The sequence below is a fragment of the Rhizobium sp. WSM409 genome (assembly GCF_057653825.1).
The window spans coordinates 1,680,913-2,133,052 of record NZ_CM172794.1 but is presented as its reverse complement, the minus strand read 5'-3'; the positions used below and the strand labels follow the sequence as shown (position 1 = coordinate 2,133,052).

443 protein-coding genes, 8 tRNA genes, 8 pseudogenes and 1 riboswitch (2 of these 460 running past the window's edge) are annotated in these 452,140 nt (G+C 61.0%); of the genes and pseudogenes, 206 read left to right on the top strand and 253 right to left on the bottom strand.

The window, feature by feature from the left end:
- From AC25BC_RS10765 to AC25BC_RS10735, 7 genes are all read left to right on the top strand, one after another.
- Positions 1-735: the 3' portion of an MFS transporter gene (locus AC25BC_RS10765; RefSeq protein ID WP_171815686.1), read on the top strand. 513 nt of this gene lie to the left of the window's left edge; only the last 735 of its 1,248 coding nucleotides appear in the window; its start codon lies beyond the left edge, outside the window; it ends in the stop codon at positions 733-735.
- Between the two features lie 221 nt (positions 736-956).
- Positions 957-2,471, top strand: coding sequence for a helicase HerA domain-containing protein (locus AC25BC_RS10760; protein WP_012757646.1), 1,515 nt, complete (start codon positions 957-959; stop codon positions 2,469-2,471).
- Between the two features lie 224 nt (positions 2,472-2,695).
- Positions 2,696-3,313, top strand: coding sequence for a 30S ribosomal protein S4 (gene rpsD, locus AC25BC_RS10755; RefSeq protein ID WP_012757645.1), 618 nt, complete (start codon positions 2,696-2,698; stop codon positions 3,311-3,313).
- A gap of 102 nt (positions 3,314-3,415) precedes the next feature.
- Entirely contained in the window at positions 3,416-4,345 is a 930-nt protein-coding gene (locus AC25BC_RS10750) for a glutaminase (RefSeq protein ID WP_012757644.1), read from the top strand.
- Positions 4,346-4,405: 60 nt separating this feature from the next.
- Positions 4,406-5,275 (top strand): tRNA 2-thiocytidine(32) synthetase TtcA, encoded by an 870-nt coding sequence (gene ttcA / locus AC25BC_RS10745; RefSeq protein WP_012757643.1) that lies wholly within the window; start codon positions 4,406-4,408, stop codon positions 5,273-5,275.
- A gap of 45 nt (positions 5,276-5,320) precedes the next feature.
- Positions 5,321-6,148 (top strand): inositol monophosphatase family protein, encoded by an 828-nt coding sequence (locus AC25BC_RS10740; protein ID WP_012757642.1) that lies wholly within the window; start codon positions 5,321-5,323, stop codon positions 6,146-6,148.
- Between the two features lie 40 nt (positions 6,149-6,188).
- Positions 6,189-7,013, top strand: coding sequence for an inositol monophosphatase family protein (locus tag AC25BC_RS10735; protein WP_012757641.1), 825 nt, complete (start codon positions 6,189-6,191; stop codon positions 7,011-7,013).
- Between the two features lie 190 nt (positions 7,014-7,203).
- Here the strand turns inward: AC25BC_RS10735 and AC25BC_RS10730 are convergent, their stop codons facing one another.
- The 5 genes from AC25BC_RS10730 to AC25BC_RS10710 all read right to left on the bottom strand — a co-directional run bounded on the left by AC25BC_RS10730 (position 7,204) and on the right by AC25BC_RS10710 (position 11,456).
- Positions 7,204-8,484, bottom strand: a complete 1,281-nt coding sequence (locus AC25BC_RS10730) for a multidrug effflux MFS transporter (protein WP_012757640.1) — start codon at positions 8,482-8,484, stop codon at positions 7,204-7,206.
- A 35-nt stretch (positions 8,485-8,519) separates the two neighbouring features.
- Positions 8,520-9,725, bottom strand: a complete 1,206-nt coding sequence (locus AC25BC_RS10725; RefSeq protein ID WP_128439327.1) for a multidrug effflux MFS transporter — start codon at positions 9,723-9,725, stop codon at positions 8,520-8,522.
- A gap of 137 nt (positions 9,726-9,862) precedes the next feature.
- The gene (grxD, locus tag AC25BC_RS10720; RefSeq protein WP_012757638.1) at positions 9,863-10,198 is read right to left on the bottom strand and encodes a Grx4 family monothiol glutaredoxin; all 336 of its coding nucleotides are present in this window, start codon (positions 10,196-10,198) and stop codon (positions 9,863-9,865) included.
- Between the two features lie 144 nt (positions 10,199-10,342).
- Positions 10,343-11,164: a c-type cytochrome gene (locus AC25BC_RS10715; RefSeq protein WP_012757637.1), complete on the bottom strand. Its 822-nt coding sequence runs from the start codon at positions 11,162-11,164 to the stop codon at positions 10,343-10,345.
- A 61-nt stretch (positions 11,165-11,225) separates the two neighbouring features.
- The gene (locus AC25BC_RS10710; protein WP_012757636.1) at positions 11,226-11,456 is read right to left on the bottom strand and encodes a hypothetical protein; all 231 of its coding nucleotides are present in this window, start codon (positions 11,454-11,456) and stop codon (positions 11,226-11,228) included.
- A 151-nt stretch (positions 11,457-11,607) separates the two neighbouring features.
- On the opposite strand from AC25BC_RS10710, the gene AC25BC_RS10705 reads away from it, so the two are divergent.
- Positions 11,608-12,789, top strand: a complete 1,182-nt coding sequence (locus tag AC25BC_RS10705; protein WP_012757635.1) for a hypothetical protein — start codon at positions 11,608-11,610, stop codon at positions 12,787-12,789.
- Positions 12,790-12,823: 34 nt separating this feature from the next.
- Here AC25BC_RS10705 and AC25BC_RS10700 read toward each other — a convergent pair whose 3' ends face one another.
- Positions 12,824-13,057, bottom strand: a complete 234-nt coding sequence (locus AC25BC_RS10700; protein WP_003540079.1) for a BolA/IbaG family iron-sulfur metabolism protein — start codon at positions 13,055-13,057, stop codon at positions 12,824-12,826.
- Between the two features lie 19 nt (positions 13,058-13,076).
- Positions 13,077-15,311 carry a phosphoribosylformylglycinamidine synthase subunit PurL gene (gene purL, locus AC25BC_RS10695; protein WP_012757634.1) on the bottom strand — a complete coding sequence of 745 codons (2,235 nt, stop codon included), beginning with the start codon at positions 15,309-15,311 and terminating at the stop codon, positions 13,077-13,079.
- A 259-nt stretch (positions 15,312-15,570) separates the two neighbouring features.
- On the opposite strand from purL, the gene lhpI reads away from it, so the two are divergent.
- A complete protein-coding gene (gene lhpI, locus AC25BC_RS10690; RefSeq protein ID WP_012757633.1) occupies positions 15,571-17,313 on the top strand; it encodes a cis-3-hydroxy-L-proline dehydratase in 1,743 nt (580 codons plus the stop codon).
- 91 nt (positions 17,314-17,404) lie between these two features.
- Here the strand turns inward: lhpI and AC25BC_RS10685 are convergent, their stop codons facing one another.
- Positions 17,405-17,983 (bottom strand): acyloxyacyl hydrolase, encoded by a 579-nt coding sequence (locus AC25BC_RS10685; RefSeq protein ID WP_012757632.1) that lies wholly within the window; start codon positions 17,981-17,983, stop codon positions 17,405-17,407.
- Between the two features lie 122 nt (positions 17,984-18,105).
- Positions 18,106-19,524 (bottom strand): aminotransferase-like domain-containing protein, encoded by a 1,419-nt coding sequence (locus AC25BC_RS10680; protein ID WP_012757631.1) that lies wholly within the window; start codon positions 19,522-19,524, stop codon positions 18,106-18,108.
- Between the two features lie 81 nt (positions 19,525-19,605).
- Between AC25BC_RS10680 and AC25BC_RS10675 the strand changes: the two genes are divergently transcribed.
- The gene (locus AC25BC_RS10675; RefSeq protein ID WP_012757630.1) at positions 19,606-19,863 is read left to right on the top strand and encodes a DUF1127 domain-containing protein; all 258 of its coding nucleotides are present in this window, start codon (positions 19,606-19,608) and stop codon (positions 19,861-19,863) included.
- A gap of 123 nt (positions 19,864-19,986) precedes the next feature.
- On the opposite strand, the gene AC25BC_RS10670 is transcribed toward AC25BC_RS10675, so the two are convergent.
- The 7 genes and pseudogenes from AC25BC_RS10670 to AC25BC_RS10640 form a co-directional block, all read right to left on the bottom strand.
- Complete coding sequence (locus tag AC25BC_RS10670) at positions 19,987-20,382, bottom strand: hypothetical protein (protein ID WP_012757629.1); 396 nt, start codon at positions 20,380-20,382, stop codon at positions 19,987-19,989.
- A gap of 45 nt (positions 20,383-20,427) precedes the next feature.
- Positions 20,428-21,099, bottom strand: coding sequence for a phosphoribosylformylglycinamidine synthase subunit PurQ (gene purQ, locus AC25BC_RS10665; protein ID WP_012757628.1), 672 nt, complete (start codon positions 21,097-21,099; stop codon positions 20,428-20,430).
- The gene (locus tag AC25BC_RS10660; RefSeq protein WP_012757627.1) at positions 21,096-21,650 is read right to left on the bottom strand and encodes an RNA 2'-phosphotransferase; all 555 of its coding nucleotides are present in this window, start codon (positions 21,648-21,650) and stop codon (positions 21,096-21,098) included. The genes purQ and AC25BC_RS10660 overlap by 4 nt, the downstream gene beginning before the upstream one ends.
- Before the next feature lie 44 nt (positions 21,651-21,694).
- Positions 21,695-21,937: a phosphoribosylformylglycinamidine synthase subunit PurS gene (gene purS / locus AC25BC_RS10655; RefSeq protein ID WP_012757626.1), complete on the bottom strand. Its 243-nt coding sequence runs from the start codon at positions 21,935-21,937 to the stop codon at positions 21,695-21,697.
- Positions 21,938-21,952: 15 nt separating this feature from the next.
- Positions 21,953-22,717, bottom strand: a complete 765-nt coding sequence (purC, locus tag AC25BC_RS10650) for a phosphoribosylaminoimidazolesuccinocarboxamide synthase (RefSeq protein WP_003540062.1) — start codon at positions 22,715-22,717, stop codon at positions 21,953-21,955.
- 249 nt (positions 22,718-22,966) lie between these two features.
- Positions 22,967-25,259, bottom strand: a pseudogene (locus tag AC25BC_RS10645) (putative bifunctional diguanylate cyclase/phosphodiesterase).
- 96 nt (positions 25,260-25,355) lie between these two features.
- On the bottom strand, positions 25,356-25,910 hold the full coding sequence (locus tag AC25BC_RS10640; RefSeq protein WP_012757624.1) for an alpha/beta hydrolase: 555 nt from the start codon (positions 25,908-25,910) through the stop codon (positions 25,356-25,358).
- 175 nt (positions 25,911-26,085) lie between these two features.
- Between AC25BC_RS10640 and AC25BC_RS10635 the strand changes: the two genes are divergently transcribed.
- Both AC25BC_RS10635 and AC25BC_RS10630 read left to right on the top strand, forming a co-directional pair.
- The gene (locus AC25BC_RS10635; RefSeq protein WP_012757623.1) at positions 26,086-26,892 is read left to right on the top strand and encodes a DUF2189 domain-containing protein; all 807 of its coding nucleotides are present in this window, start codon (positions 26,086-26,088) and stop codon (positions 26,890-26,892) included.
- Positions 26,893-27,041: 149 nt separating this feature from the next.
- Positions 27,042-27,509 carry a low affinity iron permease family protein gene (locus AC25BC_RS10630; RefSeq protein ID WP_012757622.1) on the top strand — a complete coding sequence of 156 codons (468 nt, stop codon included), beginning with the start codon at positions 27,042-27,044 and terminating at the stop codon, positions 27,507-27,509.
- Between the two features lie 211 nt (positions 27,510-27,720).
- Here AC25BC_RS10630 and AC25BC_RS10625 read toward each other — a convergent pair whose 3' ends face one another.
- The 7 genes from AC25BC_RS10625 to AC25BC_RS10595 form a co-directional block, all read right to left on the bottom strand.
- Entirely contained in the window at positions 27,721-28,137 is a 417-nt protein-coding gene (locus AC25BC_RS10625; RefSeq protein ID WP_012757621.1) for a hypothetical protein, read from the bottom strand.
- A gap of 81 nt (positions 28,138-28,218) precedes the next feature.
- Positions 28,219-28,638 (bottom strand): hypothetical protein, encoded by a 420-nt coding sequence (locus AC25BC_RS10620; RefSeq protein WP_012757620.1) that lies wholly within the window; start codon positions 28,636-28,638, stop codon positions 28,219-28,221.
- Positions 28,639-28,885: 247 nt separating this feature from the next.
- Positions 28,886-30,193, bottom strand: a complete 1,308-nt coding sequence (gene purB, locus AC25BC_RS10615) for an adenylosuccinate lyase (RefSeq protein WP_012757619.1) — start codon at positions 30,191-30,193, stop codon at positions 28,886-28,888.
- 58 nt (positions 30,194-30,251) lie between these two features.
- Positions 30,252-30,737, bottom strand: coding sequence for a hypothetical protein (locus tag AC25BC_RS10610; protein WP_012757618.1), 486 nt, complete (start codon positions 30,735-30,737; stop codon positions 30,252-30,254).
- A 32-nt stretch (positions 30,738-30,769) separates the two neighbouring features.
- Positions 30,770-31,495 carry a DUF2259 domain-containing protein gene (locus AC25BC_RS10605; protein ID WP_012757617.1) on the bottom strand — a complete coding sequence of 242 codons (726 nt, stop codon included), beginning with the start codon at positions 31,493-31,495 and terminating at the stop codon, positions 30,770-30,772.
- The gene (gene rpe / locus AC25BC_RS10600) at positions 31,492-32,169 is read right to left on the bottom strand and encodes a ribulose-phosphate 3-epimerase (protein ID WP_012757616.1); all 678 of its coding nucleotides are present in this window, start codon (positions 32,167-32,169) and stop codon (positions 31,492-31,494) included. Before rpe ends, AC25BC_RS10605 begins: the two co-directional genes overlap by 4 nt.
- Before the next feature lie 64 nt (positions 32,170-32,233).
- Positions 32,234-33,316, bottom strand: a complete 1,083-nt coding sequence (locus tag AC25BC_RS10595; RefSeq protein ID WP_012757615.1) for an ABC transporter substrate-binding protein — start codon at positions 33,314-33,316, stop codon at positions 32,234-32,236.
- A gap of 183 nt (positions 33,317-33,499) precedes the next feature.
- Here AC25BC_RS10595 and AC25BC_RS10590 point away from each other — a divergent pair, with 183 nt between their 5' ends.
- Both AC25BC_RS10590 and AC25BC_RS10585 read left to right on the top strand, forming a co-directional pair.
- Positions 33,500-33,994 (top strand): flavin reductase, encoded by a 495-nt coding sequence (locus tag AC25BC_RS10590; protein ID WP_003559728.1) that lies wholly within the window; start codon positions 33,500-33,502, stop codon positions 33,992-33,994.
- A 47-nt stretch (positions 33,995-34,041) separates the two neighbouring features.
- Positions 34,042-34,359 carry a TfoX/Sxy family protein gene (locus AC25BC_RS10585; RefSeq protein WP_003540033.1) on the top strand — a complete coding sequence of 106 codons (318 nt, stop codon included), beginning with the start codon at positions 34,042-34,044 and terminating at the stop codon, positions 34,357-34,359.
- Here the strand turns inward: AC25BC_RS10585 and AC25BC_RS10580 are convergent, their stop codons facing one another.
- The 5 genes from AC25BC_RS10580 to AC25BC_RS10560 form a co-directional block, all read right to left on the bottom strand.
- Positions 34,360-34,782, bottom strand: coding sequence for an NUDIX domain-containing protein (locus tag AC25BC_RS10580; RefSeq protein ID WP_012757614.1), 423 nt, complete (start codon positions 34,780-34,782; stop codon positions 34,360-34,362). It abuts the gene before it with no gap.
- 8 nt (positions 34,783-34,790) lie between these two features.
- Positions 34,791-36,356, bottom strand: coding sequence for a DEAD/DEAH box helicase (locus AC25BC_RS10575; protein WP_012757613.1), 1,566 nt, complete (start codon positions 36,354-36,356; stop codon positions 34,791-34,793).
- Positions 36,357-36,494: 138 nt separating this feature from the next.
- Positions 36,495-37,817, bottom strand: coding sequence for a peptidoglycan DD-metalloendopeptidase family protein (locus tag AC25BC_RS10570; RefSeq protein ID WP_012757612.1), 1,323 nt, complete (start codon positions 37,815-37,817; stop codon positions 36,495-36,497).
- Positions 37,818-37,921: 104 nt separating this feature from the next.
- A complete protein-coding gene (locus AC25BC_RS10565) occupies positions 37,922-38,749 on the bottom strand; it encodes a ferritin-like domain-containing protein (RefSeq protein ID WP_012757611.1) in 828 nt (275 codons plus the stop codon).
- The gene (locus tag AC25BC_RS10560) at positions 38,746-39,219 is read right to left on the bottom strand and encodes a peroxiredoxin (protein ID WP_012757610.1); all 474 of its coding nucleotides are present in this window, start codon (positions 39,217-39,219) and stop codon (positions 38,746-38,748) included. The genes AC25BC_RS10565 and AC25BC_RS10560 overlap by 4 nt, the downstream gene beginning before the upstream one ends.
- Positions 39,220-39,344: 125 nt before the next feature.
- On the opposite strand from AC25BC_RS10560, the gene AC25BC_RS10555 reads away from it, so the two are divergent.
- A complete protein-coding gene (locus tag AC25BC_RS10555) occupies positions 39,345-42,743 on the top strand; it encodes a YhdP family protein (protein WP_012757609.1) in 3,399 nt (1,132 codons plus the stop codon).
- A 40-nt stretch (positions 42,744-42,783) separates the two neighbouring features.
- Here the strand turns inward: AC25BC_RS10555 and AC25BC_RS10550 are convergent, their stop codons facing one another.
- A complete protein-coding gene (locus AC25BC_RS10550) occupies positions 42,784-44,445 on the bottom strand; it encodes an alpha-amylase family protein (RefSeq protein WP_128439322.1) in 1,662 nt (553 codons plus the stop codon).
- Positions 44,446-44,669: 224 nt separating this feature from the next.
- Here AC25BC_RS10550 and AC25BC_RS10545 point away from each other — a divergent pair, with 224 nt between their 5' ends.
- On the top strand, positions 44,670-44,990 hold the full coding sequence (locus AC25BC_RS10545; protein ID WP_041935531.1) for a hypothetical protein: 321 nt from the start codon (positions 44,670-44,672) through the stop codon (positions 44,988-44,990).
- Positions 44,991-45,051: 61 nt separating this feature from the next.
- Here AC25BC_RS10545 and tyrS read toward each other — a convergent pair whose 3' ends face one another.
- Positions 45,052-46,308, bottom strand: a complete 1,257-nt coding sequence (gene tyrS, locus AC25BC_RS10540; protein WP_012757606.1) for a tyrosine--tRNA ligase — start codon at positions 46,306-46,308, stop codon at positions 45,052-45,054.
- Between the two features lie 133 nt (positions 46,309-46,441).
- Between tyrS and AC25BC_RS10535 the strand changes: the two genes are divergently transcribed.
- Positions 46,442-47,560, top strand: a complete 1,119-nt coding sequence (locus AC25BC_RS10535; protein ID WP_012757605.1) for an anhydro-N-acetylmuramic acid kinase — start codon at positions 46,442-46,444, stop codon at positions 47,558-47,560.
- Positions 47,557-48,084 (top strand): GNAT family N-acetyltransferase, encoded by a 528-nt coding sequence (locus AC25BC_RS10530; protein WP_012757604.1) that lies wholly within the window; start codon positions 47,557-47,559, stop codon positions 48,082-48,084. The genes AC25BC_RS10535 and AC25BC_RS10530 overlap by 4 nt, the downstream gene beginning before the upstream one ends.
- Here AC25BC_RS10530 and AC25BC_RS10525 read toward each other — a convergent pair.
- Together AC25BC_RS10525 and AC25BC_RS10520 are read right to left on the bottom strand one after the other, a co-directional pair.
- Complete coding sequence (locus AC25BC_RS10525) at positions 48,081-49,256, bottom strand: acyltransferase family protein (protein ID WP_012757603.1); 1,176 nt, start codon at positions 49,254-49,256, stop codon at positions 48,081-48,083. The genes AC25BC_RS10530 and AC25BC_RS10525 overlap by 4 nt on opposite strands.
- A gap of 142 nt (positions 49,257-49,398) precedes the next feature.
- Positions 49,399-50,076 (bottom strand): alpha/beta hydrolase, encoded by a 678-nt coding sequence (locus AC25BC_RS10520; protein ID WP_012757602.1) that lies wholly within the window; start codon positions 50,074-50,076, stop codon positions 49,399-49,401.
- Positions 50,077-50,293: 217 nt separating this feature from the next.
- Here AC25BC_RS10520 and AC25BC_RS10515 point away from each other — a divergent pair, with 217 nt between their 5' ends.
- From AC25BC_RS10515 to sufA, 8 genes are all read left to right on the top strand, one after another.
- Entirely contained in the window at positions 50,294-51,511 is a 1,218-nt protein-coding gene (locus AC25BC_RS10515; protein WP_012757601.1) for a cysteine desulfurase family protein, read from the top strand.
- A 93-nt stretch (positions 51,512-51,604) separates the two neighbouring features.
- Positions 51,605-53,074 carry a Fe-S cluster assembly protein SufB gene (sufB, locus tag AC25BC_RS10510; protein ID WP_012757600.1) on the top strand — a complete coding sequence of 490 codons (1,470 nt, stop codon included), beginning with the start codon at positions 51,605-51,607 and terminating at the stop codon, positions 53,072-53,074.
- A 1-nt stretch (position 53,075) separates the two neighbouring features.
- Entirely contained in the window at positions 53,076-53,321 is a 246-nt protein-coding gene (locus AC25BC_RS10505) for a hypothetical protein (RefSeq protein WP_012757599.1), read from the top strand.
- An 83-nt stretch (positions 53,322-53,404) separates the two neighbouring features.
- Positions 53,405-54,160: a Fe-S cluster assembly ATPase SufC gene (sufC, locus tag AC25BC_RS10500; RefSeq protein ID WP_012757598.1), complete on the top strand. Its 756-nt coding sequence runs from the start codon at positions 53,405-53,407 to the stop codon at positions 54,158-54,160.
- Positions 54,161-54,185: 25 nt separating this feature from the next.
- Entirely contained in the window at positions 54,186-55,460 is a 1,275-nt protein-coding gene (gene sufD, locus AC25BC_RS10495) for a Fe-S cluster assembly protein SufD (RefSeq protein WP_012757597.1), read from the top strand.
- A gap of 12 nt (positions 55,461-55,472) precedes the next feature.
- A complete protein-coding gene (locus AC25BC_RS10490) occupies positions 55,473-56,714 on the top strand; it encodes a cysteine desulfurase (RefSeq protein ID WP_128439321.1) in 1,242 nt (413 codons plus the stop codon).
- A gap of 12 nt (positions 56,715-56,726) precedes the next feature.
- Positions 56,727-57,107, top strand: a complete 381-nt coding sequence (locus tag AC25BC_RS10485) for an SUF system Fe-S cluster assembly protein (RefSeq protein WP_003559708.1) — start codon at positions 56,727-56,729, stop codon at positions 57,105-57,107.
- Positions 57,108-57,200: 93 nt separating this feature from the next.
- A complete protein-coding gene (gene sufA / locus AC25BC_RS10480) occupies positions 57,201-57,593 on the top strand; it encodes a Fe-S cluster assembly scaffold SufA (protein WP_012757595.1) in 393 nt (130 codons plus the stop codon).
- A gap of 66 nt (positions 57,594-57,659) precedes the next feature.
- On the opposite strand, the gene AC25BC_RS10475 is transcribed toward sufA, so the two are convergent.
- The 3 genes from AC25BC_RS10475 to AC25BC_RS10465 all read right to left on the bottom strand — a co-directional run bounded on the left by AC25BC_RS10475 (position 57,660) and on the right by AC25BC_RS10465 (position 58,946).
- A complete protein-coding gene (locus AC25BC_RS10475; RefSeq protein ID WP_012757594.1) occupies positions 57,660-57,965 on the bottom strand; it encodes a flagellar basal body rod protein FlgC in 306 nt (101 codons plus the stop codon).
- Positions 57,966-58,097: 132 nt separating this feature from the next.
- Complete coding sequence (locus AC25BC_RS10470) at positions 58,098-58,394, bottom strand: hypothetical protein (RefSeq protein WP_128439320.1); 297 nt, start codon at positions 58,392-58,394, stop codon at positions 58,098-58,100.
- 33 nt (positions 58,395-58,427) lie between these two features.
- The gene (locus tag AC25BC_RS10465; protein WP_012757593.1) at positions 58,428-58,946 is read right to left on the bottom strand and encodes a Dps family protein; all 519 of its coding nucleotides are present in this window, start codon (positions 58,944-58,946) and stop codon (positions 58,428-58,430) included.
- Positions 58,947-59,430: 484 nt separating this feature from the next.
- On the opposite strand from AC25BC_RS10465, the gene AC25BC_RS10460 reads away from it, so the two are divergent.
- Positions 59,431-61,716, top strand: coding sequence for an FdhF/YdeP family oxidoreductase (locus tag AC25BC_RS10460; protein WP_128439319.1), 2,286 nt, complete (start codon positions 59,431-59,433; stop codon positions 61,714-61,716).
- Positions 61,717-61,747: 31 nt separating this feature from the next.
- On the opposite strand, the gene AC25BC_RS10455 is transcribed toward AC25BC_RS10460, so the two are convergent.
- From AC25BC_RS10455 to AC25BC_RS10445, 3 genes are all read right to left on the bottom strand, one after another.
- Positions 61,748-62,794: a glycoside hydrolase family 25 protein gene (locus AC25BC_RS10455; protein WP_012757591.1), complete on the bottom strand. Its 1,047-nt coding sequence runs from the start codon at positions 62,792-62,794 to the stop codon at positions 61,748-61,750.
- Between the two features lie 163 nt (positions 62,795-62,957).
- A complete protein-coding gene (locus AC25BC_RS10450) occupies positions 62,958-63,119 on the bottom strand; it encodes a hypothetical protein (protein WP_162770400.1) in 162 nt (53 codons plus the stop codon).
- 86 nt (positions 63,120-63,205) lie between these two features.
- Positions 63,206-63,790 (bottom strand): TetR/AcrR family transcriptional regulator, encoded by a 585-nt coding sequence (locus AC25BC_RS10445; protein ID WP_012757590.1) that lies wholly within the window; start codon positions 63,788-63,790, stop codon positions 63,206-63,208.
- A gap of 133 nt (positions 63,791-63,923) precedes the next feature.
- On the opposite strand from AC25BC_RS10445, the gene AC25BC_RS10440 reads away from it, so the two are divergent.
- Complete coding sequence (locus tag AC25BC_RS10440; RefSeq protein WP_012757589.1) at positions 63,924-64,892, top strand: SDR family NAD(P)-dependent oxidoreductase; 969 nt, start codon at positions 63,924-63,926, stop codon at positions 64,890-64,892.
- A 307-nt stretch (positions 64,893-65,199) separates the two neighbouring features.
- Here AC25BC_RS10440 and gcvP read toward each other — a convergent pair whose 3' ends face one another.
- From gcvP to gcvT, 3 genes are read right to left on the bottom strand one after another with little or no spacing between them, the layout of a single operon-like run.
- On the bottom strand, positions 65,200-68,064 hold the full coding sequence (gene gcvP / locus AC25BC_RS10435; protein ID WP_012757588.1) for an aminomethyl-transferring glycine dehydrogenase: 2,865 nt from the start codon (positions 68,062-68,064) through the stop codon (positions 65,200-65,202).
- Positions 68,064-68,426, bottom strand: coding sequence for a glycine cleavage system protein GcvH (gcvH, locus tag AC25BC_RS10430; RefSeq protein WP_128439318.1), 363 nt, complete (start codon positions 68,424-68,426; stop codon positions 68,064-68,066). Before gcvH ends, gcvP begins: the two co-directional genes overlap by 1 nt.
- A gap of 23 nt (positions 68,427-68,449) precedes the next feature.
- Positions 68,450-69,586: a glycine cleavage system aminomethyltransferase GcvT gene (gcvT, locus tag AC25BC_RS10425; RefSeq protein WP_012757586.1), complete on the bottom strand. Its 1,137-nt coding sequence runs from the start codon at positions 69,584-69,586 to the stop codon at positions 68,450-68,452.
- A gap of 157 nt (positions 69,587-69,743) precedes the next feature.
- Positions 69,744-69,836: riboswitch (glycine riboswitch) on the bottom strand.
- Positions 69,837-69,993: 157 nt separating this feature from the next.
- On the opposite strand from gcvT, the gene AC25BC_RS10420 reads away from it, so the two are divergent.
- Positions 69,994-70,374 (top strand): hypothetical protein, encoded by a 381-nt coding sequence (locus AC25BC_RS10420; RefSeq protein ID WP_012757585.1) that lies wholly within the window; start codon positions 69,994-69,996, stop codon positions 70,372-70,374.
- Between the two features lie 73 nt (positions 70,375-70,447).
- Complete coding sequence (locus tag AC25BC_RS10415; protein ID WP_128439317.1) at positions 70,448-71,461, top strand: DUF1775 domain-containing protein; 1,014 nt, start codon at positions 70,448-70,450, stop codon at positions 71,459-71,461.
- A gap of 73 nt (positions 71,462-71,534) precedes the next feature.
- Here AC25BC_RS10415 and AC25BC_RS10410 read toward each other — a convergent pair whose 3' ends face one another.
- Entirely contained in the window at positions 71,535-71,801 is a 267-nt protein-coding gene (locus AC25BC_RS10410; RefSeq protein ID WP_012757583.1) for a hypothetical protein, read from the bottom strand.
- Between the two features lie 121 nt (positions 71,802-71,922).
- On the opposite strand from AC25BC_RS10410, the gene crcB reads away from it, so the two are divergent.
- From crcB to AC25BC_RS10375, 7 genes are all read left to right on the top strand, one after another.
- On the top strand, positions 71,923-72,300 hold the full coding sequence (crcB, locus tag AC25BC_RS10405; protein ID WP_003539962.1) for a fluoride efflux transporter CrcB: 378 nt from the start codon (positions 71,923-71,925) through the stop codon (positions 72,298-72,300).
- Positions 72,301-72,394: 94 nt separating this feature from the next.
- Positions 72,395-73,387 (top strand): RluA family pseudouridine synthase, encoded by a 993-nt coding sequence (locus AC25BC_RS10400; RefSeq protein WP_012757582.1) that lies wholly within the window; start codon positions 72,395-72,397, stop codon positions 73,385-73,387.
- A complete protein-coding gene (locus AC25BC_RS10395; protein WP_012757581.1) occupies positions 73,384-74,037 on the top strand; it encodes an HAD-IA family hydrolase in 654 nt (217 codons plus the stop codon). Before AC25BC_RS10400 ends, AC25BC_RS10395 begins: the two co-directional genes overlap by 4 nt.
- A gap of 9 nt (positions 74,038-74,046) precedes the next feature.
- Positions 74,047-74,832 (top strand): ATP12 family chaperone protein, encoded by a 786-nt coding sequence (locus tag AC25BC_RS10390; protein WP_012757580.1) that lies wholly within the window; start codon positions 74,047-74,049, stop codon positions 74,830-74,832.
- A 68-nt stretch (positions 74,833-74,900) separates the two neighbouring features.
- A complete protein-coding gene (locus AC25BC_RS10385) occupies positions 74,901-75,359 on the top strand; it encodes a calponin homology domain-containing protein (protein ID WP_128439316.1) in 459 nt (152 codons plus the stop codon).
- Positions 75,360-75,409: 50 nt separating this feature from the next.
- Positions 75,410-76,942, top strand: a complete 1,533-nt coding sequence (locus AC25BC_RS10380) for an acyl-CoA carboxylase subunit beta (protein WP_012757578.1) — start codon at positions 75,410-75,412, stop codon at positions 76,940-76,942.
- A 139-nt stretch (positions 76,943-77,081) separates the two neighbouring features.
- Positions 77,082-77,474, top strand: a complete 393-nt coding sequence (locus tag AC25BC_RS10375) for a DoxX family protein (protein WP_012757577.1) — start codon at positions 77,082-77,084, stop codon at positions 77,472-77,474.
- A 42-nt stretch (positions 77,475-77,516) separates the two neighbouring features.
- On the opposite strand, the gene sugE is transcribed toward AC25BC_RS10375, so the two are convergent.
- From sugE to AC25BC_RS10340, 7 genes are all read right to left on the bottom strand, one after another.
- Positions 77,517-77,831 carry a quaternary ammonium compound efflux SMR transporter SugE gene (gene sugE, locus AC25BC_RS10370; RefSeq protein WP_003559670.1) on the bottom strand — a complete coding sequence of 105 codons (315 nt, stop codon included), beginning with the start codon at positions 77,829-77,831 and terminating at the stop codon, positions 77,517-77,519.
- Between the two features lie 213 nt (positions 77,832-78,044).
- A complete protein-coding gene (locus AC25BC_RS10365; RefSeq protein ID WP_012757576.1) occupies positions 78,045-78,512 on the bottom strand; it encodes a YaiI/YqxD family protein in 468 nt (155 codons plus the stop codon).
- A 10-nt stretch (positions 78,513-78,522) separates the two neighbouring features.
- Positions 78,523-79,107 carry a GNAT family N-acetyltransferase gene (locus AC25BC_RS10360; RefSeq protein WP_012757575.1) on the bottom strand — a complete coding sequence of 195 codons (585 nt, stop codon included), beginning with the start codon at positions 79,105-79,107 and terminating at the stop codon, positions 78,523-78,525.
- Positions 79,108-79,213: 106 nt separating this feature from the next.
- Positions 79,214-81,235, bottom strand: a complete 2,022-nt coding sequence (locus AC25BC_RS10355; protein WP_128439315.1) for an acetyl-CoA carboxylase biotin carboxylase subunit — start codon at positions 81,233-81,235, stop codon at positions 79,214-79,216.
- A 75-nt stretch (positions 81,236-81,310) separates the two neighbouring features.
- Positions 81,311-82,015 carry a hypothetical protein gene (locus AC25BC_RS10350; protein ID WP_011652111.1) on the bottom strand — a complete coding sequence of 235 codons (705 nt, stop codon included), beginning with the start codon at positions 82,013-82,015 and terminating at the stop codon, positions 81,311-81,313.
- A 97-nt stretch (positions 82,016-82,112) separates the two neighbouring features.
- Positions 82,113-83,063 carry a DMT family transporter gene (locus AC25BC_RS10345; RefSeq protein ID WP_171815685.1) on the bottom strand — a complete coding sequence of 317 codons (951 nt, stop codon included), beginning with the start codon at positions 83,061-83,063 and terminating at the stop codon, positions 82,113-82,115.
- A 97-nt stretch (positions 83,064-83,160) separates the two neighbouring features.
- Positions 83,161-83,245 (bottom strand) — tRNA-Leu (locus AC25BC_RS10340).
- Between the two features lie 182 nt (positions 83,246-83,427).
- Between AC25BC_RS10340 and lipB the strand changes: the two genes are divergently transcribed.
- A complete protein-coding gene (lipB, locus tag AC25BC_RS10335) occupies positions 83,428-84,147 on the top strand; it encodes a lipoyl(octanoyl) transferase LipB (protein WP_017994155.1) in 720 nt (239 codons plus the stop codon).
- 163 nt (positions 84,148-84,310) lie between these two features.
- A complete protein-coding gene (locus AC25BC_RS10330) occupies positions 84,311-84,955 on the top strand; it encodes a methyltransferase family protein (protein ID WP_012757571.1) in 645 nt (214 codons plus the stop codon).
- A 96-nt stretch (positions 84,956-85,051) separates the two neighbouring features.
- Here the strand turns inward: AC25BC_RS10330 and AC25BC_RS10325 are convergent, their stop codons facing one another.
- From AC25BC_RS10325 to AC25BC_RS10315, 3 genes are all read right to left on the bottom strand, one after another.
- Positions 85,052-85,417: a hypothetical protein gene (locus tag AC25BC_RS10325; RefSeq protein ID WP_012757570.1), complete on the bottom strand. Its 366-nt coding sequence runs from the start codon at positions 85,415-85,417 to the stop codon at positions 85,052-85,054.
- Positions 85,418-85,739: 322 nt separating this feature from the next.
- Entirely contained in the window at positions 85,740-86,258 is a 519-nt protein-coding gene (locus AC25BC_RS10320) for a BON domain-containing protein (protein WP_012757569.1), read from the bottom strand.
- 83 nt (positions 86,259-86,341) lie between these two features.
- A complete protein-coding gene (locus AC25BC_RS10315) occupies positions 86,342-86,836 on the bottom strand; it encodes a peptide deformylase (protein WP_012757568.1) in 495 nt (164 codons plus the stop codon).
- A 241-nt stretch (positions 86,837-87,077) separates the two neighbouring features.
- Between AC25BC_RS10315 and mgtE the strand changes: the two genes are divergently transcribed.
- Both mgtE and AC25BC_RS10305 read left to right on the top strand, forming a co-directional pair.
- On the top strand, positions 87,078-88,493 hold the full coding sequence (gene mgtE, locus AC25BC_RS10310) for a magnesium transporter (RefSeq protein WP_012757567.1): 1,416 nt from the start codon (positions 87,078-87,080) through the stop codon (positions 88,491-88,493).
- A gap of 64 nt (positions 88,494-88,557) precedes the next feature.
- Entirely contained in the window at positions 88,558-88,950 is a 393-nt protein-coding gene (locus AC25BC_RS10305) for a MerR family transcriptional regulator (RefSeq protein WP_011652104.1), read from the top strand.
- A gap of 24 nt (positions 88,951-88,974) precedes the next feature.
- Here AC25BC_RS10305 and AC25BC_RS10300 read toward each other — a convergent pair whose 3' ends face one another.
- The 3 genes from AC25BC_RS10300 to rpiB form a co-directional block, all read right to left on the bottom strand.
- Positions 88,975-89,964: a heparan-alpha-glucosaminide N-acetyltransferase gene (locus AC25BC_RS10300; protein WP_012757566.1), complete on the bottom strand. Its 990-nt coding sequence runs from the start codon at positions 89,962-89,964 to the stop codon at positions 88,975-88,977.
- Positions 89,964-90,728, bottom strand: coding sequence for a DUF599 domain-containing protein (locus AC25BC_RS10295; protein WP_012757565.1), 765 nt, complete (start codon positions 90,726-90,728; stop codon positions 89,964-89,966). Before AC25BC_RS10295 ends, AC25BC_RS10300 begins: the two co-directional genes overlap by 1 nt.
- 236 nt (positions 90,729-90,964) lie before the next feature.
- Positions 90,965-91,414 carry a ribose 5-phosphate isomerase B gene (gene rpiB, locus AC25BC_RS10290; protein WP_012757564.1) on the bottom strand — a complete coding sequence of 150 codons (450 nt, stop codon included), beginning with the start codon at positions 91,412-91,414 and terminating at the stop codon, positions 90,965-90,967.
- A gap of 219 nt (positions 91,415-91,633) precedes the next feature.
- On the opposite strand from rpiB, the gene AC25BC_RS10285 reads away from it, so the two are divergent.
- On the top strand, positions 91,634-92,833 hold the full coding sequence (locus tag AC25BC_RS10285; protein ID WP_128439314.1) for an acyltransferase family protein: 1,200 nt from the start codon (positions 91,634-91,636) through the stop codon (positions 92,831-92,833).
- Position 92,834: 1 nt separating this feature from the next.
- Here the strand turns inward: AC25BC_RS10285 and AC25BC_RS10280 are convergent, their stop codons facing one another.
- Positions 92,835-93,272, bottom strand: a complete 438-nt coding sequence (locus AC25BC_RS10280; RefSeq protein WP_128439313.1) for a VOC family protein — start codon at positions 93,270-93,272, stop codon at positions 92,835-92,837.
- A gap of 353 nt (positions 93,273-93,625) precedes the next feature.
- Here AC25BC_RS10280 and AC25BC_RS10275 point away from each other — a divergent pair, with 353 nt between their 5' ends.
- Entirely contained in the window at positions 93,626-95,029 is a 1,404-nt protein-coding gene (locus AC25BC_RS10275; protein WP_487778552.1) for an L-serine ammonia-lyase, read from the top strand.
- A 61-nt stretch (positions 95,030-95,090) separates the two neighbouring features.
- Complete coding sequence (locus AC25BC_RS10270) at positions 95,091-95,528, top strand: DUF1489 family protein (RefSeq protein ID WP_128439312.1); 438 nt, start codon at positions 95,091-95,093, stop codon at positions 95,526-95,528.
- 90 nt (positions 95,529-95,618) lie between these two features.
- Here AC25BC_RS10270 and AC25BC_RS10265 read toward each other — a convergent pair whose 3' ends face one another.
- From AC25BC_RS10265 to AC25BC_RS10235, 7 genes are all read right to left on the bottom strand, one after another.
- The gene (locus AC25BC_RS10265; protein WP_003586322.1) at positions 95,619-95,894 is read right to left on the bottom strand and encodes a hypothetical protein; all 276 of its coding nucleotides are present in this window, start codon (positions 95,892-95,894) and stop codon (positions 95,619-95,621) included.
- 113 nt (positions 95,895-96,007) lie between these two features.
- The gene (locus tag AC25BC_RS10260; RefSeq protein WP_128439311.1) at positions 96,008-97,582 is read right to left on the bottom strand and encodes a D-alanyl-D-alanine carboxypeptidase; all 1,575 of its coding nucleotides are present in this window, start codon (positions 97,580-97,582) and stop codon (positions 96,008-96,010) included.
- Between the two features lie 134 nt (positions 97,583-97,716).
- Positions 97,717-98,502: a hypothetical protein gene (locus AC25BC_RS10255; RefSeq protein WP_487778551.1), complete on the bottom strand. Its 786-nt coding sequence runs from the start codon at positions 98,500-98,502 to the stop codon at positions 97,717-97,719.
- A 304-nt stretch (positions 98,503-98,806) separates the two neighbouring features.
- Positions 98,807-99,412, bottom strand: a complete 606-nt coding sequence (locus tag AC25BC_RS10250; protein ID WP_011652094.1) for a transglutaminase-like cysteine peptidase — start codon at positions 99,410-99,412, stop codon at positions 98,807-98,809.
- Positions 99,413-99,787: 375 nt separating this feature from the next.
- Entirely contained in the window at positions 99,788-100,762 is a 975-nt protein-coding gene (pip, locus tag AC25BC_RS10245; protein ID WP_128439310.1) for a prolyl aminopeptidase, read from the bottom strand.
- Between the two features lie 375 nt (positions 100,763-101,137).
- On the bottom strand, positions 101,138-101,749 hold the full coding sequence (locus AC25BC_RS10240; protein WP_012757556.1) for a PilZ domain-containing protein: 612 nt from the start codon (positions 101,747-101,749) through the stop codon (positions 101,138-101,140).
- A 124-nt stretch (positions 101,750-101,873) separates the two neighbouring features.
- The gene (locus tag AC25BC_RS10235) at positions 101,874-102,521 is read right to left on the bottom strand and encodes a PAS domain-containing protein (RefSeq protein WP_128439309.1); all 648 of its coding nucleotides are present in this window, start codon (positions 102,519-102,521) and stop codon (positions 101,874-101,876) included.
- 264 nt (positions 102,522-102,785) lie between these two features.
- Here AC25BC_RS10235 and AC25BC_RS10230 point away from each other — a divergent pair, with 264 nt between their 5' ends.
- Both AC25BC_RS10230 and AC25BC_RS10225 read left to right on the top strand, forming a co-directional pair.
- Positions 102,786-103,577: a rhomboid family intramembrane serine protease gene (locus tag AC25BC_RS10230; protein WP_128439308.1), complete on the top strand. Its 792-nt coding sequence runs from the start codon at positions 102,786-102,788 to the stop codon at positions 103,575-103,577.
- Between the two features lie 93 nt (positions 103,578-103,670).
- Complete coding sequence (locus AC25BC_RS10225) at positions 103,671-104,105, top strand: CBS domain-containing protein (protein ID WP_128439307.1); 435 nt, start codon at positions 103,671-103,673, stop codon at positions 104,103-104,105.
- Positions 104,106-104,174: 69 nt separating this feature from the next.
- Here the strand turns inward: AC25BC_RS10225 and AC25BC_RS10220 are convergent, their stop codons facing one another.
- The 3 genes from AC25BC_RS10220 to folE form a co-directional block, all read right to left on the bottom strand.
- On the bottom strand, positions 104,175-105,137 hold the full coding sequence (locus AC25BC_RS10220; protein ID WP_128439306.1) for a patatin-like phospholipase family protein: 963 nt from the start codon (positions 105,135-105,137) through the stop codon (positions 104,175-104,177).
- A gap of 111 nt (positions 105,138-105,248) precedes the next feature.
- Entirely contained in the window at positions 105,249-105,701 is a 453-nt protein-coding gene (gene hisI / locus AC25BC_RS10215) for a phosphoribosyl-AMP cyclohydrolase (protein ID WP_012757552.1), read from the bottom strand.
- Positions 105,702-105,726: 25 nt separating this feature from the next.
- Entirely contained in the window at positions 105,727-106,341 is a 615-nt protein-coding gene (folE, locus tag AC25BC_RS10210) for a GTP cyclohydrolase I FolE (protein ID WP_012757551.1), read from the bottom strand.
- Between the two features lie 306 nt (positions 106,342-106,647).
- Between folE and AC25BC_RS10205 the strand changes: the two genes are divergently transcribed.
- The 5 genes from AC25BC_RS10205 (at position 106,648) to thrS (ending at position 112,891) form a co-directional block, all read left to right on the top strand.
- On the top strand, positions 106,648-107,094 hold the full coding sequence (locus AC25BC_RS10205) for an iron-sulfur cluster assembly scaffold protein (RefSeq protein ID WP_128439305.1): 447 nt from the start codon (positions 106,648-106,650) through the stop codon (positions 107,092-107,094).
- 5 nt (positions 107,095-107,099) lie between these two features.
- A complete protein-coding gene (gene yidD / locus AC25BC_RS10200) occupies positions 107,100-107,504 on the top strand; it encodes a membrane protein insertion efficiency factor YidD (protein WP_012757549.1) in 405 nt (134 codons plus the stop codon).
- 5 nt (positions 107,505-107,509) lie between these two features.
- A complete protein-coding gene (locus AC25BC_RS10195; RefSeq protein WP_012757548.1) occupies positions 107,510-108,037 on the top strand; it encodes a DUF1697 domain-containing protein in 528 nt (175 codons plus the stop codon).
- A gap of 118 nt (positions 108,038-108,155) precedes the next feature.
- Entirely contained in the window at positions 108,156-110,753 is a 2,598-nt protein-coding gene (locus AC25BC_RS10190) for a tetratricopeptide repeat protein (RefSeq protein ID WP_128439304.1), read from the top strand.
- A gap of 152 nt (positions 110,754-110,905) precedes the next feature.
- The gene (gene thrS, locus AC25BC_RS10185; RefSeq protein ID WP_128439303.1) at positions 110,906-112,891 is read left to right on the top strand and encodes a threonine--tRNA ligase; all 1,986 of its coding nucleotides are present in this window, start codon (positions 110,906-110,908) and stop codon (positions 112,889-112,891) included.
- A gap of 232 nt (positions 112,892-113,123) precedes the next feature.
- On the opposite strand, the gene AC25BC_RS10180 is transcribed toward thrS, so the two are convergent.
- Positions 113,124-114,224 (bottom strand): hypothetical protein, encoded by a 1,101-nt coding sequence (locus tag AC25BC_RS10180; RefSeq protein WP_012757545.1) that lies wholly within the window; start codon positions 114,222-114,224, stop codon positions 113,124-113,126.
- Between the two features lie 113 nt (positions 114,225-114,337).
- On the opposite strand from AC25BC_RS10180, the gene AC25BC_RS10175 reads away from it, so the two are divergent.
- The 3 genes from AC25BC_RS10175 (at position 114,338) to AC25BC_RS10165 (ending at position 116,783) form a co-directional block, all read left to right on the top strand.
- A complete protein-coding gene (locus tag AC25BC_RS10175) occupies positions 114,338-114,922 on the top strand; it encodes a nitroreductase family protein (protein ID WP_128439302.1) in 585 nt (194 codons plus the stop codon).
- Positions 114,922-115,524, top strand: a complete 603-nt coding sequence (locus AC25BC_RS10170; RefSeq protein WP_128439301.1) for a flavin reductase family protein — start codon at positions 114,922-114,924, stop codon at positions 115,522-115,524. The genes AC25BC_RS10175 and AC25BC_RS10170 overlap by 1 nt, the downstream gene beginning before the upstream one ends.
- 116 nt (positions 115,525-115,640) lie before the next feature.
- Positions 115,641-116,783 carry a DUF2336 domain-containing protein gene (locus tag AC25BC_RS10165; RefSeq protein ID WP_128439300.1) on the top strand — a complete coding sequence of 381 codons (1,143 nt, stop codon included), beginning with the start codon at positions 115,641-115,643 and terminating at the stop codon, positions 116,781-116,783.
- On the opposite strand, the gene AC25BC_RS10160 is transcribed toward AC25BC_RS10165, so the two are convergent.
- Complete coding sequence (locus tag AC25BC_RS10160) at positions 116,780-117,199, bottom strand: hypothetical protein (RefSeq protein WP_012757541.1); 420 nt, start codon at positions 117,197-117,199, stop codon at positions 116,780-116,782. The two genes, AC25BC_RS10165 and AC25BC_RS10160, sit on opposite strands and share 4 nt — an antisense overlap.
- Positions 117,200-117,328: 129 nt before the next feature.
- Between AC25BC_RS10160 and AC25BC_RS10155 the strand changes: the two genes are divergently transcribed.
- Positions 117,329-117,787 (top strand): GNAT family N-acetyltransferase, encoded by a 459-nt coding sequence (locus tag AC25BC_RS10155; RefSeq protein ID WP_012757540.1) that lies wholly within the window; start codon positions 117,329-117,331, stop codon positions 117,785-117,787.
- A gap of 19 nt (positions 117,788-117,806) precedes the next feature.
- Here the strand turns inward: AC25BC_RS10155 and AC25BC_RS10150 are convergent, their stop codons facing one another.
- A complete protein-coding gene (locus AC25BC_RS10150; protein WP_012757539.1) occupies positions 117,807-119,024 on the bottom strand; it encodes an AI-2E family transporter in 1,218 nt (405 codons plus the stop codon).
- A 116-nt stretch (positions 119,025-119,140) separates the two neighbouring features.
- Positions 119,141-120,280 carry an esterase-like activity of phytase family protein gene (locus tag AC25BC_RS10145; RefSeq protein WP_012757538.1) on the bottom strand — a complete coding sequence of 380 codons (1,140 nt, stop codon included), beginning with the start codon at positions 120,278-120,280 and terminating at the stop codon, positions 119,141-119,143.
- A 594-nt stretch (positions 120,281-120,874) separates the two neighbouring features.
- Here AC25BC_RS10145 and AC25BC_RS10140 point away from each other — a divergent pair.
- Positions 120,875-121,993, top strand: a complete 1,119-nt coding sequence (locus AC25BC_RS10140; RefSeq protein ID WP_012757537.1) for an acyltransferase family protein — start codon at positions 120,875-120,877, stop codon at positions 121,991-121,993.
- A 112-nt stretch (positions 121,994-122,105) separates the two neighbouring features.
- On the opposite strand, the gene parE is transcribed toward AC25BC_RS10140, so the two are convergent.
- Entirely contained in the window at positions 122,106-124,205 is a 2,100-nt protein-coding gene (gene parE, locus AC25BC_RS10135) for a DNA topoisomerase IV subunit B (RefSeq protein ID WP_012757536.1), read from the bottom strand.
- Between the two features lie 219 nt (positions 124,206-124,424).
- Between parE and AC25BC_RS10130 the strand changes: the two genes are divergently transcribed.
- Entirely contained in the window at positions 124,425-125,324 is a 900-nt protein-coding gene (locus tag AC25BC_RS10130) for a phospholipase (protein ID WP_012757535.1), read from the top strand.
- A gap of 36 nt (positions 125,325-125,360) precedes the next feature.
- Here the strand turns inward: AC25BC_RS10130 and AC25BC_RS10125 are convergent, their stop codons facing one another.
- Complete coding sequence (locus tag AC25BC_RS10125; protein WP_162770397.1) at positions 125,361-125,564, bottom strand: hypothetical protein; 204 nt, start codon at positions 125,562-125,564, stop codon at positions 125,361-125,363.
- On the opposite strand from AC25BC_RS10125, the gene tpiA reads away from it, so the two are divergent.
- The 4 genes from tpiA to AC25BC_RS10105 all read left to right on the top strand — a co-directional run bounded on the left by tpiA (position 125,512) and on the right by AC25BC_RS10105 (position 129,248).
- On the top strand, positions 125,512-126,282 hold the full coding sequence (gene tpiA, locus AC25BC_RS10120; protein WP_012757534.1) for a triose-phosphate isomerase: 771 nt from the start codon (positions 125,512-125,514) through the stop codon (positions 126,280-126,282). The two genes, AC25BC_RS10125 and tpiA, sit on opposite strands and share 53 nt — an antisense overlap.
- Positions 126,283-126,401: 119 nt before the next feature.
- A complete protein-coding gene (gene secG / locus AC25BC_RS10115; RefSeq protein ID WP_012757533.1) occupies positions 126,402-126,935 on the top strand; it encodes a preprotein translocase subunit SecG in 534 nt (177 codons plus the stop codon).
- A gap of 142 nt (positions 126,936-127,077) precedes the next feature.
- Positions 127,078-128,706, top strand: coding sequence for a CTP synthase (pyrG, locus tag AC25BC_RS10110; protein ID WP_128439298.1), 1,629 nt, complete (start codon positions 127,078-127,080; stop codon positions 128,704-128,706).
- Positions 128,707-128,777: 71 nt separating this feature from the next.
- Entirely contained in the window at positions 128,778-129,248 is a 471-nt protein-coding gene (locus tag AC25BC_RS10105) for an SRPBCC family protein (protein ID WP_017994129.1), read from the top strand.
- A 38-nt stretch (positions 129,249-129,286) separates the two neighbouring features.
- Here AC25BC_RS10105 and AC25BC_RS10100 read toward each other — a convergent pair whose 3' ends face one another.
- Positions 129,287-130,375, bottom strand: a complete 1,089-nt coding sequence (locus AC25BC_RS10100; RefSeq protein WP_012757530.1) for a citrate synthase/methylcitrate synthase — start codon at positions 130,373-130,375, stop codon at positions 129,287-129,289.
- Positions 130,376-130,458: 83 nt separating this feature from the next.
- On the opposite strand from AC25BC_RS10100, the gene AC25BC_RS10095 reads away from it, so the two are divergent.
- The 5 genes from AC25BC_RS10095 to AC25BC_RS10075 all read left to right on the top strand — a co-directional run bounded on the left by AC25BC_RS10095 (position 130,459) and on the right by AC25BC_RS10075 (position 136,679).
- Positions 130,459-131,604, top strand: a complete 1,146-nt coding sequence (locus AC25BC_RS10095; protein WP_017994128.1) for a citrate synthase — start codon at positions 130,459-130,461, stop codon at positions 131,602-131,604.
- Between the two features lie 139 nt (positions 131,605-131,743).
- The gene (locus tag AC25BC_RS10090) at positions 131,744-132,262 is read left to right on the top strand and encodes a FecR domain-containing protein (RefSeq protein ID WP_012757528.1); all 519 of its coding nucleotides are present in this window, start codon (positions 131,744-131,746) and stop codon (positions 132,260-132,262) included.
- A gap of 5 nt (positions 132,263-132,267) precedes the next feature.
- Positions 132,268-134,124, top strand: coding sequence for a CHASE2 domain-containing protein (locus AC25BC_RS10085; protein ID WP_017994127.1), 1,857 nt, complete (start codon positions 132,268-132,270; stop codon positions 134,122-134,124).
- Positions 134,125-134,223: 99 nt separating this feature from the next.
- Positions 134,224-136,179 carry a DEAD/DEAH box helicase gene (locus tag AC25BC_RS10080; RefSeq protein WP_012757526.1) on the top strand — a complete coding sequence of 652 codons (1,956 nt, stop codon included), beginning with the start codon at positions 134,224-134,226 and terminating at the stop codon, positions 136,177-136,179.
- Between the two features lie 65 nt (positions 136,180-136,244).
- Positions 136,245-136,679 (top strand): GNAT family N-acetyltransferase, encoded by a 435-nt coding sequence (locus tag AC25BC_RS10075; RefSeq protein ID WP_128439297.1) that lies wholly within the window; start codon positions 136,245-136,247, stop codon positions 136,677-136,679.
- A gap of 19 nt (positions 136,680-136,698) precedes the next feature.
- Here the strand turns inward: AC25BC_RS10075 and AC25BC_RS10070 are convergent, their stop codons facing one another.
- On the bottom strand, positions 136,699-137,544 hold the full coding sequence (locus AC25BC_RS10070) for an SDR family oxidoreductase (protein WP_128439296.1): 846 nt from the start codon (positions 137,542-137,544) through the stop codon (positions 136,699-136,701).
- A 45-nt stretch (positions 137,545-137,589) separates the two neighbouring features.
- Positions 137,590-138,762, bottom strand: a complete 1,173-nt coding sequence (locus AC25BC_RS10065; RefSeq protein ID WP_128439295.1) for an NADH-dependent flavin oxidoreductase — start codon at positions 138,760-138,762, stop codon at positions 137,590-137,592.
- A 108-nt stretch (positions 138,763-138,870) separates the two neighbouring features.
- On the opposite strand from AC25BC_RS10065, the gene AC25BC_RS10060 reads away from it, so the two are divergent.
- Positions 138,871-139,764 carry a LysR family transcriptional regulator gene (locus AC25BC_RS10060; protein ID WP_018072151.1) on the top strand — a complete coding sequence of 298 codons (894 nt, stop codon included), beginning with the start codon at positions 138,871-138,873 and terminating at the stop codon, positions 139,762-139,764.
- A gap of 236 nt (positions 139,765-140,000) precedes the next feature.
- Here the strand turns inward: AC25BC_RS10060 and AC25BC_RS10055 are convergent, their stop codons facing one another.
- The 3 genes from AC25BC_RS10055 to AC25BC_RS10045 form a co-directional block, all read right to left on the bottom strand.
- A complete protein-coding gene (locus AC25BC_RS10055) occupies positions 140,001-142,238 on the bottom strand; it encodes a xanthine dehydrogenase family protein molybdopterin-binding subunit (protein WP_017994121.1) in 2,238 nt (745 codons plus the stop codon).
- A 12-nt stretch (positions 142,239-142,250) separates the two neighbouring features.
- Entirely contained in the window at positions 142,251-142,724 is a 474-nt protein-coding gene (locus AC25BC_RS10050; RefSeq protein ID WP_017994120.1) for a (2Fe-2S)-binding protein, read from the bottom strand.
- Between the two features lie 317 nt (positions 142,725-143,041).
- Entirely contained in the window at positions 143,042-143,416 is a 375-nt protein-coding gene (locus AC25BC_RS10045) for a c-type cytochrome (protein ID WP_017994119.1), read from the bottom strand.
- 540 nt (positions 143,417-143,956) lie between these two features.
- Here AC25BC_RS10045 and AC25BC_RS10040 point away from each other — a divergent pair.
- Both AC25BC_RS10040 and AC25BC_RS10035 read left to right on the top strand, forming a co-directional pair.
- A complete protein-coding gene (locus tag AC25BC_RS10040; RefSeq protein WP_017994118.1) occupies positions 143,957-145,861 on the top strand; it encodes an adenylate/guanylate cyclase domain-containing protein in 1,905 nt (634 codons plus the stop codon).
- Between the two features lie 178 nt (positions 145,862-146,039).
- Positions 146,040-146,744: a class I SAM-dependent methyltransferase gene (locus AC25BC_RS10035; protein ID WP_128439326.1), complete on the top strand. Its 705-nt coding sequence runs from the start codon at positions 146,040-146,042 to the stop codon at positions 146,742-146,744.
- Here the strand turns inward: AC25BC_RS10035 and AC25BC_RS10030 are convergent.
- Genes AC25BC_RS10030 through AC25BC_RS10010 form a run of 5 tightly spaced genes read right to left on the bottom strand, consistent with a single transcriptional unit; the run spans position 146,713 to position 152,171 of the window.
- The gene (locus tag AC25BC_RS10030; protein WP_128439294.1) at positions 146,713-147,936 is read right to left on the bottom strand and encodes a molybdopterin molybdotransferase MoeA; all 1,224 of its coding nucleotides are present in this window, start codon (positions 147,934-147,936) and stop codon (positions 146,713-146,715) included. The genes AC25BC_RS10035 and AC25BC_RS10030 overlap by 32 nt on opposite strands.
- Positions 147,933-148,430 (bottom strand): cyclic pyranopterin monophosphate synthase MoaC, encoded by a 498-nt coding sequence (moaC, locus tag AC25BC_RS10025; RefSeq protein ID WP_128439293.1) that lies wholly within the window; start codon positions 148,428-148,430, stop codon positions 147,933-147,935. Before moaC ends, AC25BC_RS10030 begins: the two co-directional genes overlap by 4 nt.
- Position 148,431: 1 nt before the next feature.
- Complete coding sequence (trpC, locus tag AC25BC_RS10020) at positions 148,432-149,244, bottom strand: indole-3-glycerol phosphate synthase TrpC (protein ID WP_128439292.1); 813 nt, start codon at positions 149,242-149,244, stop codon at positions 148,432-148,434.
- Positions 149,245-149,253: 9 nt separating this feature from the next.
- A complete protein-coding gene (trpD, locus tag AC25BC_RS10015; protein WP_017994114.1) occupies positions 149,254-150,270 on the bottom strand; it encodes an anthranilate phosphoribosyltransferase in 1,017 nt (338 codons plus the stop codon).
- A gap of 8 nt (positions 150,271-150,278) precedes the next feature.
- Positions 150,279-152,171: a SurA N-terminal domain-containing protein gene (locus AC25BC_RS10010; protein WP_128439291.1), complete on the bottom strand. Its 1,893-nt coding sequence runs from the start codon at positions 152,169-152,171 to the stop codon at positions 150,279-150,281.
- A gap of 219 nt (positions 152,172-152,390) precedes the next feature.
- Here AC25BC_RS10010 and AC25BC_RS10005 point away from each other — a divergent pair, with 219 nt between their 5' ends.
- Complete coding sequence (locus AC25BC_RS10005; protein ID WP_003539806.1) at positions 152,391-152,672, top strand: hypothetical protein; 282 nt, start codon at positions 152,391-152,393, stop codon at positions 152,670-152,672.
- Positions 152,673-152,789: 117 nt separating this feature from the next.
- On the opposite strand, the gene AC25BC_RS10000 is transcribed toward AC25BC_RS10005, so the two are convergent.
- The gene (locus AC25BC_RS10000; RefSeq protein ID WP_003539804.1) at positions 152,790-153,044 is read right to left on the bottom strand and encodes a GlsB/YeaQ/YmgE family stress response membrane protein; all 255 of its coding nucleotides are present in this window, start codon (positions 153,042-153,044) and stop codon (positions 152,790-152,792) included.
- A gap of 893 nt (positions 153,045-153,937) precedes the next feature.
- On the opposite strand from AC25BC_RS10000, the gene AC25BC_RS09995 reads away from it, so the two are divergent.
- From AC25BC_RS09995 to AC25BC_RS09985, 3 genes are all read left to right on the top strand, one after another.
- Complete coding sequence (locus AC25BC_RS09995) at positions 153,938-154,093, top strand: hypothetical protein (protein WP_003539802.1); 156 nt, start codon at positions 153,938-153,940, stop codon at positions 154,091-154,093.
- Positions 154,094-154,586: 493 nt separating this feature from the next.
- Positions 154,587-155,459 (top strand): transglutaminase family protein, encoded by an 873-nt coding sequence (locus AC25BC_RS09990; protein WP_012757515.1) that lies wholly within the window; start codon positions 154,587-154,589, stop codon positions 155,457-155,459.
- Between the two features lie 127 nt (positions 155,460-155,586).
- On the top strand, positions 155,587-156,414 hold the full coding sequence (locus tag AC25BC_RS09985; protein ID WP_012757514.1) for a transglutaminase-like domain-containing protein: 828 nt from the start codon (positions 155,587-155,589) through the stop codon (positions 156,412-156,414).
- A 54-nt stretch (positions 156,415-156,468) separates the two neighbouring features.
- Here the strand turns inward: AC25BC_RS09985 and AC25BC_RS09980 are convergent, their stop codons facing one another.
- Together AC25BC_RS09980 and AC25BC_RS09975 are read right to left on the bottom strand one after the other, a co-directional pair.
- A complete protein-coding gene (locus tag AC25BC_RS09980; RefSeq protein ID WP_012757513.1) occupies positions 156,469-156,690 on the bottom strand; it encodes an alkylphosphonate utilization protein in 222 nt (73 codons plus the stop codon).
- Positions 156,691-156,791: 101 nt separating this feature from the next.
- The gene (locus AC25BC_RS09975) at positions 156,792-157,688 is read right to left on the bottom strand and encodes a LysR family transcriptional regulator (protein WP_128439290.1); all 897 of its coding nucleotides are present in this window, start codon (positions 157,686-157,688) and stop codon (positions 156,792-156,794) included.
- Positions 157,689-157,832: 144 nt separating this feature from the next.
- Here AC25BC_RS09975 and AC25BC_RS09970 point away from each other — a divergent pair, with 144 nt between their 5' ends.
- A complete protein-coding gene (locus AC25BC_RS09970; protein ID WP_041935659.1) occupies positions 157,833-159,260 on the top strand; it encodes an MFS transporter in 1,428 nt (475 codons plus the stop codon).
- Positions 159,261-159,746: 486 nt separating this feature from the next.
- On the opposite strand, the gene AC25BC_RS09965 is transcribed toward AC25BC_RS09970, so the two are convergent.
- Positions 159,747-160,472, bottom strand: coding sequence for a 3-keto-5-aminohexanoate cleavage protein (locus AC25BC_RS09965; protein ID WP_012757509.1), 726 nt, complete (start codon positions 160,470-160,472; stop codon positions 159,747-159,749).
- Between the two features lie 432 nt (positions 160,473-160,904).
- Positions 160,905-161,195: a hypothetical protein gene (locus tag AC25BC_RS09960; protein ID WP_244432256.1), complete on the bottom strand. Its 291-nt coding sequence runs from the start codon at positions 161,193-161,195 to the stop codon at positions 160,905-160,907.
- Between AC25BC_RS09960 and AC25BC_RS09955 the strand changes: the two are divergent.
- Together AC25BC_RS09955 and AC25BC_RS09950 are read left to right on the top strand one after the other, a co-directional pair.
- Positions 161,079-161,348: pseudogene (locus AC25BC_RS09955) on the top strand (hypothetical protein); the annotation flags it as partial. The gene AC25BC_RS09960 and the pseudogene AC25BC_RS09955 sit on opposite strands and share 117 nt — an antisense overlap.
- The gene (locus AC25BC_RS09950; protein WP_012757507.1) at positions 161,345-161,659 is read left to right on the top strand and encodes a hypothetical protein; all 315 of its coding nucleotides are present in this window, start codon (positions 161,345-161,347) and stop codon (positions 161,657-161,659) included. The pseudogene AC25BC_RS09955 and the gene AC25BC_RS09950, both read left to right, overlap by 4 nt.
- 148 nt (positions 161,660-161,807) lie before the next feature.
- Here the strand turns inward: AC25BC_RS09950 and AC25BC_RS09945 are convergent.
- Together AC25BC_RS09945 and AC25BC_RS09940 are read right to left on the bottom strand one after the other, a co-directional pair.
- Positions 161,808-161,897 (bottom strand) — tRNA-Ser (locus tag AC25BC_RS09945).
- Positions 161,898-162,093: 196 nt separating this feature from the next.
- Positions 162,094-163,269, bottom strand: coding sequence for a GGDEF domain-containing protein (locus AC25BC_RS09940; protein WP_012757506.1), 1,176 nt, complete (start codon positions 163,267-163,269; stop codon positions 162,094-162,096).
- A 214-nt stretch (positions 163,270-163,483) separates the two neighbouring features.
- On the opposite strand from AC25BC_RS09940, the gene AC25BC_RS09935 reads away from it, so the two are divergent.
- The gene (locus tag AC25BC_RS09935) at positions 163,484-163,810 is read left to right on the top strand and encodes a GYD domain-containing protein (RefSeq protein ID WP_012757505.1); all 327 of its coding nucleotides are present in this window, start codon (positions 163,484-163,486) and stop codon (positions 163,808-163,810) included.
- Between the two features lie 97 nt (positions 163,811-163,907).
- Here AC25BC_RS09935 and AC25BC_RS09930 read toward each other — a convergent pair whose 3' ends face one another.
- Entirely contained in the window at positions 163,908-164,111 is a 204-nt protein-coding gene (locus AC25BC_RS09930; RefSeq protein WP_012757504.1) for a hypothetical protein, read from the bottom strand.
- A 402-nt stretch (positions 164,112-164,513) separates the two neighbouring features.
- Between AC25BC_RS09930 and AC25BC_RS09925 the strand changes: the two genes are divergently transcribed.
- The 4 genes from AC25BC_RS09925 to AC25BC_RS09910 all read left to right on the top strand — a co-directional run bounded on the left by AC25BC_RS09925 (position 164,514) and on the right by AC25BC_RS09910 (position 168,719).
- Complete coding sequence (locus AC25BC_RS09925; protein ID WP_012757503.1) at positions 164,514-165,608, top strand: septal ring lytic transglycosylase RlpA family protein; 1,095 nt, start codon at positions 164,514-164,516, stop codon at positions 165,606-165,608.
- A 71-nt stretch (positions 165,609-165,679) separates the two neighbouring features.
- Positions 165,680-166,873: a D-alanyl-D-alanine carboxypeptidase family protein gene (locus AC25BC_RS09920; protein ID WP_012757502.1), complete on the top strand. Its 1,194-nt coding sequence runs from the start codon at positions 165,680-165,682 to the stop codon at positions 166,871-166,873.
- Between the two features lie 131 nt (positions 166,874-167,004).
- Positions 167,005-167,685 carry a dTMP kinase gene (gene tmk, locus AC25BC_RS09915; protein ID WP_017994106.1) on the top strand — a complete coding sequence of 227 codons (681 nt, stop codon included), beginning with the start codon at positions 167,005-167,007 and terminating at the stop codon, positions 167,683-167,685.
- A gap of 8 nt (positions 167,686-167,693) precedes the next feature.
- Entirely contained in the window at positions 167,694-168,719 is a 1,026-nt protein-coding gene (locus AC25BC_RS09910; protein WP_012757500.1) for a DNA polymerase III subunit delta', read from the top strand.
- Between the two features lie 39 nt (positions 168,720-168,758).
- Here AC25BC_RS09910 and AC25BC_RS09905 read toward each other — a convergent pair whose 3' ends face one another.
- Positions 168,759-169,547 carry a sulfite exporter TauE/SafE family protein gene (locus AC25BC_RS09905; RefSeq protein WP_012757499.1) on the bottom strand — a complete coding sequence of 263 codons (789 nt, stop codon included), beginning with the start codon at positions 169,545-169,547 and terminating at the stop codon, positions 168,759-168,761.
- A 234-nt stretch (positions 169,548-169,781) separates the two neighbouring features.
- Between AC25BC_RS09905 and metG the strand changes: the two genes are divergently transcribed.
- Genes metG through AC25BC_RS09890 form a run of 3 tightly spaced genes read left to right on the top strand, consistent with a single transcriptional unit; the run spans position 169,782 to position 172,948 of the window.
- Positions 169,782-171,332, top strand: a complete 1,551-nt coding sequence (gene metG / locus AC25BC_RS09900; protein ID WP_012757498.1) for a methionine--tRNA ligase — start codon at positions 169,782-169,784, stop codon at positions 171,330-171,332.
- Between the two features lie 4 nt (positions 171,333-171,336).
- Entirely contained in the window at positions 171,337-172,119 is a 783-nt protein-coding gene (locus AC25BC_RS09895) for a TatD family hydrolase (protein ID WP_012757497.1), read from the top strand.
- Positions 172,120-172,123: 4 nt separating this feature from the next.
- Positions 172,124-172,948, top strand: coding sequence for an MBL fold metallo-hydrolase (locus AC25BC_RS09890; protein WP_012757496.1), 825 nt, complete (start codon positions 172,124-172,126; stop codon positions 172,946-172,948).
- Here the strand turns inward: AC25BC_RS09890 and AC25BC_RS09885 are convergent.
- A complete protein-coding gene (locus tag AC25BC_RS09885; protein WP_012757495.1) occupies positions 172,938-173,564 on the bottom strand; it encodes a TerC family protein in 627 nt (208 codons plus the stop codon). The two genes, AC25BC_RS09890 and AC25BC_RS09885, sit on opposite strands and share 11 nt — an antisense overlap.
- Positions 173,565-173,824: 260 nt before the next feature.
- Between AC25BC_RS09885 and AC25BC_RS09880 the strand changes: the two genes are divergently transcribed.
- Positions 173,825-174,502 carry a hypothetical protein gene (locus tag AC25BC_RS09880; RefSeq protein WP_128439325.1) on the top strand — a complete coding sequence of 226 codons (678 nt, stop codon included), beginning with the start codon at positions 173,825-173,827 and terminating at the stop codon, positions 174,500-174,502.
- 63 nt (positions 174,503-174,565) lie between these two features.
- The gene (locus tag AC25BC_RS09875) at positions 174,566-174,943 is read left to right on the top strand and encodes a hypothetical protein (protein ID WP_012757493.1); all 378 of its coding nucleotides are present in this window, start codon (positions 174,566-174,568) and stop codon (positions 174,941-174,943) included.
- A 57-nt stretch (positions 174,944-175,000) separates the two neighbouring features.
- Here the strand turns inward: AC25BC_RS09875 and AC25BC_RS09870 are convergent, their stop codons facing one another.
- Positions 175,001-176,263: an MgtC/SapB family protein gene (locus tag AC25BC_RS09870; RefSeq protein ID WP_012757492.1), complete on the bottom strand. Its 1,263-nt coding sequence runs from the start codon at positions 176,261-176,263 to the stop codon at positions 175,001-175,003.
- 314 nt (positions 176,264-176,577) lie between these two features.
- On the opposite strand from AC25BC_RS09870, the gene AC25BC_RS09865 reads away from it, so the two are divergent.
- Entirely contained in the window at positions 176,578-177,399 is an 822-nt protein-coding gene (locus tag AC25BC_RS09865; protein WP_012757491.1) for a universal stress protein, read from the top strand.
- Between the two features lie 83 nt (positions 177,400-177,482).
- Here the strand turns inward: AC25BC_RS09865 and AC25BC_RS09860 are convergent, their stop codons facing one another.
- The gene (locus tag AC25BC_RS09860; RefSeq protein WP_012757490.1) at positions 177,483-178,007 is read right to left on the bottom strand and encodes a PAS domain-containing protein; all 525 of its coding nucleotides are present in this window, start codon (positions 178,005-178,007) and stop codon (positions 177,483-177,485) included.
- A 298-nt stretch (positions 178,008-178,305) separates the two neighbouring features.
- Here AC25BC_RS09860 and AC25BC_RS09855 point away from each other — a divergent pair, with 298 nt between their 5' ends.
- From AC25BC_RS09855 to AC25BC_RS09835, 5 genes are all read left to right on the top strand, one after another.
- Positions 178,306-179,085 carry a LamB/YcsF family protein gene (locus AC25BC_RS09855; protein WP_012757488.1) on the top strand — a complete coding sequence of 260 codons (780 nt, stop codon included), beginning with the start codon at positions 178,306-178,308 and terminating at the stop codon, positions 179,083-179,085.
- A gap of 111 nt (positions 179,086-179,196) precedes the next feature.
- Positions 179,197-179,904: a 5-oxoprolinase subunit B family protein gene (locus AC25BC_RS09850; RefSeq protein ID WP_012757486.1), complete on the top strand. Its 708-nt coding sequence runs from the start codon at positions 179,197-179,199 to the stop codon at positions 179,902-179,904.
- Positions 179,892-180,863, top strand: a complete 972-nt coding sequence (locus AC25BC_RS09845; RefSeq protein WP_041935528.1) for a 5-oxoprolinase subunit C family protein — start codon at positions 179,892-179,894, stop codon at positions 180,861-180,863. Before AC25BC_RS09850 ends, AC25BC_RS09845 begins: the two co-directional genes overlap by 13 nt.
- A gap of 96 nt (positions 180,864-180,959) precedes the next feature.
- Positions 180,960-181,652: a DUF599 domain-containing protein gene (locus tag AC25BC_RS09840; protein ID WP_012757484.1), complete on the top strand. Its 693-nt coding sequence runs from the start codon at positions 180,960-180,962 to the stop codon at positions 181,650-181,652.
- 105 nt (positions 181,653-181,757) lie between these two features.
- Positions 181,758-182,666, top strand: a complete 909-nt coding sequence (locus AC25BC_RS09835) for a LysR family transcriptional regulator (RefSeq protein ID WP_012757483.1) — start codon at positions 181,758-181,760, stop codon at positions 182,664-182,666.
- On the opposite strand, the gene AC25BC_RS09830 is transcribed toward AC25BC_RS09835, so the two are convergent.
- Complete coding sequence (locus tag AC25BC_RS09830) at positions 182,655-183,602, bottom strand: alpha/beta fold hydrolase (RefSeq protein WP_012757482.1); 948 nt, start codon at positions 183,600-183,602, stop codon at positions 182,655-182,657. The genes AC25BC_RS09835 and AC25BC_RS09830 overlap by 12 nt on opposite strands.
- 303 nt (positions 183,603-183,905) lie before the next feature.
- Between AC25BC_RS09830 and AC25BC_RS09825 the strand changes: the two genes are divergently transcribed.
- The 5 genes and pseudogenes from AC25BC_RS09825 to AC25BC_RS09805 form a co-directional block, all read left to right on the top strand.
- On the top strand, positions 183,906-184,349 hold the full coding sequence (locus tag AC25BC_RS09825; RefSeq protein WP_012757481.1) for a VOC family protein: 444 nt from the start codon (positions 183,906-183,908) through the stop codon (positions 184,347-184,349).
- A 70-nt stretch (positions 184,350-184,419) separates the two neighbouring features.
- Positions 184,420-185,727, top strand: a complete 1,308-nt coding sequence (locus tag AC25BC_RS09820; protein ID WP_128439289.1) for an epoxide hydrolase family protein — start codon at positions 184,420-184,422, stop codon at positions 185,725-185,727.
- A gap of 139 nt (positions 185,728-185,866) precedes the next feature.
- On the top strand, positions 185,867-188,017 hold the full coding sequence (locus AC25BC_RS09815) for a mechanosensitive ion channel family protein (protein ID WP_012757480.1): 2,151 nt from the start codon (positions 185,867-185,869) through the stop codon (positions 188,015-188,017).
- A 318-nt stretch (positions 188,018-188,335) separates the two neighbouring features.
- Positions 188,336-193,897, top strand: coding sequence for a DUF3320 domain-containing protein (locus AC25BC_RS09810; protein ID WP_128439288.1), 5,562 nt, complete (start codon positions 188,336-188,338; stop codon positions 193,895-193,897).
- A 297-nt stretch (positions 193,898-194,194) separates the two neighbouring features.
- Positions 194,195-194,263: pseudogene (locus AC25BC_RS09805) on the top strand (integrase catalytic region); the annotation flags it as partial.
- 68 nt (positions 194,264-194,331) lie between these two features.
- On the opposite strand, the gene AC25BC_RS09800 reads toward AC25BC_RS09805, so the two are convergent.
- The 3 genes from AC25BC_RS09800 to AC25BC_RS09790 all read right to left on the bottom strand — a co-directional run bounded on the left by AC25BC_RS09800 (position 194,332) and on the right by AC25BC_RS09790 (position 197,984).
- The gene (locus tag AC25BC_RS09800) at positions 194,332-195,357 is read right to left on the bottom strand and encodes an ABC transporter permease (RefSeq protein ID WP_012757476.1); all 1,026 of its coding nucleotides are present in this window, start codon (positions 195,355-195,357) and stop codon (positions 194,332-194,334) included.
- Positions 195,358-195,398: 41 nt separating this feature from the next.
- Entirely contained in the window at positions 195,399-196,940 is a 1,542-nt protein-coding gene (locus AC25BC_RS09795; RefSeq protein ID WP_012757475.1) for a sugar ABC transporter ATP-binding protein, read from the bottom strand.
- An 81-nt stretch (positions 196,941-197,021) separates the two neighbouring features.
- Positions 197,022-197,984, bottom strand: a complete 963-nt coding sequence (locus AC25BC_RS09790) for a sugar-binding protein (RefSeq protein WP_012757474.1) — start codon at positions 197,982-197,984, stop codon at positions 197,022-197,024.
- Positions 197,985-198,331: 347 nt separating this feature from the next.
- On the opposite strand from AC25BC_RS09790, the gene AC25BC_RS09785 reads away from it, so the two are divergent.
- From AC25BC_RS09785 to AC25BC_RS09760, 6 genes are all read left to right on the top strand, one after another.
- On the top strand, positions 198,332-199,426 hold the full coding sequence (locus AC25BC_RS09785; protein WP_041935526.1) for a LacI family DNA-binding transcriptional regulator: 1,095 nt from the start codon (positions 198,332-198,334) through the stop codon (positions 199,424-199,426).
- 319 nt (positions 199,427-199,745) lie between these two features.
- A complete protein-coding gene (gene ilvB, locus AC25BC_RS09780; protein ID WP_113545077.1) occupies positions 199,746-201,452 on the top strand; it encodes a biosynthetic-type acetolactate synthase large subunit in 1,707 nt (568 codons plus the stop codon).
- 204 nt (positions 201,453-201,656) lie between these two features.
- Positions 201,657-204,899 carry an adenylate/guanylate cyclase domain-containing protein gene (locus tag AC25BC_RS09775; RefSeq protein WP_012757471.1) on the top strand — a complete coding sequence of 1,081 codons (3,243 nt, stop codon included), beginning with the start codon at positions 201,657-201,659 and terminating at the stop codon, positions 204,897-204,899.
- Positions 204,900-204,973: 74 nt separating this feature from the next.
- Positions 204,974-205,654, top strand: a complete 681-nt coding sequence (locus AC25BC_RS09770) for a peroxiredoxin-like family protein (protein WP_012757470.1) — start codon at positions 204,974-204,976, stop codon at positions 205,652-205,654.
- A 166-nt stretch (positions 205,655-205,820) separates the two neighbouring features.
- The gene (locus AC25BC_RS09765; RefSeq protein WP_026157352.1) at positions 205,821-206,162 is read left to right on the top strand and encodes a hypothetical protein; all 342 of its coding nucleotides are present in this window, start codon (positions 205,821-205,823) and stop codon (positions 206,160-206,162) included.
- A 174-nt stretch (positions 206,163-206,336) separates the two neighbouring features.
- Positions 206,337-206,870 (top strand): YidB family protein, encoded by a 534-nt coding sequence (locus tag AC25BC_RS09760; protein ID WP_012757468.1) that lies wholly within the window; start codon positions 206,337-206,339, stop codon positions 206,868-206,870.
- Between the two features lie 25 nt (positions 206,871-206,895).
- On the opposite strand, the gene AC25BC_RS09755 is transcribed toward AC25BC_RS09760, so the two are convergent.
- Positions 206,896-208,404 (bottom strand): winged helix-turn-helix domain-containing tetratricopeptide repeat protein, encoded by a 1,509-nt coding sequence (locus tag AC25BC_RS09755; protein WP_128439287.1) that lies wholly within the window; start codon positions 208,402-208,404, stop codon positions 206,896-206,898.
- Between the two features lie 158 nt (positions 208,405-208,562).
- Between AC25BC_RS09755 and plsY the strand changes: the two genes are divergently transcribed.
- Positions 208,563-209,222: a glycerol-3-phosphate 1-O-acyltransferase PlsY gene (gene plsY / locus AC25BC_RS09750; RefSeq protein WP_012757466.1), complete on the top strand. Its 660-nt coding sequence runs from the start codon at positions 208,563-208,565 to the stop codon at positions 209,220-209,222.
- Between the two features lie 154 nt (positions 209,223-209,376).
- Here plsY and AC25BC_RS09745 read toward each other — a convergent pair whose 3' ends face one another.
- Entirely contained in the window at positions 209,377-210,288 is a 912-nt protein-coding gene (locus AC25BC_RS09745; protein ID WP_128439286.1) for an agmatinase, read from the bottom strand.
- Between the two features lie 186 nt (positions 210,289-210,474).
- Here AC25BC_RS09745 and AC25BC_RS09740 point away from each other — a divergent pair, with 186 nt between their 5' ends.
- The 3 genes from AC25BC_RS09740 to AC25BC_RS09730 all read left to right on the top strand — a co-directional run bounded on the left by AC25BC_RS09740 (position 210,475) and on the right by AC25BC_RS09730 (position 212,980).
- On the top strand, positions 210,475-211,695 hold the full coding sequence (locus AC25BC_RS09740; protein WP_128439285.1) for an MFS transporter: 1,221 nt from the start codon (positions 210,475-210,477) through the stop codon (positions 211,693-211,695).
- A 116-nt stretch (positions 211,696-211,811) separates the two neighbouring features.
- The gene (locus AC25BC_RS09735) at positions 211,812-212,300 is read left to right on the top strand and encodes a MarR family winged helix-turn-helix transcriptional regulator (RefSeq protein ID WP_012757463.1); all 489 of its coding nucleotides are present in this window, start codon (positions 211,812-211,814) and stop codon (positions 212,298-212,300) included.
- Positions 212,300-212,980, top strand: coding sequence for a GNAT family N-acetyltransferase (locus tag AC25BC_RS09730; protein WP_128406993.1), 681 nt, complete (start codon positions 212,300-212,302; stop codon positions 212,978-212,980). The genes AC25BC_RS09735 and AC25BC_RS09730 overlap by 1 nt, the downstream gene beginning before the upstream one ends.
- Positions 212,981-212,993: 13 nt before the next feature.
- On the opposite strand, the gene AC25BC_RS09725 is transcribed toward AC25BC_RS09730, so the two are convergent.
- Together AC25BC_RS09725 and AC25BC_RS09720 are read right to left on the bottom strand one after the other, a co-directional pair.
- A complete protein-coding gene (locus AC25BC_RS09725; protein ID WP_012757461.1) occupies positions 212,994-215,840 on the bottom strand; it encodes a M16 family metallopeptidase in 2,847 nt (948 codons plus the stop codon).
- A 477-nt stretch (positions 215,841-216,317) separates the two neighbouring features.
- Positions 216,318-216,713: a hypothetical protein gene (locus AC25BC_RS09720; RefSeq protein WP_487778550.1), complete on the bottom strand. Its 396-nt coding sequence runs from the start codon at positions 216,711-216,713 to the stop codon at positions 216,318-216,320.
- A gap of 155 nt (positions 216,714-216,868) precedes the next feature.
- Here AC25BC_RS09720 and AC25BC_RS09715 point away from each other — a divergent pair, with 155 nt between their 5' ends.
- Together AC25BC_RS09715 and AC25BC_RS09710 are read left to right on the top strand one after the other, a co-directional pair.
- On the top strand, positions 216,869-217,171 hold the full coding sequence (locus AC25BC_RS09715) for a hypothetical protein (protein WP_012757458.1): 303 nt from the start codon (positions 216,869-216,871) through the stop codon (positions 217,169-217,171).
- A 144-nt stretch (positions 217,172-217,315) separates the two neighbouring features.
- On the top strand, positions 217,316-217,504 hold the full coding sequence (locus AC25BC_RS09710) for a hypothetical protein (RefSeq protein WP_012757457.1): 189 nt from the start codon (positions 217,316-217,318) through the stop codon (positions 217,502-217,504).
- Between the two features lie 68 nt (positions 217,505-217,572).
- On the opposite strand, the gene AC25BC_RS09705 is transcribed toward AC25BC_RS09710, so the two are convergent.
- The gene (locus tag AC25BC_RS09705; protein ID WP_245459831.1) at positions 217,573-218,265 is read right to left on the bottom strand and encodes an early set domain-containing protein; all 693 of its coding nucleotides are present in this window, start codon (positions 218,263-218,265) and stop codon (positions 217,573-217,575) included.
- Between the two features lie 256 nt (positions 218,266-218,521).
- Here AC25BC_RS09705 and AC25BC_RS09700 point away from each other — a divergent pair, with 256 nt between their 5' ends.
- The 6 genes from AC25BC_RS09700 to AC25BC_RS09675 all read left to right on the top strand — a co-directional run bounded on the left by AC25BC_RS09700 (position 218,522) and on the right by AC25BC_RS09675 (position 224,352).
- Positions 218,522-220,387 carry a calcium-binding protein gene (locus AC25BC_RS09700; RefSeq protein WP_012757455.1) on the top strand — a complete coding sequence of 622 codons (1,866 nt, stop codon included), beginning with the start codon at positions 218,522-218,524 and terminating at the stop codon, positions 220,385-220,387.
- Positions 220,388-220,518: 131 nt separating this feature from the next.
- Positions 220,519-220,821: a hypothetical protein gene (locus tag AC25BC_RS09695; protein ID WP_012757454.1), complete on the top strand. Its 303-nt coding sequence runs from the start codon at positions 220,519-220,521 to the stop codon at positions 220,819-220,821.
- A gap of 41 nt (positions 220,822-220,862) precedes the next feature.
- The gene (locus tag AC25BC_RS09690; protein WP_012757453.1) at positions 220,863-221,369 is read left to right on the top strand and encodes a winged helix-turn-helix transcriptional regulator; all 507 of its coding nucleotides are present in this window, start codon (positions 220,863-220,865) and stop codon (positions 221,367-221,369) included.
- Positions 221,370-221,382: 13 nt separating this feature from the next.
- Positions 221,383-222,648 (top strand): beta-ketoacyl-ACP synthase II, encoded by a 1,266-nt coding sequence (fabF, locus tag AC25BC_RS09685; RefSeq protein WP_012757452.1) that lies wholly within the window; start codon positions 221,383-221,385, stop codon positions 222,646-222,648.
- 80 nt (positions 222,649-222,728) lie between these two features.
- Positions 222,729-223,157: a DUF4864 domain-containing protein gene (locus tag AC25BC_RS09680; protein ID WP_012757451.1), complete on the top strand. Its 429-nt coding sequence runs from the start codon at positions 222,729-222,731 to the stop codon at positions 223,155-223,157.
- 109 nt (positions 223,158-223,266) lie between these two features.
- Entirely contained in the window at positions 223,267-224,352 is a 1,086-nt protein-coding gene (locus AC25BC_RS09675) for an acyltransferase family protein (protein ID WP_041935524.1), read from the top strand.
- A 2-nt stretch (positions 224,353-224,354) separates the two neighbouring features.
- On the opposite strand, the gene tgt is transcribed toward AC25BC_RS09675, so the two are convergent.
- The 5 genes from tgt to coaD form a co-directional block, all read right to left on the bottom strand.
- Positions 224,355-225,485 carry a tRNA guanosine(34) transglycosylase Tgt gene (gene tgt / locus AC25BC_RS09670; RefSeq protein WP_017994066.1) on the bottom strand — a complete coding sequence of 377 codons (1,131 nt, stop codon included), beginning with the start codon at positions 225,483-225,485 and terminating at the stop codon, positions 224,355-224,357.
- On the bottom strand, positions 225,482-226,567 hold the full coding sequence (queA, locus tag AC25BC_RS09665) for a tRNA preQ1(34) S-adenosylmethionine ribosyltransferase-isomerase QueA (RefSeq protein WP_012757448.1): 1,086 nt from the start codon (positions 226,565-226,567) through the stop codon (positions 225,482-225,484). Before queA ends, tgt begins: the two co-directional genes overlap by 4 nt.
- Positions 226,568-226,641: 74 nt before the next feature.
- A complete protein-coding gene (locus AC25BC_RS09660) occupies positions 226,642-227,151 on the bottom strand; it encodes a peptidylprolyl isomerase (protein ID WP_003559389.1) in 510 nt (169 codons plus the stop codon).
- A gap of 29 nt (positions 227,152-227,180) precedes the next feature.
- On the bottom strand, positions 227,181-227,753 hold the full coding sequence (locus tag AC25BC_RS09655; protein WP_012757447.1) for a peptidylprolyl isomerase: 573 nt from the start codon (positions 227,751-227,753) through the stop codon (positions 227,181-227,183).
- Positions 227,754-227,795: 42 nt separating this feature from the next.
- Positions 227,796-228,290: a pantetheine-phosphate adenylyltransferase gene (gene coaD / locus AC25BC_RS09650; RefSeq protein WP_012757446.1), complete on the bottom strand. Its 495-nt coding sequence runs from the start codon at positions 228,288-228,290 to the stop codon at positions 227,796-227,798.
- A gap of 137 nt (positions 228,291-228,427) precedes the next feature.
- Between coaD and AC25BC_RS09645 the strand changes: the two are divergent.
- A pseudogene (locus AC25BC_RS09645) lies at positions 228,428-228,714 on the top strand (hypothetical protein).
- Positions 228,715-228,837: 123 nt separating this feature from the next.
- Positions 228,838-228,993 carry a hypothetical protein gene (locus AC25BC_RS09640; protein ID WP_003539654.1) on the top strand — a complete coding sequence of 52 codons (156 nt, stop codon included), beginning with the start codon at positions 228,838-228,840 and terminating at the stop codon, positions 228,991-228,993.
- Positions 228,994-229,329: 336 nt separating this feature from the next.
- On the opposite strand, the gene gyrA is transcribed toward AC25BC_RS09640, so the two are convergent.
- Complete coding sequence (gene gyrA, locus AC25BC_RS09635; protein ID WP_012757443.1) at positions 229,330-232,167, bottom strand: DNA gyrase subunit A; 2,838 nt, start codon at positions 232,165-232,167, stop codon at positions 229,330-229,332.
- 236 nt (positions 232,168-232,403) lie between these two features.
- Between gyrA and AC25BC_RS09630 the strand changes: the two genes are divergently transcribed.
- Positions 232,404-233,051 carry a MarC family protein gene (locus tag AC25BC_RS09630; protein ID WP_012757442.1) on the top strand — a complete coding sequence of 216 codons (648 nt, stop codon included), beginning with the start codon at positions 232,404-232,406 and terminating at the stop codon, positions 233,049-233,051.
- A gap of 22 nt (positions 233,052-233,073) precedes the next feature.
- On the opposite strand, the gene AC25BC_RS09625 is transcribed toward AC25BC_RS09630, so the two are convergent.
- Positions 233,074-233,439, bottom strand: a complete 366-nt coding sequence (locus tag AC25BC_RS09625; protein ID WP_017994061.1) for a hypothetical protein — start codon at positions 233,437-233,439, stop codon at positions 233,074-233,076.
- A 308-nt stretch (positions 233,440-233,747) separates the two neighbouring features.
- Entirely contained in the window at positions 233,748-234,257 is a 510-nt protein-coding gene (locus tag AC25BC_RS09620; RefSeq protein ID WP_012757440.1) for a single-stranded DNA-binding protein, read from the bottom strand.
- 284 nt (positions 234,258-234,541) lie between these two features.
- Here AC25BC_RS09620 and uvrA point away from each other — a divergent pair, with 284 nt between their 5' ends.
- The 3 genes from uvrA to AC25BC_RS09605 are packed head-to-tail and all read left to right on the top strand — an operon-like array spanning position 234,542 to position 238,752.
- Positions 234,542-237,463: an excinuclease ABC subunit UvrA gene (gene uvrA, locus AC25BC_RS09615; RefSeq protein WP_012757439.1), complete on the top strand. Its 2,922-nt coding sequence runs from the start codon at positions 234,542-234,544 to the stop codon at positions 237,461-237,463.
- Positions 237,460-237,921, top strand: a complete 462-nt coding sequence (locus AC25BC_RS09610; protein WP_012757438.1) for a GNAT family N-acetyltransferase — start codon at positions 237,460-237,462, stop codon at positions 237,919-237,921. The genes uvrA and AC25BC_RS09610 overlap by 4 nt, the downstream gene beginning before the upstream one ends.
- A gap of 24 nt (positions 237,922-237,945) precedes the next feature.
- Positions 237,946-238,752, top strand: a complete 807-nt coding sequence (locus AC25BC_RS09605; protein WP_012757437.1) for a DUF72 domain-containing protein — start codon at positions 237,946-237,948, stop codon at positions 238,750-238,752.
- Between the two features lie 30 nt (positions 238,753-238,782).
- Here the strand turns inward: AC25BC_RS09605 and AC25BC_RS09600 are convergent, their stop codons facing one another.
- Positions 238,783-239,799, bottom strand: a complete 1,017-nt coding sequence (locus AC25BC_RS09600) for a DUF808 domain-containing protein (protein WP_012757436.1) — start codon at positions 239,797-239,799, stop codon at positions 238,783-238,785.
- A 351-nt stretch (positions 239,800-240,150) separates the two neighbouring features.
- The gene (locus AC25BC_RS09595; RefSeq protein WP_012757435.1) at positions 240,151-241,623 is read right to left on the bottom strand and encodes a bifunctional ADP-dependent NAD(P)H-hydrate dehydratase/NAD(P)H-hydrate epimerase; all 1,473 of its coding nucleotides are present in this window, start codon (positions 241,621-241,623) and stop codon (positions 240,151-240,153) included.
- A 343-nt stretch (positions 241,624-241,966) separates the two neighbouring features.
- Between AC25BC_RS09595 and AC25BC_RS09590 the strand changes: the two genes are divergently transcribed.
- The 3 genes from AC25BC_RS09590 to hspQ all read left to right on the top strand — a co-directional run bounded on the left by AC25BC_RS09590 (position 241,967) and on the right by hspQ (position 244,284).
- Positions 241,967-242,305: a P-II family nitrogen regulator gene (locus AC25BC_RS09590; RefSeq protein WP_003579240.1), complete on the top strand. Its 339-nt coding sequence runs from the start codon at positions 241,967-241,969 to the stop codon at positions 242,303-242,305.
- A 78-nt stretch (positions 242,306-242,383) separates the two neighbouring features.
- The gene (gene glnA / locus AC25BC_RS09585; RefSeq protein WP_012757434.1) at positions 242,384-243,793 is read left to right on the top strand and encodes a type I glutamate--ammonia ligase; all 1,410 of its coding nucleotides are present in this window, start codon (positions 242,384-242,386) and stop codon (positions 243,791-243,793) included.
- 161 nt (positions 243,794-243,954) lie between these two features.
- On the top strand, positions 243,955-244,284 hold the full coding sequence (gene hspQ, locus AC25BC_RS09580) for a heat shock protein HspQ (protein WP_003539613.1): 330 nt from the start codon (positions 243,955-243,957) through the stop codon (positions 244,282-244,284).
- A gap of 114 nt (positions 244,285-244,398) precedes the next feature.
- On the opposite strand, the gene AC25BC_RS09575 is transcribed toward hspQ, so the two are convergent.
- A complete protein-coding gene (locus AC25BC_RS09575; RefSeq protein WP_017994059.1) occupies positions 244,399-245,061 on the bottom strand; it encodes an invasion associated locus B family protein in 663 nt (220 codons plus the stop codon).
- 285 nt (positions 245,062-245,346) lie between these two features.
- Between AC25BC_RS09575 and AC25BC_RS09570 the strand changes: the two genes are divergently transcribed.
- Both AC25BC_RS09570 and AC25BC_RS09565 read left to right on the top strand, forming a co-directional pair.
- Positions 245,347-247,152, top strand: a complete 1,806-nt coding sequence (locus AC25BC_RS09570; RefSeq protein ID WP_012757432.1) for an extracellular solute-binding protein — start codon at positions 245,347-245,349, stop codon at positions 247,150-247,152.
- Positions 247,153-247,220: 68 nt separating this feature from the next.
- Positions 247,221-247,892 (top strand): DsbA family oxidoreductase, encoded by a 672-nt coding sequence (locus AC25BC_RS09565; protein ID WP_128439283.1) that lies wholly within the window; start codon positions 247,221-247,223, stop codon positions 247,890-247,892.
- 17 nt (positions 247,893-247,909) lie between these two features.
- Here the strand turns inward: AC25BC_RS09565 and AC25BC_RS09560 are convergent, their stop codons facing one another.
- The 3 genes from AC25BC_RS09560 to AC25BC_RS09550 form a co-directional block, all read right to left on the bottom strand.
- Complete coding sequence (locus tag AC25BC_RS09560) at positions 247,910-248,377, bottom strand: OsmC family protein (protein WP_012757430.1); 468 nt, start codon at positions 248,375-248,377, stop codon at positions 247,910-247,912.
- A gap of 64 nt (positions 248,378-248,441) precedes the next feature.
- Positions 248,442-251,942 (bottom strand): transcription-repair coupling factor, encoded by a 3,501-nt coding sequence (gene mfd / locus AC25BC_RS09555; protein ID WP_012757429.1) that lies wholly within the window; start codon positions 251,940-251,942, stop codon positions 248,442-248,444.
- Positions 251,939-252,244 (bottom strand): FAD assembly factor SdhE, encoded by a 306-nt coding sequence (locus tag AC25BC_RS09550; RefSeq protein WP_012757428.1) that lies wholly within the window; start codon positions 252,242-252,244, stop codon positions 251,939-251,941. Before AC25BC_RS09550 ends, mfd begins: the two co-directional genes overlap by 4 nt.
- Positions 252,245-252,335: 91 nt before the next feature.
- Between AC25BC_RS09550 and recG the strand changes: the two genes are divergently transcribed.
- Positions 252,336-254,441 (top strand): ATP-dependent DNA helicase RecG, encoded by a 2,106-nt coding sequence (recG, locus tag AC25BC_RS09545; RefSeq protein WP_012757427.1) that lies wholly within the window; start codon positions 252,336-252,338, stop codon positions 254,439-254,441.
- Positions 254,442-254,522: 81 nt separating this feature from the next.
- Here the strand turns inward: recG and AC25BC_RS09540 are convergent, their stop codons facing one another.
- From AC25BC_RS09540 to pcsA, 14 genes are all read right to left on the bottom strand, one after another.
- Complete coding sequence (locus AC25BC_RS09540; protein WP_012757426.1) at positions 254,523-255,230, bottom strand: DUF502 domain-containing protein; 708 nt, start codon at positions 255,228-255,230, stop codon at positions 254,523-254,525.
- Between the two features lie 135 nt (positions 255,231-255,365).
- Positions 255,366-257,192 (bottom strand): glutamine--fructose-6-phosphate transaminase (isomerizing), encoded by a 1,827-nt coding sequence (glmS, locus tag AC25BC_RS09535; protein WP_012757425.1) that lies wholly within the window; start codon positions 257,190-257,192, stop codon positions 255,366-255,368.
- A 109-nt stretch (positions 257,193-257,301) separates the two neighbouring features.
- On the bottom strand, positions 257,302-258,663 hold the full coding sequence (glmU, locus tag AC25BC_RS09530; RefSeq protein WP_012757424.1) for a bifunctional UDP-N-acetylglucosamine diphosphorylase/glucosamine-1-phosphate N-acetyltransferase GlmU: 1,362 nt from the start codon (positions 258,661-258,663) through the stop codon (positions 257,302-257,304).
- Between the two features lie 165 nt (positions 258,664-258,828).
- Positions 258,829-259,614 (bottom strand): FadR/GntR family transcriptional regulator, encoded by a 786-nt coding sequence (locus AC25BC_RS09525; protein ID WP_012757423.1) that lies wholly within the window; start codon positions 259,612-259,614, stop codon positions 258,829-258,831.
- Between the two features lie 16 nt (positions 259,615-259,630).
- Entirely contained in the window at positions 259,631-260,599 is a 969-nt protein-coding gene (gene yjfF, locus AC25BC_RS09520) for a galactofuranose ABC transporter, permease protein YjfF (RefSeq protein WP_128439281.1), read from the bottom strand.
- On the bottom strand, positions 260,596-261,609 hold the full coding sequence (locus AC25BC_RS09515; RefSeq protein WP_012757421.1) for an ABC transporter permease: 1,014 nt from the start codon (positions 261,607-261,609) through the stop codon (positions 260,596-260,598). Before AC25BC_RS09515 ends, yjfF begins: the two co-directional genes overlap by 4 nt.
- Entirely contained in the window at positions 261,606-263,129 is a 1,524-nt protein-coding gene (gene ytfR / locus AC25BC_RS09510; protein WP_012757420.1) for a galactofuranose ABC transporter, ATP-binding protein YtfR, read from the bottom strand. The genes AC25BC_RS09515 and ytfR overlap by 4 nt, the downstream gene beginning before the upstream one ends.
- Before the next feature lie 230 nt (positions 263,130-263,359).
- The gene (gene ytfQ / locus AC25BC_RS09505) at positions 263,360-264,322 is read right to left on the bottom strand and encodes a galactofuranose ABC transporter, galactofuranose-binding protein YtfQ (protein ID WP_003559333.1); all 963 of its coding nucleotides are present in this window, start codon (positions 264,320-264,322) and stop codon (positions 263,360-263,362) included.
- Positions 264,323-264,466: 144 nt separating this feature from the next.
- A complete protein-coding gene (locus tag AC25BC_RS09500) occupies positions 264,467-265,543 on the bottom strand; it encodes a BMP family ABC transporter substrate-binding protein (protein WP_003559331.1) in 1,077 nt (358 codons plus the stop codon).
- Positions 265,544-265,597: 54 nt separating this feature from the next.
- Positions 265,598-266,500 carry an ABC transporter permease gene (locus tag AC25BC_RS09495; RefSeq protein ID WP_128439280.1) on the bottom strand — a complete coding sequence of 301 codons (903 nt, stop codon included), beginning with the start codon at positions 266,498-266,500 and terminating at the stop codon, positions 265,598-265,600.
- Positions 266,497-267,582, bottom strand: a complete 1,086-nt coding sequence (locus tag AC25BC_RS09490; protein ID WP_017994052.1) for an ABC transporter permease — start codon at positions 267,580-267,582, stop codon at positions 266,497-266,499. Before AC25BC_RS09490 ends, AC25BC_RS09495 begins: the two co-directional genes overlap by 4 nt.
- Complete coding sequence (locus AC25BC_RS09485) at positions 267,572-269,140, bottom strand: ABC transporter ATP-binding protein (RefSeq protein WP_017994051.1); 1,569 nt, start codon at positions 269,138-269,140, stop codon at positions 267,572-267,574. The genes AC25BC_RS09490 and AC25BC_RS09485 overlap by 11 nt, the downstream gene beginning before the upstream one ends.
- A gap of 39 nt (positions 269,141-269,179) precedes the next feature.
- Positions 269,180-270,160 (bottom strand): quinone oxidoreductase family protein, encoded by a 981-nt coding sequence (locus AC25BC_RS09480; RefSeq protein ID WP_128439279.1) that lies wholly within the window; start codon positions 270,158-270,160, stop codon positions 269,180-269,182.
- A gap of 10 nt (positions 270,161-270,170) precedes the next feature.
- Positions 270,171-270,899: a phosphatidylcholine synthase gene (gene pcsA, locus AC25BC_RS09475; protein WP_011651942.1), complete on the bottom strand. Its 729-nt coding sequence runs from the start codon at positions 270,897-270,899 to the stop codon at positions 270,171-270,173.
- Between the two features lie 357 nt (positions 270,900-271,256).
- On the opposite strand from pcsA, the gene AC25BC_RS09470 reads away from it, so the two are divergent.
- Entirely contained in the window at positions 271,257-272,069 is an 813-nt protein-coding gene (locus AC25BC_RS09470; RefSeq protein WP_012757414.1) for a ferredoxin--NADP reductase, read from the top strand.
- 138 nt (positions 272,070-272,207) lie between these two features.
- On the opposite strand, the gene AC25BC_RS09465 is transcribed toward AC25BC_RS09470, so the two are convergent.
- The 8 genes from AC25BC_RS09465 to AC25BC_RS09430 all read right to left on the bottom strand — a co-directional run bounded on the left by AC25BC_RS09465 (position 272,208) and on the right by AC25BC_RS09430 (position 277,643).
- Positions 272,208-272,828 (bottom strand): GntR family transcriptional regulator, encoded by a 621-nt coding sequence (locus AC25BC_RS09465; RefSeq protein WP_128439278.1) that lies wholly within the window; start codon positions 272,826-272,828, stop codon positions 272,208-272,210.
- A 222-nt stretch (positions 272,829-273,050) separates the two neighbouring features.
- Positions 273,051-273,410 (bottom strand): VOC family protein, encoded by a 360-nt coding sequence (locus AC25BC_RS09460; protein ID WP_012757412.1) that lies wholly within the window; start codon positions 273,408-273,410, stop codon positions 273,051-273,053.
- A 73-nt stretch (positions 273,411-273,483) separates the two neighbouring features.
- Positions 273,484-274,686: an ABC transporter permease gene (locus AC25BC_RS09455; protein ID WP_012757411.1), complete on the bottom strand. Its 1,203-nt coding sequence runs from the start codon at positions 274,684-274,686 to the stop codon at positions 273,484-273,486.
- Positions 274,676-275,392 (bottom strand): ABC transporter ATP-binding protein, encoded by a 717-nt coding sequence (locus tag AC25BC_RS09450; protein ID WP_012757410.1) that lies wholly within the window; start codon positions 275,390-275,392, stop codon positions 274,676-274,678. The genes AC25BC_RS09455 and AC25BC_RS09450 overlap by 11 nt, the downstream gene beginning before the upstream one ends.
- 12 nt (positions 275,393-275,404) lie before the next feature.
- Entirely contained in the window at positions 275,405-276,697 is a 1,293-nt protein-coding gene (locus AC25BC_RS09445) for an efflux RND transporter periplasmic adaptor subunit (protein WP_012757409.1), read from the bottom strand.
- 162 nt (positions 276,698-276,859) lie between these two features.
- Entirely contained in the window at positions 276,860-277,234 is a 375-nt protein-coding gene (locus AC25BC_RS09440; RefSeq protein ID WP_017994045.1) for a GFA family protein, read from the bottom strand.
- 8 nt (positions 277,235-277,242) lie between these two features.
- The gene (locus tag AC25BC_RS09435; protein ID WP_012757407.1) at positions 277,243-277,452 is read right to left on the bottom strand and encodes a hypothetical protein; all 210 of its coding nucleotides are present in this window, start codon (positions 277,450-277,452) and stop codon (positions 277,243-277,245) included.
- A gap of 32 nt (positions 277,453-277,484) precedes the next feature.
- Complete coding sequence (locus tag AC25BC_RS09430) at positions 277,485-277,643, bottom strand: hypothetical protein (RefSeq protein ID WP_162770401.1); 159 nt, start codon at positions 277,641-277,643, stop codon at positions 277,485-277,487.
- 187 nt (positions 277,644-277,830) lie between these two features.
- On the opposite strand from AC25BC_RS09430, the gene AC25BC_RS09425 reads away from it, so the two are divergent.
- Positions 277,831-278,010, top strand: coding sequence for a hypothetical protein (locus AC25BC_RS09425; protein ID WP_012757406.1), 180 nt, complete (start codon positions 277,831-277,833; stop codon positions 278,008-278,010).
- 114 nt (positions 278,011-278,124) lie between these two features.
- Here the strand turns inward: AC25BC_RS09425 and AC25BC_RS09420 are convergent, their stop codons facing one another.
- The 5 genes from AC25BC_RS09420 to AC25BC_RS09400 form a co-directional block, all read right to left on the bottom strand.
- On the bottom strand, positions 278,125-279,204 hold the full coding sequence (locus AC25BC_RS09420; protein ID WP_128439277.1) for an ABC transporter ATP-binding protein: 1,080 nt from the start codon (positions 279,202-279,204) through the stop codon (positions 278,125-278,127).
- Between the two features lie 31 nt (positions 279,205-279,235).
- The gene (locus AC25BC_RS09415; RefSeq protein ID WP_128439276.1) at positions 279,236-280,285 is read right to left on the bottom strand and encodes a carbohydrate ABC transporter permease; all 1,050 of its coding nucleotides are present in this window, start codon (positions 280,283-280,285) and stop codon (positions 279,236-279,238) included.
- Complete coding sequence (locus AC25BC_RS09410) at positions 280,282-281,319, bottom strand: carbohydrate ABC transporter permease (RefSeq protein ID WP_128439275.1); 1,038 nt, start codon at positions 281,317-281,319, stop codon at positions 280,282-280,284. The genes AC25BC_RS09415 and AC25BC_RS09410 overlap by 4 nt, the downstream gene beginning before the upstream one ends.
- Positions 281,320-281,330: 11 nt before the next feature.
- Positions 281,331-282,590: an ABC transporter substrate-binding protein gene (locus AC25BC_RS09405; RefSeq protein ID WP_113545102.1), complete on the bottom strand. Its 1,260-nt coding sequence runs from the start codon at positions 282,588-282,590 to the stop codon at positions 281,331-281,333.
- A gap of 64 nt (positions 282,591-282,654) precedes the next feature.
- Positions 282,655-285,177, bottom strand: coding sequence for a hypothetical protein (locus AC25BC_RS09400; RefSeq protein ID WP_128439274.1), 2,523 nt, complete (start codon positions 285,175-285,177; stop codon positions 282,655-282,657).
- Between the two features lie 244 nt (positions 285,178-285,421).
- Here AC25BC_RS09400 and AC25BC_RS09395 point away from each other — a divergent pair, with 244 nt between their 5' ends.
- The gene (locus AC25BC_RS09395) at positions 285,422-286,474 is read left to right on the top strand and encodes a LacI family DNA-binding transcriptional regulator (protein WP_128439273.1); all 1,053 of its coding nucleotides are present in this window, start codon (positions 285,422-285,424) and stop codon (positions 286,472-286,474) included.
- Between the two features lie 22 nt (positions 286,475-286,496).
- Here the strand turns inward: AC25BC_RS09395 and AC25BC_RS09390 are convergent, their stop codons facing one another.
- The 5 genes from AC25BC_RS09390 to AC25BC_RS09370 are packed head-to-tail and all read right to left on the bottom strand — an operon-like array spanning position 286,497 to position 291,612.
- The gene (locus AC25BC_RS09390; protein WP_012757399.1) at positions 286,497-287,240 is read right to left on the bottom strand and encodes an ABC transporter ATP-binding protein; all 744 of its coding nucleotides are present in this window, start codon (positions 287,238-287,240) and stop codon (positions 286,497-286,499) included.
- Positions 287,237-288,082: an ABC transporter ATP-binding protein gene (locus tag AC25BC_RS09385; protein ID WP_012757398.1), complete on the bottom strand. Its 846-nt coding sequence runs from the start codon at positions 288,080-288,082 to the stop codon at positions 287,237-287,239. The genes AC25BC_RS09390 and AC25BC_RS09385 overlap by 4 nt, the downstream gene beginning before the upstream one ends.
- The gene (locus tag AC25BC_RS09380; RefSeq protein WP_003539529.1) at positions 288,069-288,971 is read right to left on the bottom strand and encodes an ABC transporter permease; all 903 of its coding nucleotides are present in this window, start codon (positions 288,969-288,971) and stop codon (positions 288,069-288,071) included. The genes AC25BC_RS09385 and AC25BC_RS09380 overlap by 14 nt, the downstream gene beginning before the upstream one ends.
- Complete coding sequence (locus tag AC25BC_RS09375; protein ID WP_003559265.1) at positions 288,968-289,996, bottom strand: ABC transporter permease; 1,029 nt, start codon at positions 289,994-289,996, stop codon at positions 288,968-288,970. Before AC25BC_RS09375 ends, AC25BC_RS09380 begins: the two co-directional genes overlap by 4 nt.
- A 20-nt stretch (positions 289,997-290,016) precedes the next feature.
- Positions 290,017-291,612, bottom strand: coding sequence for an ABC transporter substrate-binding protein (locus AC25BC_RS09370; RefSeq protein WP_003559263.1), 1,596 nt, complete (start codon positions 291,610-291,612; stop codon positions 290,017-290,019).
- A gap of 134 nt (positions 291,613-291,746) precedes the next feature.
- On the opposite strand from AC25BC_RS09370, the gene AC25BC_RS09365 reads away from it, so the two are divergent.
- The 3 genes from AC25BC_RS09365 (at position 291,747) to kdgD (ending at position 294,458) form a co-directional block, all read left to right on the top strand.
- Positions 291,747-292,457 (top strand): FadR/GntR family transcriptional regulator, encoded by a 711-nt coding sequence (locus AC25BC_RS09365; protein WP_012757397.1) that lies wholly within the window; start codon positions 291,747-291,749, stop codon positions 292,455-292,457.
- 67 nt (positions 292,458-292,524) lie between these two features.
- Positions 292,525-293,499, top strand: a complete 975-nt coding sequence (locus AC25BC_RS09360; RefSeq protein ID WP_012757396.1) for a mannonate dehydratase — start codon at positions 292,525-292,527, stop codon at positions 293,497-293,499.
- Between the two features lie 32 nt (positions 293,500-293,531).
- Positions 293,532-294,458: a 5-dehydro-4-deoxyglucarate dehydratase gene (gene kdgD / locus AC25BC_RS09355; protein WP_041935523.1), complete on the top strand. Its 927-nt coding sequence runs from the start codon at positions 293,532-293,534 to the stop codon at positions 294,456-294,458.
- A 155-nt stretch (positions 294,459-294,613) separates the two neighbouring features.
- Here the strand turns inward: kdgD and AC25BC_RS09350 are convergent, their stop codons facing one another.
- Positions 294,614-295,612, bottom strand: a complete 999-nt coding sequence (locus tag AC25BC_RS09350; protein WP_245459830.1) for an AraC family transcriptional regulator — start codon at positions 295,610-295,612, stop codon at positions 294,614-294,616.
- Between the two features lie 166 nt (positions 295,613-295,778).
- Between AC25BC_RS09350 and AC25BC_RS09345 the strand changes: the two genes are divergently transcribed.
- Positions 295,779-296,549: an alpha/beta fold hydrolase gene (locus tag AC25BC_RS09345; RefSeq protein WP_128439272.1), complete on the top strand. Its 771-nt coding sequence runs from the start codon at positions 295,779-295,781 to the stop codon at positions 296,547-296,549.
- A 133-nt stretch (positions 296,550-296,682) separates the two neighbouring features.
- Here AC25BC_RS09345 and AC25BC_RS09340 read toward each other — a convergent pair whose 3' ends face one another.
- From AC25BC_RS09340 to AC25BC_RS09325, 4 genes and pseudogenes are all read right to left on the bottom strand, one after another.
- Positions 296,683-297,183 (bottom strand): GFA family protein, encoded by a 501-nt coding sequence (locus AC25BC_RS09340; protein WP_012757393.1) that lies wholly within the window; start codon positions 297,181-297,183, stop codon positions 296,683-296,685.
- An 87-nt stretch (positions 297,184-297,270) separates the two neighbouring features.
- Positions 297,271-298,038 carry an alpha/beta hydrolase family protein gene (locus AC25BC_RS09335; RefSeq protein WP_128439271.1) on the bottom strand — a complete coding sequence of 256 codons (768 nt, stop codon included), beginning with the start codon at positions 298,036-298,038 and terminating at the stop codon, positions 297,271-297,273.
- A 485-nt stretch (positions 298,039-298,523) separates the two neighbouring features.
- Positions 298,524-299,075, bottom strand: a complete 552-nt coding sequence (locus AC25BC_RS09330) for a hypothetical protein (RefSeq protein ID WP_082229815.1) — start codon at positions 299,073-299,075, stop codon at positions 298,524-298,526.
- A 207-nt stretch (positions 299,076-299,282) separates the two neighbouring features.
- Positions 299,283-299,585: pseudogene (locus tag AC25BC_RS09325) on the bottom strand (IS66 family transposase); the annotation flags it as partial.
- A 16-nt stretch (positions 299,586-299,601) separates the two neighbouring features.
- Here AC25BC_RS09325 and AC25BC_RS09320 point away from each other — a divergent pair.
- Entirely contained in the window at positions 299,602-299,781 is a 180-nt protein-coding gene (locus AC25BC_RS09320) for a hypothetical protein (protein WP_128439390.1), read from the top strand.
- Positions 299,782-299,953: 172 nt separating this feature from the next.
- Here AC25BC_RS09320 and AC25BC_RS09315 read toward each other — a convergent pair whose 3' ends face one another.
- The 4 genes from AC25BC_RS09315 to AC25BC_RS09300 form a co-directional block, all read right to left on the bottom strand.
- Positions 299,954-301,027, bottom strand: coding sequence for an ABC transporter ATP-binding protein (locus tag AC25BC_RS09315; protein ID WP_128439389.1), 1,074 nt, complete (start codon positions 301,025-301,027; stop codon positions 299,954-299,956).
- Between the two features lie 23 nt (positions 301,028-301,050).
- Positions 301,051-301,899 carry a carbohydrate ABC transporter permease gene (locus tag AC25BC_RS09310; protein ID WP_003539503.1) on the bottom strand — a complete coding sequence of 283 codons (849 nt, stop codon included), beginning with the start codon at positions 301,897-301,899 and terminating at the stop codon, positions 301,051-301,053.
- Positions 301,892-302,830 (bottom strand): carbohydrate ABC transporter permease, encoded by a 939-nt coding sequence (locus AC25BC_RS09305; RefSeq protein WP_003559249.1) that lies wholly within the window; start codon positions 302,828-302,830, stop codon positions 301,892-301,894. The genes AC25BC_RS09310 and AC25BC_RS09305 overlap by 8 nt, the downstream gene beginning before the upstream one ends.
- A gap of 78 nt (positions 302,831-302,908) precedes the next feature.
- A complete protein-coding gene (locus AC25BC_RS09300) occupies positions 302,909-304,213 on the bottom strand; it encodes an ABC transporter substrate-binding protein (protein ID WP_128439388.1) in 1,305 nt (434 codons plus the stop codon).
- A 201-nt stretch (positions 304,214-304,414) separates the two neighbouring features.
- Between AC25BC_RS09300 and AC25BC_RS09295 the strand changes: the two genes are divergently transcribed.
- The 3 genes from AC25BC_RS09295 to AC25BC_RS09285 are packed head-to-tail and all read left to right on the top strand — an operon-like array spanning position 304,415 to position 307,420.
- Positions 304,415-305,614, top strand: coding sequence for an ROK family transcriptional regulator (locus AC25BC_RS09295; protein ID WP_017994023.1), 1,200 nt, complete (start codon positions 304,415-304,417; stop codon positions 305,612-305,614).
- A gap of 45 nt (positions 305,615-305,659) precedes the next feature.
- On the top strand, positions 305,660-306,760 hold the full coding sequence (locus tag AC25BC_RS09290) for a Gfo/Idh/MocA family protein (protein WP_113545147.1): 1,101 nt from the start codon (positions 305,660-305,662) through the stop codon (positions 306,758-306,760).
- An 18-nt stretch (positions 306,761-306,778) separates the two neighbouring features.
- Positions 306,779-307,420, top strand: a complete 642-nt coding sequence (locus tag AC25BC_RS09285) for a ThuA domain-containing protein (RefSeq protein WP_113545111.1) — start codon at positions 306,779-306,781, stop codon at positions 307,418-307,420.
- A 239-nt stretch (positions 307,421-307,659) separates the two neighbouring features.
- Here the strand turns inward: AC25BC_RS09285 and AC25BC_RS09280 are convergent, their stop codons facing one another.
- Together AC25BC_RS09280 and AC25BC_RS09275 are read right to left on the bottom strand one after the other, a co-directional pair.
- Positions 307,660-308,136, bottom strand: a complete 477-nt coding sequence (locus AC25BC_RS09280; RefSeq protein ID WP_128439387.1) for a DUF2938 domain-containing protein — start codon at positions 308,134-308,136, stop codon at positions 307,660-307,662.
- A 111-nt stretch (positions 308,137-308,247) separates the two neighbouring features.
- A complete protein-coding gene (locus AC25BC_RS09275; RefSeq protein ID WP_113545113.1) occupies positions 308,248-308,772 on the bottom strand; it encodes a MarR family winged helix-turn-helix transcriptional regulator in 525 nt (174 codons plus the stop codon).
- 44 nt (positions 308,773-308,816) lie between these two features.
- Here AC25BC_RS09275 and AC25BC_RS09270 point away from each other — a divergent pair, with 44 nt between their 5' ends.
- Together AC25BC_RS09270 and AC25BC_RS09265 are read left to right on the top strand one after the other, a co-directional pair.
- Entirely contained in the window at positions 308,817-310,313 is a 1,497-nt protein-coding gene (locus AC25BC_RS09270) for an FAD-dependent oxidoreductase (RefSeq protein WP_113545114.1), read from the top strand.
- A 163-nt stretch (positions 310,314-310,476) separates the two neighbouring features.
- Positions 310,477-311,742: an MFS transporter gene (locus AC25BC_RS09265; RefSeq protein ID WP_128407926.1), complete on the top strand. Its 1,266-nt coding sequence runs from the start codon at positions 310,477-310,479 to the stop codon at positions 311,740-311,742.
- 30 nt (positions 311,743-311,772) lie between these two features.
- Here AC25BC_RS09265 and AC25BC_RS09260 read toward each other — a convergent pair whose 3' ends face one another.
- The 3 genes from AC25BC_RS09260 to AC25BC_RS09250 all read right to left on the bottom strand — a co-directional run bounded on the left by AC25BC_RS09260 (position 311,773) and on the right by AC25BC_RS09250 (position 312,558).
- Complete coding sequence (locus tag AC25BC_RS09260) at positions 311,773-312,024, bottom strand: hypothetical protein (RefSeq protein WP_113545116.1); 252 nt, start codon at positions 312,022-312,024, stop codon at positions 311,773-311,775.
- Positions 312,024-312,194 carry a hypothetical protein gene (locus tag AC25BC_RS09255; RefSeq protein ID WP_164902394.1) on the bottom strand — a complete coding sequence of 57 codons (171 nt, stop codon included), beginning with the start codon at positions 312,192-312,194 and terminating at the stop codon, positions 312,024-312,026. The genes AC25BC_RS09260 and AC25BC_RS09255 overlap by 1 nt, the downstream gene beginning before the upstream one ends.
- A gap of 106 nt (positions 312,195-312,300) precedes the next feature.
- Positions 312,301-312,558 (bottom strand): DUF982 domain-containing protein, encoded by a 258-nt coding sequence (locus AC25BC_RS09250; protein ID WP_011651896.1) that lies wholly within the window; start codon positions 312,556-312,558, stop codon positions 312,301-312,303.
- Between the two features lie 549 nt (positions 312,559-313,107).
- On the opposite strand from AC25BC_RS09250, the gene AC25BC_RS09245 reads away from it, so the two are divergent.
- Positions 313,108-313,935, top strand: coding sequence for a nickel-binding protein (locus tag AC25BC_RS09245; RefSeq protein ID WP_113545119.1), 828 nt, complete (start codon positions 313,108-313,110; stop codon positions 313,933-313,935).
- Positions 313,936-314,116: 181 nt separating this feature from the next.
- Here the strand turns inward: AC25BC_RS09245 and AC25BC_RS09240 are convergent, their stop codons facing one another.
- Entirely contained in the window at positions 314,117-314,407 is a 291-nt protein-coding gene (locus AC25BC_RS09240) for a DUF982 domain-containing protein (RefSeq protein ID WP_017988273.1), read from the bottom strand.
- Between the two features lie 881 nt (positions 314,408-315,288).
- Here AC25BC_RS09240 and AC25BC_RS09235 point away from each other — a divergent pair.
- From AC25BC_RS09235 to AC25BC_RS09225, 3 genes are all read left to right on the top strand, one after another.
- A complete protein-coding gene (locus tag AC25BC_RS09235) occupies positions 315,289-315,498 on the top strand; it encodes a hypothetical protein (protein ID WP_017994017.1) in 210 nt (69 codons plus the stop codon).
- A gap of 3 nt (positions 315,499-315,501) precedes the next feature.
- Positions 315,502-316,080, top strand: coding sequence for a Fic/DOC family protein (locus tag AC25BC_RS09230; protein WP_017994016.1), 579 nt, complete (start codon positions 315,502-315,504; stop codon positions 316,078-316,080).
- Positions 316,081-316,220: 140 nt separating this feature from the next.
- A complete protein-coding gene (locus AC25BC_RS09225; protein ID WP_128439386.1) occupies positions 316,221-316,958 on the top strand; it encodes a hypothetical protein in 738 nt (245 codons plus the stop codon).
- A gap of 16 nt (positions 316,959-316,974) precedes the next feature.
- Here AC25BC_RS09225 and AC25BC_RS09220 read toward each other — a convergent pair whose 3' ends face one another.
- Entirely contained in the window at positions 316,975-318,468 is a 1,494-nt protein-coding gene (locus AC25BC_RS09220) for an FAD-dependent monooxygenase (RefSeq protein WP_128439385.1), read from the bottom strand.
- A gap of 324 nt (positions 318,469-318,792) precedes the next feature.
- A complete protein-coding gene (locus AC25BC_RS09215; RefSeq protein WP_164903010.1) occupies positions 318,793-318,963 on the bottom strand; it encodes a hypothetical protein in 171 nt (56 codons plus the stop codon).
- Positions 318,964-319,109: 146 nt separating this feature from the next.
- Here AC25BC_RS09215 and AC25BC_RS09210 point away from each other — a divergent pair, with 146 nt between their 5' ends.
- Positions 319,110-319,337, top strand: coding sequence for a hypothetical protein (locus AC25BC_RS09210; protein WP_128439384.1), 228 nt, complete (start codon positions 319,110-319,112; stop codon positions 319,335-319,337).
- 89 nt (positions 319,338-319,426) lie between these two features.
- Here AC25BC_RS09210 and AC25BC_RS09205 read toward each other — a convergent pair whose 3' ends face one another.
- Both AC25BC_RS09205 and AC25BC_RS09200 read right to left on the bottom strand, forming a co-directional pair.
- Positions 319,427-319,630, bottom strand: coding sequence for a CsbD family protein (locus AC25BC_RS09205; protein WP_012757373.1), 204 nt, complete (start codon positions 319,628-319,630; stop codon positions 319,427-319,429).
- Between the two features lie 267 nt (positions 319,631-319,897).
- Complete coding sequence (locus AC25BC_RS09200) at positions 319,898-320,071, bottom strand: hypothetical protein (protein WP_487778549.1); 174 nt, start codon at positions 320,069-320,071, stop codon at positions 319,898-319,900.
- Between the two features lie 322 nt (positions 320,072-320,393).
- Here AC25BC_RS09200 and AC25BC_RS09195 point away from each other — a divergent pair, with 322 nt between their 5' ends.
- Complete coding sequence (locus tag AC25BC_RS09195) at positions 320,394-320,588, top strand: hypothetical protein (protein WP_128439382.1); 195 nt, start codon at positions 320,394-320,396, stop codon at positions 320,586-320,588.
- A gap of 125 nt (positions 320,589-320,713) precedes the next feature.
- Entirely contained in the window at positions 320,714-320,914 is a 201-nt protein-coding gene (locus AC25BC_RS09190) for a hypothetical protein (protein ID WP_012757370.1), read from the top strand.
- Between the two features lie 29 nt (positions 320,915-320,943).
- Here the strand turns inward: AC25BC_RS09190 and AC25BC_RS09185 are convergent.
- Positions 320,944-321,019: transfer RNA gene (locus AC25BC_RS09185), tRNA-Lys, on the bottom strand.
- 231 nt (positions 321,020-321,250) lie between these two features.
- Between AC25BC_RS09185 and AC25BC_RS09180 the strand changes: the two genes are divergently transcribed.
- From AC25BC_RS09180 to AC25BC_RS09125, 12 genes and pseudogenes are all read left to right on the top strand, one after another.
- Positions 321,251-322,000 carry a cytochrome c biogenesis CcdA family protein gene (locus AC25BC_RS09180; protein ID WP_012757366.1) on the top strand — a complete coding sequence of 250 codons (750 nt, stop codon included), beginning with the start codon at positions 321,251-321,253 and terminating at the stop codon, positions 321,998-322,000.
- Positions 322,001-322,183: 183 nt separating this feature from the next.
- Positions 322,184-322,954, top strand: coding sequence for an SDR family NAD(P)-dependent oxidoreductase (locus AC25BC_RS09175; protein ID WP_113545130.1), 771 nt, complete (start codon positions 322,184-322,186; stop codon positions 322,952-322,954).
- Between the two features lie 110 nt (positions 322,955-323,064).
- Positions 323,065-323,859 carry a potassium channel family protein gene (locus tag AC25BC_RS09170; protein WP_128439381.1) on the top strand — a complete coding sequence of 265 codons (795 nt, stop codon included), beginning with the start codon at positions 323,065-323,067 and terminating at the stop codon, positions 323,857-323,859.
- Between the two features lie 280 nt (positions 323,860-324,139).
- Positions 324,140-324,646, top strand: a complete 507-nt coding sequence (locus tag AC25BC_RS09165; RefSeq protein WP_012757363.1) for an Lrp/AsnC family transcriptional regulator — start codon at positions 324,140-324,142, stop codon at positions 324,644-324,646.
- A complete protein-coding gene (locus tag AC25BC_RS09160) occupies positions 324,643-325,806 on the top strand; it encodes a saccharopine dehydrogenase family protein (RefSeq protein WP_128439380.1) in 1,164 nt (387 codons plus the stop codon). The genes AC25BC_RS09165 and AC25BC_RS09160 overlap by 4 nt, the downstream gene beginning before the upstream one ends.
- A 92-nt stretch (positions 325,807-325,898) precedes the next feature.
- Positions 325,899-326,687: an ABC transporter substrate-binding protein gene (locus tag AC25BC_RS09155; protein WP_012757361.1), complete on the top strand. Its 789-nt coding sequence runs from the start codon at positions 325,899-325,901 to the stop codon at positions 326,685-326,687.
- Between the two features lie 113 nt (positions 326,688-326,800).
- A complete protein-coding gene (locus tag AC25BC_RS09150; protein WP_017994010.1) occupies positions 326,801-327,478 on the top strand; it encodes an amino acid ABC transporter permease in 678 nt (225 codons plus the stop codon).
- Positions 327,475-328,149, top strand: coding sequence for an amino acid ABC transporter permease (locus tag AC25BC_RS09145; RefSeq protein ID WP_012757359.1), 675 nt, complete (start codon positions 327,475-327,477; stop codon positions 328,147-328,149). Before AC25BC_RS09150 ends, AC25BC_RS09145 begins: the two co-directional genes overlap by 4 nt.
- Positions 328,150-328,181: 32 nt before the next feature.
- Complete coding sequence (locus AC25BC_RS09140) at positions 328,182-328,910, top strand: amino acid ABC transporter ATP-binding protein (protein WP_128439379.1); 729 nt, start codon at positions 328,182-328,184, stop codon at positions 328,908-328,910.
- A gap of 112 nt (positions 328,911-329,022) precedes the next feature.
- The gene (locus AC25BC_RS09135; RefSeq protein WP_017994009.1) at positions 329,023-329,814 is read left to right on the top strand and encodes an SDR family NAD(P)-dependent oxidoreductase; all 792 of its coding nucleotides are present in this window, start codon (positions 329,023-329,025) and stop codon (positions 329,812-329,814) included.
- 416 nt (positions 329,815-330,230) lie between these two features.
- Entirely contained in the window at positions 330,231-331,166 is a 936-nt protein-coding gene (locus AC25BC_RS09130) for an MBL fold metallo-hydrolase (protein ID WP_128439378.1), read from the top strand.
- A gap of 222 nt (positions 331,167-331,388) precedes the next feature.
- Positions 331,389-332,344: pseudogene (locus AC25BC_RS09125) on the top strand (AEC family transporter); the annotation flags it as partial.
- Here the strand turns inward: AC25BC_RS09125 and AC25BC_RS09120 are convergent.
- From AC25BC_RS09120 to cysG, 5 genes are read right to left on the bottom strand one after another with little or no spacing between them, the layout of a single operon-like run.
- Positions 332,335-333,528, bottom strand: coding sequence for a UbiH/UbiF family hydroxylase (locus AC25BC_RS09120; protein WP_128439377.1), 1,194 nt, complete (start codon positions 333,526-333,528; stop codon positions 332,335-332,337). The pseudogene AC25BC_RS09125 and the gene AC25BC_RS09120 overlap by 10 nt on opposite strands.
- 38 nt (positions 333,529-333,566) lie before the next feature.
- Positions 333,567-334,079, bottom strand: a complete 513-nt coding sequence (locus AC25BC_RS09115) for a DUF934 domain-containing protein (protein ID WP_017994005.1) — start codon at positions 334,077-334,079, stop codon at positions 333,567-333,569.
- A gap of 10 nt (positions 334,080-334,089) precedes the next feature.
- The gene (locus AC25BC_RS09110; protein WP_017994004.1) at positions 334,090-335,760 is read right to left on the bottom strand and encodes a nitrite/sulfite reductase; all 1,671 of its coding nucleotides are present in this window, start codon (positions 335,758-335,760) and stop codon (positions 334,090-334,092) included.
- Positions 335,761-335,768: 8 nt separating this feature from the next.
- The gene (locus AC25BC_RS09105) at positions 335,769-336,083 is read right to left on the bottom strand and encodes a DUF2849 domain-containing protein (protein ID WP_003539416.1); all 315 of its coding nucleotides are present in this window, start codon (positions 336,081-336,083) and stop codon (positions 335,769-335,771) included.
- Positions 336,084-336,085: 2 nt separating this feature from the next.
- The gene (gene cysG / locus AC25BC_RS09100) at positions 336,086-337,522 is read right to left on the bottom strand and encodes a siroheme synthase CysG (protein WP_128439393.1); all 1,437 of its coding nucleotides are present in this window, start codon (positions 337,520-337,522) and stop codon (positions 336,086-336,088) included.
- A 268-nt stretch (positions 337,523-337,790) separates the two neighbouring features.
- Here cysG and AC25BC_RS09095 point away from each other — a divergent pair, with 268 nt between their 5' ends.
- A complete protein-coding gene (locus AC25BC_RS09095; RefSeq protein ID WP_128439376.1) occupies positions 337,791-338,378 on the top strand; it encodes a deaminase in 588 nt (195 codons plus the stop codon).
- Between the two features lie 66 nt (positions 338,379-338,444).
- The gene (mazG, locus tag AC25BC_RS09090; protein WP_012757349.1) at positions 338,445-339,290 is read left to right on the top strand and encodes a nucleoside triphosphate pyrophosphohydrolase; all 846 of its coding nucleotides are present in this window, start codon (positions 338,445-338,447) and stop codon (positions 339,288-339,290) included.
- A gap of 181 nt (positions 339,291-339,471) precedes the next feature.
- Here mazG and hflX read toward each other — a convergent pair whose 3' ends face one another.
- From hflX to dusB, 11 genes are all read right to left on the bottom strand, one after another.
- On the bottom strand, positions 339,472-340,797 hold the full coding sequence (hflX, locus tag AC25BC_RS09085) for a GTPase HflX (protein WP_128439375.1): 1,326 nt from the start codon (positions 340,795-340,797) through the stop codon (positions 339,472-339,474).
- A gap of 77 nt (positions 340,798-340,874) precedes the next feature.
- Entirely contained in the window at positions 340,875-341,117 is a 243-nt protein-coding gene (gene hfq / locus AC25BC_RS09080) for an RNA chaperone Hfq (protein WP_003539403.1), read from the bottom strand.
- A 112-nt stretch (positions 341,118-341,229) separates the two neighbouring features.
- Positions 341,230-342,093 carry a D-amino-acid transaminase gene (locus AC25BC_RS09075; RefSeq protein WP_012757347.1) on the bottom strand — a complete coding sequence of 288 codons (864 nt, stop codon included), beginning with the start codon at positions 342,091-342,093 and terminating at the stop codon, positions 341,230-341,232.
- A 64-nt stretch (positions 342,094-342,157) separates the two neighbouring features.
- Entirely contained in the window at positions 342,158-343,522 is a 1,365-nt protein-coding gene (gene ntrX / locus AC25BC_RS09070; protein ID WP_003559163.1) for a nitrogen assimilation response regulator NtrX, read from the bottom strand.
- Positions 343,512-345,782 (bottom strand): sensor histidine kinase NtrY-like, encoded by a 2,271-nt coding sequence (locus AC25BC_RS09065; RefSeq protein WP_012757346.1) that lies wholly within the window; start codon positions 345,780-345,782, stop codon positions 343,512-343,514. The genes ntrX and AC25BC_RS09065 overlap by 11 nt, the downstream gene beginning before the upstream one ends.
- Before the next feature lie 340 nt (positions 345,783-346,122).
- Complete coding sequence (locus AC25BC_RS09060; protein WP_012757345.1) at positions 346,123-346,464, bottom strand: hypothetical protein; 342 nt, start codon at positions 346,462-346,464, stop codon at positions 346,123-346,125.
- Positions 346,461-346,742 carry a hypothetical protein gene (locus tag AC25BC_RS09055; protein WP_012757344.1) on the bottom strand — a complete coding sequence of 94 codons (282 nt, stop codon included), beginning with the start codon at positions 346,740-346,742 and terminating at the stop codon, positions 346,461-346,463. The genes AC25BC_RS09060 and AC25BC_RS09055 overlap by 4 nt, the downstream gene beginning before the upstream one ends.
- A 159-nt stretch (positions 346,743-346,901) precedes the next feature.
- Positions 346,902-347,891, bottom strand: a complete 990-nt coding sequence (locus AC25BC_RS09050; RefSeq protein WP_012757343.1) for a potassium channel beta subunit family protein — start codon at positions 347,889-347,891, stop codon at positions 346,902-346,904.
- 607 nt (positions 347,892-348,498) lie between these two features.
- Positions 348,499-349,950 carry a nitrogen regulation protein NR(I) gene (ntrC, locus tag AC25BC_RS09045; protein ID WP_012757342.1) on the bottom strand — a complete coding sequence of 484 codons (1,452 nt, stop codon included), beginning with the start codon at positions 349,948-349,950 and terminating at the stop codon, positions 348,499-348,501.
- The gene (locus AC25BC_RS09040) at positions 349,947-351,101 is read right to left on the bottom strand and encodes a two-component system sensor histidine kinase NtrB (protein WP_128439374.1); all 1,155 of its coding nucleotides are present in this window, start codon (positions 351,099-351,101) and stop codon (positions 349,947-349,949) included. Before AC25BC_RS09040 ends, ntrC begins: the two co-directional genes overlap by 4 nt.
- Positions 351,098-352,114 (bottom strand): tRNA dihydrouridine synthase DusB, encoded by a 1,017-nt coding sequence (gene dusB, locus AC25BC_RS09035; RefSeq protein ID WP_206642392.1) that lies wholly within the window; start codon positions 352,112-352,114, stop codon positions 351,098-351,100. The genes AC25BC_RS09040 and dusB overlap by 4 nt, the downstream gene beginning before the upstream one ends.
- Positions 352,115-352,259: 145 nt before the next feature.
- Between dusB and AC25BC_RS09030 the strand changes: the two genes are divergently transcribed.
- Both AC25BC_RS09030 and AC25BC_RS09025 read left to right on the top strand, forming a co-directional pair.
- A complete protein-coding gene (locus AC25BC_RS09030; RefSeq protein ID WP_128439372.1) occupies positions 352,260-353,477 on the top strand; it encodes a bifunctional 2-C-methyl-D-erythritol 4-phosphate cytidylyltransferase/2-C-methyl-D-erythritol 2,4-cyclodiphosphate synthase in 1,218 nt (405 codons plus the stop codon).
- On the top strand, positions 353,474-353,977 hold the full coding sequence (locus AC25BC_RS09025) for a CinA family protein (RefSeq protein ID WP_206642391.1): 504 nt from the start codon (positions 353,474-353,476) through the stop codon (positions 353,975-353,977). Before AC25BC_RS09030 ends, AC25BC_RS09025 begins: the two co-directional genes overlap by 4 nt.
- An 11-nt stretch (positions 353,978-353,988) precedes the next feature.
- Here the strand turns inward: AC25BC_RS09025 and AC25BC_RS09020 are convergent, their stop codons facing one another.
- The 16 genes from AC25BC_RS09020 to AC25BC_RS08945 all read right to left on the bottom strand — a co-directional run bounded on the left by AC25BC_RS09020 (position 353,989) and on the right by AC25BC_RS08945 (position 367,664).
- Positions 353,989-354,444: a type II toxin-antitoxin system RatA family toxin gene (locus AC25BC_RS09020; protein WP_017993995.1), complete on the bottom strand. Its 456-nt coding sequence runs from the start codon at positions 354,442-354,444 to the stop codon at positions 353,989-353,991.
- A gap of 9 nt (positions 354,445-354,453) precedes the next feature.
- Positions 354,454-355,050, bottom strand: a complete 597-nt coding sequence (locus tag AC25BC_RS09015) for a P-loop NTPase family protein (RefSeq protein WP_128439370.1) — start codon at positions 355,048-355,050, stop codon at positions 354,454-354,456.
- Positions 355,051-355,090: 40 nt separating this feature from the next.
- Positions 355,091-355,639, bottom strand: coding sequence for an AAA family ATPase (locus AC25BC_RS09010; protein WP_128439392.1), 549 nt, complete (start codon positions 355,637-355,639; stop codon positions 355,091-355,093).
- A 68-nt stretch (positions 355,640-355,707) separates the two neighbouring features.
- Complete coding sequence (lipA, locus tag AC25BC_RS09005) at positions 355,708-356,679, bottom strand: lipoyl synthase (RefSeq protein ID WP_012757334.1); 972 nt, start codon at positions 356,677-356,679, stop codon at positions 355,708-355,710.
- A gap of 48 nt (positions 356,680-356,727) precedes the next feature.
- Positions 356,728-356,976: a GlsB/YeaQ/YmgE family stress response membrane protein gene (locus AC25BC_RS09000; RefSeq protein WP_012757333.1), complete on the bottom strand. Its 249-nt coding sequence runs from the start codon at positions 356,974-356,976 to the stop codon at positions 356,728-356,730.
- A 37-nt stretch (positions 356,977-357,013) separates the two neighbouring features.
- Positions 357,014-357,268 (bottom strand): GlsB/YeaQ/YmgE family stress response membrane protein, encoded by a 255-nt coding sequence (locus AC25BC_RS08995; RefSeq protein ID WP_003539329.1) that lies wholly within the window; start codon positions 357,266-357,268, stop codon positions 357,014-357,016.
- Between the two features lie 98 nt (positions 357,269-357,366).
- Entirely contained in the window at positions 357,367-358,815 is a 1,449-nt protein-coding gene (lpdA, locus tag AC25BC_RS08990; protein ID WP_012757332.1) for a dihydrolipoyl dehydrogenase, read from the bottom strand.
- A 16-nt stretch (positions 358,816-358,831) separates the two neighbouring features.
- Positions 358,832-359,413 (bottom strand): GNAT family N-acetyltransferase, encoded by a 582-nt coding sequence (locus AC25BC_RS08985; RefSeq protein ID WP_012757331.1) that lies wholly within the window; start codon positions 359,411-359,413, stop codon positions 358,832-358,834.
- Positions 359,414-359,415: 2 nt separating this feature from the next.
- Positions 359,416-360,057, bottom strand: coding sequence for an SGNH/GDSL hydrolase family protein (locus AC25BC_RS08980; protein ID WP_012757330.1), 642 nt, complete (start codon positions 360,055-360,057; stop codon positions 359,416-359,418).
- Between the two features lie 19 nt (positions 360,058-360,076).
- A complete protein-coding gene (locus AC25BC_RS08975) occupies positions 360,077-361,441 on the bottom strand; it encodes a pyruvate dehydrogenase complex dihydrolipoamide acetyltransferase (RefSeq protein WP_128439369.1) in 1,365 nt (454 codons plus the stop codon).
- A 15-nt stretch (positions 361,442-361,456) separates the two neighbouring features.
- A complete protein-coding gene (locus AC25BC_RS08970) occupies positions 361,457-362,848 on the bottom strand; it encodes a pyruvate dehydrogenase complex E1 component subunit beta (protein ID WP_012757328.1) in 1,392 nt (463 codons plus the stop codon).
- A gap of 15 nt (positions 362,849-362,863) precedes the next feature.
- Complete coding sequence (gene pdhA / locus AC25BC_RS08965) at positions 362,864-363,910, bottom strand: pyruvate dehydrogenase (acetyl-transferring) E1 component subunit alpha (protein WP_012757327.1); 1,047 nt, start codon at positions 363,908-363,910, stop codon at positions 362,864-362,866.
- 145 nt (positions 363,911-364,055) lie between these two features.
- A complete protein-coding gene (locus tag AC25BC_RS08960) occupies positions 364,056-364,376 on the bottom strand; it encodes an FtsB family cell division protein (RefSeq protein ID WP_012757326.1) in 321 nt (106 codons plus the stop codon).
- Between the two features lie 137 nt (positions 364,377-364,513).
- The gene (gene eno / locus AC25BC_RS08955; RefSeq protein WP_012757325.1) at positions 364,514-365,788 is read right to left on the bottom strand and encodes a phosphopyruvate hydratase; all 1,275 of its coding nucleotides are present in this window, start codon (positions 365,786-365,788) and stop codon (positions 364,514-364,516) included.
- Between the two features lie 137 nt (positions 365,789-365,925).
- Positions 365,926-366,771 (bottom strand): 3-deoxy-8-phosphooctulonate synthase, encoded by an 846-nt coding sequence (gene kdsA, locus AC25BC_RS08950; protein WP_012757324.1) that lies wholly within the window; start codon positions 366,769-366,771, stop codon positions 365,926-365,928.
- Entirely contained in the window at positions 366,768-367,664 is an 897-nt protein-coding gene (locus AC25BC_RS08945) for a VOC family protein (RefSeq protein ID WP_012757323.1), read from the bottom strand. Before AC25BC_RS08945 ends, kdsA begins: the two co-directional genes overlap by 4 nt.
- Positions 367,665-367,862: 198 nt before the next feature.
- Between AC25BC_RS08945 and lexA the strand changes: the two genes are divergently transcribed.
- Positions 367,863-368,582: a transcriptional repressor LexA gene (gene lexA / locus AC25BC_RS08940; RefSeq protein ID WP_012757322.1), complete on the top strand. Its 720-nt coding sequence runs from the start codon at positions 367,863-367,865 to the stop codon at positions 368,580-368,582.
- Here the strand turns inward: lexA and AC25BC_RS08935 are convergent.
- Complete coding sequence (locus AC25BC_RS08935; protein WP_128439368.1) at positions 368,563-370,995, bottom strand: ComEC/Rec2 family competence protein; 2,433 nt, start codon at positions 370,993-370,995, stop codon at positions 368,563-368,565. The two genes, lexA and AC25BC_RS08935, sit on opposite strands and share 20 nt — an antisense overlap.
- A 290-nt stretch (positions 370,996-371,285) precedes the next feature.
- On the opposite strand from AC25BC_RS08935, the gene gltA reads away from it, so the two are divergent.
- On the top strand, positions 371,286-372,575 hold the full coding sequence (gene gltA / locus AC25BC_RS08930; protein WP_012757320.1) for a citrate synthase: 1,290 nt from the start codon (positions 371,286-371,288) through the stop codon (positions 372,573-372,575).
- Positions 372,576-372,607: 32 nt separating this feature from the next.
- Here gltA and lpxB read toward each other — a convergent pair whose 3' ends face one another.
- The 14 genes from lpxB to AC25BC_RS08860 form a co-directional block, all read right to left on the bottom strand.
- Complete coding sequence (gene lpxB / locus AC25BC_RS08925) at positions 372,608-373,786, bottom strand: lipid-A-disaccharide synthase (protein ID WP_012757319.1); 1,179 nt, start codon at positions 373,784-373,786, stop codon at positions 372,608-372,610.
- Positions 373,783-374,664: an LpxI family protein gene (locus AC25BC_RS08920; protein WP_003559080.1), complete on the bottom strand. Its 882-nt coding sequence runs from the start codon at positions 374,662-374,664 to the stop codon at positions 373,783-373,785. The genes lpxB and AC25BC_RS08920 overlap by 4 nt, the downstream gene beginning before the upstream one ends.
- A 3-nt stretch (positions 374,665-374,667) precedes the next feature.
- Complete coding sequence (lpxA, locus tag AC25BC_RS08915) at positions 374,668-375,486, bottom strand: acyl-ACP--UDP-N-acetylglucosamine O-acyltransferase (protein ID WP_003559078.1); 819 nt, start codon at positions 375,484-375,486, stop codon at positions 374,668-374,670.
- A complete protein-coding gene (gene fabZ / locus AC25BC_RS08910; RefSeq protein WP_003539296.1) occupies positions 375,483-375,950 on the bottom strand; it encodes a 3-hydroxyacyl-ACP dehydratase FabZ in 468 nt (155 codons plus the stop codon). Before fabZ ends, lpxA begins: the two co-directional genes overlap by 4 nt.
- On the bottom strand, positions 375,943-377,007 hold the full coding sequence (gene lpxD / locus AC25BC_RS08905) for a UDP-3-O-(3-hydroxymyristoyl)glucosamine N-acyltransferase (protein ID WP_012757318.1): 1,065 nt from the start codon (positions 377,005-377,007) through the stop codon (positions 375,943-375,945). The genes fabZ and lpxD overlap by 8 nt, the downstream gene beginning before the upstream one ends.
- Positions 377,008-377,057: 50 nt before the next feature.
- Complete coding sequence (gene bamA, locus AC25BC_RS08900) at positions 377,058-379,391, bottom strand: outer membrane protein assembly factor BamA (protein WP_032996633.1); 2,334 nt, start codon at positions 379,389-379,391, stop codon at positions 377,058-377,060.
- A gap of 199 nt (positions 379,392-379,590) precedes the next feature.
- Positions 379,591-380,724, bottom strand: a complete 1,134-nt coding sequence (gene rseP / locus AC25BC_RS08895; protein WP_128439367.1) for an RIP metalloprotease RseP — start codon at positions 380,722-380,724, stop codon at positions 379,591-379,593.
- Between the two features lie 28 nt (positions 380,725-380,752).
- Entirely contained in the window at positions 380,753-381,583 is an 831-nt protein-coding gene (locus AC25BC_RS08890) for a phosphatidate cytidylyltransferase (protein WP_012757315.1), read from the bottom strand.
- On the bottom strand, positions 381,583-382,326 hold the full coding sequence (locus AC25BC_RS08885; protein ID WP_012757314.1) for an isoprenyl transferase: 744 nt from the start codon (positions 382,324-382,326) through the stop codon (positions 381,583-381,585). The genes AC25BC_RS08890 and AC25BC_RS08885 overlap by 1 nt, the downstream gene beginning before the upstream one ends.
- A gap of 37 nt (positions 382,327-382,363) precedes the next feature.
- Positions 382,364-382,924: a ribosome recycling factor gene (gene frr / locus AC25BC_RS08880; protein ID WP_011651816.1), complete on the bottom strand. Its 561-nt coding sequence runs from the start codon at positions 382,922-382,924 to the stop codon at positions 382,364-382,366.
- 164 nt (positions 382,925-383,088) lie between these two features.
- Complete coding sequence (gene pyrH, locus AC25BC_RS08875) at positions 383,089-383,811, bottom strand: UMP kinase (RefSeq protein WP_003539289.1); 723 nt, start codon at positions 383,809-383,811, stop codon at positions 383,089-383,091.
- Between the two features lie 96 nt (positions 383,812-383,907).
- Entirely contained in the window at positions 383,908-384,834 is a 927-nt protein-coding gene (gene tsf / locus AC25BC_RS08870) for a translation elongation factor Ts (RefSeq protein WP_012757313.1), read from the bottom strand.
- 241 nt (positions 384,835-385,075) lie between these two features.
- Positions 385,076-385,843 (bottom strand): 30S ribosomal protein S2, encoded by a 768-nt coding sequence (gene rpsB / locus AC25BC_RS08865; RefSeq protein WP_003539287.1) that lies wholly within the window; start codon positions 385,841-385,843, stop codon positions 385,076-385,078.
- Positions 385,844-386,167: 324 nt separating this feature from the next.
- The gene (locus AC25BC_RS08860; protein ID WP_012757312.1) at positions 386,168-387,004 is read right to left on the bottom strand and encodes a cell envelope integrity EipB family protein; all 837 of its coding nucleotides are present in this window, start codon (positions 387,002-387,004) and stop codon (positions 386,168-386,170) included.
- 136 nt (positions 387,005-387,140) lie between these two features.
- Here AC25BC_RS08860 and AC25BC_RS08855 point away from each other — a divergent pair, with 136 nt between their 5' ends.
- The 5 genes from AC25BC_RS08855 (at position 387,141) to AC25BC_RS08835 (ending at position 390,528) form a co-directional block, all read left to right on the top strand.
- On the top strand, positions 387,141-387,611 hold the full coding sequence (locus AC25BC_RS08855) for a RidA family protein (protein WP_012757311.1): 471 nt from the start codon (positions 387,141-387,143) through the stop codon (positions 387,609-387,611).
- Complete coding sequence (locus AC25BC_RS08850) at positions 387,608-388,327, top strand: glycerophosphodiester phosphodiesterase (protein WP_012757310.1); 720 nt, start codon at positions 387,608-387,610, stop codon at positions 388,325-388,327. The genes AC25BC_RS08855 and AC25BC_RS08850 overlap by 4 nt, the downstream gene beginning before the upstream one ends.
- A 177-nt stretch (positions 388,328-388,504) precedes the next feature.
- Positions 388,505-389,695 carry a GNAT family N-acetyltransferase gene (locus tag AC25BC_RS08845; RefSeq protein ID WP_012757309.1) on the top strand — a complete coding sequence of 397 codons (1,191 nt, stop codon included), beginning with the start codon at positions 388,505-388,507 and terminating at the stop codon, positions 389,693-389,695.
- 54 nt (positions 389,696-389,749) lie between these two features.
- Complete coding sequence (locus AC25BC_RS08840) at positions 389,750-390,181, top strand: HIT family protein (protein WP_012757308.1); 432 nt, start codon at positions 389,750-389,752, stop codon at positions 390,179-390,181.
- Between the two features lie 56 nt (positions 390,182-390,237).
- On the top strand, positions 390,238-390,528 hold the full coding sequence (locus AC25BC_RS08835) for a Dabb family protein (protein ID WP_012757307.1): 291 nt from the start codon (positions 390,238-390,240) through the stop codon (positions 390,526-390,528).
- A gap of 72 nt (positions 390,529-390,600) precedes the next feature.
- Here the strand turns inward: AC25BC_RS08835 and clpA are convergent, their stop codons facing one another.
- The 6 genes from clpA to AC25BC_RS08805 form a co-directional block, all read right to left on the bottom strand.
- Entirely contained in the window at positions 390,601-393,093 is a 2,493-nt protein-coding gene (clpA, locus tag AC25BC_RS08830) for an ATP-dependent Clp protease ATP-binding subunit ClpA (protein ID WP_012757306.1), read from the bottom strand.
- A 10-nt stretch (positions 393,094-393,103) separates the two neighbouring features.
- Complete coding sequence (gene clpS, locus AC25BC_RS08825) at positions 393,104-393,454, bottom strand: ATP-dependent Clp protease adapter ClpS (protein ID WP_017988219.1); 351 nt, start codon at positions 393,452-393,454, stop codon at positions 393,104-393,106.
- A 276-nt stretch (positions 393,455-393,730) separates the two neighbouring features.
- Positions 393,731-394,102 (bottom strand): phasin family protein, encoded by a 372-nt coding sequence (locus AC25BC_RS08820; RefSeq protein ID WP_012757305.1) that lies wholly within the window; start codon positions 394,100-394,102, stop codon positions 393,731-393,733.
- Between the two features lie 274 nt (positions 394,103-394,376).
- The gene (locus AC25BC_RS08815) at positions 394,377-394,580 is read right to left on the bottom strand and encodes a DUF3126 family protein (protein ID WP_003539277.1); all 204 of its coding nucleotides are present in this window, start codon (positions 394,578-394,580) and stop codon (positions 394,377-394,379) included.
- Positions 394,581-394,720: 140 nt separating this feature from the next.
- Positions 394,721-395,554: a serine O-acetyltransferase gene (cysE, locus tag AC25BC_RS08810; RefSeq protein WP_003539276.1), complete on the bottom strand. Its 834-nt coding sequence runs from the start codon at positions 395,552-395,554 to the stop codon at positions 394,721-394,723.
- A gap of 128 nt (positions 395,555-395,682) precedes the next feature.
- Positions 395,683-396,468 (bottom strand): alpha/beta fold hydrolase, encoded by a 786-nt coding sequence (locus AC25BC_RS08805; protein WP_017993974.1) that lies wholly within the window; start codon positions 396,466-396,468, stop codon positions 395,683-395,685.
- 145 nt (positions 396,469-396,613) lie between these two features.
- Here AC25BC_RS08805 and AC25BC_RS08800 point away from each other — a divergent pair, with 145 nt between their 5' ends.
- Both AC25BC_RS08800 and AC25BC_RS08795 read left to right on the top strand, forming a co-directional pair.
- The gene (locus AC25BC_RS08800) at positions 396,614-396,859 is read left to right on the top strand and encodes a zinc-finger domain-containing protein (protein WP_003539274.1); all 246 of its coding nucleotides are present in this window, start codon (positions 396,614-396,616) and stop codon (positions 396,857-396,859) included.
- 27 nt (positions 396,860-396,886) lie between these two features.
- A complete protein-coding gene (locus tag AC25BC_RS08795; protein WP_012757303.1) occupies positions 396,887-398,041 on the top strand; it encodes an FAD-dependent monooxygenase in 1,155 nt (384 codons plus the stop codon).
- Positions 398,042-398,072: 31 nt separating this feature from the next.
- Here the strand turns inward: AC25BC_RS08795 and AC25BC_RS08790 are convergent, their stop codons facing one another.
- Positions 398,073-399,263 (bottom strand): cystathionine beta-lyase, encoded by a 1,191-nt coding sequence (locus tag AC25BC_RS08790; protein WP_012757302.1) that lies wholly within the window; start codon positions 399,261-399,263, stop codon positions 398,073-398,075.
- 361 nt (positions 399,264-399,624) lie between these two features.
- Here AC25BC_RS08790 and AC25BC_RS08785 point away from each other — a divergent pair, with 361 nt between their 5' ends.
- From AC25BC_RS08785 to AC25BC_RS08770, 4 genes are all read left to right on the top strand, one after another.
- Positions 399,625-400,650, top strand: coding sequence for an amino acid ABC transporter substrate-binding protein (locus tag AC25BC_RS08785; RefSeq protein WP_003559026.1), 1,026 nt, complete (start codon positions 399,625-399,627; stop codon positions 400,648-400,650).
- A gap of 103 nt (positions 400,651-400,753) precedes the next feature.
- Positions 400,754-401,956: an amino acid ABC transporter permease gene (locus tag AC25BC_RS08780; RefSeq protein WP_012757301.1), complete on the top strand. Its 1,203-nt coding sequence runs from the start codon at positions 400,754-400,756 to the stop codon at positions 401,954-401,956.
- A gap of 1 nt (position 401,957) precedes the next feature.
- A complete protein-coding gene (locus AC25BC_RS08775; protein WP_012757300.1) occupies positions 401,958-403,112 on the top strand; it encodes an amino acid ABC transporter permease in 1,155 nt (384 codons plus the stop codon).
- A 35-nt stretch (positions 403,113-403,147) separates the two neighbouring features.
- Positions 403,148-403,921, top strand: coding sequence for an amino acid ABC transporter ATP-binding protein (locus AC25BC_RS08770; protein WP_012757299.1), 774 nt, complete (start codon positions 403,148-403,150; stop codon positions 403,919-403,921).
- Positions 403,922-403,979: 58 nt separating this feature from the next.
- On the opposite strand, the gene AC25BC_RS08765 is transcribed toward AC25BC_RS08770, so the two are convergent.
- Complete coding sequence (locus tag AC25BC_RS08765; RefSeq protein ID WP_128439366.1) at positions 403,980-404,624, bottom strand: hypothetical protein; 645 nt, start codon at positions 404,622-404,624, stop codon at positions 403,980-403,982.
- Between the two features lie 504 nt (positions 404,625-405,128).
- On the opposite strand from AC25BC_RS08765, the gene AC25BC_RS08760 reads away from it, so the two are divergent.
- Both AC25BC_RS08760 and AC25BC_RS08755 read left to right on the top strand, forming a co-directional pair.
- On the top strand, positions 405,129-405,578 hold the full coding sequence (locus AC25BC_RS08760; protein WP_012757297.1) for a DUF3597 domain-containing protein: 450 nt from the start codon (positions 405,129-405,131) through the stop codon (positions 405,576-405,578).
- Positions 405,579-405,740: 162 nt separating this feature from the next.
- Positions 405,741-406,052, top strand: coding sequence for a hypothetical protein (locus tag AC25BC_RS08755; protein WP_012757296.1), 312 nt, complete (start codon positions 405,741-405,743; stop codon positions 406,050-406,052).
- Positions 406,053-406,168: 116 nt separating this feature from the next.
- On the opposite strand, the gene AC25BC_RS08750 is transcribed toward AC25BC_RS08755, so the two are convergent.
- Positions 406,169-406,348: a hypothetical protein gene (locus AC25BC_RS08750; protein ID WP_003559012.1), complete on the bottom strand. Its 180-nt coding sequence runs from the start codon at positions 406,346-406,348 to the stop codon at positions 406,169-406,171.
- A gap of 13 nt (positions 406,349-406,361) precedes the next feature.
- On the opposite strand from AC25BC_RS08750, the gene AC25BC_RS08745 reads away from it, so the two are divergent.
- The 4 genes from AC25BC_RS08745 to AC25BC_RS08730 all read left to right on the top strand — a co-directional run bounded on the left by AC25BC_RS08745 (position 406,362) and on the right by AC25BC_RS08730 (position 408,204).
- Complete coding sequence (locus tag AC25BC_RS08745; RefSeq protein WP_017993968.1) at positions 406,362-406,628, top strand: hypothetical protein; 267 nt, start codon at positions 406,362-406,364, stop codon at positions 406,626-406,628.
- A gap of 125 nt (positions 406,629-406,753) precedes the next feature.
- A complete protein-coding gene (locus AC25BC_RS08740; RefSeq protein WP_017993967.1) occupies positions 406,754-407,044 on the top strand; it encodes a DUF982 domain-containing protein in 291 nt (96 codons plus the stop codon).
- A gap of 291 nt (positions 407,045-407,335) precedes the next feature.
- A complete protein-coding gene (locus AC25BC_RS08735; RefSeq protein WP_012757294.1) occupies positions 407,336-407,668 on the top strand; it encodes a hypothetical protein in 333 nt (110 codons plus the stop codon).
- Positions 407,669-407,748: 80 nt separating this feature from the next.
- Positions 407,749-408,204: an Imm50 family immunity protein gene (locus AC25BC_RS08730; protein ID WP_012757293.1), complete on the top strand. Its 456-nt coding sequence runs from the start codon at positions 407,749-407,751 to the stop codon at positions 408,202-408,204.
- 25 nt (positions 408,205-408,229) lie between these two features.
- On the opposite strand, the gene AC25BC_RS08725 is transcribed toward AC25BC_RS08730, so the two are convergent.
- Entirely contained in the window at positions 408,230-409,069 is an 840-nt protein-coding gene (locus AC25BC_RS08725; RefSeq protein ID WP_017993966.1) for an isocitrate lyase/PEP mutase family protein, read from the bottom strand.
- A gap of 655 nt (positions 409,070-409,724) precedes the next feature.
- Between AC25BC_RS08725 and AC25BC_RS08720 the strand changes: the two genes are divergently transcribed.
- Complete coding sequence (locus AC25BC_RS08720) at positions 409,725-412,004, top strand: right-handed parallel beta-helix repeat-containing protein (protein ID WP_026157339.1); 2,280 nt, start codon at positions 409,725-409,727, stop codon at positions 412,002-412,004.
- A gap of 130 nt (positions 412,005-412,134) precedes the next feature.
- Here AC25BC_RS08720 and AC25BC_RS08715 read toward each other — a convergent pair.
- From AC25BC_RS08715 to AC25BC_RS08705, 3 genes and pseudogenes are all read right to left on the bottom strand, one after another.
- A pseudogene (locus AC25BC_RS08715) lies at positions 412,135-412,353 on the bottom strand (ATP-binding protein); the annotation flags it as partial.
- Between the two features lie 449 nt (positions 412,354-412,802).
- A tRNA-Arg gene (locus AC25BC_RS08710) sits at positions 412,803-412,879 on the bottom strand.
- 57 nt (positions 412,880-412,936) lie between these two features.
- Entirely contained in the window at positions 412,937-413,242 is a 306-nt protein-coding gene (locus tag AC25BC_RS08705; RefSeq protein ID WP_003539138.1) for an ETC complex I subunit, read from the bottom strand.
- A gap of 625 nt (positions 413,243-413,867) precedes the next feature.
- Between AC25BC_RS08705 and AC25BC_RS08700 the strand changes: the two genes are divergently transcribed.
- Positions 413,868-413,944: transfer RNA gene (locus AC25BC_RS08700), tRNA-Pro, on the top strand.
- Between the two features lie 59 nt (positions 413,945-414,003).
- Here AC25BC_RS08700 and AC25BC_RS08695 read toward each other — a convergent pair.
- On the bottom strand, positions 414,004-414,492 hold the full coding sequence (locus AC25BC_RS08695) for a DUF192 domain-containing protein (RefSeq protein ID WP_012757290.1): 489 nt from the start codon (positions 414,490-414,492) through the stop codon (positions 414,004-414,006).
- A gap of 2 nt (positions 414,493-414,494) precedes the next feature.
- The gene (locus tag AC25BC_RS08690) at positions 414,495-415,073 is read right to left on the bottom strand and encodes a cold-shock protein (RefSeq protein ID WP_012757289.1); all 579 of its coding nucleotides are present in this window, start codon (positions 415,071-415,073) and stop codon (positions 414,495-414,497) included.
- Positions 415,074-415,268: 195 nt separating this feature from the next.
- Between AC25BC_RS08690 and gloA the strand changes: the two genes are divergently transcribed.
- From gloA to AC25BC_RS08665, 5 genes are all read left to right on the top strand, one after another.
- Positions 415,269-415,709, top strand: a complete 441-nt coding sequence (gene gloA, locus AC25BC_RS08685; RefSeq protein ID WP_012757288.1) for a lactoylglutathione lyase — start codon at positions 415,269-415,271, stop codon at positions 415,707-415,709.
- 166 nt (positions 415,710-415,875) lie between these two features.
- Positions 415,876-416,946: a YcbK family protein gene (locus tag AC25BC_RS08680; RefSeq protein WP_012757287.1), complete on the top strand. Its 1,071-nt coding sequence runs from the start codon at positions 415,876-415,878 to the stop codon at positions 416,944-416,946.
- Between the two features lie 208 nt (positions 416,947-417,154).
- Positions 417,155-417,229, top strand: a tRNA-Glu gene (locus AC25BC_RS08675).
- 74 nt (positions 417,230-417,303) lie between these two features.
- Positions 417,304-417,378 (top strand) — tRNA-Glu (locus tag AC25BC_RS08670).
- A 245-nt stretch (positions 417,379-417,623) separates the two neighbouring features.
- Positions 417,624-417,698: transfer RNA gene (locus AC25BC_RS08665), tRNA-Glu, on the top strand.
- Between the two features lie 49 nt (positions 417,699-417,747).
- On the opposite strand, the gene recJ is transcribed toward AC25BC_RS08665, so the two are convergent.
- The 5 genes from recJ to AC25BC_RS08640 form a co-directional block, all read right to left on the bottom strand.
- Complete coding sequence (gene recJ / locus AC25BC_RS08660) at positions 417,748-419,550, bottom strand: single-stranded-DNA-specific exonuclease RecJ (RefSeq protein ID WP_012757286.1); 1,803 nt, start codon at positions 419,548-419,550, stop codon at positions 417,748-417,750.
- An 80-nt stretch (positions 419,551-419,630) separates the two neighbouring features.
- Positions 419,631-419,876 carry a hypothetical protein gene (locus tag AC25BC_RS08655; RefSeq protein WP_012757285.1) on the bottom strand — a complete coding sequence of 82 codons (246 nt, stop codon included), beginning with the start codon at positions 419,874-419,876 and terminating at the stop codon, positions 419,631-419,633.
- Positions 419,877-420,036: 160 nt separating this feature from the next.
- On the bottom strand, positions 420,037-421,362 hold the full coding sequence (locus tag AC25BC_RS08650; protein ID WP_012757284.1) for a homoserine dehydrogenase: 1,326 nt from the start codon (positions 421,360-421,362) through the stop codon (positions 420,037-420,039).
- Between the two features lie 61 nt (positions 421,363-421,423).
- The gene (locus AC25BC_RS08645) at positions 421,424-422,641 is read right to left on the bottom strand and encodes an LL-diaminopimelate aminotransferase (RefSeq protein WP_003558982.1); all 1,218 of its coding nucleotides are present in this window, start codon (positions 422,639-422,641) and stop codon (positions 421,424-421,426) included.
- A 221-nt stretch (positions 422,642-422,862) separates the two neighbouring features.
- Positions 422,863-423,276, bottom strand: coding sequence for a hypothetical protein (locus AC25BC_RS08640; RefSeq protein WP_012757283.1), 414 nt, complete (start codon positions 423,274-423,276; stop codon positions 422,863-422,865).
- 150 nt (positions 423,277-423,426) lie between these two features.
- On the opposite strand from AC25BC_RS08640, the gene AC25BC_RS08635 reads away from it, so the two are divergent.
- Together AC25BC_RS08635 and AC25BC_RS08630 are read left to right on the top strand one after the other, a co-directional pair.
- Entirely contained in the window at positions 423,427-425,262 is a 1,836-nt protein-coding gene (locus tag AC25BC_RS08635) for a PHA/PHB synthase family protein (RefSeq protein WP_221963039.1), read from the top strand.
- Positions 425,263-425,468: 206 nt separating this feature from the next.
- A complete protein-coding gene (locus tag AC25BC_RS08630) occupies positions 425,469-426,809 on the top strand; it encodes a DUF2778 domain-containing protein (RefSeq protein ID WP_012757281.1) in 1,341 nt (446 codons plus the stop codon).
- A 28-nt stretch (positions 426,810-426,837) separates the two neighbouring features.
- On the opposite strand, the gene AC25BC_RS08625 is transcribed toward AC25BC_RS08630, so the two are convergent.
- Positions 426,838-427,995 carry a pyridoxal phosphate-dependent aminotransferase gene (locus tag AC25BC_RS08625; RefSeq protein ID WP_012757280.1) on the bottom strand — a complete coding sequence of 386 codons (1,158 nt, stop codon included), beginning with the start codon at positions 427,993-427,995 and terminating at the stop codon, positions 426,838-426,840.
- Positions 427,996-428,206: 211 nt separating this feature from the next.
- On the opposite strand from AC25BC_RS08625, the gene AC25BC_RS08620 reads away from it, so the two are divergent.
- The 6 genes from AC25BC_RS08620 to AC25BC_RS08595 all read left to right on the top strand — a co-directional run bounded on the left by AC25BC_RS08620 (position 428,207) and on the right by AC25BC_RS08595 (position 433,027).
- Positions 428,207-428,965: a DsbA family protein gene (locus AC25BC_RS08620; protein WP_017993868.1), complete on the top strand. Its 759-nt coding sequence runs from the start codon at positions 428,207-428,209 to the stop codon at positions 428,963-428,965.
- Positions 428,966-429,126: 161 nt separating this feature from the next.
- Positions 429,127-429,564: a type II 3-dehydroquinate dehydratase gene (aroQ, locus tag AC25BC_RS08615; RefSeq protein ID WP_011651695.1), complete on the top strand. Its 438-nt coding sequence runs from the start codon at positions 429,127-429,129 to the stop codon at positions 429,562-429,564.
- 20 nt (positions 429,565-429,584) lie between these two features.
- Positions 429,585-430,046, top strand: a complete 462-nt coding sequence (accB, locus tag AC25BC_RS08610) for an acetyl-CoA carboxylase biotin carboxyl carrier protein (protein ID WP_012757278.1) — start codon at positions 429,585-429,587, stop codon at positions 430,044-430,046.
- A 4-nt stretch (positions 430,047-430,050) separates the two neighbouring features.
- Positions 430,051-431,406 carry an acetyl-CoA carboxylase biotin carboxylase subunit gene (gene accC, locus AC25BC_RS08605; RefSeq protein WP_017993867.1) on the top strand — a complete coding sequence of 452 codons (1,356 nt, stop codon included), beginning with the start codon at positions 430,051-430,053 and terminating at the stop codon, positions 431,404-431,406.
- 7 nt (positions 431,407-431,413) lie between these two features.
- Positions 431,414-432,028, top strand: a complete 615-nt coding sequence (gene aat / locus AC25BC_RS08600) for a leucyl/phenylalanyl-tRNA--protein transferase (RefSeq protein WP_128439365.1) — start codon at positions 431,414-431,416, stop codon at positions 432,026-432,028.
- Between the two features lie 75 nt (positions 432,029-432,103).
- Entirely contained in the window at positions 432,104-433,027 is a 924-nt protein-coding gene (locus tag AC25BC_RS08595) for a DUF2167 domain-containing protein (protein WP_128439364.1), read from the top strand.
- Between the two features lie 94 nt (positions 433,028-433,121).
- Here AC25BC_RS08595 and AC25BC_RS08590 read toward each other — a convergent pair whose 3' ends face one another.
- From AC25BC_RS08590 to gatB, 5 genes and pseudogenes are all read right to left on the bottom strand, one after another.
- Positions 433,122-433,562, bottom strand: a complete 441-nt coding sequence (locus AC25BC_RS08590) for a DUF2155 domain-containing protein (RefSeq protein WP_012757274.1) — start codon at positions 433,560-433,562, stop codon at positions 433,122-433,124.
- Between the two features lie 115 nt (positions 433,563-433,677).
- The gene (locus AC25BC_RS08585; protein WP_020049728.1) at positions 433,678-434,076 is read right to left on the bottom strand and encodes an NADH:ubiquinone oxidoreductase subunit NDUFA12; all 399 of its coding nucleotides are present in this window, start codon (positions 434,074-434,076) and stop codon (positions 433,678-433,680) included.
- A 103-nt stretch (positions 434,077-434,179) separates the two neighbouring features.
- A pseudogene (locus AC25BC_RS08580) lies at positions 434,180-434,341 on the bottom strand (GNAT family N-acetyltransferase); the annotation flags it as partial.
- Positions 434,342-434,416: 75 nt separating this feature from the next.
- Positions 434,417-434,920, bottom strand: a complete 504-nt coding sequence (locus tag AC25BC_RS08575) for a GNAT family N-acetyltransferase (protein ID WP_128439363.1) — start codon at positions 434,918-434,920, stop codon at positions 434,417-434,419.
- A gap of 4 nt (positions 434,921-434,924) precedes the next feature.
- Complete coding sequence (gene gatB, locus AC25BC_RS08570) at positions 434,925-436,427, bottom strand: Asp-tRNA(Asn)/Glu-tRNA(Gln) amidotransferase subunit GatB (protein ID WP_012757270.1); 1,503 nt, start codon at positions 436,425-436,427, stop codon at positions 434,925-434,927.
- 129 nt (positions 436,428-436,556) lie between these two features.
- Between gatB and AC25BC_RS08565 the strand changes: the two genes are divergently transcribed.
- On the top strand, positions 436,557-436,868 hold the full coding sequence (locus tag AC25BC_RS08565) for a DUF1294 domain-containing protein (protein ID WP_020486962.1): 312 nt from the start codon (positions 436,557-436,559) through the stop codon (positions 436,866-436,868).
- Between the two features lie 4 nt (positions 436,869-436,872).
- Here AC25BC_RS08565 and AC25BC_RS08560 read toward each other — a convergent pair whose 3' ends face one another.
- Entirely contained in the window at positions 436,873-437,382 is a 510-nt protein-coding gene (locus AC25BC_RS08560) for a GNAT family N-acetyltransferase (protein WP_128439362.1), read from the bottom strand.
- A 311-nt stretch (positions 437,383-437,693) separates the two neighbouring features.
- Here AC25BC_RS08560 and AC25BC_RS08555 point away from each other — a divergent pair, with 311 nt between their 5' ends.
- A complete protein-coding gene (locus tag AC25BC_RS08555; RefSeq protein WP_012757267.1) occupies positions 437,694-437,951 on the top strand; it encodes a YjhX family toxin in 258 nt (85 codons plus the stop codon).
- Between the two features lie 45 nt (positions 437,952-437,996).
- Here AC25BC_RS08555 and AC25BC_RS08550 read toward each other — a convergent pair whose 3' ends face one another.
- The 4 genes from AC25BC_RS08550 to AC25BC_RS08535 all read right to left on the bottom strand — a co-directional run bounded on the left by AC25BC_RS08550 (position 437,997) and on the right by AC25BC_RS08535 (position 440,979).
- On the bottom strand, positions 437,997-438,272 hold the full coding sequence (locus AC25BC_RS08550) for a hypothetical protein (RefSeq protein WP_012757266.1): 276 nt from the start codon (positions 438,270-438,272) through the stop codon (positions 437,997-437,999).
- A 106-nt stretch (positions 438,273-438,378) separates the two neighbouring features.
- The gene (gatA, locus tag AC25BC_RS08545) at positions 438,379-439,860 is read right to left on the bottom strand and encodes an Asp-tRNA(Asn)/Glu-tRNA(Gln) amidotransferase subunit GatA (protein ID WP_017993860.1); all 1,482 of its coding nucleotides are present in this window, start codon (positions 439,858-439,860) and stop codon (positions 438,379-438,381) included.
- A gap of 57 nt (positions 439,861-439,917) precedes the next feature.
- The gene (gene gatC, locus AC25BC_RS08540) at positions 439,918-440,205 is read right to left on the bottom strand and encodes an Asp-tRNA(Asn)/Glu-tRNA(Gln) amidotransferase subunit GatC (RefSeq protein WP_003558942.1); all 288 of its coding nucleotides are present in this window, start codon (positions 440,203-440,205) and stop codon (positions 439,918-439,920) included.
- Positions 440,206-440,274: 69 nt separating this feature from the next.
- Positions 440,275-440,979: a metal-dependent hydrolase gene (locus AC25BC_RS08535; protein WP_128439361.1), complete on the bottom strand. Its 705-nt coding sequence runs from the start codon at positions 440,977-440,979 to the stop codon at positions 440,275-440,277.
- Positions 440,980-441,261: 282 nt separating this feature from the next.
- Between AC25BC_RS08535 and ruvX the strand changes: the two genes are divergently transcribed.
- Positions 441,262-441,756, top strand: coding sequence for a Holliday junction resolvase RuvX (ruvX, locus tag AC25BC_RS08530; protein ID WP_012757263.1), 495 nt, complete (start codon positions 441,262-441,264; stop codon positions 441,754-441,756).
- Here ruvX and AC25BC_RS08525 read toward each other — a convergent pair.
- The 3 genes from AC25BC_RS08525 to AC25BC_RS08515 all read right to left on the bottom strand — a co-directional run bounded on the left by AC25BC_RS08525 (position 441,693) and on the right by AC25BC_RS08515 (position 442,985).
- Positions 441,693-442,025: a DUF6105 family protein gene (locus AC25BC_RS08525; RefSeq protein WP_003558937.1), complete on the bottom strand. Its 333-nt coding sequence runs from the start codon at positions 442,023-442,025 to the stop codon at positions 441,693-441,695. The two genes, ruvX and AC25BC_RS08525, sit on opposite strands and share 64 nt — an antisense overlap.
- The gene (locus AC25BC_RS08520; protein WP_012757262.1) at positions 442,022-442,195 is read right to left on the bottom strand and encodes a hypothetical protein; all 174 of its coding nucleotides are present in this window, start codon (positions 442,193-442,195) and stop codon (positions 442,022-442,024) included. Before AC25BC_RS08520 ends, AC25BC_RS08525 begins: the two co-directional genes overlap by 4 nt.
- 130 nt (positions 442,196-442,325) lie before the next feature.
- A complete protein-coding gene (locus AC25BC_RS08515) occupies positions 442,326-442,985 on the bottom strand; it encodes a TetR/AcrR family transcriptional regulator (RefSeq protein ID WP_012757261.1) in 660 nt (219 codons plus the stop codon).
- A 248-nt stretch (positions 442,986-443,233) separates the two neighbouring features.
- On the opposite strand from AC25BC_RS08515, the gene map reads away from it, so the two are divergent.
- From map to AC25BC_RS08485, 6 genes are all read left to right on the top strand, one after another.
- Positions 443,234-444,070, top strand: a complete 837-nt coding sequence (gene map / locus AC25BC_RS08510) for a type I methionyl aminopeptidase (RefSeq protein ID WP_012757260.1) — start codon at positions 443,234-443,236, stop codon at positions 444,068-444,070.
- Between the two features lie 7 nt (positions 444,071-444,077).
- A complete protein-coding gene (radC, locus tag AC25BC_RS08505; protein ID WP_012757259.1) occupies positions 444,078-444,905 on the top strand; it encodes a RadC family protein in 828 nt (275 codons plus the stop codon).
- A 201-nt stretch (positions 444,906-445,106) separates the two neighbouring features.
- The gene (locus AC25BC_RS08500) at positions 445,107-446,294 is read left to right on the top strand and encodes an alpha-hydroxy acid oxidase (RefSeq protein ID WP_017993781.1); all 1,188 of its coding nucleotides are present in this window, start codon (positions 445,107-445,109) and stop codon (positions 446,292-446,294) included.
- A 218-nt stretch (positions 446,295-446,512) separates the two neighbouring features.
- Positions 446,513-447,919 (top strand): Si-specific NAD(P)(+) transhydrogenase, encoded by a 1,407-nt coding sequence (sthA, locus tag AC25BC_RS08495; protein ID WP_026157329.1) that lies wholly within the window; start codon positions 446,513-446,515, stop codon positions 447,917-447,919.
- Positions 447,920-447,976: 57 nt separating this feature from the next.
- Complete coding sequence (locus tag AC25BC_RS08490; RefSeq protein WP_017993779.1) at positions 447,977-448,786, top strand: endonuclease/exonuclease/phosphatase family protein; 810 nt, start codon at positions 447,977-447,979, stop codon at positions 448,784-448,786.
- A gap of 161 nt (positions 448,787-448,947) precedes the next feature.
- Entirely contained in the window at positions 448,948-450,717 is a 1,770-nt protein-coding gene (locus AC25BC_RS08485; RefSeq protein ID WP_012757256.1) for a B12-binding domain-containing radical SAM protein, read from the top strand.
- Positions 450,718-450,844: 127 nt separating this feature from the next.
- On the opposite strand, the gene AC25BC_RS08480 is transcribed toward AC25BC_RS08485, so the two are convergent.
- Entirely contained in the window at positions 450,845-451,270 is a 426-nt protein-coding gene (locus AC25BC_RS08480; protein ID WP_012757255.1) for a nuclear transport factor 2 family protein, read from the bottom strand.
- Positions 451,271-451,448: 178 nt separating this feature from the next.
- Positions 451,449-452,140: the 3' end of a trigger factor gene (gene tig / locus AC25BC_RS08475; RefSeq protein ID WP_012757254.1), read on the bottom strand. 793 nt of this gene lie beyond the right edge of the window; only the last 692 of its 1,485 coding nucleotides appear in the window; its start codon lies beyond the right edge, outside the window; it ends in the stop codon at positions 451,449-451,451.

Sequence of the window (452,140 nt, the reverse complement as noted above, 5' to 3'; positions counted from 1 at the left end):
GCCATAGCCCTCGGGCTTTCGCCGCACTGGTCGATCCTGATCACGGCGATCGTTATCCTGCCGGCTGCGCTGATTGCCAGCCTGCGCCTGCCGAAATTGCCGGAAAGTCACCATGCGGAGAATTCGCAGGCAATGACCGGCTTCAAGCTGCCCAGTCTTGCTCTGCTCGGGATTTGCGCCTTCGTCTTCGGCGTGACGATGACCGAAGGTGCGATCGCCGATTGGTCGGCGGTCTACCTCCGCGATGTCATGAATGCAGAAGGCGCACAAACCGGCCTCGGTTATTCGGTTTTCGCTTTCATGGTTGCGGCGGGGCGCTTCAGCGGTGATTACATGAAAGGCCGTTTCGGCGCGGTTGCCATTGCCCGTGGCTGCGGCATCGCCTCGCTTGCCGGTATGCTCGTCGTTCTCCTTGCACCGGCGACGCCGCTTGCGCTACTCGGCTTTGCCGCAGTCGGTGTCGGCGTCTCGGTCGGGTTTCCGCTTGCGGTGACGGCCGTCGCTTCGCTGACTGATCGCCCGCCCGCTTCAAGCGTTGCGACGCTTTCCTTCGCAGCCCTGACCGGTTTTCTCATCGGGCCGCCGATCATCGGCTTTCTCGGCGAACTCCTGGGCTTGCGCGCGGGGCTTGCGGTCTTGCTGGCGCCGCTTTTCGTCAGCCTGCTCTGCACACGTTTGCTGATTCCGACGCAGAAGGACATGGCGGGCGACCTCGTCGAGCGCGAGGCGGTGTGAAGCCTTATTTCCCAGGGCTGGCTTTCCTGTGGGTTCTTAAAGGTTTGACGACAACGGTGCCTGCGAATCTGCTAGAGCATGATGCCGAAAAGTGTACGCGGTTTTCGGACGACATCATGCTCTATTTCTTTGATGTAGATCAGGAAACAGGTTTTAGGCCGATCGGGCCTAAAATCATCCTGATCTAGAGACGGGCCGGGAATTTGTAAGGGGAATTGGACGTGCAGGTTGGCATCGATATGGGATTGGCGTCCGGCGCTCCGGCGACGCTCGATATCGAGGAGCTGCTGGCGACACGTCTGCTCGTGCAGGGCAATTCCGGCTCCGGAAAATCGCATCTTCTGCGCCGTCTGCTCGAGCAATCGGCGCAATGGGTGCAGCAGGTCATCATCGATCCCGAGGGTGATTTCGTCACGCTCAGCGACAGGTTCGGCCACGTCGTCGTCGACGGTGAGCGCACAGAGGCGGAGTTGGCGGGCATTGCCAACCGCATCCGTCAGCATCGCGTTTCCTGCGTGCTGACGCTCGAAGGCCTCGATCTCGAAGACCAGATGCGCGCCGCCGCCGCCTTCCTCAACGGCATGTTCGATGCCGATCGCGAATACTGGTATCCGGTTCTCGTCGTGGTCGACGAGGCGCAGATGTTTGCGCCGTCGGTCGGTGGCGATGTCTCGGAAGATGCGCGCAAGATGTCGCTCGGCGCGATGACCAATCTGATGTGCCGCGGCCGCAAGCGCGGCCTTGCCGGCGTGATCGCGACGCAGCGGCTTGCCAAGCTCGCCAAGAACGTTGCGGCTGAGGCCTCGAACTTCCTGATGGGCCGCACCTTCCTCGATATCGACATGGCGCGCGCCGCCGACCTGCTCGGTATGGACCGGCGCCAGGCCGAGATGTTCCGCGACCTGAAGCGCGGCAATTTCGTCGCTCTCGGACCCGCGCTGTCGCGCCGGCCGCTGCCGATCCAGATCGGCGCGGTGGAGACCTCGGCGCGCTCCTCCAGCCCGAAACTGATGCCGCTGCCGGATGCGCCGCAGGATGTCGAAGACCTGATCTTCACGCCCGATCCGGAGGAATTCCAACGCCCGCTGGTGCGCCGCGCCCCGCCGGCGCCACGGCCGACGACCGATATTCTGGCCGAACTCTCGCGCTCAACGCCGGCTGCATCGGCCGTACCTGCGGAGGCGAGGGCGAGCCAGGTGGAAGTCTCCGCCGAGGAGCGGGAGGAGCGCCTTGCAGGTGTGCTGGCCGAGATACTGGACGATCCGGCATCCGCCTTCCGCACCGATTCGGTGCTCTACCAGGACTTTCTGGTAAGGCTGCGCATGCGTCGCGTGCCGGGACCGCCGATCGCGCTGCCGGATTTCCGCCGGCGCGTGGCGATCTCGCGCTCTGGCGTCGATGCGGCAACGGCCGCAACCGATGCCTGGGCGACGGCGCTGTCGCTGTCTTCAGGTGTCACCGACGACCTGCAGGGCGTCTTCCTGATGCTCGCCAAGGCCGCCGTCTGCGGCGAGCCGTGCCCGTCGGACGCCCGCATCGCCCGTGCCTATGGCACCCATTCCGCCCGCCGTGCGCGGCGCCTGCTCGGCTATTTCGAGGAGCAGGGCATCATCGTCGTGCACGCCGATTTTTCCGGCAAGCGTATCGTCGCTTTCCCTGATATGGACTGCCAGACGGCGCCGGGCGACGCCAACGCACCTGATGCTGGCGGGGACCCACGGCTGGCGGCGGAATAGTGGTGCTTTCGAGCTTTGCCGCTGTTGACAATTTCATGACGGCCCTCTAAAGACCGCCGCAAGCACCGGGCAGCAATGCCCGGTGTTTCATTTGACATGTCCCGTGGATCGTTCCTGTTCGCTAACCGGAACATCCTGTCAGGTCTCGGAAAAGACCAGAGGAGGGCGTGTTTCCTTCGTGCGGTTTGGCAACAAGCCGTCATAAACCTTTGAAAGGAAATACGATGAGCAAGCGCGAATCGTCCAAGTACAAAATTGACCGCCGTATGGGCGAAAACATCTGGGGCCGTCCGAAGTCCCCGGTAAACCGCCGCGAATACGGCCCGGGCCAGCACGGCCAGCGCCGCAAGGGCAAGCTTTCGGACTTCGGTGTGCAGCTGCGCGCCAAGCAGAAGCTCAAGGGCTACTACGGTGACCTGCGCGAAAAGCAGTTCCGCGCGATCTTCGCCGAAGCCGACCGCCGCAAGGGCGACACTTCTGAAAATCTGATCGGCCTGCTGGAATCGCGCCTCGACGCAATCGTCTATCGCGCCAAGTTCGTTCCGACGGTCTTTGCTGCCCGCCAGTTCGTCAACCATGGCCACGTCTCGGTCAACGGTGTGCGCGTCAACATCGGTTCCTACCGTTGCAAGGCCGGCGATGTCATCGAAGTTCGCGAAAAGTCGAAGCAGCTGGTGATCGTTCTGGAAGCCGTCAGCCTCGCAGAGCGCGACGTTCCTGATTACATCGAAGTCGATCACAGCAAGATGGTCGCAACCTTCGGCCGCGTTCCGACGCTCAGCGACGTTCCGTTCCCGGTCGTCATGGAACCGCATCTGGTCGTCGAATTCTACTCGCGTTAATGCATTCGTCTCGCAGTCGAAACCGATTGCGAGACAACAGCATGCGTCGATATACGGAAAGCCGCTCTTTCGAGCGGCTTTTTTGCGATCTGGAGAGAAGCAATGGCAGATTTGCAGGCGACCCTCGATAGCATCTACGCCGATATCCAGCCGCGGATCGGCGAGGGCAAGGTGGCGGACTATATTCCGGAGCTCGCCAAGGTCGACCCGAAGCAGTTCGGCATGGCGATCGTCACCGTCGACGGCAAAGTCTATCGCGTCGGCAATGCCGATACCGCCTTCTCGATTCAGAGCATATCGAAGGTCTTCATGCTGACGCTGGCGCTCGGCAAGGTCGGCGAGGGGCTGTGGAAGCGGGTCGGGCGCGAACCCTCGGGATCGGCTTTCAACTCGATCGTCCAGTTGGAGCATGAGAGCGGCATCCCCCGCAACCCCTTCATCAATGCCGGCGCGATCGCCGTCAGCGACGTCGTCATGGCCGGCCATGCGCCGCGCGAGGCAATCGGCGAGCTGCTGCGCTTCGTGCGTTATCTCGCCGATGACGAGTCGATCACCATCGACGACAAGGTGGCGCGCTCGGAAACGCAGACGGGATACCGCAATTTCGCGCTTGCCAACTTCATGCGCGCCTACCGCAATCTCGACCATCCGGTCGACCACGTGCTCGGCGTCTATTTCCATCAATGCGCGCTGTCGATGAGCTGCGAGCAGCTCGCCCGCGCCGGGCTGTTCCTGGCGGCGCGCGGCAGCAATCCGACGACCGGCCATTCGGTGGTCTCGCCGAAGCGGGCGCGTCGCATCAATGCGCTGATGCTGACCTGCGGCCATTACGATGGCTCGGGTGACTTCGCCTATCATGTCGGCCTGCCCGGTAAGAGCGGCGTCGGCGGCGGCATTTTTGCGGTGGCGCCGGGCATTGCCTCGATCGCGGTGTGGTCGCCGGGGCTGAACAAGGTCGGCAATTCGCAGCTCGGCGCCGCGGCGCTGGAAATGCTCGCAGCCCGCACCGGCTGGTCGGTTTTCGGCGATTGATGCTGTGTTGCCAGGCAGCTTTCTGCTAGAGCAAATGTGGAATTTCTGTAGGACGAAGCAATGAATATCGCAGCCAACATCGCCGATGATTTGGAAACCGGCGAAGCCGACACCAGCGGCCATGCGCTGTTTGCCGATGCACCGCGCTCGGTCTCCTTCAACAAGCTGCGCAAGCGGCTGCTGCGGCAGGTGCGCCAGGCCTTCGACGATTTCGACATGCTGAAGGGCCAGAAGCGCTGGCTGGTCGGCCTTTCCGGTGGCAAGGACTCTTATGGGCTGTTGGCGCTGCTGCTCGATCTCAAATGGCGCGGCTTGCTGCCGGTCGAGCTCATCGCCTGCAATCTTGACCAGGGCCAGCCGAACTTTCCGAAACACGTTCTGCCGGATTATCTTAACAAGATCGGCGTCCGCCACCGGATCGAGTATCGCGACACCTATTCGATCGTGAAGGAGAAGGTGCCTGAAGGCGCCACCTATTGTTCGCTCTGTTCGCGGCTGCGGCGCGGCAATCTCTACCGTGTCGCGCGGGAAGAGGGTTGCGATGCGCTGGTGCTCGGCCATCACCGCGAGGACATTCTCGAAACCTTCTTCATGAATTTCTTCCATGGCGGCCGGCTCGCCTCGATGCCGGCGAAGCTTCTGAACGACGAGGGCGATCTGATGGTGCTCCGTCCGCTCGCCTATGCCGCTGAGGACGACCTCGCGAAGTTTGCCGTCGCTATGCAGTTTCCGATCATCCCCTGCGATCTCTGCGGCTCGCAGGACGGGCTGCAGCGCAATGCGATGAAGGATATGCTTGCCGATATCGAGCGGCGGATGCCGGGCCGCAAGGATACGATGCTGCGGGCGCTTTCGCATGTGAACCCGTCGCATCTGCTCGATCCGAAACTCTTCGACTTTTCCACCCTTGGTGTCACCGATCCTTCATGAAAGGCCAGCTATGCAGGCAGGCTATTGAATGAGGCAGGATTTCGCATGACTATTTCAGATCAGGATATTCTCTTTCTCGGCGATTGCGTCAGAGAGGCGGCGCAAGCCGAGATCATGCCGCGTTTCCGCAATCTCGGCGCTGCCGATGTTTCGGAGAAGACTTCGGCAATCGATCTGGTGACGCAAGCGGATCTGCTTGCCGAACACCGGATCACCGCGGCGCTGAGAGAGCGCTTTCCCGCAGCACTCGTCGTCGGCGAGGAGGCTTATGACGCCGACCGGTCTGTCGTGCCGGCACTTGCCGATGCCGAGCTCGCCTTCGTCATCGACCCTGTCGACGGGACGTTCAATTTCGCCGCCGGGCTTCCTGTCTTCGGGACCATGTTGGCGGTGACCGTCCGGGGCGAGACGGTCGCCGGCATCATTCACGATCCTGTTCTCGGTGACACGGTGACCGCGATCAGGGGGGCAGGCGCCTTTCTGACGCGTCGGGACGGGCAGTCGACAAAGCTGAAAGTCGCTGAGCCTGCTAGCCTGAACCAGATGGTCGGTGGCCTGTCATGGAGCCACATGGACGAACCGGATCGCGCGCGTATCTGCGCCAACATGGCGAAGATCCGGATGACCTTCGCCTTCAACTGCTCGGCCTACGAATATTGGATGGTCGCCTCCGGCAAGCTGCATTTCATCGGCCATGCGAAGCTGATGCCTTGGGATCACCTGGCCGGGGTGCTCGCGCATCAGGAGGCCGGCGGCCATACGGCGAAATTCGACGGCACGCCCTATCGCCCCGGCGAGACCGTGGGCGGTATCATCTCCGCGCCCGACAAGGAGAGCTGGCAGCTCATCCGGCGCGAGATCGTCGGCATCTGATTCAAGGTTCTTCTGAGAGACCCAAGCGTGAGGATTTGACATGACTTCGATTGTCGACGCGACCCTTCTTGCCGATTTGCTGCGCCGCGCGGCAAAGGCGGAGATCCTGCCGCGCTTTCGCCGGCTCAGCCAGGCCGACGTACGCGCCAAGAGCGAGGCGACCGATCTCGTCACCGAAGCCGATGAGCAGGCCGAGCGCATGATCAAGGCGGAATCTGCGCAACTCTGGCCGGGTGCGCTGTTCCTCGGCGAAGAATCGGTCGCGGCCGATCATGATTTGCTCGGCAGGCTCGAGCATGCCGATCTCGCGATCGTCGTCGATCCGGTCGACGGCACGTTCAATTTCGCCTCCGGCATCCCGGCCTTCGGCGTCATGGCATCCGTCATCTCCGGCGGCGAGACAGTTGCCGGCATTATCTACGATCCGATGGGCGACGACTGGGTGATGGCCGAAAAAGGCGGCGGCGCCTGGCTGCGGCGGCCGGATGGCGGCGCCGAGCGGCTGTCGGTCGCAGCTCCCGTGGGACTGGAGCATATGGTCGGCATGGCCTCGACAGGCTACCTGCCGCAGGAGAAGCGGGCCGAAGTGCTCGCCAATCTCGCCAAGGTGCGCTTCCTCACCAATTACCGCTGCGCCGCCCACGAATACCGCACCTTTGCCGGCGGCCATGTGCATTACCTCATGTACAACAAGCTGATGCCCTGGGATCACCTTGCCGGTACGCTGATCTCGCAGGAGGCGGGCGCCTATGCGGCGCGCTTCGACGGCTCGCCCTACCTGCCGCATCATCTCGATGGCGGGCTGCTGATTGCGCCCGACAAGGCCTCGTGGGAGGTGTTGCGGCGTGAGGTTTTTACGGTCTGAACCCGCCGTTCCGGTGAGCTTCAGACTGCTGAGACGGTTGTCTAACTCCTCTTTCGTCATGCTCGGGCTTGTCCCGAGCATCTGCAATTTGTTGATATGCAGCAGATCCTCGGCACAAGGCCGAGGATGACGTCGAGTGAAGAACGTTTGTCAACAAACTAAACCCGCCGGGTCCAGCATTGATCCCATTTCAGAAATGCGCCGCACCCGGATCGAGCTGCGGGCTGTCGCCTGGATGGGTGAAGAGCTTGCCGTTTTCGGCCCAAAGGGTGGCTGCGATCGTCACCGCGCCGAAGAGCGCGAAGCCGCCGAAGAGCGGCTGCACCGTGCCGTTGAACATCTGGCCGACCAGGCCGCCGAGGATGGCGCCGGCCGTCGTCGAAACGAAGCCGGTGATGGCGGTCGCCGTGCCGGCGAGATTACCCATTGGCTCGAGGCAGATGGCGGTGAAATTGGTGGCGATCAGGGCAAACATCATCAGCACGATGGTGAAGATGCCGTAGGCAATGGCGAAATCGGGCTTGCCGGCCAGCGAATAAAAAAAGCCGACAGCCGATAGCGCCGTGAAAATCAGCAGGGCGGCGTGCGAGATGCGGCGCATGCCGAATTTGCGGACGAAGAAGCCGTTGGCGAAATTGGCGACGGCGATGCCGCCAGCGGTGGCCGCAAAAGCGATCGGCAGCCAGTCGCCAAGGCCGTAGACCTCGCCGAAGACCTGCTGCACCGAGATCACATAGGCGCTGATGACGCCGGTGAACATGGTGAGGCCGATCATGTAGCCGCAGGTGATGCGGTTGGTGAGCACGGTCTTGAAGCCATCCACGACAGAGGCGACCGACAGCGGCAGCCGCTCTTCCGGCGGCAGCGATTCCTTCAGCCGCAGGAGAGCCCAGACGAACAGAATGGTGGCGATGATGCCGAGCAGGATGAAGATCCAGTGCCAGTTGGCATAGAGGATAATGAGTTGGCCGACGGATGGGGCAACGATCGGCACGATCATGAAGACGATCATCACATAGGACATGACTCGGGCCATTTCGCGGCCACCGAAGCAGTCGCGCACCATGGCCATGGTGGTGATACGCACGGCCGCACCGCCAATACCCTGGACAAAACGCATGACGAGCAGCATTTCGAAGCTGCCGGTCGCTGCGGCGGCAAACATTCCGACAATATAGCAGGCCAAGCCGCCGAGCAGGATGTTGCGGCGGCCGAACGTATCCGAAAGGCTGCCGAAGAAGATCTGCGAGACGCCGAAGCCTAAGAAGAACACGCCGATGATCAGCTGCGCGTCGTTGGTATTGGTGACGCCGAGGGAATGGCCGATATTGGGCAATGCCGGTAGCATGCTGTCGATCGCCATAGCGACGCTGGCGGTCATGATGGCGATGGTGACGACGAATTCGCCAAAGCCCATGCCGATGCGGCGGGAGCCCTGGTTTTCCTGGTGCGGTTTATGCGGCGGCGTCATGTGGTGAAATCCCGGATGCGAATGAGGCCCGCCGTTCAGACGGCTGGGTTCTGCGATTGGAAGAGGCGGCCCTTTTCGGCGATCAGCACGAAGACGAGCCCGATGATCGACACGGTGAAATAACCGGCGACCATCGGCAGCGCAGTGCCGTCGAAGGCCTGGCCGATGCCGGCGCCGATAATGGCGCCGCCGACCGTGCTCATGAAGCCGAGGACCGAGGAGGCGGTGCCGGCGACGTGGCCGAGCGGCTCCATGGCGAGCGAATTGAAGTTCGAGCCGATCCAACCGAACTGGAACATGGAAAGGCCGAAGAAGGAGATGAACAGAGCGAAGGGCATCGGCTCGGTGCTGGCCAGCTGGACAATCAGCCAGATGGTGTTGATGGCGATGAAGCCGATGAGCGAGCCGTGCGACAGGCGGCGCATGCCGAGCTTGCCGACGAAGCGCGAATTGAAGAAGGACGACAGCGACATGAAGATCGCCACGCCGGCGAAGGCGAAGGGGAAATAGACGCCAAGATCGTAGATGCCGACATAGACCTGCTGGGCCGAATTGATGAAGCCGAACAGCGCGCCGAAGATGAAGGTGCTGGCGATGGTGTAGCAGAGCGCGACGCGATTGGTCAGGACCAGCTTGAAGGCGCCGAAGATCGAGCGGGCGGTGAAGGGCCTGACATTGGCGGGATGCAGGGTTTCCGGCAGGCGCAGATAGGCCCAGACGGCGATAGCGGTCGCCATGGTGGCGATGAACAGGAAGATCAGGTGCCAGTTGCCGAAGAACATGACGATCTGGCCGGTGCCGGGCGCAATCACCGGCACGATCATGAAGACCATCATGATCAGCGACATGACCTCGGCCATCTGCCGTCCACCATAGATATCGCGGACGATGGAGATGGTAATGACGCGGGTGGCCGCCGAGCCGATGCCCTGGACGAAACGCAGCACCAACAGACCGGCGAAGGAGGGAACGAAGACGATGCCGATGGCCGAAACGATATAGACGACGAGGCCGAACAACAGCGGCGTGCGGCGGCCGAAGCGGTCGGAAAGCGGTCCGTAGAAAAGCTGGGCGCAGCCGAAGCCGAGCAGATAGGAGGAGACGACGAATTGCCGGTGGTTCCCGCTCTCGACGCCGAGGCTCGCGCCGATCTGCTGCAAGGCCGGGAGCATGATGTCGATCGCCAGCGAATTGATGGCCATCAGGAAGGCGGCGAGCGCGATGAATTCTCGCTTGCCCATGGGCAGGCGGCCCGCGGACACGGCTTGTGAAGAATCTGTCACAATGAAATTCCCATAAACAGGTCAAGGCGCTGCTAGCCGCAGCGCCTCGAACTCAAGAAACAGATTTGGAAACCGGGCGGACGTCCGGTGACCGGTCAGGAGGCGGCGCGCACGGCGATGCCATTTTCCTGGAGATGCTGCTGCAGTTCACCAGCCTGGAACATTTCCCGGACGATGTCACAGCCGCCGACGAACTCGCCCTTTACGTAGAGCTGTGGGATCGTCGGCCAGTTGGAATATTCCTTGATGCCCTGGCGGATTTCCGAATCGGCGAGCACGTTGACGCTCTTGTAATCGACGCCGATGTAATCGAGAATCTGCACGACCTGGCCGGAGAAACCGCACTGCGGAAACTGCGGCGTGCCCTTCATGAAGAGGACGACGTCGTTGCTCTTGATTTCGTTGCCGATGAATTCGTGAATGCCGCTCATGGGACCTAATCCTTTCAACAGGCGGGTTAAAGGCCCACCGTTTCAATCGTTGCCTTTAGATAGCATGCGACAGCAGGAATTCCAGCCGCCCGAACCAAAAAAAGACCAGTTCGGGCAGGCCGCTGCCGGGTTGTTGCCGTCGCGTTACGGTCGACGGGCGAGATAGATCTGAATCTGTTCGATTTCCACATCGGTGAAATGGCTGAAGTCCCATTGGGAAACCTCCGTCATCACGCCGAGATCGCGGCCGCCGACACCCTTGCCGGTGCGCAGCAGCGTCTTGAAATCGGCAGCCGAATAGGATTGCGCCAGCGGCTTAAGCGCCGGCGCCAGGAAGGCTTCCGACTGTTTTGCCGTATCGAGATTGTGGCAATGGCCGCAACCCGTCTTGAAGGTATATTCGCCGATATCGGCCGGGCGAGTGGCGGCAGGGGTGATGACAGCCGGTACCAGATCGGCTTCGAAAGGGATCTTGTCGAGCGCCAGGCCGATGCGTCCGAGCGGCCCCCACTGTGTCGTTCCCTCGACGGCGTCGGGCAGTTGCTTCAGACTGCGCAGCCAGGTGATGATTGCCGCCATGTCGTCGTCGCTGATATTGGCGAAGTTGCTCGCCGGCATGATGACGGCACCGGTGCCGTCCTTCTTGACGCCATGGCGGATGAGGCGAACGAGTTCGGCGTCGCTGTACATCGGCACGAAGCGGGTCATGTTCGGCGCGACGATCCGGCCGACGCCCGGCTCATCGAGCAGCACATAACCGGCGTCGTGATGGCAGCCGCCGCACATCAGCGTGCGGGCGCGGCGTTCGGATTCTTCCGCAGACAGCGTCGTCTTGACGGTGAAATCGGTCGCTGCGACATCATAGGTCCTGGAGAGACGCATCTCCGACAGGGCATAGACGCCGGCAACGGCGATGAGACAGATCGCGACGACTGCCGCGAGAATGATTTTCACAATGCGCATCATCGGTTCAGGCCCTCAATAGCGCCGCAGAATTCGTCCGAAACCGCTCACTTTTGATCGTGCCTTAGCTGCGTCGCTGGCGGCTGCGGCCGGCGGCGGTGCGGCGCTTGCTGACCTGTTTGCGAGCGGGCTTGGACTTGGCCGAGGTCGTCTTGCGCGCAACCTTCGTTGTCGCGGCGGGGCGTGTCTTATGTCTTTTGCGCTTCGTCGTGACGCGGCCGGTGGTCTTCTTCAGGATCTCCTTCAGCACGCTGTCGACGACGCCTGATATCAATTCTTTGACTAGGTCGGCCACAAAACCCCTCCGTTCGTGATGGAAACGACATGGCTGCTATTGAATTCCGGAAGAGTTCGGTTAGCAAGACGGCTTCGAGACCATAGCTGCTTTTTTGCTGATATCAGTGGCGCAGCAATATGCCGGCTATTCGCCCGGCCGGAAGAGTGGAATGAAACTGATCGAGAAGCGGGTCGTCCTGCATTTCACGGGCTTCGAGCCGCTCGACGGCGTTGCCCACAGGGCACGCTACGAGCGCTCGGCCAGGCAGAGTGCCGCCGTCTGGGGCTATTCGGTCGAGACGGGGGCAGCAGACGAGGGGAGCGATCCGGTCAGTTTCGAGGTGATGACGGCTGGGGCGTTGGCGGAGCCCGAATCAGAGACCGGTTTCCCCGGCTGGCAGACGAAGAGCCGGATTCACATGGTCGATCACGACACACTGGTGCGCAAGCTGCGTGCCGGCAACACGCTGAGCCAGATCATTGCAGGCTTCCGAAGCTGCGCCGAGATCATGCTTGAAGGCGGGATGCGGGGATATTTCCACCACGCCTGGCGCTTCGGCCTGTTCTTCCTCTTCCCGTTCCTGCTGACGGCGCTGGCGATCGCGCTGACGGCGCAGATCGCCATCTTGCCCTATGCTCTTAGCTTTTCGCCATGGCACATGCTCTGGAGCGGGCCGCTGGCGCTCTGTTTCTTCATCTTCGCCTTCCTGCCGTTTTCCGAACGCTTCCATACGCTGCATCTCTTTGCCGATTGGAAAATGGCCGTGGCGCTCGGCCGCATGGACCAAGCCGATTTCAACGGCTGGCTGGAAGACCAGGCCATTGCGGTGCGCAAGGCGCTTGAGGAAGAGGCGGACGAATATGTGATCTCCTCGCACAGTATGGGATCGAGCGTCGCCGCCCATGTCATCGGCATATTGCTGGAAAGAGAGCCGGAGATATTCAAAGGCAAGCGCGTGGTGTTTGCCACACTCGGTAGCGCCATCCTGCAATGTGCGCTCATGTCATCGGCCACGCTGCTTCGCGCCCGCGTCGGGCTGATCGCCCGCTGTCCCGAGATTTCCTGGCTCGACGTGCAGTGCCTGACGGATTCGATCAATTTCTACAAGGTGCCGGTCGTTGCCGTCTCCGGCCATCCGGATGCACCTCACGCGAAAATGATCCTGATCCGCGTCAAGCAGATGCTGACGCGCGAACACTACCGCAAGATCCGCAAGGACCAGCTGCGTGTCCACCGGCAATATGTGCTTGGGCCGGACCTCAAGGCATCGTTTGATTTCACGCTGATGACCGCGGGACCGATGCCGGCCTCGGTCTTTGCCGATCCCGACGAAAAGAGAATGCCCGGCTGAGGGCCGGGCATCGTCATCCGGATTGCGTCTGGCTCTATTCCGGCGCGGAGGTCTGGAGGGCCAGAGCGTGCAGTACGCCGCCCATATTGCCCTTCAGCGCCTCGTAGACCATTTGGTGCTGCTGCACACGGCTCTTGCCGCGAAAGGCTTCGGCGACGACTTCGGCGGCGTAGTGATCGCCGTCGCCCGCCAGATCGCGGATAGTCACTTTGGCACCGGGAATCCCAGCCTTGATCATGTCTTCGATATCGCCGGGTTTCATGGCCATGATCGTTACTCCTTGCGCATCATTCCGCAGCGGCAAGTTCGCCGCGGCCTTCCATGAAATCAGGGAACCATGATTCATGGGCATCGCGCAATTGCTGAATCGGCAGCAAGATGAGATCGCCAACGACGAGCGCCGTTCCTCCGACCGTGCCGAGACGGCGGAAGGGAACGCCGCCACCTTCTGCATTGACGCAGACGAAATCGGCGACATCGGCAGGCAAGGTCAGGACGTAGCGCGCCTGATCCTCGCCGAAGAGCAGCGCATGCGGTTCACCCTTGCCTTCGCTCAGATCGATCGTCAGGCCTTTGCCTGAGGCCATCGCCATTTCGGCGAGCGCCACGGCAAGGCCACCGGAGGAAATGTCGTGGCAGGCGGTTGCCTGGCCGTTGCGGATGACGGAGCGAACGAAATCGCCGTTGCGGCGCTCGGCAAACAGATCCACCTCCGGTGCCGGACCTTCGCGGCTGGAAAGCACGTCGCGGAGATAGACGGACTGGCCGAGATGGCTGCCGTCGACGCCGATCATGATGACCTTATCGCCATCGTTGGCGCTGCCGATGCGGGCCATCTTGCGCCAATCCGGCAGCAGGCCGACGCCTGCGATCGTCGGGGTCGGCAGTATGGCGACACCGTTGGTCTCGTTGTAGAGCGAAACGTTGCCGGAGACGATCGGGAAATCGAGCGCGCGGCAGGCCTCGCCGATACCCTTCACCGCCTGAACGAACTGGCCCATGATCTCGGGCTTTTCGGGATTGCCAAAGTTCAAATTGTCGGTGGCGGCGAGCGGCTCGGCGCCTGTCGCGGTGATGTTGCGCCAGCATTCGGCGACCGCCTGCTTGCCGCCTTCGAAGGGGTCTGCCTCGACATAACGCGGAGTAACGTCGGAAGAGAAGGCGAGCGCCTTGGAGGGATGGCCGTCGACACGCACGACGCCGGCATCGCCGCCCGGCAGCTGCAGCGAATTGCCCTGGATCAGCGTGTCGTATTGCTCATAGACCCAGCGGCGGCTCGACTGGTTGGCGGAGCCGACGAGTTGCAGCAGCGCCTGGCCGTAATCCTCGGGTGCGGCGACGAGATTGGCGGGCAGGGGGCCATGCTTGCCGGATTCGCGCCAGGGGCGGTCATATTCCGGCGCCTGGTCGCCGAGATCCTTGATCGGCAGGTTGGCGACTTCCTCGCCCTGATGCATGACGCGGAAGCGCAGGTCGTCGGTCGTCTTACCGACGATAGCGAAATCGAGGCCCCACTTGACGAAGATCGCCTTGGCTTCCTGTTCCTTCTGCGGCTGCAGCACCATGAGCATGCGCTCCTGGCTTTCAGACAGCATCATCTCGTAGGCCGTCATTCTCTCTTCGCGCACCGGCACCTTGTCGAGCTCGAGCAGGATGCCGAGATCACCCTTGGCGCCCATTTCGACGGCGGAGCAGGTAAGGCCGGCTGCACCCATGTCCTGGATGGCGATGACCGCCCCGGTCTGCATCAGCTCGAGGCAGGCTTCCAGCAGGCATTTCTCGGTGAAGGGGTCGCCGACCTGTACGGTCGGGCGCTTCTCTTCAATCGATTCGTCGAATTCGGCCGATGCCATCGTCGCGCCGCCGACGCCGTCGCGGCCGGTCTTGGCGCCGAGATAGACGACCGGAAGACCGACGCCCTTGGCTTCGGACAGGAAGATGGCGTTGGATTTGGCGATGCCGGCGGCAAAGGCATTGACCAGGATATTGCCGTTGTAGCGGGCGTCGAACTCGACCTCACCGCCGACCGTCGGTACGCCGAAAGAATTGCCGTAGCCGCCGACGCCGGAAACGACGCCGGAAACGAGATGGCGGGTCTTCGGATGATCCGGCTCGCCGAAGCGCAGCGCGTTCATCGCGGCGATCGGGCGCGCACCCATGGTGAAGACGTCACGCAGGATGCCGCCGACGCCGGTCGCAGCGCCCTGATAAGGTTCGATATAGGAGGGGTGGTTGTGGCTCTCCATCTTGAAGACGACGCAATCGCCGTCATCGATGTCGACCACGCCGGCATTTTCACCCGGGCCCTGGATGACACGCGGCCCCTTGGTCGGCAGCGTGCGCAACCATTTCTTCGAGGATTTGTAGGAGCAGTGCTCGTTCCACATGGCCGAGAAGATGCCGAGCTCGGTGAAGCTCGGTTCGCGGCCGATCAGATCCAGAATACGCTGGTACTCGTCAGGCTTCAGGCCATGGCGTGCGATGAGTTCCGGCGTGATCGGGATGGTGTTTGAAATGGTCATGAGCGGAAAGTCCCTGGCGCGTTTTGCGCTGTCTTTAGCTTATGTAGCGACGGCGCGCGACAGGAAAATGCCCGCCGTCAACAGAGGGCGGGCGACTTCTTTGTCTTGGGTAAAGGCGGCTGCTTCTCAAAGTCTGTTTGACAACTTGCTTTCGGTTGTCGACCGATAGCAATGGGGCAAGGCTCCGGCCTCAGCTTTTGTGTGCCGCTGATGTTTCCTATAGGAAACTTTTCTTCTTGGTTGATGGTATCGAGATACAATGCCGGACATACAACAACAGGCAGACGAAAAGGTGTTTGCCGGGCGCGCGCTTGTCGCTGGCTTCGCTACGGGGTCGATCGTATTCAGCGACACGGCGCTCAGCTTCTGGGGCGGCGTCGACTCCCAGACGGGAGAAGTCATCGACCGTCACCATCCCCTGTCGACACAGGTCCTGACAGGAAAGATTCTCGCCATCCCCGGCGGACGCGGTTCGTGTACGGGCAGCAGCGTGCTTATGGAGCTGATCATGAACGGGCACGCTCCCGCCGGCATCGTGGTCTCGCGCCAGGAGGAAATACTGTCGCTCGGAGTGATCGTCGCTGACGAAGTGTTCGGCCGATCGATCCCCGTTGTCCAGCTCTCCGAAGACGACTTCGCCGAGCTGCACTCTATCCCTGAAGTCACCCTCATCGGCGACAAGGTCATCGCGAGCTGGATCGAAACCGCCCCCGGTTTCGATGCCGCCGATCGCACCTATGGAAATTCGATAGCGCTGACATCGAGGGATCGGTCGGCTTTGAACGGGGAGATGGGCAAGGCTGTGCAGGTGGCAATGAGGGCCACGACGCGCATGGCTGAAATTCAGGGAGCGACGGAACTTATCGACATCTCCCAGGTCCACATCGATGGCTGCATCTACACCGGGCCGACCAGCCTGGAATTCGCGAAACGCATGCGGGACTGGGAGGGTAGGGTTGTCGTTCCAACGACCCTGAACTCGATATCGGTGGACCAGATGCGTTGGCGGGAGCAGGGCGTGTCTCCCGGCGTCGCCGGACCCGCATCCGAATTGGGTGAGGCTTACGCCTCCATGGGAGCACGAAAGACGTTCACCTGCGCGCCCTATCAGCTGTCGTCCGCACCCAGGCAGGGTGAGCAGGTGGCCTGGGCGGAGTCGAACGCCGTCGTATTCGCGAACAGTGTTTTGGGTGCTCGCACTGCCAAGTATCCTGACTACCTGGATCTGTGCATCGCTCTCACCGGGCGCGCGCCGCTGACCGGGCCGCATATCGCCGACAACAGGCGCGCCAGCCTCGTGGTCAATGTGTCGGGCTTCGTGTCGTGGGATGACATGGTCTACCCCATTCTCGGCTACCACATCGGCAAGCTTGTCGGAGATGAAATTCCGGTCGTGATCGGCCTCGAGACTTGGAAGCCGAATCTGGACGACCTAAAGGCGTTCGGGGCGGGTTTTGCGACGACATCAGGCTCTCCGATGTTCCATATCGTCGGTGTCACGCCGGAGGCCGACAGCCTTGAGAGCATTGTCGGAAGCAACATCAAGGCGAGCTACGAAATCTGTCCCAAGGACGTCGTTGCGGAGTGGAGGAAACTCAACGGCGGGTCTGTGGATGCCATCGAGTTCGTTGCGCTGGGCAATCCCCATTTCTCTTTCGACGAATGCGAGCGGCTGGCCGCGCTCTGCGAAGGCTTGGCGAAACATCCCGACGTCAAGGTTCTGGTTACCTGCAACCGTGCGACGTTCGAAAGGGCTTCCGCTGCGAATCTCGTCGGCAAATTGTCGGACTTCGGCGTAGAATTCGTAACCGATGCGTGCTGGTGCACACTTGCGGAGCCTGTCATCCCAAAATCGGTCGATACAATTATCACCAATTCCGCGAAGTTCGCTCACTACGGTCCCGGATTGACGGGTAAGGCGCTTCGGTTTGGCAGCCTGGCGGACTGCGTCGCTGCTGCTTGTCAGGGCGAGTTGAAGCCTGTTCGTCCCACATGGGACTGAACGGTTCCCGCCTGCCGATGGCCGATCAGACGGCCGTAATGAGCAGTTCAATCATCCGTCGGCCAACCCGCTGAAATTGTCGAACGGACTCTCAGAATTTGTAGCCGACCTGCAAGCCGGCGCGCGTCATGCCGTCGTTTGGCCCGTCGCAGAGATTGGCGTGCGAGGAATGGGCGACCTGGGCCATCACATTCCAGTGGGCGTTGAAACGATAGCCGGCGCCCAGATATTCGTGGAAAAGGACGCGACAGCCGAGTTCCGGACCGTCATCATCGCCGTCGAGCTCGCCGGTATGAATGACGCCGCCGAAGCCGGCTTCGGCAAAAAGCTTCTCGTTGAAATCGACCGTCCAGGTGAATCCGGTGAAGAACTGGGTGGCTTCGCCTGACGTGCCGATCGAGGTGCCGAGATGCACACGAGGATGCAGCAGCTGTTGCTGCCAGCCGACCGCCGTATCGTAGCCGAAGGGATCGAAGAGAGCGGTAATCTCCGGAAAGACGCCGTCTTCTCTGGAATGGCCCGATTGTACCGAGGCCGAGACGCCGAAGCGTAATTCATCAAATATCTGCTCGCCGGCAGTTGCCGAGCCCGCAACCGAGATGGCGGCTGCCGCTGCTAATGATGCCATACCCAAAAAACGCAACGCGATCTTTCCGAAGTCGACCCTCATTTGCTGTCCTTTGATTCGCGTCAGACGGGAACAACAAAGAGGTAACATGGAGGTTGAGTCGGTAAAGCGCTCCGAATAGGCGTCAGCGTTTTTTCCGATTTATGGCGTGTATTTGCAACACGTCATATTTCGCCATCATAGGCGGAGCCGCCGTTTTCCAGCAGACGGCGCAGGATCATCAGGCCCGAGATCAGTTCCTGCCCGGTCTTCGGCGAGGAAAAACCGATGCGAACGCGATGATAGGGCCTCTCTCCGCGCGCCGACTTGAACTCGTCCTCGTCGTCGACGAGCACGCCGTCGCGGAAGGCGGCATTCTTGAAGGTGCCGGACATCCAGGGTTCCGGCAGTTTCAGCCAGAGGAAGGGCGCGTGTACGTGCGATTCGAAATCGAAGCCCTGCAGCTGCTCGCGGGCGAGCCGGACCCGCCGGGAAAGTTCCTCGACACTTGCCTTGCGGATCTCGTGCGCCATGCCGCTTTCGACGAGGCGCGCACAGGTCTCCGCCAGAATGAACGGCAGACCGCCGGTGATCATCCTGTGCGTCACCTTGATGCGCTGGGCAAAATGCGGCGGGCAGGCGACCCAGCCACCGCGCACGCCGGCGGCGACCGATTTCGACAGGCCGTTGACGAGGAAGGTGCGATCGGGCGCAATCGAGGCGAGCAGCGGCGTATCGTCGTCGGCCATGCCGCCGTAGAGGTCGTCCTCGATCAGCCAGACACTATGTTTCCTGGCGATTGCGGCGATGGCCGCGCGCCGCTCATAGGGCATGATCGCCAGCGTCGGATTGTGGACGGTCGGCATCAGGAAGGCGATCTTCGGATGCTGCTGCTGACAGAGCCGCTCGAAATCCTCCGGGATCACGCCGAGTTCATCGGAATCGACCGTCAGCGTGCGGCGGCCGAGCAGGCGGGCGCTGCGGCTGACCTGGGTATAGGTGAGATCCTCGAAGACGATCTTGTCGCCCGGCGCCGAGACAGCGGCGATGACTGATATCGCCGCTGCATGAGCGCCGAGCGTCGGCACGATGTTTTCGACCTCCGGCGTCCAGCCGCTGCGGGCAAGCCACAGGCGGCCGGCCTCGAACCAGTTGCGCGGGAAGCTCCGGGAATAGGAGGAAATTTCGGCAAGATGCTGCTCGCCGATCTCGGCGAGGATGCCTGCTATGATCTTGCCCTGGCCGAGATCGGGAGCGGCTGTCGTGTCGAAGCGGATCTTGTTCGCCGGCGCATCCTGGACGCGGGTGCCGCCGAGCGAGACGGTTAGCGGATCGATCTGTTCGCCGGGCGGCGTTTCGGAGCGGTTCAGCACATAGGTGCCGCGCCCCACTTCGCCGGCGACCAGGCCGCGCTCATGCACCAGCGCATAGGCGCGGCCGATCGTGCCGATCGTCACGCCAATATCATAGGCGAGGTTGCGTTGCGGCGGCAGCTTGCTGCCGGCGGGCAGGGCGCCGCTTGATATGGCGGATTCGATGCTGTCGGCAAGCCGGAGATAGACCGGCCCGGAACCGCGGGAAATATCGGGAAGCCAATTTGTCATGGTGACAATTGTATATATTGGCACATTGTATCGGTCAAGCGTATGAGTCAATTCCAATGGCAAGCCAAGAGGATCCCTGGAATGTCTGCCTTACCTGAGATCAAAATGCCGATTGTACCGATTGTCTCTTACGAGGACAGGAGGCAGATCATCCTCCCCGCCGCGCCCGCCGAGGTGACGACGCGCCGGGGCCGGATCTGGGCTGCCATTCTTCTCTGGCATCAGAAGCGGGAAGGCCGGCGCGCGCTGAGGGAACTGACGGCGACCGCGCTCAAGGATATCGGCGTGTCGCAGTCCGATGCCGCGCGCGAAGTCGGCAAGTCATTTTTCTGGGACTGATCATTTTCGGGCTGCCGTATCATTCCTTAAATCGGAAGCGATTTCAGGAACATATGCGGCATTCAGGGTGTTGCAGCGCCCTTTGTGCGTCTTGGAAGACGCGCGGCGCCGTCAGCGGGACGATCAGCTGCAGGCCTTGTTGCCGCCGGACCAGCGATTGACGTCGGTGGTGATGCGGCCGGCGACCGGTTCCTGCATCATCGGACCGAAGGCCTGAAGGCGCGACGGGCTTCCCTCGGCCTGGACGACGAGCAGCGGCCGGCTTTCCGGGCTGCCCTTATGGACGAGCAGGATGCGCGGACGGCCGGAGAAGGAATTGAGCTCCGGCGCGAGCTTATAGGCTGCAAAGGCCGGATCGCCCGATTTGAACCAGCAGGCATTGGCGCCGAGCGCCACGCGTTCCATCGTCGGTAGAGCGGCGCGGTTCGGGCCTGTCGGTGCCGGCGTCTGGCAAGCTGCCACCGTGGTTGCGATGGCGGTCAACAGGGCGGCGTGTGCGACGGAGAGGCGAGGGCGCATCGATCTTGCTCCAGATCCGGATGAGAGGATTTTGAGTGCCGAGGTTTAGGCGGCGATGACGTCGAGCGCCGAGGCGAAGAGGCCGCGGCCGTCCGAGCCGCCATGGGCAGCCTCGATCAGGTTCTCGGGATGCGGCATCATGCCGAGCACGTTGCCCTTTTCGTTCATGACGGCGGCGATATCGTTGATCGAGCCGTTCGGGTTGGTGCCCTCGGCATAACGGAAGACTACCTGGCCATTGCCTTCGATCGCAGCCAACGTCGCATCGTCGGCGAAATAATTGCCGTCATGATGGGCGACCGGGCAGCGGATGACCTGGCCCTGCGCGTAGGCGCGGGTGAAGTCCGTCTCGGCATTGACGACTTCGAGCTTGATCTCGCGGCAGACGAATTTCAGCGAGGAATTGCGCATCAGCGCGCCGGGCAGCAGGCCAGCCTCGACGAGGATCTGGAAGCCGTTGCAGACGCCGAGCACCTTCACGCCCTTTGCAGCCTTGTCGATGATTGCCTGCATGACCGGCATGCGGGCGGCGATCGCGCCGCAGCGCAGATAATCGCCATAGGAAAAGCCGCCGGGGATGACGATCAGGTCGACATCGGGGAACTCGGTTTCCGTCTGCCAGATCGTTACCGGTGCCTGGCCGGAGATCTTGGTCAGGGCCGCGATCATGTCGCGGTCGCGGTTGAGGCCCGGAAGTTGAACGACGGCTGATTTCATAGGGTCCCTGCGTTTCGCGAAAGATATTGAACTGGAACGCTTTCAGCGAGCCATACTCCATTGTCGGAGACAAAGAAAGAATGACCTTCTGAAAACATGCGGGCCGCGTCCACACGTAGGATGATATGTTCACCCTTGCGGCGCGTTGCGACGATTTTCGCCGTTTCGACATCCGCCGACAGATGAATGTGGTGCCGCTGCATCTTCTTCAAGCCTTCGCGCTCGATCGACTGCCAGTTCGTCAGAGACGTGCCGTGAAAAAGAGCGGCGGGCGGTTCAACCTGGTTCAATGCGAGATCGACGTCGACGCTATGACCTTGGTTTGCGCGAATTCTGTTATCGGTAAGCGTAAAGCGCTTCTTCGGATTGTTCTCGACAATCTCGATGATATCGGCGCGGGAAACGTCGTATTTCGACGCCAACGCTTTTTCGAGTTCGTCAAACGACACCCAACCCTCGCTATCAAGCGTCAAGCCCGCAGCATCAGGCGCATGACGCAAAACATAGCTCATATATTTCGAGACTTCCGTCTCCAGCTTTGCTTTCATCATGACGCCAAATCCTCAAAGTCCGCCAGACGACGGGTCTGTGATCATCAGTCGATCGCGATTGCGTAGTTCTCGATCACCGTGTTGGCGAGCAGTTTTTCGCACATGGCCTTGAGGTCAGCCTCGGCCTTGCCCTTGTCGGCGCCTTCCAATTCCAGGTCGAAGACTTTGCCTTGTCTTACATGGCCGACGCCCGAGAAGCCGAGGGCGCCAAGCGCACCCTCGATAGCCTTGCCCTGCGGATCGAGAACGCCGTTTTTCAGCGTGACGGTGACACGAGCCTTGATCACTTTGTCTTTCCTGCCTTACTTGACGAGAACCGGGCCGGTGCCGCGCACAGGCTCGTTTTCATTGATGATGCCGAGACGGCGCGCGACTTCGGAATAGGCTTCGAGCAACCCGCCGAGGTCACGGCGGAAGCGGTCCTTGTCCATCTTCTCGTGGGTTTCGATATCCCAGAGCCGGCAGCTGTCCGGCGAGATCTCGTCGGCGAGGATGATGCGCATCATATCGCCTTCGAAGAGGCGGCCGCATTCGATCTTGAAATCGACGAGCTGGATGCCGACGCCGAGGAAGAGGCCGGTCATGAAGTCGTTGACGCGAATGGCAAGCGCCATGATGTCATCGAGTTCGGCGGGGTTTGCCCAGCCGAAGGCGGTGATGTGCTCTTCGGAGACCATCGGATCGTCGAGCGCGTCGGACTTGTAATAGAATTCGATGATCGAGCGCGGCAGCACGACGCCTTCGTCGATGCCGAGCCGCTTGGCGAGAGAACCGGCCGCGACATTGCGCACGACGATCTCCAGCGGGATCATCTCCACTTCCTTGATCAACTGCTCGCGCATGTTGAGCCGGCGGATGAAATGAGTAGGGATGCCGATCTTGTTCAGATGGCTGAAGATATATTCGCAGATGCGGTTGTTGAGGACGCCCTTGCCATCGATGACTTCGTGTTTCTTCTTGTTGAAGGCAGTGGCATCGTCCTTGAAGAACTGGATCAAAGTACCCGGTTCCGGGCCCTCATACAGAATCTTTGCCTTGCCCTCGTAGATACGGCGGCGACGGTTCATCGTGGTCATTCTCTGTTGTTGGCGCTCTTGGGATAGCGCGAGTGGATCTATCTCGTGGCGTCCCCTTAAAGGAAAAGAGATGGTTTCACAATCCGCCTGTCGCTCCTTCCCTGGTTTCCGGATTTCGCGGCCCGGTTTCCGATTTTACGGAATACTGCCAAGAGAATCGAATGAATTCGCAAGACCAGTTTAGCGCCTTTTCCTCTACGGTGGAATGAAGGCGAAATGGCGGGCCGCTTATGCAGGTTTTTATTTGGCGGCTCTGCCTGGCAGGGCGCGGCGAAGCTGCGCCTGCAAGGCGCGAGCGGCGATTTGCCCGTGGCGCCAGCTTCCGGCGCGGATGAAGGAGGGGATCTGCATGGCCGGCATCGGCCGGGCGAGCGCGTAGCCCTGCAGCGTGTCACAGTCGAGTTCTTCGAGAATGCGGATATGCTCCGCCGTCTCGACGCCCTCGGCGATGACGAGGATGTTCAGCGAGCGACCGATATCGATGATCGAGCCGACCAGTTTGCGCTGCTCTGCCGATTGCGGCAGCATGCGGATCAGCTCGCGGTCGATCTTCAGCGTCTTCGGGCTCAGGCGCAGCAGGCTGACGATCGAGGCATGGCCGGTGCCGAAATCGTCGATCTGGATGTCGATGCCGAGCTTGCGCAGCTTTTTCAGGTTGGCGACCACCGCCTCGTCGCAATCGTCGAGCGAGATCGATTCCAGCAGCTCGAAGGAGAAGGTGCCGGGCTCAATCTTCAAGGCGCGGAGCTTTTTGCCCAGATCGGGATCGGCGAGCCGCCTGGCGGAGACGTTGACCGATATCTTCGGGATCGGCAGCCCGTCCTTCAGCCACACCTTCCGGTCGGCAATGGCACGCTCCAGGATGAGGGCGTCGATAGTCGAGACGACGTCGAGATCCTCTGCAATGTCGAGGAAGCGGTCGGGCGTCAGCAGCCCGTGCACAGGGTGCTGCCAGCGGGCAAGTGTTTCGACGCCTGCGACATCGAGCGTGCGGGCATCGAACTGCAGCTGATAGAAAGGCACGAATTCATTGCGCTCAAGACCGATCAAGATCTCGTCGGCAAGGTGCTTGGCGGAGATGATGTCGCGGCGGGCAGCGGCCGAGAAGAATTCGAAGCGGTTGCGGCCTAGGCCCTTGGCACGGTAGAGGGCGATATCGGCGTCGAGCAGCATCTGCTTGGCGTCGAGCGTCGGTCCGCTATCGATGGCGATGCCGATGCTGGCGCCGAAACGGCAATCGTGTCCCTCATATCTGACGGGTTTGCGCAATTCGCGGATGACACGTTCGGCAAGACTGGCGATCTTCTTCGATGCGGGATCGACGATGCAGAGGATGACGAATTCGTCGCCGCCGATGCGGGCCACGAAGTCGACGGCGCGGACGGACGTTCTCAGCACGCTTGCGGCATGCTGCAGCATGGCATCGCCGGCCCGGTGGCCGAGCGTGTCGTTGATCTGCTTGAAGCGGTCGAGATCGATATGCAGGATCGCCATCGCCATGCCCTTGGCCCGGCATTCGGCCGCACGCTCGTCCAGCATCTTGTCGAGATAGCGGCGGTTCGGCAGGCCGGTGAGGTAATCGTGCAACGCCAGATGCTCGATGCTCTCCTTGGCGGCTTCGAGCTCGCGGTTGCGCGCCTCGGCCAGATCCTTGGCACGGCGCAGCTCGTTGCGCAGTGCGACTTCCTCGGTGACGTCCCAGTTGGCGCCGATCAGCTTGCGGTGGCCGTTGCCGTCGATGAAGAAGGCCGAGCGGGCGCGGATGACGCGTTCGGCGCCGTCGCCGCGGATGATGCGGTATTCCTGCTGGAAATCACTGCCGCTTTCGACGCTACGGTCCGACAAGCCAAGCACACGCTCGCGGTCGTCGGGATGCAGGCTTTTCGCCCAGGCGTCGCTGGCGATCTGGCGTGAGGCGCCCTGCAGCCCGTAAATGGCAATGAGGCGGTCGTCCCATTCGACGGTATCATGCTCGATTATCCGCCTCGAAGACGCCGATGCGGGAAATCTCCAGCGCCAGATCGAGCCGGCGCGACAAACGCGACAGCGTCTCCTCGGCCTGCTTGCGGGCGGTGATATCGGTATCCGTGCCGACGATGCGCGTCGGCACGCCATTCTCGTCCCATTCCACGCAGGCGCCGCGACACTCGATCCAGACCCAGTGGCCATCCTTGTGACGCTCGCGATATTCGAAGATCTGGTAATGCGGATCGCCGGCATTCTGCCGGTCGATCGCATGGACGACGAAATCGCGATCATCGGGATGGACCAACTGCAGCCAGGTATCGTATTCGCCGGCGGCTTCTTCGTCGGGTGCCATGCCGCGGATGGTTTTCCACGTCTGCGAGTAATATTTCCGGTCGAGACGGTAGTTGTGATCCCATACGCCAAGGCCCGAGCCGACGAGCGCATGGTTCCAGCGGGTTTCCCGCTCTGCCAGGTCGGAATCGTCGGTCGGCCCATTGCCGATACCTGCCTCAGCCGCATCGCCATGCGGATCACCGGCCTCTGGATGGGCTTTCTTCACGGGCATTCTCGCTTATCTCACCTCGGCGCAGTCTGCTGTCATTCCATTAAGAAAGACTTAGAAAGCACTTGCTCAACAAGCGGGATAGCGCCTTTTCCTCGATCAGGGGGAGAGCCGGCCGAGGAACTGGGCAAAGACCATGGTGCCTTCTGGCCACGGGCCGTGACCGGAATCGGCATTGATATGACCGGACTCGCCGGCATCGACGAGGAAGGAGCCCCAGCTGCTGGCGACATCGTCGGCATGCTCGTAGCTGCCGAACGGATCGTTGCGGCTGGCCACCGTGATCGACGGGAAGGGCAGCGGATCGCGCGGATAGGGGCCGAAAGTCATCAGGTGCTTCGGGCGAATGTCGGGATTGGCAACATCGGGCGGGGCGACCAGGAAAGCGCCCGCCACGCGGTTGCGGAAATGCGGGATGGCGTGGATCACCGAAGGCACGCCCAGCGAATGGGCGACGAGGACGACCGGGCGGGTCGAGGCGTTCACCTCCTCGGCGATGCGGGCGATCCAGTCCTCGCGGACCGGCTTCGTCCATTCGGCCTGTTCGACGCGCCGCGCCGTGCTGAGCTTTGCCTCCCAGCGGCTTTGCCAGTGGCTCGGGCCGGAATTGGTGTAACCGGGGATGATGAGGATATCTGCGTCTGAGGCTTTCATAGTGCCGCCGATGTGAGAAAGCTGGTCCAAGATGTCAAGAGGGAGTGTCAAGGGAGAGAGCGACACAGGCGTTGAAAGTTGCTATATTGCTCCAGTGCCGGTTGCGGAATTCGTATCGGCTTGCCCGCCGATGCTGTCCGCCGCCGATCAGGTCTCGGCTGAGGAGGAGAAAACCATGGCGGCATTTCATGTCATGACGGGTGCCAGCGAAAGCTTGGCGCGGCCCGTTGTCAATCGCATCGGTATCGCTGACGTCTTCGACGCGCTAAAGCGCGGATACGAAGATTTCATGGAGAAACCGTCCCATTATGTGTTCCTGTGCCTGATGTACCCGATCGCCGGCGTCTTCCTGACGCTGTGGACCTCGGGCGCCAACCTTTTGCCGATGGTCTTCCCGCTGATGGCGGGTTTCGTGCTGATCGGCCCGATCGCAGCGATTGGCCTCTATGAGATCAGCCGCCGGCGCGAGGCCGGCCTCGACGCGTCCTGGACGCATGCGCTGGACGTACGCCATTCACCGGCGCTGCCGTCGATTGTCGCGGTCGGGCTGATGCTCTGCGGCCTCTTCGTCGTCTGGCTGGTGACGGCGCAGACGCTCTATAGCAATCTGCTCGGCGAGGTCTTTCCGCGCAGCATGGGGGATTTCTTCCGCCAGGTCTTCGGCACGTCAGAGGGCATGCAGTTGATCATCTGGGGCAATCTCACCGGCTTCGTCTTTGCGCTCGTCGTGCTGGCGATGACCGTGATCACCTTTCCGCTGCTGCTCGACCGCGATGTCGGGGCAGTCGCTGCCGTCACGGCGTCGATCCGCGCGACGATTCTCAATCCGGTGCCGGTGCTGCTCTGGGGCCTGATTGTCGCCGCGCTACTCCTCATCGGCACGATCCCGGTCTTTGCCGGGCTTGCGCTCGTCATCCCGATCCTCGGCCATGCGACCTGGCATCTCTATCGCAAGCTGATTGCGCGGGAAGCCACAGCGTAACCACGGCGCTTTCTGCGGGGAATCCCGGACCGGGAGGAATCTCGATTCCGGGGGGAACCTCGAACCTGCCTCGGAGTTTGTTTAGCCGAGAGCATGATGTCGTCGGCATCGTGCTCTGGAGACTTCGAGGGAGGATCTTTGAGGTGACGATGAAGCATCTGTTTGCCCACTTCGCAACCAAGGTATCGGAATGGGCGGGCAAGCCTGTCATCTTCATCCTGGCACTGATTGCCGTCGTCATCTGGGCGGCACTCGGCCCCTTCTTCGACTATTCGGAAACCTGGCAGCTGGTCATCAATACCGGCACGACGATCGTCACTTTCCTGATGGTCTTCGTGCTGCAGAACGCCCAAACGCGCGACACCAGGGCGATCCAGGCAAAGCTCAACGAAATCATCCTGACCAGCCATGCCGAGAACCGTTTCATCGGCATCGAGAATCTCGACGAGGAAGAACTGAAACGTCTCGACGAGCTGGTCGCGAAGGCCGCAAAGGGCAGGGGTGAGAGGGAGGCTTGCTGGACATCGGACTCAACCGAAGCAGCGAATGCGGCGCCGTCGAAAAAGGCGGAGGTGCGCAAACGACGGGTTTCAGCCAAGCCGGTGAAGCAGAGGTAGAGATCGGTCGGCTATTTTTACCAGGCTTATCTTTCCTGCATCGCTTCCGATCCGATCTCCGCTAACGCAAGAGATATTCAAGGATGCGCCGGCTGCCAGTCTTGACTTCAACGGTGACGGACATGCCCGGCGAAAGCGCCAGGCCCAATGCTTCGGCAGTGAAGTCGCCGGGGTATAAGCATGCAGGCCTGACAAAGCTCCCTAAACCCTGTCAGTCAACGACAGTTACACGGGCAGTGATCTCCCAAACGCCAGCCTCAGACTCGCTCGACTCTCGCAACTTGATTTTATCGGATCCAGTGAACTTGGCGCCTGGCGTATAGTAGACCACAGCTCCCTCGACCTGGCGGCCATTGCATTTGAAGCGGGGATTGCTTCGCTTGAAAATCGGAAACACCTTTTCATGGACGATTTGAATCTCTCCATGTTTGCCGCCGTCCAGAATCTTTAGACGCGGCACAGCGGCCAAGCTGCAGTCGGGATTCACAAATGACGATTGATAAATGATGGTTCGACTGCCGGAGATGACTGTAGCGGAAGTATTTACCTTTTTGATCTCCTGCGCTTGGGCATGTCCCCCGGCAATGAGAAGAAGGGCCGAACCCAAAAGTCCGTATCGGATGTTCATGGAATTCTCACCAGTATTGAAATTGGGTTCTGGGGCAGGCGGCATCATAAGATTACGATACCGGCCGCCAACGCAGCATGACTATTCGACAACCGTAATATTCAGCACCCCTTCGGTGACAATGCCGTTTTTATCGGACGTGCGAATTACAATTCTGTCCTTGCCGACAAAGCCCTTGTCAGATGTATAGTACCCTACCGTGGTAGGTACCTTTGTGCCATTGCACTTCTTATATTCACCCTTGCCATGGGGGAACGCGAGTTCGCGCAGGCTCTCCACGTTGCCATGTTTTGGGGCCTCGCGGATGCGGACCTCGGGTACAACTTTCGCGCTACAGTCAGGGTTGAGGCTGAAGGCAACGCCAATCTTGGTGCGCTCGCCGCTCGCCACGCTGATATTCCTTTGGTAATGCGACAATCCATCCGGACCGGTCGTCGTGCAACTCGCCAATGCTGCACTGGCGCACATCGTGGCAACCGACAGAATGAATGCTTTCTTCATGAGAACCTCTGTTGTCATTGTTGATATTGTGTTTTGGGCGGCACGCATCACCGCGTCAGCGGCTGAAATCCGGTCATAGCGAATTGTGAAGCAGGGGGCGACTTTCACCTCTCATCAAATCCAAAAACGCGAAATGCGTCGGCCGGGCGTGGGGATATCATCATCACTGAGATCCAAAGCGCTACTTCCGAAGCAGGCGTCGAGCTTATCGCTCGCTTCCATCGATAAACACCGATCTCAAGCCCGCTTACGCTCCTCCAAACACGCGCCGGAAGATCGTGTCGACGTGTTTCGTGTGGTAGCCGAGGTCGAATTTTTCGCGGATGTCTTCCTCCGAGAGGGCAGCGCGGACTTCGGCATCGGCGAGCAGCTCTTCCAGGAAATCCTTGCCCTGTTCCCAGACCTTCATGGCGTTGCGCTGGACGAGGCGATAGGCATCCTCGCGGGAAGTGCCGGCCTGGGTCAGTGCCAGCAGGACGCGCTGCGAATGGACGAGGCCGCGGAACTTGTTGAGGTTCTTCTCCATGTTCTCGGGATAGACCAGCAGCTTTTCGATGACGCCGGCAAGCCGCGACAGGGCGAAATCGAGCGTCACGGTGGCATCGGGGCCGATCATGCGCTCGACAGAGGAATGCGAGATATCGCGCTCGTGCCAGAGGGCGACGTTTTCCATCGCCGGCATGGCGTAGGAACGGACCATGCGGGCAAGGCCGGTCAGGTTTTCGGTCAGAACCGGGTTGCGCTTGTGCGGCATGGCCGAAGAGCCCTTCTGGCCGGGGGAGAAATATTCCTCGGCTTCCAGCACCTCGGTGCGCTGCAGGTGGCGGATTTCGGTCGCCAGCCGCTCGATCGAGGAGGCGACGACGCCGAGCGTGGCGAAATACATGGCGTGACGGTCGCGCGGGATGACCTGCGTCGAGACCGGCTCGGCCTTCAGGCCGAGGGCTTCTGCGACATGTTCCTCGACGCGCGGATCGATATTGGCGAAGGTACCGACGGCGCCTGAGATGGCGCAGGTCGCGACTTCCTCGCGGGCGGCGACGAGACGCTGGCGGCAGCGCTCGAATTCGGCATAGGCAAGCGCCAGCTTGACGCCGAAGGTGGTGGGCTCGGCATGGATGCCGTGCGAACGGCCGATGGTGACGGTTTCCTTATGTTCGAAGGCGCGGCTTTTCAGCGCTTCGAGCAGCCGGTCGATATCGGCAAGCAGGATGTCGGTGGCGCGTACCAGCTGGACGTTGAAGCAGGTGTCGAGCACGTCGGACGAGGTCATGCCCTGGTGGACGAAGCGCGCATCCGGGCCGACGATCTCGGCGAGATGGGTGAGGAAGGCGATGACGTCGTGTTTGGTGACGGCCTCGATCTCGTCGATGCGGTCGACGTCGAAGGTGGCGGCGCCGCCTTTCTCCCAGATTGTCTTTGCAGCCGATTTCGGGATGACGCCGAGTTCGGCCAGCGCGTCGCAGGCATGCGCCTCGATCTCGAACCAGATGCGGAACTTGGTTTCGGGAGACCAGATGGCGACCATTTCGGGCCGGGAATAACGCGAGATCATGGGCGGCTGCCTTTCAAGAGGTTTGTTAGCGCCCCTGTAGCAAAGACAGGCGGCAATCTCAACGCATGCGTTTGGCAAGATGATAGCTGCTTGCGACAAGGCAGACGAGGCCGAGCGGCAGGAAGAGGCGCAGGCCGATCACCAGGAACTGATAGACTGCGCTGATACTGGTGAAGACGAACTGGAAAGCCCAGACGATACTGCCGAAGGGCGCATGCCAGCGCGAATAGAAGATCCGGTATTCCATCGCGAAGAGGAAGGCGGTCATCAGGATCGTGGCCGCTGTCAGCGTCACGAAAAAAGCGGCAAAACGCGTTTCCAGCGGCCTGTCAAAGGCAAGGAAGCGGGCAACCGGCAGGGCGAACGGCCAGGCGAACAGGCCGCCGGCGAAATAGAGTGCGGCGATCTCGGCAAGGCGGCTCGTCTGCAGGCCGTTGCGCAGGTAAAGGCCGAGCATTGCGGCGGCAAGCATCTGCATGCCCCAAAGCAACGCACCGGCAATCAGATCGGGATAGGGCGGCCGTGCAGCTCTTAGACGATCCATCCTGGGGCGATCCGTCCTCGGGCGATCCATGCTCAGGGATGAACCGGAACGGCAATCCAGCGTCCGTTCCTGTCGGCATCGAAGGCCAGGACGAGGGCGATGTGAACCTGGTTTCCGGCCTCCGGCTGATAGACCACGGCGCCGCCGATCCGGTATTCGACGGAACATACGCGCTCGGCCGGAACTGCGGTGGCCTGGCGCGCCGCCTGCCGGTTCGGAGCGCCTTCCTTCTCGATCATCTGCAGGCTGAAGCTGATGACCCGCTTGTCGACTGCAGCGCAATCCTTCGGCGTCGGCACCGGCATCTCGCCGAGCGAGAGCGTGTAAGGCGCTTTCGGCGGGCCGTCGGTCGCAAGCGTCGTGTAGCGGATCGTCTTCGAAGGGGAGCCGAGTTCGGTCGGCGGATTGAAGGCGGCGATCAGGCCGGGATTGGTCAGGAGATCGTATTTGTCCATCTGGCTGCGCGCCGCCGTCAGGTTCTGCCGCCGCGCCTTGGAGAGATTGGCGTCCTTATCGGTCAGTTCGGTATGGAAGGGCGTGCCCTCGAGATAGTGGCCGTCTTCGGTATCGATGAAATAGGTGTTGGAGTAGGGAAGGTTGCCGCTCTCCTCGATGCCGAACTCCTGAAATCCAAAGACCTTGCCGTCCGCGGAAAAGCCGATCGGCTGGATATTGGCGATGTCGCCGGCAAGTGACAGGCCGGGCAGGCCGGCAAATGCGGCAGCAAGCATGCCACCGATGATCAGACGTTTGTTCATGCTCGTGCCCCTTCGGCTGCCTGACGCAGATCGGCGACAGTCCGGCGATAATCCTCGACCGTATCGCCCTTGAAAATTGCCGAGCCGGCGACCAGAACGTTGCCGCCCGCCCGCGCGATCGCAGGCGCCGTTTCCACCGTGACGCCGCCGTCGACCTGGAGTTCGATCGGCCGGTCACCGATCAGTGATTTCGCCGCCGCGATCTTCTTCGCCATCGCCGGAATGAATTTCTGCCCGCCGAAACCTGGATTGACCGACATGATCAGGATGAGATCGACATCGTCGAGCACGTTTTCGATAGCGCTGAGCGGCGTCGCCGGATTGATCGTCACGCCAACCTTCTTGCCGAGATTGCGGATGGTCTGCAGCGAGCGGTGCAGATGCGGTCCGGCTTCGGCATGGACGGTGATACGGTCGCAGCCGGCCTTGGCGAAGGCTTCGAGATAGTCGTCGACCGGCGAGATCATCAGGTGGCAGTCGAAGGTGGCCGATGTATAGGAGCGCAGCGACTTGATGACATCGGGGCCGAAGGAGATGTTCGGCACGAAATGCCCATCCATCACGTCGAGATGGATCCAGTCGGCGCCGGCGGCCGTCACGTCGCGCACCTCCTCGCCGAGCCTGGCGAAATCCGCCGCGAGGATCGAGGGGGCAATGCGAATGGGCAGCGTCATCAAATCTTACTCCGTATGGGCCGCCATTTGAGCGCCGGGCCCGAATTCAAGGCTGGCGCGCCGCTCATTGCGTCGGCGCGGCCGGTGGAAAAAAGCCGTTGCCCCGCCATTCGAGCAGGCGGTAGGGATTTTGCGAAAGTTCATGCGCACCGGTGAAGGCAATGGTGCCGACCGGTGTCTGGAATGTCGTGCCGAGAAGCGTCTCCTGGAGGGGCTTGCCCGCCGCAGCGGCGGCTTGCCCGGCCTGGCCGGCAATGAGGGCCGCGGCCAGCGACGGCAGGACATAACCTTCCGGCTCGATGCCTTTGGCGCGTAGCGCGTCGGCCGCAGCCGTGCCTTCCGGCAGGATGGCGTATTCGGGCAGGGCGACAGCACGCACGCCGGCATCCAGCGGCAGCGGCTGGTCGGCAGCGCGCATGGCATCGCCGCCGAGGATGGATAGCTGGATGTTCTCGACCTTGGCGTCGCGGGCGATGACGGCGACATCGTTGCGGTCGCCGCCGATGAAGACCCTGGTGGCGCCGGCTCTTTTCAGGCGGCGGACGAGGGCGATCTGCTGTTCCTGTCCCGGCCGGTAGGTGTCGGTAAAGACCGGCTTCAGGCCGTTCTGCTCCAGCGCATTGCGCACCGCTTCCGTCAGTTCGCGACCATGGATGGTGCCGTCCTCGATCAAGGCGATCGGATCGGCGGCCCAGTCCTTCAAGATCACCTCGATGATCTTTGCCGCTTCGGCACCGTCGGCGGGCGCTGCCCGAAAGAGCGGCCAACCGTTCTTCAGCGCATCCTCCATCAGGATGCGGGAGCGCACGGAGACGGTGATCGCGGGAATATTGGCGTCCTTCAGCTTCGGCAGCGCGCCTTCGAGCGTTTCGCTGCAGAGAAAGCCGACCGCGACCTGCACCTTGGCATTGACAAGCGCATCGGCGATCGCGGCACCGCTATTGTCCTCGCAGGTCTCGTTGATGGCGACGAGGGTATTTCCGGATTGCTGGATCTCGAAACCGGCGCCGGCGGCAATCTGGGCGCCGAGGAGGGCGAGCGGTCCGTTCTGAGGGGCGACGACACCGATCGTCAAGCCGGCCGCATGGCTTTCAGCCGCCGCTCCCAGCAGCGCCAGAAAAGCTGCTATGCCACGCAGGTTGATCATGAAAGGCGGAGATCCCTAGCCATCGTCCATGCCCTTTTATCCGCAAGGCCGCGATCGTCAAAGAAAAACAAGCGCAACACAGCGCTTTTCACCGGTCCTATTGTAGAAAAGGTAACCGATGCTCGCCATATTGGCGCGATAGCAAGTGGATCCAGACAGAGTAAGCGCGTACGGGAGAAGCAGGTGTTGAACAGGCAGCATATCGACCCCGGCCTTTATCGCGATGCCATGAGCCGTTATGCCGGCCACGTGCAGCTCGTGACGACGGCGATGGGCGAGCTGCGCCGCGGCGTCACCATCACCGCCGCCTGCTCGGTCTCGGACAATCCGGCCTCGGTGCTGATCTGCCTCAACAACACCAATCCGAAGAACGAGATCTTCTTTCGCAGCGGCATTTTCGCGCTGAACACGCTCGGCGCCCACCATCAGGGTGTTGCCGATGCCTTTTCCGGGCGCACGTCGCTTGCCAATGACGACCGTTTCGCCAGCGCCCGTTTCGAGATGCTTGCCACCGGTGCGCCCGTGCTAGCCGACGCACTTGCCGCCTTCGATTGCCGGGTGATCGATATCAAGGAAATGCCGACGCACAATGTCATCTTCGGCGAGGTCGCGGCTGTCCGCTTCAGCGAAAAGCACCCGGCGCTCATCTATATGAACCGGGATTATCACGCGCTGTGATAAGAGCGCCGTGCATCCTTTCGGAAGCATTTCGAGGGTAGTAGAGAATGGACAATGCCGGGATCGAGGAAATGTTTCAGGGGCTCGGCCCCGTCACGGTCAAGCGCATGTTTGGCGGCAAAGGCATCTATCATCTCGGGCGGATCATCGCGCTTGAAGTGCGCGACGAGATGCTGCTGAAGGCCGATGAGACGAGCGCCCCGGAATTTGCCGCTGCCGGCGCCACGCAATGGACTTATGAGGGCAAGAAGGGCAAGCCGGTAAAAATGCCCTATTGGTCGATCCCCGACGAGGCCTACGACGATCCCGATCTGATGGCGAAATGGGTGAGGCTTGCCTATGAGGCGTCGCTTCGCGCCGAATAGTTAGCCGCGTTCAGCGGGCGACAAGGCTGCGATCGCCGCCTTGGTGAAGGCCGACAGTGGCTCGGGTAAATCCGTCAGGGGAAACCAGCCGAAATCCGAAAGCTTGTCCGGTTCGGTCAGCTGCGGCTCGCCCTCGACGTCGCGGGCGAGATAGAGAATCGACATCCAGTGTTGGCGGTCGGCATCGATGATCTGTTCGGTCATGCCGATTCGTTCGATGCGGCCGATCGTCAGACCGGTTTCTTCTTCGGCCTCGCGGCGCGCGGCAGTCTCAGCCGGCTCCATGTGATCCACCTTGCCGCCAACGATATTCCAATAGCCGGCTTCAGGTGGTCGCATGCGTTTGTAAAGAAGGATCCTGGCGTCGCGCAGAATCACCAGGCCAACGCCGAGACCCGGAAAATCAATGCCGGGCCTACCCATGATAATGCTTAGACCTTGGCGCTGCCGGCGATCAGCATGAAGGCGGGGATATCGTCGCCGAAGCCGACCGGGGTCGGGCCATCGTCGTGGTCGCGATGACGGCGGCGGTCGCGGCTGTCGTCGTTTGCCGGGTAAGGCCGACTGTTGCGCGCGTTGTTCTGCGGCTTCTGCTCTGCTTTGCGCTCGTTCTTCACGATGTCGGCCTTTACTGGTGCTGCTTCAATCACGTCGACGCCATTATCCTGTATGTCGTTATCAGATTTATGACTCGCGGCGGCGCGATTGCCTCGTCCGCGTCCACGATCCTTGTCGCCATTCTCTCTCGGCGCGCGATCTCGGCCTGCACCATCTCTGGCGCCACGCTCGCGGCCGTTGCGGCGCGGGCGTTCGCTGTCCCGGCTGTCTTCTGCCGGCGGCGGCAGCGACGTCAGGTCACCGCTCAGCCATTCGACCTTTTCGCCGATCAGCTTCTCGATGGCATCGACGAACTTAGTGTCGCGCTTGGTGACGAGCGTGAAGGCGGCACCCGAGCGGCCGGCACGGCCGGTGCGGCCGATGCGGTGGACGTAATCCTCGGAATGAATAGGCACGTCGAAATTGAAGACGTGGCTGACATCAGGGATATCGAGGCCGCGGGCGGCGACGTCGGAAGCGACCAGAAGCTGGAGATTGCCGTCACGGAAGCTTTGCAGCGTCATCGTGCGGGAACGCTGGTCCATGTCGCCATGCAGGGCGCCGACCGAGAAGCCATGACGCTCGAGCGACCGGAAGAGATCGGCGACATCCTTCTTGCGGTTGCAGAAGACGATGGCGTTCTTGAGCTCGGTCTGGGCGCGGACGAGTTCTCGCAGAACCGCTCGCTTCTCGTAATCCTTGCCGTGGGAGGCGACGAAACGCTGTGTCACGGTCTCGGCCGCGGAAGCCGGCTTTGCGACCTCGATACGTTCGGGATTCTGCAGGAAACGGTCGGCGAGCTTCTGGATTTCCGACGGCATGGTTGCCGAGAAGAACAGCGTCTGGCGGGTGAACGGGATCATCTTGGCGATGCGCTCGATATCGGGGATGAAACCCATATCGAGCATGCGGTCGGCCTCGTCGATGACGAGGATCTCGACGCCGCTCATCAGCAGCTTGCCGCGCTCGAAATGGTCAAGAAGGCGGCCGGGGGTGCAGATCAGTACATCGGCGCCGCGTTCGAGCTTGCGGTCCTGGTCCTCGAAGGAAACGCCGCCGATCAGAAGGGCGACGTTAAGGCGATGGTTCTTGCCGTATTTCTCGAAATTCTCGGCGACCTGGGCAGCGAGTTCGCGCGTCGGTTCGAGAATCAGCGTGCGGGGCATGCGCGCACGCGCACGGCCCTTCTCCAGAAGCGACAGCATCGGCAGCACGAAGGATGCCGTCTTGCCAGTGCCGGTCTGCGCGATACCGCAAATATCGCGGCGCTCAAGCGCAAACGGGATGGCTCCCGCCTGAATAGGCGTGGGGATCGTGTAGCCCGCGTCCGTAACAGCGGATAGCACTTTTTGGCTTAAGCCAAGGTCAGCAAATGTCGTCAAAGGGAAAACTGTTTCCATTCCGTTCGGCCGAGCTCTGAACGAGTCGGCGGGATTGCATGCCGCAATGCAGCGCGACATAGCCCCGAATGGCCGGCAAGTCAAGAAATAGAGACGCCGCACCCATTGCAGAGTGAAGCGTTGGTTACCGGGCAGGAGTTACTTGATATAGGTGGCGAGTTTAAGGCCGGCATTCATGAAATATACTGGATCGACGGCATGGCCGTCCTGGCGCACTTCATAGTGCAGGTGCGTGCCCGTCGAGCGGCCGGTGCTGCCGGCGAGGCCGATGACATCGTTACGGCCGACCGTGTCGCCGACCTTGACCAGAACCTCCGACATATGCCCGTAGCGCGTCGAGATGCCGTTGCCGTGATCGACCTCGACCATGTTGCCGTAGCCGCCGGTCCAGCCGGCCGAAACTACCTTTCCAGGTGCCGCCGGGCGAATTCGTTCGCCGGGCGAAAAGCGGAAATCGATGCCGGAATGGAGCGCGAGGCGGCCGAGGAAGGGATCGCGGCGATTGCCGAAGGGGCTGGTCACGTCCTTGCCGATAGCGGGATTGCGGAAGGGCAGGGATTCGGCGGTGCTGCGGACCTCCTCAAGACGAGTCAGCGCGCCGTCGAGCGCCACCAGAGAATTGTTGAAGTCGTCGTTGCTTTCGGGCTCGACATAGGGGCCGCCGACGGCATCGTCATCGTCTTTCTTGGCAGCGGTCTCTTCCGGTACCGGAATCTTGAAGCGGGTCAGCACGGTCTCGATGGCATTGGCGGCATTGCCGGCATCGCTCGTCAGCTGTTCGACACGGCTGCGCTGATCCTGTTCGACATCTTTAAGCGACAGCGTCACCTTGGAGAAGATGCGGTCGGCACGATCGCCGACGGTGTCGGTGGCCGGCACATAAGCAAGCGTCGAATTGTCGGGCGTCGCATCGGCGGGGGCGCCGTTCGCCAGCTGTTTCTCGATCGCCTCGATGCCGCTACCGGAGAGCGAAGCACGCTTGTCCTTGACATCGGGCGCATAGGACTGAACGGGCGAAGACGGCGCAGGCAGGGCGCCGTCCTTTTCCGTCAGGCCGGAGCTTTCGGCCCGGTCGAGCAGATTGTCGAGCTTGCCATGGCGCGAGGTCAACGCCATCTGCTGCTCCATCAGCTTGTCGACCTTGTCTTCGACCACCTGCTGGTCGAGAAGCTGGCGGGAGGTGATGCGGTCGACCTGGGCGCGGAGGGCGGCGATGCGGTCTTCATAGTCGTGCTGCATGCGGGCCTGGCGGGCCATGGTGGCGCCGATCAGGTCGTCGCGCAGCACGAGATAGGATGTGGCCAGGAGGTAGCCGATCGAGAAGACGCCGACGAAGCAGAAGGCAAGCGCGGCCATCCACGGCCGGACCGTCATATGGCGGACTTTGTCGCCGCTTGCGAGGATGAGGATATGTTCCTGCGCCCGCCTGCCGAATACCCGGTGCTGATGTCCGCTGTTCACGCAGGCTCTCCCGATTGATGCTCTACGCCTCTTTCGGAAATTAGACACCGTTATGGTTAATGAATGCTTTCATTGTTGCCGTCGCGTCATAAATTTCAGTGACTTCAAGCGTAGCTGATCGATGCGAGCGAGCGGTAGAAGGACGGCGTCAGCCCGGCCTCGGCGCGGGCAAGATCGTTGAAGGGCGGCTTCAGCGGTCCGCGGAAGTTGGCGCGCACCAGCTCCTGGAAGGCCTTTGCTGGATCGCGCTTCTCGCGGGCGCAGAGGAAGCGGAACCATTTGGCGCCGACGGCGACATGGCCTTTCTCGTCATTGTAGATGACGTCGAGCACCGCAGCACTTTCGAGATCGCCTGTCTGGCGCATTTTCGCCTGCAGCGACGGCGTGACGTCGAGGCCGCGAGCTTCCAGAATCAGCGGCACGACGGCGAGCCTTGCCGTCAGATTGTTGCGCGTCGAATGGGCTGCCTGCCAGAGCCCGTCATGGGCGGGAAGATCGCCGTAATCGGCGCCGAGATCGTTGAGCCTGGCGCGCACCATGCGGAAATGCTTCGCCTCCTCGAAGGCGACCAGCATCCAGCCGTCGAAAAAGGAATTCGGCACCTGCTCGGTCGCGAATCGCGCGACGATATCGAGCGCCAGATCGACGGCGTTGAGCTCGATATGGGCGATGGCATGGAGCAGGGCGATCCGGCCTTTGAGCGTATGCAGCGAGCGCTTCTCCACCTGGGTCGGCGGCGTCAGCACCGGTTTCTCAGGACGGCCGGGCCTGTCGGGCAGGGCCGCATCGAGCGGCGAGCGCAGCGACACCCGGCGCGCAAACCAGCGGGTGGCGCTTTCCTGTGCAAGTGCCGTCTTGCGGTCGAGATCGGCGGACGAGATTGCATCGATGGCGCCGCCGCGCAGCGAGGTTATCGTCAGATCCCCTATCACGCTGCCAGGTTCCTCACGGCCTCGAGCACGGTTTCGGCATGGCCCTGCACCTTCACCTTCTGCCAGATGGTGGCGATCGTGCCGTCCTGGCGGATCAGGAAAGTGGTACGCTCGACGCCCATGAAGTTGCGGCCGTACATGCTCTTTTCCTTCCAGACGCCATAGGCCTGCAGCGTCGTCTTTTCCTCGTCCGAGGCGAGCGCCACCGAAAGACGGTGCTTCTTGATGAACTTGTCATGGCAAGCGGCCGAATCGGGTGACATGCCGATGACGGCAGCACCCGCCGCTTCGAACTCGGCTGCTAACGCGGTGAAAGCCAGCGATTCGGCGGTGCAGCCCGTCGTGTCGTCCTTGGGATAGAAGAACAACACCAGCGGCTTGCCGTGGAATTCGGCCAGCGAAACGCGGCCGCCGCCGTCGCGGGGAAGGTTGAAATCAGGGGCCGAAACGCCGATGCCGGGAACCGCCATTAGGAAAACCTTTCTTTTGCCGGGTTTGTGGATGACACTTTCTCTCCCCGAATTATATAGTGGACGGATACCCGTCCAGCATGGCCGGGTTCAATTCTTCACTTAAAGGGAGAGCCCGAGGGCGCATGTCAGCCATCCGCGGCGAAAAGGTCACGTTTCGCAAGAAGGATATCGTTGCGCTGGACCGCTTGCCGTCCGCCCAGGCCGAGGATCCGATCATCGTTCATTGCCCGCCGCCGCGTTCGCCGATGCGCCGCACGGCGAAGCTGACCTGCGGATTTCTGGGGCTGATCCTCGTTATTCTCGCTGGCATCGTTTTCACCGTCGAGAGCGGCATGTTCGACAAGCCGCTGTCGCAGCAGGCGCAGGCGGCGCTGAACGGGGTAGCCGGACCGCGCTATCGCGCCGAGGTCGGTTCCACCGTCATCCGCTTCACCTCGGATTTCCGGCTGGCGCTGGAAGCGCGCAACGTCAACATGATCGACCAGGAGAGCGGCCAGCACCTGTCGACGACGGGTTCGGTGCGCCTGGGGCTCGATCCGCTGCAGCTTTTCCGCGGCCGCATCGCCGTCGCGGACATCGAAGCGGAGGATATTGCGCTCGATACCGCGCTTCTGCCCTCCGGCAATGCCGTCAAGCTCGACGATCTGCGCATCGACGCCATGCCGGCGGCGATGGAAAAGATCTTCTCGCAGTTCGACATGTTCGACAGCATCGTGACGCGCGGCTCGACCAATTCGGTGCGCATCTCCGGCCTCGACATCAAGCTTGCCGATACCGCCAACGGTCCGCTGTCGCTCGTCATCGACAATCTCGTCTTTGCCCATGCCGGCCCGTCCTCGCTGCAATTGACCGGCGAAGTCGCGCTCAACGGCGAAGTGGCGGAGCTCGACGTGCGGGCCGAGAAAGACGACGGCCACGTGTCCAAAGTCGTGGCGACGCTCAGACATGCCGACCTCACCCCCTTCGCGCTGAAACGCAACGATCAGGGCATGATCCGGCAAGGACTGAGCGCCTTTGCCGATCTGACAGTGTCGGCCACCCGGGCGCGCGATGGCGCGCAGCCGGCGCTGACGGCGACGGTCGACATCGATCCCGGCCAAATCTATGCGGACGGCGATCCGCAGCAGCTCTCGGGCGGGCAAATCAATCTCGTCTACGATTTCGCCAAGCAGAAGCTCGAGATTGCCCGATCGAACGCCCGGTTCGGCGCGACTACGCTTCCCATCAATGGCGCGCTGATTGATCTCGACAAGCTCGACCCGCAGGCGGGCAAAGGCTTCGGCATCGACCTGCTCGTCAGTGGCGGCACGGCTGCCCCCGGCGGCTCCGGCGAGGAGCCACTCTCCTTCGACATCCAGGCGACCGGGCGCTACATGGTCGCCGGCCGTGAGTTCCAGTTTCCCAACATAACCGTTTCCAGCCCGCTCGGCGCGCTCTACGGATCACTGCACGTCAAACTCGGCGACAAATCGCCGGAGATCAGCTTCGCCGGCCAGTCGGCGCAGTTGCAGACGATTGCGATCAAGCAGCTCTGGCCGTTCTGGATGGCGCCCAAGGTGCGCACCTGGGTGCACGGCAATCTCTTCGGAGGCACCGTCACCGACGCTTCCATTTCCGTCTTCATTCCCTTCGGCAGGCTGGACGAGGCAGCCGGCGGAAAAGGATTGAAGCTCGACGCCAACCAGATCCGCATCGGCTTCGACATCACGGGCGCGCGGATGAACGTCGCCGGCGACATTCCGCCGATCCGCGACACGTCAGCGCATTTCGACCTGACAGGCCCGGTTGCGACGATCGCGATCAAGAGCGGCACCTCCTATTTCCCCTCCGGTCGGTCGGTCGGTCTCGGGCAGGGGACGTTCATCCTGCCCGCCACCTACGATAAACCGCTGATGGCCGATATCGATCTCGCGGTCTCCGGAGCCGCGGACGCCGTCGGCGAGCTTCTGACCTACCGGCCGATCCGGGTGCTGCAGCGCGCCGGCTTTACGCCCGACGATCTCAAGGGCCGGATCGAGGCGAATGTGAAGGCCCATTTCGGTCTGCTTTCCTCGCAAAACCCGCCGCCGGCCGAATGGTCGGCGGCAATGAAGCTCACCAATATCGATCTTGCCAAGCCGTTTTCCGGCAGGATGATCAGCAATCTCGACGGAACGCTGAACGGCAATCCTAAAAGAATCACGCTTGACGCCAAAGCCCAGATCGACGGCGTCCCGGCCGATATCGATCTTACCGAACCGGTCGAGGCATCCGACGCGGCGGCCAAACAACGGGTGATCACCGCGACCCTTTCCGAGGACCAGCGCAACAAGCTGATACCCGGCCTTTCCGGAATCGTCGGCGGCAGCGTGAAGATGGTGCTGACGCGGATCGACGACGACCGGCAGGACGTCCAGCTCGACCTCACCAAGTCGCTGCTCGAACTGCCCTGGATCGGCTGGGCGAAGGGCAGCGGCATTGCCGCCACGGCCGAATTCGAAACATCCGGGCCGGCCGACAATACCCAGATCAAGAACTTCCGACTGAAGGGCGACGGTTTTGGCGCCAATGGATCGTTGAACATCGGCAAGGGTGGGCTGATCTCGGCCGATTTCGACAGCGTCAAGCTCTCCTCGCTCGACGATTTCGCCCTGTCGGTGAAGCGCAGCAAAGGCAATTTCGACGTCTCGGTCTCCGGTGACAGCGCCGATGCGCGACCGGTCATCCAGCGGTTGAAATCGGGCTCGGACGGCGATGGTGACGGGGATGGCGGCGACACCGGCGTCTCGGTGCGCGCCAGGCTGAAAAACGTCATCGGTTTCAACGACGAGAAGGTCGGCAATTTCCAGGCGCAAATATCACTGCGCGGCGACAAGCTGCAGGCGCTCAATTTTTCCGCCGTTACCGACAGTGGCGAGGCCGTGGTCAGCCAGATGAAGGACGGCGGCGTCATCAACATCACCAGCGGCGATGCCGGCGCGGTATCGCGTTTCGCCGATCTCTACCAGCACATGCAGGGCGGCCTGCTCAACCTGGCGATCCGGCTAGGGGCGGAGGGCGGCTGGGACGGCTCGCTCGACGTGCGCCGCTTCGCGATCGTCAACGAACAACGGCTGCGCTCGATCGTCTCGACACCGGTCGGAAATGAGCAGCGCAGCCTCAACGAAGCCGTCAAGCGGGACATCGATACCTCGTCGCAGCGCTTCCAGCGCGGCTTTGCCCGTGTCGTATCGCGCAATGGCATGGTCGGCATCGAGAACGGCGTGCTGCGCGGCGATCAGATCGGCGCGACCTTCCAGGGCATCGTGCGCGACCGCAAGGGCAACATGGACATGACCGGCACCTTCATGCCCGCCTACGGCCTCAACCGCCTCTTCGCCGAACTGCCGCTGATCGGAGTCATCCTCGGCAATGGCAGCGACCGCGGCCTGATCGGTATCACCTTCAAGCTGACAGGCAAGTTCGACCAGCCGAACCTGCAGATCAATCCGCTGTCGATCATCGCGCCGGGCGTCTTCCGGCAGATTTTTGAATTCCAGTGAGGCGGGAAGCGGTTACGGCAGAGGTCGTGGCGAGACCTACCTAAATCTCCGTCCGCCTGAGGAGATAATCGAGACCGCCGACGCGATACCAGCGATAGCCGTGGGCATCGAGCATGACGGTATGAAATCCTTTTTCGTCCGCTTTGCTGCTCGCGCCATCGGCGATATCGATTAATTGCCGCCCGTCTTCGCCTATCTCGGGATCGAAGGTCACTTCCGCCGGCTGCGCATGCAGATTGTGCAGGATCAACACGGAATTGCCGCGCCAGTCATAACGAAGCGCCAGCACGCCGTCATCCCCGGTGTCGATTACAGAAAAGTCGCCCCAGCCGATCTCAGGGGCTTCCTTGCGCATCCGGATCATCCGCTCGGTCCAGTTCAGCAAAGAATTGGGATCGCGCCGCTGTTCGGCAACATTGACATGCTGGAAACCGTAGGGACCGTCCTTGATAACGGGCGAGATCGGCTTTTCACTTTTGGTGAACCCGCCTTCCGGTTCGGTCGACCACTGCATCGGCGTGCGTGCGCAATTGCGCTGGGGCAGGCCTAGATCGTCGCCCATGCCGATTTCGTCGCCGTATCGGATGACGGGCGTTCCAGGCAGTGAAAACAGCAGGCTGTAGGCCATTTCGATCCTGCGGTGGTCGCCGCCGAGCATGGGCGCGAGGCGACGGCGAATGCCCCTGTCGTAAAGCTGCATGTCCTTTTCAGGCCCGAAGGCGGCAAATACCGCGGCGCGTTGTTTTTCCGTCAGCCGGCCGAGATCCAGTTCATCATGGTTGCGGAGAAAGAGGCCCCATTGCGCGGTCGCAGGGCGCGGTTTGGTGGCCTCCATGGCCTTCTTGAGCGGCCGGGTATCGGCGCTGGCGAAAGCATAAAATAGCGCTTGATTGACCTGGAAATTGAACATCATCTGCATGCGGTCGCCGTCATCGCCGAAATATTCGAAATTGTCCTTCGGCAGGATGTTGGCCTCTGCCAGGATGATGGAATCGCCCAGCCGCCACTGCAGGAATTCGCGAAATTTCCTCAGCATATCGAACTGTTCGACAGGCTTGGTAACGTCGGCGCCTTTCGTTGCGATGATGAAGGGGGCGGCATCCATTCGGAAGCCGGAGACGCCGAGCTGGATCCAGAAGCCCATGATCTTCAGGATTTCTGCCTGCACCTCGGGGTTCGATGTATTGAGATCGGGCTGGTGATCGTAGAAGCGGTGAAAGTAATAGGCCTTGGCTCTATCGTCATAGGTCCAAGTGGTCTTCTGGACGCCGGGGAAGACCATGCCCTGATCGGCATTATCAGGTTTTCTCTCCGACCAGACGTACCAGTCGCGATAGCGCGAACGCGGATCGCTCCTGGCGTCCTGGAACCAGGGATGGTCTTTGGATGTATGATTGATCACCAGATCGATCAGTACCCGGATACCGCGCTGCTTGGCGCCGTGGGTGAATTCGACGAAATCGCCGAGCGAACCATAACGCGGATCGACATTGTAATAATCGGAGACGTCATAACCGTCGTCGCGACCGGGCGATGCCTGGAACGGCATGAGCCAGATCGCCGTCACGCCGAGGCCGGAGAGATAATCGAGGCGCCGCATCAGACCCTGAAAATCACCGACGCCGTCACCGTTCGCATCCATGAAGGTCTCGACGGACAGGCAGTAAATGACAGCGTTCTTATACCAGAGGTCGTTGATCATGCCGGCACTCCAATCCAATCTGGTCGCAAATCCCGGCGGGCGGAAAAGGTTCCGATAAAGCATTCGCCATGTGGGTCGTGTTGCTTTCCAGTGGAAAATGCGGGGGCTCCTCCTCGGCAAGGCCGAATCCAAGCCAGGCTGACAAATCCGGCAGTGATGCTTTGCCTATTTTAGGAAAATCTGATGTACTATACTGCCCCGGTCAGAACGCAACGGCCGGTGCAATGTCGGAGGATGCCATGCAGTGCGCCCGGACAGTTTCTTTTGCATCGGCCGCCATGATGGCCGTCACGATTGCCGACGTGTCGCTTTCTGCGGAAAAGAGCGTGCGGCTGAAATCGCAAGAGGCGGTCATCCGTTCCGACCACGTCCTGGTGGTTCCTCTGGACGCGGAAATGACGCCGCCGATCTTCTCGATCAGCTGGTGGTCGCGGGTGAAGCCCGCTTCAAGCGTCGATCCGCCCGGTTATCTTCTCAAGAGACCAGACGAGATGACGCGGAATACCGGCGGGGAGCTGAATGATCTTGCTCGCCGACCCGAATAGTGAGGCAAAGAAAAGCCGGCGCGGACGCCGGCTTCGATATCCGTTCAAAATTTGACGCCGCTTACGCCGCGCGGCGGATCAGGATGTGTTTCTTCTTGCCGAGCGAGAGCTTGATGACGCCGTCGGCGGTGATTTCGCCGCTGCCGATCATCTTGCGTTCGTCGTTGACCGCCTCGTCGTTGATGCGGACCGCGCCGCCCTGGACGTGACGGCGGGCTTCGCCATTCGAGGCGGCAAGGCCGGCACGAACGATCAGCGAGAGGAGGCCGATGCCGCCGTCGAGTTCGGTGGCGGGGATATCGACCGAAGGCAGGTTCTCCGAGAGGCTGCCTTCCTCGAAGGTCTTGCGCGCGGTTTCGGCGGCCTGCTCGGCGGCCGGGCGGCCATGCAGGATTGCCGTTACCTCGGTCGCAAGGATCTTCTTGACCTCGTTGATCTCCGAACCGCCGAGAGCGGAGAGACGGGCAACCTCATCCATCGGCAGCGTCGTGTAGAGCTTCAGGAAGCGCGAGACGTCGGCATCCTCGGTGTTGCGCCAGTACTGCCAGAAATCATAGGCCGAGAGCATGTCGGCGTTCAGCCAGATAGCGCCGGTCGCCGACTTGCCCATCTTGGCGCCCGACGACGTCGTCAGCAGCGGCGATGTCAGCGCATAGAGCTGCTGTGTCCCCATGCGATGACCGAGATCGATACCGTTGACGATATTGCCCCACTGGTCCGAACCGCCCATCTGCAGGCGGCAATCGTAGCGCTTGGCAAGCTCGACGAAATCGTAGGCCTGCAGGATCATGTAGTTGAATTCCAAGAAGGAGAGGGACTGTTCGCGGTCGAGGCGCGTCTTGACGCTATCGAAGGACAGCATGCGGTTGACCGAGAAATGCTTGCCGACATCGCGCAGGAATTCGAGGTAGTTCAGCGAGCGCAACCATTCGGCATTGTTGATCATCAGCGCGTCCTTGGGACCGTCGCCGTAGTTCAGGTAATTGGAGAAGACACGCTTGATCGAGGCGATGTTGCCTTCGATCGTATCGACGGTCATGAGCTGGCGCGCCTCTTCCTTGAAGGAGGGGTCGCCGACCATGCCGGTGCCACCGCCCATCAGAGAGATGGCGCGATGACCGGTCTTCTGCATCCAGTGCAGCATCATGATCTGAATCAGCGAGCCGGCATGAAGGCTGGGTGCCGTGGGATCGAAGCCGATATAGGCCGTCACGGTTTCCTTGGCGAACAGGTCGTCGAGGCCGCTTTCGTCGGAGACCTGATGAATGAAGCCGCGCTCTTTCAGCGTGCGGAGGAAATCGGACTTGAACTCGGACATAGGTTTCGTCTCTTGGTGTCTGCTCCGCACCCCATGGGGGCTAGGCGCAAGTTCGTTGTTGTTGATCTGTCGCGGCGCGTTTAGCACTGTTTTTATAAATGTGCATCCGGGAATCGCATGGGAGGCAAGCCTCATGGATGTCATCAGGACCTCGATCGGGCTGATGAGCGGCACGTCGATGGACGGAATCGACGTCGCATTGATCAGGACCGACGGCCGCGGCTTTATTGAGCGCGGCCCGTTCATGGGCGTGCCCTATGACGCGGATTTTCGCGGGCAGCTCAAACGGGCGCTGGAACTGTCGCGTCCACTCAGTGAGAGAAGCCAGCGACCGGCTGAGCTTCGCGATATCGAGCTTGAACTGACGTTGCGGCATGCAATTGCCGTTACGGTATTCCTGGAGCGTTTCGGGCTTTCTGCCGATGCCGTCGATATTCTCGGCTTCCATGGCCAGACGGTGCTTCATCGCCCTGATGAGGGATTGACGATCCAGATCGGCGACGGCCAGGAACTTGCGAAGAGAACCGGCATATCGGTGGTCTACGACATGCGCGCCAACGACATGGTCCATGGCGGGCAGGGAGCGCCGCTGGTGCCAGCCTATCACGCAGCACTTGCAGGAAAATTCCAGCAGGCGGGACAGGCGGTGTGCTTCGTCAATATCGGCGGCATCTCCAATCTCACCTTTATCGGCACGGACGGCCGGATATCGGCCTTCGACAGCGGTCCGGGCAATACGCTGATCGACCAGTGGGTGGAGATGCAGACCGGCAAAACCTATGATCCCGGCGGCGCGATCGGCGGACGCGGCAGGGTGGTGGCCAGCCTGGCGGAACGTTATCTGCAAAGCCCGTTCTTCCGCGGCAATGTTCGCCGTTCGCTGGACCGCGGCGATTTCGCGCCGCTTCGGCCGGAGGACGCGAGCCTCGAAGACGGCGCACGCACGCTGGCCCATGTCGCCGCCGCGTCGATCATCAAATCTGCCAACTTCCTGCCCGAGACCCCAGCGATCTATATCGTCTGCGGCGGCGGGCGGCTGAACGCCACCGTGATGGCGGAGTTCTCGGCCATGGCCGAATGGCTGGGATCGAAGGTGTTGACGGCCGAGGAGGCAGGTTTCGACGGCGATGCGATGGAAGCCGAGGCCTGGGCCTATCTCGCCGTCCGATCGCTGGATGGGCTGTCATTGACATTTCCCGGCACAACGGGGGTCGACGCCCCCGTCAGCGGCGGGGTGCTTGCAACGCCATGAGAGAGCCGAGCGTTATATTGAACACGCCGCGGCTCAGCTTCGTCATGTGGGACGAAGGCGATGCGGCCCTGGTGCAGTTGCTGCATTCGACGATGGCAACGACCCGATATCTGTCCGGCAATGCGCCGTGGAGCCTCGAGAAGGCTGAGCAGCGGCTGCAGGGCTGGTTCGAGGAGCAGGCGCGCGACGGCACGACCAAATTCAAGCTCCTCGCCGAGGACGGCAGCTTCATCGGCCGCGCGGGGATTTCGAGGTTCAGGAACGAGCAATTCGAACTCGGTTATTCCCTGCGCGAGGAGGCCTGGGGCAAGGGCCTGGCAACGGAAGCGGCGAGCGTGCTGGCTGACTGGTTCTTCGAAAGGCAGTTTGCGCCAGGCTTCATTGCCTTCACACATCCCGACAACATCGCTTCGCAGCGTGTGCTGAGGAAGATCGGCATGCGCGAACGCGCGCCGATCCTGATCGATGGAGTGCTGGGCACGGCTTTCGAACTCACCGTCGATAAACGGCCGGCAAAGCTCTAACTCTTTACGGCGACCGGCCGGACATGGGATTCGCGCCCAGCCTGATTGCCATCCTCGACGCCCCTGACCTGGGCGATGAACGAGAATTTCTTGCGAAGGCCGAGGATCGGCTTCTCGATGAAATGCCAGGACAGCACCGCAACGGCGAGAGCCGATGGCAGGCCGACGAGATAGAGCGCCAGCGCACCATATTTCGGATAGAGGAAAACCGACGGGAACGAGCTGATCCAGATCTGTAAAAACGGGTCGTGATAGAGATAGACGCCGTAGGAATAGTCGCCTTTCCTGAAAAAGGCCGGAATGGGCACCTCGGACAGGCCGACGAAGACGGTGATGTAAACGAGAGAGGTGATGACCAGGGGCCGGTTCATCACCGATTCCGTCGCACTGCTGTCGAGGGTGAGGATAGCGACGATGCAAACCAGGCAGGCGGCGGCAAACAACCAGCGAGAATGCGGAATGACCGCTTTAAACTGAAAGACGACGATGCCCATCATGAAGGCCGTTATCAGCTGGGAGCCGCGGCTCATGAACAGGAAGCGAGCGATCGGCTTGATCGAGCCTGGCAGCAGATAGGGCATCTTCTGCACGATAAGGCCGATGACGATGTAGGCGATCGTCACCGCGAGCAGCTTGTAGCGCGTCTTGACGATGGCGGTGATCATCAGGAACGACATGATGATGTAGCAGAAGATTTCCCAGGGAACCGTCCACAGAGCGCCGTTGACACGCTGGCTCGGATTATCCTGGAAGACGCCCGGAAGTTCGTAATGAATCCAGCCGACGATATTCAGGAAGTATTTGAAAAACCGCTGATCGGTAAAATATTCGGAGTGGTAAACGACCGTAATGATCGGCCCGATGATCAGCGAGCAAACGACGATATCGACGGCAAGGGCCGGGACGATGCGCAAGCCTCGGTTGATCAGAAAATTCCGAAGGCTCAAGCGCTGGGCGCTACCGGCAATCAGAAATCCGCTCAAAGCGAAGAACATCGGAACAAGAGCGTATTCAGTAAACCAGAATACTGACCCCCTGATGAAGTCATTGTTGTCGGTTAACAAAAAGGAATGGGTCAATACGATGGAAAAGGCGAGCCCTATTCGAAGAAAATCGAACCCCGGACCAATTCCCCTATACTTATCCAGGACTTCCCCGAACGACTTGGTCATTACGGACCTCGCTTTTGTTAGGATCGCGAGGACCCTACCGCACTGCAACATGGATTGCAACACGGTAGGTGATCTGTTCCGGGACAGCCGGCCCGGTTGTGTTGCGGACCGTCATGGCCTCGATGAGGCCGAGATTTGGGTGTCAGCGAATCCGCTTGGCGGCGGGTTCCGGCACCAGTTCGCCGTTGAGACGACGGTCGAGGTAATCCTCGCATTCGCCCATCAGCGTTTCCACCTGGCCATTGAAAAAGTGGTTGGCGTTGGTAACGGTGCGGTGGGTGATGAGGATGCCCTTCTGGGTCTTCAGCTTCTCGACCAGGCCGTTGACATCCTTTTCCGGCGCCACCTTGTCGGCCTCACCATTAATGATCAGGCCGGAAGAGGGGCAGGGCGCCAGGAAGGAGAAATCATAGGTGTTCGGCTGCGGCGCGATCGACATGAAGCCCTCGATCTCCGGCCGGCGCATCAGGAGCTGCATGCCGATCCAGGAGCCGAAGGAATAACCGGCGACCCAACAGGTCTTGGAATCAGGATGCAGGCTCTGCACCCAGTCGAGCGCCGAGGCGGCGTCCGAGAGTTCGCCGGCGCCGTGGTCGAATTCACCCTGGCTGCGGCCGATGCCACGGAAATTGAAGCGCAGCGTCGTGAACCCACGCTTCTGGAACATATAGAAGAGCTGGTAGACGATCTGATTGTTCATCGTGCCGCCGAACTGAGGATGCGGATGCAGAATGAGCGCGATGGGCGCGCTTTTTTCCTTGGAGGGCTGGTAGCGGCCTTCAAGACGGCCGGCTGGGCCGTTGAAAATAACTTCGGGCATTGGTACTCCGGGTTTTATTTCGCGTTCGCGCTGCGTTGGATGACAACATGACTTGACTAGTGTTGTCAGCTTTTCTAAAACGCAGTTTAGAACAATTCGAAACTTGCATGGCGATCCACGCATCGTGGAATGTGTCATAAGGCAAGCCCGGCGGAAATTTCAAGAAAAATGAGCCGCGGGTGCCGAAGCAAGCTCGTCAAGCGCAGGACTGAAGATCATGGCGCCGCCACGCCTTTATCTCGACTGGAATGCCACAGCGCCGCTGCACCCCACGGCACGCGCGGCGATCATGCGCGCCATCGACATTTTCGGCAATCCAAATTCCGTTCACGGCGAAGGGCGTGCCGCCCGCGCTGCGATCGAAGGCGCACGACGCAAAGTGGCGGCACTGGTCGGCACCGACGCCGGCAATGTGGTCTTTACCAGCGGCGCGACTGAGGCCGCCAATCTGGTGCTGACGCCGGATTTCCGCATGGGCCGCACGCCGCTTCGGCTCGGCCAGCTTTATTTTTCGGCGATCGAGCATCCGGCGGTGCGCGAAGGCGGCCGCTTCGCCAGAGAGACGATGACGGAGATCCCGGTGACGGAAGCCGGCATCGTCGATCTCGATGCGCTCGGCCGCTTGCTCGAAGCGCATGACAAGGCTGCCGGCCTGCCGATGGTCGCTATCATGCTCGTCAACAATGAGACGGGCATCGTGCAGCCTGTCGAGGCAGCGGCAAAGATCGTCCATGCCCATGGTGGCCTCTTCGTCGTCGACGCCGTGCAGGCGGCCGGCCGCATCGCGCTCGATATAGAGAAGATCGGCGCCGACTTCATGATCGTTTCCTCGCACAAGATCGGCGGGCCGAAGGGGGCCGGCGCGCTCATTGCGCGCGGCGAGGCGCTGATGCCCAGGCCGCTGATCCAGGGCGGCGGACAGGAGCGGGGTCACCGCTCGGGGACACAGAATTCGCTGGCGCTGATCGGCTTCGGCGCGGCAGCAGAAGCGGCGGTCGACGAACTCGAGGCGCGCAATGCGGCAATCGGCGCGTTGCGCGAGCGGCTCGAAGCCGGCATGCGTCAGACGGCAGCCGACGTGATGATCCACGGCGAGGGTGGCGAGCGTGTCGCCAATACGATCTTCTTCACCCTGCCGGGGCTGAAGGCCGAGACCGGACAGATCGCCTTCGATCTCGAAGGCGTTGCACTTTCCGCAGGTTCGGCCTGCTCATCGGGCCGGCTTGGCGAAAGCCATGTGCTGACGGCGATGGGACGTGACGCCAAGCTCGGAGCGCTGCGCATTTCGCTCGGCTTTTCGACGACGGAAGAGGATATCGACAGGGCGATTGCGGCTTTCGCAAAGATCGCCAACCGACGCAGGTCGGCTGGCGAGGCGGCTTGCCCTGTGTCAAAACTTGCGGAAACGCAAATTTCTGCTTGCCAATCGGGCTGAAAAGTCCCTTTTGGCCCCTTACATAAAGGGCAAGACAATTGCCCAAACACTACAAGCTGCCGGACCTTGTATCCGGCGAGATTGGAGAATGAGATGGCTGCCGTGCAGGAAACAATCGACCAGGTCCGCCTGATCGATGTGGACCAGTACAAATACGGTTTCGAGACCGTCATCGAGATGGACAAGGCGCCGAAAGGCCTGTCCGAGGACATCATTCGTTTCATTTCGGCGAAGAAGCAGGAGCCTGAGTGGATGCTGGAATGGCGTCTCGAGGCCTATCGTCGCTGGCTGACGCTGGAAGAGCCGACCTGGGCGCGCGTCGACTATCCCAAGATCGATTTCAACGACATCTATTATTACGCCGCGCCGAAAAGCACGCCGGGTCCGAAGTCGCTTGACGAGGTCGATCCGGAGCTGTTGAAGGTATATGAGAAGCTCGGCATTCCGCTGCGTGAGCAGGAGATCCTTGCTGGTGTCGAGAGGCCGAAGATCGCCGTCGACGCCGTTTTCGACAGCGTCTCGGTCGTCACCACCTTCAAGGCAGAGCTGAAGAAGGCCGGCGTGATCTTCATGTCGATCTCGGAAGCCATCCGCGAATATCCGGAACTGGTGCAGAAGTACCTCGGCTCGGTCGTACCGACCACGGACAATTATTACGCGACGCTGAATTCGGCGGTCTTTACCGACGGTTCCTTCGTCTTCGTGCCGAAGGGCGTTCGCTGCCCGATGGAGCTGTCGACCTATTTCCGCATCAACGAGAAGGGCACCGGCCAGTTCGAGCGCACGCTGATCATTGCGGAAGAGGGCGCCTACGTCTCCTATCTCGAAGGCTGCACGGCGCCGCAGCGCGACGAAAACCAGCTGCATGCCGCCGTGGTCGAGCTGGTTGCGCTCGACGATGCCGAGATCAAATATTCGACGGTGCAGAACTGGTATCCCGGCGACAAGAACGGCAAGGGCGGCATCTACAACTTCGTCACCAAGCGCGGCGATTGCCGTGGCGACCGCTCGAAGATTTCCTGGACGCAGGTCGAGACCGGCTCGGCGATCACCTGGAAGTATCCGTCCTGCATCCTGCGCGGCGACGATAGCCGCGGCGAGTTCTACTCGATCGCCGTGTCCAACGGCCATCAGCAGATCGACAGTGGCACCAAGATGATCCATCTCGGCAAGAACACGTCGAGCCGCATCGTCTCCAAGGGCATCGCGGCCGGCGTTTCCAACAACACCTATCGCGGCCAGGTCTCGGCTCACCGCAAGGCATCGAATGCGCGCAACTTCACCCAGTGCGATTCGCTGCTGATCGGCGACAAGTGCGGCGCCCATACCGTGCCCTACATCGAGGCGAAGAATTCGACGGCGCAGTTCGAGCATGAGGCGACAACCTCGAAGATCTCCGAGGACCAGCTGTTCTACTGCCTGCAGCGCGGCATCCCGACCGAAGCGGCGATCGCACTGATCGTCAACGGCTTCGTCAAGGAAGTCCTGCAGGAACTGCCGATGGAATTTGCCATCGAGGCGCAGAAGCTGATCAGCATTTCGCTGGAAGGCTCTGTAGGCTGACATGAGCGAAGCGGACAAGAAGCGCATTCTTGAACGTCTGACGAATATGCGCGGGGAGATATTGGCGAAAATTCGCCCCCGCGAGCTAAGAAACGAGACCGAAACGCCGCCGGAGCAGCCTTATGTGTTTCTCCGGCAGCGCATGGAAAAACCGGGAATGATCTTTCAGGGGATCTCGGATTTTCTCGAATGGGTTGGGCTCGTAACGGTCGCGGTTTTCCGCGTCGTCCGCTTTTTTGCTCGATAGCGCCGAGCGCAACATGTCGATGTCCCTTAGATATTACGCGAGGCTCCTAGTGAGCTGCGCAGAGAAAAACGCAGGAACCAAAGATGCTTGAAATTAAGAACCTTCATGCCCGCATCGCCGAAGACGGCACCGAGATCATCCGTGGCCTGAACCTGACGGTGAAGGCCGGCGAAGTTGCCGCGATCATGGGGCCGAACGGCTCCGGCAAGTCGACGCTCTCCTATGTGCTGTCCGGCCGCAGCGACTACGAAGTCACCGAGGGTGATATTCTCTACAATGGCGAGAGCATTCTCGAGCTCGATCCGGCCGAACGCGCTGCCAAGGGCATCTTCCTCGCCTTCCAGTACCCGGTCGAAATTCCGGGCGTTGCCACCATGCAGTTCCTGAAGGTGGCGATGAACGAGCAGCGCAAAGCGCGTGGCGAGGACGAGCTGACGACGCCGGACTTCATGCGCCGGGTCAAGGATGCCGCCGGCAAGCTGCAGATCAATACCGAAATGCTGAAGCGGCCGCTGAATGTCGGCTTCTCCGGCGGCGAGAAGAAGCGGGCCGAAATCCTGCAGATGGCGCTGCTCGAGCCGAATCTCTGCGTGCTTGACGAAACCGATTCCGGCCTCGACATCGATGCGCTGAAGATCGTCGCCGACGGCGTCAACGCGTTGCGTTCGCCGGACCGCGCGGTCGTGGTCATCACCCACTACCAGCGCCTGCTCGACTATATCGTGCCGGATACCGTCCACGTGCTCTACAAGGGCCAGGTGATCAAGTCGGGCGACAAGACGCTGGCGCATGAGCTGGAAGCCAACGGCTATGCCGACATCATCGGCACGGCGGCCTGAGTTTCGGGTGGAAAGGATGATGTCCATGAACATGCAGACGACGAGCCGCCTGACTGCGGCCGAGACGGCGCTGATCGAGGCCTTCAATCAGCAGATCGGCGAACTGCCGGGCAATGGCACGGTGACGGCCCTGCGCGACCGGCTTCTCGACGACCTGAAGAAGGCCGGCCTGCCGACGCGCCGGATCGAAGCCTGGCATTATACCGACCTCAAGAATCTGCTGCGCACCGTTCCGCAGCAGGCGGGCGATGCCGGCTCGGAGGCTTTGGAGCCGCTCGTTGCTGATGCCACGGTGCTGGCGGTGATCCAAGGCCATTCCAACCAGAAGGCTACGGCCGACGGTCTTGGCGTTTCGGCCTATTCCGAACATCTGCTCGACGGCTCCGCCGCGGATGGCCTGGATGCGCTCGGCAGCGACGACGCGGTCGGCCGCATCAATGGCAGCTTCGTGCGCGATGGCTATGTCATCGACGTGCCTGCCGAGACCGAGCTTGAAAACCCGCTCGAAATCCAGTTCATCCATGCGGGCGGGCAGACGCATACTCGCTTGCCTGTGTCCTTCGGCGCCGGTGTCAAGGCGACGGTCATCGAGCGTCACCGCACGGTGACCGGCGATGCTGCGCTGGTGTCCCACGTCACCGACATCACGGTCGGCGAAGGCACGGAACTGACCTGGATCATCCTGCAGCAGCAGGGAGCCGACGATACGCATCTCGGCCAGATCCGCATCGATCTCGGCGCAGACGCCAAGCTCCGGCTTTTTGTCATCAATGCCGGCGGCAAGCTGGTGCGCCAGGAGCTGCATATCAAGGTGACAGGCGAGGGCGCCGACCTGACGCTGCGCGGCATCAATCTGCTCGGCGGCGACACGCATACCGACGTGACGATGGTACTCGGCCACGACGTGCCGAATACCGGGTCGACCGAAGTCATCCGCAACGTCGTCTTCGACCGTGCCAAGGGTGTCTTCCAGGGCATGATCCGGGTGGCGCCCGATGCGCAGAAGACCGATGCCAAGATGGCCTGCAACACGCTGCTGATGTCCGACGATGCCGAATTCTCGGTCAAGCCCGAGCTCGAAATCTTCGCCGACGACGTGCAGTGCGGCCACGGCGCCACGGTGACCGATATCGACGCCAACCATCTCTATTACATGATGGCGCGCGGCATTCCGGAGAACAAGGCGCGGGCGATGCTCGTCAACGCTTTCGTTGCCGAAATCGTCGAGGAACTGGAAGACGAAGCCCTGGTCGAGGCGCTGGAAGGCGTGATTTCGGCCTGGCTCGAAAAGCACGCCTGATCGGATATATCAATGGACAAGATAGTGCCGGCCAAGCCATACGACGTCGAAGCCATCCGCCGGGATTTTCCGATCCTAGCGGAGAAGGTGCATGGCAAGCCGCTGGTCTATCTCGACAACGGCGCGTCGGCGCAGAAGCCGCAGGTGGTGATCGACGCCATCTCGCATGCCTATAGCCATGAATATGCCAATGTGCATCGTGGCCTGCACTATCTCTCGAATGCGGCCACGGACGCCTATGAGGCAGCGCGCGAGAAGGTCCGCCGCTTCCTCAATGCGCCTTCGGTGAACGACATCGTCTTCACCAAGAATTCGACGGAAGCGATCAACACCGTCGCCTATGGCTGGGGCATGCCGAAGATTGGCGAAGGCGACGAGATCGTGCTTACGATCATGGAGCACCATTCCAACATCGTGCCCTGGCACTTCATCCGCGAGCGGCAGGGCGCCAAACTTGTCTGGGTGCCTGTCGACGACGAGGGCGCCTTCCATATTGAGGATTTCGAGAAGAGCCTGACGGAGCGCACCAAGCTCGTTGCCATCACCCATATGTCGAATGCGCTCGGCACAATCGTTCCCGTCAAGGAAGTCTGCCGGATCGCGCATGCGCGCGGCATTCCGGTGCTGATCGACGGCAGCCAGGGCGCCGTGCATCTGCCTGTTGACGTGCAGGATATCGATTGCGACTGGTACGTCATGACCGGCCACAAGCTCTACGGCCCGTCAGGCATCGGCGTGCTTTACGGCAAGAAGGAGCGGCTTTTCGAGATGCGCCCGTTCCAGGGCGGTGGAGAGATGATCTTCGAGGTCGCCGAGGATATGGTCACTTATAACGACCCGCCGCATCGCTTCGAGGCCGGCACGCCGCCGATCGTGCAGGCGATCGGGCTCGGTTATGCGCTCGACTACATGGAGAAGATCGGCCGCGAGGCGATCGCCCGGCATGAGGCCGATCTTGCCGCCTATGCGGTCGAGCGGCTGAAATCCGTCAATTCGCTGCGAGTCTTCGGGACGGCGCCCGACAAGGGCAGCATCTTTTCCTTCGAACTTGCCGGCATTCATGCCCACGACGTCTCGATGGTGATCGACCGGCAGGGTGTTGCAGTCAGGGCCGGCACGCATTGCGCCATGCCGCTCTTGAAACGCTTCGGCGTCACCTCCACATGCCGTGCATCCTTCGGCATGTACAATACCCGCGCCGAGGTCGATGCCCTGGCCGATGCGCTTGATTATGCGCGCAAGTTCTTTGCTTGAGGAGTGTCCGTGATGAGCCTGGACGAAAGCGAACAGAAGATCGACGTGCGCGAAGGCATCGTGCATTCCAGCATTCCGGCCGATGAGCTGGCGCGACTCAGCGACGACGTCATCAGCGCGCTGAAGACGGTCTACGATCCGGAAATTCCCGCCGACATCTTCGAGCTCGGTCTGATCTACAAGATCGACATCGAGGACGACCGGATGGTGAAAATCATGATGACGCTGACCGCCCCCGGCTGCCCGGTGGCCGGCGAGATGCCCGGGTGGGTCGAAAACGCCGTCGGCGCCGTCGAAGGCGTATCGGGCGTCGAGGTGGCAATGACCTTCGATCCGCCGTGGACGCCGGATCGCATGTCGGAGGAGGCGCAAGTCGCCGTCGGCTGGTACTGACATCCCGCGGTATTGATCCGTTTACTTCAGGGTACTACATTTGAGTCACGATGCGCCGGATCTTGACCCCGGTTGCGGAAGGAGAATGAGCCGATGGGCTTTGCAATCATGAGCATGACGGACGGGGCTGCGGCCCGCGTCAAGGCGATCGTCGAGAATTCGGGTGCTGATGCCAAGGGTGTCCGCGTCGGCATCAAAAAGGGCGGCTGCGCCGGGATGGAATATACCATCGACCTAGTGACCGAGCCCAATGCCAAGGACGACCTGATCGAGCGCGACGGTGCAAGAGTCTGGGTCGAGCCGTCGGCAGCCCTCTATCTGCTCGGCACCGAAATGGGCTTCGAGACGACGACGCTCCGCTCCGGCTTCACCTTCACCAATCCGAACCAGACATCGGCCTGCGGCTGCGGCGAATCCGTCGAGTTGAAGCCCGCCGATCTCGCAGCCCTTGCCGCCCAGCGCCAGGGCGAGCCGGCGCATTCCTGATAGCCGCGCCCTTCAGGCTGGCGGGAAATTCTCAGCCAGCCAATTCTCGATGAAATCCGGGTGTGCTCAGTCGCGCTTGATGCTCATCAGCATTTCCCACATGTCGGCGCCGGTCTCGAAGACCACGGCATTTGCCTTGTAGCTCTGCTCGGCTTCGATCAGGTCGGTGAGCTCCGTGGCCTGATCGACCTCTGACGTCGTCGGGCTGACGACGGCCTGTACGCCGCCTGACACAACGGATGTGAGGCTGGTGTTCAGCCTAGCATAGTCTGGCGTGCTGGTGTTTGCAATGTTGTTGGCAATCGCGCTAACCCGCGTCGCCTGTGCCCGCATTCCCGAAAGAGCAGTACTCGCAATATCCGATAGGCTCATCAGCCGTTTCCCCAGAACTGGATGGTAAGCTTGTAGCTGCGAGGCTTTAGGAAATGCTGAAGGCTTTGCGTTAGCAAAAGCCTTAGGTCAGGGCCTCGTGCCGTCGCCTCTGTTCGGGATCGGCACGGCACTTTATCCAGGATAAGCGGCAGTGGAGCCTGCGGCGGCGATAAGAGACGCCGCCACCAGGGCCGACATGGGCGATGCGGCGGCTGCAAATGCAAGCGCCGCAGCCAGGATGAGCAACTGGCCGATGATCAGCCGGCGTCGATTGACATGGTTCCCGAACGACCGCAACGGAGGCCATTCGCGTCCGTGACATAGCGCTTCATAACAAGTGTCGACGAAAGCTGATCCGTTGGCGGCCGCCTTCGCCAGACGACCAAATCTTCCGAGTTGAGGATCCTCAAGTGTCCGGATAGTGGTCATGACATTACCGCTTTCCAGCGGACGGTCAGCCGGTTATGCGGCGTTCCGGGTTGTTTCGAACAGGAACCAGGCGCGGCGTTCCGTCTCGTCGATCCAGACTTCGAGCAGGCTTGATGTGGCGACGTCGTTATGCTCGGCGCAGACCTCGTGCGCCTGCCTCATGAACGAGATGAGCTGCTGGTTGTCGTCTTTCAGTTCTGCGAGCATGTCGCGCGGCGTGACGAAATCGGCGTCATTGTCGAGAAGGCGCTGCAGCCGGCCGATATGACCGATCGAGCGAATCGTCATGCCGCCGATCTTGCGGGCGCGCTCGGCGATCGCATCGGTCATCGCGAAAATCTGGTCGCCCTGTTCGTCGAGCAGGAGGTGATAATCGCGAAAATGCGGGCCGCTCATATGCCAATGGAAGTTCTTGGTCTTGAGATAGAGGGCAAAGGTATCGGCAAGCAGCGCTGCCAGCGGGCCCGAGATGTCGGCGGTCGCGTTGGAGGCAAGGTCGGACGGAGTGGCAAGCGACGCCTTGCGACGGTTTTCGAGTTCGATACGGTCCATGGCTGTTCTCCCTGGCTGGGGATTTCGGGAATGAGCGATCTGGCTGCGCGGCCGTCAATTTGGCGTTCCTGCTTCGCTGGCCTTGAAAGAACCGTAGAGCAGGTTTGGAAAGCAGGACATTCAATGCTGGTGTAGCCGGACCTATCCTTCTGTTTAGGTCTCAGCGGGCACCACGAGCTTGGGCAATATGGTATCAACAAGATCCCCCATACCTATGTATAGTTTCGTGGTCTGCTGCCGGGACGTAAGGTCTGGCTGTCTCTCGGAAGTGACTTCCATGTGGAGACCGGCACCGCGAATGTGCCGATAGACATCGGCATGTCCCCTCCCGCGCCGAGTCTCGTGGATCCCATGATCCGCCAGGACCGCTCCGCCCCCTCGGAGCGGTCCGATCTTTTAAAAGGATGTCCGCGCCATCTATCGCATGGCATCCCTTTGCATTGATAATAGGCGCTGGCCCTCGGACGGATTTGTGGAGCAGGTGATGACCAAGAAGCGGCCGAAAGGCATCGAGAAATACACGGCCCCTGCCGGCGGTTGGGGTGCACTCAAAGCCGTCGCCGAAACCCTTGCGCGCCAGCAGGTCATTGCGCAGGGGGCTGCGACGCTGCTGAAAGCCAATCAGCCCGAGGGGTTCGATTGTCCGGGCTGCGCCTGGCCCGATCCCAAACATACGAGTTCATTCGAGTTCTGTGAAAACGGCGCCAAGGCGATCACCTGGGAATCCACGGCGAAACGGGCCGGGCCTGACTTTTTCGCAGGGCATACGGTCGCCGAACTGTGGCAATGGAACGACCATCAGCTGGAAGACCAGGGCCGCCTGACGCACCCGCTGGTCTATGATCACGCCAGCGACCGCTACCTGCCGATCGGCTGGGAGGAAGCCTTCACGCTGATCGGCGCCGAACTGCGCAAACTGCCCGATCCTGACATGGCCGAATTCTACACATCGGGACGCGCCTCGAACGAGGCGGCATTCCTGTTCCAGCTTTTTGTCAGGGCCTACGGCACCAACAATTTTCCCGACTGCTCGAACATGTGCCATGAGGCGACCAGCGTCGGTCTGCCCGACTCGATCGGGGTCGGGAAGGGCACGGTGACCTTGGAAGATTTCGATCATGCCGATGCGATCTTCAGCTTCGGCCACAATCCCGGCACCAACCACCCGCGGATGATGACCACTCTGCATGATGCCGCGAGGCGCGGCGTCCCGATCGTGGTCTTCAATCCCCTGAAAGAACGCGCGCTCGAGAAATTTGCGGGACCGCAGAACCCGGTGGAAATGGCGACGATGTCTTCGACGCCGATCGCATCTGCTTATCATCAGCTGCGCACCGGAGGGGATCTCGCTGCCCTCAAGGGCCTGATGAAGCGGATATTCGAGCGCGACGATGCCGATATCGCGGCAGGCGGCAAAGGCTTTCTCGACCGGGAATTCATCGAAGCCCACACGATCGGACTGGAGGCTCTTAAGGCCGATATTGCAAAGACGGAGTGGGCGTCGATCCTGAAGAGATCGGGATTGACGCTCGAGGCGCTCGACAGCGCCGTTGATGTCTATCTCAACGCCCGCAACGTCATCCTCTGCTATGGCATGGGCATCACCCAGCACAGCCACGGCACTGCCAATGTCCAGCAGCTTGCCAATTTCCTGATGTTGCGGGGAAATATCGGCCGCCAGGGCGCCGGTATCTGCCCGCTGCGGGGGCATTCGAACGTTCAGGGCGACCGGACCGTCGGAATCACCGAGATCCCCAACATGGCGCTTCTCGACGGCATGGAGAAGGCCTTTGGCTTTCGCCCGCCGGAGGAGAAGGGCCATAACGCCGTCGAGGCCATCGAGGCGATCATCGAAGGCCGGTCGAAGGCGCTGGTCTGCCTCGGCGGCAATCTCGCCGTCGCCATATCCGATCCGGAGGCGACATTCGCCGGCATGCGCAAGCTCGACCTTGCCGTCCATCTGGCGACAAAGCACAACCGCTCGCACCTGCTGATCGCCCGAACCTCCATCATCCTTCCCGTTCTCGGCCGCACCGACCAGGATATTCAGACGACGGGACCACAATCGGTGACCGTCGAGGATTCCATGTCGATGGTGCACGCCTCGCGCGGCTTCCTGAAACCACCAGGCGAAGAGCTGAGATCCGAACCGGCGATCATCGCCGGCATCGCCAAGGCAACGCTCGGCGTCAAATACGGTATCGATTGGGACGGGATGATCAGCGATTACAATCGCATTCGGGAAAAGATCGAAGTGGTCTTTCCCGATTTCCATGATTTCAACACACGGGTCAGGAAACCCGGCGGCTTCCGGCTTACAGTGGCGGCCTCCGACCGGCAATGGCGCACGCCCTCAGGAAAAGCACAGTTCCTCATCGCGCCTGGGCTGGAGGAAGATCCGCGCCTTGCAGACGCAGACACACTGGTTCTGACAACGCCGCGCAGTCACGACCAGTACAACACGACAATCTATAGCCTTGACGACCGCTATCGTGGCGTCTTCGGCCGCCGTGACGTGATCTTCATGAACAGCGGGGATCTCTTCGCACGCGGCCTCGCCGATGGCGATAAGGTTGATATCGAGTCGGTCGCTGAAACCAGCAGCAGGGCGGTCAGAGGCTTCACCGCAGTGGCCTACGACATCCCTGTTGGCTCCATCGCCGGATATTATCCCGAGATGAACAGGGTCATCGCGCTTGGCGATTACGACCGGAAATCGGGAACGCCTGCCTACAAAGGCGTGCCGGTGAAGGTGCAGAAGTCCGCGTGAGGACGGGGCGCGGAGCCATTGCAAGCTTCGGCTATCGCGACGCCACCCAGTCGTGCCAATCGCTTTCATTGCCGTTGAACACGTTGAGGTCGATCTTGCCGTCAACGCCATCGGAAAGGCCGGAGCCGGAATATTGCCAGAACAGCCACTTGCGACCCGGATAGACCTTGGAGGGGTGAGCGGCCACAGAGCGCAACCAGAAGGGGTAGTCGAGCAGTTGGCCCTTCAAATTGTCGCGGTAGAAGTCCGGCGCCGTGTAGATGATCGGGCGCTGGCCGTAATAGCGCTCCAGCTTGTCCATGAAGACCTGCATCTTTTCCCGGACACGTGCAGGCGAGATGCGCCTCTTGCAGCTCGATTCGCCGTTCCATTCGACGTCGATGACGGGCGGAAGAGCGTTGGCTTCCCTTGGCACGTTGCGGATGAACCAGTCGGCCTGCTCGCCTGCCGTCCGGCACCAATAGAAGAAGTGATAGGCGCCGTGTTTCAGGCCGGCTTCCTTGGCGCGGCGCCAGTTTTTCTTGAACATCGGATCAAGGTGATCGCCGCCGTCCGTGGCTTTGATGTAGACGAAATTGGCGCCTTGCCTCCGCAACGTTTCCCAGTCGATCTCGCCCTGCCAACGCGAGACATCGACGCCATGCACGGCAAGCTTTCTCGGCGAGGTGGAGCCGAAGTTGATCGGCTTGGCATCGCGGAAGCGGTGGCCGTAAATTTGGCCGCGTGTCGGCGATCTCGTGCCGACATCGGGCATTGCATTGCCGGCGGGATTGGCCGGCATCAGCAGCGCGACCGGTTTATCTGTCGGCAGCGGCATGCCAACCGGCCTGTCGGCGGGCACGAGCGCCTGCGGCTCCGGAACCTCTCCCGCCCAGCGCAACGCTTGCTGCGGCGGGCTTGCCTGCGGCGCAGGATCGCCCACGGCAGCGGCAGGAATCGGGCCGCTTGGCTGGGCGATGGCATTGGTCGTTTCCGACGACGGCACGTTGCCCAGCACATCTTCGGCGCCAGAACTGGCGGCGCATCCCGACAGGATCAGGGCGGCGAGGAGGATTGCTGGCACTGCCGATGTACGCATAAGAACCTGCACGCAGAACAAGGGATCGACGGAGATCCATGTTGATGGAAGCCGCCTTTCTGAATTGCTAACAGAGACTTGCTAAGAAAGGTTAAATTTGATCCTTGCGCACCAAAAGCATGCAGACCCTCCCAACCTGGGGAAGGAGCTTTGCCTAACGCTGCTACTCAGCCGCCTCTGCGTAGCTTTCCACCGGCGGGCAGGTGCAGATCAGGTTGCGATCGCCATAGACGTTGTCGACGCGGTTGACCGGCGACCAGTATTTGTCGACACGGAAGGCGCCGGGTGGAAAGCAGGCCTGTTCGCGGCTCCCAATCGCCGACAAGTTCTTCCACCTTGCGCGCGGAAACCCTCCATGTCGATGTCCCCAACCGTCATCTGAGACAGCCGTGCCGCAATGGTACGACAGCCTCAGCGACTGGCTCTCATACCCGCAATCAGAATATCGATGAGTTGCCTTGCCGCATCCCGCCAGGCGGGGCCACTGCTGATGCTCGCGCCGCCGGCCAGGGCGCGCAGGATATCGAGCGGGTCCATCGCCAGACGGATTTCACCAGTGGCGACTGCGCGATCCACCAGCAGATTGACGGCACCTATGATCAAATCGGCAGAATCGGCATAGAGCTCGGAGGTGCCGCCGACCAAAGAATCCAGCACTTCGGACATGCCGTGTTTCGTCACGACATAGTCGACGAACTGCACCAGCCACAGGCGAAGCGCTTCGACAGGCGGATGTGTCTCGGCAAGGCTTTTGGCGGCAGCGGCAAGCTGCGCCGTCTCGTTGCGGTAGATGGCGGAAACCAGTGCGTCGCGGGTCGGGAAATGGCGATAGAGCGTGCCGATGCCGACGCCGGCGATGCGGGCGATTTCCTCCAGGCTGGCGCTGGAACCCTTGTCGGCAAAGACGGTCTTTGCCGTCTCCATCAGCAGAAGACGATTGCGTTCGGCATCCGCACGCGGCTTTCGGGCGGTGGGCTCGTCGCTTTTTTCGGCCATTTCCGAGAGGCCCCTTGATAAGCGGAGGTACCCTCCATATTTATCTGGAGGCATCCTCCTTTTATTTCATTTGAGGCCGGCGGGCAATGGTCCACCAGCCTGGAGCGGTGCGTCCATGATCAAGGAGATAATCATGAGTGGACTTTTTGGCGCGACATCGACCACCGATGAGGTGCTCGCCGGCGTCGATCTCAAGGGCAAGCGTGTTCTGGTGACGGGTGTTTCGGCCGGCCTCGGCGTGGAAACCGCGCGTGTGTTGGCAGCCCATGGAGCGCAGGTGACGGGTACGGCACGTGACCTTGCAAAGGCGAGGGCGGCAACGGAAGTCGTGCGTGCCGGTGCGGCCAATGGCGGCAGCCTTGATATCGTCGAGCTTGATCTTGCCTCTCTGGCAAGCGTGCGCGCCTGTGCCGATGCGCTCATTTCGGATGGCCGGCCCTTCGATGTCGTCATTGCCAATGCCGGCGTGATGGCCGCTCCCTTCGGCCGCACCGCCGATGGCTTCGAAACGCAGTTCGGCACCAACCATCTCGGTCATTTCGTGCTGGTCAACAGCATCGCACCGCTCGTCAAATCGGGCGGCCGAGTGGTGATCGTCGCATCCTCGGGCCATCGCATGGCACCTTTCAGCCTCGATGACCTCAATTTCGAGAGCAAGACCTATGAGCCCTGGGCGGCCTATGCCCAGTCGAAAACCGCAAATATCCTGTTCGCGGTGGAACTCGACCGGCGCCTCAAGGAGCGCGGCATCCGTGCAACGGCACTGCATCCCGGCGGCATCCAGACCGAGCTCGACCGTCATCTCGACCCTGACATGATTGAAGGCATGATAACGCAGATCAACGCAGCACTCTCCGCCGAGGGCAAGCCGCCTTTCCAGTGGAAGACGATTCCTCAGGGTGCGGCTACCTCCGTCTGGGCAGGTTTCGTCGCCCCTGCAGACGCGGTCGGTGGCAGATATTGCGAGAATTGCCACGTCTCCGAAGTGACGGATGCGGAGATCAGCCCGATTTCCGAAGGCGTGCGTACCTACGCGCTCGATCCCGAGACGGCCAGGGGATTGTGGACGAAAAGCGAGCATATGGTCGGCGAGCGCTTCTAGAGCATGATGCCGAAAAGTGTAAGCGGTTTTCGGACGACATCATGCTCTAACTATATAATGTAGAACAGGATTCAGATTTTAGGCCGACCCGGCCTAAAATCATCCTGTTCTAGCCCGCAAACCGGCACGCTTCGACGCTGATAGAGAGCAGGGGAACTGGGAAACTGGTGCCCCTGCCGAGGAATTGAACCTGGATCGGCTAACAAGACAGGTTAGCCGCACATTTCTATCAGAATTAGGAAAGCCCCTCCCTTGATGGAAGGGGCTCAGATTGCTGGGCCCGTCGCTACAGCGTCAGGCTTGACCGCTATTCGGCGGCCTCTGCGTAGCTTTCCACCGGCGGGCAGGTGCAGATCAGGTTGCGGTCGCCATAGACATTGTCGACGCGGTTGACCGGCGACCAGTATTTGTCGACGCGGAAGGCACCGGGCGGGAAGCAGGCTTGTTCGCGTGAGTAGGGGCGGTCCCATTCGCCGACGAGGTCTTCCACCGTGTGCGGAGCGTTCTTCAGCGGGTTGTTCACCTTGTCCATGCGGCCATCCTCGATGGCGCGGGCTTCCTCGCGGATCGCCAGCATCGCCTCGCAGAAACGGTCGAGTTCGGCCTTGGTCTCGCTTTCCGTCGGCTCGATCATCAGCGTGCCGGCGACCGGCCAGCTCATGGTCGGCGCATGGAAGCCGCAGTCGATCAGCCGCTTGGCGACGTCGTCGACGGTCACACCCGAGCTGTCGACCAGCGGACGGGTGTCGATGATGCATTCATGCGCGACGCGGCCGGCAGACGACTTGTAGAGCACGTCATAGGCGCCCTTCAGCCGGGTGGCGATATAGTTGGCGCTGAGGATCGCCACCTTGGTCGCCTGCGTCAGGCCTTCGCCGCCCATCATCAGGCAATAGCTCCAGGAGATCGGCAGGATCGAGGCGGAGCCGAAGGCGGCGGCCGAGACCGCACCCGGACGGCCGTCGGTTTCGGGATGGCCGGGCAGGTAGGGGGCCAGATGCGCCTTGACGCCGATCGGGCCCATGCCGGGTCCGCCGCCGCCATGCGGAATGCAGAAGGTCTTGTGCAGATTGAGATGCGAAACGTCGGAGCCGATGTCACCGGGGCGGGATAGGCCGACCATGGCGTTCATGTTGGCGCCGTCGAGATAGACCTGGCCGCCATGCTCGTGCACGAGGTCGCAGATTTCCTTGACGGTCTCCTCGAAGACGCCGTGCGTCGAAGGGTAGGTGATCATGCAGCAGGAGAGGTTTGCCGCATGCTGCTCAGCCTTGGCGCGGAAATCGTCGAGATCGATATCGCCATTTTCGCGCACCTTGACGACGACGACCTTCATGCCGACCATCTGAGCCGAGGCCGGGTTGGTGCCATGCGCAGAGGTCGGGATCAGGCAGACGTCGCGATGGCCGTCGCCATTGGCGATATGATAGTTGCGGATCGTCAGCAGGCCGGCATATTCGCCCTGCGCGCCGGAATTCGGCTGCATGGAGAAGGCGTCGTAGCCGGTGACGGCGCAGAGCTTTTCGATCAGGTCGTCGATCATCTCGCGGTAGCCGAGCGCCTGGTCGGCCGGCACGAAGGGATGGATGTCGGAAAATTCCGGCCAGGTGATCGGCAGCATTTCCGCCGTCGCATTGAGCTTCATCGTGCAGGAACCGAGCGGGATCATCGAGCGGTCGAGCGCCAGATCCCGGTCGGAGAGCCGGCGGATGTAACGCGTCATCTCGCTTTCGGCGCGGTTCATGTGAAAGATCGGATGGGTGAGGTAATCACTGGTGCGGAGCAAGCCCTTCGGCAGGCGGTAGGAAGGCTCGAAATCGGCAATGGTAAAATTGCCGCCGAAGGCGCGCCAGACGGCTTCGAGCGTCGCCGGCCGGGTGCGTTCGTCGAGGCTCATGCCGATTTTGGTTTCGCCGACCTTGCGCAGATTGACGCCTTCGGCGACGGCGGCACGCAGGATGAGACCCTGCATATGGCCGACATCGACGGTGATCGTGTCGAAGAAGGTCTCGGGTTCGACCTTATAACCGAGCTTTTCCAGGCCCTTGGCCATCAGCACGGCCTTCTGGTGCACCTGCTGGGCGATCGCCTTGATACCCTTCGGGCCGTGGAAGACGGCGTACATCGAGGCCATCACGGCAAGCAGTACCTGGGCGGTGCAGATGTTCGACGTCGCCTTTTCGCGGCGGATATGCTGTTCGCGGGTCTGCAGCGACAGGCGATAGGCGCGGTTGCCGCGGGCATCGACGGAAACGCCGACGAGGCGGCCGGGCATGGAACGCTTGATGGCATCCTTGACCGACATATAGGCCGCATGCGGGCCGCCGTAGCCGACCGGCACACCGAAGCGCTGCGAGGATCCGACGGCGATATCGGCACCCATTTCGCCGGGCGATTTCAGCAGCGTCAGCGCCAGGATATCGGCGGCGACGATCGCTATGGCGCCGGTCTGGTGCAGGCGCGAGATCAGGCCGGTAAAATCATGCACGTGACCGTGCGTGCCGGGATATTGGAAGATCGCGCCGAAGACGTCGACGGGATCGAGATCGGTGAAGGGATTGCCGACGATGACGCTCCAGCCGAGCGGCTCGGCGCGGGTGCGGATCAGGGCAATGGTCTGCGGATGGCAGTCGGCATCGACGAAGAAGGCCTTCGCCTTCGACTTGGCGACGCGCTCGGCAATCGCCATGCCTTCGGCGGCGGCGGTCGCCTCGTCGAGCAACGAGGCGTTGGCGACGTCGAGGCCGGTGAGGTCGCAGACCATCGTCTGGTAGTTCAGCAGCGCTTCCAGGCGGCCCTGGCTGATCTCCGGCTGGTAAGGCGTATAGGCGGTGTACCAGGCCGGGTTTTCCAGGATGTTGCGCTGGATGACCGGCGGCGTGATCGTGCCGTAATAACCCTGGCCGATCAGCGAGACCAGCACCTTGTTCTTGTTGGCGGTCTCGCGCAGCTTGTCGAGCGCCTCGCGCTCGGTCATCGGCGCGCCCCAGACGAGCGGCGCCTTCTGGCGGATCGAGGGCGGCAGCGTCGCGTCGATCAGGCCGTCGAGGCTGTTATAACCGATCACCTTCAGCATGTCGGTCATCTCGGCCGGCGAGGGGCCGATATGGCGGCGATTGGCGAAATCGTAGGGCTGATAGTCGGTGAACTGGAATTCTGTCGGCGTCGTCATTACGCAGTGAGCTCCTTGTAGGCCGCCTCGTCGAGCAGGCCCTCGGCGTCGGCAGCATTTGCAAGCTTCAGCTTGAAGAACCAGCCGGCGCCATGAGGATCGGAATTGACCAGCGATGGATCTGCAACGATGGCCGGATTGACCTCGGTGATCTCGCCATCCAGCGGACAATAGACGTCGGAAGCAGCCTTGACCGATTCAACGGTCGCGGCATTGCCGTTCTTGGAGAAGGTCGCGCCGACTTCCGGCAGTTCGACGAAAACCAAGTCGCCGAGCTGATCGACGGCATAAGTGGTGATGCCGACCGTCGCAACGCCGCCTTCGATCTTCAGCCATTCGTGTTCTTCGGTAAATTTCAGCATGGTTGGTCCTCTCTGGAAAAGGTTTAGCGTTTGTAGGTCGGTGTGACGAAGGGCAGGGCGCTGACGGTGGTCGGCAGATATTTGCCGCGCACCTCGGCGTAGACGAGCGTGCCTGCCGCAGCATGGGAGAGCTGCACGTAGCCCATGGCGACGGGGCCTTCGACGCTGGGGCCAAAGCCGCCCGAGGTGACCTCGCCGATTTCGATCTTGCCCTCGGCATCGGTATAGAGCTTGGCATGGCCGCGCACTGGCGCCTTGCCTTCTGGCTTCAGGCCGACGCGGCGGCGTGCGGCGCCGTTTTCGAGTTCGGAGAGGATGCGGCCAGAGCCCGGGAAGCCGCCGGCGCGCGCACCGCTGCCGCGCCTTGCTTTCTGCATAGCCCATTCGAGTGCGGCCTCGACCGGCGAGGTGGTCGTGTCGATATCGTTGCCGTAGAGGCAGAGGCCGGCTTCGAGGCGCAGCGAATCGCGAGCGCCAAGGCCGATCGCCTGGACGTCCGGATGTTCGAGCAGCCGCTTGGTGACATCCACGGCCTTGTCTGATGGAATCGAGATCTCGAAGCCGTCCTCGCCGCTATAGCCGGAGCGCGAGACCAGACAGGAAACGTCGTGCAGACGGCAGTGGCGCACGTCCATGAATTTCATCGCTGCGACATCGGCCCAGAGTTCGGCAAGAACCGCAACGGCGCGCGGTCCCTGCAGCGCGATCAAGGCGCGATCGAGGACGGTGATGTCGCATTGGTCGCTAATGTGTGCCTGCAAATGGGCGACGTCGGCCTCCTTGCAGGCGGCGTTGACCACGACGAAGAGGTGGTCGTCGACATGGGCGATCATCAGGTCGTCGAGAATGCAGCCGGTATCGTCGGTGAAGAAGCCATAGCGCTGGCGGCCTTCGCCAAGGCCCAATATGTCGACGGGGACCAGGCTTTCGAGCGCGAGAGCCGCATCCTCATAGCTGCCCGACTTCGCCTTCACGATGACCTGGCCCATGTGGGAGACATCGAAGAGGCCGGCTTCGGCGCGGGTATGAAGATGCTCCTTCATCACGCCGGCCGGATATTGCACCGGCATGTCGTAACCGGCGAACGGCACCATGCGGGCGCCGAGCTGGAGATGCAGGGCATGCAACGGGGTTCTTTTCAGGGCAGCAGTATCGTCCAAAAGACGCCTCCGGGGTTTGCGCCTTCTTCACGAAGGCGCGGGCTCAAATCTGAAGGCGCGGTTGCGCGCTTCTCTCCTGAGCCCCCTCTGTCCTTGTGCCTGAGATTGTTATCCCTTCGGCGAGCGTTTCGAGAACGCTTCTCTCCAGAGTTCCGTCTGCCCCTTGCTGGTCCTTTTGCCTGAGAGTTTCCGGGGCGGTTGCTCCTTCGGCACCGGTGGCGAAAGCACCGGCTTCTCCCAACAAGGTTGGCGCAATTATCCGGCGGGTGCAGCACTTGGCAAGACCAAATGTCGTGACCGGGCAAATTTTTGTCGTCTTATTCCCAGCAAGCGTTGATCTCAGGCAAATCTGCTTTTGCATTCCGTGCTAAAACCGGCTATCGCGGCCTTCTGTTGAAGGGGATCTCATGCGGCAGACCGGACTGAAAGCGACGCTCTTCCTGCGCATGCTTTGCGCATTGAGCCTGCTTTTGCTCGGCCTCGCCCATCAGGTGCCACAGGCTGTCGCCGCCGAAGGCTATGATGCCGCGGCCTATGTGCTGCCCGACGGCACCTTCGCCTCGCTCTGCGTCACCGTGAAGGATGCCGACGGCAAGACCGTCGCCTTCAAGCCGAATTGCGAAGCCTGCCGGCTGTCGGCCTCCACCATCCTGCCGACGCCGGATGCGGGCTCGTGGCTCGAGCGCAAACTCGCTTCGCTGATGAATTCGCCGATCGAAACATCAGCCGTTTCAGGCGCAAGCGCTGTCTGCCGGCCGAATTCCCGCGCGCCTCCCATCCTCGCCTGATCTGCCTTCGCAATCCATGATGCAGCATGCCGGTCCGCCCGAGAGAGGTCCGTGGCCGGCGAGGAGACATCCGATGAAAACTATCAAGACATTTGGCAAGACATTCGGGCTTGCCGCCGTTCTTTCCGCGACCGCCTTTGCCAGCGCCGAGGCGCATGTGACCTTCCTCGACAGAGAGGCGACGCAGGACGGCACCATTCTCGCCACGCTGCAGGTGCCGCATGGCTGCGACGGCAAGGCGACCACGGAAGTGCGAGTCAAGCTGCCTGAGGGATTCGTCTTCGCCAAGCCGCAGCCGAAGGCCGGCTGGGAGCTCGAGGTGATCAAGGGCGACTACCAGAAGACCTACGACAATCACGGCGACAAGGTGAAGACGGGCGCGATCGAAGTGCGCTGGAGGAACGGCAATCTCTCCGACGATTTCTACGATACCTTCGTCATCCAGGGTAAGGTATCGGGTGTCGAGGCCGGCTCCTCGCTCGTCTTTCCGGTGACGCAGATGTGCGGCGAGACGGTCACGGCCTGGGATCAGGTGGCGGCGGAAGGCGGCGACGCGCACGGACTGAAAAGCCCGGCGCCGCTGTTGAAGGTCGTCGCCGGCGAAGGTGGCCATGACCATGACGACATGGCCGGCATGGATATGTCCGGTATGAACATGAGCGGGACGGCGGGCATGGGCGCTGCGGCGCCGGCCGGCGAAACGGTCAAGGCCGGCGATCTCGAAGTCTCCGGTGGCTTCGCCAAGGCAATGCTGCCCGGCCAGCCGGTCGGCGGCGGCTTCTTCACGGTGAAGAATAACGGCCAGACGGACGATCGCCTGGTGTCCGTCAGTTCGCCCGCAGCTGGTGAGGTTCAGATCCACGAGATGGTGACGAAGGACAACGTCATGCGGATGCGCCAGCTGAAGGACGGCATCGCCATCGCCGCCGGCGAGACGGTCAAGCTCAAGCCCGGCAACCTGCATCTGATGTTCCAGAAGGTGAAGACGCCGTTCAAGCAGGGCGATACGGTGCCGGTGACGCTGATCTTCGAAAAGGCCGGCAAGGTCGATCTGGTCCTGCAGGTGCTCTCCGCCCAGGGCAAATGAAAGTAGACTCGTTAAACAGAAAAGCCCGCGACTGTGACGGCAGTCGCGAGCTTTCGTTTGGAAGGCGATGGCCTCAGAAGTCTTCGTAGGATCGCAGCGCCTGTTTCAGGCCGGCCTGCGGCTGGCGATTGCCCTTGGCCATCAGGTCGAGGGCCACTTCGGTCGACTGGATGATGCTGGAGGGCTCGTCTATTTCCTCGGTGCCTTCGGCCTTCAACTGCCGGTCGGCAACGCGGCGCGCATCGCGGGCGGCGGTGCTCGTCGCGACACGCTGCGGGATTCGGAGCGACTCGAACGCAATAGCGGCGGTGTTGGCCGATATGGACAGGAGCTGGGTCATGCCGTCACGGTATCGGCACGATCTTGGCGCCATTATAAGAAAATCATCGGCATTTTACCGGATGGTAAGAATTCATACCTTCTCGATTGGAATCGCTGCGGAGTTGCGATAAATCCGGCTGATGATCCAGGCTCTTCTCGTCGCCGTTGGCGGCGCCATCGGTTCTCTTCTCAGATATTATGTCGGCCAGTGGGCGCTGAGACTCATGGGGCCGGCATTTCCGTGGGGCACGCTCGCCGTCAATGTTGTCGGCTGCTTCGTCATCGGCGTCTTCGCCGAGCTGATCGCGCGGAAGTTCAACGCCTCGGTGGAGCTGCGCCTGCTGCTGATCACTGGCTTCCTCGGCGGCTTCACAACCTTCTCGGCCTTCTCGCTGGATGCGATCTCGCTGTTCGAGCGCGGCGAGGCCGTCGCCGGCGGTATCTACATCGCTGCGAGCGTCGGACTTTCGATGGCGGCCGTCATCGCCGGGCTCGCCGTCATGCGCGCTTTGGCCTGATTTCTTTTCCGGTTTCCGTTTTGCTTGAAAATGCTCTAAAGGCTGCGGCAAGAACGCCGGCTCGGCCTGCGCTGCAATTTCCGAAAGATCGTTTATGGCTGGCATAGAACATATCAAGGTTGAACCCGACGAAGCCGGCATGCGGCTCGATCGCTGGTTCAAGGTGCATTTTCCCGGGCTCGGCTTCGGTCCGCTGCAAAAGCTCTTGCGCTCCGGCCAGGTGCGCGTCGACGGTGGGCGTGTCAAATCGGATGCACGCGTGCAGCCCGGCCAGACGGTGCGCGTGCCGCCGATGGATGTCGATGCGAAGCTGAAATCCGGACCGATCGCCGGCAAGGATCTCAAACATTCGTCGGATTTCCAACTCTTGTCGCGCATGGTGCTGCACGAGGACGACAAGGTGATCGTGCTCAACAAGCCACCCGGTCTTGCGGTGCAGGGCGGCTCGGGTGTGGCCCGGCATATCGACCAGATGCTCGAAGCCTGGACCAGCCCGAAGGGTGAGAAGCCGCGGCTCGTCCACCGCCTCGACCGCGACACATCGGGTGTTCTCGTCATCGCCCGCACCCGCGGCGCGGCGCAGAAGCTGACGGCTGCCTTCCGCGAGCGCGACACCAAGAAGACCTACTGGGCGCTGGTCAAGGGCGTGCCGCGCAAGCACGAGGACAAGATCTCGACCTGGCTGGTGAAGGAGCCGACCGCCGACGGCGACCGCATGCGCATCGCCAAGCACGGCGAGGACGGCGCCGACCATGCGATTTCCTTCTACCGCGTGCTGGAGACGGCGGCACAGAACCTCGCCTGGCTGGAGATGGAGCCCTATACCGGCCGTACGCATCAGTTGCGCGTCCATGCCCTGCATATCGGCCATCCGATCATCGGCGATCCGAAATATTTCGACGACGATCCGAATTGGGATTTTCCAGGCGGCGTCCAGAAGAAGCTGCATCTGCACGCGCGTCACATCGACATCCCGCATCCCTCCGGCGGCCGCCTGCGCATCAGTGCGCCGCTGCCAGCGCATATGGTGCAGACCTGGAACCTTCTCGGTCTCGACCTTGCCGGTGCCGAAAGGGACGCCGAATGAAACTGGCGCTTTTCGATTGCGACGGCACGCTGGTCGACAGTGCTGCGTTGATCCACGAAACCATGCGCAGGACCTTCGACAAGTTCGGCAAGCCGGAACCGCGCTTTGAAGACACCAAGGCCATTATCGGCCTGTCCCTCGATATTGCGATCGCCCGCATGCAGGGCAGGCCGCATGTGGAGCAGCAAGATATCGACATGACCGCGCATTACAAATCGCTGTTCTCGATCGTGCGTCAGGATCTTGACTATAAGGAGCCGCTGTTTCCCGGCATTCGCGCGATGATCGACGCGATCAGCGGACGCGATGACCTGCTGATCGGCGCGGTGACGGGCAAATCCCGCCGCGGGCTCAAGGTCGTGATGGAGACGCATGGCTTCGACAAGCATTTCATTGTCGCACGCACCGCCGACGATTGCCCCTCCAAACCGCATCCGGCCATGGTGACGGAATGCTGCGATGAAACAGGCATGAATGCTGCCGACACCATTGTCATCGGCGATGCGGTTTACGATATGCAGATGGCAAAGGCTGCCGGCGCCAAGGCGATCGGCGTTGCCTGGGGCTATGCCAGCGTGGATGAGCTGATCGCCAACGGCGCTGATGCGATCGCCTCCCATCCGAACGAGATATTGCGTCATTTTTCCTGAGGTGAGCCCATGCGCGATCTGCTGAACGACCTTTCCGAAGGCCTGAGCCATCCCGATCCCATCCGCCGCGCGCAGATTCAGATGAAGAAGCCGCTGCCGAAGCGCTTCTATACCGACGTCTCCGTTGCCGAGCACGAGGGTGGTTTTGCGATCACCCTCGACGGCAAGTTGGTGCGTACGCCGGCGCGCCAAGTTCTCGCCGTGCCGACCGAGGCGCTCGCGCGGCTTGTCGCCGCCGAATGGCAGGCGCAGGGCGAAGAGATCAATCCCGTAAGCATGCCGGTGACCCGGCTCGTCAACACCGCACTCGACGGCGTTGCCGCCAACGCGCAGGCGATCTTCGAGGATATATTGCGCTTTTCCGCGAGCGACCTCATCTGCTATCGCGCCGAGGAGCCGGAACTGCTGGTCGAACGCCAGGCCGAGCACTGGGATCCGGTGATCGATTGGGCAGCGAATGATCTCGGCGCCCGCTTCATCCTCGTCGAAGGGGTGATGCCGCAGGAGCAGCCGCGCGAGGCGACGGCCGCCTTCGCCGTCACGCTCGCAAGATATGATAGCCCGATGGCGCTGGCCGCCCTCCACACAGTCACCACTCTGACCGGCTCAGCGATCCTGGCGCTTGCCTTCGCCGAGGGCCGGGTGACGGTGGAGGAGGCTTGGTCGCTTGCCCATCTCGACGAAGATTGGACGATCGAGCATTGGGGCAGCGACGAGGAAGCCGAGCAGCGGCGGGCCAAGCGCTTTGCCGAGTTCAAGGCCGCAGCGGATGTTTTTTTTGCCCTAAGCGCCTGAAACATATTGCCTTCCAATGCATTATGACGAAGTCTGCGACTCCAACGGGGTGGTGCGGGATTTTTGCAATGAATTGGCTGAGGTCGTGTTTTTGCCGGGCGACACTCGTCTGTGTCGCGCTCACGGCCTGCGGCAGTCTCTCGGTCACCAAGCCGGCGGCGCCGGTCTATGATGTGCGCAGTGCCGTCGTTCTCTCCGGTCCGAACATGCCGGCCGAGCTGCTTTCCGGTATCAACGACCGCGTCAACACAGCGATCAATGCCACCGTGCGCGACACCGTGCTGCCGCGGGTGGTGCTGACGATCCGCGTGGTTTCCATCCAGAAAGGCCTCGGCTTCCAGAAGGACCGCAACGTCGTCAAGATCAGCATCGATGCGGCCTCGGTGGAGGATGGCTCGGTCATCGCCGTCAGCGCCTTCGACGTCACCAGCATCGCTGCCGATCCCAAGCTTGCCGACGAGATCCTGGCTGAGGACGCCGCTGCTAGGATACGCTCGGTTTTCTCACTCAGCGGGCGCGCTCATTAGCGCGACGTTTTAGCCGCCGGATTGCCGCCCGCAGCGGCGAGGGAGATCGCATGAAGGAAATTCTCGAAGAACTGGAACGGCGCCGCGACATTGCCCGCCTCGGCGGCGGCGAGGCGCGTATCGACGCCCAGCACAAGCGCGGCAAGCTGACGGCGCGCGAGCGCATCGACCTCTTCCTCGACGAAGGTTCCTTCGAGGAGTTCGACATGTTCGTCGAACACCGCTCCACCGATTTCGGCATGGACAAGAGCCGTATCGCCGGCGACGGCGTCGTCACCGGTTGGGGCACGGTCAATGGCCGCACCGTGTTCGTCTTCGCCAAGGACTTCACCGTCTTCGGCGGCTCGCTGTCTGAGGCGCATGCCGAGAAGATCATGAAAGTGCAGGACATGGCGCTGAAGAACCGCGCGCCAATCGTCGGTATCTACGATGCGGGCGGCGCCCGCATCCAGGAGGGCGTGGCGGCCCTCGGCGGTTATGCCGAGGTGTTCCAGCGCAATGTGCTGGCCTCCGGTGTCATTCCGCAGATCTCGGTGATCATGGGTCCTTGCGCCGGCGGCGACGTCTATTCGCCTGCGATGACCGATTTCATCTTCATGGTGCGTGATACCTCCTACATGTTCGTCACCGGTCCCGATGTGGTGAAAACCGTGACCAACGAGACGGTGACATCCGAAGAACTCGGCGGCGCTATCGTGCATACTGTGCGCTCGTCGATTGCCGACGGCGCCTATGACAACGATGTCGAAACGCTGCTGCAGGTGCGACGGCTGATCGATTTCCTTCCGCTTTCGAACACCGCGCCATTGCCGGAGATCGAATGTTACCAGTCGGTGACAGAGATCGACATGTCGCTCGATACGCTGGTGCCGGCGAGCTCCAACAAGCCTTACGACATCAAGGAACTGATCCGGAAGGTGGCGGACGAGGGGGATTTCTTCGAGATCCAGACGAGCTTTGCCAAAAACATCGTCTGCGGCTTCGGCCGCGTCGAAGGCTCCACCGTCGGTTTCGTCGCCAACCAGCCGATGGTGCTGGCCGGTGTTCTCGACAGCGACGCCTCACGCAAGGCCGCCCGTTTCGTGCGCTTCTGCGACTGCTTCAATATTCCGATCGTCACCTTCGTCGACGTGCCGGGCTTCCTGCCGGGTACGGCGCAGGAATATGGCGGCCTCATCAAGCACGGCGCCAAACTGCTCTTTGCCTATGCCGAGGCGACGGTGCCGAAGCTCACCGTCATCACCCGCAAGGCCTTCGGCGGCGCCTATGACGTGATGGCGTCGAAGCATCTGCGCGGCGACCTCAACTATGCCTGGCCGACGGCGCAGATCGCCGTGATGGGCGCCAGGGGCGCCGTCGAGATCATCTTCCGCAAGGATATTGCCGATCCGGAGAAAATCGCCGCGCATACGAAAATGTATGAGGACAGGTTCCTCTCGCCCTTCGTCGCCGCCGAGCGCGGTTATGTCGATGAGGTGATCATGCCGCACTCGACCCGCAGGCGGCTTGCGCGCGGTCTAAAGATGTTGCGCAACAAGGATCTCGCCAATCCCTGGAAGAAACACGACAACATCCCGCTTTGACGGCTGCCGGCGAATAAAACTGTCCGGTCAGGTGTTTAGCCACTGTCGAAAAAGTGAACGGCCGTCAGCGATCCGTGTGTTCTATCCTTACGGGGGACAGGCTAACGCTCGGCTCTTATTATTTTAAAGGAGAGGTTTAATGTCATCTTTCGAGCGTCTTTCTGCCTATCGCCCCTATGGGCTGGCCGCTCTCAGAATTATCACCGCGCTGCTGTTCATCGAACACGGCACGATGAAGCTTTTCGCTTTCCCGGCTGCGCAGATGGCTGGCCCGTTGCCGCCGCTGATGCTTTTCGCCGCCCTTCTTGAGCTTATCGGCGGTATCCTCATTCTCGTCGGCCTGTTGACGCGCCCTGTCGCCTTCCTGCTGGCCGGCGAAATGGCGGTCGCCTATTTCATGGCGCATGCCCCGAGCAGCTTCTTCCCGGCCGTCAACCAGGGCGACGCCGCGATCCTGTTCTGCTTCGTCTTCCTCTACCTGTTCTTCTCCGGTCCCGGCGCTTTTGCCGTCGATAACCGCAAAGCAGCCTGAACGATAGACTGAGGGGCGTCGCGACGCCCCTCAACCTTCACATCAGGCGGTAAGCTTCAGACCAGCGATGCCGGCGACGATCAGCGTGATGCAGGCAAGACGGGAGACACTTGCCTCATCGCCAAGCAGCCAGATGCCGAGAAATACGGTACCGACCGTGCCGATGCCGGTCCAGACCGCATAGGCGGTGCCGATCGGCAGGTGCTTCACCGCCAGGCCGAGCAGCACGATGCTCACCACCATGGATATGACGGTCAGCGCCGTCGGCAGCGGCCGTGTGAAACCCTCGGTATATTTAAGGCCGATTGCCCAGCCACATTCGAAAAGACCGGCGAGAAAAAGCAGAAACCAGGCCATGCGACTCTCCTTGTTCAAGAGCGAGGCCGTCCCCGCGACAGTTGCATCCCAGAGGATGCCGCAGTCGTCTGCGATAGCGCTTATATGCGTGAGGAAACGGCCGACTTCAAGATAGGAATCGGCATGGCTGCCATGCCACCCGTTTCTTGCGGTCTACAGCGCCGCGCGGCTTTCAGACGTGCTAAGGACGCTGTAGCAGCTTTAGTTGCTGCATCACGGCTGCCCGCCAGCCTCCGAGGCAAGGCTCTTGGCGCGGCGGCAGAGGCGATCAAAGGTTTCGAGGAAGCGTGAGCGGTCCTTCGGGCTGAAGGCGGCGTTGTAGCCCTTGCTCTCGCCGGTTTCGCGCAAGTGCGCGCCGAGATCGCGCATGGCGCTCGCCATGCCGATATTGGTCTCGTCGAAGACGCGCCCTGTGGGGCCGCTGACGAAGGCGCCGGTCGCGACACAGCGCACGGCAAGCGGCACATCGGCGGTGACGACGACATCGCCCGTGCCGGCACGTTCGGCGATCCAGTTGTCGGCGGCGTCGAAGGCGTTGGAGACGATGACGTTGTGGATCATCGGATCGCGCGAGGGGCGCAGGCCGGAATTGGCAACGAAGGTGACCTCGAGGCCGTGACGTTCCGCGACCTTCAGGACTTCCGGCTTCACCGGGCAGGCATCGGCGTCGACATAGATCATGGCAATATCCTCATGCCGGTTGCGTGGCCTGCTGGCGGACCATATCGATGTGGGGAATGCCGTCTTCCAGATATTCCTGTGACACCGCTATGAAACCGAAAGATTCGTAGAACCGCCGCAAATGGGCCTGTGCTGACAAGGCAATAGGATTTTCCGGATAAAGCCGCTCGCAAGCGGCAATCGCCTCGCTCATCAGTGCATCGCCCAGCCGCTTGCCGCGATGGTCAGGCGAGACGACAACGCGGCCGATCTTCGACGGATCCTGTGGCTCATACGGTTTCAGGATTCGCGCCGCGCCGAGGAGTTCGGCACCTTCCAGCAGCCGCAGATGCAAGGCATCGATATCCTTGCCGTCAAGTTCCGGGTAGGGGCAGTTCTGCTCGACGACGAAGACATCGACGCGCATTCTCAAGAGGTCGTAGAGTTCCCGCGTGGTAAGTTCATCAAGACTCCTGAGGTCTGCCCTATAGGTGGCCGCAGCCCCCGTCGCCTTGACCTCCACCGGCACTTCGCCGGCCCGCGGCCCCTCCAGCTGCACGGCCATCACTTCCAGCGGTTTTCCTGCCTGAAGGGCAACGGCGGCGCGAACGTCCATCTTGATATCTCCCTGCTGATTTTGTCGGTACCCAGCTGCTTGTCGGGCTGAGCTTGGCATGGTCGGCAAGCCGGGCCGATGTGAAGCCGGCCGCCTGGCTTGTCTCTCAGGCGAATTCCATGATGACGGCATCGACGGCCAGGCTTTCGCCGGCCGCGGCATTGATCTTCGAGACGACGAGATCGCGGTCGGCGCGCAGCACGTTTTCCATCTTCATCGCTTCAACGATCGCAAGCGTCTCACCGGCCTTGACCTCCTGGCCCTCGGCCACCGCGATGGCGACGACGAGGCCGGGCATCGGGCAGAGCAGGAGCTTGGAAGTATCGGGCGGCAGCTTCACCGGCATCAGCCTGTCGAGCTCGGCATGACGCGGCGAAAAGACCTTGGTCGTCACTGAAAGTCCCTGCCAGTCGATGCGCAAGCCGTTCAGAACGGGGCGGATCTGCGCGGTGATGTCGCGACCGCCGACCTTGCCCCTCCAGACAGGGTCGCCCGGTCTCCAATCGGTGACAACATTCTGGCTCCCGCCCTCTATCGCCCCATCGATCGCGATATCCATATCGAAGGGGATGGTGACGAGGCCGTCGAGCAATCTTGCCGCGACGTGGTTGTCGCCGATCTTGACCACCCAATCCTCGCGCAGCGCGCCCGCTGCGGCGCGCAGGCGATCGGCGAAACGTTCGCGGCGGTTGGTCTCGATCAGGCAGGCGGAGAGCGCGATGCCGGCAAGCACGGCTTCTTGCGCCGGGTCCGGTTTCATCGGCGCAAAGCCATCGGGGTATTCCTCGGCGATGAAGCCTGTGGAAAGCCGGCCCTCGCGCCAGCGCGGATGTTTCATCAGCGCCGACAGGAAAGGAACATTGTGCTCGATGCCATCGACGACGAAACCGTCGAGCGCCTGACCCATGGCCTCGATCGCTTCCAGCCGCGTCGGCGCCCAGGTGCAGAGCTTGGCGATCATCGGGTCGTAATACATCGAGATCTCGGCGCCTTCGAAGACGCCGGTATCGTTGCGGACGACGACATTGCCGGTCCTGCCTTCCGCCGGCGGCCGGTAGCGCGTCAGGCGGCCGATCGAGGGCAGGAAGTTGCGATAGGGATCCTCGGCATAGAGCCGGCTCTCGACCGCCCAGCCGTCAAGCCTGATATCCTCCTGGGCAAAGGGAAGGGGCTCTCCTGCTGCGACACGGATCATCTGCTCGACGAGGTCGATGCCGGTAATGAGTTCGGTCACGGGATGCTCGACCTGCAGGCGGGTGTTCATTTCGAGGAAATAGAAATTGCGGTCCCGGTCGACGATGAATTCGACGGTGCCGGCGCTCTGGTAATCGACGGCTCTCGCCAGCGCCACCGATTGTTCGCCCATCGCCTTGCGGGTCGCTTCATCGAGGAAGGGCGAGGGCGCCTCTTCCGCCACCTTCTGGTTCCGCCGCTGGATCGAGCATTCGCGCTCGCCGAGATAGACGACGTTGCCATGCGCATCGGCCAGGACCTGGATCTCGATATGTCGCGGCTCGACGACGAACTTTTCGATGAAGACGCGGTCGTCGCCGAAAGAGCTTTTCGCCTCCGAGCGGGCGCGCTCGAAGCCGTCGCGCACTTCCGCCTCGTTCCAGGCAATGCGCATGCCTTTGCCGCCGCCGCCGGCCGATGCCTTGATCATGACGGGATAACCGATCCCGCCCGATATCACTTCCGCATGGGCGCCATCCTCGATGATGCCGAGATGGCCGGGCACGGTGGATACACCGGCGGCATTGGCGAATTTCTTCGATTCGATCTTGTCGCCCATCGCCATGATGGCTTTCGGCTTCGGGCCGATGAAGATGATGCCCTGTTTTTCCAATTCAGCGCAGAAGGAGGCGCGTTCGGACAGGAAGCCATAGCCGGGATGCACCGCCTCGGCGCCGATTGCCTTGCAGGCGGCAATGATCTTTTCCGCAACCAGATAACTCTCCGACGCCGCGGCCGGGCCGATATGAACGGCCTCGTCGGCCATCTCGACATGCAGCGCGTCCCGATCCGCATCCGAATAGACCGCGACGGTCAAAATACCCATGCGGCGCGCAGTCTTGATCACGCGGCAGGCGATTTCGCCGCGATTCGCGATCAGGATTTTCTTGAACATCGAGACTCCACCCAGAAATGCATCCCGGAGTTTTACGCACAAAACACCGGAACGCACAATCAGGCTTGCGGAGCGTCAGGCGACGGCGGCTTCTGCGACGGGTTCCTCGTCGACGATGCGCAGCCAGCGGCTGCGCCGCGGCTCGGCATAGTCGCGCAGCTCGACGGCAGCCATGATCCCCGCCCAGTGCGGATGATTGGCGCCGCGCAGCGTTGCCTGCTCGATCTGCTGGAGAACGCCGTATTCGACCGACGAGACCGGGATGACGCCGCCTTCGGCGACGCTTCTGAAGATGCGCATCGCATAGTCGATGTCCTGGCGGGTGATGCCCCGGCGATCGATGGCGCGCGACAGCTTGTAGCCACCGATATTGTCGGTGATCGCCAGGCGAAGCTGATCGAGGGCGAGCGCTCTCAACTCGACTGGGACATCGGCCGAAATCTCCATGACGTGGAGAATGAGTTCGAGCTCGAGCGCCGAGTTGACGACACCATCGGTCGTGAACATGCGCATGATCCAGGCGACGTTGATTTCATCCAGTGAGCCCTGCGGATAGGTGTAATGGACGATGAAACCGGCGAGCTGCTCGACGAAGAAAGCGTTCCAGTCGGCACATTTTTCAGGGCAGGAATTGTTGAGCGCCAACATCGCCACGACATCGTCGGATGTCCGGATACCCTCCGGAAAACTATGTTTGCGCAGCAGTACTATATCTTCGGCCGTCAGCCGATGCTTGCCGGCCACGACACAGGCCGGAAAAGCGAGACGAAATTCGCTCATGTTTTAACTCCAGGCTTCATCATGAAGCCGGAGACGGTTTTACCGCCTGCGAATTGACGATCCCTCAAGAAGAGGAGTTAACCCGATATTCCCCGGGTCAGGAAGATTTTAACGATTGCGCCTGCAGCCGCTCGCGCCAGATGATGAAGAGGCCTGACGCAACGATGATGAAGATGCCGATCCATTTGGAAAAGCTCGGGAAATCGTTGAAAAGCGCATAGCCGAGAACGGTCGCCGAGATGATCTCGAAGTACTGGAACGGCGCAAGCAGCGACAGCGGCGCGAGCCGGAAAGCCCGGACGATGAGCATATGCGCATATCCCGAGATCGAGCCGAGGGCGAGAAGCAGAACAAGACCGAGGCCGGAGGAGGGTAAAGAGACGGCAAAATCGGCATTGCCTGAACTGTTGCCGAGGAAAAGGGCGGCCGCCATGAAGACCGTTCCGCCGATGCCGGCCATCGTCTGCATGGTCAGCGGAGAATCGGCCTCGCCGATGGCGCGGTTGAGGAAGAGATAGAGCGAGAACAGAAAGGCGCAGGCGACCGGCAGCAGCGCCTTCAAGCCGAAAATCTCGTAGCTCGGCTGAATGACGATCATCGCGCCGCCGAAACCGACGACAATCGCCGTCCAGCGCCGCCAGCCGACCTTCTCTCCGAGAAACAGCGCCGACAGGGCGGTCAGCATGAAGGGCTCGACGAAATAGATGGCGAAGACATCGGCAAGCGGCATGTATTTGACGGCGACGAAGAAAAGCAGGCTCGCACCACCATGCAGCGCACCGCGCAACAGGTTCATCCACGGCCGTTGCGCCGAAAGCGCCTTCAGGCCGAAAAGGGCGAAAAGAATCGGCAGGGTGCAGGCGATCTGGAAAAAGAATCGGTAGAAGGTCACCTGACCCGGTGACATCGCTTCGAAGGTCGCCATGTATTTGGCGATCGCATCCATGATCGGCAGGATGAGCATGGCGCCGGACATGATGGCCATGCCCTGCAGGGGATTTTGATGGGGCTCTGACATGGCTGCTGATTCTTGCGAGGATGACGCCATCAACCATGAGATGGCCGGGTAATCAAGCCGATCAACCGCAAATAGCTTCGAGGTGAAATCGAAATCGTCGCTTAGAAAGCGTTTCCCTGAAGGGAAATGGTGCGGTCGAGAAGACTCGAACTTCCACGGGTTGCCCCACAGCGACCTCAACGCTGCGCGTCTACCAATTCCGCCACGACCGCATCGTGGTAGGTGCCGATTTGCGTCGGCGGGGCAGCATGTAGCAAAAGCATCTGGGGTGCACAAGGGCGATATGACAGTTTTTTTGAAAACCGCTCACAGCATTTGAATTGGCCCCGAAACGGGTCCATATAGCTGTCCTGCCGCCCCTATTTCACAGGCATTTTGAGGAGAGCGGCAAGGAATGGCCATGCTTCGCACCGATCTCGAATTTTCCATGCTTCCCCAACTCGGCACCCGGCCGGTCCGCTGGCGCATTGCCGACGGCCTCGTCCCCTATGAGGAGGCGGTGGAAACGATGGAGCGCGAGGTGGCTGTGATCGCTGATGGCGGTGATGAGCTCGTCTGGCTCGTCGAACATCCGCCGCTCTATACTGCCGGCACCAGCGCCAATGCGAGGGACCTTGTCCAGCCGAACCGGTTTCCGGTCTTTGCGACAGGGCGCGGCGGTGAATACACCTATCACGGACCCGGCCAGCGCGTCGCCTATGTCATGCTCGACCTGAAAAGGCGGCGGCAGGACGTGCGGGCCTTCGTCGCTGCCCTTGAAGATGTCGTCATCCGCACGCTCGACATGATGAATGTGCGCGGCGAGCGACGTGAAGATCGCGTCGGCGTGTGGGTGCGCCGGCCGGAAAAGCCACTGCTGACCGATGGGGCGATGGCCGAGGATAAGATCGCCGCCCTCGGCATAAGGCTGCGGAAATGGGTGACCTTCCACGGTTTGTCGCTCAACGTCGATCCCGATCTCGATCATTTCGGCGGCATCGTGCCCTGCGGGATATCGGCCTACGGCGTGACCAGCCTCGTCGATCTTGGCTTGCCGGTGATGATGGCTGATGTCGATATCCGGCTTCGCACCGCCTTCGAAGCGGTTTTCGGCGAAACGACCGGCGAAATCTGACTGATCACGGCGGCGACCGGGGCAATTTGCATTGCCTGGCGCATCCCGCAGTCAGGCTCGGCAATCGCTTCACCGTCAGATGCGAGCCAACATTTTAACCTATAATTAGCAATGGCAAATATATACGACACTACAGCTCTGTGAATATGGAAGTCTGAGGACAATGAAAAAAAATGCAGCGGCAAGCTGGTCATTCCTCGATGTGTATTTCGTTCTCGATCTTATCGAGAAGGTCCTCATCGGCTATTTTTTCGTCGGGATCGTCATGCGTGTCCTGCCGCAGATGCAGGACAATCGGGCGATCATCGATTGCCTGCTGATCGTTTCGGAGGGAGCCGCCGCCTTCCTCATCCTCACGCGCCGGCCGACGAAAAACGCGTCTCTGCGCCTGTTCGACTGGACGGTCACCGCCATCGGCACGATCTTCCCACTGCTCGCCGCGCCCTCAGCGACACAGCCGCTAGCACCGCTGGCATTCTGCGGGACGGTGATGGCACTTGGTTTCGTCCTGCAGATATCGGCAAAGCTGACATTGCGGCGGAGCTTCGGCCTGGTGCCGGCCAATCGCGGCGTCAAGATCGGCGGACCCTACAAGTTTATTCGCCATCCGATGTATGCGGGTTATCTAATGACGCATATCGGCTTTTTCCTGACCCATCCGAGCCTTTGGAATTTTGCCATCTATGCGGCGGCCCTTTCCGCACAGTGTTTCCGTCTCTTGGCGGAGGAGCGTCTGTTGAAGCAGGATCCTGCTTACGAGGCCTTCATGAACACGACCCGTTACCGGCTCGTTCCGTTCGTGTTCTGAGACGACAAGCACGTCGATTGAAAAAGAGAAGGGCCGTTTCCGGCCCTTTCTTTTATCGGATCTCGGTCCTTTATAGGATCCCGGTCTTTTATCGGATCAATGCGTCGCGCGGCATGCTTCGGTGCGGGAGGCGCCGCTGTCGGCACCCTTGGTATGGGAGCCCTTCGGGCCGATCATGCTATGGCACGGAGGCAGGGAATTGATGCTGGCCGTTGCGGTCTTGTCGACGACAGGAGACGCCATGGCGCTCGGGGCGAAGCCGTCGCTGTCATTGGTGTAGTCGCTGGAATATGCCGGCGCCTTGCGACTGCTGTAGTGGACCGGAGCAGGCTTCGACATGGGGCTTGGGGCGAAGCCGTCGCTGTCGTTGTTGTAGTCGTCGGAATAGGTCGGCTGGGCGAAGGCAGCGCCTGCAAGGCTGACGGCGAACAGGGACGCGGCAAGGGCGAATTTGATGCGCATGGGTCTATCTCCTCAATCTGCTGTTGAATTCCACAAACGTAAACTAACCCTCGGCACACACGAGTTCGCGCTCCAATTCAGGCAATTTTGTGATAATATGGCGACGCAGCCGCGACCATTTGTCCAAATGAAATCACAGTGTTGTCAACGAAACTAACGTTCTTGTGACAGAAGTCGCCTAACAAAAATCGGCGATTGGTCTCAGAAATAAGACAGTTGTTGCTACAATCGTAAATTGTTAACTTTTGGTAATGTTGATAAAGATCGGCAACAGGCGACGGTAGCCCGCCGCCCGTTGATGATCTGCGCTTTGGCGTGAAGTTCAATCCTCGTTCGGGATATGCGCATCGACACCGGTCAGCTGCAGTTTGTTGCGGACATGATGGACGCCGTCGACCGAAAGCGCGCCGAGTTCGACCTTGCGGGCGATGCCGATCGTCTCCACCGAGCCTTCCAGCGTGACGACGTGACCGTCTGCATGAACCTCGATACTGTCGATATCGACCTCGGGAATGTTTTCGAGATTGTCGTTTACCCGCGCTTCGAGTTCGTCGCTTTCATCGCGGTCGATCGTATCGGCCCGCAGCGAATCTCTCAGGCGGTTTTCATTGCCGTCCTCATCCGTGCCGTCGACCCGGAAGCCCTTGTTGGGATCGCTGTCGAAATTGGCCGCTGTCTCGCCGTAGGGGCGATTATCAGGGCCGCCGGTGCCGGCGCCGCTGCCATCGGCATAGGGCCAGCCGTCGTCGAGATTGCGCTCTTCGAGATCGCGATAATCTTCTTCCCGGGAAAGCTCAGGCTTCTCCCGGGAAAACTGGGTTTTGTCACCGATCCTTGCCATTGCATTTGCTCCTTGTTTCTCTGCTGGAAACGCCGGCAGCGGCGAATGGTTCGGTGTGGACGGCGATTTGTCAGCCGTGATTGTCAGTCCTGGGTCTTCTCCCATTTTTTCACGAGACGGTCGCGCTTCAGCCGCGAGAGGCGCTGCAGCCAGAATATGCCGTCGAGCTGGTCGACTTCGTGCTGGACGCAGATGGCGAGGAAATCTTCGGCACCGTCCTCGTGCACGGCGCCCTCGGCATCCTGATAGCGGAAGCGGATCGCCCGAGGGCGCGTGACCTCGTCGGTCGCGCCGGGCATCGAGACGCTGCCTTCGACATGGCTCATCGTCTCCTGCGAAAACCAGGTGATATGAGGGTTGACGTAGAGGCGCACGCCGTCGGCCTTGTCGAGCTCCAACACCGTGACACGGCTGACGACGCCGATATGGGCGGCGGTGATGCCGACGCCGGGGGCTGCGCGCATCGTCGCCAGCAGGTCGCCGGCAAGGGCTGTAAGCGAGGAATCGAAGGCTGTCACCGGCGCGCAGACAGTCTTCAGGCCCGGATGCGGATAGCGCAGAATCGGACGGATGGGCATGGGGAAGGTTTCCTCTGCTTGGACGGGGGAGGAAACTATCGCCGGCCGCGGGCATTGTCATCACGAAGCACGTTTGGCGCTTTACGACACGGATGCTTTGGGCTAGCAGGAGCCAAGAATTCCGGCTGCGGGAGCCTCGCGCCGGATTCGCTTATCCGCTTGTTGATAATGTGTTTTCGGCCGACATTTGCGAATGCGGCGCGGCAGTCGTTGAAATTCGAACCAGATGCGAGGGCGGCAGATGACGACGACCGATGGGGAAGACCGCATTCGCAGGCGTCCCGATGACGAGGAAGCCGATATCTACGACGAGGACGGCAATGTCCGCGGCGATTTCCTGGCGCTCGTGGGTGCTGCGATCGCCGACCGCGACACACTGTTCCTGCGCCAGAACGTTGCCCGCCTGCATGAATCCGAAATAGGCGACCTGCTGGAATCGATCCAGCCGGATCAGCGCCTGGCGCTGGTGCGCCTGCTCGGCGACGATTTCGACATGACGGCGCTGACCGAGGTCGACGAGGCGATCCGCCGCGAAATCGTCGACCAGATGCCGAACGCGCAGATCGCCGCGGCGATCGGCGAGCTCGATTCGGACGATGCCGTCTACATTCTCGAAGACCTCGACAAGGAGGACCGGGAAGAGATCCTCGCCCAGCTGCCGTTCACCGAGCGGGTGCGGCTGCGCCGGGCGCTGGACTATCCCGAAAGTTCGGCCGGGCGCCGCATGCAGACGGAATTCGTCGCCGTGCCGCCGTTCTGGACGGTCGGCCAGACGATCGACTACATGCGCGACGAAGAGGATCTGCCCTATTCCTTCTCGCAGATCTTCGTCATCGATCCGACCTTCAAGCTGCTCGGCGCAGTCGATCTCGACCAGATCCTGCGCACCAAGCGGCAGACGAAGATCGAGCAGATCATGCGTGAGACCAACCATCCGGTTCCGGCCGAGATGGACCAGGAGGAGGCGGCCCAGCTCTTCGAGCAGTACGACCTTCTCTCGGCCGCCGTCGTCGACGAGAACGGCCGGCTGGTCGGCGTGCTGACCATCGACGACGTCGTCGACGTCATCCATGAGGAGGCGGACGAGGACATCAAGCGCCTCGGCGGCGTCGGCGACGAAGAGCTGTCGGACAATGTGCTTTCGACGGTGCGTTCGCGCTTCCTGTGGCTTTTGATCAATCTCGGCACGGCGATGCTGTCGGCAAGCGTCATCGGGCTGTTCGACGGCTCGATCGAGAAGATGATCGCGCTCGCCGTGCTGATGCCGATCGTCGCCTCGATGGGCGGCAATGCCGGCACGCAGACGATGACGGTGACGGTGCGCGCGCTCGCCACCCGCGATCTCGACATCTACAATGCCGGCCGCATCATCCGCAGGGAGGCGGGCGTCGGCATCCTCAACGGCATCGTCTTCGCGACGATCATGGGCGCGATCGCCGGGACCTGGTTCCACGACTACCAGCTCGGCGGGGTGATTGCGGCGGCGATGGTCATCAACCTGATGGCAGCCGCTCTTGCCGGCATCCTTCTGCCGCTGTTGCTCGACAAGATGGGCGCCGACCCGGCGATCGCTTCGTCGGTCTTCGTCACGACGGTGACGGACTGTACCGGCTTCTTCGCCTTTCTTGGTATCGCCACTTGGTGGTTCGGCATCTGAACCGCCCAAAAATTGACTATTACGTAAAAGTCAATATTATCGTCTGTCCGACGACGGGGAACACATGCCGGTGAACAAATATTATAGCATAACGGAACTGACGCGCGAATTCGGGGTCTCGACGCGCACGCTCCGCTTCTACGAAGACGAGGGACTGATCCATCCGGAGCGGCGCGGGCGTACCCGTCTGTTCCGGCAAGCCGACCGTCGCCTCATCGGGGAAATCCTGCGCGGCCGGCGCATCGGTTTCACCATCGCAGAGATCCGCGAGATCATCCAGGTCTACAAGGAGCCGCCGGGCGAACTCGGCCAGTTGAAGCTCCTGATGAAGCGCGTCGACGAGAAGCGCGACGACCTGCGCCAGAAGCGCAAGGATATCGACGACACGCTGGCGGAACTCGACGCTATCGAAGAGACCTGCCTCGGCCGCCTCGCCGAAATCGGCGTCACCACCTGATCACGCGCCGTATTGTCGGCGAACTCATTCAGCCTCGGCGCTGCATTCGGCAGCGATCGTCTGGACCCGCTCGTCGTTCTGTATATCGATCGCGCCCTCCTGCAGCGGTGTGAACAGGGCTTGCGCCTGCAATTTCCCCAGCGTGCACTGGCAGAAGCTGTGGCAGAGTGCTTCGCCTTGCTGCATGACGCAAGAGGCGTTGCATTGCCTCAGGTAAGTCGCGACCGGATCCGGCGCCTGCGGCGGGAAGACGAGGGAAATCCCGTAGGCGATGGCGATCAACACCGGCTGGTGGATGAGATAAAAAGCAAGGCTGTGGCGGCCAAGCTTTGCCGGCCACCAGGAGCCGGTGCCGACGGCGGCAAGCCGGTGCAGCAGCCTGGTTCTGATGGCGATCGAGGCGATACTCAATCCAGCGAAGAAGGGCGTTGCCCAAGGAAACAGCGGCACATAGTCGTTGGAGCGCTCCGGCGTCACCGCAAGGCCGATCCAGGCGAGATATCGGGGATCGAAGAAGGATGAGCGAAGCAGGCCGGGTGGTCCGAAATTATCGGTTATCCAGGCGGCAAGGAGCGCGAGCGTGGCGATGAGCGTGAAGGCGAGCGGCAATCTCAAAAAAACGACGCCGATGAGCGTGAGCACCGCGATGCAGTGCAGGATGCCGAAATAGATCCACTCGTTTGGCATGGCGATGCGCGTGGCGATCGAGATCACCGCGGCTGCCGCGGCAATCATGCCGAAGCGCTTCCAGAAGGATGGCCAGCGAATCTCAGGCTTGCTCGACAGCACCAGGCTGACGCCGACGATGAAGAGAAAGGTGGTGGCGATCGCCCGGGCATAGATCTTCAGCCAGCCTGTCTCGGCCGTGCCCGGCGCGAGATAGCCCATGAACTCCATGTCCCAGCTGAAATGGTAGCTCGCCATGGCGATCAACGCGACGCCGCGCGCCGTATCCAATAGGCCGATGCGCGGCGGTTTTGCCGCTGCATCGGTTTCCCTTGCCGGCAATGTCATCAAAGTTCCTCCGGCAAATCACTTCCGTCGCTCGACGGCCTATCGCGGCGAATAGCAGAAAGGTGGAGATTTGATGGCGGGCCGGTATCCATGATCGCCAGTCGCGCTTGCGAGAAAAATTGCCGGCGTGTCAGCACGAAGATGACGATCGCCGTCGTCATCATGAAGACATAAGGGTTGATGAACCAGCCGAGATAGCCGATCGACAGGAAGATCGCTCTGAGGCCCTCGTTGAAATTGCTGCCGGCAATGACATTCATGCGGATGACGCGTTCGGCGGCCCGCTCGGCGGCGATGATGTCGCGCTCGCTGTCGCGCATCATCGGGATCGAGCCGAAGAGAATGGTGCAGTAGTTGAACAGCCGATAAGACCAGCCGAATTTGAAGAAGGCGTAGCCGAAAAGCACTGCCAGTCCGCCGACTTTCATCTCGAAGACGGCATGGCCGCCATGGAGGACGAAGGGCAGATCGGCGAAGACCGCGTCGACCTTTTCCGTCGCGCCGAGCAAAGCGAAGCAACTGCCGAGCGCGAAGATCGAAGTCGAGGCGAAGAAGGCGGTGCCGTTCTGCAGGCCGGCCATGATCTGTGTGTCGATCATCTTCAGGTCGCGGCGCAGCGAATTGTAGATCCACTCCCGGCGCCGTTCGGTCATCGCGTGAGTCAGGCTGGTGCGTCCGAAGAAGGTGCGGCCGTGCAGCAGCCAGGAATAGCCCACCCAGACACAGGCAAAGAAGGCCAGAGCGATATAGTCCGCCGTCGTCATCAGTGTTCAGTCTCCGCATGAACGCGGCCATCGTGCCGCAACCCGGATTATGCCGCATGGCCGAGTTCGGCGGCTCGGCGCAGGCTTTTTGGCCATGCGGCAGTTCGGCATAATCGAGGCGTCGGGAAACGACAAGGCTTGGTGGATCGCCGACCGCATCTTCTGGAGCTAACTGCAGCGGTCATTCGTCGCTTGGGGGTTCGGGACGGCGCCCAAAGAAGAAGAAAAGGACGGCGCTAGCCCTCCAGCGCCTCAATCATCCCCACCCGCGTCGCATGACGGCCGCCCTCGAACTGGGCGGTCAGGAACGCATCCACGATATCGAGTGCCAGCCCTTCGCCCACCACGCGCACGCCAATCGAAAGCATGTTGGCATCGTTGTGCTGGCGGATCATGCGGGCTGAGAATGTGTCGACGCAGACGCCGCAACGGATGCCCTTTACCTTGTTCGCCGCCATCATGATGCCCTGGCCGGTACCGCATAAAATGATGCCAAAGCGGCAATCGCCGGAGGCGACGAGACGCGCCGCCGCTTCGCCGTGCTTGGGATAGTGTGTGCTCTCCGGCGTCGTCGGTCCGATATCGACCGCTACCCACCCCTGCGCCGCGATATGACCGGCAATAGCCTGTCGGAGCTGAATGGCGGCGTGGTCGCTGGAGAGGGCGATGCGGTTGGTAGCTGTCATGGAGAAGTGGTCCCGTTTTCCAAAGCAATTTGCCGTCTTGAGGATGCACGCTAGCGCATCGGCCCGAAAATCGGAATCGATTTTCGGAGAGCACGATGCGTCGCTCTAGCGCCACACCAGTCTAGAGGCGCACGAGCAGGGCGCCGCGTTAACCGCTTGTAAAGTCGTGATGGCCAATTGTTCAGGACTGAACCTCAACTCCGAATTCAAAAGTGACCCATGAGTCGGCCGGATTACATCCCGAGTCTTGATGGCCTGCGCGGTGTCGCTGCGCTTCTGGTCGTTGGAGCCCATATTGGCCTTATCTTTCCGATCACAGCGCCGCGTCTCGTGACGATGGGCGACGAAGCCGTCGGTTTGTTTTTTGCTCTCAGCGGCTTCCTGATGGCTCATCTCTACGGCTCACGGCCGGTCACGAGAGACAACGTCCTGGATTTTCTTGTCAGCCGCTTTGCCCGCATCTATCCGGTTTACCTAGCGGCTGTCGTTCTCGTAGCGATGCTGTCGATCATGCAAAATCTGGATTTTGTTCAGCCGATCGTTAGCGGCACGGATTTTGTCCGTCATATCGTCCTTCTCGGCTCGAGTGGTGTTTTCTGGTCGATACCACCCGAGATCCAGTTCTATCTGCTCTTTCCCGTCCTGTGGCTTTGCTTGGCCCAGCCGCGCCGCTATAGCGGCGTGATTGTGGGCCTCACCGTGGTCGTCGTCGTGGATGGCCTGGTTGAATTGCCAGGCCCGGGAATCCTGCTCGTCTCGAAGCTCCCCTACTTTCTTTTCGGCGCACTGGCCGGAATGATCCATTCCCACTGGAACAGCTGGATTCCATCCGCCCTCACAGGCATTTCAACGCTTTTTCTCCTGGCGGTGTTTTTCGTTTACCGGCATATCTTGCCCGGTTTTTCCCCTGAATTTTGGGGCCTGCAAAGTGCGGTGGCCGCAGCCGTGATTGTCGCGCTCGTCGCTCGACAGCCTCCCATCGCAGCCCGTGTCCTGGCAACTGCACCAATGCGGTTTTTCGGAAAGATCAGTTTTTCACTTTACCTTTTCCATGTCCCCATCATGTTCCTGGCGCGTCTGACTTTTGATGCCATGATGCCCGAACCGGCGCTCATCGTGGTGACGCTTTGCATTGCGGTCGTTGGGGCATGGTTCATCCATGAGACGATAGAGGTTCCAGGCCGGCGGCTGCTGGTCCTGATATGGCAGGATAATCGCTGGCGTCTGGTTTCGCGCGAAAGTCCGGCTGACCAAATGGACCGCGCGATCCTCGACCTGCAAGAAATCGAAAAGCGCCTGCTGAGCGGCGCAACGTCAACCACCGCCGATCAACGACAAATCTCGACGACGCCCGAACCCCGGGATGGAGCCGACGGCACGGTCATTCAAGATGATCGCGACGAGAAGCTTCGCGCATAGCTCAGCCAAGTTCTTGGGCGAGTCCGATGAGAAGCCCTCCAGGCCCGCGGATGTAGCAGAGCCGATAGGTGTCTTGATAGTCCACGACTTCGCCGACGAGCTGCGCGCCGCGCTTGCGGAGCCTCTCAAGCGTCTCATCGATGTCATCAAGGGTGAACATGACGCGGAGGTAGCCTAGAGCGTTCACCGGGGCATTGCGGTGATCTGCGACGGCAGGCGGCCTGAGGAAGCGGGAGAGCTCGAGCCGGCTGTGGCCATCAGGCGTGCGCATCATGGCAATCTCGACGTGCTGATCGCCCAGTCCAGTAACACGCCCCGCCCATTCTCCTTCGATCGCAGCCCGCCCTTCGAGCTCGAGGCCGAGCTCGCGAAAGAAATCAATCGTCTCGTCGAGGTCATCGACGACGATTCCTACGTTGTCCATCCGTTTGAGCGGCATGTGTCCAATCTCCCAATCTACAAGGTGTCATCTAGCATCGACGTCAGCAGGACATTGGGAGCCGGAGCAGACTGTCAAGATAAGGCAACCAGTTCTTCCTCCGCATAGCCTTCATTGAATGCAGCAATGATTGGTAAGACGGGCCGTTTGGTTTAGCGCATGATCCCGAAAATCGGATTCGATTTTCGGACGGGATTATGCGCAAGCTCAAAGTGCTGGAGCGTCCTATTGGACGGGTGGCGCTCCAGCGTGCAGTGCGAATGTCGCACCGGCTCCATGCGATGTCGGTGCGCCGCACGGATTCGAAACCGGCCTCGCTTAAGCTTGCATCCTCATCTTCAGAAGGCGCACCCATGTTTCTCTCGGTATTCGATGTCTTCAAGATTGGTGTCGGGCCGTCGAGCTCACACACGATGGGTCCGATGTCGGCGGCCAAACGGTTTCTCGAGCTGATCCTCTCGAACGAATGGCCGCGCCCGTCATCGGGCGCGCAGGTCACAGCCATCAAGGTCAGCCTGCACGGCTCGCTCGCCCATACCGGTATCGGCCACGGCACGGGCAGGGCTGTCATTCTCGGGCTGATGGGCGAAGCGCCCGACAGCGTCGATCCCGACAAGATGGACGGCATTGTCGACACGGTGGAGCGCACGGGCCGCATCACGCCGGAGGGCCATCCCGGCTATCAGTTCCAGCCGAAAACCGACTTGATCTTCGACAAGAAACAGCCGCTGCCCGGCCATGCCAACGGCATGGTCTTTTCCGCTTATGACAAAGACGGCCGGCTGCTCGTCAAGCGCATCTATTATTCGGTCGGCGGCGGCTTCGTCGTCACCGACACCGAGCTGGAGCAGATGCGGGCGAAGAAGAACGCGCCCGGCGGCACGCGTGTGCCCTATCCCTTCTCCACCGCCAAGCAGATGCTCGAGATGGCGGAGCGCTCCGGGCTGTCGATCGCCCAGATGAAGCGGGCGAACGAGGAGAGCCAGCGCAGCCAAGAGGAGCTCGACCAGGGGCTCGACCGTATCTGGGAGGCAATGCGCTCCTGCATCGAGCGTGGTCTCAAGGTCGAGGGCATCATGCCCGGCGGCCTCAACGTCAAGCGCCGCGCCCGCAGGATTTACGACAAGCTGGAGGAGGAGTGGCGCAGCAACCGCGTCAACCCGCTGCTCGCCAATGACTGGCTGAGCGTCTATGCGATGGCGGTCAACGAGGAGAATGCAGCCGGTGGGCGCGTCGTCACGGCACCGACCAATGGTGCTGCCGGTGTCATCCCGGCGACGATCCGCTACTACGAGCATTTCCACGAGGACTGGGACCAGAACGGCATCCGCGACTACCTGCTGACGGCCGCCGCCATCGGTGGCATCATCAAGCATAATGCCTCGATCTCGGGCGCCGAGGTCGGCTGTCAGGGCGAGGTCGGCTCGGCGGCGGCGATGGCGGCCGCGGGCCTTGCCGCCGTCATGGGCGGTACGCCGGAGCAGATCGAGAACGCCGCCGAAATCGCGCTCGAACATCATCTCGGCATGACCTGCGATCCGATCGCCGGATTGGTGCAGGTTCCCTGCATCGAGCGCAATGCGCTCGGCGCTGTCAAGGCGGTCACTGCGGCTTCGCTCGCCATCAAGGGCGACGGCCAGCATTTCGTGCCGCTCGACGCCTGTATCGAGACGATGCGCCAGACCGGCCACGACATGAGCGAGAAATACAAGGAGACCTCAACCGGCGGTCTCGCGGTCAACGTCGTCGAATGCTGAGTTTGTGGATGCTGCATGGTTGGCGCTTGACGCTCGCTGCCAAAAGGATTTCAACGGCAGCATGGCATTGCATCTCATCAAACTCTGTGTCGGCGCCGACTCGATAGACGACCTGCGCGAATGGGTGGCGGAACGCTCGCTGCGCGCCATCGCCGCCGGGCTCGAGCCGCATTCGATGCATACGACGCGCATGGCGCCGAAGCGTATGGAGGAACTGCTTGACGGCGGCTCGCTCTACTGGGTGATCAAGGGGCAGGTGCAGGCGCGGCAGAAGCTGCTCGACATCGAGACCTTCACCGACGGCGAGGGTATCTCGCGCTGCCGCCTGATGCTCGGCCCTGAGGTCATCGAGACGGCTGTGCAGCCGAAGCGTCCCTTCCAGGGCTGGCGTTATTACACTGAGGACGATGTGCCGCGCGACCTGACAAGCCTTGGCGCCGGCATTGCCGAAATGCCGGCGGATCTGCGCCGCGAGCTTACGGACCTTGGTCTGCTCTAATCCCCGAAAATCGAAGCCGATTTCCGGAAAGTTTCATGCGTGAATTGAAGGTGACAGCGTGCCCCCTTCGGGCACGCGGTACTCTGCAGTTCAGCGCAGGCGCAACTGCACCGGCGCACTGCCGTCCGGCGAGGTCACATGCAGATGGATACGGGCTTCGGGCTGGGAATAGCGCCAGGCGCGGGCGCCATGGCACAGCAGCAGATTGATGAGATCGCGGGTCTTCGGAGACTTCGCCTTCGGCCGCTGCAGGCCGATCTCGGCGAGGCGCATAGCCGCCTCGTGCAGCGGATGCAGAGATGAGCGCCCCTTGGCCGCCATGCGGCGGTCTGAAGGCATTCCCGGAACATTCTCATTGATCGCCATTGTTTTCCCCGTACGCAATACTGATCGAGTTCAAGAACGGTGGCCGGAAACGCAAACACCGATTCCGGCCGTCACCGATGCCGCCAACCATCTTGCAGGCAGCATCGAATAGCTCATTGGGCAGCCGCCCAGCACTTGATGCCGGCCTTCTTCAAGGCCTTGCAGGCGTTGACGGCGTCGCGCTGATCGTCGAAGCCGCCGAAGCGGGCGCGGTAAAGCTGGTCACCACCAGCCGCATAGGCAACCGCGAAGGGCTTCGCCGAGGCCAGCGCCTTGCCGCCCTTGCTCTTGGCGCTTTCCAGAAGATCCATGGCCATCTGCCGGTTCGGCGAGACGCCGACCTGCACCACCCAGCCGGTCGGACCGTTGCTGGTTGAAGCGGCACGAGTCGGGGAGGGAGTGGTCGAGGCGGTGGTGACGTTATCGACCGACGTATCGCCCTGTTCCGGCGGCATATAGGCGGGTGCCGGCGTCGGCACGGCGACCGATGCCTGCTGCTTGAAGGCCATGGTCTTAACTTTGGTCGGCGCCGGCATCGGCTGGGCTACCAGCGGATTGTCGGATTTCGGCGCAGCGGTCTCGGCATAGGCGACCTCGGTCTCGGCGACCTGATAACGCGCATCCGGCAGCGGGCCTTTGTGCGGCAGGCTGAGATCGGCAGCGGCGGCCGAAACCGGCGGCTGCGCTGCGGTGATGGTCTTTGCGACCTGCTGCTGGGCCTTCTTCGGCTGAACCGGAGCGGGTGTCTCGATCATCGCCGGGGCAGGGGTTGCCTGGGCGATCAGCGCCGACGATCCGCCGCGGCTCGATGCCTTCGGCAGGTAACTGGCGATCAGATTGCGCATCTGGGCATCTCGAGCAGGCGTCGAGGCGCCGCCGAGCACGACACCGACGATCGACTTGCCGTCGACCTGCACCGAGCTCACCAGATTGAAGCCGGCGGCGCGCGTGTAGCCGGTCTTGATGCCGTCGACGCCGCGCACCGAACCGACCAAGCGGTTGTGGCTGCGGATCGTGCGGCTGCCGAACTTGAAGGCGCGCGTGGAGAAATAGCCGTAATATTGCGGGAAATGCTGGCGAAGGGCGATGCCGAGGCGGGCCTGATCGCGCGCCGTCGTCATCTGCGCCGTATTCGGCAGGCCGTTGGCATTGCGATAGGTGGTGCGCGTCATGCCGAGTGCATGCGCCTTGGCGGTCATCAGCTGGGCGAACCGATCCTCGCTGCCGCCGCCCAGCATTTCGCCGAGCGCGGTTGCCGCATCATTGGCCGACAGGGTGACGAGACCGAGAATGCCCTGCTCGACGGTAATCGTGCCGCCGGCGCGCACACCGAGCTTGGTCGGCGCCTGGGCTGCCGCATGGGCGGAGAAGGGGACCGGCGTGTCGAGACGGATGCGACCCTGCTCCAATGCCTCGAAGGTCATATAGAGGGTCATCATCTTGGTCAGGGAGGCGGGGTATTGCAGCCGGTCGGCATTCTCGCTGTAGAGAACGTTGCCGGTCTTGGCGTCGACGACGATGCCTGCATATTTCGAATTTGCCGCTTCCGCGTCGGCATTCACCGAGTCGACCATGACGATCGTGACGGCCACCGAAAGGATCGCCAGCAGCCTTGCGAAAAAGCTGCCGGATCGGGACGATGATACGGAGGAGACTGACCTTGACACTATTCCACTCTTCGCTTGCATTTCAGATATTTGGCATTTCAGAATTTGGCAGGAACGGCACACCTCCCGCCGCGCAGCTCATCTGCTAAAACTACCGGTTGGGCGTTACCAATCCGTTTATGATGAATCGTTTATTTCGCTGTCCCTGGAGCATTTTAGGGACCTGTCGCAGAACGGTTCACAAGACGCGCGTCTACAAAGGTGCGGATAGCGGCATCAATATGTTCCCAGTCGTCGAGATGGCTGCTCGAAAAACGATAGAGAACACTGAGATCCCTGCCGACTTTGATATCGCGCTGACAATCTCCGCCCCCCGCCTTATCCGGGGCTGACGGCAATATGCAGCGCACGACGTAATCCGGCCCGCCCTTGACGGGCGCCGTCAGCAGCACCTCATCGCCGTAGCCCGCATCGGCGCGAAGACGATGCAGCGTCAGCCCGTCGCGGAAGGGCTCGGCCGGGCCTTCGAGCAGATGCGAATAGATCGGCTCCAGCCGCCCGGACATGTCGCGCGACATGGTGCTCTGGGTGATCTGCAGGAAGATCAGCCCGGAGGACTGGGCGATATCGTCGAATTGAAGGTGATTTTCCTTGCCGTAACCCTGCATCTCCGGCCAGGCGAGGTAGAGATCGACGCGCTCGGCGGCGCCTTCATGCCTTTGGCTCGGGAAGCGGATGGTGTTCTCGGGGAATTTCACGGTGTCGCGGCCAATGGCCAGCTGAATTTCAACCGTGCTGTCGGTGTTGCCGGCAAGCGAGATATGCCGGCCGAACCAACGGCCGCCGATGCTGATAGCAACAGTCAGGACCGCCAGGACGGCGATCACCGCCATCGTGCGGAGGAGAAACCCCATGGAAAGAAGCGGCTGCTCGTCGGGTGCGCTGTGCGCGGCATGGCTCATGGCAGTTCTTCGCGTTTCGGTCCGCCGCAGGAAGAACATGAGCCGCCGGTCCGATGATGATTCTCATCGCCATGATCGGACCGACAGGGTTAACAATTCACTAAAATACTAAAGCCTGCCGCGCAAAAATATGCAGCGGTTTGCGATAACGGCATGCGTAAAAACAAAGACTTAAAGCGCAGGAGCGCAGCTTAAGATCGCGAAGCGCTTTCGTAAGGGAAGTCTAGGAAAGGGGCGAGCCGTTCCCGGGACAGCGGGAACGGCTCTTGGGCACCGGTCGGGGACGGGATGCGGGGACTGACCGGGCCGCAGGTTGCAGCCGGCATTGGCCGGCAGGCTGTTCTTACTTGACGCTACCGACCGCGACAGCGCGGCCGTCCTGAAGCTTCGACCAGCGGGCCGGATCGTCGGCGGACTGGCGCTTCAGATAGGTGTATTCGGTATCCGACCACAGCAGCACCTTGTTGCGCATGTTGTCGAGAATGAAGTCGCCGTGATCAGTACGGACCGTCAGCACGGCATGGCCTTCGCCATTCGGCTGCAGCACGACGGTGATCAGCGTGTCGGACGGTGAAAAACCGTCGTCGATCAGCATCTTGCGCTTCAGCAGGGCGTAATCCTCGCAGTCGCCGACGGTGCGCGGATAGGCCCAGCGCTCCTCGACACCGTAGATCTGCTCATCCGTCATCGGCTGGATCGTCGAATTGACGGTGTAGTTGACCTTGAGAATTTCCTTCCAGCGATCCTCGGTGAGGATGGCCGGTCCGGCATCGCCGCCGACTTCGACACATTCCGTCGGATTCGCCTTGCAGAATTCGTAGTGTCCGATCGGCGGGCTGGCATTGCCTGCCAGGGCCATGCTGGCGGGCATCGCCTGTCCCGAACCCGCCATTGCCATCATGATCGCACCGGCCAGAAGGCCGCCTTTCAGGATATTCGCAGTTGTCATTGCCGTCTCCCCGTAAGTTGAGGTGACAATGGCACAGACGTTTTTATCTCACGCAAAATTACGTAATAGAATTAAAGGCTTAGTTGATTCAAATACCGATAAAGCTTGGCTAAAAACAGATTCGAATACGCATAAAATTCGATGCGGATTTGTCTTGAATTCGATTAAAATTGTAATCCACGCAACAAGGCTTTCGCCCGTGAAAAGGTTGCGTTGCCGTCCTCATGTTAAGGATTTTCGTCGAGCCGGGTAAATTCCGCCGGCCGATAAGCGATCTGCGGCGGCGTGCCGCCGGTCGACGATGCCGCCGGAAACGACCGATTCGGCCGGTTCGAAAGCAGAATATCGCTCAGATCGCCGATGTAGGCGGGAAAATTATTTTGGAGGAAAATCGCGAAATCGATCGGTGGCAGTCACAATCGCCGCGCTCATATCCGGATTTGCGATGGAATGGGCAGCATGCGGAAGGATGCTGAGCTCGCTTTGCGGCCAGGCGCGGGCGAGTTCCCAGGCCGTGACGAGCGGCGCCTCGATGTCGAGCCTTCCCTGCAGCAGGATACCGGGAATGCCGATGAGCCGCGCGGTGTTCTTCAAAAGCTGGGCGTCCTCCAGCCATGCGCCGTTGGTGAAGTAGTGGGTGATGATGCGGGCGCGCGTCAGCAAATAGGCCGGATCGGCCCAGCGGCGCGGCCGGCCTTGGGGATCGGCGAGCAGGATCGAGGCCGCCTCCCAATCATGCCAGTCGCGCGCCGCTTGGAGGCGCGTTTCCGGGTCCGCATCGTTGAGGAGACGATGATAGGCTGCAACCATGTCCTCGTCCCGTCCCTGGCTGCCAGGAGGAACAGCCTGGCGGAAACGTTGCCATTCTTCCGGAAAGAGCGGCGCCATGCCACGATAGAGCCAGTCGATTTCCGAGCGCCGGGTGGTGGTCACGCCTGACAGGACGATCGCGGCGACACACTCCGGATGGGTTTCAGCATAGGCCAGCGCCAGCGTCGAACCCCAGGAATTGCCGAAAAGGAGCCAGGTATCGATGCCGAGACAGGCCCGCAGCCGCTCGATATCGGCAACGATATGCCAGGTGGTGTTGAGGGAGAGATCGGTTTCGGGATCGGCAGCGCTCGGCAGGCTGCGGCCGCAATTGCGCTGATCGAACAGAATGATTCGGTGGGCGTCGGGATCGAAATAGCGGCGCGCCGCGGTCGTACAGCCGGAACCAGGGCCGCCATGAAGCACCAGCGCCGGGCGGCCCGCCGGATTGCCGCAGGCCTCCCAATAGATCAGATTGCCGTCGCCCGTATCGAGCAGGCCATGATCATAGGGTTCGATTTCGGGATAGACAGCTGACATCGGTCCGCCTGCGGTCGAAGCGGATCTTATCCGTCATATCGCTGACAAAGGGAAGGCGGGCGAGGGCGGGGCACTCCGGGACGCAACAGCACTGCACAATTTGGGGCGACCTCATTAGGGTGCCGATTGGTGTCGCAGCTTGTTCCACTCATAATTCTAACTACCGACTGGCTGGAACGACTTGCGACAGGATTCGCGCTTGCTTTCCAAAGCCAGATTTGTTGCCGCTTGCAAAGCTCTTGCCGTGAAGTGCCGGCTTTTCAACACGACCTGACCGGGTGCGCACCGGACTTGGCAATCGCGTTCGATGGAAGTCCGTCGAGAATTTGCACCCGCCACGGAATCCCCGGCAGGCAACGCCATTTTCAGCAGCTGTTAAAGGAATTCGCGCAGCGTCTCGCGGGACTGGATCGACAGGAATTCGATTGCCACGCCTTCGACGAAGTGGCGCACGACGCGCCCACGCATGTTGCCGAGGCGCACAGCCGTTCCGATCGAAGGGCGCATTTCGACGTCGACGGCGGCGCCCGACAGCGAAAGGTCCATGATGCGGCAGGAATAAAGCGTGCCGTCCTCCAGCGTCAGATCGGTCTTCGTGTCGCGTGGCGTCAGACGGTCGTGGCGGCGATCCTCGGGCAGGCCGAGTTCGTGTTTGTTGGCAAGCCAGGTGAGCTGGGCCGCGAGTTTCTCGCGCTTCCGGTCGGTGGCATTGATCGACATGGTGAAGCCGCGGCCATCGATCGTCTGGACATAGCCTTCGACGCGGCCGAGATGGTCAATATAAGCGACGACGCGTTCGTTGGCGCGCGGCCGGCCGAGGCAGGTGACGTACATATCGCCAGGCGACATGTCGATCACCATGCATTCGAATTCTTCGTAGTTCGCAAGCATCAGCCGGCCCTGCATATTGATGGGCACGCGCTGGAATACGCCCTGTTCAGGGCGCGGCGCAGGTCGTTGCGTCTGAGCTGGCTGGAACGAGTGCATCAAGGGGCTTCTTCATGAAAATCACAGAGACCGATCTTTACCCACAATCCATTAACAGAAGGTTGTTCTGCCCCACCCCGACATAGCGGAAAACGAGTATGCAAGATGTGCCGAAACGGGACCGTCAACGAGCCTCCACGCTCAGCAGCTGCGACACCATGCGGCGCATGACCTGCCCGAAATGGATGCTTTTGCCGGCGACGATCCTGTTGATGGGGCGCCGCAGTTCGGCCGGTGCTGCCTTGTCGAATTTTCCGGGCAGCAGACGGCTGCGGTCGAGCGCCAGGAATTCGAGCGGTACGATCTCCAGCCAGCTCGCGGCCGCTGCCGGCGCGATCGCGCCGAGCAGCCGGTCGCAGGCGCCGTCCGGCGAACGCAGCGGCATCATGATAATCTCGAAGGAGGCCTGATGACCGACAGTGCTGTAGCCGGTGGCGTTGAACAGGGCCGGCATGGCATGGTCCATGACACCCATCGCCGTGCGTTCGATGTCCGCGAGCTGACCATTTGCCCAGAGAGACGAAAAACGTTCGCCGCGCAGGTCACGCCCGAAGAGATCACAGATACGGGTGCCGGCGAGCCGAAAGCCGATATCTCCACCCTTGCGCGTCTCCAGAATAAAGAGACTTTGGAGAAGATGGGGGACGGCGGAGGGTTCGACCTGTGATTTCAGCGGCGCATCGGCAGCGCCGCGGATACGGTTCCAGTACTCAAAAATTTCGATGGTCGTTTGTAGCCGCATTTCACACCAACCTGTTCCATTCCGGAGCATTTTTGGGCAGTCATTGCCCGTACAAGCTCTACCTTGCGGATTTCATGCCAAATCACGGCGGTTAAGGTTAAGAGATGGTTTCGGTTGAGATGCGATGCCCGTCGTGAGACTGTCCTGCCATCGCTTCGACTTTCGAAGTTCAGCACAACCTGCCCGGGCCGAGGTCTTTTCCTGGAGCTCCCGGTATGCCGTCCGACCCTTCGGACGGCTTTTTTTTTGACAATCGCTCCTGTATGGCTGTGGCCTCAACGAGGCGAAACACAGATGAATGAGCAGACGGCCGAGCCGCATAAGGCGCCCGAACCTCCCGAGGTCCAGCCGCCGGCACGGCCACCGCGCGAACCGGTCTTCAACCTTCCGCCAGCGCTGTTCTTCAGCCTTTGCCTGCTTGGTATCATCTATGCGGTGCAGGAGCTCCTGCTCTCCGACGATGCGGTGATGTGGCTATTCAACACCTTCGGCTTTAATCCCCACAGCTACGTGACTCCGTTGTCGCAGCAGGGGCCGGAGCTGTTCTGGACACCCGTCACCTATTCGCTGCTGCACGGCAGCGTCCAGCATATCCTCTTTAACGCCTTCTGGCTGATGGCCTTCGGCGCGCCGGTCGTGCGCCGCATCGGGACGCTGCGTTTCGCGCTCTTCTGGCTTTTTTCCGCCGTCGCGTCCGCCGCCCTGCACGCGGTCCTGAACTGGGGGGACGTGTCATTGCTGATCGGCGCGTCGGGCGTCATCTCCGGGCTGATGGGCGCCGCCTGCCGATTCGCCTTTCCGGCCGAACGGCGACCGATGGCGCCTGCGCATCTCAATCCCCGGCTTTCCATCGTCGAGGCGCTGAAGAGCCGCACCGTAATCATCTTCATGCTGCTCTGGCTGGTCGGCAACGCGCTGATCGCTGTCGGCATCCCGCTCGTCGGCGACAGCGACCAGGCGATTGCCTGGGATGCGCATATCGGCGGATTTGTCTTCGGCTTCTTGCTGTTTTCGTTGTTCGACCGGGCGCCGCGCCCGCCGGTGATGGAACCTGACGGAACCGAGAAGGATATGTTGCAATCCTGAGCCGAGCAGTGCACGATCGACCTATATCCGTGCCGGGGGGAGAAACCGCCGCGGATGCCTGTGACAAGTGTTTCACGGACATAGGAGGTTCGAATGACCAGTTCAGTCAAAGCAATCCTCGACCTGAAGGGCAGGGACGTCGTCACCGCCGGGCCGAACACCACCGTCGCCGAGGCGGCGGCCATCCTCAGTAAGAAGAAGATCGGCGCCATCGTCGTCGTCGGCATGGAGAACCGAATTTCGGGGATGTTCACCGAGCGCGATCTCGTGCATGCGATCGCCAAACACGGTAAGGAAGGCCTCGACCACTCGCTGGCCCAGGTCATGACCACGAAGGTCTATCGCTGCCATGAGGAAACGACCGTCAACGAGTTGATGGAGCTGATGACCAGCCGTCGTTTCCGTCACGTGCCGGTGGAAAGCAACGGCAAGCTTGCCGGCATCATCTCGATCGGCGACGTGGTGAAATCGCGTATCGCTGAAGTCGAGCGTGAGGCCGAGGAAATCAAGGCCTATATCGCCGGCTGAGGTTTTCGCCGGCCGTGCTTGAGCGATGTCGTTGCCGCAAAAGCGCTGCAGGCTTTTGGACGACGTGCATCAGGGGTTTCTTGCATAGACTTCCTGCATGCGCTTGATCTCGGGGAGCCGGGCTCTGGCTTCCTCGTAGCCGCGTTCGATCGCCTCGCCAGCCCGGTGGAATTCGGAAAGGCCGATATAGCTGAGCCGCGGCTGCAGCGAAATATCCGGTGGGTCGCCGGCAAGGCGGGCGCGGGCGATCCTGTCCTGGATAATGTTGAAGGCCTGCACCATGACGCCGGTCATGCCGAGGCGCGCATAGGGCGCCTCTTCCTGCTTCTGCACTTCCTGCGGCGACAGGCTGGCATTGTGCCGGACGACGGCCGAGCGGCCGTAGAGATCGTAATTGAGATTGACGGCGACGACGAGCGGCTGCTCGTAGGCGCGGCAGACGGAGACGGGGACGGGATTGACCAGCGCCCCGTCGACCAGCGTGCGGTGATTGCTGCGCACCGGCTCGAAAATGCCGGGCAGGGCATAGGAGGCGCGCAGCGCCGTAATCAGCGAACCATTGGCAATCCAGACTTCATGACCGGTATTGACCTCGGCCGCGACCGCCACGAACGGCCGGTCGAGATCCTCGACGTTCAGGCCCTCGAGATGTTCCTGCATGCGCTTGGTCAGCCGCATGCCGCCGAACAGGCCGCTGCCGCCGATCGTCAGGTCGAGCAGACTTGCGATGCGGCGCATCGTCAGCGAGCGCGCGAAACTTTCGAGTTCATCGAGTTTGCCGGCGAGATAGCAGCCGCCGACCAGAGCGCCGATCGAGGTGCCGGCAATCATGCCGATCTCGACCTTCGCCTCGTCGAGGGCGCGCAGCACGCCGATATGAGCCCAGCCGCGGGCAGCGCCGCCGCCGAGAGCCAGAGCGATCTTGATTTTCTTGAGGGGCGAGGGAGGCGGGATCGTCTCGAGCGTAGTCGACATGCCGGAACCGGCACCTTCGCCTTCAGAGCTTTGACGATGCAAACTCCAGCTCAGCATGGCCTTCTCCCCTCCCAACACTTGGTTCCGATAGTCTGCCCGATCAGTTTCCAAATGGTATATAGAGACGGTTTCTGGCGCAATAAGGGGCAAATGCCCGGGAGGTACAGCCTATTTTCCGTAAACGTCCGCGGGATCGAATTGGCGCTCGTCGTCAACGATATCGAGCATCGGCTTTCCATCTCGGAGCGTGATCGTCCGGTAGAAGCAGGAGCGGCGGCCGGTGTGACAGGTGGCGTCGTGGCCGGCGACCTCGACCTTCAGCCAGATGGCGTCCTGATCGCAATCGGTGCGGATTTCCTTCACCGTCTGGAGATTGCCCGAGGTCTCGCCCTTCTTCCAGAGCTTGCCGCGCGAACGGCTGAAATAATGCGCCGTGCCGGTCTGGATGGTCAGCGCCAGCGCTTGGGCATTCATGTGCGCCACCATCAGCAACTCGCCGTCGCCGGCGTCGGTCACGATGGCGGTGATCAGGCCGCGGTCGTCGAAACGCGGCGTGAAATCGCCGGCGTCTTCCAACGCCGACTTGTCCTCGGATGGTTGATTGAAGATCAGTTGACTCATCGCGGCCCTCCTGAGGGAGCCGGTATCAGCGGCTCCGCACCATGGTCATGAAACGGGCCTGATCGGCCGGCTCGGTCTTGAACGTTCCCGTAAAGGTGGTCGTCAACGTGGTCGAGCCCTGCTTCTGAACGCCGCGCATCGCCATGCACATGTGTTCGGCCTCGATCAACACGGCGACACCGCGCGGATTCAGCGTATCGTCGATTGCCCGGGCGATCTGGGCGGTCATCGTTTCCTGCGTCTGCAGGCGACGGCCATAGATCTCGACGACACGGGCAATCTTCGACAGGCCGAGCACACGCCCGTCCGGCATGTAGGCAACGTGGGCCTTGCCGATGATCGGCACCATGTGGTGTTCGCAATGCGAGTAAAACGGAATGTCCTTGACGAGGACCATGTCGTCGTAACCGGCAACCTCCTCGAAGGTGCGGCCGAGCACGTCTTCCGCCGCCATGTCGTAACCGGAAAAAAGCTCGCGGTACGATTTGACGACGCGGGCCGGCGTTTCGAGCAGACCTTCACGCGCCGGGTTGTCACCCGCCCAGCGCAGCAGGACGCGAACGGCTTCCTCCGCCTCCTGCTGGGAGGGGCGATCCGAGTCGCGGTTCGTCTGCGGAAAATTCTTTACGATGGCGTCCATGAACAATGGTCTCCTGGTCCGCACCGCGGACCCATCTGTCGGAATCGCCACTGGTCAATCCCATGCGGGAATTCATGCACCTTTGGCAGGCTCCGGGGCTTTCAGGGCAGTTCAGCCCGTCCGGCACGGTTTCCCAATCAAACTTACACGAGGCCATTGCATTTTAATGGCCTTCGAACGACATACATATAGGAAGACGGCCATCGTATGTAAGTATCCTCACACGACACGGTGTGTTTTTTGTTTTGATGACAATAACGCCCCAACAGAGGCCGATCCGCAGTGATTTTGGAGCGGAAATCCAGCATGGACGATATCTACAACAGCAAAATCCTCGAATTCGCCGGCAATATTCCATTGACCGGCGCGCTTGATGATGCCGATGCAAGCGCCCAGGCCTATTCCAAGCTCTGCGGCTCAAAGGTGCGGATCTGGCTGAAGATGGATGGCGACACCGTGACCGGCTTTGCCCATGACGTAAAGGCCTGCGCGCTCGGCCAGGCCTCGTCTTCGATCATGGCCCGCCATGTCGTCGGTGCCAAATCGGACGAATTGCGCCAGGCCCGCCAGGACATGCTCGCCATGTTGAAGGCGGACGGGGCAGGGCCCCATGGACGATTCGAAGACATGCGCTATCTGCTACCGGTGCGGGACTACAAGGCCCGCCATGCCTCGACGATGCTGACCTTCGATGCGGTTGTCGATGCGATCGGGCAGATCGAGGCAAAACGGGCGGAAATTGTCGAGGCGTAACTGACATGTGCGAGTTCTGCGCTCGGCAGGCTGACGATGAGGACGACGGCGGTGCCGCCGGTTCAGCAAAGCCGCGTGAAAAGGCGGCACTCACTTCCCGCAATTATACCGGCCCGTTCCGCAAGTCTCCCGACCGCCTGCTCGGCATGGGGCTGATCCGCCTCTACCAGCTGACGCTTTCCGGCTTTATCGGCAATTCCTGCCGGCATATCCCGACTTGCTCCGAATATGGCTACGAGTCGATCGCCCGCCACGGCCTGTGGGCCGGCGGCTGGATGACACTGTTTCGCGTCGGCCGCTGCGGCCCCGGCGGCACCAGCGGCCTCGACCAGGTGCCGGAGATGCTCGGCGACAGCTTCCGCTGGTGGAGCCCTTGGCGCTATCTCGCCCTCGGACGCAAGAGAGGGTGACCGCCATGAGCACCTTCATAGCCCTTCTGCACAGCATTGTCCTGACGCCCGACCGCCGCGTCATCATGCAAGATTTGCGCGCCCTTGCCGAAGAGCTCGGTTATCGCGAGCCGCGCACGCTGGTTTCCACAGGCAATCTCGTCTTCGAGGCCGACGAAATGCGGCCGCACGAACTCGAGGTCACGTTGGAAGAGGCCTTTGAAGAAAAATTCGGCAAACATGTCGACATTATCGTGCGCAGCGACTGCACTTGGATGGCGCTTTGCAGCACCAATCCCTTCAAGGACGGCAAGGGCGACCAGGTGATCGTCCGGGTGATGCGCCTGCCGGTCGACCCGAAGAAGGTGGAGGCGCTGAAACCGCTGATGACGGAGGGACAGCGCATCGCCGTCGTCGGCGGCGATCTCTGGATCGATTTCGGAGGCAAGCCGAGCCAATCCAAGCTGCTTTCGGCCCTGACGACGAAGCGGATCGGCGTCGGTACGATGCGCAACTGGAACACCGTGTGCGGCCTGACTGAAATGCTATTCTAGATGCAAGGAGAACACGCCTTCAAAGGTTTTCATTTACCGAAGGAAAAATGTACTTGCAGTTGAATAAGTGGCGGATATCACTGTATTTCCAGTCCTAGTTTTCGAAATGTCGTCACTAATGAAGCTCTTCTATCTCGCGACCGCCTCACTTTTTCTCGTCATCTCCATTGCCAATTCTCCCGCAATTGCTGCAAGCGCAGATGACCCCACATCAGAAGCCAAGTGCCGCCATCTGGCGCGTGATGGCCTAGATATCGACAATCTCGCTTATTGGCGGAATGCGCTTACCGCTTGCGAAGTCTATTTGCAGGCAGAACCAGGCTCCATCGACGCCCGCTATTTTTCGCTCGCCAGCAAATTCAAACTTCAGCAATTCGAGCCGGCACTTGCCGGATTCGATGAGTTGGCGGCCCAGGGACACGCACCCTCCATGGATTACCTGGCGGAGGCAGCTGCTTACGGCCTCGGGCGTGAGCGCGATCTCAATGCCGCGCTGTCCTGGCTGAGAAAGGCAAGAGCAACAAACGATCCGCGCTCCGCCGAATATCTCGGAGAGATGTACATGTTGGGCTGGGGCGTTGCGCAGGACTTTGTCATGGCGCGCTCCTATTTCGAACTTGCAGATCGGCTAGGCTATATTCCTGCCAAGAGATCACTTGCTTGGATGTACCTGGACGGGATTGGTGTTCCCGTTAACGCAGAGCGGGGTTTTGCACTGCTTTCAGCCGCAGCAGAACAGGGCCATGAGAGAGCGACAACGGACATCGCATTCCTTTACACGAAAGGCATTGGAACGGAGAAGAACGCCAGCCGCGCCGTTGCCATGCTGGACGACCTGGTGCGGAAAGGTTCCGCCGATGGGATGAGGACGCTTGCTCGATACTATCTGAGAGATGGGGACAAGACGCAGAGAAAGACGGCGCTCGATCTCCTTGAGAAAGCAGTGGCACTTGGCGACGGCAATGCGATGAGGACGCTGGCAGACGTCTACGTGGCGGGCAGGGAGACGAAGCGTGACTTCGCAAAGGCCGAGAGCCTGCTGGATCAGGCAATTGCGCAAGACATACTCGCTGCCTATCGTAGCAAGGCTTTGCTTTTATTGAAGATGCCCGATCCGCGCTATGACCAGGCCATGTACTGGATGAAGGAAGCTGCCTCTCGTGGGAATGCCCGTGCCATGGCAGATGTGGGCGCCATGTATGAGCAAGGCAAAGGTGTGCCGGTAGACGAGAGCGAAGCCCGCATCTGGTATGGAAAATCTGCCGAACTCGGAGATTCCAGCGGCGCCCGACGTTTCGGTCAATCGCTCTATAGGGGAACGGGTGGTCCTCGCGACGTCGAAAACGGCGTGAAATGGCTGGAGAAATCTGCGGCCGCCGGCGATACAGACGCCATGCGGGTGCTTGCCTATGGTTATGAAAATGGCGGCGGCCTTCCCAAGGATGTGGTCAAAGCTTTCGAATGGTTCCAGAAGGCGGCGGAGGCAGGAGATACCGACGCATTTCTCGAAGTTGCGGACCGCACCTATGACGGTTCGGGTACGACTGCCGACGCCCAAAAATCCTTTGTCTGGTATCTCAAGGCCGCCGAAAATGGTTCGGCCAAGGCCCAGTATTGTGTTGGGCTTTTGTATGAAAGAGGGGAGGGTACAACTCAGGATTCGAGAGAAGCCGTACACTGGTTCAAGGCCGCCGCAGAGAACGGATACATCGACGCCTTCGCCGAGCTTGGCCAAATGTACGCCAATGATGCCAATCTGCCGCGGGACGACGGCAAGTCGATCGACTATCTGGAAAAGGGCGCCGCCGCCGGTAACGTCACGGCGATGGTGCTGCTCGGCATCAAATATGAAGATGGCGATGGTGTCGCCCGCGACTATGCGAAAGCGATCGAGTGGTACGAAGCGGCGGCGAACAAGAAATCTGCTGACGCGATGTACAGGCTCGGGACGCTCTATCGAGGAGCGGATGGAAGCCAGAAAGATTTCGGCAAAGCTTTGGAATGGCTGACGAAGGCCGGGGCCCATGGCAATGCGAAAGCGCAATACGCCCTGGGCGATATCTACGAATACGGGCAGGGCGTGCCCATTGATCGCTCCAAGGCGCTCAGCTGGTTCATGATGGCGGCCCTCAAGCAATATCCTGAAGCGATGAACGCCGTCGGCTACTACTACCAGAATGGCATCGGCACCAAAGAGGACCAGACCATCGCCCGCAACTGGTTTCAGAAGGCGGCCGATGCGGGATCCGCGGCCGGCGCTCTTAATCTTGCGTGGTATTACGAGAACGGCAAAGATCAAGATCAGGCTATCGCATTCCAATATTATAAGAAATCCGCCGAGCTGAATTCGGCCGGCGGCATGTTCGCGCTCGGGCGTTTCTACGACGATGGCCTCGGAATTGCTGTCAACCGGCAAGAAGCCATCAAGTGGTATCTGCGGGCGATGGACACTGGCTACAATAGAGCCGCCTATCGGCTGGCCTATGCCTATGATGCGACCTTCAGTTCGGATAATGCAGCCGAAAACATCCTTCTGGCAATGCGGCAGGGAGACCGGCAGATTGCCGATGAGCTGAAGGCGTTTTCGCCTTTCACCCGCACGGCACTGAAAAGAAGCCTCTTGCGACGCGGCCTTTACGATGGGCCGCTGGACGATGAGATCGACCAGCCCTTGAAGTCGGCACTCAAGAATTACACAATGACCTATGGGGGATAGACGCACGACCTCGCTTCGGTGCCGGATTGTCCCGCTTCATCTTTACTCAGACAGGAAATCTGGCTATCAGGCGGCTGCGCATTCAGCTCCGCGGAGGCGCGTTTCAGTCAACCACCCGCATTCGTTGGCGGGACTGGACAAGGAGAATTTCGATGTCCCAAGCTATTTCCCTGACATTTCCCGATGGTTCCGTGCGCGGCTATGATGCCGGCGCAACCGGCCGGGATGTCGCTGAATCCATTTCCAAGTCGCTGGCCAAGAAGGCGGTCGCCGTTGCGATCGACGGCACCGTGCGCGACCTTTCCGATCCCGTGACGACCGGCAGGATCGAGATCATCACCCGCAATGACGACCGCGCGCTCGAACTCATCCGCCATGACGCGGCGCATGTCATGGCCGAAGCGGTGCAGGAGATCTGGCCCGGCACCCAGGTGACGATCGGCCCGGTCATCGAAAACGGCTTCTATTACGACTTTGCCAAGAACGAGCCCTTCATACTCGACGATCTGCCGAAGATCGAAAAGAAGATGAAGGAGATCATCGCCCGCAACGCCGCCTTCACCAAGCAGGTCTGGTCGCGCGAGAAGGCGAAACAGGTCTTCGCCGACAAGGGCGAGCAGTACAAGGTCGAACTCGTCGATGCGATCCCGGAAGGGCAAGATCTCAAGATCTATTACCAGGGCGACTGGTTCGACCTCTGCCGCGGCCCGCACATGGCCTCGACCGGCCAGATCGGCAGCGCCTTCAAGCTCTTGAAGGTGGCTGGCGCCTATTGGCGCGGCGACAGCAACAATCCGATGCTGAGCCGCATCTACGGCACGGCCTTCGCCGAGCAGTCGGAACTCGACAACTACCTGCATATGCTTGCCGAAGCCGAAAAGCGCGATCATCGCCGGCTCGGCCGCGAGATGGATCTCTTCCATTTCCAGGAAGAGGGTCCCGGCGTCGTCTTCTGGCACGGCAAGGGCTGGCGCGTCTTTCAGACGCTGGTTGCCTATATGCGCCGCCGGCTGGCCGGCGACTATCAGGAAGTCAATGCGCCACAGGTGCTCGACAAGTCGCTGTGGGAGACCTCCGGCCACTGGGGCTGGTATCGCGACAACATGTTCAAGGTAACGGTTGCCGGCGACGACACCGACGATGATCGCGTCTTTGCGCTGAAGCCGATGAACTGCCCCGGCCATATCCAGATCTTCAAGCACGGGCTGAAATCCTACCGCGAACTGCCGATCCGGCTGGCCGAATTCGGCAATGTCCACCGTTACGAGCCGTCGGGCGCGCTGCACGGGCTGATGCGCGTGCGCGGCTTCACGCAGGACGATGCGCATATCTTCTGCACGGACGAGCAGATGGCCGCCGAATGCCTGAAGATCAACGACCTGATTCTTTCGGTCTATAAGGATTTCGGCTTCGACGAAGTCACCATCAAGCTCTCGACAAGGCCGGACAAGCGCGTCGGCTCGGATGATCTCTGGGACCGCGCCGAAAGCGTGATGATGGGCGTGCTGGAGACGATCCAGCAGCAGTCGAACAACATCAAGACCGGCATCCTGCCGGGCGAGGGCGCCTTCTACGGTCCAAAGTTCGAATATACGCTGAAGGATGCGATCGGCCGAGAATGGCAGTGCGGCACGACGCAGGTCGACTTCAACCTGCCGGAACGCTTCGGCGCCTTCTACATCGACAGCAACTCCGAAAAGACGCAGCCGGTGATGATCCACCGCGCCATCTGCGGCTCGATGGAGCGCTTCCTCGGCATCCTGATCGAGAACTTTGCCGGCCATATGCCACTCTGGGTATCGCCGCTGCAGGTGGTGGTCGCAACGATCACCTCGGAAGCCGACGCCTACGGGCTTGAAGTGGCCGAGGCGCTGCGCGAGGCCGGTCTCAACGTCGAAACCGATTTCCGCAACGAGAAGATCAACTACAAGGTCCGCGAGCATTCGGTCACGAAGGTTCCTGTCATCATCGTCTGCGGCAGGAAGGAAGCCGAGGAGCGCACGGTCAACATCCGCCGCCTCGGCAGCCAGGACCAGGTTTCGATGGAGCTCGACGCCGCCGTCGAGAGCCTTGCCCGCGAAGCGACACCGCCTGACATCCGTCGCAAGGCCGAAGCAAAAAAAGCCAAGGCGGCCTGAAAACGGCCGAGAACGACAGCGCCTTCGGCGCTGTCGGAAGCTGATCTCTGGCCATAATGTTTATCGGAACGTGTCACCCCAAGACCGGGGTGCGTTTCAGAGAAATACTCTATGCCAATGATGGAATCCGCGCCTGAGCACTGCTGAGCTGCACGGCCGGGGGGCTTCTGGCCGCGATCCGTCTTCTCAGTGGCGCCGACGTCGGCTCGAGCCGAAACCGCTCACGGAAAAATTAATCGAGGCTGGTGTCGTCGCCGCCCTGCGGCACGAGCTGTTCGTAGGAGGGCAGCGGTGCCACCGGAGCTGGCTGGACACCCGGCGGCGGCGGTGTGCCGACCGGCACCTGCTGTACCGTGCGGGCCGCGTCGCTCACGGGCGGCTGCGGCTGCTGGTCCTTCATCAGAACCTCGACATCGGTGTTCCTGCCGGCGACGACAGTGAAATCGCGCTGGTAGATCTTGTCCTTGTTGCGGGCGACGGCGGAATATCCGCCTTCGGCGAGAACCATGGTGGGGAAGGCGCTGACACTTTCGCCGACGCTGTCGCCGGCCGCCGTCAGGATCGACCATGCGGTATCGGCGATCGCCTCGCCGCCGGCATCGGAGACCAGCTTGAAGGTGATCTGCGCGGCGCGATGCTGGATCGTCGCCTCGGTCAGCTTGCCGGCCTCGACCTGGATGTCGGCGCGGATCACGGCGTTGACGCTGCCATATTCGGAAACGATGTGATAGGTGCCGGCATTGAGACGGACGACGGTATTCGGCGAGATATCGGCCATAACGAGGCCACGCTCGCCATCGTCGCGCACTTCCGAGGAATAGATCGAGAAGCTCAACTGGTCGGGGCGGATGCGGGCATCGGCGCCGGAGACGGCATTGAGCAGCAGACCGCCGGCATCGAGCACCATCACCTGCTTGTCGATCTCGCCGTCAGCGGGCACGGTCAGTTTCTTGGTGACGCCGGCGCGGCCGAAGGAGACGTTGACGAAATAATCGCCGGGGGCGAGCTGAAAGGCGGCGGGGCCGCCCTTGGCGCTGGCGATCAGCGGCAGCTTGCCGTCGGCTCCGGCGATCGGGCTGAAGACGTACCAGGAAAGGCCCTCCTCAACCGGCGTGCCGTCCGCCGTCAGCTTGGCCTCCATCGGGACGTCGCGCAGCTTGACCCCATCGGGCACAGTGCCAGGCGCGATGAAGGCATCGAGCTTCGGCATCTTCGGTGTCGATTCAAGCTGTTTGAATTCCTTGAAGGCATCCTGAGCGCCAGCGCCGAGGGGCATCAATACCATCAGGGCAATGGCAAGGCCGATGCGTGCAAAAGGCAAAATGCCAAACATCTGTTTCGTGAACCGATTGACTTCTGAAATCGCAAAGGTCACTTCAAGACCAACGCGATGGCAAATTCAAGACCCACCCTTTGCAGCAGCATAAAAATGAGAGCTTCTCCCGTATGAAATCCGATATCAAGCTGATCGACTACCTCGCCGTGCGCCGCTCCATTCCCGCTTTCCAGATGTGCGAGCCAGGCCCCGAGAAGGCCGAGATCGAGGAAATCCTGCGTCTTGCCTCGCGTGTTCCCGATCACGGCAAGATCGCGCCCTGGCGCTTCATCGTCTATCGCGGAGAGCAGCGCGTGCGTCTCGGCGAGGAGCTGCTGGCGCTGGCACTTCAGACAAAGCCAGACCTTTCCGAAGAGATGATTCAGGTCGAGCGCAGCCGTTTCACCCGTGCGCCGGTGGTCGTCGCCATCGTCAGCAAGGCGGGGCCGCATATCAAGATCCCGGAATGGGAGCAGCTGATGTCGGCCGGCGCGCTTTGCTTCAACGTCATCCTCGCTGCCAATGCCAATGGTTATGTCGCCAACTGGCTGACGGAGTGGTTTGCCTATGACGGGCGTGCTTATCCACTGCTCGGCGTCGGGCCTGATGAAAAGGTGGCGGGCTTCATTCATATCGGCTCGACGACATTTCCGGCGATCGAGCGGCCGCGGCCGGAGATTGTCGATACCGTAACCTGGGTCGGCGGAGAAGACTGATGTTTTACACCACCGACAGCAACCGGCACGGGCTCGCGCATGATCCGTTCAAGGCGATCGTGTCGCCGCGCCCGATCGGCTGGATCGGCAGCAAGGGCAGGGATGGTTCGATCAATCTCGCGCCCTATTCCTTCTTCAACGCCGTTGCAGACCGGCCGAAGCTGGTGATGTTTTCTTCCGCCGGACGCAAGCACAGCCAGCGCAACGCGGCCGAGACCGGCGTCTTCACCTGCAATTTCGTCAGCCGCGATCTTGCTGAGAAGATGAACCTCTCCTCGGCGGCGCTACCCTACGGCGACAGCGAATTCGACTTCGCCGGCCTGACGCCGAAGCAGGCCGAACTGATCGACGCGCCCTATGTCGACGAGGCTTTCGCGGTGCTCGAATGCAAGGTGACCGAGATCATCGAGCCGAAGACGCTGTCGGGAGAACCGTCCGAGAACGTCCTCGTCTTCGGCGAAGTGGTCGGCATCCGTATCGATGAAGCGATCGTCAGGGACGGCCGCCTCGACATGTCAATCGCCCGACCTTTGGCCCGGATGGGCTACATGGATTACAGCGAAGGCAGCGATGTTTTCGAGATGATCCGGCCGAAGCCCTAGCAAGGCTGAGCCCAACCGCCAGGCGTCCAAAGGCTTAAGAAACATGGTGAACCAATCTTAAACCTTTTGCCGCTACGGTCGCAGCATTGAATGGAGCGCGAGGGAATCGCGTTCAAGTGCTGGGGCGTCGCGTGATCGTAGAAGCTTTCCTTCGTTGGATCGAAACGGCCAAGACCGGTGACCGGGCTCGGGCCGCAAACGCCCTCGGGCGCGCCTATCTGCAGTCCGAAATGTCCGCAGACGAGCGGGCGGCGGCCGAAATGGCGATGACCTTTCTTCTCGACGATCCGTCGCCGCGCGTGCGGCTTGCACTTGCCGAGGCGATCGCCTGGTCGCCCGACGCGCCGCGCAACCTGATTCTTTCGCTTGCCGAAGACCAGCCCGAGGTCGCCTGCCACGCGGTGACCTGCTCGCCGCTTTTGAGCGATGCCGATCTCGTCGACCTTGCCGCGCGCGGCAACGGCGCCACCCGCATGCTGATCGCTGCCAGAGCGCATGTGACGCGCCCGGTTTCCGCAGCCCTTGCGGAGGTCGGCGACGAGGAAGAACTGCTCTGTCTGCTGGAGAATGACGGCGCGGTGATCTCCAGCCTGTCGTTGAAACGCATTGCCGAACGGCTCGGCGACTGCTGCGATGTCCGCAATCTGCTTCTCGACCGCAGCGATCTTCCCGCCGATGCCCGCCAGCTGCTCACTCAGCACGTCAGCAATGCGCTGATCGGGCTGCCGCTGGCGCAGGCGGCGATCGGCCTGCAGCGGCTTCAGCGCATCAGCCGCGAGGCGACCGAGGCTGCCATCGTTTCGATCGCCGGTGACATTGCCCCACGTGAAATACCAGACCTCGTCCAGCATCTGCGCCTCAACGGCCGGCTGACGCCGTCCTTCCTGATGCATGCGCTCTGCGCCGGAAAGGTGGATTTCTTCGCCGGCGCGATTGTCGATCTGACCGCGTGCAGCGAGCGCCGCGTGCGCTCGATCCTGGCCACCGGGCGCATGCATGCCGTGCGCGCGCTCTACGAGTCCGCCGGCCTGCCGAGGGATATCAGCGTGATCTTCGTCGAGGCGACGATGCTGTGGCGCGATGCCGCCAGAAAAGCGCCGGGCAGCGTGCTCGGCAATGTCTGCGGCCGTCTTCTCGAAAGATTCCGCCATCACGATGCGCATGGCGCGATCGGCGAACTGCTCGACATGGTAGAAAAGCTGCACGTTAACGAGCAGCGACAATCGGCCCGCGTCTATGCGGCGCTTGCGGCGGCCTAATCAGCTAGCCGCGTCACCACCCAGGAATAGCTGGCGGAGACGAAATGCACCGGCTTGGTGAGTGTGTCCTTGACGCTTCTGCCCGAGGGCAGGTGGGCGCGGACCTGTCCGGCGATGCCTTCAGCAAAACCGGCAATCCTTCCTGCTGGTTGGGGCGCTGCGACGGCGACCTCGGGCGCGGCGGCAGGCGCGGGCGCTGGTTTCGGCGGCTCGGCGGCGGCGATGGCTTTCGGCGCCTCGCACACCGCGATCACCGAGGGATAGTTGACATTCACATAGGTCTTCAGCCGTCGTTCGGCTTCGGCATCACAGGCGGAAACAGTTTCCCAGCGTTTATCGACCGTCGCGACATAATTGCACTGGCTGATGGAATCGTCGCAGCCGAGAATGGTCATCGCGATCAGCACCGCTTGCATATTCTGCTTCCTTGATTATTGAGCACCTCATCGTCTTAGAGGGCGCAATTCCAACCGAATGAAGGCAAGGGTATTAACTCTCCGTCATATCGGGGAAAATTTTGTTACGCGCCGGCAGAGGGAGCCAACATGTCCGTCACCATCGCCCATGAGCCGCCGCGCCAGGAGGGCGTCATCCGCCTTCTCGATCTTTCCGATGCCTATGCGCAATCGCTCTATCCGGCGGAAAGCAACCATCTGGTCGACCTCTCCGTGCTGGAGAAGCCTTCGGTGAGCTTCCTCGTCGCGCGCAACGGCGATGCGATCGTCGGCTGCTGCGCTCTGGTCGAGGCCGGTGACGGCACGGCTGAGATCAAGCGCATGTTCGTCGATCCCGAGGCGAGGGGGCTGAGGATCGCCAGCGGCCTGATGAATGCGCTCGAAGCAATCGCAGGAGAAAAGGAGCTGACGGCGATCCGGCTCGAAACCGGCATCTACCAGCCCGAGGCGATCGCTCTCTACCGCAAATACGGATATCGGGAAATCGAGCCTTTCGGCAGCTATCTGCCGGATCCGCTCAGCCTGTTCATGGAAAAGCGGCTGGGTTAGCCGGTCTGCGAAGCCATGTTCAGCCTTCGGCGACGCGCGGCATGGTTTTCGGCGAACCGGGGACCGGCGGCGGGGCCTGTTCGTCGATGATGATCTGCGGCCCGGTTTCGCTCTTATCGGCGTTGCGGGCCTCGTGGATCCACTCGCGCCAGATGGCGACGATCAGCGCCATCAGCACCGGGCCGATGAAGAGGCCGAGGAAACCCATCGTCTTGACGCCGCCGACGAGGCCGAAGAAGGTCGGTAGGAAGGGCAGCTTGATCGGACCGCCGACGAGTTTCGGCCGCAAGGTCTTGTCGACGATGAAGAGCTCGACCGTCCCCCAGACGAAGAGACCGATGCCGGCGACATGCGAGCCGCTCGCCAGCAGATAGATGGAGACCAGCGTGAAGGAGAGCGGCGCACCGCCCGGTATCAGCGCCATCACACCGGTCAAAACGCCGAGCGTCACCGGCGAGGGCACGCCGGCAATCCAGTAGGCAAGGCCGAGCACGATGCCTTCTCCGATCGCGATCAGCGTCATGCCCATGACGGTGGAGCTGATCGTCGCCGGCACGACGCGGGAAATGCGCTCCCAGCGGTTGGGCAGGATGCGCTCGCCCAGCATGTCGATCTGCTTGGAAAAGGAAAAACCGTCGCGATAGACGAAGAACAGCGCGATCAGCATAAAGAGCAGGGTCAGCAGCAGATGGAAGGCGCCGCCCCCGGCCGCGAGCACGGCGCGGTATATGTTGCCGATATTGGCGCCGCTGACCGCCTGGATGACTTCGCCGAGGGCGCCGGGGCTGCCGATATATCTCGTCCAGACTTCATTGAGATAGGCACCGGCCCAAGGCAGTGCGACGATCCAGTCGGGCGTCGGGGCGCCGACGCGGTTGGCATGGATCGCCCAGGTGACCCAGGTGCGCACTTCGCCCGTCGTATAGGTGACCGCAAGCCCGATCGGGATGACCAGGAAGGTGATGATCATGATGATCGCGATGGTCGCGGCGATCGTCGTATTGCCGCCGACGCGGGCAAGAAGTTTGCGGTAGAGCGGCCAGCTGGCAAAGCCGATGACGAGGGCTGCGAGCACCGGCACGAGGAAGCCGTAGAAGAAATAGACGCCGGCAGCAACGACCAGGACCAGCAACCAGCGCGCCGCCGAAATGGAGGGAATCAGAGGCGTGCGCGTTTGCGCCGACGATCCGAGCCATCGCGGTTCATGATTGCTTTTCTGACGGTCGAACACACCCACGCGCGCCTCTTCTTTTTCTTGTACTCTGGTTATGGGCCATCAACCCGGCGGTTTCAAGGTCCGCACCATGAAAGCGTATACAAAGCGTCGCTATTCGACCCGCAGACCCGAGCGTCTTACTGCTGCGGGCGGTTGAGAACCTTGAAGGCATAGAATTGCGTCTTCTGGCTGGTCGAAAAATTATTGTCGGAGCCGAGAATGAGAAGATCGGTGCCGTCCTTGGCCTTGCCGAGCGACATGGCCTCGATATTGTCGGGAACGAGGCCGATCGCCCTCAAATCGAGGACCTGGCTCTTGCGGACAGGGACGACGCGCTGGTCGTTTTTGGCGAGGGACGCGATGGCGGATACATCGGTGGCATCAGTCAGATCCATCATCATGATCTCGATGCTGTTGCCGAAGCCCTGGGCATAACTCCGCTCGACGGCGAGCAGGCGGTGATCGTCGAGGGCAAGCATTTCAGACATGCCGTTGTCATTACCGCCGTCGGCCTTGGTGGCGGCCTGCGGGATCGGCGAGACGGGATAGACGTACTCGGCTTTCGGCGCGCCGGTGGCGCCGTCGTAGCGGACGATGCGCGACAGGCTGCCCGACGTCAGCGAGGGGTTCGGACCGTCCTGGTAAAGGGCCGCTTCGACACCGACGAAAACATCGCCGGAGGGCGCGACCGCGAGATCCTCGAAAGCGAGGTTGTCGCGGATGCCTGTTGACTTGTCTGCGGTCGGTGCAAAGCCCTCCGGCAGCTTGAATTCGCGGACGAAGGAACCGTCCGGCGATGCGACGCGGATGAAGGGCGCCAGCAGCGCCTTGCCGTCGCCCTCACTGCCCCAATAGATGCCATCCTTGCCAAGGCGGATCGATTCTGGATCGACGGTCCGGGCAACGAAGAGCTCGCCGTTCTTGTCTTTCAGCGTCACCTGCTTGACGACCGAAACGCGCTTAAGGCCCGACGCGTCGACATCGACGTTGAGTTCATAGAAGCGGGCCGGGCCTCTTTCCGAGCGGTCGTCGCTGATGGCGATATAATGGCCGGTGGCGACATCGAAATCGAGGCCAGAAATGCCGCCGAATTCGACGCCGTTTTCGATATGGCCTGTGGGGATGACGAATTCACCGAGATAGGAGAGCGAGATGCCAGCGGCGCAATCGCCGAAGGGGCAGGCGGTCGCGAAGGTGGCGCCGATATCTGTGGCGCTGGCGGAGACTGTGCTTGACAGAAGGGCGAGAGCGGCAGCCGCGAGAAAACGCTTGGTCATGACAAATATCCGGCAAGGGTTGAAAACGGTTCGACCGGCGCAAATGCCCTCCGAGGAAGGCGCGCCGACCGCTTCATGCGCCGGTTGTTTGACGGAGTTGTTACGGTTCTTCATCAGTTCCGTGAAATCGTGAATGCTAAAATGCGGCGCGCTACACTGTTTCCATCCGCCCCACAGGCGCATTCAGCCTTTCTACCCTAGAGTGCATTTTTAATACATTATTTCTTCTGATGAGGGTAAAAATGTAAGTTTCACTTGTCATTTATAAATTCAATTTATAATCATCTTTTGATGATCATCAGCGCTGAATTGCAACTTGGAAGATGGCGCTTGTGATCTAAAGCGAGGGCTAAGCGTGGCCGCGGACCAACGTTCGCGTCTCATTTGCTGTGTCGTCCGGGCTGAGGTTTCCGATGGCGAGTGGCAGAGGCTTGGTCGGGCGGCGCCTGTTCCGGGCATGCCGGTGGAGGCCTTCATACAGACCGGTGAGCGGACAGCGCTCGCATATCTGACGAAGCCATTCATGGATCAGGTGAGTTCAAGATGCGTGGCGTTCCGGCTGATCAAAGACATGGGTAAGAAGGGCTCCCAATTGTGGCCGACGAGTTGACCGCTTCAGCATTCCGTAGGGCAGTGGATCCTGGTTCGGCCGATGATTCCCATCTTGCTAGCCGAGCGGTTCAAGCAAAGAACCACTTTATCTTTCTGGACGAGCTTCGGGGAATAGCTGCGTTATCGGTGGCTCTCTTACACGCCAGCCAGATTTTTGGCTTCGGTCTTTCCTACGCCTACCTGGGCGTGGATTTCTTCTTTTGCCTTAGCGGCTTCGTTATCGCAAATGGGTACGACCAAAAATTGAAGTCCGGTGTTTTGCCGAGCAGTACATTCTTCCTGAAGCGCGTGGTACGGCTTTATCCCATGATCGCGGCTGGCGTCGCCTTGGGCGTACTCGCGTCGCTATTTGCTTCCACGGCAAGTCTTTCTTTCGCCGACGTTTCAATTCTTGCGGTTGGTGCAATGCTCCTATTGCCCCTGGGGCTTCTGGTGGGGCAAGAGGCGTTCGCGATTAACAATCCGCTCTGGTCCCTCTGTTTTGAAATGGCCGCCAGCGTGACTTACGGATCCGTCGCTCGCCGAAGATTTCATTTGTGGCATGAGATAGCAGTTCTCGTATTATTGGCGGCGGCGCTTTTCCAGATTGTCGCGATCGAGGGTACTATCGGGCCAGTTGGATTTGGCAGCTGGCGGGCGTTCTTTGAAGGATTTGTCAGAGTTGGGTTTTCGTTCCTTGCCGGCGTTCTCATCTTTCGCTGGCAGATCCATCGTCGCGTCAGAGCGATACCGCCTCAAATCCCACTTTTCGTCCTGATCGGTGTTCTGTTCTTTCCGGTGACGGTCCCGAGAGAGATCTACGATTTCATCTGCATCGCTATCGTGATTCCGATCGTGGTGGCGCTAGCGGCTGCAGTCCCACTGAGTGAGGAGCGGCCATTCGCTGGATATCTCGGAAAGTTGTCTTATCCCCTCTACATGGTCCATCAGCCTGTTTTTCAACTTGGTGCTCAATTCGAACACTTTGCCGATGGCTTCATTCCACGGTTAATCACCGTGAGCGTCACCGTCTTGGCCGCTGTTGGAGTGGCACATGTTTTATCCATTTGTTTCGATGCGCCAATTCGCGCTTACCTGGGCCGCAAGTTCTCCCTGGACTAGTCAAATCGGGCACGGCGTTTTGGACAATGTAGAAAATCTATCGCAAAACGGCTCGGCGCGATGAGCCCATTTTTTGGAACAAGCTGAAGGTGCTACTAGGTAGCATCATGCCCTAAATATCGAGGTTTTCAGCGAAAGCCGCGCGATCCTGGATGAAGCGGAAGCGGGCTTCCGGCTTGGTGCCCATCAGATCGTCTACGGCGGCGCGGGTGCCTTCGAAATCCACCTCGTCGATCAGCACCTTGAGCAGGGTGCGCTTGGACGGATCCATGGTGGTTTCCTTGAGCTGGGCGGGCATCATTTCGCCGAGACCTTTGAAGCGGCTGATCTCGACCTTGGCCTTGCCCTTGAACTCCGTCTGCATCAGCTCGGCGCGATGATTGTCGTCGCGGGCATAGGCGGATTTCGCCCCTTGGGTGATTTTGTAGAGCGGCGGCACGGCGAGGAAGAGATGGCCGCCGCGCACCAGCTCCGGCATCTCCTGATAGAAGAAGGTGATGAGCAGCGATGCGATATGGGCGCCGTCGACGTCGGCATCGGTCATGACGATGATGCGCTCGTAACGCAGGTCTTCGTCGCGGTATTTCGAACGCGTGCCGCAGCCGAGAGCCTGGACGAGATCGGCGAGCTGCTGGTTGGCGCCGAGTTTTTCGCGGCCGGCGCTGGCAACGTTGAGGATCTTGCCGCGCAGCGGCAGAATTGCCTGGTTGGCGCGGTTGCGCGCCTGCTTGGCCGAACCGCCTGCCGAATCGCCCTCGACGATGAAGAGTTCGGCACCCACGGCGGTGTTCTGCGAGCAGTCGGCGAGCTTGCCCGGCAGGCGCAGCTTGCGCACTGCCGTCTTGCGGTTGACTTCCTTTTCCTTGCGGCGGCGCAGGCGCTCCTCGGCGCGCTCGATCACCCAGTCGAGCAGCTTGGCCGACTCGTTCGGATTGTCGGCAAGGTAATGGTCGAAGGGATCGCGCAACGCGTTCTCGACGATGCGCTGCGCCTCGACGGTCGCAAGCCTGTCCTTGGTCTGGCCGACGAATTCCGGCTCGCGAATGAAGACCGACAGCATGCCGACGGCCGAGATCATCACGTCGTCGGTGGTGATCTGCGCGGCGCGCTTGTTCTGCGTCAGCTCGGCATAGGCCTTCAGGCCCTTGGTCAGCGCAATGCGCAGCCCCGCTTCATGTGTGCCGCCTTCGGTCGTCGGGATGGTGTTGCAATAGGAATGCACCTGCGGATCGCCGCCATACCAGGTGATCGCCCATTCCATCGAGCCGTGGCCGCTTACCTTCTCCGTCTTGCCAGCGAAAATCTCGCGGGTGACGGTGAACTCCTTGCCCATCGTCGCCTGGAGATAGTCCTTCAGGCCGCCAGGAAAGTGGAAGACGGCCTTGTCAGGGACCTCGGAGCCTTCGGGCAGCACGCCCGACTCACAGCTCCAGCGGATTTCGACGCCGCCAAACAGATAGGCTTTCGAGCGCGCCATGCGGAAGACGCGGGCGGCATCGAACTTCATGTGATCCCCAAAGATCTGGGGGTCGGGATGGAAGCGCACGCGGGTGCCGCGGCGATTGTGAACGTCACCCAGCTCTTCGAGACCGCCCTGCGGCAGTCCGCGGGAGAAGCGCTGGCGGTAGAGCTTGCGGTTTCGCGCCACCTCGACTTCGAGGTCGTCGGAAAGCGCGTTGACGACCGAAACGCCGACGCCATGAAGGCCGCCCGAGGTCTCATAGGCCTTGCCGTCGAATTTACCTCCGGCATGCAGCTTGGTCATGATGACTTCGAGCGTCGACTTGCCCGGCACCTGCGGATGGTTCTCGACCGGGATGCCGCGGCCGTTGTCGGAGACCGTCAGATAACCCTCTAGGTCGAGATAGACTTCGATGAAATTGGCGTGACCGGCGACCGCCTCGTCCATCGCATTGTCGATGACTTCGGCAAAGAGGTGGTGCAGCGCCTTTTCATCGGTACCGCCGATATACATACCCGGGCGCATGCGCACCGGTTCGAGGCCTTCGAGGACGCGGATCGACGAGGCGCCGTAATCATCCGAGTTCGAGGCGGCGGGTGCCGGGCGCGCTGAGGCTCCGGCAGCAGGGGGCGCTGCGGCGACCGGCGCAGCCGGAGCCGGCGGCCGTTCGACCGGAGCGGCGGGCTTCTGCGCCTCCTCGCGTTTTTCAGAGAGGGGCATTCCGGAAAAAAGGTCGTTGCTATCGTCCATGGAGCCGTTCAGATCTTCATCCTGTCTTAGGTCTGGCTTGGGCGGGCATCCGCCGCCGACCCAAAATCACCGCATTTCATGCCACGTTTGCGAATCAGGCAGATTTTGCCAGAAAGCACAGCTATACGCGACACCGCCGGACTTGGCGGCCTTTTCCTCAATGATTTGCGTTGCCGGGCGCAGAATGGCAAGCGGCGGCCGGCTTCAGGAACCATCCGAATGCGAATGTCCACAAGTCATTGCACGATCATCACCGCAATTGCGGCGTTTTTCCTATCCGCAGCCGTGCTGTCCGCCAGTGGACCAGCGCAGGCAGCCGATGTGCTGACGCCGTTCAAGGACGATCTGTTTTCGAAGCAGACCGTGTTGCAGACCGGCGATAACGGCGCCTTCGAGCTCATTGACTATGACGAGATGCGCGATATCAACGGCCGCGACCAGATCCCGCAAAAGCGTGTGCAGCAGAAATATGTGGCGCTCGGCATCCGCAAGGCGCAAGCGGACGAGACGCTGTCCCTCGACGGCATCAAGCTTGATGTCACCAGGGTGGGACCTGCTCAGAGTGCCGCTTTCACGGTGATTTTCATCCATGGGCGCGACGGCGACCGCCGGCTCGGCGCCAACGACTATAGCTTCGGCGGCAATTTCAACCGGCTGAAGAACCTCGTCGCCGGCAATGGCGGCGTTTATTATTCGCCGACGGTCAAAAGCTTCGACAGCAGCGGCGTTGCGGCGATTGCCGGCCTCATCCGCCATGCCGGCGCGCAATCGCCCGGCCGGCCCATCATCCTTTCCTGCGCCTCGATGGGCAGCCAGGTCTGCTGGGGCATTGCGCGCGATGGTGACAGCGTCAAGCGGCTTAAGGGCATGCTGATCATGAGCGGGGTCACTGATCCCGATTTCACCAGGAGCGCCTTCTACAAGGCGAAGCTGCCGCTCTGGTTCGCCCATGGCAGCCGCGATCCGGTCTATGCAGCCACAGACCAGCAGGCGCTGTTCGAAAGCCTGCACAAGGCAAAATATCCGGCGCGTTTCACGCTTTTTCAGACCGGCAATCACGGGACGCCGATCCGGATGATCGACTGGCGTCGGGTTTTGAACTGGATTCTGGCTGGCTAAAGCATGTCGCGCAAAAATGTGCGGCGGTTTTTGCGATCACGCCATGCGTAAAAATGCCGAAAGGGCGGTTTTCGGCAGAAATATGCGCGGGATCGACGAGATTCCCCTTACGTCAGGGGCATGATGCTTTTCTTTGCCACAAGCTTTTGATATTGCCCAAGGCATATGCAGATTGTGGAAGGCCAGCATGACCCCTGACGTGCGCCCGCTTGTGGCGGGAAACTGGAAAATGAATGGCATGCGTGCCTCCCTGGATCAGATCAAGGCGATCGCCGAGGGTGTTCATCCGCCGCTGGCCGACAAGGTCGAAGCGCTGATCTGCCCGCCGGCGACGCTGCTCTATGTGGCGACGGCACTGTGCACCGACAGCCCGCTGGCGATCGGCGCTCAGGACTGCCATCAGAACCCGTCCGGTGCGCATACCGGCGACATCTCGGCCGAGATGATTGCCGATTGTTTCGGCACCTATGTCATCGTCGGCCATTCCGAGCGGCGCACCGACCATGCCGAAACCGACCATCTGGTCCGCGCCAAGGCGGAGGCCGCCTTTGCCGCAGGGCTGACGGCGATCATCTGCATCGGTGAGACGGCGGATGAACGCCGGACAGGCCAGGCGCTCGACGTCATCAAGCGCCAGCTTTCCGCCTCCGTTCCGGACGGCGCCACCGCCGAGACCACAGTTATCGCCTACGAGCCGATATGGGCGATCGGTACCGGTGTGACGCCGACATCAGGTGATGTCGAGAAGGCGCATGCCTTCATGCGGGCAGAGCTCGCGGCCCGCTTCGGCGACGAAGGCCGCAAGATGCGTCTTCTCTATGGCGGATCGGTCAAGCCGGCCAATGCCCATGAGCTGATGGGCATCGCCAATGTCGACGGCGCGCTGATCGGCGGAGCGAGCTTGAAAGCGGCCGACTTCCTCGCCATCTACCGGGCCTATGAGGCGCTGCTCGCCTGAGGCATTGCTTATTCCTAGTTTTATTCCGGGCCGAAGGGCTTGGAATAGATGAAAGCCTCATGTAAAGAGCCGCCAGAATTCTTACTTATGTCCGTCTCCAGGCGGGCAGGACTGGACCCATGCAGACCGTATTGATTGTCATCCATCTCATGATCGTGCTCGCCCTTGTCGGCGTCGTGCTCATTCAGCGCTCGGAAGGCGGCGGCCTCGGCATCGGCGGCGGTTCCGGCTTCATGTCGGCCCGCGGCACGGCCAATGCGCTGACGCGCACCACCGCGATCCTTGCGACCCTGTTTTTCCTGACCTCGCTCGGCCTCGGCATCCTGACGCGTTACGAGGGCCGTCCGAGCGACATTCTCGATCGCATTCCGGCTACAGGCGGCCAGGGCAACGGCATTCTCGATTCGCTCGGCGGTGGCGCACAGGCTCCAGCAACCCAGCCGGCCGGCAACGGCGTTCCGAGCAGCGGGGCGGCGACGCCCGCACCGCAGGCTCCCGCCGCTCAGACGCCGGCAACTGGGGCTCCGGCAACTCAGGCCCCGGCAGCCACCGCACCTTCAACGACTGCTCCGGCAACGACTGCTCCGGCAACGCCCGCGGCTCCGGCCGCGCCGGCACCGGCTCAGCCCTCCGGCGTCCCGACGGGACAGTAAGCCGGTCTTCGACATAAACGCCGGCAGGCCCTCGGGTCTGCCGGTTTTCTTTTGTTCAGATTCCTGCGCCACGCATCGAAAGTTCTGGAAAAGAATTTTTGGGCTGGTGGAATCGTTTTTGAAAAGGTATCCGGTGAATCCCATGGCGCGATACGTATTCATCACTGGCGGCGTGGTTTCCTCTCTCGGAAAAGGAATTGCGGCCGCGGCTCTCGGAGCGTTGCTGCAGGCCCGTGGATATCGGGTTCGGCTTCGCAAGCTCGACCCCTATCTGAACGTGGACCCGGGCACGATGAGCCCGACCCAGCACGGCGAGGTCTTCGTCACCGACGACGGCGCGGAAACCGATCTCGATCTCGGTCACTACGAACGCTTTACGGGGCGTTCGGCGACCAAGACCGACAACATCACCACCGGCCGCATCTACAAGAACATCATCGACAAGGAACGGCGCGGCGACTATCTCGGCGCGACCGTGCAGGTCATCCCCCACGTCACCAACGAGATCAAGGATTTCGTCATCGAGGGCAATGACGACTACGATTTCGTCATCTGCGAGATCGGCGGCACGGTCGGCGACATCGAAGCGATGCCGTTCATGGAAGCGATCCGCCAGCTCGGCAACGACCTGCCGCGCGGTACCGCCGTCTACGTTCACCTGACGCTGATGCCCTATATTCCGGCCGCCGGCGAGCTCAAGACCAAGCCGACGCAGCATTCGGTCAAGGAACTGCAGGCACTCGGCATTCATCCCGATATCCTGCTGGTGCGCGCCGACCGGGAAATTCCGGAAGCCGAGCGCCGCAAGCTCTCGTTGTTCTGCAACGTTCGCCCGTCTGCCGTCATCCAGGCTCTCGACGTCGCCAACATCTACGATGTACCGATAGCCTACCACAAGGAAGGCCTCGACGACGAAGTGCTCGCGGCCTTCGGTATCGAGCCGGCGCCGAAGCCGCGGCTCGACCCGTGGGAAGAGGTCTGCAATCGTATCCGCACGCCGGAGGGCGAGGTGACGATCGCGATCGTCGGCAAATATACCGGCCTCAAGGATGCCTATAAATCGCTGATCGAGGCGCTGCATCACGGCGGCATCGCCAATCGCGTCAAAGTCAATCTTGAATGGATCGAGTCCGAGGTCTTCGAAAAGGAAGATCCGGCGCCCTATCTCGAAAAGGTGCACGGCATCCTGGTGCCCGGCGGCTTCGGTGAACGCGGTTCGGAGGGCAAGATCCATGCTGCCCGCTTTGCCCGCGAACGCAAGGTGCCGTATTTCGGCATCTGCTTCGGCATGCAGATGGCGGTCATCGAGGCGGCGCGCAATCTCGCCGACGTTTCCGGTGCCTCCTCGACCGAATTCGGCCCGACGAAAGAGCCGGTGGTGGGCCTGATGACCGAATGGGTCAAGGGCAACGAGTTGCAGAAGCGCACGGCAGCCGGGGATCTCGGCGGCACGATGCGCCTCGGCGCCTACAAGGCGGCGCTGAAGAAGGGCACGAAGATCTCGGATATCTACGGTTCCACCGATATTTCCGAGCGTCACCGCCACCGCTACGAGGTCAATATCGATTACAAGGATCGGCTCGAAAACTGCGGCTTGGTCTTCTCCGGCATGTCGCCGGACGGCGTGCTGCCGGAGACGATCGAATATCCGGATCATCCCTGGTTCATCGGCGTGCAGTACCACCCGGAACTGAAGAGCCGGCCGCTCGACCCGCATCCGCTGTTTGCCGGCTTCATAGAAGCGGCGACGGAACAGAGCCGCCTCGTCTGATGCATGCAAACCAGATCGCGTTGTTTCAGGCGCGATCTGGATAACATCCGTGCCTGCGCTAACTTGCCGGCATGACCCCTTCACGCAGCACGACCGTCTCACGCTTCATCGCAGCGCCGCGCGAGCGCATCTACCGCGCCTTCCTCGATGCAGACGCGGTCGCCACCTGGCTTCCGCCCGATACGATGAAGGGCATTGTCCATGCCTTCGAGGGCAGGGAAGGCGGCGCCTTCTGCATGTCGCTCGTCTATCCCGACGACGAGACATCGCAACCGGGCAAGACCTCCGACAAGACAGACAGGTTCGAAGGCCGCTTTGCCAAGCTCGTGCCGGATGAACGGATCGTCTGGGCAACGGTCTTCGATTCCGAGGACGAGGGCTTTTCCGGCGAGATGACCGTCAGCACGATGTTGTCGCCTGCGGATGGAGGCACCGATGTGACGATGTTCTGTGACAATATTCCGTCCGGGATCCGCCTCGAAGACAATGAGGAAGGGTGCCGCTCGACGCTCGGCAATCTGGCCGCTTTCGTCGGCGGTTAGGGATCGGCGGCAGGACATGCTGCCGCCGAATTCAATCTTCAGGCAGCCGCCGGTAGCGGCCCGATATAGACCGAGCGCGGCCGGATCAGCCGGCCGTCGAGCGCCTGTTCGCGGGCATGGGCCAGCCATCCGACGGTGCGGCCGATCGCGAAGACGCCGGTGAAGGCCTCGCGGGGAAAGCCGAGCGCTTCGAGCAGCAGCGCGGTATAAAACTCGACATTGACGTCGAGCGGCCGGTTCGGTTTGCGTGCCTTCAAGATGGCCAATGCAGAGGCCTCCACGGCTTCGGCCAATGTACCGCGGGCGCTGTTTACCTGTCCGGTTGATATCAGCGGCTTCAGCGCTCCCTTCAGTGCATCGGCGCGCGGATCGCGGACGCGATAGATGCGGTGGCCGAAGCCCATCAGCCTTTCGCCGCGGTCGAGCGCTTCGCCGAGCCACGAGTAAGCATTCTCCGCCGTTCCGATCGCATCCAGCATGTCGAGCACAGGACCGGGCGCGCCGCCGTGCAGCGGCCCTTTCAGCGCGCTCAGTGCGGCGAGCACGGAAGAAGTGAGGCCGGCCTGCGTCGAGGCAATGACGCGTGATGCGAAGGTCGAGGCATTGAGGCCATGGTCTGATATCGTCACGAGATAGGTGTCGAGTGCCGCCGTCTGCTCCCTGGTCGGCAATTTTCCGGTCAGCATACGCAGGATATCGGCCGCCTGCGGCAACGAGGCGTCGGGCGCGATCGGTCTTTTGCCGCTTTGCATGCGAAGGATCGCCGGCAGGAAAACTGCGGGCGCAGCCAGAAGGCTGAGCGCAGTATCGAAATCCTCGCCGTCGGGCAGGCGGGCGATCAGCGCCCGCATCGCATCAACAGGAGGCAAAGCGAGCAGGGCGGCATCGGCGGCCTTGATATGGCCGAAAATCCTCGTTCGCGCCTGCGCCAACCAGTCGCGCAATTCCGCTTCGTCGAAGCTTTTTTCCATCAGCCCATCGAGCAACAGGGCGGCGACGCCTTCATAGGTGCCGTCTGCAACTAGGTGATCCAGCGATACACCGCGGATGATCAGTCGTCCCGCTTCGCCATCGACATCCGAAAGCTGCGTTTCGGCAGCAATGACATCTTCCAAGCCGTTTTTCATGTTGTTTCTCCTTTACGGTCCGGATGATCCGACCTAGTTTCATTGACGTCAATCTTGACGCAATTGATCAATGTGAGGCTCCGATGTCGTGGCTGACCGCCGAGGAGGCGCTGCAGGCGCTGAAGACCAAGCCGCAGACGCTCTATGCCAATGTCAGCCGTGGGCGCATCCGCGCCAAGCCCGATCCCGCCGACCCGCGCCGCAGCCTCTACCAGGCTTCCGACGTGACGCGGCTTGCCGAACGCCATGCCGGCCGCCGCAAGACTGAAACGGTGGCCGCCGAGGCGATCCGCTGGGGCGATCCGGTTTTGTCGTCGGCAATTTCCACCATCATCGGCGGACGGCTTTTCTATCGCGGAAAGGATGCGGCCGGTTTCGCTGAAGTCGCGACGCTGGAGCAGACGGCGGCGCTGCTCTGGAACGGCGCGGAAATACTCTCCTCCGGCAGCGGAACCGGGCATGCCGCTCCGTCGCTTCAGGCGGCGTTCCTGGCGCTGGCAGGGCGGGTGACATCGGATCTGCCATCGCTCGGTCGCTCGCAGGCAGCACTTCGCCGTGAAGCAAGTGGCGTTCTCCGTACCGTCGCCGATGCGCTCGCGCCGGGACCTTTCGACCAGCCGCTGCATTTGCGGCTTGCGGCAAGCTGGCAGCGGCCGGATGCTGCCGATTGCCTGCGTCGCGCGCTGGTGCTGCTTGCCGATCACGAACTCAACGCCTCGACCTTTGCGGCGCGGGTCACGGCATCGGCAGGTGCTGCCCTTTCAGCCGCCGTGCTGTCCGGTCTGGCGACGTTGACAGGGCCGCTGCACGGCGGCGCCTGGCAAGGCGTCGACGCCTTGATCGAGACCGCTTCCACGCTCGGGGCGGAGCAGGCGATTCGCCGTACGCTTGCCCAGGGCAATCGCCTGTCGGCCTTCGGCCATCCGCTCTATCCCGATGGCGATGTCAGAGCCTTGGCGCTGCTGTCGCACTTCCCTCTGCCGCCGCAGTTTGCCGAGGTCCGGGAAGTGGGCGAGGAGATGGTCGGCGAGAAGGTCAACGTCGATTTCGCGCTTGCCGCAATGGCCGCCGCCTTCGATCTCCCAAGGGAGGCGCCGATCATCATTTTCTCGCTTGCCCGTTCCGCCGGTTGGCTTGCACATGCGATGGAGCAGATCGACAGCGGCGAATTGATTAGGCCGCGGGCGCGTTATGCCGGACCGGTGCTTGAAACGGATAGTAGAACGTAAGAATTCCGCCGGCGATTGCGCCGGTTTGCTTTTTTTGCCTAGGGAAATATTTGAATTCGGCTATCATGCCTCATATGGAAGAAGACGGTTGGCGGGCGCTTTCCAAAAGAGCTGTTCCGCACGGTCAAGGGGACTTTCCATGAATACGACGCTTCGCAGCCTGCTTGCCGCCGCGCTCGCTATCGGCCTCATTCCGCATGCGGCGGCCTTTGCGCAGTCTGCCGGCTGCACCGTATCGCGTGATGCCGGCGCCCGCCAGGTGCTCAGTTGTCCCGGCGGCGTCACGGTGACGGCAGAGGCCGGAGCCGCCTACAGCCTCGTCGACCGCAACCGCGACGGCAGCCCTGATTCGGCGTCGCTGCGGCGCAAGGCCATCCTCGTCGATGTCGACAGCAGTCAGCACGCGGGTGGTTTCCAGGTCGTGACGCCGCAGGCGATCGCTGCCGTGCGCGGCACCCAATGGGCTGTCGATGTCGCAGGCGGCAAGACCTCGGTGCTGGTCGTCAGAGGCAGCGTCGCAGTCCGCCGGCCGGCCGGCGAGGCGGTGGTGCTGTCGCCGGGCGAGGGCGTCGACGTTACCGGCGGAACGGAACCCCTCGTCGTGCGTCGCTGGCCGGCGCCGCGCGCCGCTGCCCTTCTTGCCCGCCTCGGCCAATAAGTCCCATGAACCATCGCTTGCTGACAGTGATCGCGCTGCTGCTCGCCGGTCTTTGGGGAGCTGCGCTCGGCTATGTCAATCTCAATGCCGAAAGCGGCCTTCTCGATCGGATGGAAGCCTCGCTTGTCGATATCCGCAGCGCCATCGTCGGGGCGAAAACACCGCCTCCCGTCGTCTCGATCGTTGCGATCGACGACCGCACCGCTAGGGCGCACGGCTATCCGCTCGATCGGGCGACACTTGCGCGCCTCGCCGGCGCGATCACCGCGTTGAAGCCGAAGGCCCTGGCGATCGATATTCTGCTGGTCGATCCGGGGCCGGAGGCGGGTGATGCGGCGCTGACTGCTGCCTTGCGCCAGGGGCCGAGCGTGATTGCGGCTGCGGCCACTTTCGCGCAAAGCCGCCAGCGGGTCACGGATACGGCCGGCGATCCGCTTGCAGCCATCCCTGAGGCAAACCAGCTGCTGTTGCCGCTTCCGCGCTTTGCCGAGGCCGCCGCGGTCGGCATCGTCAATGTCGCAACCGACCAGACTGGCACGCCGCGCTTCATTCCGCTGATCTCGCGTGCCGCAGACCGGCTGGATCCAGCTTTTCCGCTGCGTGTCGCGTCGGTGGCGCTCGGCGTCGATCCCACGATCGAACCCGATGCCATCATGCTCGGAAAGCTGCGAATTCCCACCGATGTCGGCCAGCGCCTGCCGGTGACCTTTTATGGCGGGCATGGCAGCATCGCCACCTTCAGCGCCGCCGATGCGCTTGATGGCAAGCTTTCGGCGGATGCGGTCACTGGTCGTATCGTCGTCATCGGTTCGACGGTGACTGGCGGCGGCGACGTCTTCCCGACGCCGTTCGATCCCGTCATGCCGGGCGTCGAGGTAATGTCGACGGCGATCACCCATCTCGTCACTGGCGACGGCATGGTGCGCGACCACCGGATGCGGCTGATCGATGCCGCCACCGCCGTCGGACTGGCGATCGTGCTCGTGTCGCTGGTCGCCTGGCGCCGGAGTGCGGCAGGCTACATCATCATCGTGCTGACGCTGATCGTCTGGGCGATGCTCAATTTGTCGGCCTTCGCGCATGGCTACTGGCTGAGTGCGGCGCTGCCGATCGCCGCAGCACTGCCGCCGGCGCTGGCTTATGGCGCGGCCGAACTCTGGCTCGACCGTGGCCGCGCCCGTCATTTCGCCGAGCAGAGCGCGCTCCTGCAGCGCATCGAGGCGCCTGGCCTTGGCGAGTGGCTGGCGCGAGATCCGAATTTTCTCGCCGCGCCAGTACGCCAGAACGCCGCCGTCATCTTCATCGATCTCTCGGGCTTCACCGGCCTCAGCGAAAATGTCGGGCCGGTGGCGGTGAGCGAGATGCTGAGCGGCTTCTTCGAATTGGTCGACGAGGAGGCGCGCGCCCATGGCGGCGCCATCACCAGCTTCATGGGCGACGGGGCGATGATCCTGTTCGGCCTGCCGGAGCCCGCCGATGACGATGCCGCCCGCGCCGCTGCCTGCGCGGTCAGCCTGTGCGAGCGCACACGGGCCTGGCTTCAAGCGCATGCGGGCTTTGCCCCGAAGAAGATCGGCTTCAAGGTCGGCGCCCATTGCGGCCCGATCGTCGCCTCGCGTCTCGGTACCGGCGACCGGCAGCAGATCACGGCGGCAGGCGACACCATCAATGTAGGCAGCCGGCTGATGGAGGTCGCCGCCCGCCATGGCGTCGAACTTGCCTTGAGCGCCGAAATCGTCCGCGCCGCCGGCCCTAATAGCGTGCTCACGCAGTCCGGCCGGATGGAGGGACCGTTGGAAACAGCGCTGCGCGGCCGGGCAAGCCGCATCGACGCCTGGCTGTGGCGCAGCCGCACGCTTTGACAATCGCCGCGGGAGCGGCTAGGAACGGCGCAAATACCCAGCCGGCTGGCTCCGGCCATGGCGCAGCAACGCGCCTGGCAGCTCCGAAAGATCGAACTCATGACAGAATTTAACGGCGTCGTTCCGGCGATCGCCAAGGCGTTGCAGAAGCGTGGTTACGCCGAACTCACCCCGGTGCAGAAGGCGATGCTCGATCCGGCGCTTGCCGCTTCCGACGCGCTGGTCTCGGCCCAGACCGGCTCCGGCAAAACCGTCGCCTTCGGCCTGGCGCTGGCGCCGACGCTGCTCGAAGGCAGGGAACGCTTCGGCAATGCCGCCGCGCCGCTCGCCCTCGTCATCGCCCCGACGCGCGAGCTTGCCCTGCAGGTGAAGCGCGAGCTCGAATGGCTCTTTGAGATGACCGGCGCGGTGATCGTCAGCTGCGTCGGCGGCATGGACATCCGTAGCGAGCGCCGCTCGCTCGAACGCGGCGCCCATATCGTCGTCGGCACGCCCGGCCGGCTTTGCGACCATATCCGCCGCAGGGCGCTCGACATGTCGGAACTGAAGGCCGCCGTGCTCGACGAGGCCGACGAGATGCTCGATCTCGGCTTCCGCGAAGATCTTGAATTCATCCTCGATGCGGCGCCGGACGAACGCCGGACGCTGATGTTTTCGGCAACGGTGCCGGCGGCGATCGCCAAGCTTGCCAAGAGCTACCAGCGCGATGCCGTGCGCATCAGCACCGCGGCCGAGGAAAAGCAGCATATCGACATCGAATATCGCGCGCTGATGGTTGCCCCGAGCGACCGCGAGAACGCGATCATCAACGTGCTGCGGTATTACGAGGCGACCAATGCCATCGTGTTCTGCTCGACGCGCGCCGCCGTCAACCATCTGACCGCACGCTTCAACAACCGCAATTTCGCCGTCGTGGCGCTGTCCGGCGAGTTGACGCAGAACGAGCGCACTCACGCGCTGCAGGCGATGCGCGACGGGCGCGCCCGTGTCTGCATCGCGACCGACGTTGCCGCCCGCGGCATCGACCTGCCGGGGCTCGATCTCGTCATCCATGCCGACCTGCCGACCAATCCGGACACGCTGCTGCACCGCAGCGGCCGAACCGGCCGGGCCGGGCGCAAGGGCATCAGCGCCATGATCGTGCCGCTGAATGCACGGCGCAAGGCAGAGCGCCTGCTCGAGAATGCCGGTATTTCGGCTGCCTGGGCGCGACCGCCTTCGGCCGAGGAAGTGAGCGAGCGCGACGACGAGCGGCTGCTCGCCGATCCGATCTTCAACGAAACGCCGCAGGAGGAAGAGCAGGGGCTGGTACAACAGCTTCTCGCCAGCCACGGCGCCGAAAAGCTCGCCGCAGCCTTCCTGCGTCTTTACCGCACCAATCATTCGGCGCCGGAGGACCTCATCGAGGTTACCGTGCAGGACGACCGCAACCGCAAGCGCCGCGACAATGCCGAGCCCTACGAGCCGGCGCAAAAGGGACCGCGCGAAGATTTCGGCGCCAGCGTCTGGTTTTCCGTCTCGGTCGGGCGCAAACAGAATGCCGAGCCGCGTTGGCTGATCCCGATGCTCTGCCGCAACGGTAATGTGACGAAGCGCGAAATCGGCGCGATCAAGATGCAGCCCGAGGAAACTTTTGTGGAGATCGCCGCGGCGAGTGCCGAAAGCTTCCTGGCGGCGATCGGTCCGAACAAGGCGCTCGAACGCGGCATCCGCGTGACCAGGCTTTCCGGTACGCCGGATTTCAGCCGGGCGCCTGCGCCGAAACCTTATGCCGGCAAGCCATCTCGCGACGAGCGGCCGGACGACACATTCCGCGGCGAGCGGCCGAAGAACAAGTTCGGCAAGGGTCCGGGCGGCGGATATGCCGCGGCCGATAATAGCGGCGGGGACAAACGGGATAGCAAGCCCTGGAGCAAGAAGCCGGGCAAGCCCGCTTTCGATGGCCCGAAGTCCGACAAGCCGAAATACGAAGGCCCAAGATCCGACGCCCCAAGATATGAGGGTAAGGGCGGCGCCGGACCAAAAGCTAAGTTCTCGAAGAAGAAGCCCGGCTGATTATGCCGGCAGCCCTACGCTGGTCCGGCGGAGGGCTTTGGGCCGTATCCCTGAGGGAGGCAAGGATGGTGATGGAAACGGCGATCCTCAGCGTCCCGGTTTTCAGTATGCTCTGCAATGAGGCCTTCCGGCTGCGGCGCGCTATCTTCGTGCATGAGCAGAAGGTTCCCGAAGCCGAGGAATTCGATGCCGACGATCTCAACGCCCATCATCTTGTCGCCGTCACGGCGGGCGAAGTGTCCGGAACGCTGCGGATCATCTACGCCGAGGAACATGTGAAGATCGGGCGGGTTGCGGTTGCAAGCCAATGGCGCGGCCAAGGCGTTGCAGCCGCAATGATCGGGCAAGCGATGGACCTGCATCGCGCTGCCCGCGACAACCGCTTCTATCTGACAGCGCAGGCGGACAAGTTGCCGCTCTACGAGCGTTTTGGCTTCGTTGCCTCTGGCGCGGAATTTCTTGACGGCGGGATGCCGCACCTTGCCATGAAGAACTACTGAGCTTCAGCAAAGCGTAGCCTCAGGCTTGCGTTTTCACGTCGAAGGCAAGCGAACTTGAAAGGTCCCGATAGGCGTCGATCTGCTGCAGCAGCAGCGCGATTTTCTGTTCCACCATGCCAACAGCATCAGCTCCGGCGATGAACCGGCGGGGTAGCTCCGGTTGGTTGACCAGGGCGATCAGCGCTTGCGCGAGTTTTGCGGGATCGCCGCTCTGCTGGCCGTCGGCGGATTTCCAGAATGCCAGGTGTTGGGCGCGTCTTTCGTCGTAGTCGCTGACAGATGACCGAGCATATTGGGTTGATTCGTCAGTCAGCAATTCCGTGCGGAAGAAGCCCGGATTGACGATCATCGTTTCGATACCAAACGGCGCCACTTCGGGCTGCAGCGATTCCATCCAGCCATCGAGGGCAAACTTCGCGGCAGAGTAAGCGCTGCAAAACTCAAAGCCCAGCAGGCTGGCCGTCGATGAGATCGAGATGATCTTGCCGGATCCCTGCCGGCGCATCACCGGCAGGACAGCGCGGGTGACGCTCATGGGCCCGAGGAGACTACTGGCCAGTTGCAGATCGACCTGAGCCGGCGTCAGCTCCTCAAAATAGCCTGAGTAGAAGTTTGCGGCATTGTTGACCAATATGTCGATGCGACCAAAGCGTTCGAGTGCGGCTTTGACGGCAGATTCCGCGTCGGTCGGCTTGGTTACATCCAGCGTGACGACAAGCAGATTTTCCGACTGGCCGATCGCCTTGGCAACGCGCTCCGGATTGCGGCCGGTTGCAACGAGTTTGTCGCCAGCAGCCAGAACCGCCTTTGCGAAATCCAGGCCCATGCCGCGCCCGGCTCCTGTGATCAACCAAACCTTAGTCATCGAATTTTCCTTCATGCGAGATTGTGTGCCGATGCTGCCGATGCTCTATGCGGTGGCCTTCTGCCGCTGCGCTTCGTGATCATCGTTGATGTTGAACCAGCCGGTGGCCGCCTCGATGACGCCCCAGAGTTTGGCCGGAAGGGCAATTTCCGGGATTGTCGTGGTCCTGATCTCGTTCTCGATCAGTTTCTCTTTGCCACTCCGTGAAAGTTCGACCCACTCCGGGTTTATCACCAGCCCTTGGCCTACAGCCACAAGCGAAAGGCCCAGATGAAGGGCGCTTTCCGCCTGTTGGGGTGACTTGATCTGGCCAGCGGCGATAACCGGAACGCGCCCCGCTACCCTGGCAGCGATCAGTTCAGCGATAGGCTGATCAGCGATGGCTTCGAGTGGTTGGGCTTCGAGTACGCTCGTCAGCGAAGCATGGATGTAGTCCACGCCGCCGTCGATCAGATGCTCGATGAGTTCGTAGGTGTCTTCAATACGGAGGCCGCCCTCTTCAGGTTCTTCGGGCGAGACCCGGTATCCCAGTAGAAACGGACGCGTCGCGTGTGTGCCTATCACCTGCCTCACGTTGCGGACCACGGCGAGCGGAAACCGCATCCGGTTTTCCGGCGTGCCTCCCCATTCGTCGTCGCGATGATTGTGGAGCGGCGAGTAAAAGTTCTGGATCAGGAAGCCGTGGGCCGCATGCAGTTCGACCCCATCGAAGCCGGCTTCGATAGCGCGGCGGGTTGCTTCGCCGAAAGCAGAAATCACATCAAGGATTTCGTCGTGGCTGAGCGCGCGCGTCGTGCCGCCGCCTGGATTGAAAGGACCGGGTGAGACTTGCAGCGAACTGGCGCTGACAACGTCTCCGTCCGGAACAAGCGCCGGCACGGCCTTGCTGCCGGCGTGAAAAATTTGAAGAATCGCCGGTGCACCGCCGCTTTTGGCCGCCTCGGCCAGACGCCGGAGGCTTGGTGTGAAGCTGTCATCATAAGAAGCGAATTCGCCCGTGAACCCGATGCCGTTGGGCGAGACATGCGTGCAGCCGGTTAGAACGAGGCCAACGCCGTTCACCCTGCGTCGATAGTACGACACTTCCTCATCCGAAACTGTTCCGTCGTCATTGGCTGACCACGTCGTCATCGGAGCCATGACGACCCTGTTTCGAAGCGTGATCCCATTGGTGAAAACGAAGGGTTCAAATAGTGCTGGGGTGGCTTCCATCATCATTGTCTCTCTTGCATGCCGTTCAAGCGGTTTGTGAAATGACAGGTAGCAATGAGGACAAACTTTGATTAGTTGGTATAATCTGCATGAAGTTAGAAATGAGAGAGATAAATGAGGCACGGTGATTTCAGCGAGCTTGCAGCCTTCATCGCCGTCGCCGAGGCCGGAAGTTTCACGCGCGCCTCCGCCAAACTTGGACTTTCCCAGTCTGCCGTCAGTTACTCAGTCAGAATGCTGGAGCAGAGGCTGGGGGTGCGGCTGATCTCACGCACCACACGCAGCCTATCGCTGACCGATGCCGGAGAGCGTATGCTTCGAAGCCTCCGCCCTGCCTTTGAACACATCGAAAGCGAGATCGCAGCCGTCACCGCACTTCGTGACAAGCCGGCCGGCACTATCCGCATCACGACGTTTCGATATGCCGCCATGAGCGTGCTTTGGCCGGTCATGACAACGTTCTTGGCGGAATATCCGGATATTGAAATGGAGGTCATTCTTGACGAGGGCCTGACGGATATCGTGGCCGGCCGGTTCGATGCCGGTATTCGCATTGGAGAACAGGTTCAAAAAGACATGGTTGCCGTCAGGATCGGCCCTGACCTTCGCATGGCAGTCGTCGGATCGCCGTCCTACTTCCAGAACCGCACAATCCCGATGACGCCCCGCGATCTCGGCGACCACCGGGGTATTAGCTACCGGCAGACCACAGGAGGTGGATTGTATGCCTGGGAGTTCGAGCGCGACGGCGAGGAGCTTGTGGTCAGAATGAACGGGCCGCTCATCATCAATGATAGTTTGATGCTGGAAGCCGCTGCTTTGGATGGGCTTGGTCTTGCCTATACGTTCGAAAGTCAGGTTTCACAATACATTGCAGACGGGCGACTGATCCGGGTCCTCGACGATTGGTGTCAGCCGTTCCCTGGCTATCACCTGTATTACCCAAGCCGACGTCAGCATACGGCTGCGTTTGCGCTCCTCGTCGAGGCGCTTCGTTTCAAAGGCTGACGCTCCTGCCAGATGGTCGCGATGCGTTGGGGGACTTTTCTCAGTTGCGCGATTTTGCCGATAGACGTGAAGTCCAGCCTGTCCTGATTGCTGGTGAAGCGCGCGGTCACCGCCGACCGCGAAGTCTTAGCGCTATGGTTGTCGAGACGTCACGCGACAGGAACATCGCGGCCCTGTGCGGCCCGCTGCATTCAGCGGCACACAGGACCGGGGCAGGCTCTCGTCCGAGCCAGGTTCTAAGCGAGGTTGAAAGGCATCTGCCGGACTGGCTTGCCTGTCAGACGCGAGATGGCATTGGCAAATGCCGGCGCCAAAGGTGGCAGGCCGGGTTCGCCCATGCCCGTCGGTGCATCCGCGCTTGGTACGATGTTGACGTCGAATTCCGGCACATCCGTGATCCTTGCCACCGTGAATTCGCTGAAGTTGCTTTGCTCCACAACACCGTCCTTGAGCGTGATTTCCGAGCCGGTAAGGCACGTCGACAAGCCCATGATCGCCGCGCCTTGGACCTGCGCTTCCACGGTCCGAGGGTTGACGGCCAGATTGCAGTGCACCCCCGCCGTGACCCGATGCAGCTTCGGCTGCCCATCGACGACGGAGGCTTCCACCACGTAGGCCACCACGGATGAAAAGGATTCGTGCACGGCCACACCCCAGGCCCGGCCTTCTGCCAATGTCCTACTGCCGTAACCGCTCTTGTCTACGGCGAGTTGCAGTGCATCGCGATGACGAGGATGCTCATCGCCAAACATCTTCATTCGATATGCGACCGGATCCTGGTCGGTGGCTCTCGCTATATCGTCGAGCAAGGTCTCCATCACGAAAGCCGTATGGGTGGAGCCAACGCTGCGCCACCACAGAACCGGCACGTTGGCAGCAGGATGATGTACTGTCAGGCGCATGGGAAGCGGGTAGGGGCTCCGCATCCCCTCTGTCGTGGCGGCATCGATGCCGTCCTTCACCTGGAACTTCTCGAACACGGTTCCCGTCAGTATGGACTGGCCGACGATGGTGTGGTCCCAGGCCAGTACATTGCCCTCTTTGTCGAAGCCAATGCGAGCGCGGTGAAGATGCGTTGGACGGTAGTAGCCGCCCCTCATATCGTCCTCGCGGCTCCAAAGCGTGCGCACTGGCGCCTTCAGCCCCGCCGCCCTGGCGGCTTTGGCTATCTGGCAGGCCTCCATTGCCGTGTCGCTGCTGCTGGAAAAGCGCCGGCCGAAGCCACCACCCGATGTTTGCACATTCACCACGACCTGTTCCGGCTTGAGGCCGAGCACGTTTGCGGCAACGCCGGCATCGAGCCCCGCACTTTGGCTTCCCATCCAGATCTCGGCACGATCGTCGGAAAGCCGAACCGTGCAGTTCAGCGGTTCCATCGCCGCGTGGGCGAGATATGGAAACACGAACTCGGCTTCCAGACTCAAGGGTGCGGTTTCCAATGGCGCCATGTCGGCATCGAACTGGCGCGGGCCGGGGCGATTGGCGATCTCGCGAAACTGGGCAAGTTGCTTTTCACTATCGACCTTTTCGACAGCCGATGTGTCCCACTCCACCTTAAGGGCGTTGCGGCCCTGAGATGCCTGCCAATATCCGTCGGCCACCACGGCCACGCCCTCTGCACCGCGATCCAGCGGCACCCGCAAAACAGCTTTCACGCCCTTTACTGAACGCGCTGCGCTGTCGTCCAGGGAGGCTATCTTGGCTCCGAAGACCGGAGGGCGAGCCACCACGGCCGTCAATTGTCCCGGCAGCTTGAAGTCGATGCCAAAACTCTGTTGGCCACTGCTCTTGGCTTGTGCGTCCAGACGCTGGGTGGGTTGGCCGATGATGCGGAAATCCTTCGGATCTTTCAACGCTATTTTCTGAGGCACGGGCAGGGCCATGGCCGCTTCGGAAAGTTCTCCATAGCCGAGCTTGCGGCCATCAGAAGCCAGAACCACACCGGCCTCGGTTCGCAGCGTCGAAACATCCACGTTCCAGCGGTCCGCCGCGGCTGCGAGTAGCATGGCGCGGACGCGGGCACCCAACTCGCGATACTGCGTAAAGCTGTTCTTGATGGTGTTCGAACCGCCGGTAAGGTGCATTCCGAAGAGCGGATCAACATAGGCCATGTCATTGGTGCCGAGCTGGCTGCGTACTAAATTCCAGTCCGCGTCGAGTTCTTCGGCCAGGATCATCGGCAATGCCGTTTGGACGCCTTGACCGAACTCGAGCCGGTTGATTGTGACCATAACTTCGCCATTTGGCGCAATTTGAACAAATGCAGAAGGCCGCTCGGTCGGCTTCAGAGCGGTGGGCACCTCATCCGCGTCGGTGGACTGGGCCGCGGCCAGATGCGGGAAAATGCCGACAGCCAGACCGAGGGCCCCCGTCAGCTTGAGAAAGCTGCGGCGTGGCAACGCCTGAACCGCCGTCGAACGACCCCGTTCCAGCATGTGCTGCAGCGCACGTGGTAATTCGCTATTCGGCAACATATGGCGTCTCCTTCAGACGAGATTGCTGGCAGCATCGGCTATGGCGGCGCGGATGCGGACATAAGTTCCGCAACGACAAATATTGCCTTCCATTGCCGAATCGATCTCCGAGGCAGTCGGCTGCGAACCGGAGGGCAGGGATGCGAGGAACGCCGTGGCGCTCATGATCTGACCGCTCTGACAATAACCGCACTGCGCTACATCGTGCTTGACCCAAGCTGCGTGCACCGCTGCGCCGACACGGTCGCTGCCGTCGGTCGCTTTTTCTATGGTGGTGATGGTCAGGCCCTCGGCAGCGGAGAGAGGGGTGCTGCAGGAACGGACGGCCTCACCATCCAGATGTATCGTGCACGCGCCGCAAAGCGCGGCGCCGCAGCCGAACTTGGTCCCGGTCATACCGAGCGTGTCGCGCAGGACCCAAAGGATGGGTGTCTCTGGGTCGGCATCGACCTTGTGCTGATTACCGTTGATATTCAGTGTGATCATGACTGGTCGGTTCTCCGATGTTTCATACTGGATGTGCTCGTTGACCGTCGATCTCTAAGGAGAGCGACGGCGACGGGAGTGCCGCCAGCACCTCCGGGATGATGAGACGCCGTCGACCAAGAGCCTGCTCTCCGCGATAACGTTAGCTTGTCCGGCGCCGCCGAATTAGTTGGCGAAACCTGCACGACGTTAGAAAGGCGGCTTCTGAATGCGAAGCAAAAGCACGAGCTGACACGTCAACCCAAGACGGGGTCAGCGATGATCAGCCGGGTCGGGTGCCCATCGATCGCCGGCTTGCTGAGCCACGAGGTTCGCCGCTACTCCGACAGGGACTTCAGGTAAGCGATGATGTTTAGCCGATCCTCAGGCTTGGACACGCTCACGGTCATTGTGGTTGTCGGTACAACTTCGCGGGGCGCTGCTAGAAACCGGTCCAACGTCGCCTCGTCCCATACTAATCCCGACGCTTTCATAGCCGCCGAATAGCGGACGCCCTCCACAGAGCCGGCTGCGCGCCCGACAACGCCACCGAGCCCCGGTCCAGCCTTTTTCTGGTCCGTGGTCGAATGACAGGCGGAACAGCGCTGAAACGCTTTTTGTCCCAAGGCGACATCTCCCTCCGCTGCGGCAGGAGCCGTCGCCGACACCAGGATCAAGGTGGAGATCACAACGGACGCAAAAATTTTTGTCATGCGTGTTCTTCCCGAATACAGGCTTTCGAAGCCCTGAAAGGACGGTGGATTTGCGCGCGCCAGCGCCGTTGCTGGCAGGCCGCGCTAAAGACCTTAGACCCAAGACGCGCCTCATCTTCTCCGGACATGGCATCGCACTGGAGACGGCGGTTGGTTGGGGACGTTACCTCGCCTCAGCATGGAGCATTAGGCGGTACTATCTGCATGATGTTAGAAATGAGGTTCATAAATGCCCGACAGCCAACGATCGTCGACGAAGGTTGTCTGCCTTTTTTGCACCAGCAGGACTCAACCCTCTTGATGCCTGCCGCAGCATGCAATCAGTTGAGCTTAAGCTTCCCTTGGAGAGGTTCTGCAGACATCGGTTGCAGCGCGGAAGTTCGCCTATTTAGAAACCACATTCATAACTTCATGCGAGCAACGACGGCTAATCCAGCCGTTCGTTCTTTGCTATCGCTCTTCACTGCCCATGGTGGATCTTCCACCCGGAAGAACGATCGGCAGTGGAACGTGACAGAAATGCGAACAGGAAGTTCCGCGATGCAACGTAAGCTCGCAGCGATTCTCGCCGGGGACATTGTCGGCTACAGTCGGCTCATGGCGGAAAACGAAGCGACGACGTATGCGGAGTTGCGTTCCGTGTTTGACGACGTGATCGATCCAGCGGTCCAGCACCATGGAGGCCGAACATTCAAAAACTCTGGCGATGGCTTCCTCGCTACATTCCCGAGCGTTAACGAAGCGTTGAATGCGGCGGTGGAGATTCAGAACGGCTTCGATAGGCGGCCCTTTGAATTTCGGATCGGCATCAATCTTGGTGACGTCATCGAAGACAATGGTGACATGTACGGCGATGGCGTGAATGTCGCATCGCGCCTTGAGGCAATGGCAGATCCTGGCAGTATCTTTGTTAGTGGTGCGGTGGTCTTGAGTGCTGACCGGGGTCGAGGCGACGAGTTTTTCCGCATTGGACGTCGGAATGCCAAAAACCTTCCTGAACCACTCGATGTCTATGCGGTCACGCGCGCTGGACGACGGAGAAGCAAATGGAGCCGGTACGCGGCTCTTGTCCCGCACGTGAGCGCTCGCCTTGGCTATTGTCTTGGGGCTGCGTCGCTCGTGCTCATCGGAATCGCAATCCAGCCGCTTCCTCTCGCGGCAATGATCGGCCGGATACCGGCTGAGCTTTCGGTGCTTGCCAGCGGTGAACGGCCGGACCCTCGGCCGTCTGTGGCTGTTATGCCTTTCGACAATATGAGCGGCGAGGCAACACAGGCCTACTTTGCCGATGGGCTGACGGAAGACATCACGACTGAACTTGCCCGAAACTCGGAACTTCAGGTGATTGCCCGCAACTCGGCTTATGCGATGCGAAGCCAGGAAGCCGATGTCCGCAAGGTCGGCGAGAAATTGGGTGTGGCCTACGTCATCGAAGGTAGCGCTCGACGGGTGGGTGATAAACTCCGCGTCGCCGCTCAACTTATTGACGTGAATAGCGGAGCTCACCTCTGGTCGCGCAGCTATGACCGCCATATCGATGATATATTCACGGTCGAAAGCGAGTTGACATCCGAGATCGTTGCCCACCTTGTTTCCTTTGTCCGCAAGTCTGAAGCCGCAGAGGCGATGAAACGCCCAACCAAGGATTTGCAGGCCTACGATCTCGTTCTTCAGGCACGCGCTCGTTTCACGCACGATTCGAAAGATGCCGAGGGGCTTCTTTCCGCCCGAGGACTTTTCCAGCGGGCTTTGGAATTAGACCCGGCTTATGCCGTGGCGCGTGCCAATCTCGGTATGACCTATATCTTCGATGTCACGCAAAACGTCAGCGGCCACGCCACAGACCGAGACCTGGAGATTGGCTTGAGCGAGGCGCGTCAATCCATCCGACTCGATCCAAATCTGGCGATGGGATATCAGGTATTGAGCTACGGCTTGGCTGCAAGCGGCGATTACGCTGGTGCTTTACAAGCGGGACACCGGTCGGTGGAACTCAATCCGAATGATCCTGACAGCATGATGGCGCTCGCAAAAGCCCAGGTTCGTTTTGGTGACTACGATGGAGCATTACGGAATGCTGAGCGTGCCCGCCGTCTTCATCCCATAGCTCCCGAATATTATGCTTATGTGCATGGTCAGGCGCTTTATGCGGCTGGTCGTAGCGATGAAGCTGCGAGCGTTATCCAAGAGTGCCTGATCCGCGCGCCGCAGGATTCGAATTGCCTGCTCATTCAAACCGCGTTGCAGGCTGGTCGCTCAGAGCTGGACAAGGCCAAGGCGACCATGGCCAGTTTGGTCAAAGCAAAGCCCGACTTCTCGCTTGAAACAGAGCGCAACTATCGTCGGTTTGGTGATTCCCCGCTAATGGAACAATTTCTCGCGGATCTCGCGCGCGCCGAGGCTCCCAAGACGGTCTCGCTTCAACGGCCTGTGTTGCGTTCTTAAATGGCATACGGCACACCTCATCACGAATAGCGGTGCAGTTCCTTGCGAAAAGCCTGGCTCGGCTTCATTATTCCACCCAAATCATAGCGTGCATAAATGGCGCGGAATTTTACAACGGCGGCCTGCTCTTGCTATTAAAAACGATAGGCAGTTACAGCGCCGGCAGGAGCAGATGACGATGAAACGCCCGGGCATGTCTCAACCCGATCCGGCCGTCTTCATCCGTGCCAACCTGCCTATATCACCCGTTCCATCCATCCCCGAGATCCGGATTCATACGGCAGGGCCCGCGAGCGGGCTCTGGCGGCTTGCCGGCCGCGGAGAGGCCGATCCGCCGCCTTACTGGGCCTATCCCTGGGCCGGCGGCGCAGTGCTTGCCCGCCATCTGCTCGATCGACCGGAAATGGTGACCGGCCGCCGGGTGCTCGATCTCGGCGCTGGCTCCGGGCTCGTGGCCATTGCCGCGGCGAAGGCCGGAGCAGCCACGGTGACCGCTATCGACATCGATGCCAATGCCATTGCCGCAATCGGGCTCAACGCAGCGATCAACGGTGTGAACATCGTGGCCTTGGCCGCCGATATTATCGAGGATCAGCCACCAGCGACTGACCTTCTCGTGGTCGGCGACCTGTTCTACGATCCCTCGCTTGCCTTGCGGGTGATGGCCTTCCTGCGGCGTTGCCAGGCGAGCGGCGTCGAGGTGCTGATCGGCGATCCCGAGCGGGCCTACCTGCCGCAGGGAGAACTCGACCGAATCGCCACCCATGCAGTTGCGGATTTCGGCGGGGGCACTGGCGGCGGTGCCGTGCAGGCGGGTGTCTTTGCGCTCTCCGGCAAAGTTGAAGGCGAGATTATGCCAGGAGGTCAGGCCGCAACAGCATGACCGGGCAGGGCGCTCCGGCCGGCAGCTCCGGTGCATGCGGCGGGCGGATGACGAGACAGTCGGCTGCGGCGAAGACCTTCATCATCGAAGAATCCTGCTTGCCGAAAGGTTCGGCGAGCCAGTGGCCGGCGGCGGATTTCGAAAGTTTCGCACGGATATAGTCCTGCCGGTGGTCGTTGGCGCGCAGTGTGACGGCCGCCTCCACCGTTGCCTCGCGCCGCACCGGCGGCAGGGAGGCGAGCCTGCGGATCAGCGGCTCAAGGAAGAGCAGCGAGCAGACGAGGCTAGAGACCGGGTTGCCGGGCAGGCCGAGCACATGCGTCTCGCCGAAGCTGCCGACCATCAGCGGTTTGCCGGGGCGCATGGCGATGCGCCAGAAATCGAGCTGCATGCCGGCTTCGATCAGCGTGGCCTGCACCAGATCATGGTCGCCGACCGAAGCGCCGCCGAGCGTGACGATCACATCGACCTTGGCGTCCCGCGCCGTGCCGATCGCCGCGCTGATCCTGGCCTTGTCGTCAGGCACGATGCCGAGATCGAGCACATCGGCGCCGGCTTTGCGGGCAAGGGCTGCAATACCAAACGTATTGGATGCGATGATCTGCGAAGGGCCGGGCGTGCTTCCGGGCGGCAGCAGTTCGTCGCCGGTTGCGAGGATGGCGATCAGCGGGCGCCGCAGCACTTCGACATCGGGCCGGTTCATGCCCGCAGCGACCGTCAGCCGCGAGAAATCGAGCACGGTGCCGGCCGACAGCACCGCTTCGCCTTCGGCGAAATCCTGACCGCGGGGACGCACGTGCTGGCCCTGCCGCACAGGGAAATTGGTTCGGATACCGCCTTCGATCTTCTCAGCATCCTCCTGCAGCAGGACGCTGTCGGCGCCTCGCGGAACTGGCGCACCGGTGAAGATGCGGACGGCCTCTCGCTGGCTGACGCTTCCCTCGAAGCCGTGGCCAGCGGAAGACGTGCCGATGACCTTCAGCTCGGCGCCCGGCTCCGGCGCGTCTTCGCGGCGCAGCGCATAGCCATCCATGGCGGAGGCATTGAAGGGCGGCTGGGTCAGGCCGGCCGTCAGATCGACGGCCAGGACGCGGCCCTCGGCTTCGGCAAGCGGCAGCGTCTCGGACGCAGCAATGGGCTTTGCGCGGGAGAGCAGGCGGCTCAGGGCGTCGGCGACCGGGAGAAGGTTCATCTTGCCTCCGGATGACGGAAATCGCCGGATTTGCCCCCGGACTTTTCTAGAAGCCGGATGCCGCCGATCTCCATTGCCTTATCGGCCGCCTTGGCCATGTCGTAGATCGTCAGACAAGCGACCGAGACAGCGGTCAACGCCTCCATCTCCACACCGGTCTTGCCGCTCAGCTTGGCGGTCGCCGTAACGCGCAGGCCGGGCAGGGCGGCATCTTCCGCGATCTCGACCGTGACCTTCGTCAGCATCAGCGGATGGCAGAGCGGGATGAGATCGGCGGTGCGTTTTGCCGCCATGATGCCGGCAAGGCGCGCCGTGCCGATCACATCACCCTTCTTGGCATTTCCTTGGACGATGAGAGCAAGCGTTTCCGACGCCATCTTAACATGGCCTTCGGCAGTGGCGATGCGCACCGTCTCGGCCTTATCGGAGACATCGACCATATGTGCCTCGCCGGAGGCACCGATATGGGTCAGACCGGGCTTTGCGCCGCTCATATCATTCGGCCGCGATGGCGGCTTCGCCGAAGAGCAGTGCGCGGGTGGCGGCGGCGACGTCCTCCTTGCGCATCAGGCTCTCCCCGACAAGGAAGGTATTGATGTCGACGGCCTGCAGGCGCTGGCAATCGGCATGGGTGAAGATGCCGCTTTCGCCAACCAGGAGCCGGTCATCAGGCACCATGGGGGCAAGCGCCTCGCTGACGGTGAGGCTGACCTCGAAAGTACGCAGATTGCGGTTGTTGATGCCGATGAGCGGCGAGGAGAGTTTCAGCGCCCGCTCCATCTCCTCTGCGTCGTGGACTTCGACCAGCACGTCCATGCCGAGGGCGAAGGCCTCGTCCTGCAGGCGTTCGGCTTCATCGTCGGACAGCGAGGCCATGATCAAGAGGATGCAATCGGCGCCCCAGGCGCGGGCCTCGTGCACCTGATAGGTCTCGAACATGAAATCCTTGCGCAGCGCCGGCAGCGCGCAGGCAGCACGGGCGGCTGTCAGAAATTCCGGCGCGCCCTGGAAACTCGGACTGTCGGTCAGCACCGAAAGGCAGGCGGCACCGCCGGCCTCATAGGCGCTGGCCAGCGACGGTGGATCGAAATCCGGGCGAATGAGGCCCTTCGAGGGGCTTGCCTTCTTGATTTCGGCGATCAGGCCGAAGCGGCCGGAATCACGCTTGGCAATGAGCGCCTTGTGGAAGCCGCGCGGGGCGGACTGGCCGGTCTGCATCGCCTTCAGATCGGCAAGCGACACTGTCGCCTTGGCAACGGCGATCTCTTCGCGCTTGTAGAGTTCGATCTTCTTCAGGATATCGGTCATCGGGCAATCCTAGTCGATATCGTTGGAAACGGCGATGAGTTTGTCGAGGGCGAGCGCGGTGGAGCCACTATCCAGCGACTGCGTGGCCAGCGTCATGCCGTCGCGGATCGTCTCGACCTTGCCGGCGATGACGAGCGAGGCGGCGGCATTGGCGAGCGAGACATCGCGATAGGCATTCTTGGCGCCGCCGAGCACCTCGCGAAGGGCCGCGGCATTGGCGACACCGTCACCGCCCTTGATATCCGCAAGCACGCAAGGGCTGACGCCGAAATCGGCGGGCGAAAGCTCGAAGGTGCGGATCTTGCCGTCTTCGAGTGCCGCCACTTGTGTGACGCCGGTGGTAGTGATCTCGTCGAGGCCGTCGCCATGGACGACCCAGACGCATTCGGAGCCGAGATCGCGCATGACTTCGGCAAGCGGCACCAGCCATTGCGGCGAGAAGACGCCGAGCAGTTGGCGGCGAACGCCGGCCGGATTGGAGAGCGGCCCGAGCAGGTTGAAGATCGTCCGCGTGCCGAGCTCGACCCTTGAGGGGCCGACATGGCGCATGGCGGAATGATGCATCTGCGCGAACATGAATCCGACGCCGGCCTCGGCAATGCAGCGGGAGATGATCTCGGGGCCGACGTCGAGCTTGACGCCGAGTGCGGCCAGATTGTCGGCCGCGCCCGATTTCGAACTCAGCGCCCGATTGCCGTGTTTGGCGACGGGAACACCAGCGCCGGCGACGATTAGCGCCGCCAGCGTCGAGATATTGTAGGTGCCGCTGGCATCGCCGCCGGTGCCGACAATGTCGATCGCATCGGCCGGCGCCTCGACGGTCAGCATTTTCGAGCGCATTGCGGTGACGGCGCCGACGATCTCGTCGACGGTTTCGCCGCGCACGCGCAGCGCCATCAGGAAGCCACCGATCTGCGAGGGTGTCGCCTGGCCCGACATCAGGATGTCGAAGGCAGCGCGGGCCTCGTCACGCGTCAGCGGCTCGCGGCTTGCGGCCTTGGCCAGGAACGGCTTCAGATCGGTCATAAAGCCTCCTAGCGGGTCGTCGCCTGTTCAGCGAGCGTCTGGTTGATCTCGGCGCCGTACTGCGTCTGCAGCAGGTTGACCATCTGATCGAGAATATCATCGCCGGCGGCATTAGCCATGGCGGTGATCTGGGCATCGCGGTTGTTCAGCACGTCGCCGGTCGGCTGGGTGTTGACCTCGGTGACCTTCAGCAGGATCTGCGTCGAGGGATCGGCGCCGACAGCGCTCGCGACCGTGTCGAGCGGGCCGGAGAAGGCGGCGGTGACGCCGGCCCGGCCGAGGACCGCATCATCGGTGGAACGGGTGACGCCGCTCTTGCTTTCGACGGCAATGCCGAGCGGCGTTGCGATATCGGCAAGGGCAGTGCCCTTTTTCGCCTCGGCCTTCAATGCATCGGCCTTCTTTGCGAGCTCGGCCTTCTGCTGTTCCGCCGTCCAGTCCTCGACGGCCTTTTCGCGCACTTCGGCGACCGGGCGGTCGCGGTCCGGCGTGATTTCGCGGACGTTGAACCAGACATAGCCGTCATTGCCGATCGGCAGCGGCGGCGCATCGACGCCAACCTCGGTCTTGAAGGCTTCGCCGAGCAGCTGCTGCTTGACGGGAATATCCTTGACCTCTTGGCCGTCCTTGTCGGCGCCGGTCATATCGACGGCATCGACGGTGACGGCTTTGAGCTTCAGCTGGCCGGCGATATCCTCGAGCGTCGAACCGCCGGCGCGCAGGTCCTCGATGCGGTCATGAACGTTGATCACTTCCTGGGAGGCGTTGGAGAGCGACAGCTGCTTGCGGATATCCTCCTTCACCTCATCGAAATTCTTCGCCGTTTCCGACTTGATGTTGGTGACGCGCAGGATGACCGAGCCGAAGGAGCCATCGACGACAGGCGTCGTGCCGCCATCGCGCGAAACTGCGAAGGCCGCATCGGCAACCGCCTGGTCGGGAACCTTGTCCTTGGTGAATTCGCCGAGCAGCACGTCACTTGCCGTCTTGCCCTGGTCGGAGACCAGCTGGTCGAAGCTGGTGCCGCTCTTCAGCGCCGTTTCGGCGGCGGTGGCGAGATCCTTGCTGGCGAAGGTCAGCTGTTCGATGGTGCGGCTTTCCGGCGTGCGATAGGTATCCTTGCTCTTGTCGAAGGCTTCGTGGATCTGGTCGTCGGTGACGGTCGCGGCATCGGCGATATCGGCAGGCTGCAGCTTGAGATAGGCGACCTTACGGTATTCGGGCGCCCGGTAGCGCTGCTTGACACCTTCGAACCAGGTTGCCAGCACGTCGTCGGCAGGTGCCTTGATCGGCTCGATATTGGCATTGGTGAGCAGCAGGTAATCGATGCTGCGGCTTTCATCACCATAGAGCTTAAGGGCGTCGACCAGGGTCTTCGGTGCGGTGAAACCATTCGAGATGGCATCGACCACCTGGCTGCGGACAGCGACCTTGCTGCGCTCCTTGATGTAATCGTCCTGGCGGATGTTGGCATTGCGCAGACGCGAGATGAAGAGCTCGCGGTCGAACCGGCCGTTGACGGCCTTGAAAGCCGGATCGTCAGCGATCAGCTGGGCGAGGCGATCTTCGGAAAGGCCGAGGTTCATGTCTTCGGCGAGCTGGTCGATCGAGGCGCCGGCGACGAGCTGGGCGAGCACCTGCTGCTCGACGCCGAAGGCGCGGGCCTGCTCGGGGGTGAGGCGCGTGCCGAACTGCTGGCTGAGGTTTGCCACCTGGCGCTGATAGGCGAGGTGGAATTCGTTGACGTCCACATGCTGATCGCCAACGGTCACGACCGTGGTGCTGTTACCGCCTGTCAGCAGCTGATGCGACACGCCCCAGGCGCCGAAAGACACGACGAGCAGAAGCAGGAGCAGCTTGGCAACCCAGGTCTGAGCAGCTCTTCTCAGGATATGGAACATAGAAACGCAAACCTCGCAGTATCATTGACCCGCGCGCGGGCGGACATTCGACGTTCCTTAAAACAAACCCGACAGGAAATGAAGGGTTTGTCACGCGAAAAGCTGCACAAGTCGACCGCTCCGCCGCGGCGGCTTTGCGGAGAACAAAAGATCGGTTGCGACGGAACCTTTCGGGCCGCCATTTCGTTGAAGCGGCATCCCATGAAACAGGAGCAGACCATGGCAGAATTGAAAACCGCTTCCGCCGAATCCACCGCTGCGCGCGTCAAGGCTGATATAGCAGCAGACGATCTGTCGGCGCAGGTCGCAGCCCTTCGCAACGATCTCTCCCGGCTAACGGAAAGCGTGGTCGCGCTGGGGCAGGGGGCGAAGTCGGCGGTGACCGACGAGGCTTCGGTGATGACGGAACGGCTGCGCGACAAGGTACGCGAAGAACCGCTCGTGGCACTCGCCGTGACGGCAGGCATTGCCTACGTGTTCGGCCTGCTCAGCCGCCGCTGAACGGCAATTCAGAGTGAAGAAAAGCCGGGCGCCATGAACGCCCGGCTTTTAGTGTTTGCATCCGTCCAAAAGTAGCCGGGCCAGCTGACGCGACCGGGCTCAGTTGGCGCGGCCAAGTCAGCGGCGGATGACGCGCCCGATCGCGATCAAGATGCAGGCACCGACGAAACCGGTGATCAGATAACCCAGCCAACCGGCGAGCGGCTGGATGTGCAAAAGACCCAGGATCCAGTTGGCGACAATAGCGCCGATGATGCCGAGCAATATGTTCATGAGCAGGCTCATGCTGCTGCGCATTGCCTTTTCCGCCAGCCATCCGGCGACACCGCCGATAATGATGGCTGCAATCCAACCCACGCCTGCGCTTTCCATAGTTATCTCCCTCCTGGCAAAACGAGTCACAGAATGCACGAAACGAAACGAAGTTCCACTCCTAGTTACTGAGATTGCTTTGCGGGTTCAGCAACTTATGTGACTCACGGCTGCAGCAGGGTGACCGGGGAGTGCACCGCGTATGCGACGATCTGAAACAGGAGGCCAGCAATGGCCAGCAATGCGAAGCCAAAAGGCATAATCAAGCTTTTGCTAAACATCTTTCCTCTCCCGTTTGCGTAAAGCATAAGCGGAAGCGGAAGGAGCGCAAGAATATTGTTAACAGATAGTTAAGCATGGCAATTAGTTAAAATTTAATACATCCGCTGACGTCGTAATACTTTCGGATGTCAAAACGTTTATTTTTGCAGCCCTGCCGTGTCTGCTGGCGGATCATGCTACTTTCGCTCCAGACCTTCCACACTCTGCCGGCTCGTCGCCTTTGGCGCGAGATGCTTTAGATGCAGCTGGAGATGCAGTCTCTCTGGCTCGCAGACACGCGGCCGCAGAACGGGCCGGCGCTGTCGCGCGCCGTCGGGCAATCCGCGTCGCGGGCGATCAGGTCCGGTGTACGATCAGCATAAAGACGAGGAAAGACGCTGTTGCGACCGTCGCGGCGAAGGCAAGCTCATAATCCATGTCATTAACCCGGTTGGATGGCACCCCTAAACGCCGATCCGCGTCAGGGAGTTCCATACCGCCACTCGCGCTTATCGCCTGCCGATTGATTTTGTCGAGGAGTGTATCATTTTCCCTAGAACAGGATGATTTTAGGCCCAGTCGACCTAAAATCTGAATCCTGTTGCAAATTAAGAGTTAGAGCATGATGTCAAAACCGCTCACACTTTTCGCGATCATGCTCTGAATCGCCATTCAGCCAAGGGGACCACTTGATGCCAAAAGCTGCAATCGCCATCGCCTGCATCGGCTTGCTGACACTTTCCGGCTGCGGCAATACCGCATACGGGCTGAAGAAGGATGGACAGGAAGCAAGCCACGCAATGGACAATGCAACACATCGGGTGCTTTCGGCCGGCGCCAAGAAGTGATGCAGGCGATGGAATAAAAAAGCCCGCCTGGGGTGAGGCGGGCTTAGGATTAACAGGGAGAATGGGCGGATAGGCTTCCGCCTCGACTAATAAAGCATTTTCTTAAGCGCATGACTTTACGTCATTCGACGTAATGGCGATCGGCAACGACCAATGCGGCCAGGATTCGGAATCGAATCAGAGATGTCCGGATCGAATCAGAAGTTGCCCCAGTTCTGAGCGCGGGCACGAGCGCGAATAATCCGGTATTCGCGACCGCCATAGAGGGAGCCGATTGTCAGCAGAAGCGTCAGAACGTCCCAGATGATATGCATGTTATCCTCTTAGGTTGGACGGCCCCGCCGCCGATCGGTGAAGATACAATAGCAATCTTTCGAACGTGCTTATATGACAAGAAATCGGGATGAGCGGGAAAGCCGGCAGGGCGCTTCCGCAGAGGAGAGGCGGCGTTGCCGCCTTGGAGCAGCAAAGTGAACAGATTCGACGGCGGCTTATGACGATTTTCTCTGTCCGCCACATCACGTCCTATCGTTACGTCAGGGACGTCGATTTCGGCGAGCATCGCTTGATGTTCCGGCCGCGCGACAGTTTCGACCAGCGGCTGATCGAAGCGTCGTTGACGATCTATCCTGAGGAAAGCCATGTGCGCTGGATCCACGATGTTTTCGGCAATTGCGTGGCGCTCGTCGATTTTTCGAGGCCGGCGTCCGAACTTCGTTTCGAAACCTGGATCACGCTCGATCATACGCCGCAGGTCGCCCTGGATCTCAAGGTCGACGATGCGGCCCTGACCTATCCATTCTCCTACGACAAGGACGAAATTGCCGATCTGACGCCGGCGATGCAGCGCCATTATCCCGACCCGAACGACGAGGTCGGGCGCTGGGCACGCCAGTTCGTGCGCCAGGGGCGTCCAACAGAGACCGGGCATCTGCTGATGACGCTCTGTTACGCCATCCGCGAGAGCTTCGTCTACGCGCGGCGCCAGGAACATGGAACCCAGACGCCGTTGCAGACCTTGCAGCTTCGCTCCGGCACCTGCCGGGATTTTGCGCTTCTGATGATGGAGGCGGCACGGGTGCTTGGCCTCGCGGCGCGGTTCGTCACGGGCTATGTCTATGTTCCCGACCGGGACGGTTCCACCGTGCTCGGCGGCGGTTCCACGCATGCTTGGTGCCAGGTCTATCTTCCAGGCGCCGGCTGGACGGAGTTCGATCCGACCAACGGCATCGTCGGCAACCGCGATCTCATTCGTGTCGCGGTTGCCCGAGATCCGCGCCAGGCCGTCCCGTTGAGCGGCAGCTATGATGGGGACGGGAAGGATTTCGACAGCATGACGGTGCAGGTCAACGTCACCACGAGGTGATCTCGACTACGTCTGAGGTAATCTTGGATTACTCCGGCCTGGCCGCCCGCAGCCATGGGAACCGGGTCGCGCGATCAACGTTCCCTACTCACCTCCACCGATGCGGAGACGCGAGAAGGAAGCCACAATGAAGATACGCGCCGGGTTTCATCTGGGCTACGAATGCACGCAGCCGACGCCGATGCTGCTCGTCCTCAACATCCATCCCTCCCGTCGCGCTGATCTTCTCAGCGATCAGATCCTGACATTCGACCGGCCGATCGAGGCCTGGGGCTATACAGATGGGTTCGGCAATGCCTGCAGCCGGATCGTCGCTCCGCCCGGGCTGACGACGATCTCCACGGAGTTCGAGATCTATGACAGCGGCCAACCCGACATCGTTCCCGACGATGCCGTCCAGCACGGGATCAATGATCTGCCGGACGATGTGCTGGTCTTCCTGCTCGGCAGCCGTTATTGCGACACCGACAGGCTTGCGGATTTCGCCTGGGCAAGGTTCTCGTCGACGCCGCTCGGCTGGGCGCGTGTCCAGGCGATCTGCGATTTCGTCCATGACCACATCACTTTCGATTACCTGAAGGCCGACGTGCTCAGGACCGCGCATGGCGGCTTCACCGACAAGGCGGGCGTTTGCCGCGACTTTGCCCATCTCGCCATCGCGCTTTGCCGATGCATGAATATTCCCGCACGATATTGCACCGGCTATCTCGGCGATATCGGCGTTCCGATCGATCCCAATCCGATGGATTTCAGTGCCTGGTTCGAGGTCTTTCTCGGCGGTCATTGGCATACGGTCGATGCCCGCCACAACACGCCTCGCATCGGCCGGATCCTGATGGGGACCGGCCGCGACGCCACCGACGTCGCGATGTCGACAGCCTTCGGCCCGGCTACACTCTCCCGTTTCGAGGTGATCACCGAGGAAGTGCCGCAGGAGGCGATGAAAGCCGATTGATCGTCGGAGTCGGACTTACGAAGCGTCGACCGAGCATCGCAGGCGAGGCAGATCCTATGCCTTCTTCAAAAACTCGGTTTTCAGCACCAGGCCTTTGACCTGCTTGGTGCTGCACTCGATCGCGCCCGGATTGTCGGTCAGGCGAATGCCCTTGACCAGCGTTCCACGCTTCAACGTCTCCGAGGTTCCCTTGACCTTGAGGTCCTTGATCAGCGTCACGGAATCGCCGTCGTGCAGCTGGCTTCCGTTGCTGTCTTTTACAATGATGTCGGTCATAACGTCCCCGTTTGGTGATCCCGACGGGAAATCATGGCGACGCGGGATAGTCAACCACACGAACGGATCAATCGGCCCGACCTCAGATCCTACGCACTCCTTCAATCAGCGCGCGCGCAGGCGTCCCGAACGCAGCCGCGCAGCCAGCGATGCGCGGGATCGGCATCAATCCTGGGGTGCCAGAGTAATGACACCGTGATCTCGGGCGTCGGGACGGGGAGGGGGAAACTATGCATTCCCGCGCGCAAGGCTCCGGTGTGCCGTTCGGGCACGCTGGCGATCAGATCGGAGGTTCGGGCGAGCGCCAGTGCCGTGGAAAAGCCGCTGACGATGGTGGCGATCTGCCGCTCCAGCCCGAGCGCGGTCAAGGCTTCATCGATCGGTCCCTTGTCGAGCCCGCGCCGTGAGACGTAGATGTGCTGGCCGGCGGCATAAAGGGAGGGCGTCAACTCGCGCTCGCAAAGCGGATGCCCCAAGCGCACGACGCCGATGAAACGATCGCGGAACAAGGCCTGCGCCCGCACCTCCGGCCCGGTCGTCCCGCCGACGACGCCGGTTTCCAGATCGACGGTCCCGTCGCGAAGCGGGGCGCTGTCCTTGTCCGGCTTCTGCACGAAGCGCAGCCGCACGCCGGGCGCTTGCCGGCCGAGGCGTGCGATAAGATCAGGTCCGAAGCTCTCGGCAAAGCCTTCGCTGGTGCGCAAGGTGAACGTCCGGACCAAGCGTTGAAGATCAAGCGCCTCGGCAGGACGCAGGACCGCCTGCGCGTCCTCGACAATCCGGCCGACCCGCTCGCGCAGTTCGAGCGCGCGCGGCGTGGGGACGAGGCCGCGGCCGGCGCGCACCAGCAGCGGATCGCCCGTCGTTTCGCGCAATCGCGCTAAGGCCCGGCTCATCGCCGACGGGCTGAGCCGCAGCCTTTGTGCCGCACGCGCAACGCTGCCCTCGGCAAGCAGCACATCGAGAGTGACCAGCAAGTTGAGATCGGGTGTCGACATGCATCAGCTATAACACGCTTTCATCGTGATGTGGCGCCAAACGCATGAATGAAGTGAAAATCATGCGCCTTCCGCCATATCAAACATAGGACTAGGTTTTCACCAGTTCCATTTGGGGAACTAAGAGAAAACGGAGTTCACGTGGTGAAATCGATCATTGCAGAGCGAAGCGAGGCCATCGCCGAACAGTCACCCTCCGTACGATGGGCGCTTGCCAGTCTTTCCCTCTCGATGTTGTTGCCGTCACTCGGCACCAGCATCGCCAATGTCGGCCTGCCGAGCTTGGCGCAAGCGTTCAATGCGTCCTTCCAGGATGTGCAGTGGATCGTTCTCGCCTATCTCCTTGCCATCACCACCCTGGTCGTCAGCGTCGGACGGCTCGGCGACATCACCGGCCGACGCCGGCTGCTGCTCATCGGCATCCTGCTCTTCACGCTGGCCTCGATCCTCTGCGGCGTCGCGCCGACTTTATGGCTGATGATTGCCGCGCGCGCCGTGCAGGGGCTGGGTGCGGCCATCATGATGGCGCTCACCATGGCCTTTGTCGGCGAAACGGTGCCGAAGGAAAAAACCGGGAGCGTCATGGGGCTGCTCGGAACGATGTCGGCGATCGGCACCGCTCTTGGGCCTTCGCTCGGCGGCCTGCTGATCGCCGGGCTCGGCTGGCCGGCAATCTTTCTCGTCAACGTGCCGCTCGGCGTTCTGACCTTCGTTCTCGCCTATCGCCATTTGCCCGCCGATATCAGCAAGGGGAAGACGGATCGGAAGGGCTTCGACTTGGCGGGCACACTGCTGCTTGCGCTGACGCTTTCGGCCTATGCGCTGGCGATGACGATCGGGCACGGCCGCTTTGGGCCGCTGAACGTCGCTCTGCTCTCGGCCGCCGTCTTCGGCACCGGTTTGTTCGTCTTAGCCGAGGCGAGAGCGGCATCGCCGCTGATCCAGTTGACGGAATTTCGCAATCGCGTCCTCAGCGCCAGCCTGGCGATGAACGCGCTGGTTTCGACTGTGATGATGGCGACGCTGGTGGTGGCGCCATTCTACCTTTCCCATGCGCTCGGGCTCAATCAAGCTCTCGTTGGCATCGTCATGTCGATCGGGCCCGTCATCTCCATCTTGAGCGGGGTCCCGGCTGGCCGCCTGGTCGACCGTCTGGACACGTCCTTCGTGGTTGTCGCAGGGCTCGTTGCCATGGCGGCAGCCTCCGTCGCCATGGCCGTGCTGCCCGGGATATCAGGCTACATCGCCGCCATCGCCATGCTGACACCCGGTTATCAGCTGTTCCAGGCGGCCAACAACACTGCCGTCATGGCGGATGTCCGTCCCGACCAGCGAGGCGTCATCTCCGGCATGCTCAACCTGTCGCGCAATCTCGGGCTGATTACCGGCGCATCCGTGATGGGCGCCGTCTTCGCGCTCTCTTCGGGAGCACCCGATATCACAGCGGCGCATCCCGAGGCCGTCGCCTCAGGTATGCGGGTCACCTTCGCCGTTGCGGCAGCACTGATTATCGTCGCGCTCGCCATTGCGGTCGGGACTTACCGCCGCCGCCGAGCGCTCGGGGAGAGTTGAGCCCGGCAGGCCGCGCGAGCGAAGCTCAGACCAAGGTCCGATCCATCCCGGACTTCGTGCCCATAGCAACTTTCGGTCAACGCGATAGGTCCTTGCGGCATGCGTGGAGGTTTCGGAGTGTTGCTGTGACTAAAATGTTCGTTGCGGGGATGATACTGACACCGCTTATCTTCTGGGGTTCTATTGGCGTCCTGATATACGCGTACTTTTCGTGATGGCTGTCCGGCAATCATCGACTGAGGTCGGCCGCGTCCCGCTTATCTGCCGATATGAGCGACGGTCAAGATTTCGACCAGGGCATCCCGCTTCACGAGGCCGCATTGGTATCATGGAATGAGAATGTACCGTGCGTTCCGCGCACTCCATATCTTCGCGCACTTGGCCGCATCGCCGAGCCAATATTTCGAAACATTCTGCGCCTTGACGATGCCGGCTGATGGCGCCGAAGAGATTCCGAACTGCCGCCTGGCCGCCGACATCTAGGCATCAGTTCGATTGGCCACGGAAGATCGCAACGGCCGCAGTGACCAGCACGACATTGTCGTTCGCAATCGTCCCATCCGGAAGGTGCTTGCCATCTTCCAGGCCGATACGGGTGGAGTAGCGCCGCTCGCGCGCCAACCTGACGAAGGGCCAGACGGTGTCGTCGAAACCGTGCAGAAGAATGGGCCGATTGACCCCGCTATCCCTGAGCACCTTGATAATGCCGCCCGCGATATCGCATGCGCGCTGCAAATCCTGTTCGTCATCGAGCTCGATGAGCACGCGAAAGACCCGGTCATGATCATCGAGGCCGATGTAGCGCTCCGCATCGGCGACCGATGCCAGCCCGACTTCAATGCCGACACCCTTCTGCCGCAGCAGCTGCATGACGCCGGGGCCATCGTCTTCCGAGAGGTTCACCGAGGCATAATCCGGCAGGACATCCCATCGGCGGATGGCTTCCCGCGTTTTCTCCCGATCACCTTCGATCCAGGCGCCCGTGGACACGCCGATCAGCGTTCCCGGGCAGGCCCAGCGGATTGCACCAACCGTCTCGTCGACGGCGGCAAGGCTCTCCTTGCCATCGGCTCCGCGCGGATGAACGTGGAGCTCCGCAGCGCCGGCAGCAACCGAAGCCGTGGCATCACGCACCATGGCATCGATCGTCAGGGGAAGGAGGGGATGGAAATCGCTCGGACGTGCGCCGTTGATGCAAGCTTGAACGATCATAAAAGGAGCCTCGCGCTTGTTGGGCCGCTTAAGACGCCGGGTATACCAAATTGGAAACCTGAAGACCTAGGGTGCTGCTGACAAAGTCATTTCCCTTGCCGTTGCAGCCCCAATAATATCATCTCAGTCGAGATAGGCGACTGCTGCTCGTGCAGGGTCAAGCTGCGCGCACGCCGACCAGAGGACGGCCACGTGATCTCGTGGCAGCGACGTGACGTCAATCTGCCGCCCGACCCCATTCTTAAGTTAATGGCGGTCGCGTCCTGTTGCTGCCTGTACATCATCTCATCGTCGACGCAAAGGAGGGGGGTGAAACTCATCTGTTGCCCTTAGGGAAGGCCAACCTTCCTGAGGTACAAAACCGCAATTTTCGGAAAACGACGGATGGCGGAAGGCTCGTGAACTCTACGACATCAAAATTCTTAGCTCAGCTCACGGCAGGCAGCGGCGAGCAGTCGTTGGCCCGGCCATCGAACCCATCACCGGCTGATCATGACCCGCCACATTCAGAACCGCATCAAGATACGCGAGAAACAGGGCGGCCGCTGCGGCTACTGCCTCCGGCCTATGGTTTTGAGTGACCAACCGCCTCATAAGCAGCCGCGGAATGCCGAAACCCTTGAGCACCTGCGGCGCCGCTCTAATGGCGGCCGCAACAATCGAGACAACATCGCTTTGGCGTGCAAGCGTAGCAACGAAGAGCGCGGCGCTGCCGAGCCGCAGCGGCGGCGGGACCAACACCATAGGCCGGCGCGATCACCACCCGCGACCACACCAGCGGCGCGCCGGCCGGTGTTTTCTGGGATGCTCGCAGCTGTTCATCGGAGGTTAATGCTTATTAACCCAGAATCGCAGCCTGAAAGGATGCGCCGATGAAGATGCTTTTTTCCTCACTTGCAGCCATGATCTTGTCTGCATCTTTCGCCCTGCCGCTGAACGCCGCGCCGATCGTTGTGCCGAACGCAGTACATATGCATACCCCCGACGTCGAGCAGGTCAAACACCGGAGCCACGGTAATGGACATGCGTATGGCCACCGGAAGAAACACCGGTACGCTTACCGCGACTGTCGGTATTACGGCTCGTGCTATCGTCCGCGGTATTACGGCAGTCGCGACTATTACGGCTATCGCGACCGTTACCCCGATCGTCGTCGGTCAGGCGTGACCGTGTATTTCGATTTTTAGCCGGCAGTGCCACGGAAACCAACCTTGGTGCTCAACAAATGCGCCGCCGGCCTCACCTGCCGGCGGTTTTCATACCAGAAGCGGGGTTATGACAAGCGTGCAATTCTCAGGCGGAAAGTAGAAATTATACAACAAAATCAATACAATATGGCGGAAGAGGTGGGATTCGAACCCACGGTACGGTTTCCCGCACGCCGGTTTTCAAGACCGGTTCCTTAAACCACTCGGACACTCTTCCATCTGATTGAAAAGGTTGAGACATCAACATGCTGTCGATGTCTACGAACCGGCCATTGCTACCGATTTGCGACCCAATCACTCGATGGCTGGCTTTTTAGCAGCTTTGTTAGCAGCGTCAACGTGCTCTGCAGCATTTGCCAGCATCTTCGCCATGACGTGCAACTAGCTCGAGAGAGCCGCGCTTCCGCTGTTCTTCAGCCCGCGCGAGCCGGTAGCGGGTCGGGCGCAAGGACGCTGGAGGTCAACCCGACGCTGCTGAACAACTCAACCCTGTTGCGACCCTTGTTTTTGGCAATGTAGAGCGCCTGATCTGCACGCTTCTGAATGTCTTGTTCGGTCAGGCCCGCTTCCCAAAGAGCCACACCTGCACTGACGGAAGGGGTGACCTGATTTCCTTCCAAGACAAGGCTCACGGCGTTGACAGCCTCGCGTATCCGCTCAGCGAGCGCAAAAGCAGAGGCTGCCGTTTGGCCGCGAAAAAAGAGGCTGAACTCCTCGCCGCCCAGCCGGCCGAACACACAGGAAGGGGGGACACTCAGAGCAATCGTCCGAGCAACATTTATGAGAACGACATCGCCTTTGTCGTGTCCATGCATATCGTTAACACGTTTGAAAAAGTCGATATCGATGAGGATGAAGGCGTCTCCGGAGCCGAGGCTTTTCGGAAGGGAATTGAAGAAATGCTGCCGGTTGGGAATGCCGGTCAGCATATCGGTATTTGCAAGCCTGATAAGCTTTTCTTCGGCTCTTTCCTGCACGAGGACGAGCACGAACAGAGCCACTGCGAAATGACAGATGATCAGCAGAAAGAAAGCGTAGCGCGGGGGAAGAGGCGCATCGTCTGGAAAGATGAAACCAACGACGACCAAAGCCGAGAGAGACGTCGCCACCCAAATTGAAGCGGAGAGGCCGAGCCGCGCGGTAAGACGCTCGTGGAAGAAGTCGCGGGCGATCACGAAACCTGACAAGGCAAGCAGGATGGTGGCGTTGCCATTGAACACGGATGCTCTCGATCCATTGTTCAAATACCATGGCGTGATCGCCGCACTCAGCATCAGGACGACGGGCAGGAGCAACGGCCACCAGTCTCGTAGAGAATTCTGACGCCGACTGAGGCCGAAAAGACCAACCGCCATCAGCCCGTAACCATTGGCGCCCAGTGAAAAACTCCAGAACGTCCTGGCATTATCGGACATGTGAAGGCTCTCGTCCCACCCTGCCAGCGTTGAGGCGATCGCGAGCAAAGTAAAACCCACGGCAAGTACGCCGAGCCCCGGCGTCGCTCCGGAACGCCATCTCACATAGAAGAAGCAGATCGCTCCGACGATGAAGGAAGACTTGTGTAGAAGAAGGACTGTCGCAAGATCCATTGCCGGAACCCGATGTGAGATGAGAAGCGGGGTTCGAATAACTGCTAAAGTCTACTTTTCGATGAACGCCGCGCGACCTTCTGACGGCGGAACTCGCTGCTCTTCTGGAGACTGCCGACCGAGACCGTTGGGAGCCCGTTCCATATATTGGAAATGACTCGCGTTCTCCCCGACTTGAGCGTTAACTGTGCTGTTCTGGCGGAGGAAACAAACCATGGCCATGTATCTCACGCGCTTCAGCTACACGCCCGAGACCTGGGCACGGATGATCGAAAACCCCGAGGATCGCCGAGAGGCGGCACGTAGTTACATTGAATCCGTGGGCGGAAAGCTCCATGGCTTCTGGTACGCGTTCGGCGAGCATGATGGTTGGAATCTGTGGGAGGCGCCTGATAACGTATCGATGGCGGCTGTCGCGCTGGCGATCGGCGCAGGAGGCGCGCTCAGTTCCATGGAGACCACTGTCCTCCTCAGCGTCGACGATACGATCGAAGCCTTGGAAAAGGCGAAGTCGATTCGCTATCGTCCACCGGCAGCATAGGCGGCGACCACGGCTTCCCATCCACGTCGAAGATGAGCGCGTCGCGCGTATCGTTCCCGGCACAGGCTTTGTGTGATTTGCTGCGGACATAACAGACTTAGCTTCCGTCAGATCCAAGGCCCTTTGGACCGTTGAGCTGGTTCATATCCCCGCCGAGAGATCGAACCGCCTCCATCGTCACGGCGAGGGCCGACATCAGGATTGCGATGTCGTTATCTTTATCCGGCTGGGAAAGCTGGCGAGATCGGGCATGCAACTGATGGCTGATCGTGTCGAGCTGCGTCAGGGTTTCATCGTTCATGGTGATCCTCCAAAGGTCTAAACCTTCAAAGCCCGTGGCGGGCAATTCGTTCCCATGCAGAACGAAGCGTCGCCGCTGCGGCGCATCAAATACGCGCAGAGCGCGTTTCAGTATGGAGCATTTGGGCCGTCCGGAACCGCCCGGATGTTCACCATATGCTCCGCATCGGCACGATGATTTCGGGCTTCATTGCGGCGGCGAAAGGGCAGGGCGGCGGGGCTTTTGTTAGTGATTTATAAACCATAATCATTAGAATTGTCGCTATCGCTGCGAAATCGTTCGTAAATTTGCCACGAAGTTAGCAAGATTAAAGCCTCGTTAGGCGGGTGGGAATAAGGCGTTGTTGGCCCAAGATGGGGCAAGGTTCCTTAACCATAACGATCTTTGAGCGGCGTGGGGCATATGAAACTGGATTACGGGGCGGCGTCTTTCGCAACGACAGCACGGTGGCTGGCGATCTCGGCGATGTGTGCGACGGTTGCGGCGTGCGGCACGACACAGGCGGTGCCGAAGAAAAAATCCCACGGCAAAGAATACTTCTCCGAATCCGAATACGGCGTGAAGGCGAGCCCGCGGGTCGCTACCGGCAACAATATCCCGAAGGGCGGCGGCCGCTACATCGTCGGCAACCCCTACGAGGTGAAGGGCAAGTGGTATTATCCGAAGGAAGATTTCGCCTATAACAAGGTCGGCGTCGCCTCCTGGTATGGTTCGGCCTTTCATGGGCGCCTGACGGCCAACGGCGAAGTCTACGACCAAATGCATCTTTCAGCTGCACATCCGACCTTCCCACTGCCGAGCTATGCGCGCGTCACCAATCTCGAAAGTGGCTCCTCCGTCATCGTGCGCGTCAACGATCGCGGCCCCTATCATGCAGGCCGTATCATCGACCTTTCGAACAAGACGGCCGACATGCTGGATCTGCAGCACAGCGGCACCGGCAAAGTGCGCGTGCAATATGTCGGCCGCGCCCGCATGGACGGCCACGACATGCCCTATCTGATGGCCTCCTACGCGCCGAAGGGCAGCCGCCTTCCCGGCGTCAATCCGGAAGGCCAGATCGCAACCGGCGTCATGGTCGCCTCCAACAGCCGCAAGATCACCCGCGACCAGCTGCAGAGTTCGGAAGACTACGAGACGCCGGCCAACGTGCCGGTGCCTAGGTCGGCGACTTCTTATGCCGGCTCGACGCCGAGCGCCCGCAACAATGCGGCAGCCGCCGCGGCACCGGCGGCCCATGTTCTGGTGGCGCCATCAGCGCCGTCCTTCAACAATGGCGCGCAGGCCATGGACCAGATGGTCGTGCTGCCGGAAATCGGTCCGATGCCCTATGAGCGGCCCCAGAATTCGCTGGCCCTCGGCTACCAGAACGAAGAGGTGAAGACGGTGACCGTCGATCTCGCCTTCGACGCGGTGATGGTGCGCAATGACGGGCTGACGCAAGAGTCCATCCTTGCCTCGGCCAAGCGCCAGCACGCAAAGTCCGCCGCCCGCTGAGCATGGCATTGCATCGAATACCCCCTCGCTCTAACCTCCCGACATACGCCGCTCCATAAATGGAAATTGCGATGCTGAAGCCCGCGCTTCGCCTGCTTGCATGCCTGATGCCGTTCGCCACCGGCGCCTTTGCAGCCGATGGCGGTGCCGCCGGTTTCGCCACCAAGGCGGCGCAGGCCTATATGATCGAGGCCGCCACCGGCACGGTGCTTCTCGCCAAAAACGAGGATCAGGGCTTTTCGCCGGCCTCGCTCGCCAAACTGATGACGATGGATCTCGCCTTCGAGGCGCTGACCAAGGGCCAGATCACGCTCGACACCGAATATCCCGTTTCCGAATATGCCTGGCGGACGGGCGGCGCGCCGTCGCGGACGGCAACAATGTTTGCCAGCCTCAAATCGCGCGTGCGCGTCGAGGACCTGATCAAGGGCGTCGCCATCCAGGGCGCCAACGACAGCTGCATCATCCTCGCCGAAGGCATGGCCGGAAGCGAGCAGCAATTTGCCGTGTCGATGACGCGGCGCGCCCGCGAGCTCGGCATGGAGAAGGCCGAGTTCGGAAATTCCACCGGCCTTCCCGACGGCAAGAGCAAGGTGACGGCACGCGAGATGGTGACGCTCGCCGCCGCCCTCCAGCAGACCTATCCGAACCTCTATCCCTATTTCGCGCAGCCGGATTTCGAGTGGAACAAGATCTTCCAGCGCAACCGCAATCCGCTGCTCGGGCTCGATCTCGGCGCCGATGGGCTGGCGACGGGCTTTACCGAGGGCGAGGGCTATTCGATCGTCGCTTCGGTTGAGCGTGACGGCCGGCGGCTTTTTGTGGCGCTTGCCGGCATCGCCTCCGACAAGGAGCGGACGGAGGAAGCCAAACGCGTACTCGAATGGGGGCTGACGGCCTTCGAGAACCGGCAGATCTTCGGCGAGAAGGAAGTGATTGGTGCTGCCAGCGTCTATGGCGGCACGGCGCGTACCGTCGACCTCGTCGCCAAGGCGCCGGTCAGCGTCTATATCCCGATCAGCAATCCCGACCGGCTGTCGGCGCGCATCATCTATCGCTGGCCGCTGACGGCGCCGGTCAAGCCGGATACCCAGGCAGGAACGCTGAGGATTTTCGCAGGCAGCCGGCTGCTCAGGGAAGTGCCGCTTTATACCGTGCAGGCAGTCGGCGAGGGATCGCTCAGCAGCCGGGCGGTCGATGCCATGCTGGAACTCGGCGAATCGCTGTTCTTCTCCTGGCTCTGGGACAAGCCCGCGCCCGTCTGACGAGCTGTATCCAACGCAATTAGCCGGGAAAGGTGAATATGTCGCCGCGGCGAAAGGTTTTCCTCCGTGATATCTTCGGATAGATAGAAGGAACGAGGCGCTTGCGGCGCCTGGAATGCGGGAAGTTGTCATTGTCATCCGGTACGGGATTGTTCGTTACGTTTGAAGGCGGGGAAGGCGCGGGGAAATCCACGCAGATCCGCCGCCTCGCCGAGGCGCTGAAGGGCGAAGGTCACGACGTGCTGATGACGCGCGAACCAGGCGGATCGCCGGGCGCGGAGGCCGTGCGCCACGTGCTGCTGTCGGGAGCTGCCGAAGCCTTCGGCACGCGGATGGAAGCGATCCTCTTTGCCGCGGCGCGCAACGACCATGTCGAAGAGGTGATCCGGCCGGCCCTCGCATCGGGCAAGGTCGTGCTCTGCGACCGCTTCATGGATTCCTCCCGCGTCTACCAGGGCATCACCGGCAATCTCGAGCCTGATTTCATCGAGACGCTGCAGCGCATCGCCATCAACGGCGTCATGCCGGATTGCACCGTGATCCTCGACATCCCCGCCAAAGTCGGGCTGGAGAGGGCGCAGAAGCGCGCCGCGGCCGATGCTCCCGATCGCTTCGAGAAGGAGCGGCTGGAAACGCACGAAAAACGGCGCGAGGCCTTTCTCGATATCGCCGCCCGCGAACCGGAGCGCTGCCACGTGGTCAACGCCATGCAGAGCGAGGAGGCGATCGCCGCCGAGATCCTGGCGATCGTCCAACAGCTGCTGTCGCCGTCAGGCCGTTTGCGAATGCCGGAAGCCGCCCATCATGAGTGAAGCCCATTATGAGTGAGGAAAGGCCCGGACTGCTCGACGGCGCCATCTGGCCGGGAGAAAATACCAGGATGTTCGGCCATGCGGAGGCAGAAGCCTTCCTTGCGCAGTCCTACCGGTCCGGCAAGGGCCACCACGCCATCCTGATCGAGGGGCCGGAGGGCATCGGCAAGGCGACGCTCGCCTTCCGCTTTGCCAATCACGTGCTCTCGCATCCTGATCCCCAGACAGCGCCGGAGACGATCGGCGATCCCGATCCTGCCTCTCCGGTCAGCCGGCAGATTGCCTCGGGCGCCTCGCACAATCTGCTGCACCTTGCCCGGCCGGTGGACGAAAAGACCGGCAAGGTGAAATCGGCGATCACTGTCGACGAGGTGCGCCGCGCCGGCAAATTCTTCTCGCAGACCTCAGGCACCGGCAACTGGCGGATCGTCATCATCGATCCGGCCGACGACATGAACCGCAATGCGGCCAACGCCATCCTGAAGATCCTGGAAGAACCACCGAAGAGGGCGCTGTTCCTGGTGCTGTCGCATGCGCCGGGACGGCTGCTGCCGACGATCCGCTCGCGCTGCCTGCCGCTGAAGCTGGCGCCGCTTGCCGACGATGAACTCGTCGCGGCCCTTACCCATCTCGGCATATCAGGCGAGGGCGGGGCGGTGCTTTCGGCCGCCAAGGGCAGCGTCGGCGAGGCGCTGAAACTCCTGAACTACGGCGGCGGCGAGATCATCGCTGCCTATGACGAGATGTTTGCCGCCGAGGGACCGACAGCCCGCAAGGCAATGCATCGGCTGGCCGATGCACTTTCAGGCCGGGAAAGCGACACGATCTTCGATTTCTTCGTCAGCCATGTCGGCGACGACATCATGAACCGCGCGCGCGTAGCGGCCGGCGAGGGACGGATCGCGACGGCGGAGCGGCTGGCCCGGCTCTATTCCGAAATCACCGAGCGGCTGACCATTTCCGATGGCTACAACCTCGACCGCAAGCAGACGATCATCAGCATTCTCGCCGATATCAAGCAGCCGGGCCTTTAAAGCGCGTCACCGCTGACATTTTTCGGCATCGCGCTTTGATCAGCCGGTCAGCAGCTTCAATGCAACGACGGCAAGCGTGGCGGCAAGGACGATGCGGATGGTGCGTTCGTGCAGTTTCGGCGCCAGAAGGCTTCCGATGATGATGCCGGGGATAGAGCCGATCAACAGGGCAAGCAGCATCGGCCAGTCGATCTCGCCGATCAGCCAATAACCGGTGCCGCCGATCAAGGTCAGCGGTACTGCATGGACGATGTCGGAACCGACGATTTCGCGCACATCGAGCCTGGGATAAAGGACCAGCAGGATCGTCACCCCCAGCGCGCCAGCGCCGACCGAGGTCAAGGTGACGAGGACGCCGAGAACGAATCCGAGAATGACGGTGAGGGCGAGGATGGTTGTCGGCTTTGGCGGTGTGCGATCGCCGACGGCGCGGCGCGCCAATTCGAGGATCGGGCCTCGGAAGACCAGCATGATCGCGGTCATGACGAGAAGCCAGCCGAGTGCCGTGGTGATCGTATTGGTCACGCCGATGCTTTTGCGATCGACGCCGGCTAGCAGCCAGAGCATCAGCAGAGCGGCCGGCAGGCTGCCGGCTGCGAGGCTGCCGACGATCCTCCAGTTGACCCGCCCATGCATGCCGTGAACGGCCGTGCCGGCCGTCTTGGTGATTGCCGCATAGAGAAGATCGGTGCCGACGGCGGTGGCGGGATGGACGCCGAAGAGCAGCACCAGCAGCGGCGTCATCAGCGAACCGCCGCCAACGCCGGTAATACCGACGAGGGCGCCGACGAACAGGCCGGAAAGCGAATAGAGCGGCTCGAATGTCAAGCAAGCGCCCCTGACGGCGCGCGGGCACGACCATTCCGATAGATGAAAACTGGCACTTCGTTCTTGTCCCGCCCTCTTTCCCAAGACGGGTAGATTGGGCGAGAAGCTGAGTCAAGTTCACGCCCCCATCGTCCGGAAATCATTGGCGGCGGCGAAACTTGAGGTTTCGCTTGACGGTGACATGCGCTAAGAGCGGCTGACCATTTTTATAGAGTTAGCCGGACATTGGCCGCCATGACAGACAAGACACCCTTCTACATCACCACCGCGATTTCCTACCCTAACGGCAAGCCGCATATCGGCCATGCCTATGAGCTGATCGCGACCGATGCGATGGCGCGCTACCAGCGCCTGGATGGCAAGGATGTGTTCTTCCTGACGGGCACCGACGAACACGGCCAGAAGATGCAGCAGACGGCGCGCGCCGAGGGCATCACCGCGCAGGCGCTCGCCGACCGCAACTCCGGCGAATTCCAGGCGATGGCGACGCTGCTCAACGCTTCCAACGATGATTTCATCCGCACCACGCAGGAGCGCCATCACGAGACGTCGCGCAACATCTGGAAGCTGATGGCCGACAATGGCGACATCTACAAGGACAGCTATGCCGGCTGGTATTCGGTGCGCGACGAGGCCTACTACCAGGAAAACGAGACCGAGCTGCGCGCCGACGGCGTGCGTTACGGGCCGCAGGGCACGCCCGTCGAATGGGTGGAAGAGGCAAGCTATTTCTTCAAGCTCTCCGAATACCAGGAGAAGCTGCTTGCGCATTACGAGGCAAACCCTGATTTCATCGGTCCGGCCGAGCGTCGCAACGAGGTGATCTCCTTCGTCAAGTCGGGCCTCAAGGACCTCTCGGTCTCGCGCACGACCTTCGACTGGGGCATCAAGGTGCCGGACGATCCCGCCCACGTGATGTATGTCTGGGTCGACGCACTGACCAACTACATCACCGCGACCGGCTATATCGAGGACAAGAACGGCCCGCGGGCGAAATACTGGCCGGCCGATGTGCACATCATCGGCAAGGACATCATCCGCTTCCACGCCGTCTACTGGCCGGCCTTCCTGATGTCGGCGAAGCTGCCGCTGCCGAAGCGGGTCTTTGCCCACGGCTTCCTGCTCAACAAGGGCGAGAAGATGTCGAAGTCGCTCGGCAACGTCGTCGATCCGGTCAATCTGGTGAACCATTTCGGCCTCGACCAGGTGCGCTATTTCTTCCTGCGCGAAGTCTCCTTCGGCCAGGACGGCAGCTACAGCGAAGAGGCGATCGGCACGCGCATCAATTCCGATCTCGCCAACGGTATCGGCAATCTCGCCAGCCGCTCGCTGTCGATGATCGTCAAGAACTGCGATGGCAAGATCCCTGAATGCGGGGCGCTCAGCGATGAGGACAAGGCCATGCTGGCTGAGGTCGACGCGCTGCATGCATCGACCCGCGAGGAAATGGGTAAGCAGCAGATCCACCGGGCTCTCGCCTCGATCATTTCGGTCGTCTCCGAGACCGACCGTTATTTCGCCGGCCAGGCGCCGTGGGCGCTGAAGAAGACCGATCCGGAGCGTATGGGCACGGTGCTCTATGTGACCGCCGAAGTCGTGCGCCAGATTGCCATCCTGCTGCGACCCTTCATGCCGGATTCATCAGGCAAGCTGCTCGATCTGGTCGCGGCACCTGCAGACAAGCGCGATTTTGCTGCCCTCGGCGAAGCCGGCCGTCTCACTGCCGGAACGACCCTCGAAGCGCCGACGCCGGTCTTCCCGCGCTACGTGGCTCCGGAGGCTTGAGGCCGTGCTAATCGACACGCACTGCCATCTTGATTTCGCCGACTTCGAGGCGGAGCGGGACGAGATTGTCGCGCGCGCCCATCAGGCCGGTGTTGCGCAGATGGTGACGATCTCGACGCGGGTGCGTAAGCTCGAGACGCTGCTTGCCATCACAGAGAAATATCCTTCGGTGTTCTGCTCGGTCGGCACGCATCCGAACAATGCCGACGAAGAGCTGGATATTGAGACGGAAGACCTGGTGCGTCTCGCCAATGCCCATAAGAAGGTGGTGGCGATCGGCGAGGCCGGCCTCGACTATTTCTACGACACGCAGAAGCCCGAGGATCAGCAGACCGGCTTTCGCCGGCATATTGTGGCGGCGCGCGAGACCCAGCTGCCGCTCGTCATCCACAGCCGCAGCGCCGACGAGGACATGGCTGCCATATTGACCGAGGAAAGCGGGAAGGGGGCCTTCCCCTTCATTCTCCACTGCTTTTCCGCAGGACCGGAGCTGGCCAAGACCGGCGTCGCGCTCGGCGGCTATATCTCCTTCTCGGGCATCCTGACCTTCCCGAAGTCGGAAGAGCTGCGCGAGATCGCCAGGACGATCCCGCATGAGCGGCTGCTTGTGGAAACGGACGCGCCCTATCTGGCGCCGAAGCGCTGGCGCGGCAAGCGCAACGAGCCGTCCTATGTCGTCAACACGGCCGAGGTGCTCGCCGATACGATCGGCCTTTCCACCGAAGAGGTCGCGCGGATCACGACGGAGAACGCTTTCCGCCTGTTCTCGAAGATGCCGAGGATCTAGCGGCGTGCTCTACCGGCGGCGTTTCACCATTCTCGGCTGTTCGTCGTCACCGGGCGTGCCCCGCATCACCGGCGACTGGGGCGCCTGCAATCCCGACAATCCGAAGAACCGGCGCACGCGCGCCGCCTTCATGGTGCAGCAATTCGCACCCGATGGCGGTGTCACCACCGTCGTCATCGACACCGGGCCGGATTTTCGCGAGCAGATGATCAGGTCAGGGGCCGACCATGTCGATGCCGTGCTCTACAGCCATCCGCATGCCGATCATATTCATGGCATCGACGATCTGCGCGGCTATTTTCACAATACCCGCCGCCGGGTGCCGATCTTTGCCGACCAATTTACCATGGACAGGCTGCGGGAAGCCTTCGGCTACTGCCTGGCAACGCCGCCGGGCAGCAATTACCCGCCGATCGTGCTGCCGATCGTCATCGAAAACCTCGACGCGCCCTTGGAAATTCACGGTCCCGGAGGCACTATCGCTTTCCATCCCCATATCCAGCAGCATGGCGACATCCACTCGCTCGGCTTCCGGATCGGCGATGTGGCTTATTGCAGCGATATCAGCGATTTCCCGCCGCAGACCGTCGAGAAGCTTCAGAACCTCGACGTGCTGATCATCGACGCGCTGCAATATACCTACCATCCGAGCCATCTGTCGCTGGAACAGTCGCTCGACTGGATCGGCCGGCTGAAGCCGAAACAGGCGATCCTCACCCATATGCACACGCCGCTCGACTACGACGTGGTGATGGCCGAGACGCCGGACCATGTGGTGCCGGCGTATGACCAAATGAGTTTCGAGACCGAGGTCAGGCTTAAAGCTTGAACCCGCTCGCTTGCACGTAAGGCAGCACTTCGACGCTGCCGCGGTGGATCATGTCGAGCGAGACATAGAGGATGATCAGCAGACCGACATAGGCGATCCAACGATGGTTGGTGAGCAGGCGGGCGATCAGGTTTGCGGCGATACCCATCAGCGCGATCGACAGGGCAAGACCGATGACCAGTACGCTCGGATGCTCGCGCGCTGCACCGGCAACGGCGAGCACGTTGTCGAGCGACATCGAGACGTCGGCGATGACGATCTGGGTTGCCGCCTGGAAGAAGGTCTTTTTCGGCGCGCCTTCCGCGCCTGCCGCCTCGTGGTTCTCGCCATGGCCGGCGCGAAGCTCGCGCCACATCTTCCAGCAGACCCAGAGCAGCAGCAGGCCGCCGGCCAGCAGCAGCCCGACGATCGCCAGCAGATAGACCGCGACGCTGGCAAAGAGAATACGCAGAACTGTCGCGGCCACAATGCCGACGATGATCGCCTTGCGGCGTTGCGTGGCCTCGAGGCCGGCAGCGGCAAGACCGATAACCACGGCATTGTCGCCGGCGAGAACGAGGTCGATAGCGATGACCTGCAGCAAAGCCGTCAGACCGGCCGCGGTAAAGATGTCCATGTGAATTATCCCCAATGCATTAAAGCCGTGCTAGCGTCTCGAAGGTTTTCCGTCAACCGCTGAGGGATTTCGCGAGCGGCGCAATTTGCGACTCTGCGCGCCGAAATGGGCAGGCGGCAATGAAACAGCGGGCGATACGGCGGAGCATCGCCATTCCCTTGGAACATTCAACTCAGCCACCGGTTCTTCAAGTCAGGAAGCCAGACGCCCGGCCGAATTTCGTATTGGCGGCTGGATCTGCACATCGAGAGGAGAGTCCCATGGGCACCATTTACAACGATACCAACCCGGCCTTTTCAGGCCCGACAGGCGGCAGCAGCCTTGCCGCATTTTTCGATAACCGATCGGAGGCCGAATCCGCCGTCTCCCGTCTCGAGGACGCAGGCGTGCCGGTTGCGAGAATAAGGCTGATGCCCGGATATGAGGCGGATGGAAAAAATGCCGGCGCAACGAGCGAAGACCGCAGCGGCTTCTTCGACGCGCTGGCGGACTTCTTCTTCCCCGACGAGGATCGCGCGGTCTTTGCAGAAGGCCTGCGACGAGGCGGCTTCCTCGTCCAGGTCAATGATATTGATGACGCGCTCTACGAGACCGTCCACGATATTCTGGACGACGGGGGGAGCATCGACATGGATGAACGCGCTGATCTCTGGTCGTTGGAGGGCAGACAGCAAGGAGCATCCAATACCGTGTTTGTCGGATCGGCGCAGGGCGGCAAAGCCTCGGAAAACCTCGCCGTGTCCGAGCGCGCATTTGACGATGCGCGCCCGGTGGCAATGCGGGACACCGCGCATGGAAGCGCCAAGGTGCGTGCCTATACCTTCCCCGAGCCTGGCACCACGTCATCGGACGAAACCAATCGCCAATCTCAAGACCAGTCCCAAACCCAATCGCAAGGTGGATCTCACCAGAGCCAGGGTTTCCGGCGCGACCATTGAAATCATGAGGCCCGGCCGCAACGCCGGGCCTCATCTCTCGCTCACCTATTCGAGGATACGTCGATGCAATCATCCATCAACCGCCACGGCCTTGCGCCTGACCCCGACGAACTGATCGCGGAAGGCGATCCACCCTTCGCCGACGCCGCTGAGCAAACTGCGCGTGAAAAGGCCGACGAGAGCCTGAACGCCCTGCAACATGAGGTCAGGCTGCTGAATGCCCGCATCGGCGCGCTGCGCGAGGATGCCGAAGCGGCGCTCAAAGCCAAAGCCACATCGGTCGATGCAAGTGCCCATGTCCAGCTCGGCGAATATCCTTGGCTGAAACTTACCGCGGCGATCGGCGCAACCTTCATTGCAGCCAGGCTGGTTCGGCGTCTTTCACTCGGGGCCATGCTTGCGGGATTTGCCGGTCATTTCTCCGAGGCGAGACCGCGGTGACGATAGTTGATGGTGACTGCTTGATGCGGACGAATATCGTTCCAGACACCGATGCGCTCATGCCAAAACCAAGCCGGCAATTCCGGCCAAGGTCGCGACACCGCCTGCGATCGCAAAACGAACCGTATAAGCGATGCTCCCCGTACTTGCTGCAAGAACGGCTTTCGCAAGAAGATTGGCGAAAGCGGCGACCGCTATGGCTCGAGCGGCCGCGTCTGCAGGCACCTGGACGGATGACAGTTTCGCAACAGCAAGCGTTATCGCATCGAGATCGCCCAGTCCTGTGATAAATGCAAGGGCGATCAGCGACTGAGTTCCAAAGCCGATCAAGGTCATTCGCGTCAGGACTGTCACGACGGCGAGAAGGAGTGCGAAGCGCAGCACGACCATCACCTCGAGCGGGTTTCGGGGTGAAAAATCGGTGTTGTCATCCGGGCGTTGCAGCAATGCGGCAAAGCCGCCTGCTATGGCGAGGGTGGCAGCAGCCGGAGCGAGTGATGGAGCAAGCTCCCTGAAAACTGCCGGTGCTATGACGCCGCAAATCAAAAGCACGCGGGCGAGAGAAACGGCTCCCGCCAGCATTGCTCCCGCTGAGAGGAGTGGCGAGAGGCCAGGCATCTGCTTCGACTGACGGGCGAAGGAAAGCGTCAAGGCCGTCGAGGAAACGATGCCGCCGCTGGCCCCCGTCAGCAGTATTCCGGCGCGGGCGCCGCTCAGCCTGATGAGGATATAACCGGCAAAGGAAACGGCTCCCACCAGGATTGTCATCATCCAAAGCTCGAAAGGATTGATTGTCTGCCAAGTATCAATCGGCCTATTGGGAAGGATAGGGAGGATGACGATGGTCATCGTCAAAAGGATCAGAGCGGCCCTGAGTTCAAGCCAGGTCAAACGGCGAAGAAATCCATGCAACGGCTCCCGCGCTGCAAGAAGGGCCGTTATGGCCACAGCGCTTGCGGCCGTTACCGTCATATCCGCCACGACCGCGCCAAAGCCCAACGCAAAAACCGCCAGGGCCGCAATGGTGCCGGTGGCGCTGTAATCCTCTTCTTGTGCCGCCTGCATGAGGCTGAAGAGGAGAACGGTGATGCAAAAGAATATAAAGATGGCTGTCGGCAGAATCGGCCCTGTCAGAGGCTGCAGAAAACCGCAGAAGCCGCCGAGGAAACTTGACAGGCCATAGGTGCGGATACCGGCTACTCTTTTGCCCGGAGCAGCCTCACGATCCTGCCAGCCGCGCTCAATACCGACAAGAATGCCGATGGCAAGCGCCAGACTGAGGCGCTGGAATGCTTCTGTCGTCACCAATGATGTCATCATCCGATGGGTCCAGGCGCGCCGGCCGTTTCATCGAAGGCAGCTGCGCCGTATATGCCATTGCTGTTCATCCGCAAGCTGCTGCCCGGCGGCGTCCGGACGGGTCTGCTCCGCGAAGTGCTGATATTCAATCGCTGATCGCACTTCATCGCTTAGCATAGATCTTTGCCGCTTCGCCCTATGAATTCCGCTTCCTTCCTCATGAGGACGTTCAATATCACGCTCGCGCTTTCGCGGTGGAACGACCTTGATCTTCATCAAGGCGCGGGAGACACCTTTACGCTATGATACCTCCAACCATTAGGAGGACTTCAGCCATGAAAGCGCAATTCCATTTACCGCTGGCCACCTATCCAGACGCAAGCTCCTTCTCGCTCCTTCAGAATGCTGTCGATGTTTCCCTTCACCAACAGGCCGGTTTAACGGCAAGTATACCGCAGATCAGGATCGAACCCGTTCAGCCGCGATTTCCATCACTCCTTGACATAGACAAAATGCGCGTGGAGGCGGAGCGCTTGAGTAGAGACAATGGTACGGTTCTCGGGCAGACGCTCCGTGATTATGCGAAAAAAGCCGAGGTCGAGCTCGAAATCCAGCCATTCGATGTGAGGCAGCCGTTTGTCGCACAAACTCTTGCCGAGCTCTCGCGCGCATATGATCTTTCCATTTTGGAAGCATCTGAACTGATGAGGCCGTTGATCGAGAGCGTGCTGTTTGAAAGCGGTCGACCGCTCCTGCTTTTCCCCCCAGATAATTTCAGCGGCCGGATCGATGCTGTCGCCGTCGCCTGGGATGGAGGAGCCACTGTCGCGCGAACACTGGCGGGTTCCAGATTCTTGCTGGAACATGTTTCGCGTATCGTCCTGATTTCCATCACCGATGATAAGCAGATTGACGAGCGCAGCCGAGATCACCTTGCGGCTGCGCTTCGGAAGGCTGGTCTTGCCGTCGATGTCGCAGCCGTGCAAGCGAAGGGAGACTCACCGGCCAGCGTCATTCAAGGCGCAGCCCTGGAACGCAAGGCAGACTTGCTCGTCGCCGGCGCGTTCGGTCATTCGAGGCTGCGCGAATTCATCTTGGGAGGGGTCACACGATCGCTGTTGACCCGCCTCGAAATGCCCACTGTCCTTTGCCACTAACTGCAGTGCGCGCGGCGCATTGCCGATAGCAGCAATATCGCCATCATCGAAAGTCTGATGCACAATCAACGCTTTGGAAGGAATCAATGAACCTGCGCGACGTCTGAAGGCATCGGCTTGGCAAGCTCTTTGAGAATCGCTTCAAGCGCATCGGCCGTCGTCTGCAGACCGGATGACCGCGCAATTTTCAGTGCCGCATTGCAGTGAGCGGACAATTCGTCTTTCTCCCCGTGATCATTCGTCGGAAATACGATGCCCGCATATTGCGACGGGTTTCCGGCTTCATCCCTGAAGCAGCGGCCCAAGGCCGCCACGGCGACTATTTGCCCGCTTCGATCAAATACCCGATAATCACAGCGATACGGATTTCCGGTGATCACCGATTGTGAAATCGCCTTGGCGACAGATGGCTTGTCGTCCGGATGAATCCGGTCGAGGTATCTTATGACCGGCAGCCCCGTGAGAGTCTCTTCGGGATCAAGCCCAAAGAGGTTTGCCAGCGCCGAATCCGCATAAACCTTGTCGGTCGCCAGCTCCCAGGTGAAAATGCCCGGCTCGTCGGTAAAGGAAAATTCGGACGTTCCCAAAGCTCTGTTGACAAGACTCATTTCGTATCCCCGGTCTGCACGCCAATGCCGCCGGGTGGCTAGGTCCCCCGGTTCTTGAGAGAAACCGACGCGCTCGATCAATGACAGGGCGGTCGACCATTCATTCCCGATCTTAGCCGCGTTTCCATCCGACGCAACTGCAAGGACATTTGGAGCCGAGACCGCCAAACATGCTCGTGGCGCGCGGCCAGCAGCGTCGTTTTCTTGACGCGCACGGCGAAGGTGTGCTCCACCTCGGCTTCGACGTTCCAGCATGCGACGAAGCTGACAAGACCAGCGCGAAGGGTTGACGGAAATCATGACGAAAATCGATCTCAATTCTGATCTGGGGGAGGCGTTTGGACCTTGGCGCATGGGCGATGACAAGGCGATCCTTGACGTCGTCACCAGTGCGAACATCGCATGTGGCGGGCATGCCGGGGATCCAGCGACCATGGTGGAGACGCTTGCCCTCGCAAGCGAGCGGGGTGTCGTCGCCGGAGCCCATCCGGGCTTTGCAGATCGCGAGGGTTTCGGACGACGGCTGATCCCCTTGAGCATCCGGGAAGTGGAGCAGCTTGTCGCAACGCAGACAGGGGCGCTGATGGGAGCTGCAGCCCTGGCGGGCGCCCGCGTCCGTTACATCAAACCGCACGGCGCACTCGCCAATTGGGCGGCCGACGAACGGCCGGTCGCCGACGCCATCATCCGCGCAACCCGAGCGGTCTCGCCGGAACTTGCCATACTGGCGATCTCCGGGACAGAGCTGCAGCATGCGGCCCGCGATGCCGGGATGACCGTCTTTAGCGAGATTTTTGCCGACCGCGGCTACCTATCCACGGGTCGGCTCGTTCCGCGCAACTTGCCGGGAGCGATGATCGATGATCCCGCAAAGGCGGCAGCGAGATTGATCGGATACCTGTCCAGCGGCCTCATGCCGACGGTCGACGGCGTTCCGATCCCTCTTAATGCGCACTCGATTTGCGTTCATGGGGACAGCCCAGGAGCACTTGCCATGGCTGTCCACGTACGCCGGGAATTGCAGAAGGCAGGCATCGAGGTGGCACCATTCCTCCAACCGACACAGGAAAACAGGTGATGGCCAAAGGCAACCTCGTCGCCCAGGTTACCGTTACCGATCCGGACGCCTATGGGACCTGCGCGCCGGCCGCAGATGCGGACTTCATTCTGATCGAAGGCGCCGACTGACGTGTCACAGGACCCCTCCGCATCGTCCGGCAGCGTTCCGAACTACCGCCCGGTGGGCGGGCACGCGTTGCTCGTCGAATTTGGCGCGACCATCGATAAGCGGATCCACGATCAGGTCGTCAAGTTGGATGCCGCCTTGAAGGCGGCACCCTTTGAAGGATTCGTCGAAGCTGTCCCGGCCTATGCCAGCATTCTCGTATGCTTCGATCCGCTTATGGCCGATCACCGGACGACGGAGGTGGCCATTGCCGAGCTTCTGGGGGCCGAGGTTCCAGAGACGATTGGAGCGATGCGCGAAGTCGAAGTTTGCTACGATCCTGATCTTGCGCCCGATCTTGCCTCCATCGCCGAGGCAAGCGGATTATCGCCGGAAGACGTTATATCCGCCCATCTCTCCGGCGACTACAGCGTCTTCATGTACGGCTTCGCTCCGGGATACGCTTACCTTGCAGGCGTGCCCAAAGCCATTCAGCAGCCGAGGAAGCCGGCGCCTATTCGCGGCATCGCCGCCGGAAGCGTGCTAATCGCCGGTCCGCAGTGCCTGGTCAGCACGCTCACCATGCCGACCGGCTGGTGGATCATCGGCCGCTCGCCGACGAAGATCCTCGATGCCGCGTCCAACGACCGTCCGTTCCTTTTCGACGTCGGCGACACGGTGCGTTTCCGCCGCATATCGAGGACCGAATTCGACGCGAGGTGCCTTGCATGAGCCAAGCCGTCCTTGCAATCAACTTCGCGGGTCCTCACGTCGCGGTCCAGGACGGAGGACGCCACGGATTGATGCGTTACGGCGTTCCGGCCTCTGGTCCGATGGATAGGATCTCGTTTGCCGCCGCTAACGTCGCCGTCGGCAATCCTGCCGGTCAGCCCGCAATCGAAGTCTCCATGGGCGGCCTGGTTCTCGACTGCCTGTCGGGAGACGTTACGTTTGCCGTCGCCGGAGGAGGCTTCATCGTAGAGCATGCCGGCGACAAGCGCGGCGCATGGATGGTCGCCACGCTGAGGGCCGGGGAGCGGCTGGCAATCCGTCCGGGACACTGGGGAAGCTGGACATATCTGGCCTTCGTCGGTCATATCGAGGCGAAGACCTGGCTAGGCAGCATGTCGACGCACAGTCTCTCCGGTCTCGGCGGCGGGCGCCTTACGGCCGGTCAGATGGTCACCGTCGCCGATCCGGAAGTGCGGGATGATCGACATGGTCCGATCACATGTCCAGTCATCGCAAGACCGCGATCCGAGCTGCGTGTGGTGATCGGTCCACAGGATCGGTTCTTCTCGAAAGAAACCCTGTCGAATTTCCTTTCGTCGCCTTTCCGCCTGAGTGACGCCTACGACCGCATGGGCGTACGCCTACAAGGTCCGTCGCTTGCGCCAAGCGTTGCGCTGGACATGCCGTCGGAAGCGATCGTGCGGGGCTCGGTGCAGGTGGCCGGAGACGGTGTTCCCACCATTCTGCTGGCCGACCACCAGACGACCGGAGGGTATCCCAAGATCGCCACGGTGGTGGATTCGGATCTGGACGCCTTCGTCCAGCTACGCCCCCGCGACCATGTCGGCTTCCTGGCCGTGACGCCGCAGCAGGCGATCGAGCACATCCGGCTTCGGGCTGCGACTATGTCCCGTTACCTCGCGGCGGTCTGCGACGGACCATGGAACGTCCGAACATAGGCCTGTCGATCCGAAGGGGAGGGCGGCGATAGACGCTTGGAGCTGCCGTGAGCCCGAAGTACTGTTCAGAAAATCCAGATTCAGTTCGGGGGCACCATGGATTTTCTGAACGTCGCAGCGATCGTTTTCTTCCTTCTCGTCTGGGTGGCGGTCGAGCCTTTGATGGCAGCGGGATGGCCGAGAAGGAACGATAGCCTTTCCGTCGATATGGTGCGCATTCGCACAGCCTGGATGCGCGAGGTTCTGACGCGTGACAACAACTTCATTGGCGACGCCGCGATCCTCGGGCACACGATCAATTCGGCATCCTTCTTCGGCTCCGCCAATCTCATCGTCATCGTCGGGCTCAGCGGCGCGCTGTTCATGGAGCCGAACTATGGGTCGGGTGGCGGGCTGATCGCAATGTTTGCGGCTCGGGACCCAGCGTGGTTTTTCCAGTGCAAAGTCCTCCTGATCATGGCGACGCTGCTGCGGGGATTATCCGATTTCATCTGGGCGGTCCGGCAGATCAACTACTGTCTGGCGGCGATTGGGGCCAGCCCATCCCGGGATGAAGACAGGGACATCGCCGGTTGGACGAACGCCCTGACCCTGGTTTTGAACCCTGCACTTCGATCGTTCAGCGTCGGTGTCCGATCTTACTACTTCACCTTTGCAGCGGCCTTCTGGTTTCTCGGGCCAATTCCCTTCGCTGTTGCCACCATCCTCAGCGTCGGCATTTTGATCTGGCGTCAATCCTGGTCGGATGCTGCAAAAGGGATCATGGCCATACGGAAGCTGCTTGACTAGTGCCGAGCCTGAAGCTGTGCTGAAGCGGAAATTTGTCTGAGACCGGTGTGGCAGCCGCGGCGCTCGAACAATAAAACAGAAGTGGTATCTTACTGGCGGTGTCCGATGGATCGTCTCGAAGCAATGCGCATATTGCTGGCGGTCGTCGACGCCGGAAGCATCTCGGCCGGCAGCAGGAAGCTCAACGCGCCATTGCCCAGCGTCAGCCGTAAGGTGGCGGAACTTGAACGACATCTTGGGGCGAACCTCATCGTCCGCACCAGCCGCAATCTTCAGCTCACCGACGCCGGGCGTGACTATGTCGACGCCGCACGAAAGATCATGGCGGATCTTGAGGAGGCCGAGCGAAGGGCGTCCGGGGAATACCAAACGCCCAGAGGCGTGCTGACGATCACGATGCCGATCGAATACGGCAGCCGCTACGTCCTGCCCGTTGCGCTGAGCTTTATGGACAAATATCCCGAGGTATCGCTGAACCTTCTGTCGCTCGACCGCACGGTCGATCTCGTGTCCGAGCAGGTGGATATCGCGATCCGTCTCGGCGAGCTCGCCGACAGCGCCCTCCATGCCGTCAAGATTGGTGAATTCCGCCTACTGACCTGCGCGAGCCCCGCCTATCTCCAGCGGCATGGCACACCCGAGCGTCCCGGCGATCTCATCGATCGAGACGGGATCATCTTCAACAAGCGAACATTCTTCTGGACGTTTGATGTCGACGGCACGCCGATGGAGGCGGTGCCCCGCAACCGGCTGGAGGTGAATACCGCGGCGAACTGTGTTGCGGCGGCCGTCGGCGGGGCGGGGATTGCGCGGCTATTCGACTATCAGGTTCCTGACGAGCTGGCGTCCGGCACGCTCGTTCCCATCCTCAGCGATTTCGACGGCCCACCCAAACCCATTCATATCGCCTACGCGCGCCAGGGGCTTCTCGCGTTGAAGGTACGGGCTTTCGTCGACTGGGCATTGCCACGACTGCGGAAAGTCAGCAAAAATAATCGAACATTATCTGAATGATGTACGGATTTCTTCAACCGTTTGTTTCGAAGTCTGAAGATGCGGAAAGTGGCCGATGCCTGGCAGGACGTCGAGTTGTGCACCGATCTTGCCAGCGAACTCGATGCCCATCTCGCTGCTGATATAGATGTCCTTCTCGCCCCAGATCACCTTCACGGGCGTCTTCAGCCGGGTGAGGTTGGCCTCGAGATAGTGCTGATCGCGGGTGAAATTCGCGTAGTAATGAGCGAAGGCATCCGCTGAAGTCATCCCGTCAAGGCTCCACGAACGGGTCATGTCCTGCTGGATGTCGATCGGCAGATCGAATTGTTCAGCGGGTGAGAGGCCGCGCCTGTGCACGTTCTCGAGGATCTCGTCGCTCGTCGTGTTCATGTAGGCACGGGTCGGCGAAGCGGTCGGCTCGGCTTTGAGGTTCTGCAGGTTCTCCCACATGTATTGCGGCCGATCGAACGGCGCGAAGTCTCCGACGATGATCTGCCTGGCGATCGTCGGCTCGTCGAGAGCAAGCAGCAGGACGGGCAGGGCACCGATGTCAGTCGCGTAGATCAAGAGGTTCGACCGATCGATGCCTGCCCGTTCGATATAGGCCTTCAACACCTGGGCGTACGCCCTCGGCGCATAGGAAAACCGTCCCGAAGCCGGGCGCGACGACTGCCCGTAGCCCGGCCAATCGAAGGCATGGACGTCGTAGTCGAGAGCAAGCGTTGTCGCGATGTCCTTCCACACCGTCAGTGTTTCCGGAAATCCATGCAGGAAAAGCACGGTACCTTTTGGAGAGGCGGTGCGGACAACCATCCTCCTCAGCGTCAGGATCTCATTGATCTCGATGAAGCCGACGGCGTCGCGCGCGGCTTGCGTAAAAGCGAAGGCTTCAGGCGTGTGGGAAGACGGAGTTGTCGCGACTGAGGCAGCATTTACGGTTTTGTCCCTAGACATAGGATGTCCTTTCTGAACGACGATCAGCCAAAGCCCAAAGAGCCGGCTGTCTCCACAAATAATTGGGCACGGCGTCAGCTCGCGGTAGCCGGAGAAAGCGAGAGGAACCCTCTCGACGGCGGCAGCGCTGCAACCCGCTGCCCAAGGCTGACATCTGAACGAGAGGGTGCCTCTCACTTTCCCGAGGTGCCGGCCGGCCGTCGACCCGCCCAAATATTCACCAGCCGCCGATTTGAGACAGCTCGTTGGCGTTTGCGTGCGGAAGGCAGAGCGTCGGCCGCGACAATATAAGGAAGAACTGATATGAACGACATTACCCAAAGCAGACAGCTGGCAGCCGACCCCGACAAGGTCCGCAGCCTCCCTGGCCACGCCACTGTCGGCACGAATGATCTGGATGCCGCGTCGGTATTCTACGACAGACTTCTGGCCGTGTTCGGGATCGGACGAGTCCTCGTCCAGCCTAACCGAGCCATCTACTACGGTCATCGCACGCTCGAATTCGGCATCATCAAGCCGTTCGATGGCCGCCCTGCCACCGTCGGCAACGGTGGAATGGTTGCTTTCGAAGCTCCGTCCCGTTCAAAGGTCGACGAAGCCCATGCAACGGCATTGGCAGGGGGCGGCTCGGACGAAGGGGCTCCTGGTCCGCGTGGCGAGAACGGTGCGGGTCCTTACTGCGCATATTTTCGCGATCCGGAAGGCAACAAGTTTCTGATCTTTCGTTCCGGCGCCGACGCTGCCTGACGTTTTCGGCATTGAAGCGGGGCAGGGCCATCGTTTTCCCCTCCTCGATATCACGAAAGGACACGGCATCATGGCAATGCTGAACGTTTTGAAACACCGCGACGTATCGCGCCGCTCGCTGCTGTCAGGCTTTGCCGCGGCCGGCATAACCGCTGTTCTCCTTCCGCGCGCGTCCGACGCCGCTGATGTCGTTGTCGCGTCCGAGGAGATCCGACCGTTCAAGGTTGATGTCTCCGAGGCGGCGCTTACAGACCTCAGGCGGCGTCTTGCCGCGACCCGGTGGCCCGACGGCGAAACCGTCATGGATCGCTCGCAGGGGGTGCAGCCCGACAGGCTGAAGGAACTGGTGCGCTGCTGGCAGTCGTCCTACGACTGGCGGAAGGCGGAGAGCAGATTGAACACATTTCCGCAGTTTCTCACCACTGTCGACGGACTGGACATCCATTTCATCCATGTCCGTTCCCGTCATGAAAACGCGCTGCCGCTGATCATGACCCACGGTTGGCCAGGTTCGGTCTTCGAGCTGCTTAATGTCATCGGGCCGCTCACGGATCCGACGGCGCATGGCGGCACGGCTGAGGATGCCTTCCATCTGGTGATCCCTTCGATTCCAGGATTCGGCTTCTCCGGCAAACCACCAGCAACAGGTTGGAACCCCCAGCGGATAGCGGCTGCCTGGGACGTGCTGATGAAGCGACTGAACTATGACCGCTATGTCTCGCAAGGCGGCGACTGGGGCGCGATCATCAGCGACGCCTTGGGTCGCCAGGCGCCGGATGGGCTGCTCGCAATCCACGTCAACAGGGTCGAACGCGCCACGACGTTTCCAGCGGACGCAGCGCAGGCTCTCAAAAATGGAGGGCCAGCTCCCGATAGCTTGTTTCAGGATGAGAAGGTCGTCTTCGACGAGGCTCGGGACTTCCTCAACAACGGCTTCGGCTACGCAGCGATCATGAGCACACGGCCGGAGACGATCGGTTACGGCATTTCGGATTCTCCAGTCGGCCTCGCCGCCTGGCTTTACGACAAGATCGCCGACTGGGTGTATACACGCGGCGATCCCGAACAGGCTCTTGGCGAGGATGCGATCCTCGACAACATCACGCTGTACTGGCTGACGAATACCGGCCCCTCCAGCGGTCGGATCTATTGGGAAAACGTCATGTCGGGCGCCAAGCTTACGGCCGTCAAAGTCCCGGTCGCCGTCACAGTGTTCCCCGGCGAGGTCTACAAGCCGCCAAGGCATTGGCTGTCGAAAGCCTATCCGACGCTCATCTACTACAATCGCGCTTCCAAGGGTGGTCACTTTGCCGCCTGGGAGGAGCCAGAACTCTTCAGTCAGGAGATCAGGGAGGCCTTCAGAAGCTTGCGGTCTTAAAGCCGTCCGGCCCTTGGTTCGCAGTCTGCGTCCGCCAGACGGGTTCGTCGATTGACGTTGGTCGTGCAACGCTTCACAAAGTCCGAAGTTTCGACCAACCCAGCAAAAGCGACGACACCGTCGCGGGGACCACGGCTATATGCGCATCAACGACGACCGTCATCCCCGCCGAGGAGTGTGCGCATTCCTGACGGTGGTATTTTCAACGCTTCTGCTGGCGAGTGCAAACCCCGCATCGGCGGCTGAGCCGACCAATTCCTCGGCGCCGATCCGGGTTATTATCGAATTGCCGAATGATGATTCCGGACGAGCGCTGGTTAATCGGATCGTTCCGGGCAATCAGGAACCGGCGCAGCCGGTAGCAGTCTCGCAAGAGGCGGCACCGACGTCGATTGCAACGTCACTACAGGATTTGCGCCAGAGGTTGCTCACACTCGTCGGTGCCGTTCCGACCCTTCCCGGGCAGATCCAGTCGGCGATCCGGGTCTTCCAAACGGATGATCGTATCGAACCGGTCGGCCTGATCTTGGCGGTCATACTCTTCGTCGCAGGCGGGTTCGTTGCGCAGCGCCTTGCCTGGTGGTCAGGGCGAGGGCTGCTCCATTTCGTGCTGAACGCGCCTGCCGACACAGTCCGGCAGCGGATCAGGCTCCACGCCGCCCGGCTTTCAATGGGTCTTCTGGCGTTGGTCGGTTACCTGATCGGAAGTCTCGGCGCGTTTATCCTCTTTCCATGGCCTGCCGTGTTTCGCGATATCGCCCTCATCCTGCTATCAGCGGCGCTCATGGTGCGCCTTGGCGTGCTCGTGGGCCGTATTGTCATCGCACCAGGCGCCCGCCTGCCGCATATGCGGCTTCTGACGTTGGTCACCTCACTTGCCTGGTTCTGGTACTACTGGCTCCTCGGAATCGTCGCTGTGCTGGCGGCTGGCTGGGCCGCTATTGAAGTGATCGGGACGATCGGGGCTTCACCCATCTTGGTCGACCTCTTTACCGCAGCATGGCTCGGTGTCGTTTCAATCGCTCTGATCGTTATGATCTGGCTGCGGCACTTTCGTTCCGACGGGCCGCCGGTGAGCCGGCTGGTCTGTGTCGGCTTCAGCGCGAGCATCATAGTATCGTGGCTGTTATGGGTGTCCGGGCTCCACGGGGCATTCTGGACGGTGGTCATCATTACGCTTCTGCCTCTTACCGTTGCGGTGGCTCGTGATATCATTCGGCGCATTATTCAATCCGGGGAGGGGCAGGCGGTCGAGGATCCGGCCATCGTCGGATGGTCTGTTGTCATCATGCAAACGCTGCGGAACGGCCTCATCGTGGTCGCCGCGCTGCTCATTGCCCGCGCGTGGAATGTCAATCTCAGTGATCTCGCCGCAGCCGAAACGGTGACCACGCGTTTGATCCGCGCAGGAATCCGCATCGTTATCGTGCTGCTGGTGACCGACGTTATCTGGAAGCTCGCAAGCACGTTGATCGACAGTCAGATGGCGGTGGCGTCGCGAAGCGTGCAGGCGGGGCATCAGGAGGGACCCGACGCACGCCGGCGTCAGCGGTTGAATACCCTCCTTCCCATTCTTCGCAATGTGCTGTTTCTGGCGATCGGCGCTGTCGGCTTCCTGATGATCCTGGATGCCGTTGGCATTCAGATCGGACCGCTGCTGGCGGGCGCCGGGGTCGTCGGCATAGCCGTCGGCTTCGGTGCCCAAACACTCGTCAAGGACATCATCTCCGGCGTCTTTTATCTGTTCGACGATGCCTTTCGCATCGGCGAATACATCCAGGCGGCGAAATATAAGGGGACGGTCGAAGGTTTCTCGCTGCGATCGATCCGCTTGCGCCATCACCGCGGCCCGGTCACCATCGTTCCCTTCGGCGAACTCGGCGCGGTGCAAAACCTCAGCCGTGACTGGGTCATCGACATCATTACGCTCACCCTGAACTATGACAGCGACCTCGAGGAGGTCCGCAAGACCATCAAGCGCATCGGCGTTGAGCTTCTGGAGGATGCCGAACTCGGGCCTAACATCATCGAGCCCTTGAAAATGCAAGGGATCGAGCAGATGGCCGATTATGGTGTGCAGATACGGCTGAAGTTTATGACCAAACCCGGCGAACAGTTCGGCGTTCGCCGAAAGGCCCTTGCCATGCTCAAGAAGACATTCGCGGAAAAAGGCATCCAGTTTGCAACGCCGACCGTTCATGTTTCCGGCGGTCCCGCCGATGCAGCGGCAACCGCCGCCGCCTCGGAGCTGCAAAGACCATCGAAAGTCATCTCGACACTTGAGGAATAGCCGCGGCGAGCCCCACGTGCTTGCTTTCCATCAAATCCCGTCAAAGCAACACATAGGTCTGGTCTCAAACTTCCGAGAGCGGCCTCCTGGCGGCTCGCCGCATCAGCGGTTCCGCCCATACTGCGCGCCGCCAGCGCCAGCAGGGAGCGTCCGGGAGTCCATTCCAATGTCGTTCGCCGCCCGAACATTGCTGCCAACCGGCGGCACCGGCCGCACGAATCGCTCTCCGGGAAGAGCCAACTGACCTAACATGACTACACGTCCTGCTAGACTGATTGATCGATTTACTGCATCTAAAGGTTAGCAGGGAGCGAGAATATGATCGACATGGCAGACGGCGCATCTGAGCAGAATGAAACGTCCATCTTTCAAAGTAATCTGTCCGTAGAAGCCAAGATCGAAAAGGCCAGAACCGAACTACTTGACCTTTCTGCGCGCAACCGCCTTTTGAACGTTCCCCGCTTTTCGAAAAGTGCGAAAACCATCGACGTTGTCGACGAGAAGTCGTCCGAAGTGTTTCGGATCCTTGTGACCGATGGAAGGACCATGACTTTCCTGGCGGGGGCGAAGGGGCGGGAATCCAAGGATGACGGCGACGGTGACGAACTGATCGAACTCGCGCTCCCGGACGATGATGAGCGCGACGGCGACGGTCGGCTTGTCCGTCATGGCGACACCAAGCTCCAGACCCGCATGACGCCAAATGCTCTCCAGAAGCGTCTGCTGGACCTTTACTTCGATGCCCGGACATTAGAGGAAGAGCAGGGGGTGAATATCCTGTTCCTCGGGCTGGGCACTCTGAAGTGGATCGATCCCAACAATGCGGAGAACGTCCGCTACGCACCGCTCATCCTCGTGCCGGTGTCGTTGGAGCGTGGCAGCGCAGCCGAGCGCTTCAAGCTTCGAGCGCGCCAGGAGGACCTCGCTTCAAACCTCTCCCTCGAGGCCTTTCTCGACCGTGTCCATCAGATCTCAATGCCGGCGTTCGAGGCGAGCGACGACTTCACATTCGAGGACTACGCCGCGAAGGTGGCGGCGTGCATCTCGATGAAGCCAAACTGGTCCGTCCAACCCGACGACATCGTGCTCGGTTTCTTCAGCTTCGCCAAATTCCTCATGTACAGAGACCTTGATCCCACGCTCTGGCCTAAGGATGCCAAGTTCACCGAGCTGCCACTCATCATCGGTTTGGTTTCCGATGGCTTCGAGGGCGGCGAACAGCTGCTTGGCGAGGACGTCAAGATCGACGAGCACATTTCGCCTTCCGAGATGACGCATATCGTCGATGCCGACAGTTCGCAGACGGCCGCGATCCACGAAGTCAGGCGAGGGAGGGACCTCGTCATTCAAGGCCCGCCGGGCACGGGAAAATCCCAGACAATCGCCAACATTATCGCGTCGGCGGTCGCCGACGGCAAGACGGTGCTGTTCGTAGCCGAAAAGATGGCGGCGCTCGAGGTCGTGAAACGACGCCTTGACCAGGCGAGCGTCGGTGAAGCCTGCCTCGAACTCCATAGTAACAAGGCGAACAAGCGCGCCGTCCTCGCAGAGCTGCAGCATACTTGGGAGCTCGGCACGCCCAAAGGGGAATCCGGCAGTGCGCTCGACCAGCGCCTCACGGACGCACGCGATTTACTTAACGCCCATCCGGCACGCATTCACCGCGTGTATCAACCCTACTCGCTTTCCCCGTTCCAAGTCATGGGACACCTTGCAAGGCTGCGTCGCGAGGGCATGGCTCCATCGGATATCGATCTGCCGGTTGCTGCGGACTGGACGCCGGAGGTGCGCGAGCGGGCGAAGGCGCTGCTGACGGAACTTGCTGAACGCATCGAGGACATCGGCCTGCCAAAGCACCATCCGTGGTACGGCGTCGGGCTTACCGGAGTTACCCCGCTCGATCTTGAACGTCTGACGACGAGATTGAAAACGGCGGCCACGGAACTGGCTGAATTGCGCAGCCAGATGGATGACGTATCGCAGACGCTCGAACTATCATCGCCTCACTCGCTGGCAAACTTTATGGACATCGCGTCGACCGCGGAAAGGGTCGCCTCGTGTCCTTCGGAGATATCTTCGGAGGCATTGGCAAACGACGCATGGGCGACCGAACTGGATCGGGTACGCGATCTTGTCGTTGGCGGCGCCGAATTCTCGACATACGCGGCCGAAGTCGCGGCCCGCATGACGCCGTCCGCATGGGAATCTGATCCGGAGCCGATTGCCACGCAATTCGTCCGTCTTTCTGCAGACTTCTCACAAAGCGGGTTTGCCACGATCGAACAGCTTGCGTCTGTGCTGCCGCGCTTCCTGGCGGGCGCGGGCGCGTTGCGTACCCTGCTCGGCGTCAATGCTTCTCCGACCTTGGCATCGATTGATCGGCTCATCGTCATCGGACAGCGCGTAGCCGAAGCCCCGGACGCGAGCCCCGACGCCTTCGTTGCCGCCATCTGGGAACGAGGCCTTGACCAGGCCTCCGATCTCGCTGAGGCCGTGGGAGACTTTCGGCGTATTCGTGCCGAGCTTGAAGGCAAGATCTCTGAGCAGGCCTGGGATATCGACCTTATGCAGGTGCGGGCAGCGGTCGCCGTCCATGGCAAGCGTCTCTTCAGGTTCATGAGCGGTGAGTGGCGCAAGGCAAAGGCGCTTCTGCGCAGCGTGATGCCCAACGAGACTTCGCCCGACGAAACTGTTCGAATCCTTGATCTTCTCCAGAAGGGCAAGAGCGCCCGCGCTGCGATCAAGGACGGCGACAGCCTCGGCAGATCTGCTTTCGGAGCGGACTGGCGCGGAGAAAAGTCGGACCCGAAGCCGCTTGAAAACCTCGTACTTTGGATGCGAAGCCTGCGCGGTGTCGGTGTCGAAGCACGGTTGATAGCCGGCCGTCTCTCCGACAGGACGTCGGTAGCGGGCCGTTGTGAGCAGGTGAGGGCGCTGCTGGACGAGTCGCGACGTCTTCTGCTCAGTCTATGGAAGGATCTTGGTGAGAAGGCGTCAGTTTTGTTTTCGGACGCTCCAGGCCCAGATGGCGTCTCGCTTACACAGACATCGCAATTCGCCCGCGAAATCGCCGATGCCCACAAGGTCTTCCTGACGCTGGTCCGCTCTGTTCCGGAAACCAACGCACACCGTCTTGCGCTATTGAAGCTGCTCGCATTGGCGCGCGGCCTGAAATCCACGCTGGAGCGGCTGGACTCCCTCGGCCGGGCTTCCTTCGGTCCGCTTTGGAAGGGGACGGAGTCGGACTGGTCGCTGCTGTCTCGCACGACTGAGTGGATTTCACACAACTCCGACATCCGCCTGCTAAGCTCGCGCGTATCCGACCGCCCCGCGGTGGCTGTGAAAGCTCGCGATGCATTGGCGAGAGGAGCGATCCTTCAACACGATCTCCAAGCTTTGCTCGGCTTCCTGAAGGCGGATGTGTCGATTGTGTTCGGCGCGCACGAAATCGGACAGACGGAGCTTGCGACGGTCGCGCAAAAGCTCGCGAAATGGGTCGAGACCGAGGAGCACCTATCCAAATGGGCCGCCTATCGCGGAAGAGCGGAAGACGCTGCGAACGCCGGCGTCGGTCTTGTTGTTGAACGCCTCGAAGATGGGCGGGTGAAGCCGGATGACGTCGTGCCATATGTGGAGATGGCGATCTACGAAGGGATCCTCAGACATCAGCATTCCGCCGACCCCGAATTATCTCGTTTCGACGGCGAGGTGCACGGGCGACTCGTGAACGAATTCGCGACATTGGACCGGAGCAGAATGGCGCTATCCCGTCTTGAGGTCGTCCGCGCTCACCACAAACGAATTCCTGCCGTCAGTGGGATCGGTCCTGTCGGAGTCCTTAGGGGAGAGATGGCGCGCCGTCGCGGTCACATGCCGATCCGCCAGCTCATGCAGCGCGCGTCCGTAGCGATACAGGCCCTTAAGCCAGTCTTCATGATGAGCCCGCTTTCCATAGCACAGTTCCTGCCGCCCGGTCTTCTGCAGTTCGATCTCCTCGTCATGGACGAAGCCAGTCAAATTCAGCCGGTAGACGCGTTGGGAGCGGTAGCCCGCGCTAAACAGGTGGTCGTGGTTGGGGACGAGCGTCAGTTGCCGCCGACCCGTTTCTTCTCGAAAATGACCTCCAGCACGTCGGATGACGACGACGCCCAGGACGGCGCTCAGGTGTCAGATATTGAAAGTATCCTGGGACTCTTTTCCGCCCGAGGCCTTCCGGAAAAGATGCTCCGATGGCACTACCGAAGCCGCCATCAGTCTCTGATCGCGGTCTCAAACAGCCAGTTCTATGATAACAAGCTCTTCATTGTACCGAGTCCTTATACGGCCGAGGCGGGCATGGGCCTCCGCTTTCAGCATGTGCCTGGCGGCGTCTTCGAGGATGGCGTCAACAAGGTAGAGGCTAAGGTCGTCGCCGAAGCGATCATACGGCATGCGCTTCAATCGCCGAGCCTGTCGCTCGGCGTCGCGGCATTCTCCATCAAGCAGCGTCGAGAGATCCAGGACCAGTTGGAACTGCTGCGACGCCTCAACCCAGAAACCGAGGAGTTCTTCCACTCGCATCCGAGCGAGCCTTTCTTCATCAAGAACCTTGAAAACGTTCAGGGCGACGAGCGCGACGTCATCCTCATTTCCGTCGCCTATGCCAAGGGGCCAAGTGGCGCGCCAATGAGCATGCGCTTCGGGCCGTTGGGAGCCGAGGGAGGCGAACGTCGTCTCAATGTTCTTATCAGCCGCGCGAAGCGGCGCTGCGAGGTATACGCTTCGATCACCGACGAGGACATCGATCTCGAACGTGGAAAAGGCAAAGGCGTCTTCGCATTCAAACTGTTTCTCCATTACGCTCGGACGGGCAGGCTTTCGATGACCCAGCGCACCGACCGTGGGATGGACAGCGTCTTTGAAGAACAGGTCATGGCTGCGCTTAAGGAGAGGGGCTATCAGGTCCATCCGCAGGTTGGAATCGCCGGGTTCTTCATAGATCTGGCGGTGGCCGACGAGCAGATACCGGGCAGATATATTCTGGGGATCGAATGCGACGGCGCCGCATACCATGACTCGCGTTCGGCTCGTGACCGAGACCGGCTTCGACAGGCGGTCCTCGAGGATCATGGCTGGAATATCTATCGCATCTGGAGTGCAGACTGGTTCCAAAGGCCCAAAGCGGAACTTGAACGCCTCGTTGCCGCCATCGAGCGGGCCAAGGCCGACGTCAGGTCGGGAACAGAGGAACACCTGTCGAGGCGAGCGGTACCGGTCGAGGTCGTCACTATCGAACGTGCGGACGTTACAGAGATTGGTCTGCAGCCGGTTATCGTCGACGAAATTTCGAGCGCAACCTTGTATCAGGAGGCCGTGCTGCGACCGAATATCGTAGGCGAACTTCACGAAGCGCCGATCGGCGTGGTGATCGCGCTGGTAAAGCAAACGGTCGGAGCAGAAGGACCAGTGCATCAGGACGAGGTCGTCACCCGCATCAGGTCGGCCTGGGGTCTTCAGCGGGCGGGAAACCGGATCGATGCCCATGTCGGCGCGGCGATCACGATCGCCCAGAATTCTCAGGAGATCGTGCGCGACGGAGAGTTTCTGCTTTGGCCGGACAAGGACATCACGCTCAGAGATCGTAGCGGCGTCACGTCTCTCAGCCTGCGTCGGATCGAAATGCTGCCGCCGATGGAAATTGACGAAGGGCTTATCACAGTCATCAGAACGAGCCTCGGGGCCACCGTAGATCAGGCGGTGAATGCGGTCGCGCGCGGGCTTGGGTTCAAGTCAACGAGTAGTCAGTTAAAGGAACTGGTGGAGTCCCGGATTGTGCTCTTGCAAGAGAAGGGTTCCTTGATCGATTTCGGAGGCATGCTGACTGTTCTCAATCAAACCTGATGTGTGTAATGCCGAATTGGACGCGCAGCCTCAGGCAAGACATCTCGACAATTGTACATCGGGAAATCTCGAATTCATACTCTACCGAAGTCGTAACTTCGCCATCGAACACATTGATATCTAAATCGTAATGCCAATCGGCGATAGCCGCATCTTCGGCGGTCTGAGAGGCTATTTCATTAGGCTGCATGTTCCATAATCTATCTTATGCGATACATGTATGTAGCCGGGGTGGGTTCAAGGATGAAGTGCGACTTGCAATAGATAACAACGGTTTATCCCTGCAAGGAACGAGACATGAAGCGCACCTACTCCCAGATCGATATGGATGAACGCCGCAAGATCGCTCGTTGGCGAATGGCCGGATGCTGCCCTCCTGAAACGGATTGTCTCAACGGGGCAAGATCACGACACGCATGGCCCCATCCACTGACCTAGTCCTGATTGGCAACCACTGGCAAACTGCCTTCGTTCGAAAGACGGGTTTCGGTCTGCCGGGCGGCAAAGACGAGGCGGCGCTTTGCGCGGATCGCGTGCCATTGTTGGTCGATCAGGACGCCGATGAGGATCACGCCACCCATGACAGCGAAATTCAACGACGAGGGAATACCAAGTAGGTTGACGAGATTCTGCAACTCCTGGAGCAGGACCGTCCCCAGCACGACGCCGACGATCGACCCCTCGCCGCCGCGGAGCGAAAAGCCGCCGAGTACGGCAGCGGCAATCGCGTAGAGTTCGTAGAACTGGCCATGGCTCGCCGGCGAGATCGAGCGCGTGTACATGGCGAAATAAATCGCCGAAAGCGCCGTCAGCAGCCCGCAGATGACATAGGCCGACATGATCATGCGGCCGGTACGGATACCGGAATAGCGGGCTGCCTCCTCGTTCTTCCCGATCGCGTAAAGATAACGCCCGAAGACAGAGCGATGCAGCATGATCCACATGACCACGGCAATGATGACGAGTGCGATGAAGGTGTTGGGAACGCCGTAAAACCGTCCGGCGGTCAGGAATTCGAGGTCTGGGAAATTTTGGCCGAAAGCAAAGCCCGCCGTTCCGTCGGCCGTGTAGAAGCGCGCTGCCCCACGATAAATCAGGAGGCCGCAGAGGGTGACGACGAAGGGCTGCAGGTTGAGCCGGGTGATCAGCCAGCCGTGGACGGCGCCTATGACCGCGCCGAGTGCGAGAATGAACGGCAGCGCCAGCATCCATGACATATCCTGGACCGCGATGAAATCGACGAACAGCACACCGAGAAGCGCAACGAGCGAGCCCACGGAAAGCTCGATACCGCCTGTAATGATGACAAAGGCCTGGCCGATCGACAGGATGCCGAACAGGCCGATCAAGTTGGCGGTGTTGGCCAGGTTGATCGGTAGGAGGAAGCGCGGGTTGATGATGGCGACGACGATGCCGACGACGACGATCAAAAGCAGCAGTCCGAGATCTTTTTTGATCATTCGAGATCCATCCCCCGATACTTATTTATGGGCCGCAGCCGCTATTTTACCCTTTTGCCGACAGCAAGCAAAAGGACACTTTCCTGGCTGATTTCGTCCTCTTCCAATATGCCGGCGATCTGGCCCTCGTGCATGACGGCGATGCGGTCGGAAACGCCGATCACCTCTTCCATGTCGCTGGAGATCATCAGGATGGCGACTCCGGCATCGGCAAGCGCTCGCATCAGGCCGTAGATCTCGTTCTTCGCGCCGATATCGATGCCGCGCGTCGGCTCGTCGAAGATCATCACCTTCGGGCTCATCGACAACCATTTGGCAAGCACCACCTTCTGCTGGTTGCCGCCGGACAGAGTGCCGGTTCGCGTCGAAACCGACGGCGCCTTGATACCGAGGCGAACACGCTGCTTTTCGGCCGCTCCCCTCTCCCGCTCGGCAGAAAGCATGAAGCGGTTGGAGAGCTTGGGGAGATCGGCAAGGGTTATGTTCTGGGCGATCGGGAAATCAAGAAGTATGCCGTTGCGCTTGCGATCCTCCGGTACCAGGAAAATGCCACGAGCGACGGCGTCCCGGGCAGACCTGATCGCAATTTGCCGCCCGTCCTGCAGAATGGCTCCGCCGTAGCTCCGGTCGATGCCGAAGAGTACTTTTGCAAGCTCGGTGCGGCCCGACCCAACGAGCCCTGCAAGCCCCATGATTTCTCCATACCGGATTTCCAGATCAACGGGGCGGGCGGGATAGGCCTCGGTGCGCACGCCGCTTGCCTTCAGCGCGACCGAGCCAGCCGAGCGTTGCGGTTTTGCGGTCCGGGCCGCAAGCACCCGGCCGATCATCAGCTTGACCATCTGGTCGTGGCCGATGTCTTTCTTGGCGAGCGTGCCCACAAGCGTGCCGTCGCGCAGGACTATGACCCGGTCTGCGACGCGCTCAACCTCGTGGAGGCGATGCGAGATGAAAATTACGCTGATGCCATCCGCTTTCAACGATTTGATAATGCTCAGGAGCCGCTCGGTTTCGGCCAGCGGCAGGCTGGACGTGGGTTCGTCGAAGATGACGAGCCTGGCGTTGATGGATAGCGCCTTGGCGATTTCCACCATCTGCTGCTCGGCAAGGGAAAGCGATGCCACGGGTGTGTCGGCGGAAAAATGAGCCCCTACCCGCTTCAAGAGCGGCTTCACCATGTCTCGCAGCCGATCGCGATCGACGAGCTTGAAAGGTCCGGCCTTGAGCGGTTCGCGGCCCAGGAAGATATTGGCAGCAACGTCGAGATTTTCAAAGAGATTGAGTTCTTGGTGCACGAAGGCGATGCCGGATGCGATACTCGATTCCACAGTGAGGAAGCGAAGCTCTGTGCCGTCGAGCAGGATCGTGCCTCGGTCGGGTGCGATCACGCCGCCAAGAATCTTCATCAGGGTCGATTTTCCAGCCCCGTTCTCGCCGACGAGGCCAATGACCTCGCCCGGCATGATGTCGATCGACAGGCCCTCAAGCGCAACGACGCCCGGATAGGTCTTGCCAACGCCGGAAAGCGAAAGGAACGGGGTTGCAAGCGGGTCCGGTGACGGGATGTCAGAGCTGTGGTTCATCGCCTGTCCATGGCAACTAATGCTGTGTCGGCACGACACGTCAGTCGCGGCAGCGGCAAGTGCCGCCGCCGCGAAGGAGGGTTATTTTCCAGACATAGCCTTCAGGCTGGCGGCATACTTGTCAACGTCATCCTTGCCGATGATCACCGTCGGGATGATGATCAAGCCGTTGCTGGGAACGCCTGATTTGTCGCCCTTGAGATAGGCCGCCATCAGCTTCATGCCCTGATAGGCCCACTCGAACGGCTGCTGCACGACGGTCGCTGCGATCGTGCCCTCCTTGACGCCGCCGAGCGTGATCGGATCGTCATCAAAGCCGACGACGGTGATCTGGCCGAGTTTGCCGGCGTCGCGCAGCGCCTCATAGATGCGCGGCGTATTGTAGGAGTAGAAGCCGACCATGCAGGTGACGTCCGGGCTGGCCACCAGCGCGTCTTCGACGTTCTTCTTTGCGCGCGTCTGGTCGATATCGTCACCGCGGACATCCGTCAGCTCGATCTTCGTGCCCTTCAGGCCGTCCTTCATGCCCTGGATGCGTTCCTTGGCATTGTCGGCGCCGAGCAGGCCGACGAAGCCGATGCATTTGCCGCCGTCAGGCATCGCCTTTTTGGCGATCTCGGCGGCCTGCATGCCGGCATCGATATTAGACGAGCCGATATAGGCGACGCGGTTGGTCTGCGGCGCGTCACTATCGGTCGTGAAGAGAGCAGTCTGCGAGCCGATCTTGTTCAAGCCGTCCGTCTGGGTCTTGGGATCGACCGCGGAGACCATCACCCCCTTGACGCCGGCACTGACCAAGTCTTCCATAAGCCGTTGCTGAACGGCGACCGATGCCTGCTCAGGATACTTCAGCTCCATCTGGTAGTCTGGCATCTCGCCCTGCGCCTTCTTCACGCCCGCCTCTGCGGCTTTCCAGAAGTCGGATGCGCCATTGACGACAAATGCAAGTGTCGGCTTGTCGGCAGCATGCGATACGGCAATCGGCGCCGCGCTCAGCATCAACCCGGCGAAAAACAAGGCTGCATTGCGTTTCAGCTGTTTCATAATACACCTCCCGAGGGGCCGCAGTTGCACGGGCCCGTTTCCGATTTACGGCCGGCCGGATGCGCCCCCTCCCAGGGCCGTCGCAAAGCGACGAGTGGCATAGGTTCCGATCGCTCCCTGACGGTATACAAGAATTTTAATTAGTAAATAGTATTATCAATGCAGATCGAAACATTTCATCGCCCAGTGGTCAGGGCTGCAATTTCGTACTGGAAGTTGCCAATAACCGCTGGTGTTGAAGCAATTCATGCAATTGCCAACGCTTTCAGATAGATGCTAATACTATTAGCAGAAAACGACAATCAATCACCCTGCCCCATTATCTGAAGCAGAGACAGTTTCCACGAATGCGAAAACCCAAGACCCAAAAGAGGAATAAGCCTGTGCGTGTGACGATGATGGATATCGCCGCCGCAGCTGGCTGCTCGCAGGCGGCCGTCTCCTTCGTCCTCAACGACACGCCCGGCACCCGTATCTCCCAGCAGACGCGCGATCGCGTATGGGAGGCGGCGCGCGAGCTCGGCTACATGGAGAAGACCTACGCGACGAAGGCCTCTTATTCGGGACTGGACAACGTCATCGGCTTCGCCGTCGATCAGCTCGCCACCAGCCCGGAAGCGATCGTTGCGATCGAAGGCGCGCGGCAAGCCTCCTGGAACGCCGGCAATGTCCTTTTGGTAACCCAGACGCTCAGTGATCCCGTCATGGAGCCGAAGGCAATCGAGGCGTTGACGAGCGGAGGCATATCGGCGCTCATTTATATGACGATCTATACCCGCCAGGTAGAGCTTCCCTCCTATGTCTGCGAGCTCAACATCCCGACGGTCCTGCTGAACTGTTATACGGCCGACCATGCCTTTCCCGCCGTGGTGCCGAGCGAGATCGCCGGAGGGCAGAGCTCCACCCGGCACCTGATCACGCACGGACACCACCGCATCGCGACGATCACCGGCGAAATCTGGATGCAGGCTGCGCAGGACCGGCTGACGGGATATCGCCGCGCCCTGGCGACCGCCGATATACCCTTCGATCCTGAATTGGTCATTGAAGGCGACTGGTCGGCCAGTGCCGGCTATGCCTCCACGATGAAACTGCTTGCTCTGAAAGAGCCGCCCACCGCGATCTTCTGCCAGAACGACCGCACTGCCATCGGGTGCTACGAAGCGCTCAAGGATGCAGGGCTTCGCATTCCCCAGGACATGTCGGTGGTGGGTTATGACGACGAAGAAATTTCACGACATCTCGTACCGCCGCTGACGACTTCGGTCCTTCCACATCTTGCCATGGGGCAATGGGCGATCGAACATCTCAACCCGGAAAGTATACCGGGCAAGCGCTATCCAATCGCGAAGCTCGAATGCTCGCTCGTTAAGCGTCATTCCGTCGCCGCGCCGCGGGCCGAGGCGCGGCAGATCCTCGATGGCGCCCATACCTCGTCATAGAACCTGGGTTCGCGCCGGGCCAGATAGGCTGGCGAACGGATCGCCCCTGCCCTTGCCTCGTCACTGGCTACCCTACCGATCTCAAATATTCTCAACTGCAGATACAATCTACGCAGAGACGTCGTTGACGACGTGTAGATTCGGAGGTAGCTCTATCGCCCATGAAAATCGCAATGGTTCTCGTAGTCGTGATATCGCGCATGGGCAGGACGGTCTGATCGTCCGGCAATAGCCACCCATGCGCCGAAAACAGGTCCCTGACGGGGCCTTTTTTTATGCCCCGTCGCAACTATCACCTCACTCACGACGGAACCCAGATATGACCGGCGAGACAGCCAACTCTTCTCTAAACAACCCCTCTGATCGTCGCATGAACGGCGGCGAGATCGTTCTGCAAGCGCTGCGCGACAACGGTGTCGAACACATTTTCGGCTATCCAGGCGCCGCGGTGCTGCCGATCTATGACGAAATCTTCCAACAGGAGGACATCAAACATTTCCTGGTGCGCCATGAGCAAGGCGCCGGACACGCAGCCGAGGGCTATGCCCGCTCGACGGGAAAAGTCGGCGTCATGCTGGTGACATCAGGACCAGGCGTTACAAATGCGGTCACGGCGCTGCAGGATGCCCTTATGGACTCCGTTCCCCTCGTCTGCCTCGCGGGCCAGGTGCCGACAAGTCTGATCGGCACGGACGCTTTTCAGGAATGCGATACGGTCGGCATCACCCGCCCCTGCACAAAGCACAATTTCCTGGTCCAACACATCGACGATCTGGCCAAAACGATCCATCTGGCTTTCCGGATCGCGGCGGCCGGTCGGCCCGGCCCTGTTCTCGTCGACATGCCAAAGGACGTGCTGTTTGCCAGCGGCATCTACGTCTCACCTGACAAGGTAGGTCCGCTGCCGAGCTACCAGCCGGCAATGCAAGGCGATCAGAACGCGATCCGGTCGGCTGTCGCATTGATGGCCGAAGCCCGACGCCCCATCATCTATACCGGCGGCGGCATCATCAACGCCGGACCGGAGGCATCGCGATTGTTGCGCGAGTTCGTCGACCTAACCGGCTTTCCCGTAACGTCCACCATCATGGGGCTTGGAGCCTACCCCGCTACCGGGCCGAACTGGCTGCGGGTCGCCGGACAGGACGGATCGCATGAAGCCAATATGGCAATTGCCGACTGCGACCTGATGATCGCCATCGGCGCGCGGTTTGACGACCTTGCGATCTCGCGCGTGCATGAGTTTTCGCCTCACTCGAAGAAGATCCAGATCGATATCGATGCCTCGTCGATCAACAAACGCGTTCTTGTCGACATCGGCATTCAGGGCGACGCCGCGCATGTGCTGGCGGACATGATCCATGCCTGGCGGTCGCTTTCCACCGTCCCCGACCAGAAGCGGTTGCGGGCGTGGTGGTTGCAGATCGATCATTGGCGAGCCCACCAGTCGTTTTCCTACGAGCGGCTGGACCATGCAATCATGCCGCAACATGCCCTGGAGCGTCTGCATGCGCTGACAAAGCCGCACGACCCCATCATCGCCACGGAGATCGGTCAGCAGATGTGGGTGGCGCAGTTCTTCGGCTTCGACAAACCCAATCGCTGGATTACGTCAGGTGGATTGGGGGCGATGGGCTTCGGTCTTCCTGCCGCGCTGGGCGCGCAGCTCGCAAATCCTGGGCGCCTTGTCATCGACATTGCCGGCGACGCTTCGGTGCAAACGACGATGAAAGAGCTGTCGACGGCGATACAGCATCAAGCGCCGATCAAGATCTTCATCTTGAGCGATGAGCATCCGGGCATGGCGCGAGAATGGGGTCAAGTGCCGGATGGCAGTGGTCGATCGCGCTCCTATTCGGCCTCACTGCCCGATTTCACCAAGCTCGCGGAAGCCTATGGCGCCGTCGGCCTTCGTTGCGAGAGCCCTACCGAACTCGACGCCAGGATCGAGGAGATGATCGACACGGACCGGCCGGTGCTCCTTCACTGCCGGGTCGCGAGGCTCGCCGGCACCGATCGGCAGTAGCGGCCGGTTCGAACACGCCAAAAGCAAGCCGTGCGATGCTGCAGCCCGCAGATCACCGTTCTCAAGCTACCGAAGCTGTCGCCAGATCCGCCACTTGTTTAGTACTTGCGGGCCTGGGGCAGCAGGTTCATGCTTGTCCCCTGTCTGAGGCCTGCTGGTTGCGGCTGAAATAGCCGTACATCGGGGTTTCGTGAGATGCGTCCGATGGAGTGCAGCGGCTGCGGGTTCGATATTCAGAGCGGTTTTGCTTTCTGTCCGCGATGCGGCGCAAGGCAACCGATCACCTGCGCCGCCTGCGGCAATGCTTGTCAGCCCGATTTTGCCTTCTGCCCCAGCTGTGGCGCGTCGATTTCGGGCAAAGTCCAACCCGCATCGAAGCCGAAGATCGAGGCGCTACCTCAATCAGAGGGCGATGCCGACCGGCGGCCGGTGACCGTGCTCTTTGCCGATCTCTGCGGCTTCACGACTCTGAGCGAGCAGATCGACCCTGAAGTCATGCGGGTACTGCAGAACGAATTGTTCGAAGAGATGACCCAGGCGGTCGAGGCTTATGGCGGCTTCGTCGACAAGTTCGTCGGCGATGCGCTGCTGGCGCTGTTCGGCGCGCCGGTCGCTCATGAGGACGATCCGGTCCGGGCGCTCGGGGCCGCACTCGATATGATCGGTCGGGCCACTGAGGTCGGCGAGCGCTGGCACGCCCGCGCCGGCGTGCCGCTCCGCCTGCATATCGGTATCAATAGCGGTCCCGTCGTCACCGGCGGCTTCGGCGCGGTCAGTACAAAATCCTATTCGGTGACCGGCGACACGGTGAACACCGCTCAACGCCTGCAATCCATGGCCGGCGAAAACGATATCCTCGTCGGGCCGCTGACCTATCGCCTCACCCGCCATGCCTTTGCCTTCGACAGTCTTGGCGCGCAGACCTTGCGGGGTAAAAGCGGCAACGTCCTTGTCCACCGGCTGACAGGGCTGTCGGAAGCGCCGCATACGGCGCGCGGGCTCGAAAGTCTCGGCCTTCAGGCACCGATGATCGGACGGGATACGGAAATGTCGCGGTTGCTGACATGCCTCGACCTTGCCTGCGGCGGTGCGGCGCAGCTTGTCCGGCTGATCGGCGAAGCCGGCATCGGCAAGTCTCGGCTGGTCAACGAATTCGTCGCAATCGCCGGCAATGCCGCTCGTTTCCAGGGCCTCGCCATCCGCAAAGCGACCTGCTCTCCGCTCGGCGAACAATCCTATGGCACGCTCGGCGCGGTCGTGCGTAGCGCCTACGGCATCGGCGAGCGGGACGATCTCGACAGGGCGCGGCAACTGCTGGCAACGGGGTTCCGCGCGCTCGATCTGACGCAGGAGGAGGTCGAGGGACTTTTGCCGCTCTTTCTGCATGTCCTCGGTCTCGGCGATCCCGATGGCGCTTTGCGGTACATCGAGCCGGAGCAGTTGCGGCGGCAGATCTTCTATGGCGTCCGCACCGTCTTCGAGCGGCGGCTGGCGCAAGGTCCCCTGCTGCTTGTCATCGAGGATCTGCACTGGGCGGATGCCGCCTCACTGGAAGTGCTTCGCTTCATGATGGACCGGCTGGAGCGCAGCCGGTTGATGCTGCTGGCGGTCTACCGGCCGACATCGCAGACCGACCCACTGGACTCCAATCGTGTCAGCGTCACCGTGCAGCGTCTTGCACCACTGTTTGCGGCCGACGGGCAGAAGCTGCTTGCTGCGTTTTTCGGCGAGGATCAAGGCAAGTTGCCGGTCACGATGCGCAAGCGTATCCTCGACCGCGCCGGCGGCAATCCGCTTTTCATCGAAGAAATCCTTCGGGCGCTGATCGACATGGGCACGTTGCACAATGACGGCCAGCGCTGGCATGTCGCAGCGGAAGACACGGACGTCGATATCCCGGTGAACCTGCAAGCCCTGTTGCTTGCCCGCGTCGATCGTCTGCCGCAGGACATCAGACGGCTGGCGCAAGAGGCGGCGGTGGTCGGCCCGAAGTTCGATACCGCCCTGCTCCGCACCATCGCCACCGACCCAGCCGCCATCGATGCCGCATTGGATCATCTCTGCGATGCCAATATCATCGAGGAATTGCGCGGGCCCGATGCCGGCGGATCGCCGGGATATCGCTTCAGCCAGACACTGATGCACGACGTCATCTACCATAATCTCCTGCTGCAACGGCGCATGGAGCTTCATCAACGCATCGGCCGGGCTCTGGAACGTCAATATGGCGCAGCGCCCGATCGGCCCGAGCACCTGGCGCAGCTCGGCCATCACTTCAGCCTGACCACCGAAAAGGCCAAAGGGGCCACCTATCTGATGGCGGCGGGTGATCTGGCGCGCAAGGCCTACGCCAATGACGATGCAATGCGCCTCTACCGTCAGGCCCTTGCGGCCTTCGCAAACGAGGCGGAGGTGACACCGGAACAACTGGCGCTCTTGGAGCGCCTTGCCGATCTCTGCGGCCCCGCCGGCCTGCGCGACGCCGCCTTGAACCATTATCAGCGGGCGCTTGCGATCCACCGCACCAAAGACGACCCTATTGCCGCAGCGAGGATATTGCGCAAGGTCGGCCGTTTGCATCTCGATGCAGGACGCCGCGATCAAGCGGAGACATATTTGGCCGAAGCCGAAGCGATAATCGCGACAATCGATGCGCCGGTCGAACGTGCACATGTCCTGCAGGAGCGTGGCCATCTGGCCTTCCGCATGGGGGATCAGGCCGCTGCCGCCGAGTGGGCGACGCAGGCACTTCAATGCCTGCAAACGCTGCCGATCGACGGGACGACCGAGGCCGGACGGGAGACAGCGCGAGCGATGGCGGAGGCGCTGAACACCAAGGGTGCGGCCTTTGCGCGGCTAGGACGTCGCCGCGAGGCCGTGCAGGAAGTGGAGCGCAGCCTCTCGGTCGCCGAAAAAGCCGATCTGCAAAGTGCTGCCTGTCGCGCCTATTCCAATCTCGGCGTTCTCTACACGATTGTTGATCCAGCCAACGCCATCAAGATCTGCCGGCGCGGATTGGAGCTTGCGACCCGTATCGGCGATCTCGGCTTCCAGGCGCGGCTTCTCGCCAACCTCGCAGTTGCCTGCTGCACCTTCACCGATCGCTGCGCCGCTGAGGGTGTACCGGCTGCGGAAAAGGCCGTCGAAATCGACCGGGCGCTCGATCAGCGCGACCATCTCTCCGTGCCGCTGATCGTGCTGGGCCAAATTCATCAATGCCACGGGCAGCCAAAGCTAGCTCGTAAGTATTACGAAGAAGCCCTTGAGGTTGCGAAGGAAATTGATGAACCGCAACTGCTCTTTCCGTGCTATGATGGATTGGCGACACTCAGCCTTGAGCATGACGACATGGACGAGGCGGAACGGTATTTCACGCTGGCACAGGATGTGTGCATCCGCCACAACCTCGATCCAGGCACGCTCGTCGTCCTGCCGTTTCTCGACTGACTTGTCCTCGTTGCAGTGATCGCCGGAGATCGATTAGGCAAATCGATTCAAGAAGATAAAGGGAGGAACGAAACATGCAGGAGAACCACGCCGCAAGACCATTGCAGCCGGGAGATCGCGCGCCGAACGTGGTGCTGGATGCGATCACCCGCCAGGGCAAGGTCGCCATCGACGATTTTCGCGGCCAGAAGCCGGTGCTCGTCGGGTTGTTCCGCGGATTGCATTGCCCCTTCTGTCGCCGGCAGATCGCCGCCATGGCTGAACTCACCGATGCCTTGCAGGAGAAAGGCATCGACAGCCTGACCATCGTCAACACGCCGATCGACCGCGCTCGCCTCTATTTCCGCTACCATCCGCTTCCCAATTTGCTGGCGGCCTCGGACCCGGAACGGGTATCGCACAGGGCCTTCGGCCTGCCGAATCTTCAGTTTACCGAAGATGAGAATGAGTGGCCGCGCAAAGTCAGCATGAACATGGTGATGTCGATGCGCATCGACATGCCGGGCGAGCTTCCAGCGCCTATGGACCCGATGGCGGCGTCGGAATTCCTCGACAAGGCGGACGGCTATGAAATCACCGAGGATGACAAGCAGATGATCGCCACCGGCCACGGCCAACTCGTCGGCGAATTCCTGCTCGATCGGGATGGCGTCGTGCGCTGGTGTTTCACGGAAGTCGAGGAGGATGGTCGCCATATGTTCGGCGGTCCCGCCCCTCGGGAAGTGATGTCGGCAGCGTCGAACATGGCTGTTTGAAACGAATGATCTTTAAAGCGCGCCGCATCGAATCGGATTCATGCGACGCGCCTTCGATGAGACGAACGACACGTTCGGCGTCCGCACCGAGCCCTCTTACCTCAAGGAACAAATCTCGCATGGCGATGTTGTCATTACGACAAACATAGGATCATGGGAGGAACTCATGCGGAAATCTCTTCAGTGCGTACTGGTCGGCTTGGCTGCGATAAGCGGCTTGACGATCTCGCCGACGATCGCGGCCGCGCAGGACTTGGAGTTGCGGGTCGGCCCCGGTGGCGTCGGCGTTTACGATCGGAATCGCGATCGTGACCGATATGACGGATATGATCGGCGCGGACCGCGCGGATGCGATCCGGATGATGCTCTCGACATCGCACGCAGCGAAGGACTTCGCAGGGCGCAGATCGTACGCATGTCTCCCCGCAGTATCGTTGTGCAGGGGATGACGCGCCGCGGACCGGAACGAATGACCTTCGCAAACCGGCGAGGCTGCCCGGAAATCTGACTGCGGCGTGAGCAATGAGGTGGGCGGCCGGGCCTTCGAGATTGTCGAAGGAATGCGGCCCGCGCGGCCTTGTTTTCAAACCGGCGGAACCTTTGGCCACTCTGGACATTGCTGCCCATGCAGCGCTCTGCTTGTGGGTCGCGTGCACGTTGGAGCACCATAGGAGGATTCATCATGATGAGCGGTCAATTGAAGGCGCTTCTCGCCGTCCTTGCCGTTGCCGGCTACCAAAACAGAGACAAGATCGGAGAGCTTCTGCGGGGCATCCAGAACCCTCAGCCGGGTGATGAGGGAAACCCGCAGCCCGGCGGGCTAGGCGGCCTTCTTGGCGGACTGGCCGGTTCGGGTGGTCTCGGCGGCCTTCTCGGCGGACTGACATCCGGCAGTATCGTCAGCGGCGGTCTCGGCGATCTGCTGAAGACGTTTCAGCAGAATGGTCATGGTGACACGGCGGAGTCGTGGGTAAAGCCCGGTCCGAATGCGGATATCGATGACGGCCAGCTCGCGGAAGCACTGGGCCCGGATGTTCTGAACGAGATCGCCGCCAATACCGGCCTTTCGCATCAAGAGATTCTGGGGCGACTGAAGCGCGATCTTCCCAAAGCGGTCGACGACCTGACGCCAAACGGAAAACTCCCTACCGCCGAAGAGGATTTTTTGTCTTCCGCGAGCCAATTTACGACCTCCGCGCGGCCCGGCACCATCTAATCTCGGGCCGTCTTTGAGGCCGGCGTCACTCCGGAAGTCCGGCCTTACGGTAGCCGTCGATGAAATGCTCAAGCGTCCGAGCGTCGCGGAATGGCTCGGTCTTCGCCCAGTGGCGGGTTGAAAAATGCGGGTTGGCGACGAGAAACAGTTCGGCTTCGGCGCGCGCCTCGTCGAGCCGGCCGAGTTGAGCAAGGCTTGCCGCCAGGAAACGGCGTGAGCTCGTGCGATAGGTCTCGTCGCTCCGCAGCGTGTCGACAGCGGCTGCGTATTGGCCGGCGGCATATTGCGCCTGTCCGAGCGCCAGATAGTACCAGCTTGCCGGAAACGGGTTCAGCCGGAAAGCCTTGGCGATATGCTCGAGGCCCTCCCCGACCCGCCCGGCTAAAACCGCGATGTCGGATAGTGCCGCAAAGGTGTCGGCCTCGTTCGGGTCGAGTTCGATCGCCTTGGCAAATTCGGCATCCGCCTCGGCAAAGTTGCGCTCATAGGCAAGCAGGTAAGCCAGTATCCAGCGGCAGCCAGCATCGTTGGGATCGATCGCCACCGCCTTGCGCGCCAGTTCCAGAGCAGTCCCGCGTGTGGGTTCCGTCGGTCCGCCGGAATGGACCTCTCCCATCCAGTGGTTCATGGCAAGCCAGCGGTACGCCTCGGCATAATCAGGGTCGAGGGCAATCGCGCGCGTCAGCATCAGATGCGCTTCCCGCGCCGTCTGCGGCGTATCATCCATCAGCCTGCGCGCCCGTACGCAGAGATCGTAAGCCTCTAAATTTTTGGGCCGATTGCGCGATGGCGGTGCGCGCAGCCGCCCGAGCAGCGCTTCGACGATCTTGCCGGTGACCTCGTCCTGAACGGCAAAGATATCGTCGAGGCTGCGATCGAAGCGTTCCGCCCATAGATGATCGCCACTTGCCGCATCGACCAGCTTGGCGTTGACGCGCACGTGCCCTGCTACGCGTCTTGCGCTTCCCTCCACCAGGTAGCGTACGCCGAGCTCCTCGGCGATCTCGCCTACGTCCCTCGCCTTTCCCTTGTAGGCGAAGGCCGAGTTGCGGGCGATGACGAACAGGCCCGGCATTCTGGATAAGTCGGTGATCAGGTCTTCCGTCAGCCCGTCGGCGAAGGATTCCTGCTCGGGATCGTTGCTGATATTGACAAATGGCAGCACTGCTATCGATGGTTTGTCAGGCAGCGGCAAAGCTTTTCGCTTCACGCCGCCAAGCTGGTTGATGGCGCCTATGAAGCGGTAGCCGATGCGCGGAACCGTGGAGATCCATTCACCGCCGTTCGCGGCCGGACCAAGCAGCTTGCGCAGCTGCGCAATCTGGACAGTCAGGTTGCCCTCCTCGACTGATATGCCCGGCCACGCCGCGTCCATCAACTCGGCCTTGCCCAAGATTTCGCCGGGTCGTCCGACAAGCGCTGCAAGCAGCTTGACCCCGCGGTGGCCGACGGCAACGGGATCATCGTTCCGAAGAAGCGTTCCCGCAGCCGGATCAAGCACGAATGGTCCAAAGGCAAAACGCGATCCCTGCATAAGGCGCATCCTAGAGTCATTAAAGCTTGGATGGAACTGTTCGCCCGCTTAGGCCGCGTGGCATCGAGGACGCGATCAGTGTAAATCGTATTCCAATGGCCGATTGCGGTGACGACCAAATAATGACTGCCTGAAAATAGAGCGTCGAGGTGACTCCCATGGTTTTCTGGATGGCGGGTGCAGTTGGATTGACGATCGCCTATCTCCTCGGTTCCACACCCTCGGGCTATCTGGCGGGCAAACTGATCAGGGGCATCGATATCCGGGAGCATGGCTCTAAATCCACCGGGGCAACGAATGTATTGCGAACGCTCGGCAAATGGCCTGCATTTGTGGTGCTTCTGGTCGACGTCTTGAAAGGTGTGGGAGCAGTCGTCTTTGCCCGCTGGTTTTACCCTTGGTTCTCGACAGTCTCATCGGGCACGCCACCGACAGCGCTTGACCTGCAAAGCTTAGAGCCTTGGGCTGTTTGCCTCGCAGGACTTGCCGCGTTGTTGGGGCATGGCCGTTCGGTCTGGCTCAACTTTACGGGAGGCAAGTCGGTTGCTACAGGGCTCGGCGTGTTGCTGGCGATGTCATGGCCCGTAGGTTTGGGCGCTGTGGCGGTTTTCGGCGTTACGTTGGCGGCCTTCCGGATTGTTTCCCTGAGTTCGATACTGGCAGCATTGACGGCCATCGCTCTCGTCTGCGGCTTGGAACAACCGCTGCCCTATCGTCTGCTGGTGATCGCAGGCGGCATTTACGTGATTGCCCGCCATCGCACCAACATTCGGCGGCTACTGGCCGGGACGGAGCCTCGTCTGGGCAAGGTCGCCTAGAGCGGTTCAGCTTTTAATGGAAGCGCAGGGCCGCTCTAGCTTTTTGTTTTTACGCAATTCCGGACGGAAAACCGCTTCGCACTTTTCCTGGAATTGCTTTAGAAGCGAAAACGCACCGCACCATGCACTGGTTGCTGCCAGAGGAAACAGGGTTTCAATCTTGCCGGACGATGGCGCCGACCGCATTGACCAGAAGGCGTGCGGCGGTCAGGGCCGACAGGCCGTCAATGTCGGCAGGAGGATAGAGCTCGACAAGGTCGAATCCTGCGATTCTGGCCCGCCTGCCGAGGCCCGCGATCAGGTCGATCACCTCAGTGTAGGTGAGGCCGCCGGGCGTACGCGCCACCACGCCCGGCATGATGCCGGGATCGAGGCTGTCGCAGTCGAGGGTGACGACGACCCGCGCTCCTTCCGGAATATGCCGGAGAGCTGCTTCGGTCCCCTCGGCATGAATCTCGCGGGCGGTCACGAAGCGGCTGCCGTAGGCCCGCGCCGCTTCAATGTCGGCGAGGCGTGCGCTGCCGACGCTGCGGAGGCCGACCTGGACCATGCCGGCGACATGCGGCATCTCGCTCGCCCGACGCATCGGGCTCGAATAGCCGTGGCGCTCGCCATGCACCTCGTCGCGCCAGTCGATATGGGCGTCGATCTGCAGGATACAGACCGGCTCGTGGTCCGCAAAGCCAGCGAGGAAGGGAATGGTCACGGAACAATCGCCGCCGAGCAGGATCGGCACTGCGGGCATTGACAGGACCTCGCGCGTCCTCGCCTCGATCCGGGCTCGATTGCCGGCATTGTCATGAAGGATGGTTGGAACGTCGCCAGCGTCAACGCAGCAGACCGGATTGTGGTCAAACAGCGGACCGCCGAGATCGAAATCCCAGTGCTCGACGAGCGCGGCATCATCCTGGCTCGCAGCGCGGATGGCGCCGGCCGCCAAGACATAGCCGCTGCCGTCCTTGCCGGGATAGGTGCTGCCGTGAGCGGCTGCGAAGATCACCGCTCGGGGCAAGCGACCATCGGCGAGGCGATCGGGAAGGCCAAGAAAGGAAGGTGAGGCGGTCATTTACTGATGGTCCTGATGATGTCCGGCTGAAATTGCTGTGGTGAGGACTTTTGAGAATTCGATGCTGACCTGTTTAGTCTGTTTGGACGTTTTTGAGAACTTTTTGGGAAAGCTTAAGTACGACGCTCACCCTATCCTGCAGAATTCGTCCTCTTTCAGGTGAAAGGCCCCCGGCCCTTCAACCCTATGGAGGTTGCTGTGAACGATATTTCCTGCGTGGAGCCGGCGGACGTGTCGGATCGACACTTGCACGGCACGACATCGCCGCGAGTGGATCGGACCCCATGGGCCGCGATGGCGGGCATCATCGCGACCGTCACGGTGTTTGCCGTGGCGCAGGGGCTGACCTATCCGCTGCTCAGCTTCATCCTGGAACGGCAAGGGACGACATCAGGCCTGATCGGCTTGTCGGCGGCGATGACGCCGCTCGGTTTCATCCTATCGGCGCCCTTCATTCCTGCGCTTTCACCGCGCGTGGGTGGGGCGCGGTTGGCGATCCTGTGTTCGATCCTGGCCGCGCTCACTCTAATGACGATTGCCTGGGCGCAGGACGTCTGGGCCTGGATGCCGCTGCGCTTCCTGCTCGGCGTCTTCGCCAATCCGCTTTACGTGATCAGCGAAACCTGGCTGATCTCGATCACGCCGGCGCCACGCCGGGGCCGGATCATGGGTCTCTATTCATCGATCGTTTCGGGCGGCTTCGCCATCGGCCCGCTGTCGCTCTGGCTCACCGGCACGGAGGGTTGGCCGCCCTTCGCGATCGGCATTGCGGCCTTCCTCCTCTGCGGCCTGATCGTGCTTGCGGTCGTCCCACGCCTGCCCGACATGCCTGGTGAAGGCGAGGCAACAACGGTGGGCCGCTTCTTCGCGCTAGCACCACTGCTGTTGTTTGCCGTTTTTACCGCTGCCGCCTTCGAGCAGATCCTGCTTTCCCTCTTCGCGGTCTATGGCGCAGCACTCGGCAGCGCCGAGGAGCGCATCGCTTCGCTCATCACCTGTTTCATCGCCGGCAATGCCGTATTGCAGATTTTACTCGGGCGCTTGGCCGAACGGTTCGGCTCGACGCGGATGATGCTCTTCTGCGTCCTGGCCTGCCTCGCCAGCTGTCTGCTGCTGCCGTCGGCCTTCAATTCGTGGCTCATCTGGCCGCTGCTTTTCGTCTGGGGCGGGGTCTCGTTCGGGATCTACACCCTGTCGCTGATCCTGCTCGGCGAGCGTTTCACCGGCCAGGCCCTGATCGCCGGTAACGCCGCCTTCGCCTTGGTATGGGGCATCGGCGGCATCGTCGGATCGCCCGCGACAGGACTGGCGATGCAACTGATCGGACATCAGGGTCTGCCATTGTCCCTTGTCCTGCTCAGCTGTGGGCTGGCGGTGTTGCTGATGGCCAGGAGATGGCGGGGCTGATCGAGGCACTTGCTCGTGCCGCCCTGCCCCGGCTTCGCCTGCCGGCCCTTGGCTCAGAAGAATTGCCATTTTATGTATAACATGTTATATAACTTCCCATACAAATGGAGATCGGCATGGTCGAGGATGTGGTCCGAACGCTCGGGTTTCTATGTATGGGCAGCCGGCTGCGGCGCATCGGAGAAAGGCTGCAGGCCGATACGCAGCAGGTCATCGACGAGGCCGGGCTCAGCATTCAGGCGGGCCAATATCCGTTCCTTGCGGCGATCGACCGGGCCGGACCGCTGACGATCGGCGAGCTTGCGCAGGCGGTGGGCATCACCCAGCCCGGCGCAACGCGCACCACCGGCCAGCTTCTCGAACTCGGTTACGTCGACATGCAACCGGCACCGGACGATCAGCGTCGCAGACTGGTCTCGCTGACCGCCAAGGGACAGGACCTCGTCGATCATTCGAAGAAGGTGATCTGGCCACGCATCGCCGCCGCTGTTGCCGATCTCTGCGGCGATCTCGACGGACCGATCCTCGAACAGCTGGCCGCTATCGAGGACGGGCTTGCGGTGGCACCGCTTGCGCGCCGCAGCCCTGTCAAGGAGGAAACATGATGAAACATATTCTCGACCGGCCGATCTGGAGCGCGCTGGAAACCGCACATGCCGATCTCGCAGAAGGCAATGAGAAGGCACGGCGGTACCCGCCGTCCATCGTCCCCTTTGCGGCGTCCGCCGACGATGCGCCGGAAAGCCTCGACGCCCTGGAGGAGCTGCCAGCGCCGGAGGAGAGCATGATCCTCGTCGAGGCGGGACCGATCGCCATTCCACCGGGCTTAGCCGTCGTCACAGAGGCATCGGTGGTCCAGATGGTTGCCGAGCGGCCTCATGAGCGAATTTCGGATCCTCGCATCCAGCCGCTGACGGAGTCCGATGCCGCCGACATGCTGGCGCTGGCGACACTGACCAAACCCGGGCCGTTCACCCTGCGAGCCCAGAGCCTCGGCAGCTTCTGGGGGATCAGAAGCGAGGGCCGCCTGGTGGCGATGGCCGGGCAGCGGATGCGGCAGACTGGCTTTGCCGAGCTTAGCGGGCTTTGCACCCATGCCGATTTTCAGGGGCGCGGCCTCGGCACCCTGCTCTTCCGTTTCGTCGCCGGCGAAATCGCATCCACCGGCGACACGGCCTATCTGCATGCCTATGCGGCGAATACCTCGGCCATTTCCCTCTACGAAACGCAGGGCTTCGCTCTTCGCTCGGAAATGAACATGCGCGTGGTCAGACGTCGTTCCTGAGCGTGCTCAACACCTATCGTACCACCACCGGCAGCACTTCGAATTTCCAGAATTTTTCCGGGCTCAAATAGGCCGCGGCAAACGCGCGGATATCCCCGGCGGTGACCTTGCCGTAGCCGCTGAGACTATCGCGTATCCGGTCTAAACGACGCGAATCCTCTTGGGCGTGGTGCAGGTATTCGATCCAATACTCGTTGCTCTGCTGCTGATGCTTCAATGTCTCGATGATGGGTCCCCGGGCGCGCGCGAGCTCGTCTTCGGAGACATCATGCGACCGCAGATCATTGGCGGTCTCGTCGACAAGTTCATAGAAGCGCGCAACCTTTGCCGGGTCGGTCTCGACGTAGAAATATGCGTAGCCGTAGCCGGGAACTTCCCTTGAAAGCTCAACATCGCCCTGCAGGGCATAACTTGCTCCTTCTGCAATGCGAAACTGGTCGATCAACCTGTTTTGGAAAATCTGGGTGGCAATATTGGCGGTGAAGGACCGCGGCAGATCGGAGAGCAAATCTCCGATGGAAGCCCCTACGGCGGCGGCGGCATTATCTGCCCTACCGCTATGGGTCTGCAAAACGGGCTTCTCGGTCGTCGCCGGAAAATGCACGTCGTCCCGATCGTTGCTTGACGCCGTCTCCGGGCGCGGCGGCAAAGCGCCAAAGGTTTCAGCCGTCAGGCGGATTGCGTCGTCCACTGTTACGTCGCCGACGATGGTGATGTCGATGGGGCCATTGGAAACCATGGGCCGGAACAGCGCCTCGAATTCGTCTGGCTTGGCGGCGGACAACTGCGCGCGGTCGGGGAAGGTCCAGCGCGGGTCGCCGGAATGCACGAGACCTGCGAAATCGCGGCTGAAAACGCCGCCGGGCGACGCGTTGTACTGATCGAGGCCGCTCAAATAGGCCTGCTGCACGCGCTTGAACGCCTCGGGGCGATAGGCTGGATCGGAGGTGTATGCGCTCATCAGCTGCAACTGCGTCGCAAGATCTTCAGTCCGTGTACGACCGTCGAACCTGAAGGAACTGTCGCCGACCGAGAAGTCGACGCCGACAATGTTGGCGGTCAGCGCTTTCTGTATATCCTGGTAATCCATGGCCTTTACGCCAGACAGCACGACGGCCGGAGATGCCCAGATCGCAGCGGAACGGTCGTGCGGCAGGTCCAGCCGACCGCGGCCGATATCTTCGCGTACCAGCACTTCGTTGGCACGCAGCCTGGTTGGCTTGACGGTAAGCAGAATGCCGTTGGAAAAGCGCACCATGGTCAAGCCGAGATCTTCAACCGCACGGCGTTCGACCACAGCGCCCGGTTCGCCGAAATGGGTGTAAGGCCAGGCGACATCAGTTGCACCTGATGGTGCCGAGACGGCAATGGCATTTGAAGCGTCATAGACTTGCCGAACCGTGTCGGCTCCACCCTCAGGTGATTGGTCCGCCTGTAGCACGACCTGCGGACCGTTGCCGGAGAAAGCACGCTGCAAGGCCCCATTGACCTCGTCCGCCGTGACGCCGTTCGTCATCGTCTCGAACATAGAGAGGTCTTCGGCGGGCGAGGTGAAGACTTGATCGTCATCGACGCTGCGAGCCAGCATGGAAGCAATGTCGGTCGTCATCCGCGTCGCGGCTCCGGCCGCAGCAGCTTGCAGGGCCGAGCGATATTCGCGAATTTCGCGATCGATCTCCGCCTGCGCAACGCCGAACTCCTGGATCCGGCGCTGTTCCTGGTCAATGGCCGTGAGCGCCGCCTGCCATTTGTCCGGCTCGGAGTTCGCCGCGATCAGGACGACATGGGCGGAATCGAGGAGATCCTGGGAGCCGACGTCCGCACTGATGAAAGGGGCATCCGCCTTGCTGGCGATGGCGCTCACCCGACGTTTGAGCACCAGGAAACCGAGATCCTCAATAAGCCCAGCGCGGCGCTTGGCGAAGGTGTCAGGCGCGGCGTCATAGGGACGCGTCCAGGCGATCTGTATGCTGGTCATGCCGCCGGGAACGACGATGACCTCGGCGCTTTCGCCTTTCGTCTCCAGCGCGCCAAGATCCGCTTTTGTCGGCGCCGGACCCACGGCCTTCCAGTCGCCGAAGCGCTGCCGGATTTCGACTTCCATGGCGGCGGGGTCGATATCGCCCACCACTATCAGCGTTGCCCGATCGGGTCGGTAATTGGCCCCGTAATAATCACGGACGAGGTCCACGGGCGCATTGCTGATGATGTCGGCTTTACCTATCGGCGCGCGCATGGTCGCGCGCTGGCCGGCGAGCAGCGAATTCATGATTCCGAGTGACGCGCGATACTGCGGCGTGTCGCGCAGCCGCTCCTCCGACAGGATGACACCGCGTTCGCGATCGAAGGCGCCGGCATCGAGGGTCAGCTCGCTCGCCGTTTCTAGCATCAGCATCAGGCCCGTCGAAATTGTGTCTGCATCGACCTCGGGCAGATCGAGCGCATAGACGGTCTCGTCATAGGAGGTATGGGCATTGGTGTCCGGTCCAAAGGCCAAGCCCTTGCGCTGCAAGATACGGATCATCTCCCCTTCGGCGACATGTGTCGAACCCTTGAAGGCCATGTGCTCAAGAACATGCGCCAGGCCCTGCTGGTCGTCGTTTTCGTCGAGCGAACCGGAGCCAATGCGAAAGCGGATCGCTGCCTGTCCGGGCGGCGTGACATTGCGCATGATCGCAAACCGCATACCGTTGGCGAGCGTGCCAAAATGCACGTCGGACTCGGCTTGCATGTCGCTTTGCGTTTGTGGCCAGGGCACGGACGAGGTGTCCGCATAGGCTGGTAACGCGAAGTTTGCGACAAGGGAGACCGTCGCAAAAAACCACCACGCCGTGGAGCATTCCATTTTTTTGTGAGACATTCTTGTCCAGGTGATGAGAATGAAGAGGGGTAGATGGCGTCAACCTGACTATTCCACAGGTTGCATTCCTCAGCAACTTCCATGTTTATGAATAAATAAGAAGTCGATAACTCTGCCTCGAACACGATGATTTTAGGCCCGGTCGGCCTAAAATCTGAATCCTGTTCTACATTAAATAGTTAGAGCATGATGTCGTCCGAAAACCGCTCACACTTTTCGGCATCATGCTCTGGGTGTCAGACCATTGTCATCGAACCCGCCCAAGGGGATTGCGCCTCGGAGACGTTTTCGATGGCGACATCGGCGCATGGGTCGCGTTCAGGGCAGGATGGCGGCTAGGACGCAGGCCCGTGGTGGTTGGCGTGCTGATCCCGAACATCACCAATCCGGTCTTTGCCTCGTCGCTGCCAAGCATAAGGCTGCCCACGGGAACCGGGGCAGCCTTTACCTGCATTTGGAATTGAGATTGCGTTGCAATCAGTGCCGTGGCGCGTTGGCGGGAATGGACGACACCGTTGCCGAGACAGGATCGCTTGCAGGAAAGCTGTCCTCGAGGCCTTCATCGAGTTCCTCTTCCAGCGCTTGCCTGTCACCGGTCGAACGCGCACTCGGCTCACCGATCAAGCCTTTGCTGCCTTCGTCGAAATTGCCGTTGCTCAAGGCATCGTAGCGGTTGATGCTGCCATCTGCTTCGCTGCCGGCAAAGGCGGTCAGCTGAACCATCATGACCTTGGCGTGGTCGACCGCCGTCGTATCGTCGAGTTCGCCATGGGAGTTGTCGATTTTGACAGAAATCAATTCTCCTCCCTCGCCCAGGAATTCGACGGTGAAGATGTCGCCGGCCTGTGTCACCCGAGTATCGATCAGCTGCATGGGAACCTCCTATATTCATGCACCTCAACGGCGATCCAGGTCCGGAGTTCCACGGCAACGCCATTTCGAGGCAAGGCGACAGGCCCGGGACAATGGGCCAGCTCGGAACAAAAAGCGGCCATGCGAGTTCATTGGCAGTTCAATAGGTCGCATCCATGCCGAAATCGCCGCTGTCGCCTTCCGAGAAACGCTCGTTCTCTATTATTCCCGCAGACCAGAAACTCGCTTTGATATCGAGCTATTCAGAGGCGCTGCGTAAGCTCGCCAGATCGACTGAGGCGGTCGGACGAGCCGATATGCTGCCGAAACTGATCCAGGTGGCGGACGGACTGGACGGTATGGCAACCGCGATTGCCGAGACGGAGGCTGGAACCGAGGTGATGGCGCGCACGGCGCGGCTGATCCGGGCGACCGAGGGGATGCTGGCGTCGATGTCTTCGTCATCAATCGTCCACTAAATGTCACCTTTGCGAGACTGACGGATCGAATGCGGCGGCGCCCTTTGCTCTTAAGCTTTATGGTTAATTTATTAATAATTCGGGGTTTATAAGCGGAACCAGACGACCTTTCCAAATGTTGATGCTGCGCCTGGAGGAACCCCAATGATCCTGAAAATCCTTGCCCCCAAGATCGACGCCGATTGCCATGATACCGGCACCTATCCCGATGGGATCTTTGCCGAAAACCGCATCGATCTTTCCGCTCGCCGCGAAGGGCGCCGGCGCACGCCGCATGAGCGCGACTACGGCAATGACAGGAAAGTCGAGAATCTGCCGCTCGGCTTTGTCTGACCGTTCCGGCCGTGGCACGCGTCACAGCCTGCGAAAGACCAGAACGCCTGATGCCGGCAGCACGGCATTCAACACTCCTTTCGTGGCTCTGATTCTTCCGCCGCCTTGCCCAGAACGCCTCGACGGTAGCACCACCCGCTTCGGGTCGCAGACGACCGAACAGCTTTGCAGGCCACGCTGTCGAAATCGGAAAGTCCGTCGTCGTCGCCGGTTTCAACGCTCCAGAATCCATCGCCGGTCCTGCGCATCCCGATGGTTGCGAGCGCTATGGTGCCGTCATCGGCGACATAGCCAACGGCCGGATCGGCGAGCACGAGCAAGACATCCCGGGTGTTCGGCGCCCAGACCGAGAAGCGGATGCAGTCGACACCGTCGCGCCATTCAACGCGGTTCGCCCCCAGGCGGCCGATCCATGTCAGATATAGGTCTGCGGCGCTATCCCCCGCTGGAGATCGAAGGAGCGCTCGCGACGCGTCGAGGTCTCGTCGTCCAGTTCGGCGGCGATCGCCCACAGGTCTGAAATGCCGGGCCGATCGAGTTCGATTCCCCCAGCGAAAATGCGTGCCGATCTCGCCATCGGGAAAGGGCACGCGGGCGACAAAAACATCATAACCATCCTCGTCACGAGAACGCTGCATTGGGTGAGACGCCCAATCGTTCGAGGCTCGGCCTTGCTCGTCCCAACTGCCGCGGAGACGGACATTGTCGAACGCCATCGAGGGCAAGCCGCTGCGAAACCGGAACTGAACATTGACGGTCATCGGATCCTCCAGGCCATGTCGGATTTCGCCAGACTCTGCCTATGGGCCGTCCCACTCGCGCATGATCAGCCGGCCGAACGAAAAAATTCAAGCGCAGATTTCATAATAAATACAATCCGAAACGGGCCACATTCGGAACAATATATCATGGTTAACGAGGCCGCGCCGCACGACCCTCCTCGTGTAAATCGAATTGGCATCAGAAATGGGGATAAAGTCCCATCGCCGATTCCCTCGTAAACTGGGAGAAAAATCTATGGCTCAAGCCGTTAGAATAAACGATATTATTCGTTCCTTTGGAATTGATACGCATATCGACTACACAGATGGAAAATATTCCAACGTCGGAGAAGTTGTTAAAGCACTCGACTATCTTGGCCTTGATACAGTTCGCGATCACGCCCCCAACTCCGCTTCCGATCCCAACGGCCAAACGCATCTCGGCGATGCTGCCGAGGCCGGCGTGCAATTCGTCTTCAGCGCCCAACGGGAAGTCGACCCCGCCACTGTCGCCCAGCGGCTGCATTCCTTCGTGCAGGCCCATCCAGGATCGGTCGTCGGTATCGAAGGTCCGAACGAAGTCAACAACTGGCCAGTCAGCTATCACGGCCTGAGCGGCCAAGCCGCAGCGCTCGCCTATCAGAAGGACCTGTCTGCCGACGTCAACGCCGATCCCTTGCTGAAAAATATCCCCGTTCTCGGCTTTACCGGATATACCGTGGCTTCCGCCTCCGACTACACGACGATCCACACCTATGCGAAGGATGGCGACCAGCCATATTCATGGCTCTCCCGAGAATCCGGCGTGCAGCGCGCTGCCGATCCGGGCAAGCCGCTGGCGATCACCGAGACCGGCTACCACACCTCGCTGACCGCCGACACCAATGGCGGCTGGGAAGGCGTCAGTGAAGCGACGCAGGCAAAGCTCCTGCTCAATACGCTGATGGACGGCGCCGCACTCGGATCAAAACAGACGTTCATCTACGAGCTGCTGGACGCCTATTCCGATCCGCAGGGCACCAATCAGGAAAAGCATTTCGGCCTTTTTCATCTCGACTATTCGGCCAAGCCGGCTGCGACGGCGATCCACAATCTGACCGAAATCCTTGCGGATGACGGCGCCGCGAAGGCAAGCTTCAGCGCGGGGACCCTCAATTATTCGATCGACGGCCTGCCGTCCTCGGCCCGGAGCCTGCTGACGGAAAAATCGGACGGAAGCTACCAGATCATCGTCTGGAACGAGCCCGATATCTGGAGCCAGTCCTCCGACACGGTTATTCAGGCCACGACAACAGCCGTCAAAGTCAATCTCGGGGCCTCGTTTGGCTCCGTTAAGGTCTTCGACCCGGTGACAGGAACGACGGCGATCAAAAGCCTCAGCAACGTGTCGTCGCTGCCGCTCGATGTCGTCGACCATCCCTTGATCATCGAGGTAGCAGGCACCGGCGCCAGCACACCGCCGCCGGCCACCAACCATCTCTATGGCGGCACCGGTAACGACACCTTCACCGTGACCAATGCAAATCAAATCGTCGACGAAAGCCGGGGCGGTGGAACAGATACCGTCAAGGCTTCGATCTCCTTCAGCCTGGCCGATCAGAAGCATACGGTCGGAACGATCGAAAACCTCACTTTGACCGGGACGGGCAATCTCAGCGCGACGGGCAACAATACGGCCAACATTCTCACCGGCAACGACGGAAACAATTCCCTCAACGGCGGGAAAGGAAACGACCGATTGATCGGCGGGCTCGGAAACGACAAGCTGATCGGCAAGGCCGGTGCTGACGTTCTCACCGGCGGCGGCGGCAGCGATTCCTTCGTCTTCGATGTGAAGCCCGACAATACCAGCGTCGACAAGATCCGGGATTTTTCCTCCGCGGCGGGCGACAAGCTGATGCTCGATCATTCGATTTTCGCCGAGCTTAGCCTATCCGGATTTTCGGATGAGAATTTCGTTTTGGGAAGGAAAGCGCTCGAGGCTGATGACAAGCTGATCTACGATCAGGCGAGCGGCATTCTATCCTATGACGCGGATGGAAGCGCGGCGGGCGCGGCCATCCATGTTACGGATCTCGATAATTCCGCAGCACTTCACTTCAAAGACTTCCTGCTTGTCTGACCCGGTCGGCCCGTCGCCTTTCAGGCGGCAGGCCCAAAGCGTCACGGGCGGTCGCATCTCTCCCTCTTGCCGGAGCCTAAATCCCGGCCACATTCTCCGTTGACACTACTCGTGCCGCAACGGAGAAGCCTTTGCCCTGGATCGCCTATATCGCCCATTTCGTCGCCGCGGCATTTTTGACCAACGGCGTCCCACATTTCGTCAACGGCGTCAGCGGCAGGCCGTTCCGGATTCCCTTCGCGCAAGGCGCAAAGCTCGGCTCGCCGACAGCCAATGTCGTCTGGGGATGGGCGAATTTCCTCATCGCCTTCCTGCTCTTTGCCAATGTCGGGCCGCTCTATATCGGCACGCCGGGTGACACGATCTTCGTGGCAGTCGGCATGCTCGTCACAGGCATTGTGCTCGCCCGCATTTTCGAGGGCGACAACAGATAGTAACTTGCATGATGATAGTTACTGCTATAGTGACATCGGCCATGCAAAGGACAAGCTTCAGCGACTTCAAATGCCCGGCGGCACGCGCGCTCGACAGCGTTGGCGACTGGTGGAGCATGCTGATCCTGCGCGACGCCTTCCAGGGGCTTTCGCGCTTCGACGAATTCCAGAAAAGCCTCGGCGTGGCGCCGAACATCCTGACGCGGCGGCTCAAACATCTGACGGAAAAGGGCCTGTTCAAACGGCGGCTCTATCATCATCGCCCTGCCCGCTACGAATATCTGCTGACGGAAAAGGGCCGTGATTTCTTTCCTGTTCTGATGACGCTGTTTTCCTGGGGAAACCGGCACATCCCCGAAGAGGACCTCTCCTTTCTCTTGGGCGATGCCGCTTCCGGCAGAGTGCGCGAGACGATGCTGGTCGATGCGCGCACCGGCGAACAAGTGACCCCCGAAAACACCAGCCTGCTTGCAGGCCCCGCCGCCGACGACGAGGTGCACGAGCGGATCGCCCGCATGCGCGCCTGGTATCTCGGCATCGACGCATAGAAAGGAAAAGGAAATGGATCGCATCGTTGTCACCGGCATGGGACTTGTCTCGCCACTCGGCACCGGCGTCGAACCTGCATGGAAGCGTCTTCTCGACGGCGTTTCCGGGTTGAGGGTGCTGGCGGAGGATATCGTCGGCGAGCTCTCGGCCAAGGTTGGAGGCATCGTTCCCGGTATCGCGGAAGATGCTGAGGCCGGTTTTGATCCCGACCGTTACATCACGCCCAAGGACCAGAAGAAGATGGACCGCTTCATCCACTTCGCCATGGCGGCGACGGAGGAAGCAGTAAAACAGGCAGGCTGGATGCCGACCGACGAAGGCGAGCGCCAGCGCACGGCAACGATCATCGCGTCGGGGGTTGGCGGCTTTCCGGCGATCGCCGAAGCGGTGCGGATTGGCGAAACGCGCGGCGTGCGGCGGCTGTCGCCCTTCACCGTGCCCTCTTTTCTCGTCAACCTCGCCGCCGGCCAGGTCAGCATCCGTTATGGCTTCAAGGGGCCGCTCGGGGCGCCGGTGACGGCCTGCGCGGCCAGCGTCCAGGCAATCGGCGATGCGGCGCGGCTGATCCGCTCCGGTGAAGCGGATGTGGCGATCTGCGGCGGTGCCGAGGCCTGCATCGACAAGGTGAGCCTCGGCGGCTTTGCCGCTGCCCGTGCCCTTTCCACCGGCTTCAACGAGACGCCGGAGTTGGCGTCGCGCCCCTTCGACGTGGCCCGCGACGGTTTCATCATGGGCGAAGGCGCCGGCATCCTGGTCATCGAAACGCTGGAGCATGCACTTGCCCGTGGCGCCACACCGCTTGCCGAACTCGTCGGCTACGGCACGGCGGCGGACGCCTACCACATGACCTCAGGCCCCGAAGACGGCGACGGCGCCCGCCGGGCGATGGAGGCAGCACTCAGGCAAGCGAAGATCCCGGCTTCAGAGGTCAGGCATCTGAACGCGCATGCGACCTCGACACCGGTCGGGGACAGAGGCGAGATCGCGGCGATCGGCACGGTCTTCGGCCGCGACGGCGGCATTGCCGTCAGCGCGACAAAATCGGCGACCGGCCACCTGCTTGGAGCGGCCGGCGGGCTGGAAGCGATCTTCACTATCCTGGCGCTGCGCGACCAGATCGCGCCTCCGACCCGCAACCTCGATGAGGCTGATCCTGATGCCGACGGCATCGATATCGTCGGCAAGACGGCGCGGCCAGTCGTGATGGACTATGCGATCACCAACGGTTTCGGCTTCGGCGGGGTGAATGCCAGTGCCCTGTTCCGCCGCTGGTCGTAAAGTCCGCTTTCCTTGCGCTAGAAATCGCCTACACTTCTACTCTATCGGAGGTCGTTCCCCGATAGAGCCGGAGATCCCCCATGCGCGCCTTCTTCGCAGTTCTCATTCTGTGTGCCGCGTCCGCCCTCTCCCCTGTATCGGCCCGCGCCGAAGATCCGATCGACACGACGCGGACGATGATCGAGGCCCAGATCAAGGCCTTCCTCAAGGACGATGCCGAGACCGCCTATTCCTTCGCCGCTCCCGGCATCCGGGCACTATATCCCGACAAGAACCTGTTCTTCGCCATGGTGAAAAAGAGCTACGAGCCGGTCTATCACCCCGGCAATTACGCCTTCGGACGCAGCCGCTCGATCGACAACGGCGCGCTGATCTATCACGAGGTGCTGATCTCAGGCCGCGACGGCAAGGATTGGACGGCGATCTACCAGATCATCCGCCAACCGGACGGCGGCTACAGGATCAACGGCGTGCAGATCATGCCCGATGCGGACAGCAAGGGCATCTGACGCGCTGTTTCCACTCTTTGGTGGAAACTCAACCGACCGCACGGTTTCGTTGCAATAACAATTTCGAAATCCTCCTGGAGTAACAAAGTGCCAACGGAGGGTTGTTGCGGTGAACGCTGGTAAGCAATTTTTTACAGCTCTTGAGGCGTTGCGAGGAATTGCGGCTATCATGGTCATGTTCCTCCACACGGGTGGTACTCTGGGTCCGATCCCGGCGAATATCAGTTACCTTGCCGTTGACTTCTTCTTTCTGTTGAGCGGCGTCGTTCTTACAAATTCATATGAGAAGCGACTGATAACAGGGCAGATTTCGCCCGCCGGGCTTCTCCTACAGCGTATCATTCGGCTTTATCCTCTTTATCTTCTTTCGCTTCCGATTGGCCTTTTCAGCTATGCACTTAAAAACGGGTTGGACTACTCCACCCTGGCGGACCTTCTGCTGAGGGCAATCCTGTTCATTCCAAGCGCAAGCCAGGAAGGTATCTTTCCCTTCAACGGGCCTAGCTGGTCACTCTTCTTCGAGCTCTGGGCCGGAGTGCTGTTCTCCATGCTTCTGATACGACTGTCATTCAGAAGCTTGCTCGCCATCGCCCTGGCGGCGGCCGGCATCACCATCTATGGGGCATTGGTCGGAGGTAATTTCGATATTGGTCCCGAGGCGGGCGATTTCAGATTTGGCTTTTCAAGAGTGCTGTTCTCGTTCTCGCTCGGAATCTGCCTTTACAGGTTATATGAGGTCCAGAAACCGAATACAGCCAATAACGGCAACGTTATAGGCCTTTTTCTCTGTGCTTGTCTGATCTTCATAACCAACATACCAGCCCGCATATTCTTCGGTTTCCCGTATTTTGATTTTTTAATATGCCTCGTGGTCTTCCCGGCCATTGTCTGGCTTGCGATGCGCACGAGACAGACCGGCCTGGTCGAGCTGGTATTCCGTTGGCTCGGGAGGCTTTCCTATCCGATTTATATCCTGCATAGCCCCATCTTCAGTCTGCTGCAGTCACTGCGGCAAAAGGGCTTTGACCTTCCTGCTTCTCCGGCAGCCGGTATGGTCGTCGTAGTCGGAATTTTCATTGTGGCTGGCATCGCCGCTATTCACTTCGACGAGCCAGTGCGCAAAAAACTTAAAATGATGGTTGTGCCAAACCCGGCGTCCGCAGTTCCTGCGGTAAGCAACGCGGGGGCGGAATAGACTTACACTGGTTCGAGATCGCCCCTCGCCCATTCCTCCTGCGTTTCCGCCATGAAATCGGCGAATCGGCCTTCGGCGATCGCTTTGCGGATGCCCTGCATCAGTTCCTGATAATAGGCGAGGTTGTTCCAGGAGAGGAGCATGCCACCAAGCGCTTCGTTGGAGCGGACGAGATGGTGCAGGTAGGCACGCGAATAATCGCGCGAGGCCGGGCAGTTCGACTGTTCGTCGAGCGGGCGCATATCCTCGGCATGGCGGGCATTGCGGATATTGACCTTGCCGCGGCGGGTAAAAGCCAGACCGTGACGACCGGAACGGGTCGGCATGACGCAGTCAAACATGTCGATGCCGCGCGCGACCGATTTCAGGATATCGTCAGGCGTGCCGACGCCCATGAGGTAACGCGGCTTTTCCAGAGGAAGGACCGGCAGCGTCGTTTCCAGCATCTGCAGCATAACGTCCTGCGGCTCACCGACGGCAAGGCCGCCGATCGCATATCCTTTGAGGTCGAGCTGGCTCAACGCCTCGGCCGAGCGGATGCGCAGTGCCGGGATATCGCCGCCCTGGACGATGCCGAACATCGCCTTGCCGGGCTGCTCGCCGAAGGCGACCCTGCAGCGCTCGGCCCAGCGCAGCGACATTTCCATGGCCCGCTCGATCTCCTTCGGCTCGGCCGGCAGCGCCACGCATTCGTCGAGCTGCATCTGGATGTCGGAGCCGAGCAGCCCCTGGATTTCGATGGAGCGTTCCGGCGACATATGGTGCAGGCTGCCGTCGACATGCGACTTGAACGTAACGCCCTGTTCGTCGAGCTTACGCAGGCCGGACAGCGACATCACCTGGAAGCCGCCGGAATCGGTCAGGATCGGGTGCTCCCAGCGAATGAGCTTATGCAGGCCGCCAAGGCGGGCGACACGCTCGGCCGTCGGGCGCAGCATCAGGTGATAGGTATTGCCGAGGATGATGTCGGCGCCGGTCTCGCGCACCTGGTCGAGATACATCGCCTTGACCGTGCCGACGGTACCAACAGGCATGAAGGCCGGCGTGCGGATCTCGCCGCGCGGCATGGAAATCTGGCCGAGGCGGGCGCCGGCATCGGTCATCTTCAGGGTGAATTTGAAGTTGTCTGTCATTTGTCTTTCCGGAAAAGAAGGCTCGCGTCGCCGTAAGAGTAGAAGCGGTAGCCCGTCGAAATGGCGTGTTTATAAGCCGCGTGCATGGTCTCGAAGCCGGCAAAGGCCGCGACCAACATGAACAGCGTCGAGCGAGGCAGATGAAAATTGGTCATCAGCATGTCAACCGCCTTGAAGCGGTAACCGGGCGTGATGAAGATGCCGGTAGCGCCGGCCCAGGGCATGATCTCTCCGCCTTCCTCGGCCGCGCTCTCGACGAGCCGTAACGAGGTCGTGCCGACACAGACGATGCGCCCGCCTCTTTCCCGCACGGCATTCAGCCGGGCAGCGATCTCGGCGCTGACATAGCCGCTTTCGAGATGCATCTTGTGATCGTCGGTATCGTCGGCCTTGACCGGCAGGAAGGTGCCGGCACCGACATGCAGCGTGACGAAATGGCGTTCGATGCCGGCCTTGTCGAGCGCTTCGAACAGCGCAGGCGTGAAATGCAGGCCGGCGGTGGGGGCGGCAACGGCGCCCTCCTCGCGAGCATAGATCGTCTGGTAATCGGCGCGGTCGCGCTCATCCTCGGGGCGCTTGGCGGCGATATAGGGTGGCAGCGGGATATGGCCGACGGCGGCGATCGCCTCGTCGAGCGCCGGGCCCGAGAGATCAAACAGTAGCGTCACCTCGCCGGCCTCGCCCTTTTCCTCGACGGCGGCATCGAGCGAACCGAGGAAACAGCTTTCGCCGGAATGGCCGAAGGAGATGCGGTCGCCCTGTTTGATCCGCTTGCCCGGCTTGGCAAAGGCCTTCCAGCGGTTGGGGCCGGTGCGCATGTGCAGTGTGGCAGACACCTGCTGGCCGCCGGCGCCGTCGCGATGGCGGATGCCCTCGAGTTGGGCGGGAATGACCTTGGTATCGTTGAAGACCAGCGCATCGCCAGCCCGCAGGAAGGAGGTGAGATCGCCGACGCGATGATCCGACAGGTGGCTTTCCGCATTCGGATCAACGACGAGCAGGCGCGCGCTGTCGCGCGGCTCGGCAGGCCTCAACGCGATGCGTTCATCCGGCAGATCGAAATCGAAAAGGTCTACGCGCATCGGGGCACTTTCAGGCAAAGCGAAACCCGCCCCGCGCAGCTATGCGCAAAGGCGGGTTTCAGCAGAAATCACAATCAGACGTCGGCGGCAACCCGCATGGAGACGATCGAGTCCGGATCGGAAACCGGCTCGCCGCGCTTGATCTTGTCGACGTTGTCCATGCCTTCGATGACCTGGCCCCAGACGGAATACTGCTTGTTCAGCCAGGGCGCGTCGGTGAAGCAGATGAAGAACTGCGAATTGGCCGAGTTCGGGTTCTGCGAACGGGCCATCGAGCAGGTGCCGCGCGTATGCGTGGTCGCGGAGAATTCGGCCTTCAGATCCGGCTTCGAAGAGCCACCCATGCCGGCGCGGCCGGGATTGAAGGTTTCCGAGCCCTTCTTGCCGAATTCGACATCGCCCGTCTGGGCCATGAAATCCTGGATGACGCGGTGGAAGACGACGCCGTCATAGGCCTTCTCGCGAGCGAGTTCCTTGATGCGGGCGACATGTTCCGGGGCGACCTGCGGCAAAAGCTGAATGACAACCTTGCCCTTGGTGGTTTCCAGAATGACGGTGTTTTCGGGATCCTTGATCTCGGCCATTTGCCTTCTCCTCTTGTTTCTCTCGTAACTTACTTCTTGCCCAGGGTGACCTTGATCATCCGGTCTGGGCTTTTGACTTCGCCGTTCTGGCCTTCACCCTTCTTGATCTTGTCGACGTTCTCCATGCCGGAAACAACCTTGCCGACGACGGTGTACTGACCGTTCAGGAAGGAGCCTTCGGCGAACATGATGAAGAACTGCGAATTGGCGGAATTCGGATCCTGCGAGCGGGCCATGCCGACCGTGCCGCGCACGAACGGGGTCTTGGAGAATTCAGCCGGGATATCAGGCATATCCGACGAGCCGGTGCCGGCGAGGCTCGCATCGAAGCCCTTTTCCATGTTGCCGTATTTGACGTCGCCGGTCTGAGCCATGAAGCCGTCAATGACGCGGTGGAAGGCGACGTTGTCATATTCGCCCTTCTTGGCCAGTGCTTCAATCTGGGCGACATGCTTCGGCGCCACCTCAGGCATGAGCTGGATGACGACTGGGCCGTTCTTCAGCTGGATGGTGAGATAGTGATCGGCCGACTGGGCAAAAGCATCCCCCGCGAAGGAGGCGAGATACAACACGCCGGCAAATGCGAGATAAAAGAGTTTCATATGAGCTCCATTGCGGCGGGTTCCGCCTGGTCTTTGCGCTTGCTAGTTTGGGCGCTTGGATGTGAGGGCTTGCAAGACGGCGGCCGGCACGAAAGCGCTGACATCGCCGCCCATGGCGGCGATCTGGCGGACCAATGTGGCGGTAATGGGCCGCGAGGCAGTGCCCGCCGGCAAAAAGATGGTCTGAATATCGGGCGCCATCGTCCGGTTCATGCCGGCCATCTGCATTTCGTAATCGAGATCGGTGCCGTCGCGAAGACCGCGGATCAACAGCGTGGCGCCATGGGTGCGAGCGGCATCGACGACAAGATTGTCGAAGGCGACGACGGCGATGTCGCCGGTCTTGCCGGGCAGCGCCTCGGCCAGCGAACAGCGGATCAGCTCTGCTCTCTCTTCGAAGGAGAAGAGCGGCGCCTTGCCGGGATGGATGCCGATCCCGACGATCACCTTTTCTGCGACGTTGAGCGCCTGGACCAGAACATCCACATGCCCATTGGTGATCGGGTCGAAGGACCCCGGATAGAAAGCTGTCGTCATGTGGCCCGACCGTTGGTTTGACGCCTTTTGTCACGGATGACGCCTTCTCGCAAGTGATTTGCCCAGCTCCGGCCAGAGCGCCGCGCGTCTTTTCGGACACGTAAAAGGCCGTTATGCGCCGGGCGGTTAAACGACGGATGAATGGCCCGTTCAAGACCGTTTCAGATAGGATCTGTTTAACTCCGATCATCAAAGCAGCCGATGCCATTCCGGCATCCGCGCTCCCTGAAAGACCAGATCCATGCTGATCGTGCTTGTTGCACTTGCCGTCGTTTCCTCCCTCGCCGCCGAGATGGCCTATGGCTATTTCGCCGATCGATACGAGATGAGCTGGGTGCGGCCGGAGCTTGCCGAGCACGCGGCGATCGTGCGCATCCAGGGTCGGCTGCGCGAAAAACGAGCTGCGAATCTGAATGCCAGATGAACGAGACATTCAAGGTCGCTTCAGATCGGCATTGGTAAACACCCGATCAACATCCGGCGGAACCATTTACAGACGGATGCGTTCATTCAACCGATACATTAGAGCGGCGCGGAAGGATTAAAAATGCCCGGCAAGATTACGATGATTAACGTGCTCTGGATGGTAATGGTCACGGGCATGCTGACCGCAACTGTCGCTCTCTATGATCAGAAGGTTGATACGTCCAAGGTTTATGGACCCTACGCTTCGGCCCGGACGGCCGTGCTGGGCCAGTACTGAGGGGCGAGAACGCAACTCCCCAGGAAAGGAATGCCTATGTTCACGATCTTGACAATGCTCACCGCCCTTATCAGCGTCATGTTCATCGTGTCTGTGGCCTCGACGATTTCAGCGCTCCGGCGCGAAGGCGAAGAGGTGAAGGCTCTGAATGAAAAACATAGAGCATTCTGACATTCCTCGCTTACTGCCCTCTCCCACCCTTGAGCGGCACCCTTCCGTCGCCAGGGCCATTCAAAGCCGGATGCCACACAGCGTCCGGCTTTTTCTTTGGGCGTGTCCCGAACCATCTCCGATTTGAAAAGAAAAGGGCGGCTCGAAGCCGCCCCGTTCATTTGATCATTCCTCGGCAGGCCCGGCCGGATCGCCATCGGCAATCGGCGCCTCGTCGCCGCCACCTTCGTCGGCAGCACCTTCTTCAGTAGCAGGTGAGCCTTCGGCGATCTCGACAGCCTCTTCCGTCTCGTCCTCCTCCGGCTCGCTGATGCGCTCGACCGAGACGACCTTCTCGTCCTTGGCCGTCGAGAAGATGGTGACGCCCTTGGTGGCGCGGCTGGCGATGCGGATGCCGCCGACCGGCACGCGGATCAGCTGACCGCCATCGGAGACCAGCATGATCTGGTCGCCATCATCGATCGGAAAAGCCGCGACCAGCTCGCCGATCTCGGCTGTTTTCGAGGTGTCGGTAGCGCGGATGCCCTTGCCGCCGCGGCCGGAAATGCGGAAGTCGTAGGACGACGAACGCTTGCCGAAGCCCTTTTCGGAGACGGTGAGCACGAACTGTTCGCGTGCTCTCAGCTCGTCATAGCGGTCGTCGGAGAGCTGTCCCTCCTCGATGACCTCTTCACCGACCAGCGCAATATCCTCTTCATCCACGCCCGTCGCCCGGCGTTCGGTGGCGGAACGCTTGAGATAGGCAGCACGCTCCCACGGCTCGGCATCGACATGACCAACGATCGTCATGGAAATGATGCGGTCGCTATCGCCGAGATTGATGCCACGCACGCCGATCGAGTTGCGGCCGGCAAAGACCCGGACGTCGTCGACGGAGAAGCGGATGCACTGGCCGAGCGCCGTCGTGAGCAGCACGTCGTCATTTTCCGTGCAGGTCTCGACGGAGAGGATTTCGTCGCCCTCCTCCTCCAGCTTCATGGCGATCTTGCCATTGCGGTTGACCTGGACGAAATCCGACAGCTTGTTGCGGCGAACCGTGCCGCGCGTGGTCGAGAACATGACGTCGAGATTGTCCCAGCTCGTCTCGTCTTCGGGCAATGGCAGGATCGTGGTGATGCGCTCGCCGGGTGCGAGCGGCAGCATGTTGATCAGTGCCTTGCCGCGTGAGGTCGGCGTGCCGATCGGCAGGCGCCAGACCTTCTCCTTGTAGACGATACCGCGCGAGGAGAAGAACAGAACCGGCGTATGAGTGTTGACGACGAATAGCCGGCTAACGAAATCCGCGTCGCGGGTGGTCATGCCGGAGCGGCCCTTGCCGCCTCGGCGCTGGGCGCGGTAGGTGGTCAGTGGCACGCGCTTGATATAACCGAGATGCGAGACGGTGACGACCATGTCTTCACGCGCGATCAGGTCCTCGTCGTCCATTTCGAGACCGCCATCGACGATCTCGGTGCGGCGCGGCGTGCCGAACTCGTCGCGGACGGCGAGAAGTTCGTCCTTGACGATGGTCTGGATGCGGACGCGCGAGGAGAGGATATCGAGATAATCCTTGATTTCCTCGCCGATCTTGTTGAGTTCGTCGCCGATTTCGTCGCGGCCAAGCGCGGTCAGGCGGGCAAGGCGCAATTCGAGGATGGCGCGGGCCTGCTCTTCGGAGAGGTTGTAAGTCAGATCCTCGTTGATGCGATGGCGCGGATCGTCGATCAGACGGATCAGGCTTTCGACATCTTCCGCCGGCCAGCGGCGGGTCATCAGTTCTTCGCGAGCCGACTGCGGATCGGGCGCCTGGCGGATGACGCGGATGACCTCGTCGATATTGGCGACGGCGATGGCGAGACCAACCAACACATGGGCGCGATCACGCGCCTTGCGCAGCAGGAATTTCGTTCTCCGGCTAACGACTTCCTCGCGGAACGAGACGAAAGCGCGCAGCATGTCGAGCAGGGTCAGCTGTTCGGGCTTGCCACCGTTCAGCGCCACCATGTTGCAGCCGAAGGACGTCTGCAGCGGCGTATAACGATAGAGCTGGTTGAGGATAACATCGGCGTTGGCATCGCGCTTCAGCTCGACGACAACGCGATACCCCTGGCGGTCGGATTCGTCGCGCAGATCGGAAATGCCTTCGATGCGCTTGTCGCGCACCAGCTCGGCCATCTTCTCGATCATCGTCGCCTTGTTCACCTGGTAGGGAATCTCGGTGATGATGATCTGCTCGCGGTCACCGCGCATCGGCTCGATGGCGGCGACACCGCGCATGATGACGGAGCCGCGGCCGGTCTCATAAGCCGAGCGGATGCCGGCACGGCCGAGGATCTTCGCGCCCGTCGGGAAATCGGGACCGGGAATGATCTGGATCAGTTCCGGCAGCTCGATTGCCGGATCGTCGATCAGCGCGATGCAGCCGTCGATGACTTCGGAGAGATTGTGCGGCGGGATGTTGGTCGCCATGCCGACTGCGATGCCGCCGGCGCCGTTGACGAGCAGGTTCGGGAACTTGGCGGGCACCACGACCGGCTCGGAAAGCGTGCCGTCGTAGTTGTCGCGGAAATCGACGGTTTCCTTGTCGAGATCGTCGAGCAGCGAGTGGGCAGCCTTTTCGAGGCGGCATTCGGTATAACGTTCGGCCGCCGGCGGATCACCATCGACCGAACCGAAATTGCCCTGACCGTCGATCAGCGGCAGACGCAGCGACCAGGGCTGCGCCATGCGGGCGAGCGCATCATAGATCGCGGAATTGCCGTGCGGATGGAATTTACCCATCACGTCACCGGTGACGCGGGCGCATTTGACGTATTTCTTGTTCCAGTCGATGCCGAGTTCGGACATGCCGTAGAGGATGCGCCGGTGCACGGGCTTCAGGCCGTCGCGCACGTCGGGCAGCGCGCGGCTGACGATGACGCTCATGGCGTAATCGAGATACGACCGCTGCATTTCCTCCATGATGGAGATGGGCTCGATGCCTGGCGGGAGCTTCCCGCCGCCGGGGGGTGTTTGCTCAGTCAAAACAGATCACGATCTCTTCTAGAATCACTTGAAGATTTATAGCGGAAAGCCTGTTGCCGCGCCAATTTCACAGCGCGTTTTGAACAGGCTTTTGCGGCTTAAAGAGGGTAAAACATGCAAGTTGCGCGGCCGGACCGGACAAATCCGCCGCGGGCCGCCGCGGGATATTTGCCAAATCGGAATCCCCGCTTCACAATCATAAAAACCACGCACCCATATGGGGTTCCGGAGAGCCGATGGCAAGCGCCGACCAATTGATCAACGCCTTCACGACGCTGCTCGTCACCATCGATCCACCGGGGCTTGCGCCGATCTTTCTGGGCCTGACGACGGGCATGAGCCGAACCGAGCGCAAGCAGGTGGCGCTGCGCGGCTCGGTCATCGCCTTCATCATCCTTGCCGTCTTCGCGCTTTTCGGCGCGGGCGTGCTCGGGGTGCTCGGGATTTCGATCGGCGCCTTCCGCATCGCCGGCGGGCTGCTGCTGTTCTGGATCGCATTCGAGATGGTGTTCGAGAGGCGGCAGGAGCGCAAGGAGAAGGCGACCGAGGCGGCGATCACCAAGGATCATATCGAGAATATCGCCGTCTTCCCGCTCGCCTTGCCGCTGATCGCCGGCCCGGGCGCGATCTCGGCGACGATCCTGCTTGCCGGCACGCTCGCCACCTCGATCGGGAAAGCGCAGCTGATCGGCGTCATTGCCGCCAATCTGCTCCTGACCTTCGTCATGCTGCTCATCGCCGAAAGGCTGGACCGTTTTCTCGGCGTCACCGGCCGGGCGATCCTGACGCGACTCCTCGGCGTCATCCTCGCCGCGCTTGCCGCACAATTCGTCGTCGACGGGGCAAAGTCGGCGTTCAATCTCATCAGCGCGACGCCGCACTGAAAAACCTTGAGCGCCTTTCAATCTAAACTGCGAGAAGTGCGAACGCCTCATTCGGCGTTTCAGGAACCTGCTCCATAGTCAAAGCGCGCACGATAGCTCTCGTCAACTCGCGAAAAATATCTATCGACGAACCTATGTCCGAATGTGCCATTCGATCAAAGGAGAGAATTCCAAAACTAGGTAATGCAGCCTCACCAAGATCCTCTATCCCCTTGAACAGGCCCGGCATGTATTCCGCGGCAAATCCGGTAAGCACTTTGTGGTGACTTGGAGCAAGTGATAGGGACCACCTCTCTCCCTTGGTACGTTCAATCGGGACATTCACCTGCAGACCTTGCGTTTTAGTGGACTTATCCAGGGTAACTGACAGCAGACCATGTACAGTCATGCCTCCAACCGGCCGAGCTATTTCCGCAGCCACGTTCGTCCGATGAGGAGTGCCTTCTCCGCTGGCGAAAACTTTACTCTCCCACAGACGGCATCGAGTTGAATCCATCGACGGCGGTGACTCGTCCAACCAAAGTCGGAGGCGCGTACCGGAAGCTCTATTAAAGATGTGGCAGCTCATTCAGAATTCCCCAAATTCCGGCCGATGTGGTCTAAATCATCTGCCGCGAAATCAAAGAAAAAGAGCATGACGCCATCCAAGGCATCATGCTCTCTCACGTCTCTCACCAAGCCAGGAAAGGCTATCGATCAGAACGGGATATCGTCGTCGAGATCCCGCGAGAAGTTGCCGCCGCCGCCACCGCCGCGGCTCGGCGATGAAGCGGGAGCCGGGGCGCCGTAATCGTCGCCATAATCGTTGCCGCCGGCGCCACTGCCACGGCCGCCGCTCGCGCCGCCGCCTTCACCGCGGCCGTCGAGCATCGTCAGTGTCGAACCGAAACCCTGCAGCACCACTTCCGTGCTGTAGCGATCCTGGCCCTGCTGGTCCTGCCATTTGCGGGTCTGCAGCTGGCCTTCGATATAGAGCTTGGCGCCCTTTTTCACATATTGCTCGACGACCTTGCAGAGGCCCTCGTTGAAGACGACGACAGTGTGCCATTCGGTCTTCTCACGGCGCTCGCCGGAATTGCGATCGCGCCACGTCTCCGAGGTCGCGATACGAAGATTGGCGATCGGCCGGCCATCCTGAGTGCGGCGGATTTCGGGGTCCGCACCGACGTTTCCAATCAGAATTACCTTATTCACACTACCAGCCATACTTCTCACCCTGCCTGCCGCCCTGCCCGGCGGCGTTTAATCGATCGGCGCACCTTAAACCATCACGGACCGCCGATGCGCATGGGCGGCATTTAATCCACATCTTTATCCCATCAGAAAGCCGCATGCACTCATCAGGAATTTTGTTCTTTATTTGTTCTAGTTTATCCGTATGATCCTGTCAACAGAATCGAAAACCTTGAGCCCTTGCGGATATTCAGCCTCGACTCGCCCGTCGGCATCACTAAATAAGGGCTGTTATCCAGAAAACCAAAGCAGAGACGATGAGCGAACTGAAGACGATCTCCATCCGCGGCGCGCGCGAGCATAATCTGAAGAGCATCGATCTCGATCTGCCGCGTAACAAGCTGATCGTCATGACCGGGCTTTCGGGTTCCGGCAAGTCCTCGCTTGCGTTCGACACGATCTATGCCGAGGGCCAGCGGCGTTATGTCGAGAGCCTGTCGGCCTATGCCCGGCAGTTCCTCGAAATGATGCAGAAGCCCGACGTCGACCAGATCGACGGCCTGTCGCCGGCGATCTCGATCGAGCAGAAGACCACCTCGCGCAATCCGCGCTCGACGGTCGGCACCGTCACCGAGATCTACGACTACATGCGCCTGCTCTTTGCCCGCGTCGGCGTTCCCTATTCGCCAGCGACCGGCCTGCCGATCGAGAGCCAGACCGTCAGCCAGATGGTCGACCGCATTCTCGATTTCGGCGAGGGCACCCGTCTTTATATTCTTGCGCCACTCGTGCGCGGGCGCAAAGGCGAGTACAAAAAAGAGCTGGCCGAGCTGATGAAGAAGGGTTTTCAGCGCGTCAAGGTCGACGGCCAGTTCTATGAGATCGCTGAAGCGCCGGTGCTCGACAAGAAATATAAGCACGATATCGACGTGGTGGTCGACCGCATCGTCGTGCGCTCGGATGTCTCGGCGCGGCTGGCCGACAGTCTGGAGACTTGCCTGAAACTCGCCGACGGGCTGGCGGTCGCCGAATTCGCCGACAAGCCGCTGCCGCTGGAAGAGACGTCGGCCGGCGGCTCGGCCAACAAGTCGCTGAACGAGACACATGAGCGCGTGCTGTTTTCGGAAAAATTCGCTTGCCCGGTCTCCGGCTTCACCATTCCCGAGATCGAACCCAGGCTGTTCTCCTTCAACAACCCGTTCGGCGCCTGCCCGACCTGTGACGGCCTCGGCGCCCAGCAGAAGATCGATCCGGATCTGATCGTGCCCGAGCCCGAGCGGACGCTGCGCGACGGGGCGATCGCGCCCTGGGCCAAGTCGACCTCGCCCTATTACAATCAGACGCTGGAAGCGCTCGGCAAACATTACGGCTTCAAGCTCGGCACCCGCTGGAACGATCTCACCGACGAGGCCAAAGACGTCATCCTCAACGGAACCAACGACAAGATCGAATTCCACTACGCCGACGGCGCCCGCTCCTATACGACGCAGAAGAATTTCGAGGGCATCATCACCAATCTCGAGCGCCGCTGGAAGGAGACCGACTCCGCTTGGGCGCGCGAAGATATCGAACGCTTCATGTCGGCGGCCCCCTGCCCTTCCTGCAACGGCTTCCGCCTGAAGCCGGAGGCCTTGGCGGTGAAGATCGACACGCTGCATATCGGCGAAGTGACTGGTATGTCGATCCGTGTTGCCCGCGATTGGTTCGAGACGCTGCCGGCAAGCTTCAACGCCAAGCAGAACGAGATTGCCGTGCGCATCCTCAAGGAAATCCGCGACCGGCTGCGCTTCCTCAATGATGTCGGCCTGGAATATCTCAGCCTGTCGCGCAATTCCGGCACGCTGTCGGGCGGCGAAAGCCAGCGCATCCGGCTTGCCTCGCAGATCGGCTCCGGGCTGACGGGCGTGCTCTATGTGCTCGACGAGCCGTCGATCGGCTTGCATCAGCGTGACAATGCCCGGCTGCTCGACACGCTGAAGCACCTGCGCGACATCGGCAACACCGTCATTGTCGTGGAACATGACGAGGATGCGATCATGACGGCCGACGACGTGGTCGATATCGGCCCGGCGGCCGGCATTCACGGCGGTCAGGTCATTGCCCATGGTACGCCGCAGGACATCATGGACAGTCCGAACTCGCTGACCGGTAAATATCTCTCCGGCGAACTTGGCGTTCCCGTTCCCGATGAGCGCCGCAAGCCGAAGAAGGGCCGCGAGATCAAGGTGGTCGGGGCGCGCGGCAACAATCTGAAGAATGTCACGGCGTCGATCCCGCTCGGCGTGTTCACGGCGGTGACCGGCGTTTCCGGCGGCGGCAAATCCACCTTCCTGATCGAGACGCTTTATAAATCGGCGGCACGCCGCGTCATGGGCGCACGTGAAAACCCGGCCGATCACGATCGCATCGACGGCTTCGAGCATATCGACAAGGTGATCGACATCGACCAGTCGCCGATCGGCCGTACGCCGCGCTCGAACCCGGCGACCTATACCGGCGCCTTCACGCCGATCCGCGACTGGTTCGCCGGCCTGCCGGAGGCAAAGGCGCGCGGCTACCAGCCGGGCCGCTTCTCGTTCAACGTCAAAGGCGGACGCTGCGAGGCCTGCCAGGGCGACGGCGTCATCAAGATCGAGATGCACTTCCTGCCCGATGTCTACGTCACTTGCGATGTCTGCCACGGCAAGCGCTATAACAGAGAGACACTCGATGTCACCTTCAAGCAGAAGTCGATCGCCGAGGTGCTCGACATGACGGTGGAAGAAGGCGTCGATTTCTTTGCGGCGGTGCCTGCGGTGCGCGACAAGCTGCAATCGCTGAAGGATGTCGGCCTCGGTTATATCAAGGTCGGCCAGCAGGCGAATACGCTCTCGGGCGGCGAAGCGCAGCGCGTCAAGCTCGCCAAGGAACTGTCGAAACGCTCGACGGGGCGCACACTCTACATTCTCGATGAACCGACGACCGGCCTGCATTTCCACGACGTCGCCAAGCTGCTCGAAATGCTGCACGAACTGGTCAACCAGGGTAACTCGGTGGTGGTGATCGAGCACAATCTCGAAGTCATCAAGACGGCCGACTGGGTGCTCGATTTCGGCCCCGAAGGCGGCGACGGCGGCGGCGAGATCGTCGCGACCGGCACGCCGGAAGCGATCGTCAAGGAAAAGCGGTCCTATACCGGGCAATTCCTGAAGGAATTGCTGGAGCGGCGGCCAGCGAAGAAGGCGGTTGCGGCGGAATGACGATGAGGACGGCGTCGCCCGATGATCTGGAAACGATCGCGACGCTGACAGCAGCCGCCTATCGGCCCTATAGCGAGCTGTTCGGCGCTCCGCCGATGCCGGTGACGGAGGATTACGCGCCGCGGATCGAACGCGGCGAGGTCTGGCTCTGCGAGATCGACGGGCAGACGGCCGGCCTGGTGGTCGTCGAGCAACATTCCGATCACCTCATGCTGTTCAGCATCGCGGTCTCGCCGGCCTTTCAGGGCGCCGGGCATGGACTGGCAATGCTGCGCTGGCTGGAAGGCAAGGCGCGGGCATGGGCCTTGCCGGAGATCCGGCTCTACACCAATGCGCGGATGGAGCGGAACATCGCGCTCTATAGCGCCTTCGGGTTTCAGGAAACGGGTCGCCGGCCGAACCCTTATCGGCCGGGATGGACGCTCGTCGACATGACGAAAGAGATCAATGCGGCCTGAGCGGCTGCGAATGGGGAGGACGACATGACGAAATCCGGCACTATCCGCACCGGCATCGGCGGCTGGACCTTCGAGCCCTGGCGCGGGCATTTCTTTCCCGAGAGCCTGAAACAGAAGGACGAGCTGAATTATGCCAGCCGCCAGCTGAAGGTCATCGAGGTCAACGGCACCTATTACAGCACGCAGAAGCCTGCGGTCTTTGCCAAATGGGCGGCTGACGTGCCCGACGGCTTCATCTTCTCGCTGAAGGCGACACGTTTCGTCACCAATCGGCGGGTGCTTGCCGAAGCCGGTGAATCGATGGAGCGGTTCCTGTCATCGGGCATCAGCGAACTCGGCGATCATCTCGGGCCGCTGCTCTGGCAGTTCGCGCCGACGAAGAAGTTCGATGCAGAGGATTTCGAAGCCTTCCTGAACTTGCTGCCGGCAAAACAGGAGGGGCTGACACTCCGCCACGTGGTCGAGGTGCGGCACGATTCCTTCAAGGTGCCGGAGTTCGTGGCGCTGCTGGCCAAATACGGCGTGGCGCCTGTTTGCGCCGAACATTTCGAATATCCAATGATCGCCGACGTGACGGCCGATTTCGTCTATGCGCGGCTGCAGAAGGGATCAGACGATATTCCGACCTGCTATCCGGAAAAGGACCTGAAGGCCTGGGCTGACCGGCTGGAGACCTGGGCGGAGGGCAAGGTTCCTGATGACCTGCCGCTGATCGATGGAGATCGCAAGGTGAAGACCGAGCCGCGCGACGTCTTTGCCTTCATGATCCATGAGGGCAAGGTCAATGCGCCGCATGGGGCAATCGCCCTGCAGCAGGCGCTGGCGAAGTAGGCAAGGCTGGCCCGCCGATAACGGCAGGCTTCATTTTTTCTCGTTCGCCAGCGCCTCTTTCCGGCGCGGCAGGAGCGACTTGAGGTGCCGCCATAGCGGCGAAACGGCGTAGCCGGCGACCGGAATTGCAATCAAGCCGGCGACGATCCCGACGATGCCAGCTCCTGCGGCCTCGACGATCCAGCTGAGCACCGATGCCAGAACGGGAACTGCATGCGCCGTCGCCTCACCGGCATCATGGATCAGATGCGCAAGGCCGCCGATGCCATAGGCTTCGAGGCCATGAACGATGATGCCGCCGCCGACCCAGATCATGGCGGCTGTTCCGACAATGCCGAGCACTTTCAGAAAATAAGGCATGCCTGTGACGAGCCCCTTTCCGATCGAACGCAGGAATGCGCCGATCGGAGACGCCGTCCGCACACGCGCCAGCATCAGACCCAGATCATCGGCCTTGACGATAAGCGCCACACCGCCATAGACCAAGACCGTGATGCCCAGCCCAACGACGGCAAGGATGACGGCCTGCGTGAACATGCTGCCTGACGGCACTGCGGCGAGCGTAATCGCCATGATCTCGGCCGACAGAATGAAATCCGTCTTGATTGCGCCGGCAACCTTCTCGTCTTCTATGGATTTGGCATCGAGGCTCGTCGCCTCGAGCGCCGATTCATGGGCGTGGGCCGCGTGCGGCAGCACCAGCCCGTAGACTTTTTCCACACCCTCGTAGCAGAGATAAAGTCCGCCAATCATCAGCAGCGGTGTGATCGCCTGCGGTGCGACAAGGCTCAGGATCAGTGCTGCCGGAAGCAGGATCAGAAGCTTGTTCTTCAGCGAGCCGAGCGCGATCTTGCCGATGATCGGCAATTCGCGTGCTGCCGAAAATCCGGTGACATAGCGGGGTGTGACGGCCGCATCGTCAATGACGACGCCAGCCGCTTTCGCGCCTGCTTTGGCCGCCTGGCCGGCAATATCGTCGAGCGAGGCCGCAGCCACCTTGGCCAATGCCGCGATATCATCAAGAAGGGCGATCAGGCCAATACTCATTCGAGCCTCCGTCGGGAAGACAAACTTACACAGCAAAACGGAAAGCCCGTGAACGAGACGCGGAATCCTCCGCCGGGAAGATGCCACGCAAGGATCGCGGCGACAATGGCCGTTATTCAGCCGGCATCGAGTTCAACCCGCCCTCGATGCTGCTTCTGCGTCAGAGGTGCAGGAGGCCATCAGCGGGCAGATCCGGCAGATGGCTGGATCCGCGGCGTCCGCGCTCCTCAATCCTGGCCCATGCCGAGGCGCAAGCGCATCGGACCGAAAATCGGAATCGATTGTCGGAAAGCACAATGCGATTGAAAGAGCTAGAGCGTCCTTTGTGCGTCCCAAAGGACGCAAGGCGCTCTAAAGGGGCAACACCTCGGCTGCAAGCTCCTCCGCCGTCAGCCCCTTGCCGGCGCGTTGGCCTGCCTCGCCGTGCAGCCAGACGCCGGCGGCCGCGGCCTCGAAGGCCGGCAGGCCCTGGGCCAGCAATCCGCCGATGATGCCGGCAAGCACGTCGCCGGAACCGGCGGTGGCAAGCCAGACGGGAGCGTTGGTATTGATGAGCGCACGGCCGTCTGGCGCGGCGATGACGGTATCGGCGCCTTTGTAGATAATCGCGGCATTGGCGCGGCGGGCGGCGGCCACAGCCTTGTCCACCTTGCCGAGCCTATCGTCGCCGCCGATATCGGGAAAGAGCCGGGCGAATTCGCCCTCGTGCGGCGTCAGCACCAGACGCGGCTCACCCCGGAAAAGATCAAACAGCTGTTGCGGATCGTCCTTGAACGAGGAGATGCCGTCGGCATCGAGCACCAGATGGCGATCGGCAACGACCGAGACGAAGCCGCGCGCCCTGGCGCCGATACCGAAACCGGGGCCGAGGACGAAGGTCTGCAGCCGCTTGTCGGAGAGCCAGTCGCCGAGGTCGGCCTCGTCGTCGATGGCATGCAGCATGACGGCGGTGAGATGCGCAGCATTGGCGGCCATCGCCGCGCGGGGGGCTGCGATGGTCACCAAGCCGGCGCCGGCCTTCAGGCCCGAGATCGCCGACATGCGCGCGGCACCTGTCTTGTGGGCCTCGCCTGAGAAGACGACCAGATGACCGCGCTTGTATTTGTGGGTTTCCAGTTGCTCGGCCGGCAGCACGCGCTTCCAGGCATCCGGCGTGTTCTCGGCGATGACACCGCCTGCCTCAGCGCGGATGATGCGGGCGGGAATACCGATATCGAAGACCTCTAATTCACCGCAAAGCTCCCTACCCGGCATCAGCAGATGACCGGGCTTGCGGGTCATGAAGGTGATGGTGTTGCAGGCCCGGAAGGCGGCACCCAGCACCTTGCCGGTGCGACCATCGAGGCCGGAGGGCAGATCGATGGCGAGCACAGGAATATCGGCCTCGGTGACGCGGCCGATCAGCGCGCGCACATCGGCCGGCACCTCGCGGCCAAGCCCCGCCCCGAACAAGCCATCGACGACGACGTCGCCGGTTTCCGGCCGATAGAGGTCGAGTTCCTGTCCCTTGAGCGCGCAGTTCATGTGGGCACGGGCGGCATCACCTTTCAGCCTCATGGGATCGCCGAGGTGGAAGAGCGCCACCCTCGCCCCGCTTTCCTGCAGATGACGGGCTGCGACATAGGCGTCGCCGCCATTGTTGCCCGGTCCGCAGAGTGCGACGAAACGCAAAGCTCCGGGATAAAGGCGCAGAGCAGCGGCCGCGACCGCGGCACCTGCCCCCTCCATCAGACCGAAGGAGTCGATGCCGGATGCCGCAGCGGCCGCGTCGACCGCGGCCATTTCGGCAGGCGTGAGAAGAAGGTCGGACAGATGTTTGATCATCACCCTATTCAATCAAAAAACGCCTAAAAAACAACCGCCTGAAATACCAAAGAGAAGGACGCAATTTAAGCATTTGCCTATATTTTCATCTCCAGACGATGTGTATTCGCAGTTGCGAAAATACCTGACTTTTTCCGTTTCGGATGTGATTTTGATCGGAGACAATGTTTTTCCACCCGTTCCGCCACCAAAACCACATAGAATTCCCCGCAAACGCGCCTGTTTTGACAGAATCGACGTGTTTTTTCGACAAGATGGATTTCAAACTGGCACGATATCTGCATCATATCCGGCGAGCGGGAAAATTCCTGCCATAACAAGAGAAGCGGAGAGACATTTTCTCATGAAAAAGATCGAAGCGATCATTAAGCCTTTCAAGCTGGACGAAGTGAAGGAAGCCCTTCAGGAAGTTGGCCTGCAGGGTATCACGGTCACGGAAGCCAAGGGTTTCGGCCGTCAGAAGGGCCACACGGAACTCTACCGCGGAGCTGAATACGTCGTCGATTTCCTGCCGAAGGTTAAAGTCGAGGTCGTACTGGCCGACGAGAACGCGGAGGCCGTCATCGATGCGATCCGCAAGGCGGCGCAGACCGGCCGCATCGGCGACGGAAAGATCTTCGTCTCCAACATCGAAGAGGTTATCCGCATCCGCACCGGCGAGACCGGCATCGATGCCATCTGACCACTTTGCCAATCGCGCAAAGTCCGTTACCGTCATCGCCGACCTACACCGTCATCGCAAATCGGAGGAAACTCATTAATGGCGACCGCAAGCGAAATTCTGAAGCAGATCAAGGAGAACGACGTAAAGTTCGTCGATCTGCGTTTCACCGACCCGAAGGGCAAGCTACAGCATGTGACGATGGACGTCGTCTGCGTCGACGAAGACATGTTCGCTGACGGCGTGATGTTCGACGGCTCCTCGATCGGCGGCTGGAAGGCCATCAACGAGTCCGACATGGTGCTGATGCCCGACACCGAAACGGTGCATATGGACCCGTTCTTCGCCCAGTCGACCATGGTCATCGTCTGCGACATCCTCGATCCGGTCTCCGGCGAGGCCTATAACCGCGATCCGCGCGGCACCGCCAAGAAGGCCGAAGCCTATCTCAAGGCATCAGGCATCGGCGATACCATCTTCGTCGGCCCGGAAGCCGAATTCTTCGTCTTCGACGACGTCAAGTACAAGGCCGATCCTTATAACACCGGCTTCAAGCTCGATTCCACCGAATTGCCGTCGAACGACGACACCGACTACGAGACCGGCAACCTCGGCCACCGTCCGCGCGTCAAGGGCGGCTACTTCCCGGTTCCCCCCGTCGACAGCGCCCAGGACATGCGTTCTGAAATGCTGACGGTGCTCTCCGAAATGGGCGTCGTCGTCGAAAAGCATCACCACGAAGTGGCTGCTGCCCAGCACGAACTCGGCATCAAGTTCGATACGCTGGTGCGCAACGCCGACAAGATGCAGATCTACAAATACGTCGTGCACCAGGTGGCCAACGCCTATGGCAAGACAGCGACCTTCATGCCGAAGCCGATCTTCGGCGACAACGGCTCGGGCATGCATGTGCACCAGTCGATCTGGAAGGGCGGCAAGCCGACCTTTGCCGGCGACGAATATGCCGGCCTTTCCGAGAGCTGCCTGTTCTATATCGGCGGCATCATCAAGCACGCCAAGGCGATCAACGCCTTCACCAATCCGTCGACGAATTCCTACAAGCGTCTGGTCCCGGGTTATGAAGCACCGGTACTGCTGGCCTATTCGGCCCGCAACCGCTCGGCTTCCTGCCGCATTCCGTTCGGCACCAACCCGAAGGCAAAGCGCGTCGAAGTCCGCTTCCCGGATCCGACCGCCAACCCCTATCTCGCCTTTGCCGCCATGCTGATGGCCGGCCTCGACGGCATCAAGAACAAGATCCATCCGGGCAAGGCCATGGACAAGGATCTCTACGACCTGCCGCCGAAGGAACTGAAGAAGATCCCGACCGTCTGCGGCAGCTTGCGCGAAGCACTCGAAAGTCTCGACAAGGATCGCAAGTTCCTGACGGCCGGCGGCGTCTTCGACGACGACCAGATCGATGCCTTCATCGAGTTGAAGATGGCTGAGGTGATGCGTTTCGAAATGACGCCGCATCCGGTCGAATACGACATGTACTATTCGGCCTGATCGGGCCCTGAACACAGAAAGTCCCGGCCCGCCGGGGCTTTCGCCTCCCAGGTCACGAACGGCAAATGGCGAGGATATGACGTTCATGTGACGAACGGCGTGCAAAATCTTGATTTGCGCGGCGCCAATCACCAAATTTGGTGATGAAAGGAAGTCGTACCATGAAAGAAAGAGTAGCAAAGTTCAGCATCGGCGAAGTGGTTCGGCACAAGGTTTTTCCGTTTCGCGGCGTCATCTTTGACGTTGATCCGGAGTTCGCGAATACGGAGGAATGGTGGAATTCCATTCCGGCCGAGGTGCGCCCGAGCAGGGACCAGCCCTTCTATCACCTGCTTGCCGAGAATGACGAGAGCGAATATGTCGCTTACGTCTCCGAACAGAACCTGATGAACGACGAAAGCGGCACGCCGCTTCGCAACCCACAGATCTACCAGATCTTCGATCAGGCCCCGTCAGGGCAGTTCAAACCCAAGATGAGCTTCGCCCACTAACTCACTCGTGCCGATCGTTAAATCAAGGCCTCGCTTCTCCCGGCGAGGCCTTTTCATTGCGCAACAAAAAACCCGGCGCGAAGCCGGGTCTCTGTTTCAAAGAAAGCGGCAGGATTACTGCGCCTTGGCTGCCTTCTGGGCATCTTCAAGCTTCTTGCGGGCTTCTTCGGCCTTCTTCTGCATGCTGTCCTGCAGGCTGCGCTGGCTTTCAGCGAGCTTGGATTCGGAAACCGGTTCGCCGTCATAAGCGCCGGTGAAGCCTTCAAGCGAAATCTTGATCGGGTTCGGGGCGCGGCGGAAGTTGATTGAAGTGAAGATCACGTCGCTGCCCTTCTTGAGGCTGGCGATCATCGCGTCGGTCAGCGGAATTTCGGCTGTGCACTTGTCCGGCAGGCAGACGGCGTAGTCGAGCTTCTGGCCCTTGCCGCCGTCGATCTGCATGATGACGCCGGGAGGAACCAGGCGTGCCGTGGGAACCGAGACCTGCAAGAGCTTGCGGTTGATCTTGCCGGAAACCGAGATCAGGCCGACTGCTGTAACAAGCTGGCCGCCATTGGCGAGGATCAGGTTCTGGACAACACAGATGTCGTTGTCTTCCTGCTTGCTGCAGGTCTTGTACCAGCCGAGCTTCGGCGCTCCTGCGGCCTGTGCCGGGGCATCGGCCGGAGCCTGTGCCGCCGCATCCTGTGCGAAGGAGGAGACCGGAGCCGAAGCGCCGAACACCACTGCCAGAACGGACAGTGCTGCCCGCATTTTCTTTTCAGACTTGAACATCATAACGAATTCCGTCTCCTGATATCCGTTCGGAGCAGCGGTTTGCCGCCCCAACCATCGGGTCGTTCGGCACTCCACCTCTTAAAAAAATAAGGCAAATGCATGACCCCTAAACTTCGGGTTCACCTGTTACATCGCAGCGTTCAAGATATCCAGCATTTCTTTGGCAATTTGAGGTGCATTTCGTCGCGATGCCAAAGAAATCGCCGCTCAGTGTTGGAATCGATCGACCCCATGATAATCTCCGCGGTGAATCATGCCCCGTTTTCACGGATCAAGGATTGCCGAATGCTCCGGATTGTCGTCCCTCTCGTCCTCTCGCTGCTGTGCGGCACTGTCGCTGCCGAGCCGCTGCACGGCATCGCGATGCACGGCGAGCCGGCCTTGCCGGCCGACTACAAACACTTCCCTTACGTCAACCCCGACGTGAAAAAGGGCGGCAAGATCACTTACGGCGTCGTCGGCACCTTCGACAGTCTCAACCCGTTCATCCTGAAGAGCATGCGCACGACGGCGCGCGGCATGTGGGATCCGGAATATGGCAATCTCGTCTACGAATCGCTGATGCAGCGCTCCAGGGACGAACCCTTCACGCTTTACGGCCTGCTTGCCGAGACGGTCGAATGGGACGACAACAGGAGCTTCATCCAGTTCAATCTCAATCCGAAGGCGAAATGGGACGACGGCCAGCCGGTGACGCCCGAAGACGTGATGTTCACCTTCGAGTTGATGCGCGACAAAGGCCTCCCGCGCTACGCAACCCCCCTGAAGAAATTCGTCGCCAAGGTGGAAAGGGTCGGCGAGCGTAGCGTGCGCTTGACCTTCACCGACAAAGCTAACCGTGAGACGCCTTTGATCTTCGGCCTTTTCCCGGTGCTGCCCAAACATGCGGTCGATCCCGAAACCTTCGACCGCACAGCGCTGACGCCGCCGGTCGGCTCTGGCCCCTATAAGGTAAAGACGGTGAAGCCCGGCGAGAGCATCACCTATGAGCGCGACCCGAATTACTGGGGCAAGGACATTCCCGCCAAGGTCGGCACGGACAATTACGACCAGATCACCGTCCAGTATTTCCTGCAGGACACGACGCTGTTCGAGGCCTTCAAGAAAGGCGACGTCGACACCTACCCTGACGGCAATCCCGGCCATTGGGCCAATGCCTATGATTTCCCCGCCGTCACCTCGGGGGCTGCAATCAAGGATGCGTTCACGCCTAAACTGCCGAGCGGCATGCTCGGCTTCGTGTTCAACACGCGCCGGCCGATCTTTGCCGATCTCAAGGTGCGCGAGGGCCTGTCGCTGGTGTTCGATTTTGAATGGGCGAACAAGAACCTCTATTCCGGAGCCTACAAGCGTACGCAGAGCTTCTGGCAGAATTCCGAGCTGTCGAGCTTTGGCGTTCCGGCCGATGCGAGGGAACTTGCCCAGCTTGGGCCGATCAAGGACAAGATCGCGCCAGAGATTCTCGACGGCACCTACAAGCTGCCCGTCACCGACGGCTCCGGCCGCGACCGCAATGTACTGAAACAGGCCGTCGCGCTGTTGAAGCAGGGCGGCTATACGATCCAAGGCGGCAAGATGCTTGACGCCTCCGGCCGCCAGCTCGCCTTCGAGATCATGACGCAGAATGCCGACCAGGAGAAACTCGCCGTCGCCTACCAGCGTTCGCTGCAGACGATCGGCATCGCCGCCGCGATCCGTACGGTCGACGATTCGCAGTATCAGAGCCGGACGAACAGCTTCGATTACGACATGATCCTCAAGTCCTACACGTCTTCGCTCTCGCCTGGAACCGAACAGCTCGGCCGCTGGTCTTCGGCTGTGCGCACGCAGGAGGGGACGGACAGCTTTGCAGGCGCCAACGATCCCGATCTCGACACGCTGATCGACCATCTGCTCGGGGCGCGCTCCGCCGAGGATTTCACCGCGGCGGTGCGCTCCTACGACCGGCTGCTGCTTTCCGGCCATTACGTGCTGCCGCTCTATCATATGGACCAACAATGGGTGGCGCGCAGCAAGCGCATCGGCCATCCCGACACGGTGCCGCTCTACGGCTACCAGCTGCCGGTATGGTGGGACGTGAGCGCGCAATAGGAAGCAACCGAACCGCTGCCGGCCGAAATGTCGCCGTGCGGAGATGCATGAGAATAAGGAAGATTATTATGGAGCGTATCACCATCGACGTCGTCTCGGATGTCGTCTGCCCCTGGTGCTATCTCGGCAAGGCGCGCCTGGAGCTCGCCATCGCCGAAGTTCAGGACCAAATCGGCGTCGACATCAACTGGCGGCCGTACCAGCTCAATCCCGACTACCCAAAGGAAGGCGTCGACCAGAAGAAGGCGCTGGCGGAAAAGCTCGGCGGCGAGGAGCGTGTGGCCCAGGCGCACAAGATGCTCACCGATTACGGCCGCGAGGTCGGCGTCTCCTTCAATTTCGAGGCGATCAAGATCGGCCCGAACACGCTCGACGCACATCGGTTGGTCCACTGGGCGATGATCGAAGGCCGCGAGAAGCAGGACAAGGTCGTTGCCGCGCTGTTCAAGGCGAATTTCGAGGAAGGCCACAATGTCGGCGACCATGCGGTGCTGCTCGATATCGCCGAAAAATCAGGCCTAGACCGCTCGGTCATCGCCTCGCTGCTTGCCTCCGATGCCGACCGCGATCTGATCGTCGCCGAAATCAAGGCGGCCCAGGAGATGGGCGTCAACGGCGTGCCCTTCTTCATCTTCGACCAGCAATATGCCGTCAGCGGCGCACAGACGCCCGACGTGTTGACGAACGCGCTGCGCGACATCGCCAAGGCGAAGGCCGAGGCGCGATCAGGCATGAACTAACGCTGCCGGCTCCAGGTTCAGCCCAGAACCGGAACGCAGCGCACATCGGTCTTCACCGAATTTGCAATGAAGCATTCGCCGTGAGCGCGATCGTGTAGAGCTTCCAGCTCGCTCAGCGAGGGCTGCTTTTCGCCGCTGAAGACGACATGCGGACGGAGGGTCACGACGGTCATGGCAAGGCGGCCTTCGGCATTCTTCTCCATGATGCCCTCGGCGGCATCGGTGTAGCTGTCGACGCAAAAGCGCTGTTTGGCGGCGATCGACAGGAACCAGAGCATGTGGCAGCTGGAGAGCGAGGCGACGAAAGCTTCCTCCGGATCGACGGCATCTTCGGCGGAATAGGGCAGCGGAACGACATGCGAGGAGGAAGATGCCCTCACCTCGGTGCCGCCGTCGAAGGTCCAGCGGTGGACGCGGCTGTAGCGGTTGTCGGTGAAGGTCTCGCCGCTCCGCTGCCAGGCGATCGTTGCGCCGTATTTCGCCATCCTTGTCTCCTTTTTCCACACAATTCCGGATGCAAAACCGAGGTACAGTTTTGCTGGAATTGCTCTATTTCGCAAATTCAGCCAGCTGCGTCATGATGACGGCAGCGCCCTGCAGGCGTTTTTCCGGCGTCGGCAGGTCGCGGGTCAGGAACAGGCTGTGGTCGGGGCGGATCTTCGCCATCGTGCCCTGCTTGCCGATATAACCGACGAGGTTTGCCGGGTTGGGGAATTCCTTGTTGCGGAACTGCACGACGACGCCCTTCGGGCCGGCATCGAGCTTTTCGACATTGGCGGTGCGGCAGAGCGACTTGATGTAGACGATCTTCAGCAGGTGCTGGACTTCGATCGGCATCGGGCCGAAGCGGTCGATCATCTCGGCGCCGAAGCCGTCGATCTCCTTGAGTTCGGTGATTTCGCCGAGACGGCGGTAGAGCGCCATGCGCAGGTGCAGATCAGGCACGTAGCCTTCCGGGATCATCACCGTCGTGCCGACGGAGATCTGCGGTGACCAGCCGGTATCGTGGATCTCGTCGACACCCTTGACCTCGGCGACCGCCTCTTCCAGCATCTGCTGGTAAAGCTCGAAGCCGACCTCCTTGATATGGCCGGACTGCTCCTCGCCGAGCAGATTGCCGGCGCCGCGGATATCGAGATCGTGGCTTGCCAACTGGAAGCCGGCACCGAGCGTATCCAGCGACTGCAGCACCTTGAGGCGGCGTTCGGCGGTGGCCGTCAGCACCTTATTAACAGGCAGGGTGAAGAGCGCAAAAGCGCGCACCTTCGAGCGGCCGACGCGGCCGCGCAGCTGATAGAGCTGGGCAAGGCCGAACATGTCGGCGCGGTGGACGATCAGCGTATTGGCGGTGGGTACGTCGAGGCCGGATTCGACGATGGTGGTCGACAACAGCACGTCGTAACGGCCTTCGTAGAAAGCGTTCATGATGTCTTCGAGTTCGCCGGCCGGCATCTGGCCATGGGCGACGGCGACCTTCAGCTCCGGCAAATCCGACTGCAGGAAGGCATGCACGTCCTCGAGATCGGCAAGCCTTGGGCAGACATAGAAGCTTTGGCCGCCGCGATAATGCTCGCGCATCAGCGTCTCGCGGATGACCAGGCTGTCAAAAGGCGAAATGAAGGTGCGCACCGCCATGCGGTCGACCGGCGGGGTGGTGATCAGCGACAATTCGCGCACACCGGTCATGGCGAGCTGCAGGGTGCGCGGGATCGGCGTTGCCGACAGCGTCAGCACGTGCACGTCGCTTTTCAGCTCCTTCAGCCTCTCCTTGTGCTTGACGCCGAAATGCTGTTCCTCGTCGATGACGAGCAGACCGAGATTGGCGAATTTGATGCCGGCGCCGAGCAGCGCATGGGTGCCGACGACGATATCGGTCTTGCCTTCCGCCACTTCCTTCTTGGTCAGCGCCAGTTCCTTGGCGCCGACGAGGCGCGAGGCCTGCTGGATGCGCACCGGCAGACCACGGAAACGGTCGGAGAAGGTCTTGAAATGCTGGCGGGAAAGCAGTGTCGTCGGCACGACGACGGCGACCTGGGCGCCGTTCATCGCCGCGACGAAGGCAGCGCGCAGCGCCACTTCGGTCTTGCCGAAGCCGACGTCGCCACAGACGAGGCGATCCATCGGCCGGCCGGCACCGAGATCGGAGCGCACGGCTTCGATGGCGTTTTCCTGGTCCTCGGTCTCGTCATAGGGGAAGCGGGCAGCGAATTCGTCGTAAAGGCCTTCCGGCGTCGTCAGCATCGGCGCGTGGCGCGTCAGGCGCTCGGCGGCGATGCGGATCAGCGCATCGGCCATGTCGAGCAGGCGCTTCTTGAGCTTGGCCTTGCGCATCTGCCAGGCGCCGCCACCGAGCTTGTCGAGCTGGGCTTCGGTGCCCTCGCCGCCGTAGCGCGAGAGAAGATCGATGTTTTCGACCGGCAGGAAGAGCTTGGCCTCGTCGGCATATTGCAGTTCGAGGCAGGCATGCGGCGCGCCTGCGGCCTCGATGGTCCTCAGCCCGATGAAGCGGCCGATGCCGTGTTCGGCGTGGACGACGATCGAGCCCTCGTCGAGGCCCGCGACCTCCGAAATGAAATCGGCGGCGCGCTTGCGGCGCTTGGAGCGGCGCACCATACGGTCGCCGAGGATATCCTGCTCGCCGATGACGACGAGATCGCCGGCCTCGAAGCCGGCTTCGAGGCTGAGCACGGCAGCGGCCGCCTCGCCTCTCGCCAGCGAGCCGACATCCTTCAGCGCCTCGATCGGCTTGACCTTTTCGAGGCCGTGCTCGTTCAGCACCTGCAGCAGGCGTTCCAGCGAGCCTTCGGTCCAGGCGGTGACGAGCACTTTCGCGCCGGCGGCGCGGCGGTCGGCGATATGCTTGACGACGACGTCGAAGATGTTGATGCGTTCGGCATCGCCGCCGCCTTCGGCGTTCGAGCGGGCCCAGCGCTGGCCCTGGCGGGCGTCGACATTGACGACCCGCCGCGCCTCGCCCTCATGCTCGTTGAAGGGGCTGATGCGGATCGCGCCGAGCGCATCGAGGGTTTTGACGAAAAGCTTGCTGTCGAGATAGAGCTGGCCCGGCGTCACCGGCTTGTAAGGCGTGCCCTGCGTCATCCCCTTGGACGGCTGGCCGGAGTTCAGGCGGGCGTCGTAATAATCGAAAACGAGCTTGGAGCGCTCTTCGGCTGCTTCACGCACCGTATGGTCGATGACGATCCGGAAGCCGCTCAAATAATCGAAGACGGTATCGAGCTTCTCGTAGAAGAGCGGCAGCCAGTGCTCCATGCCGGGGTAACGGCGGCCTTCGGAGACGGCAAGATAGAGCGCGTCGTCGCGTGTGGTCGCGCCGAAAGCGGAGAGGTAATTCTTGCGGAAACGGCTGATCGTATCGGGCGTCAGCGTCACCTCGCTCATCGGATTGAGATCGAGGGCACGCACCTGCCCGATCGTGCGCTGGCTGGCCGGATCGAAGGAGCGGATGCTCTCCAGCGTATCGCCGAAGAAATCGAGGCGGACCGGCTCTTCGGAACCCGGCACGAAGACATCGAGAATGCCGCCGCGCACCGCATATTCGCCGACTTCGCGAACGGTGGCGACCCGCTCGAAGCCATTGCGCTCCAGGCGGCCGGCGAGATCGTCCATGCGCAGCTGGTTGCCGGGACGGGCCGAAAAGCTCAGGCTTTCGATGACATCCTGCGGCGCCACCTTCTGCAGCATGGCATTGGCGGTGACGAGCACGATTGCCGCATGCGGCTTCTTGCGATGGGCGATGAGGCCACCGAGCGCAGCCAGCCGGCGGGCCGAGGTGTCGGCGCTCGGCGAGACGCGGTCATAGGGCAGACAGTCCCAGGCCGGCAGGGTGAGAACCGGAATGTCGGGGGCGACGAAGCTCAGCATTTGCTCCAGATCGGCCATGCGGTGGCCGTCGGACATGACATAGGCGACCGGCTCTCCCGTTCGGGCGAGCTCGGCGAGCAGCAGCGTTTCAAGACCTGCCGGCACATTGCCGATCGTCAGCGGCTCGGCAATGGCCGCAAGCTTCTTCGCATCGAAACCAGGGATCATTCCGGCGTCCTGAGGGGCTTGTCAAAATCGGGCTTATAGGCGGCAATGCGGGCAAACATCGGTGTCTGGAAACGCTCAGGCACCGGCCATGTTCCCATGATCCAGCGGACGAGATCATTGTCCTCTTCCGCCATGATCGTCTCGAACTCGTCGAGTTCGGCTTCCGACAGTCTGGCAACCTCGGCTTCGGCGAACTGGCCGAAGACCAGATCCATTTCGCGGATGCCGCGATGCCAGCAGCGGAAAAGGATCCGGCGGCGGCGCGGGTCGAGACCGGCACTGGTGAGCGTGACACCTGTCATGGCATACCTTCCTGTTGATGCGCCTCTATAGACCCTGGAAAGCGGCTTGTCAGCCTTGCCAAGGCCGCATTGTTTATCGCATTTTGGCCGCATGCGCCCCGCCATTCTCGATCCTCTGTTTTCCCCTATTTCGGGCCTTCCGGGCGTCGGCCCGAAGATCGCCGACCTGCTGGTCAAGCTGCTCGGGCGCGAGTCGCTGGAGGATTGCCGGGTCATAGACCTGCTCTTCCACGCGCCCTTCTCGCTGATCGACCGGCGCAACCAGCCAGGCATCGCCCGCGCGCCGCAGGGCGCAATCGTGACGATCACGGCGCGCGTCGACCGCCACCAGGTGCCGCCGGGCGGCAAAAGCAATATCCCCTACCGCGTCTTCCTGCATGACGAGACGGGCGAACTGACGCTGGTGTTCTTCCGCGGACAGGCGGCATGGCTGGAGAAGCAGCTGCCTGTTGACGCGGAGGTGACGGTCAGCGGCAAGATCGACTGGTTCAACGGCCGCGCCTCGATGGTGCATCCCGATTATATCGTCAGGGCCGACGAGACGGAGAGCCTGCCGCTGGTCGAGCCGATCTATCCGCTGACGGCGGGGCTCTCGCCGAAGACGCTGCGCAAGATCATCGACGCCGGCCTGCCGCGGTTTCCCGAGCTGCCGGAATGGGATGATCTGGCACTGACGCAGCGAGAGGGCCTGCCATCGATCCGCGACAGTTTCCACATGCTGCACGAGCCGCACGACCCTGGGGATATCGACCCGCAGGCCCCTGCCCGGCGGCGGCTTGCCTATGACGAATTCCTCGCCGGCCAGCTGTCGCTGAGCCTGGTGCGGCAGAGGCTGCGCAAGGTGGCGGGCCAGCCGGTCACTGCGACCGGCGCCATCAGCAGCAAGATCCTGAAGGCGTTGCCCTTCTCGCTGACATCAAGCCAGAACGAGGCGATCGCCGAGGTTTTGAAGGATATGGCCGGCAACGAGCGCATGCTGCGGCTGCTGCAGGGCGATGTCGGTTCCGGCAAGACGCTGGTGGCGCTGATGGCGATGGCGGCGGTGATCGAGAGCGGCGGCCAGGCCGTGCTGATGGCGCCGACGGAAATCCTGGCGCGGCAGCACCACGCAACGATATCGAAATTCGCCGCCTCTGCCGGGCTCGGCATCGAGGTGCTGACCGGGCGCACCAAGGGACGCGAACGGGAAGAAATCCTGGAGCGAATCGCCTCGGGTGCCGCCCAGATCGTCATCGGCACGCATGCGCTGTTTCAGGACAGCGTCGCCTACGCCAATCTGATGCTTGCCGTCGTCGACGAGCAGCACCGTTTCGGCGTGCATCAGCGGCTGCGGCTGACCGCCAAGGGCCTCTCGCCGCATATGCTGGTCATGACGGCGACGCCGATCCCGCGCACGCTGGTGCTCGCCGCCTTCGGCGATATGGACGTCTCCAAGCTCACCGAAAAACCGGCCGGCCGCAAGCCGATCCAGACGATCACCGTGCCGATGGAACGGACCGGCGAAATCGTCGGCCGGCTGCAAAGCGCGATCACTGAGGGCAAGAAGGCCTACTGGATCTGCCCGCTGGTGGAGGAGTCCGAGGAGCTCGACCTGATGTCGGCCGAAGAGCGGCATGCGACGCTGGTCTCAGCACTTGGTCCGGGCATCGGCCTCATCCACGGTCGCATGAGCGGGCCGGAGAAGGACGCGGCGATGATGGCGTTCAAGAACGGCGAGACCCGGCTGCTCGTCGCCACCACCGTCGTCGAGGTCGGTGTCGACGTGCCGGATGCGACGATCATGGTGATCGAACATGCCGAACGCTTCGGCCTGGCGCAATTGCATCAGCTGCGCGGCCGCGTCGGGCGCGGAGACGAGGCCTCGACATGCATCCTGCTCTACAAGGGACCACTCGGCGAGACCGGCCATGCCAGGCTTTCGATCATGCGGGAGACGGAGGACGGTTTTCGCATTGCCGAGGAGGATCTGAAGCTGCGCGGCGAAGGCGAATTGCTCGGCACACGGCAATCCGGCACGCCGGGATTCCGCATCGCCAGCCTCGAAGCACATGCCGACCTGCTGGAGATCGCCCGCAAGGATGCCGCTTACCTCATCGAGCGGGATCCGGAGCTGACCACCGAAAGGGGAGCGGCGATCCGCACCCTGCTCTATCTCTTCCGCCGCGACGAGGCGATCCGTTTTCTTAGAGCTGGATAAAGCGCGCTGCGGCGCGCTTTAAGTCATTGTTCTATGCATGTCGTTACCCCAAAACCGCTGAACACTCTTGGGCGACATGCATCATTCAGCCTTGGAAACCGCGACCGGCTTCGGCCGCGGCAAATGCTTCTGCTTCGGATCAGCCGGCTTGTGTTCTGGCGCCACGAGCCCGCCTGAAATCAGGAACTTGGCGGCGTCTTCCGGCGACATATCGAGCATGACGATCTTCTCGCGCGGTACGAAGATGAGGAAGCCGGCTGTCGGCACCGGCGTCGGCGGCAGGAAGACGGCGACCATGTCCTGGCCCATGGCATTGAACTTCGAAGCGATTTCGCCCTTGGCGTCGGTGGCGATGAAGATCAGTGCCCAGAGGCCGGGACCCGGATATTCGATGAGGCCGACCTTCTTGAAGGAGTTCGCTTGTTCCTTCAGCACGGTTTCGAAAATCTGTTTCACGCTTCTGTAGATCGTGCGCACCAGCGGCATGCGCTGAACGATCGATTCGCCGAAACGGACGATGCTCTGGCCGATGAGGTTCTTGCCGAGAAAGCCGACGACGGTGATCAGCACGATGGCGATCAGCAGACCGAAGCCGGGAATGGCGAAATTGAGATAGCTTTCCGGATTCCAGCGCGCCGGAATATAGGGCCGGACCCAGCTGTCCGACCAGTGGATGAAAGTCCAGGTCAGCCAGATGGTGATCGCGATCGGCGCGCAGATGATCAGCCCTGCGAGAAAATTATTCCTCAGCCGCGTCGCGACCGGCATTCTGGGGGTGTTGTCGGTCATCGTTTCCTGATGATCTCCATCTCAGTCGTGGACAGGCCGGTACGCCGGCCCTTCCCCCTTGTCCGCAGACCAAAATTGCCAGAATTCGGGGCGTCGCACAATATGTTTCGGCGCGACGGTCGCGGCGTTACAGGCTTATTCCACGGTCACGGATTTCGCCAGGTTGCGCGGCTGGTCGACATCGGTGCCCATGAAAACGGCGGTGTGATAGGCGAGCAGCTGAATCGGTAGCGAGAAGATCATCGGCGCGATGATTTCATCGACCACAGGCAGGGTGATCGTCGCCATGGTCGGCAGTTTCGAGGCCGCCGCGCCTGCCTCGTCGGTGATGAAAACGATGCGGCCGCCGCGGGCTGCGACCTCCTGCATGTTTGAGACGGTCTTTTCGAAGAAACGGTCGTATGGGGCGATGACGATAACAGGCATGTTCTCGTCGATCAGCGCGATCGGTCCGTGCTTCAATTCGCCGGCGGCGTAACCTTCGGCGTGGATATAGGAAATTTCCTTGAGCTTCAGCGCGCCTTCCATGGCGAGCGGGAAGCTGGTGCCGCGGCCGAGATAGAGCACGTCCTTGCACTTCGACAGCTCGCGCGACAGGCTTTCCATCTGCGGCTGGATAAGGTTCAGCACCCGGCTCATGATGCGCGGCATTTCGGCGAGATGGCGCACCAGCGCCCTCTCCTCGTCAGCACTCACCGTGCCGCGCGCTTTGCCGGCGCCAATCGCCAGCGCTGCCAGCACGGCAAGCTGGCAGGTGAAAGCCTTGGTCGAGGCGACGCCGATTTCGGGGCCGGCCATGATCGGGAAGACGGCGTCGGATTCGCGCGCGATCGTCGATTCGCGAACATTGACGACGGCGCCGATCTTCAACCCGTTGTCGCGGCAATAACGCAAGCATGCCAGCGTATCGGCGGTCTCGCCGGACTGGGAGATGAAGAGTGCTGCCTGCGACGGCGACAGCGGCATTTCGCGGTAGCGGAATTCCGAGGCAACGTCGATCTCGACCGGCAGGCGGGCATAACGCTCGAACCAGTATTTGCCGACGAGGCCGGCGAGATAGGCGGTGCCGCAGGCCGAGATCGCAAGTCCGGTCGCCGCCTTGAAGTCGATCGCGGCGGCATTGGCGCCGATGGTGTTCTCGGCGAAATCGACATAGTGGCTGAGCGCGTGAGAGATCACCTCCGGCTGCTCGTAGATTTCCTTTTCCATGAAATGGCGGTGGTTGCCCTTGTCGACGACATAGGCGGTCGCCTGCGAGATCTGGCGGGCGCGTTTGACCGGCTTGCCGGCGAAATCGAGCACCGCGACGCCGTCGCGGGTGAGGACGGCGAAATCGCCGTCGACGAGATAGGTGATCTCGTTAGTGAAGGGCGAAAGCGCGATCGCGTCCGAGCCGAGGAACATCTCGCCGCGGCCGTAGCCGACGGCAAGCGGCGGTCCGGAACGGGCGGCCATGATCGTGCCGGGATCGGCTTTGAGCATGATGGCCAGCGCATAGGCGCCGGTTACCCGGTTCAGCATCTTCAGCATGGCGGCGCGCGGCTCCAGGCCCTCGCGCAGGTATTTCGCCATCAGATGGGCAACGACTTCGGTGTCGGTCTGGGTTTCGAAGACCGACCCCTCCTCGGTCAGTTCGTCGCGAAGCTCGGAAAAATTCTCGATGATGCCGTTATGGACGACGGCGACGCCTTCGACGAAATGCGGATGGGCATTGGTCTCGTTCGGAACGCCGTGGGTCGCCCAGCGTGTGTGGGCGATGCCGACGGTGCCGGGCAGCGGTTCGCTGTCGAGGCGCTTTTCCAGATTGAACAGCTTGCCCTCGGCGCGGCGGCGATCCATCACGCCGTCATGAATGGTGGCGACGCCGGCGGAATCGTAACCGCGATATTCGAGACGCTTCAGCGCATCGACCAGGCGCCCGGCAACAGGCGCAGTTCCGACGATCCCCACAATGCCGCACATATAGTATCCCCATAAAGGCTTCGATGACGAGGCCAGTCCTAACAATTCCTGCTTATTTCTCAATCACCTCGGCGGTCACTTTCAATTTCCGCCGGTTACGCAAGGCCGGTCAGGCTTTCGCCTTCTTCGCCGCCTTGATGGCGAGCGCACGCTCACGCAGCAGCGTCGCGCGGCCGGGCTTGATCTCCTGCCGGGCGCGGCCGAGCGCCAGCGCGTCGGCCGGCACATTGACGGTAATGACGCTGCCGGAGGCGATATAGGCGCCGTCGCCGATCGTCACCGGCGCGACCAGCGAGGAATTGGAACCGATGAAGGCGTTTTCGCCGATCACCGTCTCGCTCTTGTTGACGCCGTCATAGTTGCAGGTGATCGTGCCGGCGCCGATATTGCTGCCGGCGCCGATGACGGCATCACCGATATAGGTGAGGTGGTTGACCTTGGCGCCCTCGCCGAGCCGGCCGTTCTTGACCTCGCAGAAATTGCCGACCTTCGAACCGGTACCGAGATCCGCACCTGGCCGCAGCCGCGCAAAGGGTCCGACGGTCGCGCCCTGGCTGACATGCGCGCCTTCGATATGCGAGAAGGCATGGATGACGGCGCCGCTGTCGATAACAGCACCAGGGCCGAAGACGACGTTCGGCTCGATCAGCGCATCCTGGCCGATGACGGTATCATAGGCGAGAAAGACCGTTTCCGGTGCGATCATGGTGACGCCTGAAAGCATCATCTGGTGGCGGCGGCGCTCCTGCCAGAAACGCTCGATGACGGCGAGTTCGGCACGGGTGTTACAGCCAGTCATCTCGATCTCAGGAGCATCGACCGCAGTGACGCGTCCGCCGAGCGCACGGGCGATCTCGACGAGATCGGTCAGATAGAATTCACCCTTGGCATTGGCATTGCCGATGCGCGAGAGAAGATCGAGCGCCTTTCTGCCGTTGATCGCCATCAGCCCGCTATTGCACCAGGTGACGGTGCGCTCGGCATCGGTCGCATCCTTTTCCTCGCGGATGGCGATGAGTTCGCCGTCCTTGACGAGCAGGCGGCCGTAGCCGGTCGGGCGGTCGGTGTGGAAGCCGATGACGACGACATCGCTGCCATCGGCGAGGCCCTGGCGGGCCGCCTTCAGCGGTCCCTCGGTCTGCAGCGGCACATCGCCATAGGTGACGAGGATATCGTCATAACCCTTGGCGATCGCTTCGCGCGCCGCCAGCACCGCGTGCCCGGTGCCGAGGCGCTCCTTCTGCAGATAGGATTCGATGTCGACACCGGCGATGCTTGCCGCCTTTGCCACGTCCTCGGCATCACGGCCGACCACAAGGGCGACGGACGAAATGCCGGCAGAGGCGACCGCCTCGACCACATGGGCGATCATCGGGCGACCGGCGACCGGATGCAGCACCTTCGATTTCGAGGATTTCATCCGCGTGCTGTCACCGGCGGCAAGGATGACGGCAAGACAAGTGCGTTCCATGATTTGCTCCGCGAATCCGCGCCGTGAGGCGGCTTTATCGCCTCATACTGCATAATTCCCTAAATCGGTATCGATTTAAGGATAAAATTATCCAGCAGCTCAAAGTGCTGCAGCGTCCTTTACGGCTCTCGAAAAGACGCGCGGCGCTGTCGATAGGCAAAGCCTTCACAAAGGTAAAATTGCGGCCGAAATCGATCCTATGACGGCCTCGGAACCGCGGGCCGCAAAGGCTTCGTGCACATGAATACGGCCGTCCAGGATGACGTCCTCCATCGCGCGGCGCGCGGCGGCATTATCGCCGGATACGATCGCATCGACGATGCGCATATGGGTGTCGGCGATATTGGCGAAGCCGTTTTCGGTTGGCGGCGTGCTCATCCGGAACATGCCGACGAGAGCCGCTTCGATGAGGCTGCCCAGTGTCCGCATGAAGGGATTGTGCGAGGCTTCGGCGATCGCCAGATGAAAATGAAGGTCGGCGAGTGCCAGGCTGTCGGCCGTATGACCCGCCGCTGCCATCTCGAGCGCCAGCTCGCGCAGCGTCTCGATCTCCTCGGCATTCGCCCGTTCAGCGACGAGACCGGCGGCGAAGGGTTCGAAGGCGAGACGAATATCGTAGAGCTGCAGCAGGAATTCTTCCGTCACGCCGTTGTCGAAGTGCCAGGCGATAATCTCGCTGTCGAACATGTTCCAGAGATTCTTCTCGGTCACACGCGTGCCGACCCGGGCCTTGGCGACGACCATGCCTTTGGCGGCAAGCGTCTTCATCGTCTCGCGCAACACGGTGCGGGACACTTTGAAACGCTGCGCCAGTTCCGTATCGCCAGGCAGGATCGAGCCAACGGGATAGGTGCCGGCGACGATCGCCTTGCCGAGCTCGTCGACGACCTGAGCGTGGCTCGTCCGGGTTCTGCGCCCCGTCTTGCGTGTCTCGTCCAATTTGTAGCGCAAGCGATCCGTCTCCCCCTCAGGCGTACCTCTTGTTCAGACTGGAAATGAACAGGATGGCTTTCTGCATCAGGATGAATGCAAACAGCAGAAGACCAATCAGAATCTTGGTCCACCAGCTCGACAGCGTACCATCGAAGGTGATGTAGGTCTGAATGAGCCCCTGGATCAGTATCCCGATCAAGGTTCCCGCCACGAATCCCGCTCCTCCGGTCAGCAGCGTCCCCCCAATGACCACCGCCGCGATGGCATCGAGTTCGACGCCGACTCCTGCAAGAGAATATCCGGCAGAGGTGTACAGCGAAAAAACGATCCCGGATAGGCCCGCCAGAAAGCCCGACAGCGCATAGATCTGGATTGTCGTGCGGCCGACCGGCACGCCCATCAGCCGCGCCGTCTGCGGACCGCCGCCGAGTGCATAGACATTGGTGCCGAAGCGGGTGCGCTGGGCGATGAAGATGCCGACGGCAAAGACCAGAAGCATGATGCCGCCGATCAGCGTCAGCCGCCCGCCGCCGGGCAGACGATAGTAGAGGCTCGTCAGCGTCGAATAATATTCATGATCGATCGGGATGCTGTCGATCGAGAGTACGAAGGCCATGCCGCGTGCCAGGAACATGCCGGCAAGCGTGACGATGAAGGCCGGCATTTCGAGATAATGGATGATCGCGCCCATGATACCACCAAAGACAGTGGTGATGACGAGCACGATCGCGAAAGCGAGCAGCGGATGGATCGAGGTGTTCTGCAGGATCACCGCGAGGAAGACGCCGGTAAAGGCGATGACCGAGCCGATCGACAGATCGATGCCGCCCGAAATGATGACGAAAGTCATGCCAACGGCGGCAATGCCGAGAAAGGCGTTGTCGGTCAAAAGATTGCCGATGACGCGCGTCGACAGAATGTTCGGATATTGCAGCGCGCAGCCGGCATAGGCGAGCACGAAGATGACGATGGTCGCAAGCAGCGGCAGGTATTTGGAGTTCATTTCGGCTGCTCCCTACCGCCCTGCCGGCGGCTGGCGAAGATGGCGAGCGATTGGACCGCCGGCGACTGGATGACGAGGATGACGATAATGATGACGGCCTTGATGATCAGGTTGAATTCAGGTGGAAAGCCGGCGGACAGGATGCCGGTATTCACCGCCTGGATGATCATCGCGCCGATCAGCGACCCGAGAATGCTGAAGCGGCCGCCGAGCAGCGAATTGCCGCCGACGACAACGGCGAGGATGGCGTCGAGTTCCAACCATAGGCCGGCATTGTTGGCATCGGCGCCCTTGATGTCGGCTGCGACTATGATGCCCGCGATCGAGGCGCAGAGCCCGCTCAGCATATAGACCGCCATCAGCAGCACCGGCGTTTGAATGCCGGAGAGCGTGCTGGCGCGGCGATTGATGCCGACGGCCTCGATCAGCATGCCGAGCGCCGTGCGGCGGACGAGCAGGATCACGAGCAGGCCGACGAGAAGCCAGATGACGACAGGCATCGGCAGGAGCAGCAGCGAACCGCTGCCGAAGAAGGTGAGCCCGTCATTGTTGAAGGTCAGGATGGCGCCTTCGGTGATCAGCTGGGCGATGCCGCGGCCGGCGACCATCAGCACTAGCGTCGCGATGATCGGCTGGATATTGAGGACCGCCACCAGGAAACCGTTCCAGACGCCGCAGGCAAGCCCGATCGCAAGCGTCAGGATAATGGTGTAGGCAACTGAATTTCCGGAGACAATCGACGATGCGGCGACGGCGCCGCAGATGGCGATGACTGCACCGACGGACAGGTCGATGCCCTTGGTGGCGATGACCAGCGTCATGCCGATCGCCAGCAGCGCCACCGGCGCGCCGCGGTTCAGCACGTCGATCAGGCTGCCATAGAGGCGGTCATTCTGAACCACGACATTAAAAAACTGCGGCGACGTTATGAAATTCAACAGAAGAATGACAACGAGCGCAATCAATTGCGGCGCCAAGCGATATGCCAGCGCTTTCAGCGAGGACCTCATGCATCCTCCATCTTGTGTTCGGCGGCGGCGATGGCTTCGACGATGCCGGCAGCGGTGATACGCTCGCCTGTCAGTTCGGCGATATGCTGTCTGTCGCGAAGTACGATGACACGTGAACTATAGGCGACAAGCTCTTCAAGTTCCGAGGAAATCACGATGAGCGACATGCCACCGGCGCAGAGCTCTTCGATGAGCCGGATGATCTCGGCATGGGCACCGACATCAATGCCGCGGGTCGGCTCGTCGAGGATCAGAAACTTCGGATTGGTCGCCAGCCAGCGGGCGAGGATCGCCTTTTGCTGATTGCCGCCTGACAGTAGCCGGATCGGCTTCTCGCGATCGGTGGTGCGGATATCGAGCGCCTTGATGTAGCGGTCGGCAAGCGTGTTCTGTTCGGCGCGCGACAGCGGCCGCGTCCAGCCGCGGCGGGCCTGGAGCGCAAGTGCGATGTTCTCCCTGATCGACAGGTCGCCGATGATGCCATCGGTCTTGCGGTCCTCGGGGCAGAAGCCGAAACCCTTTGCGATCGCGGCGCGCGGGCTCGAAATCGTCACCGGCTGGCCGTCGATCGTGGCGCTGCCGCTGTCGGCATGCTCGATGCCGAAAAGCAGTTCGGCAGTTTCGGTGCGGCCGGAACCGAGCAGCCCGGCGACGCCGACCACCTCTCCGGCGCGCACTTCAAGATCGAATGGTTTGACCTTGCCGCGTTTGCCGTAGCCTGCAAAATGATATCGGACGTCGCCGGCCGCAAGGCTGCGTTCCCTGACGGTCTCTTCTACATGCGCCAGTTCGCGGCCGAGCATCATGGCGATCAGGCCCTGGCGCGGCAGATCGGCGGCGTCGCGGGTACCGACGAGCTTGCCGTTGCGCAGCACGGTGATACGGTCGCTGATCGCATAGACCTGCTCGAGAAAATGGGTGATGAAGACAATGCCCAGGCCGCGCTTCTTCAGGTCTTCGATGATGCGGAAGAGCAGCGCCACCTCCTGATTGTCGAGACTTGCGGTGGGCTCGTCGAGGATCAGCACCTTGCCGGAGAGATCGACGGCACGGGCGATGGCTACCACCTGCTGGACAGCGACGGAAAAACGGCCAAGCTCGGCGGTGACGTCGATATCGACGCCGTAGCCGGCGAGCAGGTCGCGCGCCTTGCGGTTCATCGAACGCACGTCGGTCATGCCGAAGCGCCTTGGCTGGCGTCCGAGAAAGAGGTTTTCGGCGACGCTCAGATTGGAAAGGAGATTGACCTCCTGATAGACCGTGCCGATACCGAGCTTCTGGGCGGCGAGCGTATTGGCCGGATTGATTTCCTGGCCTTCCAGCATCAGGCTGCCCTCGTCACGATGATAGGCGCCGGTGATGCACTTGATCAGCGTCGACTTGCCGGCGCCGTTCTCGCCCAGCAATGCGTGCACCTCGCCTCTGCGGAGCGTGAAATCGACCTTATCCAGCGCCACTGCGCCGGGAAAGAATTTCGATATTCCGGAGGCCGCGAGAACGTTCTCGAAATCGTGAATCATAAGGGTCTGTTTTCCTGATATTGACGGCAAAAGCCGCGCCGCGGCCGGACATGACGTCCCAAGGCGGCAAAGGCAGTTCCGCACCGGTCCATGACGGGCCGGTGCGGTTCTACAGCGCCGCCTGGTCTCTTCGAGAGGCATAGAGGACGCTGTAGCGCTTTGAATTGCTGCATGATTTATCCCGAAATCGAATTCCGATTTAAGGAATTATGCAGCAGTGTCACATCAGATCAGTAGCCCTGACCCTTTTTCTCTTCATAGACCTTCATCGGCTCGTCGGCAGGCGTGTAGAGCTTGGACTCGGTCTGGATCCACTTGGCCGGAGCCTTCTTGTCCTTCAGATAGGCTTCCAGCGCATCGAAGGCCGGACCTGCCATATTCGGCGTCAGCTCGACTGTGGCGTTGGCCTCGCCTTCGGACATCGCCTTGAAGATATCCGGTACGGCGTCGATGGAGACGACGAGGATATCCTTGCCAGGCTTCAGACCGGCTTCCTTGATCGCCTGGATGGCGCCGACGGCCATGTCGTCGTTATGGGCGTAGAGAGCGCAGATATCCTTGCCGCCATTCTCGGCCTTCAGGAAGCTTTCCATGACTTCCTTGCCCTTGGTGCGGGTGAAGTCACCGGTCTGGCTGCGAACGATCTTGAGGTTGTCGTGGCCGGCAAGGGCCTCTTCGAAGCCCTTCTTGCGGGCGATGGCCGGCGACGAACCGGTGGTGCCCTGAAGTTCAACCACATTGCACTTCTTGTCGCCGACGGTCTTGACCAGGAAGTCGCCTGCGACCTTGCCTTCATGGACCAGGTCTGACGTAACAGCCGTCAGATAGAGATCGTCCGGAGCCTTGATGGTACGGTCGAGAAGGATGACCGGAATCTTGGCTTCCTTGGCTTCCTTGAGAACGTCGTCCCAGCCGGTTTCAACGACCGGAGCAATGAGAATGGCATCGACGCCCTGAGCAATGAAGGAGCGCAAAGCCTTGATCTGGTTTTCCTGCTTCTGCTGCGCATCGGCAAACTTCAGATCGATGCCGCGCTTCTTGGCCTGCTCCTTGGTCACTGTCGTTTCAGCCGCACGCCAGCCCGATTCCGAGCCGATCTGCGAGAAGCCGACGGTGAGGCCGGCGGCCGAAGCCGAACCGAACATGCAGGCAGCCAGAATCGTGGCACTCAAAAGTGCAGTCTTCAATTTCATGATTTCCTCCCAATGCCGCATCTCGCGGCGCAGGGTCAAAAAATCATATAGTATTACTTTTGTAAATCGGAATCTTGGGATGCGTTGCAGCAAAAAAAGAGCGCCTACAAGGGCGCTCTTCGCATCTGCGAGATGGCTACGGGACTATTTACCCGGCAGCTTATCGTCGACGCCTTCGACATAGAAGTTCATGCCGAGCAGCGTGCCGTCATCGGCCTTCTCGCCAGCCTTCAGCCAGGGCGTTCCGTCCTGCTTGTTGATCGGGCCGGTGAAGGGATGCAGTTCGCCTGACTTGATCTTGGCTTCGGTTTCCTCGGCCATCTTCTTCACGTCGTCGGGCATGTTGGTATAGGGCGCCATCTTCAGGATGCCGTCCTTCAGGCCGTCCCAGCTCTGCTCGGACTTCCAGGTGCCGTCCAGAAGAGCGTGAACGCGCTTGGAGTAGTAGGTCCCCCAAGTGTCAACGATTGCCGTCAGCTGAGCCTTCGGGCCTGCTGCGATCATGTCGGAGGCCTGGCCGAAGGCGTGGATGCCGCGTTCTTCGGCGACCTGCATCGGCGCAGTCGTGTCGGTGTGCTGCGTCAAGACGTCGACGCCCTGGTCGACCATCGCCTTGGCGGCATCGGCTTCCTTGCCGGGGTCGAACCAGGTGTTGACCCAGATGACCTTCAGCTTGAAGCTCGGATCGACCGACTTGGCGCCCTGTTCGAACGAGTTGATGCCCATCACGACTTCGGGAATCGGGAAGGAGGCGATGTAGGCCGCGCCGTGATTCTTCGAGGTCTTGGCGGCGATCTGGCCGAGGATGTAGCGGCCTTCATAGAAGCGCGAATTGTAGGTCGCAAGGTTCGGGCCGGCCTTGTAGCCGGTGCCATGCTCGAACTTCACGTCCGGGAACTTGGCGGCGACCTTGACGGTCGCGTCCATGAAGCCGAAGGACGTCGTGAAGATCAGCTTGCAGCCGGAACGGGCAAGGCGCTCGATGGCGCGCTCGGCATCCGGGCCTTCCGGCACGTTTTCGAGATAAGGCGTGTCGATCTTGTCGCCGAACTCGGCCTGGATCTGCTGGCGGCCGAGGTCGTGGGCCTGTGAATAACCGCCGTCGGTATGCGAACCGACATAGACGAAGCAGACCTTCGTCTTGTCCGCGGCTTGCGCGGCGGAAGAGATGCCGATCACGGCGGCAGCCGAGGCGGCAAGTGTGAATGCTAACTTCTTCATGGGGACCCCTGTTGGTTTGAAGTTATTGCGTAAACCCGTCTTTGTATTGTTGCTTTATCGCTCCGGCACGAAGGCTTTTCCGAGCGACGCGGGCGTGTTGATCAACGTCGTGCGCCGATTATGGGAAATGATGATGAGAACCACAATAGTCGCGGCATAGGGCAGCATCGAGAGAAACTGCGAGGGAATGCCGAGACCGAAGGCCTGCGCGTGAAGCTGCAGGATGGTGACCGCGCCGAAGACCCGCCACGGCCGCCAAGAGGCAAAGACCACCAGCGCCAGCGTGATCCAGCCGCGGCCGGCCGACATGTTCTCGGCCCATTGTGGCGTGTAGACGAGCGAAAGCTGCGCGCCGGCAAGACCGGCGCAGGCACCGCCGAACATCACCGCCAGATACCGCGTGCGGATGACGTGAATACCGAGTGCGTGGGCCGAACCGTGATTGTCGCCGATCGCCCTGAGCTTCAGCCCGATCCGGCTGCGGAACAGGAACCAGCTGACGCCGACGACGAGCGCGATCGACAGGTAGAAGATTAGGTCCTGGCTGAAGAGAGCGTGGCCAACGACCGGAATATCCGACAGGGCGGGAATGACGATCTCTCCTAGCCGAATGCCGGGCACGCTGACATAGGCTTCGCCAAGCATGCCTGAGGCGCCGAGGCCGAGAAGGGTGAGCGCCAGTCCAGTTGCCACCTGGTTCGCCACCAGCGTCAGTGTCAGGAAGGCAAACAACAGAGAGAAAAGCGCGCCTGCCGCAATGCCGCAGACAATGCCGACATAGGGCGAACCCGACATCTGCGCGCCGGCAAAGGCGGCGACTGCACCCATGATCATCATGCCTTCGACGCCGAGATTGAGAACGCCGGAGCGCTCGGTCACCAGTTCGCCGAGTGCGGCGATGACGAGCGGCGTCGAGGCGGTGATGACAGTCAGAAGAATGGCTTCGAAGATGCTCATGCCGCCCTGCCCCTTAACCGCGACCAGACAATGCGGATTTTGTAATAGATCAGCGTATCGCAGGAGAGCACGAAGAAGAGCAGTAAGCCCTGGAAGACGCGGGTGACCTTGTCGGAAACGCCGAGCGAAAGCTGGGCTGCCTCGCCGCCGAGATAGGTCAGCGCCAGCACCAGGCCGGATGCAATGATGCCGAGTGGATTGAGGCGGCCAAGGAAGGCGACGATGATGGCGGTGAAGCCGTAGCCCGGCGAAATCGCCGGCTGCAGGTGGCCGATCGAGCCGGAAACCTCGCTGATGCCAGCAAGGCCGGCAAGAGCGCCCGAGAAGAGAAAGCTGAACCAGATCATCTTCTTCGACGAGAAACCGGCAAAACGCCCTGCCCGTTCCGATTGGCCGAGCACGACGATCTCGAAGCCTTTCAGCGTATAACGCAGCATGAACCAGGCACCGACCGCCGCAATGATGGCGAAGATGAAGGCCCAATGGGCGCGGCCCGACTCTTCCCAGATCGCCGGCAGCACCGCCTCCGGCGCGAAATCGCGCGAGACTGGAAAGTTGAAGCCCTTCGGATCCCGCCAGGCGCCGCGAATCAGCCAGTCAAGGAAGAGCTGGGCGATATAGACCAGCATCAGTGACGTCAGGATCTCATTGGTGTTGAAATGCGCCTTCAGCAGCGCCGGAATGGCGGCGAAAAGCGCACCACCGAACGCACCAAGGATCAGCATCAGCGGCAGCACGAGCGGCGAATGCCAGTCGTAAAAGACGATCGGCAGATAGGAGCCGGTGATGGCGCCGATGGTGAACTGGCCTTCCGCGCCGATATTCCAGTTGTTCGAGCGATAACAGACGGCCAGGCCGACGGCGATCAGGATAAGCGGGGCGGCCTTGATCGCCAGCTCGTGCAACGACCAGACCTCGAGCAGCGGCTCGATGAAGAAGGCGTCGAGTGCCTCGACCGGGTCCTTGCCGAGCATGGCAAACATGATGGCGCCGAATACCAGCGTCAAGACAAGGGCAAGCAGTGGCGAGACGAAGGCGAAGAGCTTCGAGACGTCGGGCCGTTTTTCAAGTTCAATGCGCATGGGGCGCCTCCGGGGGAGAGCTGCTCTCGTGCAGTCCGCCCATCAGCAGTCCGATCCTTTCCCGCGTCAGTTCGCCGGCCGGGAACGGGCGGGAAAGACGGCCTTCGCAGATGACGGCAATATCGGTCGCCACTTCGAAGATCTCGTCGAGATCCTGGCTGATGACGACGACGGCCGAACCAGCTCTTGCGAGATCGACAAGCGCCTGGCGGATGCGGCTTGCAGCCCCGGCATCGACGCCCCAGGTCGGCTGGTTGACGACGAGGACTGCCGGCTGGCGGTCGAGCTCGCGGCCGACGATGAACTTCTGCAGATTCCCCCCGGACAGGGAGCCGGCGGCCGGATCATCGCCGCTCTTGCGGACATCCATCGCTTCGGAAATGCGCCTTGCGGCGGATTTCACCGCAGCGTGGCGAATGATACCGAGCAGGCCCAGAAAAGCCTTGCGGTCCGACTGGCTGCGGGCAAGGACGAGATTATCCGACAGTTTCATGGCAGAGACGGCGGCATGGCCATGGCGCTCCTCCGGCACGAAGCCCGCGCCGAGAAGACGGCGGGCGGTAATGCCCTGGTTGCCGACCGGCTTCTTGCGGATGACAATCGCCTCGGCCGAGGCGACCGGATATTCGCCGGACAATGCGTCGAAGAGCTCGCTTTGGCCGTTGCCCGCGACACCTGCTATGGCGAGGATTTCGCCGGAGCGCACCGCCATCGACACATCACGCAGCGGCATGGCGAAGGGGGTGCGCGCGGCGACGCAAAGGTTGGCGACCGCAAGCTGCACCTCGCCCTTGTCGCTGCGCTCCGGATGCGTCACGGTCGCCACTTCGCTGCCGACCATCATGCGGGCGAGCGAGGCTGGCGTTTCGTGTTTGGGATCGCATGCGCCGGTCACGCGGCCATGGCGCAGGACTGTGGCGCGATCGCAGATGCGCTGCACTTCCTCCAGGCGGTGGCTGATATAAAGAACCGAGCGCCCCTCGGCACGCAGTTTGAACAGCGTCTCGAACAGCTTGTCGGCTTCCTGCGGCGTCAGCACCGAGGTCGGTTCGTCGAGGATGATGAGCTTCGGGTTCTGCAGCAGCGCACGGACGATCTCGATGCGCTGGCGCTCGCCGACCGAGAGGTCGGCGACATGGGCATGCGGATCGAGCGGCAGGCCGTAGGCGTTGGACAGCACCCTCGCCTCCTCGGCGATTTTGTCGATCGGGATGGCGTCATCGAGCGACAGCGCGATGTTTTCGGCAACCGTCAGCGCCTCGAACAGCGAAAAATGCTGGAAGACCATGCCGATGCCGAGCTTGCGGGCTTCACCGGGCGACGCGATCGCGACCGGCTGGCCCTGCCAGAGGATATGCCCGCCCGTCGGCTCGAGAACGCCGAACAGCATCTTCACCAGGGTGGATTTGCCTGCACCATTTTCGCCGAGAAGCGCATGAATTTCGCCCGGCGCGATATCGAGATCGATTTCATTGCAGGCTGCAAAGCCACCGAAGAACTTCGTCAGCTTCTGGACCGATAATAACGCGCCGGAATCCGGCACATTCAATGGCGACACGTTCCCCTCATTTCTTCTGCCAACCGGTCCGTTCGGATCTCATGGAATCAGCAGCGTCGTTCCTGTTGTTTTTCTTGTCTCCAGATCCGCATGAGCCCGCCCAACCTCACGCAGCGGATAGGTTTGATTGATATTGATACGCACTTTGTTGCTTTGCACAATATCAAATAGCGCTTTCGCACTGTCGATCAGCTCCTGACGCGCGGCGATATAGGTGAAGAGCGTCGGCCGCGTCGAAAAGAGCGAGCCCCTTTGCGCCAGAGCCGCAAGGGTGAAATTCTCGATCGGTCCGGAGGATTGGCCGAAGGAGGCAAAAAGGCCCCGCGGCTTCAGGCAGTCAAGCGACTGTGGAAAAGTATCGCGGCCGATCGAATCGTAGACGACATCCACGCCCTTGCCGCCGGTGATGTCGCGGACACGGTCGACGAAGCTGTCGCTCTTGTAGTTGATCACATGATCGTAGCCATGGGCGAGCGCCAGCTCGATCTTGTCTTCAGAGCCCGCCGTGCCGATGACGGTGGCGCCCAGCGCCTTAGCCCATTGGCCGGCGATCAGGCCGACGCCGCCGGCAGCGGCGTGGAACAGCAGGACGGTCTGCGGGCCGACCTTGAAGGTGCGGTTCAAGAGATATTCGGCGGTCATGCCCTTCAGCATCATCGCCGCTGCGGTTTCGAGCTCGATTCCCTCGGGAACATGCACCAGATGGCGCGTCTCGACATTGCGCTCGGCGCTATAGGCACCGTCGGCACTGGCATAGGCGACACGGTCGCCGACCTTGAAATCCTCGACGCCGGGGCCGACCGATGTCACGGTGCCGGCGCCCTCCTTGCCGGTGACGAAGGGCAGATGCGGCGCCTTGTAGGTGCCGTTGCGGAAATAGACATCGATGAAATTGAGCCCGACTGCCGCCTGCCTGATCTGCACTTCGCCTGCCGAGGGTGAGGGAAGATCGATCTCGACATAGTCGAAAACCTCCGGCCCGCCCGTTCTCGAAAATGAAACCGCCTGCGTTTTGGTCATCTTGGCTGTCCTATGTTTCGCGTCCAAGGGCGGGGAAGAATTGCAGCACCGCGCCGATGACGTAAAGATAGGCTCCGGTCACGATGAAGAGAATGAGCGCCCATTCGGGTGTGTCGAAATGCATCAGCAGCGAAAAAATGCCGAGCGCCGACCACAGGAAAAAGACGCCGAGGTTGAGCGGGCGCAGCCTTTTGACCCGGACCGGGTGGAGAAAATTGATCGGCAGAAAGGTCAGCACCACCGAAACGATGACAACAGTGAGCGCCGTCGTGGCGCTGGCATCGATGACGAACAGCGTGAAGACGATCATATTCCAGACGACGGGGAAGCCGGAGAAGAAATACTCGTCCGTCTTCATGCCCATATCGGCATAGTAGATGGCGCTGGAGACGACGATCATGCCGGCGGCGACGAAGGACCAGGGCTCGCCGATCATGCCGCTCTGATAAAGCGCGAAGGCCGGCAGAAGCACATAGGTGACGTAATCGATGATATTGTCGAGCGTATCGCCCGACCAGTTCGGTAGCACTTCCTTGACGCGCACCTTGCGGGCGATCGGCCCGTCTATGCCGTCGACCAGAAGGGCAAGTCCCAGCCACCAGAACATGTCGATGAAGCGGTGCTCGGCGGCGGCAACGACGCCGAGAAAGGCAAGGAAGGAGCCGGATGCCGTCAGGATATGGACGGAAAAGGCGCGCATCTCCGCATAAGGAACACGTTTGTAGTTGAAAATCTTCATATTCCCCCGACCGCCCTATCGCGCTCGCCCCGGCAAGCATCTTTTTTTCGCCACCATCGCCGAACTCTGTTGCTGAATCGGGTTCGACGCCGTAGGTCTTTGTTGTCGCACCATTTTTGCCGAAAAACGGCATCCGTTTCCGGCGTGCTGCTCTAATATGCATCCTTTGCCGGGCTTCGCCAGCGGGAAATACGACATTCCCCGCCTGCTCCCTGCTCCCCATTGAATCCTGACAATGACATGCATATTTCCCTTTAGAAGCGTCGCGTGGAATGGAATGCCTTTAATTCCGGCCCGATTTGTAATATCTCGCTCGCATCCGACAGTTCATCCGACGAAACGGGATCCTCTACCGCAATGAACGCGCCTGCAAAGACCGAAGACTTCGCCTCGTCCATCCCCGCCGGCGTCTACGCCGAGACGGTGCTCGATGTCACGCACTATACCGACCGGCTCTTCCGCTTCACGATGACCCGGCCGCAGGGCTTCCGTTTCCGTTCCGGCGAATTCGCGATGATCGGCCTGATGGTCGAGGGAAAACCGGTCTTCCGCGCCTATTCGATCGCCAGCCCCGCCTGGGCCGAAGAGCTTGAATTCTTCTCGATCAAGGTGCCGGACGGTCCGCTCACCTCACATCTGCAGGAGATCAAGCCGGGCGACCAGGTGCTGATGCGCAAGAAGCCAACGGGCACGCTGGTGCTCGATGCGCTGACGCCAGGCCGTCGTCTCTACATGTTCTCGACGGGAACGGGCATTGCGCCTTTCGCCAGCCTGATCCGCGATCCCGAGACCTATGAAAAGTTCGAGGAAGTCATCCTCACCCATACGACACGCGACGTCGCCGAGCTGAAATACGGCTTTGACCTCGTGCACGAGATCCAGAATGACGAACTGCTGAAGGAAGTCGTCGGCGACAAGCTGCGCCACTATCCGACAGTCACGCGCGAGGATTTCGAATATCGCGGCCGCATCACCGACCTGATTTCCTCCGGCAAGCTGTTCACCGATCTCGGCGTGCCGCCGCTCGACCCAGTGATCGATCGCGGCATGATCTGCGGTTCCTCGGCCATGCTGAAGGATACCAAGGAACTGCTTGAGAAGGCCGGCCTCGATGAAGGCGCCAACAGCAAGCCCGCCGAATTCGTCATTGAGCGCGCTTTCGTCGGCTAAAGTATTTCTGACAAATGGACCTTTGGCGGCTCCGGAAACGGAGCCGTTTCTACAGCGCCGCGCGTCTTTCAGACGCGCAAAGGACGCTGTAGCGCTTTGAATGCTGCATAATTCCTTAAACCGATTTCGGTTTATGGATTATGCAGGGGTCCGGCTGAGGTAGTCGATCAGCACCGCCATGGTGGCGCGCGCTTCATCCGGCATGCCCTGATGGATGGCGCGGATGACGGCGACGTGCAGCGCGATGGCGCTATCCATGCGCTCCGGGCTTGCCTTCGAGTACCAGAGGCGGCGCGAATGCGTCTGCACCGGGCCAAGTGCTGCCGTGATGAAGCCGTTTGGGCAGGCATCTTCAAGGATTTCGTCGAAGGCCTTGTCGGCAGCGAAGAAGCCTTCGAGATTGCTGGCGACGGCGCATTCCTCCATCGCGCGGGCGCAGTCGAGGAGACGCGCGCGCTGTTCGTCGCTCGCATGTTCGGCGACAAGGCTTGCCGCGATCGGCTCCAGCTCACGGCGCACCTGCATGACATTGCCATGATCCTCCGGCGCGATCTCGGCGACCTGCAGCCCGACGCGCGGCTTCACCAGGATCAGTCCCTGCCAGGCGAGCTTCTGGATTGCCTCGCGCACCGGCGTACGCCCGTGGCCCGCCATATCGATCAGCTGTTTTTCGGTGACAAGCGCGCCGGGCTTCAGCGCCAGCGTCACGATCAGATGCTCCAGCGCGAGATAGGCAAGATGGCTCTGAGAAGTCTGCAATACGGAGCTCCGTCGCCAAGTCTGATATATCACATACTGACACGGTCAAAAACCGAAGACAAGTCGGCATTGAAATATCAGAATAGAGACAGATAGATAACATAGGCGAGGCGTGAAACTCGGCGAGGCATTGACGTCTGCGCCGTGAAGGCTCGTGCCACCCGCCCGGCCTACTGAGGCACACCGGCTCGCCTAGTCATCAGGCCGGCACTACCCCCTCGGTCACCCCTTGCGAAACGCCCGGCTGGAAACCGAGATCGAATTTTGACACGGGTCTTTGGCATTGGCGAACAGATAACCGTCGGCTTTATGGATGGCGCCGAACTCCAGGCCGTTCTCCGCGCATCGACTGCAAAAGGCCTCGACATCCTCCACGTCGAACACCAGCTTGACGGTGGATTGACCGCTCCGCTGGCCCTTGGCGGCCTGGTGCAGCATGATATTCGCACCGCCGTCCTGAGCGACCAGTTCAACGATCCTGTCGCCCGGCAGGCTGGTCGCCTTGAAACCGAAGTGCTTCTCATAAAACCGCGCCGTTTCCTCGACATTCCCAGCGTAAATCACCAGTCTGTTGAGCGGCATGATGCTGACCTCCGATAGTGCTTGTGTTCGATTGATAGGAGTAGCGAGACATCATGCGTTTTGCCACGGCGCATTATTCGTGCCGCAGCGCCTCGATCGGGTTCAACTGCGCGGCCCTTCTCGCCGGAAAATAGCCGAAGATCATGCCGATCGCCGCGGAGAACAGGAAGGCGACGGCGACCATCAGGGGGCTGAAGACGAAGGGTACTTTCAGCAGCGTCACAGCGCCGAAGCCGAGGCTGAGCCCCAGCACGATGCCGGTGATGCCGCCGAACAGCGACAGTGCCACCGCCTCGACCAGGAACTGGGTGAGCACCTGGTTTTCGAGCGCGCCGATCGCCAGGCGGATGCCGATCTCGCGGGTGCGCTCGGTGACGGAGACCAGCATGATGTTCATGATGCCGATGCCGCCGACGAGCAGGCTGATCGCCGCGACGGCGCCGAGCAGGCCGGTCAGCAGCGTCGTCGTGCCGGTCATCGCCTCGGCGATCTGAGTCATGTCGTTGACGTTGAAATCGTCCTGGCGGCCGGGCACGATCTTGCGGCGCTCGCGCAGGAGATTTTCGACATCGGACTGTACTTTGGCTGTGGAGACACCGTCGCGCGCCGAGATGATGATCTGCGGCACGTTGCTGCTGCCGCTGATGCGCCGCTGAAACACCTTGACCGGCATGATGACGACATCGTCCTGGTCGTTGCCCATGCCGGACTGGCCGCGCTTGGCCAGCACCCCGATGACCGGGCATGAGACCTTGCCGACGCGGATCTGCTGGCCGGTAGGGTCAGCGCTGCCGAAGAGCTGTGAGCGCACCGTCTCGCCGATGATGCAGCGCGCCTGGCCGCGTTCCTCGGCGGGAAGAAAATTGCGACCGAGCGCCAGATTCCAGTCCTGTGCGATGAAATAGTCGTTGGTGGTGCCCGACACGCTGGTCGAATGGTTCTGGCCGCCGAAAATCACGGTCGCTGTCGACTGGTTGAGCGGCGCCACCGCCCTGAGACCGCCGATCTGGTCGCGGATGGCCGCGACGTCCTTGACGCTAAAGCGCTTGGCCTCGGAGCTTGCCCGACCGGGGCCGAACTGGCCGGGACGGACGAACAGCATGTTGGTGCCGAGCCGCGACAGCTCGGTCGAGACCTGTGCGGTCGTGCCGTTGCCGATCGTCACCAGCGCGATGACAGCGGCAACGCCGATGACGACGCCGAGCACGGTCAGGAACGAGCGCAGCATGTTGCGGCTGATGGCCCGCAGCGCCAGTTTCAGCGTCTCAAAGAACATGATCCGCCCTCCTCCGATGCTCGACTTCCGTCTCCAGCTTGCCGTCGACGAAACGCAGCAGCCGTTGCGCATAGGCGGCAATATCGGGTTCGTGGGTGACCATGACGATGGTGATGCCCTGCTCGCGGTTCAGCCGCGTCATCAGATCCATGATCTCGACGCTGGTCTTCGTGTCGAGATTGCCGGTGGGCTCATCGGCGAGCAGCAGCGCCGGCTCGGTGACGATGGCGCGGGCTATGGCGACGCGCTGCTGCTGGCCGCCTGACAGTTCCTGTGTCTTGTGATGTTCGCGCCCGGTGAGGCCGACGAGTGCTAAGGCCTCGCGGGCCCGTTCGCGCCGCTCGCGCACCGCCATGCCGCGATAGATCAGCGGCAGTTCGACATTTTCGACGGCCGAGGTGCGCGACAGCAGGTTGAAGCCCTGGAAGACGAAGCCGAGCATGTGCCGGCGCAGCAGCGTCAACTGGCTGCGGTCGAAGCCGCTGGTCGGAATACCCTCGAAGATGTAGTCGCCGGCGCTCGGCACGTCGAGGCAGCCGAGAATGTTCATCGCCGTCGACTTGCCGGAGCCAGACGGGCCCATGATCGCGACGAATTCATGGGCGTTGATCGCAAGGTCAACATGGTCGAGCGCGCGGATCGCCGCCTCGCCCTCTCCGTAAATTTTCGAGATCTGTCTGAATTCGATGAGCGGCGGGCTTGCCATCCGTCTCTCCGCCTAGTTCGCACGCGTCGTGGCGTCGGTCACCAGTGCGTCGTTTTCCTTGATGTCGCCGGAGACGACCTGGGTGAACTGGCCGTCAGATGAGCCGACCTGGATGACAACAGGCGCCGGGCGACCGTTGCGCAGCAGCCAGACACGGCGCTCAGCGCCCTTCAGCGCCGGACCGGCATTGTTGTTGCGCTGGCGCGGCGGGCCGAAGATGCCGAAAATACCGCGGCCGCGCCTTTCCGCCTGCGCCGGAGCGTAGCGCAGCGCCGCATTCGGCACCATCAGCGTGTCCTTGACGGCCTCGACGGTGACATCGGCCGTCGCCGTCATGCCGGGGCGCAGCAGCAAATCGGCATTGTCGACCGATAGGACCGCCTTATAGGTCACGACATTGTTGACCACTTCGGAGGCGAAGCGGATCTGCTCGATCTCGGCGGGAAAGCTGCGATCGGGATAGGCGTCGACGGTGAACTTCGCCTTTTGGCCGACGGCGATCTGACCGACATCGGCCTCGTCGACATCAACCTGCAGCTCCATCTTCTTCAGGTCGCCGGCGATGGTGAAAAGGATCGGCGCCGAGAGCGAGGCTGCGACCGTGGCGCCAGGATTGACGGAGCGGGTGAGGATGACGCCGTCGATCGGCGATATGATCTTCGCCTTGGCGAGATTGACTTCGGCAAGCTGCAGGTCGGCCTCCGAGGCCAGAACCTCGGCCTCATTGATCTGTTTGGCGGCGACGGCGGAATCATATTTGTAGCTGGCGTCGTCGAGGCTCTGCTGGGTGGAGACGTTGCTCTTGACCAGGCTCTTCAGCCGCTCGAGCGAGGTGCCTGCCGATTGCATATCGGCATTGGCTTTGATGACGTTCGCCTTGGCCGAATTGAGCTTGGCGCGCGAGCTCTTCACATCGGCCTCGAGCTTGTTGGTATCGAGGAGAGCGAGCACTTCGCCCGATTTGACCGTGCTGTTGTAATCGACGTTGACGTCGCGAACTGTGCCTGACAGTTCGCTCGATATATCCACCTGCTCGGTCGGCTGCACGGAACCGGTGGCGGTGACGAGCACCGTCAGGTCGCCGCGTTTTGCCGGCTGGGTGGCATAGCTCACTTCGCTTTGCCCACGGCCCATATAGACATAAGCGGAGACGGCTGCAGCAGCGATGAGAATCAGCAGGATGAGCAGGCGTCCGCGCCAGCGGCTGCGCTTGCCCTGCCGGCCCGATGCAGCAAGGACCGCGGCGAGATCAGACGCTGCGCCTGTCTTTGCTCCGGTTTCGCTGCCGCTTACGATTTTGTTCATGTCGTCCTCAATCCGTCAGTGGCCGCTTGTGGCCTCTGCGGCGAAGTAATCACAACGCAGATGAACCGGCGATTAGCGTTGCCGCCGAACTGGCACGGAATTGCGGATGGGTGAAATGAAATATTGGTAAGGAAAGTCAAGTTTTCGATGAGCAAGCGTCCGTCAGTTCGCATCCTCGGCAAATTGGCCCGCGCCGGGCAAAGGATGCAGCCACGGTTCACGCCGCTTGATCCAGACCTCATAACCAGGCGCAAAGTCGGTTGGCGGACTGTCGAGCGAGCCCAGACGGATTTCCGCCTCGTCTTCCCTGAGGCAGAAAAGCCTGCCGCCGCAGACGGGGCAGAAGCTGCGGCCGGCGAAGGTGGCGATCTCGCCGCTGTGGGAAAAAGCCTGGCGCGGCCAGACCGCGAAGAACACGAAGGCGGAGCCGCTCGATTTGCGGCAATCGGCGCAGTGGCAGAGGCCGGTGCGAAGCGGCTGGCCTTCCACCCTGTAGGCCACCGCCCCGCAAAGGCAACTTCCGGTTCGGATACCCATGGCGCCCGTCAGCCGTCGAGATTGGTCGGCAGGCCCGGCGGGCGCCGCTTTGCTGCCATCAATAGGTCGAGTTCGGTGGCCGACGGGCCGAACTTGTCGTAGAGGCGCTTTGCCTCCTTGTCGTCGAGCCGATATTTCCTGGCAAATTCGCCGATGCTGTAAGGGCGGCCACGCAACACTCTCCGCGCCGGGGTCGCCGTATTCGGTGCGTCGGTCATGGTTTTCTCCTTTTCGTCAGATACTCTCTAAGTTAGAGCGACCCGTCGATTTGGAAAGAGCCGGCGAGCAGCATCGAGGCTTCCGGCACGGGTGGATGCAATTGTTTTTCTGGAACCTTTTCGCCAACATGCGCACTTTTTGATCGATGTTGCGGGCCGCGCCAAGCGGACGCGGCGGTGCTGGAGAACATCGGGATTTTTCCGCTTTCTCACTCTGGCCAACGAAATGGCAGTCGAGCTCCCTACCCGCCCGGTCCACGTCCTCGTAGCGCTTTTTCCGAGCGAAGATCACGAAATATTAAAATGCGGAACGCTTGCGCGGGAGCGCGGTTCTCCTCTCGAGGTCGACGTGGCCTCGTTCAAACCAAGGAGAACCGAATGGCAAACCAAGGTGGATCCAATGAACAGCACGTCAAGGCTGGGCAGCAGAGTCCCAAGAATGACTCCAATGCCCGCAACGCCTCAGTTGGCCGCGACGCGCAGTCCAGCGGAACCCGCGGCGGCAGCCATGAACAGCATGTAAAGGCTGATCAACAAAGCCACAAGAACAGCCACTAAAGCTCTGTTATGATATGCAATTAGGCTCGCGCTTCGGCGCGGGCTTTTCTTTTGGACTCATTGTTCCACGCATGTCTTTATTGCAAAATCGCTGCACACTTTTGCGCGTCATGCTTAGGACAAGCGCCTGCCGTCCTCGCCGAAGAGGTGCAGCACATCGGGGTCGAGATGCAGCGGCAGGCTGTCACCCGATTTCATCCGCTGCTGGCCGGCAAAAACCGCAATCAGCTTCTTCCCGCCTGCGTCGGCGTGGACGACAGTCTCCGAGCCCAATTCCTCGACAAGAGTAACGCTTGTATCCAGTCTGCCCGCTGAGCCCGCTTCGGCGAGGGTGATATGCTGCGGCCGAATGCCGATGCTGACCCTTTCGCCCGCCGGGGGGGCCTCCTTGGCAATGACGGAAAGGCGATGGCCGCCGACGGTTTCGACTTCAGCGAAACCGCCCTCGTGACCGACAATCTCACCTTCGAGGAAATTCATGTGCGGCGCGCCGATGAAGCCGGCGACGAAGCGGTTGGCCGGCTTGTTGTAGAGTTCCAGCGGTGTTCCCACCTGCTCGATCCTGCCGCCTCTCAGCACGACGATGCGGTCGGCCAGTGTCATTGCCTCGACCTGATCGTGGGTGACGTAGATCATCGTCGCCTTCAGGCGGGCGTGAAGGGCCGCCAGTTCGGCCCGCATGCTGACCCTGAGTTCGGCGTCGAGATTGGATAGCGGCTCGTCGAGCAGAAAGGCATCCGGCCGCCGCACGATGGCGCGGCCGATCGCGACGCGCTGGCGCTGGCCGCCGGAGAGTTGGCCCGGACGGCGTTGCAGGAAAGGCTCGATCTCCAGCATGCGCGCGGCGTCGGTAATGCGCGCTTCGATCTCGGCTTTCGCCACCTTGGTGTTCTCGAGACCAAAGGCGAGGTTCTCCCTGACACTCATATGCGGATAGAGCGCATAGGACTGGAAGACCATGGCCAGGCCGCGATCGGCAGCGCTGATAGCGGTAACATCCTTGCCGTCGATGGCGATGCTGCCGTCAGTCGGCTTATCGAGGCCGGCAATCAGGCGCAAGAGCGTCGATTTCCCGCAACCGGAAGGGCCGACGAAAGCGACGAACTCGCCGTCATTGACATGAAGCGAGACATCGCGAATGACCTCGACGGCGCCGAAATTCTTGACGATGTTCCTGAGCTCGAGCCCGCTCATGCACTCTCCTGTTTTCTTCTTTTAAGGTGGCCTATTTGAGCCCCGCGCCGGCAATGCCCGTGGTGATGAAGCGCTGCAGGAAGACGAAGATCAGCACGACCGGGATCATCGAGACGACGGTCATGGCGAGGATGTAGTGCCATTGCACATTGAGCTCGCCGGCATAGACGTTGAGGCCGACCTGCAGCGTATAGAGTTCCTTGCGCGAGAGCACGATCAGCGGCCAGAGGAAGTCGTTCCAACGCCAGACGACGGAGAAGATCGCCAGCACGGCGAGAGCCGGCGCCGACAGCGGCAGGATGATGCGCCAGTAGATCTGCCATTCGCTGGCCTTGTCCATGCGGGCGGCGTCGAGCAATTCGTCAGGGATCGTCAGCATGTATTGCCTGAGCAGGAAGACGCCCGTCGGGGTGGCGACCGTCGGCAGGATGACGCCCCAGAGGCTGTCGAAGAGGTTCAGCGTGCCGATGACGGAATAGAGCGGCACGACGATGACCGAAAGCGGCACCATCAGCGTCGCCAGGATCATCAGCATGACGGCGGTGCGGCCGGGGAATTGGTATTTCGACAGCGCGAAGGCGGCCATGGAATTGACGAGCAGCGTAATCGCCGTCGCGACGACGGTGACGAAGACGGAGTTGCGCAGGAACAGGAAGAAATCGAAGCGCTGGAACGGTTCGGTGTAGTTGCCGCCGGCGAATTCGACCTGACGCACCGGTGTGCGGTCCTTGATATTCGCCTTGACGATTTCGCCCGGCTGTTTCGGATCGACCATCTGGCCGATGATGCCGATGCGGCGGACTTCGGCGAGCACACGCGTGCTGCCATCCGGCATCGCGACATTATAGAGCGGCAACGGCTTGTCGTAACCCGGCACCACTGCCTGTTCGGTGACATAGGGCAGGAAGGAGGGCGGGAACTCGGCAAGGGCCGCCGACGTCTTGAAGGAAGAGAAGACCAGCCAAACGGCGGGCCCGAACATCAGGAAGACGCCTGAGATCAGCCAGATCCAGGTGACGACATCCGTCCAGTGCCAGCCTCGTCCGCGGCGGCGGAGCAGAAAGGCAGAGACAGCGCTCATTGGCGTGCTCCCTTCTTCTCGTTGCGGTTACTGAAGCCGAGCTGGACCAGGGTCAGGATGACGAGCACGATGCCCATCAGGATCGAGGCAGCCGACGCCAGCCCTGGATTGCGCAGCGAACTCGCAAAACCGGTCTCATAGATATACTGGGTGATGTACATGGTGCTGGTGCCCGGGCCGCCGCCGGTCAAAACGAAGACCTCGTCGAAGATCTGCACGGCGCGGATCAGCGCCAAGACCAGAACGACGATGAGATTCGGCATCAGCAGCGGCAGGGTGATGCGCCGGAAGATGCGGGTCGGGCGGGCGCTATCCATCGCCGCCGCCTCGTAGAGATCCCGCGGAATCGCCTGCAGGCCGGCGAGCAGGATCAGCGCATAAAAGCCCATATGCGCCCAGACCGAGACGAAGACGGCGAAGAAGAAGGCCCAGAAACGATCGCTGAGCCAGGAAAAGGGTTCGAAGCCGAAGGGGCTCAGCGCATAATTCAATAGACCCTCACGCTGCAGGATCCATTTCCAGATCAGGCCGACGACGACGGGCGACAGCAGCACCGGGAAGAAGAAGACGGCGCGCCAGAAGCCGCGATTGGAAAGCTCACGGTTGAGGATCAGCGCCGTTGCGAGCGCTGCGATCAGCATCACTGTGACCTGGAAGACGACGAAGACGGCGGTGTTGCGCACCGCCGCCCAGAAAGTATCGGCGGCGCAGGTCGAGGGATCGAGATAGCTGCCGCAATCGAAGAGGATGCGGTACTGGTCGGCGCCGACATAGGTCCTGTTCTGCAGGAAGATGGCGCTGCCGCTCGTCGTCGAATAGATGAAGTTGATGACCAGCGGCAGCAGCACGAAGACGGTGAAGATCAGCATGTTGGGCGCCAGGAAGACGCCCGCCATGCCGTTCAGCCCGGTCAACTTCTGCCAGCCGCGCATGGGAATATCGACGAGCCCCATGGCAAGCCGGACAGGCGCCAAGAGCGCCTGCCGCAGGCCGGTTTTGACAGGTGGTTCAGAAGAAACCGTCTTCGCCGTCATCTGTTCTTCCGTCAGTTGCCGGCGACCTTGGCCTTGATGTCCTCGTCGATGCGGGCATAGGCGTCGTCGAGCTTCATTTCGCCGGCGATCACCTGGCTGATGCGGGCGACGATGGCGCTGTAATATGCATCCGACCACTTCCAGCCCGGCAGCTTCATGGCGGGTGCCGCCGTCTGGCCGGCCGCTTCGACGAAGGCCTTCAGCGCCGCCTGCACATGCGGATTGTCGGTCTTGAAGTCCATCTGGCCGGCGGCGACGCCCTTATGCGCCGGAATGAACAGGCTGCGTTCGGCAAACTCCTTCTGCACGTCGGCACCTGCCAGGTAATCCATCACCTTGGCGACGTCCTTCGGGTTCTTGGTGTATTTGACGGCGACGAGACCGGCGCCGCCCTGCATGCCGGAGCATGCGGCCGAACCGCAGGGGCTGCCCGCCATCACCCAGTCGAAATTGTCGCCGATCTTCTGGGCGAAGCCCGAAACCTGCCAACTGCCCGAATAAAGATAGGCAAGGCCGCCATTGATGAAGTCCTCGGCGGCGGAGCGGTAAGTGGTGCCGGCAGCACTCACCCAGACATCCTTGTTGATGGTGCCGTCCTCGTTCCACTTGACGAAGCGGCTGAGGAAGTCCTTGGCGCCCCGATCGATCGGCGCCGGCTTGCCGTCGGCGGCGATGTAGTTGGCGCCGTAAGAGATGTTCGGGCCGGAGACGCGGTGGCCGGAGCGGTCGATCGCCATGGCGAAGACCTTCTGGCTGTCGGCAACCTTCTTGGCCGCCGCCGCCCAATCGTCCCAGGTGGCTTTCGGGCCGGGAATTTCGACCCCGGCCTGCTCGAACAGCGTCTTGTTGACGAAGCCGCCGGTCAAGGTCAGCTGCGTCATGAAGCCGGTGATGGCGTTCGAGCCGTCGGGACGCATCCAGTCGGCCTGGGCGCCGAAATTGTCCTCCCAGTATTTCGCGTCGGTGAGGTAGGGCCGAAGATCGAGCCAGTGCTGGGCCGGCGCCTTCAGATTGGTGACGCGGGCGATATCCGGCCCCTGCCCGGCTTCGAGCTGAACCGGCAGCTGTTCCTTGACGACGTCGTAGGAGACTTCGTCGAGGATGACGTTGACGTCAGGATTGGCCTTGGAGAAGCGCGAGAGCAGGTCCTTGATCACCTCGCCTTCGCCGCCGTCGGAATACCACATGATGCGCACGTCGCCGGCATGGGCGGCAACGGAACTCAAGAGAATTGCAGCAAAAGCCGCGCCGATCGATTTCATTCTGGTCATTTTTTCCTCCTCTGATCGATCAATTCCTGCGTCCGGCCGGTCCTCCACCTGCCAGACACGTCGTCTACGAGGCCGCGCGCCGAGGCTGCCTGCCCGGTATCTTCAGATGTACCGCGTCTCCCCGCACCGACCAGTCCGTCGGGCGAAGAATACGGCCTTCGGCGCGCACGGTGCCGTCTTCTTCGAAGACGACCCGGCCATAATCCGGATCGATAACGATCAATGCGCCCTCTTCGTCGCGGCGGGCCGAAAGCGTGGCGAAACGCGCCTGCATGCCGTCAAGGCTACCCTCGCGCCCGACATCGGAGAGACGGACGATCCAGCGGCCCTTGCGGCTGGCCAGCCGCAGCTCGATATCCGTTGTCGGCCCTTGCTTCACCGGCTCCAGCGCGCCGTTGCCGATCAGCATCGCAATCCCGTTGCCGGAGCGGGCGAGCGCCAGATTGCCGTCGACCACCGTGTCGTCGAAGGCCTCGAGCGGGAACCAGGCATGGGTGAAATCCGGCTGGCCCTCATGGATCTCGAAATCGAGGATCGCCAGATCGCGATACTGATGCACGCGCGGCAGCGTTCCGCAGCCGCCCCAGAAGCTCGGCCGGCCATAACCGAATTGGATGGTTTCGCCGGGATGGTTGATCCAGATCTGCGCTTCCGGCCGGTCACCCAAGCGCAGATGCAGCACCGTCTCCTGGTAGCCCCAGGCGCCGGGGCGATAATGGGCGATGGTGCCGAGCGCGGTGTCACGGGTCTTGTAGTGGTAGAGGGCGGCGAAACGGTTCTCGCCCTGGGAAAAGGTCCATTCCTGCGCGTCGTCGGACTGGTGCGCGGCGATTTCAGCAAGCGCTTCTGGAAAACGCAGGCCGTGGTCGCGGATGCAGACGGCAAGCTGCGGCAAAGCGTGGACACGCCGGCCGTACCAGCCGCGGCCCCAGAGCAGCCGGGCAATGGCAGAGAGTTCGACCGAGCGGCCGGGGCGCAGCGTATGTTCGTAGGAGCGGCCCTGGCTGCCGGTCAGCATGCCGTGATGGGCCGAGCGGGCGACGATCTCCATCAGGCGGACGATGCTGGCACTCGCCCGGTTGCGGATCGTCTCATCCGGCGCGCAGGCGGCCAGCGCCGTCAGCCCCTTGAGATCGATCGGGAAATAGGGAACGGAATTCCACTCGGCCATTTCCCAGCGCTCGAAATGATCGAGCCAGGCGCGGACGCGCTCTTCGCCGACCTGCATCTGCTCCGCGCCGGTGCGGCCGGAGCGGACGAAGACGGCATCGGGGAACAGCCTGCCGCCGAGATAGGCGGCGGTATGGAAGAGAAGCGCGTGGTTTTCCGAAAAATACCACTGAACGTCGTTGCCGGGCTCATCCATCCAGTAGCGGTAATTGAGGACGGCGTGCTCGATCCTGTCGCGCAGCGCAGGTGACAGCAGATCGCTCCAGCGCGTATAGGCAAAGAGCAGCGGCACCAGCACGAAATCGGCGCAGTCGTGACAATCCTCGATGACCGGCAGCATGGCCGAAATCATCGCCTCGGTTTCCTCGCCGCCCTGCCCCAGCGCGAGACGCGCGAAAGCGCAGACCGTGTCGGGCTCGGAATGGGCGGCGACCTCTGCCAACGCCTCGGCGACGCGATCATCAAGGGCGGCGGGCGCTTCTCCCTGGCGTTGGGGATGACAGATCTCGACGCCGAGCGTGCGACCGAGCGAAAGCTCGCCTGTTTTGAAGGTGATGCGGAAATGGCGGAAATCGGCGGGCATATCCGCCGAAGTTCCGAGTTCCAGCTTGGTCGCTCCCGCTTCCAGCTCGAAATCATAGTCGAAGCGCTCGATCGACATGAAGTCGCCTTCGATCTCGACATGGCAGCTCAGCGCCACCGGCAGCGGCGCGGGGAAGAGGATCGTCACGTCTTCGCCGAGATAGGCGGTGCGGTCGAAGTGCATGCCCTCGAGGATGACCTCCAGCGCATCCGCATCACCGGCGGCGATGGGAACAGGCAGAGTAGTTTCAACTTCCGGCCCTTCGACGTAATCCAGCTGGAAATAGAAGCGGGCGTCGCGCTCGGCGAGATCGTCGAAATAGACGCGGATCTCGTTGAGGCCGGCGGCCAGCTCGACCTCGAACAGCTGCTCGGCTTCGAGATTGCGCTCATAAGGCGCCATGAAGCCCTGCTCGCGGCCATTGACGAAGAGGATCGCGCCACCGCAGGTCGACAGACGGAGCGTCGCGGCCCCAGCAGACTGGACATCGAGGAAGGTGCGCGCCCAGCAGCCGATGCGTGTCGGGCGGAACCAGAAGCCGGAGAGATCGACACGCGGGGAAGCAAAGGGAAGCCACCAGCGGACAGCTTCGAATTCGGCAGCCGGTTGCGGCCGCCGGCCGGAGAAGGACTTTTTGAATTCGGTGCGGCAGGGATATTCATGCGGAATGAAGTTCTTCGTCTTGGTGACGAAGAAGAAGGGATCCATGCTGCCGTCCATCGGACGGTCGGCGACGTCATAGCGCTCCTGCCACAGGTCGGCGAGCTGCCAGTAGACGATCGGGCTTTCCTTCACCGTTGCACGGCGGAGATGAGATTGCTGCTCGGCGGTCATCTTCAGCCCGCCCGAGAACAGCTAGAGCATGAGGTCGTCCGAAAACCGCTCACACTTTTCGGCATCATGCTCGATCCTTAGGACGCCGGGTAAAACGCCGACGCATGGACTGGCGGTCTAGCCACATTTCAAAGCCTCCCTGCTCTGCCGCTTGCCGCGGACTCCTCAGCAACAATTGTGCATAGGCATTCCATTTGCGCAATCTGAAAGATTTTTGCATAGTAACAGACAGCGAGGAGACGACATGGCGGCGGAAGAGAAAAAAGGCAGGCGCACGCGCCTCGACGACATTGCCGCCCGATGCGGCGTCTCGATCAGCACGGTGTCGCGTGCGCTGGCCGGCGAAAAGGGCGTCAGGCCGGAGATCCGCAAGCTGGTGCTGGAAACGGCAAGTGCGGTCAGCTACGCGCTGCCGGCCAGCGTTGCCGGCAAGAAGGTCATGCTCGTCGCCTCCGGCGCGGCGATGATCGACTATGTCCGCAACCAGTTCACGCTCTATGTGCTCGAAGGATTGAACGCGCGTGCCGCCGCCCTCGGCATCGAACTGGCGATGCGCCCCATTGCCGGCAAGGGGGATGAAGCCCGCGTCGTCGCCGAGATGCGTGACGATCCGAGCTTTGGCGGCATGCTGATCCTGACCGTCGACGAAGAGGAGATGCTGGCAGCGGCCGCTGATCTCGGAAAGCCCGTCGTGCTGGTCAATAGCGACGATCCCTATATGCGGCTTTCGAGTGTTACGCCCTGCAACCGTTCAGCCGCCTTCATCGCTGCCGAGCGGCTGATCAAGGCCGGGCATGAACGAATCCTGTTCATGCTGAGGCCGGGGCGACGGACGATCGAGCGGCGTCTGGAGGGCTGGCGCGATGCCCTGCAGCATCACGGGCTGACGGCCGATACCGATCTGGTGCTCGAGGTCGACGACTGGCTGCCGGAACTCGGCGCCGAAGCCGTCACCCGTCTTGTCCGCGAGAAAGGCCTCACCTTCACCGCCATCCTGACGGCGGGCGACAGCCTTGCCAATGGTGCGGTGCGCGGATTGCAGGCGATGGGTTATGCCGTACCGCAGGACATCTCGGTGATGGGCATAGACGACCTGCCGCAGTCGGCCTTTCTCAATCCACCGCTCTCGACGGTGCATATTCCGATGCGCGAACTCGGCGCCACCGCGCTCGATCTTTTGCGCGACATGATGCTCGGCCTTGCGGCCCCACGGCGGCGGGTCGAGCTTGCCTGCCATCTTGTCGAAAGGGGCAGCGTTGCGGCTGTCCGCATCCCTGCCGCAACGGCGGGCCGCTGAACCCACACCGCGATCGAGGATATCAAGCCTCGATAAAACTCGCCTCAAACAGTTCTCGCGCATAGGCATCATGCGTGGTGCCGGCCTGCAGATCCGCTTTGGTGAGCTCGTCCACAAAGCAACCGTTCTTCATGATCAGCACCCGGTCGCACATATGGGCGATGACTGCGAGGTCGTGGCTGACAAGCAGATAGGTCAGGCCCTTTTCCTCGCGCTGATCGGCCAGCAGGTTCAGGATTTCGGCCTGGACCGAGACGTCGAGCGCCGATGTCGGCTCGTCGAGCAACAGGATGGGCGGCGACAGGATCAGGGCCCGGGCGATTGCCACCCTCTGCCTCTGGCCGCCGGAAAGTTCGTGCGGAAAACGGTTTGCGAAGCTCGCCGGCAAACCGACCTGGATCAAAGCCCTTTCGACCTTCGACCAGATATCGGAATGGCCCATCGCGCGCAGCGGTTCCGCCAGGGCGGTGCCGATACGATGGCGCGGATGCAGGGATCCGTAAGGGTCCTGAAACACCATCTGGGCAAATTTCAGCTCCTCGCGGGAGCGCTTCTTGCCGATCGGTTTGCCGCCAAGCTCGATGTGACCGGTCCAACCGGCCTCCATGCCGGCCAGGCAACGCAGCACCGTCGATTTGCCGCATCCGGATTCACCGACAATGCCAAGGGTCTCCCCCTGGTTGACCTGAAAACTGATGCCCCTGACGACATGGTTGCTAGTCTTGCCAGAGGCAAAGACGACATCGAGGTCACGCACATTGATCATTGCGCCGTCTCCAGATCGAGTTTCGTCCTGTCGAGAACTGCAAGCCGGCGAACCGGATTCCTGGGGTCGGGCAGCGCAGCGATCAGCCCGCGGGTATAGGGATGGCGCGCCTCCTCGAGACAGGTCAGCGTTTCCACGATCCGGCCGGCATACATGACGATGATGCGCTCGCAAAAAGCTGCCACCATGCGAATGTCGTGGCTGATCAACAGCAGTCCGGAATTATTCTCGCGCACCAGTTCATCAAGCAGCAGCAGCACGTCCTTGCGGACGCTGACATCAAGCGCCGAGGTCGGCTCGTCGGCGATGACAAGCTTCGGCCGCGCCAGCAGCATCATGGCGATCATCACGCGCTGGCCCATGCCGCCCGATATCTGGTGCGGATAAAGCGCCATGACCCGCTCCGGATCGCTGATGCGCACGCGCTCCAGCATGGCGCGGGCAGCCTCATGCGCCTGTTTCTTATGAAGACCGAGGTGAAGGCGGGCGGCTTCGGCGATCTGCTTACCGATCGAAAGCACCGGATTCAGCGAATAGCGCGGATCCTGCATGATCAGCGCGATGTCCTTGCCGCGCAGCGCGCCCATCTGACGCTCACTCTTTGAAAGCAACGGATCGCCGCTAAGATCCATGCGTTCGGCCGAGACCACCGCGGCCGGCGGCAAAAGGCGCATGATCGCGCGACCTGTCGTCGATTTGCCGGAACCGGATTCGCCGACAATCCCGACGCGTTCGCGCCCGACGTCGAAACTGACATTGGAGACGGCGGGTACGGCGCCTCGGCCGAAACGGACGGTCAATCCTTCGACGGAAAGAACGGGCTGCAGATCACGATCTTGCATGGCGGGGATCCAAAAGGTCGCGCAGAGCATCTCCGGCGATGTTGAAGGCAAGGCTGGTGAGGAGGATGGCGATACCCGGCATCACGGCGACCCACCAATAATCGAGCATGAACTTGCGGCCGCTGGAGATCATCGCGCCCCATTCCGGCGCCGGCGGCTGGGCGCCAAGCCCGAGGAAGCCAAGCGAAGCTGCCGTCAGAATGATGCCCGCCATGTTGAGCGTCAGCCGAACGATGACGGAGGGAACGCACATCGGCGCGATATAGAGAAGAAGAATGCGCATCGGCGAGGCGCCATAAAGGCGGGCGGCGACCACATAGTCGGCGTTTCTGACGACAAGGGCCTCGGCGCGCGCGAGTCTCGCAATCGGCGGCCATGCGGTCAACGAGATCGCGATGATTGCCGTGGTCAAGCCGGCGCCGAGTGCCGCAGCAAAAGCCAAAGCCAGGATCAGCGACGGGAAAGACAGAACGATATCGGTGGCGCGCATCAGCAGCGCATCGGTGCGCCCTCCGAAGAAACCGGCGACGACGCCGATCAACAGGCCGATCGGGCCGACGATCAAGGAGATCGACAGCACGGTCTGGATGGTGATGCGCGTGCCGAAGATGAGGCGGCTCAAGATGTCCCGGCCGAATTCGTCCGTGCCTGCCAGGTGCGCGAGGCTCGGCGGCTGCAAGGCATCGCCAAGCGACTGTATAACCGGATCGTAGGGCGCCAGGAGCGGCGCGAAGATCGCGATCAAACAAAGCAGACCAAGGATGACGAAACCGGCAAGACCAAGCGGCTCGTGGGCCAATTTGCGGCCGGCGCGCGCAAACGACGCCGCGATACGGGTCGACACACTTGGAGGGCGGATCTCTATTTCGCTGCGGATGACATCGCTCATCGGGCCGCCTCCCGCATGCGCGGATCAAAGACGGCGTAAGCGACGTCGGCCAGGAAGTTCAACAACATGAAAATGAATCCCACAATGATGGTGCCGGCGACGATGGCGTTCATGTCGCCGATCATCAGCGCGTTGGTCATGTACTGGCCAATGCCCGGCCAGGAGAAAACGATCTCGGTCACGACAGCGCCTTCGAGCAGACCGCCATAGGAAATGGCCAGGATGGTGATCAGCTGCACCGCAATGTTCGGCAGGACGTGGTGCCAGATCGTGCCGAGCGGGCTCACACCCTTGGCTCGGGCCGCGATGACATAATCCTGGCTCAACTGCTCCAGGGTGAAGCTGCGTGTCATGCGGGTGATGTAGGCCATCGCCGCGTAGGCGAGAATGACAGCCGGAAGAATGATATGGCCGAGTGCATTCCAGAAGATTTCCGTCTCGCCCTGCAGCAGGCTGTCGATCAACAACAGCCCGGTGCGCGGCGTGACGAGACCCTCGTAAAACACATCGATCCTGCCCGGCCCGCCGACCCAGTTGAGGCCGGCATAGAAGATGACGAGCCCGACGATGCCGAACCAGAAAACCGGGATCGAATGACCGACGAGCGCGACCACGCGGGCCGTCTTGTCGATGAAGCTATCTCGAAACAGTGCTGCGACCAACCCGAGCGGGACACCGACGAAGGTCGAAATGATCACCGCCAGCGTCGCCAGTTCGAATGTCGCAGGAAAGGCTTGAGCGAGATCCGAAGAGACGGGATTGCCGGTGAGGACGGCGGTGCCGAAATCACCGTGGGCCAGCCCGTTCAGATAGAGGAAAAACTGCTGGTAGATCGGCAGATCGAGCCCGAGACGCGCCCGCATCGCCGCATAGGCGGCGGGATCCGCGAGCTCGCCGACAATCGCGCCGACCGGATCGGTGGGCAGGATACGGCCGATCACGAAGGTCACACATAAGAGGATGAACAGGCTGACCAGCAAATGCGCCAGGCGTCGGCCAAATTCGGCTACGGAGAGTTCCTTCATGATCGGCTGTCCTGGAAGTATTACTGGGTTTCGACCTTGGTGACGTTCTCGAGACGCGTCAGCTGAGACGGATGCCCCACATATCCCTCGACCTTGCTATTGAGGACGATCGGCTCAAAGCGCTCGAAGAGCGGAAGCACCGCCGGCTTCTGTTCGACGAACATCTTCTGCATCTGAACATAGAGTTCGCCACGCTTCTTGGCGTCCGGCTCCATCGATGCTTTCGCCGTCAGCGCCGTGAGTTCCGGAATATCCCAGGCCGAGCGCCAGACGAAATTGCCGGCATTGTTGGCTTCCTTCGAATTGTCGGGATTGGAGGAAAACTGCTCCATCGAGCCGAGCACGTTCGGCATATAGGCGCTGGTCTGCGGGATCAGCAGATCGAAATCCCTGGCGCGATGGGCGGCGATGATTTCCGAGCCGTTGCCCTGCTGGATGTCGATCTTGATGCCAACTTGAGCAAGCGATGCCTGGATGGCGGTGGCAAGATCGATGCGCGGCGTTTGCGCGATGGTCTTCAGCGTCAGCGAAAAGCCGTCCTTGAAGCCTGCCTCGCTCAGCAGCTGTTTCGACTTTTCGACGTCGAGATGCCAATCGGGGTTCGGGATGGCATATTCGAAATTCTCCGGAACGGGAACGTTTCTCGCCCGGCCGTAAGGGCCCATGATCGTCTTTTCGATGCCCTTGTAGTCGATGCCATAGGCGATGGCTTCGCGAACCTTCGGATTGGCGAGGTATTTGTTGCCGGCATTCATCGACAGCACGTAGAAACCGCCCGTCGGAATACGCTGGATGGCAAAGCCTTTCTTGGTCTGGAACGTCGCGAGATCCGATGCGGTCAAGGCGCTGGCAATATCGATATCGCCGCGTTCAAGCATCAGCCGCTCGACCTGGCTTTCAGGCACATGCCGGACGATGACGCGACGCATCTTCGGCGTGCCTGCCATATAGTCCTTGTTGGCGTCGAGGATCACCAGTTCGTTCGGAGACCAGCGATTGAGGGTAAACGGACCGGAGCCGGCAGAATGCGTTCGCATCCACGCGTTTCCGTAGTCGTTATCGACGGCGTGGCTCTCGACTTCGACGCTGTCGACCACGCTGGTCGTCGTCGTTGTCAGCCGATAGAGCAGAAGCTCTGCCGTCACCTGGTCGGAGAGATCGATCCGCACCGTCTGATCGTCGACGGCCTTGACGAGCTTTTCGACATTGTCCTTGTCGTAGCCGACGCGCTTGAGGTTAGCGGCGGCGGCCTGGTCCATTTTCAGGAGCCGCGCCAGTGAATAGACGACATCCTTCGAGGTGACCGGGTTACCGGAGGCGAAATTGGCCTTGCGCAGCGTAAAGGTGATGCCCTTGTCGTCAATCTTCCAGCTTTCCGCCAGTTGCGGAAGGATCTTGCCATCAGCCGTGCTGGCAACCAGCCGATCGTACAGATTCGACATGATTTCGACCGCCTTGCCTTCGGTCGCCTGCTGCGGATCGAGCGACAAAACCTGCGCCAGCGAAGTGCCAATCACCAGCTGGTCCTGCGGCGTGGCGGCCTGCAGCTGCGCTGCCGATATCGTCAGGGCGCCGATGACGGCACCGACGAACAAGCTCTTAGAAAAATGCTTCATTGTCACTCCTCCCTGGATTACTATAGGAAACATATTATGTCGTCCGTATGTCGTATTATGATTTAACGAAGTCCGATAAGATTGACAAGTCCCGGGCGACAGAGACTTGATGCGAAGGGATTGGGGGAGCCGAAATGACGACACTCAGCCGGGGCCGGCAAAGACTGGCGCAACAGGTTATCGATCAGCTGCGGGCGCAAATCGAAACGGGGAAGCTGCGCGTCGGCGACCAGCTGCCGACCGAGCCGCAGCTCGAAGCGACATTCGGCGTCAGCCGCACTGTGGTGCGCGAGGCGATAGCCGATCTGAGGTCGGCTGGCTTCGTCAAGCCGATCCAGGGCAAAGGCGTCTTCGTCGCGGATCCGAAGACGCATTCGATGCTTTCCTTAACACCAGTGGAAATCAAGAGCATTCCGGAAACCCTGGAATTGCTGGAGTTTCGCATGGCCGCCGAGGGTGAAGCGGCGGCGATCGCCGCCTATCGCCGCACCGCCGAGCAGGAAGCGGCGATCCGCGAAGCCAACCGCAGGATGGCGAACCTGATCGAGACGGGACAGCAGACGGTGGAGGCGGATTATGCCTTCCACATGGCAATCGCCGCCGCCACGAACAACCGATTCTATGTTGCCGTCTTGCGCCAATTCGGCCCAAAAGCCATTCCCCGCGGCCAATTTCCGACGCTTCCCGAGGCCAATGACCGCGACTATCTTCAGAAGGTCTATGCCGAACATGTCGAGATCCTGTCAGCGATCGCCGACCAGGATCCGGAGCGGGCGAGACAGGCAATGCGGGCGCATATGCTGGCCAGCCAACGCCGTTATCGCATGCTCGCGGAGCAGCAATAGGGCTCGACACTCTTCGAAATTCATATTATGTCATATGACATTGGATAATTTTGAAAGAGACTCAAATATGTATCTGGGAACACAGGTCGCCGCGCGGGACGACGACGATTATCGTATCTTCGCGCAACTGGGCGTGAAGCATATCAATGCCGACCCACCGGGGAAGCCGAGCAGCTGGACGCTCTCCGATCTCGAGCGCCATCGCGACAAGGTCGAAAGCTTCGGCCTGATCCTCGACATGATCCAGTTGCCGCTGCCCTCGCAGCCGATCGAGAAGGCTTCCTATCCTGATATTCTGCTTGCCGGCCCCGATCGCGACAGACAGATCGACGCCGTCTGCAAGCTGATCGAGAATACCGCCGCCGCCGGCATTCCTGCGGTGAAGTACAATCTCAACCTGATCGGCATTCCCCGTACGCCGGATGAGCCGGGGCGCGGCGGATCTCTGAATGCGAGCTTCCGCTGGGACAAGACGGATCAGCAGGCCGAGCCCGGCCTTGCCGGTGTGCTTTCCGAAGACGAAAACTGGGAACGGATCGACTATTTCCTGGAACGCGTCGTTCCTGTCGCTGCAAGCAACCGCGTCCGGCTCGCCTGCCATCCGCACGATCCCTATACGCCGCCGGGCTATCGCGGCGTCACGCGGGTGCTCGGCACGGTGGAAGGCCTAAAGAAATTCGTGCTAATGCGCGAAAACCCCTATCACGGCCTCAATTTCTGCCAGGGTTCGATCGGCGAGATGCTGGAAAATCCCGGCAAGGAAATCGACGATGTCATCCGCTGGTTCGGCCAGCGCGGTAAGATCTTCAATGTTCACTTCCGCAATATTCGCGGCGGCAAGCTGTCCTTCATGGAGACCTTCCCTGAAGAAGGCGACATGGACATGGTCCGCTCCGCCAGGATCTACAAGGAGGTGGGCTTCAAATACATGCTGATGCCCGACCATGTGCCGACCGTCAGCGGCAAGGATCCAACCGCCACCGCATTTGCCTTCTGCTACGGCTATATCGCCGCACTTCTGCAAGTGCTCGACAGCGAGTGACCCGGTTTTCAACACGTAAGAAATAGGACTTCATGATGAACCCGATTGAATTGAAGAAGGCCGTCGGTAGTGGTCTCCTGTCGTTTCCGGTTACGCACTTCGACGATCAACTGAAATTTGACGAAGCGAAGTACAGCCGCCATGTCGAGTGGCTTGCAGGTTATGACGCCGCTGCACTGTTTGCCGCCGGCGGCACCGGTGAATTCTTCTCGCTTAATCCGGCCGAGATTCCGCAGGTGATCCGGGCCGCCAAGGCGTCGGCCGGCAAGACGCCGATCATTTCGGGAACCGGCTACGGCACGTCGCTCGCAATCGAGATCGCAGTCGCGGCCGAGAAGGCCGGCGCCGACGGACTGCTGCTGCTGCCGCCCTATCTGATGTTTGCCGAACAGGCGGGTCTCATCGCCCACGTCAAGGCGGTCTGCCAATCGGTCGGCATCGGCGTCATCGTCTATAACCGCGACAACGCCGTCCTGACCGCCGACAGCATCGCGCGCCTGGCGGAGGAATGCCCGAACCTGATCGGCTTCAAGGACGGCGTCGGCGATGTCGACAAGGTGATCGAGATTACCACCCTGCTTGGCGATCGTCTCGTCTATGTCGGCGGCATGCCGACCCACGAGGTTTATGCCCAGGCCTATTTTGCCGCAGGCGTGACGACCTATTCATCGGCCGTGTTCAACTTCGTACCAGCGCTTGCCCAGCGCTTTTACGGCGCCTTGCGCACCGGCGATCAGGCGACCGTCGATGAGATCTTGAAGGGCTTCTTCTTCCCCTTCGTCGCCTTGCGCAATCGCAAGAAGGGATATGCCGTCTCGATCATCAAAGCCGGCCTTCGCGTCCTCGGGCAGAACCCAGGCCCCGTGCGCCCGCCTCTGACGGATCTTTCCCAGGATGAGCTCGCGCTGCTGGAAAAGATCGTCCAGGCCAACGGCGTCACACGGATCGCGGCGGAATAATATATCGCGGCAGTAGGCCGCCGGGGTGGCCCGGCGGCTGTCCGGTTCGCACCAGCAACGGACATCGGCTCGGTTTGGATAGACGACCGCTACGGGGCCGGAAGCGACGTGTCTGTTATCAGGGCGAGTTCATGCATTGCGCCGGATCTACACCATCATCGATCCTGAATAGTTGTCGATTTGGCATTCATGGGCGCAAAACCAAACTGTGCCTTGAAGGCTCGGCTGAAGGCTGCTTCGGAATCATAGCCGACTTGCCTGGCGACCGACCCAACCTTGGCATCAGGCTGGCGCATCAAGCCCAAGGCGAGCGTCAGCCGCCAGCGACTGTGGTAGGAAAGTGGCGCTTCTTTCACCAATGCTGTAAATCGCGCCGCGAAGCCGGACCGAGACAGGCCCGCCACCCGAGCCAGATCGAGCACGGTCCAGCGCCGATAAGGTTCGTCGTGGATGGCCTTGAGCGCGCGGCTGATGCGCGCATCCCCGAGCGCTCCAAGCCAGCCGACATTGCCGCCCCGCTCGATCCGCACCCAGCTCCGCAGGATACTGATCACCAGCACGTCGATCAGCCGTGAAATCATGATGGACGCGCCGGGATACACCTCCTGGGCTTCCTTCATCATGAAGTAGCCAAGGCCCTCGGCGCATCCGGCGGTCTCGCCGCTAGCTTTTGGAATGTGTATGACCGACGGCAGTGCCGATACGAGCCAGGGCACGGAAGCGCTTTCGAACCGAAAGGCTCCGGCGATAAGCTTGGTCTGCTGGCCGCCTCCGCCGTGGGAGACATTGAGTTTTTCGGCGGTAACCTGCGCCGCCATCAGGGCTGCCAAGTCAGCCTCAGTTGCACACTCGCCATCGCTCAAGCCGTGTCCAAGGCCTCTCGGCAGCATGATCAGATCGCCAGTTGCCACCTGCAAGGCATGGCCCTGATCGTTCACAACGCTCAGGCCCCCTTCGAGCACGATGAAGAAATAAGCCGCTCCTGGATGAAAGCGTAACGCCCATGGTTGGCTGAGCTCAACTGTAAAGACGATTTCGCCATGCAGGCTGACCATGGCCAAAATCTGGGAGAGCAGATCCACCCGAGAGGCGAGCATAATCGCATTTTTGGACGACGGAGCATGCATTGCGGGGCTCTGGTCATGGTGATCCATCTCGGTGAGCCCTAGTTTGGTTTTGTCTTCAACGAGGAATTATCTGGCAGTTCAAGTGTTTGCGCGAAGGCAAGGCCATCCTGGTCTTCCTGCCGTCGCGTAGGCGATAGCATTGCAGATTATCCGAATTAAGCAATTGCGCTGATGCGCCCTGTAGGAGCTCCAAATGAAATCTCTTCTTATGTCCGCCCTGATGCTGACGACCGGCATGCTTGGTGCTGCACCCGCGTGGGCCCAGCCGGCTCTCCCGGATCAAACAATCAAGAATATCGTTCTTGTCCACGGCGCCTTCGTCGACGAAACCAGTTGGGACGGCGTCGCTGCAATCCTGACCGCCAAGGGCTACAAGGTGACTGCGGTAAAGAACCCATTGACCTCGCTTGCTGACGACGTCGCTGCCACCAATGCGGTGCTGGATGCGCAAAATGGCCCGGTTGTCCTGGTGGGGCATTCCTGGGGTGGCGTGGTGATCGGCGAGGCGGGCGACAACGCCAAGGTGGCGTCACTCGTCTATGTCTCGGCCTTTGCGCCCGAGAAAGGTGAAACCATCACAGCATTGGCAGCCAGCGGTCCGGCAACTCCCGGAGCGGCGGCCATTCGGCCCGACGCAAAGGGTTACTTGACCATCGATCCTGCAGTATTCCCCAGTGCAGTGGCGGGCGACCTGCCCAAGAAGATCGGTGAACATCTGGCAGCGCACCAGATGCCGATCAACCACACTGCCTTCGATGCACCTGCTGAGGTCGCGGCATGGCACGACAAGCCAAGCTGGTACGTCCTGAGCTCCAAGGACCTCGTCCTTGATCCCCACGCACAGGCTTTCTTTGCCGAACGGATGAAGGCCAAGGTGACGACGGTCGAGGGTGGCCACGCCTCGCTGGCCTCGCACGCCAAGGAAGTGGCTGCGGTCATAGAAGCGGCCGCAGGAGCACAGTAGCCCTCGTCAACCGATGCTATCGCCCGCCTAGCGGTGGTCGGTAGCATCGATGTGCAACGATCCCGGTCGCAGAGCAAAGCCCCCGCCACTGCCCACACGCCATGGCCTCGGACAGCGCAGCACCGGATAGGACTCAGCCATCACGCCCCCTCACCGCCCATGAGGCGGTATCGTGATCGGGGTGCTGGTTGTTGCTCTCCTTGATCGCCGCCGCCCAGTCGGCGCCGTTGTCTTCGGTCGCACCGGTATTTTCTATGCCCGTGATCGTATCGAACCATGCCACCATGTTCTCGGTGCAGGTATTGGCAAGCGGCGAGAAGGCGTGCGGATCGTCAAGCGAACCGATCATCAGGTTGGTGCGACCGTTTTCGAGGTGGTGGAAGAACAATGGCGTGCCGCAATTGGCGCAGAAGCCGCGCTCGACAAGCTCCGAACTCTTCCAGACGCTCGGCTTGCCGCGTGTCCAGCTGAGCGCATCATCGGGCGCGGCGACGAGCGCGGCAAAGACGTTGCCCGAGGCTTTTTGGCACATGCGGCAATGGCAGAGATGCGAATTGTCAAACATAGCGGTTGCGTGGTAGCGCACGGCACCGCACTGGCAGCCGCCGCTCACCTCCATCTCGATGCGTTTCATCTTTTCTCCTCCTTCAAGAGGCGGGTATGGGCTTAATCTCTTTTAGGTTTTCGTCACTTTCCCGCTGCCCGAAGCTGTCATGCTGCCTTAGTGGTACGTCACGACGGGATTGAACACCCTTTGCAGGAAGGGCCTGAGAGCTCCCTGCATGTGGTTCCTTGGAATTTGATGTCCACACTCAAAGAGGTGAAGCGTCGCCAGGACTCCGGCATTGGACAGAGCTTTTGAGAAGAGTTCGGCTTGGGCAACAGGAGCACGGTCGTCATGCTTTCCATGCAGCAACAGCGTCTCAGACCGAACTTCGGGCGCATAATGCAATGCAGAGCGAGCCAGAAAGGCCTCTCTCGATAGCCCCGCCTCTTTCTCGATAGCCCACCGCAAACCGTCTGAACTCTCGTGATAAGCGACTTCAAGATCGTAGACGCCGCTGGATAGGATGACTGCTCGCAGATCAGAAACCTGGGTGGCGACCATTGCCGATGCAACGGCACCACGACTGTTTCCATAGAGAACAATTCGGTTGGGATCGACGGAAGGCTGGCCCCGCAGGAAAGCGAGAGCAGCTATGATCGCTTGCTGGGTTTTGGGACCGCAGAAATCTGGAGGGCCATCTGATGCACCAAAACCGGGCTGCGAGACTGCCGCAGCAGTGATATTCAAACCAGAACAGAAGCGAAGCAACGCGCCGCTGTCGACCGCCTCTATCCCTCCAAGCAGACGGCCACCCTGATTGCCGTGGACAAATAGGATTGCTCCTGCGGGCGCTTCGCTTGCGGCTTGAGCTTGAAAAAGCTCGACCGTGGCTCCGTCACCCCGGTCAATGAGATGTCGAGTTACTACCGGCATAATCACCATCAGGTTTTTGCGTGCCGGACAGACAATAGTGCAACTTGTGGCATTGGCAACGTCCGGTGGCGGCGGATATCGTTGAGAAACCAAATGGCTTAGCCGCTCATCCGTCCGTTTCGGTCTTTTGATCGAAATTCCGGAAGCGACAGCACAATAGAGGCCGCAGATGAATAGTGATCATTTTGATGAACGATCAACTTCCGCACTGTAAGCGGTGTTATGGCCCCACCTTCCGGATCAGCGTGTGATTGTTGATGTTGTTGCCGAACGGGGCTTCGACATATGACGATTACATGATTTACACATAGCACCAGTTCAGACGTGCCGGCGCAGCGGTTTAAGGTTTTCACGGAAACTGGACGTCGGCGCGATTGGAGCGCTGTTTCAGCGTCCTGTGGAACTGATATTCGCGTGTAATTCCGCTTCAGGATTTCGACAAAAGCATCGGACATACCGTTCGAATGGAAGCGCAACTCTGTTGCGGCTGCGGATCAAAGCGGAGGGGTCAATGCCTCATCATCGAACTTCCGGATTTCAATTACTCCTAGTCCGGACTTAAGCTTGACCCCCCACGGCCCAATTCGCATTTTTACAATTCGTCCATCGTCATGCGTAATCCAAAAATCCACTTTAGAGACATGCGGTGCCTCATGACGGATAGCTGAATAGTGCTTTGCTGCGAGATCCGGGTGACTTTCATCACCCTTAAATACACAGTCAGTTATTTTTGGACCAAATCGGTCCGCTGGAACCCACTTTGTCTGTGGGTAACGGATCCATTGCTTTCGCGTTGAATCTTTCAGATAATTAGTACCTAACTGGGTTCGCAAATCGGCAATAAACACTAAAGATCCATCGTCCTGCTCGGCATAAGCCGTCACGCTCGACCGGGTAGCGTTCATGGTTGCCGCGTATGCAAAGTTGACGATTTCACAAGATGGGTCTTCGCCATTGTCACTGTTAGCTTCCGCCGGGTGAACTGCGCTAATAACGACCAACGTCGCTCCCGCCAATCCCATCAAAAGTTCAGAGATGCACTTCATGAATCGCCCCTATCTTGACGGCCTCATCATGTACTCAGATGGCTCTGATGCAAAGCTAGAATGAAGTGCAACGAAGCGGTGTGCCACTCGCACGTTGTCGGGTAGACTTTCGATTTGATGGCAGGCAACTCTGCGCCAGAAGCCGTCGTTAGATTTCAGCCAAGCGGTTTGGGATGAGTTCCGCCTTCATCCAATGGGTCTCTGTCTGGCGACGCCAGGTGGAACACCACCGCCCCACGGTCGGTCATCACGAGCCAGCGCCCAGAAGTATCCTGTTTTGGTTTTGCGGGAGCCGGGATCAAGAACTGGCGCACGGGTCTCGTCCATGAAGAGCTTGGTCGAGCGCTTCAGGTCGGCAATCAGCGCATCGAAGACGGGGCGCAGTTCGAATGCTGCACCACCGACCCAGTCGGCGAGTGTTGAGCGGTCGAGATCGATACCTTGGCGGCTCATGATTTGGGCCTGCCGGTAAAGCGGCAGATGATCGGCGTATTTGGACACCAGCACACGGTTCGATGGAAAGATCATGCCGGAACCGCACAGGCACGGGCGACAGCGGCGATCCGGGCGCATCCGCGATGGCAAGGAAATCGAGCAGATCAAGAAAGACTTTCCGGAAGAAGACAGTTTTATATTCGATGTTATTCAATTTTCGAAAACGCGCCGAGAACGGCTCGCGAAATGGCAAGACAAATCACAGCATTGACTAGCTGGAGCCATGTGTCTCGCCCGTCCTTCTAACTCGGCTTGCGCGCAAACGGGCATCGCGCGATCTCTCGACTCCCTCTTCTCTCCTCAGGGAGAAGAGGATATGCCGCACCCTCCCCGGTTCCCGCTCGTCGCCGCGAATCGGACAGCCGTGGGACAAACCGCCCCGTCTACAGCGCCACACCAGTACCGCGGTCGAAGACGTGCACCTGATCACTCGTAATACTTGCCTCGAAGACGGCGCCGTAACGGGCGGGGTATTCGCCGTCGACGATGGCGGTTACCTGCTGTCCGGCGAGATCGAAGACGACATGGGTCTGGGCGCCTGTCGGTTCCACCAGCATCGTCCGGCCGGCGAGCGGCGTGCCGGCGGCGACGCCTGGAATGAGATGTTCGGGGCGCAGGCCGATGGTGACCGCCTGGCCGGCCTTGACCTTGCGGTCGGGCGCGATGCGGATTGCCGTGCCGTCGCTGAGACGAGCAGCAGGCCCACCATTTTCGCCGTCCACTGTGCCTTCGAGCATGTTCATCGCCGGCGATCCGATGAAGGCGGCGACGAAGAGATTGGCGGGCTTCCTGTAAAGTTCGAGCGGCGTCCCCTCTTGCTCCACCCTGCCCTGATTGAGCACGACGATGCGGTCGGCAAGCGTCATCGCTTCGATCTGGTCATGGGTGACATAGATCGAGGTCGTCCTGACCTTCTGGTGCAGCGTCTTGATTTCCGAGCGCATCTGCACGCGCAACTTGGCATCGAGGTTGGACAGCGGTTCGTCGAACAGGAAGACGGCGGGATTGCGCACGACGGCACGGCCCATGGCGACGCGCTGGCGCTGGCCGCCGGAGAGCTGAGCCGGCTTGCGGTCGAGGAGGTTGGCGAGATCCAGCATGCGGGCGGCTTCGGCCACCCGGGCCTCGATCTGCGGTTTGGCAACGCCGGCGAGCTTCAGATTGAAGCCCATGTTTTCGGCAACGGTCATGTGCGGGTAAAGCGCGTAGGATTGGAAGACCATGGCGATGTTGCGCTCGCGCGGCGTCATGGCGTTGACGACTTTGCCGCCGATGGCGATCTCGCCGTCGGTGATCTCCTCGAGGCCGGCGATCATCCGCAGCAGCGTCGACTTTCCGCAACCGGACGGGCCGACGAGCGCGACGAATTCCCCATCCTCAATATGAAGCGAAATGCCGTGGATGACGTCTACGGCGCCATAGGTCTTACTGATATCGGTGAGTTCAACGGATGCCATGATTGCACCTCCAATGGTTCGGCTCAGGACTTCACGGCGCCGGCGGTCAGACCGGCGATGATGTGTCTCTGGGCGACGAAAAAGACGATGATGGTGGGAAGGATGGTCAGCGTGATGAAGGCCAGCACCAGCTGCCATTCCGTGCCGTACTCGCCGCGATAGACCATGATGCCGAGCGGCCAGGGATATTTCGATTCCGAGTTCAGCATGATCAGCGGCAGGATGTAGCTGTTCCAGCTGCCGACGAAGGAAATGATACTGACGGTGGCGACGATCGGCCGGGAAAGCGGCAGCGAGATATGCCAGAAGAAGCGGAGATAGCCGCAGCCATCGACGAAAGCCGCCTGAAACAATTCTTCCGGAAGGTTGCGGAAATAGTTTCGAAACAGCAGGATGCTCATGCCGAGACCGAAAGCCACCTGCGGCAGTACCACACCCCAATAGGTATCGAGCAGGCCGAGATCGCGGATGCGGATGAAGAGCGGCAGGATCGCAGTTGCCGCCGGAAACATCAGGCCGAGCAGGAAATAATTGAGCAGGAACGACGATCCGAAAAACCGGACATGGGCAAAGGCGAAAGCCGCCATGGACGAGACGATCAGCGTCAGGAGGACGGTGAGCGACGCGATCACCAGCGAATTGCCGATCTGCAGCCAGTAGCGTTCACCGAAAAGAATATCGGTATAGTTCGCCCATTGCCACTCCGTCGGCAGGCCGAAGGGATTGGTGCGCAGGTCGCCCAGCGTCTTGAAGCCGCCGAGCGCCGTCGTCAGCAGCGGCACGAGCACGATCGCGGCAATCAGGCTCAGCGACACGTAGAGATAGACGCGCGTGGACGTGCTCATGCGGATGGAAGAGCTCATATCAGTCATGGCGCATGAATATCCTTTTGTAACCGAAGGCGAGCGTCACGCAGATGATGAAGAGCACGACGCCGACGGCGCTGCCGAGGCCGACCTGCATGCGCATGACGCCATAGGTGTAGAGGAAGGTGACCATCGTCTGGGTGGAGTTGGACGGCCCGCCGCCCGTCAGCGGCATGATCATGTCGAACAGCTGCAGCGAGCCGACGACGGCAAAGAAGATGGAAAGACGCAAGGTCGAGCCGAGCAGCGGCAGCGTGACGTAACGGAACTTCTGCCAGCCGGTGGCGCCGTCGATTTCGGCCGCCTCCAGCACGCTCTTGTCGACCGATTGCAGCCCGGCGATGAACAGCATCATGTGGAAGCCGAAATATTTCCAGACGATCACCCCAAGCACGGCATAGATCGCCACGTCCTTGTCGGCGAGCACATAAGGGTTGGCGAAGCCGAAGAAGTTGGAAACGGCGGCAAACAGGCCATAGTCGCCATCATAGACGAAGCGCCAGATAAGGCCCGCGGCAACGTCTGCCAGCACATAGGGCAGGAAGAAGATCAGGCGGTAGCCGACGACACCCGGAATGCGGTGCGCCAACATGGTGGCCAGCCAGATGGCGAGCGGCACCTGGATGCAGATCGAGATCACGATGATCAGGCCGTTATTGACCAGCGCCTGCGTGAAGGCCGCATTTCGAAACAGAACCTGGAAATTGCGCAGCGCGATGAACTCGGTCGGCGTGCCGTAGCCGTTCCACTTGTAAAGGCTGTACCAGGCCGCCTCGCCCATCGGCATGATGACGAAGAGCGTGAAAAGCAGCAGCGCCGGCGGCAGAAAGATCAACAGCACCGCCAGCCGGTCATGGGCGACCGAGCTCTTGCTGTTTGCGGCTCTTTTTGCCGGCCTGGCGGCCGTGGTTATCGATGGGACTGAAATATTGGCCATGGGTCCTGCTTTCGCATCTCGTCGGCAGCAATGCTGGCGCTCCGCTCTGGAGCGCCAGGAGAGGTCTGCAGGCGCTGGTTATTGTTCCAGTTCGAAAGCGTCCTGGATCATCTGGGCGCCGTCCTTGGAATTCATCTGCCCGGAGACGATTTCCACCGACACGTCGTTGACGACACGGCCGACGGCCGCACCGAGATCCTGGTCGAAATAGTTCTGATGCCAGGTCGAACCGGCCAGCTGTTTTGCCGATTCGGCAAGCAGCGGATTGGTGACGCCATCGCCGGCGCCGACGGCAACGGGCAGAAGCATGCCTGATTTGGCCATCGCCCGCTCATTGTCCGCATTCGTCAGGAAAGCGAGGAAATCGAGCGCTTCCTTGGATGCCTTCTTGGTAACGGCCCAGCCGTTCAGACCGCCGAGCGTATCGGTCGGCTTGCCGGCGCCGCCATCGACTGCCGGGAAGGCGAAACGGCCGATATTGTCGGGTGCGAGACCCTTGCCGTCGCCGGCATTCTTGCGCTGGTTGGCCTCGGTATTTTCAAAGCCGAGGATGATTGCAGCCTTGCCGTCACCGAACACGCCGAGCGCCTGCGGCCAGGTCGAGCCGAGATAGCCGGGCTGGAACGGTTCGAGCTTTCCAAGTTCGGCGAGATCGTCGCCGGCCTTGATGATCGCGGGATCGAGGAAACCTTCGCCCTGGCCGGTCTTTGCCGATTCGAAGACCTTCTGTCCGCCTTCGCGCATGACGAGATAGCTCCAGTAGAAATGGATCGGCCATTTCTCACCGCCGCCGCCGGCGATCGGCACGATGCCTGCCGCCTTGATCTTCTTCACGGTACCCAGAAAATCGGCCCAGTTCTTGATGTCCTCGGCCTTCACGCCGGCCTTGGCAAAGAGTTCCTTGTTGTAGAAAAAGCTGACCAGGCCGACCTTATAGGGAATAGCCCAGGTCTTGCCCTCGAATGTCAGGCCGCTGACCGAAGCCGGGCTATAGGCGCCGCGCAATTTGCCGCCATCGGCATCCAGCGCCGGCGTCACATCCTGGAGCGCGCCGGTCTCGGACTGCTGCTTCAAGACGCCGCCGCCCCAGCTGAAAAAGAAATCCGGCACGTCGTCCGACTGCAGCAATGTCGGAAGCTTGGCCTTGAAGGCCTCGTTTTCGAGAAACTGCATCTGGATATCGACGTCGGGATGCTGGGCTTCGTATTTCTTGACGATGTCTTCCCAGGCCGCGACATATTTCGGGTCGAGCTCGAGATGCAGCCACTTGACCACCGTCGTCGCCGAAGCGGCACCTGCTCCGGCCAGCAACATGCCGGCGGCCGCGGCCATGGATGCGATACGCCTGCCGCTAGGAGCGGCGCTCTTGAACCTAAAAGTCATGATTTTCCTCCCAGGGGGCTATCCTCACAATTTTTCCCCTATGCGGATTAATTCAACGGAGCTTTGGCATATTGTCAACCCAATGCCTCTATTTTTATCAAATGCGCTTGACAGGACCACTGAATTCCCTGCTATTTATTTCGTAACCCGTTAAAAATATTTGGGTTCCGCCCCAACGAAACGCTCGCCTGGCTAGTTCCCATGAAGACCGCAGATCCCGAATTAATGCGCGCGATCAATCGCTTGAACGTGCTCGATACCATCAGGCGCCATGGTCCGATCTCGCGGATAGAGATCAGCGAGCGTACCGAACTCTCCACCACGACCGTTTCGGCGATCACCGCCTCGCTGCTCGACGACGGGCTGATACTGCCGCGTCACGAAGGCGATATCCGCAATGAGGCTGTGCGCGGACGGCCGCGGGTGATGCTGGAGCTCAATCCCGATGCGGCCCGCGTGGTCGGCGCCAAGATCGCCGCCAACAGGATGGTTTTCGTCGTCACCAATTTCCGCGGCGACGTGCTGTCGAAGCTTGCCTTGCCGATCCGCATCGACCGGCAGCCGATCGGCGTCATCGCCGATCTCGTCGAGGATGGTGTCCGGCGCTGCGTCGTCGATGCCGGGCTTTCACTGGAGGATGTCGACAGCGTCTGCCTCGGCTTTCCCGGCGTCATCGAGCACCGTACCGGCTATATCAGAAGCAGTCCGATCTTTCGCGACACCAATGTCAATTTCGCCGCCGAAATGTCGACGCGGCTGGCAACGCCGACCATTGTCGAAAGCGACGCCCACGCCATTACGCTTGGCCATCACTGGTTTGGAAAGGCGCGCGATCTCGAAGATATGGTGCTGATTTCTCTGGAGCAGACACTGGGTCTCGGGGTCCTGCACGGCAACAGCCTGTTTCGCGGTGCCGGCGGCCTCAGCCACAATCTCGGCGACCTGGTGCTCGGCATGGGACCAAATGGCGTCGTCCGGCTTTTCAGCCAGGCCGGCGAAAGCGCGATCCTCGGAGAACAACAGGCTGACGGGCGGTTTGCCGAGGCGATCCGTCTCGGCCGCGGCATGAACCATGCCCAGGCGCTGATCAAGGCCGATGACGACCGGCTGATCAGTGCCGCCATCCGCGCCGGCGAAGCGGTCGGTTTGACCATTGCCAATATCGTCACGCTGTTTGCGCCGCCGCGGGTCATTCTTGTGGGGTCGAGCCTGGCGCTCGGCGAACCCTTTCTCAACAGCCTGCGCGATGCTTATGCGCTCGCCATTCCGCCGTCGCTGCGCGGGGTGAGCGAACTCGTCTTCGACGATTCGACCGATGATTTCTGGGCGCAGGGTGCCGCTGCGGTGGCGCTCTACGAACTCTACGAATCGCCCTGGAGCACGACAGGGCCGGCGCTCTGACGGGCGGCACAATCAAAATCAATGGCACGATGAATGGAGGAATTCATGGACAAGGTCGGTATCGGCATCATCGGATGCGGCAATATTTCGGGCGCCTATCTCACGGCGATGGCATCCTTTCCCATTCTCGACATTCGCGGCGTCGCCGATCTCAACCGGGAGCTGGCGGAAGCAAAGGCTGCGGAATTCAATGTTCCGGTCAAGACCGTCGAGGAGCTTTTCGCCGATCCCAAGGTCGAGATCATCGTCAACCTGACGATCCCGAAGGCCCATGTTGCCGTGGCGCTGCAGGCGCTCGATGCCGGCAAGCACACCTATTCGGAAAAACCGCTCGGGATTAATTTCGCGGAAGGGAAAAAATTGGCGGAAGCCGCCAAAGCGAGGAATCTGCGCATCGGCGCTGCCCCCGACACCTTCCTCGGCGGCGGCCACCAGACGGCGCGTGGCTTGATCGACCAAGGCGTCATCGGCCAGCCGGTCGGCGGCTCGGCGACCTTCATGTGCCCCGGCCATGAGCGCTGGCATCCGAATCCGGCCTTCTATTATGAAGTCGGCGGCGGGCCGATGCTCGATATGGGTCCCTATTACATCACCGATCTCGTCAATCTTCTCGGACCGGTTTCACAAGTTGCGGGTTTTGCGACGACACCGCGGGCGGAACGGCTGATCACCAGCGAACCGCGCAATGGCGAACGCATTCCCGTGCATGTGCCGACCCATGTCACCGGCATGATGGCCTTTGCCAACGGCGCCGTCGTGCAGATCGCCATGAGCTTCGATGTCGCCGGCCATAAACATGTACCGCTGGAAGTCTACGGGACCGAGGGCACGTTGATCGTTCCCGATCCCAACAAGTTCGGCGGCCCGGTGGAATATCTGAAGAAGGGCGGTTCGTTTGAGGACCAGCCGGTCACATCGCCTTATGCCGACGGCAACTATCGCTCGCTCGGCGTTGCCGACATGGCGCATGCGATCCGCTTCAACCGGCCGCACCGCGCCAATGGCGATCTGGCGCTGCATGTGCTCGAAGTCATGGAAGCATTCCACACCGCCGCCTCGACCGGCCGCACGGTCGCGATCACCACGGCAACGGAGCGCCCTGCGCCGCTGTCCGATTCCATCGTCGACGGACGACTGGCGAAATAAGTTTCAGGAGGAAAGACTATGCGTGAAGCACTGATCGTCTGGGGCGGCTGGAGCGGGCATGAGCCGCAGGAGTGCGCCGAAATCATCAAGACCATGCTCGAGGAAGACGGCTTCAAGGTCTATCTCGAACACGGCACCGAGGCGCTTGCCGACCCCTCCGTCCATGATCTCAGCCTCGTCGTGCCGATCATGACGATGTCGAAGATCGAGAAGGAGGAGGTGAAGAACCTCGCCACGGCGATCGAGAGCGGCGTCGGTATCGCCGGCTATCACGGCGGCGCGGGCGATGCCTTCCGCGACTCCGTCGATTACCAGTTCATCATCGGCGGCCAGTGGGTGGCTCACCCCGGCAACATCATCGACTATACCGTCAACATCACCCGCCCCGACGATCCGCTCATGGAGGGGATTACCGATTTTCCCTATACCTCAGAGCAATATTACATGCATGTCGACCCCTCGAACGAGGTTCTGGCGACGACCAAGTTCACCGGCGAACACGCCTACTGGATCGACGGCGTCGTCATGCCCGTCGTCTGGAAGCGGAAATACGGCAAGGGCCGCGTCTTCTATTCCTCGCTCGGCCATCAGGCCAAGGAATTCGACGTTCCCCAGATGAAGACCATCTTCCGCCGCGGCGCCAACTGGGCTGCGCGGTAAGGTGGGGCTCGATTGAGGCTGCCGCTATGAGGGGCACATGGAGCCCTCTGGCAAGGGTTGCCCCTCATCCGCCTGCCGGCACCTTCTCCCCGCTTGCGGGGCGAAGGGGGATTGCCGCTCACCTCTCCGTTCCTCGACAACCTCTCGCAGGGCACGTCCCCTCGCCCCGTTTACGCGGAGAGGGTTAGGGTGAGGGGCAGGCGGCGATCCTCATTGGGCGAAGCGAGCAGACCCCGAGCTCACCCAATGGTCAATGCCGTGCCATAAAGCCCCAGCGCAAAAACCGTATGGGCGAGAAGGTTGAAGCACCGAACCTTGTTTGGGGTCGGATGTTTGGAAGCGGCCCAGCCGATGCCGAGGCCCGGCTGCAGCAGGAACCACCCTGCCCCGACGGTGACGATGCCGAAGATCCAGGCGGGAAGAAATGTCGGGGCCGCCAACCAGCCTGAGCCCATGATGATGGCGAAGATCACCCCATAGAGAATGCCGACGGCGTAATGGCTGATCCAGCCGAGCGCCAGCTCATTGGCATAGGGCTTGGCGTCGGCAATGCTCTCGTGAAAGACCTTGCCGCGGCGGAGGTGCCAGAACCAGCGTCCAACCGGTGCCCAATTGGGGGCCGCCTGGCCGAACTGGGTGAGCAGGATCGCCCAGAGGTCCATGAGGATGGTTGCGCCGGCGCCGATCACCAGGCCGCGCCACAGAATATCGAACATTGGGAATCACCGGAAAACGTTGCGATTGCAGGTCGCTACAAGATCATCGCAGACGCGCCGGCGCAATGGCTCCGGTGAATTCATAGGCCACATAGGGGAAGGATTCCGAGGCTAATCCGCTTGCGGTCCGCCCTCGCCCTCAGTTTCTCCCACGCCATTGCCGATATCGCCGCTGATATCCTCGGCAAACTTCCGCATGAGGCGCACGAGTTCATTGAAATCGTGTTCCTCCCAGCTCTCGAAGATGGCGCGGCCCATCCGCTCGCGGGCGATGTCGATGCGATCGGTCATTGCCTTGCCCTTCGGGCTGATGACCGCCTCGCGCACGCGGCGGTCGGTAGCATTGCCGCGGCGCTCCACCAGATCGAGACTTTCGAGCTTGGCGACCTGACGGCTGACGGTGGTGTAATCGCGCCCGGCGCGGTCGGCGAGTTCGACCACCCCGATGGGACCGAGCCGTTCGATCGTGACCAGCAGCGGAAACAGGGCGCGATCGAGCGAAATGCCTGCCTCGCGGACCATCTGCTCGTCGCGCTGCGGGCGGTTCATGACGCTGACGATCTCGATCAAAGCCCCATGCAGCTCGCGCAGCTTTCCGCTTATATGTGTATTTTGCACATTCTTTGTTGACGCCATGCCGATTCTCCTATTATGTGCATAATACACACATGGAGAAATCAATGACAGAGAATTCCACAGTCGACGTGCTGATATCAGGCGCCGGGGCTGCCGGCCTGACGCTGGCGATCGAGCTGGCGCGGCGGGGTGTATCCTTCCGCCTGATCGAAAAATTGCACGACCCGTTCCGCGGTTCCCGCGGCAAGGGCATTCAGCCGCGGAGCCAGGAAGTGTTCGAGGATCTCGGCATTCTCGACCGGATCGTCGCCCAAGGCGGCACCTATCCCAGGCAGCGGGAATATCGTGACGATGGCAGCGTCAGCGAATCCGACGCTGTGGTGGGTGGCGAGCCGACGCCGGCCGAGCCCTATCATCTTCCGCTGATGGTGCCGCAGTTCCTGACCGAAGGCGTGATGCGCGAGCGCCTGCTCGAACTTGGGCATCGCCCCGAATTCGGATGCGAACTCATCGGCTTCGAACAGGATGAGGCGGGCGTGACTGCTCGACTTAAGGGCACATCCGGTGAAGAGACCATCCGCGTGCGTTGGCTCGTCGGCGCCGATGGCGGCCGCAGCTTTGTGCGCCATGCGCTGGATATCGGCTTTCCCGGCAAGACGCTCGGCGTGCGCGCCATGGTCGCCGATGTCATTCTGACAGGGTTGGACCGAGAGGTATGGCATCGCTTCGGCGATGGCGACATGCAGCGGCAGATCGCCATTTGCCCGCTGGCGGGGACGGACCTGTTCCAGATCCAGGGACCCATCCCGCTCGAAGGCGAGGTCGACCTCTCCGCGGCGGGCTTGACCGCCCTGGTGAAGGAACGCACCGGCCGCGACGACATCGAGGTCCAATCGGTCTCCTGGGCGTCAGCCTTCCATATGAACGCCCGGCTTGCCGATCACTACCGGCTCGGCCGCGTGTTCCTGGTCGGCGATGCCGCCCATACGCATCCGCCGACCGGCGGACAGGGGCTGAATACCAGCATTCAGGACGCCTATAATCTCGGATGGAAACTGGCTGCGGTCACTGCCGGCGCGCCCGACGCGCTGCTCGACAGCTATGAGGAAGAGCGCCGCCCGGTCGCCGCCGCCGTGCTCGGTCTGGCGACCAATCTTCTCGACGCCATGAAGCGAGGCGATATGCGGCGTGGCCGCGATGTGCATCAACTCGATATCGGCTATCCCTCCTCCTCCTTCGCGCTGGAAAAGCCGGAGCGGAGCGCCGGCCTGCTTGCGGGCGACCGTGCACCCGACGCGCCGCTCAAAGGTGTCGCCGGCCAGCCGACGCGCCTGTTCGAACTGTTCAAGGGCGCGCACTGGACGCTGCTCGGCTACGAGGTCGAGCAAGCCGCCGTACCGCCGCGCCCGGGCCTGCATATCCACAGGATCGGCGAGCGCGGAGATGTCATCGATGAAGGCGGGCATTTCCATGATGCCTACGGTCTGACATCGGGCGACTGGGTGCTCGTGCGTCCGGATGGCTATGTCGGCGCTATCATTGCGTCCGCTCACGCCTGGGCTCTGGAAGCCTATCTCGCAAATGTCGGCCTTGCTGCGTAAGCGGCAACTCAAAGCGTCACGGCCTCGGCGCGTCTGAAGACAGGCGCGCTGCTGGGAACCCGGCTGCGGGAATACCCGCCGCGATCGCGTAACGCCGGAGAAGCGAGTTTCTCAGGGCGGCCGGCCGCGTGCACCGTCCTAGCCTCAGTCAGAGAGAAATGTGATGAGCGACGAACTGCGTCCGATCGATGCTGCCGCAAGCGCCGTGTCGCAGAAACTTGACTGGCGGCTGATGCTGCCGGTTTTCATCATCGTCAGCCTCGATGCCGCCAGCAGCGGCGCCATCCTGCCGATCCTGCCATTCTACCTCCGGAATCTCGGGGCGTCGCCGCTCGTTCTCGGGCTTGTTCTCGGTGCGGAAGCGCTCAGCCAGTTCGTTGCCGCGCCCTGGCTAGGTCAACTTTCCGACCGTTGCGGACGCAAGAGGGTTTTGCTCGCCAGCCAGGCCGGAGCGTTGATCAGCCTTTTGCTGCTGGCGCTTGCCAACAGCGTCGTCTTCGTGCTGCTGGCGCGGATCCTGCTCGGCCTGACCGCAGCCAATTTCTCGGCCGCGGCAGCCTATGCTGCCGACAACAGCAGCGCCACCACCCGGCGCCAGGCCATCGGCATTCTGAGTGCGGGCCTCGGCCTTGGCGGAATGATCGGACCTGGCCTTTCCGGATACCTTGCCGATATTTCTCTGACAGCGCCGATCTGGGTCGCGCTTGCTCTGTCGGCGACCAGCATGCTGGTGACCGGGCTTTGCCTGAAAGGTGGCGATGCGCGCGGCCGGTTCGGCGACGACAGCAAAGCGGACGAGACGGTCGGCGAGAAGGTTTCCTTCCGAACCCTGCTCGCCTCGCCGGTCATCCGCGTCCTCGTCGCCGTTCTTCTCTGCCACTATTTCTCATACGGGATGTTCAGTTCGCAGCTCGCCGTTTTTCTGGCGGATACATTCACCTGGAATGAACATGCGTTCGGTCCGAAGGAGCTGGGTTACCTTCTCACCGCCGACGGCGCGATCAACATCCTGGTCCAGCTTTTCCTCCTGACGTGGCTCGGCGGCATTTTCTCTGAACGAGGCCTGATCGTCCTGGTCTTTATCATTCTCTCGATTGGCTATGTCACGGCCGGCCTCGCCACCGACATTGCTACCCTCGCCTTCGCCGTCCTTTGCATCAGCACGGGCGTGGCATTGGCGCGGCCGACATTCGTTGCAGCGCTCTCCGTGCATGTGCCGCAGCAACGCCAGGGCATCGTCATGGGAGCAACGCAGTCGCTTGTCGCGGTCACCGACATCGTCACGCCGGTCCTTGCCGGCATCATTCTCGGGCAGAGCTTGTATAGCGCATGGATCGGCGCCGTGGTGGCGATCGCACTGGTCGGAGCCGTCATCGCCCGCAGCCGGCTGCCCCGGGTCGATCCGGAGACGAATGCTGCAGGCAGCTGACCCCTCTTGCCGGTTCGGATCGCCTCAATTTCAGAGAGCGTCGCGCTCGTATCGCGGCGCCCATCCGCGGGCCATCCCGCGGCTCATCACGCTTTCCGCCAGCGCCAGTTGCTGGCGGAGATGTTTGCAGTCGTCGAGCAGAGATCGTATTGCGGCCTTGGCATTGTCGTCATGCCAGGCAAGCACGGCTTCGACTTCCCAGGCCTGATCGTGCCAGGCTTGATCGAGCCCGGCTTGTTCGGGGCGTGCCCGATGGGGTTCCAAGGCTTTTGCCGGCTGCATCAGTTCAGCGCCAACGGCAATTGAACCGGGCGTGGCAATGGCGGCAGCGGCCGGCTGAGTTCGACCTTTCTCTGCCAGGCAGCGCGCCGCTGTTGATCCCGCTCGCGGACCGCGCGGGACGCTTCGACAAGCGCGAGGGCGTTGGCGATCACCTGTTCCGTATGCGTCATGATCATCTCCAATGTTCCTGTTTTGTTCTAAATTAGAACTTCAGCCGGAAAAGTCAAGCGTCGGACGATCTGGCGTTGAGGATAGGTGGGGAAGCGCGGAGAGTATTCAGTCCGCCGCTTCTATGACGGCAATGCCGGCCTCCTGCGCAGCCCTGATGAAGGCTGCCCGAACGTGTTCCGGTGGGAGGTCGCCGATAATCGCATCCAGGCACGACTTGACGGCCTCGAAATACTCTTCGCCGTCGTCTACCGGCCAGTCGCGCAGGAGCGTGCGCGCGGCGTCCCACACAGAGTTAATAACGGCATAATGGCCGAGCCCCATTGAGGCCAAGCCAACCGGTCGAAAATGTGCCGTCTGTCTCACTTTGCTACAGCTTTTCCCAATTTCGGTGGAGCTATGGAATACGATGCAATTTGCGTGCCGTTGGCAGGTCGCCTACCGGGACGAAAGCTTGGCTTTTGATCCTAGAACAGGATGATTTAGGCCCGGGTCGGCCTGAAATCTGAATCCTGTTCCACACTATAGAGTTAGAGCATGATGTCTTCCGAAAACCGCTCACACTTTTCGGCATTATGCTCAGGTCAATCATGGCCGTAACAGACGTGTTTCTCCATCCCTCCCGGGTCCGGCAGCCGCCGCGTTTGAGAACATGGAACGCCTGAAGACCCCGACAGCTCCCCGACCAGTCATTAAGCGACTGATTATGGTAAATATCGGGCTTTCATCCCACTCCCGCTGATTAAAACGCAGCCTTTCCTTCTATACTCTATAATGATTACAGCAACACATATGCTTTTCTGGAAGCAAGAGCCTCTCTAATCATTCATGGATTGTGCCAGAGGTGGACGGAGTTTCATCCGGGTCGTACAATACAATCTATCCTGCACGCGGCGGATCTGGGAGGAGCGCGCGATGCCTATTTTCATGGACCGGCACTTTCTTGAGGGAACGTCAGCGGCTGACGTCGCTCAGGCACATCGCATGGATCTCGATATCCAGGACAAGTACGGCGTCAAGTTCCTGACCTATTGGTTCGATCAGCGGCGCGGGACCGCCTTTTGCCTGGTGGATGCGCCGGATGCGGAAACTGCGCAATGTGTGCATCGCGAGGCCCATGGCTTCGTCGCCGGCGAGATCGTCGAGGTCGCCCTGTCCGCGGTTGAGGCTTTTCTAGGCCGAATCCATGACCCTGAGCCGGCCCCCGGCCAATCCTCCGCTCAGGTGGATCCTGGCCACCGGGCAATCCTTTTTACCGACATCGTCGGATCGACGGCGATGACATCGCGCCTCGGCGACCGCATTGCGACCGAAATGGTAAGGGCCCATGACGCTGTCGTGCGCCGATGCCTCAGCCAGAATTCAGGCCGCGAAGTGAAACACACCGGCGACGGCATCATGGCGGCCTTCGCCGCGACAACGGCAGCCGTCGAATGCGCCATGGCGATCCAGCGGGAATTCGAGCGTTACAACGGCGGAAACACCGAGCCGATTCATATCCGCATCGGACTGGACTGCGGCGAGCCGGTCGAGGACAGCAACGACCTCTTCGGCACGACCGTGCAACTTGCCGCGCGACTCTGTGCGGCAGCCTCCAGCGACCAGATCCTCGTCTCGGAGAATATTTTTCGGGAATACGGCGCCGCCGATCTCTTCGCTCACGCAACGCGCCGACGGTTCAAGGGGTTTTCGAAGCCCATGCTCGTCTTCCGATGCGACTGGGCCAATGCCGGCGTGAACTAAGATCTGCTGGATCCGACACCCGAATAGCCGGCTGCCTCTTGCAGGGCTTGCCGCGGCGCCTTGTGGCCAAGAAATAGGCGATCATCCGATCAGCAGATATCGAAACCAGAACGCGCCGCAACTGATGTGACGGCGCGCCCTCCCTGCCATGCAGACGGCCCGCAACAGGCCTATAATCTTACTAAGCATTACCAATTTGGTGGTTCATCGGTCCGTCGAATTTGGGGCCACCCTCGACCTTCGCAAGGACGCCAGCCATCTTCAGGAACCGCCGGAAATTCTCGCGCGCAGCGCTCAGCGGGAAACGCCCATTGGCCGCATCTCTGCACGCCTTCAACAGCGTGTCATACGCCAAACCCCGTTTGTCCTCCGGCCACCCGTCCAGAACATCGAAGATTTCATCGAGGCACGTGACCTCATCGATGATATGTTGACGATGAAGCAGAATCGGATCGAACCGAGTTGACGACATAGTATCCTCCCATTTATATTACTTTTTTATGGTGTAATTTTACTCAAAAATCGCAATCTATTCAAGTCGAAATCGCGTCCACTTGACTATTAACGTCGCGAAACTACTTCCATAACGACAGAATAGCCCGACCAGGCTAGACTTACGTGAATTTAATCATCAACTGAGGCGCGACACATCACGATTATAGATTGATTGATCAATCGTGCGAATGTTTCGGCTCAGGTGAGCGTGATCTAGCAGGCCACAAGTTTTCGTATAGGCTCGCGTTGGCATGGTAGATTGCGACCATGACAGGCTTGTGAGGAGACGTTCAGATGAACCGATTTTTTCCATTGGTAGTGGGAGTGCTGATCAGTGTGTCCGCGTTCACGTCTTCCTGCACATCGCCTGCAAGGCAGGATCACCAGGACTTTCAATATCAGCGGAATACATCGGTAAACCCGGCATGTGCGGATGGGTTCAGACCCAGCAATGCTCGCTCGTGCAGCTATTGAAAGGCATAGAGCCGGAAATTGGTCCTGCGCCGAAGGTGGCACGCTACAGCAATTGGACCGGTTGGGAACTCCAAGCCCTGCCTCACCGTTAAGTGATCGGGTCACAATGGCCCGACACTAAACAGGAGAACGCTTTCCCATGAACAATTTGATCTGGCTTGTCGGCGCTGTCGTTATCGTGCTCGCGATTTTGAGTTTCTTCGGCTTCCGCTGATTGCAGACACGTGCTGATGGAAATGTCGTGGCTCAACCGCGTCTTCCCTTTCCGGCGATCGGACGGACGATGAATCCTCCGCGCCGATGGATCGCTGAACAGCGACTTAACAGTACCTTTCCGGTCATAAGACAGTAGGCAAAGGGTTGGGTTGGATGGTACGATGCGACATGGCAAAAGAAACGAAATTAGGTCGATCTGCTGAATCCGGCCGGTTTGTCACACGTCCGATCGGTGAAAAGAAGGCGGAGAAATTCGCCGCGGTCGAAGGTTTGAAGATGAGTGCCGGTTCCAAGGCGCTGTCGCAGAAACTAACGTCCGGCGACCTCAAGGGGGACGCTTACCGCCGAGAGATACTTAAAGCCTTCAAGAAAGTCTGACGGGTGGTCCGTTACAATGCCGTCGAGGATCCGCTCTGTTATCCAGGCACTCACGTCCTACGCAACAAGGCAGATATCGAAGATCAAGAGCAGCTTAATCAATTCGAACAGCTGATGTTCGATTCCCGCGCAACGGAAGCTCTGCCAGAGGGCAATTGGGATTTCGCGCACTATCGGGCGCTGCACCATCATTTTTTCCAGGATGTATACGAGTGGGCCGGGAATATCAGAACCATCCGCACCGGCAAGGGTGACAACTGGTTCGGTTATCCTGAATATATCGAGCCGGAGGCCAAGCGGCTGTTTGCTCAATTGGCAAGCCGCGAATATCTCGCCCAAACCGGAAAAAAGGACGCCTTCGCTGAAGACTCAGCATGGTTTCTGGCGGAAATCAACGCGATCCATCCATTCCGCGAAGGTAACGGACGGATCCAGCTGGTCTTTCTGACGATGCTGGCGCGCAATGCAGGATATGAGATCGATGAAGACCAACTGCGCCCTGGGCCGTTTCTACAAGCGATGATCAAAAGCTTCCACCGCGAGTTGGCGCCTCTCGTCAACGAAATCCGGCGAATGATTTAGGCCGCAACAGGCAATCTCCCCCACCGCCGCTTCTTCGCAGAATGACGTGTGATCACCGCAAAAAGTGGATGATCACCCCCTCGGCCTTCCTTTACAATCAGCTGTTTCGGCCCCCCAAGGCAGATGGCAAAGGAAAATTGATGGCTCGTCTTATGGGTCCGGATGAAGCGACTCAATCGGAAAAGCGGACTGCCAAAGCGGACCAGCCGGATGGCTTGTCGCGGAATGTTACGGCCATCAAGGTCGGCGACTGTCTGCTGGGTTACAAGGCCGTCCAGCGCCGTACGCGGGCCAGCCGTTGGAACCATTTCCGCGGCCGGATGCGCGAGATCGAAAAATTGATCAGGCATCGCCACGGAGACATCGTGCCGGAGGCCGATGACGCATTGATTTACGTCGAGGTGATCGCCGGCCTCGCCTTGGTCGAATTCAAGGAAGAGTTTGTCGAGGTGGTCCTCGGCTGGGCGGCGCGATGGCTTCCCTGGGCTGGCAAAGCCGAGATAGAGGACGTCATCTACGAGCGGACAAAGTTGCGCTTTTCCGACTTGTCCGCCGACGCCCTCGGCCATGCTTTGCACTTAAGCTACGCAGAACGGAGCGGCCTCGATATCCGCACCATCGGTGCCTTCGATGTGCCGAAACGGAAGAGAGCAAAACTTCAAAAGGAAAAGCGGCGGCAGCGGGACCGAAGCCGAAAAGAGGAGCAGCGCCGCGCCGCCGGCGCGCTTTCCAGAGCCGATTATCTCGCCAATTCTTTCAGCCAAGCACGCCCCTGGGAGGCTTTCGGCATCAGCCGCCGGACCTGGGAACGCCGCGGCAAACCGATGCCGGATCCCGCGACGATATCGGACTGCGATCAGATCTCGCTCGCCGCTTAGTCGGCGCTTTTGGCCTTTAGCCGGGTGGTCCGAACCAGCTATTCAGAGCCTCTTGCAGACCATCCTGCGTCCCGTCGCCCACCCAGGCCACATATCCATCGGGCCGGATCAACACTGCCGTCGGCGCGGAGACCAAGCCCAGCGCCGGCAGCTCCCATGCGCCGTGATATCCGGCGTCGACCAACTTGATGCGGTCCGGCCACGGCGCGATGTCGAAGCTGCCGGGCGCGTTAAGGTTCAAGAACACGGGCCGCGCATCCTGGAGCAGCGTAAAGAGACGCAGAGGACCATCTGAGGTAACCAGGTCGAGGTCAGGCATGCGGCGACCGAGCAGCGGATGCCCGTCGCCGAACTCGTAATGGATAGCCAGTCCAGACATTTCGGCAGCGATGCGTTTGCGCGGCTCCTCCATGCCAAGCAGCTCCGTTACCACGTCACGCAAGGCTTCCGTGCGATCGTCGGTCCGCTGCAATGCGACCTGCGCCATCGTCATGCGCAACACGCGGGCCGCAACCGGATGCCGCTCGGCGTGATAGGTGTCGAGCAAGGCGTCAGGCGATGCGCCTTTCAGCACCTGGGCCAACTTCCAACCGAGATTGACGGCATCCTGCACACCGGTATTCAGGCCTTGCCCGCCGACCGGAGAATGCACATGGGCGGCATCGCCAGCCAGGAGTACCCGGCCCTTGCGGTAGGCCGTCGCCTGCCTGGACATGTCGGTGAACCTGGAAATCCAGTTGACGCGATGGAGTCCGTAATCCATTCCGAATGCGGCGATGAGCGCTTCTTTGAGATCACTGAGCGTCGGTTCGGTCGTGGCGCCGGCATTCGTCTCCGGCACCATCACGCCGATCGGACCTTCCTTGGCAAAGACGATCTTGCCGTCGTGGATTTCATACTCCTCCCTGCCGAAGGCATAGATACCAAGGGCCGTGCGATGGATGCCCAATGGCGGCTCCTCTTCCATCTCCACTTCGGCGAGAATGTTGCCGGTCGTCGGATCCCATCCCGGAAACTCGATGCCGGCAGCCTTGCGAACCAGACTGCGGCCGCCATCGCAGCCGACGAGATAGCGCGCCCTGAGCGAGGCGCCATCGGAGAGTTCGATGGTGACGCCGCTGTCGTCCTGGGCGAAACCCGTTACCTCAAGGCTGCGATAGATCGGCACCGCCAGCTCGCCGACCCAACCGGCCAGAATGCGCTCGATATGCTTCTGCCGCAGCGCCAGCCCGTAATTGTGCCGGGTCGGAAAATCGCTAATATCCAGACGAGTGACCGCAAAACCCGTGACCTGGGCTACCTGCCCTTCCGCGAGGAATCGGTCGACGATGCCCCGCTGATCGAGAGCCTCGAGCGTGCGCGCGCTCAGTCCGCCGGCACGCGTACCGGCAAGCCCCTGGTCAGGTCGGCGCTCGACGATGGCGACGTCGACGCCCGCCAAGGCCAGTTCGCCTGCCAGCATCAGGCCCGTCGGCCCTGCCCCTGATATCACGACTGCATGTTCCCTCATCCGTAAAACTCCTCTGTTCCGGCGCACTCTCTCAGGGTTCCAGACAGAGCTGGCCACTACTGATCGGCCCTCCGCAGATGCCGATTTTCTCTGTCGCAGGTTGTTCTCCCTATAATAAGAGCTCCATACTGGTTGGAAGGACTTGCGACAGGATGTCGGGCTTGCTCTCTAAAGCCATTTTCTTTGCCACTTGCTGATCTCCTGCCGTGGAGCCCAAGGCATTTCAGCACGACCTGACCGGGTGGGCGCCGGATTTGGCAGGCATCTTCCCGGTCCTCGTCTGTTCTCGGACGGCGATCAATCAATTCCCTAGAGAGACGTATCTCACTGCGGAGCCGGAGCTTTTTGCGGAATCGTCTCGGCCGCCGGTCGCTCGGACGGATCGGCGGGATGGCCATAGATCGTGTAGGCGGCGCCTGCCAGCACTCCGAGGACGAGAAGAGCGAGCACGTACAACATCATTCCGCGGATGGCCGTCTTCGGTGTCTTCTCCATCAGGATCTCCAGCATTGCTCAGCGGTCAAATTCACCTCGAGCGCTTTTGGTTCCGACGCGGCGGTTGTTCAGGTGAGTAGCCGCTCATGGAACGATCAGGTCCGGATTTGGTTTAACCCACATCCTCATCGCTAGCGGAGGCCATCATGTGGGCAATCCTGACCGGAGCCGCTCTCATCATCGGCGGACTTCTCTTTCTCTTTACGTCGGCGCTTGGTCGAAGACCGAGTGATCCGCATCAAATGCCGCAAGGCGGCACCACGCTGGAACCACGGCGCCAAGGCCTCAGGTTCCTCGGGCTATCGCAAAACTGGCCGGCGCTCGCCGTGATCGCACTCGGCGCCCTTCTCCTGGCTTTTGGCGGATATTCATGACATCCGACGGCCCTTGACTGCCTTAACTCCTTCGGCAGCAAAAACCCGGCTTTCACCGGGTTTTTGCTCGGTTATTACCAAGTCTGGCATTACCAAGTCTGGCGACCAGACCAGTCATCGATGTCGCGTTTAATACGGTCCTTTTCGATGCCATACCGCTCCTGGATCTTGCCTTCCAGCTGGTCGCGCTTGCCGGCGATCTGGTCAAGATCATCGTCGGTGAGTTTGCCCCACTGCTCCTTGACCTTGCCCTTCGCCTGCTTCCAGTTTCCTTCGATACGATTCCAATCCATGGTGGATTTCTCCTGTTGTTGATGAGGAGAAAACGGATCGCAGCGGAATTTGGTTCCTGTGTCTGAGCCAATTTCATAAACCGTCGCGTGGCCTGTATCGACGCACGCAAACAACATCCCAAACCATGCTCGCAAGCGTTCGCCAGCAGTTGATCGTCCTCGGCTTCATCTCTTCCGAGAGCCTTCTGAAGCATCGAGACGCTCGATGTGACTGATCATCGATCTTTCACTGGCCTTCCCCTGCGATGCCTTTTAGCCGCTTGCATTTCAGTGTTTGAGCAAATGGGCACCTATAGTGCCGACCATAATGCGGAGATCATCTTTTGACCGCACCCCATGTTCGAACATGGAGATCAACTCTTGAGCTGCTTTGATTGCACTTGGGCTATCCTTGGAGCAGCAGCGTGCGGCGCACCATTCGTCATAGATGTCTTTGATCATTGTGAGGTCTTCTGGACCCAGTGCCGACTTGGAGCCGTGCATACCTTGAAACATCGCAATCCTCCCAGATGCTGACGTGACACGTAAACCACAACGAACTGATTTTATAACAACTTCCAGAAATTTCAATGGGTGGCCTGGCACCGAGTGAAGCTCAATTCCTGCGGGAAAGACGCAAGGCGCTACCATCTCAAATCTAACCCACACTCCAAACAAGAAAATCTAAAACAATTTTTGGATCGATAATAGATGTTGAAAATATTTACCTAGGCCTAATCAAATATTTCTTTGCGTGCTATACTGTACTAATGAGAGAGGAACAATGTTAATCAATGTATTCGTTAGCCTCTACAATTTAGGCGGCCTGGACGCACTTAACGTTTCTCTGCGAAGCCTTTCAGATGACGAAAGGCTTGGCGCTTTACTCTCGCTTGAGAAGATAGGGTACGAAGTGATCTGGAATGCCCAGAGAAAGCCGGCTTCTGCATATGTGTGGAGCGGGCCGAATGAGAACTAGTTGCCAGTGGGGCAAGGACCCATCACGACAATGGGGGTGGGACCTCACGACCTTGTGTCTCCCTTCACGCGCTTAAAAAGCAGAGGTTCCATCCTCCTACCGATCCGAAGGAAGTGAGGGCGATCATGATCCGATCCCAGATAGCCGACGCACAAACCGTGTTGAGCGACGAAGAAGTTGCCCTCTGCCAGAGAGTATTCGACCACATCAGCTCGATGCGACAAATCACAACAGACACCGAGCGCGAAGATCTTGCTCGGCGGGTTATCCATTCGTACCAGCATGGGGTGAAGGACGAGGGCGCGCTACTGCGACTGTTGATCTAAGATCGCGGCAGCTATCTTGAAGATTAAAATGGTGAGAGCGTCGGGGTTCGAACCCGAGACCTACTGATTAAAAGTCAGTTGCTCTACCAGCTGAGCTACGCTCTCCCTCTCCGCGGGTGTGACCACCCCGGCTGGAAGTGGGCGGAACATAGGCAGGCGACCCATGCCGGTCAACCGAAAATTTTGCCTTTTGCAAACGTTCGGCACATTTCTTGCGGGCGCCAAGACAAATGTCTTGCGTGCAGAGACAGATGTCTCGCGCGCGCAAAAAGGTGATTGGCAATCGCTTGCCTGCAAAGCTAGGAACATCACGCAGATTGCAGCCGGAGAGAATGCGTGTCGATTGCCGATATTTCCCTGTGGAGCGCGTTGATTGCCGGGGCGCTTTCCTTTCTGTCGCCCTGCGTGCTTCCCCTCGTCCCGCCCTATCTCTGCTATATGGCCGGCATCTCCGTCGAGCAGTTTCGCGGCGGCGGTGCAGTGGCGGTGGCGCCCGACGTCAGGCGCGGCGTATTCTTTTCCGCACTGCTCTTCACGCTCGGCTTTGCCACCGTCTTCGTAGCGCTCGGCGCCGGTGCTTCCAGCATCGGCATGGTGCTTCGCCAGCATCTCGACCTCCTGTCGAAGATCGGCGGGCTGATCATCATCGTCATGGGGTTGAACTTCCTTGGCCTCTTTCGAATCGGGGTGCTGGCGCGTGAGGCGCGCTTCCAGGGCAGCGGCAAGCCGGCGACGCTGACGGGCGCCTATATCATGGGCCTTGCCTTCGCCTTCGGCTGGACGCCCTGCATCGGCCCCGTGCTTGGCGCAATCCTCGGCGTTGCCGCCTCGCGCGAGACGGTCGGCTCCGGCGCCGGGCTGCTCGCCATCTATTCGCTCGGCCTTGCCATCCCCTTCTGGATCGCCGCCGGCTTTTCCGGCTCCTTCATGCGCTTCCTGTCGCGCTTCCGCCGCCATCTCGGCACGGTGGAAAAGGTGATGGGTCTGTTCCTCGTGCTGACCGGCCTCGCCTTCCTGTTCGGATGGGTCAGCAATGTGGCGATCTGGTTCCAGCAGACCTTTCCGATCCTGATGCAGATCGGCTAGGCCACCGGCTGCCGATTTTCCAGGCCATGGTGCAGGTGGTCGTCGTGTGCAGGTATCGGGAAAAGCGTCCCACGTTGCCGGATCGCCCATTGGTCAAAGGGACACTCCTCAGCATGCTGAGAATATCCGGCATCCGCACGCCGACACTGCCATAAATGGAGCTTCATCGAGGGAGGCATCGTGATGCAGAAGAATGCGCCGGACTTCAGCCTTGAGGGCAAGGTGACTTTGGTGACAGGAGCGAGCCGCGGCATCGGTCGAGCTTGCGCACTTGCCTGCGCCGCAGCAGGTTCCGATATTGTTTTAGGGGTCCGCGATGTCGCGGCGTCGGCGGACCTGGTTGCCGAACTCGAGGGCGCGGGCCGAAAAGTTCTCCCTGTTGAACTGGACATCCCCAACAAGGCCCATATCGCACAAGCCGTCGACGCGGCGCTTGCGACATTCGGCCGGATCGACGTCCTCGTCAACAACGTCGGCGTGGCTCCAGGCAATCTCGCGGAACTCGTCGAAGAGAAGGATCTTGACGAGATACTCGACGTCAACATCAAGGGTACCTTTCTGATGACGCAGGCTGTGGGCCGGCACATGATCAAGCGCAACGGCGGCAGGATCATCAACATCAGCTCACAGGCCGGCACCGTGGCACTGCGCGGCGAGGCAATCTATTGCATGAGCAAGGCGGCCATCAATCACCTCACGCGCTGCCTTGCAGCCGAATGGGCACGCTATGACGTCACCGTAAATACCGTATCGCCGACATTCATTCACACCGATGGTACAGCACCTTTTCTATCCGATGCCGATAATCGCGAAGCGACGCTCGGTCACATTCCACTCGGCCGGATCGGTGAGACCGATGATGTGGTGGGCGCCGTGGTCTTCCTTGCATCACCGGCTGCGAGCCTGATCACCGGCGCGAACCTGCTGGTAGACGGTGGATGGTCCGTCGCCTGAGATCGAGGCACAACCTGCAGGGCAGTCCTGTCCAGACGAGAACAACGATTTGCCGGACAAGGATCTCTTCGGCAACTTGCGGACGCCGATGAGGGATCTACATTCCCTGGATGAAAACTTTCGAATCCGACGACGGCTCTCTGCAGAATTCGCTTCGTCAGGTGCTGCGAAAGCTCGACAGGGCCGACGGCAGGCAGGCGGTCGCCTTTCGGCTGGTATTTGCTGCCATTGACGTCGCCATTCTCGCCTTCTTCCTGCTCGGCCCGTACCTGCGATCCGGTCCCTCCTATCTGATCATCGACTATGCGATAGCAGTGTGGATCGCCGCCGAGATGGTCGGCCGGGCGGTCGCCGCATTCTCTGTGCGCGAGTGGATTCGGCGGCCGATGACCTGGATCGACTTCGTGGTGCTGGCCACGCTGTTGCTGCCGGACCTGCTCTTCAATTTCGCTTTCCTGCGGATCATGCGGTTCTGGGCGATCGGCACCAGTCCGCTGCTCAAGGACTTGCTGCGCAAGGCCGGCTATTTATACCTTCTCGACGTCGTCCGGGCGGTGATCAATCTCCTTGTGTTCCTCTTCATGGCAACCGGGTTCGTCTATACGTCCTTCTTCTACAACAGGGAGGGAGGCGAAGGATTCGTCGACGCGCTATATTTCACGGTCGCGACGGTGACGACGACGGGATTCGGAGACATCACGCTTCCGGGAACGCTGGGCAAGCTCACTTCCGTTGTGACGATGATCGTCGGCATCTCCCTATTCGTCAGGCTTGCTCAGGCAGTGGTCCGCCCTCACAAAGTGACCTATTCCTGTCACCGATGCGGCCTTCAGCGCCATGACGCCGACGCCGTTCATTGCAAGGCGTGCGGAGAGGTCTTGAACATACCGGACGAGGGATCGTGACCGTCGACCCTGGCTAGCCGATACGCCAGGAATTCGCACGCAGTCGTTGTCTGAGAGAGCGCCTCAAGATCGTATTGAACGTGGAATCTTGCGAGCGAGTTAATCGTCGCGGCAAAACGCCGACGGCCGCCTTGGCGTGCCTGGCCCTGAAGGGCCCGAATTCTCGTCGATTGAATGCCGAATAATTGATGTGCTTGCCTTTCAAAAGAAAATGCCTAGGATATCTTCAGTTTTATAAGAAATATCTTCAGATTTTTTCTATTTATGAAAGCCATGACCATTGCGAGAACATCTCGATCAGACCGACCGGCGACTGGTTAAACTGCTGTCGGAGGATGCGCAGCTTGGCGTCAATCGCCTCGCCGAGAAGATGGCGATCTCTGTTCCGACAGTGCGTATGCGCTTGCGAAACCTCCTGGGCCGCAACCTGCTCAAGATCGTCGGATTGCTGAACCTGACCGAGCGTCCGGAATTGATCTCGGCCATTGTCGGCATCAATGCCCAGGGGCGCGGGCAGGCCCGGAAACTGGCGGAACGCATCTCCGAGCTGCCTTTCGTGAACTCCGCCTGCGTGGTCACCGGGCGCTTCGACATTATCGTCGACGTGACAGTGGTCGGCGATGTCGCCGATCTCTACCGCGTCACCAGCGAGTTGATCCCGGGCGCGGGCGAGCCGGGCGAAGTCGTGCGCAGCGAGACCTTCGTCGTCATGGCATCATGCAATAAGTGGGTCAGCCTGCCGGAAGGTTGCTGGTCGGACGAGAATCCTCGAAAGGAAAGCGCGTGAAGATCGCGGTACTTGGCGGCCTCGGGTTGCAAGGGCGCGCCGCGATCACCGATCTCGTCGCCAGCGACGGTGTCGAGCGAGTGGTCTGTTTCGATACCGCGCCGGATGGCGCGGCCCTGCTTGCCGGACTGACAGACATTGGCCGCATTCGTTTCGTGGTGCCGGAAGGCCCGATCGGTCCAACGCTGGCGGATGTGATGGAGGACGCCGACGCGGTCATCGACCTCTTGCCGCAGCCGCTGATGCGCGAGGCGGTTCTCGCGGCGATCGCCACAGGCACGCCGCTCGTCACCACCAATTACGGCAAGGCCATCGCCGATCTTGATCCCGCGGCCACGACGGCGGGCGTTTCGATCATGACCGAATGCGGGCTCGACCCCGGCATCGATCTGGTGCTTTACGCGCGTGCCGCCAGGCAGTTCGACACCATCACCTCCATCGACTCCTATTGCGGCGGCATCCCCGAGCCGAAAGCGACGACCGAGCCGCTACGCTATAAGGTGAGCTGGAACTTCGACATGGTCTTGACGAGCCAGAATCGCGACAGCGTGCTGGTCGAAAACGGCGAACGGGTAGAAGTGCCCGCCGCCCGGCAACACGACAACCGTTTCATCCATCAGATCGAGTTCGCGGGCCTCGGCAGGCTGGAGGCCTTTCCGAACGGCGATGCGCCGCACTATTCCGACATGCTCGGCCATGCCAAAGGGCTGCGGCGCGGTGGCCGCTATTCACTGCGTTGGCCGGGCTGGTCGGCTTTTTGGGCTCCGCTGAAGGAACTCGGCTTCCTCTCCGAAGTCAAGGTGCCGGGCATTGGCACCAGCCCGCGCGAATTTCTCGGCCGGATGCTCGGTCCGAAATTACAGTATGGTGTCGATGAGAAGGATCTTTGCGTGATGCGCAACGTGTTCTCCGGCAGCGAAGGCGGCCGCCGCAAGACAGTGACATCGGACCTGATCATAGAGCGCGACCTGACGTCCGGGCTGTTCGGCATGAGCCGCGGCGTCGGCTATCCCGCCAGCATCGTGGCGCAGATGTTGGCCCGCGGCGAGATCGCTAAGCCTGGCCTGCTCAACCCGCTGATGCATGTGCCGGACGGTCGCTTCCTCGACGAGTTGGCCAGGCGCGGCATCCGGGTTTCCGAGACGGTCAGCTGGGATTGAGAGTTTCGAACGCGGTCGCCGCCGGGAACGGCGCCGAGGTTCAAAAGGCACCCACGGGTGGGTAGGACAACGACAACCGGGAGGAATATGAAATGAACATTACCAAGTTTTTCGCCGCAGCGGTCGCGCTTGCCAGTATCGCCGCCGCCGCCAATGCCGGAACGCTCGACGACATCGCCAAGCGCGGTGAACTGCGCGTCGCGGTGCAGACACAAGGCCCTCCCTTCTCGTTGGTCGACGCGGCCGGCGAACGGACCGGCAGCTCGGTCGAGCTCGCCGAATTGATGGCCAAGGAAATGGGCGTGAAGATCACCTTCCTTGATTTCGACTGGGATGGCCTGATCCCGGCGCTGTTGTCCGGAAAGGCCGATCTCCTGGTCGCCGACATGACGCCGACGCTGGCGCGGGGAATGAAGGTCGCCTTCACCAAGCCCTACATGTATACCGGCAGCACCGTCTTCACCAAGGCCGGCGGCAAGTTCAACACGACCGGAGACTGCAAGGCCAAGGGCACCAAGATCGCGGTACTGCTCGGTGCCACCGGCGAGAAAGAGGCCAAGGCCGCCTTTCCCGATGCCGAGATCAAGAGCTACAAGGGTGGCGGCCCGCTGCTGCTCGATGCCGTCAATAACGGCCAGGCCGATTGCGGCGTCAACGACGTCTCGGCGGTCAAGGGTCAGTCAACGGCTTATCCGGCCGGCAGCTTCACCATTATGCCCGACATGCTGTCGAAGGAGCCGTTGGCATTCGCCACGCGCTATGACGAACCGGACCTGTTGATCTGGATGAACCAGTTTCTCGACCAGGTCACCCTCGACGGCCGTCTGCAGAAAAACCTCGATTATTGGGTCAACTCCGACAACTGGAAGAAGGATCACTAAGCCCGACCCATGGTTCAAGCATCCATCTGATCCGGCCGGTTTCGCGCGCGCTTCGGCGTCGCGAGACCGTCCGGGACATTTCGTCTTCCGCCGCCTGGGATAGGCCATTCGCCATGCTCGAGAACTTCAGCTTCCGCGCCATCGTTGAATATCTGCCCTTGTTCGGGCAGGGTCTCTTCACGACGGTGTGGCTGTCGCTCCTCTCCTTCGCCGGTGCGCTCGCCGTTGGCATCGTGCTCGTCGCCATGAACCTGCAGCCCGCCCGGCTGTTTCGCCTTCCCGCCAAGGCCTTCATCGACGCGGTGCGGGCCACACCCTTGCTGGCGCAGCTCTATTTCCTCTATTTCGGTCTGCCTCGCCTCGGCTTCATCCTGCCGGAACTCGTTGTCGGCATTCTCGCCTTGTCGCTGAACAGCGGTGCCTATATTGCCGAGATCATCCGTGCCGGCATCCTGTCGATCCACCGCGGCCAGGTGGAGGCAGGCATCGCTTCGGGCATGACCTTCATCCAACGCATGCGCTTCGTCATCCTGCCGCAAGCATTCAAGGTGACGATTCCACCATTGCTCGGCCAAGCGATCGTGCTGGTCAAGGATTCGGCCTTGCTATCGTTGATTTCGGTCGCCGAACTGACCCGTGCCGGGCAACTGCTCGCCTCCGACCGCTTCATGCCCGCCGAAGGGTTCATGACCATCGCGGCCTTCTACCTCCTGCTCTATTACGGCCTGAAGGGGCTAGCGGCGCTATCCGCGTACTGGCTCGGATTGGCGCCGACAGGAGCGCGGACATGATCTGGCAGCAGTTGCAGAGCCTCGCCGGCAGCTATCCCCTCGCCTTGCGTGGCCTCGGCATGACCGTCGCGTTGTCGCTGATTAGCCTGGTGCTCGGTACGCTGATCGGCTTTTGCCTCGGCATCCTTCGGACTGGTGGAAGCCGGCTTTTAAGCGCAGCGATCGGCTCCTGGGTCGACCTGATCCGCGGCACGCCGTTCCTGGTGCAGATCTTTCTGATATTCTTCATTCTGCCGGAATTCGGCATCGAGCTCGACGCCTTCAGTGCCGGCATCATTGCTCTGACAAACCTCGCGGCTTGTTTTATCTGCGAGATCGTCGCCGCCGGCATCCGCGCCGTTCCAACCGGCCAGATCGAGGCGGCGCTGGCGTCCGGGCTGTCACGGTGGCAGAGGATGCGCCAGGTCGTGCTGCCGCAGGCGATGCGGATCGTGTTGCCGCCACTGGTTGGCCAGTACGTGCTGCTGATCAAGGATTCCTCCGTCGTCTCGGCCATCGGGCTCACCGACCTCACGCGGGTCGGCTGGCTGGTGGTGCAGCGGGTGCCGAATGGGCTCCTGGTCTTCTTCCTGGTCGGCGTGGGTTATTTCATTGTCTGCTATCCGCTCATCATGCTCGCCCGCCGTCTGGAGCTTCGAATGGGCGCGGCCCATGGCGAGGTGCGATTGTGACGCCGCCGCAGAATCCGAAAGGTTGAACCAGCATGATCGAGTTTCGCGCCGTCAATAAATGGTTTGGCCCACTTCATGTGCTCAAGGATATCACGCTCGACGTCGCGCCGCGCGAGGTCGTCGTCGTCTGCGGTCCATCCGGCTCGGGCAAGAGCACCTTGATCCGTTGCGTGAACGGTTTGGAGACGATCCGTGACGGTGACTTGGTTGTCGACGGTCAGCGTCTCGACGATCGCACCACCAACATGACACTATTGCGCGCGGAGGTCGGCTTTGTCTTCCAGTCGTTCAATCTCTATCCGCACAAGACAGCGCTGGAGAACGTCACGCTGGCGCCAATGCACGTGCGCAAGATCCCGCGCGCCGAAGCCGAGAAGGCCGGCCGCGAGCTGCTGGCCAAGGTCGGCCTCGCGGACAAGGTCGATGCTTACCCCGCGCAACTGTCGGGCGGCCAGCAGCAGCGCGTGGCCATCGCGCGCTGCCTCGGCATGCGCCCCAAGATCATGCTGTTCGACGAACCAACCTCGGCGCTCGATCCCGAGATGATATCGGAAGTGCTCGATGTCATGGTCGCCGTAGCGGAGGAAGGCATGACGATGATGGTGGTGACCCACGAAATGGGCTTCGCCCGCAAGGTCGCGCAACGCGTGGTGTTCATGGACGCCGGCGCCATCGTCGAAAGCGGCACGCCGGATGAATTCTTCGCCCACCCGAAGACCGACCGCAGCCGCGCCTTCCTCGGCAAGATTCTGCGCCACTAGAGCCCGTTGATCGGTTCCCTCCCCTACGCGAAAGGATTATCCGCATCGTTGGCTGTTGCGAGACCGGCCGCCAGTTCATACGTTCTGTCATCCAACCTCAAAGGAGCAGAAGATGCAGATCGACCTTACAGGCAAGACCGCTCTGGTTACCGGATCCACCGAAGGCATTGGATACGCAATCGTCCGCCAGCTCGCGAGGGCGGGTGCGAACGTGGTGGTCAACGGCCGGTCCGAGGAAAAGACCGCGAAGGCCGCCGACCGCCTGAAAGGCGAAGGCGCCAAGGGAAGCGTGACCGCGGCGGCAGCGGATCTCGCAACCGCTGGCGGATGTAACGCTCTTGTCGCCCAGGTTCCTCACGTGGACATCCTCATCAACAACGCGGGCATCTTCCAGCCGCTAGACTTCTTCGATGCGGACGACGAGGTATGGGACCGCCACTGGCAGGTGAATGTCATGTCCGCCGTCAGGCTTTCGCGCGCATATCTTCCGGGCATGCAAAAGCTCGATTGGGGCCGCGTCATCTTCATCGCGTCCGAATCCGGCTTTAACATACCGGTCGAGATGATCCACTACGGTGTCAGCAAGACCGCAGACATCGCGGTTGCCCGCGGCCTTGCCAAACGCATGGCCGGCACAGGCGTCACCGTGAACTCCGTCCTTCCCGGCCCCACGCTGTCCGAAGGCGTCGAGGCGATGCTCGCCGAGGAACGTGCGAGGACAGGGAAACCGATCGAGGAGGTGGCGGCGGACTTCGTCAAGAAGCACCGCGCCGGTTCGATCATCCAACGCGCCGCGAGCGTCGAGGAAATCGCCAATCTCGTCACCTATCTGGCCTCCCCTTTAGCGTCCGCAACGACTGGAGCTTCGATGCGCGTGGACGGAGGCCTGATCGACACGCTCTGACGGACTCCACCGACCGGCCACTGCATCGTCTTCGTCGGAAGTTGTCTCCGCGATGCGCTGCCGTGGCGGGCTATTTGCAGCTTTTCGAAGCGGCTTTCGCGCGCCCGCCATGGTCCGCTGGCCCGGCAAGATGCCTCCCGGCAGCGTAGAAAACGGCATCATGTCCGGCCTCGACTGTCAAAGATGACATTTGTGGCGAGCCCAGTCACAGGCATGCCGCGTTCGCTGATCTGATCGAGTCCGCCCATCAGCACGCCGCCGACAGCAAAAAGCGAGGCCTGGACCTATGCCGTGGTATGGCTTGCCCTGTCCCTCGGCCCCACCCGCCCTTATCCCTCGACCCAATCGATCGAAAACACGGCTCCATGTAGCGTCGTCGATGCCGTGTTTAAGGCGGCGGTCAGAAGGAGACGAACATGAACCTTGAGACAAAGATGAGCCTGGAAAACACCGCACACACCGGCAGACCTCGGCTCGACGAATTGGTTCCGTCGCGCTACGCGGTGCAGGTCGGCGAGATTGAGGTGCTGGTGGTCAGCGACGGGGTGCTACCGCTCCCAACCGCGATGCTGGGACACAACATCGATCCCGCCGTCCGAGCGGCCTGGCTGAAAGACATGTTCCTGCCAGCGGACGCTTTCGACTGGGCGCTGAACGTGGTCGTGGTACGCAGCGGCGACCAGACCATACTTCTCGACGCCGGGTTGGGGCTCGACCCGGACCTGCACCTGCCGCGGGCCGGGCAGCTGATCAAGCGACTGGAGGCCGCCGGCATCGATCTTGCGTCGGTGACCGACGTGGTCCTGACCCACATGCACATGGACCACATTGGCGGGCTGCTCGTCGACGGAGTGAAGGACCAGCTGCGTCCGGACCTGCGGATCCACGTGGCGGCGGCAGAGGTCAAGTTCTGGGAGGCGCCCGATTTCTCTCGGGTCGCCATGCCGCCGGGCTTCCCGGACGCGCTTCGGGCGACCGCCAAGCGATTCGCCAAAGAGTATCGCAGCCATCTCAGGCTGTTCGATGATGAGTACGAGGTGGCGCCGGGCGTGGTCGTCCATCGCACCGGCGGCCACACCCCCGGCCACAGCGTGATCCGCGTGGCCTCCGGCGGCGACAGGCTAATGTTTGCCGGCGACGCCGTGTTCGCGGTCGGGTTTGAACATCCGGACTGGTACAACGGCTTCGAACACGACCCCGAGGAGGCGGCGCGCGTTCGGGTCCGTCTGTTGCGGGAACTGGCGGAGACCGGCGAGCAGCTGGTGGCCACTCACCTGCCGTTTCCCTCCGTCGGCCGGGTGGCGGTGGACGGCGACGCCTTTCGTTGGGTGGCGGCCTTCTGGGACTATTGATCGCTTGTTGGCGGTCGCAGAGCGTGTACTCATCGCGTGAATGAGTCCACGCTCTACTGGTTTGTTTTTTTGAGCAATTCCGAACGCAAAACCGCTACACAGTTTCGCTGGAATTGCTCTTGTTTCTGCGCAATTCCTGACGAAAAACCGCTACACACTTTTGCTGGAATTGCTTAAGTCAGATCCTGACCCGCCGATCATCCCCGCGCCCTGGAAGACCTCTTGGCCGATATTGTCAGCCTGCTATTGCCGTTCTTCGGCCTGATCCTGATCGGTTACATCGCCGCCAAGGCGACCAAGCAGCCGGCCGAAGCGCTCGGCTGGCTGAACACTTTCATCATCTATGCCGCCCTGCCCGCGCTGTTCTTCAAGCTCGTCTCGCGCACGCCGATCGAAGAGCTGACGCGCGTCGATTTCATTGTCACCGATATCGCGGCGACCTATGCGGTCTTCATCCTGCTTTTCGTCATCGGCCGCGTCGTGCGCGGCAATTCGCTGGCCGATTGCACCATCCAGTCCTTTGCCGGCGCCTATGGCAATATCGGCTATATGGGACCGGGCCTGGCACTCTTGGCGCTCGGCGAAGGCGCAGCCGTGCCGGTGGCGCTGATCATCTGCTTCGAAAACGCGCTGCATTTCATCGTGGCGCCGGCGCTGATGGCGGCGGCCGGCGACGACAAGCGTTCAACAGGCCAACTCGCCGCCGATATCGTCCGGAAGGTGGCGCTGCATCCCTTCATCCTGTCGACCGCGCTGGGCTTTGCGGTGGCCGCCTTGCACATCGACCAGCCGCCGGCGTTTCAGCGCCTCGTCGACTATCTCGCCCAGGCGGCGGCGCCCTGCGCGCTCTTTGCCATGGCGTGACGCTGGCGCTCCGACCGTTGAAGCGGATCCCGGCGGAAATCTCCTATATCGTGCCGGCGAAGCTGATCCTTCATCCGATCGCGGTCTTCGTTGCGCTGACGGCGGTTGGCGGTTTCGAACCGGTCTGGATCCAGGCGGCCGTGCTGCTCGCCTCACTGCCGACGGCGACCAACGTCTTCGTCATCGGTCAGCAGTATGGCGTCTGGCAGGAGCGCGCCTCGGCGACGATCCTGATCACGACGGTGTTTTCGGTGGTGACTGTTTCGCTCTGGCTAATCGTGATCCGCTCAGGCCTTCTTCCGCTTCAGCTTTTCCGTAGCGCCTCCGGAATATCGCGGAAGCCGCGGCCCGGCTCGATGCCCTCACGCATGACGATATTGCGCAGCGGCGGTATGGCCGAGAGGATGTGCAGGCCGGCAGCGCGCAGCATCTGGACGGGCAGGAAATCCGAAAGCAGCGAGCGGTTGAGAATATCGACACTTGCCGTGCGCGTCATGATGTCGGCGCGGCGTTTGCGGTCGAAGCTTTCGCCGGCGTCGGCCGGCACCGGCAATTCCGCCCTGTCGCAGAGGATATCGGCAAGCGCCATGATATCGCGCAGGCTGAGGTTCAGCCCCTGAGCCCCGATCGGCGGGAAGACATGGGCGGCCTCCCCGATCAGCGCGATGCGTCCCTTGCCGAAACGATGCGCCATCATGCCGGAGAGCGGCCAGACCTGGACGCCCTCTTCGACATCGACCTTGCCGAGCATGGACTGCATGCGCGCCTCGACAAGGGCGCCGAGCTCGGCAAGCGGCAATTCCATGCGGTTCGCCGCCTCAGCAGGATCCTGCACCCAGACCAGGCTGGAGCGGCTTCCCGGCAGCGGCACCTGGGTGAAGGGGCCGTGTTTGGTGTGGAATTCGGTCGAGATATTCTGGTGCGGCAGCGAATGGGCGAAATTCAGCACCATGGCCGATTGCGGATAGGACCAGTTGCGCACGGCAATGCCTGAGGTCTCGCGCAGCTTCGAGCCGCGGCCATCGGCGCCGACGGCAAAATCGGCCGACAGCATCTCGCCACCGGTAAGCGTGATCGAGACTGAAACGGCCGATATTTCGATCGATTCGGCCATATCGGTGAAGCGGGTAATATTGCCCTCGCCGGCCGCGGCCTCTTCGAGAATGCCGGTCAGCGCCTTGTTGGGGAAATTGTAGCCGAAGGCATCGAGGCCGACCTCGGCCGCGCGGAAAGTGGTGGTCGGCGCGCGCAGCAGCCGATCGGTGCCGTCGACGATGCGCATGCTGGTCAGAGGAGCGGCTGCGGGGCGGAGCTTTTCCCAGAGCGCTAGGCGGTCGAGGAAGCGGATCGACTGATCCATCAGCGCCGTGGTGCGCCGGTCTTCCTTCGGAGCAACGGGCGCCACCAGCGCCACGCTGCGGCCGCCGCGCGCCAGCGCGATTGCAGCAATCATACCGGCCAGACCGCCACCGATCACCGCCACTTCGAATGTCTTCATGCTACCGTTCCGTCATCATACGAGGACGAACCGGTCGCTCATGCGGCCGGCTTCGCCTGACGGCGCCAACTATAGCCCTTGCCCGCTTCGGCGTCACGCACCGCCGGCTGATAATGATGGGGAATGGCGGGAAGACGGTTTTCAGAAAGCCGATTCAGCGCCGTGGCGTTGGTGACGGAAAAGCTGTCGATCCCGACGCGCAGCATCAGTGGCACTTGGTCGATCAGCACGTCGCCGACGGCGCGCAGCTCGTTGGTGTAGCCGAGGCGCTGGCGCAGCAGCGAGGCATGGCTGAAGGCGCGGCCGTCGTTGAAAGCCGGAAAGGCGACGGCGACGATTTCGAGGCGATCGAGATAGGGCTCCAGCCGGCGCACATCGTCGGCCGGCTTGATAAGCACGCCGAGGCCGACATCGTTGCTTTCGTCGGCCCTGGCGATCAGTTCGTCGAGACCGAGCAGCGGCTTCTGCTCCTCGGTCGCCTTTACCTCGTCGGTCTCGATCACCCAGGGATCGTTTTCGACAAAACCGGTTTCTCTCCAGATCTTCGTCATCATCCCCTCCTTATGCCGCTTCGGCGGCCGAGCCGTAGAGCGCAGTCTTGAATGGCTGCGGTCCGACGCGGCGATAGGCGGCGAGGAAGTTCTCGGATTGATCGAGGCGCAGGCCGAGATAGGTGTCGACGATTGTCTCGATCGCGTCCGTCACGCGGTCCGGCTCGAAGCCGCGGCCGATGATTTCGCCGATCGAGGTATGTTCGTCGCCGGAGCCGCCGAGGGTGATCTGGTAGAGTTCGGCGCCCTTCTTCTCGACACCGAGCAGGCCGATATGGCCGACATGGTGATGGCCGCAGGCATTGATGCAGCCGGAGATCTTGATCTTCAGCTCGCCGATCTCGGCCTGGCGTTCGGCATTGCCGAAGCGGCGGGAGATTTCCTGTGCCAGCGGAATGGAGCGCGCATTGGCGAGCGCGCAGTAGTCCAGCCCGGGACAGGCAATGATATCGGTGATCAGGCCGGCATTGGCTTCCGCCAGATTGATGGCGACGAGGCCGCGATAGACGGCTTCGAGATCGGCAAGCGCCACATGCGGCAGGATCAGGTTCTGCTCATGGCTGACGCGGATTTCGTCGAAGGCATATTCCTCGGCGAGATCGGCAATCGCATCCATCTGCGCATCCGAGGCATCGCCCGGAATGCCGCCGATCGGCTTCAACGAAATCGTCACCATGCCGTAATCGGGGTTCTTGTGCGGCTGCACGTTCTGCTGAACCCAGCGGGAGAAACCGGAATCGGCCTTCTTCCAGCGGGCAAGGTTTTCCCAACCTTCGGCGCGTTGGGGCAGCGCCGGCGGCGCGAAATAGGCAGCGATCGACTGGACGTCCTTTTCCGGCAGCTTGAGCTCGGTATCCTTCAGCGCGGCGAATTCAGCCTCCACCTGGCGCGTCAGTTCCTCGGTGCCGGTTTCGTGCACCAGGATCTTGATGCGGGCCTTGTATTTGTTGTCGCGGCGGCCGTGCAGATTGTACACGCGCACGATGGCCGTGGTGTAGGAGAGCAGGTCTTCCTCGGGCAGGAAGTCGCGGATCAGCTTGGCGATCATCGGCGTACGGCCCTGGCCGCCGCCGACATAGACGGCAAAGCCGATCTCGCCCTTGTCGTTCGTCTTCACGTGCAGGCCGATATCATGGACCTGGATTGCGGCGCGGTCGCGCTCGGCGCCGGTGACGGCGATCTTGAACTTGCGCGGCAGGAAGGAGAATTCCGGGTGGACCGACGACCACTGGCGCAGGATTTCGGCGTAAGGACGCGGATCGGCGATCTCATCGGCGGCGGCACCGGCGAAGTGATCGGCCGTGACGTTTCTGATGCAATTGCCCGAGGTCTGCAGCGCATGCATCTCTACGCTGGCAAGGTCGGCAAGCGCATCGGGAATGTCGGACAGTTTCGGCCAGTTGAACTGCAGGTTCTGGCGCGTGGTGAAGTGGCCATAGCCGCGGTCATAGGTGCGGGCGATATGGGCGAGCATGCGCAGCTGGCGGGAGCTCAGCGTGCCATAGGGAATGGCGATGCGCAGCATGTAGGCATGGAGCTGCAGGTAGACGCCGTTCATCAGGCGCAGCGGCTTGAACGCGTCCTCGGCGAGCTCGCCGGAAAGGCGGCGCTCGACCTGATCGCGAAACTGCTCGACGCGCTCGGTAACAAAGGCATGGTCAAATTCGTCGTAACGGTACATCGTCTTCCTCAGACTGCAATGAATTCGGGATCGGCAGGAGCGTAGCCCGGGGCATATTCCATGGTCGGCCCTTGAGCGCGGATGCGCTCGCGAAGGCGAAGCGGCCAGAGAATGCCGTTGGTTTCCTGAACGTCGACGACGGCGACGTCAACCACCTCGTTGTCGGCATAGGATTTCTTGCCGATCGCCTCCAGCGCCGCTTCGGCCTCGGCATGACGGGCAACGAGCGCCTCCTGCAGCGAGGTGGACCACTTGCCGTTCGCATCCAGCCAGACGGCAATGCCGTCCGTCAGCCGGTTGGCGGTCAGAACCTTGTCACCCATATTCAGCTCCTTGCAAGTTCCTCGAGCCGGGCGTTTGCGCGCACCAAGGGCTCGGACAGTTCGAAATTGGCACCGGCGACCGCATCGCCGATGATGACCATGACGGGCCCGGTCAACTCGTCGCGGTGCTGCAGATCGGGCAGATCGGCGAGCGTGCCATGCAGCAGGCGGCGATCGGCGCGGCTGGCATTTTCGATGACGGCGACGGTGGTCTCAGACGGAATGCCCGCCTGCATCAGCCGCTCGGCAACGGAGGCGGCAACCGTGCGGCCCATATAGACGGCGATCGTCGCGCCGGAAACGGCAAGGCTTGCCCAATCGGGCAGCACGTCGCCGGTGAGATCATGGCCGGTCGTGAAGACCAGCGAGGAGGCGACGCCGCGCAGCGTCAGCGGCAGCTCGAAATCGGCTGCGGCGGCGAAAGCCGAGGTGATGCCGGGCACGACCTCATAGGTGACGCCGGCGGCGCGCAGTGCCGCCATCTCTTCGCCAGCCCGGCCATAGACCAGGGGATCGCCGGATTTCAGACGGACGACACGCTTGCCCTGGCGGCCGAGATCGACCAGCAGGTCGTTGATCTCTTCCTGGGACTTCGAATGGCAGCCCTTGCGCTTGCCGACGGAAAGCCGCTCGGCATCGCGGCGGCCCATATCGACGATCGCCTGCGGCACCAGCGCGTCATAGACGATGACGTCGGCTTCCATCATCACGCGCTGGGCGCGCAGCGTCAGCAGATCCTCGGCACCCGGACCGGCGCCGACCAGCCAGACGTGGCCGGCGACCTTGTCCATCGCGTGCAGCAGCCGGTCGGCGGCATGGCGGGCCTGCGGCAGGTTGCCGTTGGCGACCGCATCGGCAACGGCGCCGGAGAAGAAACGGCGCCAGAAGACCCGGCGGGAGACGCCTCTGGGAATCAGTTGTTCGACGGCCTTGCGGTAGCTCGTCGCCAGCCCGGCAAGACGGCCGAGCGAGGGCGAAAGAAGCTGGTCGATCTGCGCGCGGATCATCTGCGCCAAAACCGGCCCTGCCCCTTCCGTGCCGATCGCCACGGCGACGGGGGCGCGGTTGACCAGCGCCGGCGTGAAGAAATCGCAGTAATCGGGTTGATCGACGGCATTGGCCGGAATTCTGGCGGCACGTGCAGCATCGACGATGCTGCGGTCGTCAGCTTCATCGCCGGTTGCGGCGAAGACGAGCGCCGAACCCTCGACCTGTTCGGCTGCGAAGGCAGCGCGTACGGTCTCGATCCGGTTGGCGATCAGGAAAGCGTGGTAATCGGCTTCTGGCCGGTCGGCATAGGCAATGATCCGCGCCTTTGTGTTCAGCAGCAGCCGCACCTTGGCGAAAGCTTCGTCGCCATTGCCGAAGACAGCCGTCTTCTGGCCTTCCACGCGAAAGAAGGCGGGAAATACCGAAAGCTGTTCAGTCTTGGAAGGCATCATAAATCCACTTCGAAGTTGCCGGAATATGCCCTTGATCGACAAGGGATTGAAGGAACAGAAATTCGAAAGCCCAAGCAAGCAGGTATTCTTTTGCTCGTGCCGTCCGTGATTTGAGAAAAGTCACCCGTGCGGCCCAAAAACCGCATGTTCCCAGCCCGCTTGCTGCAGCGCAGTATAAAGCCTGTGACAAAAGTCGTCCACCGCTGCTTGACGCATTTCACTCGCGCCGCCAAGGCGATAGACTGAGGAAAACTGGAGTGTCCTCATGCCTGATAAGACCATTGCCTCCCGCCTGCTTCAGGTCATGGAAGACGATATCCTGCCGCTGACGGAGCGTGGCGTTTTGCTTGGGAATAAGGTGTTCGGTGCGGCGATCTTAAGGAAATCCGATCTTTCGCTTGTCGTCGCCGAGACCAATAACGAGCTGGAAAATCCGCTCTGGCACGGCGAGGTGCATACGCTGAAGCGTTTCTACGAGCTTGGCGACAAGCCGCCGACCAAGGATCTGATCTTCCTTTCGACGCACGAACCCTGCACCATGTGCATGTCGGCGATCACCTGGGCCGGCTTTGACAATTTCTATTATTTCTTCAGCCACGAGGATTCGCGCGACGCCTTTGCCATTCCGCACGACCTGAAAATCCTGAAGGAAGTCTTCGGGCTTGAACCCGGCGGCTACCGCAGGCAAAACGCCTTCTGGAACAGCTTTGCCATCGCCGATCTCGTCGAGACCGAAGAGGCTCAGCTGAAAAACGCGCTGAAGACGCAGACCGCCCGCATCAAGGCGCGCTACGACGCGCTGTCGACCAGCTATCAGTCGTCGAAGAGCGCCAACGACATTCCCTTGAACTGAGGGCCCCTGAACTGAGGGCCCCTGAACTGAGGGCCTCTGAACTGAAGCCTGCTGAACCGAGGCAACATGGAACCTTCCAAAGACATTTCCCGGCTGATCGAGATCATGGCGGCGCTACGCCATCCCGAAACCGGCTGCCCCTGGGACATCGTGCAGAACTTCGAGACGATCAAGCCCTATACGATCGAAGAGGCCTATGAGGTCTCCGACGCGATCGAGCGTGGCGATATGGACGATCTCTGCGACGAGTTGGGCGACCTGTTGCTGCAGGTAGTCTTTCACGCCCGCATGGCCGAAGAAGCCGGCGAATTTTCCTTCGGTGACGTGGTCAACGCCATCACCGCCAAGATGATCCGCCGCCACCCGCACGTCTTTGCCCGTTCGGCGGCGGATACGCCAGACGCGGTGAAGAGACAATGGGACGAGATCAAGCAGGCGGAGAAACGCGAGCGTGCCGAGCGGCGGTCACGGCGCGGCATCACCGAGGACTTCAACAGCGGCTTCCTCGGCTCCGTACAGCGCAGCTTCCCGGCCTTGACGGAAGCACTGAAACTGCAGGAACGCGCCGCCAAGGTCGGCTTCGATTGGTCAGCGCCCGAGCCGATCCTCGACAAGATCGAGGAGGAGATCGGCGAATTGCGGGTGGCCCTTCGCGAAGGCGATCAGGCAAAGGTCAACGACGAGCTCGGCGATCTGATCTTCGCGGTCGTCAATATCGGCCGGCATGTGAAGGCCGATCCGGAACAGGCAGTGCGCGGAACCAATACGAAATTCCGTCGTCGGTTCAGCCATATAGAACAGGTTCTTGAAGCAGAAGGTGAGACTCTGCAAGACGCGACGCTGGAGCGGATGGAGGAAATCTGGCAGGCGGCGAAGGCGATTGAAAGGGCGATCGTGGTTGGAGCGGAGTGAGGTATCGGCTGTCCGGTTTGTGCAGATGGCTGCCCCTCACCCTAACCCTCTCCCCGTGAACGGGTAGAGGGGACGTGCCATACCAGAGGTGCGCGAGAGCCGAGACATTGCGGCTTGACCCTTCGCCCCGTTTACGGGGAGAAGGTGGCGGCAGCCGGATGAGGGGCTGGTCTCGCCGACCTTACCGCTCCCAATCTTCCTTTGAAGACTTCTGGCCGTTGCCGATGCGGCGCTCGAGTTCGGTGGCTTCGGTTTCGGACAAGCGCAGGTCGAGGGTGATCGTTCCGTCTTCATTATCCTCGCGGCCGTCGACGATCGCGTGATCGTAAAGCCAGGGCAGCAGCGCCAGCTTGTCGACGGGAAGGCGGATCGTTGCCACGGTCATCACGCCGGATAGTCTGCGGCTGATCTCTTCCATCAGCGTATCGACGCCCTCGCCGCTGACGGCCGAAACGGCGACCACGTTGCTGGCGCCGGCCGATTTCTGCACCATGGTGTCGTGCACCTCGAGCTCCAGCCGGTCGATCTTGTTCCAGACCTCAATCAGCCGCTTGTCGGCTTCGGCCTCGTCGATGCCAAGATCGTTCAGGATGCGCATCACGTCAGAGCTCTGCGCCTGGTTGTCGGCATCGGACATGTCGCGGACATGCAGGATGAGATCGGCTTCCAGCACTTCTTCCAGCGTCGCCCGGAAGGCGGCGACCAGATGGGTCGGCAGGTCAGAGATGAAGCCGACGGTGTCGGACAGGATGACAGTGCGCCCGTGCGGCAGCTTCATGCGCCGAAGCGTCGGGTCGAGCGTGGCAAAGAGCATGTCTTCGGCCAGCACGCCGGCGCCGGTGATGCGGTTGAACAGCGTCGACTTGCCGGCATTGGTATAGCCGACCAGCGCCACGATCGGGTGCGGCACCTTGCGGCGCTTGGCGCGGTGGAGCTGGCGGGTGCGCACGACCTGCTCCAGCTCGCGTTCGAGCTTGATGATGCGGTCCTGCAGCATCCGCCGGTCGGCTTCGATCTGGGTTTCGCCGGGACCGCCCATGAAGCCGCCGCCGCCGCGCTGGCGTTCAAGGTGGGTCCAACTTCGGACGAGGCGGCCCTTCTGATAATTCAGATGGGCGAGGTCGACCTGCAGCGTGCCTTCCTTGGTGGAGGCGCGGCGGCCGAAGATTTCGAGGATGAGGCCCGTCCGGTCGATGACCTTGGCGTTCCATACCTTTTCGAGGTTGCGCTGCTGTACCGGAGTCAACGGATGATCGACGATGACGAGACCGGAATCGCGCTCATCGAGCAGTGCCTTGATCTCCTCGATCTTGCCGGTGCCGAGCAGTGTGGCCGGTCGCGGATCGTTGACCGGGACAATGGAGCCGTTGACGACATCGAGGTCGATCGCCTGGGCAAGGCCCGTCGCCTCTTCGAGCCGGCTTTCCGGTGTGCGGGTCGAGGCCGATTCGCCCTGGCCGCCGCGACTGCGCGATTTCAGAACCGGCACGACGACAGTCGCGCGCATGTCGTCCCTGTGCTTGGCGGCCTCAGGGATGATCGAATCGTTCTTGGTATCGCGTGTCGAAATGACGGCTGATCCTGTTAGGACGCTGCTTCTTCGCTCTCGAACATCTGCATGGGCTGGCCCGGCATGATCGTCGAGATCGCATGCTTATACACGAGCTGCGAATGGCCGTCACGGCGAAGAAGAACACAGAAATTGTCAAAAGACGTAACAACGCCCGTGAGTTTCACGCCGTTGATCAGAAAGATTGTCAGGGAAATCTTTTGCTTGCGAACAGTATTGAGAAATAAGTCCTGAAGATTCTGAGAACGTTCCGCCATCGCGCCGCTTCTTTCTTTATTGCCGACCTGATCCGGCCGGTAGAATATCAATCAACCTCACCATGCGAAGACCGGTGGCATCCTCATTCCACCTGTCCAGCAAATCTTGGTATCAAATCGCAATCTTTTCCGCAACGTCGAAAAAGGCCTCGCGGACTTTCTGCGAAACGCTGCCCGGATGACCGTTGGCAATGGGCTGGCCGTCGACGGAAACGACCGGAAAACAAATGCTTGTGGCTGCAGTGAGGAAGACCTCGCGGGCTGCGAGCATCTCCGAAACGGAGAAGTTCCGCTCAGTGATCGTCAACCCCAGCTTGGCTCCGACATCCATCAGAGTGGTGCGGGTAATGCCGCGCAGAATGCCGTGTTCGGCGGGGCGCGTCACCAGCGTTCCATCAGGATCGACGATCCAGACATTGGTCGCCGCCCCTTCCTTCACCATGCCGTCGCCGTCGGTATAGATCGCTTCCTGGGCGCCGGCTTCCTTGGCCTGCTGGCGGGCCATGGCGTTCGGCAGCAAGCCGACGGACTTGATGTCGACGCGGTCCCAGCGATTATCGACAAGGGTGATCGCCTTGATGCCATTGGCGTTCTTGGCGGCGATGATCCTGGCATCGGTGCTCTTGGCGGTGATCACGAGTGAGGGCGGCGTTCCCTCGGCCGGAAAGACGTGATCGCGGCGGGCGACGCCGCGTGTCACCTGCATGTAGAAAAGCCCGTTGCGGACATGGTTGCGGCGCAGCGTCTCGCGAATGACCTGCGTCAGCGCCGCCCGGCCCATCGGCCAGGCGATGCGCAACTCACCAAGCGATCGGTCGAGACGGTTCAGGTGGCGCGTGAGATCGACGATATAGCCGTGGCGCACCTCGCAGACCTCATAGACGCCATCGGCGAACTGGTAGCCGCGATCCTCGATATGCACGCTGGCATTGGAATGCTTGACGTAACGGCCATTCACATAGGCAATTCTCGGCATGGGAAACCTGGTCTTCCGGGAAGCAATATGGGACGCGGCGCGGGGTCGGCCGCGCCGGATACACTTAGACGCCGAGCGACTTCAGCTTGCGGTGGAGCGCCGAACGCTCCATGCCGACAAATTCCGCGGTGCGCGAGATGTTGCCGCCGAAGCGGTTGATCTGGGCGATCAGGTAATCCTTCTCGAACATCTCGCGGGCTTCGCGCAGCGGCAGCGTCATGATGTGATAGTCGTTCTTGGCGGACACCTTCGGCAGCATGTCGCCGAGATCGGTCGGCAGCATGTCGGCGGTGATCGGCGCATCCGGGCCGTCGGTGCGGGCAAGGATCATCAGCCGCTCGATATTGTTGCGCAGCTGGCGGATGTTGCCGGGCCAGTCATGCGCCTGCAGCACCGCCATGGCGTCGTCGCCGATACGGCGCGGACGGATGCCGGCCTGCTCCGATATCTGGCGCATCAGTTGATCGACGAGGAAGGGAATGTCCTCGCGCCGTTCGGCAAGCGCGGGCACACGCACCGGCACGACGGCAAGGCGATGATAGAGATCCTCGCGGAACCATCCCTCGGCGATGCGGCTCTCGAGATTGTATGCGGTCGAGGAGATGATGCGGACATCGACCTTGACGCGCTTGGAGCCGCCGACCCGCTCGAACTGCTGATCGACCAGGACGCGGAGAATCTTGTTCTGCGTCTCGCGCGGCATCTCGCCGACCTCGTCGAGATAGAGGATGCCGCGATGGGCTTCTTCGAGCGCGCCGATCTTGCGCGCCTGGCCGGGCGTGCCCTCGGTGCCGAACAGCGCCACTTCCATGCGCTCGGGCGTGATGTTGGCGGCGTTGATCGCAACGAAGGGGCCGTTGGCGCGGGCCGACTTCTTGTGGATCATCCGCGCCACCAGCTCCTTGCCGGAGCCCGACGCGCCGAGGATCATGATGCGGCTGTTGGTCGGCGCAACCTTCTCGATCGTCTGGCGCAACTGCGAGACGGCAACCGAGGTGCCGATCAGCTCCAGCGCATCGCCGGTGCGGCGCTTCAGATCCGAGACCTCGCGCTTCAGCTTGGAATTCTCCAGCGCGCGTTCGGCGATCAGGATCAGCCGGTCGGCCTTGAAGGGCTTTTCGATGAAATCGAAGGCGCCGCGCTTGATCGCCGAGACGGCGGTCTCGATGTTGCCATGGCCTGATATCATCACGACGGGCAGTTCCGGATGGCGAGTCCTGATCTCGTCGAGCAGTGAGAGACCATCGAGCTTGCTGCCCTGCATCCAGATATCGAGGAAGATCAGCCGCGGCACGCGATCGGAAATCGCCGCCAGTGCGCTGTCGCTGTCATGGGCCGTGCGCGTCTCGTGCCCTTCGTCGGAGAGAATGCCGGAAACGATCTCGCGAATATCGTGCTCATCGTCGACGACGAGAATATCAGAGGCCATAAACGCTTTCCTTGTCATTGGCTGCGGGGGCAGCAGGCGTCGGATCCAGGCGTGGCAGATGCACGCGGATCATGGCCCCTCTTCCCCGGTCAAAATCGGCGGGCGCATCATGCAGCTCGAGCTGCCCGCCATGTTCCTCGATGATCTTCTTGACGATGGCGAGGCCGAGGCCGGTGCCCTTCTCGCGCATCGTCATATAGGGTTCCAGAATGCTGTGGCGGTTCTCCACCGGCAGGCCGCGGCCATTGTCGATCACGTCGACGGTGAAGCGGTCGCGGCCGGTATCGAGGGCGGCGCGGACGAGAACCTTGCGTTCGTCCCGTTCGTCGCCAGGAACGGCCTCGATCGATTCAACGGCATTCTTGATGAGATTTCCGAAGGCCTGGCCGAGCATGCGGCTGTCGAACAGGCCTTCCAGCGGCTGGTCGCCGAAATCCTGCCCGAAGGTGACGTGATGGTTGCCCATCTCGCGCAGGAAGATCGCGTCGCGCAGGATATTGCGCAGATCGCTCGGCTCCTTGGTGGGTTTCGGCATGCGAGCAAAGGCGGAGAATTCGTCGACCATGCGGCCGATGTCGCCGACCTGGCGGATGATCGTATCCGTGCACTGGTCGAAGACGGTCCGGTCATCCGGGTCGATCTGCTTGCCGTAACGGCGCTGGATGCGCTCGGCGGACAGCTGGATCGGCGTCAGCGGGTTCTTGATCTCATGAGCGATGCGCCTGGCCACGTCGCCCCAGGCGGTCGAGCGCTGGGCGATGACGAGATCGGTGATGTCGTCGAGCGTGATCACGTAGGATTCGCTCATGTCGCGCACTTCCTCGCGGGTGACCTGCACGCTCAGCGTCCTCACCGTGCCGCCGCGCACCAGCGCGATCTGCTTGCGGAAATCGCCGCGATAACGCACCGCAGCCTCCGTCAGCACGTGATCGACCTCCGGCGCGATGTCGACCAGCTGCTTTCCGAGCATTTCGTCGGCCGACAACGACATCAGCGTCTCGGCCGAACTGTTGACGATGGCGATGCGGCGATCCTGCTCGACGCCGATGACGGCGGCGGTGACGCCCGACAGCACCGCTTCGATGAAGCGGCGGCGGTCGTCGACCTCGTCCTTGGCCTCAAGGATCTCGTCGCGCTGGGTGCGAATTTCGGAGATCATCTTGTTGAAGGTGCGAGAGAGATTGGCGACGTCGCCGTCGACGGCATGCACCGGCACGACGATATCCATATTGCCCGATGCAACGCTGTCGGCCGCCGTGATCAGCAGGCGGATCGGCCGGACGATGCGGTCGGCGACGGCGATCGCGGTCCAGATCGCCGCCAGCAGCACGATGAGCGCGAAGCCGATATAGAGCACGGCGAAGGCGACCTGCAGCGAGAAGCGGTTGGCCTCCATCGAGCGGTATTCGGTGGCGTTCTCCTCCATCATGCGCATGGCGCCCATGACCTTGGGATCGACGGCGCGCACCGTATAGAGGAAGGTGCCCTGGATGGCGTCGAGCTTGATGATGGCGCCGACGAGATTGGTAACGCCGGGCGGGATCAGCGTCGGCTGGCCGGCAGCCGCCTTTTCCAATGCGTCCTGCGGAATGGCCGGCAGCGGCTTTTCGGTGGCGATATCGGCTTGGACGATCACCGAGCCGTCGCGCTCGACGAGGAAGGCGCCGAGCAGGCCGCGGCCCCTCGCCTGGCGGGTCATCAGGTCGGCAAAGCCGGTCCTGTCGAGGGTGTAGAGCGCGCGGTTGCGCTCCAGATCGTTGGCCATGGAGACCGTCTGCCCCTGCAGGTAGCTGGCATTCTCCATCATGTAGGCTTGGCCGATGTTGCGCGACGAGCTGACGATCGACTGGGTGCGCAGGGCAAACCAGCGGTCGAGGCCGGCATTCAGCGTGATACTGGCGAAGATGGCGACGAGGATCGCCGGCGTAATCGCGACGATCGAAAAGAGCACGACGATGCGGATGTGCAGGCGGGCTGCCGCACGGCCGCGGGTGCGGGCTTTCAGCAGCCTTGCCACCTCGCGGCCGATCAAGGCGAGCAGCGTCAGGACAAAGAAGGAATTGACGATCACCGAGGTGATGACGACATGCGACGTCGGGGCGATCGGCGTCAGGCCGAGCAGCACGAAAAGCGTCGCTGTGGCGCAGAGAAGCGCGCCGCCGGCGAGCACCAGGCCGGGCACGGCAAAAAGGGCGCGGCGGTCGGTCACTGTCGTCACCGTCTCGCCCGCCGCCGCCGGCGATACCCCATCCTGCGTCATTCGGCCTCTCTTCAGACGACACCTGCCGCCCTCGCCATCCGATCGAAAACCAAGCAACGCCGGCTTTAGAAAGCCAGCGCTGCAACGACTCGATCGGGAGCGAATGTCCAAAACCCTTGCGTGACCTTTAAGCAACGCATTGTGGCGAAAATGCAACGCGTCTCGTCACATTGTCAAGCCGTGTTAACCTTGTCTCGTCGGCCATGCTTTCGCAGTCGCGGCGTCGCGGTTGCCGGATGATACACTGACGAGCAGACGCTGTAGGCTGGGCAAATCGCCTGCCGTTTGCCATGCTGTGTGCCGTCAGCCTTTCCGTCGTGTTGAAAACTAGACTGCAGGCTCATTTACTATGATCCCTGTATTGGATCAGAAAATCTAAGACCCGTTTGAGCGTCTTCTCGTCGTCATCGCGTATTACACCCATACCGACCAGGTCAGAGAACTCGTTGATGAGTCGTAGAGACCTTCTGCAACTGGCATCACCGATCGCACTTGCAAGGTCCATGGCGATCCGGCAGCGAGTGAAGGATTCATCGAAAGCGTTTATTCTCAGATACATACTGGCAAAGCTATCAGGTCTTGCGAAAAGACTGATCCCTGTCAAATTCGCCTCGATTTTCCCCTGACTGATGGCGCAGAAAAATAACAGCCACGCAAGGATACGAAACTTAGAGCGTTTCATTTTGCCTTACTGATCAAGTAAACCGCCACAGGCATCATAAACACGACCATGAAAACGATCCAACACTGCCTGTAAAGCACGAATTGACTCTTCAATTCCCGTGGAATCACTTGGCTGTTCTGATCAATTTCGGGGAGCGCCCTTCCCCTTTTCGTTACCAAGTTCGGCCCATATTTGTTGATCTTACTGGTCAGGTGCTCGAAGGCGAAGAGCATGCAGACGTGAAAAATTCCAGCGGCTATAAGACTTCCGATCGCGAAAACTTCAAGAAAATGCATCCCGCCTCCCTAGCATGTCACTGTTGCAAAAAGCTCGTTACAGCCGATCCAACCTAGTCACGGATACGCAGGCCCTCTCACGCGCCATCGTGCTGGAACGATTGGCCAGCGACGTCTCTCGACGGGCGTTGATCTGGCCCGTCGAGAGGTTTGTTTTCTCTAGAAGCGACGTGGTCCTTCGGGCTTGTTTCCGACGATCGTGTCGATCCGCTCCAGCACGTCAGACGTCATCTTGTGTCTGTGTGAGAGGGCCGCGAGATTGTCCTGCAGCTGGCCGGCGCGCGAGGCTCCAAGAATGACGGTCGAGACGTTGCGGTTGGCGAGGCACCACAAAAGGGCGAGATGGGTGATCGATATGCCGATCTCGTCCGCGAGCTTTGCGAGCTCGCCAACTTGTTTGAGCTGGGCAAGGCCGGCATCACTGGACCACTTTTCCTTCAGCCATTCGTAGCCCGGCAGGTTCATACGGCTGTCGGCAGGGACACCGTTGTTGTACTTGCCGGTCAGGACGCCTGAGGCGAGCGGCGACCAGATCGTGGTGCCAAGGCCGATCAGATCGTAGAGCGGCAGGTAGTCGGATTCGACCTTCTGGCGTTCGAAGATGTTGTACTGCGGCTGTTCCATGGTCGGCGGCGTGATGCGCAAGTCCCGGGCGACGGCATAGGCTTCCGTCAATTGCTGCGCGGACCATTCCGACGTGCCCCAATAGAGCACCTTGCCCTGGGCGACGAGGTCGTGCATCGCCCGGACCGTTTCCTCGATCGGCGTGTCGATATCCGGGCGGTGGCAGAAGTAGAGGTCGAGGTAATCGACCTGAAGCCGCTTAAGCGCTGCGTGGCAGGCGTCGGTCACATGCTTGCGCGACAGGCCGCGCTGCGTCGGCTTCTGGCCTCCCCAGAAGACCTTGCTGGAGACGACGAAGCTGTCGCGGCTCCAGCCGAGCCTGCTGAGCGCCTCGCCCATCACGATCTCGGACTTGCCGCTCTCGTATCCTTCGGCATTGTCGAAGAAGTTCACCCCGTTGTCATAGGCAAGCTTCATGAGGTCGACGGCGTCGCCTCCATTGACCTGCTTACCGAACGTCACCCATGAGCCGAAGGCGAACTCGCTCACCTGCAGGCCCGACTTTCCCAAACGTCGATATTCCATCATGCAACTCCCGCAAATTATGAATACGTGCCGGCCTGTCACCGGGGTCGGCGTCGCCCGATTGATCGACGACCGATTGGCGTAATCTATGGCATCCGCAACGATATGCGAGGCTCAGTGCGCCAAGTTGACCAAACACGATGTCGCAGTTCCCGTCAGCCCCTGACCGTAAAGAAAAAGGGCGCTCCACGACATCAGCCGGAGCGCCCGTGGCATGCGATCGACGACGTTTGCGGCGGAGGTCGACAGCAGCAACGGCAGAATGACGAGATTCGGAACGGATAGGCAACATGCGATTGGAATCTGCGACATTATCGACCGCTGATTGATCATGTCGTCCACCGGATATCCACAGCTTATCCACAGGCACGGCGACGATGATCGCAGCAACTTCAATGACATTTGCCTGTCGGCAAAACAATCTTCACAAATGCTTATGTGACTGTCGAATGACACCGCATCTTTGTTTGTCTGCTTGGATATAAACCGTGGCCTGGCTCAGATAGGCTCACCTCTCCTCCCGACCGTGGCGGCGGACGCCGGGAGGGGTGGGCGGTGGGCAACATGAGGGCCCGCCGCCTTCTTTTCATCGCACCCCGGAGCAGCTTCAGGCGGTGCGGGAACTCCTGTAGACCGAGACGCCAAGTTCCCTGATCTTCTTGCGCAGAGTGTTGCGGTTGAGACCGAGAAGATCGGCGGCCTTGATCTGGTTGCCGCGCGTCGCCGTCAGGGCGGCGAGGATCAGCGGATATTCCATTTCGGTCAGCACGCGATCATAGAGGCCGGGCGGCGGCAGATTGTCCCCGAAGCCTGCGAAGTAGCTGCGCATGTTCTCTTCGACGGCTTGCGCAATCGTCATCGAGCCGCTGCGCATCGGCCCCTTGTCGATCGGGCTGTCGGGCACGTCGGAACGCAGTTCCGCGTCGATGATCTCGCGAGTGATCACATCCTGCGGATAGAGCGCCATCAGACGGCGGATGAGGTTTTCCAGCTCGCGGACGTTGCCCGGCCAGGCATAGGCCTTCATCAATTCCAGGGCTTCCTGATCGAAACGCTTGGAGCCAAGACCTTCCTTTTCCGCCTGCTGGATGAAATGGCGCACCAGATCGGGAATGTCCTCGGCGCGGTCTCGCAGCGGCGGCAGGCGCAGCGGCACGACATTGAGGCGGTAATAGAGATCTTCGCGGAAAAGGCCCTGGTTGATCGCCTGCTTCAGGTCCTTGTTGGTGGCGGCAACGATGCGCACATCGGTGCGGATCGGCGTGCGGCCGCCGACGGTGGTATATTCGCCCTGCTGCAGGACGCGTAAGAGCCGCGTCTGGGCGTCCATCGGCATATCGCCGATCTCGTCGAGGAAGAGCGTGCCGCCTTCGGCCTGCTCGAAGCGGCCGGTCGAGCGCGTCTGCGCGCCGGTGAAGGCGCCCTTCTCATGGCCGAAGAGTTCGGATTCGATCAGGTCACGCGGGATCGCCGCCATGTTGATTGCGACGAACGGGCCGTTGCGGCGCTTGCCGTAATCATGCAGCGCGCGGGCGACGAGTTCCTTGCCGGTGCCGGATTCGCCGGTGATCATCAGCGTCAGGTCCGTCTGCATCAGTCGGGCGAGCACGCGATAGATTTCCTGCATCGCCGCCGAGCGGCCGACGAGCGGCATGCCGTCCTGCATGTCGTCTTCGAGTTTGGCGGGCTTGCGCTTCGGCTCGGAGAGCGCCCGGCCGATGATGCCGATCAGCTCGGTGAGGTCGAAGGGCTTCGGCAGATAATCGTAAGCGCCCTTCTCCGAGGCCTTGATGGCGGTCATGAAGGTGTTCTGGGCGCTCATGACGAGGACCGGCAGGTCGGGCCGCGCCTTCTTGATGCGCGGCAGCAGATCAAAGGCGTTTTCGTCGGGCATCACCACATCGGTGACGACCAGATCGCCCTCACCTGCCGAAATCCAGCGCCAGAGGGTAGCGGCGTTGGAGGTGATACGGACGTCATAACCGGCGCGGCTCAAAGCCTGGTTGAGCACGGTCCGGATGGCCGCATCATCATCTGCAACGAGGATCGTGGCTGTCATCGAGAAGGTCCTGTCGAGCTTGCTATAGAGGCGTCTTCAAGCGAGGCGTCCTTCGACGCCGGCATGAGAACGCGGAATGTCGTGCGGCTGTTCTGGCTGTCGCATTCAATGATGCCGCCGTGATCGCCGATGATCTTGGCGACCAGCGCCAGGCCGAGGCCGCTGCCGTTCGGCTTGGTGGTGATGAAGGGATCGAAGAGATGCGGCAACAGATCGAGGGGGACGCCGGGGCCGTTGTCATGGACGCAGAATTCCAGCGGCAGCGAGATCTTTTCACGCGTGCCGGCGACCGAAAGACGGATGCCAGGGCGATAGGCCGTCGTCAGCATGATTTCGCCGTCCGACCGATCGCCGACCGCTTCGGCGGCGTTTTTCACCAGATTGAGGAAGACCTGGACGAGCTGGTCGCGATTGGCATAGACGGCCGGCAGCGAGGGGTCGTAACTCTCGGTGACGCGAATGTTGCGGGCAAAACCCGCCTTGGCGACCGCCTTCACATGATCAAGCACGGAATGGATATTGACCGGCATGCGGTCGACAGGGCGTTCGTCGGAAAAGACTTCCATCCGGTCGACCAGCGAAACGATGCGATCGGTCTCGTCGCAGATCAGCCGGGTCAGCGCCCGATCGTCGTCGTCCGCAGATTGTTCGAGCAGCTGGGCGGCGCCGCGGATGCCGGAGAGCGGGTTCTTGATCTCGTGCGCCAGCATCGAGGCAAGGCCGGTCACCGAGCGGGCGGCGGCGCGATGCGTCAGCTGCCGGTCGATCTTGTCGGCCATCGAGCGTTCCTGAAAGACGATGACGACGGCGCCGGGCTCGCTGAGCACCGGGGCGACGTAGAGATCGACGAGCTTGTCCTGGCCGAGGCGGGGCGAACTCAGGTCGACGCGATATTCGTTGACCGGCGCCTTGCGCTCGCGCACCTGGTCGATCAGGGCAAGCAGCGGGCTGCCGAAAGGAATGAAAGTCGAAATCCGGTAACGCGCCAGATGCGAGGCGCTGGCGCCGAAGAAGGCCTCCGCCTCCCAATTGGCGAAAACGACGAAGCCGGATTCGTCGACCATGATGACGGGGTTCTGGATGGCGTTCAGCACGGCCATGGCGACGGTCCCGCCGGCGTGATCGGACGGAGATGTCATATCCTTCATCATGCCGCCTCCCGGCTGTCGACAACACTGGCCGCAAGCGCATCGTAAAGGCGCGCGGCCACCTCGTGCGGGTCGCGCGAGGTCATGATCTCCGCCTTTTCAGCGCCTGACAAATCAGGCGCGAAACGCTGGAGATACCAGCCAAGGTGCTTGCGGGCGTGGCGGATTGCCACCGCCTCGCCATAGAAATCCAGCATCATCCGGTAATGCTCGACGGCAATCTCGGCGATCTCCTGCGGTAGCGGCTCGGGCGCTCCCGATATGACACCGGCATGCCACGGCCTACCCTGGCAGCCCCTGCCGATCATCACGGCATCGGCGCCGGAGCGGCGCAATATTTCCTGCGCGTCGCCTGCGGTTTCGACATCGCCATTGGCGATCAGCGGAATGGAGATCACCTCGCGGACGGCGCGGATCGCATCCCAATCGGCGCGGCCTTCATAGAATTGCATGCGGGTGCGCCCATGAATGGTCACAAGCTGGATGCCCGCCGCCTCGGCGCGGCGGGCGATATCATGCGCGTTGATCGAATTCTCATCCCAGCCAAGGCGCATCTTCAGCGTCACCGGAATGTCGACGGCCTTGACCGTCGCCTCGATGAGGCCGAGCGCGTGATCGGGATCGCGCATCAGCGCCGAGCCGGAATAACCGCCGATCACTTTCTTAGCCGGGCAACCCATGTTGATATCGATGATATCGGCGCCGTGATCGGCGGCGATCTTGGCCGCCTCCGCCATCCAGTGCGCCTCGCGCCCGGCAAGCTGCACCATATGCGGCCGGAAGCCCGCAGCGCTGAGCCGCGACCAGGATTCGGCCGTGTCGTTGACCAGTTCGCGGCTCGCCACCATCTCGGTGACGACGAGGCCGGCGCCGAAACGCCAGGCAAGCTCGCGGAAGGGCATATCCGTGACGCCGGACATCGGCGCCAGTACAACGCGGTTCCGCACGGACACGGGTCCGATTTGGAAAGGCGTTGCGAGGTCCTTGGAAATCAAATGATTATCTTTCGGGCACACAATAGAACTGCATTATTTTTAGCCACTATTCCCTGGCTTGCCAAGGGGGCTGGGACGGGAATTGATATTTTTCGGGCAGATGCTGGAAAAGGCCAAAGCAAGACGGTAGAGCACTCGGGTCAATTCCGCATAATTTAGGGGATTTATGCTGCAAATGCCTTCTAAGCAACCGATATCGGCTGGAATTGTCATAGTGGCCGCCGGCCGCGGCGAGCGCGCAGGATCATCCAAGGAAGGCCCCAAGCAGTATCGCATGATCGGCGGCAAGCCGGTTATCGTGCATACGCTTGAAAACTTCATGACATGGGAAGCGGCAACTGAGATCGTCGTCGTCATTCATCCCGATGACGAGGCGCTGTTTGCGAGAGCCTTCCGCCATATCATCTCGGCAACGCCGATCGAAACGGTGCATGGGGGTGCGACCAGGCAGCAATCCGTGCTTGCCGGCCTCAGATATCTCAAGGACAAGCAAATCAGCCATGTGCTGATCCATGATGCCGTGCGGCCGTTCTTCGACCATGATCTCCTGGACCGCATTGCCGAGAGCCTTAATGCCGGCGCGCAGGCGGTCCTGCCGGCGATCCCGGTCACCGATACGCTGAAACGCGCCGACAGCGCGGGCACCGTGCTGACGACGGTTTCACGCGAGCATCTCTACGCGGCGCAGACGCCGCAATCCTTCGCCTTCGAAACGATCCTCGAGGCACATGAGAAGGCGGCGGCAAGCGGACGAAGCGATTTCACCGACGATGCCTCGATCGCCGAATGGCTGGGCATTCCGGTGACGATCGTCGAGGGCACGGCCGACAACGTCAAGCTGACGGTTAAGGACGATATCGCCATGGCCGACGACAAGCTCTCGTCTTCGCTGCTTCCGGACGTGCGCACCGGCAACGGCTACGACGTGCACCAGCTCGTCGCGGGTGATGGCGTGACGCTCTGCGGCGTGTTCATTCCACATGACCAGAAGCTGAAAGGACACTCGGATGCCGACGTTGCGCTGCATGCGCTGACCGACGCGCTGCTTGCCACCTGCGGCGCCGGCGATATCGGCGATCATTTCCCGCCATCCGACCCGCAATGGAAGGGGGCGCCTTCGCGGATCTTCATCGAGCATGCCGCCGCAATCGTGCGCGAGCGCGGCGGCACGATCATGAATGCCGACGTCTCGCTGATCGCCGAGGCGCCGAAGGTCGGGCCGCATCGCGACGCCATGCGGGCAAAAATGTCGGATTATCTCGGCATCGATATCGAGCGTTGCTCGGTCAAGGCGACGACCAACGAGACGATCGGCTTCGTCGGCCGGCGCGAAGGCATTGCGGCGATCGCGACTGCCACAGTCGTCTATCGCGGGAGGAAATGATGAGCCTTTTTCCCGACGATATCCTTTCGGCGGCGGAGACGATCATCCGTGACTTCACGGCCGCAGGGCTGATGGTCTCGACCGCCGAATCCTGCACCGGCGGGTTGGTCGCCGGGGCGCTGACGGAGATTTCAGGCTCGTCCGCCGTCGTCGACCGCGGCTTCGTCACCTATACGAATAGCGCGAAGATCGAGATGCTCGGCGTGCAGCCGGAAACCCTGCTGCGCTTCGGGGCGGTCTCCGAGGAAACGGCGCGACAGATGGTGCATGGCGCCCTCTTCCGCTCGCGCGCCGAGATCGCCGTTGCCGTCACCGGCATTGCCGGTCCCGGCGGCGGATCGGCGGAAAAGCCGGTCGGCCTGGTGTATCTCGCCGCCAAATCGCGCGCCGGCGCGCTCATCCATCGGAAAATGCTCTACGGCGATATCGGTCGCAGCGAGGTCCGGCTGGCGACGATCAGGACGGCGCTGGAGATGGTGCGCTCGCTCTATGCGGCCTGACGCCGGTTCGCTCATCGGGCCGGCGTGTAGATCCTGTTTGCGCGGGTCTCGAAGGCTTCGGTGAACATGCGGAAGGCGCGGTCGAACATCGAGCCCATCAACGCGCCCAGGATGCGGCTCTTGAACTCGTAATCGATGAAGAAATCGACGGTGCAGCCGCCGGATGGCGTCTCGGCGAAATGCCAGCGATTGTCGAGATATTTGAACGGGCCATCGATATATTTGACCTCGATGACGTGCTCGGCGCGGTTCAGCAGCACCTGTGTCGTGAAGGTCTCGCGGATCGCCTTGTAGCCGACCGTCATGTCGGCAACGAGCAGGATCTTACCGTCGCGCTCCTTGCGGCTCCTGATGGCGAGGGCTTCGCAGAGCGGCAGGAATTCCGGATAGCGCTCGACATCGGCGACGAGATCGAACATCTGCTCGGGCGTGTGCGGGACGGGACGGTGAGTTTCGAATTGCGGCATAAGCGGCAATTAATCGGGCCGGCCGAGAAGATCAAGAAGCTCGCGCATCTGGCGGCGGGATTTTAGCTGAAGAACCGGCACGTCGGGGCCGTGCTCGGCGATGCCCGCGACGAGGCGCGGCGCGAATTTCTCCTCGAAGGTCCAGATGAAGCGGAGGAATTCCGGATCGACCTTCTCGATACAGCCCGGCGCCATTTCGGGGCGAGTGCGGCCGATCCATCTCGCCCACCGGCTGATTGCGCCCCAGATACAGAGAAGCCGTGGCATGCGGACCCAGACGACGAAATCGGTGCGCGGCAGCCGAATGTCTAGGGAAGACGGGTTCGTGCCGTCCAGAATCCAACGTTCTTCGAGGATCCGGCTGACGATGATATTTCTCTGCTCGGCCCTGTCGCGCACCACCCAGCCGGGAAGCCAAAATACGTCGCGATCGAGCGAAATGTAGGAAAGCCCGAAGCGCTTGGCGATCTTCAGCGATAGCGTGGATTTGCCGCCGCCCGAGCAACCCATGACGAGGATGCGGCGGGCTGTGCGAATATGCTCCGCAGCCTGTTCGAGATCGGTGATCTGCTGATGCGGCGGCAAGTCTACTCTCTTATCCATCATGCAACTCCCTCGAGCCAGACGTGCGTTTCGCCGGCGCGACTCAAGCGCTAAGAGCGGCGAACCGGTTAGTTGCTTTACGCGATCTCATGATGACGGTGGAATTTGCAAGCCCGTGATGCTGAAGTGCTGCCTCGATCAAAGGCGCGGCGTCGCGCTCGAAATTCCAGATATAGCCAAGCGCGTCCAGCGAGAGGCGTTCGGGGCAGCCGGCAGGCAGTTCGGGACGGTTGCGCCCAAAATAACGGAATGTTCTCGAGACCGCGCCGTACAGGCATGCATATCTGGGCAGCCGAAGCCAGATGACGGCGTCGGCGCGCGGCAGGCGAAGATGGAAGGAGCTGAGACCGGTTCCATCCATGATCCAGCGCTGTTCCGCCACCGCCTTGGCGATCCGGCGGTCGATCTCGTCGCGCGGTCTCTTTCTCCAGCCCGGTTGCCAGTAGAAGTCACGGTCCATGGAGATGTAGTCAAGGTCGAGCGCTCGCGAAAGCCGCTTTGCGAGCGTGCTTTTGCCGCTGCCGGGGCAGCCGATCACCAGGATACGATTGGCTTCGATCAGCGGCGATTTCAATCCGGAGGTGATGTTCATCATCGACAGCCCAAAGAAAAACCGCGGCGAAAATCGCCGCGGTTCAATCAAAAAGCAAGTGCCGGCGCTTACTCGGCGGCGATCAGCAGCTTCTTTTCGCGCGCCGCTCTCAGCCGGGCAAAATCGTCGCCGGCATGGTGGGAAGAGCGGGTCAGCGGGCTGGAGGCGACCATCAGGAAGCCCTTGCTGTAGGCGACGGTCTCATAAGACTTGAACTCGTCGGGCGTGACGAAGCTTTCGACCTTGTGGTGCTTGCGTGTCGGCTGCAGGTACTGGCCGATCGTCAGGAAGTCGACATCGGCTGTGCGCAGATCGTCCATCAGCTGGAGGACTTCGTTTCGCTCTTCGCCAAGACCGACCATGATGCCCGATTTGGTGAACATGGTGGGGTCGAGTTCCTTCACCCGCTGCAGCAGGCGGACGGAATGGAAGTAGCGGGCGCCAGGGCGAACCGTCAGATAGTTGCCAGGCACCGTTTCCATATTGTGGTTGAAGACGTCGGGCTTGGCGGCGACGACGCGTTCCAGCGCACCCGGCTTCTTCAGGAAGTCGGGCGTCAGGATCTCGATCGTCGTCATCGGCGAGGCCGCACGGATTGCCCAGATCACCTTTTCGAAGTGTTCGGCGCCGCCGTCCTCCAGGTCGTCACGGTCGACCGAGGTGATAACGACGTGGGATAGGCCCATCTCCTTGACCGCCTTGGCGACATTCTCCGGCTCGGCCATGTCGAGCGCATTCGGCTTGCCGGTGGCGACGTTGCAGAAGGCGCAGGCGCGGGTACAGATCTCGCCCATGATCATGAACGTCGCGTGCTTCTTGTCCCAGCACTCGCCGATATTCGGGCAGCCGGCCTCCTCGCAGACGGTGACGAGCTTGTGCTCCTTCACGATCGCGCGCGTCTCGGCATAACCCTTGGAGGTCGGCGCCTTGACGCGAATCCAGTCCGGCTTGCGCATGACTTCCGTATCAGGCCGATGCGCCTTCTCCGGATGCCGCACGCGCTTGGCGTCGGGATTGATCGTATCGAGGATCGTCACCATTGCAGTTTCAGCTTTCTATCGCCCCTATGCGGCAAATCTCATTCGGATCTAGCGCCGCACCAGCCGCGCAAGGAATATCAACAGGCAGGCGCCAAGGAAACCCGTCACGAAGTAACCGAGCCGTCCGCCGACCACCTCGACATGGAACTGCGCAAGGACGGCGCTTGCGACGACCGAACCGACGATGCCGAGCACAATGTTCAGAAAAATCCCGTATCGCGCTTCCATCAGCTTGCCGGCGAGCCAGCCCGCAAGTCCACCGATGATGATTGCCGAAATCCAACCGACGCTTTCCATGCCTGCCCCTACCCTCAAGTTGGCCCTCAGTTACGCCTCAAGCCACCGCCCTGGCGATCAGAACCACGATGATGGCGCCGACGGTGGCGTGGATGATCTGCACCACCAGCGCGTTTTCAATGCCCAGCGAAATGCCGAGCGCGCTGAACAGATAACCGCCGACGAAGGCGCCGATAATGCCGCTCAGCAGGCATCTTATCAACCCGCCGCCACCGACGACCAGGCTTGCGAGGAAGCCTGCGACCAGGCCGATCAGCAAAAATACCAGCAACGCCTGCGTCTCCATAGACATGATGATTTCCTTTCGTTTTTTCCACCCCGGTGGGATGGCTTTGCCACCCCTTGGGGATGGCGTTGCCACCCCGACATAAAGGGCAGCCTTGGAAATTATCAAGCGTTCAGGACACGGCCGTAGGCATCGAGCACCGCTTCCTTCATCGATTCCGACACGGTCGGATGCGGGAAGATCGTGTGCATCAGCTCTTCCTCGGTCGTTTCGAGGTTCATCGCGACGACGAAGCCCTGAATGAGCTCGGTGACTTCGGCGCCGACCATGTGGGCGCCGAGCAGCTCACCGGTCTTCTTGTCGAAGATCACCTTCACCATGCCCTGGTCTTCGCCAAGCGCGATCGCCTTGCCGTTCGCTGCGAACGAGAAGCGGCCGACGCGGATGTCGCGGCCCTGTTCTTTGGCTTTGGGCTCGGTGATGCCAACGGAGGCGACCTGCGGATTGCAATAGGTGCAGCCCGGGACCTTGCCCTTGTCGGTCGGATGAACGTTCGGCAGGCCGGCGATCTTTTCGACGCAGACGACGCCTTCATGCTCTGCCTTGTGCGCCAGCATCGGCGGGCCGGCGACATCGCCGATCGCATAGATGCCGGCGATATTGGTCTTGCCGTAACCGTCGATGACGACGCAGCCGCGGTCGGTCTTGACGCCGAGCGCCTCGAGACCGAGGTTTTCGATATTGCCCTGAACACCGACGGCCGAAATCAGTCGGTCGGCGGTGATCTGCTGCACCTTGCCATCGGCCGTCTCGACATGGGCGGTAACGCTGTTGGCGGCCTTGTCGACCTTCGAGACCTTGGCGCTGGTGAAGATCTTGAGGCCGCGCTTTTCAAGCTGCTTGCGGGCGATCGCCGTGATCTCGGCATCCTCGACAGGCATGATGGTCGGCATGACTTCGACGACGGTGACGTCGACGCCCATCGAGCGGTAGAAGCTGGCGAATTCGATGCCGATAGCTCCCGAGCCCATGACGATCAGCGACTTCGGCAGAACATCCGGCTTCAGCGCCTCAAAATAGGTCCAGATCAGCTTGCCATCCGGCTCGATGCCGGGCAGCGCGCGCGGACGGGCACCGGTGGCGATGATGATGTGCTTGGCGGTATAGGTGCCCTCGCCGCTCTTGACGTTCTTCGGCAGCGGATGCTGCGGCTCGACGACGGCCTTCGACGACTTGCCGACGACGACCTCTCCCGGCTTCGTGATCTTTGCCTCGCCCCAGATGATGTCGATCTTGTTCTTCTTCATCAGGAAGCCGACGCCAGCATTCAGGCGGGCGGAGACGGCCCGCGAGCGGCCGACGACGGCCTTGGCATCCGGCTTGACCGTGCCTTCGAGAACGAGGCCGAAATCCTTGAAGTGATTGGCGTGATCGAGCACCTCGGCCGAGCGCAACAGCGCCTTGGTCGGAATGCAGCCCCAGTTCAGGCAGATGCCGCCCATATGCTCGCGCTCGACGATCGCGGTCTTCAGGCCGAGCTGGCTGGCGCGGATGGCGGCGACATAGCCGCCGGGACCCGAGCCGATGATGATGACGTCGTAGGATTCAGCCATGTGTTTCCTGCCTTTGTTACGCTGCGCTGCGGGTCATGAGCACCCACGCATGTCTTTTGCTGTTTTCGAAGAGCGGCACGGCATCGGCGCGCGCAGCCTCCAGGAATCCGTTTCTTCCATAAAGCGACAAAGCCGCTTCGTTATCACTTGCGGTAATGAGACTGACGGGCCGCCGATCGGCCCTTTCGATCTGATCGTCCAGCAGCCTGCGTCCGATGCCGATGCCGCGCAGGTGGCGATAGACGCCGAGACTGCCGATGAACCAGCTTCCGACCACCGTTTTCTGCAAGGCGAGCATCGGTGCGGTCGCCGGAATCGTCGCCTCGATATCGCCTATCCCCTCACCCAGCGCATGGCCGATCGCCACACCAGCGACCTCGCCATAGGCCTCTGCAATGACGGCATCCCGCCAGCTGCCGACAGCTTCCTCCTCGCTCATCTTCAGCCGGCCCCGCTCCAGCGGCGTGTCGCTCACGCCGTTTTCCACACCGGCAACCCAGAGCCAGGAGGCAAAACCGCGCGATGCGATATCCGCCAGAATCGCCAGCTCCGAGGCATCCCGCCGTGAGGCCTGCCGGAGGGCGATGAAGGAGGTCATGGTCAGATCCCCAGCATCATCCGCACGATCGATTCCAGCCCGCGACCGAGCGCACGCGTATTCTCCGCATCGAGGTGAATGCCATCGATCGGTGTGGTCTTGGCGACAGAATTGCCGTCGAAGAAGCCACAACCGAGTTCGTCGGCAAGATCACGATAAAGCGTTGCAAGTTTTGCCGATTCCTCGATGCCGCCGGGAAACGACGCGGCGAAGGGCACATTGCCCGTCGCGCGGATCGCCGGTGGCGCCACGATCAGGATCTCCGGCCCATCGAATTCGAAGGGCCAGGCATGATTGCGGATCAGCCGCACGAGCCGGCTGATGCCCTGGCATGCGGCAAAGGCCGAGCCTGCCACGACCGGCTTCATGTCATTGGTGCCGAGCAGAAGGACGACGAGGTCGAGCGGCGCATGCGTCTGCAGGATCGTCGGCAAGATGCGCGCACCGTTGCGGTCACAATCGGCGAGGTGGTCGTCGAAAGCGGTGGTGCGACCGTTCAGGCCTTCGGCAATGACGCGGGCCTCACTGCCGAGCGCTGCCTGAAGCACGCTCGGCCAGCGATTCTTGTAATCATGACGGCCGATCGTTTCGGCGTCATAACCCCAGGTCAGCGAGTCACCATAGCAAAGAACGGTCTTGGTCATTTCCGCCTCCGCGACGCTATCAGACAAGCATGCCCATCGGGTTTTCGATGTAGCCCTTGAAGGCCTGGAGCAGCTCGGCGCCGAGCGCGCCATCGACGCAGCGATGGTCCGTCGAGAGCGTGACGGACATCACGGTCGCAATCGCCATCTCGCCCTTCTTGACGACGACCCGCTGTTCGCCGGCGCCGACCGCGAGGATCGTCGCATGCGGCGGGTTGACCACGGCTGCGAAGTTCTTCACGCCCATCATGCCCATGTTCGAGACCGAACTGGTGCCGCCCTGATATTCCTCAGGCTTCAGCTTGCGGTCCTTGGCCCGCTTGCCGAGATCGCGCATCTCGTTGGAGATCGTCGACAGGGTCTTTTCCTCGGCCTTGCGGATGATCGGCGTGATCAGGCCGCCGGGGATCGAGACAGCAACGCCGACATCGGCATGCTTGTGCTTGATCATGTTGTTGTCGGTCCAGGAGACGTTCGCATCCGGAACGTCGCGCAGCGACAGCGCCATGGCCTTGATGACCATGTCGTTGACCGAGAGCTTGTAGGCCGGAGCGTTATCCTTGCGCGGAGCCGCATCGTTCAGCTGGGCACGCAGCGCCAGAAGCGCATCGAGTTCGCAATCGACGCTGACGTAGAAATGCGGGATCGTCTGCTTGGATTCGACCAGGCGCCTGGCGATCGTCTTGCGCATGCCGTCATGCGGCACGAGCTCGTAGGAGCCCGGTTCGAAGAGCTTGAGCACGGCTTCTTCGGAAGCGCCCTTCGGGGCAGCGGCGGCCGGAGCCGGAGCTGCGGAGGCTTGCGGAGCGGAAGCAGCAGCGGCGGGGGCTGCGGCCTTGGCGCCGCCGCCGGCAAGGGCGGCTTCGATGTCGCTCTTGACGACGCGGCCGTGCGGGCCGGAGCCTGCGACTGCCGAAAGGTCGATACCGGCTTTCTTGGCCAGCCTGCGGGCAAGCGGCGAAGAGAAGGCGCGGCTGCCATCAGATGACACCGATGCGGGTGCAGCGGCGGCTACAGGTGCCGCAGCCGGAGTAGACTGGGCCGGAGCCGGTGCAGCTTCGGCCTTCGGCGCGGCTGCACCGTCAGCTTTCGGTGCCGGAGCAGCGGAACCCGCACTGCTTGCGGCAGCGGAGACATCCTCGCCATCGGCGGCGAGAACCGCAATCAGCGCATTGACCTTGACGCCTTCGGTGCCGGCGGCAACGACGAGCTTGGCGACCGTGCCTTCATCGACGGCTTCGACTTCCATCGTCGCCTTGTCGGTCTCGATCTCGGCGATCACATCGCCAGACTTGACCTTGTCGCCTTCCTTGACCAGCCATTTGGAAAGGTTGCCTTCCTCCATGGTCGGAGAGAGGGCGGGCATCGTGATATTGATCGGCATCGAAACACCCTCCCCTTATTTGTAGCAAACAGCCTTCACCGCATCGACCACTTCGCCGACGTTCGGAAGGGCGAGCTTTTCGAGATTGGCGGCGTAAGGCATCGGAACGTCCTTGCCTGCGATCGTCAGGATCGGCGCATCGAGATAGTCGAAGGCCTGCTGCATGACGCGGGTGGCGATTTCGGTGCCGACGGAGGACTGCGGATAGCCTTCCTCGACGGTGACGAGACGTCCGGTTTTCTTCACCGATTCGATAACAGCCGGCAGGTCCATCGGGCGGATAGTGCGAAGGTCGATCAGTTCGACATCGATGCCGAGCTTTTCGAGTTCGGCGACAGCCTTGATCGCATAGGTCATGCCGATGCCGAAGGAGACCACGGTGACGTCCTTGCCGGGACGATGGATGCGGGCCTTGCCGATCGGCAGAACGAAATTATCGAGCTTCGGCACATCGAAGTGCTGGCCGTAGAGAATTTCGTTTTCGAGGAAGATGACCGGGTTCGGATCGCGGATCGCAGCCTTCAGCAGGCCCTTGGCATCAGATGCCGTGTAGGGCATGACGACCTTCAGGCCGGGAATGGCGCTGTACCAGGCTGCATAATCCTGGCTGTGCTGGGCGCCGACACGGGCCGCTGCACCATTCGGGCCGCGGAAGACGATCGGAGCGCCCATCTGGCCGCCGGACATATAAAGCGTCTTGGCAGCGGAGTTGATGATCTGGTCGATCGCCTGCATGGCGAAGTTGAAGGTCATGAACTCGACGATCGGGCGAAGGCCGGCCATGGCTGCACCGACGCCGACGCCGGCAAAGCCATGCTCGGTGATCGGCGTATCGACGACGCGGCGGGGGCCGAATTCCTGCAGCAGGCCCTGCGTGACCTTGTAGGCGCCCTGATATTCGGCGACTTCCTCGCCCATGACGAAGACGTTTTCGTCGGTGCGCATTTCCTCGGCCATGGCGTCACGAAGCGCTTCGCGCACGGTCGTCGACACCATTTCGGTGCCGGCCGGGATTTCCGGATCGTTCTGCACCTGGGCTTTCGGCTCGGCGGGAACGGGTGCGGATGCCGGAGTTGCGGCAGCCGGCTTTTCCTCCTGCGCGGCCTGCGGTGCAGCAGCCGGCGCTGCTGCCGGAGCGGACGCAGACATGTCGGATGCGGATTCACCGTCCTGCAGGAGAACGGCGATCTTGGCGTTCACCTTGACGCCTTCGGTTCCGGCAGGAACCAGAAGCTTGCCGATGACGCCTTCGTCAACGGCTTCGACTTCCATCGTCGCCTTGTCGGTTTCGATTTCGGCAATCACGTCGCCGGAGGTGACCTTGTCACCTTCCTGCTTCAGCCATTTGGACAGTGTGCCTTCTTCCATGGTCGGAGAGAGGGCGGGCATGAGGATATCGATAGGCATGGGTTCCCTCCCCGATTAGAGCAGAATGTCGGTATAGAGCTCGGATGCATCCGGCTCCGGATCGGCCTGGGCGAAATCGGCGCTATCGGCGACGATGTCGCGAACATCCTTGTCGATCGCCTTCAGATCGTCTTCGGAAGCCCAGCCCTTTTCGACGAGGCGTGCCTTGACCTGTTCGATCGGGTCATGCTCGGAGCGCATCTTCTGCACTTCGTCCTTGGAGCGATACTTCGCCGGGTCGGACATCGAGTGACCGCGATAACGATAGGTCAGCATTTCGAGAATGATCGGACCCTTGCCGGAACGGCAATGCTCGAGCGCCTCGTCGGCGGCCGCCTTGACGGCGCGGACGTCCATGCCATCGACCTGAATGCCGGGGATGCCGAAACCGGATCCGCGAAGCGAGTAATTCGACTGCGCGGTGGCGCGGGCAGTCGAGGTGCCCATGGCGTAACGGTTGTTCTCGACGATGTAGACGATCGGCAGCTTCCAGAGAGCAGCCATGTTGAAGCTCTCGTAGACCTGGCCCTGGTTGGCAGCGCCGTCGCCGAAATAGGCGATGGAGACATTGTCATTGCCGCGGTAGCGGTTTGCGAAGGCAAGACCCGTTCCGAGCGAGACCTGGGCACCGACGATGCCGTGACCGCCGTAGAAATGCTTCTCTTTCGAGAACATGTGCATCGAGCCGCCCTTGCCGTGGGAATAGCCGCTGCGGCGCCCGGTCAGTTCCGCCATGACGCCACGCGCTTCCATGCCGGTTGCCAGCATATGACCGTGGTCGCGATAGGCGGTGATGACCTGGTCGCCATCCTTCTGCGCCATCTGCATGCCGACGACGACAGCTTCCTGACCGATGTAGAGGTGACAAAAGCCGCCGATGAACCCCATGCCGTAAAGCTGGCCGGCCTTCTCCTCGAAGCGGCGGATCAGCAGCATCTCGCGATAGGCCTTCAGCTCTTCATTGCGATCGAAGTCGGCTACCGGGCCTCCATTCGATGCTTTGGCTGCCGGTTTTGCTGCAGTTTTGCGGCTGGAAACGGTCGCGGTCTTTCGCGGCGCCATTCAACCCTCCCTATGGGTTTGTCGTTTCTTGGTGGCGCGTACCATAGGGAAGAAATATGAGCACAGCAATGCCATAATTGCATGGCTCGTATTCGGTGCTAAATTATTGGAAAAACATTGAAAATTCCAATTAACCTGTTTCCGGTTAATTGGAATAATGATTGAATACGACGATCTCGTCGGCGCGCGACATGTTGAGCTGATAACGCGCTTTTTCGTCCAACATATCCTTATCGAGCGACCCGTCACTCAAGAGCGCGACCTGATTTTCCAGATGTTCGCGCTTCGCCTTCAAGATCGCAAGCTCTTTTTCACGCGCGACACGCTGATGCTCGAACGTCTCCGTTGCGCGCAGGCCGTAATCGCCATGGATGCAATGATAACCGAAATAGGAGAGGAAGGCGACCGTCATGGCCGGAATGACGAAGCGACCGATCTTTCTCTTCTTATGATGCTTTGTCCACATACACGCATGCTCTTGAACGCATTACCAATTCGTTCAATCTAACGTGCAGAGATTAACCGTTCGTTGACTCTAAAAAACGGGCAACAAAAAACCCGCGCCGGGAAGGCGCGGGTCAAGCCGTTGAAAATCAGATCCGATCAGCCGCGAACGATCGAGCGGCCGGCATACTGGGCCTGCGGGCCGAGGCCCTCTTCGATACGGATCAGCTGATTGTACTTGGCAAGACGGTCGGAGCGCGACAGCGAGCCGGTCTTGATCTGACCGCAGTTGGTGGCGACCGCGAGATCGGCGATGGTCGAATCTTCGGTCTCGCCGGAGCGGTGGGACATGACGGCGGTATAGGCCGCCTTGTGCGCCGTGTTGACGGCATCAAGCGTCTCCGTCAGCGTGCCGATCTGGTTGACCTTGACGAGGATCGAGTTGGCGACGCCCATGCGGATACCGTCGCGAAGACGGGCGGAGTTGGTGACGAAGAGATCATCGCCGACGAGCTGGGTCTTCTTGCCGGCTAGGTCGGTCAGCGTCTTCCAGCCATCCCAGTCGTCTTCGGCCATGCCGTCCTCGATCGAGATGATCGGATACTTGGCGGCGAGTTCGGCCAGATATTCGGCCATGGCGCCCGATTCCAGCGTGCGGCCTTCCCCTTCGAGAACGTATTTGCCGTCCTTGAAGAATTCCGTCGAGGCGCAGTCGAGGCCGAGGCACATGTCGTCGCCCGGCTTGTAGCCGGCTTTCTCGATCGACTTCATGATGAAGTCGAGAGCTTCCGGCGCGCTCTTCAGGCCCGGTGCGAAACCGCCTTCATCGCCGACATTGGTGTTATGGCCCTGTGCGGCAAGTTCCTTGCGCAGCGTATGGAAGACTTCCGAACCCATGCGCACGGCTTCGGCGATCGAATCGGCGCCGACCGGCAGGATCATGAATTCCTGGAAATCGATCGGGTTGTCGGCATGGGCACCACCATTGATGATGTTCATCATCGGCACTGGCAGCAGGCTGGCGGAAGCACCGCCGACATAGCGGTAGAGCGGCAGGCCGGACGCCTGGGCGGCAGCCTTGGCGACGGCGAGCGACACGCCAAGGATGGCGTTGGCGCCGAGACGCGACTTGTTCGGCGTGCCGTCCAGCTCGATCATGATGTTGTCGATCTGGATCTGGTTTTCGGCGTCGATGCCGCCGATCGCGTCGAAGATCTCGGTGTTGGCGGCTTCGACCGCCTTTTCGACGCCCTTGCCCAGGTAGCGCTTGCCGCCGTCACGCAGTTCGACCGCCTCATGCGCGCCCGTCGAGGCGCCCGAGGGAACGGCCGCGCGGCCCATGCTGCCATCTTCGAGATAGACATCGACTTCGACGGTGGGGTTGCCACGGCTATCGAGAATCTCGCGGGCGATGATATCGGTGATTGCAGTCATGGGTTCTTCCTGCTCGGTGGGTGATAAATGGTTCGAAACCTGTCTTAGTCGAAGGCGTGCAAATTACAATGCTGCAATAGCCTTCGGACCAGCGTTCGGATGTGGCCTATAGCACGATCATGTCAGACTGTTGAACGTCAAGCCTTGGCGACCGCATCGAAGGCGAGCAGCTTTTCGAGAAGCCGCGGCATGTCCTTGAGATAGACCATGTTCGGGCCGTCGGAAGGGGCATTGTCGGGGTCCTGATGGGTTTCGACGAAGACGCCGGCAATACCGGCAGCCACTGCTGCCCGCGCCAGGGTTTCTACGAATTCCCGCTGACCGCCGGAGGAATCGCCCTGCCCGCCCGGCTGCGCTACGGAATGGGTCGCATCGAAGACAACGGGCGCACCCATCGCCGCCATGATCGGCAGCGAGCGCATGTCGGAAACCAGCGTATTGTAACCAAAGGAGGCGCCGCGCTCGCAAAGCAGCACGTTCGGATTGCCGCTGGCGTTGAGCTTCTTCAGAACATTCTTCATATCCCAGGGAGCGAGGAACTGGCCCTTCTTGACATTGACGACGCGGCCGGTCTTGGCGGCGGCGATGAGAAGGTCGGTCTGGCGGCAGAGGAAGGCCGGGATCTGCAGGACGTCGACGACCTTTGCCACCTCCGCGCATTGCTCGGCGGTATGAACGTCGGTCAGGACGGGAAAGCCGAACTCCTTTTTGAGGTCGGCAAAGACCTCCATGCCTTTTTCAATCCCGATACCGCGTTCGGCCGACAGCGAGGTGCGGTTCGCCTTGTCGAAGGAGCTCTTGTAAACGAGGCCGATGCCGAGCTTGCCGCAAAGCTCCTTCAGCGTGCCGGCGACCATGAAGGCGTGGTCGCGGCTCTCCATCTGGCAGGGACCGGCAATCAGCGACAGGCGGCCGGTATTGGAAAAGCTGACCTGGCCTTGGCCTTCGCCGATCCTGACTTCGGAATTCGTATCAGTGCTCATCGTGTTTCCTCGAAGGCGAAGAGCGTGCCCTGCCCGGGCGCGGGCTTCACCAGAATGCGATTGTTCTTGCGCGCGTATGTCACCCCGTTAGCAGCCAAATGCGCTTCTGTCACGGCAAGATCGGCGACAGCGAAGAGGATTGCCCGGCCGCGCAGGCCACGATCTGCGGATGAGCCGACGATGTCGAAATAGGCCTCCAACCCTTCCGCCGTCATCAGGCTGATTTTGGCATTCGACGCCGGGATATTGACGCCGAAACCGGTTTTCTCGACTGCCGATTGCACCACGGCGAGGCTGACGAAGGCAGCGAAGGCGGCAGCATCAGGCGCGCAAAGCGCTATCTCGACTATGCCGGTGACGCCATTGGCATGCGTCTCCAGCACGGCGCGGTCGGCCGGCAGCGGATTGACGCGCTCGACGGTAAATAGCAGGAGATCAGGCGCGCGCAGATCGCCGGCAAAAGCCAGCTTGAAGCCGGCAATCGTCTCAGAACCGTCCGGCATCGTCATCGGCCGGGTGAACTGCAGCATCTCGCCGGCGCTCGATCCGTTACCGACGAAATTCTGATGATCGATGCCGGCATCCTTGCTGCCAAAAGCCAGCCCCGAAAGCCCCTCCGCGCCGCAGCGGAAGCGGAAAGCCTGATTGCGGGCGGTGAAGACATTGCCTTGGCGCGCCGACGCCTCGCTCTCCTCGACGCTCGCAATCCCGAGCGGCTCCAGATAGGTCTTGTCAGCAAAGAAGACGCAGGCATTCTCCGTTCCGAAGGGATGGCGCGCATCGGGGGCAACGGTGAAGCCGAGCTTGCCGAGCCTCTCGCGCGCCAGATCGATATTGACGACCGGCAGCACGACATGATCCAGCGGGTGCGGTTTGGCGGAGTGCTCGTTCATGATATCCCTCCCTGACACGGCAAGAGATGTGCGACAGCGCTTCCCTCAACGCAAGACTTCTGTGCCAATCCGGCGAATGAAAATAAAAATCTCAACGAGTTGGCGCCAAGTTTTACGGAAATTTAGCTACTTGCGGAACACATATGGAACATATAGTGTCTGTTCTGGATTTGTTTCAATCACGAGGTCACAACGTCGATGCTCACGCGCAAACAACAGGAGCTTCTCCTTTTCATTCATGAGCGCATGAAGGAATCCGGCGTTCCGCCATCTTTCGACGAAATGAAGGATGCTCTGGACCTCGCCTCGAAGTCCGGGATTCATCGCCTGATTACGGCGCTCGAGGAGAGAGGCTTCATTCGCCGCCTACCGAACCGCGCCCGTGCGCTCGAGGTCATCAAGCTTCCGGAGGCCTACAGCCCCAGCATCCAGCCGCGGCGCGGCTTTTCGCCGAGCGTCATCGAAGGCAGCCTGGGCAAACCTCAGCCGGTCGCCGCCCCTGCTCCCGCAAAACCCGTCGCCGACAACGGCAACTCGGTTTCCGTGCCGGTCATGGGCAGAATCGCCGCCGGTGTGCCGATCTCGGCGATCCAGAACAACACCCACGACATCGCCGTTCCGGCCGACATGCTCGGTTCCGGTGAACATTATGCCCTGGAGGTCAAGGGCGATTCGATGATCGACGCCGGCATCTTCGACGGCGACACCGTGATCATCCGCAATGGCAGCACCGCAAGTCCTGGCGACATTGTTGTTGCACTCGTCGATGACGAAGAAGCGACACTCAAGCGCTTCCGCCGCAAGGGCGCCTCGATCGCACTGGAAGCGGCCAACCCGGCTTACGAGACCCGGATTTTCGGACCAGACCGTGTTAAGGTGCAGGGCAAACTCGTCGGCCTCATTCGCCGCTATCACTGACATCGGTTAGGCCGGATTCGGTAAAGCTGTTGCTGCGCCAGTCAAAGGCGCGATGGCGCATCCATGGTCGCGACAATGCGTCAAATGCGGTTGCCACCTCCAGGCCGGCGTCCGCGAAGCGCAACTCGATGGATCCGGTCCTGCGCAGCGTCTCGCCGGTGAAGAGCGTCGCACCTGAGCGGCAGCTGTTGAAACGCAGGCGGACCGACGTCACGATGATATCGGCCGCGTCGCATGCCGGGCCGAGATAGGCGGCATTGTCGATGACAGCAACCACACGACCATTGCCAAGCCTTGATGCGCACCAGGCCCTCTTGACGCAGGAAAAGCGGTTTGCTTCACCGGCCGCTGCGGCCGCCCGCATCGCTGTCCTCGCTTCGTTCTGCTGATCGCGGGAAAGCTTGACGCGGCGGTCTTCTCCTACCTGCGGGATAGCAGGACCATCCAGCATCTTCGGCGGATCATGTCTCGGCAGGACCAGGGCTCTCTGCCACTGGTCGAAGATGAAATCCGGTGGTCTTTCACGGTTGGAAGCCATTGCTGCCGCTTCGACCACCGCGACGAGACTGCCATCCTCCGAAATCACCAGATCCGGCGGCCGGGGAACCGGTAGAAGCAACAGGATGAGCGTTGCGACCGCGATGATTGATGTGCCGATATGGCGCAGCCGGGTGCGGAGCAGCGTCAGCAGCAGAAAGCCTGCCACGGCGACCGCGAAATACCAGGCGGGCAAGCGGCCGACGTCGATATTGCCATCCCAGCCGGACACCGTCTTTGCGACCGCGATCACCAGATCGAGGCCGAATCCGACGACCTTCCAGGGCAAAACATCCAGACCGAAAGGCATGAGCAGCATCGCCAGCAAGCCGGCCGGCATGACGATGAAGGAGATGATCGGCATCGTCGCGAGGTTTGCCGGCAGGCCGTAGGCGGTCAGGCGATGAAAATGCTCGATCGAAAACAGCGCGGTGGAAAAACCGCCGATCAGCGAAGTCAGGAAGACGCCGCCGAAGAAACCGGCAACCGTAACGACGGGCCTGATGATAGGTAGCTTCAGAAAGGCGTTTTCGCGGACGCGCCGGTCCTTCCACAACTGATAACCCGAGACCAGCGCCAATGTCGCGGCAAAGGACATCTGGAAGCTCGGACCTAAGACCTCGGACGGTGAAATGAGGATGATGACGAGGGCGGAAAGCGCGACATTGCGCAGGCTGATCGACGGCCGGTCGAAGAAGACGGCAATCAACATGATGGCCATCATGATGAAAGCGCGCTCGGCAGAGACCGCAAAGCCCGAAATCAGGAAATAGGCAGTAACGGCGATGAGCGCGCCGGCGGCAGCGATCTTCTTCGTCGGGTAGGCCTCAGCGATACCGGCAAAGATGCTGAGCAGCATCCGAAAGCCGACGAAGAAGATGCCGGCCGACAGCGCCATGTTGAGACCGGAGATGGCGATGATATGAGCCAGACCGGACTGGCGTAGTGCCTCCGTCGTCGCATCCGAGATGGCGCGCCGCTCGTCCGTCACCAGTGCGGCGGCAAAAGCGCCGGTATCGCCGGGCAGGATCGACCTTATCCGGTCGCCAATGCCGCTGCGCAGCCGGTAGAGCCCTTCGAGCAGCGCTTCCACCGCCGATCTTGCAGCCTGCGGACCTGCCTGCGCATCGACCTTCGTCGGTGCACCGTAGAAGAAGCCGTTGGCGCCGATGCCGTCGAAATAGGCACTGAAGGAGAAGTCGTTGAGCTCGGGAAGTGCTGGGCCCGCCGGCGGCGTCAGCCGCGCCCTGCCGGTGATGATATCGCCGATCTCGAAGGCTGCGTCCGCACCGCGGGCGATGGCGGTGATGCGTTCCGGCGGCCGCTTGACCTGAGGCGCTTCAGTGCCGGTGACGGCAAGAATGTAGCGCCACCGGCCGCGACCATCGCCTTCGCGCCGCTCGACGCGGCCGGTCACCGTCGTCGTCACTGATGAATCGAGGATCACGGTCGAAGCCCGCCAGCTCTCGAACTGCGCCGAGACTATGCCGCAAGCCACGAGCGAAAGCGCCAGCAGCGCTGCCCGCAATGCCGCCCGGTTGCGGCTGGCGATGAGAACTGCGACGGTCAGCACCAACAGGCAGAGCAGCGATGCAGTGAGCGGAAAATCCGATGCCGCGAGAAACCAGATGGCTGACCCGGCGCCGAGGAAGACCGGCGAGAACAGCAGCAGGCGGCCATGGTCCGTCTCCTCGCCCAGCATGCGCATGCCGGCACGCAGCAAGTGCGAGGCTGCGGCCGGCAGCCGGTGGCGCAATGGTATTGCCGACTGCGTCCTTGCCGGTCGCGTCACCACGACTGGTGGTGAAAAATTGGAGGAGCCGGCAAGGCCTTCGCCTGTTTCCGGCCGCAATTCGACTGACGTCAACTCCTGCATGAACCGCCCAAGCCCGGCTGCGAAGGCAGTCAGAATGCAACCTCCAATCAAATCCGGCAAGCATAATCGATTGAAATATGAGGCAAAATCGCGAGCCCCAAAAGACCAGTCGAATCATCGGCTTCCGATATGCGTGTGGCTCATCGCTGCAGTGCCTAAAAGGTGATACCGCATTGCACAAAATGCCATCACAGTAACTTGGCATTAGCTTCGCGATCATATAGCTATCGGTGAGGACGCTTAACCCCTATGGCGCTTTTATGGCGCCACCGCCATTTCGGAGGATCAGCATGACGGATCAAAGCGCTACAATAAAAATCGGTGACAAGTCTGTCGACCTTGCTGTCAAAAGCGGCACGATCGGCCCGAGCGTCATCGATATCGGTGCCCTCTACAAGAACACCGCTTCCTTCACCTACGATCCGGGTTTTACCTCGACCGCATCCTGTGAATCGAAAATCACCTACATCGACGGCGACGAAGGTGTCCTGCTGCATCGTGGCTATCCGATCGAGCAGCTCGCCGAGCATGGCGACTTCCTCGAAGTCTGCTATCTCCTGCTTTACGGCGAACTGCCGACCACCGTGCAGAAGAAGGATTTCGATTACCGCGTTACGCACCACACCATGGTACACGAGCAGATGAGCCGCTTCTTCACCGGCTTCCGCCGCGATGCGCATCCGATGGCCGTCATGTGCGGCTGCGTCGGCGCACTGTCGGCCTTCTATCACGACTCCACCGACATCACCGATCCGCACCAGCGCATGGTCGCCAGCCTGCGCATGATCGCCAAGATGCCGACGCTTGCCGCGATGGCCTACAAATACCATATCGGCCAACCCTTCGTTTATCCGAAGAACGACCTCGACTATGCCTCGAACTTCCTGCGCATGTGCTTTGCTGTGCCCTGCGAGGAATATGTGGTCAATCCGGTGCTTTCCCGCGCCATGGACCGCATCTTCATCCTGCATGCCGATCATGAGCAGAACGCCTCGACCTCGACCGTCCGTCTCGCCGGTTCATCGGGTGCCAACCCGTTCGCCTGCATCGCCGCCGGCATTGCTTGCCTCTGGGGGCCCGCTCACGGCGGTGCTAACGAAGCAGCCCTCAACATGCTGACGGAAATCGGCACGGTCGACCGCATTCCGGAATATGTCGCCCGCGCCAAGGACAAGAATGATCCGTTCCGCCTGATGGGCTTCGGTCACCGGGTCTACAAGAACTACGATCCGCGCGCCAAGATCATGCAGAAGACGACGCATGAAGTGCTCGGCGAACTCGGCATCAAGGACGATCCGTTGCTCGAAGTGGCGATGGAGCTGGAGCGCATCGCGCTCACCGACGAATATTTCATCGAGAAGAAGCTCTATCCGAACATCGACTTCTATTCCGGCATCACGCTGAAGGCGCTGGGCTTCCCCACGACCATGTTCACCGTGCTCTTCGCGCTCGCCCGCACCGTCGGCTGGATCGCGCAGTGGAACGAGATGATCGAGGATCCGGAACAGCGCATCGGCCGTCCGCGCCAGCTTTATGTCGGCGAACCGAAGCGCGACTACATTCCGGTTTCGAAGCGCTGATCGCTTCAGAAAGAACCCAAAAGAAAACCCGGTCAGAAACGACCGGGTTTTTTCTTTTTCAGCACGTCGAGAAGGATCTCGGCAGCGTGTTCGCCGGGCGGCTTTTCGGTCTGCATGCGTTGCCAGACGAGATCATAACCCTCGTTCATCGCCTTCAATTGGAACGTGTCGGCCGACAGCCGCTCCATCCAGCGCGCCAGGCTGGCGCCGCGGACGATCTCGTTCAGATATTCCGGCACGACGGCATAATCGGCGATGATATTGGGCAATGCGCCCGTCCATACCTTGATGCGCCGGGCGAGCAGGCGGATAATCCAATCCGTCTTGTAAACGGACACCGTCGGCACGCCGGCAAGGGCGAGTTCGAGGATCACCGTGCCGGAAGCTGCCATCGCCGCATCCGCCTCGGCAAGGGCCTTCCACTTCTGCGCCGGCCCGACCGCCACCTCCGGCGGCGTGGCCCAGCCGGCGACGAGCCCTTTCACCAGCGCTTCGTTGTGCGGCACGGTCGGCAGCAGGAATCGCATCGGGCCGTTGCGGGCGACAAGTTCTTTGGCCGCATCCTCGAAGAACGGAAGCAGTTTGGCGATTTCGGAGGATCTTGATCCAGGAAGCATCAGGATCGCCTTGCCGGCTCCCTCGACGGGTGCGCGCATGGCGCGCTGCTGCCGCACTTCGAGCAGCGCCGGATCGGCGGTCAGGCGATGGCCGACATAGGTGGTCTCAGGCCCGCCGAGCGCACGCATTGTTGCCGGCTCGAAGGGCAGGACGGCGAGCACATGATCGACATAGGCGAGCATGCGCGTGGCGCGATATTCCTTCCAGGCCCAGACGCTTGGACAAACATAATTGACAACCGGCAGATCCGGCAGAGCGATGCGGACACGCTTTGCGACGCGATGGGTGAAATCCGGGCTGTCGATGATCAGAAGAATATCCGGCCTTGCGGCGATGATGGCAGCCGTCGTCTGGCGGATCAGCGTATAGAGCTTTGGCAGCCGGCTCAGCACCTGGGTGATACCCATGATCGACAGCTCGGAGAAATCGAACAGGGATCGCAAGCCTTCCGCCTGCAGCCCCTCGCCGCCGACACCGACGAGCTCCACCGGTCCGCTATGAACCCGCTTCAGGGCGGCGATGAGATCGGCACCGAGCAGATCCCCCGACACCTCGCCGGCAATGACGGCGATCTTCAGCGACGCCCCGTTCATTCAAGCCCCCATGCCGGCAGGCCGCGATCGATGCCACAGACGAAGAGCCCAGCCTCATCGGCGGCTTTGATGACGGCGGCGCGATCGAGCACCAGCGAGCGGCCGGCCTCGACGGCGACGCCGGCAAGGCCGGCTTTCCTCGCGTTCAGAACCGTGGAAACGCCGATCGCCGGCAAGTCGGCGCGGATATCCTGTTGCGGCTTGCAGAGTTTGACGAGTGCGCCACGGCGGCGCGGCGAGATGCGCCCGGCGGCTCTGAGACCCGCGACACGCTCCAGCATCTCGTCCGTGCCCTCAAGACCCTCCAGCGCGACGATACGCCCGCCGATGGCGACGGCGCCCTGACCGACATCGAGCCGGCCCAGCATCTCAGCGGCATCGGCTGCGCGCCTGATATCGCGCCGGTCTTCCTCGCCAGGCGCTGCAGCGCCAAGCGGACCGACGTAGGCAAGAAGGTCGGGAGCGATCTCATGAGCGCCGACGACCCGGCGGCCGTTTCCCTCGATCAGCCGGATCACCATCTGCAGCACCGTATCGTCGCCACCGGACAGCAAGGTGCGGATCACGGCCGGCATCTTCATCAGAGTGCGCAGCGTCGGGCGCACCTCGCGCCATTCCGGCCGGCGCCGCACGCTGCCGGACATGACGACACGGCCGATGCCGTAGCGGTTCAAGAGGCCCTCGAGAGCTGCAAAATCGCCGACGCCGATGACGGCATGGTCATACCCTTCCCAGCGCCGGTCGCTTTCGTCCTTCAGCGCGACGATGACGGGATTTTCGCCCGCCGCGCGCGCAGCTTCGGCTACATAGGAAGGCAGAAGGCCGCCGCCGGCGATGATCGCCAGCCGGCCCGCAGCGGTATCGCCGGAAAGAGTCACGGACTAGCCCTTCTGCCCCCGAGTTGGCGAGGACAAGGCGCGGTCGCTGTCGGCGGCGATGAAGTCGAGGATGTGGACCGCCTGCTCGCAATCAGCATATTCTTCGCGGATGGCGGCGGCGTTTTCGCGGACGGAGCCCGGTCCTTCGAAGATCGACTTGTAGGCGCGCCGCACCCTGTGAATGACGGCGCGGTCCACGCCGGCGCGCGTCATGCCGACGACGTTGAGGCCGCTCAGCAGCCCGGGATTGCCGTTCAGCATGCCGTACGGAATGACGTCGTAACTCACTGCCGACAGCCCCCCGACGAAGGCCTGACGGCCGACGCGGGTAAACTGGTGAACGGCCGAGCCGCCGCCCAGGATGACGCGATCTTCGATGACGACATGGCCGGCGAGCATGACGTTGTTCGACATGATCACATGGTTGCCCACCCGGCAGTCATGCGCGACATGCGAATTGGCAAGGAAGAGGTTATTGTCGCCGACGATCGTCTGGCCGCCGAAATCGGCCGTGCCCGTATTCATCGTCACGCCCTCGCGGATCGTGCAGTTGGCGCCGACCGTCAGCGTCGTCTCCTCGCCGCCGTGATGCACGCTCTGCGGATCGCCGCCAACGACCGCCATCGGAAAGATGCGTGTGCCCTTGCCGACCACGGTGCGGCCGGTCACGACCGCATGCGACAAAAGCTCGACATTCGCATGCAGGACGACGTGCGACCCGACATGGCAGAAGGGACCGATCTTGACGCCCTCACCGATGGTCGCGCCGTCTTCGACGACAGCCATCGGATGAATGCGAGCGCTTTCGGCGATAGTGCTCATGCCTGATCCTTACGAACGATCATCGCGCCGATATCGGCCTCGGCGACAAGTGCGCCGTCGACCTTGGCGTCGCAATGGAATTTCCAGATATTGCCGCGCTGCTTGTGCTTCCTGACATGGAATTCAACACGATCGCCGGGTACAACGGGCTTGCGGAAGCGCGCATTCTCGATGGTCATGAAATAGACGAGGTTGCCTGGCTGGCCATCCTTCTTGGCACAGATCGCACCCGCGGTCTGGGCCATGCCCTCGATCAGGAGAACGCCGGGCATGATCGGAGATTCCGGAAAATGACCGGTGAAATGCGGTTCGTTCACCGTGACGTTCTTGATGCCGATCGCCGTGTTGTCGCCGTCAATCTCGATGATCTTGTCGACCATGAGAAACGGGTAGCGATGCGGCAGCAGTTTCATGATCTCGATGATGTCAGCCGAAGAAAGCGTTGTCGTGGCTTCCTCAGTCATTTTGCTTGCCTCCAGGTTTCGTCCCGCGCAGCTTCGTCCTTGACATCTGTTGCGCGACATCTCTCAGATAGTCATTCAGCGGGCGCCCAGGTGTACCACCATATTGTCCGCCGGCGGCAAGATCGGTCATGATACCGCTTTGGGCGGCGATCTGCACGCCGTCACCGATCGTCACATGCCCCTTGATACCGACCTGGCCGCCGATCTGAACGCCATTGCCGATCTTCGCGCTGCCGGCGATGCCGACATGCGCAACGATCGCGCAATGGCGGCCGATCTGAACGTTGTGGCCGATCTGTACCTGGTTGTCGATCTTGGTGCCTTCGCCGATGACCGTATCGTCCATGGTGCCACGGTCGATCGAGGTGTTGGCGCCGATCTCGACATTATCCTGGATGATCACTCGGCCGATCTGGACGATCTTGATCATGCCGCGCGGGCCCGGCGCATAACCGAAACCATCCTGGCCGATGCGGGCGCCGTTGTGGATGATGACGCCATTGCCGAGCAGCGCGCAGAGAATGCTGGCGCCGGCCGCAATCGAACAATCCCGGCCAATCTTGACATTCGGACCGATGATGCTTTGGGCGCCGATGCGCGTCCCTTCGCCGATCTCGGCATGCGCTCCGATGACGGCCATCGGCTCGACGATCACGCCCTTTTCAAGCTTGGCGCTCGGATCGATCACCGCGCTTGGCGCGATCTCGCTTTCACCGGAAAAGACGACCGGGCGCAATGCCGCGGGATAAAACAGGCCGCCCGCCATCGCGAAAGCCGCATGTGGATTGGACGACAGGATGACCGGGATATGGGGGGGTACGAGATCGGCGAGCGCCTTATCGCAGATCACTGCCGAGGCCTCGCATGTCGCCAGTTCATCGCGGTTACGACGCGACAGGATATAGCAGACGTCTCCCGCCCGAGCCCGGCTGATGGGGGCAACGGACCTGACGACAACATCGGCATGGTCGGAATTGGCGAGTTCTGCCCCAAGAAACTCTGCCAGCTCAGCGAGCTTCAGACCTTCATGGGGCAGAAAAAAAACGTTTTGCTCCATCGGCAATGCTCCAGAACGGAATTGAGTCTTACAGTTCCGGACTGCCGATATCAGAATTGGTTGTTGATGCCAAACTTGAAGTTCTGCGTCTTGTCGAAGTCTTCCTTGAGAACCGGGATCGCGTAATCCAGACGCAATGCACCGAAGGGAGACTGCCAGACGACGCCGACACCGACGGAGGCGCGCAGCGAAGCGCTGGTACCGTCGGCCTGGTCTGACCCAAGAAGCTCGACGTCATTGCCGAACAGCGTACCGGCATCGGCAAAGACTGCGCCGCGCAGGTTGAAGTCACGCGGGAAGCCCGGCATCGGGAAGGTGGCTTCTGCAGACGCCGTGAAATAGGTCGTGCCACCGAGCGGGTCATCGTGATCCCCGCGGATGCGCGGGCCGATACCCTTGTTCTCGAAGCCGCGAATATCGCCGTTGGTCAGCGTGAACTGGTCGAAGACGTTCAGATGGTCGCCCAAGGGAACGACATAACCAGCCGAAGCGGAGACCGAGCCGATGATATCGGCATCGTCAGCGAGCAGGTGGTAATAACGGGCCTTGCCGTAGATCTTGTAGAACTGCGAGTCGCCGCCGAGGCCGGCAAGTTCGTGCGTCGCCGTCGCATAGATGCCTTCACGCGGCAGGACGGTGTCGTCAAGCGTGTTGTAGGTCAGCGTCTGCGAGACGGAAGAGCGTGTCCACGGGCTCTCGTCGACCAGATTGGCGTAGGTCGCCGAAAGATCAGAGGTATCGCCGTCATACTTCATCTGCTTGTAGTTATAACGGAAGGTCGTCGCCAGATCTTCGGTGATCGGCGCAGTCACACGCAGGACGACGCTGGTTTCTTCGTAATCGTAGTCGTCGTTGCTCGACGTTTCGCTGCGGTTGACGTCGAAGCCTGCCGCCAGACGGTAGCCGAGGAAATAGGGTTCAGTGAAGCTGACGCCGTAGGCGCGTGAGCCTTCCTGGCCGCCACCGGCCGAGATGCGGATGTACTGACCACGACCGAGGAAGTTCTTTTCCTCGATCGATGCTTCGAGCAGCAGGCCGTCGCCGCCGGCGGCATAACCCGCGCCGACACCGAACGAACCGGTCGACTGATCCTGCACGTCGACGACCACCACGACACGGTCAGGCGAACTGCCCGGCTGGGTGGAGATATTGACGGAAGAGAAGTAACCGAGCGCTTCGAGGCGACGCTTGGCCTTGGTGATCATCTGCTGGTTGAAGGCATCGCCTTCGCTCATGTCGAATTCGCGGCGAATGACGTAGTCGCGCGTGCGGCTGTTGCCGCGGATCTCGATGCGCTCGACATAGGCGCGCTCGCCCTGGTCGACCAGATATTCGACACCGATCGTGTTGTTGTTGAGGTCGCGGTTACCGCGCGGCGTGACGCGCGCAAAGGGATAACCGGCTGACGCCACCTGATCGGAGATCGCCTCGATCGACTTCTGGACTTCCTTGGCGTTGTAGACCTGGCCTTCGCGGGTGCGCACCAGCGGCTGCAGCTGCTCTGAGCCGACGCCTTCGACGGTCGATTGGACGGTCACCGGTCCGAAGTCGTAACGCTGGCCTTCCTCGATGTTGAAGGTCAGCGTGTATTTGTTGGTCGCGTCGTCGAAGGTGGCATCGGAAGAGACGATGCGCATGTCGGCGTAGCCGCGATTGTAATAGAACTGGCGCAGCGCTTCTTCGTCGGCGTGGAGCTTGTCTTCGTTGTAGACATCCTTGCGAGTCAGGAACGACAGGAAGTTCGAACGCTTGGTGGCGATGACGGCAGCCAGGCGGCCGGCGCTGTAGGCATTGTTACCGACGAAGTTGATCGAATCGATCTTGGTGCGGTCGCCCTCGTTGATGACGAAGGCGAGGTTGACACGGCCTTCGCCGAGCGGCACCACCTGCGTCGTGACTTCGACCTCGCTGCGGCCGGTGGCAGCGTAAGCTTCCTTGATCGACTGAATGTCGGCCTGGATCTGGGTGTCGCTGTAGGGACCGGCAGCGTGGGTCTGGACGATCGTCGCGAGCTTGTCGTCCTTGATCTTGCGGTTGCCGTTGAAGACGACCTGATTGACCAGCTGGGCTTCCTGAACGTTGACAACCAGCGTGCTTCCGGAAACCGAGATCTTGACGTCGGAGAAGTAACCCGTGCCGTAGAGCTGCTTGACCGAGGCATCGATATCGCTGTTCGAAAAACTCTTTCCGGGAGCGATGGTGAGGTTCGACCGAACGGCTTCCGCGCCGACACGGCTTGCGCCGCGCACATCGATGCGCTGGATAACCGCGGCCTCAGCGGCCGTAGCGGAAACGAACGTCAAAGCACCTGCGCCCGAAGCAACAACACTAGCAGACAGCGCAACCGCCGATACTGCGTTCAAAAACTTTGAACCAGCCTTCATTTCACCCATTACCTTTTGTTTCCCTCGTCCCCGGCTTCAGGAAACCCCGATTCCGGTCACGTGTGTCGTTTTACCCGCTTTTGACATACAAGCAAGGCAGGTCGTTAATTTCTGTTTACTTCATTTGCAAGCGTGACCCATTCGCCACTACAGCCTTGAAACATCGTAAATAAATAGTAATTAGCCTCGCCTTGCTCGTTTACCCTCTTAACGAGCCAATGTCGTTCCAGGTCGTGAAAACCATCAATGTCAGTATCATCGCCAGGCCGATGCGAAATGCAATTTCCTGGGCCGAAGAGCCGAGCGGTTTCCCCCTCACCGCTTCCACCGCATAGAACATCAGGTGGCCGCCATCAAGTACCGGAACCGGCATCAGGTTAAGCAATCCTATCGAAATAGAAAGCACCGCCGCAAGCTGCAACACTGCGCCTATTCCAAGCGACGCCATCTGGCCCGAAGCTTGCGCCACGCGGATCGGCCCGCCCAATTGATCGGCGCGCATCGTTCCGCTGAAGATGTTGCCGATATATTTGAAGGTGCCGGTGACAATGTCACGGGTCTCAATCACAGCCTCTTGCAACGACTCCAGCGGCGTGTAGGTCTTCAGACGGAAGTTGCCGGCCTCCCGGCTGGTGACGATGCCGATCTGGCCGAGCTCGACCTTGTTGCCGAACTGGTCGGTCTGGTCTACGCGCTGCGGCACCATCGGCACATCGAGCTTCTGGCCGGCGCGCTCGATCGTCACGACGATCTTCTGGCTCGGGCGGATGCCGACATAGCGGCGCACGTCGTCGAAGGTCTCGACCTTGCCGCCGTCGATGGCGACCAGCAGATCGCCTGGAAGGATGCCGGCGGCAGCGGCTGCGCCGTCTGGCTTGACCTCGGCAACGACGGGATCGGCGATCGTGCGGCCATAGACCGAGAAAAGAATGGTGAAGATGGCGATCGCCAGCAGAAAATTGGCGATCGGGCCAGCCGCGACGGTTGCAGCGCGTTTCCACAGCTTGGCGCCGGCAAAGGAGCGCGCCCTGTCCTCCTCGGACATGGCGGCGATCTTGTCGGTGTCGGGCTTGCTCGAGGCATCCTCATCGCCGAAGAACCGGACGTAGCCGCCAAGCGGGATTACCGCAATCTTCCAGCGTGTCCCGTGGCGGTCGGTGAAGCCGAAGATCTCCGGACCGAAGCCGACGGAAAAGGCAAGGATGCGAATGCCGCTCCAGCGCCCGACGAGGTAATGGCCCATCTCATGCACAAAGACGAGCAGTGACAGCACGAGGATGAAGGTAACGATGTTCCCCATCAGAAATGCGTATATGCCGCTCATCGTTTCCATGAGTCCCTTCCGTCAGACTGCCGCGTTGTCAGAGTCCGAACAATGCCGCACCAAGCGACGTCATTCCGGCCCCCTTTATCAGGGAAAAAAGCCCAGCAAGCAAGAACGCCGAAAAACAGGCGAAAATCAGTCCGTCGACACGGTCCATGACGCCGCCATGACCCGGAATGAGACGGCTCGAATCCTTGACGCCGAATTTTCGCTTGATGAACGATTCGAAAAGATCGCCCGACTGGCTGCAAACCGAGAGAACCAATGCCACGCCGGCGGCGATGATTTCAGCGCCCGGAAGGAGAAAATGGACGAGAACGACGCCGGCTACGACCGCCGAAACGGCGCCGCCGATTGCGCCCGACCAGGTCTTTCCGGGCGAGATCGAAGGGGCAAGCTTTGGCCCGCCGAGCGCCCTGCCGACGAAATAGGCAAGGATATCGGTTGCCCAGACGACAGCAAAGACGAAGAGCATGGCGTAAAGGCCAAGCCCGTCATCGCTTCTGATCGCGGCAAGCGACAGGCCGGTGGCGCCGGCATAAAACAGGCCCACTGGCAACCAGCGGCTCGTGCCCTGCAGGATGATCAGGGCGATGCCGACGGCGGTGACGCCGGCCAGCATGCCGGCGGCGAATTCGAAATTGCCGACAAGCACGAGAAAGGCAATCGCCGCCTCGCCGATCCAGCCGACGGCATTGGCGACCCAATCCCGCGCGATGCCTGTCATTTTCGACCATTCATAATAGATCAGCAGGCCGATCACGACCGCCAGGATACGGAAGGCAAGGCCACCATACCAGGTGGCGGCAAGAACGATGGCCGCAAGAATCAGTCCTGAAACGATGCGGAGCTTCAATTCCCTCTGCATCAGGTGCCGACCGCGGCCGCCTGCGACGACAGGCCGCCGAAGCGCCGGTCACGAGAGGCGAATGTATCGAGCGCCGAGCGGAAGATCTCGGGGCTGAAATCCGGCCAATATTCCGGAAGGAAGATGAATTCCGAATAGGCGGCCTGCCAGAGGAGGAAGTTGGAAAGCCGCTCCTCGCCGCTGGTGCGGATGATGAGATCCGGATCGGGGATGCCGGCCGTATCGAGACGGGCGTTGATCAGGGCGGGCGTAATATCCTGCGCTCTCAGGCGGCCGGCTTCGACATCCCGGGCGAGGCTGACGACGGCGCGGGCGATCTCGTCGCGCGAACCATAGTTGAAGGCGATGACGAGCGTCAGCGACGTGTTGTCCTTGGTCGTCTCCTCCGCCTCCAGCAGCAGGCCGAGAATGTCGCTGCGCAGGCTGTCGCGGTCGCCGATCACCTTGATCCGCACGTTCTGGCGATGAAGCTCGGCGAGGTCGCGCCGGATAAAAGCCTTGAGCAGGCCGAGCAGATCGGAGACCTCTGCTTCGGGCCGGCGCCAGTTCTCCGAGGAGAAGGCAAAGAGGGTCAGATATTTTATGCCGGCCGCACCAGCGGCGCGGACTGTCTCACGCACCGCCTCGACGCCCTTGCGATGGCCCATCGTGCGCGGCAGGCCACGTTGCTTGGCCCAACGGCCATTGCCGTCCATGATGATGGCAACATGCTCTGGCACAGTCACAAATACAGATTCCGACATTTCCCGTCCGGTCTTTCCAGGCAAAGGCACAGATCCACTAGACCTGCATGATTTCCTTTTCCTTCTCGCCAAGCAAGCGGTCGATTTCGGAAATCGTCTCGTCCGTCATCTTCTGTACACGTTCCGACTGCGCCCGGCTCTCGTCCTGGCCGATTACGCCGTCCTTTTCGGCTTTCTTAAGGCCGTCCATGCCGTCGCGGCGGACATGGCGAATCGCCACTTTGCTCTTTTCGGCATAGTCGTGCGCCACCTTGACGAGCGACTTGCGGCGCTCCTCGTTCAGCTCCGGCAGCGGAATGCGCAGGTTCTGGCCGTCGATGATCGGGTTGAGGCCGAGATTGGATTCTCGGATGCCGCGCTCGACGGCGCTGACCATCGACTTGTCCCAGACGGAAACCGACAGCATGCGCGGCTCAGGCACGGTGATGTTGGCGACCTGGTTCAGCGGCATGCGCGAACCATAGGCCTCGACCGTGACCGGGTCGAGAATGTTGGCCGAAGCACGGCCGGTGCGCAGCGATGCGATGTCGCCCTTGAATACGGAAATCGCGCCGTCCATGCGGCGCTTCAGTTCCTTGATGTCGATACCTTCACTCATGTCGATGCTCCCGTCCAGAGCATGATGCCGAAAAGTGTCAGCGGTTTTCGGGCGACATCATGCTCTTACTATTTAATGTAGAACATGATTCAGCTTTCAGGCCAAACGGGCCTAAAATCATCATGTTCTAGCGAGGGCTGCGCCGAAACCGCGGCGCAGCTTTATCAGTTGTCGGAGACGATGGTCTTGAGGCCACCGCCCGTCAAGATTTCAGCAAAACCACCCTTCTCGTGGATCGAGAAGACGATGATCGGAATGGAATTTTCTCTGGCCAGCGCCACGGCGGCAACGTCCATCACCGCCAGCCCCCTGTCCAGCACTTCCTGGTGCGTCAGCCGGTCGAGGCGGGTCGCATCAGGATATTTCTTCGGGTCGGCGGTGTAGATGCCGTCAACCTGCGTGCCCTTGAAGATCGCTTCCGCACCCATTTCGGCGGCGCGAAGTGCTGCGGCGGAATCGGTGGTGAAGAAGGGGTTGCCGGTGCCGCCGGCAAAAATCACCACGCGTCCCATCGACAGATGATAAAGGGTCGCGCGCTGCGAAAAGCTCTCGCAGATCTCGGGCATGGAGATGGCCGAAAGCACCACCGTATCGATATTCAACTTGCGCAGCGAGGTCGCCAGCGCCAGCGCATTGATGATGGTGCCGAGCATGCCCATATGGTCGCCGGTGACCCGGTCGCCGCCCTTGGACGCTACCGCGACACCGCGGAAGATATTGCCGCCACCGACGACGACGCCGACTTCCACGCCCATATGCCGTGCCTCGGCGATGTCGGATGCGATGCGGTCCGCCACAGTCACATCGATCCCGAAACCCTGGCCACCCATGAGCGCTTCGCCGGAGGCCTTGAGTAGAACGCGTTTATAGACAGGCTCTAAAGACATCTTGGCTCCTCGTAAATTGCCGTGAATGCCCGATACACGAAGGGCACCGCGTTGTCACGCGATGCCCTTCGTGTTTTCCCAATTATGGCTGGAAGATCAACCCTTGACGGCAGCCGCGACTTCGGCCGCGAAGTCGGTCTCTTCCTTCTCGACGCCTTCGCCGAGCAGAAGACGGGCCATGCCTGCGACTTCGATCGGCGCGCCGACGGCCTTTTCAGCTTCCTTGATGGCGGCAGCGACCGTCAGATCCGGATTGATGACGAAAGCCTGCGAGAGAAGGGCGACTTCCTCGAAGAACTTTCGCATGCGGCCGTCGACCATCTTCTCGATGATATTGTCCGGCTTGCCGGAAGCGCGCGACTGCTCGATGAAGACGTTGCGCTCGCGCTCGGCGACAGCGGCATCGACTTCTTCCGGGCGGATTGCCAGCGGCGCGGTGGCGGCGATGTGCATGGCGACCTGACGGCCGATGGCGTTCAGGGCATCCTTGTCACCGGTCGACTTCAGCGCGACGAGAACGCCGAGCTTGCCGAGGCCGTCGGAAACAGCATTGTGGATATAGGTGGCGACGACGCCGTCTTCGACCGAGAGAGCGACCGAACGGCGCAGGTTCATGTTCTCGCCGATCGTTGCGATCGCATCCTTGATCGTGTCGGACACGGACTTGCCGGATGCCGGGTAGGTCGCAGCGGCAACGGCATCGACGGTTCCGTCGGTCGAGGCGGCGACCTTGGCGATGCCGCGGACGAGTTCCTGGAAGGCATCGTTACGGGCGACGAAGTCGGTCTCGGAATTGACTTCGACGACGACGGCCTTGGTGCCCTGGCTCGCAACGCCGATGAGGCCTTCGGCAGCGGTGCGGCCGGACTTCTTGTCGGCCTTGGCGATGCCCTTGGCGCGCAGCCAGTCGATCGCCGCTTCCATGTCGCCACCGGTTTCAGCAAGAGCCTTCTTGCAGTCCATCATGCCTGCGCCGGTCTTTTCGCGCAGTTCCTTCACCATTGCAGCCGTAATCTCGCTCATTAGCTTCCTCTTATCGGTTCATACGGTGGGCCGCAAAGCGCGGCTCGGCACCGGATTGAGGCACGAAATGTACCTGTATGTATGACAGCGTGATGAAGACGCGTCATAACGAAACTTATCGGACGGAGAGCCTGACGCCCTCCCCTTGAAACAGGCAAGGCCGCCGAACTTCGATGAGTCGCGAGCGGCCTTTCCCAGTCTCTGTAAGCATTGGCGGACCTTTTCGATCCGCCCGCTTTCATCAGCCTTCGGCTGCTTCCTCGAGAGCCGGCTCGACCGGAACTTCGGAGGATGCGCCGAGATCGCGGCCGGAAGAGCCCTGCTGACGCGCGATGCCGTCGATGGCGGCGCGGGAGATAAGCTCGCAGTAAAGAGCGATGGCGCGCGATGCGTCGTCGTTACCCGGGATCGGATAGTCGATCAGGTCCGGATCGCAGTTCGAATCGATGATGGCGACAACCGGGATGCCGAGGCGCTTGGCTTCGTCGATCGCGATCTTTTCCTTGTTGGTGTCGATGATGAACATCAGGTCGGGCGTGCCGCCCATATCGCGGATACCGCCAAGAGCCTTGTCCAGCTTCTCACGTTCGCGCTCGAGGTTCAGGCGTTCCTTCTTGGTGAAGCCCTGGGCTTCGCCGTTCAGGATCTCGTCGAGCTTGCGCAGACGCTGGATCGAGTTGGAGATGGTCTTCCAGTTCGTCATCATGCCGCCGAGCCAGCGCGAGTTGACGTAGTACTGGGCCGAGCGCTTGGCGCTGTCGGCAATGATCTCAGACGCCTGGCGCTTGGTGCCGACGAAGAGAACACGGCCGCCGCGGGCAACGGTGTCGCTGACGACCTGAAGGGCGCGCGACAGCATCGGAACGGTCTGGGCCAGATCGATGATGTGAATGTTGTTGCGATCGCCGAAGATGTACGGCTTCATCTTCGGGTTCCAGCGATGCGTCTGGTGGCCGAAGTGGACGCCTGCTTCAAGAAGCTGACGCATAGAAAAATCAGGCAATGCCATGCCTTGTTACTCCTTTTCCGGTTGAACCTCCGCAAGGCGAACAGCATCCTCTTCGAGAATGCCACCGGGCGGAACAGTCCGGATTTCTCCCGGACGATCCCATGCCTTACGTGTGGAATGCGGGTGCCCATACATTCGATTTGGCGCAAAAGCAAGGCTTATGCCGAAAAAACCTGGCTCACGCACCGGCCACGGCGCGTGGATCTCAATAAAAGAGACAAAGGCGACTGCCTGCCCTTGGAATGCCGCACTCAGCCTGCCAGCGTCGGCAGCAACATCGACAGGATGAATATCAGTCTCAGGGGCTGCGGAAGGCAACGAGGCCTACTTGCAAACCTCGGCCTTGCGGTCGAGCAACTCCAGCTTGGCGAGCTTGCCGGTCAGGACGAAATCGCCGTAATCCATCGTCAGGTCGCGGGTGATGCCGTTCTCATAGAGCTTGAAGGACATGCGGTAGACCGGCAAAGCATCCGATTTCGCACTCTCGTTGAAATAGGCGATCGTCACCGGCCAGAAGGCCGTCTTGGAGAAGGCGCCGGCATTGCCGGCATCGGCTTCCTCGGCGATCGGTGTCTCCTGCTTGCCGACGATCGTAGTCGTCGCCAGCGATTTGTCACCGTCATCGGAACCGTCGAAGACGCGCGCCTCGAAGAAGCGCTTGCCGTCCTTGGCGTGCTGGATCACATCGAGCATATGTTCCGTGGGAAAGCGGCTTTCTAAAAGCTGCAGCTCGCGGCTCGCCGGCTGCTTGAGATCTACCTTGACACCATCAGGCTGGTCCTGAGCCGCACCGTTGACCTCTTTATCGAGCTGCTCGTCGGTGAAGGATTTGGTGTCGAAGGTGAACTTGCCGTCCTTCAGGTTCTCGAAGGTCTTCGTCTGCTGGTCGCTGACACGCACGCTGTCGCCGGTGTCGATCTGCGTCACGAAGCGGAAGTTGGTGGTGAAGCCCTGGCAATAGCTGCCGTCGAATTCATAGACCATGCGACCGTACATGGCGGCGATGCCGGAGCGGTCCGAAGCGTCCTTCAGTTCCAGATCGTAGACCGCGCGATGGGCGACGAGGCCGGTCGCGATCGCAGCGCTAACCGCGGGCGCAGCCGCCCATGCATTGGCGGAAACGCTGGCGAAAAGCAGAGCGACAAGACTCGATCGGAACATTCATTAACTCCTGTTGGACTCGGTCGCGATGTTATAAGAACGCTTTCGGCCAAATCGAGGCTCGAAACTGTCATATTAAAGATTCTAGTCTTGATGCATAATTTTTGAAGAATTGACAACAAAAGCGGAGACGAAAATGTCCGATGAAATTGCAGCGCGCCTGATTGAGATGGGGATAACCCTGCCCGAAGCTGCAGCACCTGCTGCAAATTACGTTCCCTATGTCATCAGCGGCAATCTTCTCTACATCTCCGGTCAGCTGCCGCTCGAAGGCGGCAAGGTCACTGTCTCGGGCCATCTCGGCAAGACCGTCGACGTAGCAACGGGCCAGCGCGGCGCCGAACTCTGCGCCATCAACATCCTTGCCCAGGCGAAGGCGGCACTTGGCGGCGAACTCGGCCGTATCCGGCGCGTCATCAAGCTGAACGGCTTCGTCGCCTCGGCGCCCGACTTCGTCGAGCAGCATCTCGTCATCAACGGCGCTTCGAACCTGATTGCCGGCGTGCTTGGCGAAGCCGGCAAACATGCGCGTGCCGCCGTTGGCATGGCGGCCCTGCCGCTGAATGCCGCCGTCGAGATAGACGCTATCATGGAAATCGCAGAATGACCAATGTTGGCTGGATCAGGGACCTGCCGGTTGCCCATCGCGGCTATCACGACCTCAACACGCAGGTCTGGGAAAACACGCTTTCGGCTTTCTCGCGCGCCGTCGAAGCGGGCTTTGCGATCGAATGCGACCTGCATTACGCCTCCGACGGCGTGCCGGTCATATTTCACGACGAGGATCTGCAGCGCCTGTGCAACCTCCACGGCGACATCCGCGAGCGCACCTCTCGGGAACTCGGACTGATCGCCGTTGGCGGCACCAGCGACAAGGTGCCGACGTTGCGCCAACTCCTCGACCTCGTCGAGGGCAAGGTGCCGCTGGTGCTGGAGCTCAAGGGGCGCGAGGCCGACGACGAAGGTTTCGCCGAAGCTGTTCTCGAGGTGCTCGAAGGCTATGAGGGCAAGGTGGCGCTGATGAGTTTTGACCACTGGCTGCTGCGCGATCTGAGGGCGCTTGGCTCACCCTACCCGCTCGGGCTGACGGCCGACGGCAACACGCCGGAGGCGTTCAAGACACATGCGAAGGCGATGGAGATCGGTCTCGATTTCATCTCTTATCACTATGGCGACCTGCCGAACCCCTTTATCACCAGCGAACGCGAAAAGGGCATTCCTATCATCACCTGGACGGTGCGTGACGAAGAGGCGCGCCGGCTTACATTCGCAAACGCAGACCAGATGACCTTCGAAGGCTTCGATCCGCGTGTGGCTGCTTGACGCTCGCTTTTTGGCCAAGATCATGCACAGACTGCTGCATAATTCCTTAATCGGATCGACTTCAGGAAAAAATTATGCAGGAACTCAAAGTGTTACAGCATCCTTTGCGCGTCTGAAGACGCGCGGCGCTGTAAGGCAGAGCCGAGACTATCCTCCCACAGGTTTCGCATTTGTCCCATGACTGATGAATTATCCATTCGCGTAGAACGCTCCTTCACCGCGATTTCCCCGGAGAGTTGGTCCAGGCTTTCCGGGGCATCGAAGACTTGTGCTACGATTGCCTACAACCCTTTCGTTTCGCACGCCTTTTTATCGTCTCTGGAGGAATCTGGCTCGGCCGACGCCGAGACCGGATGGCTCGGCCACCATCTGCTGCTCGAGACCGGGCGCGGCGAGTTGATCGGCGCCCTGCCCGGCTATCTCAAGAATCACAGCCAGGGCGAATATGTCTTCGACCATGGCTGGGCCGACGCCTTCGAGCGGGCCGGCGGGCATTATTACCCCAAACTTCAGTGCTCGATCCCGTTCACGCCGGCGACAGGCCCGCGGCTTCTTGTCGCCGAGGGGCTGCAGCGGCTGCCGATCCAGAGCGCGATCGCCGAAGGCCTGAAGGAGGTGGTGCGCCGGCTCGGCATCTCTTCGGCCCATATCACCTTCGTGCCGGACGAAGAGATCGGCGTCTTCGAGATGGACGGCTATCTGCACCGCACCGACCAGCAGTTCCATTTCATCAACTACGGCTATGCCAATCACGAGGAATTTCTCGAAACGCTTGCCTCGCGCAAACGCAAGGCGTTGCGCAAAGAGCGCCGCGCCGCACTCGAAAACGGTATCAGCATCGACTGGCTGACCGGCCGCGACCTGACGGAACGCATCTGGGACCAGTTCTTCAAGTTTTACATGGATACCGGCGGGCGCAAGTGGGGCCGGCCCTACCTCACCCGTAAGTTCTATTCGTTGATCGGCGAACGCATGGCCGACGACATCCTGCTCGTCATGGCCAAGCGCGACGGGCGCTATGTCGCCGGCGCGATCAACTTCATCGGTGGCGACACGCTCTACGGCCGTCACTGGGGCTGCATCGAGGATCATCCCTTCCTGCATTTCGAGGTCTGCTATCACCAGGCGATCGACTTCGCCCTTTCGAAAGGGTTGAAACGGGTCGAGGCTGGCGCGCAGGGCGAACACAAGCTTGCCCGCGGTTACCTGCCGGTGACGACGCATTCCGCCCATTATGTCGCGCATGCCGGCCTTCGCCGGGCGATCGGCGACTATCTCGCGCGCGAGCGCGCCGATGTCGAACAGATGAGCGAACTGCTGACGGAACACAGTCCTTTCCGCAAGGGTGAGCGCCTGCAGGAGGATTGACGCCGCCGCACCGGCCGCGTTACCCGATCAACCATGAACTGAGGAGATTTCGTGATGACCAGCCCGGCCGCCTATGACGACAACAACATATTCGCCAAGATCCTCCGCGGCGAAATCCCCTCGCACCGGGTTTACGAGGACGAGCATACCGTCGCCTTCATGGATGTGATGCCGCAGGCGCCGGGCCATGTGCTCGTCCTTCCCAAGGCGCCGTCCCGCAATCTCCTCGATGCCGATCCAGCCACCCTCACCCACGCAATTACTGTCGTCCAGAAGATCGCCAATGCGGTGAAGGACGTCTTCGAAGCCGATGGCGTGTTCATCGCCCAGTTCAACGAGCCGGCCGCCGGGCAAACGGTGTTCCATCTGCATTTCCACGTCATCCCGCGGCATGAGGGCGCGGCGCTGAAGCCGCATTCCGGCAAGATGGAGGACGGTGCCGTGCTTGCCGCCAATGCCGAAAAGATCAGGGCCGCACTGGCGTAGGGTCAACACCCGTCGATTCAGAGAATTCAATCCGGACAATCATTTGGAACAAAATCATGATCCGCCATACTGTCGCATTCCGCCTGAAGCACGAAGCCGGCTCGGCTGAAGAAACGTCGTTCCTCGCCGACGCGCTGGTGCTTGCCAATATCCCGAGCGTGCGGAATTTCGAGCAGCTTCGGCAGACGAGTCCAAAGAATGCTTTTGCCTTCGGCTTTTCGATGGAATTCGACGATCAGGCTGGCTACGACACGTACAACCTCCATCCCCTGCATGTCGCCTTCGTGCGCGACCGCTGGGTGCCCGAGGTCGCCGATTTTCTCGAGATCGACTACACCAGGCTCTGAAAAGGGCGCATGCAGATCCGAAAACGAAAAAGGCCGCAGTGACGCGGCCTTTTCCAATTCGGTGACGGTATCTTACTTCTTGCGTGGAACCTTCGGAACCGCGCTTCCCTTCTTCGGGGCGTCGCGAACCTCAGGCTCGGCCTGCGGCACTGCTTTGGCGCGGGTCTTGCGGGCCGCCTTCGTCTTCAGCTCGCCGTCATCCCCATCATCGCCTTCGGGATGCACGACCTCGGCTTCGGGCTTCGGCTTGATCGGCGCCGTTTCCGAAATGGCTTCGAGCACGATGCCGGGCTTGCCGTCTTCCTTCGGGCCGACAGTGACGTTGACGACGCCGCCCTTCTTCAGCTTGCCGAAGAGGATTTCGTTGGCGAGCGGCTTCTTGATCGTATCCTGAATGACGCGAGCAAGCGGGCGGGCGCCCATCTTCTCGTCGTAACCCTTTTCCGCCAGCCAGGCGATTGCATCCTCGTGCAGGTCGAAGGTGACGTTCCTTTCGGAAAGCTGGGCCTCCAGCTGCATGATGAACTTCTGCACGACCTTGTGGATGACGGCCGTCGGCAACGCCGCGAAAGGAATGATCGCGTCGAGACGGTTGCGGAATTCCGGCGTGAACAGGCGGGTCAGCGCCTCCTCGTCCTCGCCGGTGCGTTTGGACGAGCCGAAGCCGATCGCCGCCTTGGCCATTTCCGACGCACCCGCATTGGTCGTCATGATCAGGATGACGTTGCGGAAGTCGATCTTCTTGCCGTTGTGGTCGGTCAGCGTGCCGTGGTCCATGACCTGCAGCAGGATATTGTAGATGTCGGGATGCGCCTTCTCGATTTCGTCGAGCAGGACCACGCAATGCGGGTGCTGGTCGACGCCATCAGTCAGAAGACCGCCCTGGTCGAAGCCGACATAGCCGGGAGGTGCGCCGAGCAGACGCGAAACCGTGTGCCGCTCCATATACTCCGACATGTCGAAGCGCAGCAGTTCGACGCCGAGCGACGATGCCAGCTGCTTTGCCACCTCGGTCTTGCCGACGCCGGTCGGACCGGAGAAGACATAGGCGCCGATCGGCTTGTTCGGCTCGCGAAGACCCGCACGCGCCAGCTTGATCGAGGTCGAAAGGGCTTCGATGGCTATGTCCTGGCCGTAGACCACCGAACGCAGTTCCTGCTCGAGATTGGCGAGCACGGCTTCGTCGTCCTTGGAGACGGTCTTCGGCGGAATGCGCGCCATCGTGGCGACCGTTGCCTCGATCTCCTTTTCGGTGATCAGCTTGCGGCGCTTGGACGGCGGCAGCAGCATCTGGGCCGCACCGGTTTCGTCGATCACGTCGATCGCCTTGTCGGGCAGCTTGCGGTCGGAGATGTAGCGGGCCGACAATTCGACGGCCGACTTGATGGCGTCGTTCGAATAACGCAGGTGGTGATACTCTTCGAAATAGGGCTTCAGGCCCTTCATGATCTCGATCGCATCCTCGATCGACGGCTCGCTGACGTCGATCTTCTGGAAGCGACGGACCAGCGCCCGGTCCTTCTCGAAGAACTGGCGGTATTCCTTGTAGGTGGTCGAACCGATGCAGCGAATCGCGCCCGATGACAGGGCCGGCTTCAGGAGGTTCGATGCATCCATCGCGCCGCCCGAGGTGGCGCCGGCGCCGATCACCGTGTGGATCTCGTCGATGAAGAGCACGGCGCCCGGATATTCTTCCAGTTCCTTGACGACCTGCTTCAGGCGCTCCTCGAAGTCGCCGCGATAGCGCGTGCCGGCGAGCAGCGTGCCCATGTCGAGCGAGAAGATCGTCGCATCGGCGAGCGCTTCGGGAACCTTGCCTTCGACGATGCGCTTGGCAAGGCCTTCGGCGATCGCCGTCTTGCCGACGCCGGGATCACCGACATAGAGCGGATTGTTCTTCGAACGGCGGCACAGGATCTGGATCGTGCGGCTGACCTCGGCGTGACGGCCGATCAGCGGATCGATCTTGCCGCCCTTGGCCTTCTCGTTGAGATTGACGCAATAGGCCTTGAGCGCATCCTGCTGCTTCTTGGGGCCGCCTTCTTCCTCGCCGCCGCGCGCCGTCGGCTTGCTGCTTTCGGCTTCGTCCTCAGCACCGCGCGGGGGACGCACATCCGAAGCGCCCGGCCGCTTGCCGATGCCGTGGGAGATATAGTTGACGGCGTCGTAGCGGGTCATTTCCTGCTCCTGCAGGAAATAGGCGGCATGGCTCTCGCGCTCGGCGAAGATCGCGACGAGCACGTTGGCGCCGGTCACCTCTTCGCGGCCGGACGATTGCACGTGGATGACGGCACGCTGGATGACGCGCTGGAAGCCGGAGGTCGGCTTCGAATCCTCGTCATAACCGGTGATCAGGTTGGAAAGTTCGTTGTCGACATATTCGACGAGCGTCTTGCGCAGCGCGTCGAGATCGACATTGCAGGCACCCATGACCGCGGCCGCATCGGCATCGTCGATCAGGGCGAGCAGCAGATGCTCGAGCGTCGCATATTCGTGGTGCCGCTCGTTGGCAAAGGTCAGTGCCTGATGGAGCGCCTTCTCTAAACTAGGCGAAAATGTTGGCACGTTCAGATCCTCACTTCTTTTCCATGACGCATTGCAGCGGATGCTGGTGCTGCCGGGCGAAGTCCATCACCTGGCTGACCTTCGTTTCCGCTACCTCGTATGTGAATATTCCGCATTCGCCGACGCCGTGGTTATGGACATGGAGCATGATGCGGGTGGCACTTTCACGATCCTTCTGAAAAAAACGCTCCAGAATATGAATGACGAATTCCATGGGAGTGTAGTCGTCATTCAAAAGCAGCACACGATAAAGATTGGGCTTCTTGGTCTTCGGCTTGGTGCGCGTGATGACCGAGGTTCGATTTGCGTTGTCCCCGTTCCTTTCGCTGTCGTTCTGCATCCGGATCGGCTTTGCGATCATTGTCATTCATTCCTCAAGCAATCCAGCGGAGCATGGGAGGGTGCTTTTCCCGCCGAATATCTGAAACACTAACTTAGTTCATAATAGGCTGATTTTAAGCCCCCTGTCAGACACTGCAATCAAGAAATGGCCGGCATGCACGGGAAAGACCAAAAAAGTCCCCGGTCGATCCCATGCGGGCGCTGCAGCGAAAGTGGAAACAAAAAGACCGGCTACAGATGCGTAGCCGGTCTTCATTTTTCAATATGTAGCGCAGGTTGCGCCTTTGAAATCAGTTCAAGCAGCAGCAGGCGTCGCCGCCGACACCGACTTTGCGGTCTTGACGACCGCAGCGGCGATCGGTGCCTCATAGGGCTTGTAGGCTGATTTGGCGAGATCGGCATACATCTCACTGAGCTTCGTCGTCTCGGAGACAAAGCCTTCAAAATACGCCTTGACGTAGCTCGTCTGCAGCTCGAAGGCGGCCTCGAAGCTCTTGACGCCGGCCAGCGTTTCGAAATGCGTCACCGCGTCCTGAAAAGATTTCTTCGAATATTCAGTGGCTTCGGTGGCGATTGCCTGAAAGCCCTTGGACGTGTCGGTATAGGTCTTCAGGGCCGTGTCGACGGCTTCCTTGCTCTTCTTGTTGGCGTCTTCAAAGTTGAACATGAGCCATCCTCCGTTGGGCTGTTGGTGGCCGCAGGGTAGCTGCAATGCACAAATAGTCAAGTAGTCTTGTGCGCTGCAAAACATCCAACGGTTGCATTACAAAAAGATAACAAAGGCAGCGCGCCGGGGCACGTACGTCTTTAATTGATTTTGCTAAAATATATCAGAATGCCGCAACCGGAAGTTTTGAATAAATTCTCGTTGCGAATCGAAAAAACGAAAAAAGGACCGAACGGATCGCGCCGTTCGGTCCTTTTGAAGCTTTCGAACGCGATCAGAGATCGACGTCGAGGATCGCCATCGAAAAGTTGTAGGAGCGGTCGCCGTCCTCGTCATCGATATAGACGACACCCAGAAATTCTTCGCCGAGATAGACTTCCGCAGAATCATCCTTGCGCGGACGCGCCTTGACGATCATCTGCGGATTGAACATGCGCTTGAAATAGGCGTCGAGCTTCTTGATTTCTTCTGGCTTCACTCTGTCATCTCCGTAAGCGGTCTTGATTGGCCGCTTCTTGCACAGGAAATGCAGCGGTGTAAAGGCAAGGTTGCCGTTTGCTCATGGCTCTCCCCGCTCGGATCCCGCCGACTTTTCCTATCCTTGTTTCCAACGGGCGCTCAGATGTCGGCGCCGATCACCTGGTCCATGTTGCGCGACGGCTCGGAACAACCGGCCTCGCCGACGACCTTGGCCGGCACACCCGCGACTGTCTTTTTGGGCGGCACCGCCTTCAGGACGACGGAGCCGGCGGCGACGCGTGAGCAGTAGCCGATCTCGATATTGCCGAGGATCTTCGCACCGGCGCCGATCATGACGCCGGAGCCGATCTTCGGATGGCGGTCGGCACCCTCCTTGCCGGTGCCGCCGAGTGTGACACCGTGCAGAATCGAGACGTTGTCGCCGATGACGGCCGTCTCGCCGACGACGAGGCCGGTGGCGTGATCGAGGAAGATGCCCTTGCCGATACGGGCGGCCGGATTGATGTCGGTCTGGAAGACGCTGGAGGAGCGGCTCTGCAAATAGAGCGCAAAATCGCGCCGGCCGCGGTTCAGCAGCCAATGGGCCAGACGATGTGTCTGCAGCGCATGGAAGCCCTTGAAATAAAGCACCGCTTCCATGAAGCGCAGGCATGCGGGATCGCGGTCATAGATCGCCTGGATATCGACGCGCAGGATGGAGCTCCAGTCAGGCCAGTCGAGGAGCATTTCCTCGAAAGTCTGGCGAAGCAGGTTCGCCTGCATGTCGGGGTGATCGAGACGTTCGCAGATGCGGTGGATGACGCATTCCTCGAGCGAATGGTAGTTGATCACGGTCGAATAGAGGAAGGCGGCGAGAACCGGGTCCCGTTCGGCGGCGAGCCGGGCTTCCTCGCGCAGGCTGTCCCAGATGGGATCCATCACCTTCAGCGGATGGCCTGTGTCAAAAGCACGAATGTCAGTCTTTGCGACCATCGCCGCTCTCCTCGCTGCCAGCCGGAATGCCGTTTTCGGAATGCCAATATATAGAGGAAAACGGCAATAACATAAATGGGTGCCGTCGCCATGGTTTTTTAGCATGGTTTTTCGGCATCACGATGTTGTCAGCAATGGGCGACCCTTGCATAGAAGGCCAGCACCGCCTGCTTGAAAACCCTGTCGCCGACGGCGAGCATATGATCGCGGCCCGGAATATCGAGCGCTTCGGCATTTTGCATCAGCGCCGCCAATTCCTGCGGCGAGCCGGCGATATCATCCTTGGTGCCGACGCCGATCAGCGTCGGCATGTCGAGCTTGGCCATATCGGAGCGGGCGACGAGATCGCGCGAGCCGCGGATGCAATCGGCAAGAGCGACCCGGTCGCTCTTCGTCTGCTCGGCGAAGGCGCGGAACATGCGGCCGCGGGCATGTGTCACCGCTTCCAGCGAGGGCGCCAGCAGCGCATCGGCAATAGGGTCCCAGTCGCCGACGCCGTCGGTCATGCCGATGCCGAGGCCGCCGAGCACCAGCGAACGGACGCGATGCGGATTGGCAAGCGCGGCAAAGACGGAGATGCGCGCGCCCATCGAATAGCCCATGACATTGGCCTCGGGGATGCCGAGATGGTCGAGCAGCGCGATTGCATCGCCGGCCATGATCCATGGGCGATAGGCTTCGGCATCGTGCGGCTTGTCGCTTGCCCCGTGGCCGCGATTGTCCATGGCAATCACCCGGAAGCCGGCATCACCGAGCGTCTTCAACCAACCCGGATGCACCCAGTTGACGTTTGCAGTCGAGGCAAAGCCGTGGATCAACATCACGGGCACACCGGCCGGATCGCCCTCATCGAAGAAGGCGAGCTGCAATCCGTCATGGGTGAAGCTTGAAAATGTGGGTGTATTCAGGTTCATCTGGCCTTCCTTTTTGGCGCGACCATAATCGAGCGGCCTTTCATCGTGAAGCCAAAAACTGTGCCTGGCGCAGTGCTTTGGCTCTACACATTTGCGGCGAAGGCTTATAAGGTTCGCGCACATTTCAAAGCATTCGGAGAGCGACATGGCCGGCCACAACATTCCCCACTTCCAGAACGACGGCGGTCACCGCGTTATCGAAGTCGGCGTCAAGGAATTCATGTGCACCGGCGCTTCGGCTCCCTTCGATCATCCGCATATCTTCATCGACATGGGCGACGACAACGAGAAGGTCTGTTCCTACTGCTCGACGCTCTATCGGTTCAATTCCGCGCTCAAGCCCAGCCAAACCAATCCGGCCGGTTGCGTTTTTCACGTGAAGGCGGCGTAGTCAGTCCAGATTCGGATCGGACGGACAATGCCGGTCGAACATGCCGCCATCATCGGCGCCGGGATATCAGGGCTGACCGCTGCCCTTGCGCTTTCGCGCCGGGGCATCAGTTCGGAGATCTTCGAGCAGGCGGGCGAACTCACCGAAATCGGCGCTGGATTGCAGGTTTCGCCGAACGCTTCGCACATCCTTGCCGAACTCGGCATCCTTGAAGGACTGTCAAAGGTCTGGCTCGAGCCGGACGCGATCCGGCTGATATCGGGCGGGTCGCTCCGCCAGCTCGCGGCGGTGCCGGCCGGCATATTCGCGCGGGAACGCTGGGGCGCTCCCTATGGCGTTCTGCACCGCACTACGTTGCAGAAAGCCCTTTTGGCAGCGGTTACGGCCGATCCGCGCTGCCGGCTTCACCTCGGCGTGCGGATCGATGCGACCCTACCGCCTTTCGAGCGGGCGGCCGACGTCGTGATCGGCGCCGACGGCGTCTGGTCGAAGCTCCGGCAATCCATTTCGGGCAGCCCCTCGCCGCGCTTTTCCGGCAATATCGCCTACCGCTTCACCATTGCCGAAAATGAGGCGCCCGGTTTCCTCGATAGGGCAAGCGTTTCGGCTTTTCTCGGCGGCTCGGCGCACCTCGTCTGCTATCCGCTGAGAGAAAGCGGCAGCTTCAACATGGTGGCGATCACCGCCGGCAATACCGCGCCGCAGGCCTGGCAAAGCGAGCCGACGGCCGAACAGCGCGCCGAGCTGCGGGCACGCCTTTCCGGCTGGAATGCCGCAATCGTCTCGCTGCTCGACAGACAGAATAAGCTAACGTTCTGGCCGCTGTTCGAAACCACATCAGGCACATGGCAGGACGGCCGAAAGACGGTGCTGATCGGCGACGCCGCCCACGCGATGATGCCTTTTGCCGGACAGGGAGCGGCGATGGCGATCGAAGACGCCTACGAACTGGCGGCGTTTCTTTCGAATAGCCCCATGGCGGAAGCGCTGGCGCGCTTCGAAAGACATCGGGCGCCACGCATTGCGAGACTTCGCCAGCGCGGCGCCTTCAACCGGTTCGCCTATCATGCGAAAGGGCCGATCCGGATCGGCCGCGATCTCGTGCTCGGCCTCAAGCCGCCGCTAAGCCTGGCGGCCGATCTCGACTGGATCTACGGCTATCGGGCTGCAGATCTGCCTTGAGGTTTCACAAGCGACGACAAAGCTTGTCTGATCAGACCGCGCTTGCCGCCGCAAAACCCCGTTCGATATCGGCCTTCAGATCGACCACGTCCTCGATGCCGATCTGCAGGCGGATGACCGGACCATCCGTGGGCGCCTTGGCGACCTTGCGATCGTTGAGATAGGCATGCAGAGCGAGGCTTTCAAAGCCACCCCAGGAATAGCCGAGACCGAAAATCCTGAGGGCGTCGAGGAAGGCATGCGCCTTTGCTCTTGATTTCTCGGGGCCGTCGGCGGCCAGCACGAAGGAAAAGATGCCGCTGGCGCCTTTGAAATCGCGCTTCCAGAGATGATGAGAGGGAAAACTCGGCAGAGCCGGATGCAGCACGCGGGCGACATCCTCCCTGCCCTCCAGCCATTCCGCAATATCAAGCGCGCTTTCATAATGCCGCTCGAGGCGCAGGCCCATGGTGCGCAATCCGCGCAGAATCTGATAGGCATCATCGGGTGCGCCGCAGATGCCGAGCACGCCGTTTGCCTCCTTCAGCCGCTCCCAGTGCTCGGCATTGGCCGAAACCGTTCCGAGCAGGATGTCGGAATGGCCGGACGGATATTTCGTCGATGCATGGATCGAGATGTCGACGCCGTGATCGAGCGGCCTGAAATAGAGCGGCGTCGCCCAGGTATTATCCATCATGACGACGGCGCCGTGGCGGTGCGCGACCGCCGAGATCGCCGGAATATCCTGCATCTCGAAGGTGTTGGAGCCGGGAGCCTCGGTGTGAACGAGCTTCGTGTTCGGCCGGAACAGCGTCTCGATGCCGGCGCCGATCGCCGGATCGTAATATTCCACCTCGACGCCGAGGCGCTTCAGCATCGTGTCGCAGAAATGGCGCGTCGGGCCATAGACCGAATCGACCACCAGCGCATGATCGCCGGCCGCGACGAAACCTAGGAACGGAATGGTGACGGCCGCAAGGCCCGAGGGCACAAGGATCGTTCCGGCCGAGCCTTCGAGTGCGTCGATCGCCTCGCAGAGCGCATCCGTCGTCGGGGTGCCGCGCGTTCCGTAGGTGTATTTCTGCGTGCGCGTCTCCATCGCCCGGGCGTTCGGAAACAACACCGTCGAGGCATGCACGACCGGCGGATTGATGAAGCCGTGATAGTCGAAAGGATCGTTGCCAATATGGGTCAGGCGGGTGTTGATGCCGGCATTCTGCAGCAAGCTGTCTTTGTCTTTCATGTCGGGAATAGCCTTTGCGAGGGGTCGCGAAACCTGACTTTTGGACGCCCGGCCGTTTCGGGTCAACCCCTTGAAGATCGGTTGCAGGCGACGGTCTGAAATGATGGAAATTTCGTTTTTCGCGTTATTTTTCCGCAACTGGACGCCTATTTCCTAGCCAACCGCCCATGAATGCAGCGCTATCTGCCAAAATGTTGCATTTCGCCGCAATTATTAGGCGCGACACTTGACCATAGTGACATTTGCGACTGTGATAGGGTCACTCGCGCCGGGAGGGTGTCGAGACAAATGGGGAGGCGGCACGGATTGTCGGCACGCACTCTCCACAAGAAAAGATAAGACAACGGAAAAGGTTGGGAAAATGAAAAATAAGCTCCTGTCCGCCGCCATCGGCGCAGCAGTTTTGGCAGTTGGCGCCTCGGCTGCCTCCGCCACCACTCTCTCAGACGTCAAGGCAAAGGGTTTCGTTCAGTGCGGCGTCAATACCGGCCTTACCGGCTTTGCCGCACCTGACGCTTCCGGCAATTGGGCCGGCTTCGACGTCGACTTCTGCAAGGCCGTCGCTTCGGCCGTGTTCGGCGACCCCACCAAGGTCAAGTACACGCCGACAAATGCGAAGGAACGCTTCACCGCTCTGCAGTCCGGCGAAATCGACGTCCTCTCGCGCAATACGACCTGGACGATCAATCGCGACACCGCACTCGGCTTCAACTTCCGTCCTGTCACCTATTATGACGGCCAGGGGTTCATGGTTCGCAAGGGCCTGAATGTGAAGTCGGCTCTCGAACTCTCCGGCGCCGCAATCTGCGTGCAGTCGGGCACGACCACGGAGCTGAACCTCGCCGATTACTTCAAGACGAACAATCTGCAGTACAATCCGGTCGTCTTCGAAAATCTTCCTGAGGTCAACGCGGCCTACGACGCCGGTCGTTGCGACGTTTACACGACCGACCAATCCGGTCTCTATTCGTTGCGTCTGACGCTGAAAAATCCCGACGAACACGTCATCCTTCCCGAGATCATCTCCAAGGAGCCGCTTGGCCCGGCCGTCCGTCAGGGTGATGATCAGTGGTTCGATATCGTTTCCTGGACAGCTTATGCGCTGATCAATGCCGAAGAGTTCGGCATCACCCAGGCAAATGTCGACGAGATGAAAAACTCGCCGAACCCGGATATCAAGCGCTTCCTCGGCAGCGAGACCGACACCAAGATTGGTACTGATCTCGGCCTGACCAATGATTGGGCCGCCAACGTCATCAAGGGCGTCGGCAATTATGGCGAAATCTTCGAGCGCAACATCGGCCAGGGTAGCCCGCTCAAGATCGCACGCGGCTTGAATGCTCTCTGGAACAAGGGCGGCATCCAGTACGCACCGCCGGTTCGTTAATCGAGCTTTGACATGAAATCCCGGGAAGGCGGCCAAGCCGCCCTCCCATCTTCCAAAAAGCAAAAAGAAAGCCCGAAAACGGGCACAAGGGGATTGGCGCGGCATGACGCATGAGGCTGTGGATACGACACCTTTGCATGGCACCGGCTGGAGTTTCCGGTCGGCAATGTACGACCCGAAATACCGGAGCATATTTTTCCAGGTTCTAACAATTGTTATTCTCGTGGGCTTTGTGTGGTGGGTGGCCCACAACACGGCCGTGAACCTTGCCCGCAGCAATACGGCATCGGGTTTCGGCTTTCTTCGCGGTCGCGCCGGTTTCGAAATCGGCCAGTCGCTGATCGGCTTTTCAAGTGACTCGACTTATGCGCGCGCACTTGTCGTCGGCATTCTGAATACCTTGCTGGTGGCGGTGACCGGTATTTTCACGGCGACCATCATCGGCTTCCTGATCGGGATCGGCCGGCTGTCGCGCAATTGGCTGATTGCCAAGCTCTGCACGGTCTATGTCGAGGTTTTCCGCAACATTCCGCCGCTGCTCGTCATCTTTTTCTGGTATCTCGGCGTTCTCTCCGTCTTGCCGCAGCCGCGCGAGTCGGTGGCGCTGCCGTTCAGCATGTACCTCAACAATAGAGGACTAGCCTTCCCGAAGCCAATCTTCGAGACAGGCATGATAGCGGTCGGCATCGCCCTGCTGATTGCGATTGTCGCGACCATCATCATCGCGCGCTGGGCCCACAAACGCCAAGCCGCAACCGGCCAGCCGTTCCACACCGTATGGACGGCGATCGCGCTGATCGTCGGCTTGCCATTGCTGGTCTTCGTCGTCTCTGGCTTTCCGCTCACCTTCGACGTTCCGGTTGCCGGAAAATTCAACCTCACGGGCGGCTCCGTCGTCGGCCCCGAATTCATGTCGCTGTTTCTCGCTCTGTCCTTCTATACCGCCTCGTTCATCGCCGAGATCGTTCGTGGCGGCATTCGCGGCGTTGCAAAGGGACAATCCGAGGCCGCCGGCGCGCTGGGGCTGCATCCGTCGAGCGTGACGAGACTTGTCGTGGTGCCGCAGGCGCTGCGCATCATTATCCCGCCGCTGACGAGCCAGTACCTGAACCTGACCAAGAACTCCTCACTCGCCATCGCGATCGGTTTCTCGGATCTCGTTGCCGTCGGTGGCACGATCCTCAATCAGAGCGGTCAAGCGATCGAGATCGTGTGCATCTGGGGTATCGTCTATCTCAGCTTGAGTATTCTCACGTCGCTGTTCATGAATTGGTTCAATGCCAAGATGGCACTGGTGGAGAGATAAGATGTCGGTCGCCGATAAACCCTTTGTCAGAACGTCCATCCTTGCCGCCGAACCGCCGCCCCCCGGCGAGAGGGGAGCCGTCGCCTGGATACGTCGCAATCTCCTGGCAACTCCGAAGGACGTGATCCTGACGATTCTGGCTCTTGCGCTGATCGCATGGGCCGTGCCGCATCTCGTCAACTGGCTGTTCATCCAGGCCGTATGGTCCGGGCCGGACCGCACATTCTGCGCGACAACGATCCAGGGCGGCATCCAGCCTGACGGCTGGAGTGGCGCATGCTGGGCTTTCATCAGCGCCAAGTACGATCAGTTTATCTTCGGCCGCTATCCGCTCGGTGAGCGTTGGAGGCCGGCGATCGTCGGGATCCTGTTCATTCTGCTGCTGGTTCCGATGTTGATCCCGTCGGCGCCGCGCAAGGGGCTGAACGCCATTCTTCTGTTCGCCGTCCTGCCGGTTATCGCCTTCTGGCTTCTTCACGGCGGCTTAGGCCTCGAAGTGGTGGAGACTCCGCTCTGGGGCGGGTTGATGGTGACGCTCGTGCTGTCCTTTGTCGGTATTGCCGTCTCCCTACCCGTCGGCATTCTGCTTGCGCTGGGACGCCGCTCGAAGATGCCGGTCATCCGGATGCTCTGCGTTACCTTCATCGAGGTCATTCGAGGCGTTCCGCTGATCACCGTTCTGTTCATGGCAAGTGTCATGCTGCCGCTCTTCCTTCCGACAGGCTGGAACGTGGACAAATTGCTTCGGGCGCTGATCGGTGTGTCGATCTTCACGTCGGCCTATATGGCTGAAGTGATCCGCGGCGGCCTTCAGGCGATCCCGAAGGGACAGTTCGAAGGCGCCGATTCACTCGGCCTCGGCTATTGGCAGAAGACCCGGCTGATCATCATGCCGCAGGCCATCAAGCTGGTCATCCCGAGCATCGTGAACACCTTCATCGGAACGTTCAAGGACACGTCGCTGGTCACCATTATCGGCATGTTCGATCTGCTTGGCATCGTCAAGCTGAACTTCTCCGATGCCAATTGGGCAAGCGCCGTCACGCCGATCACGGGCCTGATCTTCGCGGGCTTCATCTTCTGGCTGTTCTGCTTCGGCATGTCGCGCTATTCAGGTTTCATGGAACGCCATCTCGATACCGGCCACAAACGATAAGAACGCTACAACGATAAGAATGAGGGAAAATAGTCATGGCTGAAGCTCCAGCGAAAAAGCTTACCGTTTCCGCAACGGAAGTGGCGGTCGAGATCGTCAACATGAACAAGTGGTACGGCGATTTCCACGTGCTGCGCGACATCAACCTGAAGGTCATGCGCGGCGAGCGCATCGTCATTGCCGGCCCGTCGGGTTCGGGCAAGTCAACGATGATCCGCTGCATCAACCGCCTTGAAGAGCATCAGAAAGGCAAGATCGTCGTCGACGGCACCGAACTCACCAACGATCTGAAAAAGATCGACGAGGTGCGGCGCGAAGTCGGCATGGTGTTCCAGCACTTCAACCTCTTCCCGCATCTGACGATCCTCGAAAACTGCACGCTGGCGCCGATCTGGGTGCGCAAGATGCCGAAGAAGCAGGCCGAAGAAGTGGCCATGCATTTTCTGAAGCGCGTCAAGATCCCGGAGCAGGCCAACAAATATCCGGGCCAGCTCTCTGGCGGCCAGCAGCAGCGCGTGGCGATCGCCCGGTCGCTGTGCATGAACCCGAAGATCATGCTGTTCGACGAGCCGACCTCGGCACTCGATCCCGAAATGATCAAGGAAGTGCTCGACACCATGGTGGGTCTTGCCGAGGAAGGCATGACCATGCTCTGCGTCACGCACGAAATGGGCTTTGCCCGCCAGGTCGCCAACCGCGTTATCTTCATGGACCAGGGCCAGATCGTCGAGCAGAATTCGCCGGCCGAGTTCTTCGACAATCCGCAGCACGAACGCACAAAGCTGTTCCTCAGCCAGATCCTGCATTGAATCGAAGCGTCCTTTGAAAAGACCCGCCTCGCCTTCCGGTTCGGCGGGTCTTTCACGTTCAGCGGGAAGCTGTTGCCTGCAGCAGACTGCAGAGACCGGCAAGACCGGAGTCGGAGCTGCCTGAACCGGAGATATCGGCGCAACGGACGAGCATCTTGCGCTGCTCATTGACGGGCCTCGCCCGGAAGGCCTCCAGGGTGCGGATCTGCGACGCGCTGAGGCTGCGCTCAGCCGCGGGTCTGCCGTTGCTGCCTGCCCCATCTACCCTGCCGATGGCGAGATCGGCGTCGACGCCGCTGCCGACCGAGGCCGTGGCGTTGGCATCGAGCCCATCAGAACCGCCGGCGCGTGCATTGAGATCGGCATTGACGCCGCGCCCACCACCGATCCTGGCGTTGGCGTCTGCGTCGAGACCATTGCTGCCGCCGGCGCTGGCATTGACAGCGGCATCGATGCCTCGGCCACTACCGGCATTGGCGGTCGCATCGGCATTGACGCCATTCGAGCCGCCAGCGGAAACATTGGCATCGGCGCTGATGCCGCTCCCGCCGCCAATCGAAGCCCCGACATCGGCGCTGACGGCATTGCCTGCATTTACCGACACACCGACATCGAGCGCACGCGCATCGCCTGCCGGCATGGCAAGGAGGGCGCAGGCGGATGCGAGCACTGCAAAGGAGAGTCTATTGTGGTTATGGGTCATATTTTCCTCCGTTTCCATTCCGCCGAGCGATCTGCCCGGCAGTCGAAAATCGAGGAACGCGCGTACCTTCGATCGATCGGACGCCTGCAACTAAAGGACGTCCATGGCAAGGCAACGTGAAGAGATGACGAAGGTTTCACGAGACGGCTCGGCAAGTCGGTTCGGGGGCGTGCGATGATGTTTTACGGTTATTGGAATACGAATTATCTGACAGACTGTGCCAAAAGCAAACATATCTCGCAGCGCCTGGAGAGCCGACGGAGTATTTCCACCCCCATTGGACCAGGAAACTTAGAGCCAGCAAGCAAATCTCAGTTCGCGATACGATTGGCCGTGATTGATCCATTTGCAGCGTTTTCGTGCAGATCGACTACACCCTTCCCCCGAATTGACTTTTCCACCTCCGATTTAGATTGCTAAAAATAACTCCCCTTCCGTCTGGATATATCAGGCGGGAAGTCCATGTTTCAGCTTGTTCTCATCTGATGGAACTGGAGGTTTAGAATGGGCATTTTCGACAAGATCAAACATGCAATCTTCGGAGAGGCGAAAGCAGCCGAACCCGTTGCTGCCGGCGCGCCGAAGACAGAGCCGGCGCAAGCGCCTGCCTCACCGTCGGCTGCCCCCAGTCCGGCGCCTGCGGCCTCTGCTCCGCAGAGCAAGCCGGTCCCCACGGCCACCGCGCCAGGCAAAGCCACAGTCGATATCGTCCCGATCCTTGACGCTGCCGTGAAGAAGAGCGGCCAGAAACTCGACTGGCGCCGCTCGATCGTAGACCTGATGAAAGCCGTCGGGATGGATGCCAGCCTCACCGAGCGCAAGGAACTTGCCGCCGAACTCGGCTATACCGGCGACACCAACGATTCCGCAAAAATGAACATGTGGCTGCACAAGGCGCTGATGAAGCGGCTTTCGGAAAACGGCGGCAAGGTACCGGCCGACCTCCTGGATTGATCGATGACGGATAGCTGCCGCCATTTCTGTGGCGGCAGCTGTGCGGGTAACGTCTCGGGCAGGTGCGGACGCCGGAACAGGGCGTCCACTTGCCCGCAGGCACTGGAACCAATAACGTTCGGCTCGATACTTCGATAATCGATCAGGGGAGAATTAAATCCGATGAGATTGATGGCAGTCGTTGGTGTTGCACTTAGCCTTGCCTGTATTTCGGCCGCAGAATCTCCTTCAAACTATCAATCCTATAGCGGCATTCGGGTCGACACCGACCCGGTCCTCCTGGCTCGATACGACAAGGCACTGCAACGCTGCGTGCCGGAGGCAAGCTCATGGCGACGAGGCTCGCCGGACCCGCGAAGCCTGCATTACAATGCGGCTCTCAGAAATTGCCTCTATAGGCGCAGCTTCGTCGACAGAGGCGTCTACGCCTATCCCATCCCCCAGATCTACTTCGAACATTTCCTGGATCGCTGAGAAGAGCCGTGCCCTTCAGAAGCCTATCAAACAAAAACCCCGCCATTTTGGCGGGGCTGTCTTCAATCGCGACCTCTGCATAGTTCCTTAAATCGGAAAGACGCGCGGCGCTATAGTCAGCGTTTGCCGCCAGCTGGCGGCCGACCCTTGCCCGCCGGGCGATTGCCGCTTCCGGACGAGGTCTTGGCGTCATTGCCCTGACCGAAGTTGGTGCCGCCGAGATGGCCGCCGCCGCTGGTATTGGCAACCTGGCGCTGCGCTTTGCGCAACAGTGCCTCTGCATTGGTCTTGCTCATGAAATTCTCCTCAATGGCTGGAAAACCCAGCCGGAATGCCGCCACTGACATCCGCGGTCAAAGACCGAAGGCATATCAGGCAGCGGCGATGGTGTTGGCGGAGGCTTGCGTCAATCAAAGAATTGACTGCATTCATGACGATTCCCCCTCAACCGGCATGACAATCACCCTCCGGCTGCTGCCGGACGGCGCAGAAATCGATTTTGAAAGGAAAGATCAGCTGGGACGCCGGGGCGCAAACCAAGCTCGACAAGCAATTTCGATAGATGAATCAATATGACGGCAATGTGTTTAAAACAAGTTCCCGGCTTCCTGCCTGGAGAAGCGTTGCCGACTGCTTTGCCGATTCATAGAAGATAATCATCCTGGGGCGTCAGTTGGAACGCTTCTTGCAGAGTTACTAATATGTTTATGATGCAAGGACCAAATGTAATGAATCGGTACACATCGCATCAGTTTCCCGCGCTGAGGATCCTCATGAGCGGCCAGGAAAAATACAGCATCGTCAGAACCCTCGGAGATGCAGCCACCATGCTCATTTCCGAATGGCCGGGCGATGATGGCGAGGAGTACGTCGTGGCGGTCAGGACATGCCTCGACGCCATCCGCGGCACGACGCCGCCAAACGCCGCACGGGAAGCGCTGATGAGAGCGGCGGATGAAGCCGGCATCCGTTACCTCTCAGTCGTTCACTGAGATCGCTCAAGCAGATTCCAGAGAAGAATTTGCGGAAACGCTCGAGCAGTGCAAATCCGCCGCTCGAACAGATAGGGGCACCGCGTTCCTGAGCTTTAACGAATAATGGAACGACTGCCGAATTCGAGCCGCGCACATCTTCCTGGCTTCGCCATTTCAAGCGCGTTTGATGCAAGGCATTTCTGCCTTCTGATCGGCCTTCGCAATTTCGCAGATGGTCTATCCCGCGTCACACGAATCGAAATAAACATCAAACGTCGATCAATGGGTCATCAAAGGAATAATATAATAATGCGCGCTGGTATCGTGACAGTATTGATTGCCATGGGATTGCTGACTGCCTGCACGCCAACGCGTCAGGAGTATGATTCTTTCGTCACACTAACGCAGGGCAGTGCAAGAGCGAGAAATGAAGCAGTCAATATTTGCGTGAAGAGCTTCGATGCAAACGCCCGTCACAATGCTGGTCTTGTGACAAACGCTTCGGACAAAGATGCTCCGCGGGTTGCCTGCAGCCGGCTTCTCGCAGCGATGATTTCTGGTCGCGCCACCTATGACGATTTCGTTGACATCAAAAGCCACAGGTTCACACCGAAGCTGATCAAAATTTTTCAAGGTCGCTAAACAGGCTTGCGGTGTCAGGCTCGCAGGCCGGCGACAGATGGCTATCTGTATGCCATCACCAATCTGCCGTGTGAGATGAGATGACCTACGAGAAGATAGCCGGAGGTCCGGAACTGCTGGCGTGGTTCGGCCAGAAGCCGACCCTTCATGACGCGGAAATTTTGAGCCTCACACTCAATCGCACCGGCATCTGCGAGCTGAAGATACACGGCTGGATTTGCACCGATGCCGTTGATCAAGATGGATACCGCATCCTTGACAAGCACGCAGTCGTCACCTTCGCCTTCGAAGATATCATGGACCTGCAGCTGGACGGCTTCAGCCACCAGAACGTGATCAATGGTCTCATCCTCCGCTACGCAACAGATCGTGGCCGAGCCGGCTACTATGCCCTGCCAAAAGGACCGGAAGACATCGAAATCGAACTCCAGCCCTGTTACGGGTTGGATGGTTTCATCCGCGCGAAAAAAGTCGTCGTGACGTTCCGTCCGGGACGGCCTGCTGCAGACAGACCAACTGCCGCAGCGGTCCCTTGAGGAAACCTTTGCTTCTCGGCCCAACTCATAGCCTGTCCCGCCGCTTCTCCCGTGACATCAGTTGGCTGGCGAATGCAGCGGAGAGCGCGTCGTCGGCATATTCAAACGTACCGGCAGTTTTGACCTCCATAGCGGCGCGCATCAACGCACCCAGCGCTGCCCGCGCGAAAGAGCCGCCGACGCTCACGCGCCGTACTCCGGCGCTCGACAGTTCGGCAACCGAGTATTTTCGCCCTTTCAAACCCATGACCACGTTGACTGGCTTGTCCACGGCCCCACAAACGGTTCTGATTGCCTCGATATCAGGCAAGCCGGGGGCGTAAAGCACATCTGCCCCGGCGGCCGAAAATGCTTGCAGCCGTTCGATGGTGTCCTCCAGATCGGGTCTCTCCCAAAGATAATTCTCCGCCCGCGCAGTGAGAAGGAAAGGTAGACCGCGTGCAGCCTCCGCGGCAGCATGGATGCGCTCAACGGCCTGCGATAGGTCGTAGATCGGGGCAGCAGGATTGCCTGTTGCGTCTTCGATTGATCCGCCGACAAGTCCGGTTTCGCAGGCCAGGCGGACGGTTTCCGCACAGATTTCTGGCGACGCACCGAAGCCATCTTCAAGGTCGGCAGACACAGGAAGATCAACAGCGCCAACGATCTCGGCGGCGTTCTCAAGGACCTCATCCCGTCCAAGGCTCGCAAATGAATCCAATTTGCCTTTGGAAAAGGCGTAACCCGCGCTGGTAGTCGCAAGCGCCTCGAAGCCAAGGCTCGCGAGCAGGCGAGCCGAACCGGCGTCCCATGGGTTCGGGATGACAAAAGCCCTGTCGCCCTGGTGAAGCGCCTTCAGTCGCTCAAACTTGCCCCTTTGATCCATAAGGCCTCCCCTCGCCCGTCGCGGAAGGTGAGCCTAGCACCACAGGAACGAAATGTGAACACGCTCCGCGAACTTGCTTTGGAGAGAATAGCGACGATGGCTCTTGAGGCGCCTTTCAGTCAGTCTCACGCTCCTGGACCAGGCATCAGTCCGCAGCCAAAGTATAGTCACACCGCATGCCCGATGGTCTCGGCGGGAACGCGGTGGCGCTTGAAATGCTGGGCAATGGGTTGGTCGAATCGATACTGTCGACCTCCCATTACCACCTCGACCAGCACCAATCGTAAGGCGATGCTGCCCAAAATTGCCGAATTCAGAAAAAAATGTCGATTCCGCATTTGGCGGGAGCAATCCAGCCACGCGCATCAGGTTTTTCTAAAGTTTTCAATGGATGCATGTCGCTCTGGTTGCAGAAAGAATAACTCGCGGCAGGCGAGATATTAATACCGCCACATTTTGGGCGACTCGAAATTCACCAAATATTTCAAAACGTAACTTTGGATCGATTCGGATATTGTGGCAGCAATAAGGCTATGCTTCTCAAGCACTTACTGTTGCGTTGCTGTTGCGCCCTCCAAAATGTCGCCCTATAACCTGCCGCCGTAAAGCAGGATTAACCACAAATATTAACGGGCGGGGGTTGAGGAACAAGACCATGACAACATACTACGTAGCGACAACTGGCAGCAACGGCGGCAACGGCAGCACCTCCTCTCCCTTTCGCACGATCAGCGAGGCGATGTCGGCGAACCTTAAGCCCGGCGACGAGGTCGTGGTGAAGGCGGGGACCTACAACGAAGCTATTAACTTCGACAAAGACGGCTCGGCGGCAGCCGACATCACGCTGCGCTCGGAAGTGCCCGGCGGGGCGCTGATCCGGCCGCCCGCGGGCTCGTGGAACGCGATCAGCGTCAACGCCAACTACGTGACAATCGACGGCTTTGACATCGGCGGCGCCAAAGGCGACGGCATCGAAGCGAACAACGTCCACCACATCTCAGTTCTCAACAACAAGGTCCACGGCAGCGGCGAGTCCGGCATCCAGTTCAACCAGTCGGACTTCATCAAAATCGAAGGGAACGAGACCTACAATAACGCATCGACGGGCTGGTTCTCGGGCATCTCGATCTACGAGAACCGGAACATCACCGGCGATACTTCGACGGAGGGCTACCGGACGATCGTGCGGAACAACATCTCGCACGACAACGTCACGAAGTCGGGTGCGCACACCGATGGCAACGGCATCATCATCGACGATTTCCAGAGCACGCAGGCGAGCGGTCATCCGAACTACACGTTCAAGACCCTGGTCGAGAACAACCTCGTCTACCAGAACGGCGGCAAAGGCATCCAGGTTACCTGGAGCGACTCCGTCACGGTGAAAAACAACACCGCATACCACAACAATCAGGACCCGGCGAATAGTGGTACCTGGCGCGGCGAGCTCAGCAATTCGGCGTCGAGCAACAACACCTGGGTCAACAACATCGCCGTGGCGGACCCATCGCTGAACAAGAACAACACCGCGATCGATAACACGTCGACCGACAGCTACAAGAACACTAACGTCGTCTGGGCCAACAACATCACCTACAACGGCACGGCCGGCCAGGCCTCGGTCAAGACCGACGGCGGCAACGCGATGCCGAGCGCGGCGAACGGCAACCAGCTCGGCGTCGACCCGAAATTCTCGGGGGCAGCGAGCGATAACTTCCACCTCGGCTCCGGCTCGCTGGCGATCGACCACGGAACCAACAAGTACGGCGTCGCCTCGGACGATCTGGACGGCCACGCTCGCGTCGTTGGAACTGTCGATGTCGGTGCCTACGAATCGAGCTCCAGCGCAGCACCGGGAACGCCAACTACGCCGACGCAACCGGGAACGCCAACCACGCCGACGCAACCGGGAACGCCAACCACACCGACACAACCGGGAACGCCAACCACGCCGACGAAGGAATTCGTCGGGACCAACGGCAACGACATCATGCCACACACCGGCCAGTCCAACGGCGGCAACGAAACCTTCAAGGGTCTCGGCGGTAGTGACGTGTTGAAGGGCGGCGCCGGCGCGGACGTGCTCGACGGCGGCACTGGCAACGACACGGCCAGCTATGCGGGCTCCACCGCGGTCAACGTCAACTTGGCGACTAAGGCCGCATCGGGCGGGCAAGCCACCGGTGACAAGATCGCCGGCATCGAAAACTTGACGGGCTCCAGCTACAACGACGTGCTGACCGGCGGCAATGGCGGCAGCAACGTTCTCAATGGCGGGGCTGGCGCGGACAAGCTCAGCGGCGGCGCCGGCGGGGACGTCATCAATGGTGGTACCGGACAGGACACGGCGGGCTATGCGGGCTCCGGCGGGGTCAACGTCAACTTGGCGACTGGGGCCGCATCGGGCGGGCATGCTACCGGCGACAAGTTCGTCAGCATCGAAAACTTGACTGGCTCCAGCTACAACGACGTGCTGACCGGCAATAGCGGCAGCAACGTTCTCGATGGCGGGGCCGGCGCGGACAAGCTGAACGGCGGCGCCGGCACGGACGTCATCATCGGTGGTGCCGGCAAGGACATCATGACCGGTGGCGTCAGCGCGGATACGTTTGTCTTCAAAGCACCGACGGAAATCGGGTCCGGCTCGAACCGCGACGTCATCACCGACTTCCAGCACGGCGTCGATAAGATGGACTTCTCGGCGATAGATGCGAATGGCTCTGCGCAGGGCAATGGAACCTTCCATTTCCTGGCGCAGGAGGATGCCTCTTTCGACCACAAGGCTGGCGCGCTCGCTTGGCACTATGAAGACAAGGCTGGATCCGCGAACGACGCTACCGTTATCCAGGGCGACCTGAACGGCGACGGCGTTCGTGATTTCGAGGTTCAGATGAAGGGCCTCGTCCACCTGGGGACAGGCGATTTTCTTCTGTAGCCGTACCCGTTGTGGCGGTCGTCCGATCGCCACAACAATCGTGCCAACAATCCGGAGATATGTCGACGCCGGAGGAGTAAAAACCAGCCACGCGGCGCGCAATCTGCGCGCCGCGATTTTTCGACAGGTGTCAGCCGGCCTTTCGGGCGCGGCTTTGCGCGAGGCGATAGCTGTCGCCGTTCATCTCGAGGATGTTGCGTGGTGGGTGATGCGGTCCAGCAAAGCGCCGGTCAGGCGCTCGAATCCCAAGGTCTCCGTCCATTTCGTCGAACGGAAGGTTGCCGGTGATCAAAGTGGCGCCGCGTTTCTAGCGTTGCGAGATAAGTTCGAACAATAATTCCGCACCGGTATAGAGCGCCGTGCGTCCTTTCGGACGCACGGCGCTCTAACTCTTTGAATCTACGCATCGTGCTTTAGCGGCGAGTCCTCCGTTTCCAGAAGCAGTTGTGCGGCTGCACGCTGCTGATCGTCGACGAACTTGGAGAGCGGTACGAAGCCCACTAATCAGCGAGATGATGGAGGCCCGTGACGGTTCGGTCGCGCAAAGGACCGGCCGCTGCGCGACCGGACTCAATCCTTCTAGCTAAAGCATGTCGCGCAAAAGTGCGCAGCGGTTTTGCGACAACGACATGCGCGAAAACAGAGACCTAAAGCGCGAGGAGCGAAAGATCGCGACGCGCTTTAGGGACGCCCGTCCGGCCGCCGTACGCGGGATTGGCCGGACGGCGGTCAATGTGAGCGCCGAGTGACCGGGCCCCTTCGGGCTGGTCACGCGGCGGCTTCAAGTCATTGGATTTGTGGCGACCCCTGCAGGAATCGAACCTGCGACAACCTGCTTAGAAGGCAGGTGCTCTATCCAGCTGAGCTAAGGGGCCGTCTGTTGGCCGCGTCTCACGAGCGCGACCGGATGCGGCATATCTGGACGAGAAATCTCAGTGCGTCCAGGGCTGCGTGCGGGTATAGCGGAAATTGTCGGGATAGGCGACAACCTGGCGGACCGGATCCTTCGGTGCGATGACGCGGTATTCGATGCCGTTGCGCTGGGCATAGGCTTCGGCGAGTTCCTGCGTTTCGAAGGTGAGCTTCACCTGCTGGCGCATATCGCCCGACGAGGTATAGCCCATGATCGGATCGATCTTGCGCGCCGACTCCTGATCGTATTCAAGCACCCAAAGATGGGTCTTGGCCTTGCCGGACTGCATGGCGGTCTTGGCTGGACGATAGATCTTGGCAGACATGACTGCAGCGTCTCCGACTATGCGGGCAGCGCCCGCCTTTCATGATCTCAATCCCGTTGCCGGCCCGTACCGGACCTTTTGCATCATCGCTGAGGATAACGCAAAGAGATGAATTTTGCTTAGCCGCGAATCCCCGCTTTTTCAAGAAAAAAGGCGGTGAACGACGCCGCTGCCGACTCCGTTTGCATGTCGAGGGGATGCCGGCCCCGCCTCCCCTTCAAATCCGGGGATTGCCGGCCGGATTTCGCAATATTACCGCTTGTCTCACCTTGTGATCACAACCTGATTGCCGCTGCCTTCCCTCGGCACTAGTTTACGGCTCAATCGATTTCAGTGGATTTGCACGCATGATGAGACGTTCGGCGGAGTTCAATGCCATTGTGATAGGTGCTGGCATCACAGCTTTCTTCTACCTTGCCATCAGCTACGCCCAATATATCGGCCTGCTCGCCCGCGGCTAAGGCCGATCCGTCCCGACGCCCATTGCGCCTCGCCGGCAAATTGACGGCACATCCGAGATTATTCTAACTGCATCCACAGGCTGGCGAGAAAATCTCCAGCCTGTGCTGGATTTATGGGTTGCGACGGGGAGGTGAACCGTGTATCTCCCCTGCCATTCACGGCACGGAGTGTAGCGCAGCCTGGTAGCGCATCTGGTTTGGGACCAGAGGGTCGGGAGTTCGAATCTCTCCACTCCGACCATTCAAATATCCCGATATTGTTGAATTCCTTGACAGCCGCATCGCGGCTCGCATGCGCCGTCACTTCGCCTTCTTGGTCGTCGTAGCGCTGACGATCCTGTCGCCAGGCTTGATTCCCAGTTTGGCGACGATGCCGGCATTGAGTTCAACGACGTATTTCACCGCAACCATCGAATCGATGATGTCGCGCGAATAGGGCACTGCCTTTTCCTTGATGTGGCGAATCGTGCCGGTGTCGTCGGCAAAAAGCATGTCGAGCGGCAGGATGGTGTTTTCCATCCACATGGTGACGCGCCGCGGCTCGTCGAAATCGAAGATCATGCCGGCATCGTCGGCCATCACCTTGCGAAACATTAGTCCGCGGGCGCGTTGGTCCGGGGTCGAGGCGATCTCGACGGTGAAATGCAGCACCTTGCCCGCAGCGGTCTGGATCAGCAGCGGCTCCTTGTCGAACCGCATCTGCTCGTCAGCGAACGCCGGCAGCGCGACCATGAAAAAAAGCGCCAGGATGGCGCTTCTGATGGCATCAAATAGGATTAGGCCGCGCATGTTCAGTGCGACCGGCTTGCCGGGCTCGGAACGTCGGGATGGATCTCTGCGGCCATCAGGCCCTTTTCGCCGTCGCCGAAGCGGACGAGCACCACCTGACCGGGGCGCAGTTCCGTCAGGCCGAAGCGGCGGAGCGTTTCCATGTGCACGAAGATATCTTCGGTGCCCTCGCCACGCGTCAGGAAGCCGAAGCCCTTGGTGCGGTTGAACCACTTGACCAGCGCACGCTCGAGCCCGCTCGTCGCGGTGACCTGCACATGGGTGCGCACCGGCGGCAGCTGCGAGGGATGAACCGCGGTCGACTGGTCCATCGAGAGGATCTTGAAAGCCTGATAGCCGCGCTCGCGGCGCTGGATGAGGGCGACGATGCGCGTTCCCTCGAGGATCGTCTGGTAACCGTCGCGGCGCAGGCAGGTCACGTGCAGGAGAACATCCTGCATGCCGTTGTCGGGCACGATGAAGCCGAAACCCTTGGCGACGTCGAACCACTTGACGACGCCGGTGATTTCAACAAGATCGACCGCCTCTCCTGATAGCTCGTCGAGGTCGGAGTATTCGTTCGATGAAATCCTGTCAGCCATTGTCGCCAGCCCCTCGAATACGCGTCACACTGTTACGGTTAACTGATTCTTGAAATCAAGATTAACATCTTGGTAACGGATAAGCGCAAGTCCTAGTTTTCGGTTATTCCCAGGTGCACATTTTATAAAGATGACTTGCCCGAAGCTGACCTCGGCTCGCCGAAAAAAGCTAGCCCCAATAAAGGAGTAAATAGAATGCGTTATCTTCATACAATGGTTCGCGTCAAAGACCTCGACGCCTCCCTCACCTTTTACACCACGCTGTTCGGGCTGGAGGAGATTCGCCGCCACGAAAACGAGAAGGGCCGCTTCACCCTGGTTTTCCTGGCTGCTCGCGACGATCTCGACCGTGCGCGCAGCGAAAAAGCCCCCTGCCTCGAGCTTACCTACAATTGGGACACGGAAGATTATAGCGGAGGTCGCAATTTCGGCCACCTCGCTTATGAGGTCGACGATATTTACGCCACCTGCCAGAATCTGATGGACAACGGCATCACCATCAACCGGCCGCCGCGCGACGGCAACATGGCCTTCGTGCGCTCGCCCGATGGCATCTCGATCGAAATCCTGCAGAAAGGCAGCCCGCTTCCGGCCGCTGAGCCCTGGGCCTCGATGGGCAATACCGGCGCCTGGTAAGGGTTTTCGTCGCAAGGCTTTTGCGAGGCTTGCGGCTTTTTCGATTTCGGGTCCGGCCGGCGCCTCGGCGCTTGCCGCGATCCGACGCCGCAGGCAATCTCCTGGCGACTCGAAGCGGAAGAGAAGCGTTTTTCGCCGATTTTCCGCATCAACTGGAGACTGTCGCTTGCTTAACATGCAGATGCGGATGCCCGTGACGGGCGCTTTGCTGATCGCCACCTCGGTGCTGGCGCTGTCCGGCTGCGCGTCGGACAAGAAGGCGCTCGATTCGGCGGCGGCGGTTCCGGCGGTGCAAGCCGCAGCAGCACCGCAGCTCGCCACGGCAGCGCCTGCAAGCCCTGCCCCACGTTCGGTCTATAGCGATCCCCGGCTGGTCAACGTCTCCGGCGCCCAAGGCGCGCCTCAGGTCGTAGCACCAGATCCGAATGCAGCCGTCCCGCCCGCCGGTTCGGCAACGGCGGCGCCCGCCAATATCGGCGGGCTCGTCCTGCAGTCGACCCGGATCAACGCGCAGGCGATGAGCATCTTTTCCGATCACCAGCCGGCGCCGCAGAACAACAGCACGTCCACCATCATTCAGCCGCAGGCCTATGTGCCGGTGGAAGGTGCAGCACCGTCGCGAAGCAGCGTCTACAGCCAGCCGCCCGTGCCCCAGCAGCCGGCGGAGCCGGTGCTGCCGCAGCAATCCTCACAGAATAGCAGCACGCAGCTTGCGCCCGTGCAGACAGCGTCGTTGGCGACGGGCAGCATTCCCACCTCGACGATGAACGCGCTCTACAGTGCGCCGAAGCAGAACCTGCTTGGCAGCCTTTCCGGCCTGCTGCACAAGGCGGCCCTGCCCGGCATGACGCGCATCGCGCCGAACAGGCTGCATCTCCAGAACGACAAGGTCGAGGTCGGCTGCTTCAAGCCCGACCTGCTGAAAGTGATCAAGACGGTCGAAAGCCATTTCGGCCGGCCTGTCATCGTCACTTCCGGCTATCGCGACGAAGAGCACAACCGCCTCGCCGGCGGCGCCGACGAATCGATGCACAAGAGCTGCGAGGCCGCCGACATCCAGATCGACGGCGTGACGAAATGGGACATCGCCGCCTATATCCGCTCGTTGCCGGACCGCGGCGGCGTCGGCACCTACTGCCACACGGATTCGGTTCACCTCGATACCGGCAAAACCCGTGACTGGAACTGGGGCTGCGGCGGCAAACGGGCGCCGATCACGACGGCAAGAGCGATCTGACGGCCGCCTGACGGCCGCGCGATTTTCGCATCACGTTACGGCAGCGCCGCCTCGTCGCGTTAAAGAAACAACCGGCAGCCTATTGATTCAGCTTCAATAATCGGCTTCTCGAATGCACTCGGATTTCCTGTCATTTTTTTGAAGGAAAACCGCAATTCCGCTTGCGGGATTCAAAACGCCTGACTATAAGGGCGCCACCACGAAGGAAGCGCCCTTCGTCTATCGGTTAGGACACCAGATTTTCATTCTGGGAAGAGGGGTTCGACTCCCCTAGGGCGTACCACTTTCTCTCCATATAGAAGCCATCACTTCCGCTTGCAGAAGCCGGCGCGCGCTCCTATTTTAACGAAGCTACCTGCGCCCTTCGTCTATCGGTTAGGACGACAGATTCTCATTCTGTAAAGAGGGGTTCGACTCCCCTAGGGCGTACCATCCTGTTGATAGGCCGTCGTCATTCGATCGACGTCGGCCGGCCCTGTCAGTCCCCTCGAGGAGAACCCTTCGGTTCGCGCGACGCTGCCCATCCTAGCCCGCCGGTTTGATTTGTCTCCGCTCCGCCGCAGCTTGCGCCTCATTTTTCCACAGCCAAAATAAATCGGCGAAAACGATGATTTTTTCGCGCCTTGGCGCTTGCGGCCTTCGAAGGCGCTGACTATAAGGGCGCCACCACGAAGGAAGCGCCCTTCGTCTATCGGTTAGGACACCAGATTTTCATTCTGGGAAGAGGGGTTCGACTCCCCTAGGGCGTACCACTTTCTCTCCCTTGACACTCCACATCGTCAGCGCTCTTGCGCGACTGCTCTATTTCGCCGGCGCTGCATCGCAGACGCGCAGCTGGATGCGGCGTGCGCCCTGGTAATGATCGGCACCGAGCGAACCGGCGACATGCAGGTTGGCGCCGCGTGAATTGATGAGAAGATTGCCAAGCGGCGTATCGGCGGCGCGGAAGGCGATGCCGTCGAGTCGCGATCCGTCCATGGCCTCCAGCGTCACCTTCACATGTTTCTCGCCGACCAGGCGGGCGTCGCGCAGGCGATGCGCCGGTATGGCAAAGAGCGGCTGTGCGTGACCGGAGCCATAGGGGCCGGCGGCCTCCAGGCGGTCGATGAGTTCGAGGGTGGCGCCGCTTGCGCCGATCGCGCCGTCGATCTTCAGCGTTTCGTTGGCGACGAGGCTGGCCACCGTCCTCTCGGCCTTCTCGGTGAAGAAGGTCCTCAGCCTGCCGAGATCGGTGCGCTCAACCGTCAGGCCCGCGGCCATGGCGTGGCCGCCGCCTTTGACGAGCAGACCCTCGTCAACCGCAGCCCGGACCATCCTGCCCATGTCGAAGCCGTTGATCGAGCGGCCCGAGCCGGTGCCGCGGCCGGAGGGATCGAAGGCGATCGCGAAAGCGGGCCGTTTGAATTTTTCCTTCAGCCGCGCCGCGATCAGCCCGACGATGCCGGGATGCCATTTCTCATGGGCGGTGACGATGACGGAGGCACCCTCGCCGTCGCCATATTCGGCAAGCGCCTCGGCTTCGGCCTCCTGCAGCATGATCGCCTCCATCGCCTGGCGTTCTCGATTGAGCTCGTCGAGGCGCTGCGCGATCACATCAGCCTCTCCGGCGTCGTCGAGCGTCAGCAGGCGGCTTCCGAGTGCCGCGTCGCCGATCCGCCCGCCGGCATTGATGCGCGGGCCGATCAGGAAGCCGAAATGATAGGGTGTCACCGGGCCGGCGAGCCCCGCCTTGCGGAAGAGTGCAGCCAGCCCGGCATTGCTCTGGTGGCGGGCAGCGACCAGCCCCTTCACCACATAGGCGCGGTTAAGGCCCTTCAGCGGCACGACATCGCAGACCGTCGCAAGTGCTACGATATCCAGCCACTGCAGCAGGTCGATCGCCAGGATGCGCTTATTGCCGGCCGCGCGCAGCAGCCGGAGCGTCGCGACCAGCACCATGAAGACGACGCCGGCGGCGCAAAGATGCCCCTGCCCCGAGAGGTCGTCCTCGCGGTTCGGGTTGACCAGCGCATGGCAGGGCGGCAGCTCATGTGTCACCTGGTGGTGATCGATGACGACGACATCGATGTTGCGCGCGGCAGCGGCGGCCAGCGCCTCGTGGCTGGTGGAGCCACAATCGACGGTGACGATCAGCTCAGCACCGTTATCGATCAACTGGTTGATCGCCGCCGGATTAGGGCCGTAACCTTCGAAGACGCGGTCGGGGATATAGATGGTCGCCCTGACGCCGAAATGGCTGAGAAAGCGAAACATCAGCGCCGAGGAGGCTGCACCGTCGACGTCGTAGTCGCCGAAGATCGCGACGCTCTCGCCGCGCTCGATGGCACGCAGGAGGCGATTTGCGGCCTTTTCGCAATCGGTCAGCTTATGGGGATCGGGCATCAGGCTGCGGATCGTCGGGTCGAGGAATTCGATCGCCTCGTCTACCGTCACGCCGCGCCCGGCCAGCACCCGGGCGATCAGATCTGGCAGTCCGTGGATCTGCGACATGGCCAGCGCGCGGTTCTGCCCTGCCTGGTCGAGCCGCGCGACCCAGCGATTGTCGAGCGCGGATTTCTCCACGCCGAGAAACGCGCGCTGTACCGGATCGACGAGATCTGCCATGCCATACTCCGCTGACTTCATCTGCTCTTTCTACAGGAGCAGCGGAGATAACATAGCGATGGATTTGCAGACACGGGTTTTTACCAGAATACCGCCCAGACGATCAGGGCGATGCCGGCGAACTGCACCAGCAGGAACGAAAACAGCGTCAGCAGAATGGCCCAGTTACGGCCTTCCGTGTTTTCCTCGTCTTCAGCCTCATCAGAGACCTCTTCAGGAATTTCACGGTAGGCCGGCTTGAGGATTTCCTCAGGCATATCAGGAGGGTTCGGCGGCACATCGCTCGGGTAGCCATACCCCTTCCCGGCGTGGCTGTCCTTACTCATGAAATTCTCCACCCAGACGACTCACCATCTTAGGTTTAGTTATATCAATATTTCGGTATCTGTTAATATAGGCTTCCGTAAGGGAAGGTTGAATAGATAACAGAAAAAACTGCCCTGCAGGAACAGGGCGGCTCAACGGTCCTCCGGGACGGGAAAAAGCTCAGCCTTCCTCTTTGGGCCGCTCGATGCGAATCACCTGCGGCTCGCCGAAGAGGTAACCTTCCGACTTGATCGAAGCGACTGCCTTGCGCACCGAGTCTTCCGTCGTCGCGTGGGTGACGAGAATGATCGTCTGGTGATGCGATGGCGCCAGGTGCTGCTTGGAGCGCTGGACGATCGATTCCAGCGAGATGTTGTTTTCGGCCATGCGGGTTGCGACGCTGGCAAAGACGCCGGTGCGGTCGAGCACGGTCAGGCGGATGAAATAGCCGCCCTCGTGGCTCTGCATCTGCGCCTTGCGATAGGGTTCCAGTGTGGTTGCGGGATGGCCGAGCACCGGCACCCGCTGGGCGCCCGGCTGGCTCTTGGCGATATCGGCGATATCACCAAGCACCGACGAGGCTGTGGCGTTGCCGCCGGCGCCAGGGCCGACCATCAGCAGTTCGCCGAGCACGTCGGATTCGATCGCCACTGCATTGGTAACGCCGTCGACCTGGGCGATGACCGAATCGACCGGCACCATTGTGGGATGGACGCGCTGTTCGATGCCGGTATCGGTGCGCTGGGCAACGCCCAAGAGCTTGATGCGATAACCGAGTTCGGCAGCGGCGTGGATATCCTCGATCGAGATGTTGGTGATGCCTTCGAGATAGATGTCGTCGGCGGCGATCTGATTGCCGAAGGCGAGCGTCGTCAAGATGGAAAGCTTATGGGCCGTGTCGTTGCCCTCGATATCGAAGGCCGGATCGGCCTCGGCATAACCCAGCCGCTGCGCTTCCTTGAGGCATTCGGCGAAGGAAAGCCCCTCCTTCTCCATCTTGGTCAGGATATAATTGCAGGTGCCATTCATGATGCCATAGATGCGCGAGACGGAATTGCCCGTCAGCGATTCACGCAGGGCCTTGATGACCGGGATGCCGCCGGCGACCGCCGCCTCGAAGTTCAGCAGCGACCCCTTCTCCTCGGCGATCGTCGCAAGCTCGACGCCGTGATAGGCAAGCAGCGCCTTGTTGGCTGTCACCACATGGAGACCACGCTGGAGTGCCGTACGCACCGAGATGTTGGCAGCCCCTTCGGCGCCGCCCATCAGCTCGACGAAGACGTCGATATCGCCCTTTTCGGCAAGCTCTTCCGGCCGGTCGAACCAGGTAACAGCGGAAAGATCGATGCCGCGGTCCCTCGCCTTGTCACGTGCCGAAACGGCGGTGATGGTGATCGGACGCCCGCAGGTGACGGCAAGCTCGTTGCTTTTCTGCTGAATGATGCGGACAAGCGAGGCGCCAACGGTGCCCAAGCCCGCAATGCCGATTTTGAGGGCATCTGCCATGGATCGATCCTGAAATGTCTGTGTGGCGGCAGCCGCATGACGCGGCTGCCCAACGGTTGGATTAGCGGTGTGCGTTCAGCGAGATGACGTTGTGCATCGTCTCGTCTGCCGTCGACATGAACTTCTTGATGTTGCGCGCAGCCTGGCGGATGCGGTGTTCATTCTCGACAAGTGCCAGACGGACGTAGTCGTCGCCCATTTCGCCGAAGCCGATGCCCGGGGCAACGGCGACGTCGGCCTTCTCGACCAGCAGCTTGGAGAATTCCAGCGAACCGAGATGACGGAACTTTTCCGGGATCTTCGCCCAGGCGAACATCGTCGCAGCCGGCGGCGGCACGTCGAACCCGGCCTTGCCGAAGCTTTCGACCATGACGTCGCGGCGACGTTTATAGACGTTGCGGACTTCCGCAATGTCGGAACCATCGCCGTTCAGCGCGTGCGTTGCCGCCACCTGGATCGGCGTGAAGGCGCCGTAGTCGAGATAGGACTTGACGCGGGTGAGCGCTGCGATCAGTCGCTCGTTGCCGACGGCAAAGCCCATGCGCCAGCCGGGCATGGAGAAGGTTTTCGACATCGAGGTGAACTCGACGGTCACGTCCATAGCGCCCGGCACTTCGAGAACCGACGGCGGCGGGGCGCCGTCGAAGTAGATTTCCGAATAGGCAAGATCGGAAAGCACGATGATGTCATGCTTTTTCGCAAAGGCGATGACGTCCTTGTAGAAATCGAGCGTCGCGACAAAAGCCGTCGGGTTCGAGGGATAGTTGAGGATCAGCGCCAAGGGCTTCGGGATCGAATGCTTGACGGCGCGTTCCAGCGGTTCGAAGAAGCTCGCATCCGGCTCCACCGACATGGAACGGATCACGCCACCCGCCATCAGGAAGCCGAAGGCGTGGATCGGATAGGTGGGATTCGGGCAGAGGATCACGTCGCCAGGCGCCGTGATTGCCTGCGCCATGTTGGCGAAGCCTTCCTTGGAGCCCAAGGTGGCAACCACCTGGGTATCCGGGTTGAGCTTGACGCCGAAACGGCGGGCATAATAGGCGGCCTGGGCGCGGCGCAGCCCCGGAATGCCCTTGGAAGAGGAGTAACGGTGCGTGCGCGGATCCTGCACGACCTCGCACAGCTTGTCGACGATCGACTGGGGAGTGGGAAGGTCGGGGTTTCCCATGCCGAGATCGATGATATCGGCGCCGCCCGCTCGCGCGCTTGCCTTCAAACGGTTGACCTGTTCGAAAACATAAGGCGGCAAACGCCGGACTTTGTGAAACTCTTCCATCTCATTCCCCATGGAAAGGCGGCATTTCGGGCCGCAATCGAAGTTCGTTCCGTCTCCCGGCGGCTGCGACACGAACTTCAGAATCGCAACGCCGTATTCATCAGACCCAAGCGACGCGGCGAATCTTTGACGGAAAGGCTGCGTAACGCGCTTTATCGGGAAAATTATGTCTTCCGATCCTTGCCGAAGGCTTTGCGTCCAAATTGCCTGAAAGGCAAGGTCTATTTGGAGATTTCAGACAGCGTATCAGTGCCGTGCTCGGCGGCGAGACGCCGCATTTCAGCGACCTTGGCCTGATAATCTGCTTCCGAGATCGTGCCGGCCTTGCGCCGGGCGGCAAGTGCCGTCAGCTGATGCTGCAGTTCGGCCGCCTGCTCGTCGCTCATCTGGACATTGGCGGCGGTCAGCGGCGCGCCGAAATTCGGATAGCCGTCCGGGTATTTAGCAAGGCCGCCCTCGGCCGCCTCGCCCTTAGTGGCCGGCATGACGACGGCGGTCGGCGCCGCTCGCTTGGCGGCGGCTGCGGCCTTTTGTTCCGCCGTCAGATTGCATCCGGCAAGAGCCATCGCCGCCGCGACGCAGATCAGTGCGGTGCGGTTGAAGGTTGCGATGCGCCGAATGCCGTTCTTCGTCATGCCTCAAAAATCCAGTTTTGACTGCTTCGACTGTTAAATTTGTCGCAGCCACAAAGCAATAGCATGAGCCGATGCGGGTGGAACTTGTTTTCTCGTTCGATCACGATGTACAACGAATGGATAAAAAGAGTGGTGCTGCCGCCGGAGGAAATGGTGACCGACAGCAAGCAGGAGAATGGCGGCAAGACCGGCTTCGACGCGAACGATCTCGATCCCTATCTGTTGAAGGATCCTGAGGCCATGGCGATGAATTTCGCTCGGGCGCTCGAAAATCTAGGACAAGCAGCGTCTGCCTGGCTTGCGCCGCGCGAACGCGGCGAGATCACCGAAAGCGCCGCCGATCCGATGACCGACATGGTCAAGACGCTTTCCAAGGTCACCGAATACTGGATTTCCGATCCGCGCCGCACCTTCGAGGCACAGACGCAGCTGATGTCCTCGTTCTTCGGCCTCTGGATGCGCTCGATGCAGCGAATGCAGGGCGATCCCACGCCTGCCGAGCCGGACACCCGCAAGGACAAGCGCTTCTCGGACGAGGACTGGCAGAAGAATCCGTTCTTCGATTTTCTCCGCCAGGTCTATTTCCTCACCACCGACTGGGTGGAAAAGATGGTGTCGGAAACCGATGGCCTCGATGAACACACCAAGCACAAGGCCGGCTTCTACGTGAAGCAGATCACGGCAGCGCTTTCGCCGACCAACTTCATCGCCACCAATCCGCAACTCTACCGCGAGACAATCGCGACCAGCGGCGCCAATCTGGTGCGCGGCATGAAGATGCTGGCCGAGGATATCGCTGCCGGAAACGGCGATCTTCGTCTTCGCCAGACCGACATGACGAAATTCGCCGTCGGCCGCGATATGGCGCTGACACCAGGCAAGGTGATCGCCCAGAACGACATCTGCCAGATCATCCAGTACGAGGCTTCGACTGAAACGGTGCTGAAGCGGCCGCTGCTGATCTGCCCGCCCTGGATCAACAAGTTCTATATTCTCGACCTCAACCCGCAAAAATCCTTCATCAAATGGTGCGTCGACCAGGGTCAGACGGTGTTCGTCATTTCCTGGGTCAACCCGGATGCGCGCCACGCCGAAAAGGACTGGACGGCCTATGCCCGCGAAGGCATCGATTTCGCGCTTGATACAATCGAGAAAGCGACCGGCGAGAAGGATGTCAACGCCGTCGGCTACTGCGTCGGCGGTACGCTGCTGGCCGCGACACTGGCGCTGCATGCCAAGGAGAAGAACAAGCGCATCAAGACTGCGACACTCTTCACCACCCAGGTCGATTTCACCCATGCCGGCGACCTCAAGGTCTTTGTCGACGAGGAGCAGCTTGAATCGCTCGAAGAGCATATGCGGGCGGCCGGCTATCTCGACGGCACGAAGATGTCGATGGCCTTCAACATGCTGCGCGCCTCCGAGCTGATCTGGCCTTATTTCGTCAACAACTACCTCAAGGGCCAGGATCCCCTGCCCTTCGACCTGTTGTTCTGGAACGCCGATTCGACCCGCATGGCAGCGGCAAACCATGCCTTCTACCTGCGCAATTGCTATCTCAACAATGCGCTGACGCAGAACGAGATGATCCTCGACGGCAAGTCCGTGTCACTGAAGGACGTCAAAATCCCGATCTATAATCTCGCCACCCGCGAGGATCACATCGCACCTGCCAAGTCCGTCTTCCTCGGCAGCCGATTCTTCGGCGGCAAGGTGGAATTCGTCGTGACCGGCTCGGGACATATCGCCGGCGTCGTCAACCCGCCCGACAGGAAGAAGTATCAATTCTGGACCGGCGGCCCCGCCAAGGGGGACTACGAGACCTGGCTCGAGCAGGCGACGGAGACCCCGGGATCATGGTGGCCGCATTGGCAGGCCTGGATCGAGACGCATGACGGCAGACGCGTGCCGGCCCGCAAACCCGGCGGCGACGCGCTGAACGCGATCGAGGAAGCGCCGGGAAGTTATGTGATGGAGCGCGCCTGAGACGCCTCAACGCATCTTTTTGAGACGTCGTGAAAAACTGCAACGCCGCGTAAACAAATTAGAAACCATAATTCGTCATCCTTGCGAGACAGTCGGACGTCGTGGGTGGTCTAAATTCGGCCCATTTGCGCCTGTACCGGCCCCCGGCGAAGTTTAGTCAGTCAGTGCCGCCGGCCTGCGTAGCGAGTTTGAAAGACGAGTGTAGTATGGCGTTTGCGGTCGGGACGTTCGATGACGTCACCCTTCTTGGCGGATCTGCTTTCCGTTGGCGCAGATCTCGCGGTTTCCTTTACGGTGTTGTCGGCGCCGGATTTCTGACCTCTACATGGCTGATCGCGACCTTCGCGACGATGCACTCGTTAGCCGCTCCCTATTCTCCGCCGGATCGCCTGGCACAGGTGGCGACTGCGCCGAAGCTGGCGCCTTCACCGCGTCACGAGAGGCTGATCCATGTCGGCAAGGCCGACCGGCTGGCCGCCTTCGATGCGAAGCCGAAGGTACCGCTGACGGCGAGCCTCATTCAATCCCATGCCGAAAAGACCGCTGCCGCCGCGACAGCGCTCGCGGTTCTCGCCAAAAACAATCGGCTCGCCATGGCTGCCGAACAGCCGGTCGTGGCGGCGATCTCCGACAGCGCCAAATTCCGCAAGGACGATGTCATCGTGACGGCGCCGGTCGAGCTCGCCTCGGCAGAGACGGACGAAGACGACGGCGACCGGATCATCGTTCCCTCGAAGGAGGCGGTCGCCGCAGCCGAACTCCCGACCCTGCTTGCGCTTGCCGATGCCGGATCCCGGCAAATCGCGCCGGCCCCGGTCGAACCAACCACACCTCCTCTCAGAACCGCCTCCATTCCCGCTTCGGCACCCGCACCTGACGTCGTCGCCGCCGCGGACGACGCGCCCCCCTTCGATCTCGTGCTGGCGCCGGATGAAGGTTCGGTGCCGCTGCCGATGGCACGTCCCGATGGCCTCATCGGCAAACCGACACCGGCCTCCAAGGGTTCGCAGCGCTCTGACGAGCCTGTACTTGCCTACGCCCAGCCGAACTCGCCGATCGAAGATGACGAGGACGATGCAGTGCCGCGCTACGATAAGCCGGTCTTCTCGCCGAAGCTGCGCGCAGGCGTGGCGATCTACGATATCGAAAACAGCACCGTCTATCTGCCGAACGGCGAGCGCCTCGAGGCCCATTCCGGGCTCGGCAAGATGCGCGACAACCCGCGTTTCGCCAACAAGAAGATGCGTGGACCGACGCCGCCGCACACCTATGCCCTCACCATGCGCGAGAGCCTTTTCCATGGCGTCGAAGCATTGCGGCTAACGCCGGTCGAAGGTTCCGACGCCATCTATGACCGTGTCGGCCTACTCGCCCATACCTACATGCTCGGCAAGAACGGCGATTCCAACGGCTGTGTCTCCTTCAAGGATTACCGCCGCTTCCTCGCCGCCTACAAGCGCGGCGACATCAAGCAGCTCGTGGTGGTGCCGCGGCTGAACAACAAACCGTCTTCGACGCTTGCCTCACTGTTTTCGTCGCGTAGCTGAGCGATAAGAGAGTAAGCAGCCGCGAGCGCTATTTCAGCCAGGCCGCGATTCGCTCCACCGCCTCGGCGATCTCCGCTTGCGAGCCCGCATAGGACAGACGCAAGGTTCGATTTCCCTCCAGCGGATCGAAATCGAGACCCGGCGTGGCGGCGACGTCGATTTCCGCGAGCATGCGTTTGGCGAAGCCCATGCTGTCATTGGTGAAGCGGGTGACGTCGAGATAGGCGTAGAAGGCGCCGTCCATCGGCGAGGCGATCGAAAACCCGATCTGCGGCAGGCGCCGCATCAGCAAATCGCGGTTGGCGGCGTAACTGGTCTTGTAACGATCGAGCTCGGCACCGGCGCTCAGAGCGGCCGTGGCGGCAATCTGGGAGAGCTCGGGCGGGGAGATATAGAGGCTCTGCGCCACCCGCTCGATCGGCCGCACCAAGCGCTCGGGAAGCACCATCCAGCCGATTCGCCAGCCGGTCATGCAATAATATTTGGAGAAGGAGTTGATGACGATCGCCTCGTCGGTCAGCTCCAGCGCGCTCGCCTCCTCGCCGGCGAAGGTCAGCCCGTGATAGATTTCATCGGAGATGAAGGCGATGGAATGGGCCGCGCAGTAATCCGAAAGCGCCTTCAGACCCTCGCGGCCGGTCAACGTGCCGGTCGGGTTGGCCGGGCTTGCGAGCAGCACGCCTTTCAGCGTCATGCCGCTTTCCTTCTGCGCCGCTTCGAGGCTTTGCGGCGTCAGGGTGAAGTGGGTCTCGGCCGTTACAGGCACTTCCAGAACCTTCAAGCCCAGCGCGCCGAGGATATTGCGATAGGCGGGATAACCCGGTCTTGCGATCGCCACCGCATCGCCGGCATCGAAAAGCGACAGGAAGGCGAGATTAAAGCCGGCCGAGGAACCGGTGGTGATGGCGATGCGCTTGGGATCGATCTCCAGGCCGTGGCGATCCTTGTAGTGCCAGGCGAGCGCCGATTTCAGCCGCGCCGTTCCCAACGCATCGGTATAGCCGATCCTGCCTTCGGCGAGGGCTGCGCGCGCCGCTTCGAGGGCCGCCTCAGGTGCCGGATGCGAGGGCTGACCGACCGCCATCGAGATCACGGGATGGCCGCTCGCGCGCCGCTTCGTCGCCTCCGCCAGGACGTCCATGGCGTGAAAAGGCTCAACTTCGCTGCGTTTCGATATGGAAAACAAGATCGTTTCTCGCTCAGCTTCTTCAGTGACGGCCCGACAATTGCCGCATTAATCGGCTCATCACAATCCCGCGAGGGCCGGACGGGGATGAAAAATTCCTGTTTGAGCAGAACAGAACGCACCGTACCTTGACGCGACGCATTCAAGTCCATTAACCCGGCGACGGTCTTCTCGACGAAGAGACGACCATCCCGCCGATGACGAGGATAACATGGCATTCTTCCCGAAGACCTTCACCGCACTGGCGCTTGCCGCATCGATCGCCCTTCCGCTTCCCGCGGCAGCGCTCGACGACCAGCAGAAGAAGGAGTTCGGCGAATTCATCAAGCAATACCTGATCGAGAATCCCGAGATCATGCTGGAAGTCCAGGATGCGCTGCAGAAGAAGCAGGAGGCCCAGCGGTCGGTGAAAGCCAATATGGCGATCGAAGAGAACACCACCGACATTTTCGATTCAAAGAACGACGTCACGCTCGGCAATCCCAAGGGCGATGTCACTGTCGTCGAATTCTTCGATTATAATTGCAGCTACTGCCGCCATGCGCTTCCCGACATGCAGGCCATGCTGAAGAAGGACAAGAACGTCCGTTTCATCCTCAAGGAATTCCCGATCCTCGGGCCGGATTCGGTCGCCGCCCACAAGGTGGCCGACGCCTTCCGCAAGCTCGCACCGGAGAAATATGCCGATTTCCACGTTGCCCTTCTCGGCACCGAAGGCCGTGCCTCCGACGAAACAGCGATCGCGGTCGCCGCTTCGCTCGGCGTCAGCGCGGACAAGATCCGCGCCGAGATGGCAAAGAGCCCGAATGACGGTATAGTCCAGGCGACCTACCAGCTCGCCTCCAGTCTCGGCATCAGCGGCACGCCCTCCTATGTGATCGGCAACGAACTGGTGCCTGGCGCCGTCGGGCTCGACGATCTCGAAGCCAAGGTCAAGAACATGCGCAGCTGCGGCAAGACTGCCTGCTGAGCAAAGCAGCCGCCAGCCGCCAGCTCATCAAATCGCCAAAATCTAAGTGTTTCAACCATGTGGACAAATGTGGCACGATTGCCGCTGGCCATTCCGTAAGGGCTTTCATTCAGCCTTCGCGGAGTCTATAGGTTGCCGTCGTACCTTTTACGGAACATTCGATGACGCAAACGATTTTTGTCCTGAACGGCCCCAACCTGAACATGCTGGGTAAACGAGAGCCCGGCATTTATGGCGGCAAGACGCTCAAGGACATCGAGGCGGACTGCAAGGCTGCAGGGCGCGAGCTCGGCCTCGATATCGACTTCCGCCAGAGCAATCACGAAGGCACGCTCGTCGATTGGTTCCATGAGGCCGACGAAAAGGCCGTCGGCGTTGCCATCAATGCAGGCGCCTATACGCATACATCGGTCGCGCTGCATGATGCGATCCGCGCTATTTCCATTCCCGTCGTCGAGCTCCACATATCCAACGTGCATGCACGGGAAGAATTCCGCCACAAGTCGATGATCGCGCCGGCATGCAAAGGCGTGATCTGTGGCTTCGGGCCTCACAGCTACATCCTGGCGCTCCACGCGCTGAAGAACATCACGGCATAAGAATAAGACAGGGCAACACCATGGCTGAAAAGAAATCGGGTATCGACCAGGCACTGATCCGCGATCTCGCCAATATTCTCAACGAAACGGATCTGACGGAGATCGAGGTCGAGCAGGACGACCTGCGCATCCGCGTTTCGCGCGCCGGCACGCCGCAATATGTTCAGGCGCCGATCGCCGCACCGGCCTTTGCCGCGCCCGCTGCGGCAGCCGCTGCCGCGCCAGCCGCAGCTCCCAGCCGCAACCCGGCCAATGTCGTCAATGCACCGATGGTAGGCACCGTCTATATGGCGTCGGCTCCGGGCGCGCGTCCCTTCATCGAAGTCGGCGCAACCGTCAAGGAAGGCCAGACGTTGATCATCATCGAAGCGATGAAGACGATGAACCAGATCCCTTCGCCGAAGTCAGGCAAGGTGACCGAGATCCTCGTCGATGACGGACATCCCGTCGAATACGGCCAAGCCCTCGTCGTCATCGAATAGGCCCATGCCCATGATTTCGAAAATCCTCATCGCCAATCGCGGAGAAATCGCCCTTCGCGTGCTCCGGGCCTGCAAGGAGCTCGGCATCGCCTGCGTCGTGGTTCATTCCACCGCCGACGCCGATGCCATGCATGTGCGCCTTGCCGACGAAAGTGTCTGCATCGGCCCACCCTCCTCGCGCGAGAGCTATCTCAACATCCACCAGATCGTCGCCGCCTGCGAGATCACCGGTGCCGACGCCGTGCATCCGGGCTACGGCTTTCTGTCGGAGAATGCCAAGTTCGCCGATATCCTCGAAGCCCACGGCATCACTTTCATTGGGCCGACGGCGGACCATATCCGCATCATGGGCGACAAGATCACCGCCAAGACGACGGCGCTGGAACTCGGCATTCCCGTCGTTCCAGGCTCGGACGGCGAGGTGAAGACCGAAGAGGATGCGCTGAAGACGGCCGCCGAAATCGGCTATCCGGTGCTAATCAAGGCCACGGCCGGCGGCGGCGGACGCGGCATGAAGGTCGCCAAGAGCGAGGCCGACGTGATCGAGGCCTGGTCGACGGCCCGCACGGAAGCAGCAGCCGCCTTCGGCAACGATGCCGTCTACATGGAAAAATATCTCGGCAAGCCGCGCCACATCGAAATCCAGGTGTTCGGCGACGGCGAAGGCAATGCCATCCATCTCGGCGAGCGCGACTGCTCGCTGCAGCGGCGCCATCAGAAGGTCTGGGAAGAGGCGAATTCGCCGGCCCTCAACGTCGAGCAGCGCATGAAGATCGGCCAGATCTGCGCCGACGCCATGAAGAAGCTGAAATATCGCGGCGCCGGCACGATCGAATTCCTCTACGAGAACGGCGAGTTCTACTTCATCGAAATGAACACCCGCCTGCAGGTGGAACATCCGATCACCGAAGCGATCACCGGCATCGACCTCGTGCACGAGCAGATCCGCGTCGCTTCCGGCGGCGGTCTGTCGGTGACGCAGGACGAAGTGCATTTTTCCGGTCACGCCATCGAGTGCCGTATCAATGCCGAGCACCCGCGCACCTTCGTGCCCTCACCCGGTACGATCACGCACTTCCACGCGCCGGGTGGTCTCGGCGTGCGCATCGATTCCGGTGCCTATCAGGGCTACAAGATCCCGCCTTATTACGACAGCCTCATCGGCAAGCTGATCGTGCACGGCCGTACCCGCGTCGAATGCATGATGCGCCTGCGCCGGGCGCTCGACGAATTCGTCGTCGACGGCATCAATACAACGCTGCCGCTATTCCAGGATCTCGTCTCCAACCAGGATATCGCCAACGGCGACTACGACATCCACTGGCTGGAAGACTACCTCGCCAACACACCGGCGGCATAGGACAGGAATGGCAGGATCGCGCAGGAAGTCACCAGGCATAACCCCTGACATTCTCCTGCGCGCCTATTCCATCGGCCTCTTCCCGATGGCCGAATCCGCCGACGACCCGGAAATTTTCTGGGTCGAACCGGAACTGCGCGGCGTGCTGCCGTTCGACCATTTCCATGTGTCGAAAAGCCTTGCCAAGACGGTGCGCAAGAAGCCCTTCGTGATCCGTTTCGATCACGCTTTCGATCAGGTCATCGCCGCCTGCGCGGAGGAGACATCCGGGCGTCCGAGCACCTGGATCAACAGGACGATCAGATCGCTTTATTCGACGCTCTTCGACATGGGCCATGCCCATACCGTCGAAGCTTGGGAGGGCGATGAACTAGTCGGCGGCCTCTACGGCGTCTCGCTCGGCTCGGCCTTCTTCGGCGAAAGCATGTTTTCGCGCCGGACGGATGCCTCGAAGATCTGCCTCGTGCATCTGGTCGACCGGCTGCGGCAAAGGGGCTTCACCCTGCTCGACACGCAGTTCACCACCGAACACCTGAAGACATTCGGAGCGATCGACGTTCCGAAGACCGACTATGCCGGGATGCTTGCCGCGGCGATGGAGTCGCCGCACCTTACATTTTAAGCCCGATCGTTTCATCCGTACGTTGATTTTCCAGCCGATTTGGCTAGGTTCAAAAATGCAACGGGGGATAGAATTTTGAAACGATATTTTGCTGCCGCAATCCTTTTGACCTTATTTGCAGGTCAAGCCGGTGCACGTCCCTACCAGGATATGTACCCGAACAGGACCGATTTTTCCGACGCGGAAAAGCCGGTGCTGGAGAAGCTCGATTTTCAGCAGGGTGTGATCAAGCTGCCTGAAGCGAAGGCAACGCTGAACGTGCCCGCCGACTTCTACTATCTCAGCCCTGCCGACGCGATGACGGTACTCGTCGATATCTGGGGAAATCCTCCGGCGGCGGCGGAGGGAACGATGGGGATGATCTTCCCGGCGAAATACGCGCCGACCGATATAGAGGCCTGGGGTTCCACCGTGGAACACAGCGCCGACGGCTATGTCTCGGACGTCGATGTCGCCACGACCAATTACGACGAATTGCTGCAGAACATCAAGGATTCCATCAGGGAAAACAACGTCGAGCGCGAAAAGCAGGGTTTTCCGAAGATCACGCTTGTCGGCTGGGCATCCACGCCGCACTACGACAAATTCGCGCATACGCTGCACTGGGCGCGTGATCTAATGTTCGGCGACGATAAGCAGCACACGCTGAACTATTCCGTGCGTGTGTTCGGCCGCGAGGGCGTATTTCAATTCAACTTCGTCGCCGGCCTCGACCAGCTGAAAGAGATCGAGGGTGTCATCCCGACCGTCACCAAGCTCGTGCAGTTCGACAAGGGAATGGCCTATACCGACTACGTCGAGGGCGACAAGATCGCGGCCTATGGGATGGCGGGAATGATCGCTGCGGGCGCGGGCGCCAAGATTGCTGCCAAGGTGGGATTGCTGGCACTCGCCCTCGCCTTCCTCAAAAAGGGCGGCATCCTCGTTTTCATTGTGTTCGCCGGTGCGCTTCGCTTTGCCAAGGGCCTTTTCAAGAGGAACAAGACACCCACCGCATAGGCTCATCCAGGTTGCTGCGTCACTCAAAGTGTTACAGCGTCGTTGTTTGTGTGTCTGAAAAGGCGTGCGGCGCTGTAAAGCGTGATGAGAGGCGCTAGCGAGCTGTCGCCTTGGCACCGTCAGGAGCCGGAACATCCGAGTTTGCCTTGCAGTCCTTCAGCCAGACGTCGTAGATCGGGTGCTCGACGGCGTTGAGGCCAGGGCTGGCGGCAAACATCCAGCCGGTGAAGATGCGGCGGATCTTGCGGTCGAGGGTGATCTCATCGACCTCGACGAAACCGTCGATCTTCTGTGCTTCCGACTGGTCGCGCGAATAACAGGCCTTCGGTGTCACCTGCAGCGCACCGAACTGTACCGTCTCATTGACATAGACGTCGAAGGTCGTGATGCGGCCGGTGATCTTGTCGAGGCCGGAGAAGACGGCAACCGGATTTTCGATGCGTGCGGCATTTGCCGCAGCCGGCGGAAGCAGGGCCGAGAGCGCCAGCAGCGATCCGGCGGCACGCAGGACCTTGTTCCGCGTGAAGAGCTTCATGTGTACCCGTCTCCAGACATTTTCAGTTCACGGCCGCGGTCAAGCGCGGCCAACCTGCGGGTAAAGGTCAATTGTGGCCAAAAGCCGGGTCTTGGGATTGCCCGGTCGGGCCGTCTCAGTTGCCCGGCGTCCAAGCGTCATAATCGCCGGTGACGCGCGGACGTTCGCCCGGAACGGCGATGGAGCCCGGCGGACGATAGGCCTGCGGCGAACCGGTATGGTTGGGACGGTGCGGCTTCTGCCATTCCTTGGCGACGTAAGTCTCCTTGGACGGCGGCACGTCGGTGCGATGATGCATCCAGCCATGCCAGCCCGGCGGAATGGCGGAGGCTTCGGCATAACCCTTGTAGATCACCCAGCGCTTCGGCAGACCGTAGGAAGACATGCCGCCTTCGTAGTAGACGTTGCCGAATTCATCCTCGCCGACGCGCTTGCCAAAACGCCAGGTCGCAAAACGCGTGCCCATCGTCTGACCGTTCCACCAGGTAAAGGTCTGAACCAGAAGATTCCACATGTCTTTTCCTTGTGCCCGCCAGATGCGAGCCAAACCAGAATTCGTTTCCTCGCTTATGCCGTCGCCAAGCTGAATTGTCCAGCGATTCCGCGACCGCCACGGGTCATTTCAAAGCCATCTTGAAGCCCAGAAGCGAGGGCTTGAAGCCCAGCCTTTCATAGAAACGATGGGCATCCTTGCGTATCGCATTCGAGGTCACCGCAACCCGCCCGATACCGCGGCCTTTTGCCTCGGCAATGGCGAATTCAATCATCAGCGCGCCGACATTGCCAAGAGCGCCGGCAGATCTTCCCTGCTTGCCTGGCGAATGGGAATATCGGGCCACTCGACCGCCACGCTCTCAATGCCCTTCGAGCGGCTTTTCGAAGATCAGCGCCGGAATGCCGGATTGTCCAGCCCCGTTGTTCTCGTTGCGGCCGACCTCGGTGAAGCCGTGCATCTGATAGAAGGCGATCGCCGCAGCGTTTTGCGGCTCGACTTCGAGGCGCATGATTTCCGCATCCGGAAAGCAGGTTTCGAGTTCGGCGAAGATATCGCGGCCGATGCCCTGGCGCTGCAGCGCCGGCCTGACATAGAGGAGATGCAGCATGACCGTCTTCGTCAGTTGCTGCGACATTGCCGCATAACCCATGCCGCCGATATTGCGGCCGTCATCGGCAACGAGGAACTCGGCATCCTTTCGCACGAGGCGCGTCTTCAGTGCCGCCGGCGAAAAGAGATGGGTGATCAGATCCTCCACCTTGGCCCTGCCATGCAGGCTGTCATAGGTGGCATGAAAGCTCTCCACCAGCAGGGCGCGGACCTTTTCCAGGTCGCGCTCGCCGGCGGTGCGGACAAAATACACTCGCTTATTCCTCGATGCCGAGCTTTGCCTTGACGAGGGCTTGGACAGCCTGCGGATTGGCCTTGCCGCCGGTCGCCTTCATCACCTGGCCGACGAACCAGGCCGCCATGGTCGGCTTCGTCTTGACCTTTTCGACCTGGTCAGGATTGGCGGCGATGATCTCGTCAACGGCCTTTTCAATCGCGCCGGTATCCGTCACCTGCTTCATGCCTCGCGCTTCGACGATCTCGGCCGGATCGCCGCCTTCAGTCAGAACGATCTCGAAGAGATCCTTGGCGATCTTGCCGGAGATGGTTTCGGCCTTGATGAGATCGATGATGGCGCCGAGCTGGGCCGGCGAAACCGGGGTCTGCTCGATGTCCTTGCCGGTGCGGTTCAGCGCGCCGAGCAGATCGTTGATCACCCAGTTGGCGGCCATCTTGCCATCACGGCCTGCGGCGACGGCTTCGTAATAGTCGGCGATCGCCTTTTCGGAAACGAGCACCGAGGCGTCGTAGATCGACAGGCCGAGTTCGCGCACGAAGCGCTCTTTCTTGTCGTCGGGCAGCTCCGGCAGATGCACTTCGAGCGCCTTGATGAAGGCATCGTCGAATTCGAGCGGCAGCAGATCCGGATCGGGGAAATAACGATAGTCGTGCGCATCCTCCTTGGAGCGCATCGAACGCGTCTCGCCCTTGCCCGGGTCGAAGAGGCGGGTCTCCTGATCGATCTTGCCGCCTTCTTCCAGAATGCCGATCTGGCGACGGGCTTCATATTCGATCGCCTGACCGATGAAGCGGATGGAGTTGACGTTCTTGATCTCGCAACGCGTGCCGAAATCCTCGCCCGGCCGGCGGACGGAGACGTTGACGTCGGCCCGCATCGAGCCTTCGTCCATGTTGCCGTCGCAGGTACCGAGGTAACGCACGATCGAACGCAGCTTGGTCATATAGGCCTTGGCCTCGTCGGACGAGCGCATGTCGGGCTTCGAGACGATCTCCATCAGCGCGACGCCGGAACGGTTCAGATCGACATAGGACATGGTCGCGTGCTGGTCGTGCATCGACTTGCCGGCATCCTGCTCCAGATGCAGGCGTTCGATGCCGATCTCGATATCTTCGAACTGGCCCTGGCGGTCAGGTCCGAGTGAAATGACGATCTTGCCCTCGCCGACGATCGGATCCTTGAACTGCGAGATCTGATAGCCCTGCGGCAGGTCGGGATAGAAATAGTTCTTGCGATCAAAGAGCGAGCGCTTGTTGATTTGGGCTTTCAGGCCGAGGCCGGTGCGCACGGCCTGCCTGACGCACTCCTCGTTGATGACGGGCAGCATGCCGGGCATGGCGGCGTCGACCAGCGAGACGTTCGAATTCTGCGGCTTGCCGAATTCCGTCGAGGCGCCGGAGAAGAGCTTCGAATTGGACAGCACCTGGGCATGGACTTCCATGCCAACGATGACCTCCCAGTCGCCGGTGGCGCCGGGGATGAAGCGTTTCGGATCAGGCGTGCGGACGTCGACAAGGGTCATCTGATGCTCTTTGCAGGCTGTTCTTTTCCACTGGTGAGGTAAAGGAAATGGCGTGCCGGTGCAAGGCTTTCGCCATCGGCTGCATCGCGGTTTTGCCGTCCGTTAACGCAGCCGCGGTAGGGTTCCCCGATGACGATGACCGATATTATCAAATGGGCCTTGCTGTTTCTGGCGCTGAACCTCTTGGTGTTCTCGATCTATTTCTTCGACAAGCAGGCGGCGCGCCACGGCAGGCGACGTATCAGCGAACGCACGCTTCTCATCCTTGCGCTGATCGGCGGTAGCCTGGGCGCGCTGGCTGCACAGCAGTTGCTGCGGCACAAGACGAGAAAGGAGCCGTTCCGGTCAATCCTGGCGGCGATCCTGATCCTACACGGCGCACTGATTGCTGTGCTGGCCTTCTTGCCGCAATGGAGCCCTCTCCTGCCTCAGCATTTTTGAATCATCAGAATTCCAGCCCATACCCGCCTTGGCCATCCGAAACGAGCTGTTTCGTCAGTCCAACGGAGGGCACGTCTCGGTCGAGCTTCGGATTGTAGGCAACAGAGAGCCAATGGATGCTGTAGCCGTGCTTCCGGAAGAAGCCGATCGCCTCGCTATTGCCGGAATGGGTCTGCATCGCCGCCTTCTCGAGGCCCTGATCAGCGATCTCCTTTTCGATGCGGACGAGAAGGGCCGAACCGAGGCCCTGGCGGGTGAAGGCGGGATCGATCCAGAAATCCGAGATGGTTTCGTCCAATCCCTCGCGCGCCGCCCAGCCTGCGACCTGGCCGTTCTGCTCGACGACGGTGATGGTCAACCAGTCGTTTTCCACGAAGTTCCGGAAGGCGTTGCGCGCTGCATCGATCATCGCGTCCGATTCGCCGATCGACGCCATCGCATTTTGCCAGGCCCTGAGCCCGATCTCGCTCAATAGCACCGCTTCACCGTCGCGGGCATTGCGAATGTGGATCAACGACACCTCCGCGTTACCCGTCAACTAGACCACTGAGTCGCGGATTTTACCAGTAGCTCCAACGGGATGATCGACCGAAACCGCGGTTTTCGACTGGTTTTGAGAGGCAAGTACGCTCTTGACCGAATTTTCCAGGCTGAATAATAGGTCTTATCGAGGTGTTTTATGTTGAGCCTGCCTGAGATCCGGTAAAGGCCCTGCCCGCAAGTCCGCTTGCGCGCATGGGCCCGAAAAAAACGAAGCCCTGACGTTCGAATGAGCGCCAGATCGTTTTTGTGCGCCCTGCCGGGCGCGATACCGGATCTCAACACATGGACATTTCTCGCACGGAGCAGCGCATCCTGCATCTCATGGCCCAAGGCGGCCGCATCGAAATTACCCGCGACGACGACAGGAAGATCGAGGCGGTCAGTTGCTTCACCCGCGACGGCTGGCTCTATCCCGGCGTCGACCTCGATCTCTTCCGCAGGCTGAAGCGGCTGAGGGCAATCAAGTCCTCAGGCGGCCACCCCTACCGGATCACCGAAAGAGGGCTGAGCTTGGTGAGGTCGCAGTTGAACAACAGGTAATAGCGGCACTCCCGATCGCGTCTCGAACGGGCGCGATCGGGGGTATCAAGCCTTTGCAGAGAGTTCCGTCCGCATCGCCGACCACTCGTCGGCCATCGTGCCCGTGCCGCGCACCTTGCCGGCGCGGCGATACCAATAATCGGCGTTCCAGTCATCGCCCTCGATGCGATGGCAAAGCGCGTGGCCCCAGTCGAACGGTTGTTCGCCTTCGTGGCGCTGGCAGATGTCGTGGACCGCCTGCCAATCCGCGCCCATGGTGAAACCGCCGGCAGCAAGGCGATCAACGGCCTCGATTAATTGCGCAAGATCATTGCTGGCCATAAAACCTTCTCCTGGTTCCGGCTATCAATCAGTCAACCATGCGGCAAAGCCGACGGCGCCGACGTTTCGTGGTCGGCAGCCGCTATTCCTGGGATCGTTAGATCCGTTACCACCACTTGGCCGGCGTAAACCGGCCGGCTGCCTGCTCGATGACGTGGGCGGTCTTGAAGAGGGTTTCCTCGTCGAAGGGCTTGCCGATCAGCTGCAGGCCGAGCGGCAGTCCCTTATGGTCGAGGCCGGCCGGCACGGCGATGCCGGGCAGGCCCGCCATGTTGACCGTCACCGTGAAGATGTCGTTCAGATACATCTTCACCGGATCGGCGGCGAGGTTCTCATCGGCAACGCCAAAGGCGGACGACGGCGTTGCCGGCGTCAGGATGGCATCGACGCCGGCGTCGAAGGCGAGTTCGAAATCGCGCTTGATCAGCGTGCGGACCTTCTGGGCGCGGATGTAATAGGCATCGTAATAGCCTGCCGACAGCACATAAGTGCCGATCATGATGCGGCGCTTGACCTCCTTGCCGAAGCCCGCGGCACGCGTCTTCTCGTACATGTCGACGATATCCTTGCCGTCGACGCGCAGGCCGTAGCGCACGCCGTCGTAGCGCGCGAGGTTCGAGGATGCCTCGGCGGGGGCGACGATGTAATAGGCCGGAAGGGCGTATTTGGTGTGCGGCAGCGAGATGTCGACGATTTCGGCGCCGGCATCCTTCAGCCAGGTGATGCCCTGGCGCCAGAGGGTCTCGATCTCATCCGGCATGCCGTCGACACGGTATTCGTTCGGGATGCCGATCTTCATGCCCTTCAGCGACTGGCCGAGAGCTGCTTCGTAATCCGGCACCGGAAAATCGACCGATGTCGTGTCCTTTGCGTCGACGCTTGCCATCGACTTCAAAAGGATCGCGGCATCGCGGACGTCGCGGGCGATCGGACCTGCCTGGTCGAGCGAAGAAGCGAAGGCGACGGTGCCCCAGCGCGAGCAACGGCCATAAGTCGGCTTGATGCCGACGGTGCCGGTGAAGGCGGCCGGCTGGCGGATCGAGCCGCCGGTATCCGTCGCCGTGGCGCCGGCGCAAAGATGCGCTGCGACGGCTGCGGCCGAACCGCCCGACGAGCCGCCCGGAACGAGCTGCTGGTTGGAGCCTGCGGCACGCCAGGGATTGATCACCGGGCCGTAATGCGAGGTCTCGTTGGACGAGCCCATGGCGAATTCGTCCATGTTCAGCTTGCCGAGCATGACGGCGCCATCATCCCAGAGGTTCTGCGTCACGGTCGATTCATAACGCGGCTCGAAACCATCGAGAATGTGGCTGCAGGCCTGGGTGTGAACGCCGACGGTGGCGAAGAGATCCTTGATGCCGAGCGGAATGCCTTCGAGTTCGCCGGCCTTGCCGGCAGCGATGCGCTCGTCGGAGTTCTTCGCCATGACGCGGGCGAGATCCGGCGTGACCTTGATATAAGCGTTAAGCCGGCCATTGGCCGCATCGATCGCCGAGATATAGGCTTCGGTCAGTTCGATCGCGGTGATTTCCTTGGCGCGCAGCTTCTGGCGGGCTTCGGCAATGGTCAGGCTGGTGAGTTCGCTCATCGTGTTTTCGCTTCAGATCTGGAAATGGCAACAGGGTCGGAAAGAGGCTTCGAAGCCTTATTCGACGACTTTCGGCACCAGGAAAAAATTATGGTCGGTGACGGGCGCATTGGCGACGATATCGGCTGCCTTGCTGCCGTCGGTCACCTCATCGGTCCGCTTCTTCATCGCCATCGGGGTAACCGACGTCATCGCCTCGACGCCGTCGACATTCACTTCGGAGAGTTGCTCGACGAAGCCAAGGATGCCGTTCAGCTCGCCGACCATGCGATTTGCCTCGTCCTCGGAGACGGCAATACGGGCAAGGCGGGCGACACGCTTCACGGTGGCAAGATCGACGGACATGACGTTCTCCGGATAGGATTTTTCCTACCCGCTATAAAGGCCATGTCCGCCTGACGCAACGGGGTTTCGTCAGATCGACAGGCTCTCGGAAGGCCTGATCGCCTTCACATCCGTCTTCGATCCGTCCATGCCGGCAACGAATTTTTCGGCCGTCTGGTCGATGATCGGAAAGGTGCCGTAGTGGCAGGGGATTGCGGTCTTGAGGTTGAAATAACGCCGGCAGGCAAGGGCTGCTACCGCGCCGCCCATGGTGAAGCGGTCGCCGATCGGCACGAATCCGATATCAGGCTGGTGCAATTCATTGATCAGCGCCATGTCCGAGAAGATGTCGGTATCGCCCATGGCAAGGATCGAAGCTTCGTCGTCGAAATGCAGCATCAGGCCGTTGGCGTTGCCGAGCGCGTGCGAGACACCGTCCTCGGTGATCTGGGCGGAGGAATGCAGCGCATTGGTGAAGGTCGCCGAGAAGCTGCCGAGCGCGATCGTGCCGCCGGTATTGCCCATCTCGATCTTGTCGACGCCCTTGGAGCCGAGCCAGGCGGCGAGATCAGCATTGGCAAGAACGACGGCGCCGGTTTCCTTGGCGAGTGCCACGGTATCGCCGACATGATCGCCATGGCCATGCGTCAACAGGATGTGGGTAATGCCTGCGGAAACATCCTTAATATCCTGGCCGGAGAAAGAGGCGTTATAGCTGAGGAATGGGTCGAGCAGGATCTTCGCCTTTGCTGTCTCGATGCGGAAGGCGGAATGGCCGAGCCAGGTGATCTTCATGAAATGTCTCCTTTATTATGGGATGCAAAGCCGGTTTCGATGCCACATCAAAGAATGAGAGCATGATGTCGTCCGAAAACCGCTCACACTTTTCGGCGTCATGCCCTAAAACGCGTCGCAATCTTTCAGATTCGCTCCAGCATTTTAGATCTTTGTTTTTACGCATGTCGTTATCGCAAAACCGCGGCACACTTTTGCGCGACATGCTTTAAGGACATATCTTATGCGGCCGCAAAGAAAAGCGGCGGCGACTTCAATTTGTTTTGACGGGATGAAATGGCGATGACGGTGTTGACGATCGAGGAAATGGCCGAGACGCTTGTCCCGCGACAGGCGATTGCCGGCCTCGATCTCGGCACCAAGACGATCGGGCTTTCGATGTCCGATCTCGGGCGGCGTTTCGCCACGCCACGCACAGTGATCCGCCGCGTCAAGTTCACCATCGATGCTCAGGCGCTCTTGGACTTCGCACAATCTGAAAAGGTTGCAGGCTTCGTCATCGGCCTGCCGATGAACATGGACGGATCGGCGGGTCCGCGCGTGCAAGCAACGCGCGCCTTCGTGCGCAACATGGAGCAGAAGACGGCGCTGCCCTTCGTCTATTGGGATGAGCGGCTTTCGACGGTTGCGGCTGAACGGACGCTGCTCGAAATGGACGTCTCGCGCGCCAAGCGGGCCGAACGGATCGATTCGGCCGCGGCAAGCTTCATCCTTCAGGGCGCGCTCGACAGGCTTTCCTTGCTGGCAAGGTCAGATGGAGACGAATTCAACGCCTGACGCGCCTTCCACCAGGCGATGATCGACTTGCGCTTCCGCAGACCGATAATGGCGAAGACGACGAGGCTGTCCACCGCAATCGCGCGGGCAACGAGCGGCGGGATGGTCTCCGGCGGAATGCCAAGCGCCTTGCCGTAAAGCTCGAAGGTCAGGTCATGGACCTGCCGGCTCAGCATGAAGATGCCGAAACTCATGTCGTAATAGGAGAGCCAGTACCATCCGCCCAGAAAGACGATGGGGCCGGCCCAGAAGATCAGAAACCACTTCATGCGGCCTCTCCTCCATGCTTGCGCGCCACGGGCAGATCGAGGGAGACCAACCAGACCGACAATGCCATGATGCAAAGCACCAGCGCGGGAATTGCGATATCCAGCGCCAGAACTGCGAAAAACATCATTGCCGTCACCAGAAACGCGACTTTAGCGATTTTGGTTCCCATGGGCGTCACTCGGGGCTTCTACTCATACCATCTCTGCTCACCGCCACACTGTCGGCTTAACCACCCCCACGCAACGTAAACCATTTGTTAAGGTTAACGCGGCGCCCGCCCCCTGTGGATGAGCCAGGTATCAGCCGTAGACGCCGCGGACGATGCGCTTCAGCGCTAGTGCCGCCTTCTCCCAGTCCTTGGGCGTTTTCAGCGACAGGCCGGCGCACTGCCCACCGGCTGCGGCGGCGAGCACGAGATGCTGGATCGCGGCGATGACGATGGCGTTGACGGCTGCTGCATCCACGCCCTTCGGCGGCGCCAGCGAGCCGCGCATGCGCTCTAGCCAGAGAGCAAGCGCCTTCGAACGCGCCTCGGACAACCGCCTCACCTGCTCGGTGTTTTCCGATATCTCCCAGGCGAGGATGCGGCGCATCAGCGGATCGTTTCTCAAGGCATCGAGGAGGAGGAGCGACAGCCGTTCCATCAGGTCCCCATAGGTGAGCAGGAACATGCCGCCGGCGTCTTCCGGAATGCGGTCCTTCACCCATGTGCCGAGATCGGCGCCAATCGCCTCGACCAAGCCGTCGAGGCCGCCATAGTAACGATAGATCAGCTGCTTGTCGCAACCGGCGCGGCGGGCGACCGCGTTGATGCCGAAATTCTGGAAGCCTTCTTCGGCGAGCAGCCCCTTGGCGGCGGCAAGAATTGCGCGCTCGGTGGCGCCGCGATCACGCACGCGCCGTTCCGGCTCGCCGCCGGCCCCGGGTGAATTTTCAAGATTTGCGGCTTCATTCAGCATGATCGACCCTTCCCCGCTGTCACCAATCGGTGAGTAGCGGGGAGGCTTCACGCAATCAATCCTATCCCATTGGGAAGATTGTGGATATTCCAGCCGGACCGTTGATTGTCCGTCGAACGGATGTGGAAAGCTGCAGACTGGACTGATCGGATCTGTCCAGAAATCTCGTCCTGGCAGTTGATCGTGATGGACGAACCCGGCATAGCTGCATTATGAACAAATCTAACAATCTCCGCTAAGGCCCTGCAATGGTGAACTATATCGAAGCCTCTACCGCGCCCCCGAAGAATACGGGCGCCATCCGGCTTTATGACGCTGAAGCATTCGAGGGTATGCGCAGGGCATGTCAGCTGACCGCGCGCTGCCTCGATGCGCTTGCCGACATCGTCAAGCCCGGCCTGTTGACCGATGAGATCGACCGGTTCGTCTTCGATTTCGGCATGGATCACGGCGCCTATCCGGCGACGCTGAACTATCGCGGTTATACCAAATCGACCTGTACCTCGATCAACCACGTCGTCTGCCATGGCATTCCGAACGACAAGCCGCTGCGTGACGGCGATATCGTCAATATCGACGTCACCTTTGTGCTCGACGGCTGGCACGGCGATTCCAGCCGGATGTATCCCGTCGGCGTCGTCAAGCGTGCTGCCGAGCGACTGCTCGAGGTCACCTATGAATCGCTGATGCGCGGCATTGCCGCCGTCAGGCCCGGTGCTCGTACCGGCGCGATCGGCGAGGCGATCCAGACCTATGCCGAAGCCGAGCGCTGTTCGGTGGTGCGCGATTTCTGCGGCCATGGCGTTGGCCGGCTGTTCCACGATTCGCCGAATATCCTGCATTACGGCCGTGCCAATGAAGGGCCGGAGCTGCGCGAAGGCATGATCTTCACCATCGAGCCGATGATCAACCTCGGCCGGCCGCATGTGAAGGTGCTGGCTGACGGCTGGACGGCGGTGACCCGCGACCGCTCGCTGTCGGCGCAGTACGAACATACAGTCGGCGTCACCTCCGATGGCTGCGAGATCTTCACGCTGTCGCCGGGTGGCCTCGACCGCCCCGGTCTGCCTTCCCACAACGGGTGACAATCCGATGGCGAAGGGGCCCGTTTCGATATCCTCCGACGACGAGCTGCCTTTCAAGACGCAAGAGCCGATTGCCGCCGACGAACGTTCGTTCTTTGCAGGTCAGCCGCAAAAGCCGTCCGCGCCGAATTCCAGGACGGCCCTGCCCGCCTCGCTTGCCGGCCAAGAGCATTATCACGGCCATCGCGAGCGGTTGCGTGACCGCTTCCGCGAGCTCGGCGACACTGCGCTTGCCGATTACGAAATCCTCGAGCTCTTGCTTTTCCGCCTGATCCCGCGGCGCGACACAAAGCCGATCGCCAAGGCGCTGATCGAGCGTTTCGGTTCGCTTTCGGGCGTCTTCGGCGCACCACCGACGCTGCTGACGGAAGTCAAAGGTGTCGGCGAGGCCGTGGCGCTCGACCTGAAGCTGATCTCGACTGTCGCCCACCGGACGCTGAAGAGCGAACTCAGGAGCAAACAGGTCCTGTCCTCGTGGTCTTCGGTCATCCAGTATTGCCATGCCGCCATGGCGCATGAGACCCGCGAGCAGTTCCGCATCCTCTTCCTCGACAAGCGCAATGTGCTGATCGCCGATGAGGTGCAGGGCCGCGGTACGGTCGACCATACGCCGGTCTATCCGCGCGAGGTGGTCAAACGCGCGCTCGAGCTTTCGGCGACGGCGCTGATCCTCGTGCACAACCACCCCTCCGGCGATCCCACGCCATCCCGCGCCGACATCGACATGACGAAGGTGATCATCGATGCCGCCAAGGCGCTCGATATCACCGTCCACGACCACGTCATCATCGGCAAGGACGGCCATGTCAGCCTGAAGGGGCTGAAGCTAATCTGAACAAACATTGCGGCTGCTCGCCGACGAGATGCAGAGCCCCGGCTCGTCGACCTGCCCTGGTCCATCCCCGCGAGAAGCCTGAGGCGAGAAGACTGCTGAATGCTGGAGTTGACAGCAGTCGGTGGTGCGGGATTGTATGCAGTCCTGCACCGCTACTCACTGGACAATGCCCGCCCGAAATACCCGAGAAGATGAAGCTCCATGACGATTCGCAGCGGCAACACCGACCGAACGACCCGGCTCTGCCGCGACGTGCTCTGCCTCGATGACTTTGAAATAAAGGCGCGGCGACATCTGCCAAAGCCTCTGTTTGGTTATATCGCAGGCGCGACCGAGACCAATGCGTCGCTGCGGCATAACGCAGAAGCTTTCCAGGCCTATGCCTTCCGGCCTCGTGTCCTTCGGGACGTCTCGAAACGCAGCACCGAGACGAGCCTCTTCGGCAAGACCCATGCCGCGCCATTCGGCATCGCGCCGATGGGTATCAGCGCGCTGATGGCCTATCGAGGTGACATCGTGCTTGCGCAAGGAGCGGATCAATCGGGAATCCCGATGATCATAAGCGGTTCATCACTTATCCCCTTGGAAGAGATAGCTGCAGTTTCGCCGCAAGCATGGTTTCAGGCCTATCTCCCCGGCGAACCCGACCGTATCGATGCTTTGATCGATCGCGTCGGCGCGGCCGGCTTGCGCACGCTTCTGCTGACCGTGGACACAGCCACGCTGCCAAACCGTGAAAACAATGTAAGGGCCGGATTTTCGACACCTCTGCGTCCCGGTCTCCGCCTGGCGTGGCAGGGCATCTCGCACCCGCGCTGGACCACCGGCACATTCCTGCGCACGATCGTCCGGCACGGCATTCCGCATTTTGAAAATTCCTACGCCACAAGAGGCGCGCCGATCATCTCTTCGAATGTGACGCGCGATTTCGGCAGGCGCGACCATCTCAACTGGAACCATCTGGAGCGGATACGCAACAGGTGGTCCGGCAAACTCGTGGTCAAGGGGATCATGCATCCTGACGACGCGGCCCTGGCTGTCGACACCGGAGCGGATGGCGTGATCGTCTCCAATCATGGCGGCCGCCAGCTCGACGGCACCGCATCTCCCCTTCAGGTCCTTCCGGAGATTGCGTCCCGTGTCGGCGACAGCGTTGCCGTCATGGTCGATGGCGGTTTCAGGCGTGGAACGGACATCATGAAGGCCCTCGCACTCGGGGCCTGTTTCGTGTTCGTGGGCAGGCCGTTCCTTTATGCCGCAGCCGTCGCGGGCCTACCGGGTGTGCTCAAGGCGGCCGATATCCTGAAGACGGAACTGCATAGCAATATGGCGTTGCTCGGCGTCACCAAGGTGGGCGATATTTCCGCGGACTACATCACCCATGCATGAAAAGCCGTCGAGCCATCGAGCATGGCAAGCGCCCCTGCCGGTGTTCGTCGGCTAGGACCCATGGCGTAAGCTGTTTCTCGAAGGGCTCACTTGCCCGAAAAAGCACCCGTCAGGACCAATCAGGTGGCCGTAAAACAATCTGTAACATTGACCGGCTAACGATGGACGGGCGACATTTTGCGTCGCAATATGATTCCTTTCCAATCCGGGGCTTGATGATGCTTCAGTACGATCTCGTTGTGGTGGGCAGCGGCCCCGCAGGGCGCCGCGGCGCGATCCAGGCGTCAAAACTCGGCAAGAAAGTGCTTGTCATCGAGCAAGGCAAACGCGTCGGCGGCGTATCCGTGCATACCGGCACCATCCCTTCCAAAACGCTGCGCGAGACTGCGCTTAATCTTTCCGGCTGGCGCGAACGCGGCTTCTACGGCCGGTCTTACCGCGTCAAGGAAGAGATCAGTGCAGATGACCTGCGGCGTCGCCTGCTGATTACGCTCAACCACGAGGTCGAGGTGCTGGAACACCAGTTCGCCCGAAACCGCGTGCAGCATATTCGCGGCAAGGCAAGCTTCATCGATGCGTCGACGCTGCAGGTGATCAAGGATGACGGCGAGACCACGCAGGTCACCGCCGCCAGCGTGCTGCTTGCCGTCGGCACAAAACCGTTCCGTCCCGATTACATGCCCTTCGACGGCAAGACCGTTCTCGACAGCGACGAACTGCTCGACATCCAGGACCTGCCGCGATCGATGGTGGTTATCGGCGCCGGCGTCATCGGCATCGAATATGCGACGATCTTCAGCGCGCTCGACACCGCCGTCACCGTTATCGACCCGAAGGCGACAATGCTCGACTTCATCGACAAGGAAATCATCGAGGATTTTACCTACCAGCTGCGCGACCGCAACATGAAGCTGCTGCTCGGCCAGAAGGCCGACAAGGTGGAGAGGCTCGAAAACGGCAAGGTCGAACTGACGCTCGACAGCGGCCGACGCCTGACGACCGACATGGTGCTTTTCGCCGCCGGCCGCATGGGGGCGACTGATGCGCTGAATCTTCAGGCCATCGGCCTCGAAGCCGACAGCCGCGGCCGTCTCAAGGTCAATCCGGAAACCTTCCAGACATCGGTTGCCAACATCTATGCCGCCGGCGACGTCGTCGGCTTTCCGAGCCTTGCCTCGACCTCGATGGAACAGGGCCGCATCGCCGCCCGCGTCGCGGTCGGCGCGGTCGCCAAGGAGCCGCCGAAATATTTCCCCTATGGCATTTATGCCGTGCCGGAGATTTCGACCTGCGGCCTGACCGAAGAAGAGATGAAGGAGCGCGGTATTCCCTATGAATGCGGCATTGCCCGCTTCCGCGAAACGTCGCGCGGTCATATCATGGGCCTCGACACCGGGCTTCTGAAGCTGATCTTCTCGCTGAAGACCCGCCGCCTGCTCGGCGTGCATATCGTCGGCGAAGGCGCCACCGAGCTGGTGCATATCGGCCAGGCGGTGCTCAACCTCAAAGGCACGGTCGAATATTTCGTCGAGAACACCTTCAACTATCCGACGCTCGCCGAAGCCTACAAGATCGCCGGGCTCGATGCCTGGAACCGGATGGGCGACATCAAGTCGGAACTCTAAAGTCCGTCGCGTCGTCGAGGGATCGGCCTTCTAAGTCCTGCCGCCAAACGGAGCGGAATGACATTGCGCATCATCTCGCTGAACGCATGGGGCGGCAGGCTTCATGAGGCACTGATTGAATATGTGACGACGGCCGATCCCGACGTGCTGTGCCTACAGGAAGTTTTGCGCGCACCCGGCACCCGCTCAGGCTGGTCGGTCTATCGGGACGGCGATGTCGAATTGCCGCAGCGCTTCAATCTCTTTACCGAGATCAGCACCGCCCTGCCCGGCCACGACGGCTTTTTCTGCCCGACCTCGAGAGGCGAGCTTTTCAATGGCGATAGCGCCATTGTCGCCGAATTCGGGCTCGCGACCTTCGTGCGCAAAACGCATTCCGTCATCGCTCAAGGGCTGGACTTCGTGCATGGCCGTTTTTCGGCGGATGGCTGGGGCGAACATCCGCGGCCGCGAAACGCCCATTGCATCCGTCTCTTCAGCCATGAGTGCGCTTCTACCGTAACCATCGCCCACATGCATGGCCTGCGCGATCCCGCAGGCAAGGGCGACACGGCGGCGCGCGACGAGCAGGCAGCAGCACTGGTGAGGCTCATCGAGGGCGTCTGGCCCGGCGACGAAGGGCTCGTCGTCTGCGGCGATTTCAACGTGCTGCCTGATAGCGCGACCTTTGCGATTCTCGCCAGACTTGGGCTTTCCGACCTTGTCACCGGAAGCGGCCTTGTAGACACGCGAACCTCCTACTATCTGAAGCAGGGCCGCTTTGCCGACTACATGCTGGCGACGCCGGGGGTGAAGGTTGCCAAATTCGAGGTGGTCGAGGCGCCCGAAGTCTCCGACCATCGCGCATTGCTGCTCGATATTGGGTAGTATATTGAGGAATGATACACTTCGCGAAGCGTTTGCACGCCGTGCCGTTTTTTTATGCCTTAGTTTGACCTCCCTAAATCGCATTGATGTGTGGTGCCTGATAGATGCCTTCAACGCCATTTTGCCTTCGGGCAAAAGCTTCTAAAGAAAGATAGATACTCTTGTCCCATATCTTGGAAGTTGCGCGCAGACGTTTTCAGCTGATCCTGATCAAGCCGTCGCATTATGACGATGACGGCTACGTCATCCGCTGGTGGCGGGCGATGATTCCGTCCAATTCACTGGCGGCTCTTTACGGCATTGCCGCCGAATGCGCCGAGCGCAAGGTGCTCGGCGACGATACGGCGATCGATATCACCGTGATCGACGAGACCAATACGCGGATCGATGTCGCCGGACTGCTGGCGCAGTTCAAGCGTCACGACAATTTCGGCATGATTTCGCTCGTCGGCGTCCAGACCAACCAATATCCGCGCGCCCTCGATATCGCCCGCCCCTTCCGCGATGCCGGCCTGCCGGTTACGATCGGCGGCTTTCATGTTTCCGGCTGCCTGTCGATGCTGGATGGCAAGGCGGTCGGGCTCGACGCCTGCCGCGATATGGGCATCTCGATGTTTGCCGGCGAGGCCGAGGGCCGGCTCGACATGGTGCTGCGCGATGCCGCCGCCGGCGAGCTGAAGCCGCTCTATAATTTCATGAACGACCTTCCCGGCATCGGCGGCACGCCGGTTCCTTTCCTGCCGAAGGACAATATCCAGCGCACGCTCGGGCTCAGCACCAGCTTCGATGCCGGACGTGGCTGTCCCTATCAGTGCTCGTTCTGCACCATCATCAACGTGCAGGGACGCAAGTCGCGCTTCCGTTCGGCCGACGACGTCGAAAAGCTGGTGCGGATGAACTGGGCGCAGGGCATCCACAAATTCTTCATCACCGACGACAATTTCGCCCGCAACAAGGATTGGGAAGCGATCTTCGACCGGTTGATCGAGCTCAAGGAGCGGGACGGCATTCCGCTCGGCCTGATGATCCAGGTCGACACGCTCTGCCACAAGATCCCTAATTTCATCGAGAAATCCCGGCGCGCCGGCGTCACCCGAGTCTTCATCGGCCTCGAAAACGTCAATCCCGACAATCTGACCGCCGCCAAGAAGAACCAGAACAAGATCACCGAATACCGCAAGATGCTGCTCGCCTGGAAGGCGCAGGGCATCATGACGCTGGCCGGTTATATCCTGGGCTTTCCCGCCGACACGCCGGAATCGATCCGCCGCGACATCGCGATCATCCAGGAAGAGCTGCCGCTCGACGTCATCGAATTCTTCATCCTGACGCCGCTGCCCGGCTCCGAGGACCATCAGGTCCTGTGGAAGAAGGGCGTCGACATGGATGCCGATCTCAACATCTACGATGTCGAGCACGTCTGCACCGCGCATCCGAAGATGAGCAAGCAGGAATGGGAAGACATCTACCACGAGGCCTGGGCGCTCTATTATTCGCCTGATCATATGAAGACGCTGCTACGCCGCGCCGTGGCAACCGGCGTGCCACTCGCAAGGCTCGTCAAGGTTCTCGTCTCCTTCGCCACCACCGTGCCGCTGGAAAACGTGCACCCGCTGCAAAGCGGCCTGCTGCGCCTGAAGACGCCGTCGGAGCGGCGCCCGGACCTGCCGCGCGAGAATCCGCTGGTCTTCTGGCCGCGCTTTGCCTGGGAAACCTTCCGCAAACATGTTTCGCTCGCCGGCACGATCATTGGCCTGACGATTTCGGCATTCCTGATTTCAAGGAATGCAAAGTCGAAGACCTACATGGATCAGGCTCTGACGCCGGTCGCCGACGACGAAGAGGAAACGCTCCACCTCTTCACACAGACCGCCGGCGGCGCCGCAGCCGTGAGCCATGTCAGGAAAGTCGCACAGCTGACAGCGCATTGAGCGGCAATTCTTGCAACGGCGGCTGACGCCCTGTCGCCCGGAAATCATGGATGACTTCAAAGTCGAAGCTTGGAGGCTCCGACTTTCGTTCTGCGCAAAACCGCTGCGCAGTTTTGCGCGACATGCTCTAAGCGATTTGGATAATCTGGCTCGTCTCGGCGACCTGCAGCGTGTCGAGGAATTCGACAATCTTGACTGGCTTCCCGTCCTTGAAATGGATCTTGTCGACGAATTCCGTATGGAAGCTCACGCCCGACGGGATATACCTGACCTCGCCTTCGCGATGCGCAAAAACCACATGGTCGTCCTCGTCCACATGGATTCCGACTGTCCTGATAGCTGACAGATCCCATTCAGTGATAAGCTGCGTTATTGCTTGACGAAAGGCATGGGGCCCGGCTGCTTCAGACGAAAAAGGCCCCAGCCGTGCATTGCCGACAATGCGAAAGGTGCAATCCTCACCAGTCAGCGCCAGCGTGCCCTCGATATCACCGCGGTCACGCACAGCATAGATTTCCTCCACGAGCTTCTTCATATCATGCTTTGCAGTCATTTTCAGGTCCCTCCCACCATCAGCGAAATCTGCATCTAATTATACGCTAATGCAACTATTTGTTGTTCAAGATGACTAAACACAATGGAGTAGGCGGCGAGAATGAAACTGCCCTGGATAAAAGAAAAAGGCCCCGCACGATGGCGAGGCCTTCCAAACTTCTGAACTAAAAAAGCGATTATTCGGCGCTTTCGTCAGCCGCCTTCTTCTTCGGAGCAGCCTTCTTCTTCGGTGCGGCTTCGTCGCCTTCAACGGCGTCAGCTGCTTCGGCCTTGGCGGCAGCCTTCTTCTTCGGTGCGGCCTTCTTGGTTTCGGCCTTGGCTTCGCCCTCTTCCTCGGCGAGCAGCTCTTCCTTGGTCACCTTCTTGTCGGTGACGTCGATTTCGGTCAGCAGGTGATCGATGACCTTCTCTTCGAAGATCGGTGCGCGGATCGAAGCGGCGGCACCCGGCTGGCTGCGGAAGAATTCGAGGATCTGCTTTTCCTGGCCCGGATACTGGCGCAGCTGATCGTAGATGGCGCGCTGCATCTCGTCTTCGCTGACCTCGACGCCGGCCTTTTCACCGATTTCGGAGAGAACGAGGCCGAGGCGAACGCGACGCTCTGCGAGCGTCTTGTATTCCTCGCGAGCCTTCTCTTCGGTCGTGTCTTCGTCCTCGAAGGTCTTGCCAGACTGGGCGAGGTCGTTGTTCACCTGGCTCCAGATGCCGTTATATTCCGCGTCGACGAGCGAGTTCGGGGTCTCGAACTTGTACATCTCGTCGAGCTGGTCGAGGATCTGACGCTTCAGCTTCTGGCGGGTCAGCGAACCGTACTGCGATTCGATCTGGCCACGGACGATTTCCTTAAGGCGGTCAGCGGATTCGATGC

Coding starts and splice junctions, on each gene's coding strand:
- rpsD (WP_012757645.1), top strand. CDS start 2,696: ATGAGCAAGCGCGAATCGTCCAAGTACAAAATTGACCGCCGTATGGGC.
- AC25BC_RS10750 (WP_012757644.1), top strand. CDS start 3,416: ATGGCAGATTTGCAGGCGACCCTCGATAGCATCTACGCCGATATCCAG.
- ttcA (WP_012757643.1), top strand. CDS start 4,406: ATGAATATCGCAGCCAACATCGCCGATGATTTGGAAACCGGCGAAGCC.
- AC25BC_RS10740 (WP_012757642.1), top strand. CDS start 5,321: ATGACTATTTCAGATCAGGATATTCTCTTTCTCGGCGATTGCGTCAGA.
- AC25BC_RS10735 (WP_012757641.1), top strand. CDS start 6,189: ATGACTTCGATTGTCGACGCGACCCTTCTTGCCGATTTGCTGCGCCGC.
- AC25BC_RS10730 (WP_012757640.1), bottom strand. CDS start 8,484: ATGACGCCGCCGCATAAACCGCACCAGGAAAACCAGGGCTCCCGCCGC.
- AC25BC_RS10725 (WP_128439327.1), bottom strand. CDS start 9,725: ATGGGCAAGCGAGAATTCATCGCGCTCGCCGCCTTCCTGATGGCCATC.
- grxD (WP_012757638.1), bottom strand. CDS start 10,198: ATGAGCGGCATTCACGAATTCATCGGCAACGAAATCAAGAGCAACGAC.
- AC25BC_RS10715 (WP_012757637.1), bottom strand. CDS start 11,164: ATGATGCGCATTGTGAAAATCATTCTCGCGGCAGTCGTCGCGATCTGT.
- AC25BC_RS10705 (WP_012757635.1), top strand. CDS start 11,608: ATGAAACTGATCGAGAAGCGGGTCGTCCTGCATTTCACGGGCTTCGAG.
- AC25BC_RS10700 (WP_003540079.1), bottom strand. CDS start 13,057: ATGGCCATGAAACCCGGCGATATCGAAGACATGATCAAGGCTGGGATT.
- purL (WP_012757634.1), bottom strand. CDS start 15,311: ATGACCATTTCAAACACCATCCCGATCACGCCGGAACTCATCGCACGC.
- lhpI (WP_012757633.1), top strand. CDS start 15,571: ATGCCGGACATACAACAACAGGCAGACGAAAAGGTGTTTGCCGGGCGC.
- AC25BC_RS10685 (WP_012757632.1), bottom strand. CDS start 17,983: ATGAGGGTCGACTTCGGAAAGATCGCGTTGCGTTTTTTGGGTATGGCA.
- AC25BC_RS10680 (WP_012757631.1), bottom strand. CDS start 19,524: ATGACAAATTGGCTTCCCGATATTTCCCGCGGTTCCGGGCCGGTCTAT.
- AC25BC_RS10675 (WP_012757630.1), top strand. CDS start 19,606: ATGTCTGCCTTACCTGAGATCAAAATGCCGATTGTACCGATTGTCTCT.
- AC25BC_RS10670 (WP_012757629.1), bottom strand. CDS start 20,382: ATGCGCCCTCGCCTCTCCGTCGCACACGCCGCCCTGTTGACCGCCATC.
- purQ (WP_012757628.1), bottom strand. CDS start 21,099: ATGAAATCAGCCGTCGTTCAACTTCCGGGCCTCAACCGCGACCGCGAC.
- AC25BC_RS10660 (WP_012757627.1), bottom strand. CDS start 21,650: ATGATGAAAGCAAAGCTGGAGACGGAAGTCTCGAAATATATGAGCTAT.
- purC (WP_003540062.1), bottom strand. CDS start 22,717: ATGAACCGTCGCCGCCGTATCTACGAGGGCAAGGCAAAGATTCTGTAT.
- AC25BC_RS10640 (WP_012757624.1), bottom strand. CDS start 25,910: ATGAAAGCCTCAGACGCAGATATCCTCATCATCCCCGGTTACACCAAT.
- AC25BC_RS10635 (WP_012757623.1), top strand. CDS start 26,086: ATGGCGGCATTTCATGTCATGACGGGTGCCAGCGAAAGCTTGGCGCGG.
- AC25BC_RS10630 (WP_012757622.1), top strand. CDS start 27,042: ATGAAGCATCTGTTTGCCCACTTCGCAACCAAGGTATCGGAATGGGCG.
- AC25BC_RS10625 (WP_012757621.1), bottom strand. CDS start 28,137: ATGAACATCCGATACGGACTTTTGGGTTCGGCCCTTCTTCTCATTGCC.
- AC25BC_RS10620 (WP_012757620.1), bottom strand. CDS start 28,638: ATGAAGAAAGCATTCATTCTGTCGGTTGCCACGATGTGCGCCAGTGCA.
- purB (WP_012757619.1), bottom strand. CDS start 30,193: ATGATCTCGCGTTATTCCCGGCCCGAAATGGTCGCCATCTGGTCTCCC.
- AC25BC_RS10610 (WP_012757618.1), bottom strand. CDS start 30,737: ATGGATCGTCTAAGAGCTGCACGGCCGCCCTATCCCGATCTGATTGCC.
- AC25BC_RS10605 (WP_012757617.1), bottom strand. CDS start 31,495: ATGAACAAACGTCTGATCATCGGTGGCATGCTTGCTGCCGCATTTGCC.
- rpe (WP_012757616.1), bottom strand. CDS start 32,169: ATGACGCTGCCCATTCGCATTGCCCCCTCGATCCTCGCGGCGGATTTC.
- AC25BC_RS10595 (WP_012757615.1), bottom strand. CDS start 33,316: ATGATCAACCTGCGTGGCATAGCAGCTTTTCTGGCGCTGCTGGGAGCG.
- AC25BC_RS10585 (WP_003540033.1), top strand. CDS start 34,042: ATGGACAATGCCGGGATCGAGGAAATGTTTCAGGGGCTCGGCCCCGTC.
- AC25BC_RS10580 (WP_012757614.1), bottom strand. CDS start 34,782: ATGGGTAGGCCCGGCATTGATTTTCCGGGTCTCGGCGTTGGCCTGGTG.
- AC25BC_RS10575 (WP_012757613.1), bottom strand. CDS start 36,356: ATGGAAACAGTTTTCCCTTTGACGACATTTGCTGACCTTGGCTTAAGC.
- AC25BC_RS10560 (WP_012757610.1), bottom strand. CDS start 39,219: ATGGCGGTTCCCGGCATCGGCGTTTCGGCCCCTGATTTCAACCTTCCC.
- AC25BC_RS10555 (WP_012757609.1), top strand. CDS start 39,345: ATGTCAGCCATCCGCGGCGAAAAGGTCACGTTTCGCAAGAAGGATATC.
- AC25BC_RS10550 (WP_128439322.1), bottom strand. CDS start 44,445: ATGATCAACGACCTCTGGTATAAGAACGCTGTCATTTACTGCCTGTCC.
- AC25BC_RS10545 (WP_041935531.1), top strand. CDS start 44,670: ATGTCGGAGGATGCCATGCAGTGCGCCCGGACAGTTTCTTTTGCATCG.
- tyrS (WP_012757606.1), bottom strand. CDS start 46,308: ATGTCCGAGTTCAAGTCCGATTTCCTCCGCACGCTGAAAGAGCGCGGC.
- AC25BC_RS10535 (WP_012757605.1), top strand. CDS start 46,442: ATGGATGTCATCAGGACCTCGATCGGGCTGATGAGCGGCACGTCGATG.
- AC25BC_RS10530 (WP_012757604.1), top strand. CDS start 47,557: ATGAGAGAGCCGAGCGTTATATTGAACACGCCGCGGCTCAGCTTCGTC.
- AC25BC_RS10525 (WP_012757603.1), bottom strand. CDS start 49,256: ATGACCAAGTCGTTCGGGGAAGTCCTGGATAAGTATAGGGGAATTGGT.
- AC25BC_RS10520 (WP_012757602.1), bottom strand. CDS start 50,076: ATGCCCGAAGTTATTTTCAACGGCCCAGCCGGCCGTCTTGAAGGCCGC.
- AC25BC_RS10515 (WP_012757601.1), top strand. CDS start 50,294: ATGGCGCCGCCACGCCTTTATCTCGACTGGAATGCCACAGCGCCGCTG.
- sufB (WP_012757600.1), top strand. CDS start 51,605: ATGGCTGCCGTGCAGGAAACAATCGACCAGGTCCGCCTGATCGATGTG.
- AC25BC_RS10505 (WP_012757599.1), top strand. CDS start 53,076: ATGAGCGAAGCGGACAAGAAGCGCATTCTTGAACGTCTGACGAATATG.
- sufC (WP_012757598.1), top strand. CDS start 53,405: ATGCTTGAAATTAAGAACCTTCATGCCCGCATCGCCGAAGACGGCACC.
- sufD (WP_012757597.1), top strand. CDS start 54,186: ATGAACATGCAGACGACGAGCCGCCTGACTGCGGCCGAGACGGCGCTG.
- AC25BC_RS10490 (WP_128439321.1), top strand. CDS start 55,473: ATGGACAAGATAGTGCCGGCCAAGCCATACGACGTCGAAGCCATCCGC.
- AC25BC_RS10485 (WP_003559708.1), top strand. CDS start 56,727: ATGAGCCTGGACGAAAGCGAACAGAAGATCGACGTGCGCGAAGGCATC.
- sufA (WP_012757595.1), top strand. CDS start 57,201: ATGGGCTTTGCAATCATGAGCATGACGGACGGGGCTGCGGCCCGCGTC.
- AC25BC_RS10475 (WP_012757594.1), bottom strand. CDS start 57,965: ATGAGCCTATCGGATATTGCGAGTACTGCTCTTTCGGGAATGCGGGCA.
- AC25BC_RS10470 (WP_128439320.1), bottom strand. CDS start 58,394: ATGACCACTATCCGGACACTTGAGGATCCTCAACTCGGAAGATTTGGT.
- AC25BC_RS10465 (WP_012757593.1), bottom strand. CDS start 58,946: ATGGACCGTATCGAACTCGAAAACCGTCGCAAGGCGTCGCTTGCCACT.
- AC25BC_RS10460 (WP_128439319.1), top strand. CDS start 59,431: ATGACCAAGAAGCGGCCGAAAGGCATCGAGAAATACACGGCCCCTGCC.
- AC25BC_RS10455 (WP_012757591.1), bottom strand. CDS start 62,794: ATGCGTACATCGGCAGTGCCAGCAATCCTCCTCGCCGCCCTGATCCTG.
- AC25BC_RS10445 (WP_012757590.1), bottom strand. CDS start 63,790: ATGGCCGAAAAAAGCGACGAGCCCACCGCCCGAAAGCCGCGTGCGGAT.
- AC25BC_RS10440 (WP_012757589.1), top strand. CDS start 63,924: ATGAGTGGACTTTTTGGCGCGACATCGACCACCGATGAGGTGCTCGCC.
- gcvP (WP_012757588.1), bottom strand. CDS start 68,064: ATGACGACGCCGACAGAATTCCAGTTCACCGACTATCAGCCCTACGAT.
- gcvH (WP_128439318.1), bottom strand. CDS start 68,426: ATGCTGAAATTTACCGAAGAACACGAATGGCTGAAGATCGAAGGCGGC.
- AC25BC_RS10420 (WP_012757585.1), top strand. CDS start 69,994: ATGCGGCAGACCGGACTGAAAGCGACGCTCTTCCTGCGCATGCTTTGC.
- AC25BC_RS10415 (WP_128439317.1), top strand. CDS start 70,448: ATGAAAACTATCAAGACATTTGGCAAGACATTCGGGCTTGCCGCCGTT.
- AC25BC_RS10410 (WP_012757583.1), bottom strand. CDS start 71,801: ATGACCCAGCTCCTGTCCATATCGGCCAACACCGCCGCTATTGCGTTC.
- crcB (WP_003539962.1), top strand. CDS start 71,923: ATGATCCAGGCTCTTCTCGTCGCCGTTGGCGGCGCCATCGGTTCTCTT.
- AC25BC_RS10400 (WP_012757582.1), top strand. CDS start 72,395: ATGGCTGGCATAGAACATATCAAGGTTGAACCCGACGAAGCCGGCATG.
- AC25BC_RS10395 (WP_012757581.1), top strand. CDS start 73,384: ATGAAACTGGCGCTTTTCGATTGCGACGGCACGCTGGTCGACAGTGCT.
- AC25BC_RS10390 (WP_012757580.1), top strand. CDS start 74,047: ATGCGCGATCTGCTGAACGACCTTTCCGAAGGCCTGAGCCATCCCGAT.
- AC25BC_RS10385 (WP_128439316.1), top strand. CDS start 74,901: ATGAATTGGCTGAGGTCGTGTTTTTGCCGGGCGACACTCGTCTGTGTC.
- AC25BC_RS10380 (WP_012757578.1), top strand. CDS start 75,410: ATGAAGGAAATTCTCGAAGAACTGGAACGGCGCCGCGACATTGCCCGC.
- AC25BC_RS10375 (WP_012757577.1), top strand. CDS start 77,082: ATGTCATCTTTCGAGCGTCTTTCTGCCTATCGCCCCTATGGGCTGGCC.
- sugE (WP_003559670.1), bottom strand. CDS start 77,831: ATGGCCTGGTTTCTGCTTTTTCTCGCCGGTCTTTTCGAATGTGGCTGG.
- AC25BC_RS10365 (WP_012757576.1), bottom strand. CDS start 78,512: ATGATCTATGTCGACGCCGATGCCTGCCCGGTGAAGCCGGAAGTCCTG.
- AC25BC_RS10360 (WP_012757575.1), bottom strand. CDS start 79,107: ATGGACGTTCGCGCCGCCGTTGCCCTTCAGGCAGGAAAACCGCTGGAA.
- AC25BC_RS10355 (WP_128439315.1), bottom strand. CDS start 81,235: ATGTTCAAGAAAATCCTGATCGCGAATCGCGGCGAAATCGCCTGCCGC.
- AC25BC_RS10350 (WP_011652111.1), bottom strand. CDS start 82,015: ATGAGCGAATTTCGTCTCGCTTTTCCGGCCTGTGTCGTGGCCGGCAAG.
- AC25BC_RS10345 (WP_171815685.1), bottom strand. CDS start 83,063: ATGGCGTCATCCTCGCAAGAATCAGCAGCCATGTCAGAGCCCCATCAA.
- lipB (WP_017994155.1), top strand. CDS start 83,428: ATGGCCATGCTTCGCACCGATCTCGAATTTTCCATGCTTCCCCAACTC.
- AC25BC_RS10330 (WP_012757571.1), top strand. CDS start 84,311: ATGAAAAAAAATGCAGCGGCAAGCTGGTCATTCCTCGATGTGTATTTC.
- AC25BC_RS10325 (WP_012757570.1), bottom strand. CDS start 85,417: ATGCGCATCAAATTCGCCCTTGCCGCGTCCCTGTTCGCCGTCAGCCTT.
- AC25BC_RS10320 (WP_012757569.1), bottom strand. CDS start 86,258: ATGGCAAGGATCGGTGACAAAACCCAGTTTTCCCGGGAGAAGCCTGAG.
- AC25BC_RS10315 (WP_012757568.1), bottom strand. CDS start 86,836: ATGCCCATCCGTCCGATTCTGCGCTATCCGCATCCGGGCCTGAAGACT.
- mgtE (WP_012757567.1), top strand. CDS start 87,078: ATGACGACGACCGATGGGGAAGACCGCATTCGCAGGCGTCCCGATGAC.
- AC25BC_RS10305 (WP_011652104.1), top strand. CDS start 88,558: ATGCCGGTGAACAAATATTATAGCATAACGGAACTGACGCGCGAATTC.
- AC25BC_RS10300 (WP_012757566.1), bottom strand. CDS start 89,964: ATGACATTGCCGGCAAGGGAAACCGATGCAGCGGCAAAACCGCCGCGC.
- AC25BC_RS10295 (WP_012757565.1), bottom strand. CDS start 90,728: ATGACGACGGCGGACTATATCGCTCTGGCCTTCTTTGCCTGTGTCTGG.
- rpiB (WP_012757564.1), bottom strand. CDS start 91,414: ATGACAGCTACCAACCGCATCGCCCTCTCCAGCGACCACGCCGCCATT.
- AC25BC_RS10285 (WP_128439314.1), top strand. CDS start 91,634: ATGAGTCGGCCGGATTACATCCCGAGTCTTGATGGCCTGCGCGGTGTC.
- AC25BC_RS10280 (WP_128439313.1), bottom strand. CDS start 93,272: ATGCCGCTCAAACGGATGGACAACGTAGGAATCGTCGTCGATGACCTC.
- AC25BC_RS10275 (WP_487778552.1), top strand. CDS start 93,626: ATGTTTCTCTCGGTATTCGATGTCTTCAAGATTGGTGTCGGGCCGTCG.
- AC25BC_RS10270 (WP_128439312.1), top strand. CDS start 95,091: ATGGCATTGCATCTCATCAAACTCTGTGTCGGCGCCGACTCGATAGAC.
- AC25BC_RS10265 (WP_003586322.1), bottom strand. CDS start 95,894: ATGGCGATCAATGAGAATGTTCCGGGAATGCCTTCAGACCGCCGCATG.
- AC25BC_RS10260 (WP_128439311.1), bottom strand. CDS start 97,582: ATGCAAGCGAAGAGTGGAATAGTGTCAAGGTCAGTCTCCTCCGTATCA.
- AC25BC_RS10255 (WP_487778551.1), bottom strand. CDS start 98,502: ATGTTCTTCCTGCGGCGGACCGAAACGCGAAGAACTGCCATGAGCCAT.
- AC25BC_RS10250 (WP_011652094.1), bottom strand. CDS start 99,412: ATGACAACTGCGAATATCCTGAAAGGCGGCCTTCTGGCCGGTGCGATC.
- pip (WP_128439310.1), bottom strand. CDS start 100,762: ATGTCAGCTGTCTATCCCGAAATCGAACCCTATGATCATGGCCTGCTC.
- AC25BC_RS10240 (WP_012757556.1), bottom strand. CDS start 101,749: ATGCACTCGTTCCAGCCAGCTCAGACGCAACGACCTGCGCCGCGCCCT.
- AC25BC_RS10235 (WP_128439309.1), bottom strand. CDS start 102,521: ATGCTCCGGAATGGAACAGGTTGGTGTGAAATGCGGCTACAAACGACC.
- AC25BC_RS10230 (WP_128439308.1), top strand. CDS start 102,786: ATGAATGAGCAGACGGCCGAGCCGCATAAGGCGCCCGAACCTCCCGAG.
- AC25BC_RS10225 (WP_128439307.1), top strand. CDS start 103,671: ATGACCAGTTCAGTCAAAGCAATCCTCGACCTGAAGGGCAGGGACGTC.
- AC25BC_RS10220 (WP_128439306.1), bottom strand. CDS start 105,137: ATGCTGAGCTGGAGTTTGCATCGTCAAAGCTCTGAAGGCGAAGGTGCC.
- hisI (WP_012757552.1), bottom strand. CDS start 105,701: ATGAGTCAACTGATCTTCAATCAACCATCCGAGGACAAGTCGGCGTTG.
- folE (WP_012757551.1), bottom strand. CDS start 106,341: ATGGACGCCATCGTAAAGAATTTTCCGCAGACGAACCGCGACTCGGAT.
- AC25BC_RS10205 (WP_128439305.1), top strand. CDS start 106,648: ATGGACGATATCTACAACAGCAAAATCCTCGAATTCGCCGGCAATATT.
- yidD (WP_012757549.1), top strand. CDS start 107,100: ATGTGCGAGTTCTGCGCTCGGCAGGCTGACGATGAGGACGACGGCGGT.
- AC25BC_RS10195 (WP_012757548.1), top strand. CDS start 107,510: ATGAGCACCTTCATAGCCCTTCTGCACAGCATTGTCCTGACGCCCGAC.
- AC25BC_RS10190 (WP_128439304.1), top strand. CDS start 108,156: ATGAAGCTCTTCTATCTCGCGACCGCCTCACTTTTTCTCGTCATCTCC.
- thrS (WP_128439303.1), top strand. CDS start 110,906: ATGTCCCAAGCTATTTCCCTGACATTTCCCGATGGTTCCGTGCGCGGC.
- AC25BC_RS10180 (WP_012757545.1), bottom strand. CDS start 114,224: ATGTTTGGCATTTTGCCTTTTGCACGCATCGGCCTTGCCATTGCCCTG.
- AC25BC_RS10175 (WP_128439302.1), top strand. CDS start 114,338: ATGAAATCCGATATCAAGCTGATCGACTACCTCGCCGTGCGCCGCTCC.
- AC25BC_RS10170 (WP_128439301.1), top strand. CDS start 114,922: ATGTTTTACACCACCGACAGCAACCGGCACGGGCTCGCGCATGATCCG.
- AC25BC_RS10160 (WP_012757541.1), bottom strand. CDS start 117,199: ATGCAAGCGGTGCTGATCGCGATGACCATTCTCGGCTGCGACGATTCC.
- AC25BC_RS10155 (WP_012757540.1), top strand. CDS start 117,329: ATGTCCGTCACCATCGCCCATGAGCCGCCGCGCCAGGAGGGCGTCATC.
- AC25BC_RS10145 (WP_012757538.1), bottom strand. CDS start 120,280: ATGACCAAGCGTTTTCTCGCGGCTGCCGCTCTCGCCCTTCTGTCAAGC.
- parE (WP_012757536.1), bottom strand. CDS start 124,205: ATGGACGATAGCAACGACCTTTTTTCCGGAATGCCCCTCTCTGAAAAA.
- AC25BC_RS10130 (WP_012757535.1), top strand. CDS start 124,425: ATGCGAATGTCCACAAGTCATTGCACGATCATCACCGCAATTGCGGCG.
- tpiA (WP_012757534.1), top strand. CDS start 125,512: ATGACCCCTGACGTGCGCCCGCTTGTGGCGGGAAACTGGAAAATGAAT.
- AC25BC_RS10125 (WP_162770397.1), bottom strand. CDS start 125,564: ATGCCATTCATTTTCCAGTTTCCCGCCACAAGCGGGCGCACGTCAGGG.
- secG (WP_012757533.1), top strand. CDS start 126,402: ATGCAGACCGTATTGATTGTCATCCATCTCATGATCGTGCTCGCCCTT.
- pyrG (WP_128439298.1), top strand. CDS start 127,078: ATGGCGCGATACGTATTCATCACTGGCGGCGTGGTTTCCTCTCTCGGA.
- AC25BC_RS10105 (WP_017994129.1), top strand. CDS start 128,778: ATGACCCCTTCACGCAGCACGACCGTCTCACGCTTCATCGCAGCGCCG.
- AC25BC_RS10100 (WP_012757530.1), bottom strand. CDS start 130,375: ATGAAAAACGGCTTGGAAGATGTCATTGCTGCCGAAACGCAGCTTTCG.
- AC25BC_RS10095 (WP_017994128.1), top strand. CDS start 130,459: ATGTCGTGGCTGACCGCCGAGGAGGCGCTGCAGGCGCTGAAGACCAAG.
- AC25BC_RS10090 (WP_012757528.1), top strand. CDS start 131,744: ATGAATACGACGCTTCGCAGCCTGCTTGCCGCCGCGCTCGCTATCGGC.
- AC25BC_RS10085 (WP_017994127.1), top strand. CDS start 132,268: ATGAACCATCGCTTGCTGACAGTGATCGCGCTGCTGCTCGCCGGTCTT.
- AC25BC_RS10080 (WP_012757526.1), top strand. CDS start 134,224: ATGACAGAATTTAACGGCGTCGTTCCGGCGATCGCCAAGGCGTTGCAG.
- AC25BC_RS10075 (WP_128439297.1), top strand. CDS start 136,245: ATGGTGATGGAAACGGCGATCCTCAGCGTCCCGGTTTTCAGTATGCTC.
- AC25BC_RS10070 (WP_128439296.1), bottom strand. CDS start 137,544: ATGACTAAGGTTTGGTTGATCACAGGAGCCGGGCGCGGCATGGGCCTG.
- AC25BC_RS10065 (WP_128439295.1), bottom strand. CDS start 138,762: ATGATGATGGAAGCCACCCCAGCACTATTTGAACCCTTCGTTTTCACC.
- AC25BC_RS10060 (WP_018072151.1), top strand. CDS start 138,871: ATGAGGCACGGTGATTTCAGCGAGCTTGCAGCCTTCATCGCCGTCGCC.
- AC25BC_RS10055 (WP_017994121.1), bottom strand. CDS start 142,238: ATGTTGCCGAATAGCGAATTACCACGTGCGCTGCAGCACATGCTGGAA.
- AC25BC_RS10050 (WP_017994120.1), bottom strand. CDS start 142,724: ATGATCACACTGAATATCAACGGTAATCAGCACAAGGTCGATGCCGAC.
- AC25BC_RS10045 (WP_017994119.1), bottom strand. CDS start 143,416: ATGACAAAAATTTTTGCGTCCGTTGTGATCTCCACCTTGATCCTGGTG.
- AC25BC_RS10040 (WP_017994118.1), top strand. CDS start 143,957: ATGCAACGTAAGCTCGCAGCGATTCTCGCCGGGGACATTGTCGGCTAC.
- AC25BC_RS10035 (WP_128439326.1), top strand. CDS start 146,040: ATGAAACGCCCGGGCATGTCTCAACCCGATCCGGCCGTCTTCATCCGT.
- AC25BC_RS10030 (WP_128439294.1), bottom strand. CDS start 147,936: ATGAACCTTCTCCCGGTCGCCGACGCCCTGAGCCGCCTGCTCTCCCGC.
- moaC (WP_128439293.1), bottom strand. CDS start 148,430: ATGAGCGGCGCAAAGCCCGGTCTGACCCATATCGGTGCCTCCGGCGAG.
- trpC (WP_128439292.1), bottom strand. CDS start 149,244: ATGACCGATATCCTGAAGAAGATCGAACTCTACAAGCGCGAAGAGATC.
- trpD (WP_017994114.1), bottom strand. CDS start 150,270: ATGACCGATCTGAAGCCGTTCCTGGCCAAGGCCGCAAGCCGCGAGCCG.
- AC25BC_RS10010 (WP_128439291.1), bottom strand. CDS start 152,171: ATGTTCCATATCCTGAGAAGAGCTGCTCAGACCTGGGTTGCCAAGCTG.
- AC25BC_RS10005 (WP_003539806.1), top strand. CDS start 152,391: ATGGCAGAATTGAAAACCGCTTCCGCCGAATCCACCGCTGCGCGCGTC.
- AC25BC_RS10000 (WP_003539804.1), bottom strand. CDS start 153,044: ATGGAAAGCGCAGGCGTGGGTTGGATTGCAGCCATCATTATCGGCGGT.
- AC25BC_RS09995 (WP_003539802.1), top strand. CDS start 153,938: ATGCCAAAAGCTGCAATCGCCATCGCCTGCATCGGCTTGCTGACACTT.
- AC25BC_RS09990 (WP_012757515.1), top strand. CDS start 154,587: ATGACGATTTTCTCTGTCCGCCACATCACGTCCTATCGTTACGTCAGG.
- AC25BC_RS09985 (WP_012757514.1), top strand. CDS start 155,587: ATGAAGATACGCGCCGGGTTTCATCTGGGCTACGAATGCACGCAGCCG.
- AC25BC_RS09980 (WP_012757513.1), bottom strand. CDS start 156,690: ATGACCGACATCATTGTAAAAGACAGCAACGGAAGCCAGCTGCACGAC.
- AC25BC_RS09975 (WP_128439290.1), bottom strand. CDS start 157,688: ATGTCGACACCCGATCTCAACTTGCTGGTCACTCTCGATGTGCTGCTT.
- AC25BC_RS09965 (WP_012757509.1), bottom strand. CDS start 160,472: ATGATCGTTCAAGCTTGCATCAACGGCGCACGTCCGAGCGATTTCCAT.
- AC25BC_RS09950 (WP_012757507.1), top strand. CDS start 161,345: ATGAAGATGCTTTTTTCCTCACTTGCAGCCATGATCTTGTCTGCATCT.
- AC25BC_RS09940 (WP_012757506.1), bottom strand. CDS start 163,269: ATGGATCTTGCGACAGTCCTTCTTCTACACAAGTCTTCCTTCATCGTC.
- AC25BC_RS09935 (WP_012757505.1), top strand. CDS start 163,484: ATGGCCATGTATCTCACGCGCTTCAGCTACACGCCCGAGACCTGGGCA.
- AC25BC_RS09930 (WP_012757504.1), bottom strand. CDS start 164,111: ATGAACGATGAAACCCTGACGCAGCTCGACACGATCAGCCATCAGTTG.
- AC25BC_RS09925 (WP_012757503.1), top strand. CDS start 164,514: ATGAAACTGGATTACGGGGCGGCGTCTTTCGCAACGACAGCACGGTGG.
- AC25BC_RS09920 (WP_012757502.1), top strand. CDS start 165,680: ATGCTGAAGCCCGCGCTTCGCCTGCTTGCATGCCTGATGCCGTTCGCC.
- AC25BC_RS09910 (WP_012757500.1), top strand. CDS start 167,694: ATGAGTGAGGAAAGGCCCGGACTGCTCGACGGCGCCATCTGGCCGGGA.
- metG (WP_012757498.1), top strand. CDS start 169,782: ATGACAGACAAGACACCCTTCTACATCACCACCGCGATTTCCTACCCT.
- AC25BC_RS09885 (WP_012757495.1), bottom strand. CDS start 173,564: ATGGACATCTTTACCGCGGCCGGTCTGACGGCTTTGCTGCAGGTCATC.
- AC25BC_RS09880 (WP_128439325.1), top strand. CDS start 173,825: ATGGGCACCATTTACAACGATACCAACCCGGCCTTTTCAGGCCCGACA.
- AC25BC_RS09875 (WP_012757493.1), top strand. CDS start 174,566: ATGCAATCATCCATCAACCGCCACGGCCTTGCGCCTGACCCCGACGAA.
- AC25BC_RS09870 (WP_012757492.1), bottom strand. CDS start 176,263: ATGATGACATCATTGGTGACGACAGAAGCATTCCAGCGCCTCAGTCTG.
- AC25BC_RS09865 (WP_012757491.1), top strand. CDS start 176,578: ATGAAAGCGCAATTCCATTTACCGCTGGCCACCTATCCAGACGCAAGC.
- AC25BC_RS09860 (WP_012757490.1), bottom strand. CDS start 178,007: ATGAGTCTTGTCAACAGAGCTTTGGGAACGTCCGAATTTTCCTTTACC.
- AC25BC_RS09855 (WP_012757488.1), top strand. CDS start 178,306: ATGACGAAAATCGATCTCAATTCTGATCTGGGGGAGGCGTTTGGACCT.
- AC25BC_RS09840 (WP_012757484.1), top strand. CDS start 180,960: ATGGATTTTCTGAACGTCGCAGCGATCGTTTTCTTCCTTCTCGTCTGG.
- AC25BC_RS09835 (WP_012757483.1), top strand. CDS start 181,758: ATGGATCGTCTCGAAGCAATGCGCATATTGCTGGCGGTCGTCGACGCC.
- AC25BC_RS09830 (WP_012757482.1), bottom strand. CDS start 183,602: ATGTCTAGGGACAAAACCGTAAATGCTGCCTCAGTCGCGACAACTCCG.
- AC25BC_RS09825 (WP_012757481.1), top strand. CDS start 183,906: ATGAACGACATTACCCAAAGCAGACAGCTGGCAGCCGACCCCGACAAG.
- AC25BC_RS09820 (WP_128439289.1), top strand. CDS start 184,420: ATGGCAATGCTGAACGTTTTGAAACACCGCGACGTATCGCGCCGCTCG.
- AC25BC_RS09815 (WP_012757480.1), top strand. CDS start 185,867: ATGCGCATCAACGACGACCGTCATCCCCGCCGAGGAGTGTGCGCATTC.
- AC25BC_RS09810 (WP_128439288.1), top strand. CDS start 188,336: ATGATCGACATGGCAGACGGCGCATCTGAGCAGAATGAAACGTCCATC.
- AC25BC_RS09800 (WP_012757476.1), bottom strand. CDS start 195,357: ATGATCAAAAAAGATCTCGGACTGCTGCTTTTGATCGTCGTCGTCGGC.
- AC25BC_RS09795 (WP_012757475.1), bottom strand. CDS start 196,940: ATGAACCACAGCTCTGACATCCCGTCACCGGACCCGCTTGCAACCCCG.
- AC25BC_RS09790 (WP_012757474.1), bottom strand. CDS start 197,984: ATGAAACAGCTGAAACGCAATGCAGCCTTGTTTTTCGCCGGGTTGATG.
- AC25BC_RS09785 (WP_041935526.1), top strand. CDS start 198,332: ATGCGAAAACCCAAGACCCAAAAGAGGAATAAGCCTGTGCGTGTGACG.
- ilvB (WP_113545077.1), top strand. CDS start 199,746: ATGACCGGCGAGACAGCCAACTCTTCTCTAAACAACCCCTCTGATCGT.
- AC25BC_RS09775 (WP_012757471.1), top strand. CDS start 201,657: ATGGAGTGCAGCGGCTGCGGGTTCGATATTCAGAGCGGTTTTGCTTTC.
- AC25BC_RS09770 (WP_012757470.1), top strand. CDS start 204,974: ATGCAGGAGAACCACGCCGCAAGACCATTGCAGCCGGGAGATCGCGCG.
- AC25BC_RS09765 (WP_026157352.1), top strand. CDS start 205,821: ATGCGGAAATCTCTTCAGTGCGTACTGGTCGGCTTGGCTGCGATAAGC.
- AC25BC_RS09760 (WP_012757468.1), top strand. CDS start 206,337: ATGATGAGCGGTCAATTGAAGGCGCTTCTCGCCGTCCTTGCCGTTGCC.
- AC25BC_RS09755 (WP_128439287.1), bottom strand. CDS start 208,404: ATGCAGGGATCGCGTTTTGCCTTTGGACCATTCGTGCTTGATCCGGCT.
- plsY (WP_012757466.1), top strand. CDS start 208,563: ATGGTTTTCTGGATGGCGGGTGCAGTTGGATTGACGATCGCCTATCTC.
- AC25BC_RS09745 (WP_128439286.1), bottom strand. CDS start 210,288: ATGACCGCCTCACCTTCCTTTCTTGGCCTTCCCGATCGCCTCGCCGAT.
- AC25BC_RS09740 (WP_128439285.1), top strand. CDS start 210,475: ATGGAGGTTGCTGTGAACGATATTTCCTGCGTGGAGCCGGCGGACGTG.
- AC25BC_RS09735 (WP_012757463.1), top strand. CDS start 211,812: ATGGTCGAGGATGTGGTCCGAACGCTCGGGTTTCTATGTATGGGCAGC.
- AC25BC_RS09730 (WP_128406993.1), top strand. CDS start 212,300: ATGAAACATATTCTCGACCGGCCGATCTGGAGCGCGCTGGAAACCGCA.
- AC25BC_RS09725 (WP_012757461.1), bottom strand. CDS start 215,840: ATGTCTCACAAAAAAATGGAATGCTCCACGGCGTGGTGGTTTTTTGCG.
- AC25BC_RS09720 (WP_487778550.1), bottom strand. CDS start 216,713: ATGCAGCTGATCGATACTCGGGTGACACAGGCCGGCGACATCTTCACC.
- AC25BC_RS09715 (WP_012757458.1), top strand. CDS start 216,869: ATGCCGAAATCGCCGCTGTCGCCTTCCGAGAAACGCTCGTTCTCTATT.
- AC25BC_RS09710 (WP_012757457.1), top strand. CDS start 217,316: ATGATCCTGAAAATCCTTGCCCCCAAGATCGACGCCGATTGCCATGAT.
- AC25BC_RS09705 (WP_245459831.1), bottom strand. CDS start 218,265: ATGACCGTCAATGTTCAGTTCCGGTTTCGCAGCGGCTTGCCCTCGATG.
- AC25BC_RS09700 (WP_012757455.1), top strand. CDS start 218,522: ATGGCTCAAGCCGTTAGAATAAACGATATTATTCGTTCCTTTGGAATT.
- AC25BC_RS09690 (WP_012757453.1), top strand. CDS start 220,863: ATGCAAAGGACAAGCTTCAGCGACTTCAAATGCCCGGCGGCACGCGCG.
- fabF (WP_012757452.1), top strand. CDS start 221,383: ATGGATCGCATCGTTGTCACCGGCATGGGACTTGTCTCGCCACTCGGC.
- AC25BC_RS09680 (WP_012757451.1), top strand. CDS start 222,729: ATGCGCGCCTTCTTCGCAGTTCTCATTCTGTGTGCCGCGTCCGCCCTC.
- tgt (WP_017994066.1), bottom strand. CDS start 225,485: ATGACAGACAACTTCAAATTCACCCTGAAGATGACCGATGCCGGCGCC.
- queA (WP_012757448.1), bottom strand. CDS start 226,567: ATGCGCGTAGACCTTTTCGATTTCGATCTGCCGGATGAACGCATCGCG.
- AC25BC_RS09660 (WP_003559389.1), bottom strand. CDS start 227,151: ATGGCCGAGATCAAGGATCCCGAAAACACCGTCATTCTGGAAACCACC.
- AC25BC_RS09655 (WP_012757447.1), bottom strand. CDS start 227,753: ATGAAACTCTTTTATCTCGCATTTGCCGGCGTGTTGTATCTCGCCTCC.
- coaD (WP_012757446.1), bottom strand. CDS start 228,290: ATGACGACAGCTTTCTATCCGGGGTCCTTCGACCCGATCACCAATGGG.
- AC25BC_RS09640 (WP_003539654.1), top strand. CDS start 228,838: ATGCCCGGCAAGATTACGATGATTAACGTGCTCTGGATGGTAATGGTC.
- AC25BC_RS09630 (WP_012757442.1), top strand. CDS start 232,404: ATGGCAAGCGCCGACCAATTGATCAACGCCTTCACGACGCTGCTCGTC.
- AC25BC_RS09625 (WP_017994061.1), bottom strand. CDS start 233,439: ATGACTGTACATGGTCTGCTGTCAGTTACCCTGGATAAGTCCACTAAA.
- AC25BC_RS09620 (WP_012757440.1), bottom strand. CDS start 234,257: ATGGCTGGTAGTGTGAATAAGGTAATTCTGATTGGAAACGTCGGTGCG.
- uvrA (WP_012757439.1), top strand. CDS start 234,542: ATGAGCGAACTGAAGACGATCTCCATCCGCGGCGCGCGCGAGCATAAT.
- AC25BC_RS09610 (WP_012757438.1), top strand. CDS start 237,460: ATGACGATGAGGACGGCGTCGCCCGATGATCTGGAAACGATCGCGACG.
- AC25BC_RS09605 (WP_012757437.1), top strand. CDS start 237,946: ATGACGAAATCCGGCACTATCCGCACCGGCATCGGCGGCTGGACCTTC.
- AC25BC_RS09600 (WP_012757436.1), bottom strand. CDS start 239,799: ATGAGTATTGGCCTGATCGCCCTTCTTGATGATATCGCGGCATTGGCC.
- AC25BC_RS09595 (WP_012757435.1), bottom strand. CDS start 241,623: ATGATCAAACATCTGTCCGACCTTCTTCTCACGCCTGCCGAAATGGCC.
- AC25BC_RS09590 (WP_003579240.1), top strand. CDS start 241,967: ATGAAAAAGATCGAAGCGATCATTAAGCCTTTCAAGCTGGACGAAGTG.
- glnA (WP_012757434.1), top strand. CDS start 242,384: ATGGCGACCGCAAGCGAAATTCTGAAGCAGATCAAGGAGAACGACGTA.
- hspQ (WP_003539613.1), top strand. CDS start 243,955: ATGAAAGAAAGAGTAGCAAAGTTCAGCATCGGCGAAGTGGTTCGGCAC.
- AC25BC_RS09575 (WP_017994059.1), bottom strand. CDS start 245,061: ATGATGTTCAAGTCTGAAAAGAAAATGCGGGCAGCACTGTCCGTTCTG.
- AC25BC_RS09570 (WP_012757432.1), top strand. CDS start 245,347: ATGCTCCGGATTGTCGTCCCTCTCGTCCTCTCGCTGCTGTGCGGCACT.
- AC25BC_RS09565 (WP_128439283.1), top strand. CDS start 247,221: ATGGAGCGTATCACCATCGACGTCGTCTCGGATGTCGTCTGCCCCTGG.
- AC25BC_RS09560 (WP_012757430.1), bottom strand. CDS start 248,377: ATGGCGAAATACGGCGCAACGATCGCCTGGCAGCGGAGCGGCGAGACC.
- mfd (WP_012757429.1), bottom strand. CDS start 251,942: ATGATCCCTGGTTTCGATGCGAAGAAGCTTGCGGCCATTGCCGAGCCG.
- AC25BC_RS09550 (WP_012757428.1), bottom strand. CDS start 252,244: ATGACAGGTGTCACGCTCACCAGTGCCGGTCTCGACCCGCGCCGCCGC.
- recG (WP_012757427.1), top strand. CDS start 252,336: ATGCGCCCCGCCATTCTCGATCCTCTGTTTTCCCCTATTTCGGGCCTT.
- AC25BC_RS09540 (WP_012757426.1), bottom strand. CDS start 255,230: ATGACCGACAACACCCCCAGAATGCCGGTCGCGACGCGGCTGAGGAAT.
- glmS (WP_012757425.1), bottom strand. CDS start 257,192: ATGTGCGGCATTGTGGGGATCGTCGGAACTGCGCCTGTTGCCGGGCGC.
- glmU (WP_012757424.1), bottom strand. CDS start 258,663: ATGGAACGCACTTGTCTTGCCGTCATCCTTGCCGCCGGTGACAGCACG.
- yjfF (WP_128439281.1), bottom strand. CDS start 260,599: ATGAACTCCAAATACCTGCCGCTGCTTGCGACCATCGTCATCTTCGTG.
- AC25BC_RS09515 (WP_012757421.1), bottom strand. CDS start 261,609: ATGAGGTCCTCGCTGAAAGCGCTGGCATATCGCTTGGCGCCGCAATTG.
- ytfR (WP_012757420.1), bottom strand. CDS start 263,129: ATGATTCACGATTTCGAGAACGTTCTCGCGGCCTCCGGAATATCGAAA.
- ytfQ (WP_003559333.1), bottom strand. CDS start 264,322: ATGAAATTGAAGACTGCACTTTTGAGTGCCACGATTCTGGCTGCCTGC.
- AC25BC_RS09500 (WP_003559331.1), bottom strand. CDS start 265,543: ATGAAGAAGTTAGCATTCACACTTGCCGCCTCGGCTGCCGCCGTGATC.
- AC25BC_RS09495 (WP_128439280.1), bottom strand. CDS start 266,500: ATGAGCATCTTCGAAGCCATTCTTCTGACTGTCATCACCGCCTCGACG.
- AC25BC_RS09490 (WP_017994052.1), bottom strand. CDS start 267,582: ATGCGCATTGAACTTGAAAAACGGCCCGACGTCTCGAAGCTCTTCGCC.
- AC25BC_RS09480 (WP_128439279.1), bottom strand. CDS start 270,160: ATGACCAAAACGCAGGCGGTTTCATTTTCGAGAACGGGCGGGCCGGAG.
- pcsA (WP_011651942.1), bottom strand. CDS start 270,899: ATGAAGATTTTCAACTACAAACGTGTTCCTTATGCGGAGATGCGCGCC.
- AC25BC_RS09470 (WP_012757414.1), top strand. CDS start 271,257: ATGAACGCGCCTGCAAAGACCGAAGACTTCGCCTCGTCCATCCCCGCC.
- AC25BC_RS09460 (WP_012757412.1), bottom strand. CDS start 273,410: ATGCCGCTCAACAGACTGGTGATTTACGCTGGGAATGTCGAGGAAACG.
- AC25BC_RS09455 (WP_012757411.1), bottom strand. CDS start 274,686: ATGTTCTTTGAGACGCTGAAACTGGCGCTGCGGGCCATCAGCCGCAAC.
- AC25BC_RS09450 (WP_012757410.1), bottom strand. CDS start 275,392: ATGGCAAGCCCGCCGCTCATCGAATTCAGACAGATCTCGAAAATTTAC.
- AC25BC_RS09445 (WP_012757409.1), bottom strand. CDS start 276,697: ATGAACAAAATCGTAAGCGGCAGCGAAACCGGAGCAAAGACAGGCGCA.
- AC25BC_RS09440 (WP_017994045.1), bottom strand. CDS start 277,234: ATGGGTATCCGAACCGGAAGTTGCCTTTGCGGGGCGGTGGCCTACAGG.
- AC25BC_RS09435 (WP_012757407.1), bottom strand. CDS start 277,452: ATGACCGACGCACCGAATACGGCGACCCCGGCGCGGAGAGTGTTGCGT.
- AC25BC_RS09430 (WP_162770401.1), bottom strand. CDS start 277,643: ATGTTCTCCAGCACCGCCGCGTCCGCTTGGCGCGGCCCGCAACATCGA.
- AC25BC_RS09425 (WP_012757406.1), top strand. CDS start 277,831: ATGGCAAACCAAGGTGGATCCAATGAACAGCACGTCAAGGCTGGGCAG.
- AC25BC_RS09420 (WP_128439277.1), bottom strand. CDS start 279,204: ATGAGCGGGCTCGAGCTCAGGAACATCGTCAAGAATTTCGGCGCCGTC.
- AC25BC_RS09415 (WP_128439276.1), bottom strand. CDS start 280,285: ATGAGCGCTGTCTCTGCCTTTCTGCTCCGCCGCCGCGGACGAGGCTGG.
- AC25BC_RS09410 (WP_128439275.1), bottom strand. CDS start 281,319: ATGACGGCGAAGACGGTTTCTTCTGAACCACCTGTCAAAACCGGCCTG.
- AC25BC_RS09405 (WP_113545102.1), bottom strand. CDS start 282,590: ATGACCAGAATGAAATCGATCGGCGCGGCTTTTGCTGCAATTCTCTTG.
- AC25BC_RS09400 (WP_128439274.1), bottom strand. CDS start 285,177: ATGACCGCCGAGCAGCAATCTCATCTCCGCCGTGCAACGGTGAAGGAA.
- AC25BC_RS09395 (WP_128439273.1), top strand. CDS start 285,422: ATGGCGGCGGAAGAGAAAAAAGGCAGGCGCACGCGCCTCGACGACATT.
- AC25BC_RS09390 (WP_012757399.1), bottom strand. CDS start 287,240: ATGATCAATGTGCGTGACCTCGATGTCGTCTTTGCCTCTGGCAAGACT.
- AC25BC_RS09385 (WP_012757398.1), bottom strand. CDS start 288,082: ATGCAAGATCGTGATCTGCAGCCCGTTCTTTCCGTCGAAGGATTGACC.
- AC25BC_RS09380 (WP_003539529.1), bottom strand. CDS start 288,971: ATGAGCGATGTCATCCGCAGCGAAATAGAGATCCGCCCTCCAAGTGTG.
- AC25BC_RS09375 (WP_003559265.1), bottom strand. CDS start 289,996: ATGAAGGAACTCTCCGTAGCCGAATTTGGCCGACGCCTGGCGCATTTG.
- AC25BC_RS09370 (WP_003559263.1), bottom strand. CDS start 291,612: ATGAAGCATTTTTCTAAGAGCTTGTTCGTCGGTGCCGTCATCGGCGCC.
- AC25BC_RS09365 (WP_012757397.1), top strand. CDS start 291,747: ATGACGACACTCAGCCGGGGCCGGCAAAGACTGGCGCAACAGGTTATC.
- AC25BC_RS09360 (WP_012757396.1), top strand. CDS start 292,525: ATGTATCTGGGAACACAGGTCGCCGCGCGGGACGACGACGATTATCGT.
- kdgD (WP_041935523.1), top strand. CDS start 293,532: ATGATGAACCCGATTGAATTGAAGAAGGCCGTCGGTAGTGGTCTCCTG.
- AC25BC_RS09350 (WP_245459830.1), bottom strand. CDS start 295,612: ATGGATCACCATGACCAGAGCCCCGCAATGCATGCTCCGTCGTCCAAA.
- AC25BC_RS09345 (WP_128439272.1), top strand. CDS start 295,779: ATGAAATCTCTTCTTATGTCCGCCCTGATGCTGACGACCGGCATGCTT.
- AC25BC_RS09340 (WP_012757393.1), bottom strand. CDS start 297,183: ATGAAACGCATCGAGATGGAGGTGAGCGGCGGCTGCCAGTGCGGTGCC.
- AC25BC_RS09335 (WP_128439271.1), bottom strand. CDS start 298,038: ATGGTGATTATGCCGGTAGTAACTCGACATCTCATTGACCGGGGTGAC.
- AC25BC_RS09330 (WP_082229815.1), bottom strand. CDS start 299,075: ATGAAGTGCATCTCTGAACTTTTGATGGGATTGGCGGGAGCGACGTTG.
- AC25BC_RS09320 (WP_128439390.1), top strand. CDS start 299,602: ATGCCGGAACCGCACAGGCACGGGCGACAGCGGCGATCCGGGCGCATC.
- AC25BC_RS09315 (WP_128439389.1), bottom strand. CDS start 301,027: ATGGCATCCGTTGAACTCACCGATATCAGTAAGACCTATGGCGCCGTA.
- AC25BC_RS09310 (WP_003539503.1), bottom strand. CDS start 301,899: ATGACTGATATGAGCTCTTCCATCCGCATGAGCACGTCCACGCGCGTC.
- AC25BC_RS09305 (WP_003559249.1), bottom strand. CDS start 302,830: ATGGCCAATATTTCAGTCCCATCGATAACCACGGCCGCCAGGCCGGCA.
- AC25BC_RS09300 (WP_128439388.1), bottom strand. CDS start 304,213: ATGACTTTTAGGTTCAAGAGCGCCGCTCCTAGCGGCAGGCGTATCGCA.
- AC25BC_RS09295 (WP_017994023.1), top strand. CDS start 304,415: ATGAAGACCGCAGATCCCGAATTAATGCGCGCGATCAATCGCTTGAAC.
- AC25BC_RS09290 (WP_113545147.1), top strand. CDS start 305,660: ATGGACAAGGTCGGTATCGGCATCATCGGATGCGGCAATATTTCGGGC.
- AC25BC_RS09285 (WP_113545111.1), top strand. CDS start 306,779: ATGCGTGAAGCACTGATCGTCTGGGGCGGCTGGAGCGGGCATGAGCCG.
- AC25BC_RS09280 (WP_128439387.1), bottom strand. CDS start 308,136: ATGTTCGATATTCTGTGGCGCGGCCTGGTGATCGGCGCCGGCGCAACC.
- AC25BC_RS09275 (WP_113545113.1), bottom strand. CDS start 308,772: ATGGCGTCAACAAAGAATGTGCAAAATACACATATAAGCGGAAAGCTG.
- AC25BC_RS09270 (WP_113545114.1), top strand. CDS start 308,817: ATGACAGAGAATTCCACAGTCGACGTGCTGATATCAGGCGCCGGGGCT.
- AC25BC_RS09265 (WP_128407926.1), top strand. CDS start 310,477: ATGAGCGACGAACTGCGTCCGATCGATGCTGCCGCAAGCGCCGTGTCG.
- AC25BC_RS09260 (WP_113545116.1), bottom strand. CDS start 312,024: ATGCAGCCGGCAAAAGCCTTGGAACCCCATCGGGCACGCCCCGAACAA.
- AC25BC_RS09255 (WP_164902394.1), bottom strand. CDS start 312,194: ATGACGCATACGGAACAGGTGATCGCCAACGCCCTCGCGCTTGTCGAA.
- AC25BC_RS09245 (WP_113545119.1), top strand. CDS start 313,108: ATGCCTATTTTCATGGACCGGCACTTTCTTGAGGGAACGTCAGCGGCT.
- AC25BC_RS09240 (WP_017988273.1), bottom strand. CDS start 314,407: ATGTCGTCAACTCGGTTCGATCCGATTCTGCTTCATCGTCAACATATC.
- AC25BC_RS09235 (WP_017994017.1), top strand. CDS start 315,289: ATGGCAAAAGAAACGAAATTAGGTCGATCTGCTGAATCCGGCCGGTTT.
- AC25BC_RS09225 (WP_128439386.1), top strand. CDS start 316,221: ATGGCTCGTCTTATGGGTCCGGATGAAGCGACTCAATCGGAAAAGCGG.
- AC25BC_RS09220 (WP_128439385.1), bottom strand. CDS start 318,468: ATGAGGGAACATGCAGTCGTGATATCAGGGGCAGGGCCGACGGGCCTG.
- AC25BC_RS09215 (WP_164903010.1), bottom strand. CDS start 318,963: ATGGAGAAGACACCGAAGACGGCCATCCGCGGAATGATGTTGTACGTG.
- AC25BC_RS09210 (WP_128439384.1), top strand. CDS start 319,110: ATGTGGGCAATCCTGACCGGAGCCGCTCTCATCATCGGCGGACTTCTC.
- AC25BC_RS09205 (WP_012757373.1), bottom strand. CDS start 319,630: ATGGATTGGAATCGTATCGAAGGAAACTGGAAGCAGGCGAAGGGCAAG.
- AC25BC_RS09200 (WP_487778549.1), bottom strand. CDS start 320,071: ATGATCAAAGACATCTATGACGAATGGTGCGCCGCACGCTGCTGCTCC.
- AC25BC_RS09195 (WP_128439382.1), top strand. CDS start 320,394: ATGTTAATCAATGTATTCGTTAGCCTCTACAATTTAGGCGGCCTGGAC.
- AC25BC_RS09190 (WP_012757370.1), top strand. CDS start 320,714: ATGATCCGATCCCAGATAGCCGACGCACAAACCGTGTTGAGCGACGAA.
- AC25BC_RS09175 (WP_113545130.1), top strand. CDS start 322,184: ATGCAGAAGAATGCGCCGGACTTCAGCCTTGAGGGCAAGGTGACTTTG.
- AC25BC_RS09170 (WP_128439381.1), top strand. CDS start 323,065: ATGAAAACTTTCGAATCCGACGACGGCTCTCTGCAGAATTCGCTTCGT.
- AC25BC_RS09155 (WP_012757361.1), top strand. CDS start 325,899: ATGAACATTACCAAGTTTTTCGCCGCAGCGGTCGCGCTTGCCAGTATC.
- AC25BC_RS09150 (WP_017994010.1), top strand. CDS start 326,801: ATGCTCGAGAACTTCAGCTTCCGCGCCATCGTTGAATATCTGCCCTTG.
- AC25BC_RS09145 (WP_012757359.1), top strand. CDS start 327,475: ATGATCTGGCAGCAGTTGCAGAGCCTCGCCGGCAGCTATCCCCTCGCC.
- AC25BC_RS09140 (WP_128439379.1), top strand. CDS start 328,182: ATGATCGAGTTTCGCGCCGTCAATAAATGGTTTGGCCCACTTCATGTG.
- AC25BC_RS09135 (WP_017994009.1), top strand. CDS start 329,023: ATGCAGATCGACCTTACAGGCAAGACCGCTCTGGTTACCGGATCCACC.
- AC25BC_RS09130 (WP_128439378.1), top strand. CDS start 330,231: ATGAACCTTGAGACAAAGATGAGCCTGGAAAACACCGCACACACCGGC.
- AC25BC_RS09120 (WP_128439377.1), bottom strand. CDS start 333,528: ATGAAGACATTCGAAGTGGCGGTGATCGGTGGCGGTCTGGCCGGTATG.
- AC25BC_RS09115 (WP_017994005.1), bottom strand. CDS start 334,079: ATGACGAAGATCTGGAGAGAAACCGGTTTTGTCGAAAACGATCCCTGG.
- AC25BC_RS09110 (WP_017994004.1), bottom strand. CDS start 335,760: ATGTACCGTTACGACGAATTTGACCATGCCTTTGTTACCGAGCGCGTC.
- AC25BC_RS09105 (WP_003539416.1), bottom strand. CDS start 336,083: ATGGGTGACAAGGTTCTGACCGCCAACCGGCTGACGGACGGCATTGCC.
- cysG (WP_128439393.1), bottom strand. CDS start 337,522: ATGCCTTCCAAGACTGAACAGCTTTCGGTATTTCCCGCCTTCTTTCGC.
- AC25BC_RS09095 (WP_128439376.1), top strand. CDS start 337,791: ATGCCTGATAAGACCATTGCCTCCCGCCTGCTTCAGGTCATGGAAGAC.
- mazG (WP_012757349.1), top strand. CDS start 338,445: ATGGAACCTTCCAAAGACATTTCCCGGCTGATCGAGATCATGGCGGCG.
- hflX (WP_128439375.1), bottom strand. CDS start 340,797: ATGCGCGCGACTGTCGTCGTGCCGGTTCTGAAATCGCGCAGTCGCGGC.
- hfq (WP_003539403.1), bottom strand. CDS start 341,117: ATGGCGGAACGTTCTCAGAATCTTCAGGACTTATTTCTCAATACTGTT.
- AC25BC_RS09075 (WP_012757347.1), bottom strand. CDS start 342,093: ATGCCGAGAATTGCCTATGTGAATGGCCGTTACGTCAAGCATTCCAAT.
- ntrX (WP_003559163.1), bottom strand. CDS start 343,522: ATGGCCTCTGATATTCTCGTCGTCGACGATGAGCACGATATTCGCGAG.
- AC25BC_RS09065 (WP_012757346.1), bottom strand. CDS start 345,782: ATGACGCAGGATGGGGTATCGCCGGCGGCGGCGGGCGAGACGGTGACG.
- AC25BC_RS09060 (WP_012757345.1), bottom strand. CDS start 346,464: ATGAAACGCTCTAAGTTTCGTATCCTTGCGTGGCTGTTATTTTTCTGC.
- AC25BC_RS09055 (WP_012757344.1), bottom strand. CDS start 346,742: ATGCATTTTCTTGAAGTTTTCGCGATCGGAAGTCTTATAGCCGCTGGA.
- AC25BC_RS09050 (WP_012757343.1), bottom strand. CDS start 347,891: ATGGAATATCGACGTTTGGGAAAGTCGGGCCTGCAGGTGAGCGAGTTC.
- ntrC (WP_012757342.1), bottom strand. CDS start 349,950: ATGACAGCCACGATCCTCGTTGCAGATGATGATGCGGCCATCCGGACC.
- AC25BC_RS09040 (WP_128439374.1), bottom strand. CDS start 351,101: ATGATGAAGGATATGACATCTCCGTCCGATCACGCCGGCGGGACCGTC.
- AC25BC_RS09030 (WP_128439372.1), top strand. CDS start 352,260: ATGCTGCAAATGCCTTCTAAGCAACCGATATCGGCTGGAATTGTCATA.
- AC25BC_RS09025 (WP_206642391.1), top strand. CDS start 353,474: ATGATGAGCCTTTTTCCCGACGATATCCTTTCGGCGGCGGAGACGATC.
- AC25BC_RS09020 (WP_017993995.1), bottom strand. CDS start 354,444: ATGCCGCAATTCGAAACTCACCGTCCCGTCCCGCACACGCCCGAGCAG.
- AC25BC_RS09015 (WP_128439370.1), bottom strand. CDS start 355,050: ATGATGGATAAGAGAGTAGACTTGCCGCCGCATCAGCAGATCACCGAT.
- AC25BC_RS09010 (WP_128439392.1), bottom strand. CDS start 355,639: ATGAACATCACCTCCGGATTGAAATCGCCGCTGATCGAAGCCAATCGT.
- lipA (WP_012757334.1), bottom strand. CDS start 356,679: ATGGTGACGATCCTCGATACGATCAATCCCGACGCCAAGCGCGTGCGG.
- AC25BC_RS09000 (WP_012757333.1), bottom strand. CDS start 356,976: ATGGAAAGCGTCGGTTGGATTTCGGCAATCATCATCGGTGGACTTGCG.
- AC25BC_RS08995 (WP_003539329.1), bottom strand. CDS start 357,268: ATGTCTATGGAGACGCAGGCGTTGCTGGTATTTTTGCTGATCGGCCTG.
- lpdA (WP_012757332.1), bottom strand. CDS start 358,815: ATGGCTGAATCCTACGACGTCATCATCATCGGCTCGGGTCCCGGCGGC.
- AC25BC_RS08985 (WP_012757331.1), bottom strand. CDS start 359,413: ATGACCTCCTTCATCGCCCTCCGGCAGGCCTCACGGCGGGATGCCTCG.
- AC25BC_RS08980 (WP_012757330.1), bottom strand. CDS start 360,057: ATGACCAAGACCGTTCTTTGCTATGGTGACTCGCTGACCTGGGGTTAT.
- AC25BC_RS08975 (WP_128439369.1), bottom strand. CDS start 361,441: ATGCCGATCAATATCACGATGCCCGCCCTCTCTCCGACCATGGAGGAA.
- AC25BC_RS08970 (WP_012757328.1), bottom strand. CDS start 362,848: ATGCCTATCGATATCCTCATGCCCGCCCTCTCTCCGACCATGGAAGAA.
- pdhA (WP_012757327.1), bottom strand. CDS start 363,910: ATGGCGCCGCGAAAGACCGCGACCGTTTCCAGCCGCAAAACTGCAGCA.
- AC25BC_RS08960 (WP_012757326.1), bottom strand. CDS start 364,376: ATGTGGACAAAGCATCATAAGAAGAGAAAGATCGGTCGCTTCGTCATT.
- eno (WP_012757325.1), bottom strand. CDS start 365,788: ATGACTGCAATCACCGATATCATCGCCCGCGAGATTCTCGATAGCCGT.
- kdsA (WP_012757324.1), bottom strand. CDS start 366,771: ATGAGCACTGATACGAATTCCGAAGTCAGGATCGGCGAAGGCCAAGGC.
- AC25BC_RS08945 (WP_012757323.1), bottom strand. CDS start 367,664: ATGAACGAGCACTCCGCCAAACCGCACCCGCTGGATCATGTCGTGCTG.
- lexA (WP_012757322.1), top strand. CDS start 367,863: ATGCTCACGCGCAAACAACAGGAGCTTCTCCTTTTCATTCATGAGCGC.
- AC25BC_RS08935 (WP_128439368.1), bottom strand. CDS start 370,995: ATGCAGGAGTTGACGTCAGTCGAATTGCGGCCGGAAACAGGCGAAGGC.
- gltA (WP_012757320.1), top strand. CDS start 371,286: ATGACGGATCAAAGCGCTACAATAAAAATCGGTGACAAGTCTGTCGAC.
- lpxB (WP_012757319.1), bottom strand. CDS start 373,786: ATGAACGGGGCGTCGCTGAAGATCGCCGTCATTGCCGGCGAGGTGTCG.
- lpxA (WP_003559078.1), bottom strand. CDS start 375,486: ATGAGCACTATCGCCGAAAGCGCTCGCATTCATCCGATGGCTGTCGTC.
- fabZ (WP_003539296.1), bottom strand. CDS start 375,950: ATGACTGAGGAAGCCACGACAACGCTTTCTTCGGCTGACATCATCGAG.
- lpxD (WP_012757318.1), bottom strand. CDS start 377,007: ATGGAGCAAAACGTTTTTTTTCTGCCCCATGAAGGTCTGAAGCTCGCT.
- bamA (WP_032996633.1), bottom strand. CDS start 379,391: ATGAAGGCTGGTTCAAAGTTTTTGAACGCAGTATCGGCGGTTGCGCTG.
- rseP (WP_128439367.1), bottom strand. CDS start 380,724: ATGGAAACGATGAGCGGCATATACGCATTTCTGATGGGGAACATCGTT.
- AC25BC_RS08890 (WP_012757315.1), bottom strand. CDS start 381,583: ATGCAGAGGGAATTGAAGCTCCGCATCGTTTCAGGACTGATTCTTGCG.
- AC25BC_RS08885 (WP_012757314.1), bottom strand. CDS start 382,326: ATGTCGGAATCTGTATTTGTGACTGTGCCAGAGCATGTTGCCATCATC.
- frr (WP_011651816.1), bottom strand. CDS start 382,924: ATGAGTGAAGGTATCGACATCAAGGAACTGAAGCGCCGCATGGACGGC.
- pyrH (WP_003539289.1), bottom strand. CDS start 383,811: ATGTCTTTAGAGCCTGTCTATAAACGCGTTCTACTCAAGGCCTCCGGC.
- tsf (WP_012757313.1), bottom strand. CDS start 384,834: ATGAGCGAGATTACGGCTGCAATGGTGAAGGAACTGCGCGAAAAGACC.
- rpsB (WP_003539287.1), bottom strand. CDS start 385,843: ATGGCATTGCCTGATTTTTCTATGCGTCAGCTTCTTGAAGCAGGCGTC.
- AC25BC_RS08860 (WP_012757312.1), bottom strand. CDS start 387,004: ATGTTCCGATCGAGTCTTGTCGCTCTGCTTTTCGCCAGCGTTTCCGCC.
- AC25BC_RS08855 (WP_012757311.1), top strand. CDS start 387,141: ATGTCCGATGAAATTGCAGCGCGCCTGATTGAGATGGGGATAACCCTG.
- AC25BC_RS08850 (WP_012757310.1), top strand. CDS start 387,608: ATGACCAATGTTGGCTGGATCAGGGACCTGCCGGTTGCCCATCGCGGC.
- AC25BC_RS08845 (WP_012757309.1), top strand. CDS start 388,505: ATGACTGATGAATTATCCATTCGCGTAGAACGCTCCTTCACCGCGATT.
- AC25BC_RS08840 (WP_012757308.1), top strand. CDS start 389,750: ATGACCAGCCCGGCCGCCTATGACGACAACAACATATTCGCCAAGATC.
- AC25BC_RS08835 (WP_012757307.1), top strand. CDS start 390,238: ATGATCCGCCATACTGTCGCATTCCGCCTGAAGCACGAAGCCGGCTCG.
- clpS (WP_017988219.1), bottom strand. CDS start 393,454: ATGATCGCAAAGCCGATCCGGATGCAGAACGACAGCGAAAGGAACGGG.
- AC25BC_RS08820 (WP_012757305.1), bottom strand. CDS start 394,102: ATGTTCAACTTTGAAGACGCCAACAAGAAGAGCAAGGAAGCCGTCGAC.
- cysE (WP_003539276.1), bottom strand. CDS start 395,554: ATGGTCGCAAAGACTGACATTCGTGCTTTTGACACAGGCCATCCGCTG.
- AC25BC_RS08805 (WP_017993974.1), bottom strand. CDS start 396,468: ATGAACCTGAATACACCCACATTTTCAAGCTTCACCCATGACGGATTG.
- AC25BC_RS08800 (WP_003539274.1), top strand. CDS start 396,614: ATGGCCGGCCACAACATTCCCCACTTCCAGAACGACGGCGGTCACCGC.
- AC25BC_RS08795 (WP_012757303.1), top strand. CDS start 396,887: ATGCCGGTCGAACATGCCGCCATCATCGGCGCCGGGATATCAGGGCTG.
- AC25BC_RS08790 (WP_012757302.1), bottom strand. CDS start 399,263: ATGAAAGACAAAGACAGCTTGCTGCAGAATGCCGGCATCAACACCCGC.
- AC25BC_RS08785 (WP_003559026.1), top strand. CDS start 399,625: ATGAAAAATAAGCTCCTGTCCGCCGCCATCGGCGCAGCAGTTTTGGCA.
- AC25BC_RS08780 (WP_012757301.1), top strand. CDS start 400,754: ATGACGCATGAGGCTGTGGATACGACACCTTTGCATGGCACCGGCTGG.
- AC25BC_RS08775 (WP_012757300.1), top strand. CDS start 401,958: ATGTCGGTCGCCGATAAACCCTTTGTCAGAACGTCCATCCTTGCCGCC.
- AC25BC_RS08770 (WP_012757299.1), top strand. CDS start 403,148: ATGGCTGAAGCTCCAGCGAAAAAGCTTACCGTTTCCGCAACGGAAGTG.
- AC25BC_RS08765 (WP_128439366.1), bottom strand. CDS start 404,624: ATGACCCATAACCACAATAGACTCTCCTTTGCAGTGCTCGCATCCGCC.
- AC25BC_RS08760 (WP_012757297.1), top strand. CDS start 405,129: ATGGGCATTTTCGACAAGATCAAACATGCAATCTTCGGAGAGGCGAAA.
- AC25BC_RS08755 (WP_012757296.1), top strand. CDS start 405,741: ATGAGATTGATGGCAGTCGTTGGTGTTGCACTTAGCCTTGCCTGTATT.
- AC25BC_RS08750 (WP_003559012.1), bottom strand. CDS start 406,348: ATGAGCAAGACCAATGCAGAGGCACTGTTGCGCAAAGCGCAGCGCCAG.
- AC25BC_RS08745 (WP_017993968.1), top strand. CDS start 406,362: ATGGCTGGAAAACCCAGCCGGAATGCCGCCACTGACATCCGCGGTCAA.
- AC25BC_RS08740 (WP_017993967.1), top strand. CDS start 406,754: ATGTTTATGATGCAAGGACCAAATGTAATGAATCGGTACACATCGCAT.
- AC25BC_RS08735 (WP_012757294.1), top strand. CDS start 407,336: ATGCGCGCTGGTATCGTGACAGTATTGATTGCCATGGGATTGCTGACT.
- AC25BC_RS08730 (WP_012757293.1), top strand. CDS start 407,749: ATGACCTACGAGAAGATAGCCGGAGGTCCGGAACTGCTGGCGTGGTTC.
- AC25BC_RS08725 (WP_017993966.1), bottom strand. CDS start 409,069: ATGGATCAAAGGGGCAAGTTTGAGCGACTGAAGGCGCTTCACCAGGGC.
- AC25BC_RS08720 (WP_026157339.1), top strand. CDS start 409,725: ATGACAACATACTACGTAGCGACAACTGGCAGCAACGGCGGCAACGGC.
- AC25BC_RS08705 (WP_003539138.1), bottom strand. CDS start 413,242: ATGTCTGCCAAGATCTATCGTCCAGCCAAGACCGCCATGCAGTCCGGC.
- AC25BC_RS08695 (WP_012757290.1), bottom strand. CDS start 414,492: ATGCGCGGCCTAATCCTATTTGATGCCATCAGAAGCGCCATCCTGGCG.
- AC25BC_RS08690 (WP_012757289.1), bottom strand. CDS start 415,073: ATGGCTGACAGGATTTCATCGAACGAATACTCCGACCTCGACGAGCTA.
- gloA (WP_012757288.1), top strand. CDS start 415,269: ATGCGTTATCTTCATACAATGGTTCGCGTCAAAGACCTCGACGCCTCC.
- recJ (WP_012757286.1), bottom strand. CDS start 419,550: ATGGCAGATCTCGTCGATCCGGTACAGCGCGCGTTTCTCGGCGTGGAG.
- AC25BC_RS08655 (WP_012757285.1), bottom strand. CDS start 419,876: ATGAGTAAGGACAGCCACGCCGGGAAGGGGTATGGCTACCCGAGCGAT.
- AC25BC_RS08650 (WP_012757284.1), bottom strand. CDS start 421,362: ATGGCAGATGCCCTCAAAATCGGCATTGCGGGCTTGGGCACCGTTGGC.
- AC25BC_RS08645 (WP_003558982.1), bottom strand. CDS start 422,641: ATGGAAGAGTTTCACAAAGTCCGGCGTTTGCCGCCTTATGTTTTCGAA.
- AC25BC_RS08640 (WP_012757283.1), bottom strand. CDS start 423,276: ATGACGAAGAACGGCATTCGGCGCATCGCAACCTTCAACCGCACCGCA.
- AC25BC_RS08635 (WP_221963039.1), top strand. CDS start 423,427: ATGGTGACCGACAGCAAGCAGGAGAATGGCGGCAAGACCGGCTTCGAC.
- AC25BC_RS08630 (WP_012757281.1), top strand. CDS start 425,469: ATGGCGTTTGCGGTCGGGACGTTCGATGACGTCACCCTTCTTGGCGGA.
- AC25BC_RS08620 (WP_017993868.1), top strand. CDS start 428,207: ATGGCATTCTTCCCGAAGACCTTCACCGCACTGGCGCTTGCCGCATCG.
- aroQ (WP_011651695.1), top strand. CDS start 429,127: ATGACGCAAACGATTTTTGTCCTGAACGGCCCCAACCTGAACATGCTG.
- accB (WP_012757278.1), top strand. CDS start 429,585: ATGGCTGAAAAGAAATCGGGTATCGACCAGGCACTGATCCGCGATCTC.
- accC (WP_017993867.1), top strand. CDS start 430,051: ATGCCCATGATTTCGAAAATCCTCATCGCCAATCGCGGAGAAATCGCC.
- aat (WP_128439365.1), top strand. CDS start 431,414: ATGGCAGGATCGCGCAGGAAGTCACCAGGCATAACCCCTGACATTCTC.
- AC25BC_RS08590 (WP_012757274.1), bottom strand. CDS start 433,562: ATGAAGCTCTTCACGCGGAACAAGGTCCTGCGTGCCGCCGGATCGCTG.
- AC25BC_RS08585 (WP_020049728.1), bottom strand. CDS start 434,076: ATGTGGAATCTTCTGGTTCAGACCTTTACCTGGTGGAACGGTCAGACG.
- gatB (WP_012757270.1), bottom strand. CDS start 436,427: ATGACCCTTGTCGACGTCCGCACGCCTGATCCGAAACGCTTCATCCCC.
- AC25BC_RS08565 (WP_020486962.1), top strand. CDS start 436,557: ATGACGATGACCGATATTATCAAATGGGCCTTGCTGTTTCTGGCGCTG.
- AC25BC_RS08555 (WP_012757267.1), top strand. CDS start 437,694: ATGGACATTTCTCGCACGGAGCAGCGCATCCTGCATCTCATGGCCCAA.
- AC25BC_RS08550 (WP_012757266.1), bottom strand. CDS start 438,272: ATGGCCAGCAATGATCTTGCGCAATTAATCGAGGCCGTTGATCGCCTT.
- gatA (WP_017993860.1), bottom strand. CDS start 439,860: ATGAGCGAACTCACCAGCCTGACCATTGCCGAAGCCCGCCAGAAGCTG.
- gatC (WP_003558942.1), bottom strand. CDS start 440,205: ATGTCCGTCGATCTTGCCACCGTGAAGCGTGTCGCCCGCCTTGCCCGT.
- AC25BC_RS08535 (WP_128439361.1), bottom strand. CDS start 440,979: ATGAAGATCACCTGGCTCGGCCATTCCGCCTTCCGCATCGAGACAGCA.
- ruvX (WP_012757263.1), top strand. CDS start 441,262: ATGACGGTGTTGACGATCGAGGAAATGGCCGAGACGCTTGTCCCGCGA.
- AC25BC_RS08525 (WP_003558937.1), bottom strand. CDS start 442,025: ATGAAGTGGTTTCTGATCTTCTGGGCCGGCCCCATCGTCTTTCTGGGC.
- AC25BC_RS08520 (WP_012757262.1), bottom strand. CDS start 442,195: ATGGGAACCAAAATCGCTAAAGTCGCGTTTCTGGTGACGGCAATGATG.
- AC25BC_RS08515 (WP_012757261.1), bottom strand. CDS start 442,985: ATGCTGAATGAAGCCGCAAATCTTGAAAATTCACCCGGGGCCGGCGGC.
- map (WP_012757260.1), top strand. CDS start 443,234: ATGGTGAACTATATCGAAGCCTCTACCGCGCCCCCGAAGAATACGGGC.
- radC (WP_012757259.1), top strand. CDS start 444,078: ATGGCGAAGGGGCCCGTTTCGATATCCTCCGACGACGAGCTGCCTTTC.
- AC25BC_RS08500 (WP_017993781.1), top strand. CDS start 445,107: ATGACGATTCGCAGCGGCAACACCGACCGAACGACCCGGCTCTGCCGC.
- sthA (WP_026157329.1), top strand. CDS start 446,513: ATGCTTCAGTACGATCTCGTTGTGGTGGGCAGCGGCCCCGCAGGGCGC.
- AC25BC_RS08490 (WP_017993779.1), top strand. CDS start 447,977: ATGACATTGCGCATCATCTCGCTGAACGCATGGGGCGGCAGGCTTCAT.
- AC25BC_RS08480 (WP_012757255.1), bottom strand. CDS start 451,270: ATGACTGCAAAGCATGATATGAAGAAGCTCGTGGAGGAAATCTATGCT.